Origin of the sequence: Pseudomonas sp. ADPe (assembly GCF_014843515.1) — a bacterium.
Lineage (GTDB): Bacteria > Pseudomonadota > Gammaproteobacteria > Pseudomonadales > Pseudomonadaceae > Pseudomonas > Pseudomonas citronellolis.
In genome coordinates, this window is sequence record NZ_CP062122.1 from 2154173 (window position 1) to 2606234 (window position 452062).

409 protein-coding genes, 4 tRNA genes, 3 rRNA genes, 1 other RNA gene and 4 pseudogenes (2 of these 421 cut by a window edge) are annotated in these 452062 nt (G+C 67.4%); 190 read left to right on the forward strand and 231 right to left on the reverse strand.

Annotation, left to right across the window (positions count from 1 at the left end):
* The 3 genes in view from IG194_RS09830 to IG194_RS09840 are tightly spaced (each overlapping or abutting the next) and all read right to left on the reverse strand, a layout consistent with a single transcriptional unit that may run on beyond the window.
* Window positions 1-155, reverse strand: partial view of an HAD family hydrolase gene (locus IG194_RS09830; RefSeq protein WP_043273354.1) — the start only. It extends 445 nt beyond the left edge of the window; the window shows 155 of its 600 coding nt (coding positions 1-155); the start codon lies at window positions 153-155; its stop codon lies beyond the left edge, outside the window.
* Window positions 152-1021 (reverse strand): acyl-CoA thioesterase II, encoded by an 870-nt coding sequence (tesB, locus tag IG194_RS09835; RefSeq protein ID WP_009615691.1) that lies wholly within the window; start codon window positions 1019-1021, stop codon window positions 152-154. The genes IG194_RS09830 and tesB overlap by 4 nt, the downstream gene beginning before the upstream one ends.
* Window positions 1018-2634, reverse strand: coding sequence for a nitroreductase family protein (locus IG194_RS09840; protein WP_058487582.1), 1617 nt, complete (start codon window positions 2632-2634; stop codon window positions 1018-1020). The genes tesB and IG194_RS09840 overlap by 4 nt, the downstream gene beginning before the upstream one ends.
* Before the next feature lie 214 nt (window positions 2635-2848).
* Between IG194_RS09840 and IG194_RS09850 the strand changes: the two genes are divergently transcribed.
* The 4 genes from IG194_RS09850 to IG194_RS09865 all read left to right on the forward strand — a co-directional run bounded on the left by IG194_RS09850 (window position 2849) and on the right by IG194_RS09865 (window position 6566).
* The gene (locus IG194_RS09850) at window positions 2849-3769 is read left to right on the forward strand and encodes a histone deacetylase (RefSeq protein WP_058487583.1); all 921 of its coding nucleotides are present in this window, start codon (window positions 2849-2851) and stop codon (window positions 3767-3769) included.
* A gap of 479 nt (window positions 3770-4248) precedes the next feature.
* Window positions 4249-5490: a TIGR03862 family flavoprotein gene (locus IG194_RS09855; protein ID WP_082996254.1), complete on the forward strand. Its 1242-nt coding sequence runs from the start codon at window positions 4249-4251 to the stop codon at window positions 5488-5490.
* 37 nt (window positions 5491-5527) lie between these two features.
* Window positions 5528-6133 carry a GNAT family N-acetyltransferase gene (locus IG194_RS09860; RefSeq protein WP_058487584.1) on the forward strand — a complete coding sequence of 202 codons (606 nt, stop codon included), beginning with the start codon at window positions 5528-5530 and terminating at the stop codon, window positions 6131-6133.
* Between the two features lie 61 nt (window positions 6134-6194).
* The gene (locus IG194_RS09865; RefSeq protein ID WP_058487585.1) at window positions 6195-6566 is read left to right on the forward strand and encodes a VOC family protein; all 372 of its coding nucleotides are present in this window, start codon (window positions 6195-6197) and stop codon (window positions 6564-6566) included.
* A gap of 34 nt (window positions 6567-6600) precedes the next feature.
* Here the strand turns inward: IG194_RS09865 and IG194_RS09870 are convergent, their stop codons facing one another.
* The 3 genes from IG194_RS09870 to IG194_RS09880 all read right to left on the reverse strand — a co-directional run bounded on the left by IG194_RS09870 (window position 6601) and on the right by IG194_RS09880 (window position 9282).
* The gene (locus IG194_RS09870; protein ID WP_058487586.1) at window positions 6601-7935 is read right to left on the reverse strand and encodes a DEAD/DEAH box helicase; all 1335 of its coding nucleotides are present in this window, start codon (window positions 7933-7935) and stop codon (window positions 6601-6603) included.
* A gap of 45 nt (window positions 7936-7980) precedes the next feature.
* Window positions 7981-8457 (reverse strand): NYN domain-containing protein, encoded by a 477-nt coding sequence (locus tag IG194_RS09875; protein ID WP_009615683.1) that lies wholly within the window; start codon window positions 8455-8457, stop codon window positions 7981-7983.
* 87 nt (window positions 8458-8544) lie between these two features.
* Window positions 8545-9282, reverse strand: coding sequence for a DUF2076 domain-containing protein (locus tag IG194_RS09880; RefSeq protein ID WP_058487587.1), 738 nt, complete (start codon window positions 9280-9282; stop codon window positions 8545-8547).
* A gap of 172 nt (window positions 9283-9454) precedes the next feature.
* Here IG194_RS09880 and IG194_RS09885 point away from each other — a divergent pair, with 172 nt between their 5' ends.
* Window positions 9455-10108 carry a YciC family protein gene (locus IG194_RS09885; RefSeq protein ID WP_058487588.1) on the forward strand — a complete coding sequence of 218 codons (654 nt, stop codon included), beginning with the start codon at window positions 9455-9457 and terminating at the stop codon, window positions 10106-10108.
* A gap of 27 nt (window positions 10109-10135) precedes the next feature.
* Here IG194_RS09885 and IG194_RS09890 read toward each other — a convergent pair whose 3' ends face one another.
* Entirely contained in the window at window positions 10136-10975 is an 840-nt protein-coding gene (locus tag IG194_RS09890) for an SDR family oxidoreductase (protein WP_058487589.1), read from the reverse strand.
* A 208-nt stretch (window positions 10976-11183) separates the two neighbouring features.
* Between IG194_RS09890 and IG194_RS09895 the strand changes: the two genes are divergently transcribed.
* On the forward strand, window positions 11184-11933 hold the full coding sequence (locus IG194_RS09895) for a substrate-binding periplasmic protein (RefSeq protein WP_009615677.1): 750 nt from the start codon (window positions 11184-11186) through the stop codon (window positions 11931-11933).
* 455 nt (window positions 11934-12388) lie between these two features.
* Here IG194_RS09895 and rrf read toward each other — a convergent pair.
* From rrf to IG194_RS09920, 5 genes are all read right to left on the reverse strand, one after another.
* Window positions 12389-12504 (reverse strand): 5S ribosomal RNA (gene rrf, locus IG194_RS09900).
* Between the two features lie 134 nt (window positions 12505-12638).
* Window positions 12639-15525, reverse strand: a 23S ribosomal RNA gene (locus IG194_RS09905).
* A 234-nt stretch (window positions 15526-15759) separates the two neighbouring features.
* Window positions 15760-15835 (reverse strand) — tRNA-Ala (locus tag IG194_RS09910).
* Window positions 15836-15850: 15 nt separating this feature from the next.
* Window positions 15851-15927 (reverse strand) — tRNA-Ile (locus IG194_RS09915).
* Between the two features lie 80 nt (window positions 15928-16007).
* Window positions 16008-17542 (reverse strand): 16S ribosomal RNA (locus tag IG194_RS09920).
* Together the 16S, 23S and 5S rRNA genes with 2 tRNA genes alongside form the textbook arrangement of a ribosomal RNA operon.
* A 136-nt stretch (window positions 17543-17678) precedes the next feature.
* On the opposite strand from IG194_RS09920, the gene IG194_RS09925 reads away from it, so the two are divergent.
* Window positions 17679-17951, forward strand: coding sequence for a hypothetical protein (locus IG194_RS09925; protein WP_192353647.1), 273 nt, complete (start codon window positions 17679-17681; stop codon window positions 17949-17951).
* 124 nt (window positions 17952-18075) lie between these two features.
* On the opposite strand, the gene tyrS is transcribed toward IG194_RS09925, so the two are convergent.
* Window positions 18076-19275 (reverse strand): tyrosine--tRNA ligase, encoded by a 1200-nt coding sequence (gene tyrS, locus IG194_RS09930; RefSeq protein WP_058487590.1) that lies wholly within the window; start codon window positions 19273-19275, stop codon window positions 18076-18078.
* A 185-nt stretch (window positions 19276-19460) separates the two neighbouring features.
* Between tyrS and IG194_RS09935 the strand changes: the two genes are divergently transcribed.
* Both IG194_RS09935 and IG194_RS09940 read left to right on the forward strand, forming a co-directional pair.
* Complete coding sequence (locus IG194_RS09935) at window positions 19461-20915, forward strand: peptidoglycan DD-metalloendopeptidase family protein (RefSeq protein ID WP_009615675.1); 1455 nt, start codon at window positions 19461-19463, stop codon at window positions 20913-20915.
* A gap of 3 nt (window positions 20916-20918) precedes the next feature.
* Window positions 20919-22010, forward strand: coding sequence for an anhydro-N-acetylmuramic acid kinase (locus tag IG194_RS09940; RefSeq protein WP_058487591.1), 1092 nt, complete (start codon window positions 20919-20921; stop codon window positions 22008-22010).
* Window positions 22011-22061: 51 nt separating this feature from the next.
* Here the strand turns inward: IG194_RS09940 and erpA are convergent, their stop codons facing one another.
* Both erpA and argC read right to left on the reverse strand, forming a co-directional pair.
* On the reverse strand, window positions 22062-22412 hold the full coding sequence (erpA, locus tag IG194_RS09945) for an iron-sulfur cluster insertion protein ErpA (protein WP_009615673.1): 351 nt from the start codon (window positions 22410-22412) through the stop codon (window positions 22062-22064).
* Window positions 22413-22558: 146 nt separating this feature from the next.
* Window positions 22559-23593: an N-acetyl-gamma-glutamyl-phosphate reductase gene (gene argC / locus IG194_RS09950; protein ID WP_058487592.1), complete on the reverse strand. Its 1035-nt coding sequence runs from the start codon at window positions 23591-23593 to the stop codon at window positions 22559-22561.
* A 188-nt stretch (window positions 23594-23781) separates the two neighbouring features.
* On the opposite strand from argC, the gene hemJ reads away from it, so the two are divergent.
* From hemJ to coq7, 6 genes are all read left to right on the forward strand, one after another.
* Window positions 23782-24204: a protoporphyrinogen oxidase HemJ gene (gene hemJ, locus IG194_RS09955; RefSeq protein ID WP_176707136.1), complete on the forward strand. Its 423-nt coding sequence runs from the start codon at window positions 23782-23784 to the stop codon at window positions 24202-24204.
* Between the two features lie 19 nt (window positions 24205-24223).
* Window positions 24224-25192 carry an NAD(P)H-dependent flavin oxidoreductase gene (locus IG194_RS09960; protein ID WP_043269222.1) on the forward strand — a complete coding sequence of 323 codons (969 nt, stop codon included), beginning with the start codon at window positions 24224-24226 and terminating at the stop codon, window positions 25190-25192.
* 103 nt (window positions 25193-25295) lie between these two features.
* Window positions 25296-26396 (forward strand): DUF805 domain-containing protein, encoded by a 1101-nt coding sequence (locus tag IG194_RS09965; RefSeq protein ID WP_058487594.1) that lies wholly within the window; start codon window positions 25296-25298, stop codon window positions 26394-26396.
* 52 nt (window positions 26397-26448) lie between these two features.
* The gene (locus tag IG194_RS09970; protein WP_009615668.1) at window positions 26449-27240 is read left to right on the forward strand and encodes an SDR family NAD(P)-dependent oxidoreductase; all 792 of its coding nucleotides are present in this window, start codon (window positions 26449-26451) and stop codon (window positions 27238-27240) included.
* Between the two features lie 77 nt (window positions 27241-27317).
* Window positions 27318-27656: a histidine triad nucleotide-binding protein gene (locus IG194_RS09975; protein ID WP_009615667.1), complete on the forward strand. Its 339-nt coding sequence runs from the start codon at window positions 27318-27320 to the stop codon at window positions 27654-27656.
* Between the two features lie 98 nt (window positions 27657-27754).
* The gene (coq7, locus tag IG194_RS09980; protein ID WP_043269228.1) at window positions 27755-28402 is read left to right on the forward strand and encodes a 2-polyprenyl-3-methyl-6-methoxy-1,4-benzoquinone monooxygenase; all 648 of its coding nucleotides are present in this window, start codon (window positions 27755-27757) and stop codon (window positions 28400-28402) included.
* 98 nt (window positions 28403-28500) lie between these two features.
* Here coq7 and speD read toward each other — a convergent pair whose 3' ends face one another.
* The 3 genes from speD to IG194_RS09995 all read right to left on the reverse strand — a co-directional run bounded on the left by speD (window position 28501) and on the right by IG194_RS09995 (window position 31464).
* Complete coding sequence (gene speD, locus IG194_RS09985; protein ID WP_009615665.1) at window positions 28501-29295, reverse strand: adenosylmethionine decarboxylase; 795 nt, start codon at window positions 29293-29295, stop codon at window positions 28501-28503.
* Between the two features lie 222 nt (window positions 29296-29517).
* Window positions 29518-29940, reverse strand: a complete 423-nt coding sequence (locus tag IG194_RS09990) for an OsmC family protein (RefSeq protein ID WP_009615662.1) — start codon at window positions 29938-29940, stop codon at window positions 29518-29520.
* 543 nt (window positions 29941-30483) lie between these two features.
* Window positions 30484-31464, reverse strand: coding sequence for an IS5-like element ISPst5 family transposase (locus IG194_RS09995; RefSeq protein ID WP_058487595.1), 981 nt, complete (start codon window positions 31462-31464; stop codon window positions 30484-30486).
* Between the two features lie 38 nt (window positions 31465-31502).
* Between IG194_RS09995 and crp the strand changes: the two genes are divergently transcribed.
* Entirely contained in the window at window positions 31503-32141 is a 639-nt protein-coding gene (gene crp / locus IG194_RS10000; RefSeq protein WP_058489665.1) for a cAMP-activated global transcriptional regulator CRP, read from the forward strand.
* 391 nt (window positions 32142-32532) lie between these two features.
* On the opposite strand, the gene trpC is transcribed toward crp, so the two are convergent.
* The 3 genes from trpC to IG194_RS10015 are packed head-to-tail and all read right to left on the reverse strand — an operon-like array spanning window position 32533 to window position 35008.
* Complete coding sequence (gene trpC, locus IG194_RS10005; protein ID WP_058487596.1) at window positions 32533-33369, reverse strand: indole-3-glycerol phosphate synthase TrpC; 837 nt, start codon at window positions 33367-33369, stop codon at window positions 32533-32535.
* Window positions 33366-34415, reverse strand: coding sequence for an anthranilate phosphoribosyltransferase (gene trpD / locus IG194_RS10010; RefSeq protein WP_009615656.1), 1050 nt, complete (start codon window positions 34413-34415; stop codon window positions 33366-33368). Before trpD ends, trpC begins: the two co-directional genes overlap by 4 nt.
* Window positions 34412-35008: an aminodeoxychorismate/anthranilate synthase component II gene (locus IG194_RS10015; protein WP_058487597.1), complete on the reverse strand. Its 597-nt coding sequence runs from the start codon at window positions 35006-35008 to the stop codon at window positions 34412-34414. The genes trpD and IG194_RS10015 overlap by 4 nt, the downstream gene beginning before the upstream one ends.
* A 228-nt stretch (window positions 35009-35236) precedes the next feature.
* On the opposite strand from IG194_RS10015, the gene IG194_RS10020 reads away from it, so the two are divergent.
* Window positions 35237-35671 carry a hypothetical protein gene (locus IG194_RS10020; RefSeq protein ID WP_058487598.1) on the forward strand — a complete coding sequence of 145 codons (435 nt, stop codon included), beginning with the start codon at window positions 35237-35239 and terminating at the stop codon, window positions 35669-35671.
* A 54-nt stretch (window positions 35672-35725) separates the two neighbouring features.
* Here IG194_RS10020 and IG194_RS10025 read toward each other — a convergent pair whose 3' ends face one another.
* The 30 genes from IG194_RS10025 to IG194_RS10170 all read right to left on the reverse strand — a co-directional run bounded on the left by IG194_RS10025 (window position 35726) and on the right by IG194_RS10170 (window position 56022).
* Complete coding sequence (locus IG194_RS10025) at window positions 35726-36445, reverse strand: hypothetical protein (RefSeq protein WP_058487599.1); 720 nt, start codon at window positions 36443-36445, stop codon at window positions 35726-35728.
* Between the two features lie 69 nt (window positions 36446-36514).
* Entirely contained in the window at window positions 36515-36961 is a 447-nt protein-coding gene (locus IG194_RS10030; RefSeq protein WP_141679870.1) for a hypothetical protein, read from the reverse strand.
* Entirely contained in the window at window positions 36961-37248 is a 288-nt protein-coding gene (locus IG194_RS10035) for a hypothetical protein (RefSeq protein ID WP_197674183.1), read from the reverse strand. The genes IG194_RS10030 and IG194_RS10035 overlap by 1 nt, the downstream gene beginning before the upstream one ends.
* A complete protein-coding gene (locus IG194_RS10040) occupies window positions 37238-37699 on the reverse strand; it encodes a hypothetical protein (protein ID WP_058487602.1) in 462 nt (153 codons plus the stop codon). Before IG194_RS10040 ends, IG194_RS10035 begins: the two co-directional genes overlap by 11 nt.
* Before the next feature lie 64 nt (window positions 37700-37763).
* A complete protein-coding gene (locus IG194_RS10045) occupies window positions 37764-39185 on the reverse strand; it encodes an AAA family ATPase (protein ID WP_141679869.1) in 1422 nt (473 codons plus the stop codon).
* Window positions 39186-39198: 13 nt separating this feature from the next.
* Window positions 39199-39405: a helix-turn-helix transcriptional regulator gene (locus tag IG194_RS10050; protein WP_058487603.1), complete on the reverse strand. Its 207-nt coding sequence runs from the start codon at window positions 39403-39405 to the stop codon at window positions 39199-39201.
* Between the two features lie 80 nt (window positions 39406-39485).
* Window positions 39486-39758 carry a hypothetical protein gene (locus tag IG194_RS10055; RefSeq protein ID WP_058487604.1) on the reverse strand — a complete coding sequence of 91 codons (273 nt, stop codon included), beginning with the start codon at window positions 39756-39758 and terminating at the stop codon, window positions 39486-39488.
* Window positions 39755-40954, reverse strand: a complete 1200-nt coding sequence (locus IG194_RS10060) for a tyrosine-type recombinase/integrase (RefSeq protein ID WP_064987675.1) — start codon at window positions 40952-40954, stop codon at window positions 39755-39757. The genes IG194_RS10055 and IG194_RS10060 overlap by 4 nt, the downstream gene beginning before the upstream one ends.
* 491 nt (window positions 40955-41445) lie before the next feature.
* A complete protein-coding gene (locus IG194_RS10065; protein ID WP_009615653.1) occupies window positions 41446-41706 on the reverse strand; it encodes a hypothetical protein in 261 nt (86 codons plus the stop codon).
* On the reverse strand, window positions 41703-42062 hold the full coding sequence (locus IG194_RS10070) for a hypothetical protein (RefSeq protein ID WP_043319277.1): 360 nt from the start codon (window positions 42060-42062) through the stop codon (window positions 41703-41705). Before IG194_RS10070 ends, IG194_RS10065 begins: the two co-directional genes overlap by 4 nt.
* Window positions 42059-42676, reverse strand: a complete 618-nt coding sequence (locus IG194_RS10075; RefSeq protein WP_043319275.1) for a glycoside hydrolase family 19 protein — start codon at window positions 42674-42676, stop codon at window positions 42059-42061. Before IG194_RS10075 ends, IG194_RS10070 begins: the two co-directional genes overlap by 4 nt.
* 11 nt (window positions 42677-42687) lie before the next feature.
* Window positions 42688-43704: a phage late control D family protein gene (locus IG194_RS10080; RefSeq protein ID WP_058487605.1), complete on the reverse strand. Its 1017-nt coding sequence runs from the start codon at window positions 43702-43704 to the stop codon at window positions 42688-42690.
* A 46-nt stretch (window positions 43705-43750) separates the two neighbouring features.
* Window positions 43751-43957, reverse strand: a complete 207-nt coding sequence (locus IG194_RS10085) for a tail protein X (RefSeq protein ID WP_058487606.1) — start codon at window positions 43955-43957, stop codon at window positions 43751-43753.
* Window positions 43941-44777, reverse strand: a complete 837-nt coding sequence (locus tag IG194_RS10090) for a phage tail protein (protein ID WP_058487607.1) — start codon at window positions 44775-44777, stop codon at window positions 43941-43943. Before IG194_RS10090 ends, IG194_RS10085 begins: the two co-directional genes overlap by 17 nt.
* Window positions 44778-44805: 28 nt before the next feature.
* Window positions 44806-46728, reverse strand: coding sequence for a phage tail tape measure protein (locus IG194_RS10095; protein WP_058487608.1), 1923 nt, complete (start codon window positions 46726-46728; stop codon window positions 44806-44808).
* A 158-nt stretch (window positions 46729-46886) separates the two neighbouring features.
* Window positions 46887-47198, reverse strand: a complete 312-nt coding sequence (locus tag IG194_RS10100) for a phage tail assembly protein (protein ID WP_043269246.1) — start codon at window positions 47196-47198, stop codon at window positions 46887-46889.
* 10 nt (window positions 47199-47208) lie between these two features.
* Entirely contained in the window at window positions 47209-47712 is a 504-nt protein-coding gene (locus tag IG194_RS10105; protein ID WP_043269248.1) for a phage major tail tube protein, read from the reverse strand.
* 12 nt (window positions 47713-47724) lie between these two features.
* The gene (locus IG194_RS10110; protein ID WP_058487609.1) at window positions 47725-48882 is read right to left on the reverse strand and encodes a phage tail sheath family protein; all 1158 of its coding nucleotides are present in this window, start codon (window positions 48880-48882) and stop codon (window positions 47725-47727) included.
* 96 nt (window positions 48883-48978) lie between these two features.
* Window positions 48979-49251: a hypothetical protein gene (locus tag IG194_RS10115; protein ID WP_058487610.1), complete on the reverse strand. Its 273-nt coding sequence runs from the start codon at window positions 49249-49251 to the stop codon at window positions 48979-48981.
* Window positions 49252-49259: 8 nt separating this feature from the next.
* Window positions 49260-50870 carry a phage tail protein gene (locus IG194_RS10120; protein ID WP_058487611.1) on the reverse strand — a complete coding sequence of 537 codons (1611 nt, stop codon included), beginning with the start codon at window positions 50868-50870 and terminating at the stop codon, window positions 49260-49262.
* 78 nt (window positions 50871-50948) lie between these two features.
* Window positions 50949-51260 carry a hypothetical protein gene (locus IG194_RS10125; RefSeq protein WP_058487612.1) on the reverse strand — a complete coding sequence of 104 codons (312 nt, stop codon included), beginning with the start codon at window positions 51258-51260 and terminating at the stop codon, window positions 50949-50951.
* Between the two features lie 8 nt (window positions 51261-51268).
* On the reverse strand, window positions 51269-51859 hold the full coding sequence (locus IG194_RS10130; RefSeq protein WP_058487613.1) for a phage tail protein I: 591 nt from the start codon (window positions 51857-51859) through the stop codon (window positions 51269-51271).
* Window positions 51852-52745: a baseplate J/gp47 family protein gene (locus IG194_RS10135; RefSeq protein WP_082996402.1), complete on the reverse strand. Its 894-nt coding sequence runs from the start codon at window positions 52743-52745 to the stop codon at window positions 51852-51854. Before IG194_RS10135 ends, IG194_RS10130 begins: the two co-directional genes overlap by 8 nt.
* The gene (locus IG194_RS10140) at window positions 52742-53068 is read right to left on the reverse strand and encodes a GPW/gp25 family protein (RefSeq protein ID WP_058487614.1); all 327 of its coding nucleotides are present in this window, start codon (window positions 53066-53068) and stop codon (window positions 52742-52744) included. Before IG194_RS10140 ends, IG194_RS10135 begins: the two co-directional genes overlap by 4 nt.
* Before the next feature lie 100 nt (window positions 53069-53168).
* Window positions 53169-53732 (reverse strand): phage baseplate assembly protein V, encoded by a 564-nt coding sequence (locus IG194_RS10145; protein WP_058487615.1) that lies wholly within the window; start codon window positions 53730-53732, stop codon window positions 53169-53171.
* Entirely contained in the window at window positions 53729-54247 is a 519-nt protein-coding gene (locus IG194_RS10150) for a hypothetical protein (RefSeq protein ID WP_058487616.1), read from the reverse strand. The genes IG194_RS10145 and IG194_RS10150 overlap by 4 nt, the downstream gene beginning before the upstream one ends.
* A 28-nt stretch (window positions 54248-54275) precedes the next feature.
* Window positions 54276-54608 (reverse strand): phage holin family protein, encoded by a 333-nt coding sequence (locus tag IG194_RS10155; protein WP_009615613.1) that lies wholly within the window; start codon window positions 54606-54608, stop codon window positions 54276-54278.
* Window positions 54609-54888: 280 nt separating this feature from the next.
* On the reverse strand, window positions 54889-55395 hold the full coding sequence (locus IG194_RS10160; RefSeq protein WP_225617193.1) for a GNAT family N-acetyltransferase: 507 nt from the start codon (window positions 55393-55395) through the stop codon (window positions 54889-54891).
* 40 nt (window positions 55396-55435) lie between these two features.
* On the reverse strand, window positions 55436-55795 hold the full coding sequence (locus tag IG194_RS10165; RefSeq protein WP_009615611.1) for a hypothetical protein: 360 nt from the start codon (window positions 55793-55795) through the stop codon (window positions 55436-55438).
* Window positions 55796-55812: 17 nt separating this feature from the next.
* On the reverse strand, window positions 55813-56022 hold the full coding sequence (locus IG194_RS10170; RefSeq protein ID WP_058487617.1) for a TraR/DksA C4-type zinc finger protein: 210 nt from the start codon (window positions 56020-56022) through the stop codon (window positions 55813-55815).
* Between the two features lie 395 nt (window positions 56023-56417).
* Here IG194_RS10170 and IG194_RS10175 point away from each other — a divergent pair, with 395 nt between their 5' ends.
* The gene (locus tag IG194_RS10175; protein ID WP_043269263.1) at window positions 56418-57176 is read left to right on the forward strand and encodes an XRE family transcriptional regulator; all 759 of its coding nucleotides are present in this window, start codon (window positions 56418-56420) and stop codon (window positions 57174-57176) included.
* 129 nt (window positions 57177-57305) lie between these two features.
* On the forward strand, window positions 57306-57614 hold the full coding sequence (locus tag IG194_RS10180; RefSeq protein WP_043319249.1) for a pyocin activator PrtN family protein: 309 nt from the start codon (window positions 57306-57308) through the stop codon (window positions 57612-57614).
* Between the two features lie 292 nt (window positions 57615-57906).
* On the opposite strand, the gene trpE is transcribed toward IG194_RS10180, so the two are convergent.
* The 10 genes from trpE to IG194_RS10230 all read right to left on the reverse strand — a co-directional run bounded on the left by trpE (window position 57907) and on the right by IG194_RS10230 (window position 70284).
* On the reverse strand, window positions 57907-59394 hold the full coding sequence (trpE, locus tag IG194_RS10185) for an anthranilate synthase component I (protein ID WP_009615607.1): 1488 nt from the start codon (window positions 59392-59394) through the stop codon (window positions 57907-57909).
* 70 nt (window positions 59395-59464) lie between these two features.
* On the reverse strand, window positions 59465-60289 hold the full coding sequence (locus IG194_RS10190; RefSeq protein ID WP_058487618.1) for a phosphoglycolate phosphatase: 825 nt from the start codon (window positions 60287-60289) through the stop codon (window positions 59465-59467).
* Window positions 60289-60963 (reverse strand): ribulose-phosphate 3-epimerase, encoded by a 675-nt coding sequence (rpe, locus tag IG194_RS10195; RefSeq protein WP_058487619.1) that lies wholly within the window; start codon window positions 60961-60963, stop codon window positions 60289-60291. Before rpe ends, IG194_RS10190 begins: the two co-directional genes overlap by 1 nt.
* 230 nt (window positions 60964-61193) lie before the next feature.
* A complete protein-coding gene (locus IG194_RS10200; RefSeq protein WP_058487620.1) occupies window positions 61194-62021 on the reverse strand; it encodes an ABC transporter permease in 828 nt (275 codons plus the stop codon).
* A 13-nt stretch (window positions 62022-62034) separates the two neighbouring features.
* Window positions 62035-63282 carry an ABC transporter permease gene (locus tag IG194_RS10205; RefSeq protein WP_009615600.1) on the reverse strand — a complete coding sequence of 416 codons (1248 nt, stop codon included), beginning with the start codon at window positions 63280-63282 and terminating at the stop codon, window positions 62035-62037.
* A gap of 174 nt (window positions 63283-63456) precedes the next feature.
* Window positions 63457-64515 (reverse strand): ABC transporter substrate-binding protein, encoded by a 1059-nt coding sequence (locus IG194_RS10210; RefSeq protein ID WP_043269275.1) that lies wholly within the window; start codon window positions 64513-64515, stop codon window positions 63457-63459.
* 41 nt (window positions 64516-64556) lie between these two features.
* Window positions 64557-65666: an ABC transporter ATP-binding protein gene (locus IG194_RS10215; protein ID WP_009615598.1), complete on the reverse strand. Its 1110-nt coding sequence runs from the start codon at window positions 65664-65666 to the stop codon at window positions 64557-64559.
* 345 nt (window positions 65667-66011) lie between these two features.
* The gene (locus tag IG194_RS10220) at window positions 66012-67049 is read right to left on the reverse strand and encodes an ABC transporter substrate-binding protein (protein WP_141679871.1); all 1038 of its coding nucleotides are present in this window, start codon (window positions 67047-67049) and stop codon (window positions 66012-66014) included.
* Between the two features lie 142 nt (window positions 67050-67191).
* Complete coding sequence (locus IG194_RS10225) at window positions 67192-67821, reverse strand: response regulator transcription factor (protein ID WP_043269277.1); 630 nt, start codon at window positions 67819-67821, stop codon at window positions 67192-67194.
* A 39-nt stretch (window positions 67822-67860) separates the two neighbouring features.
* A complete protein-coding gene (locus tag IG194_RS10230; RefSeq protein ID WP_134163332.1) occupies window positions 67861-70284 on the reverse strand; it encodes a PAS domain S-box protein in 2424 nt (807 codons plus the stop codon).
* Window positions 70285-70426: 142 nt separating this feature from the next.
* Here IG194_RS10230 and IG194_RS10235 point away from each other — a divergent pair, with 142 nt between their 5' ends.
* The gene (locus IG194_RS10235; RefSeq protein ID WP_058487622.1) at window positions 70427-71467 is read left to right on the forward strand and encodes an alpha/beta hydrolase family protein; all 1041 of its coding nucleotides are present in this window, start codon (window positions 70427-70429) and stop codon (window positions 71465-71467) included.
* Between the two features lie 14 nt (window positions 71468-71481).
* Here IG194_RS10235 and IG194_RS10240 read toward each other — a convergent pair whose 3' ends face one another.
* From IG194_RS10240 to IG194_RS10250, 3 genes are read right to left on the reverse strand one after another with little or no spacing between them, the layout of a single operon-like run.
* Window positions 71482-72240 (reverse strand): DnaJ domain-containing protein, encoded by a 759-nt coding sequence (locus tag IG194_RS10240; protein ID WP_058487623.1) that lies wholly within the window; start codon window positions 72238-72240, stop codon window positions 71482-71484.
* A complete protein-coding gene (murU, locus tag IG194_RS10245; protein WP_043319237.1) occupies window positions 72241-72915 on the reverse strand; it encodes an N-acetylmuramate alpha-1-phosphate uridylyltransferase MurU in 675 nt (224 codons plus the stop codon). It abuts the gene before it with no gap.
* A complete protein-coding gene (locus tag IG194_RS10250; RefSeq protein WP_058487624.1) occupies window positions 72912-73928 on the reverse strand; it encodes an aminoglycoside phosphotransferase family protein in 1017 nt (338 codons plus the stop codon). The genes murU and IG194_RS10250 overlap by 4 nt, the downstream gene beginning before the upstream one ends.
* Window positions 73929-74055: 127 nt before the next feature.
* Here IG194_RS10250 and IG194_RS10255 point away from each other — a divergent pair, with 127 nt between their 5' ends.
* The 12 genes from IG194_RS10255 (at window position 74056) to IG194_RS10310 (ending at window position 89084) form a co-directional block, all read left to right on the forward strand.
* Window positions 74056-76857 (forward strand): LPS-assembly protein LptD, encoded by a 2802-nt coding sequence (locus IG194_RS10255; RefSeq protein ID WP_058487625.1) that lies wholly within the window; start codon window positions 74056-74058, stop codon window positions 76855-76857.
* Window positions 76838-78130 carry a peptidylprolyl isomerase SurA gene (gene surA / locus IG194_RS10260; RefSeq protein WP_009615587.1) on the forward strand — a complete coding sequence of 431 codons (1293 nt, stop codon included), beginning with the start codon at window positions 76838-76840 and terminating at the stop codon, window positions 78128-78130. Before IG194_RS10255 ends, surA begins: the two co-directional genes overlap by 20 nt.
* Before the next feature lie 132 nt (window positions 78131-78262).
* Window positions 78263-79261 carry a 4-hydroxythreonine-4-phosphate dehydrogenase PdxA gene (gene pdxA, locus IG194_RS10265; RefSeq protein ID WP_058487626.1) on the forward strand — a complete coding sequence of 333 codons (999 nt, stop codon included), beginning with the start codon at window positions 78263-78265 and terminating at the stop codon, window positions 79259-79261.
* Window positions 79262-79410: 149 nt separating this feature from the next.
* A complete protein-coding gene (rsmA, locus tag IG194_RS10270; RefSeq protein ID WP_058073272.1) occupies window positions 79411-80220 on the forward strand; it encodes a 16S rRNA (adenine(1518)-N(6)/adenine(1519)-N(6))-dimethyltransferase RsmA in 810 nt (269 codons plus the stop codon).
* Window positions 80221-80248: 28 nt separating this feature from the next.
* A complete protein-coding gene (apaG, locus tag IG194_RS10275; RefSeq protein WP_009615581.1) occupies window positions 80249-80629 on the forward strand; it encodes a Co2+/Mg2+ efflux protein ApaG in 381 nt (126 codons plus the stop codon).
* Complete coding sequence (locus IG194_RS10280) at window positions 80629-81453, forward strand: symmetrical bis(5'-nucleosyl)-tetraphosphatase (RefSeq protein WP_058487627.1); 825 nt, start codon at window positions 80629-80631, stop codon at window positions 81451-81453. Before apaG ends, IG194_RS10280 begins: the two co-directional genes overlap by 1 nt.
* A 22-nt stretch (window positions 81454-81475) precedes the next feature.
* The gene (gene glpE, locus IG194_RS10285; protein ID WP_043269294.1) at window positions 81476-81805 is read left to right on the forward strand and encodes a thiosulfate sulfurtransferase GlpE; all 330 of its coding nucleotides are present in this window, start codon (window positions 81476-81478) and stop codon (window positions 81803-81805) included.
* Window positions 81806-82080: 275 nt separating this feature from the next.
* Window positions 82081-84003, forward strand: a complete 1923-nt coding sequence (locus tag IG194_RS10290; RefSeq protein WP_009615576.1) for a PrkA family serine protein kinase — start codon at window positions 82081-82083, stop codon at window positions 84001-84003.
* Window positions 84004-84119: 116 nt separating this feature from the next.
* Window positions 84120-85391 carry a YeaH/YhbH family protein gene (locus IG194_RS10295; protein ID WP_058487628.1) on the forward strand — a complete coding sequence of 424 codons (1272 nt, stop codon included), beginning with the start codon at window positions 84120-84122 and terminating at the stop codon, window positions 85389-85391.
* A complete protein-coding gene (locus IG194_RS10300; RefSeq protein WP_043269299.1) occupies window positions 85388-86941 on the forward strand; it encodes a SpoVR family protein in 1554 nt (517 codons plus the stop codon). The genes IG194_RS10295 and IG194_RS10300 overlap by 4 nt, the downstream gene beginning before the upstream one ends.
* A 58-nt stretch (window positions 86942-86999) precedes the next feature.
* Window positions 87000-87509 carry a DUF4136 domain-containing protein gene (locus tag IG194_RS10305; RefSeq protein WP_058487629.1) on the forward strand — a complete coding sequence of 170 codons (510 nt, stop codon included), beginning with the start codon at window positions 87000-87002 and terminating at the stop codon, window positions 87507-87509.
* A 348-nt stretch (window positions 87510-87857) separates the two neighbouring features.
* Complete coding sequence (locus IG194_RS10310; protein ID WP_058487630.1) at window positions 87858-89084, forward strand: multifunctional CCA addition/repair protein; 1227 nt, start codon at window positions 87858-87860, stop codon at window positions 89082-89084.
* Between the two features lie 225 nt (window positions 89085-89309).
* Here the strand turns inward: IG194_RS10310 and folK are convergent, their stop codons facing one another.
* Together folK and folB are read right to left on the reverse strand one after the other, a co-directional pair.
* Window positions 89310-89846 (reverse strand): 2-amino-4-hydroxy-6-hydroxymethyldihydropteridine diphosphokinase, encoded by a 537-nt coding sequence (gene folK, locus IG194_RS10315; protein ID WP_043269305.1) that lies wholly within the window; start codon window positions 89844-89846, stop codon window positions 89310-89312.
* On the reverse strand, window positions 89837-90190 hold the full coding sequence (gene folB / locus IG194_RS10320) for a dihydroneopterin aldolase (RefSeq protein WP_009615564.1): 354 nt from the start codon (window positions 90188-90190) through the stop codon (window positions 89837-89839). Before folB ends, folK begins: the two co-directional genes overlap by 10 nt.
* Before the next feature lie 82 nt (window positions 90191-90272).
* Between folB and plsY the strand changes: the two genes are divergently transcribed.
* Window positions 90273-90842: a glycerol-3-phosphate 1-O-acyltransferase PlsY gene (gene plsY, locus IG194_RS10325; protein WP_058487631.1), complete on the forward strand. Its 570-nt coding sequence runs from the start codon at window positions 90273-90275 to the stop codon at window positions 90840-90842.
* 93 nt (window positions 90843-90935) lie between these two features.
* On the opposite strand, the gene tsaD is transcribed toward plsY, so the two are convergent.
* A complete protein-coding gene (gene tsaD / locus IG194_RS10330) occupies window positions 90936-91961 on the reverse strand; it encodes a tRNA (adenosine(37)-N6)-threonylcarbamoyltransferase complex transferase subunit TsaD (protein WP_043269309.1) in 1026 nt (341 codons plus the stop codon).
* A gap of 203 nt (window positions 91962-92164) precedes the next feature.
* Between tsaD and rpsU the strand changes: the two genes are divergently transcribed.
* The 9 genes from rpsU (at window position 92165) to IG194_RS10375 (ending at window position 108625) form a co-directional block, all read left to right on the forward strand.
* A complete protein-coding gene (rpsU, locus tag IG194_RS10335) occupies window positions 92165-92380 on the forward strand; it encodes a 30S ribosomal protein S21 (RefSeq protein ID WP_003085057.1) in 216 nt (71 codons plus the stop codon).
* A gap of 189 nt (window positions 92381-92569) precedes the next feature.
* Window positions 92570-94588: a DNA primase gene (dnaG, locus tag IG194_RS10340; protein WP_043269310.1), complete on the forward strand. Its 2019-nt coding sequence runs from the start codon at window positions 92570-92572 to the stop codon at window positions 94586-94588.
* A 78-nt stretch (window positions 94589-94666) separates the two neighbouring features.
* Window positions 94667-96517 (forward strand): RNA polymerase sigma factor RpoD, encoded by a 1851-nt coding sequence (rpoD, locus tag IG194_RS10345; protein ID WP_009615539.1) that lies wholly within the window; start codon window positions 94667-94669, stop codon window positions 96515-96517.
* 119 nt (window positions 96518-96636) lie between these two features.
* The gene (locus tag IG194_RS10350; RefSeq protein WP_058487632.1) at window positions 96637-100371 is read left to right on the forward strand and encodes a bifunctional diguanylate cyclase/phosphodiesterase; all 3735 of its coding nucleotides are present in this window, start codon (window positions 96637-96639) and stop codon (window positions 100369-100371) included.
* A 17-nt stretch (window positions 100372-100388) separates the two neighbouring features.
* A tRNA-Ile gene (locus tag IG194_RS10355) sits at window positions 100389-100465 on the forward strand.
* A 177-nt stretch (window positions 100466-100642) separates the two neighbouring features.
* The gene (locus tag IG194_RS10360; protein WP_058487633.1) at window positions 100643-101413 is read left to right on the forward strand and encodes a nuclease-related domain-containing protein; all 771 of its coding nucleotides are present in this window, start codon (window positions 100643-100645) and stop codon (window positions 101411-101413) included.
* A 176-nt stretch (window positions 101414-101589) separates the two neighbouring features.
* Window positions 101590-104202 (forward strand): antiviral RADAR system adenosine triphosphatase RdrA, encoded by a 2613-nt coding sequence (gene rdrA, locus IG194_RS10365; protein ID WP_058487634.1) that lies wholly within the window; start codon window positions 101590-101592, stop codon window positions 104200-104202.
* A gap of 1 nt (window position 104203) precedes the next feature.
* Window positions 104204-106894: an antiviral RADAR system adenosine deaminase RdrB gene (rdrB, locus tag IG194_RS10370; RefSeq protein WP_058487635.1), complete on the forward strand. Its 2691-nt coding sequence runs from the start codon at window positions 104204-104206 to the stop codon at window positions 106892-106894.
* A 546-nt stretch (window positions 106895-107440) separates the two neighbouring features.
* Window positions 107441-108625: a Fic family protein gene (locus tag IG194_RS10375; protein ID WP_058487636.1), complete on the forward strand. Its 1185-nt coding sequence runs from the start codon at window positions 107441-107443 to the stop codon at window positions 108623-108625.
* Window positions 108626-108647: 22 nt separating this feature from the next.
* Here IG194_RS10375 and IG194_RS10380 read toward each other — a convergent pair whose 3' ends face one another.
* The 4 genes from IG194_RS10380 to IG194_RS10395 form a co-directional block, all read right to left on the reverse strand.
* Window positions 108648-109070, reverse strand: coding sequence for a type II toxin-antitoxin system VapC family toxin (locus tag IG194_RS10380; RefSeq protein WP_058489669.1), 423 nt, complete (start codon window positions 109068-109070; stop codon window positions 108648-108650).
* Window positions 109070-109324: a type II toxin-antitoxin system prevent-host-death family antitoxin gene (locus IG194_RS10385; protein ID WP_058487637.1), complete on the reverse strand. Its 255-nt coding sequence runs from the start codon at window positions 109322-109324 to the stop codon at window positions 109070-109072. Before IG194_RS10385 ends, IG194_RS10380 begins: the two co-directional genes overlap by 1 nt.
* A 149-nt stretch (window positions 109325-109473) precedes the next feature.
* Entirely contained in the window at window positions 109474-109878 is a 405-nt protein-coding gene (locus tag IG194_RS10390; RefSeq protein ID WP_009615524.1) for a type II toxin-antitoxin system HicB family antitoxin, read from the reverse strand.
* Between the two features lie 32 nt (window positions 109879-109910).
* Window positions 109911-110093 carry a type II toxin-antitoxin system HicA family toxin gene (locus IG194_RS10395; protein WP_058487638.1) on the reverse strand — a complete coding sequence of 61 codons (183 nt, stop codon included), beginning with the start codon at window positions 110091-110093 and terminating at the stop codon, window positions 109911-109913.
* 458 nt (window positions 110094-110551) lie between these two features.
* Here IG194_RS10395 and IG194_RS10400 point away from each other — a divergent pair, with 458 nt between their 5' ends.
* Window positions 110552-111040, forward strand: a complete 489-nt coding sequence (locus IG194_RS10400; protein ID WP_009615520.1) for a Bro-N domain-containing protein — start codon at window positions 110552-110554, stop codon at window positions 111038-111040.
* 299 nt (window positions 111041-111339) lie between these two features.
* Here the strand turns inward: IG194_RS10400 and IG194_RS10405 are convergent, their stop codons facing one another.
* Window positions 111340-111498, reverse strand: coding sequence for a YqaE/Pmp3 family membrane protein (locus IG194_RS10405; RefSeq protein ID WP_009615518.1), 159 nt, complete (start codon window positions 111496-111498; stop codon window positions 111340-111342).
* Window positions 111499-111853: 355 nt separating this feature from the next.
* Between IG194_RS10405 and putA the strand changes: the two genes are divergently transcribed.
* The gene (gene putA / locus IG194_RS10410; protein WP_058487639.1) at window positions 111854-115789 is read left to right on the forward strand and encodes a trifunctional transcriptional regulator/proline dehydrogenase/L-glutamate gamma-semialdehyde dehydrogenase; all 3936 of its coding nucleotides are present in this window, start codon (window positions 111854-111856) and stop codon (window positions 115787-115789) included.
* Window positions 115790-115988: 199 nt separating this feature from the next.
* Here the strand turns inward: putA and IG194_RS10415 are convergent, their stop codons facing one another.
* The 3 genes from IG194_RS10415 to IG194_RS10425 are packed head-to-tail and all read right to left on the reverse strand — an operon-like array spanning window position 115989 to window position 119232.
* Window positions 115989-117338 (reverse strand): glutamine synthetase family protein, encoded by a 1350-nt coding sequence (locus tag IG194_RS10415; RefSeq protein WP_058487640.1) that lies wholly within the window; start codon window positions 117336-117338, stop codon window positions 115989-115991.
* A gap of 36 nt (window positions 117339-117374) precedes the next feature.
* Window positions 117375-117923 (reverse strand): helix-turn-helix domain-containing protein, encoded by a 549-nt coding sequence (locus IG194_RS10420; protein WP_043319201.1) that lies wholly within the window; start codon window positions 117921-117923, stop codon window positions 117375-117377.
* Window positions 117924-117942: 19 nt separating this feature from the next.
* Window positions 117943-119232: an NAD(P)/FAD-dependent oxidoreductase gene (locus IG194_RS10425; RefSeq protein WP_058487641.1), complete on the reverse strand. Its 1290-nt coding sequence runs from the start codon at window positions 119230-119232 to the stop codon at window positions 117943-117945.
* A gap of 226 nt (window positions 119233-119458) precedes the next feature.
* Between IG194_RS10425 and IG194_RS10430 the strand changes: the two genes are divergently transcribed.
* Window positions 119459-120160 carry a transcriptional regulator FNR gene (locus IG194_RS10430; protein ID WP_009615508.1) on the forward strand — a complete coding sequence of 234 codons (702 nt, stop codon included), beginning with the start codon at window positions 119459-119461 and terminating at the stop codon, window positions 120158-120160.
* Between the two features lie 327 nt (window positions 120161-120487).
* Here IG194_RS10430 and IG194_RS10435 read toward each other — a convergent pair whose 3' ends face one another.
* Entirely contained in the window at window positions 120488-121189 is a 702-nt protein-coding gene (locus IG194_RS10435) for an MOSC domain-containing protein (protein ID WP_009615506.1), read from the reverse strand.
* A gap of 100 nt (window positions 121190-121289) precedes the next feature.
* On the opposite strand from IG194_RS10435, the gene IG194_RS10440 reads away from it, so the two are divergent.
* Entirely contained in the window at window positions 121290-122180 is an 891-nt protein-coding gene (locus IG194_RS10440; RefSeq protein WP_043319194.1) for a LysR family transcriptional regulator, read from the forward strand.
* Between the two features lie 737 nt (window positions 122181-122917).
* Here IG194_RS10440 and IG194_RS10445 read toward each other — a convergent pair.
* From IG194_RS10445 to bioB, 11 genes are all read right to left on the reverse strand, one after another.
* Complete coding sequence (locus IG194_RS10445) at window positions 122918-124696, reverse strand: acyl-CoA dehydrogenase C-terminal domain-containing protein (protein ID WP_058487642.1); 1779 nt, start codon at window positions 124694-124696, stop codon at window positions 122918-122920.
* 218 nt (window positions 124697-124914) lie between these two features.
* Window positions 124915-126711 carry an acyl-CoA dehydrogenase C-terminal domain-containing protein gene (locus IG194_RS10450; protein ID WP_043319190.1) on the reverse strand — a complete coding sequence of 599 codons (1797 nt, stop codon included), beginning with the start codon at window positions 126709-126711 and terminating at the stop codon, window positions 124915-124917.
* A gap of 169 nt (window positions 126712-126880) precedes the next feature.
* Complete coding sequence (locus tag IG194_RS10455) at window positions 126881-127201, reverse strand: helix-turn-helix domain-containing protein (RefSeq protein WP_043269347.1); 321 nt, start codon at window positions 127199-127201, stop codon at window positions 126881-126883.
* Window positions 127194-127499 carry a type II toxin-antitoxin system RelE/ParE family toxin gene (locus IG194_RS10460; protein ID WP_197674184.1) on the reverse strand — a complete coding sequence of 102 codons (306 nt, stop codon included), beginning with the start codon at window positions 127497-127499 and terminating at the stop codon, window positions 127194-127196. The genes IG194_RS10455 and IG194_RS10460 overlap by 8 nt, the downstream gene beginning before the upstream one ends.
* 222 nt (window positions 127500-127721) lie before the next feature.
* Window positions 127722-129527, reverse strand: coding sequence for a phenylacyl-CoA dehydrogenase (locus IG194_RS10465; protein ID WP_058487643.1), 1806 nt, complete (start codon window positions 129525-129527; stop codon window positions 127722-127724).
* A gap of 304 nt (window positions 129528-129831) precedes the next feature.
* Window positions 129832-130059, reverse strand: a complete 228-nt coding sequence (locus tag IG194_RS10470) for a hypothetical protein (protein WP_009615495.1) — start codon at window positions 130057-130059, stop codon at window positions 129832-129834.
* Window positions 130060-130125: 66 nt separating this feature from the next.
* The gene (gene bioD / locus IG194_RS10475) at window positions 130126-130815 is read right to left on the reverse strand and encodes a dethiobiotin synthase (RefSeq protein WP_009615494.1); all 690 of its coding nucleotides are present in this window, start codon (window positions 130813-130815) and stop codon (window positions 130126-130128) included.
* A 150-nt stretch (window positions 130816-130965) separates the two neighbouring features.
* Window positions 130966-131772 (reverse strand): malonyl-ACP O-methyltransferase BioC, encoded by an 807-nt coding sequence (gene bioC, locus IG194_RS10480; RefSeq protein ID WP_058487644.1) that lies wholly within the window; start codon window positions 131770-131772, stop codon window positions 130966-130968.
* The gene (locus tag IG194_RS10485) at window positions 131765-132490 is read right to left on the reverse strand and encodes an alpha/beta fold hydrolase (protein WP_058487645.1); all 726 of its coding nucleotides are present in this window, start codon (window positions 132488-132490) and stop codon (window positions 131765-131767) included. The genes bioC and IG194_RS10485 overlap by 8 nt, the downstream gene beginning before the upstream one ends.
* A complete protein-coding gene (gene bioF / locus IG194_RS10490; RefSeq protein WP_058487646.1) occupies window positions 132483-133688 on the reverse strand; it encodes an 8-amino-7-oxononanoate synthase in 1206 nt (401 codons plus the stop codon). Before bioF ends, IG194_RS10485 begins: the two co-directional genes overlap by 8 nt.
* Window positions 133689-133776: 88 nt before the next feature.
* The gene (gene bioB, locus IG194_RS10495; RefSeq protein ID WP_043319184.1) at window positions 133777-134829 is read right to left on the reverse strand and encodes a biotin synthase BioB; all 1053 of its coding nucleotides are present in this window, start codon (window positions 134827-134829) and stop codon (window positions 133777-133779) included.
* Between the two features lie 228 nt (window positions 134830-135057).
* On the opposite strand from bioB, the gene IG194_RS10500 reads away from it, so the two are divergent.
* The 6 genes from IG194_RS10500 to rarD all read left to right on the forward strand — a co-directional run bounded on the left by IG194_RS10500 (window position 135058) and on the right by rarD (window position 140458).
* A complete protein-coding gene (locus IG194_RS10500) occupies window positions 135058-135351 on the forward strand; it encodes a hypothetical protein (RefSeq protein ID WP_009615487.1) in 294 nt (97 codons plus the stop codon).
* 52 nt (window positions 135352-135403) lie between these two features.
* Window positions 135404-136102 (forward strand): ComF family protein, encoded by a 699-nt coding sequence (locus IG194_RS10505; protein ID WP_082996400.1) that lies wholly within the window; start codon window positions 135404-135406, stop codon window positions 136100-136102.
* 88 nt (window positions 136103-136190) lie between these two features.
* Window positions 136191-136958 (forward strand): TOBE domain-containing protein, encoded by a 768-nt coding sequence (locus IG194_RS10510; RefSeq protein ID WP_058487648.1) that lies wholly within the window; start codon window positions 136191-136193, stop codon window positions 136956-136958.
* A 79-nt stretch (window positions 136959-137037) separates the two neighbouring features.
* Window positions 137038-137484, forward strand: coding sequence for a substrate-binding domain-containing protein (locus IG194_RS10515; protein WP_058487649.1), 447 nt, complete (start codon window positions 137038-137040; stop codon window positions 137482-137484).
* A gap of 171 nt (window positions 137485-137655) precedes the next feature.
* Window positions 137656-138630 carry a serine/threonine protein kinase gene (locus IG194_RS10520; protein WP_058487650.1) on the forward strand — a complete coding sequence of 325 codons (975 nt, stop codon included), beginning with the start codon at window positions 137656-137658 and terminating at the stop codon, window positions 138628-138630.
* Window positions 138631-139573: 943 nt separating this feature from the next.
* Complete coding sequence (gene rarD / locus IG194_RS10525; RefSeq protein WP_009615478.1) at window positions 139574-140458, forward strand: EamA family transporter RarD; 885 nt, start codon at window positions 139574-139576, stop codon at window positions 140456-140458.
* 628 nt (window positions 140459-141086) lie between these two features.
* On the opposite strand, the gene IG194_RS10530 is transcribed toward rarD, so the two are convergent.
* Both IG194_RS10530 and IG194_RS10535 read right to left on the reverse strand, forming a co-directional pair.
* Complete coding sequence (locus tag IG194_RS10530) at window positions 141087-141605, reverse strand: glycine cleavage system protein R (RefSeq protein WP_009615475.1); 519 nt, start codon at window positions 141603-141605, stop codon at window positions 141087-141089.
* A gap of 22 nt (window positions 141606-141627) precedes the next feature.
* Window positions 141628-142086, reverse strand: coding sequence for a GNAT family N-acetyltransferase (locus tag IG194_RS10535; protein ID WP_009615473.1), 459 nt, complete (start codon window positions 142084-142086; stop codon window positions 141628-141630).
* Window positions 142087-142378: 292 nt separating this feature from the next.
* On the opposite strand from IG194_RS10535, the gene IG194_RS10540 reads away from it, so the two are divergent.
* The 6 genes from IG194_RS10540 (at window position 142379) to IG194_RS10565 (ending at window position 150625) form a co-directional block, all read left to right on the forward strand.
* Window positions 142379-144556 carry a malate synthase G gene (locus tag IG194_RS10540; protein WP_058487651.1) on the forward strand — a complete coding sequence of 726 codons (2178 nt, stop codon included), beginning with the start codon at window positions 142379-142381 and terminating at the stop codon, window positions 144554-144556.
* A 173-nt stretch (window positions 144557-144729) separates the two neighbouring features.
* Window positions 144730-145248 carry an RNA polymerase sigma factor gene (locus IG194_RS10545; protein ID WP_058487652.1) on the forward strand — a complete coding sequence of 173 codons (519 nt, stop codon included), beginning with the start codon at window positions 144730-144732 and terminating at the stop codon, window positions 145246-145248.
* Window positions 145245-146204 carry a FecR family protein gene (locus IG194_RS10550; protein ID WP_058487653.1) on the forward strand — a complete coding sequence of 320 codons (960 nt, stop codon included), beginning with the start codon at window positions 145245-145247 and terminating at the stop codon, window positions 146202-146204. The genes IG194_RS10545 and IG194_RS10550 overlap by 4 nt, the downstream gene beginning before the upstream one ends.
* Window positions 146205-146508: 304 nt before the next feature.
* Window positions 146509-148917 carry a TonB-dependent siderophore receptor gene (locus tag IG194_RS10555; RefSeq protein ID WP_058487654.1) on the forward strand — a complete coding sequence of 803 codons (2409 nt, stop codon included), beginning with the start codon at window positions 146509-146511 and terminating at the stop codon, window positions 148915-148917.
* Window positions 148918-149032: 115 nt separating this feature from the next.
* Window positions 149033-149989, forward strand: a complete 957-nt coding sequence (locus IG194_RS10560; protein WP_058487655.1) for a hypothetical protein — start codon at window positions 149033-149035, stop codon at window positions 149987-149989.
* 12 nt (window positions 149990-150001) lie between these two features.
* A complete protein-coding gene (locus IG194_RS10565) occupies window positions 150002-150625 on the forward strand; it encodes a glutathione S-transferase (protein WP_058487656.1) in 624 nt (207 codons plus the stop codon).
* 265 nt (window positions 150626-150890) lie between these two features.
* Here the strand turns inward: IG194_RS10565 and IG194_RS10570 are convergent, their stop codons facing one another.
* The 6 genes from IG194_RS10570 to IG194_RS10595 all read right to left on the reverse strand — a co-directional run bounded on the left by IG194_RS10570 (window position 150891) and on the right by IG194_RS10595 (window position 157019).
* The gene (locus IG194_RS10570; protein ID WP_058487657.1) at window positions 150891-151193 is read right to left on the reverse strand and encodes a hypothetical protein; all 303 of its coding nucleotides are present in this window, start codon (window positions 151191-151193) and stop codon (window positions 150891-150893) included.
* An 11-nt stretch (window positions 151194-151204) separates the two neighbouring features.
* Window positions 151205-152581 carry a cell envelope integrity protein CreD gene (gene creD, locus IG194_RS10575; RefSeq protein WP_058487658.1) on the reverse strand — a complete coding sequence of 459 codons (1377 nt, stop codon included), beginning with the start codon at window positions 152579-152581 and terminating at the stop codon, window positions 151205-151207.
* 405 nt (window positions 152582-152986) lie between these two features.
* A complete protein-coding gene (creC, locus tag IG194_RS10580) occupies window positions 152987-154420 on the reverse strand; it encodes a two-component system sensor histidine kinase CreC (protein WP_058487659.1) in 1434 nt (477 codons plus the stop codon).
* A complete protein-coding gene (gene creB / locus IG194_RS10585; protein ID WP_058487660.1) occupies window positions 154420-155103 on the reverse strand; it encodes a two-component system response regulator CreB in 684 nt (227 codons plus the stop codon). The genes creC and creB overlap by 1 nt, the downstream gene beginning before the upstream one ends.
* 55 nt (window positions 155104-155158) lie before the next feature.
* Complete coding sequence (locus tag IG194_RS10590) at window positions 155159-155698, reverse strand: ATP-dependent zinc protease (RefSeq protein WP_043319159.1); 540 nt, start codon at window positions 155696-155698, stop codon at window positions 155159-155161.
* A gap of 76 nt (window positions 155699-155774) precedes the next feature.
* Complete coding sequence (locus tag IG194_RS10595) at window positions 155775-157019, reverse strand: HD-GYP domain-containing protein (RefSeq protein ID WP_058487661.1); 1245 nt, start codon at window positions 157017-157019, stop codon at window positions 155775-155777.
* A gap of 130 nt (window positions 157020-157149) precedes the next feature.
* Between IG194_RS10595 and IG194_RS10600 the strand changes: the two genes are divergently transcribed.
* Window positions 157150-158037 carry an acyltransferase gene (locus IG194_RS10600; protein ID WP_009615456.1) on the forward strand — a complete coding sequence of 296 codons (888 nt, stop codon included), beginning with the start codon at window positions 157150-157152 and terminating at the stop codon, window positions 158035-158037.
* A 1-nt stretch (window position 158038) separates the two neighbouring features.
* On the opposite strand, the gene IG194_RS10605 is transcribed toward IG194_RS10600, so the two are convergent.
* Both IG194_RS10605 and IG194_RS10610 read right to left on the reverse strand, forming a co-directional pair.
* Window positions 158039-158581: a DUF2780 domain-containing protein gene (locus IG194_RS10605; protein ID WP_058487662.1), complete on the reverse strand. Its 543-nt coding sequence runs from the start codon at window positions 158579-158581 to the stop codon at window positions 158039-158041.
* Window positions 158582-159050: 469 nt separating this feature from the next.
* Window positions 159051-159596 (reverse strand): DUF2780 domain-containing protein, encoded by a 546-nt coding sequence (locus IG194_RS10610; protein ID WP_082996252.1) that lies wholly within the window; start codon window positions 159594-159596, stop codon window positions 159051-159053.
* 263 nt (window positions 159597-159859) lie between these two features.
* Between IG194_RS10610 and mdtD the strand changes: the two genes are divergently transcribed.
* Window positions 159860-161293: a multidrug transporter subunit MdtD gene (mdtD, locus tag IG194_RS10615; protein WP_058487664.1), complete on the forward strand. Its 1434-nt coding sequence runs from the start codon at window positions 159860-159862 to the stop codon at window positions 161291-161293.
* Window position 161294: 1 nt separating this feature from the next.
* On the opposite strand, the gene IG194_RS10620 is transcribed toward mdtD, so the two are convergent.
* The gene (locus IG194_RS10620) at window positions 161295-161789 is read right to left on the reverse strand and encodes an ATP-dependent zinc protease (protein ID WP_009615452.1); all 495 of its coding nucleotides are present in this window, start codon (window positions 161787-161789) and stop codon (window positions 161295-161297) included.
* A gap of 110 nt (window positions 161790-161899) precedes the next feature.
* Window positions 161900-162112 carry a cold-shock protein gene (locus tag IG194_RS10625; protein ID WP_009615451.1) on the reverse strand — a complete coding sequence of 71 codons (213 nt, stop codon included), beginning with the start codon at window positions 162110-162112 and terminating at the stop codon, window positions 161900-161902.
* Window positions 162113-162447: 335 nt separating this feature from the next.
* Between IG194_RS10625 and dbpA the strand changes: the two genes are divergently transcribed.
* Together dbpA and yccS are read left to right on the forward strand one after the other, a co-directional pair.
* The gene (gene dbpA, locus IG194_RS10630) at window positions 162448-163824 is read left to right on the forward strand and encodes an ATP-dependent RNA helicase DbpA (protein ID WP_043269405.1); all 1377 of its coding nucleotides are present in this window, start codon (window positions 162448-162450) and stop codon (window positions 163822-163824) included.
* Window positions 163825-164205: 381 nt separating this feature from the next.
* Window positions 164206-166401: a YccS family putative transporter gene (gene yccS, locus IG194_RS10635; RefSeq protein ID WP_043319151.1), complete on the forward strand. Its 2196-nt coding sequence runs from the start codon at window positions 164206-164208 to the stop codon at window positions 166399-166401.
* A 7-nt stretch (window positions 166402-166408) separates the two neighbouring features.
* On the opposite strand, the gene IG194_RS10640 is transcribed toward yccS, so the two are convergent.
* From IG194_RS10640 to rpmE, 8 genes are all read right to left on the reverse strand, one after another.
* Window positions 166409-167137: a substrate-binding periplasmic protein gene (locus IG194_RS10640; protein WP_058487665.1), complete on the reverse strand. Its 729-nt coding sequence runs from the start codon at window positions 167135-167137 to the stop codon at window positions 166409-166411.
* Between the two features lie 49 nt (window positions 167138-167186).
* On the reverse strand, window positions 167187-167960 hold the full coding sequence (locus IG194_RS10645; RefSeq protein ID WP_058487666.1) for a phosphatase PAP2 family protein: 774 nt from the start codon (window positions 167958-167960) through the stop codon (window positions 167187-167189).
* A gap of 93 nt (window positions 167961-168053) precedes the next feature.
* On the reverse strand, window positions 168054-168821 hold the full coding sequence (locus tag IG194_RS10650; protein WP_141679749.1) for a slipin family protein: 768 nt from the start codon (window positions 168819-168821) through the stop codon (window positions 168054-168056).
* Complete coding sequence (locus tag IG194_RS10655; protein ID WP_058487668.1) at window positions 168818-170164, reverse strand: NfeD family protein; 1347 nt, start codon at window positions 170162-170164, stop codon at window positions 168818-168820. The genes IG194_RS10650 and IG194_RS10655 overlap by 4 nt, the downstream gene beginning before the upstream one ends.
* Window positions 170165-170705: 541 nt before the next feature.
* Entirely contained in the window at window positions 170706-171974 is a 1269-nt protein-coding gene (locus tag IG194_RS10660; protein WP_009615444.1) for a malic enzyme-like NAD(P)-binding protein, read from the reverse strand.
* A 104-nt stretch (window positions 171975-172078) separates the two neighbouring features.
* A complete protein-coding gene (locus IG194_RS10665) occupies window positions 172079-173530 on the reverse strand; it encodes a M48 family metalloprotease (RefSeq protein ID WP_058487669.1) in 1452 nt (483 codons plus the stop codon).
* Window positions 173527-174333, reverse strand: a complete 807-nt coding sequence (locus IG194_RS10670) for a thermonuclease family protein (protein WP_058487670.1) — start codon at window positions 174331-174333, stop codon at window positions 173527-173529. Before IG194_RS10670 ends, IG194_RS10665 begins: the two co-directional genes overlap by 4 nt.
* Window positions 174334-174356: 23 nt before the next feature.
* Entirely contained in the window at window positions 174357-174572 is a 216-nt protein-coding gene (gene rpmE / locus IG194_RS10675; RefSeq protein ID WP_009615432.1) for a 50S ribosomal protein L31, read from the reverse strand.
* A 220-nt stretch (window positions 174573-174792) separates the two neighbouring features.
* Between rpmE and IG194_RS10680 the strand changes: the two genes are divergently transcribed.
* The 5 genes from IG194_RS10680 to IG194_RS10700 all read left to right on the forward strand — a co-directional run bounded on the left by IG194_RS10680 (window position 174793) and on the right by IG194_RS10700 (window position 183946).
* Entirely contained in the window at window positions 174793-177012 is a 2220-nt protein-coding gene (locus IG194_RS10680; RefSeq protein ID WP_058487671.1) for a primosomal protein N', read from the forward strand.
* A 329-nt stretch (window positions 177013-177341) separates the two neighbouring features.
* Entirely contained in the window at window positions 177342-177860 is a 519-nt protein-coding gene (locus tag IG194_RS10685; protein WP_043269424.1) for an Hcp family type VI secretion system effector, read from the forward strand.
* Window positions 177861-177975: 115 nt separating this feature from the next.
* On the forward strand, window positions 177976-180060 hold the full coding sequence (gene tssI, locus IG194_RS10690) for a type VI secretion system tip protein TssI/VgrG (protein ID WP_192353648.1): 2085 nt from the start codon (window positions 177976-177978) through the stop codon (window positions 180058-180060).
* Entirely contained in the window at window positions 180057-180842 is a 786-nt protein-coding gene (locus IG194_RS10695) for a DUF4123 domain-containing protein (protein ID WP_058487672.1), read from the forward strand. The genes tssI and IG194_RS10695 overlap by 4 nt, the downstream gene beginning before the upstream one ends.
* A complete protein-coding gene (locus IG194_RS10700) occupies window positions 180839-183946 on the forward strand; it encodes a hypothetical protein (protein ID WP_058487673.1) in 3108 nt (1035 codons plus the stop codon). The genes IG194_RS10695 and IG194_RS10700 overlap by 4 nt, the downstream gene beginning before the upstream one ends.
* 134 nt (window positions 183947-184080) lie before the next feature.
* Here the strand turns inward: IG194_RS10700 and IG194_RS10705 are convergent, their stop codons facing one another.
* On the reverse strand, window positions 184081-185061 hold the full coding sequence (locus IG194_RS10705) for an IS5-like element ISPst5 family transposase (RefSeq protein WP_058487595.1): 981 nt from the start codon (window positions 185059-185061) through the stop codon (window positions 184081-184083).
* 215 nt (window positions 185062-185276) lie between these two features.
* Between IG194_RS10705 and IG194_RS10710 the strand changes: the two genes are divergently transcribed.
* From IG194_RS10710 to IG194_RS10760, 11 genes are all read left to right on the forward strand, one after another.
* Window positions 185277-185855 carry a hypothetical protein gene (locus IG194_RS10710; protein ID WP_153010614.1) on the forward strand — a complete coding sequence of 193 codons (579 nt, stop codon included), beginning with the start codon at window positions 185277-185279 and terminating at the stop codon, window positions 185853-185855.
* 179 nt (window positions 185856-186034) lie between these two features.
* Entirely contained in the window at window positions 186035-186907 is an 873-nt protein-coding gene (locus IG194_RS10715; RefSeq protein ID WP_225617195.1) for a hypothetical protein, read from the forward strand.
* A gap of 350 nt (window positions 186908-187257) precedes the next feature.
* Entirely contained in the window at window positions 187258-188997 is a 1740-nt protein-coding gene (gene argS, locus IG194_RS10720) for an arginine--tRNA ligase (RefSeq protein WP_058487675.1), read from the forward strand.
* 6 nt (window positions 188998-189003) lie between these two features.
* Window positions 189004-189795, forward strand: a complete 792-nt coding sequence (locus tag IG194_RS10725) for an SPOR domain-containing protein (RefSeq protein WP_064987661.1) — start codon at window positions 189004-189006, stop codon at window positions 189793-189795.
* Window positions 189796-189950: 155 nt separating this feature from the next.
* A complete protein-coding gene (hslV, locus tag IG194_RS10730; protein ID WP_024128800.1) occupies window positions 189951-190487 on the forward strand; it encodes an ATP-dependent protease subunit HslV in 537 nt (178 codons plus the stop codon).
* 29 nt (window positions 190488-190516) lie between these two features.
* Window positions 190517-191857, forward strand: coding sequence for an ATP-dependent protease ATPase subunit HslU (gene hslU, locus IG194_RS10735; protein ID WP_043269440.1), 1341 nt, complete (start codon window positions 190517-190519; stop codon window positions 191855-191857).
* Between the two features lie 165 nt (window positions 191858-192022).
* Window positions 192023-192394 carry a gamma-butyrobetaine hydroxylase-like domain-containing protein gene (locus tag IG194_RS10740; protein WP_009615423.1) on the forward strand — a complete coding sequence of 124 codons (372 nt, stop codon included), beginning with the start codon at window positions 192023-192025 and terminating at the stop codon, window positions 192392-192394.
* A 396-nt stretch (window positions 192395-192790) separates the two neighbouring features.
* On the forward strand, window positions 192791-194470 hold the full coding sequence (gene phaC, locus IG194_RS10745; protein WP_043319133.1) for a class II poly(R)-hydroxyalkanoic acid synthase: 1680 nt from the start codon (window positions 192791-192793) through the stop codon (window positions 194468-194470).
* The gene (gene phaZ, locus IG194_RS10750) at window positions 194467-195477 is read left to right on the forward strand and encodes a poly(3-hydroxyalkanoate) depolymerase (RefSeq protein ID WP_225617196.1); all 1011 of its coding nucleotides are present in this window, start codon (window positions 194467-194469) and stop codon (window positions 195475-195477) included. The genes phaC (IG194_RS10745) and phaZ overlap by 4 nt, the downstream gene beginning before the upstream one ends.
* A gap of 178 nt (window positions 195478-195655) precedes the next feature.
* On the forward strand, window positions 195656-197338 hold the full coding sequence (gene phaC / locus IG194_RS10755) for a class II poly(R)-hydroxyalkanoic acid synthase (RefSeq protein ID WP_058487678.1): 1683 nt from the start codon (window positions 195656-195658) through the stop codon (window positions 197336-197338).
* Window positions 197339-197613: 275 nt separating this feature from the next.
* A complete protein-coding gene (locus IG194_RS10760; RefSeq protein ID WP_043269446.1) occupies window positions 197614-198228 on the forward strand; it encodes a TetR/AcrR family transcriptional regulator in 615 nt (204 codons plus the stop codon).
* A 50-nt stretch (window positions 198229-198278) separates the two neighbouring features.
* Here the strand turns inward: IG194_RS10760 and IG194_RS10765 are convergent, their stop codons facing one another.
* From IG194_RS10765 to IG194_RS10775, 3 genes are all read right to left on the reverse strand, one after another.
* Window positions 198279-199166 carry a phasin family protein gene (locus IG194_RS10765; RefSeq protein WP_058487679.1) on the reverse strand — a complete coding sequence of 296 codons (888 nt, stop codon included), beginning with the start codon at window positions 199164-199166 and terminating at the stop codon, window positions 198279-198281.
* A gap of 10 nt (window positions 199167-199176) precedes the next feature.
* Window positions 199177-199599, reverse strand: coding sequence for a phasin family protein (locus IG194_RS10770; RefSeq protein ID WP_009615411.1), 423 nt, complete (start codon window positions 199597-199599; stop codon window positions 199177-199179).
* A gap of 129 nt (window positions 199600-199728) precedes the next feature.
* Window positions 199729-200004, reverse strand: a complete 276-nt coding sequence (locus tag IG194_RS10775; RefSeq protein ID WP_009615409.1) for a polyhydroxyalkanoic acid system family protein — start codon at window positions 200002-200004, stop codon at window positions 199729-199731.
* Window positions 200005-200134: 130 nt separating this feature from the next.
* Here IG194_RS10775 and ubiE point away from each other — a divergent pair, with 130 nt between their 5' ends.
* From ubiE to IG194_RS10835, 13 genes and pseudogenes are all read left to right on the forward strand, one after another.
* Entirely contained in the window at window positions 200135-200917 is a 783-nt protein-coding gene (gene ubiE, locus IG194_RS10780) for a bifunctional demethylmenaquinone methyltransferase/2-methoxy-6-polyprenyl-1,4-benzoquinol methylase UbiE (RefSeq protein WP_058487680.1), read from the forward strand.
* Between the two features lies 1 nt (window position 200918).
* The gene (locus tag IG194_RS10785) at window positions 200919-201542 is read left to right on the forward strand and encodes an SCP2 domain-containing protein (RefSeq protein WP_058487681.1); all 624 of its coding nucleotides are present in this window, start codon (window positions 200919-200921) and stop codon (window positions 201540-201542) included.
* Window positions 201539-203137 carry a ubiquinone biosynthesis regulatory protein kinase UbiB gene (gene ubiB / locus IG194_RS10790; RefSeq protein ID WP_058487682.1) on the forward strand — a complete coding sequence of 533 codons (1599 nt, stop codon included), beginning with the start codon at window positions 201539-201541 and terminating at the stop codon, window positions 203135-203137. The genes IG194_RS10785 and ubiB overlap by 4 nt, the downstream gene beginning before the upstream one ends.
* An 82-nt stretch (window positions 203138-203219) precedes the next feature.
* Window positions 203220-203624, forward strand: coding sequence for a phosphoribosyl-AMP cyclohydrolase (gene hisI / locus IG194_RS10795; RefSeq protein WP_058487683.1), 405 nt, complete (start codon window positions 203220-203222; stop codon window positions 203622-203624).
* Window positions 203617-203955, forward strand: coding sequence for a phosphoribosyl-ATP diphosphatase (locus IG194_RS10800; protein WP_009615404.1), 339 nt, complete (start codon window positions 203617-203619; stop codon window positions 203953-203955). Before hisI ends, IG194_RS10800 begins: the two co-directional genes overlap by 8 nt.
* A gap of 25 nt (window positions 203956-203980) precedes the next feature.
* Complete coding sequence (locus IG194_RS10805; protein WP_009615402.1) at window positions 203981-204226, forward strand: twin-arginine translocase TatA/TatE family subunit; 246 nt, start codon at window positions 203981-203983, stop codon at window positions 204224-204226.
* A 13-nt stretch (window positions 204227-204239) separates the two neighbouring features.
* Complete coding sequence (tatB, locus tag IG194_RS10810) at window positions 204240-204686, forward strand: Sec-independent protein translocase protein TatB (protein WP_058487684.1); 447 nt, start codon at window positions 204240-204242, stop codon at window positions 204684-204686.
* Window positions 204683-205483 (forward strand): twin-arginine translocase subunit TatC, encoded by an 801-nt coding sequence (gene tatC / locus IG194_RS10815; RefSeq protein WP_009615398.1) that lies wholly within the window; start codon window positions 204683-204685, stop codon window positions 205481-205483. Before tatB ends, tatC begins: the two co-directional genes overlap by 4 nt.
* Window positions 205480-206187: a 16S rRNA (uracil(1498)-N(3))-methyltransferase gene (locus IG194_RS10820; protein ID WP_058487685.1), complete on the forward strand. Its 708-nt coding sequence runs from the start codon at window positions 205480-205482 to the stop codon at window positions 206185-206187. Before tatC ends, IG194_RS10820 begins: the two co-directional genes overlap by 4 nt.
* Before the next feature lie 320 nt (window positions 206188-206507).
* Window positions 206508-207353, forward strand: a pseudogene (locus tag IG194_RS33290) (methyl-accepting chemotaxis protein); the annotation flags it as partial.
* Window positions 207354-207554: 201 nt separating this feature from the next.
* Window positions 207555-208259, forward strand: coding sequence for a methyl-accepting chemotaxis protein (locus IG194_RS33295; RefSeq protein ID WP_412536070.1), 705 nt, complete (start codon window positions 207555-207557; stop codon window positions 208257-208259).
* A gap of 219 nt (window positions 208260-208478) precedes the next feature.
* Window positions 208479-210053 carry a methyl-accepting chemotaxis protein gene (locus tag IG194_RS10830; RefSeq protein ID WP_058487687.1) on the forward strand — a complete coding sequence of 525 codons (1575 nt, stop codon included), beginning with the start codon at window positions 208479-208481 and terminating at the stop codon, window positions 210051-210053.
* Between the two features lie 68 nt (window positions 210054-210121).
* Window positions 210122-210550 (forward strand): UPF0158 family protein, encoded by a 429-nt coding sequence (locus IG194_RS10835; protein WP_009615389.1) that lies wholly within the window; start codon window positions 210122-210124, stop codon window positions 210548-210550.
* A 265-nt stretch (window positions 210551-210815) separates the two neighbouring features.
* Here the strand turns inward: IG194_RS10835 and IG194_RS10840 are convergent, their stop codons facing one another.
* From IG194_RS10840 to mexA, 3 genes are read right to left on the reverse strand one after another with little or no spacing between them, the layout of a single operon-like run.
* Window positions 210816-212264, reverse strand: a complete 1449-nt coding sequence (locus tag IG194_RS10840; protein WP_043315850.1) for an AdeC/AdeK/OprM family multidrug efflux complex outer membrane factor — start codon at window positions 212262-212264, stop codon at window positions 210816-210818.
* A 1-nt stretch (window position 212265) separates the two neighbouring features.
* Window positions 212266-215409: an efflux RND transporter permease subunit gene (locus IG194_RS10845; RefSeq protein WP_043315852.1), complete on the reverse strand. Its 3144-nt coding sequence runs from the start codon at window positions 215407-215409 to the stop codon at window positions 212266-212268.
* Window positions 215410-215424: 15 nt separating this feature from the next.
* Window positions 215425-216573, reverse strand: coding sequence for a multidrug efflux RND transporter periplasmic adaptor subunit MexA (mexA, locus tag IG194_RS10850; protein WP_009615280.1), 1149 nt, complete (start codon window positions 216571-216573; stop codon window positions 215425-215427).
* Window positions 216574-216838: 265 nt separating this feature from the next.
* On the opposite strand from mexA, the gene IG194_RS10855 reads away from it, so the two are divergent.
* A complete protein-coding gene (locus tag IG194_RS10855) occupies window positions 216839-217285 on the forward strand; it encodes a MarR family transcriptional regulator (protein WP_009615279.1) in 447 nt (148 codons plus the stop codon).
* Between the two features lie 42 nt (window positions 217286-217327).
* On the opposite strand, the gene IG194_RS10860 is transcribed toward IG194_RS10855, so the two are convergent.
* The 3 genes from IG194_RS10860 to IG194_RS10870 all read right to left on the reverse strand — a co-directional run bounded on the left by IG194_RS10860 (window position 217328) and on the right by IG194_RS10870 (window position 220208).
* Window positions 217328-217903: a YceI family protein gene (locus IG194_RS10860; protein ID WP_009615277.1), complete on the reverse strand. Its 576-nt coding sequence runs from the start codon at window positions 217901-217903 to the stop codon at window positions 217328-217330.
* Between the two features lie 28 nt (window positions 217904-217931).
* On the reverse strand, window positions 217932-218486 hold the full coding sequence (locus tag IG194_RS10865) for a cytochrome b (RefSeq protein ID WP_058487688.1): 555 nt from the start codon (window positions 218484-218486) through the stop codon (window positions 217932-217934).
* 237 nt (window positions 218487-218723) lie between these two features.
* A complete protein-coding gene (locus IG194_RS10870) occupies window positions 218724-220208 on the reverse strand; it encodes a flavin monoamine oxidase family protein (protein WP_058487689.1) in 1485 nt (494 codons plus the stop codon).
* Between the two features lie 154 nt (window positions 220209-220362).
* Here IG194_RS10870 and IG194_RS10875 point away from each other — a divergent pair, with 154 nt between their 5' ends.
* A complete protein-coding gene (locus tag IG194_RS10875; protein ID WP_058487690.1) occupies window positions 220363-221766 on the forward strand; it encodes an adenosylmethionine--8-amino-7-oxononanoate transaminase in 1404 nt (467 codons plus the stop codon).
* A 110-nt stretch (window positions 221767-221876) separates the two neighbouring features.
* Window positions 221877-222596, forward strand: a complete 720-nt coding sequence (locus IG194_RS10880; RefSeq protein ID WP_009615268.1) for a 16S rRNA (uracil(1498)-N(3))-methyltransferase — start codon at window positions 221877-221879, stop codon at window positions 222594-222596.
* Window positions 222597-222883: 287 nt separating this feature from the next.
* On the opposite strand, the gene IG194_RS10885 is transcribed toward IG194_RS10880, so the two are convergent.
* The 10 genes from IG194_RS10885 to pilG form a co-directional block, all read right to left on the reverse strand.
* The gene (locus tag IG194_RS10885) at window positions 222884-223495 is read right to left on the reverse strand and encodes a LysE family translocator (RefSeq protein ID WP_043269477.1); all 612 of its coding nucleotides are present in this window, start codon (window positions 223493-223495) and stop codon (window positions 222884-222886) included.
* A gap of 79 nt (window positions 223496-223574) precedes the next feature.
* A complete protein-coding gene (locus tag IG194_RS10890) occupies window positions 223575-224366 on the reverse strand; it encodes an AraC family transcriptional regulator (protein WP_058072685.1) in 792 nt (263 codons plus the stop codon).
* Between the two features lie 10 nt (window positions 224367-224376).
* The gene (locus IG194_RS10895) at window positions 224377-224889 is read right to left on the reverse strand and encodes a chemotaxis protein CheW (protein WP_058072684.1); all 513 of its coding nucleotides are present in this window, start codon (window positions 224887-224889) and stop codon (window positions 224377-224379) included.
* Complete coding sequence (locus tag IG194_RS10900) at window positions 224886-225923, reverse strand: chemotaxis protein CheB (RefSeq protein ID WP_009615262.1); 1038 nt, start codon at window positions 225921-225923, stop codon at window positions 224886-224888. Before IG194_RS10900 ends, IG194_RS10895 begins: the two co-directional genes overlap by 4 nt.
* Window positions 225916-233721, reverse strand: a complete 7806-nt coding sequence (locus tag IG194_RS10905) for an Hpt domain-containing protein (RefSeq protein WP_058487691.1) — start codon at window positions 233719-233721, stop codon at window positions 225916-225918. The genes IG194_RS10900 and IG194_RS10905 overlap by 8 nt, the downstream gene beginning before the upstream one ends.
* Before the next feature lie 24 nt (window positions 233722-233745).
* Window positions 233746-234603, reverse strand: coding sequence for a protein-glutamate O-methyltransferase (locus IG194_RS10910; RefSeq protein ID WP_009615260.1), 858 nt, complete (start codon window positions 234601-234603; stop codon window positions 233746-233748).
* A gap of 59 nt (window positions 234604-234662) precedes the next feature.
* On the reverse strand, window positions 234663-236711 hold the full coding sequence (locus IG194_RS10915) for a methyl-accepting chemotaxis protein (RefSeq protein WP_043269485.1): 2049 nt from the start codon (window positions 236709-236711) through the stop codon (window positions 234663-234665).
* An 83-nt stretch (window positions 236712-236794) separates the two neighbouring features.
* Window positions 236795-237331 carry a chemotaxis protein CheW gene (locus tag IG194_RS10920; RefSeq protein ID WP_009615258.1) on the reverse strand — a complete coding sequence of 179 codons (537 nt, stop codon included), beginning with the start codon at window positions 237329-237331 and terminating at the stop codon, window positions 236795-236797.
* 45 nt (window positions 237332-237376) lie between these two features.
* A complete protein-coding gene (gene pilH, locus IG194_RS10925) occupies window positions 237377-237742 on the reverse strand; it encodes a twitching motility response regulator PilH (protein ID WP_009615257.1) in 366 nt (121 codons plus the stop codon).
* 44 nt (window positions 237743-237786) lie between these two features.
* Window positions 237787-238194: a twitching motility response regulator PilG gene (gene pilG, locus IG194_RS10930; protein ID WP_009615249.1), complete on the reverse strand. Its 408-nt coding sequence runs from the start codon at window positions 238192-238194 to the stop codon at window positions 237787-237789.
* A 247-nt stretch (window positions 238195-238441) separates the two neighbouring features.
* Between pilG and gshB the strand changes: the two genes are divergently transcribed.
* The 7 genes from gshB to IG194_RS10965 all read left to right on the forward strand — a co-directional run bounded on the left by gshB (window position 238442) and on the right by IG194_RS10965 (window position 244377).
* Window positions 238442-239413, forward strand: a complete 972-nt coding sequence (gshB, locus tag IG194_RS10935) for a glutathione synthase (protein ID WP_043317848.1) — start codon at window positions 238442-238444, stop codon at window positions 239411-239413.
* 84 nt (window positions 239414-239497) lie between these two features.
* Window positions 239498-240391, forward strand: coding sequence for an energy transducer TonB (locus tag IG194_RS10940; RefSeq protein WP_009615247.1), 894 nt, complete (start codon window positions 239498-239500; stop codon window positions 240389-240391).
* 49 nt (window positions 240392-240440) lie between these two features.
* Window positions 240441-241007: a YqgE/AlgH family protein gene (locus IG194_RS10945; RefSeq protein WP_009615246.1), complete on the forward strand. Its 567-nt coding sequence runs from the start codon at window positions 240441-240443 to the stop codon at window positions 241005-241007.
* Complete coding sequence (gene ruvX / locus IG194_RS10950) at window positions 241007-241435, forward strand: Holliday junction resolvase RuvX (protein WP_009615245.1); 429 nt, start codon at window positions 241007-241009, stop codon at window positions 241433-241435. The genes IG194_RS10945 and ruvX overlap by 1 nt, the downstream gene beginning before the upstream one ends.
* 120 nt (window positions 241436-241555) lie before the next feature.
* Window positions 241556-242065 carry a bifunctional pyr operon transcriptional regulator/uracil phosphoribosyltransferase PyrR gene (gene pyrR / locus IG194_RS10955; protein ID WP_009615244.1) on the forward strand — a complete coding sequence of 170 codons (510 nt, stop codon included), beginning with the start codon at window positions 241556-241558 and terminating at the stop codon, window positions 242063-242065.
* Between the two features lie 39 nt (window positions 242066-242104).
* Complete coding sequence (locus IG194_RS10960; protein WP_043269491.1) at window positions 242105-243109, forward strand: aspartate carbamoyltransferase catalytic subunit; 1005 nt, start codon at window positions 242105-242107, stop codon at window positions 243107-243109.
* Window positions 243106-244377 carry a dihydroorotase gene (locus tag IG194_RS10965; RefSeq protein ID WP_058487692.1) on the forward strand — a complete coding sequence of 424 codons (1272 nt, stop codon included), beginning with the start codon at window positions 243106-243108 and terminating at the stop codon, window positions 244375-244377. Before IG194_RS10960 ends, IG194_RS10965 begins: the two co-directional genes overlap by 4 nt.
* 368 nt (window positions 244378-244745) lie before the next feature.
* Here the strand turns inward: IG194_RS10965 and IG194_RS10970 are convergent, their stop codons facing one another.
* From IG194_RS10970 to pilT, 5 genes are all read right to left on the reverse strand, one after another.
* The gene (locus IG194_RS10970) at window positions 244746-245918 is read right to left on the reverse strand and encodes a cystathionine gamma-synthase (RefSeq protein WP_058487693.1); all 1173 of its coding nucleotides are present in this window, start codon (window positions 245916-245918) and stop codon (window positions 244746-244748) included.
* Window positions 245915-247288: a pyridoxal-phosphate dependent enzyme gene (locus IG194_RS10975; protein ID WP_058072678.1), complete on the reverse strand. Its 1374-nt coding sequence runs from the start codon at window positions 247286-247288 to the stop codon at window positions 245915-245917. Before IG194_RS10975 ends, IG194_RS10970 begins: the two co-directional genes overlap by 4 nt.
* Before the next feature lie 143 nt (window positions 247289-247431).
* The gene (locus IG194_RS10980) at window positions 247432-247836 is read right to left on the reverse strand and encodes an NINE protein (protein WP_043269499.1); all 405 of its coding nucleotides are present in this window, start codon (window positions 247834-247836) and stop codon (window positions 247432-247434) included.
* 293 nt (window positions 247837-248129) lie between these two features.
* Window positions 248130-249275 (reverse strand): PilT/PilU family type 4a pilus ATPase, encoded by a 1146-nt coding sequence (locus IG194_RS10985; protein WP_009615238.1) that lies wholly within the window; start codon window positions 249273-249275, stop codon window positions 248130-248132.
* Between the two features lie 104 nt (window positions 249276-249379).
* Window positions 249380-250414 (reverse strand): type IV pilus twitching motility protein PilT, encoded by a 1035-nt coding sequence (gene pilT, locus IG194_RS10990; protein WP_009615237.1) that lies wholly within the window; start codon window positions 250412-250414, stop codon window positions 249380-249382.
* Between the two features lie 73 nt (window positions 250415-250487).
* On the opposite strand from pilT, the gene IG194_RS10995 reads away from it, so the two are divergent.
* The 12 genes from IG194_RS10995 (at window position 250488) to IG194_RS11050 (ending at window position 259912) form a co-directional block, all read left to right on the forward strand.
* Window positions 250488-251177 (forward strand): YggS family pyridoxal phosphate-dependent enzyme, encoded by a 690-nt coding sequence (locus IG194_RS10995; protein WP_058489671.1) that lies wholly within the window; start codon window positions 250488-250490, stop codon window positions 251175-251177.
* 16 nt (window positions 251178-251193) lie between these two features.
* Entirely contained in the window at window positions 251194-252012 is an 819-nt protein-coding gene (proC, locus tag IG194_RS11000) for a pyrroline-5-carboxylate reductase (protein ID WP_058487694.1), read from the forward strand.
* A gap of 10 nt (window positions 252013-252022) precedes the next feature.
* Window positions 252023-252616, forward strand: coding sequence for a YggT family protein (locus IG194_RS11005; protein WP_009615234.1), 594 nt, complete (start codon window positions 252023-252025; stop codon window positions 252614-252616).
* A gap of 139 nt (window positions 252617-252755) precedes the next feature.
* Window positions 252756-253052 (forward strand): DUF167 domain-containing protein, encoded by a 297-nt coding sequence (locus IG194_RS11010; protein WP_058487695.1) that lies wholly within the window; start codon window positions 252756-252758, stop codon window positions 253050-253052.
* A gap of 111 nt (window positions 253053-253163) precedes the next feature.
* Complete coding sequence (locus tag IG194_RS11015; protein WP_058487696.1) at window positions 253164-255131, forward strand: dynamin-like GTPase family protein; 1968 nt, start codon at window positions 253164-253166, stop codon at window positions 255129-255131.
* Between the two features lie 81 nt (window positions 255132-255212).
* Window positions 255213-256352, forward strand: a complete 1140-nt coding sequence (gene metX / locus IG194_RS11020) for a homoserine O-succinyltransferase MetX (protein ID WP_043269509.1) — start codon at window positions 255213-255215, stop codon at window positions 256350-256352.
* 9 nt (window positions 256353-256361) lie between these two features.
* The gene (metW, locus tag IG194_RS11025) at window positions 256362-256982 is read left to right on the forward strand and encodes a methionine biosynthesis protein MetW (protein ID WP_009615228.1); all 621 of its coding nucleotides are present in this window, start codon (window positions 256362-256364) and stop codon (window positions 256980-256982) included.
* A gap of 35 nt (window positions 256983-257017) precedes the next feature.
* Complete coding sequence (locus IG194_RS11030) at window positions 257018-257440, forward strand: DUF4426 domain-containing protein (protein WP_009615227.1); 423 nt, start codon at window positions 257018-257020, stop codon at window positions 257438-257440.
* Window positions 257437-258030: an RdgB/HAM1 family non-canonical purine NTP pyrophosphatase gene (rdgB, locus tag IG194_RS11035; protein WP_058487697.1), complete on the forward strand. Its 594-nt coding sequence runs from the start codon at window positions 257437-257439 to the stop codon at window positions 258028-258030. Before IG194_RS11030 ends, rdgB begins: the two co-directional genes overlap by 4 nt.
* Window positions 258027-259223: a radical SAM family heme chaperone HemW gene (gene hemW, locus IG194_RS11040; protein WP_058487698.1), complete on the forward strand. Its 1197-nt coding sequence runs from the start codon at window positions 258027-258029 to the stop codon at window positions 259221-259223. Before rdgB ends, hemW begins: the two co-directional genes overlap by 4 nt.
* Before the next feature lie 60 nt (window positions 259224-259283).
* Window positions 259284-259607: a DUF3392 domain-containing protein gene (locus tag IG194_RS11045; protein ID WP_009615221.1), complete on the forward strand. Its 324-nt coding sequence runs from the start codon at window positions 259284-259286 to the stop codon at window positions 259605-259607.
* A gap of 50 nt (window positions 259608-259657) precedes the next feature.
* A complete protein-coding gene (locus IG194_RS11050) occupies window positions 259658-259912 on the forward strand; it encodes a hypothetical protein (RefSeq protein WP_009615219.1) in 255 nt (84 codons plus the stop codon).
* Window positions 259913-260211: 299 nt separating this feature from the next.
* Here the strand turns inward: IG194_RS11050 and trmB are convergent, their stop codons facing one another.
* From trmB to IG194_RS11070, 4 genes are all read right to left on the reverse strand, one after another.
* Window positions 260212-260883, reverse strand: a complete 672-nt coding sequence (gene trmB, locus IG194_RS11055; RefSeq protein ID WP_225617218.1) for a tRNA (guanosine(46)-N7)-methyltransferase TrmB — start codon at window positions 260881-260883, stop codon at window positions 260212-260214.
* Between the two features lie 139 nt (window positions 260884-261022).
* A complete protein-coding gene (locus tag IG194_RS11060; protein WP_009615215.1) occupies window positions 261023-261829 on the reverse strand; it encodes a thiazole synthase in 807 nt (268 codons plus the stop codon).
* Between the two features lie 57 nt (window positions 261830-261886).
* Window positions 261887-262087, reverse strand: a complete 201-nt coding sequence (gene thiS / locus IG194_RS11065; protein ID WP_009615213.1) for a sulfur carrier protein ThiS — start codon at window positions 262085-262087, stop codon at window positions 261887-261889.
* Between the two features lie 101 nt (window positions 262088-262188).
* A complete protein-coding gene (locus IG194_RS11070; RefSeq protein WP_009615211.1) occupies window positions 262189-262563 on the reverse strand; it encodes a DUF423 domain-containing protein in 375 nt (124 codons plus the stop codon).
* A 33-nt stretch (window positions 262564-262596) separates the two neighbouring features.
* Between IG194_RS11070 and mtgA the strand changes: the two genes are divergently transcribed.
* Complete coding sequence (mtgA, locus tag IG194_RS11075; RefSeq protein ID WP_043300404.1) at window positions 262597-263322, forward strand: monofunctional biosynthetic peptidoglycan transglycosylase; 726 nt, start codon at window positions 262597-262599, stop codon at window positions 263320-263322.
* Between the two features lie 7 nt (window positions 263323-263329).
* Here the strand turns inward: mtgA and IG194_RS11080 are convergent, their stop codons facing one another.
* From IG194_RS11080 to ftsY, 5 genes are all read right to left on the reverse strand, one after another.
* A complete protein-coding gene (locus IG194_RS11080) occupies window positions 263330-263932 on the reverse strand; it encodes a hypothetical protein (RefSeq protein ID WP_043269524.1) in 603 nt (200 codons plus the stop codon).
* 79 nt (window positions 263933-264011) lie between these two features.
* Window positions 264012-264866, reverse strand: a complete 855-nt coding sequence (gene rpoH / locus IG194_RS11085) for an RNA polymerase sigma factor RpoH (protein ID WP_009615206.1) — start codon at window positions 264864-264866, stop codon at window positions 264012-264014.
* A 113-nt stretch (window positions 264867-264979) separates the two neighbouring features.
* Complete coding sequence (gene ftsX / locus IG194_RS11090; protein ID WP_058487700.1) at window positions 264980-265987, reverse strand: permease-like cell division protein FtsX; 1008 nt, start codon at window positions 265985-265987, stop codon at window positions 264980-264982.
* Window positions 265987-266658, reverse strand: coding sequence for a cell division ATP-binding protein FtsE (gene ftsE, locus IG194_RS11095; protein WP_009615202.1), 672 nt, complete (start codon window positions 266656-266658; stop codon window positions 265987-265989). The genes ftsX and ftsE overlap by 1 nt, the downstream gene beginning before the upstream one ends.
* Window positions 266655-268091, reverse strand: coding sequence for a signal recognition particle-docking protein FtsY (gene ftsY / locus IG194_RS11100; protein WP_058487701.1), 1437 nt, complete (start codon window positions 268089-268091; stop codon window positions 266655-266657). The genes ftsE and ftsY overlap by 4 nt, the downstream gene beginning before the upstream one ends.
* A gap of 107 nt (window positions 268092-268198) precedes the next feature.
* Between ftsY and IG194_RS11105 the strand changes: the two genes are divergently transcribed.
* From IG194_RS11105 to IG194_RS11130, 6 genes are all read left to right on the forward strand, one after another.
* Window positions 268199-269608 (forward strand): M16 family metallopeptidase, encoded by a 1410-nt coding sequence (locus tag IG194_RS11105; protein WP_176707170.1) that lies wholly within the window; start codon window positions 268199-268201, stop codon window positions 269606-269608.
* The gene (locus IG194_RS11110) at window positions 269605-271098 is read left to right on the forward strand and encodes a M16 family metallopeptidase (protein WP_043269530.1); all 1494 of its coding nucleotides are present in this window, start codon (window positions 269605-269607) and stop codon (window positions 271096-271098) included. Before IG194_RS11105 ends, IG194_RS11110 begins: the two co-directional genes overlap by 4 nt.
* Window positions 271098-271709 carry a 16S rRNA (guanine(966)-N(2))-methyltransferase RsmD gene (gene rsmD / locus IG194_RS11115; RefSeq protein WP_058072670.1) on the forward strand — a complete coding sequence of 204 codons (612 nt, stop codon included), beginning with the start codon at window positions 271098-271100 and terminating at the stop codon, window positions 271707-271709. The genes IG194_RS11110 and rsmD overlap by 1 nt, the downstream gene beginning before the upstream one ends.
* A gap of 29 nt (window positions 271710-271738) precedes the next feature.
* Complete coding sequence (gene rhuM, locus IG194_RS11120; protein ID WP_058487704.1) at window positions 271739-272743, forward strand: virulence protein RhuM/Fic/DOC family protein; 1005 nt, start codon at window positions 271739-271741, stop codon at window positions 272741-272743.
* 11 nt (window positions 272744-272754) lie between these two features.
* Window positions 272755-273750, forward strand: a complete 996-nt coding sequence (locus IG194_RS11125; protein WP_058487705.1) for a hydrolase — start codon at window positions 272755-272757, stop codon at window positions 273748-273750.
* Window positions 273751-273829: 79 nt separating this feature from the next.
* On the forward strand, window positions 273830-274240 hold the full coding sequence (locus IG194_RS11130; RefSeq protein ID WP_058072667.1) for a GNAT family N-acetyltransferase: 411 nt from the start codon (window positions 273830-273832) through the stop codon (window positions 274238-274240).
* Window positions 274241-274607: 367 nt separating this feature from the next.
* Here IG194_RS11130 and IG194_RS11135 read toward each other — a convergent pair whose 3' ends face one another.
* Window positions 274608-275279 (reverse strand): TetR/AcrR family transcriptional regulator, encoded by a 672-nt coding sequence (locus tag IG194_RS11135; protein ID WP_058487706.1) that lies wholly within the window; start codon window positions 275277-275279, stop codon window positions 274608-274610.
* A gap of 244 nt (window positions 275280-275523) precedes the next feature.
* Between IG194_RS11135 and IG194_RS11140 the strand changes: the two genes are divergently transcribed.
* The 6 genes from IG194_RS11140 to ggt all read left to right on the forward strand — a co-directional run bounded on the left by IG194_RS11140 (window position 275524) and on the right by ggt (window position 282059).
* Window positions 275524-276954, forward strand: coding sequence for a coniferyl aldehyde dehydrogenase (locus tag IG194_RS11140; RefSeq protein ID WP_058487707.1), 1431 nt, complete (start codon window positions 275524-275526; stop codon window positions 276952-276954).
* Window positions 276955-276987: 33 nt separating this feature from the next.
* Window positions 276988-277533 carry a hypothetical protein gene (locus tag IG194_RS11145; RefSeq protein WP_058072664.1) on the forward strand — a complete coding sequence of 182 codons (546 nt, stop codon included), beginning with the start codon at window positions 276988-276990 and terminating at the stop codon, window positions 277531-277533.
* A gap of 42 nt (window positions 277534-277575) precedes the next feature.
* The gene (locus IG194_RS11150; RefSeq protein ID WP_058487708.1) at window positions 277576-279171 is read left to right on the forward strand and encodes a GMC family oxidoreductase; all 1596 of its coding nucleotides are present in this window, start codon (window positions 277576-277578) and stop codon (window positions 279169-279171) included.
* Between the two features lie 185 nt (window positions 279172-279356).
* Window positions 279357-279836: a pantetheine-phosphate adenylyltransferase gene (gene coaD / locus IG194_RS11155; RefSeq protein WP_009615178.1), complete on the forward strand. Its 480-nt coding sequence runs from the start codon at window positions 279357-279359 to the stop codon at window positions 279834-279836.
* Window positions 279837-279959: 123 nt separating this feature from the next.
* A complete protein-coding gene (locus tag IG194_RS11160; protein WP_043269546.1) occupies window positions 279960-280211 on the forward strand; it encodes a YfhL family 4Fe-4S dicluster ferredoxin in 252 nt (83 codons plus the stop codon).
* Window positions 280212-280355: 144 nt separating this feature from the next.
* Window positions 280356-282059, forward strand: coding sequence for a gamma-glutamyltransferase (gene ggt, locus IG194_RS11165; RefSeq protein WP_058487709.1), 1704 nt, complete (start codon window positions 280356-280358; stop codon window positions 282057-282059).
* A 1-nt stretch (window position 282060) separates the two neighbouring features.
* Here the strand turns inward: ggt and IG194_RS11170 are convergent, their stop codons facing one another.
* The 6 genes from IG194_RS11170 to nudE form a co-directional block, all read right to left on the reverse strand.
* Window positions 282061-283926 (reverse strand): Na/Pi cotransporter family protein, encoded by a 1866-nt coding sequence (locus IG194_RS11170; RefSeq protein WP_058487710.1) that lies wholly within the window; start codon window positions 283924-283926, stop codon window positions 282061-282063.
* A 45-nt stretch (window positions 283927-283971) separates the two neighbouring features.
* The gene (locus IG194_RS11175; RefSeq protein ID WP_043269552.1) at window positions 283972-284313 is read right to left on the reverse strand and encodes a hypothetical protein; all 342 of its coding nucleotides are present in this window, start codon (window positions 284311-284313) and stop codon (window positions 283972-283974) included.
* An 85-nt stretch (window positions 284314-284398) separates the two neighbouring features.
* Window positions 284399-284977 (reverse strand): lysophospholipid acyltransferase family protein, encoded by a 579-nt coding sequence (locus IG194_RS11180; protein ID WP_058487711.1) that lies wholly within the window; start codon window positions 284975-284977, stop codon window positions 284399-284401.
* Between the two features lie 144 nt (window positions 284978-285121).
* Window positions 285122-285934, reverse strand: coding sequence for a bifunctional DNA-formamidopyrimidine glycosylase/DNA-(apurinic or apyrimidinic site) lyase (gene mutM, locus IG194_RS11185; protein ID WP_058487712.1), 813 nt, complete (start codon window positions 285932-285934; stop codon window positions 285122-285124).
* Between the two features lie 787 nt (window positions 285935-286721).
* Complete coding sequence (cysQ, locus tag IG194_RS11190) at window positions 286722-287540, reverse strand: 3'(2'),5'-bisphosphate nucleotidase CysQ (RefSeq protein WP_058487713.1); 819 nt, start codon at window positions 287538-287540, stop codon at window positions 286722-286724.
* Window positions 287540-288106 carry an ADP compounds hydrolase NudE gene (gene nudE / locus IG194_RS11195; protein ID WP_009615159.1) on the reverse strand — a complete coding sequence of 189 codons (567 nt, stop codon included), beginning with the start codon at window positions 288104-288106 and terminating at the stop codon, window positions 287540-287542. Before nudE ends, cysQ begins: the two co-directional genes overlap by 1 nt.
* Before the next feature lie 114 nt (window positions 288107-288220).
* Between nudE and yrfG the strand changes: the two genes are divergently transcribed.
* Complete coding sequence (yrfG, locus tag IG194_RS11200; protein ID WP_058487714.1) at window positions 288221-288883, forward strand: GMP/IMP nucleotidase; 663 nt, start codon at window positions 288221-288223, stop codon at window positions 288881-288883.
* 128 nt (window positions 288884-289011) lie between these two features.
* On the opposite strand, the gene lysM is transcribed toward yrfG, so the two are convergent.
* Window positions 289012-289449, reverse strand: coding sequence for a peptidoglycan-binding protein LysM (gene lysM, locus IG194_RS11205; RefSeq protein ID WP_043269560.1), 438 nt, complete (start codon window positions 289447-289449; stop codon window positions 289012-289014).
* A gap of 241 nt (window positions 289450-289690) precedes the next feature.
* Between lysM and fdhD the strand changes: the two genes are divergently transcribed.
* The 4 genes and pseudogenes from fdhD to IG194_RS11225 all read left to right on the forward strand — a co-directional run bounded on the left by fdhD (window position 289691) and on the right by IG194_RS11225 (window position 294203).
* Complete coding sequence (fdhD, locus tag IG194_RS11210) at window positions 289691-290533, forward strand: formate dehydrogenase accessory sulfurtransferase FdhD (protein WP_058487715.1); 843 nt, start codon at window positions 289691-289693, stop codon at window positions 290531-290533.
* Window positions 290530-292851: an FdhF/YdeP family oxidoreductase gene (locus tag IG194_RS11215; RefSeq protein ID WP_058487716.1), complete on the forward strand. Its 2322-nt coding sequence runs from the start codon at window positions 290530-290532 to the stop codon at window positions 292849-292851. Before fdhD ends, IG194_RS11215 begins: the two co-directional genes overlap by 4 nt.
* Before the next feature lie 333 nt (window positions 292852-293184).
* Window positions 293185-293673, forward strand: a complete 489-nt coding sequence (locus IG194_RS11220) for a surface antigen (protein ID WP_043269566.1) — start codon at window positions 293185-293187, stop codon at window positions 293671-293673.
* A gap of 111 nt (window positions 293674-293784) precedes the next feature.
* Window positions 293785-294203 (forward strand): annotated as a pseudogene (locus tag IG194_RS11225) (glycine zipper domain-containing protein).
* A 135-nt stretch (window positions 294204-294338) separates the two neighbouring features.
* On the opposite strand, the gene IG194_RS11230 reads toward IG194_RS11225, so the two are convergent.
* The 3 genes from IG194_RS11230 to IG194_RS11240 all read right to left on the reverse strand — a co-directional run bounded on the left by IG194_RS11230 (window position 294339) and on the right by IG194_RS11240 (window position 297285).
* A complete protein-coding gene (locus IG194_RS11230; protein WP_058487717.1) occupies window positions 294339-294770 on the reverse strand; it encodes an acyl-CoA thioesterase in 432 nt (143 codons plus the stop codon).
* Window positions 294771-294777: 7 nt separating this feature from the next.
* Window positions 294778-295941 (reverse strand): iron-containing alcohol dehydrogenase, encoded by a 1164-nt coding sequence (locus tag IG194_RS11235; protein WP_043314003.1) that lies wholly within the window; start codon window positions 295939-295941, stop codon window positions 294778-294780.
* A gap of 549 nt (window positions 295942-296490) precedes the next feature.
* Window positions 296491-297285, reverse strand: coding sequence for a thymidylate synthase (locus tag IG194_RS11240; RefSeq protein ID WP_058487718.1), 795 nt, complete (start codon window positions 297283-297285; stop codon window positions 296491-296493).
* 230 nt (window positions 297286-297515) lie between these two features.
* Between IG194_RS11240 and IG194_RS11245 the strand changes: the two genes are divergently transcribed.
* The 5 genes from IG194_RS11245 to IG194_RS11265 all read left to right on the forward strand — a co-directional run bounded on the left by IG194_RS11245 (window position 297516) and on the right by IG194_RS11265 (window position 303793).
* Window positions 297516-298016 carry a sugar dehydrogenase complex small subunit gene (locus IG194_RS11245; protein WP_058487719.1) on the forward strand — a complete coding sequence of 167 codons (501 nt, stop codon included), beginning with the start codon at window positions 297516-297518 and terminating at the stop codon, window positions 298014-298016.
* A gap of 2 nt (window positions 298017-298018) precedes the next feature.
* On the forward strand, window positions 298019-299602 hold the full coding sequence (locus tag IG194_RS11250; RefSeq protein ID WP_058487720.1) for a GMC family oxidoreductase: 1584 nt from the start codon (window positions 298019-298021) through the stop codon (window positions 299600-299602).
* A 2-nt stretch (window positions 299603-299604) separates the two neighbouring features.
* The gene (locus IG194_RS11255) at window positions 299605-300885 is read left to right on the forward strand and encodes a cytochrome c (RefSeq protein WP_058487721.1); all 1281 of its coding nucleotides are present in this window, start codon (window positions 299605-299607) and stop codon (window positions 300883-300885) included.
* 120 nt (window positions 300886-301005) lie between these two features.
* Entirely contained in the window at window positions 301006-303375 is a 2370-nt protein-coding gene (locus IG194_RS11260; protein ID WP_058487722.1) for a tetratricopeptide repeat protein, read from the forward strand.
* Window positions 303376-303475: 100 nt separating this feature from the next.
* Complete coding sequence (locus IG194_RS11265) at window positions 303476-303793, forward strand: DUF2388 domain-containing protein (protein ID WP_043314009.1); 318 nt, start codon at window positions 303476-303478, stop codon at window positions 303791-303793.
* Between the two features lie 69 nt (window positions 303794-303862).
* Here the strand turns inward: IG194_RS11265 and IG194_RS11270 are convergent, their stop codons facing one another.
* Window positions 303863-304228: a helix-turn-helix domain-containing protein gene (locus IG194_RS11270; protein ID WP_009615128.1), complete on the reverse strand. Its 366-nt coding sequence runs from the start codon at window positions 304226-304228 to the stop codon at window positions 303863-303865.
* 6 nt (window positions 304229-304234) lie between these two features.
* Window positions 304235-304537 carry a type II toxin-antitoxin system HigB family toxin gene (locus IG194_RS11275; protein WP_058487723.1) on the reverse strand — a complete coding sequence of 101 codons (303 nt, stop codon included), beginning with the start codon at window positions 304535-304537 and terminating at the stop codon, window positions 304235-304237.
* 121 nt (window positions 304538-304658) lie between these two features.
* On the opposite strand from IG194_RS11275, the gene IG194_RS11280 reads away from it, so the two are divergent.
* A complete protein-coding gene (locus IG194_RS11280) occupies window positions 304659-304985 on the forward strand; it encodes a DUF2388 domain-containing protein (protein WP_009615124.1) in 327 nt (108 codons plus the stop codon).
* 360 nt (window positions 304986-305345) lie between these two features.
* On the opposite strand, the gene gcvP is transcribed toward IG194_RS11280, so the two are convergent.
* The 10 genes from gcvP to IG194_RS11330 form a co-directional block, all read right to left on the reverse strand.
* The gene (gene gcvP / locus IG194_RS11285) at window positions 305346-308222 is read right to left on the reverse strand and encodes an aminomethyl-transferring glycine dehydrogenase (RefSeq protein ID WP_058487724.1); all 2877 of its coding nucleotides are present in this window, start codon (window positions 308220-308222) and stop codon (window positions 305346-305348) included.
* Between the two features lie 100 nt (window positions 308223-308322).
* Window positions 308323-308712 (reverse strand): glycine cleavage system protein GcvH, encoded by a 390-nt coding sequence (gcvH, locus tag IG194_RS11290; protein ID WP_009615120.1) that lies wholly within the window; start codon window positions 308710-308712, stop codon window positions 308323-308325.
* 51 nt (window positions 308713-308763) lie between these two features.
* Window positions 308764-309846: a glycine cleavage system aminomethyltransferase GcvT gene (gcvT, locus tag IG194_RS11295; protein WP_043269594.1), complete on the reverse strand. Its 1083-nt coding sequence runs from the start codon at window positions 309844-309846 to the stop codon at window positions 308764-308766.
* 73 nt (window positions 309847-309919) lie between these two features.
* A complete protein-coding gene (locus tag IG194_RS11300; RefSeq protein ID WP_058487725.1) occupies window positions 309920-311560 on the reverse strand; it encodes an ABC transporter permease in 1641 nt (546 codons plus the stop codon).
* Window positions 311561-311648: 88 nt separating this feature from the next.
* A complete protein-coding gene (locus IG194_RS11305) occupies window positions 311649-312650 on the reverse strand; it encodes an extracellular solute-binding protein (protein ID WP_058487726.1) in 1002 nt (333 codons plus the stop codon).
* Window positions 312651-312767: 117 nt separating this feature from the next.
* Window positions 312768-313985, reverse strand: coding sequence for a 2-octaprenyl-3-methyl-6-methoxy-1,4-benzoquinol hydroxylase (locus IG194_RS11310; RefSeq protein ID WP_082996313.1), 1218 nt, complete (start codon window positions 313983-313985; stop codon window positions 312768-312770).
* A 22-nt stretch (window positions 313986-314007) separates the two neighbouring features.
* Entirely contained in the window at window positions 314008-314490 is a 483-nt protein-coding gene (locus tag IG194_RS11315) for a DUF4442 domain-containing protein (RefSeq protein ID WP_009615108.1), read from the reverse strand.
* A 9-nt stretch (window positions 314491-314499) separates the two neighbouring features.
* Window positions 314500-315684 carry a 2-octaprenyl-6-methoxyphenyl hydroxylase gene (gene ubiH, locus IG194_RS11320; protein WP_009615106.1) on the reverse strand — a complete coding sequence of 395 codons (1185 nt, stop codon included), beginning with the start codon at window positions 315682-315684 and terminating at the stop codon, window positions 314500-314502.
* Window position 315685: 1 nt separating this feature from the next.
* Window positions 315686-317020: a Xaa-Pro aminopeptidase gene (pepP, locus tag IG194_RS11325; protein ID WP_043316423.1), complete on the reverse strand. Its 1335-nt coding sequence runs from the start codon at window positions 317018-317020 to the stop codon at window positions 315686-315688.
* A 9-nt stretch (window positions 317021-317029) separates the two neighbouring features.
* A complete protein-coding gene (locus tag IG194_RS11330) occupies window positions 317030-317584 on the reverse strand; it encodes a UPF0149 family protein (protein WP_058487728.1) in 555 nt (184 codons plus the stop codon).
* Between the two features lie 172 nt (window positions 317585-317756).
* Here IG194_RS11330 and IG194_RS11335 point away from each other — a divergent pair, with 172 nt between their 5' ends.
* The 4 genes from IG194_RS11335 to IG194_RS11350 all read left to right on the forward strand — a co-directional run bounded on the left by IG194_RS11335 (window position 317757) and on the right by IG194_RS11350 (window position 319106).
* Window positions 317757-317966: a TIGR02449 family protein gene (locus IG194_RS11335; protein WP_009615100.1), complete on the forward strand. Its 210-nt coding sequence runs from the start codon at window positions 317757-317759 to the stop codon at window positions 317964-317966.
* Complete coding sequence (locus IG194_RS11340) at window positions 317963-318277, forward strand: cell division protein ZapA (protein WP_009615099.1); 315 nt, start codon at window positions 317963-317965, stop codon at window positions 318275-318277. The genes IG194_RS11335 and IG194_RS11340 overlap by 4 nt, the downstream gene beginning before the upstream one ends.
* A gap of 31 nt (window positions 318278-318308) precedes the next feature.
* Window positions 318309-318487: non-coding RNA, 6S RNA (gene ssrS / locus IG194_RS11345), on the forward strand.
* A 10-nt stretch (window positions 318488-318497) separates the two neighbouring features.
* A complete protein-coding gene (locus IG194_RS11350) occupies window positions 318498-319106 on the forward strand; it encodes a 5-formyltetrahydrofolate cyclo-ligase (protein ID WP_043316421.1) in 609 nt (202 codons plus the stop codon).
* A gap of 34 nt (window positions 319107-319140) precedes the next feature.
* On the opposite strand, the gene IG194_RS33035 is transcribed toward IG194_RS11350, so the two are convergent.
* Window positions 319141-319272 (reverse strand): hypothetical protein, encoded by a 132-nt coding sequence (locus IG194_RS33035; protein WP_009615095.1) that lies wholly within the window; start codon window positions 319270-319272, stop codon window positions 319141-319143.
* A gap of 186 nt (window positions 319273-319458) precedes the next feature.
* On the opposite strand from IG194_RS33035, the gene IG194_RS11355 reads away from it, so the two are divergent.
* Window positions 319459-319914 (forward strand): EVE domain-containing protein, encoded by a 456-nt coding sequence (locus tag IG194_RS11355; RefSeq protein ID WP_058487729.1) that lies wholly within the window; start codon window positions 319459-319461, stop codon window positions 319912-319914.
* A 344-nt stretch (window positions 319915-320258) separates the two neighbouring features.
* Here IG194_RS11355 and IG194_RS11360 read toward each other — a convergent pair whose 3' ends face one another.
* From IG194_RS11360 to IG194_RS11375, 4 genes are all read right to left on the reverse strand, one after another.
* On the reverse strand, window positions 320259-321383 hold the full coding sequence (locus tag IG194_RS11360; RefSeq protein WP_058487730.1) for an ABC transporter permease: 1125 nt from the start codon (window positions 321381-321383) through the stop codon (window positions 320259-320261).
* A 3-nt stretch (window positions 321384-321386) separates the two neighbouring features.
* Window positions 321387-324128: a ribosome-associated ATPase/putative transporter RbbA gene (gene rbbA / locus IG194_RS11365; RefSeq protein WP_058487731.1), complete on the reverse strand. Its 2742-nt coding sequence runs from the start codon at window positions 324126-324128 to the stop codon at window positions 321387-321389.
* A complete protein-coding gene (locus IG194_RS11370) occupies window positions 324125-325198 on the reverse strand; it encodes an HlyD family secretion protein (RefSeq protein WP_058487732.1) in 1074 nt (357 codons plus the stop codon). Before IG194_RS11370 ends, rbbA begins: the two co-directional genes overlap by 4 nt.
* A 137-nt stretch (window positions 325199-325335) precedes the next feature.
* Window positions 325336-325740: a flagellar basal body-associated protein FliL gene (locus IG194_RS11375; protein WP_058072639.1), complete on the reverse strand. Its 405-nt coding sequence runs from the start codon at window positions 325738-325740 to the stop codon at window positions 325336-325338.
* A 157-nt stretch (window positions 325741-325897) separates the two neighbouring features.
* On the opposite strand from IG194_RS11375, the gene IG194_RS11380 reads away from it, so the two are divergent.
* The gene (locus IG194_RS11380; RefSeq protein ID WP_058487733.1) at window positions 325898-326875 is read left to right on the forward strand and encodes an NADPH:quinone oxidoreductase family protein; all 978 of its coding nucleotides are present in this window, start codon (window positions 325898-325900) and stop codon (window positions 326873-326875) included.
* A gap of 454 nt (window positions 326876-327329) precedes the next feature.
* On the opposite strand, the gene IG194_RS11385 is transcribed toward IG194_RS11380, so the two are convergent.
* The 7 genes from IG194_RS11385 to IG194_RS11415 all read right to left on the reverse strand — a co-directional run bounded on the left by IG194_RS11385 (window position 327330) and on the right by IG194_RS11415 (window position 335728).
* Complete coding sequence (locus tag IG194_RS11385; protein ID WP_058487734.1) at window positions 327330-328853, reverse strand: malonate--CoA ligase; 1524 nt, start codon at window positions 328851-328853, stop codon at window positions 327330-327332.
* An 8-nt stretch (window positions 328854-328861) separates the two neighbouring features.
* Window positions 328862-330163, reverse strand: coding sequence for a malonyl-CoA decarboxylase (locus IG194_RS11390; protein ID WP_058487735.1), 1302 nt, complete (start codon window positions 330161-330163; stop codon window positions 328862-328864).
* 23 nt (window positions 330164-330186) lie between these two features.
* Window positions 330187-331644, reverse strand: coding sequence for an amidase (locus IG194_RS11395; protein ID WP_058487736.1), 1458 nt, complete (start codon window positions 331642-331644; stop codon window positions 330187-330189).
* 156 nt (window positions 331645-331800) lie between these two features.
* On the reverse strand, window positions 331801-332835 hold the full coding sequence (locus IG194_RS11400) for an extracellular solute-binding protein (protein ID WP_058487737.1): 1035 nt from the start codon (window positions 332833-332835) through the stop codon (window positions 331801-331803).
* A 26-nt stretch (window positions 332836-332861) separates the two neighbouring features.
* Entirely contained in the window at window positions 332862-333668 is an 807-nt protein-coding gene (locus IG194_RS11405) for an ABC transporter permease (protein WP_058487738.1), read from the reverse strand.
* On the reverse strand, window positions 333668-334594 hold the full coding sequence (locus tag IG194_RS11410) for an ABC transporter permease (protein WP_058487739.1): 927 nt from the start codon (window positions 334592-334594) through the stop codon (window positions 333668-333670). Before IG194_RS11410 ends, IG194_RS11405 begins: the two co-directional genes overlap by 1 nt.
* Before the next feature lie 15 nt (window positions 334595-334609).
* On the reverse strand, window positions 334610-335728 hold the full coding sequence (locus IG194_RS11415; protein ID WP_058487740.1) for an ABC transporter ATP-binding protein: 1119 nt from the start codon (window positions 335726-335728) through the stop codon (window positions 334610-334612).
* Between the two features lie 219 nt (window positions 335729-335947).
* On the opposite strand from IG194_RS11415, the gene IG194_RS11420 reads away from it, so the two are divergent.
* Window positions 335948-336847 (forward strand): LysR substrate-binding domain-containing protein, encoded by a 900-nt coding sequence (locus tag IG194_RS11420; RefSeq protein ID WP_058487741.1) that lies wholly within the window; start codon window positions 335948-335950, stop codon window positions 336845-336847.
* A gap of 306 nt (window positions 336848-337153) precedes the next feature.
* On the opposite strand, the gene IG194_RS11425 is transcribed toward IG194_RS11420, so the two are convergent.
* From IG194_RS11425 to trxA, 4 genes are all read right to left on the reverse strand, one after another.
* Window positions 337154-338122 (reverse strand): CDP-6-deoxy-delta-3,4-glucoseen reductase, encoded by a 969-nt coding sequence (locus IG194_RS11425; protein ID WP_058487742.1) that lies wholly within the window; start codon window positions 338120-338122, stop codon window positions 337154-337156.
* 120 nt (window positions 338123-338242) lie between these two features.
* Window positions 338243-339709: a 4-hydroxy-3-polyprenylbenzoate decarboxylase gene (gene ubiD, locus IG194_RS11430; RefSeq protein WP_009615071.1), complete on the reverse strand. Its 1467-nt coding sequence runs from the start codon at window positions 339707-339709 to the stop codon at window positions 338243-338245.
* 116 nt (window positions 339710-339825) lie between these two features.
* Complete coding sequence (gene rho / locus IG194_RS11435; RefSeq protein WP_009615070.1) at window positions 339826-341088, reverse strand: transcription termination factor Rho; 1263 nt, start codon at window positions 341086-341088, stop codon at window positions 339826-339828.
* Between the two features lie 246 nt (window positions 341089-341334).
* Window positions 341335-341661, reverse strand: a complete 327-nt coding sequence (trxA, locus tag IG194_RS11440; protein WP_009615069.1) for a thioredoxin TrxA — start codon at window positions 341659-341661, stop codon at window positions 341335-341337.
* Window positions 341662-341855: 194 nt separating this feature from the next.
* Between trxA and ppx the strand changes: the two genes are divergently transcribed.
* Window positions 341856-343358, forward strand: coding sequence for an exopolyphosphatase (gene ppx / locus IG194_RS11445; RefSeq protein WP_058487743.1), 1503 nt, complete (start codon window positions 341856-341858; stop codon window positions 343356-343358).
* 365 nt (window positions 343359-343723) lie between these two features.
* Here the strand turns inward: ppx and IG194_RS11450 are convergent, their stop codons facing one another.
* The 3 genes from IG194_RS11450 to hemB form a co-directional block, all read right to left on the reverse strand.
* Window positions 343724-344659 carry an IS110 family transposase gene (locus tag IG194_RS11450; protein ID WP_009615021.1) on the reverse strand — a complete coding sequence of 312 codons (936 nt, stop codon included), beginning with the start codon at window positions 344657-344659 and terminating at the stop codon, window positions 343724-343726.
* A gap of 676 nt (window positions 344660-345335) precedes the next feature.
* Complete coding sequence (gene ppk1, locus IG194_RS11455; protein WP_009615067.1) at window positions 345336-347546, reverse strand: polyphosphate kinase 1; 2211 nt, start codon at window positions 347544-347546, stop codon at window positions 345336-345338.
* A gap of 22 nt (window positions 347547-347568) precedes the next feature.
* Window positions 347569-348582, reverse strand: a complete 1014-nt coding sequence (gene hemB, locus IG194_RS11460) for a porphobilinogen synthase (RefSeq protein ID WP_043269641.1) — start codon at window positions 348580-348582, stop codon at window positions 347569-347571.
* A 244-nt stretch (window positions 348583-348826) separates the two neighbouring features.
* On the opposite strand from hemB, the gene IG194_RS11465 reads away from it, so the two are divergent.
* Window positions 348827-349390, forward strand: a complete 564-nt coding sequence (locus IG194_RS11465; protein WP_099049022.1) for a DedA family protein — start codon at window positions 348827-348829, stop codon at window positions 349388-349390.
* Here IG194_RS11465 and IG194_RS11470 read toward each other — a convergent pair whose 3' ends face one another.
* On the reverse strand, window positions 349391-350629 hold the full coding sequence (locus tag IG194_RS11470; protein ID WP_058487744.1) for a sterol desaturase family protein: 1239 nt from the start codon (window positions 350627-350629) through the stop codon (window positions 349391-349393).
* A 142-nt stretch (window positions 350630-350771) separates the two neighbouring features.
* Here IG194_RS11470 and elbB point away from each other — a divergent pair, with 142 nt between their 5' ends.
* Window positions 350772-351425 carry an isoprenoid biosynthesis glyoxalase ElbB gene (gene elbB, locus IG194_RS11475; RefSeq protein ID WP_058487745.1) on the forward strand — a complete coding sequence of 218 codons (654 nt, stop codon included), beginning with the start codon at window positions 350772-350774 and terminating at the stop codon, window positions 351423-351425.
* Window positions 351426-351678: 253 nt separating this feature from the next.
* Here elbB and IG194_RS11480 read toward each other — a convergent pair whose 3' ends face one another.
* From IG194_RS11480 to IG194_RS11505, 6 genes are all read right to left on the reverse strand, one after another.
* The gene (locus IG194_RS11480; RefSeq protein ID WP_058487746.1) at window positions 351679-352131 is read right to left on the reverse strand and encodes a YaiI/YqxD family protein; all 453 of its coding nucleotides are present in this window, start codon (window positions 352129-352131) and stop codon (window positions 351679-351681) included.
* A gap of 68 nt (window positions 352132-352199) precedes the next feature.
* Complete coding sequence (locus IG194_RS11485; RefSeq protein ID WP_058487747.1) at window positions 352200-354095, reverse strand: cytochrome c/FTR1 family iron permease; 1896 nt, start codon at window positions 354093-354095, stop codon at window positions 352200-352202.
* Window positions 354096-354172: 77 nt separating this feature from the next.
* The gene (locus tag IG194_RS11490; protein WP_009615056.1) at window positions 354173-354802 is read right to left on the reverse strand and encodes a LysE family transporter; all 630 of its coding nucleotides are present in this window, start codon (window positions 354800-354802) and stop codon (window positions 354173-354175) included.
* A gap of 299 nt (window positions 354803-355101) precedes the next feature.
* Window positions 355102-355860 carry a TerC family protein gene (locus tag IG194_RS11495; protein WP_058487748.1) on the reverse strand — a complete coding sequence of 253 codons (759 nt, stop codon included), beginning with the start codon at window positions 355858-355860 and terminating at the stop codon, window positions 355102-355104.
* Window positions 355861-355899: 39 nt separating this feature from the next.
* Window positions 355900-356460, reverse strand: a complete 561-nt coding sequence (locus IG194_RS11500; protein ID WP_043269653.1) for a mechanosensitive ion channel family protein — start codon at window positions 356458-356460, stop codon at window positions 355900-355902.
* Window positions 356460-358373, reverse strand: coding sequence for an ATP-binding cassette domain-containing protein (locus tag IG194_RS11505; RefSeq protein WP_058487749.1), 1914 nt, complete (start codon window positions 358371-358373; stop codon window positions 356460-356462). The genes IG194_RS11500 and IG194_RS11505 overlap by 1 nt, the downstream gene beginning before the upstream one ends.
* 47 nt (window positions 358374-358420) lie before the next feature.
* Between IG194_RS11505 and IG194_RS11510 the strand changes: the two genes are divergently transcribed.
* Window positions 358421-358894, forward strand: coding sequence for a TIGR02444 family protein (locus IG194_RS11510; RefSeq protein WP_058487750.1), 474 nt, complete (start codon window positions 358421-358423; stop codon window positions 358892-358894).
* Here IG194_RS11510 and IG194_RS11515 read toward each other — a convergent pair.
* From IG194_RS11515 to IG194_RS11525, 3 genes are all read right to left on the reverse strand, one after another.
* Window positions 358891-360123 (reverse strand): AlgP family protein, encoded by a 1233-nt coding sequence (locus IG194_RS11515; protein ID WP_058487751.1) that lies wholly within the window; start codon window positions 360121-360123, stop codon window positions 358891-358893. The genes IG194_RS11510 and IG194_RS11515 overlap by 4 nt on opposite strands.
* A gap of 324 nt (window positions 360124-360447) precedes the next feature.
* Window positions 360448-360915: an Rsd/AlgQ family anti-sigma factor gene (locus IG194_RS11520; RefSeq protein WP_009615050.1), complete on the reverse strand. Its 468-nt coding sequence runs from the start codon at window positions 360913-360915 to the stop codon at window positions 360448-360450.
* A 246-nt stretch (window positions 360916-361161) separates the two neighbouring features.
* The gene (locus tag IG194_RS11525; RefSeq protein ID WP_009615049.1) at window positions 361162-361644 is read right to left on the reverse strand and encodes a disulfide bond formation protein B; all 483 of its coding nucleotides are present in this window, start codon (window positions 361642-361644) and stop codon (window positions 361162-361164) included.
* Between the two features lie 114 nt (window positions 361645-361758).
* On the opposite strand from IG194_RS11525, the gene IG194_RS11530 reads away from it, so the two are divergent.
* Window positions 361759-362859, forward strand: coding sequence for a PQQ-dependent sugar dehydrogenase (locus IG194_RS11530; protein WP_058487752.1), 1101 nt, complete (start codon window positions 361759-361761; stop codon window positions 362857-362859).
* A 62-nt stretch (window positions 362860-362921) separates the two neighbouring features.
* Here the strand turns inward: IG194_RS11530 and IG194_RS11535 are convergent, their stop codons facing one another.
* The 6 genes from IG194_RS11535 to IG194_RS11560 all read right to left on the reverse strand — a co-directional run bounded on the left by IG194_RS11535 (window position 362922) and on the right by IG194_RS11560 (window position 369047).
* Window positions 362922-364160: a heme biosynthesis HemY N-terminal domain-containing protein gene (locus IG194_RS11535; protein ID WP_043316367.1), complete on the reverse strand. Its 1239-nt coding sequence runs from the start codon at window positions 364158-364160 to the stop codon at window positions 362922-362924.
* Window positions 364157-365272, reverse strand: coding sequence for a uroporphyrinogen-III C-methyltransferase (locus IG194_RS11540; RefSeq protein WP_043269667.1), 1116 nt, complete (start codon window positions 365270-365272; stop codon window positions 364157-364159). The genes IG194_RS11535 and IG194_RS11540 overlap by 4 nt, the downstream gene beginning before the upstream one ends.
* A 22-nt stretch (window positions 365273-365294) precedes the next feature.
* Window positions 365295-366059, reverse strand: a complete 765-nt coding sequence (locus IG194_RS11545; protein ID WP_058487753.1) for a uroporphyrinogen-III synthase — start codon at window positions 366057-366059, stop codon at window positions 365295-365297.
* A complete protein-coding gene (gene hemC / locus IG194_RS11550; RefSeq protein WP_058487754.1) occupies window positions 366056-366997 on the reverse strand; it encodes a hydroxymethylbilane synthase in 942 nt (313 codons plus the stop codon). The genes IG194_RS11545 and hemC overlap by 4 nt, the downstream gene beginning before the upstream one ends.
* Before the next feature lie 228 nt (window positions 366998-367225).
* Complete coding sequence (algR, locus tag IG194_RS11555) at window positions 367226-367972, reverse strand: alginate biosynthesis regulator AlgR (RefSeq protein ID WP_009615042.1); 747 nt, start codon at window positions 367970-367972, stop codon at window positions 367226-367228.
* Between the two features lie 4 nt (window positions 367973-367976).
* On the reverse strand, window positions 367977-369047 hold the full coding sequence (locus IG194_RS11560; protein WP_009615041.1) for a sensor histidine kinase: 1071 nt from the start codon (window positions 369045-369047) through the stop codon (window positions 367977-367979).
* Between the two features lie 231 nt (window positions 369048-369278).
* Here IG194_RS11560 and argH point away from each other — a divergent pair, with 231 nt between their 5' ends.
* Entirely contained in the window at window positions 369279-370673 is a 1395-nt protein-coding gene (gene argH / locus IG194_RS11565; protein ID WP_058487755.1) for an argininosuccinate lyase, read from the forward strand.
* A 420-nt stretch (window positions 370674-371093) separates the two neighbouring features.
* Here argH and IG194_RS11570 read toward each other — a convergent pair whose 3' ends face one another.
* From IG194_RS11570 to gabD, 3 genes are all read right to left on the reverse strand, one after another.
* The gene (locus tag IG194_RS11570; RefSeq protein WP_058487756.1) at window positions 371094-372323 is read right to left on the reverse strand and encodes an HDOD domain-containing protein; all 1230 of its coding nucleotides are present in this window, start codon (window positions 372321-372323) and stop codon (window positions 371094-371096) included.
* A 223-nt stretch (window positions 372324-372546) separates the two neighbouring features.
* On the reverse strand, window positions 372547-373827 hold the full coding sequence (gene gabT, locus IG194_RS11575; RefSeq protein ID WP_009615038.1) for a 4-aminobutyrate--2-oxoglutarate transaminase: 1281 nt from the start codon (window positions 373825-373827) through the stop codon (window positions 372547-372549).
* Window positions 373828-374023: 196 nt separating this feature from the next.
* Complete coding sequence (gabD, locus tag IG194_RS11580; RefSeq protein WP_009615037.1) at window positions 374024-375475, reverse strand: NADP-dependent succinate-semialdehyde dehydrogenase; 1452 nt, start codon at window positions 375473-375475, stop codon at window positions 374024-374026.
* Window positions 375476-376083: 608 nt separating this feature from the next.
* Between gabD and IG194_RS11585 the strand changes: the two genes are divergently transcribed.
* Window positions 376084-376160 (forward strand) — tRNA-Arg (locus IG194_RS11585).
* 288 nt (window positions 376161-376448) lie between these two features.
* Entirely contained in the window at window positions 376449-376571 is a 123-nt protein-coding gene (locus IG194_RS33040) for a hypothetical protein (protein ID WP_263866493.1), read from the forward strand.
* A 16-nt stretch (window positions 376572-376587) separates the two neighbouring features.
* On the opposite strand, the gene IG194_RS11590 is transcribed toward IG194_RS33040, so the two are convergent.
* The 3 genes from IG194_RS11590 to IG194_RS11600 all read right to left on the reverse strand — a co-directional run bounded on the left by IG194_RS11590 (window position 376588) and on the right by IG194_RS11600 (window position 378288).
* Window positions 376588-377232: a BRCT domain-containing protein gene (locus IG194_RS11590; protein WP_058487757.1), complete on the reverse strand. Its 645-nt coding sequence runs from the start codon at window positions 377230-377232 to the stop codon at window positions 376588-376590.
* On the reverse strand, window positions 377225-377626 hold the full coding sequence (locus IG194_RS11595; RefSeq protein WP_058487758.1) for a hypothetical protein: 402 nt from the start codon (window positions 377624-377626) through the stop codon (window positions 377225-377227). Before IG194_RS11595 ends, IG194_RS11590 begins: the two co-directional genes overlap by 8 nt.
* A gap of 98 nt (window positions 377627-377724) precedes the next feature.
* A complete protein-coding gene (locus tag IG194_RS11600) occupies window positions 377725-378288 on the reverse strand; it encodes a hypothetical protein (protein WP_058487759.1) in 564 nt (187 codons plus the stop codon).
* 300 nt (window positions 378289-378588) lie between these two features.
* On the opposite strand from IG194_RS11600, the gene IG194_RS11605 reads away from it, so the two are divergent.
* The 7 genes from IG194_RS11605 (at window position 378589) to IG194_RS11635 (ending at window position 383962) form a co-directional block, all read left to right on the forward strand.
* The gene (locus tag IG194_RS11605) at window positions 378589-379179 is read left to right on the forward strand and encodes an amino acid synthesis family protein (RefSeq protein WP_058487760.1); all 591 of its coding nucleotides are present in this window, start codon (window positions 378589-378591) and stop codon (window positions 379177-379179) included.
* A 26-nt stretch (window positions 379180-379205) separates the two neighbouring features.
* On the forward strand, window positions 379206-380039 hold the full coding sequence (locus tag IG194_RS11610) for an alpha/beta fold hydrolase (protein WP_009615033.1): 834 nt from the start codon (window positions 379206-379208) through the stop codon (window positions 380037-380039).
* On the forward strand, window positions 380036-381517 hold the full coding sequence (locus tag IG194_RS11615; RefSeq protein ID WP_058487761.1) for an aldehyde dehydrogenase: 1482 nt from the start codon (window positions 380036-380038) through the stop codon (window positions 381515-381517). Before IG194_RS11610 ends, IG194_RS11615 begins: the two co-directional genes overlap by 4 nt.
* A gap of 10 nt (window positions 381518-381527) precedes the next feature.
* Window positions 381528-382013 (forward strand): flavin reductase family protein, encoded by a 486-nt coding sequence (locus IG194_RS11620; protein WP_043316331.1) that lies wholly within the window; start codon window positions 381528-381530, stop codon window positions 382011-382013.
* A 191-nt stretch (window positions 382014-382204) separates the two neighbouring features.
* On the forward strand, window positions 382205-382600 hold the full coding sequence (locus IG194_RS11625) for a carboxymuconolactone decarboxylase family protein (protein WP_058487762.1): 396 nt from the start codon (window positions 382205-382207) through the stop codon (window positions 382598-382600).
* A 41-nt stretch (window positions 382601-382641) separates the two neighbouring features.
* A complete protein-coding gene (locus IG194_RS11630; protein WP_043316329.1) occupies window positions 382642-383394 on the forward strand; it encodes a GntR family transcriptional regulator in 753 nt (250 codons plus the stop codon).
* Between the two features lie 4 nt (window positions 383395-383398).
* Window positions 383399-383962, forward strand: coding sequence for an NUDIX hydrolase (locus tag IG194_RS11635; protein WP_043316327.1), 564 nt, complete (start codon window positions 383399-383401; stop codon window positions 383960-383962).
* 337 nt (window positions 383963-384299) lie between these two features.
* Here the strand turns inward: IG194_RS11635 and IG194_RS11640 are convergent, their stop codons facing one another.
* Window positions 384300-384593, reverse strand: coding sequence for a DUF1330 domain-containing protein (locus IG194_RS11640; protein ID WP_058487763.1), 294 nt, complete (start codon window positions 384591-384593; stop codon window positions 384300-384302).
* A gap of 77 nt (window positions 384594-384670) precedes the next feature.
* Here IG194_RS11640 and ribBA point away from each other — a divergent pair, with 77 nt between their 5' ends.
* The 5 genes from ribBA to IG194_RS11665 all read left to right on the forward strand — a co-directional run bounded on the left by ribBA (window position 384671) and on the right by IG194_RS11665 (window position 390081).
* Entirely contained in the window at window positions 384671-385801 is a 1131-nt protein-coding gene (ribBA, locus tag IG194_RS11645; protein ID WP_058487764.1) for a bifunctional 3,4-dihydroxy-2-butanone-4-phosphate synthase/GTP cyclohydrolase II, read from the forward strand.
* Window positions 385802-386150: 349 nt separating this feature from the next.
* Window positions 386151-387176: an ABC transporter substrate-binding protein gene (locus IG194_RS11650; protein ID WP_043316436.1), complete on the forward strand. Its 1026-nt coding sequence runs from the start codon at window positions 386151-386153 to the stop codon at window positions 387174-387176.
* Window positions 387161-388108, forward strand: a complete 948-nt coding sequence (locus IG194_RS11655) for an ABC transporter permease (RefSeq protein ID WP_024128816.1) — start codon at window positions 387161-387163, stop codon at window positions 388106-388108. Before IG194_RS11650 ends, IG194_RS11655 begins: the two co-directional genes overlap by 16 nt.
* Window positions 388109-388114: 6 nt before the next feature.
* Window positions 388115-388924 (forward strand): ABC transporter permease, encoded by an 810-nt coding sequence (locus IG194_RS11660; RefSeq protein ID WP_043316323.1) that lies wholly within the window; start codon window positions 388115-388117, stop codon window positions 388922-388924.
* Between the two features lie 17 nt (window positions 388925-388941).
* A complete protein-coding gene (locus IG194_RS11665) occupies window positions 388942-390081 on the forward strand; it encodes an ABC transporter ATP-binding protein (RefSeq protein ID WP_058487765.1) in 1140 nt (379 codons plus the stop codon).
* 785 nt (window positions 390082-390866) lie between these two features.
* Here IG194_RS11665 and IG194_RS11670 read toward each other — a convergent pair.
* On the reverse strand, window positions 390867-392273 hold the full coding sequence (locus IG194_RS11670; protein ID WP_058487766.1) for a purine-cytosine permease family protein: 1407 nt from the start codon (window positions 392271-392273) through the stop codon (window positions 390867-390869).
* A 563-nt stretch (window positions 392274-392836) separates the two neighbouring features.
* On the opposite strand from IG194_RS11670, the gene IG194_RS11675 reads away from it, so the two are divergent.
* Complete coding sequence (locus IG194_RS11675; protein ID WP_058487767.1) at window positions 392837-393322, forward strand: flavin reductase family protein; 486 nt, start codon at window positions 392837-392839, stop codon at window positions 393320-393322.
* Between the two features lie 433 nt (window positions 393323-393755).
* Here the strand turns inward: IG194_RS11675 and IG194_RS33300 are convergent, their stop codons facing one another.
* Both IG194_RS33300 and IG194_RS33305 read right to left on the reverse strand, forming a co-directional pair.
* Window positions 393756-394484, reverse strand: a complete 729-nt coding sequence (locus tag IG194_RS33300) for a methyl-accepting chemotaxis protein (RefSeq protein ID WP_370686638.1) — start codon at window positions 394482-394484, stop codon at window positions 393756-393758.
* A 129-nt stretch (window positions 394485-394613) separates the two neighbouring features.
* Window positions 394614-395930, reverse strand: a pseudogene (locus IG194_RS33305) (cache domain-containing protein); the annotation flags it as partial.
* Here IG194_RS33305 and IG194_RS11685 point away from each other — a divergent pair.
* The 5 genes and pseudogenes from IG194_RS11685 to IG194_RS11705 all read left to right on the forward strand — a co-directional run bounded on the left by IG194_RS11685 (window position 395905) and on the right by IG194_RS11705 (window position 400439).
* Window positions 395905-396948: an LLM class flavin-dependent oxidoreductase gene (locus IG194_RS11685; protein WP_043314501.1), complete on the forward strand. Its 1044-nt coding sequence runs from the start codon at window positions 395905-395907 to the stop codon at window positions 396946-396948. The pseudogene IG194_RS33305 and the gene IG194_RS11685 sit on opposite strands and share 26 nt — an antisense overlap.
* A gap of 89 nt (window positions 396949-397037) precedes the next feature.
* A pseudogene (locus tag IG194_RS11690) lies at window positions 397038-397262 on the forward strand (helix-turn-helix domain-containing protein); the annotation flags it as partial.
* A gap of 280 nt (window positions 397263-397542) precedes the next feature.
* Window positions 397543-398103 (forward strand): FMN reductase, encoded by a 561-nt coding sequence (gene msuE, locus IG194_RS11695; RefSeq protein WP_043269707.1) that lies wholly within the window; start codon window positions 397543-397545, stop codon window positions 398101-398103.
* An 11-nt stretch (window positions 398104-398114) separates the two neighbouring features.
* Window positions 398115-399302, forward strand: coding sequence for an acyl-CoA dehydrogenase family protein (locus IG194_RS11700; RefSeq protein WP_058487769.1), 1188 nt, complete (start codon window positions 398115-398117; stop codon window positions 399300-399302).
* 9 nt (window positions 399303-399311) lie between these two features.
* Window positions 399312-400439 carry a sigma-54 interaction domain-containing protein gene (locus IG194_RS11705; RefSeq protein ID WP_058487770.1) on the forward strand — a complete coding sequence of 376 codons (1128 nt, stop codon included), beginning with the start codon at window positions 399312-399314 and terminating at the stop codon, window positions 400437-400439.
* Between the two features lie 6 nt (window positions 400440-400445).
* Here the strand turns inward: IG194_RS11705 and IG194_RS11710 are convergent, their stop codons facing one another.
* The 6 genes from IG194_RS11710 to sfnG form a co-directional block, all read right to left on the reverse strand.
* A complete protein-coding gene (locus IG194_RS11710) occupies window positions 400446-401489 on the reverse strand; it encodes a methionine ABC transporter ATP-binding protein (protein WP_043314494.1) in 1044 nt (347 codons plus the stop codon).
* A 53-nt stretch (window positions 401490-401542) separates the two neighbouring features.
* A complete protein-coding gene (locus IG194_RS11715) occupies window positions 401543-402313 on the reverse strand; it encodes a MetQ/NlpA family ABC transporter substrate-binding protein (protein ID WP_058487771.1) in 771 nt (256 codons plus the stop codon).
* A 100-nt stretch (window positions 402314-402413) separates the two neighbouring features.
* Window positions 402414-403079 carry a methionine ABC transporter permease gene (locus IG194_RS11720; protein ID WP_043269715.1) on the reverse strand — a complete coding sequence of 222 codons (666 nt, stop codon included), beginning with the start codon at window positions 403077-403079 and terminating at the stop codon, window positions 402414-402416.
* Window positions 403076-404449, reverse strand: a complete 1374-nt coding sequence (locus tag IG194_RS11725) for an LLM class flavin-dependent oxidoreductase (RefSeq protein ID WP_058072599.1) — start codon at window positions 404447-404449, stop codon at window positions 403076-403078. The genes IG194_RS11720 and IG194_RS11725 overlap by 4 nt, the downstream gene beginning before the upstream one ends.
* A gap of 9 nt (window positions 404450-404458) precedes the next feature.
* Window positions 404459-405673 carry an SfnB family sulfur acquisition oxidoreductase gene (locus tag IG194_RS11730; RefSeq protein ID WP_058487772.1) on the reverse strand — a complete coding sequence of 405 codons (1215 nt, stop codon included), beginning with the start codon at window positions 405671-405673 and terminating at the stop codon, window positions 404459-404461.
* A 192-nt stretch (window positions 405674-405865) separates the two neighbouring features.
* Window positions 405866-406957, reverse strand: coding sequence for a dimethylsulfone monooxygenase SfnG (sfnG, locus tag IG194_RS11735; RefSeq protein ID WP_058487773.1), 1092 nt, complete (start codon window positions 406955-406957; stop codon window positions 405866-405868).
* 283 nt (window positions 406958-407240) lie between these two features.
* Between sfnG and IG194_RS11740 the strand changes: the two genes are divergently transcribed.
* Window positions 407241-407969 (forward strand): hypothetical protein, encoded by a 729-nt coding sequence (locus tag IG194_RS11740; RefSeq protein WP_058487774.1) that lies wholly within the window; start codon window positions 407241-407243, stop codon window positions 407967-407969.
* A gap of 13 nt (window positions 407970-407982) precedes the next feature.
* Here IG194_RS11740 and IG194_RS11745 read toward each other — a convergent pair whose 3' ends face one another.
* The gene (locus IG194_RS11745; RefSeq protein ID WP_058072595.1) at window positions 407983-408162 is read right to left on the reverse strand and encodes a hypothetical protein; all 180 of its coding nucleotides are present in this window, start codon (window positions 408160-408162) and stop codon (window positions 407983-407985) included.
* A 236-nt stretch (window positions 408163-408398) separates the two neighbouring features.
* Between IG194_RS11745 and IG194_RS11750 the strand changes: the two genes are divergently transcribed.
* Together IG194_RS11750 and IG194_RS11755 are read left to right on the forward strand one after the other, a co-directional pair.
* On the forward strand, window positions 408399-408836 hold the full coding sequence (locus IG194_RS11750; RefSeq protein ID WP_043269727.1) for a CBS domain-containing protein: 438 nt from the start codon (window positions 408399-408401) through the stop codon (window positions 408834-408836).
* Window positions 408837-408929: 93 nt separating this feature from the next.
* Window positions 408930-409112: a ribbon-helix-helix domain-containing protein gene (locus IG194_RS11755; RefSeq protein ID WP_009615001.1), complete on the forward strand. Its 183-nt coding sequence runs from the start codon at window positions 408930-408932 to the stop codon at window positions 409110-409112.
* A 244-nt stretch (window positions 409113-409356) separates the two neighbouring features.
* On the opposite strand, the gene IG194_RS11760 is transcribed toward IG194_RS11755, so the two are convergent.
* Window positions 409357-411006, reverse strand: a complete 1650-nt coding sequence (locus IG194_RS11760) for a SulP family inorganic anion transporter (protein WP_058487775.1) — start codon at window positions 411004-411006, stop codon at window positions 409357-409359.
* A 282-nt stretch (window positions 411007-411288) separates the two neighbouring features.
* On the opposite strand from IG194_RS11760, the gene IG194_RS11765 reads away from it, so the two are divergent.
* The 6 genes from IG194_RS11765 to IG194_RS11790 all read left to right on the forward strand — a co-directional run bounded on the left by IG194_RS11765 (window position 411289) and on the right by IG194_RS11790 (window position 418677).
* On the forward strand, window positions 411289-412419 hold the full coding sequence (locus IG194_RS11765) for a PAS domain-containing protein (RefSeq protein ID WP_043269731.1): 1131 nt from the start codon (window positions 411289-411291) through the stop codon (window positions 412417-412419).
* Window positions 412416-413840 (forward strand): sigma-54 interaction domain-containing protein, encoded by a 1425-nt coding sequence (locus IG194_RS11770; protein WP_058487776.1) that lies wholly within the window; start codon window positions 412416-412418, stop codon window positions 413838-413840. The genes IG194_RS11765 and IG194_RS11770 overlap by 4 nt, the downstream gene beginning before the upstream one ends.
* Window positions 413841-414442: 602 nt before the next feature.
* On the forward strand, window positions 414443-415039 hold the full coding sequence (locus IG194_RS11775) for a dimethylamine monooxygenase subunit DmmA family protein (RefSeq protein ID WP_058487777.1): 597 nt from the start codon (window positions 414443-414445) through the stop codon (window positions 415037-415039).
* Window positions 415036-416004 carry a PDR/VanB family oxidoreductase gene (locus tag IG194_RS11780; protein ID WP_058487778.1) on the forward strand — a complete coding sequence of 323 codons (969 nt, stop codon included), beginning with the start codon at window positions 415036-415038 and terminating at the stop codon, window positions 416002-416004. Before IG194_RS11775 ends, IG194_RS11780 begins: the two co-directional genes overlap by 4 nt.
* A gap of 14 nt (window positions 416005-416018) precedes the next feature.
* Complete coding sequence (locus IG194_RS11785; protein WP_009614988.1) at window positions 416019-417035, forward strand: heme-dependent oxidative N-demethylase family protein; 1017 nt, start codon at window positions 416019-416021, stop codon at window positions 417033-417035.
* Between the two features lie 109 nt (window positions 417036-417144).
* The gene (locus IG194_RS11790; protein WP_058487779.1) at window positions 417145-418677 is read left to right on the forward strand and encodes an APC family permease; all 1533 of its coding nucleotides are present in this window, start codon (window positions 417145-417147) and stop codon (window positions 418675-418677) included.
* Between the two features lie 178 nt (window positions 418678-418855).
* Here the strand turns inward: IG194_RS11790 and IG194_RS11795 are convergent, their stop codons facing one another.
* Window positions 418856-419785: an AEC family transporter gene (locus IG194_RS11795; protein WP_058487780.1), complete on the reverse strand. Its 930-nt coding sequence runs from the start codon at window positions 419783-419785 to the stop codon at window positions 418856-418858.
* Window positions 419786-419892: 107 nt separating this feature from the next.
* On the opposite strand from IG194_RS11795, the gene IG194_RS11800 reads away from it, so the two are divergent.
* Window positions 419893-420786, forward strand: coding sequence for a LysR substrate-binding domain-containing protein (locus tag IG194_RS11800; protein ID WP_058487781.1), 894 nt, complete (start codon window positions 419893-419895; stop codon window positions 420784-420786).
* A gap of 290 nt (window positions 420787-421076) precedes the next feature.
* Here IG194_RS11800 and IG194_RS11805 read toward each other — a convergent pair whose 3' ends face one another.
* From IG194_RS11805 to IG194_RS11815, 3 genes are all read right to left on the reverse strand, one after another.
* Window positions 421077-422024, reverse strand: a complete 948-nt coding sequence (locus tag IG194_RS11805; RefSeq protein WP_058487782.1) for an adenosine deaminase — start codon at window positions 422022-422024, stop codon at window positions 421077-421079.
* A gap of 93 nt (window positions 422025-422117) precedes the next feature.
* Complete coding sequence (locus IG194_RS11810; RefSeq protein ID WP_058487783.1) at window positions 422118-423908, reverse strand: acyl-CoA dehydrogenase C-terminal domain-containing protein; 1791 nt, start codon at window positions 423906-423908, stop codon at window positions 422118-422120.
* On the reverse strand, window positions 423905-425146 hold the full coding sequence (locus IG194_RS11815; protein ID WP_058487784.1) for a 3-hydroxyacyl-CoA dehydrogenase: 1242 nt from the start codon (window positions 425144-425146) through the stop codon (window positions 423905-423907). Before IG194_RS11815 ends, IG194_RS11810 begins: the two co-directional genes overlap by 4 nt.
* Window positions 425147-425255: 109 nt before the next feature.
* Between IG194_RS11815 and IG194_RS11820 the strand changes: the two genes are divergently transcribed.
* Window positions 425256-426158, forward strand: coding sequence for a LysR family transcriptional regulator (locus tag IG194_RS11820; RefSeq protein WP_058487785.1), 903 nt, complete (start codon window positions 425256-425258; stop codon window positions 426156-426158).
* A 191-nt stretch (window positions 426159-426349) separates the two neighbouring features.
* On the opposite strand, the gene IG194_RS11825 is transcribed toward IG194_RS11820, so the two are convergent.
* The 5 genes from IG194_RS11825 to hslO form a co-directional block, all read right to left on the reverse strand.
* Window positions 426350-426952 carry a nitroreductase family protein gene (locus IG194_RS11825; protein ID WP_058487786.1) on the reverse strand — a complete coding sequence of 201 codons (603 nt, stop codon included), beginning with the start codon at window positions 426950-426952 and terminating at the stop codon, window positions 426350-426352.
* Between the two features lie 95 nt (window positions 426953-427047).
* Window positions 427048-428541 carry a flavin-containing monooxygenase gene (locus tag IG194_RS11830; protein ID WP_058487787.1) on the reverse strand — a complete coding sequence of 498 codons (1494 nt, stop codon included), beginning with the start codon at window positions 428539-428541 and terminating at the stop codon, window positions 427048-427050.
* Between the two features lie 124 nt (window positions 428542-428665).
* Window positions 428666-430600, reverse strand: coding sequence for an ATP-dependent DNA helicase RecQ (locus IG194_RS11835; RefSeq protein ID WP_058487788.1), 1935 nt, complete (start codon window positions 430598-430600; stop codon window positions 428666-428668).
* Between the two features lie 393 nt (window positions 430601-430993).
* Window positions 430994-432535 carry a phosphoenolpyruvate carboxykinase gene (locus IG194_RS11840; RefSeq protein WP_009614971.1) on the reverse strand — a complete coding sequence of 514 codons (1542 nt, stop codon included), beginning with the start codon at window positions 432533-432535 and terminating at the stop codon, window positions 430994-430996.
* A gap of 168 nt (window positions 432536-432703) precedes the next feature.
* On the reverse strand, window positions 432704-433597 hold the full coding sequence (gene hslO / locus IG194_RS11845) for an Hsp33 family molecular chaperone HslO (RefSeq protein WP_009614970.1): 894 nt from the start codon (window positions 433595-433597) through the stop codon (window positions 432704-432706).
* A gap of 108 nt (window positions 433598-433705) precedes the next feature.
* Here hslO and IG194_RS11850 point away from each other — a divergent pair, with 108 nt between their 5' ends.
* Complete coding sequence (locus IG194_RS11850; protein WP_058487789.1) at window positions 433706-434506, forward strand: phosphatase PAP2 family protein; 801 nt, start codon at window positions 433706-433708, stop codon at window positions 434504-434506.
* 754 nt (window positions 434507-435260) lie between these two features.
* Here IG194_RS11850 and hslR read toward each other — a convergent pair.
* Window positions 435261-435656: a ribosome-associated heat shock protein Hsp15 gene (hslR, locus tag IG194_RS11855; protein ID WP_009614968.1), complete on the reverse strand. Its 396-nt coding sequence runs from the start codon at window positions 435654-435656 to the stop codon at window positions 435261-435263.
* A 118-nt stretch (window positions 435657-435774) separates the two neighbouring features.
* On the opposite strand from hslR, the gene IG194_RS11860 reads away from it, so the two are divergent.
* From IG194_RS11860 to IG194_RS11870, 3 genes are all read left to right on the forward strand, one after another.
* A complete protein-coding gene (locus IG194_RS11860) occupies window positions 435775-436251 on the forward strand; it encodes an ATP-dependent zinc protease (protein ID WP_024128818.1) in 477 nt (158 codons plus the stop codon).
* Entirely contained in the window at window positions 436248-437153 is a 906-nt protein-coding gene (rimK, locus tag IG194_RS11865) for a 30S ribosomal protein S6--L-glutamate ligase (RefSeq protein ID WP_009614960.1), read from the forward strand. Before IG194_RS11860 ends, rimK begins: the two co-directional genes overlap by 4 nt.
* Before the next feature lie 153 nt (window positions 437154-437306).
* On the forward strand, window positions 437307-438233 hold the full coding sequence (locus IG194_RS11870) for a S66 peptidase family protein (RefSeq protein ID WP_058487791.1): 927 nt from the start codon (window positions 437307-437309) through the stop codon (window positions 438231-438233).
* Window positions 438234-438641: 408 nt separating this feature from the next.
* On the opposite strand, the gene IG194_RS11875 is transcribed toward IG194_RS11870, so the two are convergent.
* Both IG194_RS11875 and ompR read right to left on the reverse strand, forming a co-directional pair.
* A complete protein-coding gene (locus IG194_RS11875) occupies window positions 438642-439961 on the reverse strand; it encodes an ATP-binding protein (RefSeq protein WP_009614958.1) in 1320 nt (439 codons plus the stop codon).
* Between the two features lie 99 nt (window positions 439962-440060).
* Window positions 440061-440804, reverse strand: a complete 744-nt coding sequence (ompR, locus tag IG194_RS11880) for a two-component system response regulator OmpR (RefSeq protein WP_009614957.1) — start codon at window positions 440802-440804, stop codon at window positions 440061-440063.
* A 234-nt stretch (window positions 440805-441038) separates the two neighbouring features.
* On the opposite strand from ompR, the gene IG194_RS11885 reads away from it, so the two are divergent.
* The 3 genes from IG194_RS11885 to gshA all read left to right on the forward strand — a co-directional run bounded on the left by IG194_RS11885 (window position 441039) and on the right by gshA (window position 445521).
* Entirely contained in the window at window positions 441039-443375 is a 2337-nt protein-coding gene (locus IG194_RS11885) for a Tex family protein (protein WP_043314703.1), read from the forward strand.
* 9 nt (window positions 443376-443384) lie between these two features.
* On the forward strand, window positions 443385-443774 hold the full coding sequence (locus tag IG194_RS11890) for a PaaI family thioesterase (protein ID WP_009614954.1): 390 nt from the start codon (window positions 443385-443387) through the stop codon (window positions 443772-443774).
* A gap of 163 nt (window positions 443775-443937) precedes the next feature.
* The gene (gshA, locus tag IG194_RS11895; protein WP_058487792.1) at window positions 443938-445521 is read left to right on the forward strand and encodes a glutamate--cysteine ligase; all 1584 of its coding nucleotides are present in this window, start codon (window positions 443938-443940) and stop codon (window positions 445519-445521) included.
* A gap of 648 nt (window positions 445522-446169) precedes the next feature.
* On the opposite strand, the gene argA is transcribed toward gshA, so the two are convergent.
* Both argA and argE read right to left on the reverse strand, forming a co-directional pair.
* Entirely contained in the window at window positions 446170-447468 is a 1299-nt protein-coding gene (gene argA, locus IG194_RS11900; RefSeq protein ID WP_009614950.1) for an amino-acid N-acetyltransferase, read from the reverse strand.
* Between the two features lie 122 nt (window positions 447469-447590).
* The gene (gene argE, locus IG194_RS11905) at window positions 447591-448730 is read right to left on the reverse strand and encodes an acetylornithine deacetylase (protein WP_058487793.1); all 1140 of its coding nucleotides are present in this window, start codon (window positions 448728-448730) and stop codon (window positions 447591-447593) included.
* Window positions 448731-448905: 175 nt separating this feature from the next.
* On the opposite strand from argE, the gene IG194_RS11910 reads away from it, so the two are divergent.
* Both IG194_RS11910 and IG194_RS11915 read left to right on the forward strand, forming a co-directional pair.
* Window positions 448906-450267: an inorganic triphosphatase gene (locus IG194_RS11910; RefSeq protein WP_058487794.1), complete on the forward strand. Its 1362-nt coding sequence runs from the start codon at window positions 448906-448908 to the stop codon at window positions 450265-450267.
* An 84-nt stretch (window positions 450268-450351) separates the two neighbouring features.
* Window positions 450352-452062 carry the 5' portion of a GspE/PulE family protein gene (locus tag IG194_RS11915; RefSeq protein ID WP_058487795.1) on the forward strand. It continues 74 nt past the right edge of the window, so only the first 1711 of its 1785 coding nucleotides appear in the window; its start codon is at window positions 450352-450354; its stop codon lies off the right edge, out of view.

Consider the following 452062-nt stretch of genomic DNA (forward strand, 5'->3'; position numbering starts at 1 on the left):
GCCGCCTCGGCCGCGGGCAGCGCCGCCAGGTGGGTGAGGATGTCGTCTTCCTGGGGAATGCCCAGGGCCCGCTTGATCGCCGGGAAGTCGTGCACCGCCAGGGTCAGGGTGCCGTCCATGTCGAACACCCAGTGGCGGATCAGGCCCGGTTTCATGCCCAGTCCTCGCGGCGGCGGATCAGGCCTTCCTGGGTCGACGAGGCCACCAGCTGGCCGTCGCGGTTGAAGATGCTGCCGCGCACGAAGCCGCGGCCGTTGCCGGCCCAGGGGCTGTCGATGGCGTACAGCAGCCACTCGTCCGCGCGCAGGTCGCGGTGGAACCACACGGAGTGGTCGATGGTGGCCACCTGCATGTCCTTCTGCCACACCGAGCGGCCGTGGGGCAGCAGCGAAGTGGTGAGGAAACCGAAGTCCGAGGCGTAGGCGAGGATGTACTTGTGCAGCGCCGGCACGTCCGGCAGCTTGCCGTCGGCGCGCAGCCAGAGGTACTTGATCGGCTCGCCGACCTGCGGGTCGTAGGGGTCATTCTGGGTGACCGGGCGGATCTCGATGGGCTTGGGGTACAGCAGCTTGTCGCGGATACGCTCGGGGAACTGGGCGATGCTGCGCTGCTTTAGCTCCAGGTCCGTCGGCAGGTTCTCCGGGCCGACCACGTCGGGCATCGGGATCTGGTGCTGGAAGCCCTCCTCGTCGTACTGGAAGGAGGTGCTCAGGGCGAAGATCGGCTGACCCTTCTGGATCGCCGTGACGCGGCGGGTGCTGAAGGTGCCGCCGTCGCGCACGCGGTCGACCTGGTAGACCACCGGCATGCTGGCGTCGCCCGGGCGCAGGAAGTAGCCGTGCATGGAGTGCACGTGGCGCGCCGGCTCCACCGTCTGGCTGGCCGCCGACAGCGCCTGGCCGAGCACCTGGCCGCCGTACAACTGGCGGAAGCCGAGGTCCTGGCTGATGCCCCGGAACAGGTTCTCCTCGATGGGTTCCAGGCTCAGCAAAGCCACCAGGTTGTCCAGGATCTGGGTCATGACGTTTCCTCGGAATCGGTACTGCGAATGGGATGCGGGCGGCGCGGCTGGGGGTACGCGGGCGAACTGCTCAGGCGAGTGTCCCATACCGCGCGGCCGATGGTGAAATGATAGAGGCTGACCGGGCGGTCCGGTCCTTCGCCGAGCAATTCCCGCAGCGCCTCGTCGAAGTAGCAGCCGATGCCGGTGCCCGAGAGCCCGGCGGCCTCGGCCTCCAGGTAGAGCAGTTGGCCGATCTGCCCGGCCTCCCAGTACAGCCGCGGGTAGGTCCAGGGGCCTTCGGCCAGGGCGGCGTCCAGGTCGGCGAGCATGGCGAAGGCCACGCAGCCGTCGCTGGCGATGTCCTGGCCGCAGGAGAGGAAGGCCGAGAGCTGGCGGGCGTCGCCTTCCAGCAGGCGGTACAGAGGCAGGTCGTCGGCGGCGCGTTGCCACTGGAAGTCCCCGCGCAACCCGCCCGGCGCGCGGCCGCTGCGGCCCAGCCAGTAGAGCCCCGGCGCCAGGCCCTGGACGCGGTGGACGAACAGCAGCAGGTCGATGCGCGGCGGCTCGCCCGAGCAGGCGAAGGGCACCGGCGAGTTTTCCGGCAGCAGGCGGCGCAGCCAGGCCAGCAGCAGCTCGGCGTGGATGCCGCTGCGGCCGTCCAGGCTCTGCGCGCTGCGCCGGCGGTGCAGGATCGGGCGCAATGGCAAGCCGGGGTTGTCCGTGGTCGCCTCGGCACGCGGCAGGCACCAATCGGCGGGAGCCAGCGCCGGCGCGCGGCACAGCGCGTGGACGCGCTCCAGCTCCGGCCAGTGCCGGTAGCTGCGCGAGAGGCGATTCGGAGCGCCTTGCAACTCCAGCGCCGCCAGCCCTCGCAGCAGCGCCTCGGGCACGCGGGGCTCGCCGTCCCGGGGCGGACCTATCCACAGCAACGCATCCACCGCTTCGCGCTCGTGGAAACCTTCGCGGTCGAGGCCGAACGCGGCATCCAGACTGCGCTCGTCCAGCGCGCGCAGCAGCCGCACTTCCCAGCCCTGGATGGCCGCGGCGATGGCCAGGGCCGCCAGCGCGTGGCCGAAGTCGTGCTGGCAGTAGCGGTAGGCGCGCTCGCCGTACTTCCAGGCCTCGCGCCAGGGAATGCTGGCCAGCGCCAGCAGCAGGCCGGCGCCTGGCAGTTGCTGCGCCACGGCGGGCGGCAGCTCGGCGCGCACTTCCAGCAGGTGTTCGTCGGCAGTGTAGTGGGCCAGCACGGCGGACTTGTCCACAGCCCCGGCCGGCAGCAGCAGGTAGGCCTCGGTGGGGTGCAGGTTGCCGCTGGAGGGGTTGACGCGCAGCGCCCAGCGGCTGCCGCCGGCTTGCTTCCAGGCGGAGATCGCCAGGCTGTCGTAGAGCAGTTGCGAGACGCTTTCCAGGCCCAGCGGCGCGGGCTCGCCAAGGGGGCCGGCGAACACGCCGTCGTAGCCCGGCGATTCCTCCTGCGGGCGGTGCAGCAATTCGATCGGCCGCGCCCCGGCGTAGCGGCGGAAGGGCGCCGGCTGGGTCGCCCAGTCCAGTTGGCCGGGCCCAGGGGCGAAGCGCTCCGGGGCGTGGCAGCTCAGCGCGTGGTAGGCGCGCACATCGTCGGCGGCGCTCATGTCTGCGCCTCCAGCCATTGCTCGCGGCTGATGCGGAACAGCACGTGCGGGCGCAGCGCGTGGCCCTGGGGCAGGCGCGGAGTGCTCAGGCTGGGCAGGTGCATGGTTCGCCTCGGCAAGATTCGTCAGCTGCCTATTGTGCCCCATGCACGGCCCTGGCGCCCGGCCGCGGGGCCGGCTTACCCTTGCCGCTGAACAGCCCGAGCCCCGCCCCATGCCGTTGCCCCTGGTCTACCACGACGACTACAGCCCGCCCTTCCCCGCCGGCCACCGCTTCCCCATGGAGAAGTTCCGCCTGCTCAAGGAGCACCTGGTGGACAGCGGCCTGACCAGCGACGCGGCGCTGCTGCGCCCCGAGCCCTGCCCGGCGGACATCCTCGCCCTGGCCCACGACCGCGGCTACATCGAGCGCTATTGCAGCGGCGACATGAGCCGCGAGGAACTGCGCCGCCTCGGCCTGCCCTGGAGCGAGGCCCTGGCCCGGCGCACGGTGCGGGCGGTGGGCGGCTCGCTGCTGGGCGCGGACCTGGCGCTCAAGCACGGCCTGGCCTGCCACCTGGCCGGCGGCACCCACCATGCGCACCACGACCACGCCTCGGGCTTCTGCATCTTCAACGACCTGGCGGTGATCGCCCTGCACCTGCTGGCAAGCGGCCGCGCCGGGCGCGTGCTGATCTTCGACTGCGACGTGCACCAGGGCGACGGCACCGCGCGCATCCTGGAGCAGGTGGCGGACGCCATCACCGTCTCGCTGCACTGCGAGAAGAACTTCCCCGCGCGCAAGGCGCACAGCGACTGGGACATCCCCCTGCCGCTGCACATGGGCGACGCCGACTACCTGCGGGTGGTGGACGAGGCGCTGGACTACCTGCTGCCGCTGTACCAGCCGGACCTGGTGCTCTACGACGCCGGGGTGGATGTGCACAAGGACGACACCCTGGGCTACCTGAACCTCACCGACGCCGGCCTGGCCGCCCGCGACGAGCGCGTGATCGAACGCTGCCTGGCCCGCGACATCCCGGTGCTGGGGGTGATCGGCGGCGGCTACGACAAGGACCGCACGGCCCTGGCCCGGCGCCACGGCATTCTCCACCACAGCGCGCAGCGCGTCTGGCAGCGCCTGGGCCTGGGCTGAGTTGTCCACGGCAACTGTGGAGCAACCTGTGGAAAAGCTGCGGGGAGTCTGCCCTGGCCCACGCCGGGCCTGGGCCGCAGCCGGATGTACGAAAGATGACCAGACAGCGTTCGGAGGAAAAGGTGCGACTTTTCCACGGATGCTGTGGAACCTCCTGTGGAAAAACTGCGGGGCATTCGCTACAGCCCCGCATCCATGGGCCCTCCAGCCCAACGAACAAAATATGACCAGCACACCCGTAGGATGGGTTGAGCTTGCGAAACCCATGCTGCATTCGATGGGTATCGCTACGCTCCACCCATCCTACGTGGGGCAACGTTGTCCCCGAAAGCTGTGGAGCCGCCTGTGGATATCCTGGGTACAAACCTGTGACTTGCCCACGCGCCGGGGCCCCCGCATGGCCGCTGGCGAATTGATCAGCCCCGGCCGCCAGCGGCTAGGCTAGAATGCGCGCCCTTTCCACCGACCATGCCCAGCCCATGACCGAGCACAGCTCCCTGCCCTCCCCCAGCGCCATCGTCATCGGCGGCGGCCCCGCCGGCCTGATGGCCGCCGAAGTGCTGGCCGGCGCCGGCGTGCGCGTGGCGCTGTACGACGCCATGCCCTCGGTGGGGCGCAAGTTCCTGCTGGCCGGCGTGGGTGGCATGAACATCACCCACTCCGAAGATCAGGCAGCCTTCGTCGGCCGCTACGGCGAACGCCGCGCGGAAATCGGCGCGCTGCTCGCGGATTTCGACAGCCAGGCCCTGCGCGAGTGGATCCATGGTCTGGGGATAAATACTTTCGTCGGCACGTCCGGCCGCGTCTTCCCCACCGACATGAAGGCCGCGCCCCTGTTGCGCGCCTGGCTCAAGCGCCTGCGCGACAGCGGCGTGGTTATCCACACCCGCAGCCGCTGGCAGGGCTGGGACGAACAGGGCCGCCTGCTGATCGACGGCCCCGAAGGGCGCCAGGCCCTGCAGGCCGACGTGACCGTGCTGGCCCTGGGCGGCGGCAGCTGGCAACGCCTGGGCTCCGACGGCGCCTGGGTGCCGATGCTGCAAGCGCGCGGCGTAGCAGTCGCGCCCCTGCGGCCGTCGAACTGCGGCTTCGAAGTCGCAGGTTGGAGCGAGTTCTTCCGCGACAAGTTCGCCGGCGCGCCGGTCAAGCCGGTGGCCATGGGCCTGGAGGGCGAGGCGCCGCGCCAGGGCGAATTCGTGGTCACCGCCGGCGGCATCGAGGGCAGCCTTGTCTATGCGCTGTCCGCCGGCATCCGCGAGCGCATCGCCCGCGACGGCTCGGCCAGCGTATTGCTCGACCTGCTGCCCAACCGCAGCATCGAGCAGGTGGCGAAAGCCCTGGCCCAGCCGCGCGGCTCCAAGTCCATGGCCAACCACCTGCGCGGCCGCCTGGGCCTGGACGGCGTGCGCGCCGGCCTGCTGCGCGAGTTGTCCACAGCCGCCGACTACGCCGAGCCGCAGCGCCTGGCCGCGCTGATCAAGGCCCTGCCGCTGACGGTGGTGCGCCCGCGCCCGCTGGACGAAGCCATCAGCAGCGCCGGCGGCGTCACCTTCGAGGCTGTGGATAAGCAGCTGATGCTCAACGCCCTGCCCGGCGTGTTCTGCGCCGGCGAGATGCTCGACTGGGAGGCGCCCACCGGCGGCTACCTGCTCACCGCCTGCTTCGCCAGCGGCCGCGCCGCCGGCCTGGGCGCCTTGCGCTGGCTGAAGCTGGAACCATAGTGCTAGATTGCGGATTCTCCCCAGCAGAGTCCGCGCCATGCCCCTGAGCTTCCGCCCGGCCCGCCCCGAGGACGTCGACGCCGCCGTCCCGCTGATCTACAGCTCCGGCCCCGATGCCTTCGACTATGCCTTCGCCCGCCCGGGGCGCAACAGCGCCCAGGACTTCCTGCGCCACGCCTTCGTCCAGGGCGGCGGCCAGTTCGGCTGGCGCCAGCACACGGTAGGCGAACTGAACGGACGGGTGGTGGCGGTGGGCACTGTGTTCGGCGGCGAGGCCAACCTCGGCTACCTGCTCGCCGCCAGCCGGCAGATATTCGGCTTCTTCGGCCTGGGCGCGGCGGCGGTGATCCGCCGTGGCCTGCAACTGGAGCGGATCATCTGCCCGCCACCGAAGCGGACGCTGTACCTCGCCCACCTCGGCGTGGCGCCGGAGTTGCGCGGCGAAGGCCTGGGCAGCCAGTTGATCGACCACTTCCTCGAACGCGGCCGCCGCGCCGGCCTGCCCATGGCCGCCCTCGACGTGTCGGTGGCCAACCCGCGGGCCCAGGCGCTGTACGAGCGCCTGGGCTTCACGGTGCAGGCCGAGCGCCACTCCAACCTGCCGGGCGTGGCCAGCCACCGCTACATGCAGCGCGCCCTCTGAGCCTGCGCTAGACTGCGCGCCAGCCGCCCGGCAGAGGCCAGTGCCACGACAAGGAAGCGCCATGAGCAAGCTGAACAGCGTCGAACTGAAAGTCTTCGTCCCGGCCCGCGACTACGCCCAGTCCCAGGTCTTCTACCGCGACCTGGGCTTCGCCAATCCGTGGAGCTCGGAAGAGTTGAGCTACTTCCACCACGGCGACCACTGCGCCTTCCTGCTGCAGAACTACTACGTGAAGGAATTCGCCGAGAACCTGATGCTGCACCTTCTGGTGGAAGACGCCGACGCCTGGTGGCAGCGCCTGCGCGAGATCGATATCGCCGGGCGCCATGGGGTGCAGTTGGGGGAGCCGGAGGATCGGGCTTGGCGGATGCGGGACTTCACGCTGCATGATCCGAGCGGGGTGTTGTGGCGTATCGGCCACAACCTCGATTGAGCGGGGGCACGGCTTTTCGTACCCCCCCGCGCCCTCAGCGGCCCTTCGGCTTGCCCTTGCCGGCCGGCGCCTTGGCGAAGCCCGGCGCCTTGCGCACCGCCTTCACCTGGGGCTTGTCGGCCAGCAGGTCGCCCAGGTGGATATTGCCCGGCTTGGCCGCAGGCACCTTGGGCTGCTTGGGTTTCTTCGGCTTCTTCAGCACCTGGCCGCCCAGGGTCGTCTGCGGCACCCTGTGCTCGACCTCGAAGCCGTCTTCTTCGGATCGCGGCAGCAGTTGCCCGATCAGCGTCTCGATGGCCGCCAGCTGCTGCACCTCGTCGGCGCACACCAGCGACAGGGCCTGACCGCTGGCGCCGGCGCGGCCGGTGCGGCCGATGCGGTGCACGTAGTCCTCGGCGACGATGGGCAGGTCGAAGTTGACCACCAGCGGCATCTGCTCGATGTCCAGGCCACGGGCGGCGACGTCGGTGGCCACCAGGAAGTCCACCTCGCCGTCCTTGAACCGCTGCAGTGCGCGCAGGCGCGCCGGCTGCGGCTTGTCGCCGTGGATGGAGTCGGCGGCGATGCCTTCGGCCTGGAGCACGCCGACCAGCTCGTCGACGCCCTTGCGCGTCTTGGCGAACACCAGGGCCTGGCGCCAACGGCGGGCCTGCAGCAGGTGCAGGAACAGCTCGGCCTTGCGCTTCTTGTCCACGGTGATCAGTTGCTGCTTCACCGTCTTCGCCGCGGTGTTGCGCGGCGCCACCTCGATGGACAGCGGGTCGCGCAGCAGGCCGCCGGCCATCTGGCGGATCGCCTCGGAGAAGGTGGCGGAGAACAGCAACGTCTGGCGCCGCTTCGGCAGCGCGGCGAACACTTCTTCCAGCTCGCGGGCGAAGCCCAGGTCGAGCATGCGGTCGGCCTCGTCCAGCACCAGCACCTGCAACTGGGTGAATTTCAGGGCGTTCTGCCGGTACAGGTCGAGCAGCCGCCCGGGGGTGGCCACCAGCACGTCGACGCCCTTGCGCAGCTTCATCATCTGCGGGTTGATGCTCACCCCGCCGTAGGCCACCGCCGTGCGCAGCGGCACGTGCTGGCCATAGGCGCGGAAGCTGTCGTGCACCTGCTCGGCCAGCTCGCGAGTGGGCACCAGCACCAGGGCGCGCACCGCGTTGGCGGCTACCTGCGGGCCTTCCTGCAGCAGCTTCTGCAGCAGCGGCAGGGCGAAGCCGGCGGTCTTGCCGGTGCCGGTCTGCGCCGCGGCCAGCAGGTCGCGGCCCTTGAGCACGGCGGGGATGGCCTGGGCCTGCACCGGGGTCGGGTTCTGGTAGCCGAGGCCGTCGAGGGCGCGCAGCAGGGGTTCGATCAGGCCGAGGGCGGCGAAGGTCATGGAGCACTCACGCAACGGAAGGTGGAATGGGCGGCATTGTAGCCGCTAGTGGCGCAGCAGCAGCTCGCCCTCGATGGGCACGTAGCGCGTCGCCGAGCGGATCAGCGCCTGCGCGGTCAGGCCCGGTACGCCATAGGCGGCGGCCGTCTTGCCCTGGGAGCGGACGCGTTGCAGCAGCAGGTCGAAGTCGCCGTCGCCGGAACACAGCACTATCTCGTCCACCCGCGCCACGGCGTCGAGCACGTCGATGGTGATGCCCACGTCCCAGTCGCCCTTGGCCGAGCCGTCGCTGCGCTGGATGTAGGGTTTGAGCTTCACCTCGAAGCCGAGGTTGCGGAGGATCTGCTGGAACTGCTGCTGGCGCGGGTCGCCACGGTCGATGGCGTAGGCATAGGCTTCGACTATGCGGCCTTCGCGGCTCAACTCGCTCCACAGGGCAGCGTAGTTGAAATGGCAGCCGTAGGCCTGGCGAACCGTGTAGTAGAGGTTCTGCACATCGGCGAACAGGGCGAGGGTTTTCAACGGCGGCTCCGGATCAGGCGGTGGACGCGCATTATCGCAGCCCACCGCCGCGCCGCCAGCCCCGCGTCGTCGGCGCGGGGCTATCGATCAGCTGAACATGTCGCCGTCGTCGTCGAAAAAGCTGGAGTCGTCGGCGAATCCGCCATCGTCGTAGCCGGCGTCGGTGAAGCCGTTGTCGGCGTAGCGATCACCGTCGAGGAAGGTCTGGCTGGAATCGTCCAGCCCGGAGGATTGCGGGTCGAAATGCTCGGCCGGCACCTCTTCCTGGATCACCTCGACGATTTCCTGCGGCTGCGAGTGGTGGAACATGTTGGTCAGCAGGTCCGCCACCATCATGCCGCCGGCCACGCCCGCGGCGGTCTGCAAGGCGCCACGCAGGAAGCCGCCGCCCTGGGCCGGCGCGGCCTGGGGTGCCGCGGCGGGGCGGAAGTCGTTGGGGTTGCTGGCGTAGCTGGCATTGGCGCCGGGCTGGGAGAAGCGCGTCTGGCCCCAGCCGTCCGGGCGCTGTTGCGCTTGCTGGGGTTGCGCCGCTGCTTCGCGCTGGCCGCCGCCGAACAAGCCGGCGAGGAAGCCGCCGCTGCTGGGGCGGTTCTGCTGCAGGCTGGCGACCTGGGCTTCGAGTTCCTTGACGCGCTGGTCCAGGCGCTTGATCGCCGCCTCCTGGATCAGCATCGCCTGCGCCATGTAGTAGGGCGCGGCCGGCTGGCGCACGAGGTGCTGGTTGATCTGCGCCTCGGCCTGGGCGTCGCGCGGCGCGGTTTGCCGCTCGGCTTCCTGCAGGCGAGTGAACAGGCCATCGATCAGGGTTTGCTCTTCGGAATTCATCTGAGGCCTCGAGTGAGCACCGGGGGAGGGAACGCATCACTAGATTGGATCGGCCGGCGAAAAAACAAGTTCCGGTCGATGAAAACTTCTTCATCCACGCTGGCGGGGACTCTGGTCTGCGCCGCCGGGCATGGGTTAGAGTCGATTGCCAACTGGTCCCCTAGACGAGCCGATGAATCCCATCTCCATCCTGCGCGATACCTGGTACTTCTTCAGCCGCCACATCGGCACGCTGCTGCCGCTCTGCCTGCCCTGGATCGTCCTGGAGACGCTCACCCAGCAACAGCTGAGCATGGCCGCCAATTCCCAGCAGTTCGCGCCCTGGGGCATGGCCGCCGGGTTGATCTTCTACCCCATCTACACCGCCAGCCTGCTGCTGTACCTGGTCGACTTCGGCGAGGGCCGCCAGCGCAGCGTCGGCGAGCTGTGGCGCGCGGCGCTGCGCCTGTGGCCGGCCTTCGCGCTGCTCTCGGCGCTGAGTTCGCTGCTGATCGTCATTGGCCTGTCGCTGATGGTGCTGCCGGGTATCTACGTGATGATCAAGCTGGCCTTCGCCGAGGTGCTGCTGGTCAAGCGCGGCCTGCGCCCGATCGATGCCATGCGCGAGAGCTTCCGCCTCACCGGCGGGCACTTCTTCCTGCTGCTCAGCACCGTGCTGGTGATCCTCGCCCCCACCTGGGCCCTGCAGGGCTGGATCGAGCAGCTGAGCGAGAACGCCCTCGGCTACAGCCTGGCGCTCAGCGCACTCAGCGGCTTTTTCCAGCTGCTGCTGACCGTCGCCGCCTACCGCATCTACATCCTCGGCCCGGAGCGCGAGGAAGCCTGAGGTCTGCTCCGCGCAGCGCAGGAGCGCTCAGCGCCGGCTCGGCTTCAGCCCGGACATGCGCGGCACCAGCAGGCGCTCGAACAGCCAGGGGCAGTAACGGGCCAGGATGCGCGCGCGCCAGTTGACGTTGGACAGCACCAGCAGGCGCTTGCGCTGCAGGGCGCCCTGGTAGATCGCCTCGGCCACGTCGCGCGGGGAAGCCACTTCGCTGCCCAGCACCACGGCCGGCTGGCGGATAACCGAGCCGTCGCCGACCAGGGCGTTCTTGCGCAGATCGGTGGCGGTGAAGCCGGGGCAGGCGAGGGTCACCGAGACGCCGGTGCCGTCCAGTTCCATGCGCAGGGTGTCGAACAGGCCATGCAGGGCATGCTTGCTGGCGTTGTAGGCGCTGCGATAGAGCAAGGGGGCGAAGCCGGTCAGCGAACTGAGCACGACTATCTGCCCCTGGCGGGCGATCAGGCTGGGCAAGGCCGCCCGGGTGCAATGCAGGGCGCCGTAGAAGTTCACCGCCATCACCCGCTGGAACACCTTCAGGTCGGTCTCGGCGAACAGGCTGCGGTGGGTGATGCCGGCGTTGTTGATCAGCACGTCGATGCCGCCGAAGCGTTCGATGGCGATGGCCACGGCCTGCTCCACCGCGGCGGGTTCGGTGATGTCGCAGCGCAGCCCCAGGGCCTCGACGTTGAGGTGCTGCTGCAGGTGCTGCACCAGGCTGTCGAGCGCGGCCTGGTCCAGGTCGAGGATCACCGGCCTGGCGCCCGCCTGGGCGAAGCGCAAGACCAGCGCACGGCCGATGCCCGAGCAGCCGCCGGTCACCAGGACCGTCTTGTGCAGGTAGACCTTGCTGGAGAAGACCTTGCGTGGCATGTGCGGAGCCCTCGGCCAGGTGCGAGTGGGGCCGGCTGCCCCTCAAGCATAGCCCCGCGGCGGTCACGCTCCGGCAGCCTCATGTGCCGCCGGTCGCAGCCCTTGAATGTCGCCGCCGCTTTGCCGGCCGCGGACTGGACAAGCCCCGGTTGGCGACTCATGCTCAATGCAGACACCAACACAAGAACGATAAAGGTGCGGCGCAGCAATGCTCAAGAAACTCCTGTTCCCATTGGCCTCGTCGCTGCTTCCGGCGTCGCTGGCCCACGCCCTGCCAGGCCCGGCCGGTGGCCCCCAGTCGCTGGCGGTCGGCTATTACGAGTTCCCGCCGTACATCTATACCGACGATGACGGCAGTACCCAGGGCGAAGGTGCCGAGCTGATCCGCAAGCTGCTGCGCCAGGCCGGCTACCGCGCCGAACTCCGCGCCTTGCCCAGCGCCCGCCTCTACCAGGGCCTGCGCGATGGCAGCGTGCAGCTGTGGGCCGGGGCGCCCGGCAAGCCCGAGCTGGCCGAAAGCACCCTGGAGTGCGAGCACGTGCTCGGCCAGGTCACCCTCAACCTCTATCGCCTGGCGTCCCATCCCGCCCCGCGCCTGCCCCAGGGCCTGGCCGGCAGCCGGGTGATCCTGATCAGCGGCTACAGCTACTGGCGGCCCGCCACGCAGTTGCTGGACGACCCGCGGCTCAACCTGGAAGTCCACCGCACCAGCACCCACAGCGCGGCGCTGCAGATGCTTCTGCGCGAACGAGGCGACTACCTGCTGGACTACCAGGCCCCGGTGGAAGAAGCCCGCAACGCCGCCGGCCTGCCGCCGCTGGCCTACGACACCCTCTACCGCCTGCCGTTGAAACTCATCGTCTCCCGTCGCACGCCCGATGCCGAACAACTCCGCCAGCGCCTGGACCAGGCGTTCGAGCAGTTGAGTGCGAAGGGGGAAAAGGTCGAGCTGAATTGAGGCCACCGGCCTGCCGGCCGGATCGCGGATGAATCCGCTCCTACGGGATGCAGCCCCGTAGGATGGCGTTGAGCGAAGCGATACCCATCAGCGCCATGGCTTTCACGGGCCCTGCCCGCGATTCGCGCGCAGGGCGCGCTCCTACAGGGGAATGGCGCAGGTGGGGCGGCGTAGGAGCGGATCTTATCCGCGAACCGCGCCGGGACCGCCGGCTATCGCGGACAAGGTCCGCTCCTACGAGTGCAGGACATACCCTCGTAGGATGGCGTTGAGCGAAGCGATACCCATCGCCATGGCCATGCTTCACGTGTAGGAGCGGGCCCTGCCCGCGATTCGCGCGCAGGGCGCGCTCCTACAAGGGGAATGCAATGGCGTGGATGGGATCACCCCGGCTTTCCGCGCCCCAAAAGCAAAACCCCCGACCAGCCAGGCTGATCAGGGGTTTTGGGATAGGTGCTTGACGATGACCTACTCTCACATGGGGAAACCCCACACTACCATCGGCGATGCGTCGTTTCACTGCTGAGTTCGGGATGGGATCAGGTGGTTCCAACGCTCTATGGTCGTCAAGCAATTCTTTCGGATGCTCGTGGCTTGCGCACACGCTCACCCTGATTCGGGTATGTGACAGGTCTTCTTTGCGGTTCACACGAACTTTCGGTTCGTCGACTTCACCGTCTAACACACAAATTGTTTGGGTGTTATATGGTCAAGCCTCACGGGCAATTAGTATCGGTTAGCTCAACGCCTCACAGCGCTTACACACCCGACCTATCAACGTCGTAGTCTTCGACGGCCCTTCAGGGGAATCAAGTTCCCAGTGAGATCTCATCTTGAGGCTAGTTTCCCGCTTAGATGCTTTCAGCGGTTATCTATTCCGAACATAGCTACCCGGCAGTGCCACTGGCGTGACAACCGGAACACCAGAGGTTCGTCCACTCCGGTCCTCTCGTACTAGGAGCAGCCCCTCTCAAATCTCAAACGTCCACGGCAGATAGGGACCGAACTGTCTCACGACGTTCTAAACCCAGCTCGCGTACCACTTTAAATGGCGAACAGCCATACCCTTGGGACCGGCTTCAGCCCCAGGATGTGATGAGCCGACATCGAGGTGCCAAACACCGCCGTCGATATGAACTCTTGGGCGGTATCAGCCTGTTATCCCCGGGTACCTTTTATCCGTTGAGCGATGGCCCTTCCATACAGAACCACCGGATCACTAAGACCTACTTTCGTACCTGCTCGACGTGTCTGTCTCGCAGTCAAGCGCGCTTTGCCTTTATACTCTGCGACCGATTTCCGACCGGTCTGAGCGCACCTTCGTACTCCTCCGTTACTCTTTAGGAGGAGACCGCCCCAGTCAAACTGCCCACCATACACTGTCCTCGATCCGGATAACGGATCAGAGTTAGAACCTCAAGCATGCCAGGGTGGTATTTCAAGGTTGGCTCCACGCGAACTGGCGTCCACGCTTCAAAGCCTCCCACCTATCCTACACAAGCAGGCTCAAAGTCCAGTGCAAAGCTACAGTAAAGGTTCACGGGGTCTTTCCGTCTAGCCGCGGATACACTGCATCTTCACAGCGATTTCAATTTCACTGAGTCTCGGGTGGAGACAGCGCCGCCATCGTTACGCCATTCGTGCAGGTCGGAACTTACCCGACAAGGAATTTCGCTACCTTAGGACCGTTATAGTTACGGCCGCCGTTTACCGGGGCTTCGATCAAGAGCTTCGCTTTCGCTAACCCCATCAATTAACCTTCCGGCACCGGGCAGGCGTCACACCCTATACGTCCACTTTCGTGTTTGCAGAGTGCTGTGTTTTTAATAAACAGTCGCAGCGGCCTGGTATCTTCGACCGGCGTGGGCTTACGCAGTAAATACTTCACCCTCACCGGCGCACCTTCTCCCGAAGTTACGGTGCCATTTTGCCTAGTTCCTTCACCCGAGTTCTCTCAAGCGCCTTGGTATTCTCTACCCGACCACCTGTGTCGGTTTCGGGTACGGTTCCTAGTTACCTGAAGCTTAGAAGCTTTTCCTGGAAGCATGGCATCAACCACTTCGCTCTCTAAAGAAAGCTCGTCATCAGCTCTCGGCCTTGAACACCCGGATTTGCCTAAGTGCCCAGCCTACAACCTTAAACTTGGACAACCAACGCCAAGCTGGCCTAGCCTTCTCCGTCCCTCCATCGCAGTAACTAGAAGTACAGGAATATTAACCTGTTTCCCATCGACTACGCATTTCTGCCTCGCCTTAGGGGCCGACTAACCCTGCGTCGATTAACGTTGCGCAGGAACCCTTGGTCTTTCGGCGTGGGAGTTTTTCACTCCCATTGTCGTTACTCATGTCAGCATTCGCACTTCTGATACCTCCAGCAAGCTTCTCAACTCACCTTCACAGGCTTACAGAACGCTCCTCTACCGCGCATCTTACGATGCACCCGTAGCTTCGGTGTGTGGTTTGAGCCCCGTTACATCTTCCGCGCAGGCCGACTCGACTAGTGAGCTATTACGCTTTCTTTAAAGGGTGGCTGCTTCTAAGCCAACCTCCTAGCTGTCTAAGCCTTCCCACATCGTTTACCACTTAACCACAACTTTGGGACCTTAGCTGACGGTCTGGGTTGTTTCCCTTTTCACGACGGACGTTAGCACCCGCCGTGTGTCTCCCACGCTGACACTTCCAGGTATTCGGAGTTTGCATCGGTTTGGTAAGTCGGGATGACCCCCTAGCCGAAACAGTGCTCTACCCCCTGGAGTGATACGTGAGGCGCTACCTAAATAGCTTTCGAGGAGAACCAGCTATCTCCGAGCTTGATTAGCCTTTCACTCCGATCCACAAGTCATCCCCTACCTTTTCAACGGGAGTGGGTTCGGTCCTCCAGTCAGTGTTACCTAACCTTCAACCTGCTCATGGATAGATCGCCCGGTTTCGGGTCTATACCCAGCGACTAAACGCCCTATTAAGACTCGCTTTCGCTACGCCTCCCCTATTCGGTTAAGCTCGCCACTGAATATAAGTCGCTGACCCATTATACAAAAGGTACGCAGTCACCCAACAAGTGGGCTCCCACTGCTTGTACGCATACGGTTTCAGGTTCTATTTCACTCCCCTCTCCGGGGTTCTTTTCGCCTTTCCCTCACGGTACTGGTTCACTATCGGTCAGTCAGTAGTATTTAGCCTTGGAGGATGGTCCCCCCATGTTCAGACAACGTTTCACGTGCGCCGTCCTACTCGATTTCACTTCCTAGAACCTTTCACATACGGGGCTATCACCCACTATGGCCGCACTTTCCAGAGCGTTCTGTTAGATTCTAAGAAGCTTAAGGGCTAGTCCCCGTTCGCTCGCCACTACTAAGGGAATCTCGGTTGATTTCTGTTCCTCAGGGTACTTAGATGTTTCAGTTCCCCTGGTTCGCCTCACACACCTATGGATTCAGTGTGTGATAACCAGCTTGTGCTGGCTGGGTTCCCCCATTCAGAGATCTCCGGATCAAAGTCTGTTTGCCGACTCCCCGAAGCTTATCGCAGGCTACCACGTCTTTCATCGCCTCTGACTGCCAAGGCATCCACCGTATGCGCTTCTTCACTTGACCATATAACCCCAAGCAATCTGGTCATACGTCTCGAACGTGAAGACGACATTCGCCGAAAATTCGCGCTTGAACTCGCAAATTTTACCTTGACTTGAACAATCCCCAGTGAAAGAGATCATTCAGTCTACTTCTATCACATACCCAAATTTTTAAAGAACGGTTCCGGTACAAAGACCAGACAGCAAGGTTCGATCTATCGAACATTCCTGTCTGAGCTTTACGACGATTCGGAGATGGTGGAGCCAAGGAGGATCGAACTCCTGACCTCCTGCGTGCAAAGCAGGCGCTCTCCCAGCTGAGCTATGGCCCCCTAATTTCCAACGATTGGTGGGTCTGGGCAGATTCGAACTGCCGACCTCACCCTTATCAGGGGTGCGCTCTAACCGACTGAGCTACAGACCCATATAGGGTTGCCTAACCGTCGCTTACCAGTGAATCAAGCAATTCGTGTGGGAGCTTATGAGAAAGCCGGGATCTTCGATTAAGGAGGTGATCCAGCCGCAGGTTCCCCTACGGCTACCTTGTTACGACTTCACCCCAGTCATGAATCACTCCGTGGTAACCGTCCCCCTTGCGGTTAGACTAGCTACTTCTGGAGCAACCCACTCCCATGGTGTGACGGGCGGTGTGTACAAGGCCCGGGAACGTATTCACCGTGACATTCTGATTCACGATTACTAGCGATTCCGACTTCACGCAGTCGAGTTGCAGACTGCGATCCGGACTACGATCGGTTTTCTGGGATTAGCTCCACCTCGCGGCAGCAACCCTCTGTACCGACCATTGTAGCACGTGTGTAGCCCTGGCCGTAAGGGCCATGATGACTTGACGTCATCCCCACCTTCCTCCGGTTTGTCACCGGCAGTCTCCTTAGAGTGCCCACCTTAACGTGCTGGTAACTAAGGACAAGGGTTGCGCTCGTTACGGGACTTAACCCAACATCTCACGACACGAGCTGACGACAGCCATGCAGCACCTGTGTTCCGATTCCCGAAGGCACTCCCGCATCTCTGCAGGATTCCGGACATGTCAAGGCCAGGTAAGGTTCTTCGCGTTGCTTCGAATTAAACCACATGCTCCACCGCTTGTGCGGGCCCCCGTCAATTCATTTGAGTTTTAACCTTGCGGCCGTACTCCCCAGGCGGTCGACTTATCGCGTTAGCTGCGCCACTAAGATCTCAAGGATCCCAACGGCTAGTCGACATCGTTTACGGCGTGGACTACCAGGGTATCTAATCCTGTTTGCTCCCCACGCTTTCGCACCTCAGTGTCAGTATCAGTCCAGGTGGTCGCCTTCGCCACTGGTGTTCCTTCCTATATCTACGCATTTCACCGCTACACAGGAAATTCCACCACCCTCTACCGTACTCTAGTCAGGCAGTTATGGATGCAGTTCCCAGGTTGAGCCCGGGGATTTCACATCCATCTTACCAAACCACCTACGCGCGCTTTACGCCCAGTAATTCCGATTAACGCTTGCACCCTTCGTATTACCGCGGCTGCTGGCACGAAGTTAGCCGGTGCTTATTCTGTTGGTAACGTCAAAACAGCAAGGTATTAACTTACTGCCCTTCCTCCCAACTTAAAGTGCTTTACAATCCGAAGACCTTCTTCACACACGCGGCATGGCTGGATCAGGCTTTCGCCCATTGTCCAATATTCCCCACTGCTGCCTCCCGTAGGAGTCTGGACCGTGTCTCAGTTCCAGTGTGACTGATCATCCTCTCAGACCAGTTACGGATCGTCGCCTAGGTGAGCCATTACCCCACCTACTAGCTAATCCGACCTAGGCTCATCTGATAGCGTGAGGTCCGAAGATCCCCCACTTTCTCCCGTAGGACGTATGCGGTATTAGCGCTCCTTTCGGAACGTTGTCCCCCACTACCAGGCAGATTCCTAGGCATTACTCACCCGTCCGCCGCTGAATCCGGGAGCAAGCTCCCTTCATCCGCTCGACTTGCATGTGTTAGGCCTGCCGCCAGCGTTCAATCTGAGCCATGATCAAACTCTTCAGTTCAATACTGATCGGGTTTTGAGAAAACCCTAAACTTGGCTCAGCAATCGCAAAAAACTCTCGAATTCACGAGTGTTACTTGTGATGCTGATAATCTTGCGATCACCAGTCTTAACTCACAAGCACCCACACGAATTGCTTGATTCAACTTGTTAAAGAGCAGTTGGTTAAGGCTTTCGTCTCAACCGAGGCCGCGCATTCTACGCCAACCTCTTATTTCGTCAAGCGTTATTTTCAGAATTTTTCGTTCCTACTCAACCGCTTGCGCTGTCGATCGGCCGGAGCTTCTCGTCAGCGGGAGGCGCATTCTACAGCGATCAGAATCACTGTCAAGCACCTCGGCGATCTTCCTTTTGGCTCGCTGCCGGAGCAGCTGTCGAACCCAAAGGCGGCGAGTGAACCGCCCACCTGATCACCACTCTCAACTTCAAACCTGCTTAAGTGCTTGATTTTCAAACTCTTTCAGCGCTTCGTCGCTGGGAGTGGTGCGCATTATAGGGACTTCAGAATGCCCGTCAACACTTTTCTGAAAGTTTTCACTCGGCCAGCAAAGTGACCTTCGCGAACGCCTTCTTGCCGGCCTGCACTACATGAGTAGCACCGACCTTGAAGACGAAGCTGCGATCCACGGCATGACCGTCGACGCGCACGCCACCAGCGCCCAGCAGGTCGCGAGCCACGGCGGAGTTCTTCACCAGGCCGGCGCGGTTCAGCACGGCGCCGATGGGCAGGTCCTCGGTGGCGGCCACTTCCACTTCCGGGATGTCTTCCGGCAGTTCGCCTTCCTTCAGGCGATTGCCTGCGGACTTGTGGGCATTGGCAGCGACTTCTTCGCCATGGAAGCGGGCGACGATCTCTTCCGCCAGCTTGATCTTGACGTCGCGCGGGTTGGCACCGGCCTCGACATCCTTGCGCAGGGCATCGATCTCGTCCATCGAGCGGAAGCTGAGCAACTCGAAGTAACGCCACATCAAAGTGTCCGGAATGGAAACGAGCTTGCTGTACATGACGCCCGGCGCTTCCTGGATACCGATGTAGTTGCCCAGGGACTTGGACATCTTCTTCACGCCGTCCAGACCTTCCAGCAGCGGCATGGTCAGGATGCACTGCGGCTCCTGGTCGTAGGCGCGCTGCAGCTCGCGCCCCATGAGCAGGTTGAACTTCTGGTCGGTGCCGCCCAGCTCCACGTCGGCGCGCAGCGCCACCGAGTCGTAGCCCTGCACCAGCGGATAGAGGAACTCGTGGATGGCGATGGACTGGTTGCTGGCATAGCGTTTGCTGAAGTCATCGCGCTCGAGCATGCGAGCGACGGTGTACTGGGAGGCGAGACGAATGAAATCGGCCGGAGTCAGCTTGTCCATCCAGGTGGAGTTGAATGCCACCTCGGTCTTGGCCGGGTCGAGGATCTTGAAGACCTGGGACTTGTACGTCTCGGCGTTCTCCAGCACCTGCTCGCGGGTCAGCGGCGGACGGGTGGCGCTCTTGCCGCTGGGGTCGCCGATCATCCCGGTGAAGTCTCCGATGAGGAAGATCACCTGATGGCCGAGGTCCTGGAACTGGCGCAGCTTATTAATGAGGACGGTATGCCCGAGGTGCAGGTCCGGCGCGGTCGGGTCGAAGCCCGCCTTGATCCGCAGTGGCTGGCCACGCTTGAGCTTTTCGACCAGCTCGGCTTCCACCAGGAGTTCATCCGCACCACGCTTGATCAGCGCCAGCTGCTCTTCGACCGACTTCATCACAGTTCCTGTTCCGTTTTTCCGGCAATCAAAAGGGAACCAACCATACAAGATCGGACACTAAAAACAAGTTTTGCCCGGCGTACGGGGAAATGGCGTCAAACCCTGGGCGATAGACTTGCTTCGAGGGGAATTTGGTTATATTTTAGGCAGTTATTTCACATTCCAAAAACACCACTCATGCCATGACGCAATCGAATCAGAAAGCGCCCTACTATCCGAAGAGCCATCTGCTGGCCGCAAGCGGTGTAGCAGCGCTCCTCAGCCTGGCTCTGCTGGTGTTCCCCTCGAGTGAAGTCGAGGCGAAGAAGACCACGCTCAATCTGGAGCTGGACGGCGGTTCCGACCGCATCATTCAGGAAAAGGACGACCTGCGAAGCCCGCAGGTCACCGAGAACAGCGATTCTCCCTTCGCACGGATCGAAGGGCAGAACGACGACAACCGCGCCGGAAAAGACGCGGAAGAAGAAAAGAAAGCACTCAAGGCCTCCAACGATACCCAGCCCGCCACTCCCGCCGAACCGGCCTGGAAGCGCGTGACCGTGGGCAAGGGCGACACCCTTTCCACCGTCTTCGCCAAGGCTGGCCTGCCGGCCGGCCTGGTGCACGACGTGCTGGCCAGCAGCAAGGACGCCAAGCAGTTCACCCGCCTGGACGTCGGCCACGAAGTCGAGTTCCTGATCAGCCCGCAAGGCGAGCTGCAGAGCCTGCGCATCAAGCAGAGCGACCTGGAGACCATCAGCCTGAACAAGTCCGCCAAGGGCTATGCGTTCAAGCGCGACCTGGTCAAGCCGGACGTGCACACCGCCTACGCCCATGGCCGCATCGACAGCTCGCTGTTCACCGCGGGCAAGGAAGCCGGCCTGTCCCATGACCTGATCATGGCCCTGGCGAACATCTTCGGCTACGACATCGACTTCGCCCTCGACCTGCGCGAAGGCGACCAGTTCGACGTGATCTACGAGAAGAAGGTGGTCAACGGCCGCCAGGTGGACACCGGCAACATCCTCGCCGCGCGCTTCATCAACCGCGGCAAGGAATACACCGCGGTGCGCTTCACCAACAAGGCCGGCAACACCAGCTACTACCGCGCCGACGGCACCAGCATGCGCAAGGCGTTCATCCGCACCCCGGTGGACTTCGCCCGCATCAGCTCGCGCTTCTCCATGGGCCGCCTGCACCCGATCCTGAACAAGATCCGCGCGCACAAGGGCGTCGACTACGCCGCGCCCATCGGCACGCCGATCAAGGCCACCGGCGACGGCAAGGTGATCGAGGCCGGGCGCAAGGGCGGCTACGGCAACGCGGTGGTCATCCAGCACGGCTCGACCTACCAGACCGTCTACGGCCACATGAGCCGCTTCGCCAAGGGCATCCGCAGCGGCGTCGCGGTCAAGCAGGGGCAGATCATCGGCTACGTCGGCATGACCGGCCTGGCCACCGGCCCGCACCTGCACTACGAGTTCCATATCAACGGCAAGTACGTCGACCCGCTGAGCGCCAAGCTGCCGATGGCCGACCCGCTGGCCGGCCCGGACCGCAAGCGCTTCCTGGCCCAGACCCAGCCGCTGATGGCGCGAATGGACCAGGAGAAGCCCACCTCCCTGGCCATGAACAAGCAGCAAGAGCAGCAGCGCTGAACCATGGCGCTCTACCTGGGGGTGATGTCCGGCACCAGCCTCGATGGCCTGGACATCGCCCTGGTCGAGCAGGGTGAAGACTCCACCACCCTGCTCGCCTCCCACTACCTGCCCATGCCCGCGGACCTGCGCGCCGAACTCCTGGCCCTGTGCGCCAGCGGCCCCGACGAGATCGCCCGCGGCGCCTGCGCCGAGAATGCCTGGGTGCGGCTCGCCGCCCAAGGCATCCTGGAACTGCTGCAGCGCCAGCAACTGCCGCCGCAAGCCATCCGTGCCATCGGCAGCCACGGCCAGACCGTGCGCCACGAGCCGCAGCGCGGCTTCACCGTGCAGATCGACAATCCCGCCCTGCTCGCCGAGCTGACCGGCATCGACGTGGTGGCCGACTTCCGCCGCCGCGACCTGGCCGCAGGTGGCCAGGGCGCGCCGCTGGTCCCGGCCTTCCACCAGGCGCTGTTCGGCAACGAAAAGCTGCGAGCCGTATTGAACGTCGGCGGCTTCAGCAACGTCTCGCTGCTCGCCCCGGGCGAGCCGGTACGCGGCTTTGACTGCGGACCGGGCAACGTGCTGCTGGACAGTTGGATCCACGACCAGCGCGGCGAATCCTATGACCGCGACGGCGCCTGGGCGGCCAGCGGCCGGGTGAATGACGAACTGCTGCAGCGCTTCCTCGCCGATGACTTCTTCGCCACCCGCGGACCGAAGAGCACCGGGCGCGAACGTTTCAACCTGCCCTGGCTGAAGGCGAAGCTGGCCGAAGGCCCCGCCCTTCCCGCCGAGGACGTGCAAGCCACCCTGCTGGAGCTCAGCGCCCGCAGCATCGCCGAATCCCTGCTGCATGCGCAGCCGGGTTGCGAAGAGGTGTTGGTATGTGGCGGCGGAGCCTTCAACGGCGCATTCATGGCGCGCCTGGCGGCGCACCTGCCCAAGGCAAAGGTGGCCAGTACCGCGGAATACGGCGTGGCGCCGGAATGGATGGAGGCCATGGCCTTCGCCTGGCTGGCGCACCGCTTCCTCCAGCGCCTGCCCGGCAACCGCCCGGAAGTCACAGGCGCGGCCGGGCCGCGGATACTCGGCGCCCTCTACCCCGCCTGATACAAACGAAAACGCCGCGCAGATGCGCGGCGCTTCGTCATTGCGGCCGACTCAGATCGAGAACGACTGGCCGCACCCGCAGGTGGTGGCGGCATTCGGGTTCTTGATCACGAAGCGCGAACCTTCCAGGCCTTCCTGGTAGTCCACCTCGGCGCCGGCGAGGTACTGGAAGCTCATCGGGTCGACCACCAGGCTGACGCCATCGCGCTCCACCACGGTGTCGTCGTCCGCGGTGTCCTCGTCGAAGGTGAAGCCGTACTGGAAGCCCGAGCAGCCGCCGCCGGTGACGAAGACGCGCAGTTTCAGACGCGGATTGCCTTCTTCGTCGATCAGCGTCTTCACCTTGTGCGCGGCCCCGTTGGAGAAGATCAGCGGGGTGGGGGTGAAGGTCTCGATGGTCATGTCAGATGTCTCCCGGCCGAAGCCGTACGTTACAACATTGCGGGCTATTATCCGCTTACCCGAGAAAAATGGTCAACTAAGCCAGGTCAATCCTTCGTCGAACATCCTTCGGAACGGGCTCCCGCAACGGGAGCCCGGGGCCCGCCTCAGGGCAACAGGGCCACGTTGGACAGGCCCAGGCGCTCGTCCAGGCCAAAGAGGATGTTCATGTTCTGGATCGCCTGGCCGGACGCGCCCTTGACCAGGTTGTCGATCACCGACAGCACCACCACCAGGTCGCCGCCCTGCGGACGGTGCACGGCGATGCGGCAGACGTTGGCGCCGCGCACGCTGCGGGTCTCCGGATGGCTGCCGGCGGGCATCACGTCGACGAAGGGCTCGTTGGCGTAGCGCTCCTCGAACAGCTTCTGCAGGTCCACGCCGCGATCGGCCACCTGGGCGTAGAGGGTGGCGTGGATGCCGCGGATCATCGGCGTCAGGTGCGGGACGAAGGTCAGGCCGACATCGCCCTTGGCGGCGCGGCGCAGGCCCTGGCTGATTTCCGGCAGGTGGCGGTGGCCCTTGACCGAGTAGGCCATCATGCTCTCGCCGGCCTCGCAGAACAGCGAACCGACCTTGGCGCCGCGGCCGGCGCCGCTGACGCCGGACTTGCAGTCGGCGATCAGCCGCGAGGTGTCGGCCAGGCCGGCTTCCAGCAGCGGGATGAAGCCCAGCTGGGTGGCGGTCGGGTAGCAGCCGGGCACGGCGATCAGGCGCGCCGACTTGATGGCCTCACGGTTCACTTCCGGCAGGCCGTAGACGGCCTCAGGCAGCAGCTGCGGCGCGCCGTGGGGCTGGCCGTACCACTTGGCCCACTCATCGGCATCCTGCAGGCGGAAGTCGGCGGACAGGTCGATGACGCGGGTGCCGGTGGCCAGCAGCTCGCCGGCCAGGGCATGGGCCACGCCGTGCGGGGTGGCGAAGAACACCACGTCGCAGGCGCCCAGGTTCTGCACGTCCGGCACGCTGAAGGACAGGTAGTCGTAGTGGCCTCGCAGGTTCGGGTACATGTCGGCGACCTTCACACCCTCCTCGGAGCGCGAGGTAATCACCTCGACGCGCGCCTCCGGATGCTGGGCCAGCAGGCGCAGCAGCTCCACACCCGTGTAACCCGTACCACCTACGATACCGACCTTGATCATCTGTCCGTCACTCCGCCAATAAGGGGCTCACTCAGAACCGCCAATGATAAGAGCGCGGGCCCCGCATGAACAGGCCGAAGCGCCGCGGGCGACGAGTCGCCGGCAGGGGCGTGCGGCTTCGCGGGGATGACGCTGGCACGGGGCTGCCACTACTATCAGCGCAACCGTGACCCGAGGAGCTATCGATGCTGTATCTGTGGATAAAGGCCCTGCACATAGTCGCAGTGGTCTGCTGGTTCGCCGGCCTGTTCTACCTGCCGCGCCTGTTCGTCTACCACGCCATGAGCGAGGACGCCGCCAGCTGCGAGCGCTTCCAGGTAATGGAGCGCAAGCTCTACCGCGGCATCATGGGCCCGTCGATGATCCTCACCATCCTGCTCGGCGCCTGGATGCTCTACCTGACCCCGGGCTGGCTGAGCCAGGGCTGGCTGCACGCCAAGCTGACCCTGGTGGTCCTGCTGATCGGCTACCACCACGCCTGCGGCGCCATGCTCAAGCGCTTCGCCCGTGGCGAGAACCGCCGCAGCCACGTGTTCTTCCGCTGGTTCAACGAAGTCCCTGTGCTTTTCCTGCTGGCCATCGTCATTCTGGTCGTGGTCAAACCTTTCTGAATCCTGCCCGGAGCCTCCCATGTCCCTGCCCGCCCTGCTCGACCGCCGTCTGCGCCTGCCCCTGGTGGCGGCGCCCATGTTCCTGGTGTCCAACCCGCAACTGGTGCTGGCCTGCTGCCACAGCGGCATCGTCGGCAGCTTCCCGGCGCTGAACCAGCGCGAGAGCAGCGGCTTCAAGGCCTGGCTGGAAGAGATCGAGGCCGGCCTGGCCAACGCCCCGCAAGCGGCGCCCTATGCGGTGAACCTCATCGTCCACCACAGCAACCCACGCCTGCAGGCGGACCTTGCGCTGTGCGTGGAGCACCGCGTGCCCATCGTCATCACCAGCCTGGGGGCGGTGCGCGAAGTGGTCGATGCGGTGCACAGCTATGGCGGCCTGGTGTTCCATGATGTGACCACCCGCCGCCATGCGGAGAAGGCCGCCGAAGCCGGGGTCGACGGGCTCATCGCGGTGGCCGCAGGCGCCGGCGGCCATGCCGGCACCTGGAGCCCCTTCGCGCTGGTCGCGGAGATCCGCCAGTTCTTCGACAAGACGCTGCTGCTGGCGGGCTGCATCAACCGCGGGCACGAGATCCTGGCGGCGCAGATCCTCGGCGCCGACCTCGCCTACCTCGGCACGCGCTTCATCGCCACCCGCGAGAGCAACGCCTCCACCGCCTACAAGAAGATGCTGCTGGAAGCCCGCGCCGCCGACATCATCCACACCCCCGCGGTCTCCGGCGTGCCGGCCAGCTTCATGCGCCAGAGCCTGGAGGCCGCCGGCTTCGACATGGCGCGCCTGAACGAGAAGGGCGAGCTGAACTACGGCGAGAAACTCAAGCCGGTCAACGACGAGGCCAAGGCCTGGAAGACCGTCTGGTCCGCAGGCCAGGGCGTGGGCAACATCAGCGACCTGCCGTCGGTGGACGAGCTGGTGGCGCGCCTGGACCAGGAGTACCGCGACGCCCTCCAGCGCGGCGGCGCCCTGCCCGGCCTGCTGCGTCCCTGAACGGGGCTCGCAAATCCGCGCATGCTGGCTTGTTGCCCTCTGGGCCTGCGATTAGGCTGTAGCCAGAAGCTGCAGCCCAATCAACCGACAAGGATGCCCCTCGATGGATGAACCACGCTACAAGATCGTGTTCGACGGCACGCTGATGCCGCAGACGCCGCTGGAAACCGCCAAGGAGAACCTCGCCCGCCTGTTCAAGAGCGACCTGGCGCGCATCGAGGCACTGTTCAGCGGGCAACTGGTCGTGCTCAAGCGCGACCTTTCCGAGGGCGAGGCCGACAAGTACCTGCAGGCCCTGCACAACGCCGGCGCCCAGGCGCGCAAGGAATCCGACCTGGTATCCAGCCTGTCGCTGGTGGAGACCGAGGATCACCCCGGCGCCGAGACCCAAGCCGCGGAACAGGCGGCCAGCGCCGAGCGGATGACCTGCCCGAAGTGCGGGCACGAGCAGGCCAAGGCCAGCGAGTGCAGCGCCTGCGGCATCATCATCGACAAGTACCTGGCGCGCCAGGCCGAGCTGTCCGCGAGCCAGCCCATCGCCGCGGCGCCGGCCGCCACTGCCGGTTCCAGTTCCGGCAACGCTGCCCAATCGCCCTACGCCACCCCGCAGGCACCGGTCGGCGAGGCGCTGCCGGAATACGGCGAGCTGCAGTACTTCACCGTCCAGGGGCGCATCGGCCGCGTCCGCTACCTGGGCTGGAGCATGGGCATGATCCTCGCCATGATCCCGCTGTTCATCCTCTTCGCTGCCCTCACTGCGGCCTCCCAGACGCTGGGCGCCCTGGTGCTGATCGCCGCCTGCGTCGGCATGGCCGTGGTCAGCATCTTCTTCGGCGTCCAGCGCCTGCACGACATCGGCTGGTCCGGCTGGCTGTGGCTGCTCAACTTCGTGCCCGTGGTGGGCAGCGTCATGGCCCTGCTGATGCTGCTGGTGCCGGGCAGCGTCGGCGCCAACCGCTACGGCCCGCCGCCGCCGCCGAACAGCCGCGGCGTGACAGGCCTGGCCTGGGCGTCGATCCTGGTGCCCGTCGTCGGCATCCTCGCCGCCATCGCCATCCCGGCCTACCAGGGTTACCTCACCCGCGCCCAGGAGGCGGCCTACAGCCAGGACCAGAGCTACGACCCGGCCGCGACCGCCGAGCCCCAGGCCTACGACGACGAGGACGCGGCCGCCGTCGAAACCGACGAGCCCTCGGAGCAATAGCCCACGGCAATGGGGCGCGCTAGAATCCGCGCCCCATTCCGGAGACCCATCGATGCCACGCTATGCCCTGATCACCGGCGCCTCCAGCGGTATCGGCCTCGCCCTGGCCGAGGCCCTGGCGCGCCGCGGCCAGGCCCTGATCCTGGTGGCGCGCCAGCGCGATGCCCTGGAGAGCATCGCCTATGAGCTGGCCCAGCGTTTCGGCGTGGATGTGCTGTTCCGTATCTGCGACCTGTCCGAGCCGCTGCAGCTCTCCGGACTACTGCATGAGCTGGAGCAGTCCGGCCGGCAGATCGAGCTGCTGGTGAACAATGCCGGCTTCGGCAGCGGCGGCGCCTTCGTCGAGCAGGACTGGTCCCGCGAGCAGGAGATGATCGAGCTCAACGTCCTCGCCCTGGCGCGCCTGTGCCACGCCATCGGCGGGCAGATGGCGCGCAGCGGCGGCGGGCAGATTCTCAACGTGGCGTCGGTGGTCGGCTTCATGCCCGGCCCCTGGATGAGCAACTACTACGCCAGCAAGGCCTACGTCCTGCACCTGTCCGAGGCCCTGCGCAGCGAACTCAAGCGCCATGGCGTGAAGGTCTCGGTGCTGTGCCCGGGGCCGACGCGCACGGCCTTCTTCCGCAATGCCAGCGTGGAGGCCGCCCGCCTGGACGGCAGCAAGCTGATGATGAGCCCCGAGGAAGTGGCGCTGATCACGGTGAAGGCTCTGCGGCGCAACAAGGCCATCATCATCCCCGGCTGGCGCAACCGCCTGATGGCCTGGAGCCCGCGTCTGGCGCCGCGCTGGCTGGTGCGCTGGATCGCCGGGCGGGCCAACCGTTCGGTGCTGCCCAACCCGTAGCTCCAGCGCGCCAGGCTGGGTTCCCCGGCCGCGGCCGGCTAAACTGCGGACCATCGCCCCCTATCGGAGGACATCCCATGGACTGCCTGTTCTGCAAGATCGCCGCGGGGGAAATCCCGGCGCGCAAGCTCTACGAAGACGACCAGGTCATCGCCTTCCACGATATCGGCCCGCAGGCGCCGGTGCATTTCCTGGTGGTGCCGAAGCGCCACATCGCCACCCTCAACGACCTGGAGGAGGCCGACAAGCCGCTGGCCGGGCACATCCTCCTCACCGCTCAACGCCTGGCCGCCGAGCAGGGCTGCGCGGAAGGCTTCCGCGTGGTGATGAACTGCAACGACCTGGGCGGCCAGACCGTGCACCACATCCACATGCACGTCCTCGGCCAGCGCCAGATGCACTGGCCGCCGGGCTGAGCCGCCAGGCGCGGGGCGGCCACGCAGGCGCCCCGCCGCAAGACCTGTCATCGGCAATCCGTTAAACTGGCCGCTGTTTTCCCTTTCGGAGGTGCGCCATGTCCGCCGACCGTCACTATTCCCCCGCCGACCGTTTCCTGCTGCAGGCCGATGCCGCGCTGCGCACCCTGCTGCCCTTCAGCGGTCACCCGGCACGCCCGTCGCCGGCCATCGTGCAACCCGACGCCGAGCTCGACGAGGCCGACAGCCGCCACATCGCCGGACTGATGCGCATCAACCACACCGGCGAGGTCTGCGCCCAGGCGCTGTACCAGGGCCAGGCGCTGACGGCCAAGCTGCCGCAGGTGCGCAAGGCCATGGAAGAAGCCGCTGACGAGGAGGTCGACCACCTGGCCTGGTGCGAACAGCGCATCCGCGAACTGGGCAGCCGCCCGAGCCTGCTCAACCCGCTGTTCTATGGCCTGTCCTTCGGCGTCGGCGCGGCGGCGGGGCTGATCAGCGACCGCATGAGCCTGGGCTTCGTCGCCGCCACCGAGGACCAGGTGTGCAAGCACCTCGACGAACACCTGGAACAACTGCCGGCCGAAGACCAGAAGAGCCGCGCCATCCTCGAACAGATGCGCATCGACGAGGAACAGCACGCCAGCAACGCCATCGAGGCCGGCGGCCTGCGCTTCCCGGCGCCGGTCAAGTTCGGAATGACGCTGCTGTCCAGGGTGATGACCAAGACCACCTACCGCATCTAGGCTTCAGGCTTCAGGCTTCAGGCTTCAGGCTTCAGGCGAACAGCATGACGCGCTCTTCGCTCTTGCCTACAGCCTACCGCCTAAAACCTGCAGCCATCTCAGTGCGGCATGTTGCGACCGTAGAAGATCTCCAGCATCTCGTGGCGGACGCGTTCTTCCACCTGCTTGCGCTGCTCCGGCGAGAGGTTGCTCGTGGCGTCGCCGAACAGGTAGTTGTCCAGGTCGAACTGCTTGAGCAGCATCTTGGTGTGGAACAGGTTCTCCTGGTACACGTTCACGTCGGTCATCTGGTAGGCCTCGTACGTGTCGTCGGAGAGGTAGTTCTGGATCGAGTTGATCTCGTGGTCGATGAAGTGCTTCTTGCCCTCCACGTCGCGGGTGAAGCCGCGCACGCGGTAGTCCACGGTGACGATGTCCGAATCGAACTGGTGGATCAGGTAGTTGAGCGCCTTCAGCGGCGAGATCACCCCGCAGGTGGAAACGTCGATGTCCACCCGGAAGGTCGCGATGCCTTCCACCGGATGGATCTCCGGGTAGGTGTGCACGGTGATATGGCTCTTGTCCAGGTGCGCCAGGATGGTTTCCGGTAGCGGCCCGGGGGATTCCTCGATCTGGCTGTCGGTCGGGGTGACCGGCTGCTCGGAGATCAGGATGGTAACGCTGGCGCCTTGGGGGTCGTAGTCCTGACGGGCGATGTTCAGGATATTGGCGCCAATGATGTCGACAACATCGGTGAGTATCTGCGTCAGGCGCTCGGCATCGTACTCTTCGTCGATGTACTGCACGTACGCCTGCTGGTCTTCCGGCGTCTCGGCGTAGCAGATGTCATAGATGTTGAAGCTCAAGGTCTTCGTCAGGTTGTTGAACCCGTGGAGCTTGAGTTTGCTTTTCACCGTGGGGGAACTCTCTTCAATGCGGCTCTGCCGCGTGGTTGAGCATGCCCGTCAGATGCTTACGGCGCACCTGCGTAGGACGGTTTACACCTCTTCGCGTTGGCGATTGTGGTTGCTTGGTTTGGGGCCTGGCCCCGAAAAAAGGTGGCGCATTATGCAGAGGTCGGGCGACCTCTGCCAGCCTTTACGCCACCGCCATGACGATCCCGTGACGAGAGGATGTCAGCCGAGCTCGACGATCTCGTAGTCGTGGGTGATCTCCACGCCTGCGCGGCCGAGCATGATCGAGGCCGAGCAGTACTTCTCCGCCGACAGCTCGACGGCGCGCTTGACCTGGGCTTCCTTCAGGCCGCGGCCCTTGACCACGAAGTGCACGTGGATCCTGGTGAACACCTTCGGGTCCTCGCCGGCGCGATCGGCCTCGAGGAAGGCCTCGCAGCTCTCCACCGGCTGGCGGCCCTTCTTCAGGATGCTGACCACGTCGAAGTTGGTGCAGCCGCCCAGGCCGAGCAGCAGCATCTCCATCGGGCGCACGCCCAGGTTGCGGCCACCGGCATCGGGCGGGCCGTCCATCACCACCACATGACCGCTGCCGGATTCACCGAGGAACATGGCCTCGCCGGCCCACTGGATTCTCGCTTTCATGCACAGGCTTCCGCCGGAAAAAAGGGGGCGACAGCTTATCACAAGGCCTGGAATGCCCGGCGATGTTGACCAGGTCTCAATTCGAGCCCTGACACCTTAACGTTCTATTATGCTGGCGTCATTTTACTGGCACACTCACGAGGTTAAATTGACAGCCCGACCAGCTTTTGATTGTCGGCGCCAGAACGTCTGTTTAAGCTCTTGCCATCAAAAAAGACCGCCAGCCATCGAGCTGCGGCACCGATGCTCGGGGGAGAGCGTCGTAACGTCACGGTAAGCCAGCCAGGGACGACACATAACAACTCGACAAAAGCGCCTGTCGTGCACAGGGCCATTCTTATAATTTCGGGACTCGGGCATGGTAGCTATTACCCTTACACCCAAACACAAAAACCTCGGGATGGTCTGAAGTAGTCAGGTATTTCTGGCTGACTCCAGCCCTTGCCGATTTCAAAACGGTGATTCGGCTAAAAAACGATCAAATCATCCCCTATTTCCGGATTTATAGCCGGCGCGAGCACCTCGCGCCGGCCATTTCCCGCATTACAGACGCACCTCTCCTGCATTCGTCAGCAAATGTCGGCGCGCCATCCACAGGTTCGACAGCGCGAACAGTGTCACCAACTGCGCGGTGTTCTTCGCCAGGCCACGGAAGCGTGTCTTCACGTAGCCGAATTGGCGCTTGATCACCCGGAACGGGTGCTCGACTTTGGCGCGCACCTGGGCCTTGGATTTCTCGATCTTGCGCTTGGCTTTGTACAGCGCACTGCGCTTACTCAGCTTCTTGTACGTACTGCGGCGGGCCGCAATCTGCCAGATCACCTCCCGGCCTTCATGTTCCGGGCGTTTCTCTACGCCAGTGTAACCCGCGTCGGCGCCGACCATGTTTTCCTTTCCATGCAGCAGTTTGTCGACCTGGGTAACGTCAGCAACGTTGGCTGCCGTCCCCACCACGCTGTGCACCAGGCCAGACTCGGCATCCGCGCCGATGTGGGCCTTCATGCCGAAGTAATACTGATTGCCCTTCTTGGTCTGGTGCATTTCCGGGTCACGCTTACCGTCCTTGTTCTTGGTCGAACTCGGCGCATGGATCAGCGTGGCATCGACGATGGTGCCCTGGCGCAGCGACAGGCCCCGATTGCCCAGGTAACCATTGATCACCGCCAGAATCCCGGCCGCCAACTCGTGCTTCTCCAGCAGGCGACGGAAATTGAGGATGGTGGTTTCGTCGGGAATACGCTCTAGGTTCAGCCCGGCAAACTGGCGCAAGATTGTGGTCTCGTACAGCGCCTCCTCCATCGCTGGATCGCTGTAGCCGAACCAGTTCTGCATCAAATGTACGCGCAGCATCGCCATCAGCTGATACGCCGGACGACCACCTTCACCCTTGGGGTAGTGCGGCTCGATCAGGGCAATCAAACCCTTCCACGGCACCACCTGATCCATCTCGATCAGGAACAACTCTTTGCGGGTCTGCTTGCGCTTGCCGGCGTACTCGGCGTCGGCGAAGGTCATTTGCTTCATCGGGAAACTCGGGCAACGGGATCGGCGTATTTCACCAGATTCGGGAAGTCTTTTTCAGACCATCCCTCGACAAGTTGCTCGCACACTGTCACCGCCGCCGCTACACCCCAAAGAGCACCATCATCTACGCCGGGGATCGTTGCGAAAGCCTGTTCTTCATCATCAAGGGCTCGGTCACCGTCCTGATCGAGGACGACGATGGCCGGGAAATGATCATCGGCTACCTCAACAGCGGTGATTTCTTCGGCGAGATGGGGCTGTTCGAGAAGGACGGCAGCGCCGCCCAGGAACGCAGCGCCTGGGTTCGCGCCAAGGGTGAATGCGAGGTCGCCGAGATCAGCTACACCAAGTTCCGCGAACTCTGCCTGCAGGATCCGGAGATCCTCCTCACCCTCGGCAGCCAGATGGCCGAGCGCCTGCGCAAGACCACGCGCAAGGTCGGCGACCTGGCCTTCCTCGACGTCACCGGACGCGTCGCCCGCACCCTGCTGGACCTGTGCCAGCAGCCGGACGCCATGACCCACCCCGACGGCATGCAGATCAAGATCACCCGCCAGGAGATCGGCCGTATCGTCGGCTGCTCCCGGGAAATGGTCGGCCGCGTGCTGAAGAGCCTGGAGGAGCAGGGTCTGGTGCACGTGAAGGGCAAGACCATGGTGGTGTTCGGCACCCGCTGAACTCCGGCAGCAAGAGCGCCGCTTGCCTCCATGGGGGAACGGCGTTCTTCCAGCTGTTTCCGTGGTGCGGGCGCAGAACGTAGGGAGACTCGGGCGTAGGAGCAACTGTCTGCGCCGAGGCGTTTTTCGTAGGATGGGTTGAGCTTGCGAAACCCATGCGGTTGCGCTGATGGGTATCGCTTCGCTCAACGCCATCCTACGAAAAGCCATGCGCGCTCATGCGGTAGGAGCGGACTTTGTCCGCGATTGGACTCCTCGGCCACGCCGGACGGAACGCCCCATCTCCCGTCAGGACGGGGCGCACATGGAGAGGGATCGGAGGCAAAGGCGAACACCTTTGCTGCCCCCTCTACAACAATGCCAGCCTTCCTGATTGCGCGTCCCTACAAACTCAATCCGGATCGGCGCCCAGCACAGCACTACGGCGCTCGGGGAAGAACAGCCGCTTGAGCTCGACACCCGGATCATCGGCACGCATGAACGCCTCGCCGACCAGGAACGCATACACCTCATTGACCTCCATCAGCTCGATGTCGGCGCGGTTGAGGATGCCGCTCTCGGTCACCACCAGGCGATCGCGCGGAATCTCCGGCAGCAGGTCGAGGGTGGTGTCCAGGCTCACCTCGAAGGTGTGCAGGTTGCGGTTGTTGATGCCGATCAGCGGGGTGTCCAGGGTCTTCAGCGCACGCTCCAGCTCATCGCCGTCGTGCACCTCGACCAGTACATCGAGCCTCTGTTCCTTGGCCACCGCAGCCAGTTCGACCATGCGCGCGTCGTCCAGGGCGGAGACGATCAGCAGGATGCAGTCGGCGCCGATGGCGCGGGCCTCGACCACCTGGTAGGGGTCGATCATGAAATCCTTGCGGATCACCGGCAGCGCGCAGGCGGCGCGGGCTTCCTGCAGGTAGGCGTCGCTGCCCATGAAGTAGTCGATGTCGGTCAGCACCGACAGGCAGGTAGCCCCGCCTTCCTGGTAGCTGCGGGCGATGTCCGCGGGCGAGAAGTTCTCGCGCAGGATGCCCTTGCTCGGCGAGGCCTTCTTCACCTCGGCGATCACCGCCGGCTGCTTGCGCTGGGCCTGCGCCAGCAGCGCCGCGGCGAAGCCGCGCGGCGCGTCGGCGGCGCGGGCGCGCTGCTCCAGCTCGGCGAAGGAGACGTGCGCGCGGCGCTCGGCGACTTCCTCGGCCTTGCGGGCCAGAATCTTCTGCAGAACCGTGGGCACAGTCACTGTGCATTCTCCTCTCGGTAAACGGCGGTAAAGGCGGCCAATTCGTCCATTTTTTCCCGGGCCAGGCCGGTGTGCAGGGCATCGTGGGCCAGGTGCATGCCCTCGTGCAGCGTGCTGGCGAGGTCGGCAGCGTAGAGCGCGGCGCCGGCGTTGAGCACGATCAGCTCGGCGGCCTTCTGCCCGGCCTCGGTCCTGCGCCGGCCGAGGGCGTCGCGGATCAGCTCCAGGGACTGCTGCGGGCTGTCCACGGTGAGGCCGATCAGCGTCTGGCTGCGGATGCCGAAGTCTTCCGGCTTCACCTCGTACTCGCGCACCTCGCCATCCTTGAGTTCGGCGACGTGGGTGGCGGCGGCCAGGCTGAACTCGTCCAGGCCATCGCGCGAATGCACCACCAGCACGTGCTCGCTGCCCAGGCGCTTGAGCACCTCGGCCAGCGGCCGGCACAGGGCCTGGTTGAACACGCCGACCACCTGGTGGCGCACGCCCGCCGGGTTGGTCAGCGGGCCGAGCATGTTGAACAGGGTGCGCAGGCCCAGCTCACGCCGCGGGCCCGCGGCGTAGCGCATGGCCTTGTGGTGGACCTGGGCGAACATGAAACCCACGCCGACGCTCTCGATGCAGCGGGCCACCTGCTCGGACTTCAGGTCCAGGTAGATGCCGGCGGCTTCCAGCAGGTCGGCGCTGCCGCTCTTGCCGGACACGGCGCGGTTGCCGTGCTTGGCCACCTTGCCCCCGGCGGCGGCGACCACGAAGGCCGAGGCCGAGGACACGTTGAAGATGTTGGCGCCGTCGCCGCCGGTGCCGACCACGTCGACCACGCGATCCAGGCTCTGCAGATTCACGCCGTCGGCCAGCTCGCGCATCACCGAGACCGCGCCGACGATCTCGTCGATGGTCTCGCTCTTCATGCGCATGCCCATGAGGAAGGCGCCGATCTGCGCGTCGGTGCACTGGCCGGTCATGATCTCGCGCATGACCGCCTGCATTTCCTCGGTGGAAAGGTCGAGCTGGTTGACCACGCGGTCGAGGGCTTCCCTGATGTTCATGCGCGCACCCCGCCCTGCTGCTTGAGGAAGTTGGCCAGCATTTCGTGGCCCTGCTCGGAAAGTATGGACTCGGGGTGGAACTGCACGCCCTCGACGTTCAGCGTCTTGTGGCGCAGGCCCATGATCTCGTCCACGGAGCCGTCGTCATGGGCGGTCCAGGCGGTGATCTCCAGGCACTCGGGCAGGGTTTCGCGCTTGACCACCAGGGAGTGGTAACGCGTCTGCGTCAGCGGGTTGTTCAGGCCGGCGAACACGCCCTGGTCGGTGTGGAACACCGGGCTGGTCTTGCCGTGCATGACCTGGCGCGCGCGCACTACGTCGCCGCCGAAGGCCTGGCCGATGGACTGGTGCCCCAGGCAAACGCCCAGCAGCGGCAGCTTGCCGGAGAAGCGCTGGATCACCTCCAGCGACACACCCGCCTCGTTGGGGGTGCAGGGCCCGGGGGAAAGCACGATGCGCTCGGGGTTCAGCGCGGCGATCTCGTCGACGCTCAGCTCGTCGTTGCGAATGACGTGGATGTCGGCCTTCAACTCGGCAAAGTACTGCACCAGGTTGTAGGTGAAGGAGTCGTAGTTATCGATCATCAGCAGCATAAAGAAGGTATCCTATTGATTTGCAGGGCTTTAGTTCCAGCTTTCCGGGCTTGATACCCGCTTGGATACCCGCAATTTCGTTCGATACCCTGTGCGATGGTCTGGAACTGCCGACACCAAACGCGGCATTTTCGCACGTATCGGCTTTCGCATAAACTGTCAATGAGGGGCGAAGCTGGCACCGCTGGCATGAAGCCGCATCGGACGCACAACAAGAAAGGGGAAACCATGAAAGGAATTGCAGTTCTAGCGGTCGCAACGGCGCTTCTTGCCGGTTGCGCCACCCAAGCGCAGAAAGCCGACGAAGCCTTTGACGTATACAAGGCAACGCTACCCGAACCAAACGCCGACTATGGTACCTATCCCGACAACTACCAAGAGCTAATCAAGGCGTACATGGCGAAGACGCTGAAAGACCCCGAATCGGCGAGGTACGCCGAATTCAGCACGCCGCGCAAAGAACACGCCATAGCGAACAAGCGCGCAATCTACGGCTATTCGTCGTGCGTTCTGGTGAACGCCAAGAACTCTTACGGCGGATACACCGGCAACCAACAATTTTGGTTCTTCTACCAAAACGGGCAGATTGTCAGAACGCAGAACGTAACGACCGGAATGAACATCATCTATCGCGGTCGCCCGATCAACTGCCAGAACGGCTAACGAAAAAAACCCGGCACGAAGGCCGGGCAAAAGTCCCATGGCACTGGGGTTCGGTTAGAACTGAACGCGCGTCGAAGCCTTCGCGGCAAGTGTGGGGTTGTAGAAGCTGTTTCGAACGCTGTTCGCAGCCTTGGCGAACTTCGGCGCAAGTTCAGAAAGCGCAATGCTGCCGGTCATGCGCTTGTAAGCGTCGGGAACCCAACGTTCGGTCGCTTCAAAACGAAGCTTCGAATGCGTTTCGGGGTTGATGCCCACAAGGAAGCCGGGCGAATGGTAGATAACGGCGGCAACGTCCTTGCTTTCGAGCATGGCCGCACGAATCTTCGAAGGGCCGTCGGCCTTGTTCGCAAGCTCCCGAATGTACGTGCGAATTTCGCTTTCAAGCGCGGCATGGCTGGCACGGGGCGAAAACTCCCGTTCGGCCTGCGCTACGCCGTCGCTGTACAGCAGTTCGGCCCGGCGTTCGATGGCCGCTTTCGACTTTTCCAAGGCTTCCACGGTGCGCGCGGCAACAACGCCCGCGACTTCGTGCCGCTGAACTTCGTTGCGGGTTTCGTCCTTCAACAGTCGGGCGATGGTTTCGACGCCATCCCGCAGCGCGATTTGCGCGTTCAGAATGTCCGGCCCTACGTCACTGTCGAACTTTTCGGGGTCGCCAAGGAAGGCTCTTCGGCCCGTTTCGGTTGCAGCCAGTTCAAGAAAGCCGCTTGCTTGCGGCGTCTGTACAAGGCTGTTCGTAAATGCCGGGGCTACGGCGTTGGTCGTTTGGTTCATGGTGAAATTCCTTCGAAGGTTGCGACGCGGAATGCGCCGACGCCTGAACGGTTCGCGTCATCAGCCCCCTTATTCGACGAATTCGCCGGTTGTGCGGTCGAAGGTGCGACCGTCTGCCAGTTCAACGAAACGCGCGCCCTTTTCGCCTTTGCGCATGGGTGCAGGCACGTCTTCGGCGATGGTGCCCACAATATCGGGCGCTTCGGTCGCCGGTTCGTTGGTGCGGCTGCGGGCCGTTGCCAACAGTTCCTTTTGCTGCCGTTCCGCCGCCGCTTCCCATTCCGCAGCCGAACCGAAGTCGGGCATAAGGGCGAACCGGCCCGCGAAGGCACCTAGCGGCCCGCTGGCGGGGTTTTCACCCTTCCGCCAGTACCCGACAACACGAACGGGCAAGTCGGCGCTTACGGGGCCGCCTGCAAGGTCGGCGGGGTTGTAGTGAAGAACCCGGTTCGGCGACGCCTTGCGACGTTGCTTTTCCAGTTTCGACAGCCGGGCTTTAAGTCCGATGCGTGCCATCAGTGCAAGCCCCCGCGCTGTTCCAAGGCTTCGATGCGCGCTTCTAGTTCGCTGTCCGACAGGATGCGCGACAGAATCGAAAGCATGTTGGCAAGGCGCGAAGCGTCGGCAACGTCGATTCGACCGCTACGGGCTTCGCGGTACAGCTTGGCAAGCTCCCGGCTTACGTCGGTCGAAGTCGCCAGCTTGGCGCGGGCGTATTGCTTGGGCATGGGGGGTTCCACGTCATCTTCAACAGTGACGCGGCCTTGCCAGCCGGCGGCGTGCAAATCGGTACTATTTTTCATGGGTCTGTTCCTCAAATTTCCAGCCTTGAACTTGGCAAAGAAGCGTCGCCAGTTCGACGATGGTTTGCCGTCTTTCTTTCGCCATGCGGCCTTTGCTTATGTCTTCGATGCAGCGGCAAACGAAGTCGAAAAACTGCGACTTGGTAACGATGGTGTCGCCGCTTGCGTACCCTTCATCAAGGGCGATAATTTCAGCCGCTACGATTGGGTCGTTCGGCCACTTAACCGCAATGAACGTCGCAACCTTCGTCGTTACGTCATACGGGTAAATCTTCCGCGCCGCGTTGTACGCCGCTATCTGCGGGTCAAATACGCTCTTGCGTTCGAAGTACAGGTTCGCCGCAAATTGCTTTTTCAGCGTCACAATGTCGCCGCGTTCGCGCGCTACTGCGGCCAAAGCCTTTTCGACTTCGCTAACAAATTCTGCGCTTGGTTCAAATTCGAAGTTCATACAATCACCTTTAACTGTTTGCCCACATTCCAAGCCGGACACTGCAACCGGACATAGGACAGCCCTAAAGGGCTGCTGTCCTGTCTGTCCGGGTAGTTGCAGCCCCGGACGTGTCGCGTTGTGTCCGCTGTCCGTCCGGTTGTCCGGCCTGCTGAATCACCTTTGCTATGCAGGCTTCGGCCAACTTTCCGGCCAGACCACCAAGGCGATACACGTTGTTTTCTTCGACAAGTTCGCCGCGTTCGACCAACTCTTTCCGCACGCGCTCGAATGCTTTACGGCGGGCTTCGTCGCTTGGCGCTTCGACGTGCAAGCGGTAGAACACGGGCCGCCATGCTTCGCGGTTGATACCAAGGAAGTTCCCGCCAGCATCGACGCTTCCGTTACTTCGGCAGGCTTCGCGGAACGATTCCATCGCAAGTTTCTGAATGGCGTTCAACGGCTTGGCCCACGGACTTGTGGGCGCTTCTTCCGGCACAACGACGCAAGACGTAATCGCGTCGCCGTCTTCGTCTATTCCGATTTCAACGACGTTAAGGCGGAAGTAATGCGTTTCGCCGTCGCGTCCGTCCTTCGCCTTATCGACTTTCCAGCTTCGGGCGCTGTCGTCACGATTCACCAGAACGGCGGCATCTAGCGCGGCAAACAGGCTTGAATGCCCGCGAAGCCCCTTCGCCGAATCCTTACCCGTGTGGGCAACAAGAACGACAAGCCCGCCGATCAAACGTTGAAGCGTCTTCGCGCCTTCGATCACTGCGCCCATATCGCGGCTACTGTTTTCGTCCATTCCGGGCGCGGCCCTGTTCAGCGTGTCGATAAACACGACGCAGCCGGGCGGACAGACGGCGGCAAGGTCTGCCACGTCCTGCGGGTCGGTAAGGCGGAACGGTTGCAGCAGGAACCGCACGCTATCGGGTATGGCGCGCCCGTGGTGGCGTTGCCACGCGACAACCCGGCCCCGGTATCCGCCTTCACCTTCAAGACCGACATACAGCACGGCAGCGGGCTTTGTGGCGTGTTCGAAGAACGGCAACCCGTCGCCGATGGAAGCTGCCATTTCGAGCGACAGAAACGACTTGCCAGCGGTCGAAGCGCCATAAACAACGGCCAGCCCTTCGATTGGAAAAACGCCCTTGATTCGCCATTGCTGCGGCGGCATTGCTTCCAAGGCTTCGACGGGTAGCGGGCTGAAACGCTGTTTCTTGCTAAGGGCTGTAACCTGCCGTTCGATAACTTCCGTCATCGCGTCGGGGTCGGCCTTCACCTTTGCCCACAAGCCTTTTGCTTTGTAGCGCCCGAACGGCGTAGCCCATTCAAAAAAGAGTTCTTCGAACTTCGGGCCGTGCGTCTTCAACGCGGCGGCAACCATCCGCACGTCGTCTTCTTTCTTCGGTGCAAGGTGCGAAAGAATCCCGCGCATCGCTGCCAGTTCTTCGGCAGGCGACGACGTAAAGCCGAAGTCTGGTGCGGAATTGTGGGCAGACACTAGCGAACCCCCTTCAAGCCGATGCAATCAGGGCGCGTATGTCTTCGACACGCCACGCGGTAACGCGGGGGCCAAGCTTGACCGGCTGCGGGAAGCGCCCGGTTTTGACGCCCTGCCACCAAGTCGATTTCTTGACCGGGATAAGGGGCGGCAAACCCTTGGCGGGGTCGCCGATGATCTGCGGCAGGCGCAGAAAGCCAGTTTCAGGAAGTTGGTTCATTGTGGATTGCTCCCGTCCGTTGCGGTATGGGGCAATCCTATGGCGGCCAAGCTAGGCCATTAAGGGGAAAAACCTGTTCGTTATTTCTGCTGCAATTCTTCGCGGAACTTGCGAATACGCTTCACCAAATCTTTTTTCTTGTGCGAATAAACTTCGCCGTCGTCTTTCGTGATTTTGTACCCGGCGTACTCGCAAATATAGGCTTCGGCGGCTTCGCAGTCGTTCGCAAACTTGCCGCTTATTACGTCGTTCGCGGCCTGTTCGTCGATTTCGGCAAGTCGCTGGCTTGTTGGCCTGCCGCCCTTGTTGGCTTCGGGTATCGGCAAGCCGTCTTCGATGCTGTAGTTCGTCATTGCGCGGCCCCTGCGGTCATTTCGCCGACCATATCCGCCCATTCCTGCATCATGTTTCGGCGGTCTTCCATGTACTGCGCTTGGTTGTAGCTGGCGCGAACCTTGTTGCGTTCGGCGTGCGCCAACTGGCGTTCGATCACGTCAGGCCGGTAGCCCATTTCGTTAAGGATGGTCGAAGCGGTAGCGCGGAAGCCGTGCGCGGAAAACCCGATGCTGTCTTTGCCGTTGAAGCCCATGCGTTCAAGCGCCCGGTTCAACGTGGTAGCGGTCATGCACTCTTTCGGGTTGCGGTAGTTCGGAAACAACATCCCGCGCCCGCCCGTGTGGGTATGCAGTTCGCGCAGCAGTTCGACGGCCTGTTTCGACAGCGGGACTACGTGCGGTTCGCGCATCTTCATTCGTTCGGCGGGTATCCGCCATTCGGCCCGGTCTAGGTCGAATTCCGACCATTCGGCTTTACGAAGTTCGACGGTGCGAACGAAGGTAAGCAACATCAGCCGCAGCGCGATAACGGTTGTTCGATACCCGCCGTATTCGTCTAGCGCCTTCGCAAAGTCGCCGATTTGTTCGCGCGAAAGCGGCTTGCGGTGTTCGACCTTCGGGCGATGAATCGCGCCCTTCAACGCTGCGGCGGGGTCGCTGTCGGCGCGAAGCGTTGCGACGGCATAGCGGAAGATGGCCGAAGACCATTGCCGCACCAGCAAGGCGACGGTTTCAGCGCCCCGGCCTTCAATGCGACGGATGATTTCGAGCAAGTGCGCCGCCGTGACGCTGCGAATCGGTAGCTTGCCCACATAGGGGAACACGTCGGCGGCCAAGAAGCGTTCAACCTGCCGCAGATAGTACGGCGTCCATCCTGCCGACTTCTTCGCTATCCACTCCCGCGCGACGGCTTCGAAGGTGTTTGCGTTGGCCGTGACGTTCGCCAGCCGTTCGGCCTGTCGATTGTGGGAAGGGTGAATGCCTTGTTCGACCAATGCCCGCGCCTTGCGGTGTTCGTCGCGTGCGTCCGATAGGCCGATGGTTGGATAGTCGCCGATGGCAAAGACGTTTTCTTTGCCCGCGATGCGGTAGCGGTAGCGCCACAACTTCGCGCCGGTCGGGCGAACTTCAAGGTACAGCCCGCCGCCGTCCGCCAGCTTCTGCGGCTTGTCTGCGGGCTTCGCGTTGCGAATCTTGGCGTCGGTTAGGGGCATGGCTGCGGGTATCAGGCTTTCGATACCCGCAACGATACCCGCAATTTAACCGGATGACAATGGACAATGATGGTTGCTGTTGACCTTCAAACCCGCGCCGCTACTGGCTTTTAGCTTGGGTATCGGACAACCCTGGACTTCACTGGATGCCGATGATAGTTATCGATCATCAGCAGCATGTCTGCTCGGACCTCAATGATTGCACTGCTTTCGGTTCGCGTCGCCGGCGCACCCGGGGCGGCCTGGGCAGGACCTGGCCATTATGCCAGCGGATGGGGGGACGAACGCGGGGAAGGGACCGGCGCGAGGGCCGGGAAAGAAGGAATCAGGCGCGCCAGCGCCAGCGGGCGAATGCCTTGAGGAGGGAGATGAGGATGCTGTTGCGGTGAATCACGGTAGCGATCTCGCCAGATGATTGCCGAACAGTAGCCGATGGCCGCCCGGCAACGCAAGCCGCACGGGCCCGCGCGGCGCCGGGAGCCGGCGGGCGGCTAGCGGCAGGCGTCCAGCGCGGCGCGCAGGCGGGCCTCGTAGCCCAGGTGCTGCTGGCGCTCGGCGAGCAGTGCGCGGACCTTGGTCTGCAGCGAGTCGGAAGGATGCAGGAGGGAAGTGGCGAACACCGGCATGGGGACGGCCGGCGCCCGGCAGGGAATGGCGACCGGCACCCGCACTTCAAGCGCGGCCGGTTGGGTTGGCGCCGCGGCGGTGCAGGCCGCCAGCAGCGGCAGGCCCACGAGGAGAAGAACTTTCATGGCGCCAGCTCCTGGTCGATGAGCTGGCGCGCAGCGGCGCAGTCCTCGCCGTCGCTGTGCCCCGCCAGCAGGCGCTGGGCGGCCGCCTCGTGGACATCCGCCTGCACCTGGGCCGCCCGCAGCGCCTGGGCGGCGTCGATCTCGCGCTTCCGCGCGGCGAGCGCCAGTTCATCCAGGCGGCGGTTCTGCTCGGTCAATTGGGCCTGCAACGTGCTGCGGCCCTGGGCACAGAGCACACCCTCGACGCGGGCGGCATCCAGTTGCGGACGCAGGTGCCGGGCCGCGAGCCAGGCGCCCACGGCAACGCCGAGGCCGATCAGGAGCAGGACGACGGCGAGCTTCCGGTACAGGCTCATCCCAGCACCTCCTGCGCCCGTCGCCACAGTTTCCGGCGCTCGGCCAGGCCATTGAGGCCGCCGTTGATGCGCCGGGTGATGTCCTCGAAGCGCCCGGCGTCGGCCAGTTCGTTCAGGCCCGCGTCCGCCCACCACCAGGCCGCCGACTCGCAGGCCCAGCGCGGTTCGGCGAGCGACTCCGGGTGGGCCTCGAAGGCCTGGCCGAGCGCCATGCCGACGCGCCGATAGTTGGCCCGGCCGGTGATCTGCAGCAAGCCACGGCCGCGGTAGCGCCAGCCATCGCCGGAAGCCTCGTCGCCATTGCCGTTGCGCCCGGCGTAGGCACAGTTGGCGATGGCCTGGGGCTGGTAGGCCAGTCGGCAAGCCAGCGCGGTGGGCTTGCCGGCGGCGTTGCGGAAGCGCCGCGGCCAGGTGTCCGCCAGGCCCTGGGCGCTGTAGGCGAGGTTTTCCACCAGGCGCGTCAGCCCGGCGCTCTCGTGGCCGACCTGGGCGAGGAAAGCGGCGGCGCGCGGCGCTCGGTCAACCCCGTGGGCACGCATCGCCGGCGCCAGCCAGGGCAGGACCTGGCCGGCCCGGGGAAACAGCTGCAGCAGTTGTTGGTCGGTGATCTCCATGCTGCCCTCCTTCAGCTGCGCCCCTTGCCACCCGCGGCATCGGCCTTGCCCTGGGCGCCACCGTTGCAGGTGATGGTGGTGCTCCAGCCGCTGGCATCCAGACGCTGTTCCACCGAGTCGGTGAGGAACTCGCCGTCCAGGCCGTCCTTGAAGCCGCTCAGCCGCACGCTGCGCTCGGCGAACAGGTCGCTGCGCCCGGGCATCTGCAGGCGCACGAAGGCGCTGCCGCGGTTGAAGTCGGCCAGCCGCGCCCTGGCCGCCTGCTCGGCGGCGCCGCGGTCCGGATAGGGATGACGGTCGACGAACTCGGCGCCGACGTCCTCCGGCGCCTTCGGGTTTTCCAGCGCCACCTGGCGCATGGCGCCGCTGGCCGGGTCCTGGTAGCAGGTCTTCACCCGGCGGTAGACGGTGCGGTCGTCGAGGCGCAGGTCGAAGGAACCGATATCGCCTGGCATCAGCTCCAGCGGCGCGATGGTGCGCCCGGAAGCGCTCTCCCCGGCCTGGCGCGGCAGCACCAGCAACAGGCCGTCGGCCAGCTTGGCGGTGCAGTCGTGCTGGCGGGCCAGGCGGGTGATGAAATTGAAGTCCGATTCGTTCAACTGCTCCGCGCGGGCGACATTCACTTGCAGCGGGCAGCGCGCGCTCCAGTGGTTGCGCGCGGCCAGGTCGAAGACGATCCGCGCCAGGCTGGCGTTCTCCCAGGCGGCGCAGCGGGTGCTCTTGCCCTCGCCGTGCATGTCGCCGGCGCGGCCGCTCAGGGTCAGCCGGCGGGGCGGCCCGTCGAAGCGGAGCGCATCCACCCGGTAGCGGCCCATGGGCGCCAGTTCCTCCCCGGCGTAGCCGAGGAACAGGTCCAGCCAGGCGCCGCGCGCGGGTAGCGCAATGGCGCCGTCGCGGTCGTCGAGGACCAGCTCGAAGGTGTCGGACTCCAGGCCCGGCTTGTCGGTCAGGACCAGGCTGAGCAGACGGTCGCTGAGCAGGTGGGTGATGTCGCTGCCATTGGCGAGCAGACGGAAGGTCGGGCGCACTTCGGGCCTCCGGAAATGAAAGACCCCGCCGGAGCGGGGTCGGGGGTCAGTCCCACAGGCGTACCCGGGGATCGCTGGGGGGCGGCAGCTCGGGCAGGAGGATCAGCAGCCCGGCGCGCAGCGGCTGGGGCTCGTCGGCCAGGCCGGGGTTGGCTTCGAGGACGGCTTCCACGCTGCCCAGCAGGTGCCCGTAGTGGTACTGGCAGAGGCTGTCCAGGCAGTCGCCGTCCGCGGTTCTACAGATCGTCGCCATAGCGGGTGAACTCCAGGGTGAAGGCCTGGCTGCGCGGCACGCCGTCGCTCAGCAGGCTGGATTGGTTCTCGCCGATGCGGGTGATGCACCAGTTGCCCAGCAGTTGGCCGGACCAGCTGCTCAGGCTCAGCGGCTCGCGGCGCGCGGCGATGTCGCGCAGCTTCTGCAACTGGCCGACGCCGGCGCCCAGCAGGGTGGCGATGGTGCCGCTGAGGCTCAGCGTCTCCGCGCCCTGCCCCGGCGACTGCAGGGCCGGGCGCCGGTCCAGGCGCGCCTGGGGCACCCAGCTGTACTGGGTGTCGCGCACCAGCTTGTCGAAGGCCGCGGTGGACAGGTTGAAGTAGAAGGGCGTGGCGTTCGGCGCCAGCGGCCGCATCACCAGCAGGTGGGGCTGCGGCTTGACCGCTTCCGCCGCCGGCGTGGTCAGCGGCGCCAGCAGCTCGCTGGGGATGATGTTGGCCAGCTTCGGGCTGATCGCCCCGGCGATGCGGTTGATCGCCTGCCCGGCCCGCGCCGCCTGCCGGCCCAGCGCGTCCAGGCGCTCGTCCACCCGCTGCACGGCGCGCTCGGCCTTCGAATAGACGGCCACCACCTTGTCCAGCCGCGCATTGGCCTGGTCGATGCCGCGCATCACGCGCTGCAGTTGCGCCGACACGCCGGGCGGCAGGCCCAGCAGTTTCTCCAGTTGGCCGCTGGCGTCCTGCAGCTCGCCGATGGCCTGGTCCAGTGGATCGACCGTGCCCTTCAGCTCGCGGCGGCCGGCCTCTATGGCCTGGCCGATGGACCGCAGGCCGGCCTGTAGTTGCTCCATGTAAGCCATGCTGGCTCCTCATTCGTCAGGTCGCCGTTCAGAGCCTCGGCAGGTCGAACAGGCTGTCGTTGCGCTGGCGGCTGTTGAATTCGTCGAGCAGCCGGCGCAGTTGCGGCAGCAGCTGTTCGGCCAGCAGGCGCGGCTCGAACAGACCGCCGCCGACGTTCAGGGTGATCTGCGGGGAGAAGTGCCAGTTCTGCACCGGCGGTATCGCTGGCGCGGCGGGAGGCAGCTTCGCTTCGGGCGCACTGGCGGCCTCGGCCTTCGCCGCTGCACTCTCCTTGCCCAGCCAGGCGCCGAGCTTGCCGCCGCCCCAGCCGCCAAGTTTCTCGCCCAGCAGGCCGCCGAGCGCACCACCGATGGCCGTGCCCACCACCGGGACTATCGAGCCCACGGCAGCGCCCAGCGCGGTTCCCACCAGGGCGCCGGCGGCACCGCCATAGCCTTCGCCCTTCTGCTGGGCAGAGCCGTCGCTGGCGTAGGTATCCACTGCACCCAGCACGGCCAGCCCGGCACTCAGCGGTACGGCACCGCGTAGCAGCAGGCGACCGCCGCGGGCCAGTTGCGCGCCGCCCTTGCCGGCCGCGTCGAGCACGGCGGGCACTCCACTCACCGTGTTGCCTGTGCGCAACGCAATCTCCGGCAGCTTCCCGGCTCTTGCGCCGAGCAGGCCGCCCCGCGCCAGGTTCACGGCGCCGCGCCCCGCATCGAACAGCGCCCGGCCCCCCTTGTAGGCACCGAACAGCCCCACCGCCGAAGCCACCACGCCGGGGTTCTCGTTGACCAGTTGCGTCGCGCGGCGGAAACCCTCGGAGCCCACCTCCAGCGCGGGGTCCACATAGGGCACGAGCGCATCGCCGACGGCTCCCAGCAGCGTCTCGCTGGATGCCCGCGCCGCACCGATGCGGGCCGAGGTCGTGTCATTGCGCTGGAGGAGAAGGCTGTCGACCACTCCACTGGCTTTCAGGGCCTGCGCTTGCAGGTGCTGCAACTCCTTCCCGCCACCCGAGGCCGGCAGCAGGCCCTTGAGCCCTTTGCCCACCCTTTCGGCTGCCTCTTCGGGCGAGCCGCTCTTGCGCATCTGCAGTTCCAGCATGGCCCCCAGGCGGACGACGGCCTCGCTGCCCCGTCCCTTTCGCGGGCGCGCCCTGGACAACAGTTCCGGCAGGTGGCGCGCCAGGTCCGCCGTCTCGAACTCGCCCTGCTGGCCGAGGAAGGCCAGGGAGTCCAGCGTCTTCGCCAGCTCGGCGGGAGTATCGAGCCCTGCCTTCACCTGCAGGCTGCGCAGCAGCGCCGCGGTGTCGGCGAGCCCGGCGCCCTGGCTGCGGGCGAATTTCGCCGCCAGCGGCAAGAGCGCCTGGGCATCCTGCTGCCGCATGCCACTGTCCATCAGCGCAGCAAGCAGGCTTGCGCTGTCGTCCCGGCTCATCCCGCTGCCTTGCGCGCTTTCCTGCACCCGTTGCGACAGTTGCCGTTCCTGCGCGGTGCCGGCGATACCGCCACGGATCGCCAGGGCACGGATGCGTTCCTGGTAATCCGCGGCGATACCGATGGGCACGCCCATGGCGCTGCCGAACCTGCCCAGCTCGCCGAAGCGGCGGCCGGCGCTCTCCAGCTGCTGCCAGCCCCGGGCCCTGAGTTCGCTGCCACGCACGCTGCGGCCCAGGCGCTCATACAGCTTCGACAGGTTGCCCACCTCCAGGCCGTGCCGCTTGAGCAGCGCCAGGTTGCCTTCCAGTGCCCGCAGGGTCGTGTCCGCCTGGGCGTCGCCGATGCGCTGCAGGCGCAGGTATTCCGTCTGCAGGAGGCGGGTTTCACCCACCAGGCCCTGGAGGTCGAAGGCACGCTCGCTGCCGCGCCGGAGCGCTTCCACACGCGCCTTGGCGTCCGCCACGACCGCCCCGAAACTGGCGTCGAGCACCCCGCCGAGCACGATGCTGATCTTCTGTTTTTCGCTCATCGCTCATTCCATCCATCAAAGGCGGGAGCGGCGCACGCACGCCGCTCCCGCGCCCTCAGGCAGCGTCCTCGCCCAGCCACCAGAGCAGTTCGCCCTGGCTCATACCGTCGAGGTCGGCGGCGCCGAAGCCCAGTTCGCGGGCCAGGCGCCGCGCCAGCTCACGCATCCGCGCCGGACTCGTCGCCGTCTTCGCGCACCAGGCGAAAGTAGGCGTTCTGCAGCCGCTGGTAGTCGCTGAGCTTGAGCCCCTCCAGGTCCTGGGCGCTGACCTGGGCGAGGGAGGCGAACAGTTGCAGCTCGCGCTCCTCCGCATCGCCGCCGACGCGGGTGGCCAGGCGGATGTCGCGCACCGTGGGGGCGCGCAGGGTCAGGCTGTCGACGCTGACGCCGTTGCATTGCGCCGGGCGCGACAGGCGCACGGTGGCGGCGTCGGCGCCCAGGCTGAGCCAGGCCGGTTGTGCTTGGGTCATGGCGCGCACCTCACAGGCCGAGGTGGCCGCGCAGCGCGGCCAGCTGGTCGACGCCGTTGACGCGGCGCACCGAGTTCAGCGGGTCGATCTCGAAGACCTCGCGGCCGTCGACCTCCAGCTTGTAGTAGCTGACCACCACGTTGAACTTGAACTCGGCCAGCTCGCCGACCTTCCAGTCGCCCGGGTCGACTTCCTGGAGCATGCCGCGCAGGGTCGCGATCACCGGCACGGCGTCGCCCTTCTGGCCCTTGAAGGAGCCGCGGAACACGCCGTTGAAGCCGCTCTGGTCGGCCAGGCCGAAGAAGTTCAGCGCCTCGCGCCGCGCGCCGTTGGTGGAGAACTTCGCCTCCATCTTCTCCAGGCCCATGTCCAGGGCGATGGGCGCGTCCATGCCGCCGGCCTGGTAGTCCTGGGTCTTGATGCTCAGCTTGGGCAGGGTCAGCGACGGCACGTCACCGGCGAAGCTGACGCCGTCGACGAACAGGTTGGTGTTGCTCAGGGTTTGCGGAATCATGGGTGTTGCTCCTTAGGCGTCGAGGACTTCGGTGAGCCACTGGTCGGTGACTTCCACGCGGAAGTTGGGGTTTTCGGCGGGCGGCACGTCGGTGAAGCGGATGTTCCAGTACACCTTGCCCTGGGCCAGCTGGCTGGCGGTGTTGAGCTCCGCGTCGGCGTAGACCTCGAAGTCGATCACCGCGCCCTGGTTCTTCAGGTCGCGCATGAAGGCGCGCAGGCCCTCGGTGACGTCCTTGACGTAGGTCTTGGTGATGCCGCGGTCGACCGCCCACTTGTGCCCGGCGAGGATGGCGTCCATCACCATGTCGAGGGTGCGCACGCGGGTCACGAAGGCCCACTTCGGGTCGCTGGACAGGGTGCGGTTGCCCCACAGGCGGTAGCCGTCGTCGCGGATGATGGTGGTGACGTTGGCGTTGTTCAGCAGGTTGGCGCGGCAGGTCGCGTCGCCGTCGAGGAACTCCACCGGGCGGGTGGTGCCGGTGATGCCGGTGAACACCTTGTTCGACGGCGAGGACCAGAAGCCGTACTCGGCGTCGGTCCAGGCGAACAGCCCGGCGGCGTATGCCGAGGCCGGGGCGTCGGCGCTGGCGCTGGCCTCGGTGTCCCAGTACTGCACGCCGGGGTCGACCAGGTACACGCGCTTGCTGCCGAACTCGCCGGCATAGGCGATGGCCGCCTCGTCGGTGCTGTTCGGCCCGTCGACGATGGCGATGGCGCGCAGCTTGCCGGCCAGGGCGTCCATGGCGGTGGCCACGGCCTCGGTGGCGGAATGCTTCGGCGCCACCAGCAGGCGCGGCTGGGCGTTGAAGCGCGACTTGCCGTCGAGCAGCGCTTGCAGGCCGGTGCGCTGGCCGGACTCGGTGACGCTGCCGATGATCGCCGAGGTCTGCTGCGCCGGGTCCTCGACCTCGGCCACACCGACCGCGACGACCACGGCGGAGGCCTGGGTGAAGATGGCGGTGCAGGCCTTGTAGATCGCCGAGCCCGCGCCGAAGGCGGCGGCCGCCTCGCGCAGGCTGGTCAGCAGCACCGGCACGTCGGGCTCGGCGCTGGCCGGAGCGCCCGGGGTGAAGGTATCCACCAGGCCGATGATCGAGGACGACGGCAGCGCGATGGTGCGCGCGCCGACGTCGACGTTGGTCACGGTAACGCCGTGAAAGAAGCTCATAGGGTTTTCTCCAGACATAAAAAAACCGCCGGTAGGCGGTTGTGGGTTGGGGTTGGGGTTGGGGTTCAGACTTAGAATCTAGCTTTCCTGAATCGATTACTTAGCCAGCAGCTCCTCTACATCGGGGTTCTGTGCAAGAAAGTCGGCAAGACGGGTAAGGGCGTCTTGCGTTGGTGCTGGCGAAGGCCGATTGACCAGCTCCCATTCCAGACCATTGAAACGTGGCCATTGACCGTCAGGAAACGACTCCTGCGGTGCGATCAGAGTGCTGCGCGCCGGTAGGAGGAAAATACCCGGCTCCAGTGGCGACTCGTCCGCTTCGGTGACGCCGATGAACAGACCGGCGGTGTCGAACAGATAGGCAAGCATGGAGCCTCCTAGTATTTGATGCAGACCAGCAATGCAACGTTGCGTGGCCGAGTTTCTAAGCCACCGGCACTACTGATGGTGATGCTGTGGCTGTGGGTACCAGCAGAGGCAATAGATAGGTTGTGGCTATGCTCTCCGCCACTACCTACGGAAACGCCATGGGTATGATCCCCCGCGGACGCTACGCCAACATTGTGCGAATGCAGACCTGCCGCAGAAGTCGTGTTTGTGCTTCCCAAGGCCTGCATGACAGAGTTGGGCCCCGCTGCTCCTTGGCCAACCCCCGGAGAGCCCAACGCAGCATGAGTATGCTGTCCCTGGGCATCAGTCCAAGCGCCGTGGGCGTGATTGCCCGCGGTAGCGGTGCTTGCGGCGTGATTGTGGGCGCCGGCGGAATTGGTCGTCCCCGTGTGAACATGGCCGCCAGCATCGGCAGTCGTCGCGCTGTGGATGTGGCTTTCCATGGCGCCGCTCTGCCAACTGCCCAGTACCCTATCACCATCGACACCACGACTATCGTCCCAGCCACGAATAAACTCGCCGCGTAGATCCGGCAGGTTGAAGGTGTTGAAACCATCGCCAGCGCCATGGGTCGTACCGATGGCGGCAAACAGGTCTGCATACGCCGTGCGACTGACGGCGGCGCCGTTGGCCTTGAGCCAACCCGTCGGTGCCGTGCTGCGCGCAAAAGTCGCCACCAAGCCTGCGGGAGCCATGGTCCGCGTCTCCGACTTGCTGAAGACGTCGAGGTTTGTCCGACCGGCAGCTTTGTCGATCACATCCGCCAGGTTGTTCCCGCGCTCCAGCGGTGCTGGCGCGCTGCCGGCCGGCTCGTTGTTCACCAAGGTGATGCGGGTGTTCGCAGCGTAGCTCTTGCCCAGCTTGAGTCGGGTGGGGATGTTCGCGTCGGGCTGCCACTCGTCGGCGCCGGTCCCCTTGTCCAGGCGCAGGCCGGCCACGTAGACCGCCAGGCCGTAGGTGGTAGTGACGGTCAGGTCGACGGTGGTCTGGTTGGCCGCCAGAAGCTGCTTCTCGGCCACCGTATCGACGGTGACGTTGATAGCATCCATCTCCTTCCACTGATAGTCACCGTCGGCGTTGCTCGCCTTGCCCAAGAACTGGGTAACGGTGCCGCCCGGAATGATCTGGGCGGCCTTCACGTTGCTTAGAACCCACTGCTGGGAGGCCACGGCGATGGCCGGGTCGACCTGCAGAGTGATGATCTGGGCATTGCTGACCAAGAAGTCGACGCGCACCACTACATCGGAGAAAGCACCCTCGTCGACGGTGGGCTTGTAGGTGTCCGGCAAGGTGCCGACCACGAACATGGAGCCATGACTGTCAAAAACTGCGACTTCGCGCATAGTGAAGCCGCCGATGTCCGCCGGCACTACCAGTTCAGCGGTGAAGCGCTTCGGATCGGTGGGCGATTGGTAGACGCGGTTGACCGCCGCGCGGTAGCGCTCGCGCACCAGTTGGGTGTCGGTCTCTTGCGGATCGGTCGGGTTACCGTTGCCATCACCGACGGCCATGGTCGGTAGGTTGATTGGCACTCCGGCGGATTCCGCCTCGGCCATGGCCGTCAGGCCGTAGAAAGTGTGAATCGTCTTAAATAGCATGGGGAGTCCCTCATTGATCTTCGGTCAGGCCCAAACGCACCGAGGCGCATGGGGCTCGGCCTTGATGACTTCGGCGGGCTACTCGATGGGGGCCTCGGATCGTGCGTTGGCGTAGTAACCAGAACGCGGTCGCAGTGCCCCATCGTTGCACTGGATGCGCACGGTGTAGCTGCGTCCGAGCGTGCTGACGGTGAGGTCATAGGTCCCATTCGGTGCAGCGAACTGCAGCAGGCCATCGGCTGTGGCAGCAAAGGGATTCGCAAGCGCAGCGCCATCGGAGTCCTTGAGGTCGCTGACCAGAGAGGTAGTTCCAGGCAGGTACAGCGCCGCAGTGGCCCCAGGCAGGATGTCGCCATTGGCGTTCTGGACGAAGTAGTTTTTGAGTTCCATAGCAGCCCTCAGACCGTGGCAGTGCCGTAGACCGGCAAGGCGGATTCGTTGATGACCAAACGCGGCGGCTGATAGTTGCTGACGCTCAGATCACTGCCGAGAGTGGTCACCACGGCGACCGATAGCTCGGCTTGGCTCGTGACGGTGAGCAGCACTGTCTCGAGTTGCGAGCGCAGGTTCTTCGTGTTGGCTACCACCTCGAGCACTTTGGCTAGATCGACCTTGGTCAGAGCCCCCTGGTCAACGTCCAGCAGCAAGCGGAAAGTGTAAGGCTGGCCGGTCGGAGTCTGGTTGAACCACTCCTGCACGCGCACCGGCAGACCTAGGGCACCCAGCGCCCGACGTACAGCGCCAACGGTGCCCTTGATGCGTTGCACAGCTAATGCCTGCTTCACGGTGTCACGCTTCTGGCTCTCCGACCAATCGTCGGACCAGCTATCAACTGACCAAGCCCAGGCCAACCAGGGCAATAGGTTCAGAGGGCAGGTTTCCGGATTCCAAAGCGCTCGAACGAGTACCGGGATATCGGTTGCTCGAACACCGAACGCCTCAGCTGCTCGCTCAAGGGCTGTAGCGTTTATAGGCAAGAGACTAGTCATCGCTCTGCTCCGCTACGGTCAGTTGAATCGACTCGCAAAAGCTTGCCTCACCAATCGCCACGGCAAGGTTGCTCGATGGCGAGCTCAGATCCACCCGCTGTACTCCCGGCTGGTGCAAGGCCGCGTAAATCCCGGACAGCGTCACTCCCTGTCCAAGTACATGCTGCGCCTTCGCATAGGACTCGGCAGCCGCCTGGGCAGCATCGCGTACGACGGAAGCATCCGGTCCAGGTAACACGGTTAGTGTCGCAACGATGCTGTAACGAACGATGCTGGCAGACTGCACCGTCAATCGATCAGTCATCGGCCGAACCTCATCCGCATTCAGCACTTTAGCTACATTGGCCAACAAGACTTCGGATGCCATACCGTCACCAATCCTGGATAGGACATACACGGTGACGGCGCCTGGCCCTGGACTGATAGCACTCACGTCAAGAACCTCCGGATCCGCACTGAGCCCATGAAAGATGTACGACTGCTCGCTACCGGCAGTCGTATAGCCCTCGAAGGACAGTTGGATACGTCGCCGATAATCCTCGTCGGCCTCATAGGCAGGCTGACGTGGAGGGATTGCCTTTACATCGCCGGGATCGATCAGGAGGCGTTCGACCTGATAGTTGGCTCCGATCTGGTCAAGATCAGAACCAGTGGCATAAGCCAGCATCACAGCTCTGGCGGCGTCATTGACCCGGCCCCTGAGCATGACCTCACGATAGGCAGCGAGCTCAATCAGCTTGACGACGGGGTCCGACTCCAAAACAGCCGTCCAGCCGTCACCCATGCTTGATTGGAAGTAAGCCAATTGCTCTTGGTAGATGCTCTCGAAATCCAGGGGCTCTACCACGGCAGGCATCGGTAGTTGGGAGAGATCGATGATGTTCAAATACTCACCTCCATGCTCAAGTTGTCACCCTGGTAGAGCCCGCTCAACAGCAGGCTGACGCGGCCATCGAGCACCGCGCTGACCTTCACCGATTGCAGGCGGATGCGCGGCTCCCAGCGCCCGAGGGAACGGGCGACCTCGGCCTGCACCGCGCTTTTCCAGCCTTCGCTGAGCGGCAGGTCGACCATGCGCCGCAGCTGGCTGCCGTATTCCGGGCGCATGCGCCGGCTGCCCAGGGGCGTGCCGAGGATGTCCTCGATGGATTGTTTCAGGTGCGCCAGGCCGCCCAGGGGCTGGCCGTTGCGCCTGTCCATGCCGATCATGGCCGCGCCCTCCCCTGTGGCGGGCGGTTGTGCTTGCCCATGCTGTTCTCCAGAAACGAAGAGGCCCGCACGTGGCGGGCCTGTGGATGAAAGTGACGGTTCAGTGGGTGTGGTGGTTGCTGTTGCCGGTGGTGTCCATGATCGAGCCGCTGCTGGTGACGTTGCCCTGCACTGCCAGGTTGCCCTGGATGGCCACCTCGCCCTGCAGGCTGATCTGCCCGGCCTTGACCGTCACGCTGGAATCGCTGACCAGTACCTGCGCCCCACCCACCTTCACCGTGACGCTGCCGCTGGGCAGTTCGATGCTGTAGCTGTGCGCCGCCCAGTCGTAGCTCAGGCTGCCGCCGTCGGCGAAGCGCCAGGTCTCGACGTGGTCGCGGCTGTCCGCCGGGGCGCCGGCATCGCCGTACAGGCCGGGCACGAAGGTGCCCATGGCCAGCACCCCGGACGGGCTGAGCAATACGCCCTGCTCGCCGATGCCCGGCGCCCGCCAGTGCCGCGCCGGGCCTGCGCCCTGGGCGTGCCAGCGCACCCAGGCGCTGGTCCAGTCGCCATTGCGCACCCGCACCCGGGCGGCGGCCAGGTCCACGGCGACCACCACGCAGGGCACGATCAGCGAGGCGAGCATGCGGTCGTGCTCGGCGCTCACGTAGGTCGGATTCATGCCAGGTCCTCCGGGGCGAAGTAGTCGGCCTCGTGGCCGGGGCCGGTCTGCGGCTCGATGCCCAGCAGCAGCGAGCCCGGCGGCTGGTCCTCCCAGGGCCATTCCGGCGTGCCCAGCAGCAGTGGCTGGTCCCACTCCAGCAGCCAGACGCGGTAGGCCTCGCTGGTTTCGGGCCGGGCCTGGACGAAGCCGGCCGGCTCCAGCGGCAGGTCCCAGGTCTGCGCGCGCAGCAGGACGGCGATCAGCGAAGCCAGTTGCAGCGCCAGCACTTCCGCCTCGGCGTCGTCGCGCTGCAGCAGCAGGCGCGCCTGCAGGCGGCACAGCAGCGCCGTCTCGCCGGTGCCGGGGTCGCGGCCCGGCGCCAACGCGGCGTATTCCAGCAGCAGCGCGGGCGGCTGCGGGGTGGCCGTGCCCAGTGGGCCGCGCAGTATCTGCACGGCCTCCGGCAGTACCGCGCGCAGCCGCTGTTCGACGGCGGCCAGCAGGCTTTCGAGGGTCAACTCCTGGTCAGGCATGGCGCCTCCCTGTTTCCGATGGATTCGTTCAGCGACGCTCGTGGTCGCTGTCGCTCAATTGGCAGACACCCAGGCGGCGGGCCGCCCAGCGTTCGTAGAGGCCGACGGCGATCTCGGCGCCGGCCGCCGCGGTCAGGCTGCCGACGGCGGCGCTGAGCAGCAGCGAGGCGCCGCAGGCCAGGGCCAGGAACATCACCGCCACACCGCAGACGATCGAGGCGCCGGAGCGCAACGCCAGGCGCCGCAGCAGCCCCCAGCCGCCCAGGCCGGCCTTGTCGGCCCGCCACATCTCGCCGCTGACGCCGCCCACGGCGGCCAGCAGGATCGATACCCACAGCGGCATCTCGGGTTCATTGCCCATGGGTTCACCTTGAAGACAAACGCCCGCGCCGGCGGGCGGAACCGGCGGCTATCAGCCAGCCGGGGATTACGGCCGCAGGCCGCGGAAGCGGGCAGCGGAAACGAAAAAGCCCGGCGTTGGGGCCGGGCTCGACGAGGTTTTCAGCGGTGCTCCCTGGGGACGCACCTTTGCAAGATTGATGACTTTGTACCCCCCGATTCCCGGCCGGACAAGGCATTTCCGCCCTGGCACCGCAATAGGTGGGCAATGCACCGGCAACGCACCGGCGATGCACGGCGATTCAGCCCAGGGGCTTGCTCAGCAGCACCGTGGTGAAGCCGCTGTGCCATTCCTCGTCGGGGTAGAAGTCGATTTCGGCGTAGCCGTGCCTGGCGTAGAAGGCGCGGCTCTGGCTGTTGAAGGTGTCGGTCTCCAGGCGCGCCTGCGCGTGGCCGGCCGCGGCCATCCGCCGTTCGGCGAAGCGCAGCAGGGCGCTGCCGGCGCCGGCGCGCTGGGCCCGGGGCGAGACGTGCAGGGCATCGATGAAGTCGTCGCGCCAGTCGACCAGGCCGATGACCTCGCCGCCCAGGCAGGCCAGGTGGAAATGCCCGAGGCGCGCCTGGACGTAGGCACGGGTGCGCCCTGCCGCTTCGAAGCGCGCCCGCGCCTCGGCGGTCAGTTGGGGTTTCCAGGTGGTTTCGTAGGTTTCGCCGAGTATCCGCAGGATCGCCTCGGCATCGGCCGGGCTCGCGGGGCGCAGGGTGAGGGAGGTGCTGTCCATGGCCGCGAGCATAGCGCAGCGGCGCATGGGTGGAGCAAGCCCGGCGCGGGGGCCGGGCTTGGCGGGGTCAGGCCACGCGGCGCAGCAGGCGGGCCTGGATGCTCTGATGCGCCACGTGCAGGCGCAGGTAGAAGGTGTTGCGGCTGCAGCGGCAGTGGCGGTACTTCTGCTCGGGTTCGCTGTCGCGGTTCAGGTAGTGTTCGCTGACCACCTGCTTCTGCTGCTCGGGCAGGCCGTTGACGATCAGGTCCAGCTCGGCGACGCGGTCGAGCAGTACCCGGCTGCCGCGGGTGCCGCGGATCATCTCGCCCTTGTTGGCGATCATCAGCGCCAGCAGGTTGCCGCCGGCATAGCCGCCACCGGCCACGCCCGGGCTGTGCATTTCCTCGGCCCAGAGCCTGAGCATTTCATCGATCGGCTTGATCACGTTTGCCTCCCGCGCCTTCAGCGGCGTCGTTCCAGTTCGTCCAGGGCCTGGCAGTCCAGGCAGCGGTTGCAGCCGGGCACCGCCAGGCGGCGGGCCTCGGGGATGGGCTCGCCGCAGAGCTGGCAGTCGGCGGCGGCGGGCTCCGGCTCGTTGCCGCTCCGTGCCGCCAGCAGGGCGTCGAGGCGTTCCAGGACCAGGTCGTTGGCGTAATCGGCGAGATCAGCCATGGGCGACCTCCCCGTGGTGTTGCGCTGGTGCGTTCATGCTTTTCTCCGGGCGACGACCCGCCCTGCGCGTGCCATCCCGCGGCCGCGCTGCCAGATCATTCGCGTGCTGTTTGTCGATGCGTGGCGCTCAGGTGGACGCCACTCGCCGCGCGGAAGCGCTGCGCTCCTCGCCCGCTTCCGCCGTCAGCCTGCCCCGTGACGCACGGGCCGCAGGCAACCCACGGCTTCCCTGCCGCGGAAGACGGAGGCGCCGGCACCCTCGTGTCGGATCGCGTCCGCCGCCGGCTCGGAAACAACCTTCAGAAGGCCGGCGAAGGAAAAGTTACAACTAAAGCTATTTATCGTCAACACCAAAGCTATTTACACTTCCCCGGGACGGGCGGTAGAGTGCCGCCATGAACAGCACAGCCCGCCCCTCCACGCTCGCCGAGCGCCTCAAGCAGGCCATGGCCGCGCGCAACCTCAAGCAGGAGAGCCTCGCCGAAGCGGCCGGGGTCTCGCAGAACACCATCCACAAGCTGACCGCCGGCAAGGCCCAGAGCACCCGCAAGCTGATCGAGATCGCCGCGGCCCTGGGCGTCTCGCCGGTCTGGCTGGGCACCGGCGAAGGCTCGCCGCAGGCCGCCACGCCACCGGCCGACGGCAGCCCGCTGCGCCTGGAGCCGCTGCACCCCTGGGACAGCAGCACGCCGCTGGACGAAGACGAGGTGGAACTGCCCTTGTACAAGGAAGTGGAAATGTCCGCCGGCGCCGGGCGCACCGCGGTGCGCCAGATCGAGGGGCGCAAGCTGCGCTTCTCCTACGCCACCCTGCGCGCCGCCGGGGTCGACCCGGACGCGGCCATCTGCGCCCAGCTCACCGGCAACAGCATGGAGCCGCTGATCATGGATGGCTCCACCATCGGCATCGATACGGCGACGACGCACATCACCGACGGCGAGATCTACGCCCTGGAGCACGAGGGCATGCTGCGGGTGAAGTTCCTCTACCGCCTGCCGGGCGGCGGCATCCGCCTGCGCAGCTTCAACCGCGACGAGTACGGCGACGAGGAATACGACGCCCAGGCCATCCAGGCCAGCCAGCTGAGCATCATCGGCTGGGTGTTCTGGTGGTCGACGGTGCGCCATCGCCGCGCGCCCACGCTGGTTCGCTGAGCCCTCCCCAACCCCGCCACGGCGGGGTTTCTTCTGCGCGATGGAAAGCCGGGCGAACGGCGATTGCCAGGAAAAACAACAAAAGCTATATTTCCCCCATCGAACGACAACCGCAAGCAGGAGGAAGCCATGCTGCCGTCGAACTCCGACACCCAACCGGCGCCACGCCAGGAAACCGTGGCGCTGGTCTACCAGATATTCGGCGACGTGCTGGTGCCCCTGGAGCAGGTGCGCGAGCGCTGGTTCCGCAACCTCAACCGGGAGAACTTCGGCAAGGCCCTGGCCTGCGGACGCATCGCCCTGCCGGTGACCACCCTGGACGACAGCCACAAGGCCATGCAGTACGTGGCGGTGGATCACCTGGCGGCCTACGTCGAGCAGCGCGCCAGCCTGGCGGATGCCGCCCTGGCCCGGCGCCGGGCGGGGCAGCAGGCGTGATGGGGTGAGCGAGCATGCCGCGCTCGCATCGTAGGAGCAACAGTCTTGCGCCGAGGTGCCCTCCGTAGGATGGGTTGAGCTTGCGATACCCATGCTGTCGTGGTGATGGGTATCGCTTCGCTCAACGCCATCCTACGAAAAGCCGTGCTTCCTGAGCGGATTTATCCGCGATTGCCCGGCACGGGCTCAACCATCGCGGACAAGGTCCGCTCCTACGGGAAAACTGCGGGCACCAACGAAAACGCCGTTTCCCCTCCCAGGGAAACGGCGTTCTGCGTTACGGCAGCAGCGCTCAGTCTTCGAGGCGCGCGGTGTGTTCGGCCAGGGCCACCGCGCGGAACATCGCGCGGCGCTTGTTGATGGTTTCTTCCCACTCCAGCGCCGGCACCGAGTCGGCGACGATGCCGCCGCCGGCCTGCACGTGCAGTTCGCCGTTCTTGATCACCGCGGTGCGGATGGCGATGGCGGTGTCCATGTTGCCGTTCCACGCCAGGTAGCCCACGGCGCCGCCGTAGACGCCGCGCTTGACCGGCTCCAGCTCGTCGATGATTTCCATGGCGCGGATCTTCGGCGCGCCGGACAGGGTGCCGGCTGGCAGGATCGCGCGCAGGGCGTCCATGGCGCTGAGCTCGGGCTTGAGCTGGCCGTTGACGTTGGAAACGATGTGCATGACGTTGGAGTAGCGCTCGATGACCATCTGCTCGGTGACCTTCACCGAGCCGGTCTGCGACACGCGGCCGACGTCGTTGCGGCCCAGGTCGATGAGCATCAGGTGCTCGGCGATTTCCTTGGCGTCGGACAGCAGGTCCTGCTCCAGGGCGCGGTCGGCTTCCTCGGTGGCGCCGCGCGGGCGGGTGCCGGCGATCGGGCGCACCGTGACCTCGCCGTCCTCCACCCGCACCAGCACTTCCGGCGAGCTGCCCACCACGTGGAAGTCGCCGAAGTTGAAGAAGTACATGTAGGGCGTCGGGTTGAAGCAGCGCAGCGCTCGGTACAGGTCGATGGGCGCGGCCTTGAAGTCGATGGACATGCGCTGCGAGGGCACCACCTGCATGCAGTCGCCGGCCAGGATGTATTCCTTGACGGTGTCCACCGCGCGCTCGTAGTCCTCGCGGGTGAAGCTGGCGCGGAACTGCGGCTCGGGCGCGTTGACCGCGGCGAAATCCAGGCCCCGGCGCGGGGTGATCGGCTGGCGCAGGCGCTGCAGCAGTTCCTCCAGGCGCGCCTGGCCCTTGTCGTAGGCATCCGCCTCGGCCGGGTCGGCGAGGACGATGGCGTGCAGCTTGCCAGCCAGGTTGTCGAAGACGACCACGGCGTCGGAGACCATCAGCAGGATGTCCGGGTTGCCCAGCGGGTCCGGGTTCGGGCACTGCGCCAGGCGCGGCTCGACGTAGCGCACGCAGTCGTAGCCGAAGTAGCCGACCAGGCCGCCGTTGAAGCGCGGCAGGCCCGGCAGGGTCGGCACGCGGTAGCGCTCCTTGAACTGCTCGACGAAGGCCAGCGGGTCCTCGCAGTCGAAGCGCTCGCTTTCCACGCCGTCGACGCTGACGCTCACGCTGTGGCCGTACACCCGCAGCACGGTGCGGCACGGCAGGCCGATGATGGAGTAGCGGCCCCACTTCTCGCCGCCCTGCACCGATTCCAGCAGGTAGCTGTTGGCGCCGTCGGCGAGCTTCAGGTAGATCGACAGCGGGGTGTCGAAGTCGGCGAGGGTTTCGCAGGTCAGGGGGATGCGGTTGTAGCCTTCGGCGGCCAGCCGCTGGAATGCGTCGCGGTTCATGAGCGGTCTCGTGCGAGGAGGTGGAACGGGCAGTGGCAAACGGGCGCCGGGAGGTCCGGCCGGAGGAATGTCAGGCGCGCCAGCGCCAGCGGGCCAGGGCCTTGATGACTTTCATCCAGAGTTTGCGGGGAGCCGTGTCCAGCACGTTGGAGTCTCGATGGGCGGGGTTGGAACCGTCGTCCGGCAACACTATCGCTTTGCCCGGGTCGAAGCAAGGCAGCAGTTGGCGCAGGTCGTCCAGCACCAGGCTCGGCTGCTCCTCGGCGATCGGCCGGCCGTGGTTGTAGCCGTAGGTCAGGCCGACGCTGCGCACCCCGGCGGCCTTGGCGGCCAGCACGTCGTTGCGCGAGTCGCCGACGAACAGCGCCTCGCCGGGCGCAACGCCGGCAGCCTTCATCACGAACAGCAGCGCGGCCGGGTCGGGCTTCTGCTGCGGCAGGGTGTCGCCGCCGACGATCCAGCGGAAGAACTTGCCCAGGCCCATCTCGTCCAGCAGCGGGGCGACGAAGCGCTCGGGCTTGTTGGTGATCAGCGCCAGCTCCACGCCCTGTTTCTTCAGCCATTTCAGGGTGTCCACCACGCCGGGGTAGACCTCGGTGAGCGCGTGGCTGTCGGCGTAGGCGTCCATGAACAGCGCCAGGGCGCGCTCGGTGTCCTCCTCGCTGACGCCTTCATGCTCGATGCCGCCGGCCAGGGCGCGGCGCACCAGCACCCGGGCGCCGTTGCCGACCCAGTGGCGCACCTGGTCCAGCCCGGCGGGCGCGCGGCCCATGCCAATCAGGGCCTTGTCCACCGCGGCGGCCAGGTCCGGCACCGAGTCCACCAGGGTGCCGTCCAGGTCGAACATCACCAGGCGCGGCAGGCGCCCGGCGAACAGCGCTTGTGCAGCGCTCATCACTTGCCGACCTGCGCCAACTCGGCATGCATGGCGCGGATGACCTCGGCGTAGTCGGGGGCGTTGAAGATGGCCGAGCCGGCGACGAAGGTGTCGGCGCCCGACGCGGCGATCTCGCGGATGTTCTTCACGTTCACCCCGCCGTCGATCTCCAGGCGGATGTCGCGGCCGGAAGCGTCGATCAGCGCGCGCGCCTCGCGCAGCTTGTCGAGGGTGCCGGGGATGAACTTCTGCCCGCCGAAGCCGGGGTTCACGCTCATCAGGAGGACCATGTCGATCTTGTCCATCACGTACTTGAGCGCGTCCAGCGAGGTGGCCGGGTTGAACACCAGGCCGGCCTTGCAGCCGCCATCCTTGATCAGTTGCAGGGAGCGGTCGATGTGCTGGCTGGCTTCGGGGTGGAAGGTGATGTAGGTGGCGCCGGCCTCGATGAAGTCGCCGATGATGCGGTCCACCGGGGAGACCATCAGGTGCACGTCGATGGGCGCGGTGACACCGTACTTGCGCAGCGCCGAGCAGACCATCGGGCCGATGGTCAGGTTCGGCACGTAGTGGTTGTCCATCACGTCGAAGTGGACGATGTCGGCGCCGGCGGCGAGCACCTTGTCCACGTCCTCGCCCAGGCGGGCGAAGTCGGCGGAGAGAATCGACGGGGCGATGGCGTAGGGTTGCATGGCGCACCTCTGTGGGCGGAATCACGGATGGCGCGCATTGTAGCCGCTCGGAGCGAGCGAGGGGGATCGAGGCGATGGTTGTAGGAGCAACTGTCTTGCAGGCCGCGCCGAGGCGCTTTTCGTAGGATGGGTTGAGCTTGCGAAACCCATGCGGTTGCAGTGATGGGTATCGCTTCGCTCAACGCCATCCTACGAAAAGCCGTCCCCGCCTGCGGCGTAGGAGCGGCGGATCAGGTGGAGGGGGCGGTACGCAGTTTCTCGCTGCGGCCGCGCAGCCATTCCAGGGTCAGCAGCAGCAGGACCGAGAAGCCGATCAGCAGGGTCGCCGCGGCGGCGATGGTCGGGCTGAGGTTCTCGCGGATGCCGCTGAACATCTGCCGTGGCAGGGTGGCCTGCTCGGGGCCGGCGAGGAACAGCGTCACCACCACTTCGTCGAACGAGGTGGCGAAGGCGAACAGCGCGCCGGAGATCACCCCGGGGGCGATCAGCGGCAGGGTCACCTTGAAGAACGTCAGCAGCGGCGGCGCGCCCAGGCTGGCGGCAGCGCGCACCAGGTTCTGGTTGAAGCCCTGCAGGGTCGCCGACACCGTGATGATGACGAAGGGCACGCCCAGCACCGCGTGCACGATGATCAGCGAGATGTAGCTGTTGCCCAGGCCCAGCGGGGCGAAGAACAGGTAGGCGGCCACACCGATGATCACCACCGGGACCACCATCGGCGAGATCACCAGGCTCATCACCAGGGCCTTGCCGCGGAACTCGCCGCGGGTCAGGCCGATCGACGCCAGGGTGCCGAAGACCATCGCCAGGAAGGTGGCCGCCGGGGCCACGATCATGCTGTTGGTCAGCGAGCGCATCCATTCGGCGCTGTGGAAGAAGTCGGCGTACCAGCGCAGCGAGAAGCCCTGCAGCGGGTAGACCAGGAAGGTGCCGGAGTTGAACGACAGCGGCACTATCACCAGCACCGGCAGCACCAGGAACAGCAGCACCAGGCCGCAGAGGATGCGCAGGGTGTAGAACCACAGGCGCTCGACCGGGGACATGTAGGGACTCAGCATCGTCTTTCTCTCCTCAGCTCAGGCGCAGGCGGCTCGCGCCCACCAGCCAGCCGTAGATCACGTACAGCACCAGGGTGGCGAACAGCAGCAGGCCGCCCAGGGCCGTGGCCATGCCCCAGTTGATGGTGGTGTTGGTGTAGAAGGCGACGAAGTAGCTGACCATCTGGTCGTTCGGGCTGCCCAGCAGGGCCGGGGTGATGTAGTAGCCGATCGACAGGATGAACACCAGCAGGCAACCGGCCCCGACGCCGGCCACGGTCTGCGGGAAGTAGACCTTCCAGAAGGCGCCGAACGGGTGGCTGCCCAGGGAGATGGCCGCGCGCATGTAGCTGGGCGAGATGCTCTTCATCACGCTGAAGATCGGCAGGATCATGAACGGCAGCATGATGTGCACCATGGCGATGTACACGCCGGTGCGGTTGAACACCAGTTGCAGCGGCTGGTCGATCAGGCCCAGCTTGAGCAGCGCGCCGTTGATCAGCCCGCCGGACTGCAGCAGCACGATCCAGGCCGCGACGCGCACCAGGATGGAAGTCCAGAACGGCAGCAGCACCAGGATCATCAGCAGGTTGCTCTTGCGCGTCGGCAGGTTGGCCAGCAGGTAGGCCAGCGGGTAGGCCAGCAGCAGGCAGATGACGGTGATCACCGCGCCCATCCAGAAGGTGCGGGCGAAGATGTCCAGGTAGATGGACTGGTCCGGGGTGGCCGGGGCCAGCTCGCCGAGGTCGTCGATGCGGTGGTCGAGGGCCGCGAGCAGGTAATAGGGGGTGATGCTGCTGGCGTTGCGGCGGATCACCTGCCAGTAGGCCGGGTCGCCCCAGCGCTCGTCGATGGTCTCCATGGCGTCCTTGTAGGAAGCCGGTTGCTCCTTGAACGGCAGGGCGCGGGCGGTCTTGGCCATCAGGCTGCGGTAGCCGGCCAGTTCCATGTTCAGGCGCTTGGAGAGGTCACCGATGGTCTGGTTCTTGCGCGCGGCGTAGAGGTCTTCGCTCAGGGCCTGGTAGACCGCGTCCGGCGGCAGCGACTTGCCGTCCCAGGTGGTGATGGCGTTGACCGTCTTGGGCAGCGAGCCGACCACTTCGGGGTTGTACACGCTCTTGTAGAGCAGCGCGGCGATCGGCACCAGGAAGGTCAGCAGAAGGAACAGCAGCAGCGGCAGGACCAGCGCCTGGGATTTCAGGCGGTTCATCCGCTCCGCACGCGCCAGGCGCTGCTTCAGGGTGGGGCCGGCGACCTCGTTCAAGGACACAGCGGTGGCCATAGCGAACTCCGGTAAAACGGGCCGCCCGCGAGGGCGGCCAAGGTGTGGTGTATCGGGTGTGTCACGGCGAGCGCCGCCGCGCCGGGAACTTTTCCCGGCGGGAACGGCCCGCAGGGCCTGCGGGCCGTGGCATCGCTGCCGCGGTTGCCGCCCGGGCGGGCGGCGGGGCCTGCCTTACTTGGCGGCCCAGGCGTTGAAGCGCTGTTCCAGCTGCTCGCCGTAGTCGGCCCAGAAGGTCACGTCCATGCCCACCTGGTTGGCGATGTTTTCCGGGGTGGTCGGCATGTTGGCCTGCACGCCCTTGTCCAGCAGGCTCACGGTGTTCTTGTTCACCGGGCCGTAGGCGATGTTCTCGGCGTAGATCTTCTGCTGCTCGGGCTTGACCGAGAAGGCGATGAACTTCAGGGCTTCTTCTTTCTTCTTGTCGCCTTTCGGGATGGCCCAGGCGTCGAAGTCGTAGATGCCGCCGTTCCACACGACCTTCAGGTTGCTTTCCTTCTGCACCGAGGCGATGCGGCCGTTGTAGGCCGAGCTCATCACCACGTCACCGGAAGCGAGGTACTGCGGCGGCTGGGCGCCGGCTTCCCACCACTGGATGCTCGGCTTGATCTCGTCGAGCTTCTTGAAGGCGCGGTCCTGGCCTTCCTTGGTGGCCAGCACCTTGTACACGTCCTTGGGCGCGACGCCGTCGGCCATCAGGGCGAATTCCAGGGTGTACTTGGCGCCCTTGCGCAGGCCGCGCTTGCCCGGATACTTCTTCAGGTCCCAGAAGTCGGCCCAGCCGGTGGGGGCGGTCTTGAGCTTGTCGGCGTTGTAGGCCAGCACGGTGGACCACACGAAGAAGCCGACGCCGCAGTTGCTCACGGCGCCCGGGACGTAGTCCTCGGCCTTGCCGAGGATGGCCGGGTCGATTTCCTCGAACATGCCTTCGTCACAGCCGCGGGCCAGTTCCGGCGACTCCACCTCGACCAGGTCCCAGGTCACGCTGTTGGTGTCGACCATGGCCTTCACCTTGGCCATCTCGCCGTTGTACTCGCCGGCGACGATCTTGTTGCCGGTGGCCTTCTCGAAGGGCTGGTAGAAGGCCTTGGTCTGGGCGTCCTTGTTGGCGCCGCCGAAGGAGATCACGGTCAGATCGGTGGCCGCCATGGACTGCGCGGCGCAAGCCAGGCCGAGGGTCAGCGCGGCGAGCTTGAGGCCGGCCTTCGACGGGTGGAACGGGGACTTCGACATTATTCTTCTCTCCACAGTGTGCTGGTTTGTTTTTCTTCGAATCAGGCCGCCGACAGCGGGTCGAGGGCACGCACGTGCTCCACGGCCCAGCCCAGCGGTACCACATCACCCACGCTCAGCGCAGGGTCGAGCTCGGCGATCGGCTGCTTGACGAAGAAATCGGTGCGGCCGCAAACCTCCAGGCGGATGCGCACGTGGTCGCCAAGATAGATGAACTCGGCCACACGGCCGGAGAAGCGGTTCACGCAGCTTTCGCTGTGCCCGTTCAGGCGCACCCGCTCGGGACGGATCGACAGGCTGACGGGGTCGCCGGGCTGGCCGACGTTGACCGCCAGCGCCTCGACCTTCTCGCCCCGCGCCAGGGTCACCACGCAGCGCTCGCCCTCGTGGCTCGCCAGTTGCCCGGCGATGCGGTTGTTCTCGCCGATGAAGTTGGCCACGAAGGAGTTGCGCGGGTGTTCGTAGAGTTCGTGGGGCGGGGCGATCTGCTGGATCTCGCCCTGGTGGAACACCGCCACGCGGTCGGACATGGTCAGCGCCTCGCCCTGGTCGTGGGTCACGTAGACCACGGTCACGCCCAGGCGCTGGTGGATGTGCTTGATCTCCATCTGCATGTGCTCGCGCAGCTGCTTGTCGAGCGCACCCAGGGGTTCGTCCATCAGCACCAGCTGCGGCTCGAAGACCAGCGCCCGGGCCAGGGCCACGCGCTGCTGCTGGCCGCCGGAGAGCTGCGCCGGGTAGCGCCCGCCGAAGGCGTCGAGCTGGACCATGGACAGCGCGCGCTTGACGCGCTCGGCCACGTCGGTCTTGCTCATGCCGCGCACGGAAAGCGGGAAGGCCAGGTTCTCCGCCACGGTCATGTGCGGGAACAGGGCATAGTTCTGGAACACCATGCCGATGTCGCGCTTGTGCGGGGGGACGTTGTTGATGGAGCGGCCGGCCAGCTGGATCTCGCCGGAGGTGGGGGTTTCGAAACCGGCCAGCATCATCAGGCTGGTGGTCTTGCCGGAACCGGACGGCCCCAGCAGGGTGAGGAATTCGCCTTTGCGAATATCCAGGTTGAGGTCTTTGACGATGAGCGTCTCGCCGTCGTAGCTCTTCTGGACGCCACGGAAGCTCACCAGCACATCGTTCGCCTGAGTCTCGGCCATAACCGCACCTTTTGTATTTGTAAGAAGTTGCCGTGAAGCAAGACTAGAGAAGCCTGCAGCGCGCGCAAATCGGGCGGGAAGAGAACTTGCTATAAGGGTAGAAGAGGATCGTCTGTAGGGCGATCCCTACACGAAAAGTGTGGCTATCAGTCGCAGAAAGCCGGCGTCGCATTGACTGCGACACCGGCATATCCGAAAGCGACCTGGAGCCTGTCTACGATCTCGCGAGCTAGAGCAGGACAAGGCGGGAACAGGCGAGTGAGCGGTGTTCAGGCCGCTAAATGAGCATCGCTCGCCTGTTCTCAACGCAGTCATGCCGACGCGTAGCAGATCGTAGGCAGGTTCTCAGCGTTTGGCCCAGTCCTGGAAGCGCTTCTCCAGAGCATCGCCATGCTCGGCCCAGAAGGCCACGTTCATGCCCAGCGCGTCGGCCATGTTGCGCGGCGCGGTGGGCAGGTTGGCGGCCACCTGCGGGTCGAGCTGCTCCACCGCCTTGCGGTTGGTCGGGCCGTAGGCGATGTTCTGCGCATAGACCTTCTGCTGCTCGGGCTGGCTGGCGAAGGCGATGAATTTCTCCGCCAGCTCCTTCTTCCACGCCCCGGACGGCAACGCCCAGAAGTCGAAGTCGTAGATGCCGCCGGCCCAGGCCATGCGCAGGCCCTTCTGCTCGGGCTGGGCCGCGGCGATGCGGCCGTTGTAGGCCGAGCTCATGACCACGGTGCCGTCGGACAGGTCGCGCACCGGGTCCTGGCCGGACTTCCACCAGTGGATGCTCGGCTTGATCTCGTCGAGCTTGCGGAAGGCGCGGTCGACGCCGCCCGGGGTGCCCAGCACCTGGTAGACGTCCTTGGGCGCCACGCCGTCGGCCATCAGGGCGAACTCCAGGCTGTACTTGGCGCCCCAGCGCAGGCCGCGCTTGCCGGGGAATTTCTTCAGGTCCCAGAAATCGGCCCAGCCCTGGGGCTTGCCCTGCAGCTTGTCCTGGTTGTAGGCCAGCAGGGTGGTCCAGACGAAGATGCCGACGCCGCAGGGCTGCACCGCGCCGGGCACGAAGTCGGCGGGGTCGCCGATCAGGCGCTGGTCGAGCTTCTGGAACAGGCCCTCCTGGCAGCCGCGCGCCAGCTCCGGCGCCTCCACCTCGACCACGTCCCAGGACACATGGCTGATCTCCACCATCTGCCTGAGCTTGTCCAGGTCGCCATTGTAGGAACCATGCACCACCGCCGTGCCGGTGGCCGCCTTGAAGGGTTCGTAGAAGGCCTTCTCCTGGGCCGCCTTGTTGGCCCCACCGAAGGAAATCACTGTCACGTAGTCCGCCAGCGCCGGCGTGGCGACAGTCCCCAGCAGGCCGGCCAGCAGCCCGCCCCGTACCGCTCGCAACAACATCCTTCTTCTCCTTGTTCTGATGAAGTACCCCACTGAGCGGGCAATGATTCCCTTTCGCCAGCCGGCGAGGTAGCCGGGCGTTGCAAAAACCGGAAGGGACTCACATAAGCATCGGCGAATCGCCCCGCCGCGCGCCGTTTCAGACCAGCTTGTGCTCCACGGCATACTTGACCAGGTCGGCCACCGAATGCGCGCCGAGCTTCTGCATTAGCCGCGCCTTGTGGGTGCTGATGGTCTTGCTGCTGACCGCCAGGTGCTGGGCGATCTCGTTGACGCCCTCGCCCTTGACCAGGCGTTCGAATACCGAGAACTCGCGCTCGGAGAGCAGCGCGTGGGGCGGCCGCGAGTCGGTCAGGCCGACCTCGAAGACCATGCGGTCGGCCAGTTCCGGGTCGATGTAGCGGCCGCCGCTGGCGACCTTGCGGATGGCGGTGAGCAGCAGCGCCGGGTCGCTGTCCTTGGTGGCATAGCCGGCGGCGCCGATCTTCAGCGCGCGGGCGGCCATCTGCACCTCGTCGTGCATGGACAGCATGAGGATCGCCGGCGGATCGTTCAGCGCGCGGATCCGCGGGATGGCCTCCAGGCCGTTGACGCCGGGCATGGAGATGTCCAGCAGGACCACCTCGCAGGGCACCTGGCGCAGGGTTTCGAGCAACTGCTCGCCGTTGGTGGCCTCGCCCACCACCTGCAGGTCCTTGGCCATGCCGATCAGTTGCTTGATGCCCTCGCGGACGATGGTGTGGTCTTCGGCCACCAGTACTCGAATCACGCTGCCCTCCCCCGAACAGACAAAACCGCGCCGGCCCCGTTACGGCCCCGGCTCCGGCAATTCCCCCGCATCCAGCGGCACGCGCACCCGCAGGCTGCTGCCCTCCCCCGGCTGGCTGTCGATCTCCAACTCGCCGCCGAGCATCAGCACGCGCTCGCGCATGCCGACCAGGCCGAAGGAGCTGCCGCCCCAGGCCGCCGCGGTGTCGAAGCCTCGGCCATCGTCGCTGATGCTCAGGCAGAGTTCGTCGCCCTCCACCCGCAGGGCCAGTTCCACAGTATGCGCCTGCGCGTGGCGCATGACATTGGTCAACGCCTCCTGGAGGATGCGGAACAGCCCGATGGCCTTGGCGTCGCCCAGGCGCGGCGGGTTCTCCGGCACCTCCACCAGGCAGGGGATGCCGGTGCGCGTCTCGAAGCGCCGCGCCTGCCACTCCAGCGCCGAGCCGATACCGGCGTCGAGGATCGGCGGGCGCAGGGCCGAGGCCACGTCGCGCACCAGCTGGAACAGCTGGGCGATGAGCTTCTTCATGTTGCCCAGGCGCTCGCTCAGGCCGGGGTCCAGCTCGCCGTAGCCCAGCTCGCACATGGAGGTTTCCAGCTTGAGCACGGTCAGCACCTGGCCCAGCTCGTCGTGCACTTCCCGGGCGATGCGCGCCTTCTCTTCCTCGCGCACGCTTTCCAGGTGCGCCGACAGCTCGCGCAGCTGCGCCCGCGACTGCGCCAGCTCCAGCTCGATCTGCTTGTTCTCGCTGATGTCCCAGACCACGCCGTCCCAGGCCAGGCGGCCATCGTCCAGGCGCCGCGCGGTGGCCTTGATGTCCACCCAGCGCGGCTCGCCGGAACGGGTCAGGATGCGCCCCTGCCAGTGCCAGTTCTTGCCGCCGGCCACCGCTTCCAGTTGTCTCGCGAGGTAGCCGTCGCGGTCGCCCGGGTGCACCAGGCCGAGGATGCCCAGGCCGCTTTCGCGCAGGTAGCCGGGAGAATAGCCCAGCGAGGCCTCGCTGCCGCCGCTGATGAAGCTGAGGTGGGCGAAGTCGGAGCCGCCCGGGGCGCTGGGCTCCAGGCGGAACACCAGGCCGGGGACGTTGGCGGCGATACCCTGCAGGCGCGCCTCGCTCTCTTCCAGGGCGGCGCGGGCGCGGCGCCGCTCGGTGGCGTCGTTGAGGAACACCAGCAGGTATTCCGAGCCGCCGAAGCGCAGGAAGCTCAGCGACACTTCCGCCGGCAGCCATTGGCCGTCGGCGCGGCGCAGGTGGCTTTCGAAGCTCAGCGGGCCCTCTTCGCTGTTGCGCGCGCGGCGCCAGAGGTCGAGCCAGGCGTCCATGTCCAGGCCGGGCTCGAAGTCCGCCAGGGGCCGCTCGATCACCTCGCCGGGGGCGTAGCCGAGCATGTCCTCGGCGGCGCGGTTGGCGTAGCGCACGTGGCTGTCCCAGTTGACCCAGAGGATGCCCACGGTGCTGCTGTCGATGGCGAACTGGGTCAGGCGCAGGGCTTCCTCGGCCGCCTGGCGCAGCTCCATGTCGCGGCGCGCGGCGAGCAGGCGCTGCTCCAGCACGTTGCGCTGGTGGCGCAGCCACAGCGCGGTGGCCAGGGCCATGAGCAGCAACAGGCCGAGGAGGATGCAGAGGTTCTGCCAGAAACCGGGGGACTGCCCCAGGCGCGGGTACTGCGGCTGCAGCCAGCGCTCGTGCAACTGGTCCAGCTGCTTGGCCGGCAAGGCGCGCAGGCTGGCGTCGAGGATGCCGGCCAGCTCGGGCAGGTCGCGGCGGGTAGCCAGGCGCAGCAGTTGTGGATAACCGATGTCGGCCAGCACGCGGAAGCCGGAAAACTCGACCTCGCGGCTGAGGCGGGCCAGGTGCGCCTCGTCGACCACCGCGTAGCTGGCCTCCTGGCCGAGCACCCGGCGCAGGGCTTCGCGGTCGCTGTCGGTGAGCTGCAGCTCCAGGCCCGGGTAGGTGCCGCGCAGGTAGTCGGATACCGCGCCCGGGCCGCGCAGCGCCACGGGTTCAAGCACGCCCAGGCGCTCCAGCTCCACGGAGCCGGGGCCGTCGCGGAAGCCGATGAGCAGCCGCGGCACCCGCAGGTAGGGGTCGGAGAACAGCCAGTCGCGCAGGCTGGAAGGGGTCTGGCCGAGCCCCGGGGCCAGGTCGATTTCGCCGGCGCGGGCGGCACGCTCCAGTTCGTCCTGGTCGGCATAGACGCGCCACTGCAGGCTCACCTGCAACGCGCCGGCGATCCAGTCGAGCAGCTCGACATGGGCGCCGGAGAGCTGCTGCAGGCGCCGGTCCTGCTGGGCGTAGGGCGCATCCAGGACCACCCCGACGCGCAGCTGCGGGTGCGCCTGCAGCCAGGCGCGCTGGGCGGCGTCCAGGGGCACGCCGGGCGGCGCGTCCTGCGCCGCGCCCCACAATGGAATGCACAACAGGAACGCCGCCACGGCGTTCCAGCACAGTCGTCCCATGCCCGCTCCCCGAGAAAAAAGCGCGCCTACATTACCCCATGGCGGGGGGAACCCGGAAAGGCCGGCGCCTGACAAAGCAGAAACAAGGGATTAGTCTGGCCGTTTTGCCAGGCCAGCCCGAGCCACGCAAGGAACCCGCCCCATGTCCCGTCCCGCACAGCCTACCCGCCTCGCCCTCTGCCTGGCCCTGAGCCTGGCGCCCCTGGTGCCGGGCTGGGCCGAAGACACACCGGCCAGCCCGCCCGGCCCGGCGGTGGCGCCGGCAGTGCCCGCGCGCCCGGCCCTGGAGGAGCGCAGCCAGGACGAAGCCAGCGCCCTGCAGCAGCGCCTGCCGCAGAAGCAGCAACAGACGCTGCAGGCCGGCGAGGAAAGCTTCCTCGCCCTGTGGCTGCCGGCCAACGCGCCGCAGGCAGAGGGCGTGGTGATCATCGTCCCCGGCGACGGCGAGAACCCCGACTGGCCGGTGGCGGTGGGCCCGCTGCGGCGCAAGCTGCCCGACGCCGGCTGGCAGACCCTCGCCCTCGGCCTGCCCGACCCGCAGGACAGCCAGCCGGTGCCGCGCAAGGAAAGCGCGGACAAGGCCGCCGCCGACAGCGACGCCGGCGCCAGCAGCAAGGACGTCCAGGGCGAATCCGGCGCCGCCACGCCCACGCCGGAAAGCACCGCCGAGGCCGGCAGCGGCGAACCGGCCCAGGCCAGCAGCGAGGCGCCGCCGGCGCCGGATGCGGCCATCGAGCGGCGCAAGGCCTATGCCGAGCGGGTCATGGCGCGCATCCAGGCCGGCCTCGACTTCGCCCTGCAAGGCAAGCCCAGGAGCATCGTCCTCCTCGGCCACGGCACCGGCGCCTACTGGGCGGCACGCTACCTGGCCGAGCGCGAACCCGGCGAAATCCACAACCTGCTGATCGTCGACGCCGAAGTGCCGCGGGACTTCCGCCCGGCGCTGGAAGACATGGTGCCGCGCCTGCAGTTGGCCACCGGCGACTTCTATTACAAGGACAGGCGCGTGGACCGCGAAGCCGCCAAGGCCCGCTTGCAGGCAAGCCGGCGCGAGACCGGCAAGACCTACGTGCAGATCGGCATGAACGCCCTGCCGGCCGACCGCGCCACCGAGCAGGACCAGCTCTACCGGCGCATCCGCGGCTGGCTGTCGCTGCACATCAAGCAGGCGCCCGCCGAGTAAACCGGCCCCGAGCCCTAGCGGAAGCCGCGGCGCTCACGCACCAGGGCATAGGCCTGCTGGATCTCGCGGGTCTTCTCGGTGGCGGCGGCGATGCGCGCCTCGCCGGCGCCGGCCAGCTTGTCCGGGTGGTGCTGGCTGATCAGCCGGCGGTAGGCGCGCTTGATCTCCTCCACCGGGCTGTCGTCCTCCACGCCCAATAAACGCAGCGCCTGGCGATAGCTTTCCGCCCGGCTCGGCGGCGCGCGCAGGGCTTCGGCGCCAGCGGCCAGGGACAGCACGGTGGCGCGCGGCAGGCCGAAGCTCTCGCCCCAGCGCAGGATCAGCACCTTCTCCGCCGCGCTCGGCGCGCCGGCCGCCCAGGCCATGCGCCAGCAAGCCTGCAGCAGGCCGTCGACGCTGGGCCGCAGGCCTCGGCACTGCTGCACGCCCTCCTCCAGGCGCGGCCCGCCGTGCTTGCCGCGGTTGAAGGCATCGATGGCGCGCAGACGGCCGGCTTCGTCCAGGCCCAGGCGCAACATTTCCGCCCGAGCCTGCTGGATGTGCGCGTCCTGCACGCGGCCGCGGCTCTTGGCCACGCGGCCGAGCAGGAGGAACAGCAGCTCCTCCTCCGGCACCCGCGCGCCGCCGCGCAGCTCATCGAGGAGTTCGCGCCAGCTGCGCCGGCGCAGGCGACGGTCCAGCACCTGGCCGAGCAGGCCGCCAAGCATGGCCCCGGGGATGCTCGCCAGCGCCCAGCCGGCGACTATGCCTATCAGGGTGCCCGGCCAGAACATTCAGCCGGCCGCCAGCAGACGTTCGACTTCGGCCAGGCGCTCGTGGGTGCCGACGTCCACCCAGCGCCCGCGGTGCAGCTCGCCGCTGACACGGCCGGCGGCCATGGCCTCGCGCAGCAGTGGCGCCAGCCTGAAGGCGCCGCCCGTGCAGGCGGCGAACAGCGCCGGGTGCAGTACGGCGATGCCGCTGTAGGTGTAGCTGGGCTCGCCTTCGCGATAGTCGCCGACGCGTTCACCCTCCAGGCGGAAGTCGCCGCGGGTGTTGTGCCCGGGGTTGTCCACCAGCACCAGGTGCGCCAGGTCGCCCTCGGCCAGCGCGCCCGGCAGGCGCGCGTAGTCGAAGTCGGTCCAGATGTCGCCGTTGACCAGGGCGAAGGGCGCTTCGCCGAGCAGCGGCAGGGCGCGGAAGATGCCGCCGCCGGTCTCCAGCGGCTCGCCTTCGGCGGAGTAGCGGATGGCGACGCCGAAGCGCGAGCCATCGCCGAGGTAGTCCTCGATCTGCTGGCCCAACCAGGCGTGGTTGATCACCAGGTCGTGGAAGCCGGCGCGGCGCAGGGCCAGCAGCTGGTGCTCGATCAGCGGCCGGCCGCCGGCCGGCACCAGCGGCTTGGGCGTGTGCAGGGTCAGCGGGCGCATGCGCTCGCCCTTGCCGGCGGCGAGGAGCATCGCCTTCATGGCGCCACCGGTTGCGGCAGCTCGGCGAGCAGCGCGCCCAGGTCGGCCAGCTCGGGTCGGCGGGCGACGACGCTGTCGAGGTAGCGGAAGAAGCGCGGCACGTCGCCCAGGTAGCGCGGCTTGCCGTCGCGGTGGCAGATGCGCGCGAAGATGCCGATCACCTTCAGGTGGCGCTGCACGCCCATCAGGTCGCTGGCGCGGAAGAACTCCTCGAAGGTAGGCGGCAACGGAATGCCGGCGGCCTGGGCCTTGCGCCAGTAGCGGCTGAGGCCGTCGTGCACGCGCGGCTCGGGCCAGCTGAGGAAGGCGTCCTTATAAAGGCAGGTGACGTCGTAGGTCACCGGGCCGTACACCGCATCCTGAAAATCGAGGATGCCGGGGTTCGGCTCGCTGAGCATCAGGTTGCGCGGCATGTAGTCACGGTGCACCAGCACCCGCGGCTGCTCCAGCGCGCTGCTCACCAGGCGGTCGCAGGTGCGCTGCCAGCGCGCCAGTTGCTCGCCTTGCAGCTCGATGTTCAGGTGACGGCCCAGGTACCACTCGGGGAACAGGCCCAGCTCGCGGCGCAGCAGCGCCTCGTCGTAGGCCGGCAGGCGGCCTTCGGCCGGCACCTGCTGGAAGGCCACCAGGGCATCCAGGGCATCCTCGAAGAGTTCCTCGGCGTTCTGCGGGTTGAGCACGTCCAGGTAGGTCTGGCGGCCCAGGTCGTCGAGCAGCAGCAGGCCCTGCTCCAGGTCCTGGGCAAGAATCCGCGGCACGTGCACGCCGGCCTCGGCGAGCATGCCGGCCACCTTGACGAAGGGGCGGCAGTCCTCCTGGGGCGGCGGCGCATCCATGACGATCAGCGTGCGGCCCTCGCCCTGCCAGCGGAAATAGCGGCGGAAGCTGGCGTCGCTGCTGGCCGGGGTGAGCTCGGCGGGCGGCACCGGCCCCCATCCCTCGGCACTGAACACTACGGGTAAACAAGAGTCCAACCAGCGATTCAGGAGCTGGTAACGGGCATCCTCAGACATCTTTGGGGGTTCTCCACGGCCCTAGCCGTTGCGCGGGTCATGCTTTATTATCCAGCATCTTTTTGAGCCCATCGAGTGGCTATGGCCGAATCTGGCCGATGGCTCGCAGGAAGCCCGGATTAACAAGATGGCAGTGATTCTCCCCGTGTTCCGTAGAAAGTTCCCCTTACTGGTGACCGGTGGCCTGCTGGCTATGCAGCCGCTCGCTTCCTCGACCGCCACGGCGGCCGAACAGTTCAACTGCACCCCCTCCGGCGGCAGCTGGGACTGCTCCTCGCAGCAGCCGGCCAGCGCCCTGCCGCCGCGTCCGGAGCATACCGAAAGCTCGGTCAGCACCCCCGCCAGCGGCGGCGCTGAAGGCGCAGCCGTCGCAGGTGCGGCTGCCGGCGCCGAAGAGCCCAGGCAGAAGCTGGTCACCGAGAGCGGCGGCAAGGGCCTCAAGTCGCGCAGCGCCGACTACAGCCACCTCGACTGGGTCCCGCGGGAGAAACTCACCGCCGCCCAGCTGGCGGAAGTCGGCCCGTACTGCAGCGGCGCCTACATCGAACCGACCCGTCCGGGCATGAACGACAAGACCCCGCGCGACGAGGCCCCGACCTACGTCTCGGCGAAGGTCTCGCGCTACGAGCAGGAGTCGCAGGTCGCGACCCTGGCCGGCAACGTGGTCCTGCGCCAGGGCAGCATGCAGGTGGAGGCCGACGAGGCCAACCTGCACCAGGCCGAGAACCGCGGCGAGCTGGCCGGCAACGTGCGCCTGCGCGACAACGGCGCGCTGATCGTCGGCGACCACGCCGACCTGCAACTGGACAACGGCGAGGCGAAGATCGACAACGCCGAGTACGTCATGCACCAGGCCCAGGTCCGCGGCAGCGCGCTCTACGCCAAGCGCCAGGAAGACGCGATCATCCAGCTCAAGGACGGCACCTATACCCGTTGCGAGCCGGGCAGCAACTCCTGGTACGTCAAGGGCAACAACATCAAGCTGAACCCGGCCACCGGCTTCGGCACCGCGACCAACGCGACCCTGCGGGTGAAGGACATTCCGGTGTTCTACACCCCCTACATCTATTTCCCGATCGACGATCGCCGCCAGTCCGGCTTCCTGCCGCCCACCCTGGGCAGCACCAGCGACACCGGCATGTTCGTGGTCACCCCGTACTACTTCAACCTGGCGCCGAACTACGACGCCACGCTGTTCCCGCGCTACATGGCCAAGCGCGGCCTGATGATGGAAGGCGAGTTCCGCTACCTGACCCACAGCAGCGAGGGGCAGGTCACCGCCGCCTACCTGAACGACAAGGACGACGACCGCGAAGGCCAGCCGCACTTCACCGACCAGCGCTGGATGTACGGCTGGAAGAACACCAGCGGCCTGGATTCGCGCTGGCTGGCGCAGGTGGACTACACCAAGATCAGCGACCCGTACTACTTCCAGGACCTGGACACCTCCCTGGGCCTGGGCTCGCCGACCTACGTGAACCAGCAGGGCGCCCTGACCTACCGCGGCGACGACTTCACTGCGCGCCTCAACGCCCAGGCCTACCAGTTGGCCACCGTGACCGACGTGACGCCCTACGACCGCCTGCCGCAGCTGACCCTCGACGGTCGTCTGCCCTACCACCCGGGCGGCCTGGAGTTCACCTACGGCAGCGAACTGGTGCGCTTCGACCGCGACCTGGACGAGGACGTCTACTTCGATACCGACGGCAACGTGCTCGGTCAGCGCCCGGACGTGAACATCTCCGGCCTGGCCCGCGCCACCGGCGACCGTGCGCACTTCGAGCCGGGCGTCAGCCTGCCGCTGGCCAGCAGCTGGGGCTTCCTGACGCCGACGCTGAAGGCGATGTACACCAAGTACGACCTGGACCTGGACGGCACCGGCAAGGCCCAGCTGAACAGCGCCACCAACTACGGCGAAGTCAGCTACGACAGCAGCCCCGACCGCTCGCTGCCGCTGGCCAAGCTCGACGGCGGCCTGTATTTCGACCGCGACACCACGTTCGGCGGCACCAAGTTCCGCCAGACCCTGGAGCCGCGCGCCATGTACCTGTACGTGCCGTACCGCAACCAGGACAACCTGCCGAGCTTCGACACCGGCGAGTTCAACTTCAGCTACGACTCGCTGTGGCGCGAGAACCGCTTCACCGGCAAGGACCGCATCGGCGACGCCAACCAGCTGTCCCTGGGCGCCACCTCGCGCTTCATCGAGGACAACGGCTTCGAGCGCGCCTCGGTCAGCGCCGGCCAGATCTACTACTTCTCCGACCGCCGCGTGCAGCTGCCGGGCCTGACCGAGAAGTACATCCGCAACTACAACCTGGCGAACCCGAACAACCCGATCGACAACCCCGACGCGGACACCTGGCGCTCGCCCTACGCCCTGCAGGGCGTCTATCGCTTCAACCACGACTGGCGCCTCAGCTCGGACTACAACTGGAACCCCAACACGCACCACACCGACAGCGGCAGCGTGATGTTCCACTACCAGCCCGAAGCCGAGCCGCAGAAGGTGTTCAACGCCGGCTACCGCTACCGCGCGGACAGCAAGTCGTTCGACCCGAACCTCGGCCGCTTCAGCTACAACAGCGACGAGTACAAGATCGAGCAGCACGACTTCTCGGTCATCTGGCCGATCGTCCCGCAGTGGAGCGCGATCGCCCGCTGGCAGTACGACTACAACCAGAACCGCACCCTCGAGGCCCTCGGCGGCTTCGAATACGACAGCTGCTGCTGGAAACTGCGACTGGTCAACCGCTACTGGCTGAAGTACGACGACGACAACTTCTACACGTCCGACTCCAAGGCCGACCGCGGCATCTTCCTGCAAATCATCCTCAAGGGCCTTGGCGGCGTTGTAGGCAACCAAGTCGAAGGCTTCCTCGACCAAGGCATCCAAGGTTATCGTCAACGTGAAGACAGCTCTATGTAATGCCCTGCGCCCGCTGATGCTGGGCGCCCTGCTGGTCTGTTCCGCAGCCCACGCCGAAGTCACCCCGCTGGACCGTGTCGTGGCCATCGTCGACAACGACGTGGTCATGCAGAGCCAGCTCGACCAACGCCTGCGCGAAGTCCGCCAGACCATCGAGAAGCGCGGCGCGCCGCTGCCCCCCGAGCACGTGCTGACGCAGCAGGTGCTTGAGCGCCTGATCATCGAGGACATCCAGCTGCAGATCGGCGAGCGCTCCGGCATCCGCATCACCGACGAGGAGCTGAACCAGGCCATGGGCACCATCGCCCAGCGCAACAACCTGAGCCTGGACCAGTTCCGCGCCGCCCTCGCCCGCGACGGCCTGTCCTACGACGACGCCCGCGAGCAGGTGCGCCGCGAGATGATCATCAGCCGCGTGCGCCAGCGCCGCGTGGCCGAGCGCATCCAGGTCAGCGACCAGGAAGTGCAGAACTTCCTGGCCTCCGACCTGGGCAAGATCCAGCTCTCCGAAGAGTACCGCCTGGCCAACATCCTCATCCCGGTGCCGGACGGCGCTTCGCCGGAAACCCTCCAGGCCGCCGGCAGGCAGGCCCAGGAGGTCTACCAGCAGCTCAAGCAGGGCGCCGATTTCAACCAGCTGGCGATTTCCCGCTCGGCCGGCGACAACGCCCTGGAAGGCGGCGAGATCGGCTGGCGCAAGGCCGCCCAGCTGCCCTCGCCGTTCGACGGCATGATCGGCAGCCTGGCCGTGGGCGACGTCACCGAGCCGGTGCGCACCCCCGGCGGCTTCATCATCCTCAAGCTGGAAGAGAAGCGCGGCGGCAGCAAGATGGTGCGTGACGAGGTGCATGTCCGCCACATCCTGCTCAAGCCCAGCGAAATCCGCAGCGACGAGGAAACCCAGAAGCTGGCGCAGAAGCTCTACGAGCGCATCCAGAGCGGCGAAGACTTCGGCAAGCTGGCCAAGCAGTTCTCCGAAGATCCGGGCTCGGCGCTGCACGGCGGCGACCTCAACTGGGTCGATCCGGAATCCCTGGTGCCGGAATTCCGCGACGTGATGAACAGCATCCCGCAGAACCAGCTGTCCAAGCCGTTCCGCTCGCCGTTCGGCTGGCACATCCTGGAAGTCCTCGGTCGCCGCGCCACCGACAGCAGCGACAAGTTCCGCGAGCAGCAGGCCGCCCAGGTCCTGCGCAACCGCAAGTACGACGAGGAACTGCAGGCCTGGCTGCGGCAGATCCGCGACGAAGCCTACGTCGAGATCAAGCTGTAAGCGCCCCGCGCGACACAGGAACCCGGCCCCGCGGCCGGGTTTCTTTTTATCCGCGCCCCACTTGGGCGTAGAGTGGGCCCATCCCGAACAACCCCGGCCGCCGGCGCGGCCGATGCCTTAGAGACACCCGCCATGCAAGCCTCCAAGCCATTCGCCCTCACCCCCGGAGAGCCGGCCGGCATCGGCCCGGACCTGTGCCTGCTGCTGTCCCGCCAGGCCCAGCCCCAGCCGCTGGTGGCCATCGCCAGCCGGCAGATGCTGGCCGAGCGCGCCGCCCTGCTGGGCCTGGACATCCAGTTGCTGGAAACCGGCCCAGGCCAGTGGCCGCAGGCGCCCGCCCCGGCAGGCTCGCTCTACGTCTGGGACACCCCGCTGGGCGCGCCGGTAAAAGCCGGCCAGCTCGACCCGGCCAATGCCGGCTACGTGCTGCAGACACTGACCCGCGCCGGCCAGGGCTGCCTGGACGGCAGCTTCGCCGGGATGATCACCGCGCCGGTGCACAAGGGCGTGATCAACGAAGGCGGCGTGGCCTTCTCCGGGCACACCGAGTTCCTCGCCGAGCTGACCCACACCCCGCAGGTGGTGATGATGCTCGCCACCCGCGGCCTGCGCGTGGCGCTGGTGACCACCCACCTGCCGCTGCGCGAGGTGGCCGACGCCATCACGCCCGAGCGCCTGGCGCGCGTCACCCGCATCCTGCATGCCGACCTGCGCGACAAGTTCGGCCTGGCCGAGCCGCGCATCCTGGTCTGCGGCCTCAACCCCCACGCCGGCGAAGGCGGCCACCTGGGCCACGAGGAAATCGACGTCATCGAGCCCACCCTGGAGCGCCTGCGCGGCGAAGGCATGCAACTGATCGGCCCGCTGCCGGCCGACACCCTGTTCACCCCCAAGCACCTGGAGCACTGCGACGCGGTGCTGGCCATGTACCACGACCAGGGCCTGCCGGTGCTCAAGTACAAGGGCTTCGGCGCGGCGGTGAACGTCACCCTGGGCCTGCCGATCATCCGCACCTCGGTGGACCACGGCACCGCCCTGGACCTGGCCGGCACCGGCCGCATCGACGGCGGCAGCCTACAGGTGGCGCTGGAGACGGCTTACCAGATGGCGGCTAGTCGGATTGATAGTTGAAAGCTGGAAGCTGGAAGCTGGAAGCTGGAAGCTGGAGGCCAGGACGAAAGCGCATTTTTCGTACCAGCGCCAGGCTGGTAACATCGGCGTACGCGTCTTTCTCTTCCAGCTTCTAGCTTCAGGCTTCTAGCTGCTCCCTGGAATTCCCTATGTCTTCCGAGCTTTTCCAACATCGCGCGCGCAAGCGCTTCGGCCAGAACTTCCTGCACGACGCCGGGGTGATCCACCGCATCCTGCGCGCCATCGCGCCCAAGGAAGGCCAGCACCTGCTGGAGATCGGCCCGGGCCAGGGCGCCCTCACCGAAGGCCTGGTGGACAGCGGCGCGCAGCTGGACGTGATCGAGCTCGACCTCGACCTGATCCCGCAACTGAAGTGGCGCTTCGGCCTCAAGCCGAACTTCCGCCTGCACCAGGGCGACGCCCTGAAGTTCGACTTCGCCACCCTGCCCCAGGCCGGCGAGAAGCTGCGGGTGGTCGGCAACCTGCCCTACAACATCTCCACGCCGCTGATCTTCCACCTGCTGGAGCACGCCGGGATCATCCAGGACATGCACTTCATGCTGCAGAAGGAAGTGGTCGAGCGCCTGGCCGCCGAGCCCGGCGGCGGCGACTGGGGCCGGCTGTCGATCATGGTCCAGTACTTCTGCAAGGTGGACTACCTGTTCACTGTCGGCCCGGGCGCCTTCAACCCGCCGCCCAAGGTGGAGTCGGCCATCGTCCGCCTGGCGCCCTACGCCGAGCCGCCGCACCCGGCCAAGGACCACCGCCTGCTCGAACGCATCGTCCGCGAAGCCTTCAACCAGCGCCGCAAGACCCTGCGCAACACCCTGCGCAGCCTGATGTCCATCGAGGACATCGAGGCCGCCGGCGTCGACCCCAGCCTGCGCCCGGAGCAACTGGACGTGGCCGACTTCGTGCGCCTGGCCAACCGCCTGGCGGAACTGGCCCCCGAGCAGTGAAACCCTCGACGAGACGCCCGAGCCGAGCATGAGCGATCCCCGATACCAGATTTCCGTCAGCGTCACCACCCGCCACCTGCCCGAGCAATCGCAGCCGGAGCAGCAGCGCTACGTCTTCGCCTACACGGTGACCATCCACAACCAGGGCGAACAGGCGGCCAAGCTGCTGAGCCGCCACTGGATCATCACCGACGGCGACGGCCACGTGCAGGAAGTGCGCGGCGCCGGCGTGGTGGGCGAGAAGCCGCTGATCGAGCCGGGCACCAGCCATACCTACACCAGCGGCACCGTGCTGGCTACCAAGGTCGGCAGCATGTCCGGCAGTTACCAGATGGTCGCCGCCGATGGCCACCATTTCGACGCCGAAATCCCGGTATTCCGCCTCGCGGTCCCCGGAGCGCTGCACTGATGGCCACCTACGCCGTAGGCGACCTGCAGGGTTGCCTGGAGCCACTGAAACAACTGCTGCAGCGGGTTGCCTTCGACCCCGCCCGCGACAAGCTGTGGCTGGTGGGCGACCTGGTCAACCGCGGCCCGCAGTCGCTGGAAACCCTGCGCTTCCTCTACGCCATGCGCGATTCGGTGGTCTGCGTGCTGGGCAACCACGACCTGCACCTGCTGGCCGTGGCCTACAACGCCGAACGCCTGAAGAAGGCCGACACCCTGCGCGAAATCCTCGAGGCGCCGGAGCGCGACGACCTGCTCGACTGGCTGCGCAACATGCCCCTGGTGCACCACGACGCCCAGCGCGACGTCACCCTGGTGCACGCTGGCATCCCGCCGCAGTGGAGCATCGAGAAATCCCTGCAGCGCGCCGCCGAAGTGGAGGAAGCCCTGCGCGACGACCAGCGCCTGCCGCTGTTCCTCGAAGGCATGTACGGCAACGAGCCGGCCAAGTGGGACAAGAAGCTGCACGGCATCGACCGCCTGCGGGTGATCACCAACTACTTCACCCGCATGCGCTTCTGCACCCCCGACGGCAAGCTCGACCTCAAGAGCAAGGAAGGCCTGGATACCGCGCCGGCCGGCTACGCCCCCTGGTTCAGCTACCCCGAGCGCAAGGCCGCCGGGCGCAAGATCATCTTCGGCCACTGGGCGGCGCTGGAAGGCCAGTGCGACGTACCCGGCCTCTACGCACTGGACACCGGCTGCGTGTGGGGCGGTAGCATGACCCTGCTGAACGTCGACAACGGCGAACGCATCGCCTGCAGCTGCGCCGGCAACGCCGGCTGAGCCCACCCACAGAGCAGAGAACATGAGCGAATTCAAGCGCATCGCCCCCGAACAGGCCCACCAGCTGCGCCAGGCCGGCGCCCAGGTGGTGGACATCCGCGACCCGCAGAGCTACGCGATGGGCCACGTCACCGGTTCCCGCCACATCGACAACTACTCGGTGGCCGACTTCATCCGCCAGGCCGACCTCGACGCCCCGCTGCTGGTGTTCTGCTACCACGGCAACTCCAGCCAGAGCGCGGCCGCCTACTTCGTCCAGCAGGGCTTCACCGACGTGTACAGCGTCGACGGCGGCTTCGAACTGTGGCGCAGCGTCTATCCCGCGGATACCAGCAGCGGCCAGGCGGACTGAGGGGCCCGGCCGAGGTTCCACAAATAAATCTGTAACTTCTCACCCGATTCCCCTTTACAGGCCGGATAACGAACTATCCTTTTCCTCAGGCCATCCAAAAGGGGAGAGCCGGCCCACCGGCTTCCGGGAATCGGCAGTGACCATTTGGGGCGGTTCAGGGCGCAAGCCAGGTACCGTTGGAGTTCTGGGGGAAATTCGCCGGCCACGCTGGCAGCCCGCCCGCACCCACTCACACCGATCCCGTGCCGGCTCCATGCATCGAGCGAGGAGACGTCATGAGTATTTTCAGTCACTTCCAGGAACGCTTCGAAGCGACCCGCCAGGAGGAATACTCCCTGCAGGAGTACCTGGATATCTGCAAGCAGGACAAGACCGCCTATGCCACCGCGGCCGAGCGCATGCTGATGGCCATCGGCGAGCCGGAACTGCTGGATACCTCCACCGACCCACGGCTGTCGCGAATCTTTTCCAACAAGGTGATCCGCCGCTACCCGGCGTTCGCCGACTTCCACGGCATGGAAGAATGCATCGACCAGATCGTCGCCTTCTTCCGCCACGCGGCCCAGGGCCTGGAAGAAAAGAAACAGATCATCTACCTGCTCGGCCCGGTGGGCGGCGGTAAGTCGTCCCTGGCGGAAAAGCTCAAGCAACTGATGGAGAAGGTGCCCTTCTACGCCATCAAGGGCTCGCCGGTGTTCGAATCGCCCCTGGGGCTGTTCAACCCGGATGAGGACGGCGCCATCCTCGAGGAAGACTACGGTATCCCGCGGCGCTACCTGCGCTCGATCATGTCGCCGTGGGCGACCAAGCGGCTCAACGAGTTCGGCGGCGACATCAGCCAGTTCCGCGTGGTCAAGCTGCACCCCTCGATCCTCAACCAGATCGCCATCGCCAAGACCGAACCGGGGGACGAGAACAACCAGGACATCTCCGCCCTGGTGGGCAAGGTGGACATCCGCAAGCTCGAGGAGTACCCGCAGAACGACGCCGACGCCTACAGCTACTCGGGCGCGCTGTGCCGGGCCAACCAGGGCCTGATGGAATTCGTCGAGATGTTCAAGGCGCCGATCAAGGTCCTGCACCCGCTGCTGACCGCCACCCAGGAGGGCAACTACAACAGCACCGAGGGCCTGGGCGGGCTGCCCTACAGCGGCATCATCCTCGCCCACTCCAACGAATCGGAGTGGCACAGCTTCCGCAACAACAAGAACAACGAGGCCTTCATCGACCGTATCTACATCGTCAAGGTCCCGTACTGCCTGCGCGTCACCGACGAGATCAAGATCTACGACAAGCTTTTGATCAACAGCTCGCTGGCCCACGCGCACTGCGCCCCGGACACCCTGAAGATGCTCTCGCAGTTCTCCGTGCTGTCGCGCCTGAAAGAGCCGGACAACTCCAACATCTACTCGAAGATGCGCGTCTACGACGGCGAGAACCTCAAGGACACCGATCCCAAGGCCAAGTCGATCCAGGAATACCGCGATGCCGCCGGGGTCGACGAGGGTATGGCCGGGCTTTCCACCCGCTTCGCCTTCAAGATCCTCTCCAAGGTGTTCAACTTCGACCCGCACGAAGTGGCGGCCAACCCGGTGCACCTGCTCTACGTGCTGGAGCAGCAGATCGAGCAGGAACAGTTCCCGCCGGAAACCCGCGAGCGCTACCTGCGCTTCATCAAGGAATACCTGGCGCCGCGCTACGTGGAATTCATCGGCAAGGAAATCCAGACCGCGTACCTTGAGTCCTACAGCGAATACGGCCAGAACATCTTCGACCGCTACGTGCTCTACGCCGACTTCTGGATCCAGGACCAGGAATACCGCGACCCGGAAACCGGCGAAATCCTCAACCGCGCCGCCCTCAACGAGGAGCTGGAGAAGATCGAGAAACCGGCCGGCATCAGCAACCCGAAGGATTTCCGCAACGAAATCGTCAACTTTGTGCTGCGCGCCCGCGCCGGCAACAACGGCAAGAACCCCAGCTGGCTGTCCTACGAGAAGCTGCGCGTGGTGATCGAGAAGAAAATGTTCTCCAACACCGAGGACCTGCTGCCGGTCATCAGCTTCAACGCCAAGGCCAGCAAGGAGGACCAGCAGAAACACAACGACTTCGTCCGGCGTATGGTCGAGCGCGGCTACACCGAGAAGCAGGTGCGCCTGCTGTCGGAATGGTATCTGCGCGTACGTAAGTCGCAGTAAAAAGCAGTTGAAAGCCGGATGCTGGAAGCCGGAAGCCAGAGGCATACCGTAACCCCCGGTTGCGGCCTGCTTCCAGCTTACCGCTTCCAGCTTCCAGCTCAGCCCGGAGGGCCTGTATGAGCTACGTCATCGACCGGCGTCTGAACGGCAAGAACAAGAGCACGGTGAACCGTCAGCGCTTCCTGCGGCGTTACCGTGAGCACATCAAGAAGGCGGTCGAGGAGGCCGTCAGCCGGCGCTCGATCACCGACATGGAGCACGGCGAGCAGATCAGCATCCCCGGCCGCGACATCGACGAACCCATCCTTCACCACGGCCGCGGCGGGCGGCAGACCATCGTCCACCCGGGCAACAAGGAATTCACCACCGGCGAGCACATCGCCCGGCCCCAGGGCGGCGGCGGTGGCCGCGGCGGCGGCAAGGCCAGCAACCAGGGCGAGGGGATGGACGACTTCGTCTTCCAGATCACCCAGGAGGAATTCCTCGACTTCATGTTCGAGGACCTGGAACTGCCCAACCTGGTCAAGCGCCACATCACCGGCAGCGACACCTTCAAGACCGTGCGCGCCGGCATCAGCAACGACGGCAACCCCTCGCGCATCAACATCGTCCGCACCCTGCGCTCGGCCCACGCCCGGCGCATCGCCCTGACCGGCTCCACCCGCGGCAAGCTGCGCGCCGCCGTGGCCGAACTGGAACGGCTCAAGCGCGAGGAGCCGGACAACCTCGGCGACATCCAGGCGCTGGAGCAGGAAATCACCCGGATGCGCGCGCGTATCGACCGCGTGCCCTTCCTGGACACCTTCGACCTCAAGTACAACCTGCTGATCAAGCAGCCCAACCCCACTTCCCAGGCGGTGATGTTCTGCCTGATGGACGTCTCCGGCTCCATGACCCAGGCGACCAAGGACATCGCCAAGCGCTTCTTCATCCTCCTGTACCTGTTCCTCAAGCGGAACTACGAGAAGATCGAAGTGGTGTTCATCCGCCACCACACCAGCGCCCGCGAGGTGGACGAGGAAGAATTCTTCTATTCCCGGGAGACCGGCGGCACCATCGTCTCCAGCGCGCTGAAGATGATGCAGGAGATCATGGCCGAGCGTTATCCCACCCACGAGTGGAACATCTACGCGGCCCAGGCCTCCGACGGCGACAACTGGAATGACGATTCGCCCGTCTGCCGCGATATCCTGATGAAACAGATCATGCCGTTCGTGCAGTACTACACCTACGTCGAGATCACCCCGCGCGAGCACCAGGCGCTGTGGTTCGAGTACGAACGGGTGCGCGAAGCCTTCGAAGACAGCTTCGCCCAGCAGCAGATCGTCTCCGCCGCGGACATCTACCCGGTGTTCCGCGAACTGTTCCAGAGGAGGCTAGTCGCATGAGCAAGCGCCAGCCCATCGCCACCGGGTCGGAATGGACCTTCGAGCTGATCCGCCAGTACGACCGGGAGATCAGCCGTATCGCCGAGCGCTACGCGCTGGACACCTACCCGAACCAGATCGAGGTCATCACCGCCGAGCAGATGATGGACGCCTACGCCTCGGTCGGCATGCCCATCGGTTATAACCACTGGTCCTACGGCAAGCATTTCCTCAGCACGGAAAAGAACTACAAGCGCGGGCAGATGGGCCTGGCCTACGAGATCGTCATCAACTCCGACCCCTGCATCGCCTACCTGATGGAGGAGAACACCCAGTGCATGCAGGCGCTGGTGATCGCCCACGCCTGCTACGGGCACAACAGCTTCTTCAAGGGCAACTACCTGTTCCGCACCTGGACCGACGCCAGCTCGATCATCGATTACCTGGTGTTCGCCAAGCAGTACATCATGCAGTGCGAGGAGCGCTACGGCATCGACGCGGTGGAAGACCTGCTGGACTCCTGCCACGCCCTGATGAACTACGGCGTCGACCGCTACAAGCGGCCCTACCCCATCTCCGCCGAGGAAGAGCGGCAGCGCCAGAAGGAACGCGAGGAACTCATCCAGCGCCAGGTCAACGACCTGTGGCGGACCATCCCGCGCGCCGCCGGCAAGGACAAGGAACAGGAACTGGCGCGCTACCCCAGCGAGCCGCAGGAGAACATCCTCTACTTCATCGAGAAGAACGCCCCGCTGCTGGAACCCTGGCAGCGCGAGGTGGTGCGCATCGTGCGCAAGGTGGCGCAGTACTTCTACCCGCAGCGCCAGACCCAGGTGATGAACGAAGGCTGGGCAACCTTCTGGCACTACACCCTGATCAACGACCTCTACGACGAGGGCCTGGTCACCGACGGCTTCATGATGGAGTTCCTCCAGTACCACACCAGCGTGGTCTACCAGCCCGGCTTCGACAGCCCCTACTACAGCGGCATCAACCCCTACGCCCTGGGCTTCGCCATGTACCGCGACATCCGTCGCATCTGCGAGGAGCCCACCGAGGAAGACCGCCGCTGGTTCCCGGACATCGCAGGCAGCGACTGGCTGGCCACCCTCAAGTTCGCCATGAAGAGCTTCAAGGACGAGAGCTTCGTGCTGCAGTTCCTCTCGCCCAAGGTGATCCGCGAGTTCAAGCTGTTCAGCATCCTCGACGACGACCAGAAGGACGACCTGCTGGTCGACGCCATCCACGACGACGACGGCTACCGCAAGATCCGCGAGACCCTCGCCGCGCAGTACAACCTGGGCAACCGCGAGCCCAACGTGCAGATCTGGAACGTCGACCGCCGCGGCGACCGCTCCCTGACCCTGCGCCACCAGCAGCACGACCGCCAGCCGCTGGGCGAATCCACCGAGGACGTGATGAAGCACCTGCACCGCCTGTGGGGCTTCGACATCCACCTGGAAACCCTCAACGGCGAGCAGGTCGTGCAGACCCACCACATGCCCCCAAAGGGTGAACGCGAGAACGAGGACGGCTATCCGCGGCTGGACCTGATCATCCCGCCCATTTGATCGGTTGACCCTACCCGGGGCAGGATCGAGCATGACGCCAAGCCCAGCCGAGGTCGCCATGCGTCTTTTCGCCATCCTCCTGTTCTGCCTCGCTCTCGCGACCTGCACCACGCAGATACCCCAGGCCCGCGTGACCCAGGCGGCGGACAGCCGCCTGGCCGGGCTGCAAGCCTTCCAGCTGATGCCCCCGGAAAACGCCGTCGACGCCCTGCCCTACGCCAGCCGCTACCCGCTGATCAACGCCTGGCTGCGCCAGGGCCTGGAAAGGCGCGGCTACCGCGAAGCCGGCGCCGCGCAACTGCGCGTCTACTACTGGCTGGCCCTGCGCGACGCGCCGCTGGAATTCAAGGTCGACGTGCCGCCGCCGCAATCCCTCGGCCCCTACCTGGCCATCCACCGCCTGCGCGACGAAACCGGCACCCTGCGCGTGCGCCTGACCGACCAGCAGGACCAGGTGCTCTGGGAGGGCACCGTCAGCACCGGCTTGAGCCCGGCCCACGCCAGCAGCGAGCTGCTGCAGCACGCGGTCGAAGCACTGGTAAGCCAGATTCCCCAGGCCACCCCGTAGGAGCGGACCTTGTCCGCGATGGCCGGAGGTTCCGGCGTGATTCGCGGATGAGATCCGCTCCTACGCCGCCCCACCCGTACCATTCCCCTGTAGGAGCGCGCCCTGCGCGCGATTTCGCGGGCAGGGCCCGCTCCTACAATTTGCTGTGAGGTATGGAGTTTCCTCGTAGGAGCGGACCTTGTCCGCGATAGCCGGAGGTTCCGGCGCGATTCGCGGATGAGATCCGCTCCACGCCATTCCCCTGTAGGAGCGGGCCCTGCCCGCGAAATCGCGCGCAGGGCGCGCGCCTACAGGCTTGCCCCCCGCTCTCCGAAGCCCGAAGCTATCCCCCTGACAGGAGAAAGCTTCATGCAGATCTACAAGGTAGGCGGCGCCGTTCGCGACCGTCTGCTCGGCCAGCCGGTCAGCGACACCGACTGGGTAGTGGTCGGCGCCAGCGCCGAAGACATGCTCGAGAAGGGCTACCGCCCGGTGGGCGCGGACTTTCCGGTATTCCTCCATCCCAGGACTGGCGAGGAATACGCCCTGGCCCGCACCGAACGCAAGAGCGGCCGCGGCTACGGCGGCTTCACCTTCTATGCCAGCCCCGACGTGAGCCTGGAAGAAGACCTAGTGCGCCGCGACCTCACCATCAACGCCATGGCCGAGGACAATAACGGCCGGCTGATCGACCCCTACGGCGGCCAGCGCGACCTCGAAGCCCGCCTGCTGCGCCACGTCTCCCCGGCCTTCGTCGAAGACCCGCTGCGCGTGCTGCGCGTGGCCCGCTTCGCCGCGCGCTTCGCGCCGCTGGGCTTCAAGGTCGCCGACGAAACCCTGGCGCTGATGCGCAAGTTGTCCGAATCCGGCGAGCTGGAAGCCCTGACGCCCGAGCGCAGCTGGAAGGAAATCGCCCGCGCCCTGATGGAAGCCCGCCCCGACGTGTTCGTCCAGGTGCTGCGCGACTGCGGCGCCCTGGCCGTACTGATGCCCGAGGTCGACGCCCTGTTCGGCGTGCCGCAACCGGCGCAGCACCACCCGGAAATCGACACCGGCGAACACCTGCTGGCCGTGCTGCGCCAGTGCGCCGAGCACCGCCAGCCGCTGACCGTGCGCTGGGCCTGCCTGCTCCATGACCTGGGCAAGGCGCGCACCCGCCGCGAGGACTGGCCCCGGCACATCGCCCACGAACACCTGGGCCTGCCGTTGATCGATGCGGTCAACGCCCGCTTCAAGGCGCCGCGCGACTGCCAGGAACTGGCGCGCCTGGTCGGCGAATACCACACCCACGCCCATCGCGCCCTGGAACTGCGGCCCAGCACCCTGCTGGAGCTGTTGCAGGCCTTCGACGTCTACCGCCGGCCGCAGCGCTTCGAGGAATTCATCGCCGCCAGCGAAATGGACGCCCGCGGCCGCCACGGCCTGGAAAACCGCGTTTATCCACAAGCCGACTACCTGCGCGGCGCCGCCAAGGCGGCCCGCGAAGTGGCGGTACAGCCATTGCTGGAAAAGGGCTTCAAGGGCGCGGAACTGGGCGAAGCCCTCAAGCGCGAACGCCTGAAGGCACTCAAGGCCTACAAGGAAGCCCAGACGTAGGGCGTATAACCGTTCGCGGTCATACGCCGCCACACCCCAGACCACCGCCAACTCCAAAGCCAAACCCGGAGTGGCCTGGAGCCCAAGTCAAACGGCGGATAACGTCGAACGTTATCCGCCCTACGCCCCGCCCTCTTGTAGGAGCGAGCTTGCTCGCGAACAGCCCCGGCACCGAGCAAGGCCAGGGTTCGCGAGCAAGCTCGCTCCTACGAAAGGCAGACGGAATCAGGCCGCCGGATGCGCCTCGATCAGCGCGGCCGGCGTCAGCTCGGCGCCGCGCCACTGGAAGGGCACCGGCCACAGGCGCTGGTCGATGTCCGCCTCGGCCCATAGGCTGGCGAAATCACGCCCGGCGCCCGGATGACGCACATCGGGCGCCAGCAGCGCCAGGGGCCAGAGCACGAAGGCGTTCTTCAGCACCTCGGCACGCGGCAGCACCAGGCCGTCGAACTCGCCGTGCAGGTCGCCATAGAGCAGCACGTCGATATCCAGCGGCAGGCCCTTGCGTTCCGGCGCGTAGCGGCCGTTGTCGGCCTCGATGTGCTTGAGGCGCAGGCTCAGCTCGGCCAATGGCAGCTCGGTCTCGCCGGTCACCACCAGGTTGATGAAGGGGCCGCTGCGGATGCCCACCGGTTCGCTTTCGAACACCGGCGAGCAGCGCAGGTTGCGGACGAAGCCGGTGAGCGCCTCGAGCCCGGCGTGCAGATGACGCTCGCGCTCGATGTTGCTCCCCAGGCCGAGGAAAACGGTGGTCAGCGGCATCCGCGTTCGATCTCCACGCCAACGCCGGCGGCAGCGGCGACCGCCCCCGGCTTGGTCACCCGCAGGCGCAGCCAGCGGATGCCGAATTCGCCCATCAGCAGCGCGGCCAGGCGCTCGGCGAAGGTTTCCACCAGCTGGAAATGCGCGTCACGGGCGAACTCGCCGATGCGCTCGGAGAGCACCGCGTAGTCCAGCGCCTTGGCGATGTCGTCGTCGGCCGCTGCCGGGCGGATGTCCCAACCCAGGTCCAGGTCCAGACGCAGGCACTGGCGTATCCCCCGCTCCCAGTCGTAGACGCCGATCACGGTGTCCACTTCCAGGCCCTCGATAAAAACTCTGTCCACTTACTGCTGCTCCAAGGCCAGTGCACGACAAGCGTACGCCACCCCGCTAGAATCGGGGACAGTCTCGTCCCCGGTGGAAACCATGGTCTGGCTCTTGGCGATCCTCGCCTACCTGCTCGGCTCGCTGTCCTTCGCGGTACTCCTCAGTCGCCTCTTCGGCACCGCCGATCCGCGCGCCGGCGGCTCCGGCAACCCTGGCGCCACCAACATGCTGCGCCTGGCCGGGAAGAAGGCCGCCATCCTCACCCTCGTCGGCGACCTGGCCAAGGGCCTGGTGCCGGTGCTCGTCGCCCGCCTGTTCGGCCTGGGCGCGATGCAGGAGGCCTGGGTCGGCGTGGCGGCGGTGATCGGCCACCTCTACCCGTTGTACTTCAACTTCCGCGGCGGCAAGGGCGTGGCCACCGCCGCCGGCATGCTCCTGGCGCTCTACCCGCCGGCCGCGCTGCTCGCCGCGGTGGCCTGGCTGCTCACCTTCAGGCTCTCGCGCACCAGCTCGCTCGCCTCGCTGGTCGCCACTCCGCTCACCCTGCCGCTGCTGGCCTGGCAACTGCCGGCGGCGCTGCTGCCGATGACGGTGCTGACCGGGCTCATCGTCTGGCGCCACCGCGGCAACCTGCGCGACCTCGTGGCCGGGCGCGAGCGACATTTCTAGGACAGGGAGCTTCAAGCCACCAGCGACAAGCTGCAAGCGAAAAGTGGCGGCACGCCGCTGGCAGCTTGCCGCCTGTCGCTTGCAGCCATCTTTTTATACCGCCGGCAGCGACTCCATCGGCCAGCGCGCGCGCACGTCGATCGCCGGGCCGTCGTGCTGGCCGGCCAGCAGGCGCTGGCAGCCGGCGTAGGCGATCATCGCGCCGTTGTCGGTGCAGAACCGCGGGCGGGCATAGAACACCTGGCCGCGGAGTTCGCCGAGCATCTTCTGCAGGTGCTCGCGCAGGGCGCGGTTGGCGCTCACCCCGCCGGCGATCACCAGGTTCTTCAGGCCGGTCTGCTTGAGGGCGCGGCGGCACTTGATGGTCAGCGTCTCGACCACCGCCTGTTGGAACGCCAGGGCGATGTCGCAGCGCGTCTGCTCGCCGTCGTCGCCCGCCTCCCGGCAACGCTGCCAGGTGTTCAGGGCGAAGGTCTTCAGGCCGCTGAAGCTGAAGTCCAGGCCCGGACGGTCGGTCATCGGCCGCGGGAAGACGAAGCGCCCCGGCGTGCCTTGTTCCGCCAGGCGGGCGATCTCCGGGCCACCGGGGTAGCCCAGGCCGAGCAGCTTGGCGGTCTTGTCGAAGGCCTCGCCGGCGGCGTCGTCCAGGGACTCGCCGAGCAGTTGGTAGCGGCCGATGCCGTCTACCCGCACCAGTTGGGTGTGGCCGCCGGAGACCAGCAGGGCGACGAACGGGAACTGCGGCGGCTGCTCTTCCAGCATGGGCGCCAGCAGGTGGCCTTCCATGTGGTGCACGCCGACCGCCGGTATGCCCCAGGCGAACGCCAGGGCCTGGGCGCAGGAGGCGCCGACCAGCAGCGCGCCCACCAGGCCGGGGCCGGCGGTGTAGGCGATGGCGTCGATGTCGCCGCTCTGGCAGCCGGCCTCGTCGAGCACCTGGCGGATCAGCGGCAGCATGCGCTTGACGTGGTCGCGCGAGGCCAGCTCGGGCACGACCCCGCCGTAGACGCGATGCAGATCTATCTGACTGAACAGCGCATCGGCCAGCAGGCCGCGCTCGCTGTCGTAGAGGGCGACGCCGGTTTCGTCGCAGGAGGTTTCCAACCCCAGCACACGCATGGGTTCGAGCCTTCAACTCTGGGCAAATGGGAAGCGGCGCATGATAATCGCCCGCTGCGGGTACCGACCAGCGTTTTTCGATCGGAGGCTTTGCATTCCTGAGCCCGAACCGTTAATATCCGCAACCCTTGAAAACCGCCGTCTCCAGTGCCTACTGCCAGGAGCGCGATAAATCCCCGGTAATCATTGAAGGTACGACCTGGATGCCCGCCGTCAAAGTTAAAGAGAACGAACCCTTCGACGTAGCCCTGCGTCGTTTCAAGCGCTCCTGCGAAAAAGCCGGTGTACTGGCTGAAGTCCGTAGCCGCGAGTTCTACGAGAAGCCCACCGCCGAGCGCAAGCGCAAGGCCGCTGCCGCCGTCAAGCGTCACGCCAAGAAAGTGCAGCGCGAACAGCGCCGCCGCGAGCGTCTGTACTGAGTTCGACTCAGCCGCACGCTCTGCACATCGCCCGGCCCACTCGCCGGGCGAGTGCCTGAAAAGCTACACCGCACTCCGATTCGCACCTGGCGAAGCTCGGAGTTTTTTGCTTTTCACGCCCCATGAAATGCCATACTCCAAGCCAGCCTTGGGTGTATGCCTGGGTCCATCCTGCGTCCCGACGAGTCTATGGCCGGCCTGATTCCGCAATCCTTCATCGATGACCTGCTCAACCGCACCGACATCCTCGATGTGGTGAGTTCGCGCATCCAGCTGAAGAAGACCGGCAAGAACTACAGCGCCTGCTGCCCCTTCCACAAGGAGAAGACACCCTCCTTCACCGTCAGCCCCGACAAGCAGTTCTACTACTGCTTCGGCTGCGGCGCCGGCGGCAACGCGCTGGGCTTCATCATGGACCACGACAACCTGGACTTCGTCCAGGCCGTCGAGGACCTGGCCAAGCGCGCCGGCATGGACATCCCCCGCGAGGAAGGCCGGCGCGGCAAGCCGCGGCAGCCGACCGACTCGCCGCTGTACCCGCTGCTGAGCGCCGCCGCCGACTACTACCGCCAGGCGCTGAAGAGCCACCCGGCGCGCAAGGCCGCGGTGGAATACCTCAAGGGCCGCGGCCTGACCGGCGAGATCGCCCGCGACTTCGGCCTCGGCTTCGCCCCGCCGGGCTGGGACAACCTGCTCAAGCACCTGGGCGGCGACAACCTGCAACTCAAGGCCATGCTCGACGCCGGCCTGCTGGTGGAGAACCCCGACAGCGGCAAGCGCTACGACCGCTTCCGCGACCGGGTGATCTTCCCCATCCGCGACAGCCGCGGGCGAGTGATCGCCTTCGGCGGCCGGGTGCTGGGCGACGACAAGCCCAAGTACCTGAACTCCCCGGAAACCCCGGTGTTCCACAAGGGCCAGGAACTCTACGGGCTGTTCGAGGCGCGCAAGAACAACCGCGACCTCGACGAAATCATGGTGGTGGAAGGCTACATGGACGTGATCGCCCTGGCACAACAGGGCATCCGCAACGCCGTGGCCACCCTCGGCACCGCCACCAGCGAGGAACACATCAAGCGCCTGTTCCGCCTGGTGCCGAACATCCTGTTCTGCTTCGACGGCGACCAGGCCGGACGCAAGGCCGCCTGGCGCGCCCTGGAATCGGCCCTGCCGAACCTGCAGGACGGCCGCAAGATCCGCTTCCTGTTCCTCCCCGAGGGCGAGGACCCGGACAGCCTGGTCCGCGCCGAAGGCCCCGACGCCTTCCGTGCGCGCCTGGTGCAGCAGGCCCAGCCGCTGGCCGACTACTTCTTCCAGCAACTGATGCAGGAAGCCGACCCCAGCACCCTGGAAGGCAAGGCGCACCTGGCGACCCTGGCCGGCCCGCTGCTGGAGAAGATCCCCGGCAACACCCTGCGCCTGCTGATGCGCCAGCGCCTGGGCCAGCTCACCGGCCTGAGCGGCGAGGCGCTCAACCACCTGAACGCGCCACGCTCAAGCGGCGGCCAAAGCCATGCCCAAGGGCACGGCCAGGCCACGCCAAGCGTCGCCCCGGACAGCCACGCGCATGAATACAGCGACTACGATGTAGGCCACTTCGCCGATCACGGCGAGCCCAGCTACCAGGACAGCGCCAGCTATTTCGAGGCGCCGTCGGATTTCGCTGGCGGCAAAGCGGGCAAGAAACCCTGGAAGGGCGAGCGCAAATGGGACGGCAAAGGTGGCAAGGGCGGCAAGCGCGGCGACTTCGCCCCGCGCCAGCCGCGCACCGAGATCAGCGTCGAATCGCCCACTCTGACCGCGCTGCGCACCCTGCTGCACCACCCGCAGCTGGCGCAGAAGGTCGAGGACGCCAGCCATTTCGCCAACGAAGGGCAGACCTACTCGCAGTTGCTGGCGGCGCTCGTCGAAGCGCTGCAGAAGAACCCGAAGCAGCGCTCGATGCAACTGATCGCGCGCTGGCACGGCACCCCGCAAGGACGCCTGCTGCAGGCCCTGGCGGAAAAGGAATGGCTGATCGACCAGGGCAATCTTGAAAAGCAGTTCTGCGACACCATTACTACACTTGCACACAGTCAACTGCACAACAGCCGCGAGGCGCGGCTGCGCAGCGTGATGCAGAAGAGCCCCAGTGAACTGACTGACGAAGAGAAAGCTCTATTGAGGGAACACTTCAGCAATGCCTCTTCACCAGGCCCCCAGAGCTGAACTGGCGCCTGAAGCCTCGAAGCTGGTATAATCCTCGGCTTATTTCAGCCCGCCAAGACCTTCAGTGGATAGGGTGTTATGTCCGGAAAAGCGCAACAGCAATCTCGTCTCAAAGAGTTGATCAGCCGTGGTCGTGAGCAGGGCTACCTGACTTACGCGGAGGTCAACGACCACCTGCCGGAGGATATTTCCGATCCGGAACAGGTGGAAGACATCATCCGCATGATCAACGACATGGGGATCAACGTATTCGAGACAGCCCCGGATGCGGATGCCCTGTTGCTGGCCGAAACCGATACCGACGAAGCCGCAGCCGAAGAGGCCGCCGCCGCCCTGGCCGCGGTGGAGAGCGACGTCGGCCGCACCACTGACCCGGTGCGCATGTACATGCGCGAAATGGGCACCGTGGAACTGCTGACCCGCGAAGGCGAGATCGAAATCGCCAAACGCATCGAGGAAGGCATCCGCGAAGTCATGAGCGCCATCGCCCAGTTCCCTGGCGCGGTGGACGGCATCCTCGACGAATACCAGCGGGTGGTCAGCGAAGGCGGCCGCCTGTCCGACATCCTCAGCGGCTACATCGACCCGGACGACGGCTCGGTTCCCGCCGAGGAAGTCGAACTCGACCTCAAGGACAAGGGCGGCGACGCCAAGGCCAAGGATGACGAGGAAGAGGACGAGGAGTCCGACGACGACAGCGAAGACGAAGGCGACGGCGGTCCGGACCCGGAAGAGGCCGCGCGCCGCTTCGGCCTGGTCGCCGATCAGCTGGACAAGACCAAGAAGGCGCTGAAGAAGCACGGCCGCGGCAGCAAGCAGGCCGATGCGGAAATGCTCGCCCTGGCCGAACTGTTCATGCCGATCAAGCTGGTGCCCAAGCAGTTCGACGCCCTGGTCACCCGCGTGCGCGACGCCCTGGACCAGGTGCGCCGCCAGGAACGCGCCATCATGCAACTGTGCGTGCGTGACGCCCGCATGCCGCGCGCCGATTTCCTGCGCCTGTTCCCCGGCCGGGAAACCGACGAAGCCTGGGTCGACAGCGTGCTCAAGGCCAAGCCGAAGTACGCCGAAGCCCTGGAGCGCGTGAAGGACGACGTCATCCGCAACCAGCAGAAGCTGTCCGCGCTGGAAAGCAACGTCGACCTCAAGGTCTCCGAGATCAAGGACGTCAACCGCGCCATGTCCATCGGCGAGGCCAAGGCCCGCCGCGCCAAGAAGGAAATGGTCGAGGCGAACCTGCGTCTGGTGATCTCCATCGCCAAGAAGTACACCAACCGCGGCCTGCAGTTCCTCGACCTGATCCAGGAAGGCAACATCGGCCTGATGAAGGCGGTGGACAAGTTCGAATACCGCCGCGGCTACAAGTTCTCGACCTACGCCACCTGGTGGATCCGCCAGGCGATCACCCGCTCGATCGCCGACCAGGCGCGCACCATCCGTATCCCGGTGCACATGATCGAGACCATCAACAAGCTCAACCGCATTTCCCGCCAGATGCTTCAGGAAATGGGCCGCGAACCGACCCCGGAAGAGCTGGGCGAACGCATGGACATGCCGGAAGACAAGATCCGCAAGGTCCTGAAGATCGCCAAGGAACCGATCTCCATGGAAACCCCGATCGGTGACGACGAAGACTCGCACCTGGGCGACTTCATCGAGGACTCCACCATGCAGTCGCCCATCGAAGTGGCGACCAGCGAGAGCCTCAAGGAAGCCACCCGCGAAGTCCTCGCCGGCCTCACCGCCCGGGAAGCCAAGGTGCTGCGCATGCGCTTCGGCATCGACATGAACACCGACCACACCCTCGAGGAAGTCGGCAAGCAGTTCGATGTGACCCGCGAGCGTATCCGCCAGATCGAAGCCAAGGCGCTGCGCAAGCTGCGCCACCCGTCGCGAAGCGAGCACCTGCGATCCTTCCTCGACGAGTGATCGAAGAACCCCCGGCACAGCCCGGGGGTTTTTCTTTCAGGGATACTGGCAGGGGGCTACTGGAGCGGCCGGGGCCCGACTACACTTCGGCATATCCACTCCCCGGGTCCGAGGCTCCCATGCCGCGTCTGCAGGCTCTTCTGTTGTGCTTGGCATGCTGGGTCCTCCAGGCGCAGGCGCTCACCCTCACGCCGGAAGAACAGGCCTGGCTTCGCCAGCACCCGCAGCTGCGCCTGGGCGTGGACGCCTCCTGGCCGCCCTTCGAGTTCCGCGACGACCAGGGCCGCTACCAGGGGCTCGCCGCCAGCTACGTGCAACTGATCAGCGACCGCCTGCAGGTCGGCATGCAGCCCAGCGAACCGAGCAGTTGGAACGAAGTCCTGCAGCAGGCGCGCAACGGCCAGGTCGACCTGCTGCCAGGCATCATGGCCACGCCCGAACGCAGCGAATACCTGACCTTCACCCGCCCCTACCTGGACTTCCCCATCGTCATCCTCGCCCGCAAGGATGGCCCCAACCCGGAAAACCTGCGAGCGCTGTACGGCCTGAAGGTCGGCGTGGTCGACCACTACGCGCCCCATGAACTGCTGATCGCCAAGCACCCGGACCTCAACCTGCTGCCCCTGCCCAGCGTCGCGGCGGCCCTGCAGGCCCTGGCCACCGGGCAGATCGACGCCTTCGTCGGCGACTTCGCCTCCAGCGTCTGGAGCCTGCGCCAGCTCAAGCTCGAAGGCATCCAGATCAGCGGCGAAACGCCCTATCGCTACCAACTGGCCATGGCGGTGCCGCGCAGCGACGCGATGCTCGCCGGCATCCTCGACAAGCTCTTCGCCGAGCTCAGCAGCGACGAGGTCGAAGCCCTGCAGACACCCTGGGTCGGCGGCCTGCTGGACAACCGCCCAGCCTGGTCGCACCACCTGCTGAGCATCGGCCTGCCGGCCCTGCTGGTGAGCCTGGCGATCGTCGCCACCCTGGTGGCGATGAACCGCCGCCTGCGCGGCGAAGTGGCGCGACGGGTGAGGCTCGAACAGGCCCTGCGCGACAGCGAGCAGCACTTCCGCGGCCTGGTCGAGAGCATGGCCGCCATCGCCTGGGAAATGCGCCTGTCGGAAAACCGCTTCACCTACGTCTCGCCCCACGCCCAGGAACTGCTGGGCTACCCGCAGCACGAATGGCTGCAACCGGGCTTCTGGCAGCGCACCCTGCACCCGGCCGATGCCGAACAGGCCATGAGCTTCTGCTTCTCGGAAAGCCGCGCCGGGCGCAACCACAGCCTGGACTACCGGATGCTCGCCGCCGACGGCCGCGTGGTGTGGATCCGCGACATCGTCACCCTCATCCGCCACGGCGACGAACTCATCCTGCGCGGCCTGATGATCGACATCACCGAGGCCAAGCGCACCGAGCAGGCCCTACGCCTGTCCGAGCAGAAATTCGCCTCGGTGTTCCACCACTGCCCGGACATCATCGTCCTCGCCCGGCGCATCGACGGGCGCCTGCTGGCGGTGAACAGCACCTTCGAACAGCAGGTCGGCATCCCCGCCAGCGAAGCCCTGGGCAAGACCGCCACCGAGCTGAACATCTGGAGCGAACCGGGCATGGGCCCGCGCATGCTCGAACGCCTGCAGGGCGAGAACCTCAACAACATCGAGATCAGCCTGCACCGCCGCGACGGCACCCGCTTCACCGCCCTGCTCTCGGCCCAGCGCGTGGCGCTGGACGACACGCCCGCCCTGGTGGTGGTGGCGCGCAACATCTCCCAGCTCAAGCAGACCCAGGAGCAACTGCGCGCCTCCGAGGAAAAATTCGCCAAGGCCTTCCACGCCTCCCCCGACGGCATGCTCATCACCCGCATCCGCGACGGCCTGCTGCTGGAGGCCAACGAAGGCTTCACCCGCATCACCGGCTACGGCCGCGAGAGCGCCAGCGAGCGCTCGACCCTGGAACTGGGCCTGTGGGCCGACCCGCAGGACCGCGAGCGCCTGCTGCAGATGATCCGCGAACGCTCGACGGTGCAGGACTTCACCGCCTTCATCCGCACCCGCGAAGGCGCCGCCCGGCTCTGCGAACTCTCGGCGCACCACATCGTCATCAGCGGCGAAGACTGCCTGCTGACCATCGCCCGCGACATCACCGAACGCCAGCAGATGCAGGAAAAGCTCACCCTGGCCGCCACCGTGTTCGAAAGCACCGCCGAAGGCGTGATGATCACCGACGCCAGCCAGCGCATGATCGCGGTCAACCGCGCCTTCAGCGAAATCACCGGCTACGGCGAGGACGAAGTGCTCGGCCAGTCGCCGCGCCTGCTGGCCTCGGGGCAGCACGACAGCAGCTTCTACGTCGCCATGTGGCACCACCTCAACGCCGAAGGCCACTGGCAGGGCGAGATCTGGAACCGGCGCAAGAGCGGCGAACTCTACCCGGAATGGCTGACCATCAGCGCCGTGCGGGGCAACAACGGCGAAACCAGCCACTTCGTCGGCGTCTTCGCCGACATCTCCACGCTCAAGTACGCCCAGGCCCGCCTCGACTACCAGGCCCACCACGACCCGCTCACCGGCCTGCCCAACCGCCTGCTGTTCGAATCGCGCCTGACCTCCGCCCTGAAGGAAAGCCAGGAAGAACAGCAGCTGGGCGCCGTGCTGTTCCTCGACCTGGACCGCTTCAAGCACATCAACGACAGCCTCGGCCACCCGGTCGGCGACCAGTTGCTGAAATCCATCGCCCGGCGCCTGCGCGAACAGTTGCGCGACATCGACACCGTAGCCCGCCAGGGCGGCGACGAATTCATCATCCTGCTGCCCGGCCTGCACCAGAGCGCCGACGCCGAACACGTGGCGAAAAAACTGCTGAACTGCTTCAGCCACGCCTTCGTCGCCGACGACAAGGAATTCTTCGTCAGCGCCAGCATCGGCATCAGCCTGTTCCCGGTGGACGGCAAGGACGTCGCCACCCTGGTGAAGAACGCCGACGCGGCCATGTACCGGGCCAAGGCCCAAGGCCGCAACCGCGTCGAGTTCTACACCCGCGAGCTGACCTTCCAGGCCAACGAACGCGTGGCCCTGGAACACGAACTGCGCCGCGCCCTGGAAACCCACCAGCTGCAGCTGTACTACCAGCCCAAGCAGGCCCTGGATACCGGCGCGCTGGTCGGCGCCGAAGCGCTGATCCGCTGGAGCCACCCCAAGTACGGCGCCATCCCGCCGGACCGCTTCATCCCCCTGGCCGAGGAAACCGGGCTGATCCTGCCCCTGGGCACCTGGGTACTGGAAGAAGCCTGCCGGCAGATGAGCCGCTGGCAACAGAGCCACGCCGCCTTCGGCCCGCTGTCGGTGAACCTCGCCGGCGCCCAGCTGTACCAGCACGACGTGGTCGACCAGGTGCGCGAACTGCTACAACGCTACAACCTGCACGCCCCCAGGCTGCAACTGGAGATCACCGAGAACTTCCTGATGCACCAGACCGACGAAGCCCTGACCACCCTGCACGCCCTGAAGCGCCTGGGTGTGCAACTGGCCATCGACGACTTCGGCACCGGCTACTCCTCGCTCAGCTACCTCAAGCAACTGCCGCTGGACATCCTCAAGATCGACCAATCCTTCGTCCACGGCCTGCCGGACGACCCGCACGACGCCGCCATCGCCCGCGCCATCATCGCCCTGGGCCGCAGCATGAACCTGACCATCATCGCCGAAGGCGTGGAGCGCGAAGAACAGGAACGCTTCCTCGCCGAAGAAGGCTGCGACCAGGTCCAGGGCTACGCCCTCAGCCCGCCCCTGCCTGCCGAACAGTTCGCAGCCCGCTTCCTAACCCCGCTGCATCCGATTGGCACCGCGCAAGGGACGCCGGTATAATCCCGCCGGCCTTCTGGGGGCCTATAGCTCAGTCGGTTAGAGCAGAGGACTCATAATCCTTTGGTCCACGGTTCGAGTCCGTGTGGGCCCACCACCTTCAAAGCCGCGCATTGCGCGGCTTTGTGCTTTCTACAGCCGTGGTATCTGGATCATCGCTTTGGTCCCAAGGTACGAAAACGGTACAGCACCGTTACGCCAGCGTGCCCTTGAAGTCCTTCGTGCTTACTTTCGGTAATATCCGCACAATCAAAGGATCGCCGAAGGTCAAGAAATGGACTTCACCCCCATCATCGCTCAGGTCTGGGGCACTGCCGCCTGGTTCATCCCGCTGATACTGCTGATCGGCCTGCTCAAGTCGCCGTGGGCCAAGGGCCACATCGGCGAGCTTCTGGTGCGGCTGTTTGCCCACTGGCAGTTGGACAAGCAGACCTACCGCCGCCTGCACAATGTCACCCTGAGCACGCCAGACGGCACCACCCAGATCGACCACGTGTTCCTCTCGCCCTACGGCATCTTCGTGCTGGAAACGAAGAACATGAGCGGATGGATCTTCGGCAACGAGAAGCAGGCGCAGTGGACGCAGAAGATCTACAAACGCACCTTCAAATTCCAGAACCCGCTGCGGCAGAACTACAAACACCTCAAGGCCCTGGAAGCCACCCTTGGCGTCAACCCCGAGCACCTGCACTCGGTCATCACCTTCGTCGGCGGCAGTACCTTCAAAACCGAAGTGCCGGCCAACGTCACCCAGGGCATCGGCTTTATCCGCTACATCCGGTCATTCCAGCAGCCGGTATTCAGCGAAGCTGAAGTCGACGCCATGCTGCAAGCTCTGCAAACCGGCCGCCGTGCTCCCACCCTCGCCACCCACCGCGAGCATGTGCAAAACCTCAAGCGCCGTAGCGATCCAACTGCCGAGCGGCAATGCCCGAAATACGGCAGCGCTCTGCTGATGCGCACAGTAAAATCAGGGCCAAAAGCAGGGCATCAGTTTTGGGGATGTCCGGGGTCTTCAAAATGCCGAACCATGCAGAATATTTAAAATGCAGAGCGTCCTGGAAATCAGGATCTGCCACCTATTGTCGGCCCCTATCGACCTGTTGCAGGGAGCTTAGGCCACCAGCAGCATGACTAAATCCATCCGCCGCTCGTTCCCTGCGAACGACACGTGCCTGATCACCTGATCGAGGCATTCGGCACCTTACTAGGAATGTACCTGTGTTCAACACACGAAGCGCAGCTGGATCAATCATACGTCTCCCCATCGAACAGAAAGAACAGGCCGCTCAAAAGGATGCGAGCACGCTGCTGGCGCGCGAGATATATCAGGATCTAGCCACTCTGCTGGCCGACAGTCTGAACAACCAACCGGACAGCGATGACGATGTCGACCTGTATCGTTCTCACAGTGCAATCCTGATTGATGGCAAGCGCGGCGCTGGCAAGAGCTCAGTACTGGTCAATCTGAAGTTATATCTCGAGCGTGAGCACCCGGAACTGGAAAATCAAGTCCACATCCTAAAACCGGTCGACCCAACCCTACTCGAAGATACTGATCTGTTCTTGAACGTTATTGTCGCGGCCGTAATTCGCGACAAAGCCATTGCTCGCGCGCTCAGTTGTGCTGACCACAAAGCAGAAGCGTTCCATCATCAGCTCCAGGTATTGGGCAACACACTGGAAAACCTGCAGTCACAGCGGGATAAGTACGGACTAGATAAACTGCGGGCGTTCATGGGCAGCCATGACCTGATGCAGCAGGTTCATATCCTATTCAAGAAAGCGTTGGATCTGGTCGGTAAAAAACTGCTGGTATTGCCAATTGATGATGTCGACACCTCAATGAACCGCGCTTTCGAAAATTTGGAAGTAGTTAGGCGCTACCTTACCTCTCCCTTTGCACAACCTATTATCAGTGGCGACCTGTCGCTTTACCACGAAGTCACTTGGCGGGATTTTCACTCGAAGATCACTAAAGATAGTAGCGCCAACTCCGAAAGTGCGGTTAGCAAGGCCAAGGAATTGGCAACAGAGTACCAACGCAAGGTAATGCCGCTACAACTACGCCGAAAAATGCCATCTACCAGCAGCTACCTCAAACGCAACGACATCGTGCTGTGCAGCGGCAGTACAGATTACTTTTCACTGCATACATTCTGGCGTTGGATTGACGCACTGCTGAATGATCGAACTAATTGTGCCGAGAAGCATAGGCTTTGGGTTTCAGTCGACACTGTTCGCGAGCTGGCCCAACTCATATTTTCTTTCAAGAACGAGATTCCCAAGCTGCACGAGTTTCTCGTCAGCCTCAAGGCCAGCGCATGGAGTGAACATATCCTACAGCGTCTGATATTTATGCCCGTCGGCGCCGCCTTACGCATCGAGCAATTTTCCGATGACTACCAGAGGGCACAGAACCTCTCTGGAAAAAGTCAACGAGAGACCGCACGCAATCGAGCCTATGCTGATTTCCTGAGCCTACGACAAGACGTAGAGGCACCGGACCTGGCCTATTGGCATGCAATGATTCTTGACTGCAAGCGAGTTTTATTCCGTCATCTACGCCATGAGTACAGCAGAACGGCTGAGTACTTGGTCTTGGATGCCGACCTGCACTTTGCGCGACTGATGAAAAACCCCAGCTTGAAACTGGCCGACTTGTTCGACATCATGTTGTTCAAGCCCCAGCTTCTGTCCAAACAAACTGCTGAGTCCTTCCCTGCGAGCAAACAACAGTTTGATGGCACCGAGCTAATTGAACGGACACCCTACAATTGGGTGAAGGAGCTACCGTTTAATGAGGATTTTCCTTATACATTGCCAGAAGTTGGCTTCGCTACCAAGACCAGAAACTCACTCACCTTCACTGAAGAGACTCAACTGCTCATTGATCTCATGCTTCATCGAAGCTTCTACAGCGAGAATAAGAAAGCCAGTCTGATTTATTGCGGCAGATTGTTTGAGATAGTCATCGCTAGTCTGGTCAGGGATCTGGACCCGCGAGACATCACCCATATCGTGGCTCGACCTCCGTTCTATTCCCTGCCAGCTATCGCTGGAACGGGGACTAGTGAACTAGAAACAGCACCCACGGAAACAGATATTGAAACATATTATGATTCTGCCATTGCCGACCTGACTCGACGAATCAATGAATGGCGGCGCAGCGAGCAGATTGACCAGCAGTTGCTGTCTGGTTGGCTAGTATTCAACGTGATGAATCGCTATTTCAGTCAAGCTTGGCACTTCAATCAGCCGTTGAAAGTCAACCAAAACCCGGCCAAGGAAGATCACTCGTACCTTACCGATGTTTCCAGGCGCGCCTATCGCAGCCTCTGGAATGCGTTCGCAATGCTAGAAAAAGGCGAAATTTTTGGTATGCCCTACATTATCGCTAACGTAAACGTCGGCGAAGGTGAAAGCTTCGAGAACAGCGACCTCTACCGGCAAAATATTTCTCCATTCATGCATCGTTCTGGCAATCGCTCCTTCGGACGAGAAACCCATTCCTACACTCACGCCCTGGCATCGCACCCGCTGAAAGACATTATTGAAAGAGCCCACCAACACGTCAGTGAGATGCCCAGCAACAAGCTGGACACTTCCAAGACGCCTTTCTACGCCAGTCAAGGACGCCAAGTGACCGCAATAATCAAGAGGCACTTCAATATCAAAGGGCGAATTGATGATGAAATCGAAAACCTAGTCGTCACTAAAAAAGATCTATCTGAAATATTAGAGGAAGGGCTGAAAAACAACCTCAAGAATGAGACATTCCTCAAGAGCAAACACTTTTCCTACCTAGTAGAACATGTGACTGAGGATAATTGATATGCTCGAGCAATCTCTGCTTGAGCTGACTATTGCGAGCCTGCTGTCAAGCCAGAGTCTGGTCGACCAGCTGCGTGCAGACTTGCTGTCGCCGCAAGCCGCCGAGCGGCTCGGTGAATTCGACAAGCGCCACAAGGATTACCTGCAACGCCTGGCGCACGAAATCGACCAGCGCCACCATGGCCGCTTTCGCCTGAACGACCTCACCAGCGCGGCGGCGCATGCATGGCCAGCAACGCTGTTGCGAACACCTGACATCAAGCCGCTGGATGCCCTGTTCGACGAACTGTTCCTGTGCAATGGCGACTACATCCACTATCGTCCGGAGCGGCTGCGGGACTACGCCAGTCTGTGCTCGAAACTGGACCCCAGTGTGGTAGTAGCCTGGCACTTAGCAAAGCAGTTCAAAAAATCTGCCGGGCTTCACGCGGTCGATATCTACCGTATTGTGCAGGCCCAGCAACCGTTGTTCAGCCCCCCTCCGATCAGCAATAAGCCATTTGCCGAAGGTCATGTCCACCTGGGTGGCATTCATTTCGACGGCATCATCCTGATGAACCAGCTAGCCGGCGAACCAGGTATGGAGGACTTTGCCCCGCTGCATCGGCTGACGCACGCCTTACTGAGTGAATGGCCGTCCCGCGAAGCCGTCGGCAAACCCCAGCAGGTACACATCCTGAACCTCTGCCGTCGAGCCCTGGGCGACCAGCATATGACGAATCCAGTGACAATCCTCGACTGGTCCAGTCTGGCCCATCTACAGGCTTCCGAAGACGATATCCGCAAGCCGAGCTGGCTCAAGCGCCAGATTGCCCTGGCGGTCACCCTCGGTGACCTAGACAAGGCATGGCTCTGGCTGCTGGTATGGTTCTGGACTCAGTACCAGTCTGACACCGCACCCGCCATGCTGCGGATGAGCATCTTCTTTCTAATATCTGCATTGATGAGTAAGCGGCGCCAACTGATCATGGACGGCCAGGGCCTGTCGCGGTTCTCCGGCATATACGGGAAGTTTGCCTCGGCGTCGGGCTCGAAATCACACACCCCGAAACAACGAAGTGTGTTTGTACAAGGCAGCGTGCGAAAACTGTTTCAAGGTGCCGCCGACGTCGCCGAAATCAAGATCAGCGAGCAGGTATTCAACCCCGACAGCGTTCGTGGCTGGGCCCTGGCGATCAATCGCCATCACGGCCAGGACAGTGTGCCGTTTCTGAAGCAGGTCAATGCGAACGAAGCCGCTCGCTTCAAGGTACAGATGGAGCGCTGGCATTTCTGCGTGCATTTCCTGCGCCGCACCGAACACCTGAAAAATCGCAGTCAACTCTGGCTCGAGGGTGAAAATCTTTTTCAGAAACTCACCCAACAGACCGGCTGGTCTGATCCCACGTTTCTGGATGGGTATCTAAGCGCGCATTTTCACTTCGAACCGGACGCCTGGGTTCGTGGCCTCGATGTCGCCGGTGACGAAAACAAGACCCGCAATGAGATCTACGCCCCCATGCTACGTTGGCTTCGTTCAGGCTTGCAGCCCAACGTGCGCAAAGTTGGCGCACACAATGGCTTTCATTTGAGCATCCATACCGGTGAAGACTATGCCCACCCGCTGTCGGGCATGCGCCATATCGATGAAACCGTTCGATTCTGCGAAATGCGCCAAGGTGATCGGATCGGTCACGCCTTGGCACTGGGTGTATCCCCGCGGATCTGGTGCGAGAACCAGGGCGACATGTTGTTGCCGGTCGATGAGCACCTGGACAACCTGGTATGGCTCTGGCACAACGCGACATTACTGGCGCCGCGCCTGCCACTGGCCAACAAGGTCTTGCCACGCCTAGAGCGTCGCATTACACAGTTCGCAGCTCAGGTTCCGTGGGTTGGCACAAGCTACCTAAATGCGTTCTATCCCGATCTGCACAAGAAAACTCCTGCCACCACCCCAACGGCCCGCTTTATCAGCCCGCAAACCTTGCACGATGCCTGGCGCCTAAGGCGCAACTGCTTCCACATGCTGGAAGGCTACCGCAGCAACCGCATGAAGGACGCCAAAGTGCTTTCTGCAGTTCCAGACCTGACGCTGCTGTCGACCATTGATTTCGACAAACTCAATGGTAGCCATGCCGACCCCACCCCCGAGCTTCTCTACTGGCGCCGCTCGACACACATCAAGCATGGCAGCGGCAAGCCACTGACCGTGCGGGTCAGTGTGCGCCTCCATGCGACGACTGATTACCTGCTACCCCGCCATGACGCCCATCTGCAACTGCTGCAGGACTACGAAACCGAAGACGACCTAGAACTGATGGAGGCCCTTCAGGATTGGTTGATCGACGAGTACGACCAGCTCGGTGTGATATTCGAGACCAACCCCAGCTCCAACGTATACATCGCGCGGATACGCCGCTACGAGGACCACCCGATTTTCCGCTGGAACCCGCCCGATGAAAGCGTGCTGGAGCAAGGCGCACGACACAATCGGTTCGGGCTGCGTCGAGGACCGATACGGGTAACTGTGAACACCGACGATCCTGGCGTGATTCCGACCACCTTGCGCACTGAGTACGCCCTGTTGCTAGAGGCCACCCGTGCGTTGGGCATTTCGCGCACGTGTGCCGAGGAGTGGCTGGAGCGGCTACGGGTGTATGCCAACGATCAGTTCCACCGCACGCACCAGCAGGTATTCAGGGACCGCTAGCCAGGCCGGTACGAGCACGTTTAGCGCTATATCTTACCCGCATGGGTCTTATTGAGGCAGTCTCGCATCGGATCATAAAGCGCCTAGTGAGCGAAGTCTGCGGATCATCACACGACGTTAAAGCCAAAAACTGACCGTTTCGCGGTACAAAAAAGTACGCTAGCGGTACAGTGCCCAGCTTTTACAGATTTCGCTCAATTACGCTTAATCCGCTCTACGGCGCTACTTTCAGCTAACTGTACCTACGTTAGGCTACACCCGATTTTACTGGGCTTGCAGCGTTTCCAGGCAACTCATAATCCTTTGGTCCACGGTTCGAGTCCGTGTGGGCCGACCACCTTCAAAGCCGCGCATTGCGCGGCTTTGGCATTTCTAGGAGAGGCTTTCAGGCCCTTCCGTTCCCTTCAGAACCCGCCAAAGTGTCCACAAGGCGTCCACATCCACTCCACGGGTAGCTGGACGCTGAGCCGAATAGCTCGCACAATCGGCTCACTCAATGAGCCGAATAATCTGTTTATTCGGCTCACCTCCCTTGGAAAACATGCCATGAACGAGCCCCTCTGGATCTGGCAGCAGCCTGACTGGCCGGATTTCCGCTGGCAGGCCGAGCGTCTTGCCCCGCTGCTGCGCAGTTGTGCCCAGGCCCAGGGGCGCCTGCTGGGCATGGCCGGGACGATCGATGCCGGCAGTGATGCGGAAAATGCGCTGGATGCCTTGTTGCAGAACATCGTCACCAGTTCCGCCATCGAGGGCGAGCAGTTGAATGTCGAGTCGGTGCGCTCCTCCCTGGCGCGGCGGCTGGGCCTGGAGAGTGGCGGGCGCAGTACGCCGCGCTCCGAGGGCTTGGCCGAGCTGATGCTGGATGCCACGCGCGGCCATGCTCAGCCACTGACGCTGGAGCGCCTGCTGCATTGGCACCGCCTACTTTTTCCACTGAGCGACACCTCTCCACATGCTCGAATCCACGTCGGCGATCTGCGGGGGAATGAGCCAATACAGGTGGTCTCTGGCCGGCTCGACCGGCCCACGGTGCATTTCGAGGCACCGCCGCGTGCGGGACTGGAAGTGCAGCTTCTGGCCTTTCTCGACTGGTTCGCCAGCAGCCGTGCCGATGTTGCTTTGGACCCACTGCTGCGAGCCGGCATCGCGCACTTCTGGTTCGTGACCCTACATCCCTTCGATGATGGTAATGGGCGGCTGACTCGCGCCATCACCGACCTGGCCCTGGCTCAGGGCGAGCAGCAGGCCATCCGCTTCTATGCCATGTCCTCCAGCATTCTCGAGGATCGGCGCGGCTACTACCGGATACTGGAAAGCAGCCAGAAGGCTTCGCTCGATATTACCGCCTGGCTGGAGTGGTTCCTGGCCACCCTGCTGAAAAGCCTGGAGCAGGCGCTGGCACGTATCGACCGGGTTCTGGGCAAGGCGCGTTTCTGGCAGGCGCACCGCGAGCAGGTGCTTTCAGCCGAACAGCTGAAGGTGCTCAACCGCCTGCTCGATGGCGACCTGCTGGGCGAACGCGGCGGGTTCGAGCAAGGCATCAACGCCGCCCAGTACCAGGCTGTAGCGAAGGTTTCCAAGGCAACCGCAACCCGCCATCTGGGCGACCTGCTCGACAAGGGTTGCCTGGTCCGCCTGCCAGGCGGCGGGCGCAGCACTCGCTACCAGATCAATTGGCCTGCCTCGTCCTTGCCAGCAGCCAAGCGACAGGACGACCGCGAAGAGCGCTGAATCGTGCAGAAAATAAGCCTTATTACATCGCTTCCCACGGATTGAGGATGAACACTCCTGTAGCTTCGAAATCAGCCACATTGCGAGTGACTACCGTCATGCCATGGACAAGGGCCGTCGCGGCAATGAGCGCGTCACGCTCGCCCCGCTTGTCGGGTACGTGCAACCGGGCGCAGCGTTGCGCGACCGCTGTATCGATTGGCAATGTTCGTCCAGAGAACTCCGGCAACACATGTTGCTCCAGCCACGAGCGCAGCAAGGCCCCTTGGGTGGCGTCTTTTCGCTCAATCGACAGAACACCGAGCTCCAGCTCCATGATGGTTATGGCAGACACGAGCAGCTCGGCGGCATCGACGCTTTCACTCCATGCCGCAACGTTCGGGTCAGCTTTTCCGGCCCGAACCTTTCGCAGTTCGGACACCACGTCGGTGTCGAGAACGAACATCATGAGAAGTCAGCCGGCTGGGCGCCGATGGTCACACGTGGTGCTTCAAACTCGATGTCCGCAACGTCCGGCATAGCCAGAGAGTCGGCGATGTTGCGACGCTGCTTCGTAAGGCGCTGGTATTCCTCGATGCTCAACAACACATGAGTGGGCTTGCCACAATCCGTGATGAACACCGGACCCTGCTTGGCCGCCTTCTTTGCGCGGGTAACATCCTGGTCAAGCTCTCGACTGGATAGGGTCGTGATGGTCATGGCGGCACCTCCCGCATCTCTGGATAGCTCGCACAATCGATTCATGAAATGAGCCGAATAATCTGCTTATTCGGCTCACCCTCCCAGAAGGGCTTGCCATGCACTCTTCGCGCCCCCGCGAAAAGCCGCCTGATCGCGCAGCGTCTGGTTCAGTTCGAAGACAACTCACGCAGCGCGGCGGTAGCCAGGAAGCCGGAGCGAGAGGCGTAGCGATGGTCGCGCTTCACGCGTTCGTCGATGCGTTGCAGGAGGTTTTCCGGGAGGCTGGCGTTGAAGCGCACGGCCTTGCCCAGGTAGGGGGTGACGTCGAAGTCGACCACCGCCCAGACGCCGCCGGCGTAGTCGGGGTTGCCCATGTGGGTGTCCACTTCCTGGGCTTGCGGGAGCGTCTCGCCGTCGGCCACCAGGCCTTCGAAGTGTAGGGCCAGGGCTTCCTGGACGTTTTCCAGCGCCTGGCTGACGGTGCCGCCGGCGGAGAAGCAGCCAGGCACGTCAGGGATGGTCACGCCGTAATCCGAGTCGGCGTCCTTGTGCAGAACCACGGGGAATTTCATGTTGATGCCCTCCTCCTGGGCTGACGGCCGACTCATCGCAGGCCGGCCTGGCGCAGAATACTGTTCACGGTCCCGATCGGCAGGTTGCTCCTGGGGTGGGGAACCGTCACCCGCCCCTGCTTGGTGAAATGCCGGAACTGGTGATGACTGCCTTTCACCTCCACCAGGAACCAGCCATCCGCCCGGATCAACTCCATGATTTCTCGACTGCGCATCGTCCCTCCGCCCAGCCTTGGTGTGTATGCTACACACCAAGACCGTGATTATCTACACACACTACACACCCAACTTTCGACCTTGCCGTCAGGCGCTCCGCCGCAATTGAAGAGCGCCGAGGCTTTGGACGGTGCGAGGGGGTTGGCGGGAGCTGAAAACAGGGAAGTTTCCTGCGAGGCATTGGCGTTGCCGTCTTACAAGACGGCTGCGTAGCGTTCCACCTGCCACGGATCAGACGTGGCCAAGTGTGGAAACCTGATTAACGAGCGGTCCACTCTTTCAGGGCGAAGTAGGCACGACGTGCCGGTAGTGCCCTGTACGCTTTTGGCGGACCGTGCGAGGCGGGCGTTTGCCCGGCCGGCTTACTCGTTATCCGGTTTTCCACCCTTGCACGGTCCGCCTCCCTTCTCCGGATTGCCTGGGTGGCGGCTTCTTCGATGCAGCAAGGAGCGACAGCATGAGCCTTTCTTCTACTTCCGATTCCGTTCTCGTCCCTTCGGTTTTCCTGCGCCATCGCCGGCCCCTGCGGGCGGTGCTGATCGAGAACCAGGCGTGGTTCGTCGGGCGCGACCTGGCGCGGCTGACCAACAGCCATGTGTCCACGCGGGTTATCCACAAACTGGATGCCGACCAGCAGCGGTTCGAGTGTCTGCAGGTGGCTGGCGGCGAGGTGACGCGTGAGTGGCTGGTCAGCGAGAGCGGCGTGTATGCGTTGCTGATGGTGCATTTCTATCACCCGGAGAACCGGGGCTTGCGGCAGTGGTTGAGCAATGAGGTGGTGCCGGCGTTGCGGGATGCGCGGCAGAGTGATCCGGATTTGCCGCGGCGAAGGGTGAAGCGGGTGCAGGGGCAGCAGTTGAGCGTGCTGGATTGGCAGGGGAAGTTGTGGGTGCGGTTTGGGGATGCGGTGGGGTTGATGGAGCGGGAGGTTCGGCGGGAGTCGTAGGGTTGGGCGGTATGCATGGTGATGGGTATCGCTGCGCTCAACGCCATCCTACGGGGCGCCAGGGTTGGCTCTGGTGTGGTCTTTGACTTGGGCTCCCTCTCCCCAGCCCTCTCCCTGAAGGGAGAGGGGGCTTGTTCGTGCCGAGAGGGGGACCGGCTTCAGTCGGTAACTTTCGGTGTTGCCGGCTGGCTCCAGAGCACCAGCGCCTGCCCAACGGTCCCCTCTCCCTTCAGGGAGAGGGTTAGGGAGAGGGCTGCCGGGCCTCGCTCTAGCGCCGACAGACTTGACCGGACCCCGCCTCACCGCTTCGCAATGATGTAAACCGCATGCACGATGCCCGGGATGTACCCCAGCAACGTCAGCAGGATGTTCAGCCAGAACGCCCCGCCGAAGCCGACCTGGAGGAACACACCCAGGGGCGGGAGGATGATGGCGATGAGGATGCGGATCAGGTCCATGGCGGGTGCTCCTTGTAACTATGGCTACTGACACCAGCATCGACCACGGCCGCTTCGCTGGCGTTCAATCCTTTTGCGGGCCATGGTTGCGGGCAGAGTCAGGCCTCTGCGTACCGAAAAGGTGCAACCCCGCTCCCGCCCCAGCGCGCAGATGCCCGCTCTCCTAAAATGCCAGGCAAGGTCCGCTTCTTGCAGCGATCGCCGGGCATCCGCTGCATCCGCCAGCATGGTCACCTTTCTACACAGTCCGTCGGCTTCGACCAATGGCTGGTTGCACCTGGTTGCACCTTTGTCGTCCGGCGTTTAAATTCTCGCCACATTTCCGCCGTGCCCACTTTCAATAACAGGTACAACCATGGCCACCACCACCCTTGGCGTGAAGCTGGACGACGCCACCCGTGAACGTCTGAAGCAAGCCGCCCAAGCCATCGAGCGCACGCCGCACTGGATCATCAAGCAGGCGATCTTCAACTATCTGGAGCAGATCGAGGGTGGTCTCTCCCCCGCCGCGCAGTCCGGCCTGGCCGCCGCGGCCGGCGAGGAGTCGCTGGAGGCGCTGAACGAGCAGGGCCTGCAGGTGTTCCTGGACTTCGCCGAGAGCATCCTGCCGCAGTCGGTGCTGCGCGCCGCCATCACTTCCGCCTACCGCCGCCCGGAAACCGAGGCCCTGCCGATGCTGCTGGAGCAGGCCCGCCTGCCGCAGGACAAAGCCGAGGCCGCCAACAAGATGGCCCTGGGCATCGCCGAGAAGCTGCGCAACCAGAAGAGCGCCGGCGGCCGCCAGGGCCTGGTGCAGGGCCTGCTGCAGGAGTTCTCGCTGTCGTCCCAGGAGGGCGTGGCGCTGATGTGCCTGGCCGAGGCGCTGCTGCGCATTCCGGACAAGGCCACCCGCGACGCGCTGATCCGCGACAAGATCAGCAACGGCAACTGGAGCCAGCACCTGGGCCAGAGCCCGTCGATGTTCGTCAACGCCGCGTCCTGGGGCCTGCTGATCACCGGCAAGCTGGTGTCCACCCACACCGAGGCGGGCATGACCTCCTCGCTCAACCGCATCATCGGCAAGAGCGGCGAGCCGCTGATCCGCAAGGGCGTGGACATGGCCATGCGCCTGATGGGCGAGCAGTTCGTCACCGGCGAGACCATCGGCGAGGCCCTGGCCAACGCCGCGAACATGGAAAGCCGCGGCTTCCGCTATTCCTACGACATGCTCGGCGAAGCCGCACTCACCGACGAGGACGCCAAGCGCTACCTGGCCTCCTACGAGCAGGCCATCCACGCCATCGGCAAGGCCTCCCACGGCCGCGGCATCTACGAAGGCCCGGGCATCTCCATCAAGCTCTCGGCGCTGCACCCGCGCTACAGCCGCGCGCAGTACGACCGGGTGATGGACGAGCTGTACCCGACCCTGCTGGGCCTGACGCAGATGGCCAAGCAGTACGACATCGGCATCAACATCGACGCCGAGGAAGCCGACCGCCTGGAAATCTCCCTCGACCTGCTGGAGCGCCTGTGCTTCGAGCCGTCGCTGAGCGGCTGGAACGGCATCGGCTTCGTCATCCAGGCCTACCAGAAGCGCTGCCCGTACGTGATCGACTACGTGATCGACCTGGCCAAGCGCAGCCGTCACCGCCTGATGATCCGCCTGGTGAAGGGCGCCTACTGGGACAGCGAGATCAAGCTGGCCCAGGTCAACGGCCTGGAGGGCTACCCGGTCTACACCCGCAAGCCCTACACCGACGTTTCCTACATCGCCTGCGCGCGTAAGCTGCTGGCGGTGCCGGAGGCCATCTACCCGCAGTTCGCCACCCACAACGCCCATTCGCTGTCGGCCATCTACCAGATCGCCGGGCAGAACTACTACCCGGGCCAGTACGAGTTCCAGTGCCTGCACGGCATGGGCGAGCCGCTGTACGAGCAGGTGGTGGGCAAGGTCGCCGACGGCAAGTTCAACCGCCCGTGCCGCATCTACGCCCCGGTGGGCAGCCACGAGACGCTGCTGGCCTACCTGGTGCGCCGCCTGCTGGAAAACGGCGCCAACACCAGCTTCGTCAACCGCATCGCCGACCACAGCATCTCGCTGCAGGACCTGGTGACCGACCCGGTGCAGCAGGTCGAGCAGATGGCCGCCCAGGAAGGCACCCTCGGCCTGCCGCACCCGCGCATCCCGCTGCCGCGTGACCTCTACGGCGAAGGCCGGGCCAACTCCGCCGGCCTGGACCTGGCCAACGAACACCGCCTGGGCTCGCTCTCCTCGGCGCTGCTGACCAGCACCAACCAGGCCTACGTCGCCCAGCCGGTGCTCGGCGGCGAAGCCCCGGCGCCCGCCGCGGCCGAGCCGGTGAAGAACCCGGCCGACCACCGCGACATCGTCGGCCAGGTACACGAGGCCAGCGAGGCGGACGTGAACAACGCCCTGCTCAGCGCCCAGGCCAGCGGGCCGATCTGGCAGTCCACCCTGCCGGAAGAGCGCGCCGCCGTGCTGGAGCGCGCCGCCGACCAGATGGAAAGCGAGATGCAGCAGCTGATGGGCCTGCTGGTGCGCGAATCCGGCAAGACCTTCGCCAACGCCATCGCCGAGGTGCGCGAGGCGGTGGACTTCCTGCGCTACTACGCGGCCCAGGCCCGCAGCTTCTCCAACGACAGCCACCGCCCGCTGGGCCCGGTGGTGTGCATCAGCCCGTGGAACTTCCCGCTGGCGATCTTCAGCGGCCAGGTGGCCGCCGCACTGGCCGCCGGCAACACCGTGCTGGCCAAGCCGGCCGAGCAGACCCCGCTGATCGCCGCCCAGGCCGTGCGCATCTTGCTGGAAGCCGGCGTGCCGGCCGGCGTGCTGCAGCTGCTGCCGGGCCGCGGCGAAACCGTTGGCGCCCGCCTGGTCGGCGACGAGCGCGTGCGCGGCGTGATGTTCACCGGCTCCACCGAGGTCGCCGGCATCCTCCAGCGCAACATCGCCGGCCGCCTGGACGCCCAGGGCCGCGCCATTCCGCTGATCGCCGAGACCGGCGGGATGAACGCGATGATCGTCGACTCCTCGGCGCTGGCCGAGCAGGTGGTGGTGGACGTGATCAACTCCGCCTTCGACAGCGCCGGCCAGCGCTGCTCGGCCCTGCGCGTACTGTGCGTGCAGGCCGACGTGGCCGACCGCGTGGTGCAGATGCTCAAGGGCGCCATGGCCGAATACACAATCGGCTCGCCGGAGCACCTGAACGTGGACATCGGCCCGGTGATCGACGCCGAGGCCAAGGGCAACATCGACCGCCACATCCAGGCCATGCGCGACAAGGGCCGCAAGGTCTTCCAGGCCGCGCGGGTCAACGGCGACGCGCTCAAGCGCGGCACCTTCGTGGTGCCGACGCTGATCGAGCTGGACAGCTTCGACGAGCTCAAGCGCGAAATCTTCGGCCCGGTGCTGCACCTGGTGCGCTACGAGCGTTCCGACCTGGACCAGTTGCTGGCGCAGATCAACGCCTCCGGCTACGGCCTGACCCTCGGCGTGCACACCCGCATCGACGAGACCATCAGCCAGGTGGTGGGCAACGCCCACGTCGGCAACCTGTACGTGAACCGCAACATCGTCGGCGCCGTGGTCGGCGTGCAGCCCTTCGGCGGCGAAGGTCTGTCCGGCACCGGCCCGAAGGCCGGCGGCCCGCTGTACCTGTTCCGCCTGCTGTCGACCCGCCCGCGCGATGCGGTGGCCAGGCAGTTGGCCGGCGACAACGTGCAGGCCCTACCGCGCCCGGCCGAGCGCGAGAAGTCCCTGCAAGCCCTGCGCGACTGGGCAGCCAAGCAGGAGCCGGAACTGGCGAAGGTGGCGGACGAGTTCGCCAGCCTGGCGCAGAGCTACGCCTGCCACGTGCTGACCGGCCCGACCGGCGAGCGCAACACCTACACCCTGCTGCCGCGCGAGCGCGTGCTGAACATTGCCGAGGAGCGTGCCGACCTGCTGGTGCAACTGGCCGCCACCCTGGCGGTGGGCAGCCTGGCGGTATGGCCGGCAAGCCAGCGCGAGCTGCGCGACAGCCTGCCGAAGGAAGTGCAGAAGCGTATCGAGCTGGTCAACGACTGGACCGCCGCCGAAGCCGCCTTCGACGCCATCCTGCACCACGGCGATTCCGACCAGCTGCGCGAGGTGTGCGAACAGGCTGCCAAGCGCAAGGGCGCCATCGTTGGCGTGCACGGCCTGGGCAAGGGTGAAACCGACGTACCGCTGGAACGCCTGCTGGTGGAGCACGCCCTGAGCGTGAACACCGCGGCCGCCGGCGGCAACGCCAGCCTGATGACCATCGGCTGATGCGACGGCGGCGGCCCTACCCGGCCGCCGCCAGCGACACCCGCGCCCTTGCGGCGCGAACCGCGCTACCGCCCTCGTCGAGGGGGCTACCCGCCCGGCAGCGCGGCTTTCCCTCCAGGCATTCCATGCCTTGCGTCCGCCCAAACGGCGGACGCCGCGGCGGGGCTACCCTCCCCGCCGCTTCCTTGAATACCGGTTCCTACAGGAACCAGCGGTATTCCCGCGCACTGACCTCGTCCATGAATTCCAGATGGTCGTGGCGCTTGTTCTCGCAGTAGACGAAGACGAACTCGCTGCCGAGGCCTTCCTTGACCACCGGGTGGTTCTCCATGGCCGCCACCGCGCCGAGCATGTCGCGGGGGAAGTCGATGCCGCTGTCGCGGTCTTCGTTCAGCGGGGCGATGGGCTCCTTGCCCGCTTCCAGGCCGTATTCCATGCCGGTGAGGATGGCCGCCAGGACCAGATACGGGTTGGCGTCGGCGCCGGCCAGGCGGTGCTCGATGCGCAGGTTCCGGCCGTCGGACTCGGGGATGCGGATGCACGCGTCGCGGTCTTCGAAGCCCCAGCTGGCCTTGCTCGCCGCGTTCACCCGGGAGCCGTAGCGGCGGTAGGCGTTGTGGTTGGCGGCGAAGATCGGCATGCAGTGCGGCAGCAGTTCCAGGCAGCCGGCCACGGCGTGGCGCAGCGGGCGCTGGCCCTCGCCGTCGAGCAGGTTGCGGCCGTCGCGGTCGTACAGGCTGACGTGGACGTGCATGCCGCTGCCCGGCGCGTGCAGGTAGGGCTTGCTCATGAAGCTGGCGCGGTGCCCGTGCTTGAGCGCCACGCCACGGGTGGCGCGGGTGAACAGCGCGGCCTGGTCGGCGGCGTGCAGGCCGTCCTCGCAGTGGGCGAAGTTGATCTCGAACTGGCCCGGGCCGATCTCGGCGGTGATGACGTTGGCGTCCACGCCCTGCTCGCGCGAGGCTTCGACGATTTCATGCAGCACGTCGGAGAAGCGCGACAGGCGCTCGATGTGCATGTTCGGCTGGTCGTCCTCGTCGTCGCACAGCGGGTCGCGCGGGTACTGCGGCAGGCCGTCCTTGAGCTTCCTGTCGAACAGGTAGAACTCCAGTTCGAAGGCCACCACCGGGCGGATGCCCTTGCCTTCCAGGCGCTTGAGCACGCGCGCCAGCACTTCCCGCGGTTCGAACTCGATGGGCGCCTCAGTGCCGTCGGAGCTGATGATCATCTGCCCCAGCGGCTGGCTCTCCCAGCGCACCGGCTTGAGCGTGCCGGGGATCAGCCGGCGCGGCGCGTCCGGGTCGCCGTCGTTGAAGCAGTAGTCGCCGATCGGGTGCAGGCCACCCTGCACGCCCAGCAGCACGCAGTTCTGCGGCAGTTTCAGGGGCGAGCCGGCGGCGACTTTCTCCAGCATGTCCACCGGGTAGCGCTTGCCGTAGAAGTGCCCGGGGATGTCCAGGCAGATCAGGTCGACGTAGCGCACGTCCGGGTTCTGGGCGCGGAAGGCGCGTACTTCGCTGAGCAGGTCGGGGAAGGTTTGGCGGTTCATCTTCTTGGTGCCTGTGTCGGGCGCAGCCGGATGCCTTCAGGTGAAGATCCAGAGCACCCTCGTTGGTTTGTCTGTCAGGTTGCCGTAGCGGAATTTCGCGTGCGGCGGCAGCTGGAAGCTGTCGTTGGGGTAAAGGGTGACGGTCTCGTCCTGGTACCAGAGGGTCAGTTCGCCCTCCAGCACGAAGCCGCCCTGTTCGGAGCTGTCGTTGAGGTGGTCCTCGCCGCTGGTGGCGCCGGGGGCGAGGATGCTGTCGAGCATCGAGAAGCCGCCGGACATGTTCGGCGAGGCGAGGATGTCGGTGATGCCGCCGGCGTAGTACAGCGTGCGGCGGTCGGCTGGGCGCGTCACCCAGGCCAGCTCGCGCGCCGGCCCCTCGGCGTAGAAGTAGGTGGTCGGCACGCCGAGGGCTTCGCTGATGGCGGTGAGGTCCGCCACGGTGGGGCGCGACAGGCCGCGCTCGACCTGGGAGAGGAAGCCCACCGAGCGGCCGATGCGCTCGGCCAGGGCGCCGAGGGTCAGGTTCTTGTGCTTGCGCAGGTCGCGGATGAGGGTCGCGAGGTGTTCGTTCTGGTGTTCTTGCATAGGCGCTGTCCGGCTCGGTTCAGAAGAAGTCCCGCAAGCGATACCAGGCTTTGCCGACGGCTTCCAGTGGCGCGGCGAAGCGCTGGCCGCCGGGGAAGCCGGGATTGCTCAGGCGCTGGTACAGGTCGAGCTCCTCGCTGCGCCCCAGCATCGCCTGGCTGACCGCGTGGGCAGCGGCCAGGCTGGGCAGCACGCCATGCCCGGAATAGCCCTGGAGCCAGTAGAGGTCGCCGCGGCGGCCGATGTCCGGGGTACGCCGCATGCTGCAGTCGATGTGCCCGCCCCAGGCGTACTCCAGCTCCACCCCGCGCAGTTGCGGGAACACCCGTTCGACGTAGGGCCGGGTGGCGGCGCGGATGTCCGAGGGCATGCCGCCCAGGTAGGTGCAGCCGCCGCCGAACAGCAGGCGGTGGTCGGGGGTGAGGCGGAAGTAGTCGAGGACGAACTGGTTGTCGGTCACGCAGCAGTTCTTCGGCAGCAGCGAGTGCGCAAGCTCGGCGCCCAGCGGCGCGGTGGCGACCTGGTAGGTGCCCACCGGCAGGATGCGCGCGGAGACTTCCTTGTCCAGGCCGTCGATGTAGGCGTTGCAGGCCAGCACCAGGGCGGCGCAGCGGATGCTGGCATGCTCGGTCTCGACCAGGTAGCCGTTGCCCTGCTCGCTGTAGCGCAGCGCGCGGGTCTGCTCGAAGATGCGCCCGCCGGCCTTCTCCAGCGCGCCGGCGAGGCCGTAGGCCAGTTTCAGCGGGTTGAGGTGCGCGGAATTCGGGTCGTACAGGCCGGCCAGGTAGCGTTCGCTGGCGATCCACTGCGGCAGCTCGGCGCGGGAAACCATCTGCAGGCCTTCGTAGCCCCAGCGGCGCGCAGCCTCGCCCTGCCACTCTTCGAGCATGCCGACGCGGCGCGGCAGTACGGCGGTCCACAGGTGGCCGACGCGGTAGTCGCAGTCGAAGCCGTGGCGCTGCGGCAGGTCGCGCATTTCCCGCGCGGCCCAGAGCATGCCCTGCCACAGGCGCAGGGCGCCTTCATGGCCGAGGTCGGCCTCGATCGGCCCGAGGTCGCTGGACCAGCCCGGCAGCGCCTGGCCGCCGTTGCGCCCGGAGGCCGCCCAGGCGATGCGGCTGGCCTCGATGACGCAGACCTGGCGGCCACCTTCGGCCAGTTGCAACGCGGTGTGCAGGCCGCTGAAGCCGGCGCCGATCACCAGTACCTCGACCTCCAGCGCATCCGTCAGCTGCGCGCGGGGCTGCAGCAATTCCGGGTTGGCGGCGGCGTAGTAGGTGCCGACGGGCTGGCTGGATTGCAGGAACATGGCGACCTCGTGAAATTGTCATGCTTGTTTTTCATGAAAACTAGCACAACTAATTTCATGAAGCCAGCCCGGCACAAATCCACAGCGACCCGCGGCAGCCCAGCCGGGGGAAGCCGGACCGTGCGCGCGGGATGACAGACGCCCATCTATTGCTATGTTCTTAGGAGATAAAAAGGCCGCCGGACGCGGTTCGGTCGGGCGTACAGGGGATAACCGGATGAATCGGATGCTGAAGCCGCAGCCTTATTGCAAGAATTGCCGACTGGCACCGCCCACCCTCAGCGACGACAAGCTCCAGGAGCTGGAAGCCCTCATCAAGCCCGGCCACCTGCTGCACAAGGGCGACCACCTGTTCCGCCAGGGCGACGCCTTCCACAACGTCTACCTGGTGCGGTCCGGCTCGCTGAAGACGGTGACCACCAACGAGCAGGGCCTGGAGAAGATCACCGGCTTCTATTACGCCAACGAGATCTTCGGCTTCTCCGGCATGGACGAGGGCCGCTATCCGGTGTCGGCCATCGCCCTGGAAAGCACCCTGTGCAGCGAGATTCCCTTCGACCAGTTGGAGCTGCTGTCACAGCAGATTCCCGGGCTGTCGCACCAGCTGCTGCTGATGATGAGCCGCAAGATCCGCGAGGACCAGCAGATGAAGCTGCTGCTCTCGCGGCTCAACGCCGACTCGCGGATCGCCGCCTTCCTGCTGAACATCTCCGCGCACTTCCGCGAGCGCGGCTTCTCCGCCCTGCGCTTTCGCCTGAGCATGTCGCGCCACGAGATCGGCGACTACCTGGGGCTGGCGGTGGAGACCGTGTCGCGCAGCTTCACCCGCCTGCAGAAGAACGGCCTGTTGCGGGTCAACGGGCGGGAGACGGAGATCGTCGACTTCACCGAGCTGTGCGCGCTGGCGGGCGGCGAGATCGAACTCTGAAGCCCTGTCTTTCCCTCGTAGGATGGGTTGAGCCTGCGAAACCCATGCGGTCATTGGCGATGGGTATCGCTCCGCTCAACCCATCCTACGGTGCGTGTTCGCCTGAGGGTGTAGGAGCGGGCCCTGCCCGCGATTCGCGCGCAGGGCGCGCTCCTACATGGGCTACGCCATGGCTGGTGCAGCGTAGGAGCGGATTCATCCGCGATGCGGCCGGCAGGCCGCCGCCGGTCCCGGGGCAGAACGCCCCGGCCGGGAATAAAAGCCGCCCCGATGGACCAAAACGACGTCCGGGGGCGGGCGCGAGGCAGGTTGTGGGCAGCCGCCGCGTCAGGCGGGGCCGCTGCCCAGGCATTCAGGGCCCTGCAGGCGGGCCGTCCAGTCTTCCACCACGCCACTGGCCAGGCGTTGCGCGGCGGTCTTGCGCCAGCGCAGCGAGAGCGCGTCGCACGCCATCATCTGGCGCAGGCCGCAACGCTCCAGCGGTTCGCCGAAGTACCAGCGCAGCAGGCTGGCGACGCTCAGCTGCGGGTAGTGCCGCTGCACCAGCTCCAGCGGCGCGGCGGCGCTGACCATGCCGGCGCGGCGCACCCGGTAGAACCAGCCGCAGCGCCCCTGCTGCTGCAACTCCAGCGGCAGTTCCGGAAGGTTCCAGCGGCGCCCCAGGCGGTAGCACGGCGAACGCGGCTGGCTGACCTCGATCAGCGCATCGCCCCAGCGGAACAGGTCGCCGATGCACACATCCGCCTCGCTGACGCCGAAGGTCGAGAGGTTCTCGCCGAAGGCCGGTTGCTGCCAGCGCTGTTGCGGGTGCTGCTTGCGCCAGTGGCGGTAGTGCTCGGCCGGGTAGTGGTGCAGCGCGCGGTCGAGGCCGCCGTGGTGGCGCAGGTCGGCCTGTTCGTCGCCGGGCAGGCCTTCGCTGCCCAGCCAGACTTCTTCGCGGGTTTCCAGCTTGTCGATGGCGCTGACCAGGCCGCCCCAGCACTCTTCGACTTTGCCTATGAAAACACCCTGGATGACGATGCCTTCCACCTTTGTCTACCCGTCTGCAGCAGCGGACAGGCACTAGACTAGAGCCTCGGATAGGCTCCTATCCATTTCGATTTTCCAGTTTCGTTGATAAGCCAAGCTTATGGATTTCCGCCAGCTCCGCTATTTCGTCGCGCTCTACGAGGAAGGCCACGTCGGCCGCGCCGCCGAGCGCCTGGCCCTGTCGCAGCCGGCGCTGTCGCAGCAGATCCGCCAACTGGAGCGGAGCCTGGACGTGGCCCTGTTCCAGCGCGTCGGCAAGCGCCTGGTGCCGACAGTGGCGGCACACACGCTGTACAACCATGCCGTGCCCCTGCTCGAAGGCCTGGAGCGCGCCCACGAGGCCCTGCGCGGCTTCCGCGGCCAGGCCGCGCGCAGCCTGGCCATCGGCGTGCTGCAGACGGTCAACGCCAGCCTGGTGCCCTATCTGGTGGAGCGCCTGCACGCCGCGCAGCCGCATTTGCAGGTGCGCATCTACGAGCTGTCCGGGGTGGAGATCGAACGCCGGCTGCTGGCCGGGCAGTTGGACATCGGCATCGGCTTCCTGCCGCCGCGCCAGCCGGCGCTGCACGGTGTGGAGCTGTACCCGGACGAGTTGCAACTGGTGATCCCCGCCGACCACCCGCTGCGCGAGTTCAAGAAGGTGTCCCTGGCCCAGGCCGCGGAGCTGCCGATGCTGCTGCTCGGCGAGGAATTCCGCGCCCGGCAGATCTGGCAGGAACAACTGGCCGCCATCGGCCGCCGGCCGCGGGTGCAGGCCGAGCTGAACCACATGAGCGGCATCCTCGACAGCCTGCCCCACAGCCGCTTCGCCACGGTGCTGCCGGGCCGTGCGCGGCAACTGCACAGCAACCGCGACCTGCTGTGGAAGCCGTTGAGCGAGCCGCGCATTCCGCTGAGCGTGGGGCTGGTGTACCGCGATGCGCAGCGCCAGCACAGCACCGTGGAGTTGCTGCGCTCCCTGCTGGAAGGCGTGGTGCAGAGTTTTTCGTAGGCGCGACTGTCTTGCAGGCCGCGCCAGAGTGCTCTTCGTAGGATGGGTTGAGCCTTGGCGAAACCCATGCGGTCGTGGCGATGGGTATCGCTTCGCTCAACACCATCCTACGGGGCGTTGTGTTTGCCGGAGAGCGTAGGAGCGGACCTTGTCCGCGATAGCCGGGCGTCCCGGCGCGGATCGCGGATGAGATCCGCTCCTACGCCGCCCCACCCGCGCCATTCCCCTTGTAGGAGCACGCCCTGCGCGCGAATCGCGGGCAGGGCCCGCTCCTACAGGTTGCCGGGAGGCACGGTATTCCTCCCCCGTAGGAGCGGACCTTGTCCGCGATAGCCGGGCGTCCCGGCGCGGATCGCGGATGAGATCTCCTACGCCGCCCCACCCGCACCGTCCCCCTGTAGGAGCGCGCCCTGCGTGCGAATCGCGGGCAGGGCCCGCTACAGTTGGCCGGGCAGGAAAAATCGCAGGCAAAAGAAAACCCCGCCTTGCGAGCGGGGTTTTGCAGACCGATATCCTGACGTCCGTGCTGGCCACCGTCCGTGGTGGAATCCCTTTCTTTCCGTTTTGTCGTCGGCGCTTCCTGCGCAATGTCCTGACTGAGAAGAAGATTACCCCTCGCGCCGACGAGCCGATAGACGCCAAATGACACCACGACGTGTAAGCCTAGGCTTACAAAACCGTTGCACCCCTGAAACGACAAGGCCCCGCCGAAGCGGGGCCCTGTCAGGTTGCGCCGATCAGAACTGCGCAGCGTCGAGCAGGTACAGCGACTCGCTGCCGGCTTTCACCGAGGCGGTCAAGGAGTGGATGCGCGGCAGCAGGCGGGCGAAATAGAAGCGCGCGGTGCCCAGCTTGCTGGCGTAGAAGTCGTCCTGACCTTCCTTGCCCAGCGCCGCGCGGGCCATCAGCGCCCACATGTAGGCGTAGGCGGTGTAGCCGAACACGTGCAGGTATTCGACCGAGGCCGCGCCGATCTCGTTGGGGTTGGCCTTGGCGCGGTCCAGCAGCCAGGTGGTCAGTTCTTCCAGGTTCTGCACGGCGGCGTTCAGCGGGCCGGTGAACTCGGCCAGCTCGGCGCCGGCCGAGGCGGTGAAGGCGCGGATTTCGTCGCTGAACAGCTTGGCGAAGGCGCCACCGCTGCCGACGATCTTGCGGCCCACCAGGTCCAGCGCCTGGATGCCGTTGGTGCCTTCGTAGATCTGGGTGATGTGGCAGTCGCGCACCAGTTGCTCCTGGCCCCACTCGCGGATGAAGCCGTGGCCGCCGAAGATCTGCTGGCCGTGCACGGTGGTTTCCAGGCCCATGTCGGTGAGGAAGGCCTTGGCCACCGGGGTCAGCAGCGCCACCAGGCTCTCGGCGCGCTGGCGCACGGCGGTGTCTTCGCTGTACTTGGCGGTGTCCAGCTGCATGGCGACGTAGCTGGAGAAGGCGCGGCCGCCCTCGTTCAGCGCTTTCATGGTCAGCAGCATGCGGCGCACGTCCGGGTGCACGATGATCGGGTCGGCGGCCTTGTCCTTGGCTACCGGGCCGGTCGGCGCGCGGCTCTGGATGCGCTCGCGGGCATATTCCACGGCGCTCTGGTAGGAACGCTCGCCGGTGGCCAGGCCCTGGATGCCAACGCCCAGGCGCTCGTAGTTCATCATGGTGAACATGGCCGCCAGGCCTTTGTTCGGCGCGTCGACGATCCAGCCGGTGGCGCCGTCGAAGTTCATCACGCAGGTGGCCGAGGCCTTGATGCCCATCTTGTGCTCGATGGAGCCGCAGGACACGGCGTTGCGCTCGCCCAGGGAACCGTCCTCGTTGACCAGCACCTTGGGCACCAGGAACAGCGAGATGCCCTTGGAGCCGGCCGGCGCGTCGGGCAGCTTGGCCAGCACCAGGTGGACGATGTTCTCGGTCAGGTCGTGCTCGCCGCCGGTGATGAAGATCTTGGTGCCGCTGACCTTGTAGCTGCCGTCGGCCTGGGGCTCGGCCTTGGTTCGGATGATGCCCAGGTCGGTGCCGGCGTGGGGCTCGGTCAGGCACATGGAACCGGCCCAGGTGCCGGCGTACATGTTCGGCAGGTACTTGGCCTTGAGCTCTTCGCTGGCGTGGTTGAGCAGCGACAGGCAGGCGCCGGCGGTAAGCATCGGGTACAGGCCGAAGGACAGGTTGGCCGAGTTGACCATTTCCTCGACCTGCGCGCCTATCACCTTGGGCATGCCCATGCCGCCGAACTCCGGCGAACCGCCCACGCCCACCCAGCCGCCTTCGGCGTAGGTGCGGTAGGCCTCGGGGAAGCCGGCCGGGGTCTTCACACCCTCGGCGCTCCAGCTGCAGCCTTCCTCGTCGCCGCTGCGGTTGAGCGGGGCGATCACGCCCGCGGTGACCTTGCCGGCTTCCTCGAGAATGGCGCCGGCGGTATCGACGTCGACGATCTCGGCCAGGCCGGGCAGTTCGGCCCAGAGCTTACTGACCTCGAAGACTTCGTTGAGGACGAATTGCATGTCGCGCAGGGGTGCTTTGTAGTCAGCCATGTTGGGAATCCTCGAGCGAAACAACGGCTGAACAAGCAGCCAGCGGTATTCAGGATAGAAGGTACGCAAGGGTACGCCGGCGGAGCTTACTCCGCAAACACTTCAGAGACATAGCGTCATGTTGTGACCGAATAATTAATTATTGGTCACAATATTTATCCACCGGACAGCCAGCGGCCCCGGCCGCCCTGGGGCAACCGGGGCCGCTGGCAGCGCGATCAGAGCGCGAACTGCTCGGCGGACAGGCGCATCAACGTCTCGCCGCCGGCTTCCACCGCCGCCAGGTGCGCCGCGGCGCGCGGCAGCAGGCGGGCGAAGTAGAAGTCCGCGGTGGCCAGCTTGGCCTGGTAGAAGTCCGCCTCGGCGGCGCCCTCCTCCAGTTTCTGCCGGGCCACCAGGGCCATGCGCAGCCAGAAGTAGCCGAGGGTGACGTAGCCGGAGAACATCAGGTAGTCCACCGCCGCCGCGCCCACTTCGTCGGGGTTCTTCATGGCCGCCATGCCGACCTTCTGGGTCAACTCGCCCCACTGCTTGTTCAGCGCCGCCAGCTGCGCCACCTGGGCCTTGAGCTGCGGGTGCTCGGCGTTGGCCTGGCACAGCTGGTGGACCAGCTTGGTGAAGCCCAGCAGCAGCTTGCCCTGGCTGCCCAGCACCTTGCGGCCCAGCAGGTCCAGGGCCTGGATGCCGTTGGTGCCTTCGTAGATCGGGGCGATGCGGCAGTCGCGCACCAACTGCTCCATGCCCCACTCGCGGATGAAGCCGTGGCCGCCGAACACCTGCATGCCGTGGTTGGTCACCTCCAGCCCGGTGTCGGTCATGAAGGCCTTGCAGATCGGGGTGACGAAGGCCAGCAGGTTGGCCGCCTGCTCGCGTTCCTCAGCGTTGTCGGACAGGTGCTCGATGTCCAGCAACTGCGCGGTGAAGTAGGCCAGGGCACGGTTGCCCTCGTTGAAGGCCTTCATGGTCAGCAACATGCGCCGCACGTCGGGGTGGACGATGATCGGGTCGGCCGGCTTGTCCGGCGCCTTGGGCCCGGTCAGGGCGCGCATCTGCAGGCGCTCCTGGGCGTACTTCACGGCGCCCTGGTAGCTCACTTCGCCGAGACACAGGCCCTGCATGCCGGTGCCCAGGCGCGCGTGGTTCATCATGGTGAACATGCAGGCCAGGCCCTTGTTGGCCTCGCCGATCAGGTAGCCGGTGGCGCCGTCGAAGTTCATCACGCAGGTGGCCGAGGCCTTGATGCCCATCTTGTGCTCGATGGAGCCGCAGGCCACGGCGTTGCGCGCGCCGGCCTCGCCGCTGGCGTCGAGCAGGAACTTGGGCACGATGAACAGCGAGATGCCCTTGGTGCCGGCCGGCGCGTCGGGCAGCTTGGCCAGCACCAGGTGGATGATGTTCTCGCTCAGGTCGTGCTCGCCGGCGGAGATGAAGATTTTGGTGCCGCTGATGGCGTAGCTGCCGTCGGCGTTGGGCACGGCGCGGGTCTTGATGATGCCCAGGTCGGTGCCGCAGTGCGGTTCGGTCAGGCACATGGTGCCGGTCCAGGTGCCGGCGGTCATGCGCGGCAGGTAGGCCTGCTTCTGCTCGGCGCTGCCGTGGGCGTGGATGGCGGCCATGGCGCCCTTGGTCAGGCCGGGGTACATGGCCCAGGAGCAGTTGGCCGCGCCGATCATCTCGCTGACCAGCAGGCCGAGGGAATGCGGCAGGCCCTGGCCGCCGTAGGCCGGGTCGGAGGACACACCGTTCCAGCCGCCCTCGACGTACTGCGCGAAGGCCTCCTTGAAGCCCTTGGGCGTGGTCACCACGCCGTTGTCGAAGTGGCAGCCTTCCTCGTCGCCGGAGCGGTTCAGCGGGGCCAGCACCTGCTCGCAGAACTTGGCGCCCTCCTCGAGGATGGCGGAAACCATGTCCGGGCTGGCATCGGTCGCCCCCAGGGCCTGGTAGCGGCCGGCAAAGTCGAAGACTTCGTCGATCAGGAAGCGCATGTCGCGCAGGGGTGCCTTGTACTCGGGCATGGCGGTTCTCCAGTCGGTTCGGCGCCAAAGCGGCGCGGATCAACCCCGAACCTACTGTGCGCCGGAAAGCCCCGGCAATCACTCTGCGCGCGATGAATGCGCGGCCATAACCGGCGCCTGGCCGACACTGCGGCCACACACGAAAAAGCCCGCCGGAGGGCGGGCTCGATCAGGCGAAGACTACTTCCACCCGGCCCTCACGGCGTGAGCGGGGTGCGGCCTTGACCACGATCTGCACGTCACGTCCGAGCCGGGCCAGGCAGTCGATCATCTTGGCCTCGCTGATGCCTCTGAATTTCCCACGCAACATGTCGGAAACCTTGGGTTGAGGGAGCCCGAGGATTTCCGCCGCCTGGGTCTGGGTCAAGTGGCGGGCCTTGATGATGCTGCCGATCTTGGATGCCAGCCTGGCCTTGACCTGCATCTCGCCTGCATCGGCCCTGCCGAGGTCGGCATAGACGTTGCCGCTGCCTTCTTCGAACTCAATCATTCTCTACGCTCTTCGCATGGGCTTGCGCATCCTTCAGCCTTTTCCTGATCAGCTCCAGGTCGTGCTGCGGAGTCTCTATGCCCTTGGTCGATTTCTTCTGGAAGCAGTGCAGAGCATAGACCGCCCTTGCAAATTTCACTGTGTAGACCGCTCGATAGGTGTCGCCATCATGGTCTTCGACAACCTCCAGCACGCCGGCCCCCGAGAAGCCTTTCATCGGCTTGGTCTGGGGATGCTTGCCACCTTCCTGCGCCTGGTGCAGGGCAAAGCCGAACACATCTTGGACATCGTCAGGCATATCCAGAAGATCCCTCTTGCTGCTGCCCATCCAGATCAACGACTTCACTGATGGCTCGGCTTCCTTGTGAATGGCCGGACGACTCTATACCTATATTGGTATAGCGATCAAGCCATGCGCCAAGAAGTGCAGGCGTGGAAACGAAAACACCCTGCGAGCACTGGGCTCGCAGGGTGCTTTCTGAGCAACCCGCCATGCAGCGGGCTGACGGCAGCGGCAGGATCAGTAACCGAGGGAGAAATCTTCCTCGGCCATGTCCATCAGGTTGCTGGCGCCGGACAGCATGGCGGCGACGTGAGCGCGGGTACGCGGCAGGATGCGCTGGAAGTAGAAGCGCGCAGTCTGCAGCTTGGCCTTGTAGAAGCCCTCCTCGCTGGTGCCGGCCGCCAGTTTCTCGGCAGCCAGGCGCGCCATGTCGGCCCAGAAGTAGGCCAGGCAGGCGTAGCCGGAGAACATCAGGTAGTCCACCGAAGCGGCACCGACTTCCTCGCGGTCCTTCATGGCGGCCATGCCGACCTTCATGGTCAGCTCGCCCCACTCCTTGTTCAGCGCGGCCAGCGGGGCGACGAATTCCTTGACGGCTTCGTTGCCTTCGTTGGCCTGGCAGAACTTGTGCACGATCCTGGTGAAGCCCTTGAGCGCCTCGCCCTGGGTCATCAGCACCTTGCGGCCCAGCAGGTCCAGCGCCTGAACGCCGGTGGTGCCTTCGTACAGCATGGAGATGCGGCTGTCGCGGACGTTCTGCTCCATGCCGTGCTCGGCGATGAAGCCGTGGCCGCCGTAGATCTGCACACCGTGGTTGGCCGCTTCGAAGCCGACTTCGGTCATGAACGCCTTGGCGATCGGGGTGAGGAAGGCCAGCATCGCGTCAGCGGCTTTCTTCTGCTCTTCGTCCTGGCTGCGCTGGACGATGTCGACCTGCTTGGCGGCGAAGTACAGCATGGCGCGGTTGCCTTCGGCGAACGCCTTGGCGGTCAGCAGCATGCGGCGCACGTCCGGGTGCACGATGATCGGGTCGGCGGCCTTTTCCGGGGCTTTCGGGCCGGTCAGCGAACGCATCTGCAGACGCTCGCGGGCGTAGGCGATGCCCCCCTGGAAACCGATCTCGGCGTGGGCCAGGCCTTGCAGCGCGGTGCCCAGGCGAGCGGTGTTCATGAAGGTGAACATGCAGTTCAGGCCCTTGTTCGGCGGGCCGATCAGGAAGCCGGTGGCGGCGTCGAAGTTCATCACGCAGGTGGCGTTGCCGTGGATGCCCATCTTGTGCTCGATGGAGCCGCAGGAAACGGCGTTGCGCTCGCCTACGCCGCCTTCTGCGTTGGGCAGGAACTTCGGCACGATGAACAGCGAGATGCCCTTGGTGCCCTGCGGGGCGTCGGGCAGGCGGGCCAGCACGATGTGGACGATGTTGTCGGCCATGTCGTGTTCGCCGGCGGAAATGAAGATCTTGGTGCCGGTGACCTTGTAGGTGCCGTCGGCCTGGGGCTCGGCCTTGGTGCGCAGCATGCCCAGGTCGGTGCCGCAGTGCGGCTCGGTCAGGCACATGGTGCCGGTCCACTCGCCGGACACCAGCTTGGTCAGGTAGGTGGCCTGCTGCTCCGGGGTGCCGTGGGCGTGCAGGGTGTTCATGGCGCCGTGGGACAGGCCCGGGTACATGCCCCAGGACCAGTTGGCCTGGCCGATCATTTCGCTGATGGCCATGCCCAGGGATTCCGGCAGGCCCTGGCCGCCGTGCTCGACGTCATGGGCCAGGCTCGGCCAGCCGCCTTCGACGAATTGCTGGTAGGCCTCTTTGAAGCCGCTGGGGGTCTTCACGCCCTCGGGGCTCCAAGTGCAACCTTCCTGGTCGCCGACGCGGTTCAGCGGGGCGATCACCTGTTCGCAGAACTTGGCACCCTCTTCGAGGATGGCATTGACCATGTCCGGCGTGGCGTCCTGGGCGCCCGGCAGGTTCTGGTAGTGCGCTTCGTAGCCCAGCAGCTCGTCGCGAACGAAACGGATATCACGCAAGGGGGCCTTGTAATCAGGCATAGCGGTAAACCTCTACGAAGGGTTCTGGTTAATGGGCGACCGGTGCTTGCGGTCGCTGTACGGGAGCGTTCCCGGCCGCCCAGCCGATGCGCCGCGCGCCTCGACTCTCAAACAGGCGTTTGAAACATACGTTTACGCCCTACCCTTGTCAAGCGCGCAAACCGACCGCCCGGTCACGCGCAAGGGCACGGGCCAGAGCGCTGCATTCGCGGGTATCGATAGGGATAAGTAAAGCCCAGCCGCAGGCCGTCGACAGACGACTATCCGAAGCTGCTGAGAGGAAATTCTGAAGGGAGGAAAAGCGTCAGACGCTGATGTCGATCAGCGTCCCGAGGGTTTCGTCGGCGGTCTGCAGGACGCGGCTGGACGCCAGGGCGGCGTACTTGCTCATTTCCATGTCCACCACGGGCCGGGCGATGTCGTCCTTGGCCACGGGCTGCGCGGCCACCTGGGCGGCGGCACGGTCGACCTGCTGCAGGCCGCGCTGCAGCCCCTGCAGACCGGTACTGAATGCGTTACCGGAGATTTCCATGGTCGATCTTCCTCGCTGGAACCTGCCGCCTATTCAAACAGGATCGCCGATGATATTCAAAGGCCATCAGTCCGGAAGATCGAGAATGCCCAGGTCCAGGTGCGCGGCCACTGCCATGGGCGTCGGCGCGGCCAGGTGCGGCACGCGGCCGATGCAGGGCGCCGGCAGACGTTCGGCGAGGGTCGCCAGGTTCTCTTCCAGGCGCGAGGTCCTGGGGTCGACGATGTTCGCCACCCAGCCGGCCAGCGGCAGGCCGTCGCGCAGGATGGCCTCGGCGCTGAGCACCGCATGGTTGATGCAGCCCAGGCGCACGCCCACCACCAGGATCACCGGCAGGTCGAGGCGGATGGCCAGGTCCGACAGGCTCTCTTCGCCGGCCAGGGGCACGCGCCAGCCGCCGGCGCCTTCCACCAGGGTGAAGTCGGCGCCACGCGCCAGCACGTGGCGCACCGGCCCGGCCAGGGTGTCCACGTTCAGCGCCACGCCGACTTCGCGGGCCGCCAGGTGCGGGGCGATGGCCGGTTCGAAGGCGAAGGGGTTCACCTCCTCGTAGGCCAGCGGCAGGCTGCACTCGCCCAGCAGGGCCAGGGCGTCGCCGTTGCGCAGGCCCTCGGGACGGCGCTCACAGCCGGAGGCCACCGGCTTGGCGGCGGCGGTGGACATCCCGGCCATGCGCGCGGCGTGCAGCAGGCCGGCGGCGATGGTGGTCTTGCCGATTTCGGTGTCGGTGCCGGTGATGAAAAACGCGTGTGGCATGGGGTTCCTCAAGGGCTATACGTGTAGGTGCCGGCTGCGCCGAGGGGCTTTCGTAGGATGGGTTGAGCTTGCGAAACCCATGCGGTGGCGGTGATGGGTATCGCTTCGCTCAACCCATCCTACGGGCGTCGTGTTTGCCGGAGTCCCCTCCTACGAAGAGATGGGTTTGCGCAGGATGGCGTGGACCACCCTATAAGTCGCCGGCAGCCCCTCGGGCTGGCGGAAGCGTTCGTAGGCCTCGATCAGCGCCCGCACCCTCGCCCGCCCGGTGAGCCCGCCGGGGCGGCCGGGGTTGAGGTTGTGGGCGCCCAGGGCCTTGAGTTCGTGGGTCAGGCTGCGCAGATCGGGGAAGTGCAGCACGCGGTCTTCGGTGGACAGCTGCAGCACTTCCAGCCCGCTGGCCGCGCATTGCGCCTGGTAGTCGGCGAAGGCGCGGAAGCGGTTGACGTGGACGAAGCCGTCCACCGCCTGCCAGCTGGCGCGCAGCTCGCCGAGGGTGCCGATGCACAGGCTGCTGAAGGCGAACACGCCGCCCTCGCGCAGCACCCGGCGCGCCTCGCCGAGCACCGCCGGCAGGTCGGCGCACCACTGGATGACCAGGCTGGAGAACAGCAGGTCGCAGCATTCGCCGCGCAGCGGCAGGCGCTCGGCGTCGCCACCGATGAAATGCTGCGCGCCGCCGTGCTCGCGGGCATGGCGCAGCATGCCTTCGGCGATGTCCACCGCCAGGCCTTCGGCTTCGGCAAAGCGCTGGGCCAAGGCACGGCTGAAGTGCCCGGTGCCGCAACCCAGGTCGAGCCAGCGACGCACCGCCAGCTCGGCCGGCAGGCGCGCCAGCAGGCTGTCGCCGACGCCGCGCTGCAGTTCGGCCACCGCATCGTAGGTGGCGGCCGCACGGGAGAAGGAAGCGGCGACCTGGCGCTTGTCCGGCAGCGCGCCGCCCAGGGGATCAGACATCGTCGCCCTCGTGGATGAAAGCCAGGATGGCCGCGGCCACCTCGTCCGGGCGCTCCAGCGGCAGGCCGTGGCTGGCGCCGGCGATGGTGTTCACTTCCACGTCCGGCAACCAGCCCAGCAGCGCATCGGCGGCGCCGGCCGGGACCAGCGCGTCGTTGCCGGCGAACAGGTGCAGCTGCGGGCCGTCGTAGCGCTCCAGCGCCGCGCGGGTGTCCAGGCGCCCCAGGAGTTGCAGGCCGGCGCTCAGCGCCCCGGTCTCCAGCGCCGGCAGCGCCACCTGCAGCTGCCGCGCCAGGGTGCGGGCGTCGCGGGCGCCCTGGCTGACCAGCAGGGTGAAGCGCTTGCGCGTCAGTTCCGGCTCCAGCAGGAAGGCTTCGAAGAAGTCCTCGAAGACGCTGTTGGGCATGGCCTGCGGCCAGTCGTCGAGCTGGCGGAAGCTGGCATTGGCGGCCAGGGTGATCAGCCCGCGGCAGGCCTCGCCGCGGCGCGCGACCAGCTCGGCGGCGAGCATGCCGCCCAGGGACCAGCCGGCCAGCCAGCTGCCCTCGGGCAGCTCGTCGTCCAGTTCGTCCAGCCATAGCGCCGGGTCGGCCTCGCGCGGCAACGGCTCGATGTGCACGTGCAGGTGCGGCGCCTGCTCCAGCAGCGCGTCGCGCAGCGGCTCCAGGGGCGCGCTGCCCAGGCCCCAGCCGGGCAGCAGTATCAGTTGGTCACGCATCCTCGCCCTCCTCGGCATCGAGTTCCGCCAGCAGGCTGGTGGAGACCTGGCGCCAGCTCTGCTCCAGGGCTTCGAGCAGGCGGTCGACCTGCTCCTCGCTGTGGCTGGCGCTGAAGGTCACGCGCAGGCGCGCGCTGCCGGCCGGCACGGTGGGCGGGCGGATGGCGCCGACCAGGATGCCGTGGTCGCGCAGCGCGGCCGACAGCGCCATGGCCTGGCGGCTGCCGCCGATGAGGATCGGCTGGATCGGCGTGAAGCTGTCCATCAGCGTCAGGCCGATGGCCTCGGCGCCACGGCGGAAGCGCGCGATCAGCCTGCCCAGGTGCTCGCGGCGCCAGCTCTCGGCGCGCAGCAGTTCCAGGCTCTTCAGCGTGGCGCAGGCCAGCGCCGGCGGCTGGCTGGTGGTGTAGATGTACGGGCGGGCGAACTGGATCAGCGTCTCCACCAGTTCCTCGCTGCCGGCGACGAAAGCGCCGGCGGTGCCGAAGGCCTTGCCCAACGTCCCGACCAGCACCGGCACGTCGTCCAGGCCCAGGCCGAAGTGTTCGACAATGCCGCCGCCATTGGCGCCCAGCGGGCCGAAGCCGTGGGCGTCGTCGACCATCACCCAGGCGCCGTGGCGCTTGGCTTCGGCGCACAGCGCAGGCAGCTCGGCGAGGTCGCCGTCCATGCTGAACACGCCGTCGGTGACCACCAGGGTGTTGCCCTCGGCCTTGCCCATGCGCTGCGCCAGGCTGGCCGCGTCATTGTGCAGGTAGCGCGAGAAGCGCGCGCCGCTGAGCAGCCCGGCGTCCAGCAGCGAAGCATGGTTGAGGCGGTCTTCCAGCACGGTATCGCCCTTGCCCAGCAGCGCGGTCACCGCGCCCAGGTTGGCCATGTAGCCGGTGGAAAACAGCAGCGCGCGCGGCCGCCCGGTAAATTCGGCCAGAGCCAGTTCCAGCTCGTGGTGCGGGCCGCAATGGCCATTGACCAGGTGCGAGGCGCCACCGCCCACGCCCCAGCGCTCGGCGCCGGTGCGCAGCGCGGCTATCACCTCGGGATGGTTGGCCAGGCCCAGGTAGTCGTTGGAACAGAAGGCCAGCATCGGCCGGCCGTCGACCCGCACCAGCGGGCCCTGCGGCGACTCCAGCAACGGCCGCTGGCGGTAGAGATCGTCCGCCTGGCGCTGGGCGAGGCGGGGGGAGAGATCGAAGGACATGGCAGGAAGCTCGAAGCGAGAAGCTGAAAGCTAGAAGCCCGGACCGGCTACTTCAAGCTTCCGGCTTCAAGCTTCCAGCTTGCCGTCGTCAGACGGCCGAATAGAACAACTGCGAATCGCGCTGCTCGACCAGGGCCTGCTCGATGGCGGCCTGGTGCACTTCGTCGGCGTGCTCCTCGCGCTCCTCGGGCTTGATGCCCAGGCGGGCGAACAGTTGCATGTCCTTGTCGGCCTGCGGGTTGCGGGTGGTCAGCAGCTTCTCGCCGTAGAAGATCGAGTTGGCGCCGGCCATGAAGGCCAGGGCCTGCATCTGCTCGTTCATCTGCTCGCGGCCGGCGGACAGGCGCACGTGGGACTTCGGCATCATGATCCGGGCCACGGCCAGGGTGCGGATGAAGTCGAAGGGATCGACGTCCTTCTCCTCGGCCAGCGGGGTGCCCTTGACCTTGACCAGCATGTTGATCGGCACCGACTCCGGGTGCTCCGGCAGGTTGGCCAGCTGGATCAGCAGGCCGGCGCGGTCGGCCACCGACTCGCCCATGCCGAGGATGCCGCCGGAGCAGATCTTCATCCCCGCCTCGCGCACGTAGGCCAGGGTCTGCAGGCGCTCGCCGTAGGTGCGGGTGGTGATGATGTTGCCGTAGAACTCCGGCGAGGTGTCGAGGTTGTGGTTGTAGTAGTCCAGCCCGGCCTCGGCCAGGGCCTGGGTCTGCTCCTGGGTCAGCTTGCCGAGAGTCATGCAGGTTTCCAGGCCGAGCTTCTTCACGCCCTTCACCATTTCCAGCACGTAGGGCATGTCCTTGGCCGAGGGGTGCTTCCAGGCGGCGCCCATGCAGAAGCGGGTGGAGCCGATGGCCTTGGCCTCGGCGGCCGCTTCCAGCACCTTCTGCACTTCCATCAGCTTCTGCTTGTCCAGGCCGGTGTTGTAGTGGCCGGACTGCGGGCAGTACTTGCAGTCTTCCGGGCAGGCGCCGGTCTTGATCGACAGCAGGGTCGAGACCTGCACGCGGTTCGGGTCGAAGTGCGCGCGGTGCACCGTCTGCGCCTGGAACAGGAGGTCGTTGAAGGGCTGCTCGAAGAGCGCCGTCACTTCGGCGAGGGTCCAGTCGTGGCGGGTGGCGATGGAGGCGGTTGCACTCATGGGGAATTCCTTCGGACGCGGGCTGACGCCTCGTTGTTCTCGGCCGCCACGGCAGGGCGCGACGGTTCAGGCTTTGGAGGCATGATATGTAAGCCTTGGTCGCTGTCAACCAAGTTGAAGTCACAAGTCGACAAGTGACTATTATTTGAACAATCATTCATGCGCCGTGAACCTGGGGGCAGAACGCCACTCCAACAGCACAGGCACTCGAAGGAATCCCGCGAGCTCATGGAAACAGAAGGCACTTTCGACTGGCTCGGCCAGACCCTCGGCAAGGCGATCCGCTTCGTCGTCGACCTCCTTTCCGGCCTGCTGGGCGCCATCTGGGCGGCCATGGACCAGTTCCTCCACGGCCTGGCCCGGGCCATCGGAATGGACGTGTCGATCTTCAGCTTCGTCCTACTCTTCCTCGGCCTGTTGCTGCTCTACAGTGGCATCCGCGCCTTCGTCCGGCGCTCCTTCTTCGGCGGCATCCTGCTCACCGTGCTCGGCCTGATCGTGATGAGCTGGCTGATCCACTGAGCGTCCGCCGGGGCCTCACCCGGAGGACGCCACCCTGCTCACCTTCGCCCGCCTGCGCGAGCTTTTCGTTCTGCGGCCGGACTGCCTGTTCTGCGGCGGCCCGGCCGATACCGGCCTGGCGCTGTGCGCCGGCTGCGACGCCGACCTGCCCTGGCTGGGCGGCCACTGCAACACCTGCGCCCTGCCGCTGCCGGAGCACGGCCTGACCTGCGGCGAATGCCTGCGCCGGCCGCCGCCCTTCGAGCAGGTGCTGGCGCCCTGGCGCTACGCCTTCCCGCTGGACGGCGCCATCACCCGCTTCAAGCACCAGGCCGACCGGCCCCTGGGCCGGCTGCTCGGCCAGTTGCTGGGGCGCCACCTGCGCCACGCCTTCGCCGAGGGGTTGCCGCTGCCCGACCTGCTCCTGCCGGTGCCCCTGGCCCCGCGCCGGCAGCGCCAGCGCGGCTTCAACCAGGCCGAGCTGCTGGCCCGGCGCCTGGCCGCGGACCTCGGCCTGCCCTGGCGCCAGCCGCTGCGCCGGGTGCGCGACACCCCGGCGCAACAGGGCCTGGACAAGGCCGAGCGAAAGCGCAACCTGCGCCAGGCCTTCGCCCTGGACGACGGCGCGGCCCTGCGCGGCCTGCACCTGGCGCTGGTGGACGACGTGCTGACCACTGGCGCCACCGCCACGGCCCTGGCGCAACTGCTGCGACGTGCCGGCGCCGCGCGGGTGGACGTCTATTGCCTGGCCCGCACGCCGAAGCCGGGCTGAGCCCGGCGCCGGCAGCCGACGGATTCCACTTGCCTTTTGCCGGCGCAGCTACCAGCCTCGCCCTATCGCGAACACAACAACGAAAACGATGACCAGCCTCAGCCTTCTCACCCAGCACGTCACCCGCCGCCCGCAACGCATCGCCCTGCTCGCGCAGATCGCCGCGCAGGGCTCCATCACCCAGGCCGCCAAGGCCGCCGGCATGAGCTACAAGACCGCCTGGGATGCGGTGGACGAGCTGAACAACCTCGCCGAGCGCCCGCTGGTGGAACGCAGCGTCGGCGGCAAGGGCGGCGGCGGCGCGCGCCTGACGCCGGCCGGCGAACGCCTGCTGGCGCTGTACCAGCGCCTGGAGGAACTGCGCGAGCGCATGCTCGAAAGCATCGAGGAAGACGGCGAGGACCTGGAGCTGATCGGCCGTCTGATGCTGCGCACCAGCGCGCGCAACCAGTTGCACGGGCGCGTCTGCAGCATCGAGCCGGCGGGCCTGAACGACCTGATCGGCGTCGACCTGCCCGGCGGCGCGCGCATCCACGCACGCATTACCCGCGAAAGCACCGAGAAACTGGAGCTGCGCGAAGGCCTGCCGGTGATCGCGCTGATGAAGGCCGGCTGGCTCTACGTCGACCTGCCGCAGATCGAATGCCCGGCCGGGCTCAATGCCCTGGAGGGGCGCATCGAGGACATCCGCGAGGCCGGCGACGGCCCCAGCGAAGTGCGCATCCAGTTGCCCGGCGGGCAGATGCTCTGCGCCCTGGTGGATCAGGAACGCATCGACATCCTGCGCCTGGCCGCCGGCAGCCGGGTGCGCACGCAATTCTCCCCGGCCCAGGTGATCCTCGGCACGCCGGTCTGAGCGAAGCCTGCCTTGAATCAAGGGCCGGCGCCGGCCGTGGGGTTCCAATAGGCCATTCCACTGCCGGAGCCCCCCGCCCATGCGCCGCTTCCTGATCTCCCTGCTGCTGGCGTGCAGCGCCCTGCTGCCGTCGCTCGGCCAGGCCACTCCCGACGTGCTGCGCGTGGCCAGCGGCCATCAGCCGATGGCGGCCCTGGAGGCGCTGGCCGACCAGTACCAGTTGCAGACCGGCAACAAGGTCCTGCTGATCGAGGGCGACAGCGCCGAGCTGGCCCGCGACATCGGCCAGGGCATGGCCTTCGACCTGTTCTTCGCCGACGACGGCGCGCACAGCGTGCAGGCGCTGCACACCCGGGGCCGCGGCGAAGCGCCGCTGCCCTATGCCTGCGCCCCGCAACCGCAGTACTACCAGGTGCTGGTGGAAGGCCCGCGGCGCGAGCTGGCGGAGCGTTTCTTCAGCTACCTGAAGGCACATCCCGAGGCGCTGGCAAAGGCCGGCTTCCAGTTCAGCGCCTGCGGCAACTAACGCCGGCCCCGCAGGAGAACCCCACGTAGGATGGCGTTGAGCGAAGCGATACCCATCACCATGACCCCATGGGTTTCGCCAGAGCCTCCCCAGGCGTAATGGCGCAGGGGCCAGCAATCCCGTGGCGGTGTGCGTAGACTAGGGGCCTGTTCACTGCCCTGGATCGCAGCCATGTCCCATCCCTTCTCCGCCCTTACGCCCGACCTGGTCCTCGACGCGGTGGAAAGCCTGGGCTACCTCAGCGACGCCCGGGTGCTGGCGCTCAACAGCTACGAGAACCGCGTCTACCAGGTGGGCATCGAGGACAGCGAGCCGCTGGTGGCCAAGTTCTACCGCCCCGGACGCTGGAGCGACGCGGCCATCCGCGAGGAACATGCCTTCTCCGCCGAGCTGGCCGAATGCGAGGTGCCGGTGGTGGCGCCGCTGGTACGCGACGGCGAAAGCCTGTTCGAGTTCGCCGGCTTCCGCTTCGCCCTGTTCCCGCGCCGCGGCGGCCGCGCGCCGGAACCGGGCAACCTGGATCAGCTTTACCGACTCGGCCAGTTGCTCGGCCGCCTGCACGCGGTGGGCGCCGTCCGCCCCTTCCAGCACCGCGAGCAACTGACTGTGGATAACTTCGGCCATGAATCCCTGGCCACCCTGCTGGAAGGCAACTTCGTGCCCAAGAGCCTGCTGCCGGCGTACGAATCGGTGGCCCGCGACCTGCTCAAGCGCCTGGACGCCCTGTTCGCCGACAACCGCTACACCTCCATCCGCCTGCACGGCGACCTGCACCCGGGCAACCTGCTGTGCCGCGACGAGGTCTACCACATGGTCGACCTCGACGACTGCCGCATGGGCCCGGCGGTGCAGGACCTGTGGATGATGCTGGCCGGCGAGCGCCAGGAGCGCCTGCTGCAGCTCTCCGAGCTTATCGACGGCTACCAGGAGTTCCACGACTTCGACCCGCGCGAACTGCCGCTGATCGAGGGCCTGCGCACCCTGCGCCTGATGCACTACAGCGCCTGGCTGGCGCGGCGTTGGGACGACCCGGCGTTCCCGCCGAGCTTCCCCTGGTTCGGCAGCGAGCGCTACTGGGGCGAGCAGGTGCTGGTGCTGCGCGAGCAGCTGGCGGCGCTGGACGAGGAGCCGCTGCGGTTGTTCTGAGCCATCCAATCGTGCCCATGCAGGAGCGCGCCCTGCGCGCGATTCGCGGGCCCGTTTGTGCGGGGGAAACGCCGTGCCTCACGGAACGCATAGGGGCACGGAATCGAGCGAGCAGGCCTGCGGCCCCCTCACCCTAACCCTCTCCCGGAGGGAGAGGGGACCGTTCGGAGTACACGGGTATTTCGGCGTTAGCCGGCTAGCACAGGGATCGCCGGCTGAAACCAGGCCTCCTCCCGGCACGGACTGGCTCCCTCTCCCTCCGGGAGAGGGGTCCGTTCGGAGTACATGGGTGTTTCGGCGTCGGCCGGCTGGCACAGGGATCGCCGGCTGAAACCAGGCCTCCTACCGGCACGGACTGGCTCCCTCTCCCTCCGGGAGAGGGACCGTTCGGAATACATGGGTGTTTCGGCGTTAGCCGGCTGGCACAGGGATCGCCGGCTGAAACCAGGCCTCCTCCCGGCACGGACTGGCTCCCTCTCCCTCCGGGAGAGGGGACTGTTCGGAGTACATGGGTGTTTCGGCGTTAGCCGGCTAGCACAGGGCTCACCGGCTGAAACCAGGCCTCCTCCCGGCACGGACTGGCTCCCTCTCCCTCCGGGAGAGGGGACCGTTCGGAGTACACGGGTGTTTCGGCGTTAGCCGGCTGGCACAGGGATCGCCGGCTGAAACCAGGCCTCCTCCCGGCACGGACTGGCTCCCTCTCCCTCCGGGAGAGGGCTGGGGTGAGGGGAAAGCCCGAGCGCCGATGCCATTCCCCTGTAGGAGCGCGCCCTGCGCGCGAAACCGCGGGCAGGGCCCGCTTACGTTGTTTTCTAGGTTCCCGCGGTTTGGCCGCGGCGTAACGTCCGCCGTTACGCCCGGCAGAAACTGAACGCACAGACAACATCGGCCGCGCCCCCTAGAATGGCGCGGCCACTCTTTTCTTCTGCCGCAAGGACGTCCGATGGCCACCGCCAATCCCCGCCGGGGCTATGCCCTGGGCCTGACCGCCTATGTCATCTGGGGACTCTTCCCGGTCTACTTCAAACTGCTGGAAAGCATTCCCGCCCTGGAAATCATCACCCACCGGGCCATCTGGTCGGCGCTGTTCGGCGCCGCCCTGCTGCTGGTGTGGAAGCACCCCGGCTGGTGGCGCGAGCTGCTGGACAACCCGCGGCGCCTGGCCGTGCTCGGCGCCAGCGGGGTGCTGATCGCCAGCAACTGGCTGGTCTACGTCTGGGCGGTGAACAACGGGCACATGCTCGAAGCCAGCCTGGGCTACTACATCAACCCGCTGATCAACGTGCTGCTCGGCCTAGTGGTGCTGCGCGAGCGCCTGCGCCCGCTGCAATGGGTGGCCGTGGGCCTGGCGGCCCTGGGCGTGGCCCAGCAGGTCTGGCAGCTGGGCAGCCTGCCCTGGGTGTCGCTGGTGCTGGCGCTGACCTTCGGCTTCTACGGGCTGATCCGCAAGCAGGCGCCGGTGGACGCCCTGCCCGGCCTGGTGGTGGAAACCTGGATGCTGCTGCCGCTGGCCCTGGGCTGGCTGCTGCTGTTCGCCGACGGCCCCAGCGCCCACCTGGCCTTCTGGACCACCCCGCAGGCGCTCTGGCTGGCCGCCGCCGGCCCCATCACCCTGGTGCCGCTGGTGTGCTTCAACGCCGCGGCGCGCCACCTGCCCTACGCGACCCTGGGCTTCCTGCAGTACATCGCGCCGACCCTGGTGCTGCTGCAGGCCGTCCTGCTGTTCGGCGAACACCTGGACTCCACCCGCCTGGTGGCCTTCGGCTGCATCTGGCTGGCGCTGGTGGTGTACAGCGTGGACATCTGGTACCGCCTGCGGCGCGCCTGATCACTTCCTGAGCGACCAGCTGCAGGCCCCCGACGGGCAGGGCCTGCAGCCAGGTATCCGAAACTTTTCCACAGCTTCATCCAGCGCTGCCGGGGATAACCCCACAGCGCCGCCGCACGACCGGAGCACCGTAACGGCGGCGAGAATGGCTGCTCAGAACTCGTACAAACGCCTGTAAGGCTCGCTGATAAAGGCCCCTGGCAATCTACCCAGGGGTTTTCCACAGGGCTTTCCCGGGTTTCTGTGCAGGGCTGCGACGGCCCTGGCGCATTTTTGATCACTTCCCGCAAACCCAGCATCCACGCCACCTGTAGCCAGGCATACAGCAGTTGCCCACAGCGCGACCCACGGTTTTTGTGCAAAGACGTGGATAAACCGCCGCCCATGCAACCCGTCCCATGCGCGGATCATTTTCTGATCGGTCCGCCGAAGGCCACGTATGACACAGCCTGTAGCCATCCATCCACAGCCCGCCAACAGGACAACCCACGGCAACTGTGGGCAACGCCGGGCAGGCTGTTCACAGCCGAGCGTTGCGCTACAAAGCACTGCCTGGCGGGCCTCGCAGCGCTTCACGCACATTTCCTCAACAGACTTATGCACAGGCCGGAGGCCTTTTACCTGTGCATCAGTCCTCCTTGTGGAAATTCAGATCCACCATGAGATCGTCGGCCAGAGCCTCCAGGTGCTGCTGCAACTGCTCCAGCGGCAACGTCAGCGGCACCGCCAGCACCGCGTCGGCGTGGAACAGCGGCTCACCGCTCATGGGCGCCGGCAGCACCTCGGTGGTCAGCCGCTCCAGGTTGACGCCGTGTTCGGCCAGCAGGCGAGTGATGTCGCGGACGATGCCCGGGCGGTCGTTGCCCACCAGGTCGAGGTGGATCGGCTTCCAGTTGCAGGAGGGCTCGATGCCGCTGTCGGCCAGCAGCACACGGATGCCGTGCTCGCCCAGCTCCTGCAGGCCTTCCACCAGTTCGTCGTAGCCTTCGGCCGGCACCGCCACCCGCAGGATCCCGGCGAACTGCCCGGCCATGCGCGACATGCGGCTCTCCAGCCAGTTGCCGCCGTGGCCGGCGATGCATTGGGCGATGCGTTCCACCAGCCCCGGCTGGTCCTGGGCGATGATGGTGAGCACGAGATGATTCATGGCAGCCTCCTGCGTCGATGCGTCAGCCCCGGGCCTGGCCCAGGTCCAGCCAGTAGGTGTAGAAACGTTCGTCACGCTGGTAGCCCAGGCGCTCGTAGAGGCCCTGGGCGTTGCGGTTGTCCTTCGCCGTTTCCAGCTGCAGGCCGCAGGCGCCGCTGGCCTCGGCGTGGGCGCGGGCGGCGTTCATCAGCGCCTCGCCATAGCCGTCGCGGCGCGCCGCGGGGATCACGTAGAGGTCGCTGAGCAGCCATGCCGGGCGTAGTGCCAGGGAGGCGAAGAAGGGGTACAACTGGACGAAGCCCAGGCCCACGCCGTCGATGCTGCGCGCCAGGTAGACCACCGACTCGTGGCGCTCCAGGCGCTGGCCGAGAAAGTCGCGGATGTCCGCCGGGGGCGCCGGCACTTCGTAGAAGTCCAGGTAGCCGGCGAACAGCGGTACCAGGTCGTCAAGGTCGGCAAGGGTGGCGCGGGCGATGGGCATGGTGATCCTCCGAGGGTGAAGCCTGAGTATAGGCCGCGGCGCGGAGCCAGCTGCGACGGGGCGTCGCAGGTTCCTCGCCGAATAAATCGTGTACTGTTTTCAGATTTATCTGGAACAATCCACCAGTTTTTTGCGAACATTATTGCTGCTACGTGACTGAGATGCGTTCTTTGGTCTAACCGCGACGCAAGCCCACTGATTTTTCCCACGGCATCATGTAGTATTCCGCGGCTCGGACTACAAGGCGTCTTGCCTGGGTTCCGAGCTGGTCCTGAGCAGAGTGAGGCAAGCAATGACTGAACGCGTTCAAGTCGGTGGCCTGCAGGTCGCCAAAGTCCTGTTCGACTTCGTCAACGACGAAGCCATCCCCGGTACCGGCGTAGACGCCGGCAAGTTCTGGGCAGGCGTGGAGGCCGTGGTCAACGACCTGGCCCCGAAGAACAAGGCCCTGCTCGCCAAGCGCGACGAGCTGCAGGCCAAGATCGATGGCTGGCACCAGGCCCGCGCCGGCCAGGCTCATGACGCCGCGGCCTACAAGGCCTTCCTGCAGGAGATCGGCTACCTGCTGCCCGAAGCCGAAGACTTCCAGGCCAGCACCCAGAACGTCGACGAAGAAATCGCCCACATGGCCGGCCCGCAGCTGGTGGTGCCGGTGATGAACGCGCGCTTCGCCCTGAACGCCTCCAACGCCCGCTGGGGCTCGCTGTACGACGCGCTGTACGGCACCGACGCCATCAGCGAAGAGAACGGCGCCGAGAAGGGCAAGGGCTACAACAAGGTCCGCGGCGACAAGGTCATCGCCTTCGCCCGCGCCTTCCTCGACGAAGCCGCGCCGCTGGAATCCGGCAGCCACGTGGACGCCACCGCCTACAGCGTGAACAACGGCGCGCTGGTCGTCGCCCTGAAGAACGGCAGCCGGAGCGGCCTGAAGAACGCCGCCCAGTTCATCGCCTTCCAGGGCGAGGCGGCCAAGCCGCAAGCCGTGCTGCTCAAGCACAACGGCCTGCACTTCGAGATCCAGATCGACCCCGCCAGCCCCATCGGCCAGACCGACGCCGCCGGCGTGAAGGACGTGCTGATGGAGGCCGCGCTGACCACCATCATGGACTGCGAGGACTCGGTCGCCGCGGTCGACGCCGACGACAAGGTGGTCATCTACCGCAACTGGCTGGGCCTGATGAAGGGCGACCTCGCCGAAGAAGTCAGCAAGGGCGGCACCACCTTCACCCGCACCATGAACCCGGACCGCGTCTACACCAAGGCCGACGGCTCCGAGCTGACCCTGCACGGCCGCTCCCTGCTGTTCGTGCGCAACGTCGGTCACCTGATGACCAACGACGCCATTCTCGACAAGAACGGCAACGAGGTGCCCGAGGGCATCCAGGACGGCCTGTTCACCAGCCTGATCGCGGTGCACAACCTCAACGGCAACACCACCCGCAAGAACACCCGCACCGGCAGCGTGTACATCGTCAAGCCGAAGATGCACGGTCCGGAAGAAGTCGCCTTCACCAACGAGCTGTTCGGCCGGGTCGAAGACGTGCTGGGCCTGCCGCGCAACACCCTGAAGGTCGGCATCATGGACGAGGAACGCCGCACCACCATCAACCTCAAGGCCTGCATCAAGGAAGCCCGCGAGCGCGTGGTGTTCATCAACACCGGCTTCCTCGACCGCACCGGCGACGAAATCCACACCTCCATGGAAGCCGGCGCCGTGGTGCGCAAGGGAGCCATGAAGACCGAGAAGTGGATCGGCGCCTACGAGAACAACAACGTCGACGTCGGCCTGGCCACCGGCCTGCAGGGCAAGGCGCAGATCGGCAAGGGCATGTGGGCCATGCCTGACCTGATGGCCGCCATGCTCGAGCAGAAGATCGCCCACCCGCTGGCCGGCGCCAACACCGCCTGGGTGCCCTCGCCCACCGCGGCCACCCTGCACGCCCTGCACTACCACAAGGTCGACGTGTTCGCCCGCCAGGCCGAACTGGCCAAGCGCGCGCCGGCCTCGGTCGACGACATCCTGAGCATTCCGCTGGCGCCCAACACCAACTGGAGCGCGGAAGAGATCAAGAACGAGATCGACAACAACGCCCAGGGCATCCTCGGCTACGTGGTGCGCTGGATCGACCAGGGCGTCGGCTGCTCCAAGGTGCCGGACATCAACGACGTCGGCCTGATGGAAGACCGCGCCACCCTGCGCATCTCCAGCCAGCTGCTGGCCAACTGGCTGCGCCACGGCGTGATCACCGAGGAGCAGGTGGTCGAGAGCCTCAAGCGCATGGCCGCGGTGGTCGACCGGCAAAACGCCAACGACCCGCTGTACCGCCCGATGGCGCCGAACTTCGACGACAACGTGGCCTTCCAGGCTGCGCTGGAACTGGTGGTCGAAGGCACCAAACAGCCCAACGGCTACACCGAGCCGGTGCTGCACCGCCGTCGTCGCGAATTCAAGGCGAAAAACGGCCTCTGATTCGCGCCTGCGTAAGCTGAAAAACCGCCCTTCGGGGCGGTTTTTTCATTTCCGGCCCGCCTTTTTCCCGAAAACCGACAGGCGCCGATTGCGCAGGCTGCTTGCACTTTGCGATCATTTGCGAATAGTTATCGTTTTGTCGTTCATTCCGAATCGGGGGTGGGGGAGCAAAGGTGTCGGCAGTCCAGACTGGCAATGGTGAATTCGTAGGCGCGCTCTACCGCGACCACCGCGACTGGCTGCTCGCCTGGCTCAATCGCAGCGTCGGCTGCCCGCAGCGCGCCGAGGACCTCGGCCAGGACACCTTCGTGCGCATCCTCGGCCGCCGCGAGCTGCCCAGCCTGCGCGAGCCGCGGGCCTTCCTGGTGACCGTGGCCAAGGGCCTGCTGGTCGACCATTGGCGCCGCCAGGCGCTGGAGCAGGCCTACCTCGACGAGCTGCTGCAGTTGCCCGAGGCCGAACAGCCCTCGGTGGAGCAGCAGTTCCTCATCCTCGCCGACCTGCGCGAGATCGACCGCCTGCTGGGCAAGCTGTCCAGCCGCGCGCGCAGCGCCTTCCTGCTCAACCGCCTGGATGGCCTGGGCCACGCCGAGATCGCCGAGCGCCTGGGCGTGTCGGTGCCGCGGGTGCGCCAGTACATCGCCCAGGGCCTGCGCCAGTGCTACATCGCCCTGTACGGCGAGCCGACATGAAGGGCCCGGTCTCGGTCCGCATCCTCGACGAGGCCATCGCCTGGCAGTTGCGCCTGGGTTCGGGCGAGGCCCATGCCGAGGACGAAGCCGCCTTCGCCCACTGGCACGCCGCCCACAGTGAACACGCCCGCGCCTGGCGCCAGCTGGGCATGCTCGACCGCAACCTGAGCGCGGCCGCCGGCCCCGCGGCGCGCAGCGCCTTGTTGCGCGCGCCGGGCGAATCGCGGCGCAAGCTGCGCCGGCTGGCCGGCACCGGCCTGTCGCTGCTGCTGGCCGGGGTGCTGGCGCTGGGCGTGGGCAACCGCTACCTGCCGCTGCGCTACGCCCTGGCCGACGTGGTCACCGGCACCGGCGAGCTGCGCGAACTGCGCCTGCCCGACGACACCCTGGTGCAACTGGACAGCCGCACCGCCCTGGACATCCGTTTCGACGCCAGCGAGCGGCGCATCGTCCTGCTCAGCGGCGAAATCATGGTGCAGACCGCCCACGGCGACAGCCGCCCATTCATCGTCGAAACCCGCGACGGCCGCCTGCGCGCCCTGGGCACCCGCTTCCTGGTGGAACGCCAGGCCGACGGCACCCTGCTCAGCGTGTTGCAGTCGGCGGTGGCGGCCAAGCCCGAGCGGGGCCGCGACGAAACCGTCGTCCCCCAGGGCCGCCACGTGCTGCTGCGCGCCGACGGCCTGGGCCCGCTGGAGGCCAACAGCGCCACCGCCGACGCCTGGACCCACGGCATGCTGGTGGCCGACAACATGCGGCTGGCCGACCTGCTGGAGAAACTCGGCCAGTACCGCAGCGGCTACCTGGGCCTGGACCCGGCGCTGGCCGACCTGCGCATCAGCGGCAGCTTCTCCCTGCGCGACACCGACCTGGCCCTGGATTCGCTGCCGCCGAGCCTGCCAGTGCGCATCGAGCGGCACGGCGGTTGGTGGGCGAAGGTGGTGCCGCGCGGCTGAGCCCCTGCCAGCCGCGCGAAACGCTCTTCGTAGGATGGGTTGAGCCTTGGCGAAACCCATGCGGCCATGGCGATGGGTATCGCTTCGCTCCACCCATCCTACGTTCGTGTTTCTCCTGCCATGCCGCTACAAGGCATGGCGCCGACCTGGTAGCCGGATCGCGGATGGAATCCGCCCCTACGCGCGGCCGGGCGGTCCGGAAACAGGCCCCGCGAAATTTTTTTCCGCACAGCCCTATCACTTTCCGATTGTCGTCCGGCAATGAGGCGAACGAGACATATTCACATCCAGGAGTGAATCCCCGATGCCGTCCCCCACCATGGCCTTCCGCCCGCACCTGCTGGCCGCCGCCATCCTTCTCGCCAGCCCGCTGGCTTGCGTCGCAGCCGATGCCATGCGCGACTACCAGTTGCCCGCCGCCCCGCTGGCCAGCACCCTCAACCGCATCGCCGCGCAAGCCGGCATCAGCCTGAGCATCGACCCGGCCCTGGCCAACGGCCGCAGCGCCCATGCCGTGCAGGGCCGCTTCGACGGCCTCGGCGCGCTGCGCCAGGCGCTGGAAGGCACCGGCCTGGAGCTGGTGGAGAACGCATCCGGCAGCTACAGCGTGCGCCCGCTGCCCAAGGACACCCTGGCCATGGGCGCCACCACCGTGAGCGCCGTGCAGGAAGACCCGGACGGCCCGGCCGTGGGCTACCTCGCCACCCGCACCCGCGCCGGCACCAAGACCGACAGTTCGATCCTCGAGACGCCCAAGTCGATTTCCGTGGCCACCCGCGAGCAGATGCAGGACCGCAACGTGCAGAACCTCGACGACGCGGTGCGCTACATGCCCGGCGTGATCGCCAGCAGCTACGGCAGCGACACCCGCGCCGAATGGCTGAAGGTGCGCGGCTTCGAGCCCACCCAGTTCCTCGACGGCCTGCCGCTGCCCAAGGGTTCCTACACCATGCCCAAGCTGGAAACCTGGGACCTGGAGCGCGTCGCCCTGCTGCGCGGCCCGGCCTCCTCGCTGTACGGCCAGACCCCGCCCGGTGGCCTGCTGGACATGGTCAGCCGCCGCCCGCAGGAAGAAAGCAGCCATGAAGTGCAGCTGCAGGTCGGCAGCTACGAGCACAAGCAGATTTCCTTCGACAGCACCGGCAAGATCGACGACCAGGGCAAGATGCTCTACCGCGTCAGCGGCGTGGTGCGCGACAGCAACACCCAGGTCGAGCACGTCGACAGCAAGCGCTACAACATCGCGCCCAGCGTGACCTGGAACTTCGACGAAGACACCCGCCTGACCTTCCTCTCGCAGTTCAACCGCGACGATACCGGCATCACCAGCCAGTTCCTGCCGCTGCAGGGCACAAAGCTGTCGACCCCGGCCGGCAAGGTGAAGTACCACGAGAACCTGGGCGACCCGGACTGGGAGTTCTACGACAAAACGTACTACGCCCTGGGTTACGCCTTCGAGCACCGCTTCAACGACGTCTGGCAATTCCGCCAGAACCTGCGCTACACCAAGAGCGACCTGTCGTTCCAGGGCATCACCGCCGGCGGCTGGGCCACCGCGGTGAGCGACGACGGCACCGTGGCGCGCGGTGCCAACGTGGTCAACGAAGACATCAGCCAGTTCGCCATCGACAACAACTTCCAGGCCGACTTCGCCACCGGCCCGGTCAAGCACACCCTGCTGCTGGGTCTCGACCACCAGCGCGCCAACACCAACTACCAGTGGCTGTACGGCAGCGCGCCGAGCAGCAACATCAAGCAGCCGATCTACGGCCAGGATTTCAGCAACGTCAGCTACACCGCGTACAACGACTACAACCAGAAGATGCGCGACACCGGCCTCTACGCCCAGGACCAGATGTCCCTGGACAACTGGCGCCTGACCCTCGGCGGCCGCCATGACTGGGCCCACACCGGCTCGAAGTTCTACAACGCCGGCGGCGCCACCGACACCCGCCGCGACAGCCAGTTCAGCGGCAACGCGGCGCTCAGCTACGTGTTCGACAACGGCCTGGCGCCCTACATCTCCTACGCCGAGTCGTTCCAGACCGAGGCCGGCGGCAACAACGGCATGGCCTTCGAACCGAGCACCGGCAAGCAGTACGAACTGGGCATCAAGTACCAGCCGCCCGGCCGCGACCTGCTGCTCAGCGCCGCCGTCTACGACCTGAAGCGGCAGAACATCGTGCTCTCCGACTCCCTGGGCCGCAGCAACCCGGTGGGCGAGGCGCAGGTGCGCGGCCTCGAACTGGAAGCCGTCGGCAACGTCACCGACAACCTCAAGGTGACCGCCGCCTACACCTACTCCAACAGCAAGATGACCAAGGTCGCCGACCCGCTGGACAAGAACCGTCCGCTGCCGCTGACGCCGGAGAACCAGGCCTCGCTGTGGGCCGACTACACCTGGCACGAAGGCCTGCTCGACGGCTTCGGCATCAGCTTCGGCACCCGCTACGTGGGCGAGACCGACAACATCGCCATCGGCAGCATGGCCTACGTGCGCGACAAGTCGGACGGCCACACCGGCTCCTACACCCTGTACGACGCCGCGGTGCACTATGACCTCGGACGCGTGGACAACAGCCTGAAAGGGCTGAGCGTGGCGGTGAACGCGAACAACGTCTTCGACAAGGAATACATCTCCACCTGCGACGGCTTCTACTGCTACTACGGCGACCGCCGCAACGTGGTCGCCAGCCTCGACTACAAGTTCTGACCTCCGGCCGCCACGGCGGCCACCCCACACGGCGCGTTCCCCGCGCGCCGTTCGCCTCCCGGCGCGTGGCGCGCTACAGTGCGCCTTCCAACGGCCACGCCCGGGAGCCTCCCCAATGCCGCAAAGCCCGCGATTCCTGCCCGCCCTGCTCGGCCTTCTGCTGAGCTGCGTCGCCCACGCCGCCGACCCGCAGTACTACCCCCTGACCAAGGGCGCCGCGCCCCAGGCCGTGGCCATGCTCGACGATGGCCGGCTGTGGTACGTCGCCGAGGGCAACGGCTCGCTGGGCCGCTTCGACCCGCAAAGCGGGCAGGACGAGCAGGTCAGCCTGGGCAAGGGCTCGGTGCCGCGCGCCGTGCTGGCTGGCCCGGACGGCGAGGCCTGGATCGCCGACAGCGGCCTCAACGCCCTGGTCCGCGTCGACCCGGACCGCCTCGGCAGCGAGGTGGTGCCGCTGCCCAAGGAAGCCGCCGACGCCGGCCTGGACAGCCTGGTGTTCGATGACGACCACGACATCTGGTTCACCGGCGCGAAGGGCTTCTACGGCCGCATCGACCCCGCCACGCGCAAGCTCGAAGTCTGGGCCACGCCCGGCGGCAAGGGCGCCCAGGGCCTGGCGGTAACGCCCGACGGCCAGGTCTGGTACGCCTCCGCCGACGACGACAGCATCAACCGCATCGACCCCCTCGGCCAGGCCGTCACCCGCTTCCCGCTGCCCGAACAGGGCGGCCGGCCGCAGCAACTGGGCGCCGACTCCATCGGCCGGCTGTGGGTGAGCGAGGCCGGCAGCGGCCGGCTCGGCCGCTTCGACCCCAGCGACGGCAAGTGGAAGAGCTGGCGCCTGCCGGGCGACCATCCGCAGCCCGGCGCGCTCTACGTCGATGCCATGGACCGCGTGTGGCTCAGCGACCTGGGCGGCGACGCCGTGCTGCGCTTCGACCCGCAGAGCGAGAAATTCACCGCCTACCCCAGCGACCAGGCCGAGGCCCGCGTCAGCCAGCTCAGCGGCCGCCCCGGCGAGGTCTGGGGCGCCGACGCCGGCAGCGACCGCCTGCTGGTCATCCGCGAGTAACCAGGAGATTCCATGAGCCTCACACTCACCCTGTTCCACGCCCCCGCCTCGCCCTTCGTGCGCAAGGTCATGGTGCTGCTGCACGAGACCGGCCAGCTCGACAAGGTGCGCCTGCAAGCCGCCAACCTCAGCCCGGTGAGTCCGGACAACGGCGTCAACGCCTGCAACCCGGCGGGAAAGATCCCCTGCCTGCGCCTGGCCGACGGCCAGGCCCTGTACGACAGCCGGGTGATAGTCGAATACCTCGACCAGCAGCACGCCGGCGCACCGCTGATCCCCCGCGAAGGCCCGCAGCGCTGGCGGCGCCTGACCCTCGCCGCGCTGGCCGACGCAATCATGGACGCCGCCGTGATCAGCCGCTACGAAACCTTCGTGCGCCCCGAGGAGAAGCGCTGGGATGGCTGGCTGCAAGGCCAGCAGCAGAAGATCGAACGCGCCCTGGCGCACTTCGAGGGCGAGGCCTTCGCGGCGCTGAACGAGCGCTTCGACATAGTCGCCATCGGCCTGGCCTGCGCCCTGGGCTACCTCGACTTCCGCCGCCCCGACTGGGCCTGGCGCGAGCAGTACCCGAAGCTCGCGGCCTGGTACGCCGAGGCCGCCCAGCGCCCGTCCCTGCAGGCCACGCAGCCGGTCTGACGGAGCGGCGCGGCGTCGACGGCGGATAACGCTGGCGCGTTATTCGCCCTACGAAAAGCCTACGGCAGCCCCTCGTAGGATGGCGTTGAGCGAAGCGATACCCATCACCAGACCGCATGGGTTTCGCAAGCTCAACCCATCCTACGAAGAGCGGGTCCAGCCTTGCTCGCGAACCCTTCCCCGCGCACCCGCAGCACCAGCACCGCGATCTGCCGCGCCAAGCGCCGGCCGGCCTGGCGCTCCTCGCGCAACCCGCGCCAGGCGCTCATCGCCGCGCGCCCCAGTAGTACAGCGGCAGCGCCAGCAGCAGGCCGAGCTGGGCGAAGCCCGCGCACAGTTCCAGGAAGGAACGCACATGGGGATTGTTCGCCGCGTCCCGGGCGCCGGTGAGGCCGTCCCAGAAATCCGCCGGCGGCAGGTGCAGCGCCAGCCAGGCCAGCGGCTTGCCGCTGGCGGCGAGCCAGGCGATCAGCTCGAAGTGGCCGACGAACATCAGCAGCGGCAGGGCCATCACGCTCAGCAGCAGGCCGCTGGCCAGGCACAGGGTGAAACGTGTCAGCAGGTGCATGGTGGCCTCCTTCAGCCTTCGTGGCTCACTTCGTCCAGGGAGAAGCTCGGCTCGTCCGCGCGTCGGCCGACGCCGTACCAGTCCAGCCGGCGGGTCAGCGCCATCACCCCGGCGAGCAGCGCGAACAGCAGCAGCGAGCCCATCAGCAGCGCATAGTCCTCGGCCCGCAACAGGCCGTAGAGCATGGCGTAGAGCAGCGCCAGGCCGGCGCCGAAGGCACAGCCGCGCACCACGCTGCGCAGCACCGTGCACAGGTAGAAGCCGATCAGCGCCACGCAGGCGCCGGCGGAGGCCAGGTAGGCGCGCTCGAAGCCGATGTGCTCGGCCAGCGACAGCAGCAACAGGTAGAACAGTGCCAGGGCCAGGCCGACCAGCGCGTACTGCACCGGGTGCAGGGCCAGGCCCTTGAGCACCTCGAAGAGGAAGAAGCCGGCGAAGGTCAGGCCGATGAACAGCAGCGCGTACTTCAGCGCGCGGTCGGCCTTGAGGTACTGGTCCACCGGGTCCACCAGGCTGACGCCGAAACCGCGCGAGTCGAAGGTGTCGCAGCCCTTGCCGGCGAAGCAGTTCTGCAGCGCCTCTTCCATGCTGCTGGCGAAGAAGCTGGTGCGCCAGCGCGCGCTGAAGCCGTCGGCGCCGATGCTGCGCTCCACCGGCAGGAACTCGCCGCCGAAGCTGGGGTGCGGCCAGTCGGCCTTGAGGTTGACCTGGCTGTCGCGGCCCACCGGGGTGATGTCCAGCCGCGAGCTGCCCAGCAGGGCCAGTTCGAAGGCGTAGTCGAAGCGCTGCTCGGCGGCGCTGGCCTCCAGCGGCAGCGCCGCGTGCACGCCCTCGCCCAGGCGCTGCGAGCGGCTGCCGGGGGCGAAGTCCAGGGTGCGGCCGTCGAGGCTCAGCTTGAGGGCGTTCTGGATGCCGCGCACGTCGCTGATGCCCACCGCCAGGAACGGCTGCTCGAAGCGGTAGCTGGCCAGGTCGTCGCCCACGCCATAGTGCGCCGGCACCACGAAGCTGCCGCTGACGCGGCTTTCCAGGTGGAACAGGCGCGCCTCGTAGATGCCGCGGTGGCGCAGCTCGGTGGTCATCTGGCCATCGACCAGGAAGGTCTCCGGCAGGAAGTACAGGCGCCCGCGCTTCTCCCGCTGCACCTGCACGCGGGTGCCGCTGCGTTCGTCGCGCTCCCACTCCAGCACCTGGCGCACGTAGGGCACCACCAGCAGCGGCCCTCGCAGGCGCTGGGCGTAGGCGGAGCTGCGGGCGATGTCCTGCAGCACGCCGTCGCGGTAGGCCTGCCGCTCGCCGACCAGGCCGTCGATCATCAGCAGGGGGACCAGTAGCAGGAGCATGAGCACGGCGATGGCGCCGAGCTTGAGGAGCAGGGGGCGGTTCATGGGGGACTCTCCGGGGGTTGGGGTGGTGGAGAGTCTGGGTCGGTACTGTGGGGGCTTCGTGGTGGGGGGATGGGGAGATTGTGGGGATTGTGTGGAGGCTTGGCTTTGGTGTGGTGGGTGGGCGCCTTTCCCTCTCCCTAACCCTCTCCCTGAAGGGAGAGGGGACCGTTCGGAGTGCTTGGGTATTTTGGAGTTAGTCGGCAACACCGAAGGTCTCCGACTGAAACCATTCCTCCTCTCGGCACGGACAAGCCCCCTCGTCCTTCAGGGAGAGGGGGCCGTTCGGAGTGCTTGGGTATTTTGGAGTTAGCCGGCAACACCGAAGGTCCCCGGCTGAAACCATTTCTGCTCTCGGCACGGACAAGCCCCCTCTCCCTTCAGGGAGAGGGCTGGGGAGAGGGGCTCTCAGGCTCTTCCCTTGTCAGCCCCCGGCAACTCCAACCAAGCCTCCACCCCACCCTCGACATTCCCCACGCCCAACCTTCCACCATGCAACCCCGCCACCTCGGCAACGAAGTTCAACCCCAACCCCGTGCTCTTGCGCCCCGTCCCCGGCCGCGGCAAGGAGTAGAACCGCTCCGTCAGCCGCTCCAGCGCATAGCCCGGAATCACCGGCCCCTCGTTGAACACCCCCAGCCGCCAGTGCCCATCCTCGCGCAGCGCACCGAAGCGAATCACCCCACCAGCCGGCGTGAAATCCAGCGCATTGTCCAACAGGTTGCCCAACGCCTGGCGCAGCAGGAAACGCTCCCCCGTCACCACCGCCTCCGCCGGCACAGCATTCTCCACCCGCAAGCCCTCCAGCCGCGCCAGGTTGGCCTGCAACAGCTCCGCCACCAGCTCACGCAGCGACACCGGTTCGCTGTCCTCCAGCCCCTGCCGCTGCTCCACCTGGGCCAGGTTCAGCAGGCGCTCCACCAGTTGCTGCAAACGCTGGCTCTCGCCGGCGATGTTGTCGACGAAGCGCCTGCGCTGCTCCGCCGGCATCTCGCCTTCCAACAGTTCGGCGGCGCCACGAATGGCCGCCAGCGGGCTTTTCAGCTCGTGGGTCAGGGTATGCACGTAGCGCTCGACGTAGGCCTTACCCTCCAACTGCACGCGCATGCGCTCCACTGCCTCGGCCAGTTGCGCCATCTCGCCGCCGCGGTAGCGCGGCAGTTCGGCGCGGCGGCCCTCGCTGACCGCCTGGGCGTAGCGGGTAAGCTTGCGCAGGGCGCCGCTCAGCCACCAGGAGAGCAGCCCGCCAACCAGCAGGCCGAGCACGATCAGGCCGCCGCCGAGCCAGGCCAGGCGCCGTTGCGAACGCTCGATGTAGGGTTGCAGGGTGCGGTTGGGCTTGGAGACGGAGACCACGCCGATGATCTTCTCGCCATCCTTGATCGGCGCCGCCACGTACATCACCGAGGAGTCCGGGTCGTCCGCCGATTCGCGGCTGGAGCGCGCGCCGTACTTGCCCTGCAAGGTCAGGTAGACGTCGTTCCAGCGCGAGTAGTCCTGGCCCACCGCCTCGCCCGCCGAGTCCAGCAGGACGATGCCGCGGGCGTCGGTGACGTAGATGCGGTGGTTCACCGCGTTCTTGCGCACGCCCCAGATGTCCGCCTGGGGGCTGCGCGCGCCGTAGGCCTGGAGCAGCTCGGGCAACTGGCTGTGGACCAGGGTGCCGTGCTTCAGGTCCTCGCGCAGGATCTCGGCCAGCAGGTTGGCGGTGTCCACCAGGGTTTCCTCGGTGGACTGGCGCACCCCGGGGCGGATCTCCTCCATCACCGTGCTCAGCACGAAGTAGCCGGTCAGCCCGACGAACAGGAAGTACGCCAGGAAGATCCGCACGCCCAGCGGCATCAGGCCTTCTCCGCCGCGTAGCTGTAGCCCAGGCCGCGGTGCGTCTGGATCGGCTCGGCGTCCGCGGCCACCTGGCGCAGCTTGGCGCGCAGGCTCTTGATGTGGCTGTCGATGTTGCGCTCGTAGCCGGCCTGGGCCGCCACGCCCAGGGCCTGTAGCAGCAGCTCGCGGCTGAACACCCGGCCCGGGCGCGCCAGCAGCGCCTGGAGCAGGCGGAATTCGTGGAGGGTGAGGTTCAGCGCCTGACCGCGGTAGTGGATCAGGCAGCGCTCCTCGTCCACCCGGAAGGGCCCGGTCGGGGCCGCCTCGGTGCTGACGCGGGGCGGCCCGCGACGCAGGATGGCCTTGACCCGCGCAGCCAGCTCGCGCGGGCTGAAGGGCTTGACCACGTAGTCGTCGGCGCCGATCTCCAGGCCCACCACGCGGTCGATCTCGGCGTCGCGGGCGGTGAGGAAGATCACCGGCACCTCGGAGAAGCGGCGCAGCTGGCGGCAGGCCTCGAAGCCGCTGATGTCGGGCAGGCCGACGTCGAGGACGACCAGGTCGAAGGCCTCCTCGCGCAGGCGCTGCAGGGCCTCGCCGGCCAGGCTCAGCCAGGTGGTGGCGAAGCCTTCGGCCTGCAGGGCATAGAGCAGGGTGTCGGCGATGGCGGCTTCGTCTTCGACGATGAGGATGTGCGGCATGGCTTCCGTGCGCGGGGTGGCGGGCCTTCCATCAAGCCGCAAGGCCCGCGCCCCGTCAATCGGCTTCGCGGCTGCCCGAGCAGTTGGGCTTGCCGGCGGCGAAGCGCTCGCTGGCGTCAATTGCCACGTGGAACTTGCGCAGGCCCTTGGCGCCCATCAGGAAGGGGTAGTTGAAGTGGCTGCGGTCGACCAGGTTGACCTCGATCACCTGCTGGTCGCCGCCCAGGCACACCGGCAGCAGGATCACCGGGCGCTCGCTGAGGGCCACCGGGTTCTCCTCCTCGTCGTCTTCCTCGCGGCCGTCGGCGCGGTTCTTGATCTTGGAGATGCGCGCCAGCTTGTGCTCGTACTGCGAGTCGCCGCCGTCCTTGGTGGCCAGGCGGAAGCGCACCCACTGGTCGCCGTCGCGCTGGAACAGCTGGATGTCCTTGGCCGACAGCGACGAGGTGTAGGCGCCGGTGTCCATCTTGGCCTGCAGCGTCTGATCCAGCTCGGGCAGGCCGACCCATTCGTAGCGCCCGTAAAGCTTGGGCTCGGCGGCGAGTGCCAGGCCGGGCAGGACGAGCAGCGAAAGCAGGGCGAGAACGGGTTTCACGGGAATCTCCAGGGCAGTTCGGGATGCTTGGCGCATAGGACTACCATGCCGGCCCGGGGTTCGCCAGCGGCCGCTGTCAGGCGTCGAACAGCGAGCCGCGGCGGCGGTCCAGGCCGCTCCACAGCGTCTCCAGGTTGCGGAAGCCCCACTGCGCCGGCGACTCGCGGCCGACGATGCGCTCGCGGCCCTTGAGCCTGGCCAGGTCGAGCACCTGCTGGGGAATCGCCGCGCGCGTGCGGATCGAATAGAACACCTTGAGCACCGGGGTGAGCAGCGCCTCGGGATGCTGTTCCAGCACCACCGCCAGGCGCTCGCTCTCCAGGCGCACCAGCGAGCCCACCGGGTAGATGCCCAGGCATTTGACGAAGGCGCGGAACACCTGCTCGTCCAGGTGCGTGCCGCACCACTGGCCCATGCGCCGGATCGACTCGGCGGGGTCCCAGCCGGCCTTGTAGGGGCGGTCGGAGGTGATGGCGTCGTAGATGTCGCAGACCGCGCCCATGCGCGCGAACAGACTGATCTGCTCGCCGGCCAGGCGGTGCGGGTAGCCGCTGCCGTCGAGCTTCTCGTGGTGGTGCAGGCACACATCCAGCACCAGGGCGCCGACCTGGCGGCCCTGGAGGAGGATGTCCAGGCCGCGCTGCGGGTGCTCGCGGACCCGGGCGAACTCCTGTTCGTCCAGGCGCCCCGGCTTGTTCAGCAGCTCCATGGGCACGTGCATCTTGCCGATGTCGTGCAGCAGCCCGGCCGCGCCCGCCTCGCGCACCAGCGCCTCGTCCAGGCCGAGCTGGCGCGCCAGGGCGATCATCAGCGCGCACACCGCCACCGAGTGCAGGTAGGTGTATTCGTCGGCGTTCTTCAGCCGCACCAGGCTGATCAGCGCATTGGGATGGCGCTGCACCGAGGCGGCGATTTCCTCCACCAGTTCCTGGGCGTGCTCGCCGTTCACCGCCTTGCCCATGCGCGCGTCCTGGAACATCGCCATGACCGCGCGCTTGGACTGCACGCACAGTCGGTGCGCCGCGCGCAGCTCGTCTTCCATGGCGCGCCAGGGCTTCTCCGGCGCCTCCTCGGGCGAGGCCGGCGGCGTTGCGGCGGGCTCCGCGGGGGCCAGTGCGGGACGGGGCGCGAGGCCCTTGGCCGGGTCGATCAGCACTTCGTGCACACCGCTCTCGCGCAGGCGCTTGAGGTCCTCGGGGTCTTCCAGCAAAAAGCGCCGGCGCCAGAACGGGTGCTCCATCCAGGAGCCGCACAGCTCGTGGACGTACATACCGAGGGTCACGTCCTTGACCGGCAGGCGCACATAGAAGGAGTCAGGCATGGCAGGCAATCATCGGAACAGGTTCCCAGAGCATAGTGCGCCGGCGCACGTCGCGGGAGGGGGTGGCTTGGGCTGGCCGCGCCGCCTGCGTATCATGGCCGCGCCAACCGGAACAAGGAATCGCACCGCCATGTGGGCCACGCTGACCGGAATCCTCACCAGCCTCCTGTTGCTGCTCAACACCCTGATCCTGATCGGCCCGATGCTGCTGATCGCCCTGCTCAAGCTGGTGCTGCCGGGCAAGGCGCTGAAGGACGCCTGCTCCAACGGGGTGATGTGGATCGCCGAGACCTGGGCGGAGATCGACAAGGCCATCTTCGCCCTGATGACGCCCACCGTCTGGGACATCCGCGGCGGCGACCAGCTGCGCCGCGACACTTCCTACCTGGTGGTGAGCAACCACCAGTCCTGGGTCGACATCCCGGCCCTGGTCCAGGCCTTCAACCGCAAGACGCCCTACTTCAAGTTCTTCCTGAAGAAGGAGCTGATCTGGGTGCCCTTCCTCGGCCTGGCCTTCTGGGCCCTGGACTACCCCTTCATGAAGCGCTACTCCAAGGCCTTCCTGGAGAAGAACCCGCAGCTCAAGGGCAAGGACCTGGAGATCACCCGGGCCGCCTGCGAGAAGTTCAAGGGCATGCCGGTGACGGTGGTGAACTACCTGGAAGGCACCCGCTTCACCCCGGCCAAGCAGGCCCAGCAGCAGTCGCCCTACCAGAACCTGCTCAAGCCCAAGGCCGGCGGCGTGGCCTTCGTGCTGGCCGCCCTGGGCGAGCAGCTGGACGCCATGCTCGACGTCACCGTGGTCTACCCCAAGGGCCCCAAGCCGGGCTTCTGGGACCTGCTCAGCGGCAGGGTGCCGCGGGTGATCGTCGACATCCGCACCCACGGCATCGACCCCGCGCTATGGCAGGGCGACTACGAGAACGACGCGGAATTCCGCCAGTACGTGCAGGCCTGGGTGTCGCGCCTGTGGGAAGAGAAGGACGCGCGCATCGACGCGCTGCGCGCCGAGTTCTGAGCTAGATCGCCTTGCCGGCCACCGTGGTGGCTGGCGTGGAAGGTAGCGGGGCGCTTTCCCAGAGCTTGCCTAGGGTGCCCAGCAACTGGCTGTTCAGGCCCTGCTTGACCAGGTAGTCGAGCATCACGCCGGCGAACCGGTCGACCATGCCTTCGCTCATGCCCAGCACGTTGAACACCTGGTCGACGTCCTGCAGGTTCTGGATGCCGCCGAGCAACTGCCCGGCGCCGCCCAGCAGAGCGCCGATGCCGCCGCCGAGGTTGCCCGAGGACAGCTGGTCCAGCCCCGGCAGGCTCTTCTGCAACTGCGTGCCCTGGCTGTCGTCCAGGCGGTTCATGGCCAGGCCGATCAAGGCGCCGGCGCCACCGATGGCCTGTTCGTCGCTGATGTTCAGGCGCTGGCCGAGGGTTTCCACCAGGCCGTTGGCGGCCGTCGCCGTGGCACCGGACTCGGCGCTGGGGATTTCCTCGAAGGTCTCGGCGGCGGCCGGGAAGGCCACCAGCCAGGCGCAGGCGGCGAGGATGGGAAGGGCTCGGGCGATCATCGGAGGCTCCGCGGCAGGCAGGTCCCGCCTCGGCATGGGCGGTCACTGGCTTCGACTGATGGCCATGCCCTTCGTTCCGAACGCTCCGTCAGGTTTAACCGTAGGATGGCGTTGAGCGAAGCGATACCCAGCAGGCGCCGGCCTCGCCGTCGGAATCGTGGATAAGATCCGCTCCTACAGTTCCAGGAAAGCCCCGTAGGATGGGTTGAGCGAAGCGATACCCATCACCATGGCCCGATGGGTTTCGCAAGCTCAACCCATCCTACGAAAAGCACCTCGACGCAGGCAGTTGCTCCTACGCCGTGCCCCTGTAGGAGCGGATCTTATCCGCGAATCGCGCCGGGATGTCCGGCTATCGCGGACAAGGTCCGCTCCTACAATGGAACGCCATGCCTCTCGGTGGGCTGTAGGAGCGGGCCCTGCCCGCGATTCGCGCGCAGGGCGCGCTCCTACAGGGATATACCCAGCGTCAGCCGCCCACGCCCCACAGGCTACCCAGGCTGCCCAGCAGGTTGCTGCTCACGCCCTGCTTGCCGAAGTAATCCAGCAGCACGCTGGCGAACTTGCCGGTCATGCCCTGGTCCATGCCCAGGGTGCTGAAGGCGCTGTTCACGTCGCCCATGCTGTCTACGTTGCCCAGCAGGCCCTTGGCGCCGGCGCCGCCGAGGTTGCCCAGGCTGCCGCCGAGGCCGCCCAGGGCGTTGGCGCCGCTGAGCTTGTCCAGGCCCGGCACGGCCTTCACCAACTGGGTGTAGTCGGTGCCGCTGAGTTTGTTCTTGGCCAGGCCGAGCAGCGCGCCGGTGCCGCCGATGGCTTGCTCGTCGCTGACGCCCAGTTGCCCGGTGAGGGCGCCGAGCAGGCCGCTGGTCTGCGGGGTGGAAGCCACCTGGCCCGGGTTGCCGCCCTCGGCCACGCCGGACACCGCCTTGGCGGCGTCACCCAGGTTGAAGGCGAAGGCGGAACTGGCGGCGAGCAGCGCCGCGGCGGCGCAGGTGACACGGAATCTGACGGTCATCGACATCTCCTGATGCAGTGGCGTCCCGCGCCGAAGGTGTGCGGGACGCAGATTGGACTGGCGGCGGGTGCCATTGTTCCGCCACCTCGGCGCGAACTTGCAGCGCCTGCGCCCGGGCCGTGGCGAATGCCTGCCGATCCCCTCGAAAGCCCCTTCAGGTCCAGCACAGGCGCACCGCCGCGCCAGCGCAACGGCTCTGGCGCGCCCCTCGCGCAGCACCGCCCTCCCCGCCTATGCTTGCGGGAGCCGAACAAGGACCCATCATGAGCGAGCCCTTCATCCTCACCCCGCGCATCGCCCGCATCCTTCCCTGGCTGGTGGCCGTCGCCTTCTTCATGCAGGCGCTGGACGGCACCATCCTCAACACCGCGCTGCCGAGCATGGCCCGTTCGCTGAACGAAGACCCGCTGCGCATGCAGGCGGTGGTCATCTCGTACCTGCTCACGGTGGCGCTGCTGATCCCCGCCTCCGGCTGGATCGCCGACCGCTTCGGCACGCGCCGAGTGTTCATCTTCGCGATCTTCCTGTTCAGCCTCGGCTCGCTGTTCTGCGCGCTCTCGCCGAGCCTCGGGGTGCTGGTCGTCGCCCGCGTGGTGCAGGGCCTGGGCGGCGCGCTGATGATGCCGGTGGGGCGCCTGGTGATCCTGCGCGTGTACCCGCGCAGCGACCTGGTGCGGGTGCTCAGCTTCGTCACCATCCCCGGACTGCTCGGCCCGCTGACCGGCCCGACCCTCGGCGGCTGGCTGGTGGAATACGCCAGCTGGCACTGGATCTTCCTCATCAACATCCCGGTGGGCCTGCTCGGCATCGTCTTCGCCATCCGTCTCATGCCCGACCTGCGCGGCGCCGCGCGCAGCCGCTTCGACAGCCCCGGCTTCCTGCTCTTCGGCGGCGCCATGGTGTTGATCACCATCGCCCTGGAGGGCCTGGGCGAGCTGCACATGCCCCACGTGCGGGTGGTGATGCTGCTGATCGGCGGCCTGGTGCTGCTGGCCGCCTACTGGCTGCGCGCGCTCAACGTCGAGGCGCCGCTGTTCCCGCCCAGCCTGTTCAAGACGCGCACCTTCGCCGTCGGCGTGCTCGGCAACCTGTTCGCCCGCCTGGGCAGCGGCGCCCTGCCCTTCCTCACGCCGCTGCTGTTGCAGGTCGGCCTGGGCTTCGCGCCGGCCAAGGCGGGCATGACCATGATCCCGCTGGCGGCCATGGCCATGGTGGTCAAGCCGCTGGCCAAGGGCATCCTCGACCTGTTCGGCTACCGCCGCCTGCTGGTGGGCAACACCCTGCTGCTGGGCTCGCTGATCGCCGGCCTGGGGCTGATCGACCAGGACACGCCCTACCTCTGGCTGCTGATCCACCTGGGCCTGCTGGGCGGGGTCAACTCGCTGCAGTTCACGGCGATGAATACCCTGACGCTGATCGACCTGCGCGACGACAACGCCAGCGCCGGCAACAGCCTGCTGTCGGTGGTGATGCAGCTGTCCATCGGCCTCGGCGTGGCCTGCGCGGCGGCGCTGCTGGGCGGCTTCAAGAGCGACGTGGAGGTCAACGCCGGCGACGTGCTGGGCGCCTTCCACGCCACCTACCTGAGCGTCGGGCTGATGTCGATGGCGGCGGCGGCGATCTTCTTCCAGCTGGCCCGCGACGACGGCCGCTCGGCCCAGGCGCCGCGGCGCCTGGAGCCCGACGACGGGCACTGAATCAGGGCTTGCAGGTGGGCGGCGTGGTCAGCGTCTTCGACACGTCCACGGCGCCCAGGTGCTCCAGGCTGCGGCGGCCCAGCAGCACCGGGTAGTCGCTGCCCTCGCGGTCGGCCAGGGCGAACTGCTCGCGGTAGACCTTGTCGCCCAGGCACAGGTCCATGCTCACCACCGGGCGATGCTCGATGCCGTTGGCGCCGCGAACCTTGAGGGTGCGCTCGACGGGCCGCTCGAAGGGCAGGCGCTGCACCTGGCCGGTCGCCGCGTCCTTGACCAGGATGTCGTACTGCACCCAGCGCTGCTCGTTCTTGCGGATCTTCACCAGGTTGCGCGCGTCCATCACCGAGGTCTGCAGGCCGGTGTCCAGGCGCACCTTGAGCAGGGCGTTCTCCGGCATCAGCCTGGCCTGCTCGACCCAACCCCAGGTGGCCGGCTGCGCGGCGAACAGCGTGGGGCAGATGAAGGCCAGCAACAGGCCGGCGAGGCGCGGTTTCATGGATCGGGCTCCGGAGTCGGGGGCAATGGCAGTACAGATGGCCTACGCCAATCAGGCAACAAAAAACCCCGGATGTTTCCATCCGGGGTTTTCGGCGACGCCAGGGAATCTTAGTTGATTACCTGAACGCGCTCGGCTTGCATGCCTTTCTGGCCTTGCACGACTTCGAAGCTGACCTTCTGGCCTTCGGCCAGGGTCTTGAAGCCGTGGCCTTCGATGGCGCGGAAGTGAACGAAGACGTCCGGGCCGCTCTCAGGGGTGATGAAGCCGTAGCCTTTGGTCTCGTTGAACCATTTGACGGTGCCGTTCTGACGATTCGACATGGTGTTCTCCTTGGAACGTAGATGTAGAAATAGCCACAAAAGAGTGGCAGGAACTGAGTTGCAAGGAGTTACAAGGAGTCGAGCAGGACGGGGTGGAATAACCGACCGCATCAGGTCACGATCGACGGCGACCCATGCAAACACAGTGGAGGCACTCTACGACAAAAACCTGCGGAAAGCGAATCTGTATAAACATACACTATACGACCGTCCGTCCGTTTCGGACGGGTGTTGACCAACGCCAGTGGATTCGCGGGTTTTACCCGTTTCTCCAGGGCCCTGCGGCGCCCCTCCTGCTACACTGCGCGCCCACACGCCTGTCGGGTTTTTTCTTCGTGACCTCCACCGCCTTCTCCAGCCTGCCCCTCTCCGCCGACCTGCTCGCCAACCTCGAAGCCCTCGGTTACAAAGAGATGACGCCGATCCAGGCCGCCAGCCTGCCGGTCATCCTCAAGGGCCGCGACCTGATCGCCCAGGCCAAGACCGGCAGCGGCAAGACCGCGGCCTTCGGCATCGGCCTGCTCAGCCCGCTGAACCCGCGCTACTTCGGCTGCCAGGCGCTGGTGCTGTGCCCGACCCGCGAGCTGGCCGACCAGGTGGCCAAGGAGATCCGCCGCCTGGCCCGCGCCGCCGACAACATCAAGGTGCTGACCCTCTGCGGCGGCGTGCCCTTCGGCCCGCAGATCGGCTCGCTGGAGCACGGCGCCCACGTGGTGGTCGGCACCCCGGGGCGGGTGCAGGAGCACCTGCGCCGCGGCTCCCTGGTGCTCGACGGGCTGAACACCCTGGTGCTGGACGAGGCCGACCGCATGCTCGACATGGGCTTCTACGACAGCATCGCCGACATCATCGGCCAGCTCCCGGCGCGCCGGCAGAGCCTGCTGTTCTCGGCCACCTACCCGGCCGGCATCGAGCAACTGGCGGCGAAGTTCCTGCGCCAGCCCGAGCGTGTGGAAGTGGAGGCGCTGCACGACGACAGCCAGATCGAACAGCACTTCTACGAAATCGAGCCGCGCCAGCGCATGGATGCGGTGGTGCGCCTGCTGCAGCACTTCCGCCCGCAGTCCGCCGTAGCCTTCTGCCACACCCGCCAGCAGTGCGTGGAGCTGGCCCAGGCGCTGGACGCGCAGAAGATTTCCGCCCTGGCCCTGCACGGCGACCTGGAGCAGCGCGAGCGCGACCAGGTGCTGGCGATGTTCGCCAACCGCAGCTGCAGCGTGCTGGTGGCCACCGACGTGGCCGCCCGCGGCCTGGACATCGAGGGCCTGGAGGCGGTGATCAACGTCGAGCTGAGCCGCGACGCCCAGGTCCACGTGCACCGCATCGGCCGCAGCGGCCGCGCCGGCGAGAAGGGCCTGGCGCTGTCCCTGGTGGCCCCGGCCGAAGCCTCCCGCGCCCAGGCCATCGAGGACCTGCAGGGCAAGCCGCTGAACTGGGAGCGCATCGACTTCCTGCGCGCCAACCCGGCGCCGCTGCTGCCGCCGATGACCACCCTGAACATCGCCGGCGGGCGCAAGGACAAGCTGCGCCCCGGCGACATCCTCGGCGCCCTCACCGGCGACGCCGGCCTGCCCGGCAGCGCGGTGGGCAAGATCGCCATCTTCGACTTCCAGGCCTACGTGGCGGTGCAGCGCGACCAGGCCAAGGCGGCGCTCAAGCGCCTGCAGGAAGGCAGGATCAAGGGGCGTTCGTTCAAGGTGCGCATCCTCTGACGCGCGGGGCTCTTCGTAGGAGCGAGCTTGCTCGCGAACGGAGTTTCCTGGTCATAACGGTGCATGAGGTCACCGCCGTCCCCTCTCCCCAGCCCTCTCCCTGAAGGGAGAGGGGGCTTGTCCGTGCCGAGAGGAGGAATGGTTTCAGCCGAAAACCGACGGAGCTGCCGGCTGACTGCGGGATACTCATCCACTCCGAACGGTCCCCTCTCCCTTCAGGGCGGGGCGCGCAGCCGAGGGTTAGGGAGAGGGCGCTCTTCAGGGCAAGCACCTTTCGCAAGCAAGCTCGCTCCCACGAAAAGCATCCCCCGCAACCAATAGCCGCGCGCCAGGCGATCCGCTAGTCTCAGCGCAGAGACACCTCGGAAGTCCCCGACGCGCATGCTTTCCTCCCCCTTGTTCGAGACCCTGCGGCGCCTGTGGGCGCTGGACAAGTTCGCCTACAGCCTGCGGGTGTTCATCGCCCTGGCCGGGGCCATGGCCGCCTGCCTGCTGCTGGGCCGCACCGAGCTGGTGATCCCGCTGTTCCTGGGCATCATCGCCAGCGCCCTGGCCGAGACCGACGACCACTGGCTGGGCCGCCTGAAGGCGTTGCTGGTGACCCTGGTGTGCTTCCTCATCGCCGCGCTGGCGGTGGAGCTGCTGTTCCCCTACCCCTGGCTGTTCGTCGCCGGCCTGGCCCTGTCGGCGTTCGGCATGACGCTGCTGGGCGCGCTGGGCGAGCGCTATGCGGCCATCGCCTCGGCCACGCTGATCCTGTCCATCTACACCATGATCGGCGTCGACCAGCGCGGCGGCGCCCCCGGCGACCTGTGGCAGGAGCCGCTGCTGCTGGTGGCCGGCGCGGCCTGGTACGGCGCGCTCTCGGTGCTGTGGAACGCGCTCTTCGCCAACCAGCCGGTGCAGCAGGTGCTGGCCCGCGCCTACTTCGAGCTGGGCGAGTACCTGAAGATCAAATCGACGCTGTTCGAACCGCTGCGCCAGCTCAACGTCGAGGACCGGCGCCTGGCCCTGGCGCGGCAGAACGGCAGGCTGGTGGTGACGCTCAACCAGGCCAAGGAAACCATCCTCAGCCGCCTCAGCCATGGCCGCCCGGGGCCCAAGCTGAGCCGCTACCTGAAGCTGTACTTCATCGCCCAGGACGTCCACGAGCGCGCCAGCTCCTCGCACTACCCCTACAACCGCCTGGCCGAGGCCTTCTTCCACAGCGACGTGCTGTTCCGCTGCCAGCGCCTGCTCAACCAGCAGGGCAAGGCCTGCCAGGCGCTGTCGCGAGCCATCCGCCTGCGCCAGCGCTTCGACTACAACGACAGCGAGCAGGCCCTGGCCGACCTGCAGGCCTCGCTGGAATACCTGCGCCAGCAGGGCAACCCGGCCTGGCGCTCGCTGCTGCGCTCCCTCGGCGCCCTGGCCGGCAACCTCGCCACCCTCGACCAGAAGCTCAGCGGCGCGAGCAACCCCGACGCCCTCGCCGAGGAACAGGACAGCGCCCTGCTGGACCGCTCGCCGCGCTCGCTGCGCGATGCCTTCGAGCGCATCCGCCAGCAGCTCACGCCCACCTCGCTGCTGTTCCGCCACGCCCTGCGCCTGGGCCTGACGCTGACCGCCGGCTACGGCGTGCTGCACCTGATCCACCCGACCCAGGGCTACTGGATCCTGCTGACCACGGTGTTCGTCTGCCAGCCCAACTACGGCGCCACGCGCATCCGCCTGGTGCAGCGCATCCTCGGCACCCTCGTCGGCCTGGTGGCCGGCTGGGCGCTGATCGACCTGTTCCCCAACCCGCTGGTGCAATCGCTGCTGGCGGTGGTCGCCGGGGTGGCCTTCTTCGCCACCCGCAGCACCCGCTACACCCTGGCCACCGCGGCCATCACCCTGCTGGTGCTGCTGTGCTTCAACCAGGTGGGCAACGGCTACGGGCTGATCCTGCCGCGCCTGTTCGACACCCTGCTCGGTGCCTTCATCGCCGGCCTGGCGGTGTTCCTCATCCTCCCCGACTGGCAGGGCCGGCGCCTGCACAGCCTGGTCGGCGGCACCCTGGCCTGCAACGCCCGCTACCTGCGCGAGATCATGCAGCAGTACGCCAGCGGCAAGCGCGACGACCTCATCTACCGCACCGCCCGGCGCAACGCCCACAACGCCGACGCGACGCTCTCCACCACGCTGTCGAACATGCTTCTGGAGCCCGGCCACTTCCGCAAGGACGCCGAGCTGGGCTTCCGCTTCCTGGTGCTTTCGCACACCCTGCTCAGCTACCTCTCGGCCCTGGGCGCGCACCGCGACCGCCTGCCGGAGTCGCCGGCCAACGCGCTGATCGGCGAAGCCGCCGAGCAGCTCACCGCCAGCCTCGACGACATCGCCGCCAGCCTCGCCCAGCGCAAGCCGGTGGCCATCCACAGCGATACCGAGGAAGACCTGGCCAAGCGCCTGGAACAGGTGCCGGAGGAGCTTGAGGACCCGCAGCGCCTGGTGCAGACGCAGCTGGCGCTGATCTGCCGCGAGCTGGCGCCGCTGCGCAGCCTGGCCGCGCACCTGCTGAAGAAGGAGATCGGCGCCGAGCAGGAAGCCGCCGCCTGAGCCCGGCTCAGGGCCCGCGCAGGTCCATGAAGGCGTCGTAGCTGCCGTCCTCGCGCATCAGCCGCAGCTCGCGGTTGAAATCTTCGATTATCTGCGCATGGCGCGGGTTGGCGCGGCTGACCAGGATGTACAGCGGGTTCTCCGACAGCGGCTGGGGCAGGAACTCCAGCTTGTGGCGCTCGTCCTTCAGGTCGTGTTCGAGGATGTAGCGGGCGGTCCACTCGTCCTCCAGAGTCAGCTCGACGCGGCCGGCGACCACCATCATCGCGGCGTTGGGGAAGGACAGCACCGGCACCTTGTGCAGCCGGCGGTCCTCATTGAACTCGGGGGTGTAGCTGTAGCCGCGGACCACCGCGATGCGGAACGGGTAGAGGTCGGCCAGGCGCTCGAAGACGATGGGCGAGCCCTTGCGCTTGAGGAAGCGCAGGCGGTTCACCAGGTAGGGCTCGGAATACTGCCCGAAGGTCTCGCGCTCGGCGCTGTACCAGGAATCCACCAGCACGTCGTACTCGCCGTTGCGCACCCCGTGCAGGGCCCGCGGCCAGGGCACCTCGGCGTAGTGGATGGCGTAGCCGGCGCGGGTCAGCGCGGTGCTGACGAAATGCACCGCCAGGCCGCGGCCGGGCATCTGCGCGTCGGCATAGGGCGGCCAGCGGTCGGCGACCAGGTTCAGCGGCTCTTCGGCCTGGACGCAGAACGGCAGGGCCAGGGCGATCAGCAGGGCACGCAGCAGCATGGCTCTCCTTGCTCGAGGCCCGCGCCCCGCTACCGGCAAGCGGGCGGACTCAGAAAAGCATCGCCGCGCGCAGGCTCATTCCCCCACCGGCTTCGGGCAGAACACCGAAGGAATAGGCGCTGTCTGGCGATCCCTCAAGGAACAGATTGTAGGTGAAGTTGGCGGCGAGGTTGCCCACCGCCATGCCCACCAAAGTATCGGTGGGGTAGTGCTTGGAGCCTTCCACCCGCGCCAGCGCGGTCAGCCCGTCCACCGTGTAGAGCCCGGCCTTGGCGGTGAAGCGCAGGGTCGGGTCCATGTCGATGTAGTCCAGGTTGCGCCGGGTGAAGCTGTTGTGCACGGCGGTCACCGCCGTGTGCTTGGAGGGGAAGGAGTCGTCGGGGATGCCGTCGGGGCGGTCGCGCCCGGACACCTCCTTCCACTCCTCCACCAGGCCGGTCACCGCGTAGCGGTCGGTGGCCAGCAGCGCCAGGTTGCGCCCGCGCCAGGCCCACTTCTCCTCGCCCTCGCTGCCCCTGGGCGCAGCCACCAGGCCGGTGACCACGCTCAGCGCGGTGCTGGCGTTGAGCATGTGGTCGGCGGCGGAGTTGGCGTCGCCGCCGAACAGCCACTCGTGGTTGGCCGCGGACTTCTGCCACTTGTGGTCCCAGTTGCCGGCGGCTATCACCGCGGCGCCGGCCACCGGCACCCAGGTGCCGGGGTCGAGCACGGCGCGCTGGGCGGAGTCGCCGACGCGCGACCAGCTCATCTGCGGGGAGCCGGCGCAGCCGGCGAAAAGGGCGGATGACACTAGGGTCAGGGCCGCCAGGTTGCGGTAGCTCATGGTTTCCCCCGTAGTCCGTCCGCAAGGGGACGGCAAGGAATTTTCAGAAAACCTACAGGGTAGACGCCACAGCCCCATCCGACCTGCCGTCAGTCACTTCTTAGTCTGTCCTTTTGTTTCGAGCAGCCCCTTGAGCAGGTCGATGGGCATGGGGAAGACGATGGTGGAGTTCTTGTCGCCGGCGATGCTGCCCAGCGTCTGCATGTAGCGCAGCTGCATGGCGCCGGGCTCGCGGGAGAGCATCTGCGCGGCCTGCATCAGCTTCTCCGAGGCCTGCAGCTCGCCCTCGGCGTGGATCACCTTGGCCCGTCGCTCGCGCTCGGCCTCGGCCTGGCGGGCGATGGCGCGGACCATGGACTCGTTGAGGTCGACGTGCTTGATCTCGACGTTGGCCACCTTGATGCCCCAGGCGTCGGTCTGCGCGTCCAGCACCTTCTGGATGTCCAGGTTCAGGCGCTCGCGCTCGGCCAGCATCTCGTCCAGCTCGTGCTTGCCGAGCACCGCGCGCAGCGTGGTCTGGGCCAACTGGCTGGTGGCGGCGAGGAAGTTCTCCACCTGGATGATGGCCTTCTGCGGGTCGAGCACGCGGAAGTACACCACCGCGTTGACCTTCACCGAGACGTTGTCGCGGGAGATCACGTCCTGCGGCGGCACGTCGAGCACCACGGTACGCAGGTCGACGCGGACCATCTGCTGCACCACCGGGATCACCAGCACGAGGCCTGGGCCCTTGACCTTCCAGAAGCGGCCGAGCTGGAACACCACCCCGCGTTCGTATTCACGCAGGATGCGCAGGGCGCTGGCCACCAGCATCAGCAGCAGGACCAGCGCCACCAGCAGTCCGAAGGGAATACCCATCAGTCACCTCCCGATTCGTCGTCGGCCGCCACCTCCAGGCGCAGGCCGTCGCGCGCCAGCACCTTGACCCGCTGGCCGGCGCGCAGGGTCCGGGCGCAGCGGACCTGCCACTGTTCGCCCTGCAGTTGTACCCAGCCGGCGTGGGCATCCCCGTCGGCCACCGCGTCCACGGTCGCCAGGCTGCCCACCAGGCCGGCCGCGCCGCTGACCACCTGGCGCTGCCGGCTCTTCATGGCCACGCCCAGCACCCCGGCGATGAACAGCGCGCTGACCGTGGCCACGCCGACGATCAGCCCCAGGGGAATGCCGAAGCCCGGCGCGTCGGTGTCCAGCAGGATCAGTCCGCCGATCACGAAGGCGGCGATGCCGCCGATGCCCAGGCTGCCGTAGCTGGGCACGAAGGCCTCGGCGGCCATGAAGGCCAGGCCGAGGACGATCAGCGCCACCCCCGCGTAGTTCACCGGCAGCAGTTGCATGGCGTAGAGCCCGAGCAGCAGGCAGATGCCGCCGAGCACGCCGGGCAGCGCCAGGCCGGGGTTGGCGAATTCGAAGATCAGCCCGTACACGCCGATCATCAGCAACAGCAGCGCTACGCTGGGGTCGGTGATCACCGCCAGCAGGCGGGTGCGCCAGTCGGGCTGGTGCTCGACCCAGGCGAGGCCGGCGCTGTGGATGCTCAGCGCCTGTCCCGCCACCTGCACCTTGCGCCCGTCGATGGCGCGCAGCAACTGGTCGAGGTCGCCGGCCTGCAGGTCGACGACCTTCTGCTTCACGGCTTCCTCGGCGGACAGGCTGACCGCCTCGCGCACCGCGCGCTCGGCCCACTCGGCATTGCGCCCGCGCAGTTGCGCCAGGCCACGGATGTAGGCCGCCGCGTCGTTGACCTGCTTGCGCTTGAGGGTGTCTTCCTCGCTGACGGCTGGCTTGCCGTCCTTGCCCTGGGGCTTTTCCGGGGCGCCGGGCGCGCCGATCTGCACCGGGGTGGCGGCGCCAAGGTTGGTCCCCGGGGCCATGGCGGCAAGGTGGCAGGCATAGAGGATGTAGGTGCCGGCGCTGGCCGCCCGCGCGCCGCCGGGGGCGACATAGCCGACCACGGGGATGGGGCTGGTGAGGATCGCCTTGACGATGTCGCGCATGGCGCTGTCCAGCCCGCCGGGGGTGTCCATGCGCAGCACCACCAGAGGCGCGCCCTCGTCCACGGCACGCTGCAGGCCGCGCACCAGGTAGTCGGAAGTCGCCGGGCCGATGGCCCCGTCCACCGTCAGCACCACCGCCGGCGGGGCCGCCAGCGCCCCGGCCGCGAACAGCAGCAGGAGCAAAGCGCAGCGGCGAAACAGCGTGAGCATGGCACGCCTCCCCGGCCAGGACCGAAGCGGCGCCGCGGGCGAATGAAGGGGCGGCGCCTTCCTACAGCATAGTCCCCTGCCCCGGGATGCCTGCGGCAGGCTGTTGCAGGGTGTTTAGAGGCCGCGCCCAGCGTCCGGGTGGGCACGGCTTTTCGTAGGAGCGAGCTTGCTCGCGAATGGAGCTCCCGGTGGCGGTGGTGTTTCGGGTTGGCTCCGCATCCCTCACCCCAGCCCTCTCCCAGAGGGAGAGGGGGCTAGTCCGTGCCGAGAGAAGGCTTGGTTTCAGCCGGTAGTCCCTGTGCTCGCCGGCCAACGCCGAAGCATCAGCGCACTCCGAACGGTCCCCTCTCCCTTCAGGGCGGGGCGCGCAGCCGAGGGTTAGGGAGAGGGAGCGGAGCCAAGCCAAGGCAGCGGAATCACCGGGGGCCCCCTTCGCGAGCAAGCTCGCTCCTACAAAGCCCCAGAAACGAAAACGCCGTTCCCCCCTCATGGAAGAAACGGCGCTTTCACCTTCGGCCTCAGGCCGAAGAGAGCGGCCCGGTCAGCCCTTGAACACGTCTTCCACCGACTGCAGCGGATAGTGCTTCGGATACGGCAGGGTAGCCACGCCGCTCTCGATGGCGGCCTTGGCCACGGCATCGGAGACCACGGTGATCAGGCGCTTGTCCATGGGTTTCGGGATGATGTACTCGCGGCCGAACTCCAGGGACGACACGCCGTAGGCCTCGCACACGTCCTTGGGCACCGGCTCCTTGGCCAGGTCGCGCAAGGCCAGGGCGGCGGCGATCTTCATCTCTTCGTTGATGCGGGTGGCGCGCACGTCCAGGGCACCGCGGAAGATGAAGGGGAAGCCCAGCACGTTGTTCACCTGGTTCGGGTAGTCCGAACGGCCGGTGGCCATGATCACGTCGTTGCGGGTGGCGTGGGCCAGTTCCGGCTTGATCTCCGGGTCCGGGTTGGAGCAGGCGAAGACGATCGGGTTCGGCGCCATGCGCTTGAGGCCTTCGGCGCTGAGCAGGTTGGCGCCGGACAGGCCGACGAACACGTCGGCGCCGTCGAGGGCATCGTCCAGGGTGCGCTTGTCGGTCTCGGTGGCGAACACCGCCTTGTACTGGTTCAGGTCGGTGCGGCCGGCGTGGATCACGCCCTGACGGTCGATCATGTAGATGTTCTCGACCTTGGCGCCCATGCTCACCAGCAGCTTCATGCAGGAGATGGCGGCGGCGCCGGCGCCCAGGCAGACGATCTTCGCGCTTTCCAGGTTCTTGCCGGCGATTTCCAGGGCGTTGAGCATGCCGGCGGCGGTGACGATGGCGGTGCCATGCTGGTCATCGTGGAACACCGGGATGTCGCACTGCTCGATCAGCGCGCGCTCGATCTCGAAGCACTCCGGCGCCTTGATGTCCTCCAGGTTGATGCCGCCGAAGGTGATGGAGATGCGCTTGACGGTGTCGATGAAGGCCTGCGGGCTCTCGGCGTCGACCTCGATGTCGAACACGTCGATGCCGGCGAAACGCTTGAACAGCACGCCCTTGCCTTCCATGACCGGCTTGGAGGCCAGCGGGCCGAGGTTGCCCAGGCCGAGAATGGCGGTGCCGTCGGAGATCACCGCGACCAGGTTGCCCTTGCCGGTGTACTTGTAGGCCAGTTCGGCGTCACGGGCGATCTCGCGGACCGGCTCGGCCACGCCCGGGCTGTAGGCCAGCGACAGGTCGCGGGCGGTGACGGTCGGCTTGGTCAGCTCGACGCTGAGTTTCCCGGGGCGGGGTTGCGCGTGATATTCGAGGGCAGCGGTCTTGAGATCAGACATTTTTGGCACTTCCGCTTTATTGCTTGTTGGACAGACGGGCGACCGAGCATACGCGGGAAGAAAGCGCCTGCCAAGATAGCTTCAGGGGCGCGGTGTCAATGCTGCTAACGCACGATTTTCAACCATTCCCCGGGTTTTGGCTGACCAGTTGGATACAAATCGTTGAGTAATCGTATACGAGAAATCGCGTCAGATTCCGGCTCGTTTCCGCCCTTTGCCAGCTGTTCCAGGCTTTGCCCGGCCTTCGCCTGGACCAGTTGCAGGCGCCGCGGCTCGGCCAGCTTCCGTTCGTCGGCGCGCAGCGGGCGGAAACTGCGGATCACCGAGAGGAACTCGGCGTCGCGGCTTTCCAGCGAGGCGCGGCCTTTGACCACACCCACGAACAGGTAGGCACCCTGGTCCTTGTAGACCACCGCCACGCGCCGCGCGGGCGAACCGGGGATCACCGCGGCGGCGCCCTTCAGGCCGGCCTGGTTCAGCTCCTGCTCGTCGGCCAGGCGGCCGCCGGCGCCCTTGCGCAGGTATTCCAGCGGGCTCAGCTGGCCGTCGCGCGGCACCAGCTTCATGCCGATGTAGGCCTGCTGGTCCTCGGGGTAGCCGATCAGCGCGGTGGGCTGGTTGAGCATGCCCCAGCCCCTGGGATAGCTGAGGGTGAAGCCCAGCTCGCCGTGGTAGAAGCTTTGCCCGCGGCGGATGCCGGACTCGGCGGAATCGCCGAAGGGCATGCCGTCGATGGCCTTCAGGTAGCGGTCGCGGCCGACCTCCTGCTGGCCGCCGGCCAGGGCCTGGGCCGGGCCCAGCACCTCCTGCAGGCGCCGGTCGTTGTCCGGATGGGTGTCGAACAGCCCGTGGTAGCCCACCGGCTGCACCGCCTCGCCCTTGGCCTGGGCGACCTGGCGGGCGTAGTCCTCCTGGTTCTTCAGCACCCGCACCACCTGGATCATCGCCTTGGGGTCGTAGCCGGCGCGGGCCAGGTACTTGGCGCCCAGGCCGTCTGCCTGCAGCTCCATGTCGCGGCCATAGCCGCGCACCACGGCGGTGCCGAGGACGTTGGTGAGGTCGCCGGCGGCGCTGACGCCGGTGCCGATGGCCACGGCCGCGCCGAGCACGTTCCAGGCGCTGGCCTGGCTCTGCTGGCGCACGCTGTGGCGGGCGGTGACGTGGCCGATCTCGTGGCCCAGCACCGCGGCCAGCTCGGCTTCGGAATTGAGGTAGGCCATCAGCCCGCGGTGGATATAGATGTAGCCGCCGGGCAGGGCGAAGGCGTTGATGTCGGGGCTGTCGACCACGGTGAAGCGGTACTGCAGGGTGGGCCGGTCGCCGACCCGGGCGACGCGCTCGCCCACCTGCTGCACGTAGGCCTGGAGCTTCTCGTCGGCGTAGCGCGGGTACTGCTTGGCCACCTCCTGGCTGGCCTGGCGGCCGAGGGCCAGCTCGTCCTGCTCGCTCATGGTGACGAAGTCGGTCTCGCCGGTGGCGGGGTTGACCGCGCAGCCGCCCAGCACGCTGCTCAGCGTGAACAGGCAGGTGAGCAACAGCATCCTTGTCTTGGTCATGGCAGCAGCTCCAGCATGGCCGGGTCGGTGATGGGCAGCATCCAGCGTGCCTGCCCCGGTTTCACGGCGCCGCGCGCGGCGCGGTCGATCACCCAGCCGCGCGCTTCCAGGGTGCGCCCGGGCAACGCCTCCAGCGTGCGCTTATCGAACGCTTTCAACAGCTTAGGCTCGATCCGCAGGACCAGCGAACCGTCCATCTCCAGCCACAGGCCACCGCGGTTGCGCTGCACCTGGGCGACGCGCCCGCGGACGATGACGAAGCCGCTCTGGCGCAGGCTTTGCGCGTCCTGCACCGGCGGGCGTTTCCACAGGCCGCGACCGGCCTTGCGCGCCTCACGCTCGGCGGCCTGCTGGCAGGCGGTCAGCTCGGTGTTGGGCGCCACCGCCACCAGGTAGCCCAGGCCCTCGGCCAGCAGTTGCGCCTCGATGTTGCGCCCCTGGCGGTCGTACAGGTGCGCCAGGGTGCGGCCGTAATGGTCCTTGCCCTGGCGTCCGAGCTGCAACCCTAATTCGCCGTCGTTGGCCGCCACCAGCGCCTGCAGGCGTTGCCGCGCGGCCTCGGCGAAGGGCTCGGTGCTGCGCCCGCCGTGGGCCAGTTCCGGGGCGTTGACGCCGATCAGGCGCACGTTGCGGCCATCGGCCAGCTTCAGGGTGTCGCCATCCACCACCCGCGCCACGCGCACCGTGCCGGCGCCGCTGGGCGCCGGGCAGGACGCCGCCAGGGCCGGTGCGCCCAGGCAAATCGCGAGCACAAAAAAGGCGCCCCGCAGGGGCGCCTTTTTCAGCAGATCGGGAAAGGCCATCGGGGCTTTTCCGGAAATCGCTCTTACTTCTTGCCGCCGAACATGGCGAAGCGCTGGTTGAAGCGATCGATACGGCCGCCGGTGTCCACGACTTTCTGCTTGCCGGTGTAGAACGGGTGGCACTCGGAGCAGACGTCCAGGTGGATGCCTTTGCACAGGGTCGAACGGGTCTTGATCACGTTGCCGCAGCTGCAGGTGGCTTCGATTTCTTCGTACGCGGGATGGATTTCCGGTTTCATGATGTCTTCCTCTGGTTGGTGTGCCGCCACCCAGTCTCTGGCAGAAGCCGAGCCACGGCCTTCGAGGACCGCGGGCGGGATCTTTTACCGGGCACCGCACGCAAATTAAGGGCGTGGATCATACCAGAGACTTTGTCCAGCGCAAGTCGGGGTGCCGACCGACCGTCGCCGCGGCCCGTGCTAAGATCGCCGCCTCACCACGCCCCGGAAAGCCCACAGCGTGCCCCGACCCAGCATCCTGCGCCTCGCCCTGCCCTCGCCGCTGCGCCGCCTGTTCGACTACCTGCCGCCGCGCGGGCTCGACCCCAGCCGCCTGCAGCCCGGCGTGCGCCTGCGCGTGCCCTTCGGCCGCCGCGAGATCGTCGGCGTGCTGGTGGAGCTGGCGGACAGCTCGCAAGTGCCCGAGGACAAGCTGCGCCCGGCGCTGGCCGTGCTCGACCGCGAGCCGCCGATGCCGGCGCACCTGCTGGAGCTGTGCCGCTGGACCGCGCAGTACTACCAGCACAGCCTCGGCGACACCCTGTCCTGGGCGCTGCCCAACCTGCTGCGCCAGGGCGAGCCAGCCGAGGCGCGGGTGCAGCGCTTCTGGCTCGCCGTCCCCGGCGCGCGCCTGGACGACCCGCGCCTGGCCCGCGCGCCGCGCCAGCGCCAGGCCCTGCAGACGCTGCAGCAGCACCCCCACGGCGTGCTCCATGAACTGCTGAGCCAGTTGGGCATCAACAAGGACAGCCTCGACCTGCTGGTGGAAAAGGGCCTGGCCACGCTGGAGAGCCGCCGCCACGTGCCGGCGGAACACCACGGCGGCTGGCTGGCCCAGGCCGAGCTGCCGCTCAACGCCGAGCAGCGCGCCGCCTGCGAAGCGGTGCGCGCCGGCTTCGGCGCCTTCCACAGCTACCTGCTGGCCGGCGTCACCGGCAGCGGCAAGACCGAGGTCTACCTGCAACTGATCCACCAGGTGCTGGAGGCCGGCAAGCAGGCGCTGGTGCTGATTCCGGAGATCAACCTAGGCCCGCAGACGCTGAGCCGCTTCGAGCGCCGCTTCAACGCGCGCATCGCCCTGCTGCACTCGGCGCTGACCGACCGCGAGCGCCTGGACGCCTGGCTGGCCGCCCGCGACGGCGAGGCGGACATCGTCATCGGCACCCGCTCGGCGCTGTTCACCCCGCTGAAGAACCCCGGGCTGATCATCATCGACGAGGAGCACGACGCCTCCTATAAACAGCAGGAAGGCCTGCGCTACCACGCCCGCGACCTGGCCCTGGTGCGCGCGCGCCTGGAGAAGGTGCCGATCCTGCTCGGCTCGGCCACGCCCTCGCTGGAAAGCCTGCACAACGCCGCCAGCGGCCGCTACGGCCTGCTGCGCCTGACGCAGCGCGCCGGCGGCGCCCAGGCGCCGAAGTTCCAGCGCCTGGACGTGAAGAGCCTGCCACTGGACGCCGGCCTGTCGATGCCGCTGCAACGGGCCATCGGCGAAACCCTCGGCGCCGGCCAGCAAGTGCTGGTGTACCTGAACCGCCGCGGCTTCGCCCCGACTCTGCTGTGCCACGACTGCGGCTGGATCAGCCAGTGCCCGCGCTGCGACGCGCGCATGACGCTGCACCAGGGCTCCGGCGAGCTGCGCTGCCACCACTGCGACCACCGCGAGCGCCCACCGCGCCAGTGCCCCAAGTGCGGCCAACTGGACCTGCGCCCGGTCGGCGCCGGCACCGAGCGCGCCGAGGAGCGCCTGCGCATCCTCTTCCCCGACTACCCGGTGCTGCGCATCGACCGCGACAGCACCTCGCGCAAGCACGCCATGCGCGACCTGTTCGCCACCATCAACAAGGGCGAGCCGTGCATCCTGGTGGGCACCCAGATGCTCGCCAAGGGCCACCACTTCCCGCGCGTCACCCTGGTGGCCATCCTCGACGCCGACGGCGGGCTGTTCTCCGCCGACTTCCGCGCCAGCGAGCGCATGGCCCAGCAGATCGTCCAGGTCGCCGGCCGCGCCGGGCGCGCCGAGGAGCCCGGCCGGGTGCTGATCCAGACGCACCTGGCCGACCACCCGCTGCTGGTGCAACTCACCGAGCAGGGCTACTTCGCCTTCGCCGACCAGGCCCTGGCCGAGCGCCGCGCCGCCGGCCTGCCGCCTTTCTGCCACCTGGCCCTGCTGCGCGCCGAGGCGCACAAGCCGGGCCAGGCCGAAGGCTTCCTCGAAGAAGCCTGCGCCGAGGCCGAGCGCCTGCAGGCGCAACTGGGCAGCGACGTCGAGCTGCTCGGCCCGGTGCCGGCGCCCATGGAACGCCGCGCCGGCCGCTTCCGCGCCCAGCTGCTGCTGATGAGCAGCGCCCGCGTGCCGCTGCACCGCCTGCTGTCCTGCTGGCTGCCGATCCTCGAAAGCATGCCCGGCGGGCGCCAGGTGCGCTGGTCGCTGGACGTCGATCCGATCGATTTGTTCTAGAAAGGCGGCTACAAGCTGAAAAGCTCCATGGACGCGAGGGGCTTGCGGGGTGCGCAACTTCTTGCACGGCCTATCTTGCGCAGGGTTGTGGATAGATCGCTGGAAGCCTTTGTTCACGATGCCTGCAAGGGAATGGCAAGTTCTTGCACAGCAGCGCGCAAGAAGTTGCGCAGAAAGTCCCTGTAGCGCCTTCGGACAACAGCTGCAGGTTTGCTGCAGCCCCCACAAGGCGGGCGCTGCAGGGTTGCTGGCACGCAAATTGTGTTGCCAGGGCTCCCACAGGGTCGTGAACCCCGGGGCCATCAACTCACACGGCAAGGAGAGCTTTCATGCCAACACCCGCATACCTGTCCCTCGAAGGCACCAAACAGGGCCTGATCACCGCCGGCACCTTCACCGAGGACTCGGTCGGCAACATCTTCCAGGAAGGCCACGAAGACCAGGTCCTGGTCCAGGCGTTCAACCACCAGGTCATCATCCCGCGCGACCCGCAGTCCGGCCAGCCGACCGGCCAGCGCGTGCACAAGCCGCTGATGATCACCAAGGTCTTCGACAAGTCCTCGCCGCTGATCTTCAACGCCCTGACCTCCGGCGAGCGCCTGAACAAGTGCCGCCTGGAGTGGTACCGCACCTCCTCCACCGGCACCCAGGAGCACTACTTCACCATCGAACTGGAAGACGCGGTGATCGTCGACGTGCAGTCGCGCATGCCGAACTGCCAGGACCCGAACATGGCGCATTTCACCCACCTGGAAGACGTCTACTTCACCTACCGCAAGATCGTCTGGACCCATGAGGTTTCCGGTACCTCCGGCTCCGACGACTGGCGCACCCCGATCGCTTCCTGATCGGTCGCGACACGTGCTGTTCACATCGGCCGGGTTTCCGGCCGATGTGTCTTTCCAGGCCTGAGCCGGCGCTGCGGCAACTGCCGGGCAGGCCCTCCGCGCAGAGGAACATAGGATGTTCGCCCCGGCCAACCAGCCCCATTTCAGCCTGAATATCGACGGCCTCGACAGCGACCTGCAGGTGCTCGAATTCCATGGCCGCGAAGCCCTGAACCAGCCCTACCGCTTCGACATCGAACTGGTCAGCGAACGTCCCGACCTGGACCTGGAAAGCCTGCTGCACAAGGGCGCCTACCTGGACCTGGGGCAGGGCCACGGCATCCATGGCCAGTTGCACCGGGTGGCCCAGGGCGAATCCGGCAAGCGCCTGACCCGCTACCAGGTGAGCCTGGTGCCGCGCCTGGCCTACCTCGCGCATCGGCATAACCAGCGCATTTTCCAGCAGCTGACGGTGCCGCAGATCATCACCCGGGTACTGGAGGAGCACGGCATCCTCGCCGACGCCCAGCGCTTCCAGCTCGGCCCCACCGTCTACCCGCCGCGCGACTACTGTACCCAGTACGACGAGAGCGACCTGCACTTCGTCCAGCGCCTGTGCGAAGAGGAAGGCCTCCACTACCACTTCGAGCACAGCCCCGACGGGCACCTGCTGGTGTTCGGCGACGACCAGACGGCCTTCCCCAAGCTGGCGCCGGTGGCCTACCAGCAGGACTCCGGCCTGGTCGCCGACCTGTCGGTGATCAAGCGCTTCGGCCAGCGTCTGGATACCCGTACCGCCCGCGTCAGCCGCCGCGACTACGACTTCGAGAAGCCCAGGCTGCAACTGGAAAGCACGGCGCGCAGCGACAGTCGCCCGGACCTCGAGGACTACGATTACCCCGGTCGCTTCACCGACCGCGAGCGCGGCAAGCTGCTGAGCCAGCGCAGCCTGGAAAGGCACCGCGCCGACTACCGCCAGGCCGAGGGCCGCAGCGACCAGCCGAGCCTGCGCAGCGGCCATTTCCTGCCCCTGCGCGAGCACCCGCGCGGCGAGTGGAACGACCTCTGGCTGCTCACCGAAGTGCGGCACGAAGGCAAGCAGCCGCAGGTGCTGGAAGAGTCGGTCACCAGCGACGCCCGCGACGGCAAGGACGACTTCCAGCAGGGCTACCGCAACCGCTTCCTCGCCACGCCCTGGGACGTGCCCTACCGCCCGCCGCTGGCGCATCCCAAGCCGCGCGTGCTAGGCAGCCAGACCGCCGTGGTGACGGGGCCAAAGGGCGAGGAAATCCACTGCGACCGCTACGGCAGGGTCAAGGTGCAGTTCCACTGGGACCGCGAGGGCCAGGCTGACGACAAGACCAGCTGCTGGCTGCGCGTGGCCTCCAGTTGGGCTGGCAAGCAGTACGGCGCCATCGCCATCCCGCGCATCGGCATGGAAGTGCTGGTGACCTTCCTCGAGGGCGACCCGGACCAGCCGCTGGTCAGCGGCTGCCTGTACCACGCCGAGCACCTGCCGGCCTACGAGCTGCCGGCGAACAAGACCCGCAGCCTGTTCAAGACACTCTCCAGCCCCGGCGGCGGTGGCTACAACGAACTGCGCATCGAGGACCGCAAGGGCCAGGAACAGATCTACCTGCATGCCCAGCGCGACTGGGACGAGAACATCGAGCACGACCAGAAGATCCGCGTCGGCCACGAACGCCACGACACGGTGGAGGCCAACGCCTACAGCGAGTTCAAAGCCGAGGAACACCGCACCACCCATGGCGACCGCAAGGTCGAGGTGCGCGCCGACGACCACCTGACGGTGGGCAACGACCAGCACCTGAAGCTCGGCAGTGGCCAGTTCATCGAGGCCGGCAACGAGATCCACTACTACGCCGGCGAGAAGGTGACGATCGACGCGGGCCAGGAACTGACGCTCAAGGCCGGCGGCAGCTTCGTCAAGCTCGACCCCAGCGGCGTCACCCTCAGCGGTGCCGACGTCAAGCTCAACAGTGGCGGCAGCCCGGGCACGGGAACGCCTGCGGCGCCGTTACTGCCAGGCGAGCTCCAGGCGCCAGACCAGAGCGTTCCCGGTGCGGTGCTGCTGCATCGCCTCAAGTCGGAAATGCCTCTTGTGGAACTGTGCCAGAAGCCCAAGGGCGGCACTCCACTGCAATGTCCACTCAGCGATTGCCCATGCCGCAAGGCCATGAAGGAGACGAACCGACTATGACGACCTCCGTTCTATTGGAGCGCTCCGATGACTTGCTACAGCGCCTGGCGGCACTCGGAGAAACTGGTACCCCATGTTTGCTATTCCTTCGGACCGAACTATCGCCCTACGTCGAGCAAAGCCCGCTGTGGATGCCCGCCGGGCAGGCATTGCTGGCGGCGATGGAGGAAGCGCCCGAACACTGGCCGGGCTTGTTGATCCACAGTCCGGCCGATGAACGCGCCCTTCTCGAACACCTCCGGTGGCTCCTCGTCGTGCATTTCGACGGCGGCCTGCGCAAAGGCGTGCTGCGCTATTGGAACCCACGCACCGCAAGCTACTTCTTTTCCGACGACCTCGACGAGCGACCCCGCTGGATGGGGCCGATAGCAAAGCTCCGCTGGCATGGCGGGACCTGGCGCGAAAAATACGCCGGGCAGGAAGGCTGGAAGAGCCTGGACAACCCGCGCTTCGAGCAATGGGCAGCGCCTCGCGAGCCGCTGCCAGCGAGCCTGGGCACCGAGCAGGAGAGCGCCTTGCTGCACCAGCAGCAAGAGCACTTCGTCTTCCAGTGGCTGGGCTCAGCCGCAATCTCCTTCGCCGAGGCCTGGCAATACTTCGGCGAGGGGCTGCTCTCCGGTTTCGATGAAGCCGAGCCCTTGTTGCGCTACCTCGATCTTCGTGTCGCCTATTACGGCCAGAAGGCGCCCGCGGAACTCTCCGGAAATACCGCAGACGAGCGCCTGGCCTACCTGGAAGAGCACCTACGGCAAGGCAGCATGAACAAGGAAGAGCATATATGACCGCATCGATCGGCAAACTGGGCGCAGGCCCGGCGTGCGAGACCGGCAAACTCATCGTTCAGGTTATCGGCAAGGAACATCCGGCCAGCCAGAAACTGGTGATTTACGATGACAAGGATAGCCAGCAGCAGGAGTGGCTCACCAAGCAGGACAAGCCGGAGAACCTCGCCGACGAACTGTGCAGCAGCGTTCTGCACGTGTGGGACTGGAGCGGGCAACCCAAGCGCCATCTCTGGCTGGAAATCGCCTCGCAGAAAGGGAACCCCATCCGGGTGCCGCTATGCGACGACCTGCGGGTGACCCCCAGGCAAGCTGACGCGCAGTGGAACCAGGTCGTCCCCGTGCTACCCCTCACCGCCCTGAGGGGCGCCAAGAGCCCTTACGACCTCGGTGCGCCCGTGCTGTGCCGCCCCGGTTACCTCTATGTCTTCTATCGAGACAAGTTGTGGCGCGAGCTGGAGATTCGCACCGATAGCGACAAGACGCTCTTCCATGACATCGATGTCGCGCGCTACCGCACCGGCCAGGGCTTCAAACCCGAGGTACGCCAGGCCACGGGGCAGGGGCTGGAAGATATCTGGCTACCGGCCCGATGGAACGACCGGGACGTCTCGGACCTGCGCCTCTGCTACTCGGAGATACAGCTGGGAGCCGCGCGCCTGAACTTCCTCGAACGCCATCCCGACGAACTGGCCCGACGCTGCCAGTCGTTCCGGCTGCAGGCAAGCTCGCGCGTCTTCAAGGACCTCTATCGGGGCAAGCCGGATGGCGCCGCCATGCTCGAGCATTTCTCGCAGTTCGACGCCCGCGACAGTGTTTCCGTATCCACCAGCGTGCCGGCGCAGGTCGCGCGCTTGAACCTGGACCACCGCGCCTTCCCGCTTTCGCTGGTCGCCCCCCAGCGCGCCCGCGCACAGATCTTCGAATATCTGCTGGAGCACCCCGCCCGCTACCTCTGCGACCTCAGCGGCCAGTTTCCCGATCAGGAATACCGACGGGCGATGGCCTTCCTCAACCAGGGCATGCTGGGAGAAAAGACCAGCCCGACTCACCTGCTGGAACTGAGCGCCGTCGCCGATGCCCTGTCGAGAAGCCTGAAAACGGCGCAACCGCCGGCGGGGGAAGCGGCGCCGCCGGAGGAAGATGTCTGGCAAGCGCAGCCGGGAGCGACGGACGTATTGGCGCAGGTACGCCCACGGCAGCTCTGCGGCGTGCTTCTGGACGATGCGCGGTATCGCATGCGCCACCTGGAAAGCCGCATAGACAATCATCGTCAGCTGCTGCAGGTCTGTGCCCGCCACGCCGCCACGCAGCCCAACCATGGCAGCGCATTGCTGGTGCAACAGCTGGTTGTCGCCCGCACCCTGCAAGGCAAGCCCAATCCACTGCACAAGGAGATCGACAAGCTCAGCCGCCAGGGGTTGTACGACATCAATCGCAATACCGCGGTACTCGAGCGCATCGAGGCGTGGCAAGGCTTCATGTCCGCGCAGAACCTGCTGCGTAAAGCGCTGGAACAGACGCGTAGCGTCGCCACGCTGGCCGATCACCTGAGCCTGGAGGGATTCCAGTACCTGGGCGCGCTGCATGCCACGGCGCGCACCCTGGCCTGTCTGGCGCTGAATCCTGCACAGGTCGACCCCCTCGCGCCGACTGGCGATCTCAACGACGCCACGGGTAACGGCAGCCCCACCAGCCCGCGCGTCAGCGAGGGGCAGGAATTCCTCGCAAAGCTCCAGCAAGACACCCGGTCCCCCCTGCATCGCCTGCTCTGGCCCGACGTGGACGAGCCCCGGCTCTGCAAGGCGCACGACCCCAAGCCCGTCGCGCCCAATCCGGGAACCGGGCAATTCCGTGGAGAAGAACTGGCGAAGCTGGAAAACGCCGTGGTCCCGCCCGCCGACAACTGGCTCACCCTCGATGAAACACTGCTCGGCGCCTTGCTCGCCGGCGCCAGCCTGGACAGCTTCCTGACGCTCAGCGGCAAAAACCTCAACGGCGCGCTGATGAGCGTTTTCGACACCTTGCAAGGGGCGGTGGAAGTCGCCCAGGACGCGCTGGACAACGCGCGCCAGCTGTCCAGCCAGGCCAGCGTCAACGCCAATGCCACCCAGCAGGCCGCCAAGAGCGCCGACGCCCGCCTCGCCCAGACGCGGCGGCAGCTTGGCCGGCAAGGCCGGCCGATCACCCTTGGCCTGCATGGCCCCGGGCTGCAGCAACTGCGCAGCATGCTGCCGGGCACTTTCGGCTACGCCGTGTTCGTGCGACGCAACCAATTCGACAGGACCACTCATTACCTGTTCGGCATGGAAGACCTGCCGACCCGGCCGCGCACGGCCACCCGCTACTATGGCGAATACCTCAGCCCGCAAGGCAAGGTGCTGGGCAGCACCGACCGCCAGCGCATCCGGGGCGACGACATCGTGAAAGGCGATCATTGGGTCATCGCCATCCCCCGCAACCACTCGACCGCGCGCCTGGTCGGCGAGATGAACAAGCGCCTCACCGCGGCCCAGGCCGCCGACGCCGCCGCCGAGGTTGCTGCCCGGGAGGCACAGGTACGCGGCGCCGCGCTGAGCGAGGTGGTGGGGGCATTGCAAGAGCAGAAGAATGCGCGGGCCTATCGCATACTCAACTCCACACCGTTTTCGGTAGCGGTGTTGATGCTGGAGATGTGGAATGTGAGGGCGGAGTGGAACGCGTGGGATCAGAACGATCGAGAGAAAGGTGCAGCTCGGGCTCGTTCGGGGATCGTAAGCGCAGGACTGGATTTACTGGTTGCGCTGGAGGCACTGACGATCAAGTTAGTTGGCAACCAGTCTTCTTTGGCTATAACACGCAAGACTTTGTTCCGGGTTCCACTGGTAATCGCAAAAGCCATGGGGAAATTAGGTATCTCGATAGTAGAGAGCATCGCAGGACGGCTGGTTCTGCAATCCCTTGCAGGGATGGTGTTCTGCGGAGTAAGCCTTTACGACGCTTGGTACGCTTGGCAATGGCACGATCAGGCCATGTATGGCTACCTACTGATCGCGAGTGGTGCGTTGATCGGTACGGCAGCAGGCTGGCTAGCCGGCAGTGCCACATTCTTAAGGATGGTCTGAAGTAGTCAGGTATTTCTGGCTGACTCCAGCCCTTGCCGATTTCAAAACGGTGATTCGGCTAAAAAACGATCAAATCATCCCCTATTTCCGGATTTATAGCCGGCGCGAGCACCTCGCGCCGGCCATTTCCCGCATTACAGACGCACCTCTCCTGCATTCGTCAGCAAATGTCGGCGCGCCATCCACAGGTTCGACAGCGCGAACAGTGTCACCAACTGCGCGGTGTTCTTCGCCAGGCCACGGAAGCGTGTCTTCACGTAGCCGAATTGGCGCTTGATCACCCGGAACGGGTGCTCGACTTTGGCGCGCACCTGGGCCTTGGATTTCTCGATCTTGCGCTTGGCTTTGTACAGCGCACTGCGCTTACTCAGCTTCTTGTACGTACTGCGGCGGGCCGCAATCTGCCAGATCACCTCCCGGCCTTCATGTTCCGGGCGTTTCTCTACGCCAGTGTAACCCGCGTCGGCGCCGACCATGTTTTCCTTTCCATGCAGCAGTTTGTCGACCTGGGTAACGTCAGCAACGTTGGCTGCCGTCCCCACCACGCTGTGCACCAGGCCAGACTCGGCATCCGCGCCGATGTGGGCCTTCATGCCGAAGTAATACTGATTGCCCTTCTTGGTCTGGTGCATTTCCGGGTCACGCTTACCGTCCTTGTTCTTGGTCGAACTCGGCGCATGGATCAGCGTGGCATCGACGATGGTGCCCTGGCGCAGCGACAGGCCCCGATTGCCCAGGTAACCATTGATCACCGCCAGAATCCCGGCCGCCAACTCGTGCTTCTCCAGCAGGCGACGGAAATTGAGGATGGTGGTTTCGTCGGGAATACGCTCTAGGTTCAGCCCGGCAAACTGGCGCAAGATTGTGGTCTCGTACAGCGCCTCCTCCATCGCTGGATCGCTGTAGCCGAACCAGTTCTGCATCAAATGTACGCGCAGCATCGCCATCAGCTGATACGCCGGACGACCACCTTCACCCTTGGGGTAGTGCGGCTCGATCAGGGCAATCAAACCCTTCCACGGCACCACCTGATCCATCTCGATCAGGAACAACTCTTTGCGGGTCTGCTTGCGCTTGCCGGCGTACTCGGCGTCGGCGAAGGTCATTTGCTTCATCGGGAAACTCGGGCAACGGGATCGGCGTATTTCACCAGATTCGGGAAGTCTTTTTCAGACCATCCTTAAGTCTTACTCCGGCAGGGTGGCTCTGCCTGCTGCTGGTCGGGATTGGAGCAGGGCTGGTTTATATACTGTCCTCCTCCCCCTTGCAGGACTGGCTAAGTAACGGGCCCTTTGGTGAAGGGCGTGGCTCGACAAGTGCCCATCTGCTTATGCCTGACGAAGCGTTCTACCGTCTGGTGGGCGTACTCGCCAATATTCGCATTACCATCCAACCCAATCCCGGCTTCGAAGCCGCAGCCAAACTGGACATGAATGAGCCGATTCCCTTCAACGTTCGCCAGGCCAATACGTTGATCCGCCTGGAAAGTGCCCTGCCCGGTTTACTGGCGAACCTGGGCAACGTCGCCATTCGGACAGAATGTCGATTACGCCCAGTGCACACTGTCAACGTAAAAGGTGAACCAGCCTATACACAGACCTTACCGGCGACTCGCGAGCCAGCCCAAGCACCACTGGCCCAGCGGCTTTTTCCCGACGCGTTGGAACTATATTTCCAGACACCAGCTACCCATGTAGTGCAACCGCTAGCCAAGCCTGAACAGTTTTTAAATCAGCGCTGGGCAGTGCGGGCACAGTTCATTCTCCAAGGCGGTGGGCAAACCCGGATATTCCCCACACCAGGTATCAAAGCGGCAACGAATTATGGTCCGGAATATGCCAAGGCGGACTTCGGAACTACAGGCCGTCCATTCTGGGCGGATGAGCAAACCAATCAGGCAAGCAATTAATGATAAGCCAGGAATACTACTCACCCACCAGCTATCGTCAGGACCGGATTCCAGACCAGCCGGCCTCACAGGCGAGAGGTTTGTACCAGAGATTTTCATGCACACGCCTGCCTTGGGGAAGTACGCAGGACGTCATCCCTTCCAACCTTCTGGGATTTTTATCGCCCAGCACTATGCGCATGCATGAACAGAATGCTCAGGAAAAGTCTGAGCAACTGGCCAACGGTACCTACCAAGCAACATCCTTTGACGGAATGGAATTACATCAACGGTATGACCATGAAAACCTCAGAATGTCCAGACTTCCATTTAACTCTCAATTTTGGCTTTTTATTGGCCCCATAGGCAGATTTAGCTTCTTCATATTACTTCCCTTAATTGCATTAATTTATTTCATTGAATTAATTTCAGGAAAACAGAACTGGGTTGACCTGCTACTATCATACCAAAATATCATCTTGATATTTGTCGCCCCACCCGCTCTATTCTGGATAATTGGCAATATAGTTTCTAATTTCTTCCCTAGACTTTGGTTCCGCCCTCCCAAAGGCCCATACTGGGATTTGAACCGACGTACAGGCTTCGTCACGCTGTATGACTATACGTCCTTCAAAAAGACCGGCGTGATTGGCGAAATCAGCGCTCCCTTCTATGAATTCGACGCCTATATTCACACCAGTCCAGACCGCCAGGGCGCACCGCTCAATGTGCTATTCCTGATGCATCGCTATCGCGACATTCGCGTAAAGGTCGGTGCGCTACTCGGCGCGGATCAGCCCCCCCAAGAGGTTTGCGCACTCTGGGATCTGCTTCAGAACTACATGGATACCAGCCGTCCTCTGCCCGACACACCAGCGCTGGAAGAGTACCGCGCCAACGATCCGGTCACTGCCGAGCATGACCGCAAAACCGGCCGTAACCCTCGCTATTGGATCGACATGGACGATGAGACCTTCAAAGCCCGTTGCCGTGAGATGGCAGTAAAAATAGAAGCCATCGACACCTTCTCGCGTCCCAACCTGATGGCTCGGCATGTCGAATATCTGGATTAGGAAATAGTGGTTTACGGTGCCATCAATATAAGAAAGAGGCCGTTATATTCAGAGCCTCAATGAAAGCCCGCTCATACCAGGAAGCACCGGCGCTCCTGACAAGACAGCTCGCCAAGGCACTACAGCGCGCTCTTTAAGTGGTAATCACGACCCGATACGCCATAGCCGCAGTAGGGTATACGCCCCACCGCCCTCTCCCACCCTGGCAGAAATCAAGGTACGGAAGTGTTTTTGCTTGTAGCTTTAAGCTTACGGCTTGCTGCTGCGCCCTTCAGGCACCGATAATGCGCGGTTCTGAGCCAGATATGCGGTCGAGCGCCCCGAGTCGCGCGCGCGCACGGAGAAACGCCATGAAAGACACCATCCGCCAGCTGATCCAGCACGCCCTCGCCAGCCTCGTCGAGGACGGCACCCTGCCGGCCGGGCTGAGCCCGGACATCCAGGTCGAGACCACCAAGGACCGCAGCCACGGCGACTACGCCAGCAACATCGCCATGATGCTGGCCAAGCCCGCCGGCCTGAAGCCGCGTGACCTGGCCACCAAGCTGGTCGCCGCGCTGCCGGCCAACCCGCAGGTGGCCAAGGTGGAGATCGCCGGCCCCGGCTTCCTCAACTTCTTCCAGGACCAGGCCTGGCTGGCCGCGAGCCTCGACGCCGCCCTGGGCGACGACCGCCTGGGCGTGCGCAAGGCCGGCCCGGCGCAGCGCGTGGCCATCGACATGTCCTCGCCGAACCTGGCCAAGGAGATGCACGTCGGCCACCTGCGCTCGACCATCATCGGCGACGCCGTGGCCCGGGTGCTGGAGTTCCTCGGCGACACCGTGATCCGCCAGAACCACGTGGGCGACTGGGGCACCCAGTTCGGCATGCTGCTGGCCTACCTGGAAGAACAGCCGGTGGACGCCCAGGCCGAGCTGCACGACCTGGAAGTCTTCTACCGCGCCGCCAAGAAGCGTTTCGACGAGTCCCCCGAGTTCGCCGACCGCGCCCGCGAACTGGTGGTCAAGCTGCAGGCCGGCGACGCCGAGTGCCTGCGCCTGTGGACGCGCTTCAACGAAATCTCCCTGTCGCACTGCCAGAAGGTCTACGACCAGCTCGGCGTGAAGCTGACCATGGCCGACGTCAAGGGCGAGAGCGCCTACAACGACGACCTCGCCAACGTGGTCGACGAACTCAAGGCCAAGGGCCTGCTGACCGAGGACGACGGCGCCCTGTGCGTGTTCCTCGACGAGTTCAAGAACGCCGAAGGCAACCCGCTGCCGGTGATCGTGCAGAAGGCCGGCGGCGGCTACCTGTACGCCACCACCGACCTGGCGGCGATGCGCTACCGCAACAAGGTGCTGCACTGCGACCGCGTGCTGTACTTCGTCGACCAGCGCCAGGCCCTGCACTTCCAGCAGGTGTTCGAGGTGGCGCGCCGCGCCGGCTTCGTCCCGGCCGGCATGGACCTGGAGCACATGGGCTTCGGCACCATGAACGGCGCCGACGGCAAGCCGTTCAAGACCCGCGACGGCGGCACCGTGAAGCTGATCGACCTGCTCGACGAGGCCGAGGAACGCGCCTACACCCTGGTCAAGGCCAAGAACCCCGAGCTGGGCGAGGACGAACTGCGCCACATCGCCCATGCCGTGGGCATCGGCGCGGTGAAGTACGCCGACCTGTCGAAGCACCGCACCAGCGACTACAGCTTCAACTTCGAGCAGATGCTCAGCTTCGAGGGCAACACCGCGCCCTACCTGCTCTACGCCTACACCCGCGTGGCCAGCATCTTCCGCAAGCTGGGCAAGGGCTATGACGAAGTCGGCGGCAAGATCGTCCTGGAAGCCCCGCAGGAGCAGGCCCTGGCCGCCCAGCTGGCGCAGTTCGGCGACCTGCTCAACAATGTCGCGCTCAAGGGCGTGCCGCACATCCTCTGCGCCTACCTGTACGAACTGGCCGGGCTGTTCTCCAGCTTCTACGAGCACTGCCCGATCCTCGCCGCGCAGACCCCGGAGCAGCAGGAAAGCCGCCTGAAACTGGCCGCACTGACGGGCCGCACCCTCAAGCAGGGCCTGGAACTGCTGGGCCTGGAAACCCTGGAACGCATGTAACCCTCCATGGCCAAGAAGAAACCCGCTCCCAAGCGCGGCGCCAGCCGCTACCAGGCCCCGGCCAAGAAGACCTCGGTCCCCGGCTGGGTGTGGCTGGTCGCAGGCCTTGCCATCGGCGGCTTCATCATGTTCCTGACGAAGCTGGAACCGGGCCGCAACGACGTGCGCCGGGAGAAGCCCGAGCAGCAGAAGCCGGGCATCGCCCAGGGCGCCAAGCCGGCCACGCCGGCGCAGCCGCCGGCGGCCATCGCGGTGAAGCCCAAGTACGACTTCTACACCCTGCTGCCGGGCTCGGAAGTGGTGGTGCCGCCGGAAGCCGTGCCGGAGAAGCCGCAGACGCCGACGGTGGTCAGCACCCCGGAGGAAGCGGCGAAGATCGACGCCGCCCGCGCCCAGGCCGCGCTCAACGGCCAGGTTCCGCCGCCGCCGGCGGTGGTCAAGCCGGCCACGCCGCCGCAGCAACCGGCGACGGCGCAGCAGCCGGCCGTCCAGGCCAAGGCCACGCCGCCGGCCACGGCCCCGGCGAGCAAGCCGATCGCCCCGCCGGCGGTCGCCGCCACCCAGTTCTTCCTGCAGGCCGGTTCGTTCCGCAAGCAGGCCGACGCCGACCGCGTGCGCGCCCAGGTGATTCTCCTCGGCCAGAGCGCGCGGGTGGAATCCGGCGCGGTGCGCGACGAGACCTGGTACCGGGTGATGGTCGGCCCGTTCAGCGACCGCTCGCAGGTTTCCGCGGCGCAGAAACAACTGTCGGCCAACGGCTTCAGCAACCTGCTGTTACAGCAGCGCCAGACCCGCTGAAGCCCCGCGCGGGCCCGCCTTGGGCGGGCTCGCGCGGCGCCCGCAGAACGCAGCCTTCAAGGCACGTCCGTCGCCCTGCCTTGAAGGCCGCGTCCTTCATCCCCATATGACTCCGCATTCGGGCACCAATGCCCCGCTGTGTGGAGAACTCCCCCTTGACCACTATCGTTTCTGTCCGCCGCAACGGCAAAGTCGTCATGGGCGGCGACGGCCAGGTTTCCCTTGGCAACACCGTCATGAAAGGCAACGCGAAGAAGGTCCGCCGCCTCTACCACGGCCAGGTGCTGGCCGGTTTCGCCGGCGCCACCGCCGACGCCTTCACCCTCTTCGAACGCTTCGAGCAGCAGCTTGAAAAGCACCAGGGGCACCTGGTCCGCGCCGCCGTCGAGCTGGCCAAGGACTGGCGCACCGACCGCTCCCTGAGCCGCCTGGAAGCCATGCTGGCGGTGGCCAACAAGGACGCCTCGCTGATCATCACCGGCAACGGCGACGTGGTCGAACCCGAGCACGGCCTGATCGCCATGGGCTCCGGCGGCGGCTTCGCCCAGGCCGCGGCCATGGCCCTGCTGCAGAAGGCCGATGACGCCATGTCCGCCCGCGAGATCGCCGAAACGGCGCTGAACATCGCCGGCTCCATTTGCGTGTTCACCAACCAGAACCTCACCATCGAGGAGCTCGACAGCGCCGTCTGAGGCCCTGTCGCTCCGGAGTAGCCGAACAAATGTCCATGACTCCCCGCGAGATCGTCCACGAACTCAACCGCCACATCATCGGCCAGGACGACGCCAAGCGCGCCGTGGCCATCGCCCTGCGCAACCGCTGGCGGCGCATGCAGCTGCCGGCCGAGCTGCGCGCCGAGGTGACGCCGAAGAACATCCTGATGATCGGCCCCACCGGCGTCGGCAAGACCGAGATCGCCCGGCGCCTGGCCAAGCTGGCCAACGCCCCGTTCATCAAGGTGGAAGCGACCAAGTTCACCGAGGTCGGCTACGTTGGCCGCGACGTCGAGTCGATCATCCGCGACCTGGCCGACGCCGCCATCAAGATGCTCCGCGAGCAGGAAGTGCAGAAGGTCAAGTACCGCGCCGAGGACGCCGCCGAGGAACGCATCCTCGACGCCCTGCTGCCGCCGGCGCGCACCGGCGGCTTCGGCGACGAGCCGGCCCGCGAGGACTCCAACACCCGCCAGCTGTTCCGCAAGCGCCTGCGCGAAGGCCAGCTGGACGACAAGGAGATCGACATCGAAGTGGCCGACGTCCCGGCCGGCGTGGAAATCATGGCGCCGCCCGGCATGGAGGAGATGACCAACCAGTTGCAGAACCTGTTCTCCAACATGGGCAAGGGCAAGCGCAAGACGCGCAAGCTGAAGGTCGCCGAGGCCATGAAGCTGATCCGCGACGAGGAGGCCCAGCGCCTGGTCAACGAGGAAGACCTCAAGGCCCGCGCCCTGGAAGCCGTGGAACAGAACGGCATCGTCTTCATCGACGAGATCGACAAGATCGCCAAGCGCGGCAACGTAGGTGGCGCCGACGTCTCCCGCGAGGGCGTGCAGCGCGACCTGCTGCCGCTGATTGAGGGCTGCACCGTCAACACCAAGCTGGGCATGGTCAAGACCGACCACATCCTGTTCATCGCCTCGGGCGCCTTCCACCTGTCCAAGCCCAGCGACCTGGTGCCGGAGCTGCAGGGCCGCCTGCCGATCCGCGTCGAGCTCAAGGCCCTGAGCCCGGACGACTTCAAGCGCATCCTGCGCGAGCCGCACGCCTCGCTCACCGAGCAGTACACCGCGTTGCTCAAGACCGAGGGCCTAGACATCGCCTTCGCCGACGACGGCATCCAGCGCCTGGCGGAGATCGCCTGGCAGGTCAACGAGAAGACCGAGAACATCGGCGCCCGCCGCCTGCACACGCTGCTGGAACGCCTGCTGGAGGAAGTCTCCTTCGACGCCGCGGACCTGGCCAGCGAGCACAGCGACAAGCCGATCGTGATCGACGCCGCCTACGTCAACGGCCACCTGGGCGAGCTGGCGCAGGACGAGGATCTGTCGCGGTATATTCTTTAACAGCCGCTGGAGGCTATAGGCTGGAAGCTATAGGCAAGAGCGAAAAGCCGATGCCCCTCACCGTCGTAGGATGGCGTTGAGCGCAGCGATACCCATCACCGCAACCGCATGGGTTTCGCAAGCTCAACCCATCCTACGAAGAGCAGCCTTTAGTCGGAGTTTCCCATGCACATCCCCACCGCCATCCAGCTGCACAAGGCCTCGCGCACCCTCACGCTGAAGTACGGCGAGCAGTCCTATGACCTCTCCGCCGAGTTCCTGCGCGTGCACTCGCCCTCGGCCGAGGTGCAGGGCCATGGCAACCCGGTGCTGCAGGTCGGCAAGCTGAACGTCGCCCTCATCGGCCTGGAGCCGGCCGGGCAGTACGCGCTCAAGCTGACCTTCGACGACGGCCACGACAGCGGCCTGTACAGCTGGGACTACCTCTACCAGCTGTGCACCCGCAAGGACCAGCTGTGGGCCGAATACCTCGCCGAGCTGGCCGCCGCCGGCAAGTCCCGCGACCCCGACGAGTCGGTGGTCCGGCTGATGCTCTGAACCCACCTTTGCGCCGGTTTACCCGGCGCCGGCGCCTCGCCATCCTCCTGCCCCCGATCAGGGCACGTCATTTGCAACATTCGCCCTGCACACTGGAAACCGCGTGTTCCCCGTGTTCGAGCCGCGGACGAGCGAGCGCTCTAGGGCGCGTTTTCTAATCTTTCGCGACATACTCGAGCGCAGGGAACCACGCTGCACCAGCTTGCGCGGCGGGGGAATCTCGGGTAACCAAGTCAGTGCAACGCCGTTGCAGACGCGGGCCCAGGACCCCAGCGATGCCGCCAAGTGTTGACCTGCGTGGAGCCTGCTCCACGTTCCGCTAACCCGAGCAGTACTTGGCCCGTCACCTAGGTGCAGCCCCGCCAGTATTCGTCTCAGGACAATGGAGCGTCGCCGATGACCGAAAAGAAGAACAACGATCTGCCCCAGCAAGCCGCGGAAAACACCCTGAACCTCAACCCGGTGATAGGCATTCGCGGCAAGGATTTGTTGTCCACTGCCCGCATGGTGCTGCTGCAGGCCCTCCGGCAGCCTTTCCACAGCGTCAAGCACGTCGGCCATTTCGGCCTGGAGCTGAAGAATGTCCTGCTCGGTACCTCGCAGCTGCGCCCGGCCGACGACGACCGCCGCTTCAACGACCCGGCCTGGAGCCAGAACCCGCTGTACCGCCGCTACCTGCAGACCTACCTGGCCTGGCGCAAGGAGCTGCAGCAGTGGATCGGCAACAGCGACCTGTCGCCCCAGGACATCAACCGCGGCCAGTTCGTCATCAACCTCATGACCGAAGCCATGGCGCCGACCAACACCCTGAGCAACCCGGCCGCGGTCAAGCGCTTCTTCGAGACCGGCGGCAAGAGCCTGCTCGACGGCCTCAGCCACCTGGCCAAGGACCTGGTGAACAACGGCGGCATGCCCAGCCAGGTCAACATGGACGCCTTCGAGGTGGGCAAGAACCTGGCCCTGACCGAAGGCGCGGTGGTGTTCCGCAACGACGTGCTGGAGCTGATCCAGTACCGGCCGATCACCGAGAGCGTGCACGAGCGCCCGCTGCTGGTGGTGCCGCCGCAGATCAACAAGTTCTACGTCTTCGACCTTTCGCCGGAGAAGAGCCTGGCGCGCTTCTGCCTGCGCAACCAGGTGCAGACCTTCATCGTCAGCTGGCGCAACCCGACCAAGGCCCAGCGCGAATGGGGCCTGACCACCTACATCGAGGCGCTCAAGGAAGCCATCGACGTGGTCCTGGCCATCACCGGCAGCAAGGACCTGAACATGCTCGGCGCCTGCTCCGGCGGCATCACCACCGTCACCCTGCTCGGCCACTACGCGGCCCTGGGCGAGGAGAAGGTGCACGCCTTCACCCAGATGGTCAGCGTGCTGGACTTCGAGCTGGACACCACCGTCGCCCTGTTCGCCGACGAGAAGACCCTGGAAGCCGCCAAGCGCCGCTCCTACCAGTCCGGCGTGCTGGAGGGCAAGGACATGGCCAAGGTGTTCGCCTGGATGCGCCCCAACGACCTGATCTGGAACTACTGGGTCAACAACTACCTGCTGGGCAACGAGCCGCCGGCCTTCGACATCCTGTTCTGGAACAACGACACCACGCGCCTGCCGGCCGCGCTGCACGGCGAGCTGGTGGAGATGTTCAAGAGCAACCCGCTGACACGCCCCGGCGCCCTGGAAGTGGGCGGCACGCCCATCGACCTCAGGCAGGTCACCTGCGACTTCTACTGCGTGGCCGGCCTCAGCGACCACATCACCCCCTGGGAAGCCTGCTACCGCTCGGCGCGCCTGCTCGGCGGCAAGTGCGAGTTCATCCTTTCCAACAGCGGGCACATCCAGAGCATCCTCAACCCGCCGGGCAACCCCAAGGCCCGCTTCATGACCGGCCCGGACCTGTCCGTCGATCCGAAGACCTGGCAGGAAAACTCGAGCAAGCACGCCGACTCCTGGTGGCTGCACTGGCAACAGTGGCTGGCCGAGCGCGCGGGCAAGCTGAAAAAGGCGCCGACCGCCCTGGGCAACAAGGCCCACCCGGCTGGCGAAGCATCCCCCGGCACCTACGTACACGAACGATGAAGACAGAAAACCTACCCGACGCCACCGCGCAGCAGGACGCGCCGGCCCAGCCCGAGCCGGCGCCGCAGGCCGCGCGCCAGCGCAAGGCGCGCCCCGCCGCCAAGGCGGCCGAGCCACAGCAGCCGGCCGAGACGCGGGCGCGCGTGCTCGCCCCGCAGCCCTTCGTGTTCCGCACCATCGACCTCGACGGGCAGACCATCCGCACCGCCGTGCGCCCGGGCAAGGGGCACATGACGCCGCTGCTGATCTTCAACGGCATCGGCGCCAACCTGGAGCTGGTGTTCCCCTTCGTCGCCGCGCTGGACCCGGACCTGGAGGTGATCGCCTTCGACGTGCCCGGCGTCGGCGGCTCGTCCACGCCGAGCACGCCCTACCGCTTCCCCGGCCTGGCCAAGCTGGCCGCGCGCATGCTCGACTACCTGGACTACGGGCAGGTCACCGCCATCGGCGTGTCCTGGGGCGGCGCCCTGGCCCAGCAGTTCGCCCATGACTACCCCGAGCGCTGCAAGAAGCTGATCCTGGCGGCCACCGCCGCCGGGGCGGTGATGGTCCCGGGCAAGCCCAAGGTGCTCTGGCGCATGGCCAGCCCGCGGCGCTACATCCAGCCGTCCTATGGCGCGCACATCGCCCCGGACATCTACGGCGGGGCCTTCCGCCGCGATCCCCGGCTGGCCATGGCCTTCGCCGCCAAGGTGCGCTCCTCGGGCAAGCTGGGCTACTACTGGCAGCTGTTCGCCGGGCTGGGCTGGACCAGCATCCACTGGCTGCACCGCATCCAGCAGCCGACCCTGGTGCTGGCCGGCGACGACGACCCGATCATCCCGCTGGTGAACATGCGCCTGCTGGCCTGGCGTATCCCCAACGCGGAGCTGCACGTGATCGACGACGGCCACCTGTTCCTGGTGACCCGCGCCGAGACGGTGGCGCCGATCATCATGAAGTTCCTCGCCGAGGAACGGCAGCGCGCGGTCATGCACCCGCGCCCGTTCGCCCCCAAGGCCGGCTGACCCCCGGCCTCGATCATCGCCTCGTAACAGTGCACGTTCATCGTCGGTGACCGGCAGGCGCGCCGATTCGTGCCTATGCTTCAGCCCTTGCGTGCGTCAGGAATGCACCTGCGCCGATTCTGGTACGGGCCTTGCTGCGCCCGACTGACGACGGTTCTTTTCCCAGGGAGAGCTGCACATGCGAGAGAACTCCAGCACCGGCAGGCTGCCGGCCCCCGCCGACTTCATGAACGCCCAGAGCGCCATGGTCGGCCTGCGCGGCAAGGACATGCTGTCCACCCTGCGCCAGCTCGCCGTCCAGGGCGTGCGCCGGCCGCTGCACAGCGCCCGCCACCTGGCGGCCTTCGGCAAGCAGATGGGCCACGTGCTGCTGGGTGACTCGCCGTTGCAGCCCAACCCCCAGGACAGCCGCTTCCAGGACCCGTCCTGGCGCCTCAACCCCTTCTACCGGCGCACCCTGCAGGCCTACCTGGCCTGGCAGCAGCAACTGCTGGCGTGGATCGACGAGAGCGACCTGGACGGCGACGACCGCGCCCGCGCGCGCTTCCTGCTGTCGCTGTTCGCCGACGCCATGGCGCCGACCAACAGCCTGATCAACCCGCTGGCGGTGAAAGAACTGTTCAACACCGGCGGCCAGAGCCTGCTCAAGGGCGGCCGCCAGATGCTCGACGACCTGCTGCACAACGGCGGCATGCCCAGCCAGGTCAACAAGCACGCCTTCGAGGTCGGCCGCAACCTGGCCACCACCCCGGGCGCCGTGGTGTTCCGCAGCGAGATGCTCGAACTCATCCAGTACAAGCCCCTGGGCGAGCACCTGCACGCCAAGCCGCTGCTGATCGTCCCGCCGCAGATCAACAAGTACTACATCTTCGACCTGAGCCCGGAAAAGAGCTTCGTCCAGTACGCCCTGAAGAACAACCTGCAGCTGTTCATGGTCAGTTGGCGCAACCCCGATGCGCGCCACCGCGAGTGGGGCCTGTCGACCTACGTGAAGGCCCTGGACGAGGCCATCGAGGTGGTCCGCTCGATCAGCGGCAGCCGCAGCGTCAACCTGATGGGCGCCTGCTCCGGCGGCCTGACCATCGCCGCGCTGCAGGGCCACCTGCAGGCGCGCCGGCAGTTGCGCAAGATCGCCAGCGCCACCTATCTGGTGAGCCTGCTGGACAGCCAGGTGGAAACCCCGGCGGCGCTGTTCGCCGACGAGCAGACGCTGGAAAGCACCAAGCGCCGCTCCTACCAGCACGGCGTGCTGGAGGGCAAGGACATGGCCAAGGTGTTCGCCTGGATGCGCCCCAACGACCTGGTGTGGAACTACTGGGTCAACAACTACCTGCTGGGCAAGCTGCCGCCGGCCTTCGACATCCTCTACTGGAACAACGACAACACCCGCCTGCCGGCGGCGCTGCACGGCGATTTCCTCGACTTCTTCAAGCACAACCCGCTGGCCCGCCCCGGCGCCATGGAAATCTGCGGCACGCCCATCGACCTGAAGAAGGTGGCGGTGGACAACTTCCACGTCGCCGGCATCACCGACCACATCACCCCCTGGGACGCGGTCTACCGCTCGGCCCTGCTGCTGGGCGGCGACAGCCGCTTCGTGCTGTCCAACAGCGGGCACATCCAGAGCATCCTCAACCCGCCGGGCAACCCCAAGGCCTGCTACTTCGAGAACGGCAAGCTCGCCTCCGACCCGCGCGCCTGGTACTACGACACCCAGCGCCAGGAAGGCAGCTGGTGGCCGGTGTGGCTGGCGTGGATCCAGGAGCGCTCGGGCGAACGCCGGCCGGTGAGCTTCGAACTGGGCAACGCCGAGCACCCGCCGATGGAAGCGGCGCCGGGGACTTACGTGCACGAGCGGTGAGTCTCGATGGAGCTGTACCGGACAGGTCTGACGTAGGGCGCATAACGCCTACGGCGTTATCCGCCGTTTGGCCTTGGTTTCCGGCGGCTCCGGGGTTGACCTGGGCGTTGGCTGTGGCCCCGGCGCATCGGCGGATAACCGCGAACGGTTATGCGCCCTACGACTTCAGGGCAGCACGGTCGCAGAAAACCCATCCCCTCACGCTTTCGAGGGACTGGCCGGCGCGCCCCGCCCCGGCTATCGTCGAGCCTCCCGAAGCCGGAACCAGCACACGGATGAAAACCCGCGACCGCATCCTCGAATGCGCCCTGCTGTTGTTCAACGAGCAGGGCGAACCCAACGTCTCCACCCTGGAGATCGCCACCGAGCTGGGTATCAGCCCCGGCAACCTGTACTACCACTTCCACGGCAAGGAACCGCTGGTGCTGGGCCTGTTCGCCCGTTTCGAGGAGGAGTTGCAGCCGCTGCTCGACCCGCCCGCCGATGCGCGCCTGGGCGCCGAGGACTACTGGCTGTTCCTGCACCTGATCGTCGAGCGCCTGGCGCACTACCGCTTCCTCTTCCAGGACCTCTCCAACCTGGCCGGGCGCCTGCCCAAGCTGGCCCGCGGCATGCGCAGCTGGCTCAATGCGCTCAAGCGCACCCTGGCCGCCCTGCTCGCCCGGCTCAAGGCCGACGGCGAGCTGACCAGCGACACCGACGCCCTCGGCCAACTGGTGGAGCAGATCACCCTGACCCTGCTGTTCTCCCTGGATTACCAACGCATCCTCGGCCGCGAAGGCGAGATACGCCTGGTGGTCTACCAGGTGATGATGCTGGTGGCGCCGCACCTGCGCGGCGACTCGCGGCTCGCCGCCGAGCGCCTGGCGCAGCGCTACCTGAACGCCTGAAATGAAGACGCCCGGCACGAGGCCGGGCGTCGGGTACCACAGGTAACGCGTCAGGCCTGGGTCGGCGGCGTGGCCGGAGCCGCTACCGGAGCGACCGGAGCTGCCGCAGCCGGCGCCGGGGTGGCCGCCGGAGCCGGAGCCACGGCCGGCGTGGCCGCTGCAGCAGGCTTGGCCGCCTTGGGCGCCGCAGGCTTCTTCACCGCCGGCTTCTTCGCTGCGGCAGGCTTGGCAGCGGCAGGCTTGGCTGCCGGTTTCGCAGCAGCCGGTTTCGCCGCAGACTTGGCGGCAGCCGGTTTGGCGGCCGGTTTCACCGCGGCCTTCGCAGCAGCAGGCTTGGCGGCCGGCTTGGCTGCAGGCTTCACCGCGGCCTTGGCCGCAGCCGGTTTCGCAGCAGCCTTGGCAGCAGGCTTGGCAGCAGGCTTGGCCGCCGCGGTCTTGGCGGCCGGCTTGGCCGCGGGCTTCGCTGCAGCCTTGGCCGCAGGTTTCGCAGCGGCCTTGGCGGCGGGCTTGGCCACCGACTTGACGCTGACGCCGGTGAGTTTCTCGATCTGCCTGGTCAGGGTCTCGACCTTCGCATGCAGGTCCTTCACCTCGTTGCGGCTCGGCACGCCCAGGCGCGAGATGGCGCTGTTCAGGCGCTTGTCGAACGCCTCTTCCAGCTCACCCCACTTGCCTAGGGCGCGGTCCTTCACTTCGTCGACCTTGGAACGCGCCGAACGGGCGGTGGACTTCACCGCGCCGACGGATTTATCGACTTCGGTCCGGGCCTGCTTCTCGGCCTTCTCGCCATCCTTGACCAGGGTCTCGAACAGCTTGCTGCCGTCCTTGCTGACCTTCGAGTAGGCCCCCAGACCAGCCAACCAGATTTGCCGCGAGTATTTCTCGATCTCGCCGACCCAACTGGACTCTTTTTTATCGGTAGTTTTCTTGCCAGCCATCCCGCTCTCCTCAATGAGTTTTCGCGACACGCTCGAGCACCGCGCTCAGCTCGTCAAGCTTAGCAGAGAGCGCCTCGACATCCTGCCGCGACGGAATGCCCATGCGGTTCAGCGCGGAGGCCACGCGGCTGTCGAAAGCCTTCTCGACCTTGTCCAGCTGCACCTCGAACTTGTCCTTCACCAGCCAGACGCTGCTCTTGACGCTGTCGTTGGCCGATTCGACCTGCTCGGTCACCAGCTGGCGGCCCTTGGTTTCCAGGCCTTCGCCTTCCTTCACCAGCGACTTGAAGTACTCGGTGCCTTCGGCGCCGACGCGCGCATAGGCGCCCAGGCCGGCCAGCCAGATCTGGCGGGCGTAGTGCTTGACGTCGGTGATCAGGGACGATTCGCTGACGGCTTTCTCGACTTTCTTCTTGCTGGCGACCTTGGCCATGGTGGTTTCCTCACACTGTTCTCGGGGGTCCGTAGAGGCCCGCAGCGTTGCGAGCTTGAGTGCAAGGTATCGGGGAAAATTAGAAAACACATACCAGCCGGCGCGGAGCGCCGGACAAGGTGCTCGGCCTCAGGCCAGCGCCTTGTCCAGCGCGCGCTCGATCTCGCCCTTGAGCATCCCGCCCATGGCCGACAGCAGCAGGCCCAGCTTGACCTCCACCGCCACGCGGTCCTCGCCCACCTCGATGCGCCCGTCCACGCCACTGCGCTTGAAGGTCAGCACGTCGCCCTGCCACTCGTAGCTCACGCCGTGCTCGCGGGCGAGCTTCTCGGCCAGCTTCTGGGCCTTCTCGCGGGCGGCTTCGCGGCCGAGGCAATGGGGACGTTCGACATGGATGCGGGACATGGGCGACTCCGGAATGACAGACCGGTGGATGATACGCCGCACGACGTTTCGCCGCACCCCGCGCCACGGGGCGGCGTTTTTCCCACATCCTGTTAGAATGCCCGCCACTGACTTCCAGGGTAGAAACGCCATGAGCGAGCCGCGCAAACCCGCCGGGGACCAGGGCCCCGCCGACCCCACCACGCACTTCGGCTACAAGACCGTGCGCGAGAGCGAGAAGGCCGAGAAGGTCGCCGAGGTGTTCCACTCGGTCGCCGCCAAGTACGACCTGATGAACGACCTGATGTCCGGTGGCATCCACCGCCTGTGGAAGCGCTTCACCATCGAGCTGTCCGGCGTGCGCGCCGGCAACCGCGTGCTCGACATCGCCGGCGGCACGGGCGATCTGACCCGCCAGTTCTCGCGCCTGGTCGGCCCCACCGGCGAGGTGGTGCTGGCGGACATCAACGCCTCCATGCTCAAGGTCGGCCGCGACAAGCTGCTGGACAGCGGCGTGGCCGGCAACGTCAGCTTCGTCCAGGCCGACGCCGAGAAGCTGCCCTTCCCGGACAACCACTTCGACTGCGTGAGCATCGCCTTCGGCCTGCGCAACGTCACCCACAAGGACGCCGCCATCCGCTCCATGCTGCGGGTGCTCAAGCCGGGCGGGCGCCTGCTGGTGCTGGAATTCTCCAAGCCCACCAGCAGCCTACTGTCCAAGGCCTACGACGCCTATTCCTTCACCCTGCTGCCGCTGATGGGCAAGCTGGTCACCAACGACGCCGACAGCTACCGCTACCTGGCCGAGTCGATCCGCATGCACCCGGACCAGGAAACCCTGAAGTCGATGATGGTCGAGGCCGGTTTCGACCGCGTCACCTACCACAACATGACCGGCGGCGTGGTCGCCCTGCACCGCGGCATCAAGCCCTGAGATGGCGCTCCTGACCCAGGCGCTGCTGGCCAGCGCCGAAGCCGGCGTGAACCGCGTGCTGCGCCTGGACGGCGTGGCCCTGCAGCGTCTCGCCCGGCTCGCCGGGCGGGTCCTGGAGGTGGATTGCCAGGCGCCGCCGCTGCGCCTGTTCATCCTCCCCGACGCCGACGGCCTGCACCTGGCCGCGCATCACGAGGCCGCGGTCGACTGCACCCTGCGCGCCCCGGCCGGGCGCCTGCTGCAGCTGGCCCTGGCGGCCGACAAGACCAGCGTGCTGCACAGCCCGGAAGTGGAGATGGGCGGCGATAGCGCCCTGCTCCTGGAGCTGGCCGACATCCTCCAGAGCCTGGAGCTGGACTGGGAATACGAAGTGCAGCGCTGGCTCGGCCCGTTGCCCGCGCAACTGCTCGGCAGCCGCCTGCGCGGCGGCGCGCGCTGGGCCGGCGACAGCCTGGAAAGCCTGCGCCTGAGCCTGGCCGACTACCTCGCCGAGGAAAGCCGCACCCTGGTCGGGCGCAACGAGGCCGAAGCGCGCTTCGCCGAACTCGACCAGTTGAAGATCGCCCTCGATCGCCTCGACGCGCGCCTGGCGCGCCTGTCCAAGAAGCTGAAACCCGACGCATGAAGCTGCTCGCCTTCCGCCGCCTGCTGCGCATCCAGAGCGTGGTGATCCGCTACCGCCTCGACGACCTCATCCTCGAACTGCCGATGCTGCCCTGGTACCTGCGCCTGCTCGGCGGCCTGCTGCCCTGGCGCTGGCTGCCGCGGCGCAAGCTGGAACTGAGCCGCGGCGAGCGCATCCGCCTGGCCCTGGAAGGCCTGGGGCCGATCTTCATCAAGTTCGGGCAGATCCTCTCCACCCGCCGCGACCTCTTGCCCGACGACATCGCCAACGAGCTGGCGCGCCTGCAGGACAAGGTCCCGCCGTTCCCGCCGGAAGCCTCGGTGGCGCTGATCGAGGAACAGCTGGGGGCGAAGGTCGAGCAGGTCTTTGCCCGCTTCGAGCGCGAGCCGCTGGCCTCGGCCTCGGTGGCTCAGGTCCACGCTGCGCAGCTGAAAAGCGGCGAGGAAGTGGTGGTCAAGGTGATCCGCCCGGGCCTCAAGCCCGTGATCCGCGCCGACATGTCCTGGCTGTTCATCCTCGCCCGCCTGGCCGAGCGCGTCTCCGCCGACGCCCGCCGCCTGCACCCGGTGGAGGTGGTCAGCGACTACGAGAAGACCATCTACGACGAACTCGACCTGCTGCGCGAGGCGGCCAACTCCAGCCAGCTGCGGCGCAACTTCGACGGCTCGCCGCTGCTCTACGTGCCCCAGGTGTACTGGGACTGGTGCCGGCCCAAGGTGCTGGTGATGGAGCGCATCTACGGCATCCCGGTCACCGACCTGGACACCCTGCGCGACCAGCGCACCGACTTCAAGGCCCTGGCCGAGCGCGGCGTGGAGATCTTCTTCACCCAGGTGTTCCGCGACAGCTTCTTCCACGCCGACATGCACCCGGGCAACATCTTCGTCAGCACCCGCACGCCCTGGAGCCCGCAGTACATCGCGGTGGACTGCGGCATCGTCGGCAGCCTCACCGACGAGGACCAGGACTACCTGGCGCGCAACCTGATCGCCTTCTTCAAGCGCGACTACCGCAAGGTCGCCCAGTTGCACATCGACTCCGGCTGGGTGCCGGCGGAAACCCGCGTCAACGACTTCGAGGCGGCGATCCGCACGGTGTGCGAGCCGATCTTCGAGAAGCCGCTCAAGGACATTTCCTTCGGCCAGGTGCTGCTGCGCCTGTTCCAGACCGCGCGGCGCTTCAACATGGAAGTGCAGCCGCAGCTGGTGCTGCTGCAGAAGACTCTGCTGAACATCGAGGGCCTGGGCCGCCAGCTCTACCCCGAGCTGGACCTGTGGAGCACCGCCCAGCCCTACCTGGAACGCTGGATGCGCGAGCGCATGAGCCCCGCCCAGCTGCTGCGCAACGCCCAGCAGCACGTCGAGCAGCTGCCGCACCTGGCGCAGATGACCCGCGACACCCTGGAGCGCCTGGCGCAGCCCCAGGCGCCGCAAGCGACCGGCGCCCAGCCCCTGGCCGGGGCCTGGGTGCCGCGACTGATCGGCGCAGTGCTGGTGGCCGGCGCCACCCAGATCGGCCTGGCCACCCACAGTATCGAGGCCTGGCCGGCCTGGGCCATGCTGGCCGGCGGTCTGTATCTGATTCTGCGCCGATAGCCAGTCGTCGCCACTGCTGGCACACTTGGTCGTTGATGAAACTGCCGCGGGGCGTGAGAACGCCCGCTGTACGGAAGCGAAGATGAAAGACTGGCTGGACGAAATTCACTGGAACGCCGACGGCCTGGTGCCGGCGATCGCCCAGGACCACAAAACGGGCCGCGTGCTGATGATGGCCTGGATGAACCGCGAGTCCCTGGCCCTGACCGCCGCCGAGGGCCGCGCCATCTACTGGTCGCGCTCGCGCGGCAAGCTCTGGCGCAAGGGCGAGGAATCCGGCCACGTGCAGAAGCTGCACGAACTGCGCCTGGACTGCGACGCCGACGTCGTCATCCTGATGGTCGAGCAGGTCGGCGGCATCGCCTGCCACACCGGCCGCGAAAGCTGCTTCTACCGGGTCTACCAGGACGGCGGCTGGAAGGTCGTCGATCCGGTGCTCAAGGACCCGCACGCCATCTACGACAAGCCGGGGCACAGCCATGAGTGACAACACCCTCGCGCGCCTGGCCGAGGTGCTGGAGGGGCGCAAGAACGCCGCCCCCGAAAGCTCCTACGTGGCCAGCCTGTACCACAAGGGACTGAACAAGATCCTGGAAAAGGTCGGAGAGGAATCGGTGGAAACCATCCTCGCCGCCAAGGACGCCGCGCAGAGCGGCGACTGCACGGACCTGATCTACGAAACCGCCGACCTCTGGTTCCATTCCCTGGTCATGCTCGCCGCCCTCGGCCAGCATCCCCAGGCGGTACTGGACGAGCTGGAACGCCGTTTCGGCCTCTCCGGCCACGACGAGAAAGCTGCGCGCCAGCCGTCGGCCTGAACCCGATTACTTCGAGGAGAACAAGATGGGCATCTTTGACTGGAAACACTGGGTCGTCATCCTGATCGTGGTGGTGCTGGTGTTCGGCACCAAGCGCCTGAAGACCCTGGGCTCGGACGTCGGCGAAGCGGTCAAGGGCTTCCGCAAGGCGATGAACACCGAAGAGGACGAGAAGCCCCAGCAGCAGCCGCCGGCCAACCCGCCGCTGAACCAGCCACACACCATCGACGCCCAGGCACAGAAGGTCGAAGAGCCGCAGCGCAAGGACTGATGGGAAGAACGCCATGTTCGGAATCAGCTTCAGCGAACTGCTGCTGGTGGGCCTGGTCGCCCTGCTGGTGCTCGGCCCCGAGCGCCTGCCCGGCGCCGCGCGCACCGCGGGCCTGTGGATCGGCCGACTGAAACGCAGCTTCAACGCCATCAAGCAGGAAGTGGAGCGCGAGCTGGGCGCCGACGAGATCCGCCGGCAACTGCATAACGAGCACATCCTGCAGATGGAGCGTGAAGCGCAGAAGCTGATGGCGCCGCTCACCGGCCAGCAGCCGCCGGCCGATAGCGCCGCGCAGGCCGAGCCCACGGCGCCGCCGACCATCGCCCCGAACAGCCGCCTGGCCAACATGCCCGGCGTCGGTATCCCGGCCGCCCCCGAGGCACCCGCCGCGCCAGCAGCGCCCGAGGCCCCGGCCGCGCCGGCCGCCGCCCCTCCGTCCGAGACGCCGCGTACCCCATGAGCGACGAAAAACCCGAACAGCCCGAAAACGACCAGGAAATGCCCCTGGTCTCGCACCTGACCGAGCTGCGCACGCGCCTGCTGCGCTGCGTGGTGGCGATCTTCGTGATCTTCATCGGCCTGCTGTACTTCTCGCAGAAGATCTACGCCCTGGCCTCCGCGCCGCTGCGCCGCTTCCTCCCGGAAGGCGCGACCATGATCGCCATCGACCCGGCCTCGGCCTTCCTCGCGCCGCTGAAGCTGACCATGATCGTCGCCGTGCTGCTGGCCATGCCGGTGATCCTGGCGCAGATCTGGGGCTTCATCGCCCCCGGCCTGTACAAGCACGAGAAGCGCGTGGCCCTGCCGCTGCTGGCCTCCAGCGTGGTGCTGTTCTACACCGGCATGGCCTTCGCCTACTTCCTGGTGTTCCCGTTGATGTTCCACTTCTTCCTCGGCCAGGCCCCGGAAGGGGTGACGCCGATGACCGACATCAACAGCTACCTGGACTTCCTCACCCTGCTGTTCGCCTTCGGCGTGGCCTTCGAAATCCCCGTGGCCACGGTGCTGCTGGTGTGGATCGGGGTGGTCGACGTGGCCTACCTGAAGAAGATCCGCCCCTACGTCATCATCGGCTGCTTCGTGGTCGGCATGGTCCTCACCCCGCCGGACCCGATGTCGCAGACGCTGCTGGCGGTGCCCATGTGGATGCTGTTCGAGGCCGGCGTGCTGTTCAGCCGGCTGATCCGCAAGCGCAACCGCGACGAGGATGAGCAGCCCGAAGAGAAAGGCGACCAGCCGCCAGCGACGCGCCCGTGAACCTGCTGCTGCTCGACGACGCCGACTTCGTCGCGGCGGACCGCGTATTGCTGCGCGACCGCCGCCTCACCCACCTGCACGAAGTGCACCGCGCCGAAAGCGGCGACAGCCTGCGCGTCGGCCGCCTGGGCGGGCTGATGGGCGAAGGCCGCCTGCTGAGCCTTTCCCGCGACGAGGCGCAGCTGCAGGTGAGCTTCACCCAGGCGCCGCCGGCCAAGCTGCCGCTGACCCTGCTGCTGGCCCTGCCGCGGCCGAAGATGCTCCGCCGCGTGCTGCAGACCGTGGCCGCCATGGGCGTACCGCGCCTGGTGCTGCTGAACAGCTACCGGGTGGAGAAGAGCTTCTGGCAGACGCCCTTCCTGGAACCCGCGGCCATCCGCGAACAGCTGGTCCTGGGCCTGGAGCAGGCCCGCGACACCGTGCTGCCGGAAGTGACCATCGAAAAGCGCTTCAAGCCCTTCGTCGAAGACCGCCTGCCGGCCCTGGCCGCCGGCAGCCTGGGGCTGATCGGCCACCCCGGGCCCTGGCCGGAGTGCCCGCGCGCGGTCGAGCAGGCCGTGACCCTGGCCATCGGCCCCGAGGGCGGCTGGATTCCCTACGAAGTCGAGAAGCTGCGCGAAGCCGGGCTGGCCCCGGTGCAACTCGGCGAGCGCATCCTGCGCGTGGAAACCGCGGTCACCGCCCTGCTGGCCCGGCTGTTCTGACCCGAACCCTCCCGGCAGCCTCCACCGGGAATCGTCAGTCAGAAATTTACTAAAGAAATTTCAGATTCGTGTCGCCTCGCCGATATGACAGGCATTGGTCAATCGGCGGCCGCCCCCGTGGCAGCCGCAGCCCCATCGTCCCCTGGAGCGCCGCGTTCATGTCCCGCTGGTTCAGCAATCTCACGGTCAACTGGAAACTCGCCATCGGCTTCGGCCTGGTGCTGCTGCTCACCCTGCTCATCGCGCTGACCGGCGCGCTCAACCTGAACAGCCTGATATCCCGGGGCGACAAGATCGGCGAAATCTCCAAGCTGCTCGCCATGACCAAGGACCTGCGCACCACCCGCCTGAAATACCAGTCCAGCCGCACCGCGGAAGACGCCAAGCTGGTGGAACAGAGCATCAACGAGCTGGACCGGCAGCAACAGCGCGTCGGCCAGTTGCTCGTCGTGCCCTCGGACCTGGAGAAGGTCGAGCGGCAACGCCAGCTCACCAGCCAGTACCGCACCCTGTTCAAGGGCCTGCGGAAGTCCTTCGACAGCCGCGACAGCGCGCGCAAGACGCTGATCCGCAAGGCCTCGGTGGTCACGCAGGGGCTGGAGCTGGTGGAGCAGCACCTGGTGGAGAGCGGCAGCGTCGACTCCCTCAAGGCCATCGCCGACGTCTCCGAGCTGGGCCGCCAGCTGATGGACGCCCGCTTCCAGGTGCTCAGCTACACCGCCAACGAAGACCCCAGCCTCGAACAGGGCGCGATCAGCGCCCTGGAGCAGGTCACCGCCACCGTGGAACAACGCGCCCAGGCCGCCGTGCCGGAGCAGCAGGCCAACTACCAGGCCGTGGTGAACGCCCTGCGCGACTACCGCAAGGCGCTGGACCGCTACCGCAACGAAGTCAACAACAGCCAGCAGGCGCGCGACCAGATGCGCGACAGCGGCCTGCTGATCGAAAAACTCAGCGTTGAACTGAGCGACGGCCAGACCGCCAAGCGCAATGAAGACGCCAGCCACGCCAAGCAGTTGCTGGCCCTGGCCTCGCTGCTGGTCCTGGTGCTGGGCGTACTGGCGGCCTGGCTGATCACCCGGCAGATCGTCCTGCCGCTGCGCCAGTCGCTGGCCGCCGCTGCGCGCATCGCCGACGGCGACCTCAGCCAGGAACTGCGCGTCGAACGCCGCGACGAACTGGGCCAGCTGCAGGCCAGCATGCAGCGCATGAACCAGTCGCTGCGCGAGCTGATCGGCCGCATCCACGACGGCGTCACCCAGATCGCCAGCGCCGCCGAGGAACTCTCGGCGGTCACCGAGCAGACCAGCGCCGGGGTGAACAACCAGAAGAGCGAGACCGATCAGGTGGCCACGGCCATGACCGAGATGGCCACTACCGTGCTGGAAGTGGCGCGCAACGCCGAGGAAGCCTCGGAAGCCGCCAGCGCTGCGGACCGCGAGGCCGGCGCCGGCGCCCAGGCGGTCAGCGAGGCGGTCGGGCAGATGGACCGCCTGGCCGGCGAGGTGGGCCGCTCCAACGAGGCGGTGCAGCAGCTCAAGCGCGAGAGCGAGAAGATCGGCAGCGTGCTCGACGTGATCAAGGCGGTGGCCGAGCAGACCAACCTGCTGGCCCTCAACGCCGCCATCGAGGCGGCCCGCGCCGGCGACGCCGGGCGCGGCTTCGCCGTGGTCGCCGACGAAGTGCGCGCCCTGGCCCGGCGCACCCAGCAGTCCACCGAAGAGATCGAGGAACTGATCGCCGGCCTGCACAGCGGCACCCAGCAGGCCGTGCAGCGCATGGAGAGCAGCCGCGCGCTCACCGACAACACCCTGGAACTGGCGCGCCGCGCCGGCGAGCGGCTGGAGGCCATCACCCGCACCGTCTCCGGCATCCAGTCGATGAACCAGCAGATCGCCGCCGCCGCCGAACAGCAGAGCGCGGTGGCCGAGGAGATCAACCGCAGCGTGCTCAGCGTGCGCGACATCTCCGAGCAGACCGCCGCCGCCAGCGAGGAGACCGCCGCCTCCAGCGTCGAGCTGGCGCGCCTGGGCACCGAGCTGCAGGGCCTGGTCGGCCGCTTCCGCCTCTGAGCCCTCCCCCTCCGGCCCGCCGTCCTGGCGGGCCTTTGCCGACGTAAGAAAAATTACCAATCTGGCACTGAAGTTTCAGACAGCATCGCCGATAAGCTGTGACGCACACAGATGCGTCCCGAAAAAGTCCCTCGCCTGCACGACAAGAAGAACGACAAAACAGCCTGCATTTCCGGCTTCGGGCCCGTCCCGCGGCCTCGTCTGCCTGGAGTATTCGACATGTACGATTGGCTGGTCCTTCAGCTCGGCCGCATGAACGTCAGCCTCAAGCTCACCGTGGGCTTCGGCATCTGCCTGCTGCTGACCCTGCTGGTGCTGCTCGGCGGCATCCAGGGCCTGAACGAACAGGGCGCCTACAGCGAACGCCTGACGCACATCGGCCAGCTCGACGGCGGCGCCCGCCAGGCGGAACTGGCGCGCCTGCGCTACCAGCTCGAAGGCAGCGCGGAACAGGCCCAGCGCCTGCGCTCGGAACTGGGCGAACTGCAGGCCGGCAGTGAGCGCCTGGCCCGCGACGGCCTCGCCGGGCCCCGCCTCGACGCCCTGCGCCAGGCCCTTGCCGACTACGCCCAGGCCGCCGACGACCTGCTGCGCGCCGACGCACAACAGCGCAGCCAGGCCAACCCCGGCCTCGACAGCCGTGCCGAAGCCCTGTTCCGTGCCAGCGGCGCCCTGTTCGAAGAAGGGCTGCAGCAGCGCGACGCGGCGGCCAGCCAAGCGCAATGGCACCAGGCGCTGACTGCCCTGTTCGCGCTGCTCTTCGGCGCCCTCTCGGTGTGGGCGATCAACCGCCAGATCGTCCGCCCGCTGCACGAATCCCTCGAACTGGCCGAACACATCGCCCAGGGCGATCTGTCCCGCGACCTGGGCGGCGACCTGCACCTGCAGCGCCGCGACGAGTTGGGCCAGTTGCAGCGCACCATGCTGCGCATGCGCGACAGCCTGGGCGAGCTGATCGGCCACATCGGCGGCAGCGTCGGCCAGTTGGCCACCGCCGCCGACGAGCTGTCGGCGGTCACCGAGCAGACCCGCGCCGGCGTCGACAGCCAGCGCCTGGAAACCGAGCAGGTGGCCAGCGCCATCGAGGAAATGGCCGCCACCGTGCAGGAAGTGGCGCGCAACGCCGAGCAGGCTTCCGGCGCCGCCCGCCAGGCCGACGCCCAGGCCCGCGACGGCGAGCAGGTGGTCGGCCAGGCCATCGCCCGCATCGACCAGTTGGCCGCCGAGGTGGAACGCTCCACCCAGGCCATGGCGCGCCTGCGCGGCGACAGCGGGAAGATCGGCAGCGTGCTCGACGTGATCAAGTCGGTGGCCGAGCAGACCAACCTGCTGGCCCTCAACGCCGCCATCGAAGCCGCCCGCGCTGGCGAGGCCGGGCGCGGCTTCGCGGTGGTCGCCGACGAAGTGCGCGCGCTGGCTCAGCGCACCCAGCAGTCCACCGCCGAGATCGAGGCGCTGATCGCCGCCCTGCAGCGCGGCGCCGAGGACGCCGCGCAGTGCATGGACGACAGCCGCGAGCTGACCGGCGACTCGGTCGAGCTGACGCGCCGCGCCGGCGACGCGCTGGCCGCCATCGCCCACAGCGTGGCGCAGATCCAGGACATGAACCTGCAGATCGCCTCCGCCGCCGAACAGCAGAGCAGCGTCGCCGCCGAGATCAGCCGCAGCGTCGGCCAGGTCCGCGACATCGCCGAGCAATCGGCCGCCGCCAGCCAGCAGACCGCCGCCTCGAGCAACGAACTGGCGCGCCTGGGCAGCGACCTGCAGGGCCAGGTCGGGCGCTTCCGCCTGTAACAGGATTGCAGCGGACAGGAAGGCCGCGCATGGGATAGGCTGGGCTCTCGCCCAACCGGAGAGTGACCATGCGCCCGCTGACCATCGACCTCGACGAACTCGCCGTCGCCCTCGACACCAGCGACATAGAGCACTACCTGGACCTGGGCAGCGGCCAGGTGGTGCCGCTGCTGAGCGACTCCCCCGACCCGGACCTGCTGCTCCTGCTGGAGCAGGACCCGGAGCGCCTGCTGCCGATCGAGCCGCTGAGCAGCCGCGAATCCCTGGAACTGATGCGCGACTTCCTCCGCGAAGTCGGCGAACCCCACGCCTACGCCGCCATGGCCTCGGCCCTGGAAGGCCGCAAGCCGTTCAAGGCCTTCCGCCATGTGCTCATGGGCTACCCGGACCTGCTCCAGGCCTGGTACGACTACCAGGCCGAACGCCTACGCGAATGCGCCCTGGACTGGCTGGCCGACCACGACATCCGCCCGGCGGGGCAAGGCGCCGCGTTGTAGGGCGTACAACCGTTCGCGGTTGTACGCCAACCGTGCAGGGACGCTCTTCGTAGGAGCGGACCTTGTCCGCGATAGCCAGAACTATCGGCGCGATTCGCGGATGAGCTCTCCCGCGCCATTCCCCTGTAGGAGCGCGCCCTGCGCGCGAATCGCGGGTAGGGCCCGCTCCTACGAAGAGCACCTCGGCACGACCTGCGAGACAGTTCGCTGGGCTCCACAAACGAAAACGCCGCCCCGAGGGGCGGCGTTTTCGTGGGCCATGGCCTCAACCCTTGGGCTGCGCCTTGGACTGCTTCTGCGCGGTGCTTTCCTGCCAGCCGCCGCCGAGCGCCTTGTACAGGTTCACCTCGCTGGTGAGCTGGTTCAGGCGGTCGGTGATCAGCTGCTGCTGGGCGCTGAACAGCGAGCGCTGGGCGTCGAGCAGGGTCAGGTAGTTGTCCACGCCGGTGCGGTAGCGCTTCTCGGCCAGGCGGTAGTAGTCCTCGCTGGCCTTGACCAGGGCGCGCTGGGCGGTCAGCTGCTCGCCGTAGGTGCCCCGTGCGGCCAGGCCGTCGGCGACTTCCGAGAAGGCGGTCTGGATGGCCTTCTCGTACTGCGCGACGTAGATGTTCTTCTGCACCTTGGCCAGGTCCAGGCTGGCCTTCAGGCTGCCGGCGTTGAAGATCGGCAGGCTGATGGACGGCTTGAACAGCCAGGTGCCGGAACCCGCGTCGAACAGGCCGGACAGGTCCGGGCTCAGGCTGCCGGCGTTGGCGGTCAGGCTGATGCTCGGGAAGAAGGCCGCGCGCGCCGCGCCTATGTTGGCGTTGGCCGCCTTGAGCTGGTGCTCGGCTTCCAGCACGTCCGGGCGCCGCTGCAGCAGGTCCGAGGGCAGGCCCGCCGGCACCTGGGCCAGCACCTGCTGCTCCAGGTCCATGCCTTGCGGCAGGTCGGCCGGCACGCCGGAACCCAGCAGCAGGGTCAGGGCGTTCTGGTCCTGGGCCACCAGGCGGGTGTACTGCGCCAGGGTCGCCCGCGCGCTCTCCACCGAGGTCTGCGCCTGGCGCAGGTCCAGGGCCGAGGCGACGCCGACCTCGTTGCTGCGCTTGGTCAGGTCGTAGGTCTTCTGGTAGGTGGCCAGGGTGTCGCGGGTCAGCTGCAGCTGGGCCTGGTCGGCGCGCAGCGTCAGGTAGGCGTTGGCGACGTTGGCCACCAGCGCGGTCTGGGTGCTGCGGCGCGCCTCTTCGGTCGCCAGGTACTGCTCGAGGGCCTCATCGCGCAGGCTGCGCAGGCGGCCGAACAGGTCCACTTCCCAGGCGGTGACGCCCAGGGTGGCGCCGTACTGGCTGCTGATCATGTCGTTGCCGGTGGTCGACACCCGCTCCGGCAGGCGCTGGCGCGAACCGCTCACGTCGGCGCTCACCGCCGGGAACAGCTCGGCGCGCTGGATGCGGTACTGCGCCTGGTAGGCCTCGACGTTCAGCGCGGCGACGCGCAGGTCGCGGTTGTTGTCCAGGGCCACTTCGACCAGGCGGCGCAGCTGCGGGTCACTGAAGAAGCTCTGCCAGTCGAGGTCGGCGGCGGCGGTCGCGCCGCCGCCCTGGGCGCCGGCATAGGCCGGGCCCTGGGGGTAGGCCTGGGCTACCGGCGCCTCGGGGCGCTGGTAGTCCGGGATCAGCGAACAGCCGGACAGCGCGGCGGTCGCCAGGGCCAGGCTGAGTAAGGACTTTCTCATATCAATGCCCCTTCTCGGTGGTCGCCTGTTCCTTGGACGCCTTGTCCTTGAACAGGGTGCTGACCACCACGTAGAACAACGGCACCCAGAAGATCGCCAGCACGGTCGCGGTGACCATGCCGCCGATCACGCCGGTACCGATGGCGTGCTGGCTGCCGGAGCCGGCGCCGCTGGAAATCGCCAGCGGCACCACGCCGAGGATGAACGCCAGCGAGGTCATGACGATCGGGCGCAGACGCATGCGGCAGGCCTCGATGGCCGCGTCGACGATGTGCTTGCCCTCGCGCTCGTGCAGTTCCTTGGCGAACTCCACGATGAGGATGGCGTTCTTCGCCGACAGGCCGATGGTGGTGAGCAGGCCGACCTTGAAGAACACGTCGTTGGACAGCCCGCGCATCGAGGTGGCCAGCAGCGCACCGATGATCCCCAGGGGCACCACCAGCATCACCGAGAACGGGATCGACCAGCTCTCGTACAGCGCCGCCAGGCAGAGGAACACCACGATGGCCGAGAGCACGAACAGCGAGGTGGTCTGCGAGCCGGCCAGGCGTTCCTCGTAGGACAGGCCGGTCCAGGAGTAGCCGATGCCCTTGGGCAGTTGCTGGACGATCTCTTCCACCGCCGCCATGGCCTCGCCGGTACTGCGGCCCGGGGCCGGCTCACCGAGGATTTCCATGGCCGGCACGCCGTTGTAGCGCGCCAGCTTCGGCGAGCCGTAGGCCCACTTGCCGGTGGCGAAGGCGGTGAAGGGCACCATCTCGCCGCTGCTATTGCGCACGTACCACTTGGCCAGGTCTTCCGGGCTCATGCGCGCACCGGGTTCGCCCTGGGCGTACACCTTCTTCACCCGGCCGCGGTCGATGAAGTCGTTGATGTACTTCGAACCCCAGGCGATGGAGATGGTGCTGTTGATGTCCGCCAGCGAAATGCCCAGCGCACTGGCCTTCTCGTCGTCGATCAGCAGCTGGTACTGCGGCTCGTCGTTCAAGCCGTTGGGGCGCACGCGCTGCAGCACGGGGTTCTGCGCGGCGAGCTGGAGGAACTGGTTGCGCGCCTGCATCAGCGCGTCGTGGCCGACTCCCGCCTGGTCCTGCAGGTAGATGTCGAAGCCGGTGGCGTTGCCCAGCTCCAGCACCGCCGGCGGGGCGAAGGCGAAGACCATCGCGTCCTTGATGCTGAAGAAGTACTGCTGGGCGCGCTGGGCCACGGCGAACACGCTGTTCTCCGAGCCGGGGCGCTCTTCCCAGGGCTTCATCATGATGAAGGCCATGCCCGAGCTCTGGCCGCGGCCGGCGAAGTTGAAGCCGGTCACGGTGAACACCGAGCTGACCGCCTGGCCTTCCTTGTCCAGCAGGTACTCGCGCATGTGGTCGACCACCTTCTGCGTGCGCTCGGCGGTGGAGCCCGGCGGCGTCTGCACCTGGGCGAAGAGCACGCCCTGGTCCTCGTCGGGGAGGAAGGAGGTGGGGATGCGGGTGAACAGCCAGGCCATGCCGATGACGATGACCACGTACAGCAGCAGGTACGGCGAGCGGTGCTTGAGGATCGAGGTCACGCCACGCTCGTAGCCGTGGGTGGTGTCGATGAACTTGCGGTTGAACCAGCCGAAGAAGCCGCGCTTGTGTTCGCCGTGGTCGCCCTTCTCGATGGGCTTGAGCATGGTGGCGCACAGCGCCGGGGTGAGGATCAGCGCCACCAGCACCGACAGGGCCATGGCCGAGACGATGGTGATGGAGAACTGCCGGTAGATCACCCCGGTGGAACCGCCGAAGAAGGCCATCGGCAGGAACACCGCCGAGAGCACCATGGCGATGCCCACCAGCGCGCCCTGGATCTGGCCCATGGACTTGCGCGCCGCTTCCTTGGGCGGCAGGCCTTCCTCGGCCATCACCCGCTCGACGTTCTCCACCACCACGATGGCGTCGTCCACCAACAGGCCGATGGCCAGCACCATGCCGAACATGGTCAGGGTGTTGATCGAGAAGCCGAACGCCGCCAGCACGCCGAAGGTGCCCAGCAGCACCACCGGCACGGCGATGGTCGGGATCAGGGTGGCGCGGAAGTTCTGCAGGAACAGGTACATCACCAGGAACACGAGGAGGATCGCCTCGCCGAGGGTCTTGACCACTTCATGGATGGAAGCGGAGACCACCGGGGTGGTGTCGTACGGGTAGACCACCTTCATGCCCTCGGGCATGAACTCCTGCAGGCGGCCGATGGTGGCGCGGATCGCCTTGGCGGTGTCCAGCGCGTTGGCGCCGGTGGCCAGCTTGATGGCGATACCCGAGGCCGGCTTGCCGTTGAACTGCGCGTTGATGCTGTAGTCCTGGCCGCCGAGGCCCACCTGGGCGACGTCCTTCAGGCGCACCTGGGAGCCGTCGGTGTTGACCTTGAGCAGGATGTCGCCGAACTGCTCGGCAGTCTGCAGGCGGGTCTTGCCGATGATGGTCGCGTTGAGCTGCTGCCCCGGCAAGGCGGGCAGGCCGCCCAGTTGGCCGGAGGAGATCTGCACGTTCTGCGCCTGCACCGCGGTGACGATGTCGTTGGGCGTCAGCTGGTAGCTGTTGAGCTTGGCCGGGTCCAGCCAGATGCGCATGGCGTACTGCGAACCGAACACCTGGAAGTCGCCCACGCCAGCGGTACGCGACAGCGGGTCCTGGATGTTGGAGACGATGTAGTTCGACAGGTCTTCCTTGGTCAGGCTGCCGTCTTCGGAGACGATGCCGACGACCATCAGGAAGTTCTTCACCGCCTTGGTCACGCGGATGCCCTGCTGCTGCACTTCCTGCGGCAGCAGCGGCGTGGCCAGCTGCAGCTTGTTCTGCACCTGGACCTGGGCGATGTCCGGGCTGGTGCCCTGGTCGAAGGTCACGGTGATGGTCATGCTGCCGTCGGCGTTGCTCTCCGAGGAGATGTAGCGCAGATGGTCGAGACCGTTCATCTGCTGCTCGATCACCTGGACCACCGTGTCCTGCACGGTTTCCGCGGAGGCACCCGGGTAGCTGACCTGGATGGCGATCGCCGGCGGGGCGATGGCCGGGTACTGGTTCACCGGCAGCGAGAGGATCGACAACCCGCCCGCCAGCATGATCACCAGGGCTATAACCCAGGCGAAGATAGGCCGGTCAATGAAAAACTTCGACATTGCGAAACCCCTTGGTTAACCCTGGCTGTCCGAGGCGGCGGGCTTGCCGGCCTCAGGCGCGGGGGCGACGTTCTTCGCCGGCACGGCCTTGGCCTTGGCGCCGGGCTGGACGTACTGCAGGCCTTCGGTGATCAGGCGGTCGCCGGGCTTCAGGCCCTCGGTGACCAGCCAGTAGGCGCCGACGGTGCGGTCGGTCTTGATGTTGCGCAGTTCGACCTTGTCGTCGGCGCCCAGCACCAGGGCGGTGGGCTGGCCGCGCAGGTCGCGGGTGACGCCCTGCTGGGGCGCAAGGATGGCCTTGTCCTTCACCCCTTCCTGCAGCACGGCATGCACGAACATGCCCGGCAGCAGCTCATGCCTGGGGTTGGGGAACACCGCGCGGATGGTCACCGAGCCGGTGCCCTGGTCCACCGAGACCTCGGAGAACTCCAGCCTGCCTTCCAGCGGGTAGGCCGAACCGTCCTCGAGGAACAGCTTGACCTTGGCCGCGTTGTCGCCGGCCTTCTGCAGGTTGCCGGCGGCCAGCTCGCGGCGCATGCGCAGCAGCGAAGTGGAGGGCTGGGTGACGTCGACGTAGATGGGGTCCAGTTGCTGCACCGTGGCCATGGCGGTGGCCTGGCCGTTGGTCACCAGCGCGCCCTCGGTCACCGCCGAGCGGCCGATGCGCCCGGAGATGGGCGACAGCACCTTGGTGTAGCGCAGGTTGATCTGCGCCTGGTCGACGGCGGCCTTGGCCTGCAGCGCGGCGGCCTGGGCATCGGCGTACTGCTGCTTGCTCACCGCCTCGTCGGCCACCAGCAGCTTGTAGCGCTCGGCCTGCTGCTGGGTGGACATCAGGTTGGCCTTGGCGCTCTGGTAGGTGGCTTCGTAGGTGGCCGGGTCGATCTGGTACAGCTGCTGGCCTTCCTTGACGTCGCTGCCTTCCTTGAACAGGCGCTTGAGAATGATGCCGTTGACCTGCGGCCGGACTTCGGCCACCCGGAACGCCGTGGTGCGGCCGGGCAGCTCGGTGCTCAGCGGCACCGTCTGGGCCTGCAGGGTCACCACGCCGACCTCGGGGGTCTGCGCCTGCTGCGGGGCCTCGTTCTTGCCGCAACCGGCAAGGGTAGCCATGGCGACGAGCAGGGCCGGAACCAGGGCGCGCTTGGCTGGCGTTCGTTGCATATCGTTGTCCTCGTAAGCGAAAGCATCCGGCACCACGGCGGCAGCCGGGCCGGAAAGGCTGGCAAAATACTTACATTCAGGTTTGTTTGTAAACGACCGAAAGCCTTGTCGGTAACCACCTGAAACGTTTTAGCCCATGGCGGGCGCTTCAGACGATTCCCATTCGGCGTGAGCGGCTTGTCATAAAGTTGATAGCGTCAACTAAAATAAGGAAAATGAATCGGCCGATCAATCGGCTTTACATTCCGTTTACCCCGTCCAGGCCATGACCCGTCCCGTGAATCCCGACCTGCCAGAGAACCTGATGGCGCTCTTCGAGCATCTGCGCAACCAGCTGCAGATGGGCCTGCTCGCCCAGGGCATCGACCTGGCGCCGCCGGACATCCGCCTGCTGGAGCTGATCGCCGAGGCCGAGGGCCTCATCAACCTGCAGGACGTCGGCCGGCAGATGTGCCGCGACAAGGCGCTGATCACCCGCAAGGTCCGCGAGATGGAGAGCCGCGGCCTGGTCCGCCGCGAGCGCAACCCGGGGGACCAGCGCAGCTTCCAGCTGTTCCTCACCGAGGCCGGCAAGGTCGTCCATGCCCAGGCCCAGGCGATTCTCGCATGCACCCATGACAGGCTCTTTGCACCGCTGGATGCCGAGGAGCAGCGCTGCATGGCGCACCTGCTGCAACGCTGCCTGGACGCCCAGGAAGAGCTGCCGCAGTAACGAAAACGCCGGCTTGCGCCGGCGTTTCGCTGCAACCGCGTCTTATTGACGCACACCCTCTACCGACAGCGTCAGCTCGACTTCCTGGGAAGCCGGGCCGAGGTCGCGCTGGATGTTGAAGTCCTTCAGCTTCAGGGTGGTGGTGCCGAGGAAGCCGGCGCGGTAGCCGCCCCACGGATCGTCGCCCTGGCCGACCAGCTCGGCCTTGATGGTGACCGGCTTGGTCACGCCGTTGAGGGTCAGGTTGCCGGTGATCTCGGCGTTCTTGCCGTCGGCCTTGACGCCGGTGGACTCGAAGGTCGCGGTGGGGTTCTTCGAGACGTTGAGGAAGTCGCCGCTGCGCAGGTGCTTGTCACGTTCGGCGTGGTTGGTGTTCACGCTGTTGGTGTTGATGGTCACCTTGACCTTGTCGGCGGCCGGGTTCTTCTCGTCGAAGGTGAAGGCGCCGTCGAAGTCGTCGAAGCGGCCGTACAGCCAGCTGTAGCCCAGGTGCTTGATGCGGAACTCGATGAAGGCGTGCTGGCCTTCCTTGTCGATCTTGTAGTCGGCGGCCATGGCCTGGCCGGCGCTGAACAGGGCGGTACCCAGGGCCAGGGCGGCGAAGGTCTTCTTCAGCATGGTGATCTCCATATGGTGCTAGGTGGGGTCAATCCGTGGAACGGCCGAGCATGCGCGTGAGGGTCGCATCGCGGTCGAGGAAATGGTGTTTGAGCGCCGCCAGGGCGTGCAGTACGGCGAAGACCACCAGGGCCCAGGCCAGGTACAGGTGGATGGCGCCGGCGGTGTCGGCCTGCTCGGGCAGCCCGCTCAGGGTCGCCGGCACGTCGAACCAGCCGAACACGCTGATGGGTTTGCCCTCGGCGGTGGAAATCAGGTAACCGGCGACGATCACCGCGATCAGCAGCCCGTACAGCGCCAGATGGCCGAGCTTGCTGGCCTTGCGCGTCAGCACGCCATGGTTGGCCGGGGCCGGCGGCGGCGGGCTGAGGAAGCGCCAGGCGATGCGCACGATCAGGGCGATGGCCAGCAGGATGCCGATGCTCTTGTGGATTTCCGGGGCGCGGTGATACCAGGTGTCGTAGTAGTCCAGCTCGCGCATCCACAGGCCCAGGCCGAACAGGCCGAAGACCACCAGGGCGCTACCCCAGTGCAGGAAGAGACTGACCAGACCGTAACGGGAGGGCGAATTACGCCATTGCATCGAAAGGTTTCCTGATAAAGCCGGAGCATCAAGACTAGCGGCAAAACGATCGGATAAAAGTGGAAATTACTGCTTTGAAACATCGATTCACAAGATAGCTTCGCTGGCTAACGAGCATTCCAGAGCCTTCTGTGCCTCGTTCGAGATAACACCCCGGGCGCGGGAATTATTCGCCGCCAAAGAAAAAGGGGCGCTGGAAGGCGCCCCTTTTTCACAGGCAGTGGCGGGAACCGCGGCTCAGAACATGTCGGTGAACCAGGAGAACGCGCCCTTCTTCTTGCCCTCGCCCGCGGCCGGCGCCGCCGGCGCTTCGCTGGCCTTGGCCGGCGCGGGGATGCTGACGTTCTTGCCGTCGGCCAGGTCGCGCAGTTGCGCGGCGGCGCGCTTGCCGCTGCGCAGGGCGCCCTCGATGGTGCCCGGGTAGAGCGCGTCGGTGTGCTCGCCGGCGAAGGCGACGCGCGGCAGCGGCTGTTCCCAGGCGCGCCAGAAGCGGCTGATCTGCCCCGGGCCGTAGGCCAGGTAGGAGCCGCCGGTGCTGACATCGGTGCTGTAGCGGCGCATTTCGTAGCCGGAATAGGCGCCGCGCATCTTCGGGTAGTACTTGTTCATGCGGATCAGCACCTGGTCGACCATCTGCCGGTCGCCGAAGGCCTGCAGCACCCGGGCGTTGTCGCCGGAGAGGTTGATCAGCACGTTGGCGCCGCCCTTGAGCGCGGGCTCGACCCAGATCATGCCCAGGCCCTGGTCGCTGTAGATCTCGCCGGACAGGCGCGACTTGTCGTCCCACACCGGGCGCTTGAACTTCAGCAGGATCTGGTCGCGCCAGCCGTAGTTGGTGTTCTTCAGCGCTTCCTGCTGCCTGGTGTTGAGCCCCGGGGTCAGCTGGATCTGGGCCAGGGCGCGCAGCGGCACGGCGAGCACCACGTAGTCGGCGCTGTAGCCGGTGCTGCCGGCCTTGACGGTGACGCCGTCCTTGTCCTGCACGATGGCGCTGACGCGGGCGTTGGTCTTGATGGTCTTCAACTGCTTGACGAAGGCCTGGGCCAGCACCTGGCTGCCGCCCGGCAGGCGCGCGGCGCGCAGGTCGCGGTCATCGACGTTGCGGTACACCCGGCCCTGCTGGGCGAGGTACAGCAGCGACAGGCGCGAGGGCTCGTCATAGTGCGAGCGGATGCGCTGGTTGACCAGCAGGCGCGCGGTCGGCGACAGGTTCAGCTTGTCCAGCCAGCGGGCGACGTTGAGCTGGTCGAGGGCGAACAGAGTCTTGTTGGCCAGCGGGTCGAGCGGGTCGTCGATGGACGCCGAGAGATCGTTCAGCGACTTCTCGAAGCGCTCCAGGTCGGCGGCCACGGCGGGCATCTTCTGCTTCAGGTCGGCGGAGCTGTAGTAGACGCCGTCGATCAGGTAGCTGGGGGTACGCACGAATTCCGGCGCCGGCACCGCTTTCAGCTTGAGGGTGTCCAGGTAGCCGTTGAGGGTCGGCTGGGCCTTGGCGTTGCCCAGCCATTCGCTGGTGGCCAGGCCCGAGCGCCCGCCGATCTGCGGCTTGGCCTCCAGCAGGGTGACCTGCCAGCCCGACTGCTGCAGTTCATAGGCGGCGCTGAGGCCGGCCAGCCCGCCGCCGACCACGATCGCGGTCGGCTGTTTGTCCTTGCCCAGCGCGAACGCGCTGAACGCCGCCAGCGCCAGCAGCGAGGCCGCGCGCAGCCATCGAATCTTCATCGTGCATCCCCCAACATGGTGCGAAGGCGCGCAGCATACGCCAGCGCCCAGTGGCCGGCCAGATGCCACCCTCTGCCGTGTGTCGCGGCGCGCGCCTTGTCCGTCCATGTCCCATTGCATAGGCTTGCCCGACGACTTCAAGAGGAGACCTTCCATGGGCCTGAACGCCGAGTGGATGCAGCGCGACCTGGAGGTGCTCTGGCACCCCTGCACCCAGATGAAAGACCACGAGCGCCTGCCGGTCATCCCCATCCGCCGCGGCAAGGGCGTGTGGCTGGAAGACTTCGAGGGCAAGCGCTACCTGGACGCGGTCAGCTCCTGGTGGGTGAACGTCTTCGGCCACGCCAACCCGCGCATCAACCAGCGCATCAAGGACCAGGTCGACCAGTTGGAGCACGTGATCCTCGCCGGCTTCACCCATGCGCCTGTGGTCGAGCTGTCCGAGCGCCTGGTGCGCCTCACGCCCGAGGGCCTGTCGCGGGTGTTCTACGCCGACAACGGCTCCTCGGGCATCGAGGTGGCGCTGAAGATGAGCTACCACTACTGGCAGAACTGCGGCCAGCCGGCGAAGAAGCGCTTCGTCACCCTGACCAACAGCTACCACGGCGAAACCGTGGCGGCGATGTCGGTGGGCGACGTGGCGCTGTTCACCGAGACCTACAAGTCGCTGCTGCTGGACACCCTCAAGGTGCCCAGCCCGGACTGCTACCTGCGCGCCGAGGGCGAGACCTGGGAGGCCCATTCGCGGGCCATGTTCGAGCATATGGAGCGCACCCTGGAGCAGCACCATCGGGAAGTCGCCGCGGTCATCGTCGAACCGCTGATCCAGGGCGCCGGCGGCATGCGCATGTACCACCCGGTGTACCTCGAGCTGCTGCGCGAGGCCTGCGACCGCTACGGCGTGCACCTGATCCATGACGAGATCGCCGTCGGCTTCGGCCGCACCGGCAGCATGTTCGCCTGCGAGCAGGCCGGCATCACCCCGGACTTCCTGGTGCTGTCCAAGGCGTTGACCGGCGGCTATCTGCCGATGGCCGCGGTGCTGACCACCGACAAGGTCTACCAGGCCTTCTACGACGACTACGCCACCCTGCGCGCCTTCCTGCATTCGCACACCTACACCGGCAACCCGCTGGCCTGCACCGCGGCCCTGGCGACCCTCGACATCTTCGAGCAGGACAACGTGATCGAGGCCAACAAGGCCCTGGCCGCGCGCATGGCCTCGGCTACCGCGCACCTGGCCGACCATCCTCACGTAGCCGAGGTCCGCCAGACCGGCATGGCCCTGGCCATCGAGATGGTCCAGGACAAGACCAGCCGCGCAGCCTACCCCTGGCAGGAGCGCCGCGGCCTGAAGGTCTACCAGCACGCCCTGGAACGCGGCGCCATGCTGCGCCCGCTGGGCAACGTGGTGTACTTCCTGCCGCCCTACGTGATCACCCCGGAGGAAATCGACTTCCTCGCCGAAGTGGCCAGCGAAGGCATCGACATCGCCTGCCGGGACTCGGTGAGCGTGGCGGTCAGCGGGCTGTATCCGGATCATCGGGATCCGGGCTAGCGGCTGAGAGCCGAGAAGAGCGCTGGAGGCCGAAGGCTGGACGAAATGCAAAGCGGGCTGCACCATGCCGCTCTTCGTTCAGCCTCCAGCCTTCAGCGGCTTTGTTTCCTATGCGCCTTTCCCGCTTCTTCATCGACGCCCCCCTCTCCCTCGGCCAGCACGAGCTGCCCGAGGCCCAGGCCCATTACATCGGCCGCGTGCTGCGGCATGCCGCCGGCGATGCCGTGCAGTTGTTCGACGGTTCCGGCCAGGAATTCCTCGGCGAACTGGTGGAGGTGGGCAAAAAGAACGTGCGCGTGGAGCTGCGCGAAAGCTTCGCCGGCCTGGCCGAGTCGCCGCTGCGCCTGCACCTGGGCCAGGGCCTGTCGCGCGGCGAGCGCATGGACTGGGCGATCCAGAAGGCCACCGAACTGGGCGCCGCGCGGATCACCCCGATCGTCAGCGAACGCTGCGAAGTGCGCCTGAAGGACGAACGCGCCGACAAGCGCACCGCCCACTGGCGCCAGATCGCCATCAGCGCCTGTGAGCAATGCGGCCGCTCGGTGCTGCCGCAGATAGACGCGCCCATCAGCCTCGCCGAATGGCTGCAGGCCACCGAAGCGGACCTCAAGCTGGTCCTGCACCCGGTGGCCGAGCCCCTGGCCAGCCACGCCCGCCCGGGCAGCCTGGCCTTCCTCATCGGCCCGGAAGGCGGCCTGAGCGACGCCGAGGTGGAACAGGCCAGGGCCGCCGGCTTCCACGCCGCCCGCCTGGGCCCGCGGGTGCTGCGCACCGAGACCGCGCCGGTGGTGGCACTGAGCGTGGCGCAGCAGCTGTGGGGCGATTTCTGAGGTAACCGCCGGAACCTTCGGCTATCACGGCCAAGGTCCTGCGACCGTGCCTCCCCGGCCCCATCGTGGCGGGCCATGCCCGCGGTTCGCGCGCAGGGCGCGCTCCTACAGGGGAACGCCGCGGTTGGCGCAGCGTAGGAGCGGACTCCGTCCGCGATATCCCGGAACCGGCCCGTCGGCCGGATCGCGGATGGATCCGCTCCTACAGGTGGGTTCGAAGCCCCGTAGGATGGGTTGAGCGAAGCGATACCCATCGCCGTAGCGATTGGCGCGCCAGACGCGCGCCCTCAAAGCCCGCGTAGCGCCAGGCCGGCCAGGCCGAGCAGCAGCAGGCCGCAGCCGGCGTAGCTGACGCGGTGCCAGAACAGCGAGGTGTTGCGCCGCAGCCAGTCCACCAGGCCGGCGCAGAGGAAGCACCAGATCAGCGACGAGAGCATGAAACCGGCGAAGAACACCAGCGACTGCGCCTGGCTCGGGGCGCCTTCGACGATGCCGGCCAGGGCGCTGCCCAGCGCGCCCCAGTAGACCACGTTCTTCGGGTTGGACAGCGAGATGGCCGCCCCGGAGGCGAAGGCGTTGCCGGCGCTGGTGGCCGCCTCCAGGTCGTCCAGCGGCGGGCGCCAGGCGTCGCGCAGGCCCTGGATGCCGAGCCAGGCCAGGTAGCCGGCGCAGGCCAGGGTCAGCGGCACGCGCACCTGCTCGTGGGCCAGCAGCAGGGCCAGGCCGGTCAGCCCCAGCAGCGCCCAGACCGCATCGCCTATCAACGAACCCAACTGCACCAGCAACGCCGGGCGGAAGCCGCCGGTCAGGCCACGGCGCAGGGTTTCGCTGAACACCGCCCCCGGCGAGATGTTGAAGGCGAAGCCGAACAGCAGGGCGGCAAGGAAGATGGCGAGCATGGGGCGGAACTCCGGAAAGCGGGAATGCGCCTATTCTCCCCAGGCGATGGCGGAAAAACTTGAACCGGATTGCGCCGCTTCAGCCGCGCAGCGTGCGCTGGTAGCGGCCGGGGCTGATGCCGTAGGCGCTGCGGAAGTGGCGGGTCAGGTGGCTCTGGTCGGCGAAGCCCAGGGCATGGGCGGCATCGCCCACGGCGACGCCTGCCCGCAGCAGCGCCAGTGCGCGCCGGGTGCGCAGTTGCATGGCCCACTGCCGCGGGCTCATCCCGGTGTGCTGCTTGAAGGCCCGCAGCAGGTGGAACCTGGAGACCTGCACCTGCTGCGCCATGGCCTCCAGGCTCAGCGGTTCGGCGAGGTTGGCGGCGAGCAGTTCCTGCAGGCGCTCCACCGGACGCCGGCCCAAGGCCGCCGTCTGCGGCGGCCGGGTGCCCGCGTGCCGCGCCAGCTCGGCCAGCACCAGGGTCAGGCGCTCCTCGCCGCGCTCGCGCAGGAAGGTATCGCCGGAAAGGGCCAGCTCCACCGCCCGGGCCAGTTCCCCAGCCAGTTGTGGATGCGTCAGCAGCGGCCGTTCGAAGGCCAGGCGCCGCAGGCCCAGGCTCTCGGCCAGCACGGCTTCCGGCAGGTAGAGGCTGACGAAGCGCCAGGGCTGGCCGTCGGCGGCGCCGCCACCCTGGATCTGCCCCGGGTTGTAGAGAGTGATGTCGCCGGCGCCGGCCTGGAAGCTGCGGCCGTCCAGCCAGATGTCCTCGCTGCCGCAGAGGTTGGCGCTGATGACGAATTCGTCGTGGCTGTGCTTGTCGAAGCGGTGCCCGCTCAGCGCCGCGCTGGCCACTTCGCAGCCATCGCCCAGCCAAGCGTGACGCAGCGCCATGGCCGGGGACTCAGATCAGCCCGGCGTCGGCGAGCTTCTGCTCCAGCGCCACCAGGTCGGGGATGCGCACCAGGTCGTCGCCGACGCTCACCGCCGCCAGTTCCAGCGGCGCCAGCTCGGCCTCGGCGCGAGGCAGCTCGGGACCGACCTTGAGCGAACGCGGGATGCCCTGGGCCAGCAGCGCCAGGAACTTCACGTGGGGCCGCCCGCCCAGGGCGTTGAGGACGATGACCCGCGCCCCCGGGCCGACCTGGGCCGCGCCGCCGGAAGCCGCCTCGAAGGACAGCAGCGGCAGGCGCAGGTCGCGCCAGGCCACCTGGCCCAGGTACCAGGCCGGCAGGCCCGGTTGCGCCTGGGGCGCGCGGTAGGCGATCAGTTCGGCCACGGCCACGTTGGGCAGCAGCAGGGTGCGGTCGGCCAGGGGCACCAGCAGCCCGGTCAGGCTGGCGGGCGCCTCGTCGGCGCCGAGGTTGGCAGGGGTGCCGTTCACAGGGGCTTCCTGCGGCAGGGAAAGATCACTCATGACTCCACTCCAGTGGCCGCACACTGCGCGGCCAGGTGTTCGACCAGCGCCGCGGCGAGCTCGCGCGGATCGGCCGAGAAGGTACTGTAGCCGCCCTCGCGCAGGCTGTCGGGCATGCTCGAGCAGGCGCAGCCGTCCGCGCGCTGCGTCCAGATCTCGGCGCCCTGGCGGCGCACGTAGGCGGCCGCGGCGCTGCCGTCGCTGCACATGCCGCTGAAGACTATCACCCCGCAGCGGCTGCCGAACTGCTGGGCGAGGTTGAGCATCATCTGATCGATGGACGGGCTGTAGGGCTCCGGCCAGGCCCGCTGGCCCAGGCGCATGCGGCCATCCTCGGCGAAGCCCAGCTCGTGCTGCACCGGCACCACCACCACTTCGCCGCAGCGCAGCCAGTCGGCGTCGCGGGCGAGGTTGACGCGCCACTGGCTATGCCGCCCCACCGCCTGCGGCAGGCTCTGCTCGAACGACGGGGCGATGTGCTGGGCATAGAGGAAGGCCAGCGGCAGGCCGCCCGGCAGCGCATCGAGGAACGCCTTGACCGCCGCCGGGCCGCCCAGGGATGCGGCCAGCAGCCAGACCTGGCGCGCCGGCTCGCCCACCTGCAGCGGCGAGGCCGCCAGGTCGTCGGGCAAGGCGATGCGGTTGGGCCGCTGGGCCTCACTCAGCAGCGCCTCCAGGCTCTGGCCGACATTGGCGCTGGGGTCGCCCACCAGGCGCCGCAGCTTGCCCACCAGGCGCCGTTCCCAGCGCGGGTAATGCTCGGAAAGCCGCTCGGGGGCATGGCCCTCGCCGAACAGCACCGGCACCTGGGCCTGCTCCAGCAGGTTGTCGAGCAGCGGCGTGTCCTCCTGCTGGGCCAGGTCGACCAGCCACAGGTCGGTCTCGCAGGCGGCCAGCTGAGCCTCGTCCAGGCGCCCGGGGTCGGCGTTGAGCACCACCTGGTAGCCATGCCCGGCCAGCGCCTGCTGCAGCACGTGGCGCTGCAGCGAGGTGTCGGCGATGATCGCGATCCTTGCGCCGCTCTGCTCAGGCATGGGCGGTCACCAGCGCCTGGATGCTGTCGAGCAGCTCGGACTCCTGGTAGGGCTTGCCCAGGTAGCGGTTGACGCCGATGGCCAGGGCCCGCTCGCGGTGCTTCTCGCCGGTGCGCGAGGTGATCATGATGATCGGCAGGTCCTTCAGGCGCTCGTCGTGGCGCACCAGGGTGGCCACCTCGAAGCCGTCCATGCGCGGCATCTCGATGTCCAGCAGCATGATGTCGGGTTTGTGTTCCTGCAGCTGGGCAATGGCGTCCACCCCGTCCTTGGCGGTCAGCACGTTCATGCCGTTGCGTTCCAGCAGGCGGCTGGTGACCTTGCGCACGGTGACCGAGTCGTCCACCACCATGACCAGGGTCGGGCGCTGCTGCTCGCTGTCCGCCTGCGGCGCATTGGGCAGCGCGCGGCGCGGCTGGGCATGCAGGGCGAGGCTGGCCAGGCGGGCGCGGATGGTCGCCAGCAGGTCGAGGATCACCACCACTCGGCCGTCGCCGAGGATGGTCGCCCCGGAGATGCCGCTGACCCCGGCGAACTGCGCGCCCAGGCTCTTCACCACGATCTCGCGGGAGCCGGCCAGGGCGTCCACCTGCACCGCCACCGCGTGTTCCGCGGAGCGCACCAGGATCACCGGCAACGGCAACGACTGGCCCACCAGCTTGGGCTGCTGGCCGTTATTCAGCAGATCGCCCAGGTATTTCAGCTCGTAGTCCTGCCCGGCATATTCGAAGTGCGGCGCATGGCCCTGCCTGCCGCCCTCCTCGTAGAGGGCCTCCAGCTCGTAGGGCGAGACGCGCACGATGCCCTCGATGGTGTTCAACGGCACGGCGTACAGGTCCTCGCCGGAAAGCACCATGAGCGCGCGGTTCACCGATACGGTGAAGGGCAGGCGGATGGCGAAGCGGGTGCCCTGCCCCGTCTCCGAGTGGATGCTCATGGAACCGCCGAGCTGCTTGACCTCGGCGTTGACCACGTCCAGGCCGACGCCGCGCCCGGAAATCTGCGTGAGCTTCTCGGCGGTGCTGAAGCCGGCTTCGAGGATGAACTGCAGCACCTCGTGGTCGGAAAGCTCGGCATCGGCCGCCATCAGGCCGCGTTCGACGGCCTTGCGGCGCACCGCGTCGAGACGGATGCCGCCGCCGTCGTCGGCCAGGCTGAGGAGGATGTCGCCCCCCTCGCGGCCCAGCTCCAGGCGGATGCTGCCGGCCTCCGGCTTGCCGGCGGCGCGGCGCGCGTCGGCGGATTCGATGCCGTGGTCGACGGCGTTGCGCAGCATGTGCTCCAGGGGCGCGACTATGCGCTCCAGCACGGTGCGGTCCATTTCCCCTTCGGCGTTGCCGACGATGAATTCCACCTGCTTGCCCAGTTCGCCGGCGACCTGCCGGACGATACGCCGCAGGCGCGGCACCAGGCGGTCGAAGGGCACCATGCGGGTGCGCATCAGGCCTTCCTGCAGCTCGGTGTTGACCCGCGCCTGCTGCAGCAGCAGGGTCTCGGCGTCGCGGTTCTTCGCGGCCAGGGTTTCCTTGAGGTCGAACAGGTCGGAGGCGGACTCGAACAGCGCGCGGGACAGCTGCTGCAGCTGCGAGTAGCGGTCCATCTCCAGCGGGTCGAAGTCCTCGTAGCCGGCGCGCTCGGCGTCGGCCTGGTGGCGCGAGAGGATCTGCGCCTGGGTCTCGGTGTCGAGGCGGCGCAACTGGTCGCGCACCCGCTCGATGGTGGCGTCCATCTCCGTGAGGGTGGAGCCGACGTCGCTCACCTGTTGCTCGACGCGGCCCCGGAAGATGGAGGTTTCGCCGGCCAGGTTGACCAGGTTCTCCAGCAGCGGCGCCGGGACCTTCACCAGCTCCTGCGGGGCGCGCCGCGCGGCGGCCTGCTGCGCGGCCTCCTGGGCGCGCTGGACGAAGGGCAGCACCTTGGGCGCCTCGCTGCGCGGCGGCTCGGCGACGGCCATGATGGCGCCGGCGGCCAGGACCGGCAGCGGCGGCTCGACCGGCTCCGGCTCGCTGGCGGGCGGCGGCGTGACGGCCGCGGCGCTTTCCGCGGCGGCATCGGCCTCGCCGACCTGCTGGCGCAGGTGGTCCACTTCGTTCTGCAGGCCGTCGAAGCCGGACTGCACGTCGAGCAGCAGGCTGTCCGGCCAGGGCGCGCCCTGACGCTGGGCTTCGGTGAGGTGCTCCTCGAGGTCGTGGGCGAGGTCGCCGAGGGCGTTCTGCCCGGCCAGCCGCGCACCGCCCTTGAGGGTGTGGAGGATGCGCAGCAGCTCGTCGAGGGCGCCGTGGTCGCCATCGGCGTCCCAGCGGCCCAGGGCGTGCTCCATGCCTTCGAGCAGGTCGTCGGCCTCTTCCAGGAAGATGTCGATGATGTCCGCCGCCGGCTCGTCGCCGGCCAGCAGCGACGGCACCAGCGGCTGCAGGCTGACGCTGCTGGGCATGCTCAGCTGTTCGTCGGGGTTGGCGCGGAAGTCGCGGATCGCCGCGATCAGCGACTCGCCCTCGGGAACCGGCCGCCGGCCCTGCACCGCCTCGAGCATTTCCGCCAGGCGGTCGTGGCAGCGCTGGAGCAGGGCGAAGAGCCCGTCGCTGGCGCGCAGGCGCCCGCCGCAGAGGCCTTCGTAGAGGTATTCCAGTTCGTGGGCGAGGTCGCCGATGGGGCGGATCTCGGCCATGCGCGCGCCGCCCTTGAGGGTATGCAGGTCACGCTGCAGGGCTTCGAGCTCGACGCCGTTGTCGACGTTGCCCATCCAGCGTTGCAGCGCACCAGCTGCGCTTTCCAGGATGTCGAAGCCTTCTTCGAGGAAGATGTCCACCAGTTCCTGGTCGTGCACTTCCAGCGGTTCGAACGCCGGTTCCGCCGCGGGCTCGACGTCGTCGGACTGCTCCAGGGCCTGGGCGCTGGGATCGCTTTCCGCCTCATGGAGGAAGGTGGCGAGGTCGATTTCCTCCAGCACCGGGTCGATCGCCTCGGGCGCCGTGCCTTCGGGCTCGGGCTCGGATTCGCTCTCGTCGACGATCGGCAGCGGCGGCTCGTCCGCCAGCGGCTCGGCTTCGGCTTCGGCTTCGGCTTCGGCTTCGGCTTCGGCTTCGGCTTCGGCTTCGGCTTCGGCTTCGGCTTCGGCTTCGGCTTCGGCTTCGGCTTCGGCTTCGGCTTCAGGCTGCGGCTCGGCCGGCGCGGCGGTCAAGGCCGACTCGGGGTTCTGGCGGAAGGCGCGGATGCGCTGGATCAGGGCGTCCGGGTCGGTCAGCGGCTGCCCGGCCTGCAACTGGTCGAGCTGCTGCGCCAGGCAGTCGTGGCAGGCCTGGAGCAGCCCGGCCAGGCCGGGGCCGGCCTGGAAGCGCTGGTCGAGCAGGCCTTCGTAGAGCGACTCCAGCTCATGGGACAGGTCGCCGATCTCGCGAATCTCGGCCATGCGCGCGCCACCCTTGAGGGTGTGCAGGTCGCGCTGCAGGGTGGACAGCGGCGCCGGCGTCTCCGGGGCCTGGCTCCACTGCGCCAGGGCCTGGCCGGCGCTGTCGAGGATGTCCACGGCCTCTTCGAGGAAGATCGCCACCATTTCCTCGTCCAGCGTCTGCACGGGGTTGGCCGCGCGAACGTCTTCCGGCTCGACCGGCGTGGGCTCCTGCGCCTCTGCGGGCGAAGGCGCCTGCCACTGCAGACCTTCGGGCAGGTCTTCCGGCGCGGTGGGGCGGTCAAGCAGCAGCTCTTCGTCCTCCAGCGGGAAATCGTCGGCGGTGAGCTGGTCGAGGTCGATGAGATCGCTCTCGCCGCCGGCCTCCGCCTGCACCGGCTCGGGTGCCTCATCGGCCTCCACGGCGGGCGCCTGGAGCAGGCGCTGCAGGGCCTCGACCTGTTGCGGGCAGGCGCTGACCTGCAACGCCGCGGCCACCTGGTCCATCATGCCGATCAGCGCCTCGTGGGCGTCTTCGGCGGCGCCGAAGAAGTCGTCGCTCACCGCCAGCCGGCCCTGTTGCACCGCGCCGTAGACGGCCAGCAGCGCCTCGCAGAGTTCGGCCATCTGCGGCAGCTCGGCCTGCTGCGCGCCCTTGGCCAGTGTCGCCAGCTCCTCGTGCAGGGCGCCCAGCTCCTGGCCTTCGTGGGGGTGTTCGCGCCAGCGGCCGAGCAGGTCCTCGGCGTCCAGCAGGATGTTCATGCCCTCGGCGAGGAACAGGCTGAGCATCTGCGGATCGCCGCCACTCTCGCCGCTTTCGCCGCGGCGCTTGGCCTCCGCGGCCTCCAGGCGCTCCTGCTGGACCTGGGCGATGCGCTGCAGCAACTCGTCGCCGCCGTCGATGTGCGCCAGCGGACGGCCGGCGTCCAGTTGTTGCAGACCCACCCTGAGCAGGCGCTCGGCCTCGCGCAGCAGCTCGGCCTCGCGCAGGTCGACCTGCAGCAGGTTGGTCTTGAACTCCTTCACCAGCCGCTCCAGCGGCGTGGCGATTTCCGCGATCGGCAGGATGCCGGCCATGTGCGCGCTGCCCTTGAGGGTATGCAGGGCGCGTTGCAGGTCGTCGGTGACCGGCTGGGGCAGCTCGCGGTCGCAGTCGGCGAGGAAGCCGCCGAGGGTTTCCAGATGGGCTTCGGCCTCGTTGCGGAAGATTTCCAGCAATTGCGGGTCGAGACCTTCGTCCAGGGCCGCGGCTTCGACCGCCGGCTCCAGCGCCACTTCTTCGACCTCCGGTGTTTCCCCGCCTTCCGGCGGCGGCACCGGTTCGCCCTTGGCCAGGGCGTGGGCGGTGGCGGCGAGCTGGTCGACGTCGTCGCGCTGGCGCTGCGCGCTGGCGGCGAACTCGTCCACCAGCGCCGGCATCAGCGCCACCACGTCGCCGACTACATGCTGCACCGGCGCGCTGGCCGCGATGCTGCGGTCGAGCACGCGGTTGAGCAGGTTCTCGATGGACCAGGCCAGTTCGCCGACCACCAGCGCCCGGACCATGCGCCCGCTGCCCTTGAGGGTGTGGAAGGCGCGACGGATCTCGGTCAGCGCTTCGCGATCGTCGACGTCGGCCTGCCAGCGCGGCAGGTATTCGTTGATGGTTTCCAGGACCTCGCCGGCCTCTTCGATGAAGACCTCGCGCAGCTCCTCGTCCACCGGTTCCTCGTCGGCCGGCGGCGGCAGCAGGCTGGGCGGCACCTCGCGGGCCGGCGGGTTGATCGCCTGGGCCGGGGTGGCCATCACCTCGGCCAGGGACAGCGGCTTCGCCTCCTCCGGCTCGGCCTCGGGCTCGATCGGCGGTGATGGCAGCTCGACCTCGGGCAGGTCCAGCGCGGCCATGTCCAGGTCTTCCCAGGCTTGGTCCGCGGCGCTGGGCTGCTCGCTGGCCGGAGCCTCGTCGAGGTCCGGGGCCGGTAGCTCGGGCAGTTCTTCCAGAGATGACCCAGGCGCATCGAGCGGGGCATCCAGCTCCAGCGCGGGCAGTTCGTCGCTCGCCGGCGGCTCGTCGGCGAGGGGTTCCAGGCTCCATTCGCCCAGGGCCGATGCGCTATCGCCAGGTTGCGGCGCGTCGAACGCCAGGTCCCATTCGAGTTCGCTGGCCGGCGCCGGCGGGGTGGTTTGCGGCTCGGCCCCGGCATCCAGGGCCGGCAGGTCGTCGAGGGTCCAGGAATCGCCTGCGGCCGCCAGGCCCGGGGCTGCGGGCGCCACTTCGGAGCCGGGCAGCGGCTCCAGGCCGTCCAGGGACAGGCTCTCGTCCAGCGACCAGCTCGGCTCCACCGGCTCGGCGGGCGATTCCAGCGGCGCGTCCAGGCTGAAGTCGACGCCGGCATCGTCGAGCGCCGGCGTCTCGGGCTCGGCCAGGGTCCAGTTGTCGTCGGAGACCAGCAACGGCGCCTCGACGTCCTCGCGGATCGGCGCCGCTTCCTCGGTGGCCGGCAGGTCCCAGGCCAGCTCGTCGCCGGGCTGGGCGAGATCGCCGGCATTGGCCGGTTCCCAGCCGGGCTCGGCGGCGAAGGCCTGGGCGGCCTCGAGCACTATGTCGTCCGGCGCCTGCAGCTCGTCGACGACGCCCTGTTCCGCCAGCACGTCGGCGGCGGCGCTGGTCGCCAGCAGGTCGATTTCCGCCAGCGCCTCGTCCGCCGGGGCGTCGGGCGTCGGCATGTCGAGGATGGAAGGCCGCGGCTTGAGCGGATAGCCCAGCTGTTCCAGGCTCTCCTCGGCGACGTCGAGGATCAGCTCGCCGGAGCTGCCCTGGTCCTCGGAGAGGCGTTCGAGGTAGTACTCGACGCCGGTGATGGCGTCGGCCAGGGTGTCCAGGCTGTGCCAGTCCGGCACCGCCTGGCGCGCCAGCAGCTGTTCCTGGATGTAGCGGTTGCAGGCCTCCAGCAGCCGGGCCGCGCGCCCCTGGTCGATCATTTCCAGGCCGCCGCGGACCTGGGTCAGCAGTTCCGGCACCCGCGCCAGGTGCTCGTGGTTCCACTGCGAGGCGATGAACTCGATGATGGCGTCCTTGGCCAGCTCCAGGCCGTTGCGCGCCTCCTTGATCACCACCTGGTGGATCTGCGCCACGTCGGTGGTCGGCAGGCGGCTCTCCTCGTCGCCGTGTTCCTCGCTGGGCCCGGCCATGCCGGCCAGGGTGGCCTCGACGTAGAGCAGCGCGCCGGCGACGTCCATCAGGGTGGCGTCGCTGGGCTCGCGGCGCCGGTCGGCCAGGGCGCCGACCACTTCGAGCTGGTCGAGGATCACCCGGCGCGGCTGGCCGAAGCCGAGCACCGCCAGGGTGTCGGCGATCTGCTTGAGCGGCGTCACCAGGGCCTGGAGGTCCGCCACCGCGGAGCGGTCGCTGCGCACGAAGAGGTCGAGGCTGTCCTTGACCCGCACCAGTTCCTCGCACAGGGCGCCGACCACCGAGCGCATGGCGTCGCGGTCCGGGCCGGCCAGGCGGGCGCGTTCCTCGTCCACCACGGCGGCGCCGGGCAGCGCCTCGTCGAGGCGGTACTCGTCCTTGACCTCGCGCACCTTGGGCGACTGGTCGGACGCCTTGGCCACATAGAACAGCAGGTTCTTCACCAGTTCGTCGGGCGCCGCCTGGTTCATCCCGTCTGCGCCCTCCTCGACCAGGCGCTTGAACTCGCGGTCGACCTGGCGCAGCAGGTTGCGCACCGTGGTGCCGTTGGCGATGCTGCCGTTGGCCAGGCCCTCGACCATGGCCGAGGCGATGGTCCACAGGCGGCCCAGCGGGGCCTCCCGGCACAGCGACTCGAGGCGGGCGAAGACCCGCGCCATGTAGCCCAGGTTGGTCGGCAGGTCCTGGTTGCGGATCACCCCGACCAGCGCCACCTGCAGCATCTGCCGCAGCTTGCGCAGCAGCGTCGGCAGCTCGGAGGTGCGCAGGCGCGCCAGGGCGTCGTGGGGCAGCAGCGGCTTGCCGCCGGACAGGTCGGGGGCGAACAGGCTGGTTTCCGAGAGCAGCTTCTCGCCGCGGGCGGCGCGCAGGTCGTTGAGCAGCGGCAGCACCACCATCGGCAGGTCGCGGCGCGCGCTCTGGATGCGGTCCAGGTACACCGGCAACTGCAGGATGGCCTGCATCAGCACTTCCAGGGCCTCGCCCTGGCTGGGCACGCGCTGGTCGATCAGCGCCTGGGTGAGCTGCTCCATTTCCTCGGCGAGCAGGGCGGCGCCATAGAACTCCACCATCTGCAGGGTGCCCCGCACCTGGTGGACGTGGGCCAGGCAGAAACCCATGCGCGTGGGGTCCTGCGGGTTCTCGACGAACGCCTCCAGGGCCTGCCGCGCCTGCTTGAGGGTCTCGGCGATCTCGCCTTTCACCCATTCCAGGGCGACATAATCGTGCCGATCACCCATAGCCACTCCACTCATGTGTCTGTGTCATCCCTTCCGGGTAAAGGCCAGAACCCGCTCGTCGGCCACCGGCACCAGGTCCGGGTGCTGCCATTCGGCAACCTCGCCAACGCCTATCACCAGCAGCCCACCCGGCGCCAGGCGCTCGGCCAGGCGGTTGAGGATGTCCCGGCGCCGCCAGCGGCGGAAGTAGATCAACAGGTTCTGACAGAAGATCACGTCCAGGCCGGACATGGGCGCCTGCCCCAGGTCCAGCACGTTCAATCGCGTACAGCACACCCGCTCGGCCAGCTCGGGTCGAACCCGGTAACGGCCGTCGGCCTCTTCCCGGAAATAGCGTTGCCGCAGTTCGTCCTCGACATCCGCCAGCTTGCGCGCCGGGTACAGCGCCTCGCGGGCCTTGCCCAGGGCGCTGAGGCTGATGTCGGTGCCGCTCACCCCATACAGCGACGGCAGTTCCAGCTCGCGCAGCGCCTCGGCGACCACCATGGCCAGCGAGTACGGCTCCTCGCCGCTGGAACAGCCCACGCTCCACAACGCCAGCGGCCGCCCCAGCGCCGGCAGGCGCTCGCGGACGTAGCCGGCGAGCAGCTCGAAGGACGCAAGGTGGCGGAAGAAGCGGGTTTCCTGGACGGTCAGGCGGTCCAGCAGGTTCGACCACTCCACCGCGCCCCGCGGGCCGTCGGTGACCTGGCGGTAGTAGCTGGCGTAGTCGCCGATGCCCAGCTCGCGCATGCGCGCGCCCAGGCTGGTCTGCAGGAAGGTCCGGCGTTGTTCGTTGACTACAACGCCGGTGCGTTCTTCCAGCAGAGCCTGCCAGTCGCGGAACTCCGCCGCCGACATGTCGGCCAACGGCTGCAACGACCAGACGCCAGTTGCCTGCATGTCGCGCCTCTCGCTCAAGACTGTCGTGCGCGGCGCCCTTCAGCCCCGCGCACCTCCGCTCAGGCCCGTTCTGCCAGGTCCGGCAGTTTGAAGCCGGATACCGAGTTGCGCATCTCGCTCGCCATCTTCGCCAGGTTGCCGATGCTGCGCGCAGTGGCGGTGGTACCGGCGGAGGTCTGCGAGGTGATCTCCTGGATCACGTTCATGGTGTTGGAAATGTGGCCGGCGGACGACGCCTGCTGACGGGCGGCATTGGAGATGTTCTGGATCAGCGCCGCCAGGGTCTTGGATACCTTCTCGATCTCTTCCAGGGCCACACCGGCGTCCTGCGCCAGGCGGGCGCCGCGCACCACTTCGGAGGTGGTCTGCTCCATGGAGATCACCGCTTCGTTGGTGTCGGTCTGAATGGTCTTCACCAGCGCCTCGATCTGCTTGGTCGCGGCGGAGGAACGTTCCGCCAGGCGCTGTACCTCGTCCGCCACCACGGCGAAGCCGCGGCCCGCGTCACCGGCCATGGACGCCTGGATCGCGGCGTTCAGGGCGAGGATGTTGGTCTGGTCGGCGATGTCGTTGATCAGGCTGACGATGTCGCCGATCTCCTGGGACGATTCGCCCAGGCGCTTGATCCGCTTGGAGGTGTCCTGGATCTGTTCGCGGATGTTGTCCATGCCGGTGATGGTGTTGTGCACCACCTCGTTGCCCTTGTTGGCGATGGCTACCGAACGTTCCGCCACCGCGGAGGATTCGCTGGCGTTCGCCGATACCTGGTCGATGGACACGGCCATTTCGTTGATCGCCGCGGAGGCGCCGGCGATTTCCTGGGCCTGGTGCTCGGAAGCCTCGGCCAGGTGCATCGCCGTGGCCTGGGTTTCCTGGGCGGCGGCGGCCACCTGCACGGCGGTGAGGTTGATGGTTTCCACCAGCTCGCGGAGCTGGTCGATGGAGTAGTTGATGGAGTCCGCGATGGCGCCGGTGAAGTCCTCGGTCACGGTCGCGGCCACGGTCAGGTCACCGTCGGCGAGGTCGGCGATCTCGTCGAGCAGCCGCAGGATCGCCGCCTGGTTGCGTTCGTTCTTCTCGGCGGTCTCGGCGAGGCGGCGGTTGGTCTCGCGCACCATCACCAGGCCGATGAGGATGATCGAGCCGAGGGCGAGGATGCCCAGGGCGACGCTCGCCACCTGGTTCAGGTGCCGGCCGCCGGCCAGGTTCTCGAAGCCGTCGGCCAGCTTGGAGGCCTTGTCCAGCAGGGTCTGCGAGCTGCTGAAGATGGTGTTGGCGGATTCGCGGACCTGGAACAGTTCCGGCGAGGTCTCGAGGATCTCGTCCACCGAGCCGGAAACGAACTCGAACAGCTCGGAAACCTCGTTGAGGCGGTCCACCGCCTCGGCGTTGGTCACCTTGGAGATGCTCATCGCCGCGTTGCCTTCCTTCATGCCCTTGAGCACCCGGCCGAACAGGCTGGCGTCGCGGCCGAAGCTGTCGGCGGCCTGTACCGAGTTCTCGTCGCCGGCGAGCACCTTGTTCACCGAGCCGAGGATACGTTCGGCGAGCAGCGACTGGCGCTGGGCCACGGCGACCTGGTCGGCCGGCGCGCCGCTTTCCAGGAGGATGTCCACCACTTCCTCGTAGGTCACCTGCAGCTGCGGGATGGTCTCGGCGAGGGTCGCGGCCACCTGGTGCAGCGAGAGCACGGTCTGTTCGCTGGCGAGGATGGAGTCGGTGTTCTTGCGCAGCAGGTCCCAGTCCTTCTGCACGTCGGCCATCTGCGTCTGCACGGCGGCCGGGCTCGGCGGCAGGCCGGTGCTCTCGTCACCCTTGAGCAGCACGTTCCAGCGCTTCTCGAAGTCGTTGCGGGCGTCCTTCAGCGACTTGAACGCCTCGCTCTTGCCCGCCGCGGCTTCCGTGGCGTTCTTGGCGATCCGCTGCGACAGCACGCGCAGTTCGCCGGCATGGCCGATGTACTGCTTGTCGTGGTTCGACTGGGTGTTGAGGTAGGCGAAGTTGGCGAACAGCAGCACGATCGAGACGATCAGGACGATGAACAGCCCCGCGATCAGTGAACTGCTGCGCGCTCCCGCAAAGAGATTGCCTGTCTTGATTTTCTTCATATACGGCCCCCGCCTGGACCCACCACGATTTCGGTTTCCATGTCACGACACGGGCCGGAGGTTCCCGACCCAACCGTTTTCAACTAGCTGGCGACGTCGAGGAAGCCCGGGTGCTGCGCCAGGGCATGCGGGCTGAATACCAGCCAGGGCTGCTCTCGATGGAATACGCCATGAACAAAGGGTTGCAGCGCCGCCTCAAGGGGTGGCAACTGCTCGCTGAAGGCATCCACCGGGAAGTGCTGCATGCCCAGGACCTCATCGACGATGAGCCCGGCGAACACCTCCCCGTGTTCTACCACCAGCACGCGGCGCTGCTTGCGCAACGGCGACAGCTCCGCGCCGAGAAATCCGCACAGGTCCATGATCGGCAGCAGCCGACCGCGGACGTTGGCCACGCCCCGGACCCACTCGCGCACGCCGGGCAACAGGGTGTAGCGCGGCTCGTGGAGCACTTCGCCGACCTCCCCCATGGGCGCCACGAACAGGCGGCCGGCCATGCGGAAGCCGATGCCGTTCCAGCTCTGCACGACCTCGCGCTGCGCCGGCAGGCCGGCAGCCAGGCGACGGCAGCGCTGGTCGATCTCGACGAGAAGCTGGAAGGGACTCTGGACTTCAGACATGCCGGCCCTGGCCTTTTCTAATAGTTATTCGGGCCCCGCCCGGCGTCAGCCGGCGAGTACCGCATTGATGGTCTTGAGCAGCGTTTCTTCGTCGACCGGCTTGGTCAGGTAGTCGCGAGCGCCCTGGCGCTTGCCCCAGACCTTGTCGGTCTCCTGGTCCTTGGTGGTGACGATGATGACCGGGATGGCGCTGGTCTCCGGGTCCTTGGACAGCTGCCGGGTGGCCTGGAAGCCGTTCAGCCCGGGCATGACGATGTCCATCAGGACCACGTCCGGCTTCTCCTGCCGGGCCAGGGCGACGCCGTCGGCGCCGTTCTCCGCCTTGAGCACCTGGTGCGAATGCTTCTCCAGCATCGCGGTCAGCTTGTACATCTCGGTCGGAGAGTCATCAACAATGAGGATTCGAGCCATGGGGTCCCCCAGGAAAAGGCATCACCGGCACGCAGGGCCGGACATCAGGAAGCTTGCTCCACCGGGGTGAAGTCGGGCACGTGGGTCTTGATGGCGCCGAGCAGCTCTTCCTTGCTGAAGGGCTTGGTGAGGTACTGGTCGGAGCCGACGATACGACCCTTGGCCTTGTCGAACAGGCCGTCCTTGGAGGACAGCATGATCACCGGGGTGGATTTGAAGGCGCTGTTGTTCTTGATCAGGGCGCAGGTCTGATAGCCGTCGAGCCGAGGCATCATGATGTCGACGAAGATGATGTTCGGATGGGTGTCGGCGATCTTCGCCAGCGCGTCGAAGCCATCGATGGCCGTGATGACATCGCAGCCGACTTTCTTGAGCAGGGTTTCGGCGGTACGACGGATCGTCTTGGAATCGTCGATGACCATCACCTTCAAACCATCGGAATGCTGTTCCATGTTCGCCCTTTTACCATCTCGGTGAATCGTTACTGTCTTATATTCAGTGCGCTGACGCCCTGCCACCGTTCGGGCTGCGACCCAATCGTCGGAGTCTTTTAGCACACTCTCCCGCATCCATCCATAACACCCCGGATGCGCTGGCTTTTTCCTTGACCGGGCACATATCCGGCGCCACCCTGAGCATCCTTTTCCGCCCTTTTCGGCGCGGTTCGTCGCCGCACCACCCCCTTTCGGAGGACTCCCCATGAGCGTACGCCTGGGCATCGTGATGGACCCCATCGCGAGCATCAACTTCAAGAAGGACAGCTCCCTGGCGATGCTGCTGGCGGCCCAGGCCCGTGGCTGGACGCTGTTCTACATGGAACAACAGGATCTTTACCAGAAAGCGAACGCCGCACGGGCCAAGATCCGCCCCCTGAAGGTCTTCGACGACGCCGAGCGCTGGTACGAGCTGGACCAGGAGATCGACCTGCCGCTCGCCGAGCTGGACGTGATCCTGATGCGCAAGGACCCGCCCTTCAACAACGAGTACATCTATTCCACCTACCTGCTGGAACAGGCCGAACGCGCCGGCACCCTGGTGGTGAACCGCCCGCAGAGCCTGCGCGACTGCAACGAGAAGTTCTTCGCCACGCTGTTCCCGCAGTGCACGCCGCCGACCCTGGTCACACGGCGCGCCGACATTCTGCGCGAGTTCGCCGCCGAACATCGTGACATCATTCTCAAACCCCTCGAAGGCATGGGCGGCACCATGATCTTCCGCCACCGCGAGGGCGACCCGAACCTCTCGGTGATCCTCGAGACCCTGACCCTGCACGGCCACCAGCAGATCATGGCACAACGCTACATCCCGGAGATCAAGGATGGCGACAAGCGTATCCTGATGATCGACGGCGAACCGGTGGAGTACTGCCTGGCGCGCATCCCGGCCCAGGGCGAGACACGCGGCAACCTCGCCGCCGGCGGCCGCGGCGTGGCCCAGCCGCTGACCGAGCGCGACCGCTGGATCGCCCAGCAGGTCGGCCCGCAACTGCGCGAGCGCGGCCTGCTGTTCGTCGGCCTGGACGTGATCGGCGACTACCTCACCGAGATCAACGTCACCAGCCCGACCTGCATCCGCGAGATCGACAAGGCCTACGACACCCGCATCGGCGAGCGCCTGATGGACGCCATCGAGGGCAAGCTCAAGGCCCGTGCGGCGGCGGCGCAAGTTTGACGCAGCCGACAACTTGACGCTTGCCGCTTGCAGGCGGCGGCCGGGGAAAGCAGACTTCGCCCACCCCGGCCAACCCTATATGCAATGAACGCTGCAACCTCCCCCCAAGCCTTCCCGTCCTCCGGCGTCCGCCCGGCGGACCGCCTGGGCTTCACCCTGTTCGTGGCGGCGGTGCTGCATGTGGCGCTGATCCTCGGCGTGGGCTTCTCCATGCCCCACCCGAGCCAGCTGAGCAAGACGCTGGAAATCACCCTGGCCACCTTCAAGAGCGAGAAGAAGCCGGAGAAGGCCGACTACCTGGCGCAGATGAACCAGGAAGGCAGCGGCACCCTCGAGCATAAGGCCATCCCCAAGACCACCGAGCAGGCGCCGTTCCAGGACAGCGAGGCGAAGAAGGTCGCCCCGCCGCCGACGCCGAAGCAGGCCAAGGAGGCGGAATCGCCGAAGACCGCCGTGGCCACCAAGGCGCCGAAGCCGCAGAAGGTCCAGGCCAAGCCGCAGAAGCCCAAGGCCGAGCAGGTCGCCCAGCCGGCGCCGCAGTTCGACTCCAGCCAGCTGTCGGCGGAAATCTCCAGCCTTGAGGCGGACCTTGCCAAGGAGCGCCAGGCCTACGCCAAGCGCCCGCGCATCCACCGCCTGACCGCCGCCTCGACCATGCGCGACAAGGGCGCCTGGTACAAGGAGGAGTGGCGCAAGAAGATCGAGCGCATCGGCAACCTCAACTACCCCGACGAGGCCCGCCGTCAGCGCATCTACGGCAGCCTGCGGCTGCTGGTGTCGATCAACCGCGACGGCTCACTGTACGAGGTGCAGGTGCTGGAATCTTCCGGGCAGCCTCTGCTCGACCAGGCCGCCCAGCGCATCGTCCGCCTGGCCGCGCCCTTCGCCCCGTTCAGCGGCGACCTGGCGGACATCGACCGCCTGGAAATCATCCGCACCTGGCGCTTCGAGCGCGGCGACCGCCTGTCGAGTCGATAGCCCCTCCGGGCGGCTTGCAGGCCGCGCGCCCAAGCCTGAAACTAGCGCCATGAATACAGCGCCCACCTACCTCAAGCACCATTTCCTGATCGCCATGCCGCACATGGCCGATCCCAATTTCGCCCAGACCCTGACCTACCTGGTCGAGCACAACGAGCAGGGCGCCATGGGCCTGGTGATCAACCGCCCCAGCGGCCTGAACCTCAGCGACGTGCTCGAGCAACTGCGCCCCGAGCCCCTGCCGCCGGCGCGTTGCCAGGGCATCACCGTCTACAGCGGCGGCCCGGTGCAGACCGACCGCGGCTTCGTCCTGCACCCGGCCGGGCAGCTGTTCCAGGCCACCCTGGAGCTGGGCGAGCTGAACCTTTCCACTTCCCAGGACGTGCTCTTCTCCATCGCCGACGGCAGCGGCCCCGCGCAGAGCGTCATCGCCCTCGGCTACGCCGGCTGGGAAGCCGGCCAGCTGGAGGCCGAGCTGGCCGACAACGCCTGGCTGACCTGCCCGGCGGACCTGGAAGTGCTCTTCGACGTGCCCGCCGAGCAGCGCCTGGCCGCCGCCGCGCAGCGCCTGGGGATCAACCTCAGCCTGCTCACCGCCCAGGCCGGGCACGCCTGATGGGCGCGCCGCGCCTGCTGCTGGGCTTCGACTACGGCACCAAGCAGATCGGCGTCGCCGTCGGCCAGGCGGTCACCGGCCAGGCCCGCGAACTCTGCGTGCTCAAGGCGCAGAACGGCGTGCCGGACTGGAACCGCGTCGAGGCGCTGATCAAGGAATGGCAGCCGGACGCCATCGTCGTCGGCCTGCCGCTGAACATGGACGGCACGCCCAGCGAGATGAGCGAGCGCGCCGAGAAGTTCGCCCGCCGCCTGCACGGCCGCTACAACCTGCCGGTGCACACCCACGACGAGCGCCTGACCACCTACGCCGCCAAGGGCGAGCGCCTGGCCCAGGGCCAGCGCGACGGCTACCGCGAACGCCCGGTGGATGCCCTGGCCGCGGCCCTGCTGCTCGAGGGCTGGCTGGAGGCCCACGGCGGCGCTTGACCTGCGGCAGTGCCGGCCGCGGCACACGCGCTAATCTTGAGCGGGTACCCGCCGCACACGGGCGCCCGAGGAATCCACGGCGGCCCAGCCTGGACCGCCACGAGTCATCCAGGAGATGTCATGAACCTGCCCAGTCCCGCCGAACTCCTGCCGCGCATGGCCACCGACCTGCGCAACCACCTCGCCGAGCGCGGCATAGACACGCCGCGCTTCGTCGGCATCCACACCGGCGGCATCTGGGTCGCCCAGGCCCTGCTCAAGGAACTGCACAGCGAGGAAATCCTCGGCATCCTCGACGTCTCCTTCTACCGCGACGACTTCACCCGCAGCGGCCTGCACCCGCAGGTCCGTCCGTCGGAACTGCCGTTCGAGATCGACGGCCAGCACCTGGTCCTGGTCGACGACGTGCTGATGAGCGGCCGCACCATCCGCGCCGCGCTCAACGAGCTGTTCGACTACGGCCGCCCGGCCAGCGTGACCCTGGTCTGCCTGCTGGACCTGAACGCCCGCGAGCTGCCGATCCGCCCCGACGTGGTCGGCCAGACCCTGTCGCTGGCCCCCAATGAAAGGGTAAAATTGCGCGGTCCCGCACCACTCGTCCTCGAGCGCACTCTCATCAGCGCGCTCTGAACGCGCGCGCCACCCTTTCCACCATTCAGGGCCTGCCCCATGCCGACAGACGCCAAGCGCCCGCTGCAGCTCAACGACCAGGGCCAGCTGCGCCACTTCCTCTCGCTCGACGGATTGCCCCGCGAGCTGCTGACCGAAATCCTCGACACCGCCGACTCCTTCCTCGAAGTCGGCGCGCGCGCGGTGAAGAAGGTCCCGCTGCTGCGCGGCAAGACCGTGTGCAACGTGTTCTTCGAGAACTCCACGCGCACCCGCACCACCTTCGAACTGGCCGCCCAGCGCCTGTCCGCCGACGTCATCACGCTGAACGTGTCGACCTCTTCGACCAGCAAGGGCGAGACCCTCACCGACACCCTGCGCAACCTCGAGGCCATGGCCGCCGACATGTTCGTCGTGCGCCACAGCGACTCGGGCGCGGCGCACTTCATCGCCGAACACGTCAGCCCCAGGGTGGCGGTGATCAACGGCGGCGACGGCCGCCACGGCCACCCGACCCAGGGCATGCTCGACATGCTCACCATCCGCCGCCACAAGGGCAGCTTCGAGAACCTCTCGGTGGCCATCGTCGGCGACGTCCTGCACTCGCGGGTGGCGCGCTCGAACATGCTGGCGCTGAAGACCCTCGGCTGCCCGGACATCCGCGTCATCGCCCCGCGCACCCTGCTGCCGATCGGCCTGGAGGAGGTCTACGGGGTGAAGGTGTTCACCGATGCCAACGAAGGCCTCAAGGACGTCGACGTGGTCATCATGCTGCGCCTGCAGCGCGAGCGCATGCAGGGCGGCCTGCTGCCCAGCGAAGGCGAGTTCTTCAAGCTCTACGGCCTGACCCAGAAGCGCCTGAAGCTGGCCAAGCCCGATGCCATCGTCATGCACCCGGGGCCGATCAACCGCGGCGTGGAGATCGAATCCGCGGTGGCCGACGGCGAGCAGTCGGTGATCCTCAACCAGGTGACCTACGGGATCGCCATCCGCATGGCCGTGCTGTCCATGGCCATGAGCGGGCAGAACGCCCAACGCCAGCTGGAACAGGAGGACGCGCAATGACCGTCAGCATTCACGGCGCCCGCGTCATCGACCCGGCCAGCGGCCTGGACCAGGTCTGCGACGTCCATATAGAAGCCGGCAGGATCATCGCCCTGGGCCAGGCCCCGGCCGATTTCCACGCCGCCCAGGAGCTGGACGCCGCCGGCCTGATCGCCGCGCCCGGCCTGGTGGACCTGAACGTGGCCCTACGCGAGCCGGGCTACAGCCGCAAGGGCAACATCGAGAGCGAAACCCGCGCCGCCAGCGCCGGCGGCGTCACCAGCCTGTGCTGCCCGCCGCAGACCAGGCCGGTGCTGGATACCCCGGCGGTGGCCGAGCTGATCCTCGACCGCGCCCGCGAGGCCGGCAATGCCAAGGTCTTCCCCATAGGCGCGCTGACCCGCGGCCTGGCCGGCGAGCAGCTGTCCGAGCTGGCCGCCCTGCGCGACGCCGGCTGCGTGGCCTTCAGCAACGGCCTGGCGCCGCTGGCCAGCAACCGCGTGCTGCTGCGCTCGCTGGAGTACGCAGCGACCTTTGACCTGACGGTGATCTTCACCTCCCAGGATGCCGAACTGGCCCAGGGCGGCCTGGCCCACGACGGCCCCACCGCCAGCTTCCGCGGCCTGGCCGGCATCCCCGAGAGCGCCGAGACCGTGGCCCTGGCCCGCAACCTGCTGCTGGTGGAGCAGAGCGGCGTGCGCGCGCACTTCAGCCAGCTGACCAGCGCCCGCGGCGTGGAGATGATCGCCCAGGCCCAGGCCCGCGGCCTGCCGGTGACCGCCGACGTGGCGCTGTACCAGTTGATCCTCACCGACGAGGCCCTGGCCGACTTCTCCAGCCTCTACCACGTGCAGCCGCCACTGCGCTCGCGCAAGGACCGCGACGCCCTGCGCGAAGCGGTGAAGAGCGGCGTGATACAAGCCATCGCCAGCCACCACCAGCCCCACGAGGCGGACGCCAAGAACGCCCCCTTCGCCGACACCGAGCCGGGCATCAGCAGCGTCGAACTACTGCTGCCGCTGGCCATGACCCTGGTGCAGGACGGCCTGCTCGACCTGCCGACCCTGCTGGCGCGCCTGACCACCGGCCCGGCCGCCGCGCTGCGCCTGCCGGCCGGCCGCATAGCGGTGGGCGAGGCGGCAGACCTGGTGCTGTTCGAGGCCGAGGGCCAGACCCTGGCCGGCGAGACCTGGTACTCCCGCGGACAGAACAGCCCGTTCATCGGCCACTGCCTGCCGGGCGCGGTGCGTTGCACGCTGGTGGATGGGCATATCGTGCATGCCATCTGAGCCTGCCCAGGCATGAAGAAGAAGCCCGCCATCCGGCGGGCTTTTTCTTTTCCTGTAGGAGCGAGCTTGCTCGCGAACGGGGCTTGCCGGGAGCTTTCGGGGCTGGGCTTTAGAGCGCCCTCTCCCTAACCCTCTCCCTGAAGGGAGAGGGGATCGTTGGGCAGAGTTGGATGTGCTGGCGTCAGCCGGCTAGCACAGAGACTGCCGGCTGAAACCAGGCCTTCTCTCGGCACGAACAAGCCCCCTCTCCCTTCAGGGCGGGGCGCGCAGCCGAGGGCTGGGGAGAGGGAACGGAGGTGACCTCATGCACAGCATCGCCGAGAGGCACCGTTCGCGAGCAAGCTCGCTCCTACGAAAAGCGTCGGCCTCTAGATCCTCGCCAACGCCTGCGCCAAATCCGCACGCAGATCCTCGACATCCTCCACCCCCACCGACAACCGCACCAGCGCATCGCCTATCCCCAGTTCAGCCCGGGTAGCCGGCGGAATGGTGGCGTGGGTCATGATCGCCGGGTGCTCGATCAGGCTCTCCACCCCGCCCAGGCTCTCGGCCAGGGCGAAGATGCGCACGTTCTCCAGGAAGCGTTTCGAGCCGGCCAGGTCAGTGGCCAGGTCCATCGAGATCATCCCGCCGAAGCCGTTCATCTGCCGCTTGGCCAGTTCGTGCTGCGGGTGCGAGGCCAGGCCCGGGTAGTGCACCCGCGCCACCTGCGGCTGGCGCTCCAGCCACTGGGCCAGTTCCAGGGCGTTGGCGCAGTGCCGTTCCATGCGCAGGGCCAGGGTCTTCACCCCGCGCAGGGTGAGGAAGGCGTCGAAGGGGCCGGCGATGGCGCCCACGGCGTTCTGCAGGAAGCCCAGGCGCTCGGCCAGTTCCGGGTTGTCGCCGACCACGGCGATGCCGCCGATGACGTCGGAATGGCCGTTCAGGTATTTGGTGGTCGAGTGCACCACCACGTCGAAGCCCAGCTCCAGCGGACGCTGGATGCGCGGGCTGGCGAAGGTGTTGTCGGCCACGCAGAGGATGCCGCGGCTGCGGCACAGGCGGGCGATGGCCTCCAGGTCGGCCAGGCGCAGCAGCGGGTTGCTCGGCGTCTCGATCCACACCATGCGTGTTTCGGGGCGCAGCGCGGCTTCGATGGCGCCCATGTCGGTAAGGTCGACGAAGCTGAATTCGTGCCCGGCGCTGCGCCGGCGCACGCGCTCGAACAGGCGGAAGGTGCCGCCGTAGATGTCGTTGCCGGACACGATGTGCGAGCCGGCATCGAGCAATTCCAGGGTCGCCGAGATGGCCGCCAGCCCGGAGGCGAAGGCGAACGCCTTGCTGCCGCCCTCCAGGTCCGCCACGCAGCGCTCCAGGGCCCAGCGCGTGGGGTTGTGCGAGCGCCCGTAGTCCAGGCCCTTGTGCACCCCGGGGCTGTCCTGCAGGTAGGTGGAGTTGGCGTAGATCGGCGGCATCAGCGCGCCGGTGGAAGGGTCGGGCGCCTGGCCGGCGTGGATGACCCGCGTGGCGAAACCGCGGGGGGCTTGGGAATCCTGGCTCATGGGAGCGTTCTCCGGAGGTGGTTGAGCAAATCGAAACGGGTGATCAGGCCATGGAAGCCCGAGGCGTCGGCGATGATGGCGACCAGGCCGCGGTCCAGCTCGGCCTGCAGTTCGGCCAGGCTGGCGTCCGGGGCCAGGGTTTCCAGGCGGGTGGTCATGGCGCTGGCCACCGGCTGGCGGAAGTGGCTGGCGTCGGCGTGCACGCCCAGCAGGATGTCGGATTCATCGATGACCCCGACCAGCTTGCCGTTGGCCAGCACCGGCAGCTGCGAGACGTCGGCCAGGCGCATGCGCTGGAAGGCGGTGAGCAGGGTGTCGTCCGGCCCCACGCTGATTACCCGGCCCTCCTCGAAGCGCCGCGCGATGATGTCGCGCAGGTCGCCGTAGCGCTTGCGCTGCAGCAGGCCCTGGTCGGTCATCCACTGGTCGTTGTAGACCTTGGACAGGTAGCGCGTGCCGGTGTCGCAGACGAAGCTGAGCACGCGCTTGGGCTGCGTCTGCTCGCGGCAGTAGCGCAAGGCGGCGGCCAGCAGGGTGCCGGTGGAGGAACCGCCGGGAATGCCCTCGGCGCGCAGCAGTTCGCGGGCGTGGGCAAAGCTTTCCTCGTCGCTGATGGAATAGGCGTGGCGCACGCTGGAAAGGTCGGCGATGGAGGGAATGAAGTCCTCGCCTATGCCTTCCACCGCCCAGGAACCGACCTCGCCGAGGGTGCCGTCGCGCACGTAGCCGGCCATCACCGAGCCCACCGGGTCGGCCAGGACCATTTCCAGGTTCGGCTGCACCTGGCGGAAGAAGCGCGTCAGCCCGGTGAGGGTGCCGGCGGAGCCGACGCCGACGACGATGGCGTCCAGGTCGTGGCCGGTCTGCTGCCAGATTTCCGGGGCGGTGCTGGTCTCGTGGGCCAGGGGGTTGGCCGGATTGTTGAACTGGTCGGCGAAGAAGGCCCCGGGGATTTCCGCGGCCAGGCGCGCGGCCACGTCCTGGTAGTACTCCGGGTGGCCCTTGCCGACGTCGGAGCGGGTGATGTGCACCTCGGCGCCCATGGCCTTGAGGTGCAGGACCTTCTCGCTGGACATCTTGTCCGGCACCACCAGCACCACCCGGTAGCCCTTGGCGCGACCCACCAGGGCCAGGCCCAGGCCGGTGTTGCCGGCGGTGGCCTCGACTATGGTCCCGCCGGGCTGCAGGCGGCCGTCGCGCTCGGCGGTCTCGATCATGGCCACGCCGATGCGGTCCTTGATCGAGCCGCCGGGGTTCTGCGATTCCAGCTTGAGGAACAGCGTGCAGGGGCCGGTATCGAAGCGGCTGACCTGCACCAGCGGCGTGTTGCCGATCAGGTCGAGTACGGCAGGACGAAGTTCGTTGCTCATGGCATCCACTCCTTGTCGGCGCCGCGGGGATCGCCCGGCAGCGCGCCTTTATGGTCTTCCTGACCATAGGCCGGCGGCGCGCCCATCGCCATGCCGGCTGACGAAAAAGCCCGCCGGTGGGCGGGCTTTCTGGCAAGGAACGCTTACAGCCGCTGCGGGCCGTTGCGCTCGGAGACCTGGGCGTTGAGCGTCCAGAAGTCGTAGAGCACGCCGAGGAAGAACAGGCCGCCGGTGCACAGGTAGAGGATGCCGGTCAGCCACTTGCCCATGTACATGCGGTGCACGCCGAACACACCGAGGAAGGTCAGCAGTATCCAGGCCACGTTGTAGTCCAGGGCGCCGCTGCGGTAGCGCAGGTCGGCCTCGTCGTCCATCGAGGGGATCAGGAACAGGTCGATGATCCAGCCGATGAAGAACAGCCCGAGGGTGAAGAACCAGATGGTCCCGCTGACCGGCTTGCCATAGTAGAAGCGGTGCGAACCGGTGAAGCCGAAGATCCACAGCAGGTAGCCGATGACCTTGCTGTGGGTGTCGGGGGTATTGGGCATGGAGCGCTCCTTGGCGGGGATTCCTGGATTCGACCGACGCGATCGCGGCGGGTTTGCCGCCACTGTAAGAAAAGTCTCGGGGAATACAAAGCCGCTGACAGGCTTTTCGGGCAAAGGACCGTAGGGCGCATAACGCCTATGGCGTTATCCGCCGTTTGGCCTTGGCCCCCGGCGACTCCAGGGTTGACCTGGGCGCGGGCCGAGGCCTCCGTGTATCGGCGGATAACCGCGAACGGTTATTCGCCCTACGCTCCGGCGTTCACGATAATTGCGGGTTGCGGCGAGGGAGCTGCTCAGCGGAAGCGGCGATTCGGATCGTCTTCGCTCAGCTCCAGGGTCAACCCCTGAGTCATGCTCGACAGATGATCCGCATCGGTCTCCGACCCAAGCTTGATCATCAACCGCAGATCGTTGGCCGAGTCGGCATAGGCCAGCGCATCCTCATAGGTGATCTCACCCTGGGAATAGAGCTGGTACAGCGCCTGATCGAAGGTCTGCATGCCCTGCTCGGTGGAGCGCTTCATCAACGGCTTCAGCTCATGCACCTCACCCTTGCGGATCAGGTCAGCGGCCAGCGGAGTATTCAGCAGCACCTCGATCACCGCGCGGCGGCCCTTGCCGTCCGGGGTCGGCACCAGTTGCTGGGCGACGATGGCCTTGAGGTTCAGCGACAGGTCCATCCAGATCTGCTGGTGCCGGTCGGCCGGGAAGAAGTGGATGATCCGCTCCAGCGCCTGGTTGGCGTTGTTGGCGTGCAGGGTGGCCAGGCACAGGTGACCGGTCTCGGCAAAGGCCACGGCATGCTCCATGGTCTCGCGCGAGCGCACCTCGCCGATCATGATCACGTCCGGCGCCTGGCGCAGGGTGTTCTTCAGCGCCACCTCGAAGGTGTCGGTGTCCAGCCCCACCTCGCGCTGGGTGACGATGCAGCCCTGGTGCTGGTGGATGTACTCGATCGGGTCCTCGATGGAGATGATGTGCCCGGTGGAGTTCTTGTTGCGGTAGCCGATCATCGCCGCCAGCGAGGTGGACTTGCCGGTACCGGTGGCGCCGACGAAGATCACCAGCCCGCGCTTGGTCATGGCCAGTTTCTTGAGGATCTCCGGCAGCTTGAGGTCCTCGATGGTCGGGATGTTGGTCTCGATGCGGCGCAACACCATGCCCACCAGGTTGCGCTGGTAGAAGGCGCTGACGCGGAAGCGCCCGATGCCGCGGGCGCTGATGGCGAAGTTGCACTCGTGGTGCTCGGCGAAGTCACGGCGCTGCTGCTCGTTCATCACCGCCAGCACCGTCTCGCGGGTCTGCTCGGGCGACAGCGGGGTCTTGGTCACCGGCAGCACCTTGCCGTTGACCTTCATCGACGGGGGCACGCCGGCGGTGACGAAGAGGTCCGAGGCGCCCTTCTCCACCATCAGCCGCAGAAGCTTCTCGAATTCCATGATCGATCCAACCTGATTCGTTCACGCACTGTGCGATTCGACTGTCATCCAGGCCGCCCGTGCGTGTGCCGCGCCGCCTGGCCGGGCACCGGGCCCGGGGAGAATCAGAAGTTTTCCGGGATCTTCGCCTTTTCCTTCGCCGCGTCGCGGGTCACCAGGCCCTTGGCGACCAGGCCCTTGAGGCACATGTCGAGGGTCTGCATGCCCAGCGCGCCGCCGGTCTGGATGGCCGAGTACATCTGCGCCACCTTGTCCTCGCGGATCAGGTTGCGGATCGCCGGGGTGCCGATCATGATCTCGTGGGCCGCCACCCGGCCGCCGCCGATCTTCTTCAGCAGCGTCTGGGAGATCACCGCCTGCAGCGATTCGGAGAGCATGGAACGGACCATGGCCTTTTCCTCGGCGGGGAACACGTCGACGATACGGTCGATGGTCTTGGCCGCGGAGGTGGTGTGCAGGGTGCCGAACACCAGGTGGCCGGTTTCCGCGGCGGTCAGCGCCAGGCGGATGGTTTCCAGGTCGCGCATCTCGCCGACCAGGATGATGTCCGGGTCCTCACGCAGGGCCGAGCGCAGCGCCTCGTTGAAGCCGAGGGTGTCGCGGTGCACCTCGCGCTGGTTGACTAGGCACTTCTTCGATTCGTGGACGAATTCGATCGGGTCCTCGACGGTGAGGATGTGGCTGTACTTGGTGTTGTTCAGGTAGTCGAGCATCGCCGCGAGCGAGGTGGACTTGCCCGAGCCGGTCGGCCCGGTCACCAGCACCAGCCCGCGCGGCACGTCGGAAACCCGCTTGAACACTTCGCCCATGCCCAGGTCCTCCATGGTCAGCACCTTGGAGGGAATGGTCCGGAACACGGCGCCGGCGCCGCGGTTCTGGTTGAAGGCGTTGACGCGGAAACGCGCCACGCCCGGCACTTCGAAGGAGAAGTCGGTTTCCAGGAATTCCTCGAAATCCTTGCGCTGCTTGTCGTTCATGATGTCGTAGATCAGCGCGTGCACCTGCTTGTGCTCCAGCGGCGGCAGGTTGATGCGGCGCACGTCGCCGTCGACGCGGATCATCGGCGGCAGGCCGGCCGAGAGGTGCAGGTCCGAAGCGCCTTGCTTGGCGCTGAAGGCGAGCAACTCGGTAATATCCATGGGACTCCCCAATCCAATGCAAGCAGGTAGAATGCCGCTGAACTTGCAGCAGCCGGGCCTCAGAGCGCAGGTAATGTCCACGATAGCAGAGAATATTGCAAAGGTTCGCGAGCGTATCCGTGAGGCGGAGCAAGCTTGCGGGCGGGCTTCGGGCAGCGTTGCGCTGCTGGCGGTGAGCAAGACCAAGCCCGCCGCCGACATCCGCGAAGCCCATGCCGCCGGCCTCGACGATTTCGGCGAGAACTACCTGCAGGAAGCCCTCGGCAAGCAGGTGGAACTGGCCGACCTGGCGCTCACCTGGCACTTCATCGGCCCCATCCAGTCGAACAAGACGCGGCCCATCGCCGAGCACTTCCACTGGGTGCACTCGGTGGACCGCCTGAAGGTCGCCGAGCGCCTTTCCGCGCAGCGCCCGGCGCACCTGCCGCCGCTCAACGTCTGCCTGCAGGTGAACGTCAGCGGCGAGGCCAGCAAGTCCGGCTGCGCCCCCGAGGAACTGCCGGCCCTGGCCCGCGCCGTAGCCGCCCTGCCCAACCTGAAGCTGCGCGGGCTGATGGCCATCCCCGAACCCACCGAGGACATCGCCGCCCAGCGCGCCGCCTTCGCCCGCCTGCGCGAACTCCTGACTGCCCTGAACCTCGGCCTGGACACCCTGTCCATGGGCATGAGCCACGACCTCGAAGCCGCCGTCGCCGAAGGCGCCACCTGGGTGCGCATCGGCACCGCGCTGTTCGGCGCGCGCGACTACGGTCCCCATTCTTGATCAAGGAACACAACCCATGAGCAGCACCCGCATCGCTTTCATCGGCGCCGGCAACATGGCCGCCAGCCTGATCGGTGGCCTGCGCGCCCAGGGCGTGCCCGCCAGCCACATCCGCGCCAGCGACCCGGGCGTCGAACAGCGCGCGAAGATCGCCGCCGAGCACGGCATCGAGGTGTTCGAGGACAACGCCAGCGCCATCGCCGGCGCCGACGTGGTGGTCCTGGCGGTCAAGCCGCAGGTCATGAAGCAGGTCTGCGAGCCCCTGGCCGCGCTGCTCGAACCGGGCCAGCTGATCGTCTCCATCGCCGCCGGCATTCCCTGCGCCAGCCTGTCGCGCTGGCTGGGCACCGAGCTGCTGGTACGCTGCATGCCCAACACCCCGGCGCTGCTGGGCGAAGGCGCCAGCGGCCTGTACGCCACCGCCCAGGTCAGCCCGGCCCAGCGCCAGCAGGCCGAACAGCTGCTGGGCGCCGTGGGCATCGCCCTGTGGCTGAACGAAGAGAAGCAGATCGACGCCGTCACCGCCGTCTCCGGCAGCGGCCCGGCCTACTTCTTCCTGCTGATGGAAGCCATGACCGCCGCCGGCGAGAAGCTCGGCCTGAGCCCCGAGGTCGCCGCCCGCCTGACCCTGCAGACCGCCCTGGGCGCCGCGCGCATGGCGCTGGCCAGCGACGTCGGCCCGGCCGAACTGCGCCGCCGCGTGACTTCGCCCAAGGGCACCACCGAAGCCGCCATCACTTCCTTCCAGGCGAATGGATTCGAAGCACTGGTCGAGCGCGCCCTGGCCGCCGCCGACCACCGTTCCGCCGAACTGGCCGAACAACTGGGGCAATGAGGAGCCTTACATGACCGGACTTTCCACCGCTGCCATCTATGTCATCCAGACCCTCGGCAGCCTCTACCTGCTGATCGTCCTGCTGCGCTTCATCCTGCAGCTGGTGCGCGCCGACTTCTACAACCCGCTGAGCCAGTTCATCGTGCGCGCCACCAAGCCGCTGCTGAACCCGCTGCGCCGGGTGATCCCCGGCTTCGGCGGCATCGACCTGGCGTCCCTGGTGCTGGCCATCCTGGTCCAGCTGGTGCTGATGATCGTCACCCTGACGCTGATGGGCTACGGCGTCGGCGGTTACGTCCTGCAGCTGCTGGTGTGGTCGGTGATCGCCGTGACCTCGCTGTTCCTCAAGGTGTTCTTCTTCGCCCTGATCATCAGCGTGATCCTCTCCTGGGTCGCCCCGGGCAGCTACAACCCCGGCGCGCAGCTGGTGAACCAGATCTGCGAGCCGCTGCTGGCGCCCTTCCGCAAGCTGCTGCCGAACCTCGGCGGGCTGGATATCTCGCCGATCTTCGCCTTCATCGCGCTGAAGCTGCTCGACATGCTGGTGATCGGCAACCTGGCGGCCATGACCGGGATGCCGCAGATCCTCAGCCCGTTCATGTAAACAGGGAGCGGCTGCGCGTCGGCGATACAGCGTTGGAAACAGCCGGTGATTGCTCATTTACAGAACGTAAACTGCGCATCCCCGGCTGTTTCCGCCTCGTCTCGCTCTAGCTCGCGCGCTCCGGGAGTTCGACACGCCAATGAGCTTCTACCGCTGGGACGGCGAGGACCTGATCCTCGATTGCCACCTGCAGCCCAAGGCGAGCCGCGACGAGTTCGCCGGGCTGCACGGCGAGCGCCTGAAGATCCGCCTCACCGCCCCGCCGGTGGAGGGCAAGGCCAACGCCCACCTGCTGGCGTTCCTCGGCAAGGCCTTCGGCGTGCCGAAAAGCGCGGTAATACTCGAGAGCGGCGAGCTGAACCGCCAGAAGCGCGTGCGCATTCCCCGGCCGGCACGGCTGCCGGCCGAGCTGGGGATAACCGCTCGGTCGCCTTGACCGACCTTACGGATAGGAATGTGATACAGGCCAATTGACGCCACCTCGCCGCGCTTCATAATCCAGGCATTCTTCTCCCGCGCAGGACGCGCAAGCCACAGGACCGCCTGGATGAGCATGGAGCGACTCAGTCAGCAGATCGACGCCTACGTCACCTGGAAGCGGGAACTGGTCCGGGACATCATCCGCTATCGCAGCTGGCTGGAGCAGAGCCGGCTGAACAGCGCCGACATAGACGCGCGCCTGGAGCGCGCCCTGCGCCTGCTGCGCCTGGACCACATCACCCTGGCCTTCGTCGGCGAGTTCTCCCGCGGCAAGACCGAGCTGATCAACAGCCTGTTCTTCTCCGAGTACGGCCAGCGCATGCTGCCCTCCCAGGCCGGGCGCACCACCATGTGCCCCACCGAGATCTTCTTCGACCCGCGCTCCGAACGCCCCTACATCCGCCTGCTGCCCATCGAGACGCGGGTGGCCGACGCCAGCATCGCCCGCTTCAAGCAGGTGCCGCGGCACTGGGTGAACATCCCCCTGGACACCTCCGACCCGGCCAACATGGCCCAGGCCTTCGCGCAGACCGCCCGGACCAAGAGCCTGCCGGTGGAGCAGGCGATCCAGCTGGGCTTCCTCCCGGACATGCTGGAAGCCGCCGAACGCCCCGGCCACGTGCGCGTTCCGGCCTGGCGCCACGCCCTGGTCAACTTCGACCACCCGCTGCTGCGCCAGGGCCTGCGCATCCTCGACACCCCCGGGCTGAACGCCCTGGGCAGCGAGCCGGAACTGACCCTGTCGATGCTGCCCAGCGCCCAGGCGGTGGTCTTCCTGCTGGCCGCCGACACCGGCGTCACCGCCTCGGACCTGGCGGTCTGGCAGGACCACGTGCGGCACCTGGTGGAAGATGGCCAGTGCACGCTGTACGCGGTACTGAACAAGGTCGACGTGCTCTGGGACGACCTGGCCGGCGATACCTTCGTGCACAACGCCATCCAGCGCATCCGCGACGCCACCGCGCGGCAGCTGGGCATCCCCCGCGACAGCGTGCTGCCGCTGTCGGCCAAGCAGGCGCTACTGGCCAAGGTGCGCAAGGACGCCGAACTGCTCGCCCGCAGCCAGCTGGAAAACCTGGAGCACCTGCTCTGCGAGCGCATAGTGGCGGACAAGGAGCGCCTGCTGGAGGGCGCGGTGCTCGGCCAGGTGCTGGCCCTGCTGAACAACAGCCAGCACAGCCTGCGCGCCCGCCTGGAGCGCCTGCGCGAACAGCAGGCGCAGCTCGAAGGCCAGCAGCAGGACAGCGGCCAGCTGCTGTTCGAGCTGACCGCGCGGACCAAGGAAGACCACGGCCTGCACCACCGCCGCCTGCTCAACCTGAAGACCAACCAGCGCCTGTTGCGCCGCCAGGGCGAGCTGCTCGGCCAGACCGTGCGCGCCGAGCGCCTGGAACGGCACCTGGCCAAGGTCCACGAGAAACTGCGCGGCAGCTGGACCACCCTGGGCATCAACCAGGCCATCCTGAACTTCTTCCAGGCCGTGGAGGGCGACCTGCACAGCCTGCAGCACGAGGCCGAGCTGGGTAACCGCATGGTCGAGGCCATCTACCAGCGGCACAACCAGGAAAACCCGCTGAACGCCCTGGACGCCCCGCGCTTCGACGTCGCCGCCTACCAGCGCGAACTGGCCCGGCTGCGCGAGCAGGCCGACCGCTTCCGCCTGCAGCTCAAGACCCTGCTCACCGAGCAGCGCCTGCTGACGCGGCGCTTCATCGCCACCCTGGCCCAGGAAGTCATCCTCCTGCACCAGCGCGTGCGCGAGGAAGTCGAGCGCTGGGCCAGCGACGCCCTGATGCCGCTGATGCAGTACACCCTGGAGAACAAGCAGCTGCTGGAAACCCACATGCTGCGCCTGAAGGCCCTGGCCCAGGAAACCCAGCAGGTGCGCCAGCGCGCCCTGCTCATGGCGCGCTACCAAGAAGAGCTGGAAAAACAACTGGCCGAAGCCTCGGAAATCCTCCGCCTGCTGCGCCGCCCCTCGCCGCTGCAGCGCCAGGCCCGCGTGGTCGCCCTGCCCGGCTCGCAGCGCGCCTGAACGCCCGCGGCAGGCCCGGCCTTGCCGCAGGGGGCGGTGCTCTTTAGACTGGCGCCCTCCTTTTATTCATGAGCTGGGTCGATGCCAACAGTCTTCCCCGAAGATTCCGTCGGTCTGGTCTCTCCCCAGACGCTGCACTTCAGCGAACCCCTGGCCCTGGCCAGCGGCAGGACGCTGCCCGAATACCAGCTGGTGATCGAGACCTACGGCGAGCTGAACGCCACGGCTAGCAACGCCGTGCTGATCTGCCATGCGCTTTCCGGCCACCACCACGCCGCCGGCTACAACAGCCCCGACGAGCGCAAGCCGGGCTGGTGGGACAGCTGCATCGGCCCGGGCAAGGCCATCGACACCCGCAAGTTCTTCGTGGTCGCGCTGAACAACCTCGGCGGCTGCAACGGCTCCACCGGCCCCACCAGCCTCGACCCGGAGACCGGGCGCATCTACGGCTCCGATTTTCCGGTGGTCACCGTGGAAGACTGGGTCAACAGCCAGGCTCGCCTGGCTGATCGCCTGGGCATCAATCAGTGGGCCGCTGTGGTCGGCGGCAGCCTGGGCGGCATGCAGGCGCTGCAGTGGACCATCAGCTACCCCGAGCGCGTGCGCCACTGCCTGTGCATCGCCAGCGCGCCCAAGCTCTCTGCGCAGAACATCGCCTTCAACGAAGTGGCGCGCCAGGCCATCCTCTCGGACCCGGAGTTCCTCGGCGGCCACTTCCAGGAACAGGGCGTGATCCCGCGCCACGGCCTGCGCCTGGCGCGCATGGTCGGGCACATCACCTACCTGTCCGATGACGCCATGGGCGAGAAATTCGGCCGCGACCGCAAGGCCGAGAAGCTCAACTACGACCTCTACAACGTCGAATTCCAGGTCGAGAGCTACCTGCGCTACCAGGGCGAGGAATTCTCCACCCGCTTCGACGCCAACACCTACCTGCTGATGACCAAGGCGCTGGACTATTTCGACCCGGCCTCCGCCCACGACGGCGACCTGGTGCGCACCCTGGCCGGGGTGAAGGCGGACTTCTGCCTGATGTCCTTCACCACCGACTGGCGCTTCTCCCCGGCGCGCTCGCGGGAGATCGTCGACGCCCTGATCGCGGCGAAGAAGAACGTCTGCTACCTGGAGATCGACGCACCCCAGGGCCACGACGCCTTCCTCATGCCGATCCCCCGCTACCTGCAGGCCTTCAGCGCCTACATGAACCGCATCAGCGTATAAGGAAGCCCCATGCGCGCCGACCTGGACATCATCCAAGACTGGATCCCCGCCGGCAGCCGGGTGCTCGACCTGGGCTGCGGCGACGGCGAACTGCTCGCCTGGCTGGCCGAACACAAGCAGGTCACCGGCTACGGCCTGGAAATCGACAGCGAAAACATCGCCAAGTGCGTCGAACGTGGCGTTAACGTCATCGAGCAGGACCTGGACAAGGGCCTCGGCAGCTTCGCCAGCAACAGCTTCGACGTGGTGGTCATGACCCAGGCCCTGCAGGCCGTGCACTACCCGGACAGGATCCTCGAGGAGATGCTCCGCGTCGGCCGCACCTGCATCATCACCTTCCCCAACTTCGGCCACTGGCGCTGCCGCTGGTACCTGGCGCGCAACGGCCGCATGCCGGTGTCGGAATTCCTCCCCTACACCTGGTACAACACGCCGAACATCCACTTCTGCACCTTCAAGGACTTCGAGGCGCTGTGCCGCGAGAAGCGCCTGCGGGTGCTCGACCGCCTGGCGGTGGATCGTGACCACCGTCATCGCTGGTCGTGCCGAGTTTGGCCTAATCTGTTGGGTGAAATCGGCATCTACCGGGTCAGCGGTCCAAGCCTGCCGGACCACCGCATCGCCGTCTGAACCGCCCGGGGCCCCGAACCCAGGAGAAGAAAACCATGCGCCGCCTAGCCTCCCTGCTGTTCTGCCTGTTCCTGGCACTGCCGGCCTTCGCCGAGCAGGCCACCACGCTGGGGGACCTCAAGGTCCACTACAGCGTCTACAACTCCAGCTTCCTCCAGCCCAAGGTCGCCGCGGCCGTCGGCGTGGTGCGCAGCAAGGCCCAGGGCGTGGTCAACATCGTGCCGCTGGACGCCAGCGGCAAGCCGGCCCAGGTCACCGTCTCCGGCACCGCCAAGAACCTCATGGGCCAGCCGATCCCGCTGACTTTCAAGCGCGTGGTGGAAGAAGGCGCGGTCTACCACATCGCCCAGTTCCCCATCGAAGGCCGTGACACCCTGACCTTCGACATCCAGGTACAGAAAGGCTCCGAAGCCCCGCAAAGCTTCGAGTTCCTCCAGGAAATCTACCCAGACGAATGATCAAGCTCGACCAACTGGTGCTGGCCAGTCACAACGCCGGCAAACTCAAGGAACTCCAGGCCATGCTGGGCGCCCACGTGAAGGTGCGCTCCATCGGCGAGTTCAGCGACGTGGAGCCGGAGGAAACCGGCCTGTCCTTCGTCGAGAACGCCATCCTCAAGGCGCGCAACGCCGCGCGCATCTCCGGGCTGCCGGCGCTGGCCGACGACTCGGGCCTGGCGGTGGACTACCTCGGCGGCGCGCCGGGCATCTACTCCGCGCGCTACGCCGACGGCAAGGGTGATGCGGCGAACAACGCCAAGCTGCTGGACGCCCTGCGCGAAGTGCCGGACGAGCAGCGTGGCGCGCAGTTCGTCAGCGTCCTGGCCCTGGTGCGGCATGCCGACGACCCGCTGCCGATCCTCTGCGAAGGCATCTGGGAAGGCAGCATCCTCCACGAGGCCCGCGGCGAGCACGGCTTCGGCTACGACCCGCTGTTCTGGGTGCCGGAAAGCGGCTGCTCCAGCGCCGAACTGCCCCCCGAGCAGAAGAACCGCCTGAGCCACCGCGCCCGCGCCATGGCCCTGCTGAAACAGCGGTTGGGGTTATGAAAGCAGCTGAAAGCTCGAAGCTCGAAGCTGAAAGCCACCAGCTTCCAGCTTCCGGCTTTCAGCTCCCGCCCCTGTCGGCCTACATTCATATCCCCTGGTGCGTGCGCAAATGCCCGTACTGCGACTTCAACTCCCACGCCGCCGGCCCGGAGCTGCCCGAGGACGCCTACGTCCAGGCGCTGCTGGCCGACCTGGCGGCTGACCGGCAGCACGTCCACGGCCGCAGGCTGACCTCGATCTTCTTCGGCGGCGGCACGCCCAGCCTGTTCTCCGCCAGTGCCCTGGGGCGCATCCTCGAAGGCCTGGAGCGCGAAGTCGGTTTCGAAAACGACATCGAAATCACCCTTGAGGCCAACCCCGGCACCTTCGAACAGGCCAAGTTCGCCGACTACCGGGCCCTGGGCATCAACCGCCTGTCCATCGGCGTGCAGAGCTTCCAGGCCGACAAGCTCAAGGCCCTGGGGCGTATCCACGATGGCGACGAGGCGGTGCGCGCGGCGGACATGGCGCGCCGCGCCGGCTTCGACAACTTCAACCTCGACCTGATGCACGGCCTGCCCGACCAGAGCGTGGCCGACGCCCTGGCCGACCTGGAGCAGGCCATCGCCCTGGCCCCGACGCACCTGTCCTGGTACCAGCTGACCATGGAGCCGAACACGGTGTTCTGGAGCCAGCCGCCGGAACTGCCGGAAGACGACGCCCTCTGGGAAATCCAGGAAGCCGGCCAGGCCCGCCTGGCGCAAGCCGGCTACCTCCAGTACGAGACCTCGGCCTACGCCCGCGACGGCCTGCGCGCCCGGCACAACCTCAACTACTGGACCTTCGGCGACTTCCTCGGCATCGGCGCCGGCGCCCACGCCAAGCTCAGCAGCCCCGAGGGCCGCATCCTACGCACCTGGAAGACGCGCCTGCCGAAGGACTACCTGAACCCGGCCAAGGCCTTCCAGGCCGGCGAACGGCTGCTGGAAGCGGCCGACCTGCCCTTCGAGTTCATGATGAACGCCCTGCGCCTGGTGGACGGCGTCCCGGCAGAGCTGTTCGAGCAGCGCACCGGCCTGCCGCTGCAAGCCATCGCCGAAGCCTGCCGCGAAGCCCGCGCCCAGGGCCTGCTGGCCGAGGACGACGAGCGCCTGCGACCGTCCGAGCGCGGCCAGCTGTTCCTCAACGACCTGCTGCAGCAGTTCCTGCCTTAACCAAGCCCGCCGGGGGACGTGTAAACTCCCCCGTCGACCGCCCCCGACCAAGGAGCCTGCATGGACTTCGCCCTCGACCTGATCGCCAGCGCCTCCCGCTGGAGCCGCAGCCATCTGTCCGATATCGCCCTGGCGATCATGGCCACCCTGCTGGTGCTGTTCGGCCCGGCGATCAACGCCTGGGTGCAGCAGCGCATCGGCAGCCTCAACTTCGTCTTCCGCACCCTGCTGTTCGTGCTCATCTGCGCCGTGGGCTACGGCCTGGCCATGGTCTTCGTCACCCCCTGGGTGGCCCACGGCCTGAACTACTTCAACAACTACACCCTGGCGCCGGTGCTGCTGTTGCTGTTCTTCATCATCGGCATGATCGCCGACCGCAGCTGACAGGCCTGCTAGTGTTTCCCCAGTAGCCAACGCGCAGCTGGGGAAACGCCATGAAACCGATCAAGCACCTGTACCTGCACTTCGTCGACGGCCAGCGCCTGGCGCTGCGCTTCCCGCAACAGAGCGAGGACCCGGTGGAGGTGGCGCAGGGCATCCGCAAGCAGCTCGAATCGCCCTGCCTGAGCATCGAGGTGGACGGCGATCTGCTGCTGATCCCGCGCAGCAGCATCAAGTACCTGCAGATCACCCCGGCGCCGCTGAGCCTGCCGGACATCACCGTGGTCGGCGCCGAGCTGATCGACTGATTCCGGGGTAGGAGCGCGCCCTGCGCGCGATTCGCGGGCAGGGCCCGCTTACATGGAATGGCCTAGGTGGCGCGGCGTAGGAGCGGATCTCATCCGCGAATCGCGCCGGAGCCTCCGGCATCGCGGACAAGGTCCGCTCCTACGGGGGGCGGCGGCGTGTCGACTGCGCCGAGGTGCTCTTCGTAGGATGGGTTGAGCCTGCGAAACCCATGCTGCCGCGGTGATGGGTATCGCTTCGCTCAACCCATCCTACGTCAGTGTCTCCCCCGCTCCTACAGCGTAAAGGACGTTTCGATGGCTCAGTCGACGCGCTGGAACTTCAGATCCCAGACGCCATGGCCCAGGCGCTCGCCGCGGCGTTCGAACTTGGTCACCGGGCGCTCTTCCGGGCGCGGTACGCAGGTGTTGTCCGGGGACAGGTTGCGGTAGCCGGGCGCGGCGTTCATCACTTCCAGCATGTGCTCGGCGTACTGTTCCCAGTCGGTGGCCATGTGCAGGACGCCGCCGACCTTCAGCTTGCTGCGCACCAGCTCCGCCCAGGCCGGCTGGACGATGCGGCGCTTGTGGTGGCGCGCCTTGTGCCAGGGGTCGGGGAAGAACAGCAGCACGCGGTCCAGGCTGGCGTCGGCCACGCAGTCGCGCAGCACTTCCAGGGCATCGCAGCTGTAGACGCGGATGTTGGTGAGGTTCTGCGTCAGCATGCCGTTGAGCAGCGCGCCCACGCCCGGGCGATGCACTTCGACGCCGATGAAGTCCTGGTCCGGCGCCGCGGCGGCCATTTCCAGGGTGGCGTGGCCCATGCCGAAGCCGATCTCGAAGGTGCGCGGGGCCTTGCGCCCGAACACCTGGTCGAAGTCGCGCAGGCCGTCGGCCAGTTCCAGGCCGAAGCGCGGCCAGCCCTGGTCGAGGCCGCGCTGCTGGCCGAGGGTGGTGCGCCCGGCGCGCATCACGAAGCTCTTGATGGTGCGCATCGGCCGGTCGGTGGCCTGCTCGGCCTGGGGCTGCTGGGTATCGCTCATGTTCGGACCTTGGAAAAAAACGGGGCAGTGAAAGTGACGACGGGCCGGCCCGCGCTTGGCGAACCGGCCCGCTCGGGGCGCCGCGCCGGGATCAGCCGATCAGGCCGCTCATCGGCGAGGAGGCGCTGGCGTACAGTTTGCGCGGCATGCGCCCGGCCAGGTAGGCCAGGCGACCGGCGACGATGGCGTGCTTCATGGCCTCGGCCATCATCACCGGATTCTGCGCGTGGGCGATGGCGGTGTTCATCAGCACCGCCTCGCAGCCCAGTTCCATGGCGATGGTGGCGTCGGAAGCGGTGCCTACGCCGGCGTCGACCAGCACCGGCACCGTGGCCTCTTCGAGGATGATACGCAGGTTGTAGGGGTTGCAGATGCCCAGGCCGGAGCCAATCAGGCCGGCCAGCGGCATCACCGCGATGCAGCCCATCTCGGCCAGTTGGCGGGCGATGATCGGATCGTCGCTGGTGTACACCATCACGTCGAAGCCGTCCTTGACCAGCACTTCGGCGGCCTTGAGGGTTTCCACGACGTTGGGGAACAGCGTCTTCTGGTCCGCCAGCACTTCCAGCTTGACCAGGTTGTGGCCGTCCAGCAGTTCGCGGGCCAGGCGGCAGGTGCGCACGGCTTCCACGGCGTCGTAGCAGCCGGCGGTGTTCGGCAGGATGGTGTAGCGGTCCGGCGGGATCACGTCGAGCAGGTTGGGCTCGTCGGGGTTCTGGCCGATGTTGGTGCGGCGCACCGCCACCGTGACGATCTGCGCACCGGAGGCCTCGATGGCGCGGCGCGTCTCGTCGAGATCCTGGTACTTGCCGGTGCCGACCAGCAGGCGCGATTCATAGGTGCGCCCGGCGAGGGTGAAAGGCTTGTCGACCGGCAGGGTGGAAGAGGCTTGGCTCATCGGATCTTTCCTCAGCAAAAGCGGGTGGGGCGGGGCCTGAATCGGGGAAGCGACGGCCTAGCCGCCGCCGATGGCGTGCACCACCTCCACCTGGTCGCCCTCCTTGAGGGCGGTAGCGGCGTGCTGGCTGCGCGGCACTATGTCCAGGTTCAGTTCGACCGCGACGCGGCGCCCGCCCAGTTCCAGGCGTTCGAGCAGGTGGGCCACGCTCTGGCCGTCGGGCAGCTCGTAGGGTTCGCCGTTCAACTGGATACGCATGGGCAGCACCGTCGCGATTGGAGGGGGTGGGCATTCTAGCCCGAGAGCCGGCGATGACCAAGGCGCAAGCGGGGCATCGGCCGGCGATTCTGACGTCCGGGTCAGCCCGCCAGCCTCCAGGCCGCCAGGCCCAGGCACAGCCAGCCGGCGAGGAAGCAGACGCCGCCGATGGGCGTGATGGCGCCGAGCACCGGGGTGGAAGTCAACGTCAGCAGGTAGAGGCTGCCGGAGAAGATCAGGATGCCGGCGACGAAGAACCCGCCGGCGATGCCCACCAGGCGGCCGCCCAGGTGCGCCGAGAGCAGCGCCACGCCGAACAGGGCCAGGGCATGGAGCATCTGGTAGTGCACGCCGGTCTGGAAGATCGCCAGGTAATCGGCGCTCAGGCGGCTCTTCAGGCCGTGGGCGGCGAAGGCGCCGAGGGCTACGCCGGTGAAGCCGAAGAAAGCAGCGAACAGCAGGAAGGTACGCAACATGGGAAAACTCCCTGGAGGGTCAAGCCCGTTATAATGACGCGCACTATCGCCCGGGCAAACCCCAGCATGCGCAACCTACTCCGCCGCCTGTTCAAGTTCCTCGTCTATTTCGCCCTGGGCAGCGTGGCCGTGGTCGTCGTCCTGCGCTGGGTGCCGCCGCCGGGCAGCATGCTGATGGTCGAGCGCAAAGTGCAGTCCTGGTTCAACGGCCAGCCCATCGACCTGCAGCGCGACTGGCGCAGCTGGGACGCGATTTCCGACAACCTCAAGGTGGCGGTCATCGCCGGCGAGGACCAGAAGTTCGCCGAGCACCACGGCTTCGACCTGCCGGCCATCGAGCAGGCCCTGGCCCACAACGGCCGTGGCAAGAGCCTCCGCGGCGCCAGCACCATCAGCCAGCAGACCGCCAAGAACCTGTTCCTCTGGTCCGGCCGCAGTTGGCTGCGCAAGGGCCTGGAAGCCTGGTTCACGGTGCTGCTGGAGACCTTGTGGCCGAAGCAGCGCATCCTCGAGGTCTACCTGAACAGCGCCGAGTGGGACGACGGCGTGTTCGGCGCCCAGGCCGCCGCGCGCCACCACTTCGGCGTCGACGCCAGCCGCCTGTCGGCGCAGCAGGCCGCGCAGCTCGCCGCGGTGCTGCCCAACCCGCGCCAGTGGAGCGCCGCGCGCCCCAGCGGCTACGTGCGCCAGCGCGCCGCCTGGATTCGCCAGCAGATGTGGCAACTCGGCGGCCCCGATTACTTGGAGCGCCTGCGCTGAGCCACGCTCAGTGCGCCAGGCTCTCCCGCGGCACCACCTGCAGCCAGACCAGCTCGCCATTGCGGTGCAGCAGCGTCAGACCGCGCTCGGGGTAGATCCACGCCTCGCCGCCGTCGGTCTGCAAACGCAGGCGCGGCGGGCCGAAGCTGGCCACCAGGCGGCCGACGCTCAGCGTCTGGCTGGGCGCCAGCAGCACCGAGGCTACCACCTGCCGGCGCAGTTGTTCCAGCATGGCGTCGCTGAGCGGCTGGTCGGGCGCCCCCGGCGCTATGCCCGTGGCCTTCTGCAGGCTGCTGCGTTCTTCATCGCTCAGCACCAGCTCGGCCTCCATGCGCCAGGGCCCGTCGGGCGTGCCCAGGGTGCCGCGGTAGCTCAGCTGGGCGCCCTGCTGGTCGCGGGTCAGCCACAGTGCACCTTCCTGCCAGCTGTGCAACTGGCCGAGGTCCAGGGTGCCGTCGGCCAAGGGGCCGAACACCTCGCGCTGCCAGTCCTCCAGCCAGGCCGGGGGCGGCAGCGGCGCCGTGGAGCGCGCCACCCACAGGCCGGCGGCGAAGGCCAGCAGGGCGAAGGCGAGAATCAGCAGGCCATGGGCCGGGCGTAGTCGGGGCATCGGGTCTCCGGGCATTCGCGGGCAGAAAAAAACCGCACCCCGAGGGGTGCGGTCTTCAGTCTAGCGGTGCAGCGGGCGCTTATGCCTCGATGCGCCCCTTGAGCTTGTTCATCGCGTTCTTTTCCAGCTGACGGATGCGCTCGGCGGACACGTTGTACTTGGCCGCCAGGTCGTGCAGCGTCGCCTTCTCCTCGGCCAGCCAGCGCTGGTGGAGGATGTCGCGGCTGCGCTCGTCCAGGCCTTCCAGCGCCTCGTGCAGGCTGGCGGTGGAGCTGTCGCTCCAGTCCGCTTCCTCCAACTGGCGCGCCGGGTCGTAGCGATGGTCTTCCAGGTAGTGCGCCGGCGACTGGTAGGCGCTATCGTCGTCGGCGTCGGCCGCCGGGTCGAAAGCCATGTCCTGGCCGCTCAGGCGGCTTTCCATCTCGCGCACTTCCCGGGCTTCCACGCCCAGGCTCTCGGCGACGCGTTCGACTTCGTCGTTGCTCAGCCAGGCCAGACGCTTCTTCTGGCTGCGCAGGTTGAAGAACAGCTTGCGCTGCGCCTTGGTGGTGGCGACCTTGACGATCCGCCAGTTGCGCAGGATGAACTCGTGGATTTCCGCCTTGATCCAATGCACGGCGAAGGACACCAGACGCACACCCATTTCCGGGTTGAAGCGTTTCACGGCCTTCATCAGGCCGACGTTGCCCTCCTGGATCAGATCGGCCTGGGCCAGGCCGTACCCGGAATAACTCCGGGCGATGTGCACGACGAAGCGCAGGTGCGCCAGCACCATTTGCCGTGCCGCTTCCAGATCTTGCTGATAGAAGAGGCGTTCGGCCAGTTCGCGCTCCTGCTCCGGCGTCAACAGCGGGATGCTGTTCACCGAGTGCACGTAGGCTTCCAGGTTCGCGCCGGGAGCCAGGGCATAGACAGGTTGCAAAGAAGTGGTCATGCGAATCCTCCGATTCACGAAACTCGCGCAGTGTAGCACTGAGCGATCTGACTGCAAGCGGGTGTAAAAGTTCCTTTACAGCCTTGAAGAAAACCGGGCAAATCAGTCGTTTGTCAGCGCGGCGCCAGCTCCCGCAGGTGCCGCGCCACGGCCAGCCAGGCGCCGATCCAGCCCAGCAGCACCGCGCCTATGGTCAGCGACAGGCCGTCGTTCAAGGGCACGCCGGCCAGGGTAAAATCGCTGCCGTAGAGGCCGGCCAGGTTGACCACCGAGGCGTTCAGCCAGTTCAGCCCGAACTCCAGCAGGGCCCAGGACAGGATGCCGGCGCCCAGGCCGTAGAGCGCGCCCATATAAAGGAAGGGCCGACGCACGTAGCCGTCGGTCCCGCCGACCAGCTTGATCACTTCGATTTCGTTACGGCGGTTTTCGATGTGCAGACGAATGGTATTGCCGATCACCAGCAGCAGGGTCAGCACCAGCACCACGGTCAGGCCGAAGACGAAGCGGTCGCCCAGCTTGAGGATGGCCGACAGCCGCTCGACCCACACCAGGTCCAGTTGCGCCTGTTGTACACCCGGCAGCTCGGCCAGGCGTTGACGCAGGGCATCGAGCTGGTTGCGGTCGACCTGCTTGGGCGTCACCGAGATCACCGCCGGCAGCGGGTTCTCCGGCAGCTCCTTGAGCGCCTCGCCCAGGCCGGACTGTTCCTGCAGCTCTTTCAGCGCGTCCTCGCGGCTGATCAGCTGCGCCTCGATCACGTCGGGCATGCGCTCGATCTGTTCGCGCAGGTCCTGGCCCTGGCTCTCGCTGGTCTTCAGGTCCAGGTACAGGGAAATCTGCGCCGCGCGCTGCCAGGAGCCGCCCAGGCGCTCGACGTTGCCCAGCAGCAGCGACAGGCCCATGGGCAGGCTCAGGGTGATGCCCATCACCAGGCAGGTGAAGAAGCTGCCGAAGGGGTGGCCGAACATCCGCTTGAGGCTGTCCACCAGGCTGGCGCGATGGCTTTCGCCGTAGGCGCTGAACAGCTGGCCCCAGTCGGTGGATTCCTTCTCCACGCGCTCGCGGCTCTTCTTCGGCTGCGTGCCCTCTTCCGGGGCGTGCGGCAGTTGCTGATCGCTCATCAGGCCTCCTCCTCGCGGTCCGCGATGATCCGCCCGCGCTGCAGGGTGATCATCCGATGGCGCATGCGCGCGATCAGCGCCAGGTCGTGGCTGGCGATCAGCACGGTGGTACCGAGGCGGTTGATGTCCTCGAACACGCCCATGATCTCCGAGGCCAGGCGCGGGTCGAGGTTGCCGGTGGGTTCGTCGGCGAGCAGCAGGGCCGGGCGGTGCACCACCGCGCGGGCGATGCCGACGCGCTGCTGCTGGCCGGTGGAGAGGTCCGACGGCAGGTCCTCGGCCTTTTCCTTGAGGCTCACGCGGTCGAGCGCCGCTTCCACCCGCTGGGCGATCTCCGCCTTGGGCAGGCCGAGAATCTGCAGCGGCAGGGCGACGTTGTCGAACACCGTGCGGTCGTTGAGCAGTTGGTGGTTCTGGAACACCACGCCGATCTGCCGGCGCAGGAAGGGAATCTGCGCGGTGGTGATGCGCGCCAGGTCCTGGCCGCCGAGCAGCAGCTTGCCGGAGGTCGGCCGCTCCATCGCCAGGATCAGCCGCAGCAGGGTGCTCTTGCCGGCGCCGGAATGGCCGGTGACGAAGAGGATCTCGCCGCGATGGATGCGGAACGAAGCGTCATGCAGGCCGACGTGGCCGTTGGGATAGCGTTTGCCGACCTGCTCGAAGCGGATCATGCGGTCTCCCGGGTCTCGAACAATGCACGGACGAAAGCGTCGGCCTCGAAGGTGCGCAGATCGTCGATCCCTTCGCCGACGCCGATGTAGCGGATCGGCAGGCCGAACTGCTTGGCCAGGGCGAAGATCACCCCGCCCTTGGCGGTGCCGTCCAGTTTGGTCAGGGCCAGGCCGGTGAGTTCCACGGCGTTGTTGAACTGCTTGGCCTGGTTGATGGCGTTCTGCCCGGTGCCGGCATCCAGCACCAGCAGGACTTCGTGGGGAGCCGTGTCGTCCAGCTTGCCGATGACCCGGCGCACCTTCTTCAGCTCTTCCATCAGGTTGTCCTTGGTGTGCAGGCGCCCGGCGGTGTCGGCGATCAGCACGTCGACGCCACGGGCCTTGGCGGCCTGCACGGCGTCGAAGATCACCGAGGCCGAGTCGGCGCCGGTGTGCTGGGCGATCACCGCGATGTTGTTGCGCTCGCCCCACACCTGCAGCTGTTCAACGGCAGCGGCGCGGAAGGTGTCGCCGGCGGCCAGCATGACCTTCTTGCCGTCCATCTGCAGCTTCTTCGCCAGCTTGCCGATGGTGGTGGTCTTGCCCACGCCGTTCACCCCGACCACGAGGATCACATAGGGCTGCTTGCCGGCCGCGATGGCCAGCGGTTGTTCCACCGGGCGCAGCAGGCCGGCCAGTTCTTCCTGCAGGGCCTTGTACAGCGCTTCGCTGTCGGCCAGTTCCTTGCGCGCCACGCGCCTGGTCAGGTTCTGCACGATGGCGGTGGTGGCCTCGACGCCGACGTCGGCGGTCAGCAGGCGCGTCTCGATCTCGTCGAGCAGGTCGTCGTCGATGGCCTTCTTGCCCAGGAACAGGCTGGCCATGCCCTCGCCGAGGCTGGCGCTGGTCTTCGACAGGCCCTGCTTGAGACGGGCGAAGAAACCGAGCTTGGCCGCTTCGGATGGAACGGCGGGCTTCTCGATGGCGGCGGGCGCCGGCTCGGCGACCAGCGGCTGCTCAGCGACCGGAGCCGGAGCCGGAGCCGGAGCCGGAGCCGGAGCCGGGACAGACTCGACCACGGGCGCGGCGGGGGCAACGGGCGCGGCGGCCTCGACAGGGGGCTGCGGCTCGACGGGCGCTTGCGGTTCGACCGGGCGGACCGGCTCCAGCGGCTCGGCCGGCACGCTTTCAGCCTGCGGCGCCGGCGCCAACGGCTCGGCGGGCGCCACGGGCAGCGGCGTGCGCAGCTCGTCGACGGGCGCCGGACGGGGCGCTTCGGCCGCCGGGGGTTGCTCAGGCTGCGCCGGGCTTTCCGTCGGCTGCGCGGCAGCCGCCTCGGCTTCTGAGGCTGGCGCTACGGTTTCTTCGGCCTGGGGTTTCTTGCGGAACCAGCTGAACAGGCCTTTCTTCTCCCCGCCCTGCGGGGCCTTCTTGTCGTCGTTGGAACCAAACATGAATGGCTTGCATCTCAAGGGAGCGGCACGGGACGTGGCCGCCCGGAAAACGGATGGGTATCCTAGCATCTCCTCGCCTGCCGGGGTTAGGCGGCTGCCCGACAGCCATGCCACCGCCCTTCGGGCCACCAGCAAGGACCTGTTCGACCATGAAGAAACCTCCCCGCCGCGCGCTCGGCCTGCTCTGCGGCGTACTCTGCCTGCCGCTGTTCGCCCTCGCCGCCGAACCCCAGCCGACCCACGAATACGTACTGGACAACGGGCTCAAGCTGGTAGTTCGCGAAGACCACCGCGCCCCCGTGGTGGTCTCCCAGCTCTGGTACAGGATCGGCTCCAGCTACGAGACGCCCGGCCTCACCGGCCTGTCCCACGCCCTGGAGCACATGATGTTCAAGGGCAGCAGCAAGATGGGCCCGGGCGAGGCCTCGCGCGTGCTGCGCGACCTCGGCGCCGAGGAGAACGCCTTCACCACCGACGACTACACCGCCTACTACCAGGTGCTGGCCAAGGACCGCCTGCCGGTGGCCTTCGAACTGGAAGCCGACCGCATGGCGCACCTGACGCTGCCGGCCGACCAGTTCAAGAGCGAGATCGAGGTGATCAAGGAAGAACGCCGCCTGCGCACCGAGGACAAGCCCTACGCCCTCGCCTACGAGCGCTTCAAGGCCGCGGCCTACCTGTCCAGCGGCTACCACTCGCCGACCATCGGCTGGATGGCCGACCTGCAGCGCATGACCATCGACGACCTGCGCGCCTGGTACAAGGCCTGGTACGCGCCGAACAACGCCACCCTGGTGGTGGTCGGCGACGTCCAGCCCGAGGAGGTCAAGGCCCTGGCCCAGCGCTGGTTCGGCGACATCCCGCGGCGCGAACTGCCGCCGGCGCGCAAGCCGCTGGAAGTGCCCGACCCGGGCGAACGCCGCCTCACCCTCGAAGTGCGCACCCAACTGCCCAGCCTGATCATGGGCTTCAACGTGCCCAGCCTGGGCAGCAGCGAGAACCCCCGCGAGGTGCATGCCCTGCGGCTGATCTCCGCGCTGCTCGACGGCGGCTACAGCGCCCGCCTGTCCTCGCGCCTGGAGCGCGGCCAGGAACTGGTGGCCGGCGCCTCCGCCTCCTACGACGCCTTCGCCCGCGGCGACACCCTGTTCACCCTGAGCGCCACCCCCAACGTGCAAAAGGGCAAGACCCTGGAGCAGGTGGAGAAGGCCCTCTGGCAGCAGCTCGACGAACTCAAGAGCACCCCGCCCAGCCAGGAAGAACTGGAGCGCGTGCGCGCCCAGCTGATCGCCGGGCTGGTCTTCGAGCGCGACTCCATCGCCGCCCAGGCCAGCAGCATCGGCCAGTTGGAGAGCGTCGGCCTGTCCTGGCGCCTCGCCGACCAGGACCTGGAAGCCATCCGCCAGGTCACGGCCGAAGATATCCAGAAAGCCGCCCGCACTTATTTCGTCCGTTCGCGCCTGACCCTCGCCCAGGTGCTGCCGCAAGCCGATACCGACAAGGAGCCGAGCAAATGAGTGAACGAAATGGCCTGCGCTACGGCCTGCTCGGCCTGGTCGTCCTCCTGCTGATCGCCGGCCTGGCGTTCTGCGTCAGCCGCCCCGCCGGCGGCAGCAACCCCGCCCCGCAAACGCCGGCCGCCGCGGCACCCAGCGGCCTGCAGTCGCTGGCCGAGGCCGCCGGCAAGAAGCCCGGCCACCGCCAGCTGGACATCCAGCGCTGGACCACCGCCGAAGGCGCCCGCGTGCTCTTCGTCGAGGCCCACGAGCTGCCGATGTTCGACCTGCGCCTGACCTTCGCCGCCGGCAGCAGCCAGGATGGCGATGCCCCGGGCCTGGCCATGCTGACCAACGCCATGCTCAACGAAGGCGTGCCGGGCAAGGACACCAGCGCCATCGCCGCCGGCTTCGAGGACCTGGGCGCCGACTTCATGAACGGCTCCTACCGCGACATGGCGGTAGCCGGCCTGCGCAGCCTGAGCGAGAAGGACAAGCGCGAGGCCGCCGTCGCCCTATTCGACCAGGTAGTGGGCCAGCCGACCTTCCCCGAGGAAGCCCTGGCACGCATCAAGAACCAGGTGCTGGCCGGCTTCGAATACCAGAAGCAGAACCCCGGCAAGCTGGCCGGCCTGGAACTGTTCAAGCGCCTCTACGGCGACCACCCCTACGCCCATTCCAGCGACGGCAACGAGCAGTCGGTGCCGAAGATCGGCGTCGCCCAGCTGCGCGCCTTCCACCAGAAGGGCTACGCCGCCGGCAACACGGTGATCGCGCTGGTCGGCGACCTCAGCCGCGCCGAGGCCGAGGCCATCGCCGCCAAGGTCTCCGCCGCGCTGCCCAAGGGCCCGGCGCTGCCGCCGGTGGCCCAGCCGGCCGTGCCCAAGCCGGGCCCCAGCCACATCGAGTTCCCCTCCAAGCAGACCCACCTGCTGCTGGCCCAGTTGGGCATCACCCGCAACGACCCGGACTACCCGGCGCTGTACCTGGGCAACCAGATCCTCGGCGGCGGCGGCTTCGGCACCCGGCTGATGGACCAGGTGCGCGAGAAGCGCGGGCTGACCTACGGCGTGTCCTCCGGCTTCACCGGCATGCAGGCGCGCGGGCCCTTCACCATCGGCCTGCAGACCCGCGCCGAACTCAGCGAGGGCACCCTCAAGCTGGTCCAGGACATCGTCCGCGACTACGTGAAGAACGGTCCGACGCAGAAGGAACTGGACGACGCCAAGCGCGAACTGGCCGGCAGTTTCCCGCTGTCCACCGCGAGCAACGCCGACATCGTCGGCCAGCTCGGCGCCATCGGCTTCTACGGCCTGCCCTCGGACTACCTGGAGACCTTCCTGGCCCAGGTCCAGGCGCTGGACGTGGACAAGGTCAAGGCGGCCATGCAGCGCCACATCGACCCGGACGCCTTCGTCATCGTCACCGCCGGCCCCACGGTGCCGCAGAAACCGCTGCCGCCGCCCACCGACAAACCGGCCGAACAGCCCCTCGGCGTTCCGGAGCACTGATGAACAGAAGACCCAAGGCGCCCGCCCCCGCCAACGCCCGCCAGCACGGCGGCCAGGGCCAGCTGCGCATCATCGGCGGGGAGTGGCGCAGCCGCCGCTTCGCCTTCCCCGACGGCCCGGGCCTGCGCCCGACCCCCGACCGGGTGCGCGAGACGCTGTTCAACTGGCTGGCCGCCTACGTCCCCGGCGCCCGCGTGCTCGACCCCTTCGCCGGCAGCGGCGCGCTGTTTCTCGAAGCCCTGTCCCGCGGCGCCAGCAGCGGCCTGGCCCTGGACCTGAACCGCGAAGCCGTGGCCGCCCTGCGCGGCCATCTGGCCACCCTCAAGTGCGAGAATGGCGAAGTGCAGTTGCAGGACGCCCTCGCCTACCTGGCCAAGCCGGCCCCGGCGCCGGTGGACCTGGTATTCCTCGACCCGCCCTTCCACCAGGACCTGCTGCAGAACAGCTGCCGCCTGCTGGAGGAAAACGGCTGGCTGGCGGCCGACGCCTGGATCTACACCGAGAGCGAAAGCGCCCCTTCCAGCCTCGGCCTGCCGGCCAACTGGCGGCTGCACCGGGAGAAGCAGGCGGGGAATGTGCATTACGCGCTGTGGCGGCGCAGCAGCCGATAAGCCAAACCACCAGGCGCAAGGAGCAGCCAATGGACGAACCGACGCAGAGCCCCATCGCCATTTACCAGGCGGATGACGGCGGCCAGACCACCGAAGTTCGTCTGGAAGGCGAAAGCGCCTGGCTGACTCAGAGGCAGATGGCAGAGCTGTTCGCCACGACGCCGGAAAACGTGCTGATGCACCTGAGGAACATCTACCGGGAAGGCGAGTTGCAGGAAGAGGCAACTACTAAGGATTTCTTAGTAGTTCGCGAGGAAGGCCGGCGAAAGGTGCAGCGCCGGCTCAAGCATTATCACCTCGACGCCATCATCTCCGTCGGCTACCGCGTCAACTCACGGCAGGGCACGCGCTTCCGCATCTGGGCGAACCAGGTACTCAAGGACTACCTGGTCCAGGGTTACGCACTCAACGAACAACGCCTGAAAGCCCAGCAGGCACGGGTTCGCGAACTGGAACGAACGCTGACGCTGTTCCAGCAGAACCTCATCGACCAGGCCAGCCTGCCCGAGGCTCGGGGCCTGGTGAGTGTCATCGCCGGCTATGCGCGCACCTTCGTGCTGCTCAACCAGTTCGACAGCGAGCGCCTGCCCGCGGAAGGTTTCGATGAAAGCATCCGCTATGCCATCGAACCCGCCGATGCCCAAGCTGCGATCACGGCCCTGAAGACCGACCTACTGGCCAGGGGCGAGGCAAGCGAGTTGTTCGGCCGCCCCAAGGACGACAGCTTCCTCGGCATTCTCGGCAACGTCACGCAGTCCTTCGCCGGCCAGTTCCTCTACCCCAGCATCGAGGAGCAGGCTGCGCACCTGCTTTACTTCATCATCAAGAACCATCCGTTCACCGACGGCAACAAGCGTATCGGCGCCTTCCTGTTCATCTGGTTCCTGCAGCGCAACCAGCATCACCTCAAGCACGACGGCGAACTGAAGATCAACGACAACGCCCTGGCCGCCATCGCCCTGCTGGTGGCGCAAAGCGATCCACGACAGAAAGAACTGATGATCCACCTGATCATGAACCTCATCCGCAACTGAGCCGTGCCCGCATGACACCGCCCTTCCAGCCCGCCTGGTGGCTCCCCGGCCCGCATCTGCAGACGCTCTACGGCTCGCTGCTGCGCAAGGCGCCGGTGCTGCGCCGCGAGCGCGAGCGGCTGTGGCTGGAGGACGGCGACTTCCTCGACCTCGACTGGCACGGCCCGCACAGTGCGCGCACGCCGCTGGTGCTGGCCGTCCATGGGCTGACCGGCTCTTCCGACTCGCACTACATCCGCGGCCTGCAGTTCGCCGTGCAGGCCCGCGGCTGGGCCAGCGTGGCGCTGAACTGGCGCGGCTGCTCGGGCGAACCCAACCTGCTGCCGCGCGGCTACCACTCGGGCATCAGCGAGGACCTGGCGGCGGTCATCGAACACCTGCGGCGCATGCGCCCGCTGGCGCCGCTGTATGCGGTGGGTTATTCGCTGGGCGGCAACGTGCTGCTCAAGTACCTCGGCGAGCAGGGCCAGGACTGCCCCCTGCGCGGCGCCGCGGCGGTGTCGGTGCCGTTCCGCCTGGACCGCTGCGCCGACCGCATCGGCATCGGCTTCTCGCGCATCTACCAGGCGCACTTCATGCGCGAACTGGTGGCCTACGTGCGCAACAAGCAGCAGAGCTTCGCCCAGCGCGGCGCCCAGGAGCACCTGGCGGCGCTGGAGCGCCTGGGGCCGCTGGACGGCATGCGCACCTTCTGGGACTTCGACGGCCGCGTCACTGCGCCGCTGCACGGCTTCGCCGACGCCCACGACTACTACAAGCGCGCCTCCAGCCGCTTCTACCTGGGCGGCATCCGCACCCCGACGCTGATCATCCATTCCAGCGACGATCCCTTCATCGACGCCGGCAGCATCCCGCCGGCGGACGAGCTCTCCGCCAGCACCGAGCTGGAGCTGCACGAGCACGGCGGCCACGTGGGCTTCATCGGCGGCACGCCAGGGCGGCCGGACTACTATCTGGAAAGGCGCATCCCCGACTGGCTGCTGGCCCTGCATGGCAGCGCCGGCTGACGCGAGCTTGACCGGGATCAGCATCTGCCGGCCAGCGATGGTCCAGGCTGGAAGCGCCAAAAGGCAAGGAGGGGAAGCCATGAGCGAAGCGACCATCCGCATCCACCGCGCCACGTCGCTGGACGATACCCAGTGCGCCGGCATAGCCACGCTCTACCGCGCCGTCGGCTGGGGCCACCCGAACGACGCGGACGAATTGCGCGATCTCTGCGAATCTTCCGGCTACGTGCTGCTGGCCAGCGAGGCTGGGCAGGTGGTCGGCCTGCTCCGCGCCGAGCCGGAGAACGCCCAGACCACCTGGCTGGCGGAGCTGGCGGTGCTGCCTGGCCACCAAGGGCGAGGTATAGGCACTTCGCTGATGCAGCGCTTCATCGCCGACCATCCCGGCGCGCGCCTGTACACCGATGCCACCGATGGGGTGGAGGGGTTCTTCCTCCGGCATGGCCTGGAACTGCGCCAGCCGCTGGTGCCGGGGCCGCGCAAGGGGTGATATCGGCGGGGGGCGATACGGCTTTTCGTAGGAGCGAGCTTGCTCGCGAACGGTGTTTGCCGGTGAGTGCTTGGTGTTCGCCCAAGAGCACCCTCTCCCTAACCCTCTCCCTGAAGGGAGAGGGGACCGTTGGGCAGGGTCGGACATTCTAGTGTCAGCCGGCTAGCACAGAGATTGCTGGCTGAAACCTTCCTCCTCTCGGCACGGACAAGCCCCCTCTCCCTTCAGGGAGAGGGCTGGGGAGAGGGAAAGGAATTCAACTTCGCACCGAAGCAACCGGCAGACGCCCGTTCGCGAGCAAGCTCGCTCCTACGAAAAGCCAAACGTAGGACGCCATCCATGTGTGGTGATCACCCCTGTGGATAACTCACACGCCCTGCGAAGGACTTTCCGTCAACGGCACGTACAGCCTTTCGGCGATCCGCTCCACCGCCGCCTGCGAATCCTCGGCGATGTGCCCGCTCTCCAGCGCCAGCACCTGGTAGATGCCGCGCCGCAGCAGTTCCTCGCTGAGGTCGCCGGTGACTTCCTGGGTGGTGCAGAGGAAGCGCACCCAGGAGGTGAGGATGATCCAGGCGTTGAGGGTCAGGGCCTCCAGTTGGATTTCGTCCATCCGCAATATCCCTGCCTCGACGAAGCCGCGGTAGATGGCCTTGGCGTTCACCAGCGCGCGGCGGGCGAAGGCGCGGTAGGCCGCGGCCAGCTCCGCGTCGCTTTCCAGCAGGTGCTCCAGGTCGCGGTGCAGGAAGCGGTAGCGCCACATGGCCGCCAGCAGCGCCTCCAGGTAGAAGGTCTTGTCCTCGATGGTCAGCCCGCGGCCTTCGGGCAGGCGCAGGAAGTCGTCGACACGCGCCTCGTACTCGGCGAACAGCTCGGCGATGATCGCCTGCTTGTTGCGGAAGTGGTAGTACAGGTTGCCCGGGGACATGCCCAGGTGCGCGGCGATGTGGTTGGTGGTGACGCTGCGCTCGCCCTGGGCGTTGAACAGCGCCAGGCTCTCCTGGACGATGCGGTCGCGGGTCTTGATGCGTGGGGCCATGCGCGGACTCGGAATCACTCTTCTACGGCAAGGGGCAAAGGTACACGGATTGCTACGTGCGATGCAGCCGGCGTAACACTCCGGGCGGCCGCCCAGCTTTTCGTTGGGTGGGCCGCGCAGCGCTGACGCGGCATGCTATTTGACACTTTAGAGTAATTGCTCTAAAAATCCAGCGACAAGCACAACGCGAAGCGTCCCACCCACTCGGAGCGCTTCCCCCAGCCGGTCCGCCGAGGAGCCCGCCATGGTCGCCGACATCGCCTACCTGCAGCAGACGCAGCAGGACATCAACCAGCTTCAGAGCCTGTTCGAGCGCCAGCGCCAGGCCTACCGCGCCAACCCGCAGCCCAGCGCCGGCCAGCGCCAGCAATGGCTCAAGAGCCTGGCCGACCTGCTGGTGCGCGAGCAGCAGCCGATCATCGAGGCCATTTCCCGCGACTTCAGCCACCGCTCCGCCGACGAGACCCTGCTCGCCGAGATCATGCCCAGCCTGCACGGCGTGCACTACGCGCGCAAACGCGTGGCGCGCTGGATGAAGCCCTCGCGGCGCAGCGTCGGCATCCAGTTCATGCCGGCCTCGGCGAAGGTGGTGTACCAGCCGCTGGGCGTGGCCGGGGTGATAGTGCCGTGGAACTACCCGCTGTTCCTTGCCATCGGCCCGCTGACCGCCGCGCTGGCCGCCGGCAACCGGGTGATGATCAAGATGAGCGAATCCACCCCGGCCACCGCCCAGGTGCTCAAGGAACTGCTGGCCAAGGTCTTCCCCGAGGACCTGGTGGCCGTGGTCCAGGGCGAGGTGGACGTCGGCGTGGCCTTCTCCAAGCTGCCCTTCGACCACCTGCTGTTCACCGGCGCCACCAGCGTCGGCAAGCACGTGATGCGCGCCGCGGCGGAGAACCTCACCCCGGTCACCCTGGAACTGGGCGGCAAGTCGCCGGCGCTGATCTCCGAGAACGTGCCGATGAAGGACGCCGCCGAGCGCATCGCCTTCGGCAAGTCGCTCAACGCCGGGCAGACCTGCGTGGCACCGGACTACGTGCTGGTGCCGCAGCAGCGCGTCGAGGAGTTCGTCAGCGCCTACCGCGACGTGGTGCAGGGCTTCTTCCCGACGGTGGAGAACAACCCCGACTACACCGCCATCGTCAACGAACGCCAGCTGGCCCGCCTCAACGGCTACCTGAGCGATGCCCAGGCCAAGGGCGCGCAGGTCATCCGCCTGCTGCCGGAAGCCAGCGGGCGGCGCCTGCCCCAGGCGCTGCTGCTGAACGTCGACGACGACATGAAGGTGATGCAGGACGAGATCTTCGGCCCGCTGCTGCCGGTCGTCCCCTACCAGCGCCTGGACGAGGCCCTGGCCTACATCAACGACCGGCCGCGGCCGCTGGCCCTGTACTACTTCGGCTACGACAAGCGCGAGCAGGAGCAGGTGCTGGCGCAGACCCACTCCGGCGGCGTGTGCCTGAACGACACCCTGCTGCACGTCGCCCAGGACGACATGCCCTTCGGCGGCGTCGGCCCCTCCGGCATGGGCCACTACCACGGCCACGAAGGCTTCCTCACCTTCAGCAAGGCCAAGGCGGTGTTCAGCAAGCCGCGCTTCAACGCCGCCCGGGTGATCTACCCGCCCTACGGCAAGGCGCTGCAGAAACTGGTCTACAAGCTGTTCGTCCGCTGAAACCGCGTATTCCACCCAGGTGAAACAACAACAATGACAGACACCTCCCTGAGCGCGCCGGGACTCTCCCGGCGCGGCGTGCTCAAGATCGGCCTGCTCGGCGGGGCCTTCCTGGCCACCGCCGGCGTCACCGCCACCCTCAGCGGCTGCTCGGCCAGCACCCCGGCCAGCGGCATGAAGGTCATCCGCGAGTCCGACCTGCCCTTCCTGCGCGCCCTGATCCCGGTGATGCTGGCCGGCGCCGTGCCGGCCGAGCGCATGGCCGAGGCGGTGCAGGCCAGCCTCGCCGGCCTCGACCACACCCTCGACCACCTCTCGCCGGAAATGCTCAAGCTCACCGTGCAGTTGTTCGACGTGCTGGCCCTGCCGGTCACCCGCGGCCCGCTCACCGGCATCTGGGGCAGCTGGGAGAAGGCCGGCGCGGACGACGTGAAGCACTTCCTGGAACGCTGGCAGAACAGCTCCATCGGCCTGCTGAAGATGGGCCACAGCTCGCTGCTGCAACTGGTGATGATGGCCTGGTACGGGCGCCCGGAATCCTGGGCGCACTGCGGCTACCCCGGGCCGCCGAAGGTCTGAGCCCCGCCACTCCCATAACAAGAATTCCCGAGAGTACCCCTGATGCCCGTACCCGATCTGTTCGCCGAGGGCCTGGCCCGCGGCTGGAAAGTCCACGACGGCTCGCGCCTGGACAACGACCTGACCCTGGAAGCCGACGTGGTCGTCATCGGCTCCGGCGCCGGCGGCGGCACCACCGCGGAAATCCTCAGCGGCGCCGGCTACAAGGTGCTGCTGGTGGAGGAAGGCCCGCTCAAGACCAGCTCCGACTTCAAGATGCAGGAGCCGGAGGCCTACTCCAGCCTGTACCAGGAAGGCATCGGGCGGATGAGCAAGGATGGCGCCATCACCATCCTCCAGGGCCGCGCCGTGGGCGGCACCACCCTGGTCAACTGGACCTCCAGCTTCCGCACCCCCGACGCCACCCTGGAGCACTGGGCCAGGGAACACGGGGTGAAGGGCCACAGCCCGGCGGAAATGGCCCCCTGGTTCGCGAAGATGGAAGAACGCCTGGGCGTGGCGCCCTGGATCATGCCGCCGAACTTCAACAACGACGTGATCCGCCGCGGCTGCGAGAAGCTCGGCTACCACTGGAAGGTCATCCCGCGCAACGTGCGCGGCTGCTGGAACCTCGGCTACTGCGGCATGGGCTGCCCGACCAACGCCAAGCAGTCGATGCTGGTCACCACCATCCCGGCCAGCCTGGACAAGGGCGGCGAACTGCTGTTCCTGGCCCGCGCCAATCGCCTGCTGCACGACGGCGGCAAGGTCAGCGGCCTGGAATGCCTGGCCATGGACGCGCGCTGCGTGGCGCCCAGCGGCCGCAAGATCACCGTCAAGGCGCGCCACTACGTGCTCGCCGGCGGCGGCATCAACAGCCCGGCGGTGCTGCTGCGCTCCAAGGCGCCGGACCCCAACGGCCGCGTAGGCCAGCGCACCTTCCTGCACGTGGTGAACTTCAGCGCCGCGCAGTTCGACGAGGTGGTCAACCCCTTCTACGGCGCGCCGCAGTCGATCTACTCCGACCACTTCCAGTGGGACGACGGCACCGCCGGGCACATGTCCTACAAGCTGGAAGTGCCGCCGCTGCAGCCGGCCCTGGCGGCCACCCTGCTCGGCCGCTTCGGCGTCGACAACGCCCTGCGCATGGAACAACTGCCGCACACCAACATGATCCTCGCCCTGATGCGCGACGGCTTCCACCCGGATAGCGCAGTGGGCACGGTGAGCCTGCGCGGCGACGACACCCCGGTGCTCGACTACCGCATGACCGACTACACCTGGGACGGCATCCGCCGCGCCTTCCACACCATGGCCGAGGTGCAGTTCGCCGCCGGCGCCAAGACAGTGCTGCCGCTGCATGCCGACGCCGGCTACGTGAAGACGCTCGCCGAAGCCCGCGCGCTGATCGACGGCCTGAGCCTTGAGCTGTACCGCACCCGCCTGGGCAGCGCCCACGTGATGGGCGGCTGCGCCATGGGCGAGGACCCGCGGCAGTCGGTGTGCGACAGCCTCGGCCGCCACCACCAGCTGGAGAACCTGTCGATCCACGACGGCTCGCTGTTCCCCACCAGCATCGGCGCCAACCCGCAGCTGTCGGTCTACGGCCTGACCGCGCAGCTGGCCAGCGGCCTCGCCGAGCGCCTGGGCAAGGCCTGAGCCCCGATCCCGGCGCGAAGGCTCTGCCACGGGCCTTGCGCGCCGGCCGGCGATTTGCGCCGGGGAAAATCCGGTAGTCCGCGCCGGCGGGCACTACCAAGGTCGCTTGGCCCATCCGGGCTGCTGCGTTACCATCCAGCCCCGCCAATGCCCACGCCTGCCCCTTGAACCACCAGGACGCTGCGATGAACCGAGTGCTGTACCCGGGTACCTTCGACCCCATCACCAAAGGCCATGCCGATCTGGTCGAGCGGGCCTCGCGGCTGTTCGACCAGGTGATCATCGCCGTCGCCGCCAGCCCCAAGAAGAACCCCCTGTTCCCCCTGGAGCAACGGGTCGAACTGGCGCGCCAGGTCACCTCGCACCTGCCCAACGTCGAAGTCGTCGGCTTCTCCACCCTGCTCGCGCACTTCGTCAAGGAACAGAACGCCAATATCCTGCTGCGCGGCCTGCGCGCGGTGTCGGACTTCGAGTACGAGTTCCAGCTGGCCAACATGAACCGCCAGCTCGCCCCGGACGTGGAGAGCATGTTCCTCACCCCGTCGGAGAAGTACTCGTACATCTCCTCGACCCTGGTGCGCGAGATCGCCGCCCTGGGTGGCGACATCACCAAGTTCGTCCATCCCGCGGTGTCCAGCGCCCTGGCCGAGCGCTTCAAGCGCTGACCGGGTGCCGCCAGGGAAGGCGGCAATTGATCCGGCCGGCGTGCAACGCGCACGCCAATGCGGCAAAATTGCAGCATTCCTGTTGCTGACAGCCTGGCCATGGGCCAAGGCCGGAGTTTTTCGATGTCCCTGAAAATCACCGACGATTGCATCAACTGCGACGTCTGCGAACCCGAGTGCCCGAACGGCGCCATCTCCCAGGGCGAGGAGATCTACGTGATCGACCCCAACCTGTGCACCGAGTGCGTCGGCCACTACGACGAACCGCAGTGCCAGCAGGTCTGCCCGGTGGACTGCATCCCCCTCGACGACGCCCATGTCGAGAGCAAGGACGAGCTGATGCACAAGTACCTCAAGATCACCGGCAAGGCCTGACCGCGCGGGCTTGACAGGCGGATCGCCGAAATCCCACAGGGCATTCGGCAACCGCGACGCGGCGGGATTGTCTATCCTCCCAATTCGCTCCCGTGGTTTTTCCCGGATGCCAGTCCGGGGCCACCCGACGATTCGTGAGATGCCATGTCCCTGCTGAACCACAGTTTCCGTTCCCTCGCCCTCGCCTGCGGCCTGCTGTTGCTCGGCGCCGCCAGCGTCCATGCCGCCAGCCAGCCGGTCGCCCAGGCCACCGTGGCCAGCGCCCACCCGGCGGCCACCGTGGCCGGCCTGGAAACCCTCGCCGGCGGCGGCAACGCCTTCGACGCCGCGGTGGCCATCGCCGCCGCCCTGGCAGTGGCCGAACCCTACAGCTCGGGCCTGGGCGGTGGCGGCTTCTTCCTGCTGCGCCAGGCCGGGCCGACGCCCAGCTACCGCTTCATCGACGCCCGCGAGCGCGCGCCGCTGGCCGCCAGCGCGCAGATGTACGTGCGCAACGGCAAGGTGCAGCCGGAACTGTCGCTGAACGGCCCGCTGGCCGCCGCCATCCCCGGCCTGCCCGCGGCCCTGGTGGAGCTCACCAGCCGCTTCGGCCGCAAGCCGCTGGCCGACAACCTGGTGCCGGCGATCCGCCTGGCCACCGACGGCGTCTCCGTCGACCGCATCTACATCACCCGCGCCGCCGGCCGCCTGGAAGCCATGCGCAAGGACCGCGAGACCTCGCGCATCTTCCTGCAGCAGGGCAACCTGCCCGAGGAATGGGACCTGCTGCGCCAGCCGGAGCTGGCCAACACCCTGTCGCGCCTGGCGCGCTACGGCCGCAGCGGCTTCTACGAAGGCGAGACGGCGGAGAAACTGGTGCAGGGCGTGCGCGCCGCCGGCGGCGTCTGGAGCCTGGAAGACCTGCGCAGCTACCAGGTGGTGGAGCGCCAGCCGCTGCGCTACCCGCTGGGCGACGGCCGCGAGCTGGTCAGCGCGCCGCCGCCCTCGGCCGGCGGCGTGGCCATCGCCCAGAGCCTGGGTATGCTCGCCCAGCTGCCCTGGCAGAAGGCCGAGCCCATCCAGCGCGTGCACTACGTGGCCGAGGTCCTGCGCCGCGCCTACCACGACCGCAGCATGCTTGGCGACCCGGACCGCATCGCCAACCCGGCGCAGCAACTGCTCGCCCCCGACTACCTCAAGCGCCTGGCCGCCGGCATCGACCCGCGCCGCGCCACGCCCAGCGCGTCCCTGCCGCCGGCGCCGAGCTGGCGCGAGGGCGACCACACCACGCACTTCGTGGTGATCGACGAACAGGGCAACGCGGTGGCCGCCACCCTCTCGGTGAACCTGCCGTTCGGCGCCACCTTCACCCCGCCCGGCACCGGCGTGCTGCTCAACGACGAAATGGACGACTTCGCCGCCGACATCCAGGGCAGCAACGCCTACGGCCTGGCCGGCAGCGCGGCCAACGCCATCGCCCCCGGCAAGCGCCCGCTGTCGAGCATGAGCCCGAGCTTCATCGAAAGCCCCGACGAGCTGGCGGCCTTCGGCACCCCGGGCGGCAGCCGCATCCCCAGCATGGTGCTGCTGGCCATGCTGCAGTACCTGGACGGCCGCTCGGTGCAGAGCTGGGTGGGCGCGCCGCGCTACCACAACCAGTACCTGCCCGACGTGCTGGAGCACGAGCCGCGCACCTTCACCGAGGCGCAGAAAGCCGAGCTGAATGGCCGTGGCTACAGTCTCAAGGAAGTCGCCCCGTCCTACGGCAACCAGCAGGTGCTGCTGTGGCGCAAGAAGACCGGGAACGTGGATGCCGCCAGCGACCCGCGCGGCATCGGCCTGGCCGCCGGGACCACGGTGCACTACTGAGTCAGGGCACCAGCAGCGAGGGCGCCCCGTCGGCATCGCGCTCGGGCAGGGCGCCGTCCAGGCCCTGCTCGGCGCGCAGCTGCAGCACGTTGCGCAGGCTCTGCACGATGCGGCTGGCGTAGCCCAGGTCGTTCATCAGCGAGCTGGTCTGGGCGCCGTCCAGCTCGTGGCGGCGCACCGCGGCGAACAGGCGGTTGCGGAAGGCGCCGTCGAATTCCGCGGCCTGTTCGTCGAACAGCGCCAGGCGCGCGGCCCAGGCGCCTTCCGGCAGCTGGCGGGGGTCGAGGGCGCCGATGGCGCGCACCTCGCGCAACGCGCCCAGCAGGTGGCGACGCAGCTCCAGATAGCATTCCCGCGCAACCGAAGGCTCGCCCTGCAGCGCCCTCCCCAGGTTCTTCTGCAGGTGCTTGGCGTCCTTAACCGCGTCCACCAGTTGCAGCGCCGCCACCTGGCAGGCCATCCAGAAATGCTGGTGCGCCTCGTCCAGCGGCGTCTCCAGGCGCCCCATGAAGCTCAACAGGTCACCGTACACGCCCTTGATGTGCTGCTGGTAGAGCGCCTGGGCGTCCATGGCGAAGCGCTCCGGCCCGGCGTGCAGGGCGGCCTCGTCCACCTTCGGCTGGTTGAGCAGGTCCACCGGCAGGTAGAGCGCGTGGCAGATCACCTCGATGCTCAGGCGCCCGAGGTGCTGCAGCTCCTGGGTCACCGCGCTGGCGGCGGCGTCCGCCGAGTCCAGGGCGCGCTCGCTGAGGTAGCGCGCATGAGTGCGCTCCGGCAGTTGCACCGCGGTCGCCGGGGCCAGGTCGGTGATCAGCACCGAAGGCTCCTCGACGTCCGGCAGCCAGCGGATCAGCCACTGCGCCAGGCGCGTCTGCAACGGCCAGAACAGCAGCACGCCCATGCCGTTGAACAGGGTGTGGAAGGCCGCCAGCTGGATCAGCAGGTTGTCGCCCAGGCCGACCTGGGCGGTCAGCCAGCGCACCAGCCAGGTCAGCGGCGCCAGTAGGATGAAGGCGATCACTCCGCTGACTACGTTGAACAGCACGTGGGCCAGGGCCAGGCGCTGGCCGTTGCGGTTGCCGCCCAGGGAGCCGACGAAAGCGGTGGTCACGCTGCTGCCGACGTTGGAACCGATGGCGATGGCCAGGCTCTGGCCCAGCTCCAGCTGGCCGCCGGCCAGCGCGGCGAGGGTCAGCATCAGGGTGGCGTGGCTGGACTGCAGCACCACGGTGACCAGGGTGCCGATGCCGACGAACAGCAGGGCCCCCAGCACGCCTTCGGCCTGCAGGCCGGTCATGTCCATGGCGTCGCCGAAGCTGGAGAAGCCTTCCTTGATCTGGTCGATGCCCAGGAAGATGAAGGCGATGCCCATGAGGATGCGCCCGGCGGCCTTGCTCTTGGGCCCGTTGAAGCTGGCCAGCACGCCGAACACCAGCAGCGGCAGGGCCAGCGGGCTCAGGCTGAGGTTCTGCCCGGCCAGGGCCAGCAGCCAGATGCCGCTGGTGGCGCCGAGGTTGGCGCCGAAGAGGATGGCGATGCCGCTGGCCAGCTGGATCAGCCCGGTGCTGATGAAGGCGATGGTGAGCAGCGAGACCAGGGTGCTGGACTGCAGCACGAAGGTGCCGCACAGGCCGAACAGCAGGCTCTTGGACGGCGTCGAGGTGCTGCGTTCGAGCCACAGCTCCAGCTGGCTGCCGGCCAGGTCGCGCAGGCCCTCCTCCAGGCACTGCATGCCGAACAGGAACAGCGCCAGGCCCGCGCCCAGCTGTAGCAGCCCGGCGCTGGACCAGAAGGCGTAGCCGAGCCCGCCCCCCGCCAGCAGCAGGAGCAGCGGGCGCAGGTGCTTCTTCAGTTCGCTACGGGCCATGGCCCCCTCGGCAAGGGCGCGCCGGCGTACCGGCGCGACAGAGGATCAGTCCTGCTTGTAGCCGCTTTCGGTGCAGCCCAGGCAGCGTACGAAGGTGGCCTTGCCCGGGTCCACCACCAGCGCCTGGCCGGCTTCCTTGACGTTGCCGCCCAGGGCGGTGAACGGCAGGCTGACGATGAAGGCCGCGGTGCCGATCACGGTGGCGCCCAGCAGCAGCGGGCGGGCGATGATCAGGTCGCCGAGCATCTTGTAGAACGGCGGCGAATCGGTGCTGTAGATCGGGTCCCCGCTGGAGGTGTTGCTGATCGCGTCGGAGGCCTGGGCGGTAACGGCCGACAGACCGAAGGTCAGGGCCAGAACGACGGCCAGGGCGCGGAACAGGTTCATGGCGTAAATCCTTTTTTATGCTGGGTTGGCAGGCAGACTGCCATTAACTATATCAGCGCGACAGGGCTTGTCAGCGTGATGGCCATCAACCGCCGAGGAAGGCGTGCTCCGGCTTCCTCGGCACGAAGGGGCGGTAGAAGGCCAGCATCCGCTGCAGGTCGGCCGCCTCGTCGCCGCTCGGCCAAAACGGCTCGCCGATGACGATGCGGCGGTTGCCGTAGTCCAGCGCCGCCAGCACCACCGGCACGCTGGCGCCGCGGGCGATGTGGTAGAAGCCCATCTTCCAGCGCTCGACCTTCTTGCGCGTGCCCTCGGGGGAGATGATCAGGATCATCTCGCGGCTGTCGCGGAAGGCCTGCACCGCCTGCTCCACGGTGTTCAGCTTGAGGTGGCGCTGGATCGGGATGCCGCCCCAGCGCCGCAGCAGGCCGCCAAACGGCCGGCGGAACAGGGTGTGCTTGGCGAACCAGCGGGCGTTCAGGCGCAGCACGAACTTGGCCGCCAGGAACAGCATGAAATCCCAGTTGGAAGTGTGGTGCGCGCCTATCACCACGAACTTTTCGAGGGGCGGCAGCGCGCCTTCGATGCGCCAGCCGGCGGCCTTGAGCATGCCGTGGCCGAGCCATTCGGCGAAAGGGTTGCGGGGCAGGTAGTTGCCGGACATCGATGGACCTTCTTGTTGTTATGGGTGCAGGGCAGGGTTCGCGAGCAAGCTCGCTCCTACAGGCGGCCGCTCTTCGTAGGAGCGAGGAGGACGCCTAGTTCTTGCTCGCGAACCACCCGATAGCAATAGCGGAAAAGCGCCCGCTCAGCGTTGGCAGCGCGGACAGTAGACGCTGGCGCGCTGGCCCAGGCGCACCTCGCGCAGGGTACTGCCGCAAACCTTGCAGAACTCCCCGCCGCGGCCGTAGACGAACAGCTCCTGCTGGAAGTAGCCGGGCTGGCCATCGCCGCCGACGAAGTCGCGCAGGGTGGTGCCGCCGCGCTCGATGGCGATGGCCAGGATGCGCTTGATCTCCTCGGCGAGCTTCAGGTAGCGCGCCCGCGAAATGCTCCCGGCCTCGCGGCGCGGGTCGATGCCGGCGGCGAACAGCGCCTCGGTGGCGTAGATGTTGCCCACCCCGACCACCACGGCGTTGTCCATGATGAACGGCTTGACCGCCATGCTGCGCCCGCGGGACAGCTGGTACAGGCGCTCGCCCTCGAAGGCGTCGGTGAGCGGTTCCGGGCCCAGGTGGCGCAGCAGCTCGTGCTCCAGCGGCGCCTGGCTCCAGAGCAACGCGCCGAAGCGCCGCGGGTCGGTGTAGCGCAGCGCCAGGCCCGACTCCAGCTCGATGTCCACGTGCTCGTGCTTGGCCGCCGCCAGGCCGCATTCCACCAGGCGCAGGCTGCCGGACATGCCCAGGTGGCTGATCAGCGTGCCCGCCTCGGCCTCCAGCAACAGGTACTTGGCCCGCCGCGTGACCTGCAGGATGCGTTGCCCGGACAGGCGCACGTCCAGGTCCTCGGGCACCGGCCAGCGCAGGCGCCGGTCGCGGACCACCACGCGGCTGACGCGCTGGCCTTCGAGATAGGGCGCGATGCCCCGGCGGGTGGTTTCGACTTCGGGTAATTCAGGCATGGAAAGTCACGGCGATGATGATCTGTCTGTAGGCGCAAGCTTGCTCGCGAACCGCTTCGCTTGCCAGGGGCAGCTGTCTTGCCGGCTGCGCCGAGATGCTCTTCGTAGGATGGGTTGAGCCTGCGAAACCCATGCGGTTGCGCTGATGGGTATCGCTTCGCTCAACACCATCCTACGGGTGTTTCCCTTGCAGCCCCGTAGGAGCGGATCTTATCCGCGAATCGCGCCGGTGTGTCCGGCTATCGCGGACAAGGTCCGCTCCTACGGGAAGCACCATGCCTCATGTTGAACTGTAGGAGCGGGCCCTGCCCGCGAAATCGCGCGCAGGGCGCGCTCCTACATGGGAATGGCGCGGAGGCGTGGCGTAGGAGCGGATCTTATCCGCGAATCGCGCCGGTGTGTCCGGCTATCGCGGACAAGGTCCGCTCCTACGGGAAGCACCATGCCTCAGTTGAACTGTAGGAGCGGGCCCTGCCCGCGATTTCGCGCGCAGGGCGCGCTCCTACATGGGAATGGCGCGGAGGCGTGGCGTAGGAGGATCTTATCCGCGAATCGCGCCGGTGTGTCCGGCTATCGCGGACAAGGTCCGCCTACGGGAAGCACCATGCCTCAGTTGAACTGTAGGAGCGGGCCCTGCCCGCGATTTCGCGCGCAGGGCGCGCTCCTACATGGGAATGGCGCGGAGGCGTGGCGTAGGAGCGGATCTTATCCGCGAACCACGCCGGTGTGTCCGGCTATCGCGGACAAGGTCCTACGGGAAGCGATTCCGTGCGCAGGGCGCGGGAAATCAATCCAGCGCGCGGGCCAGCTGGATCAGCTCGTCGCGCCAGGCCGCCGCCTTCGGCAGGGCCAGGAAGGAGCCGTTCAGGTAATCCTCGCGGGCCTCGTAGGTGAAGGCTTCGCCGCGCAGGTCCAGCACTTCGCCGCCGGCGCCTTCCAGCACGCCCTGGGCCGCCGCGGTGTCCCACTGCGAGGTGGGCGCCAGGCGCGGGTAGCAGTCGGCCGAGCCTTCGGCCAGCAGGCAGAATTTCAGCGAGCTGCCGATATTGGCCAGCTCCAGGTCGCCGAAGCGCTCGCCCAGGCCGGCCAGCAGGCGCTCCTGGGCCGGGCTGGAGTGGCGCTTGCTGGCCACCACGGTGAAGGCTTCGGCAGGCGCGGTGCGCACGCTGATCGGTTCGACCGCGCCGCTCGCATCCCGGCGCCAGGCGCCCAGACCGGCGCCGCCGTAGTAGCAGCGGCCGGTGGCCGGAATGCCGACCACGCCGAACAGCACCTTGCCGTGCTCGATGAGGGCGACGTTGACGGTGAATTCCTCGCTGCCGGCGATGAACTCCTTGGTGCCGTCCAGCGGGTCGACCAGCCACCAGCGCGACCACTGGCTGCGCTCGGCCAGGGCGATGGCGCAATCCTCCTCGGACAGCACCGGCACCTCCGGCGCCAGCGCGCGCAGGCCTGCTTCCAGCACGCGGTGCGCGGCCAGGTCGGCGGCGGTCACCGGCGAGGCGTCGGCCTTCTCGTCCACTTTCAGTTCGCTGCGCCAGAACGGCAGTATGACTTCGCCGGCGCGCTGCGCCAGCGCCACGACGGATGGAATCAGGTCTTGCATCAGAGCTGCAGCTCCCCACGCTGGATCAGGATGTCGCGCACCAGGTAGAGCGCGGCCAGGGCGCGGCCTTCGCTGAAGGCGGCGTTCTGCGCCAGGCTGGACAGCTCGCGCAGGTTGATGCGGTCCACCCGCAGCGGCTCGGGTTCGTCGCCCGGCAGGCTTTCGGCGTAGAGGTCGCGGGCCAGCACCACCTGGATGCGCTGGCTCATGTAGCCCGGCGACAGCGACAGCTCGGTGATGTACTCCAACTGCCCGGCGCCATAGCCGGCCTCTTCCTTCAGCTCGCGGTTGGCCGCGGCCAGCACGTCCTCGCCCGGCTCCACCAGGCCCTTGGGCAGCGACAGTTGGTATTCGTCGACGCCGGCGCAGTACTCCTCAACCAGCACGGCGTGCTCGGCGTCCAGCAGCGCCACCACCATCACCGCGCCATAACCCTGGCCTTTGCCCACCAGGCGCTCGTAGGTCCGCTCGACGCCGTTGGCGAAGCGCAACTGCAGCTCTTCGACTGCGAACAGGCGGCTCTTGGCGACGATCTCGCGGGCGAGCACCTCGGGTTTCTGACGCATGGGACGACTCCTGGGGCGGGTCCGGGTGGGCTATGATACCCGCCTTTTCCGATAATCCGTGCCGATCCTTGCGCCTCGATGGCGACAGGACGGCACTTCGCGACAGGGCAGAACATGCCACGCCTGGACTGGGCCGGGATCGACAGCGTCTTGCTGGACATGGACGGCACCCTTCTCGACCTGCACTTCGACAACCATTTCTGGCTCGAGCACCTGCCGCAGCGCTACGCCGAGCACCACGGCATCAGCCGCGAGCAGGCCGACGCCGAGCTGCTGCCGCTGTTCCGCGACAACGCCGGGCAGCTCAACTGGTATTGCCTGGACTTCTGGAGCCGCGAACTGAAGCTGCCGGTCCGCGACCTCAAGCGCGAGGTGGCGCACCTGATCGCCCTGCGCCCGGACGCCGACACCTTCCTCGCCGCCCTGCGCGGCGCCGGCAAGCGCGTGGCGCTGATCACCAACGCGCACCGCGATTCGCTGTCGCTGAAGCTGGAGCGGGTGGAGCTGGCGCCCTGGTTCGACCGCCTGATCAGCTCCCACGACTACGGCTTCCCCAAGGAAGACCAGCAGTTCTGGCAGGCCCTGCACGCCGACTTCGGCTTCGAGCCGGCGCGCAGCCTGTTCATCGACGACAGCCTGCCGATCCTGCGCAGCGCCCGCGCCTTCGGTGTCGGCCACCTGCTGGCGGTACGCCAGCCGGACAGCCGCCAGGGGGCGAAGGACACGGCGGAGTTCGCGGCGGTGGAGGATTACCGCGCATTGATCGAGGGCCTGTAGGAAGAACACCGTCGTAGGATGGTGTTGAGCGAAGCGATACCCATCACCACCGCTGCATGGGTTTCGCTTCGCTCAACCCATCCTACAAAGAGCGCCGTTACAGGGTATCGATCCCCCGCCTGCCCGCCTTATTCCGGAATCCGCAGCACCTGCCCCGGGTAGATCTTGTCCGGGTGGCTGAGCATCGGCTTGTTGGCCTCGAAAATCTTCATGTAGGCGTTGGCGTTGCCGTACTCGGCCTTGGCGATGGCGCTCAGAGTGTCGCCCTTCTTCACCGTCACGAAGCGCGCCGCCGGCGCCGCCTGGGGCACGCTGATGCTGTCCTCGACGCCGGCCACGCCTTCGACGTTGCCCAGGGCCAGGAGAATCTTCTCCTTCTCTTCCTGGCTGGCCGCCTCGCCGCTGACGATCACCTTGTCGCCCTCGACGCTGACCTGGATGTTCGGGTTGCCCAGGCCGACCTTGGCCACGTGCTCCTTCAGCGAATCGGCGGCCTGCGCCTTGTCGCCCAGCAGGCCGCCCAGCAGTTTCTCGCCGGCTTCCTTAACGAATGACAGAATGCCCATGTCCTTTCTCCTTGCGGTTACGGTTCCAGCGGCCGGCTCCAGGCCGCCCGCGCCGCCAGGAAGTCTAGACGCCACCCGGGGAGACAACGATAGGAGTCGTCCGAAAGCCGGCGGCACCCGACGGAACGCCCCGCCCAGCTTGGTGATAGATGCCATCGATCACGGCATAGGCGCTGCCGATTAGACACCCTCGGCCCCCAGGCTTAGGCTGGGGCCATTATTCGAATACAGTGCCCACCCCATGCCTTGCCAGCCAGATCGCCCGGTGCCCGCGGATGCCGCAGCCGAGGGCGCCTACGCCTATGCCGAACTGGGCAGCGGGCCCGCTTCCGGCAGCGCCGTGCTGGCCGAGGAAGTGGCCCTGGCCATCGCCTACAACGGCCTGAGCCAGGCCGTGATGATGGCCTCGCCCGGCGACCTCGAGGATTTCGTCCGCGGCTTCAGCCTGAGCGCCGGCCTGGTCGAGTCCATCGACGACATCTATGACATCCGCCTGAAGCGCCTCGCCGACGCCGTCAGCGTCGACGTGCAGATCACCAACCGCGCCTTCTGGGCGCTCAAGCGCCTGCGCCGGCGCCTGGCCGGTACCAGCGGCTGCGGCCTGTGCGGCATGGAAGCGCTGGAACAGGCGCTGCCCGAACTGCGCCCGCTGGAACCGGCGCCGCTGCCGCCTGCGGCCCATCTGCAGGGCCTGCGCCAGCGCATCGAGCAGGCGCAGAGCCTGGCGCAGCGCAGCGGCGCGCTGCACGCGGCGCTGTATGTCGACGGCAGCGGCAGCATCGTCCTGTGCCGCGAGGACATCGGCCGGCACAACGCCCTGGACAAACTGATAGGCGCGCTCAAGCAGCAACGCCTGGACTGCCGCGAGGGCTTCGCGGTGGTCACCAGCCGCTGCAGCCTGGAGCTGATCCAAAAGGCCGTGCGCGCCGGCATCGCCACCCTGGTCAGCCTGTCCGCGCCCAGCGCGCTCACCGTCGAGTGGGCGCGCGGGCACCGGCTGAACCTGGTCCACCTCCCCCACCACAACGCGCCGCGGGTCTACAGCCCGGCGCCGGCCTCCCACCGACACCCGACATCCCGATGAGCCTGCAACCGATCAACCCCCGTTACCAACCCTACAAGGGCCCGGCAGCCGGCTGGGGCGCGCTGATCAGCGTCACGCGCTTCTGGCTGGATAGCAAGCAGCCGCTGAAGAACCTGCGCGCGCTGCTCAAGACCAACCAGAACGGCGGCTTCGACTGCCCCGGCTGCGCCTGGGGCGACTCCCCCGAGGACGGCCGGGTGAAGTTCTGCGAGAACGGCGCCAAGGCGGTGAACTGGGAAGCCACCAAGCGCCGCGTGGACGCCGCCTTCTTCGCCCGCCACAGCGTCAGCGCGCTGCGCGAGCAGAGCGACTACTGGCTGGAGTACCAGGGCCGGCTGACCGAGCCGATGCGCTACGACCGCGCCAGCGACCGCTACGTGCCGGTGAGCTGGGACGAGGCCTTCGCCCTGGTGGCCAAGCACCTGAACAGCCTGGAAAGCCCCGACCAGGCCGAGTTCTACACCTCCGGCCGGGCCAGCAACGAGGCGGCCTTCCTCTACCAGCTGTTCGTCCGCGCCTTCGGCACCAACAACTTCCCGGACTGCTCGAACATGTGCCACGAGGCCAGCGGCGTGGCCCTGGGGCAAAGCGTCGGGGTCGGCAAGGGCACCGTCACCTTCGACGACTTCGAGCACGCCGACGCCATCTTCGTGTTCGGCCAGAACCCCGGCACCAACCACCCGCGCATGCTCGAACCGCTGCGCGAGGCGGTGAAGCGCGGCGCCCAGGTGGTGGCCTTCAACCCGCTCAAGGAGCGCGGCCTGGAACGCTTCCAGCACCCGCAGCACGCCCTGGAGATGCTGACCAACGGCTCCGAGCCGCTGAACACCGCGTTCTTCCGCCCCGCCCTGGGCGGCGACATGGCCGCCGTGCGCGGCATGGCCAAGTTCCTCCTGCAGTGGGAGCGCGAGGCCCAGGCCAAGGGCGAGCCGGCGGTGTTCGACCACGCCTTCATCGCCGAACACACCCATGGCGTCGAGGCCTACCTGGCCGAGCTGGACGCCACCGCCTGGGACGCCATCGAGCGCCAGTCGGGCCTGAGCCTGACCGAGATCGAGACGGCGGCGACCATGTACCGCCGCGCCGAGCGCGTGATCATGTGCTGGGCCATGGGCCTGACGCAGCACCGCCATTCGGTGCCGACCCTCCAGGAAGTGGTCAACCTGCAGCTGCTGCGCGGCAACATCGGCCGGCCCGGCGCCGGCCTGTGCCCGGTGCGTGGCCACAGCAACGTGCAGGGCGACCGCACCATGGGCATCAACGACCGGCCGCCAGCGGCGCTGCTCGATGCCCTGGAGAAACGCTTCGCCTTCCAGGTGCCGCGGCACAACGGCCACAACACCGTGGAAGCCATCAACGCCATGCTCGAAGGCAAGGCGCGGGTGTTCATCGGCCTGGGCGGCAACTTCGCCCAGGCCACGCCGGACAGCCCGCGCACCCACCGCGCCCTGGCAAGCTGCGCGCTGACCGTGCACATCAGCACCAAGCTCAACCGCAGCCACCTGACCTGCGGCGAAGACGCGCTGATCCTGCCCTGCCTCGGCCGCACCGACGTCGACCGCCAGGCCGGCGGCCCGCAGGCGGTGACCGTGGAAGACTCCTTCAGCATGCTCCACGCCTCCTACGGCCAGCTGGAGCCGCTGTCGACGCAGATGCGCTCGGAACCGGCGATCATCGCCGGCATGGCCAAGGCCACCCTGGGCAACCGCCCGGTGGACTGGGACGCGCTGATCGCCGACTACGACCGCATCCGCGAGCTGATCGCCGACACCATCTCCGGCTTCGCCGGCTTCAACCAGCGGGTCAAGCACCCGGGCGGCTTCTACCTGGGCAACGCGGCCCGGGAACGGCGCTGGAACACCGCCAGCGGCCTGGCCAACTTCAGCGCCGCGCCCCTGCCCGAGGACCTGCTGCCGGAGCAGGTGCGGCGCACCGGCCAGCGCCCCGACCTGATCCTCCAGACGCTGCGCTCCCACGACCAGTACAACACCACCATCTACGGCCTGGACGACCGCTACCGCGGCGTGCGCGGCCAGCGCGAGGTGGTCTTCGCCAACGAGGCGGACATCCGCCGGCTGGGCTTCGAACCCGGGCAGAAGGTGGACATGGTTTCCCTGTGGGACGACGGCGTGGAACGGCGGGTCAGCGGCTTCACCCTGCTGGCGTTCGACGTACCGGAAGGCCAGGCGGCCGCCTACTATCCGGAGACCAACCCGCTGGTGCCGCTGGAAAGCCACGGCGAAGGCAGCTTCACCCCCACCTCGAAGTTCGTCGCGGTGCGCCTGGAAAACGCCCGGGACGACGGCCGCATCTTCTGAGGCTGCTCGGGCGTACGACCTCGAATGGTTGTACGCCCGGGTCATTCATCCGGAAAATTCAACGGGAAAGGGCCGAGGCTGGTCTACGGAATCGGCTTTCGCCTTTTTCCCAATCGCGTGAAATGCCATCATTGCAACAGCATTTTGTGAGAAAAACACGCGAATTCCGTACCCTCGGAATGTCATTCTGACAGCCCGAAATAGAAAAAGTTCTGTTCTTAAATCATATACTTGCGTTTTTTGATGAAAGTCGCGTCACTCGTCGGCAGAGGCTTGTAAGCGCCTTCGTACAACAGCAGCATCGGCGCCAACATCCACACAGAGAACCTCTCTATGAAGTACTCCTCGATGCTCCTGTTGTCTCTTGCGCTGGTCGGTGGTTCCGCCTTCGCGGACGGCGACACCCGTGCCGGCGTCGGTGGCGCCCTGGGCGGGGTATTGGGTACCGTCGTCGGCCAGGCGGTCGGCGGCAGCACCGGCGCAGCCATTGGCGCCGGTGTCGGTGGCGCGGCCGGCGGCGCGGTCGGCGCCCGCCGCGGCAACAAGACCGAAGCGGCCATCGGCGGCGGCCTCGGCGCAGCCGGCGGCCAGGTCATCGGCAACAAGATCGGCGGCAGCACCGGCGGCCTGATCGGCGCGGCCCTGGGCGGCGGCGGCGGTGGCGCCCTGGGCAACCACTATGCCGACAGCAACCGCCACGACGATGACGACGACTACCGCGGCTACCGCCGCGCCCGCTACGACGACCGCCACCACTGGCACGACCGTGGCCGTCATCGCGGCTGGTACAAGCACCATCGCCACCACAAGCACTGGGATTGACCCAGGGCAGGCGCCCCGCGATAAACCCCGCAGCTCAGCCGGACACCCTTGTCCGGCTGTTTTGCGTTCGGAACAATGCTTCCACCCCCTTCCCTCCTGAAAGGTTCGAACATGCGCAAGACTCTCTCGGCCCTGGCCCTCGGCCTGGTCGCCAGCCAGTACGCCCTGGCCGGCGACAACACCAACGCGGCGGTCGGTAGCGGCCTGGGCGGCGCCCTGGGCAACGTCGTCGGCGGCGCCCTGGGTGGCAGCACCGGCGCGGCCATCGGCGCCGGCGTCGGCGGTGCGGCCGGCGGCGCCATGAGCGCCAAGGACGGCAAGAAGACCGAGGCCGCCATCGGCGGCGGCCTGGCGCGGCCGGCGGCTCGGTGCTGGGCAACAAGGTCGGCGGCTCCACCGGCGCAGCCATCGGCGCCGGCCTGGGCGGCGCGGCCGGCGGCGCGGTGGGCAGCTCGCTGGCCGATGACAAGGATCATCACGACAGCGGCCACAAGCATAAGCACAAGCGCCGGCACAAACACCGCGACTGAGCCTTCAGTCGCACAGGCCACGCAAAACGCCGTTTCCTCCCTGAGAGGAAACGGCGTTTTTCATGGTGGCTGGAGCCCCTGGCCGTAGGTGAAACGGCGGATTGGAGGTTGGGTGCAGGGCGCGCTCAACCGGGCTCAGCCTGCCAGCAACGCCTGCATCGCCTCGCGCAGGCCGGCGGGAATCGGCACCGGCCGGTTGCCCGCGCGTTCGACGAAGACGTGCACGAAGCGCCCGGCGGCGCAGGCCAGGTCCTCGCCCTGACGGAACACCGCCAGCTCGTACTGCACCGAGCTGTTGCCCAGCTTGCCGACGCGCAGGCCGACCTCGATGCGCTCGGGGAAGGCCACGGGGGCGAAGTAGTCGCAGCTGGAGCTGACCACGAAGCCGACCACCTCGCCGTCGTGGATGTCCAGCCCGCCCTGCTCGATCAGGTAGGTGTTCACCGCGGTGTCGAAGAAGCCGTAGTAGGTCACGTTGTTCACGTGGCCGTAGATGTCGTTGTCGTGCCAGCGCGTGGTGATCGGCTGGAAGTGCCGGTAGTCGGCGCGGCTGGGGTGTTCGCTCATGTCGTCCTCAGTAGGCGGCGCGGTAGATCGCCAGGGCATCGGCCTCGTCGACCTCGCGCGGGTTGTTGACCAGCAGGCGCTGCTGCTGCATGGCGTCGCTGGCCAACAGCCGCAGCATGTGCTCCGGCACCCCGGCGTCGCGCAGGCGCGAAGGCAGGCCGCAGCGTGGGCTGAGGTCCGCCAGCTCGTCGATGAACTGCCCGACCAGGCCGTCGCGGTCGCCGGGGCGCAGGCGCTCGCCGAGCAACAGCGGCGCCAGTTCCGCGTACAGCGCAGCGGCGGCCGGCGCATTGAAGCGCATCACCTCCGGCAGCACCAGCGCGTTGGACAGGCCGTGGGGAATGTGGAAATGCCCGCCCAGCGGGTAGGCCAGGGCGTGCACCGCCGCCACCGGTGCGTTGGCGAAGGCCTGGCCGGCCAGGCAGGCGCCCAGCAGCATGGCCTGGCGCGCCTCGCGGTTGGCGCCGTCGTGCACCACCGCATCGAGGTTCCGCGCCAGCAGGCGCAGGGCCTCGCGGGCCAGCAGGTCGGACAGCGGGTTCTTCTTCAGCTTGCTGGTGTAGGCCTCGATGGCATGGACCATGGCGTCGATGCCGGTGGCCGCGGTCACCGCCGGCGGCAGGCCGAGGGTCAGGTCCGCATCGAGCAGGGCCAGGTCCGGCAGCAGGTGCGGGCTGACCACGCCGCTCTTGGTGGTGGCGCCGGTGGTGACGATGGCGATGGGGGTGACTTCCGAGCCGGTGCCGGCGGTGGTCGGCACCTGGATCAGCGGCAGCCGCGGGCCGCGGGCATTGCCCACGCCGAACAGCTCCGGCAGGGCCTGGCTGGCCTGCGGGTGGGCCAGCAGGGCGACCAGCTTGGCCACGTCCATGGAACTGCCGCCGCCGAAGCCGACCACCAGTTGCGCGCCCATCTCCAGCGCCTGCATGGCGGCCTGCAGGACCACCGCCTCCGGCGGGTCGGCCAGCACCTGGTCGAACACCTGCACCGCCACCCCGGCGGCGGCGAAGCCCGGCAGCACCCCGTCGAGCAGGCCCAGGCGGGTGATGCCGGGGTCGCTGACGATGAGCACGCGGTCGGCGCCGCGCTCCCGGCAAAGCGCGCCGAGGCGGACGGCGGAACCGCTCTCGCAAAGGATCTGCGCGGTGGTGGCGAAGCTGAAAGGCTGCATGACATTTCCCCGTCGTTATCGTTGTTCGGCGCAAGGGCATGGCGCGGCGCAAGCGCAGTGGGGCCGTCCGGACAGCGACGGGCGATCGGGGCAGCATAGCAAGCCGCCACGATCAGGCGGAACCTTGTATCGCTATGCGAAATGAAGCACTACCAATCGAATGGATAGCGCAGCGGCGGGCAGTATTTACGAAGAGCCCAGCACCTTGGCGCGATTGAAAACAACGTAGGGGCAACTGTCTGCGTCGAGGTGCTTTTCGTAGGATGGGTTGAGCTTGCGAAACCCATGCAGTTGCGCTGATGGGTATCGCTTCGCTCAACGCCATCCTACGAAAAGCCGTGCTTCCTGGAACCGTAGGAGCAGACCTTGTCCGCGATAGCCGGACGTCCCGGCGCGGTTTGCGGATAAGATCCGCTTACGCTACGCCCCCACGCCATTCCCATGTAGGAGCGCGCCCTGCGCGCGAATCGCGGACGGAGTCCGCTCTTGGGCAAGGGCAGAACGGGAGGAAGGCCCCCACCACATGGGCGGGGGCGAAGAGGCGGGCGGTCAGACGGCGACAGGCGCCTTGATGTGCGGATGGGACTCGTAGCCGACCAGCTCGAAGTCCTCGAAGCGGAAGTCGAACAGGTCCTTCACCTCGGGGTTGAGCTTCATGGTCGGCAGCGGCAGCGGCTCGCGGCTCAGCTGCAGGTCGGCCTGTTCCAGGTGGTTGGCGTACAGGTGGCAGTCGCCGCCGGTCCAGATGAAGTCGCCCGGCTGCAGGCCGGCGACCTGGGCCACCATCAGCGTCAGCAGGGCGTAGCTGGCGATGTTGAAGGGCACGCCGAGGAAGATGTCCGCCGAGCGCTGGTACAGCTGGCAGCTGAGCTTGCCGTCGGCGACGTAGAACTGGAACAGCGCGTGGCACGGCGGCAGGGCCATCTCGTCGATCAGCGCGGGGTTCCAGGCCGAGACGATCAGGCGGCGCGAGTCCGGGTTGTTCTTCAGCATCGTCATCAGGTTGGCGATCTGGTCGATGTGGCGGCCGTCCGGCGCCGGCCAGGAGCGCCACTGGTAGCCGTAGACCGGGCCCAGGTCGCCGTTCTCGTCGGCCCATTCGTCCCAGATGGAGACGCCGTTTTCCTTCAGGTAGGCGATGTTGGTGGAACCTTTGAGGAACCACAGCAGCTCGTGGACGATCGATTTCAGGTGGCACTTCTTGGTGGTCACCAGGGGGAAGCCTTCGCCCAGGTCGAAGCGCATCTGATAGCCGAATACGCTGTAGGTGCCGGTGCCGGTACGGTCGCTCTTGAAGGTGCCGTGCTCGCGCACGTGGCGCATCAGGTCGAGGTACTGTTTCATGGAAAACCCGTGTCGTAGAGAGGTCCGCGAGGCACGCCGAAGGTTCGGCGCGGGCGCATTCGCCCTGCAGAATCGCGAGATGCCGCAATACTAAGGGGCAGGCCCGCGTATCGCCACCCTTGGTTGGAGCGCGCCGACGATAAGCCAGAAGGCCGGGCGCGACCCGGCCCATAACCCCGTGATCCCGCCGCGGCCCCGGGCCGCCGCTGCCTGCTGAACGAGAGGTCCGCATGCCAGACCAGCCACGCTTTTCCCCATCCCGCCGGCGCCTGCTGGCCATGGCCTGCGGCGGCGCCGTGGCCGGCGGACTGCTGCTGGGCCCGGCAGCCATGGCCTGGGCCGCGCTGACGCCCCAGGCCGAGGCAGAACTGGCGATCTTCATGACGCTGTCGCAGCGCCTGACCGGGCGCAGCAACCTCGACCCACGCATCGGCCAGCGCCTGTACCTGGCCCTGGCGCAGCGCGACACCGCCCTCGCCCAGAGCCTGGGCGAGCTGCAGGCGCGCCTGGGCGACGGCCCGCGGCGCTGGAGCGAGCGCCAGCAGTGGCTGGCGCGGCAGATGCTCGCCGCCTGGTACCTGGGCTACGTGGGCGAGGACGACCACCCCAGCGTGGTCGCCTATGAAAGCGCGCTGATGTTCCGCGCGGTGGACGACGTGCTGCTGCCGCGCAGCTACTGCAGCAACCAGCCGGGCTTCTGGGCCGCGCAACCGGTCGAGCGGGGGGCCTGAGCATGGCCGACACGCAAAGCGCCGACTACGTGGTGGTCGGCTCCGGCGTCGCCGGCGCCCTGGTCGCCCACCAGTTGGCCCTGGCCGGCAAGGACGTGCTGATCCTCGAGGCCGGCCCGCGGCTGTCGCGCTGGGAGATCGTCGAGCGCTTCCGCAACCAGGCCGACAAGTCCGACAACCAGGCCCCCTACCCGTCCATGGCCCACGCGCCGCACCCGCAGTACCACCCGGACAACCACTACCTGGTGCAGAAGGGCGAACATCCCTACGACGTGCAGTACCTGCGGGTGGTCGGCGGCACCACCTGGCACTGGGCGGCCTCGGCCTGGCGCTTCCTGCCCAGCGACTTCAAGCTCCAGAGCCTGTACGGCGTCGGCCGCGACTGGCCGTTCGAGTACGCGGAGCTGGAGCCCTGGTACCAGCGCGCCGAAGAGGCCCTAGGCGTCTGGGGCCCAGCCGACGAGGAGCTGGGCTCGCCGCGCAGCCAGGCTTACCCCATGGCGCCGCTGCCGCTGTCGTGGAACGAGCAGCGGGTGAAGGACGTGCTCAACGCCAACGGCTACCGCGTGGTCACCGAGCCGGTGGCGCGCAACAGCCGCCCCTTCGACGGCCGGCCGACCTGCTGCGGCAACAACAACTGCATGCCGATCTGCCCGGTCGGCGCCATGTACAACGGCATCGTCCACGTCGAGAAGGCCGAGGCCGCCGGCGCCCGGCTGCTGGACAACAGCGTGGTGTTCAAGCTGGAGAAGGGCGATGGCGGACGCATAGTCGCCGCCCTCTGCAAGGACCCGCAGGGCGAGGAGACGCGGGTGGAAGGCAAGGTCTTCGTGCTCGCCGCCAATGGCGTGGAAACCCCCAAGCTGATGCTGATGTCCGAGGTCGGCAACGCCTCCGGCATGGTCGGCCGCAACCTCATGGACCACCCCGGCACCGCGGTGCGCTTCTACGCCAGCGAGAAGCTCTGGCCCGGGCGCGGGCCGCAGGAAATGACCTCGATGGTCAACTTCCGCGACGGCGCCTTCCGCAGCCAGTACGCGGCGAAGAAAATCCACCTGTCCAACCTCTCGCGGGTCGACCAGGTGGCCGCCGAGCTGATCCGCCAGGGCCCGCTGCTGCTCGGCCGCGAGCTGGAAGCACAGATCCGCGACCGCGCCGCGCGCTTCGTGCGTTTCGACAGCTTCCACGAAATCCTCCCGCGCCCTGAGAACCGCATCGTGCCCAGCGCCAGCGAGCGCGACGCCCTGGGCATCCCCAAGCCGGAATTCACCTACGCCATGGACGACTACGTGCGCCGCAGCGCGACGCACACCCGCGAGGTCTACGCCCATGCCGCCAGGCTGCTCGGCGGCAGCGAGGTGCAGTTCGAGGACAGCTTCGCCAACAACAACCACATCGCCGGCACCACGCTGATGGGCGACGACCCCGGCGACTCGGTGGTGGACCGCGACTGCCGCAGCCACGACCATCCCAACCTGTTCATCGCCGGCAGCGCGGTGATGCCCACGGTGGGCTCGGTGAACTGCACCCTGAGCCTCGCCGCCCTCGCCCTGCGCCTGGCCGAGCGCCTGAAAGGGGAGGCCTGAGCATGTCCACCCGCCTGCTGGCCGCCCTCCTGCTGCTGCCCTGCCTGGCCCAGGCCGCCCCGGCCCTGGACCCGGCGCCGGCCGAACTGCTGCAGCGCGGCGAATACCTGGCCCGCGCCGGCGACTGCGCCGCCTGCCACACCGCGCCCGGCGGCCAGCCCTTCGCCGGCGGCCTGGCGCTGACCACCCCGCTGGGCGCGGTCTACTCCACCAATATCACTCCCGATCCGCGCACCGGCATCGGCAGCTACAGCTACGAAGACTTCGCCCGCGCCCTGCGCGAAGGCGTGGCCAGGGGCGGCCTGCACCTCTACCCGGCGATGCCCTACACCGCCTACGCCAAGATCGGCGACGCGGACATGCAGGCCCTCTACGCCTATTTCCTGCGCGGCGGCGTCGAGGCCGTGGCCCAGGCCAACCGCGACAGCGACATCCCCTGGCCGCTGAACATGCGCTGGCCGCTGGCTATCTGGAACGCGCTGTTCCACGACGACCGGCCCTTCCAGCCCAACCCGAAACAGAGCGCGGCCTGGAACCGCGGCGCCTACCTGGTGCAGGGCCTGGCCCACTGCGGCACCTGCCATACCCCGCGCGGCCTGGCCTTCCAGGAGAAGGCCCTGGACGAGAAGGGCAGCGGCTACCTGGCCGGCGCCGCCCTGGGCGGCTGGTACGCCTACAACATCACCAGCGACACCCACGCCGGCATCGGCGGCTGGAGCGACGCCGAACTGGTGCAGTACCTGCGCAGCGGCCGCCTGCCCGGCAAGGCCCAGGCCGCCGGGCCCATGGCCGAGGCCGTGGAGCACAGCTTCCAGTACCTGCGGCCCGACGACCTGCAGGCCATCGCCAACTACCTGCGCAGCGTCAGGGCGGTCGGCGACGGCGAGCGCAAGCCGCGCTTCGCCTGGGGCGGCCCCGCCGACGACGTGGTGACGCTGCGCGGCGAGGACTTCGATGCCCAGACCCGCGACGACGGCGCCCGGCTGTTCCTCGGAAACTGCGCCAGTTGCCACGGCTGGAACGGCCAGGGCACGCAGGACGCCTACTACCCCATGCTCAGCCGCAACACCACGGTGGGCGCGCAGCAGCCGGACAACCTGGTGCAGGTCGTGCTCACCGGCGTGCACCGTGAAAGCACCGGGCAGAAAGTGTTCATGCCAGGCTTCGCCGGCGCGCTCGACGACCAGCAAATCGCCACCCTGGTCAACTACCTCACGGCGCAGTTCGGCAACCCGGCGGTGAAGGTGGACAGCGCCCGGGTCGCCGCCATCCGCCAGCCCTGAACGCGCCTCATCCTTTCGAGGGGCCGCCGCCACTGCGGCGGAACCGGGTTTGACATACCCCCGGCAGTCACTGAAGCTGCTGCCACCGTGATACATGGCTGCCCGAACAACGGACGTCGCATGCAGAAGCCTGCCCATAAGAAAGACCGCAAAGGGGCCGCACCGGCCCGCCCCACCTCCTCCCCCCGCCTGGCGCGGCGCCTGGCTGCCGCGCTGGTGGCCGTGCTGTTGCTGGCCAGCGCGGGCGCCTGGTGGTACGTCGAGCACAGCGCCCCGTCGCTGCCGGTCGCGAGCCCGCCCGCGCCCCCGGCGAAACCCGTGGTGGCCGAGGCGCCGAAGGCCGGCTTCGTCGACGAGCAGCAATGCCAGGGATGCCACCAGGGCCAGTTCCAGGACTGGCAGGGCTCGCATCACCACAAGGCGATGCAGGTGGCCAACGAAGCCAACGTGCTGGGCGACTTCGCCGACGCCAGGTTCAAGGGCGAGGCAGAAAGCACCCGCTTCTTCCGCAAGGGCGAGGAATTCTGGGTGAACACCCCGGGCGCCGACGGCAAGCCGGCGGACTTCAAGGTGGCCTACACCTTCGGCGTGGCGCCGCTGCAGCAGTACCTGCTGGAATACCCCGGCGGCCGCCTGCAGGCCCTCGGCGTCGCCTGGGATACCCAGAAGCAGCGCTGGTTCGAACTCAACCCCGGGCAGCGCATCGACTTCAAGGACGAGCTGCACTGGACGCGCCCGACGCAGAACGCCAACTTCATGTGCATCGAGTGCCACACCACCGAGTTCAAGCGCAACTTCGACGCCGACAAGAACGCCTTCGCCAGCCACTGGCAGAGCCTGGGCGTCGGCTGCCAGGCCTGCCACGGCCCGGCCTCGCGCCACCTGGAATGGGCGCAGAAACCCGACGGCGACGCCAGCCGCGGGTTCGACAAGCCGCTGGGCGCCAGCACCGCCGCCAGCGAGCTGGTGGAGAACTGCGCGCGCTGCCATTCCCGCCGCGCGCCGCTGGGCGACGGCTTCCAGCACCGCCACCGGTTCATGGACGACTACCTGCCGAGCCTGCTGACCCGCGAGCTGTACCAGATCGACGGCAAGATCAAGGACGAGGTCTTCGAGTGGGGCTCCTTCACCCAGAGCAAGATGTTCGAGAAGGGCGTGAAGTGCACCGACTGCCACAACCCCCACAGCGGCCAGGTGAAGATCGCCGGCAACGGCCTCTGCCTGCAGTGCCACAACCCGGCCGGCAAGCCGGTGCGCCCGGGCATCGACGGCAAGGGCCTGCTGGCGAAGAACTACGACTCGCCCGAACATCACCACCACCAGAGCGGCACGCCTGGCGCGCAGTGCACGTCCTGCCACATGCCGGGCAAGTACTACATGGTCAACCACTACCGGCATGACCACAGCTTCAGCATCCCCGACCCGCAGCACGCGCAGAAGATAGGCGCGCCGGACGCCTGCATGGGCTGCCACCGCGACAGCGCCTCCAAGGTCAGCGAGCAGTTCCGCCTGTGGTACGCCAGCGACGCCAAGCCGGCCGGCGCCGTGCCGCGCTACGACGACACCCTGTGGAAGGCCCGCAACGGCCAGCCCGGCGCCTCGCGGGCGCTGCACCTGCTGCTGGCCAGCAGCGACCTGCCGGCGATCCGCCGCGCCACCCTGCTCGCCGAACTGCCCGCCTATCCCAGCCCGCGCTCCCTGGAACTGGCCGCCCAGGGCCTGAAGGACAACGACCCGCTGGTGCGCAACGCCGCCATAGGCGCGGCCGCCGCCCTGGCCAGCCCGCCGCGCCAGGCACTGCTGCTGGCCCCGCTGCTGGACGACCCGCTGCGCGCCGTGCGCCTCTCCGCCACCTGGCAACTGGCGCAACTGCCGCCGGAGGTGCGCGCCGGGTTGCAGGCGCCGCTGGCCAAGGGCCTGAAGGAATACGAGGAGGTCCAGCTGAGCCTGGCCGAGCGCGCCGAGTCCAACCTCAACCGCGCCATGCTCTACCAGGTCACCGGCCGCGACGCCGAAGTGGAACCGGCGCTGCGCGCGGCCCTGGTGCGCGACCCCGACTTCCTGCCGGCGCTGGTCAGCCTCTACCAGTGGCTGGAAGCCCGCCAGCGCCCCGACGAAGCCCGCCAGCTGCTGGACGGCGCGCTCAAGCGCCACCCGCAGTCCGGCCTGCTGCACCACGCCCAGGGCCTGGCGCTGATCCGCCAGGGTCAGCGCGACGCGGCGCTCAAGGAGCTGCAGGAAGCGGTGCGCCTGGCCCCGGACAGCGCCCAGTTCCGCTACATCCTGGCCATCGGCCTGCACGACAGCGGCCAGGCCGACGCCGCCTGCCGCCAGCTGGAGCAACTGCTGCAACGCCACCCGGCCAACCGCGACGCGCGCCTGGCGCTGATCGCCTACCTGCGCGAGATCGGCCAGTTGGAGAAGGTGCAGATGCAACTGGCCGAGCTGGAACAGCAGAACCCCGACGACCCGGCGCTGAAGGGAGAATGACGGCGCCGCCCGGAAGCGCCTGATTCCACCAGGCGCTCCGGAACTCGCCGGCGGGCACGCACTCTGAGGGGACGCGAACGCAGTCACCCAAGGAGCACCCATGCGTATCCCCGGAGCGGCCCTGGCCGTCGCCCTGTCCACCCTCCCCTTCGCCGCCGCCCAGGCCGAAGACGCCGGCTTCTGGCGCGGCGTGCTGTCCACCGGCGCCACCACCGCCTCCAGCTACCTCACCAGCCGCGACGACCACAAACTGGTCGGCCCGCTGGCCGAGGACGCCGGCAGCTTCGTCGCCAGCGCCGGCGCCATCCGCGGCCCCTGGCTGGAAGCCGAGCTGCAGCGGCTGCGCAGCGACTATCCGCAGTTGCAGCAGCGCAGCGATATGGAGTTGGCCAGTGCATTGCTGGCCGGCGAACGCTGAACGGCACTCCCCGGACACGCAAAAGCCCGCAGCTCCTCACGGGGCAGCGGGCTTTTCGATGCGCTCGTCTCAGGCGTACTCGGCGATCAGACTCTCGGCGGGAATCCCCAGGTTGCGGTGCAGCTTGCGGATCATCGGCAGCGTCAGGCTGCGCTTGCCGGACAGCACCTCATAGACGCGGTTGGGCTGGCCAATCGAGGGCACCAGGTCCTTGACGGTCAGGCCGCCCTGCTCCATGCGGAACTTGATGGCCTCGATGGGGTGCGGCGCCTCGACCGGGTAGTGCTTGGCCTCATAGGCCTCGACCAGCGTCAACAGCACTTCGAAACGATCCCCCTCGGGGGTGCCGGGCTCCGGCTCGTCGTCGAAGTAGGCGGACAGTTCCTTGAGGCTGGCCTTGTAGTCCTCGTGCGTATGGATAGGTCGGATGTGCATGCTCTCTCACTCCATCTCGACGATATTCGCGTCGACGGCATCGTACTGCGCGTGCGTGCCGATGAACTTGATGTAGACCGCGCCGAACCGGTAGGCAACCGCGACGATCAGTCGATAGTCGTTGCCCTTGATGTTGAACATCACCCGGCGGCTCTTGAGGATGCTCGCGCTGGCATACCTGGCCTTGATGTCGCCCGGCTGGCTCCAGGTCGCGGCCTTGGCTTCATCGATCCAGGCCTTGAGTGGTTGCTCCGCGTCCGGATGGGCCAGCCAGAAATCGCGCAGGTTGCCGATGGCGATGATTTTCATCGGCACATGCTAGTCCCAAGATGGGACCAACGCAACCGCGAACCGGTCATCCAGATAACCGGAACCCCTGGCAGCGCCGAGCGCTCAGAAAGGTATGCGGACCTACGGAGGAGAAACTCCCATGCGCATGTTCAAACTGACCGGCATCCTCGCTGTCTTCACCCTGCTGCCCCTGGCCCCGGCCATGGCCGACGGCTTCTGGCGCGACATCATCTCCTCCGGGGCCACCACCGCCTCGACCTACCTGACCTTCAAGCACGACCACAAGCTGATCCTCGCCGCCCGCGACGACGCCGGCAGCTACGTGGCCAGCGATGGCGCCATCCGCGGCCCGTACCTGGAAGCCGCATTGCAGCGCCTGCGCAGCGATCATCCGGAGCTGCAGCAGCGCAGCGACATGGAGCTGGCCAATGCCATCCTGATGAGCCAGGACGGCGTGGCGCAGTGACGGCGCGTCGTAGGATGGGTTGAGCCTGCGAAACCCATGCTGCCGTGGCGATGGGTGTCGCTGCGCTCAACGCCATCCTACGGTTTGCCTCCACACCGTGCCTTTGTAGGAGCGCGCCCTGCGCGCGAATCGCGGGCAAGGCCCGCTACAGGGGGCTCGGGATTTCGTAGCGGATCTCATCCAGACCGTAGGATGGATCGAGCCTGCGAAACCCATGCGGCCGTGGCGATGGGTATCGCTGCGCTCAACGCCATCCTACGATTTGCCTCCACACCGTGCCCTTGTAGGAGCGCGCCCTGCGCGCGAATCGCGGGCAGGGCCCGCTTACAGGGGCCCGGTATTTCGTAGGCGCGGATTTTCTCACTCCCGGTACTCGTCCACCGGCACGCAGGCGCAGAACAGGTTGCGGTCGCCGAACACGTTGTCCACCCGGTTCACCGCCGGCCAGTACTTGAAGGCGCGGGTGTGTTCGCTGGGGGTCACCGCTTCGGCTATGCCGTAGGGCCGCTCCCAGGGGCCGGTGACGTCGGCCAGGGTGTGCGGGGCGCGCTTGAGCGGGTTGTCCTCGGCCGGCCATTCGCCGGTTTCCACCTTGGCGATTTCCGCGCGGATGCTCAGCATCGCCTCGACGAAGCGGTCCAGCTCGTGCAGCGATTCGCTCTCGGTGGGCTCCACCATCAGCGTGCCGGGCACCGGGAAGGACATGGTCGGGGCGTGAAAGCCGTAGTCCATCAGGCGCTTGGCCACGTCCTCCTCGCTGATCCCGGTCTGCGCCTTGAGCGGCCGCAGGTCGAGGATGCATTCGTGGGCCACGCGCTCGTTGCGCCCGCGGTAGAGCACCGGGAAGGCGCCGTCCAGGCGCTGGGCCAGGTAGTTGGCGCTGAGGATGGCCACCTCGGTGGCGTCGGCCAGCTGCGGGCCCATCATGGCGATGTACATCCAGCTGATCGGCAGGATGCTGGCGCTGCCCCAGGGCGCAGCGCTGACCGCGTCGTTCAGCGGGTTGGGGCCTTCGATGCGGATCACCGGGTGGTTGGCGACGAACGGCGCCAGGTGCTTCTTCACGCCGATCGGGCCCATGCCCGGGCCGCCACCGCCGTGGGGGATGCAGAAGGTCTTGTGCAGGTTCATGTGCGACACGTCGGCGCCGATGTCCGCCGGCCGCGCCAGGCCGACCTGGGCGTTGAGGTTGGCGCCGTCCATGTAGACCTGGCCGCCGTGGCTGTGGATAACCTCGCAGATCTCGCGTATGCCCTCCTCGTACACGCCGTGGGTCGAGGGGTAGGTGATCATCAGGCAGGCCAGTTGGGCGCCGGCCTCGGCGGCCTTGAGCTTGAGGTCTTCCAGGTCGACATTGCCGCCCTTGTCGCACTCGACTATCACCACGCGCATGCTCGCCATGATCGCCGAGGCCGGGTTGGTGCCGTGGGCCGAGGACGGGATCAGGCAGACGTTGCGGTGCCCCTCGCCGCGGCTCTCGTGGTACTTGCGGATGGCCAGCAGCCCGGCGTACTCGCCCTGGGCCCCGGAGTTGGGCTGCATGCAGATGGCGTCGAAGCCGGTGATGGCGCGCAGCCAGCTCTCCAGCTCGTCGATCATCAGCCGGTAGCCCTCGGCCTGCTCGCGCGGCACGAAGGGGTGCAGGTTGGCGAACTCCGGCCAGGTGATGGGGATCATCTCGCTGGTGGCGTTGAGCTTCATGGTGCAGGAGCCCAGCGGGATCATCGCCTGGTTCAGCGCCAGGTCCTTGCCTTCGAGCTGGCGCAGGTAGCGCAGCATCTCGGTTTCGCTGTGGTGGCGGTTGAACACCGGGTGGCCCAGGTAGCCGGAGCGGCGCTGCAGGGTGCCGGGGACGCCGTCGGAGAGGTCGCCGGCATCCAGCACGGCGATACTCAGGCCGTGACCGGCGCCGAGGAAGATGTCGAACAGCGTGGCGACGGTCTCGGCGCTGCAGGTTTCGTCCAGGCTGACGCCCAGGCGGTCCTCGCCGACGATGCGCAGGTTGTAGCGCGCCGCGCGGGCGCGTTCGAGGATGGCCGCCTGCTGCGCGCCCACCTCCAGGGTCAGGGTGTCGAAGAAGTGCGCGTTGACGCGCTTGAGGCCCTTGGCGAACAGCCCGGCGGCGAGGATGGCGGTGAGCCGGTGCACGCGCTGGGCGATACGCTTGAGGCCCTCGGGGCCGTGGTAGACGGCGTAGAGGCTGGCGATGTTGGCCAGCAGCACCTGCGAGGTGCAGACGTTGGAGTTGGCCTTCTCGCGGCGGATGTGCTGCTCGCGGGTCTGCAGCGCCATGCGCAGCGCGGTGTTGCCACGGGCATCGCGGGACACGCCGATGATCCGCCCCGGCATGGCCCGCTTGAATTCGTCGCGGGTGGCGAAGAAGGCCGCGTGGGGCCCGCCGTAGCCCATGGGCACGCCGAAGCGCTGGGCGCTGCCGAGCACCACGTCGGCGCCCAGCTCGCCCGGCGGCGTCAGCAGCAGCAGGCTGAGCAGGTCGGCGGCGACGCAGGCGATGGCCTGCCGGGCGTGCAGGGCATCGATCAGCGGGCGCAGGTCGCGGACCTCGCCGCGGCTGTCCGGGTACTGCAGCAGCGCGCCGAACACGGCGTGCTGGCCCAGGTTGTCCAGTTCGTCCAGCACCAGGTCGAAACCGAAGGCCTCGGCGCGGGTGCGCACCACGGAAATGGTCTGCGGGTGGCAGTTCACGTCGACGAAGAACAGGTTGCTCTTGGCCTTGGCCACGCGCTTGGCCAGGGCCATGGCCTCGGCGGCGGCGGTGGCCTCGTCGAGCAGCGAGGCGCTGGCCAGGTCCAGGCCGGTGAGGTCGATGGTCAGTTGCTGGAAGTTCAGCAGCGCCTCCAGGCGGCCCTGGGCGATCTCTGGCTGGTAGGGGGTGTAGGCGGTGTACCAGCCGGGGTTCTCCAGCACGTTGCGGAGGATCACCGTGGGCGTGACGGTGCCGTAGTAGCCGGTGCCGATCAGGCTGGTCCACAGCTGGTTCTGCTGCGCATAGCCCCTGAGCTTCTCCAGGGCGCCCTGCTCGTCCAGCGCCGGCGGCAGCTCCAGCGGGCGGTTCAGGCGGATGGCCGGCGGCACCGTCTGCACGATCAGGTCGTCGAGGCTGGCGACGCCCAGGGCCTCGAGCATCGTCCGTCGCTCCGCCTCGTCGGGGCCGAGATGGCGGCGCAGGAAGGCATCGGGCTGGTTCAGCTGGGACAGCGAAGGGCTTTTCGACATGGCCTGGACCTCGATCGGGAATGCACGATCCACACAGGATAGGCCAGGCGGGAAGAACAAGGCCCCGACTGAGCGGGGCCTTGGGGGTTCGGCGCGGCGATCAGGCGTCCGCGTCGCAGGCGGCCTGGTAGCCGGCGGCGTCGAGCAGCTTGTCCAGCTCGGCCGGGTTGCTCGGCTTGAGCTTGAAGAACCAGGAGCCGTAGGGGTCGTTGTTGACTTCCTCGGGGGTGTCGGCCAGGACCTCGTTGATGGCGATCACCTCGCCACCGACCGGGGCGTAGATGTCGGAGGCGGCCTTGACCGACTCCACCACGCCGGCTTCCTGGCCAGCATTGAGTTGCTTGCCGAGTTCCGGCAGCTCGACGAAGACCACGTCGCCCAGGGCTTCCTGGGCATGGTCGGAGATGCCCACGGTGACGGTACCGTCGGCTTCCAGGCGCGCCCACTCGTGGCTGGCGGCGTAACGCAGGTCGGCGGGAATGTTGCTCATCTTGTTTTCCTCGGGGACGGGGCAGCGGCGACGACGGGTCGCCTATGCAATTTAGATCAGGGCCTTGCCATGACGCACGAAATTCGGCTGAACGACGCGCACCGGGTACCACTTGCCACGGATTTCCACCTCGGCGCGGTCGCCGGTGGCCGCCGGCAGGCGGGCCAGGGCGATGGACTTGCCGAGGGTCGGGGAGAAGCTGCCGCTGGTGATCTCGCCCTCGCCGATGCCGGCCACCCGCACCACCTGATGGGCGCGCAGCACGCCGCGCTCCTCCAGCACCAGGCCGACCAGCTTCGGCTGGTCGCCGGCGGCGCGCTGGGCTTCCAGGGCCTGGCGGCCGATGAAGTCGCGCCCGGCCGGTTCCCAGGCGATGGTCCAGCCCATGTTGGCGGCCAGGGGCGAAATCTCTTCGTCCATGTCCTGGCCGTAGAGGTTCATCCCGGCTTCCAGGCGCAGGGTATCGCGCGCGCCCAGGCCGGCGGGGGAAATGCCGGCGCCGACCAGTTCGTTGAGGAAGCCCGGCGCCTCGGCGGCGGGCAGCATGATCTCCAGGCCGTCCTCGCCGGTATAGCCGGTGCGGGCGATGAACCAGTCGCCGTCGGCCTTGCCCTGGAACGGCTTGAGTTCGCGGATCAGGGTGGCGCGGGAGGGGCTCACCAACTCGGCGGTCTTGTCCCGCGCGTTGGGGCCCTGGACGGCCAGCATGGCCAGGTCCGGGCGCGCCTGCAGCTGGACCTCGAAGCCCTCGGTGTGGGCCTGCATCCAGGCCAGGTCCTTCTCGCGGGTGGCGGCGTTGACCACCACGCGGTAGCCGTACACGCCCAGGTAGACGATGAGGTCGTCGACCACCCCGCCGCGCTCGTTGAGCATGGCGCTGTACAGCGCCTTGCCGGGCACCTGCAGGCGCTCGACGTCGTTGGCGAGCAGGCGTTGCAGGTATTCCCTGGACTGCGGGCCGGTGACGTCGACCACGGTCATGTGGGAGACGTCGAACACGCCGCAGTCACGGCGGACCTGGTGGTGCTCTTCGACCTGCGAACCATAGTGCAGGGGCATGTCCCAACCGCCGAAATCGACGATTTTCGCGCCGAGGGCGACATGCAGGTCGTAGAGCGGGGTGCGCTGTCCCATGGGTGTTCTCCTTCCGGGAATGGCAGATGCGGAGCGCGAGGGCGGCCCGCACGAAACCGGCGCATTGTAGCCGCTAGGCCGGTGCCTGGACACCTCGGCCGACGGTCGAGTCGCGCCCCGCCGCGCTGGCCGCGGAACGGCGGATCAGCAGCACCACCGGCAGCAGCCCGGCCAGCACCAGGCTCAGCGCCGGCAGCGCGGCGCGGGCCCATTCGCCCTCGCTGGTCATCTCGAAGATGCGCACCGCCAGGGTGTCCCAGCCGAAGGGACGCATCAGCAGGGTAGCCGGCATTTCCTTCAATACGTCGACGAACACCAGCAGCGCGGCGCTCATCAGCCCCGGCGCCAGCAGCGGCAGGTAGACGCGGGCGAACAGCGCCGGCCCGGCCACGCCGAGGCTGCGCGAAGCCTCGGCGAAGGACGGGCGGATGCGCATCAGGGTGCTTTCCAGCGGGCCTTCGGCCACCGCCAGGAAGCGGATCAGGTAGGCCAGCAACAGCGCCCCCAGGCTGCCCAGCAGCAGCGGCTTGCCGGCGCCGCCCAGGGCGCTGGAGAGCGGGATCACCCAGTGGTTGTCGAGCCAGCTGAAGGCCAGCATGATCGCCACCGCCAGCACCGAGCCGGGCACCGCGTAGCCGAGGTTGGCCAGGCCCACCGCGGCGCGCACCGGCCTCGCCGGCGTCTGCCGGCGGGCGAAGGCCAGCAGCAGGCCGACCGCCACGCACAGCGCCGCCGCCGTGGCGCCCAGACCGAGGCTGTGCCAGAGCAGGCCCCAGTAGCGCTCGTCGAGGTCGAAGCGGCCGCGCTGCCAGCACCAGGCCAGCAGCTGCGCCAGGGGAATGGCGAAGGCACAGGCGAACACCAGGCCGCACCAGGCGCTGGCGGCGAAGGCCTTGAACCCGCGCAGGCGGTACAGCGGCGCGGTGCGCGGCTTCTCGCTGCTGGCCACGACGCGGCCGCGGCTATGGCGCTCGCCGAGCACCACCAGGAACACCCCGAGCAGCAGCAGGCTGGCCAGCTGGGTGGCGCTGGACAGGCTGTAGAAGCCGTACCAGGTCTTGTAGATGGCGGTGGTGAAGGTGTCGAAGTTGAACACCGAGACGGCGCCGAAGTCGGCCAGTGTCTCCATGATCGCCAGCGCCAGCCCGGCGCCGATGGCCGGCCGCGCCATGGGCAGCGCCACGCGCCAGAAGGCCTGCCAGGGCGACAGCCCGAGCACCCGCGCCGCCTCGGTGAGGCCGCGGCCCTGGGCCAGGAAGGCGCCGCGCGCCAGCAGGTAGACGTAGGGGTAGAAGACCAGCACCAGGACCAGGATCACCCCGCCGGTGGAACGCACCCGGGGCAGCCGCAGGCCGCTGCCGAACCATTCGCGCAGCAGCGTCTGCAAGGGCCCGGCGAAGTCCAGCAGGCCGACGAAGACGAACGCCAGCACGTAGGCAGGGATGGCGAAGGGCAGCATCAGCGCCCAGTCCAGCCAGCGCCGCCCGGGGAACTCGCAGAGCGCGGTGAGCCAGGCCAGGCTGGTGCCCAGCAGGGTCACGCCGATGCCGACGCCGAGCACCAGCACCAGGCTGTTGCCCAGCAGGCGCGGCAGCTGGGTGTCCCACAGGTGCGCCCAGATTTCCGCGTCGATCTCGCCCCAGCTCAGCGCCAGCACGATGAGCGGCAACGCCACCAGGGCGGCGATGGAGAAGCTGATGGGGTACCAGCGCATAAGTGATTAGCTGGAAGCTAGAAGCCGGAAGCTGGAGGCCAGGTCCACGCCGACCTCCAGCCTCCAGCTTCCGGCTTCCGGCTCCTGGTCAATTCCAACCGGCCCGGTCCATCAGCTTGATGGCTTCGGCCTGGCGCTTGCCGGCGACTTCCACCGGGATGCTGTCGGCCTTGAAGCTGCCCCAGGCCGCCACTTCCTCCGAGGGCGCGACCTTAGGGTTGGCCGGGAACTCCTGGTTCAGCGAGGCGAACAGCGCCTGGGCGTCGGGGCCGGTCATCCACTCCACCAAGGCCTTGGCCTGCGCCGGGTGCGGCGCGTGCCTGGTCAGGCCGATGCCCGAGAGGTTGACGTGCACGCCGCGGTCGCCCTGGTTCGGCCAGAACAGCTTCACCGGCAGGTCCGGCTTCTGCTTGTGCAGGCGCCCGTAGTAGTAGGTGTTGACGATACCGACGTCGCACTGGCCGGCGGCGATGGCCTGGAGCAGCGCGGTGTCGTCGGAGAACACGTCGGTGGCCAGGTTGCCCACCCAGCCCTTGAGGATCTGCTCGGTCTTCTGCTCGCCGTGGGTCTCGATCAGGGTGGCGGTCAGCGACTGGTTGTAGACCTTCTTCGCCGTGCGCAGGCACAGGCGGCCTTCCCACTGCTTGTCGGCCAGGGCCTCGTAGGTGCTCAGCTCCTCCGGCTTCACCCGCTGGGTGGAGTAGGCGATGGTCCGCGCGCGCAGCGACAGGCCGGTCCAGCTGTCGGTGCCGGAGCGGTACTGCGGGGGAATGTTGGCGTCGAGGGTCGGCGAATCGAACGGCTGCAGGATGCCCATCTTCTCGGCCTGCCAGAGGTTGCCGGCGTCCACGGTGAGCAGCAGGTCGGCCGGGGTGTTGGCGCCCTCGGCCTTGATCCGCGCCATCAGCGGCGCTTCCTTGTCGGTGATGAACTTGACCTGCACGCCGGTCTTCTTCGTGTAGGCATCGAACACCGGCTTGATCAGCTCGTCGATGCGCGAGGAGTAGACCACCACCTCGTCGGCGGCCTGGGCGGTGCCCGCCAGTGCGGCGAGGGCGAGGGAAGCGAGAAGGCCTTTGCGTACCGACATGCTGGCGGCTCCTGGGCAGCGGAATGAGGTTCCAGATGATAAGGAACCTCATTTAGCCCCGGAGCCGACCTTTGTGACCGGGTGTTTCACCACGCCGCGACACGGGGTCGCGGCGCCTCAGACCCGCGCCAGCGTCGGCAGGTCGCCGGACAGGCCCAGGGCCTGGCGGACGAACAGGCCCTTGGCCTCGTGGTGGCGGTCGACCAGGCGCAGGCCGGCGTTGCGCAGCCAGCGCACCGGCAGCGGGTCGGCCTGGAACAGGCGCTGGAAGCCTTCCATCGCCGCCATCATCGCCAGGTTGTGCGGCATCCGCCGGCGCTCGAAGCGGCTCAGCACGCGCTCGTCGGCGATGCGCTCGCCACGGGCGTGGGCGTGCATCAGCACCTCGGCCAGCACCGCGGCGTCGAGAAAGCCCAGGTTGACGCCCTGCCCGGCCAGCGGGTGGATGGTGTGCGCGGCATCGCCGATCAGCGCCAGGCCCGGTTCCACGTAGCGCTTGGCGTGGCGCTGGCGCAGCGGGATGCACAGGCGCGGGTCGACCTGCTCGATGCCGCCCAGGCAATGCTCGAAGGCCCGGCCGAGGGCTTCGCGGAAGCCGTCGTCGTCCAGCGCCATCAGGCGTTCGGCCTGTTCCGGGGTGGTCGACCAGACGATCGAGCACCAGTGCCTGTCGCCCTCGCGGGACAGCGGCAGGAAGGCCAGCGGGCCGTCGTCGGTGAAGCGCTGCCAGGCGGTGGCCTGGTGCGGTTTCTCGCAGCGCACGCTGGTGACGATGGCGTGGTGCAGGTAGTCCCACTCGCGGGTGGCGCAGCCGGCCAGGCGGCGCACGGCGGAGTTGGCGCCGTCGGCGGCGACCACCAGCGGCGTGCGGATCTGCCGGCCGTCGGCCAGGGTCAGCAACCAGTCGTCGCCGGAGTGGCGAAGCTGCTCCAGGCGCGCGCCGGGCAGCAGGCCGAGGGTGGTGTCGTGCAGGCGCTCCAGCAGGGCGTCCTGCACCACGCGGTTCTCGACGATGTGGCCGAGCACCTCGGCGTGCACGCTGGCCGCGCTGAAGTGCACCTGCCCGGTGCCGGAGCCGTCCCATACGTGCATCTCGCGATAGGGCTCGGCGCGCCGCGCGAGGATGCCGTCCCAGGCGTGCAGGCGCTGGAGGATGCGCCGGCTGGCCTCGGACAGGGCGCTGACCCGCGGCTCGAAGCGCGCCGCGCGGTCGAAGGGCTTCACGCTCAGCGGCGAGCCGTCGAGCAGGAGGATTTCCAGGCCACTGCCCTGCAACGCCAGGGCCAGCGCGCTGCCGACCATCCCCGCCCCGACAATCACCAGATCCGCGTGCATCTGCATTCCTTTTTCCATGTCGTCAGCCGGCCTTGCGCAAGCGCGGCTTGAGCCTGATGTAGAGGGTCTTCTGCACCCGCGCGACCAGCGTGCCCTCGCCGTCGCGCACCTCGGCGTGCAGCTTGGGCAGGTACTTGCCGCCGTCGGCGGTCTGCGCCCGGACTTCGTCCAGCAGCTGCTGGTCGATGCGGAACTCGGCGTACACCGGCCCCTTGCCCGGGGTGATGAATTCGATGTTGGCGGCCTTGTCCCAGACGATGTAGTCGCGCCCCAGGTTCTCCATCAGCATGAGCATGAAGAAGGGGTCGGTCATGCTGTACAGGCTGCCGCCGAACTGGGTGCCGACGTAGTTGCGGTTGAACCACGACAGCACCATCTTCACCCGCACCTCGCGAAAATCCGGAGCGATGTGGCGCACCCGCACGCCGGCGCCGAGGTAGGGCGGGTAGAGGTTGAGGCCGAAGCGCAGCAGGCGGGCGCGGCGGGCCATCTTGCCTGAGGACATCGCCGCTCCCTAGACCGGCCGCGCGCCCAGGCCCATGGCCTGGCGGGCGAACCAGCGCTTGGCCGGCGGCAGCAGGTCGAGGCCGAGCAGGCCCAGGTTGCGCCCGGTGGCCAGCACCGGCTGGGCGTTGGAGAACAGGCGGGTGACGCGGTCGGAGAAGCCGACGGTCATCTGCTGGTCCAGGCGCTGGCCTTCCAGGTAGCGCTGCAGCACGGCGAAGTCGCCGGGCGCGGCGTCGGCGCCGAGCAACTGGTCGGCCAGGGCCTGGGCATCGCGCAGCGATAGGTTGAAGCCCTGCCCGGCGATGGGGTGCAGGCTGTGGGCGGCGTTGCCCAGCACCACCAGATGCGGGCGCACCTGCTCCTCGGCCTCGCTGAGGGTCAGCGGGTAGCAGTAGCGCGCGCCAACCTGGCGGAAGCCGCCCAGGCGGTAGCCGAAGGCTGCCTGCAACTCGTCGAGGAACTGCCGCTCGGGCAGCTCGCGCAGGCGCTCGGCGTCGCGCGGCGGGCGCGTCCAGACCAGCGCGCAGCGGTTGTCCGGCAGCGGCAGCAGGGCCATGGGCCCCTGTTCGGTGAAGCGTTCGAAGGCCTGGCCGCGGTGTTCCTCGCTGGGGCTGACGTTGGCGATCAGCGCGGTCTGCCCGTAGGGCGCCTCGCGCACGCCGATGCCCAGCTGCTCACGCAGGCCGGAGCGGCCGCCGTCGGCGAGCACGGCGAGGTCGCAATCCAGGATAGAGTCGTCGTCCAGGGTCAGCCGGTAGCCGTCGTCCAGCGCCTGCATGCGGCGCACTTCGGCCGGGCAGCGCCAGCTCACCACCTCGTGGTCCAGGGCCTGCCACAGGCACTGGCCGAGCCAGGCGTTCTCCACCACGTAGCCCAGCGCCGGCACACCCTCCTCCATTGCGGTCAGGCGCGCGGAGCCGAAGCGCCCGCGGTCGGACACGTGGATCTGGCTGATCGGCTCGCCGCGCTGGGCGATGCGCTGCCACAGGCCGAGGCGTTCGTAGATCTGCCGGCTGCCGAAGGACAGCGCCGAGGAACGGGCGTCATAGCTGGGCTGGTAGGCGTCGCCGGGGGCGAACGGCTCGATGAGCACGATGCGCCAGCCGCGCTCGCGGGCGCCGGCCTGCAGGATCAGCGCCAGGCTGGCGCCGACCAGGCCGCCGCCGATGATCGCCAGGTTCGCGCGCTGCATCTCAGGCCGCCTGGGCCTTGGCTTCGGCCATCAGCGCCTCGATGGCGGCGACGGTCTTGGGCACGCCGTTGGTCAGCACTTCGCAGCCGCTCCTGGTCACCACCACGTCGTCCTCGATGCGCACGCCGATGCCGCGCCACTTCTTCGGCACATCGGTGTTGTCCGGCGCGATGTAGATGCCCGGCTCGACGGTCATCGACATGCCCGGCTCGAGCACGCGCCATTCGCCGCCGACGCGGTATTCGCCGACGTCGTGCACGTCCATGCCCAGCCAGTGGCCGGCGCGGTGCATGTAGAAGGCCTTGTAGGCTTCGCTGGCGATCAGTTCGTCGACGTCGCCCTTGAGCAGGCCGAGCTTCACCAGGCCGGCGGTGATGACGCGCACGGTAGCCTCGTGGGCCTCGTTCCAGTGGCGGCCGGGGGCGATGTAGTCGAAGGCGGCCATGTTGGCCTCCAGCACCAGCTCGTAGATGGCCTTCTGCTCGGGGCTGAACACGCCGTTGGCCGGGAAGGTGCGGGTGATGTCGCTGGCGTAGCAGTCGATCTCGCAGCCGGCGTCGATCAGGATCAGGTCGCCGTCCTTGATCTGCGCGTCGTTCTCCCGGTAGTGCAGGATGCAGGCGTTGCGCCCGGCGGCGACGATCGAGCCGTAGGCCGGCATCTTCGCCCCGCCCAGGCGGAAGGCGTATTCCAGCTCCGCCTCCAGGTGGTATTCGTAGAGCCCCGGCCGGCAGGCCTGCATGGCGCGGATGTGGGCGCCGCAGGAGACCTCGGCGGCGTAGCGCATCACCTTCACTTCGCCGGCGCTCTTGTACAGGCGCAGGTCGTGCAGCAGGTGGTCGAGGGCGACGAACTCGTTCGGCGGCTGCGCGCCCTGGCGGGCCTTGGAGCGGATCACGTTGATCCAGTCCATCAGCCGGCGGTCGAACTCGGGGTTGGCGCCCAGCGCGTAGTAGACGCGGTCGCGGCCCTCGATCAGGCCGGGGAGGATGTCGTCGATGTCGCCGATGGGGAAGGCGTCGTCGGCGCCGAAGTCCCTGATCGCGCCGTCCTGGCCGGCGCGCAGGCCGTCCCACAGCTCGCGCTCGGGGTCGCGCTCGCGGCAGAACAGTACGTATTCGCCGTGCTCGCGGCCGGGGATCAGCGCCATCACCGCTTCCGGCTCGGGGAAGCCGGTGAGGTACTGGAAGTCGCTGTCCTGGCGGTAGACGTGCTCGACGTCGCGGTTGCGGATGTACATCGGCGCCGCGGGCAGGATGGCGATGCTGTTGGGCTCCATCTGCGCCATCAGCGCCTTGCGCCGACGGGCGTATTCCGGTTTGGCGATACGGATCATGCAGCTACCTCAGTGCAGGGAGGGTTTGTCGGCCGGCGCCGGCACCTTGCCGAATTCGGAGAACAGCAGCAGCGGGGCGACCCGCAGGTATTCCTGGACTTCCATGTAGTCCGTCTCGCCGTCCTCGGACTCTTCCAGCTGGCCCTGGACCTGGGCGATGGCGGCGATGTCCTGGAGCACTTCGTCGGCCTCGTCGGACAGGCTGGCCTGGCGCAGCGCCAGGCCAAAGCCGGCGAGGAAGCCCTGGCACCACTGGCCCAGGGCCTGGGCGCGCTCGGCCAAGGGGGCGTCGTCGTTGGGCAGCATCAGCACCACGGCCATCTCGCCGGCGCTCAGGTCCTGCTGGACCATGCCCAGCAGGCCGCCCAGGGCCGCCTGCAGGCGTTCGCCGAGTTCGCCGCCGAGCAGTTCGGAAGCGGCCTGCAGCCACTCGCCCTGGTCGAAGCCGGCGCCGGCGCAGACGCGCCCGAGCAGGTGGCCGTGCAATTCCGCCGGGGAGATCGGCAGGGCCGCCTCGGCGAGCAGGTTGGCGAAAGCGGTGTAGGCGGAATTTACTGTGGACATGCGCGGGACCTGAATATCGACGCTAGGCGCCACCAGGCGCTATGCATAGAATGAGAGTGGCTATCCTAGCACCGCCGGGCGCGCTCAGACCATGCGACGGCATGTCGGGCAGCCCCGTGCGGTGCCGTACCTTGTATAGTTTCCGGTCATCCCCTTGCCCAAGCGAGAGCCCATGGAAGACGCCGACCTGCAAACGCTGATCGCCAAATTCGACCTCCTGCTCCAGCGCCTGGAACAGCTCAAGGCGGAGAACCGGCTGCTGCGGGCCAACGAGAAGAGCTGGCGCGAAGAGCGCGCTCATCTGATCGAGAAGAACGAATTGGCGCGCCACAAGGTCGAAGCGATGATTTTGCGCCTGAAAGCCCTGGAGCAGGACTCATGAGCCAGACGAACACCCTGAACGTGCAGATTCTCGACAAGGAATACTGCATCACCTGCCCCGCCGAGGAGCGCGTCAACCTGGAAAGCGCCGCGCGCTACCTGGACAGCAAGATGCGCGAGATCCGCTCGAGCGGGAAGGTCATCGGCGCCGACCGCGTCGCCGTGATGGCCGCGCTGAACATCACCCACGACCTGCTGCACAAGCAGGAGCGCATGGACAACGAGCACAGCAGCACCCGCGAGCGCGTGCGCGAACTGCTCGAGCGCGTGGACCGCGCCCTTACCACCGATCAGCCCGGGCGGGAAGACTGACCCCGGAGAAAACCCTGGGGTATACTGGCCACGCTCCCTGGTGTGTTGGCCAGTCGGTGATGTCCCTGAGCCGATAATCGCAACAACGGAGGTTGCCAGTTGGGCTGGTGTGCATGTCCGCACGACGGAAAGCCTTAAAGCCTACTGCAACCGCCACCTTGAACTTTCGGGTTCAAGGGCTAACCCGACAGCGGCATGTCCGGGGAGCTTTCCTCCTACCATGATCCACGCCCAAGACCTTTCCCGCGCCGCCCTGCGCCGTCTGCTGCGCCAGGCCCGCCGCAAGCTCAGCGCGCAACAGCAACGCCAGGCCGCCCGCGACCTGCAGCGCCGCATGGCGCAACACCCGCTGTTCCGCCGCGCCCGCCACATCGCCCTGTACCTGCCCGCCGACGGCGAGATCGACCCGCGCCCGCTGCTCGAGGCCGCGCAGAAACGCGGCAAGGCCACCTACCTGCCGGTGCTCAGCCGCTGGCCGCACACCCACATGACCTTCCAGCGCGTCGGCAACGGCGAGCGCTGGCGGAAAAACCGCTACGGCATCGCCGAGCCGTTGCCGGACCGTGGCCGCCAACGCGAGCCCTGGGCGCTGGACCTGGTGCTGCTGCCGCTGGTGGGTTTCGACGAACGGGGTGGGCGCTTGGGCATGGGCAAGGGTTTCTACGACCGAACCCTGGCGTACCTGGGCAGGCGCAAAATCTGGCGCAAACCGACACTTTTGGGCCTGGCGCACGAGTGCCAGAAGGTGGACAGGCTGGACCTGGCCAGCTGGGATGTGCCGCTGCAGGGCATCGTCAGCGACGCCGGCTGGTACGGCGCGCTCGCCTAGGCGCCGCGTTCCCTGCGGCGCCCGGCGGGGTGGATCAGGGCTGTTTGGTCACCTGGACCGGGACCTCGCCCTGGCGATCCCACAGGCTCTGGGTGTAACCGGTGGTGACAACACCCAGGCCGAAAAGAATCACCAGCACCCACAACAGATCGGGCTTACGCTTCATCGATTGCCTCCCCCTTCCAGGCAAACTGTCAACGATGGCCGGCGGTGGTTTTTGGTCCGTCCGGCGCGTGCCAAGCTGAAAACGGCGGCATTCTCCGACAATGGAAAGCGTCTCGCAATTCCATGCCTGGTCCAGTCGTCGGAGTCAGTCGCTTCCCACAAAAACGGCGAAACTGGAGCAAGGATCATGCCGCACTGGCTGATGAAATCCGAACCCGACGAACTGTCGATCCATGACCTGCAGCGCCTGGGCAAGGCGCGCTGGGACGGCGTGCGCAACTACCAGGCGCGCAACTTCGTGCGCAGCATGCAGTCCGGCGACCTGTTCTTCTTCTACCACTCCAGCTGCCCGCAGCCGGGCGTGGCCGGCATCGCCCGCATCGAGGGCGAGGCCTACCCCGATCCCACGGCGCTGGACCCGCAGAGCCCCTACCACGACGCCAAGGCCAGCGCCGAGAAGAACCCCTGGAGCGCGCGGGACGTGAGCTTCGTGGAGGCGTTCAGGGAAGTGCTGCCGCTGGCCACCATCCGCGCCGCCGCCGGGCTGGAGGAGCTGGCCCTGGTGCAGCGCGGCAGCCGTTTGTCGGTGATGCCGGTGAGCGAGGAGCAGTGGAAGATCATTCTTGGGTTGGCGCGACGCTAGGACGCAGGCCGGTCGTCGGGTGGATTGGGGATGATGGCTCGGTGGGGATGCTCTTCGTAGGAGCGAGGGGAACGCCTAGTTCTTGCTCGCGAACGGGGGTCTGTCGGGGGTGCTTGGTGTTCATCCCCAAGAGCGCCCTCTCCCCAGCCCTCTCCCTGAAGGGAGAGGGGGCTTGTCCGTGCCAAGAGAAGTAATGGTTTCTGCCGGAAACACCATGGCTGCCGGCTAACTCCAAAACACCCGCCTCTGCCCAACGGTCCCCTCTCCCTTCAGGGAGAGGGTTAGGGAGAGGGAACGGAGCTCAACCTCGCACCGAAGCAACCGGCAGCCCCCCGTCACGAGCATCAAGCCATCTGCGAAATAGTCCTGCGGAACCGCCACAACGCCCCGCAGAAGAACGCCGCGCCAATGCCAATGATCGCCAGCAGTTGCGGCCAAACGATGGCCAGCCCGGCGCCGCGGAACAGGATGGCCTGGGCCAGGCTGACGAAGTGGGTGGTCGGGGCGAACAGCATGATGTTCTGTACCAGCTCCGGCATGCTCTCGCGCGGCGTGGTGCCGCCGGAGAGGATCTGCAGCGGCATCAGGGTGAGGATCACCAGCAGCCCCAGCTGCGGCATCGAGCGCGCCACGGTGCCGAGGAAGATGCCCATCGAGGTGGTGGCGAACAGGTGCAGCGCCGCGCCAAGCAGGAACAGCGCCAGCGAACCGCTGATCGGCACGTCCAGCCAGCCGCGCACCACCAGCTGCAGCGACAGCGCGGCCGCCGCCAGCACCACCACGCCCATGGACCAGACCTTGGCCAGCATGATCTCGAAGGCGGTCAGCGGCATCACCAGCAGGTGCTCGACGGTGCCGTGCTCGCGCTCGCGGATCAGCGCCGCGCCGGTGAGGATGATCGACAGCATGGTGATCTGGTTGATCACCTCCATCACCGCGCCGAACCAGGCCTGGGTCAGGTTGGGGTTGAACTCCATGCGCACCGCCAGCTCCGCCGGCATGCCCGGCTCGCTGCGGTAGCGGCTGACGAACTCGCGCACCTCGGTGGCGATGATGTTCTGGATGTAGCCGGCGCCGGAGAAGGCCTGGGCGGTCTGGGTGGCGTCGACGTTGACCTGCACCGCCGGCTGGCGGCCGGCCAGCACGTCGCGCTGGAAGTCCGGCGGGATGTCCAGGGTGAAGGTGTACAGGCCGGTGTCCATGCCGCGGTCCATCTGCGCGTGGCCGATCATTTCCGGCGTGCGGAAGTACGGTGCCTGGAAGGCGTTGACGATGCGCGAGGAGAGCTGCGACTGGTCCTCGTCGACCACCGCGATGGGCGCGTGGTGCAGCGTCTCCGGCACGCCGGTGGCGGAGCTGTAGACGCCCAGGGTGAAGGCCCAGGCGATCAGGATCAGCATCGCGTAGTCGCGGCCGAGGCTGCGGAACTCCTTGATGCCCAGGTTGAAGATGTTCGCCAGTTTCTTCATCGCTCAGTCCTCCTGCTTCTTCAACAGGAGCACGCTGAGCAGCGTCAGCACGCCGATGGCCGCCAGCAGCGGCAGGTAGTAGAGCCACAGGTCGCTCAGGCCCAGGGCCTTGGAGAAGGTGCCGCGGCTGATGATCAGGAAGTGCGAGGTCGGGTAGAGCTTGCCGATCAGCGCCGCCGCGCCCTCAAGCGAGGACACCGGGTGGATCAGCCCGGCGAACTGGATGGCCGGGATCATGGTGGCGATGGCGGTGCCGAACACCGCGGCGATCTGGCTCTTCATGAAGGTCGACAGCAGCAGGCCGAGGCCGGTGCTGGTGATCACGTACAGCAGCGCGCCGAGGCTCAGGGCCAGCAGGCTGCCCTTGAGCGGCACACGGAACAGCAGCACCGCCATGGCCAGCATCAGCACGAAGTTGACCATGCCCATGCCGATGTAGGGCAGCTGCTTGCCGAGCAGGAACTCCAGGCGCGTCACCGGCGTGACGTAGAGGTTGGTGATCGAACCCAGTTCCTTCTCGCGCACCACGCCCAGGGCGGTGAGCATCGCCGGGATCATGATCAGCAGCAGCGGGATCACCGCCGGGACCATGGCCTTGAGGCTCTCCACGTCGGGGTTGTAGCGGTAGCGCACCTCGGTGCTGGCCGCCGCGCTGGCCTCGGCGTTGCCGCTCTGCCGGGCCAGCTCGGCCAGGTAGCTGCCGTGCAGGCCCTGCACGTAGCCCTGCACGGTGTTGGCGCGGGTGGGCATGGCGCCGTCGATCCACACGCCGATGGCCGGGTCGTCGCCGCGCTTGAGGTCGCGGCCGAAGTGCGGCGGGATCTCCAGCGCCAGGCTCAGCTCGCCGCTGCGCAGGCGCCGGTCGAGGTCGTCGGGGTCGCGGATCGCCGGGTGCTCGACGAAGTAGCGCGAGCCGGCGATGTTCAGCGCGTAGGCCTGGCTGGTGGTGGTCTGGTCGCGGTCGAGCACGGCGTAGGACAGGTCCTCGACGTCCATGTTGATGCCGTAGCCGATGATGAACATCAGCAGCGCCGTGCCCAACAGCGCCAGGGTCAGGCGGATGGGGTCGCGGCGCAGTTCCATGGATTCGCGCCGCGCATAGCTGAACAGGCGCAGCGGGCTGAAGCGCTGGCGCTGCGGCTTGTGCGGCGCCTGCTCGACGCTGCTGGCCGGCGCCTGCGGCTCGGGCGGCGGCGCGGCGCTGCCGGCGGCCTCTTCCAGGTAGGCGATGAAGGTCGCCTCCAGGGTCGGCAGACCGCGCTTGTCGATCAGGCCCTGCGGGGTGTCGCTGTCGAGCACCTTGCCGGCGTGCATCAGCGAGATGCGGTCGCAGCGCTGGGCCTCGTTCATGAAGTGGGTGGAGATGAAGATGGTCACCCCGTCGCGCCGCGACAGCTCGACCATCAGCTGCCAGAAGCCGTCGCGGGCCACCGGGTCGACGCCCGAGGTGGGCTCGTCGAGGATGAGGATTTCCGGCTTGTGGATCACCGCCACGGCCAGCGACAGGCGCTGGCGGATGCCCAGCGGCAGGCTGTCGGGCAGCTCGTCGCGGACCTTGCCGAGGTCGAAGCGGGCGAGCATTTCCTCCACCCGCGGGCCTATCTGCTCGCTCGGCAGGTGGAACAGCTTGGCGTGCAGTTCCAGGTTCTGCAGCACCGTCAGCTCGGCGTACAGCGAGAAGGCCTGGGACATGTAGCCCACGCGGCGGCGGGTGGCCATGTCCTTGGCGTTCACCGGCTGGCCGAACAGCGCGCAGCTGCCCTCGCTGGCCGGCAGCAGGCCGGTGAGCATCTTCATGGTGGTGGACTTGCCGCAGCCGTTGGAGCCGAGGAAGCCGAAGATTTCCCCGCGCTCGATGCGGAAGCTGACGTGGTCCACCGCGACGAAGTCGCCGAAGCGGCAAGTCAGCCCCTCGGCCTCGATGGCGATCTGCGGCGCACCCTCGCTGTGCTGGCGCGGCGGAATCACCAGCGCGTGGTGGCCGGCGCGTTTGCGCTCGGGCAACAGCGCGACGAAGGCCGCCTCCAGGCTTTGCGTACCGGTGTGCTCGCGCAGCTCGGCCGGGGTGCCGGTGGCCAGCACCTTGCCCTCGTCCATCGCCACCAGGGTGTCGAAGCGCTCGGCCTCCTCCATGTAGGCGGTGGCCACCAGCACGCTCATGCCCTGGCGGCCGGCGCGGATGCGCCCGATCAGCTCCCAGAACTGATTGCGCGACAGCGGGTCGACGCCGGTGGTGGGCTCGTCGAGGATCAGCAGGTCGGGGTCGTGGATCAGCGCGCAGCACAGCCCGAGCTTCTGCTTCATGCCGCCGGAGAGCTTGCCCGCCGGGCGTTCGGCGAAGGGCGCAAGGCCGGTGCTGTGCAGCAGGTCGGCGATGCGCCGCTCGCGCTCGGCCTTGTCGTGGCCGAACAGGCGGCCGAAGAAGTCGACGTTCTCGAACACCGAGAGCGTCGGGTAGAGGTTCTTGCCCAGGCCCTGGGGCATGTAGGCGATGCGCGGGCACACCGCGCGGCGGTGGCGGGCGTCGCGCATGTCGCCGCCGAGCACGTGCACCTGGCCGTCCTGCAGCTTGCGCGCGCCGGCGATCAGCGCCAGCAGGCTGGACTTGCCGACGCCGTCCGGGCCGATCAGGCCGACCATGCGGTTGGCCGGGATGTCCAGGCTCACGTCGTCCACCGCACGGGTCTGCCCGTAGCGCAGCGACACGCCGGCCAGGCTGGCCACCGCGGCGTGCGGGGCGCTCATTGCGGAACCTTGATCTGCAGGTTGTCCGGCCATTGCGCTTCAGGGTCCAGGCGCAGGTAGGCCATGCCGGGCACGCCGGTCTTCACGTAGGTGATGTACTTCTCCAGCAGCGCCGGGTCCAGGCGCGCCTTGACGCGGAACATCAGCTTCTCGCGCTCGTTGGCGGTTTCCACGGTCTTGGGCGTGAACTGGGCGACGCTGGCGACGTAGGAGACCTTGGCCGGGATCACGTACTGCGGCACCGCGTCTATCACCAGGTGCACTTCCTGGCCAAGCTCCACGCGGCCGGCCTGGGCCGAGGGCAGGAAGAAGGTCATGTAGACGTCGGTCAGATCGACCATGTTGAGCAGCTTGCCGCCGGCGGCCAGCACCTCGCCGGGCTGCGCCACGCGGTACTGCACGCGGCCGTCGCGGGGGGCGCGCAGCAGGCTGTCGTCGATGTCGGCCTGCAGCCGGGCGACGCTGGCGGTGGCCGCCTCGATGGCCGATTGCGCCTCGATCACCTGGGAACGCCCGGCCTCGATGGCGGCCTGGGCCGAGACCACCTGGGAGCGCGCGGCGGACAGCGCGGCCTGGGCGCTCTGCAGCACGGCGCGGTCGTCGTCCAATTGCTGTTGCGGCAGGGCGTTGCGCCTGACCAGTTGTTCGGTGCGGGTGAAACGCTTCTGCGCGGCGGTGAGTTCGGCCTGGCGCTGAGCCACCACCGCCTCGGCGGTGCTCTTCTCGCTGTTGCGCTGGGTCACCACGGATTCGGCGGTGAGCTTGGCGTTCTGCGCCCGGCGCACCTCGGCCTGGGCCTGGGCCAGCTGCGCTTCCAGCACCTGGGTGTCCATGCGCGCGACCACTTCGCCGGTCTTGACGAAGTCGCCCTCGTCCACCTTGATCTCGGCCACGCGGCCGGGCAGCTTGGTGGCCACGTCCACCTCGGTGGCCTCGATGCGCCCGTTGCCGCTGGCGAAGCCTTCGCCCAGGCCGTTGGGCTTGAGCGTCTGCCAGGCCAGCGCGGCGACCACGGCACAGGCCGCGAGCACGCCGCCGCGGAACAGCCAGCGTTTCGAATTTCCCTTCATCGTACCCCCTGGTCAACGCTCATCAGAGCGATCTTGTAGGGATCTTCAGCGAAGGGAGGGGAAAAGGCCTTGATACAGGTCAGAGCCGCCCGAAAAGACCTGGATAGCGGGCGAAAACACGCGAAACCTGTGCCTTGTCAGGGCTGCACGATCAGGTTGTTGAACAGCAGATCGTCCACCAGCGGCTTCCCTTCCTCTTCTTTGAGGACCGTCTGTACCTGCTTGAGCGCCTCCTGGCGCAGTTTCTCCTTGGCCTCGACGCTGCCGAGGGTCTCGTCGGTCTGCTGGGCGAACAGCATGATCAGCTGGTTGCGGATCAGCGGCTCGTGGTGCTCGACCTTCTCCTCGGCCTCCTTGCCGGTGACCTTTAGGGCGATGTCGGCCTTGTAGTACTTCAGTTTCGGGCCGCTGCCGTAGTTGCCCACCAGGGCCGGGGTGAGGTCGACGAACAGCGGTTTGTTGGCGTCTTCCGGCTTGGCCTCCTCGGAAGCCATCAGGGGGCTGAGGAACAGGGCCAGCGACAGGGCGATCAGGGCTTTCAAGGCGACTTCTCCATGCACGATGCCGGCAAGCATAGCCATACCGGGCGCGCGGCCCAAGCCCGGCGGTTATGCACGGGCATAAGCCGGGACCATACTGATTTGCCCCCCGCCCCGTCACTCCTACACTGCCGGGCATTACACGAAAGGAGTACCTCCGATGAAAGCCTTGCTGTGCAAAGCCTTCGGCCCCGCCGAAACCCTGGTGCTGGAAGAAGTCGCCAGCCCCGAGCCGAAGAAGAACGAAGTGCTGCTGGACGTCCACGCCGCCGGAGTGAACTTCCCGGATACCCTGATCATCGAGGGCAAGTACCAGTTCAAGCCGCCCTTCCCCTTCGCCCCGGGCGGCGAGGCCGCCGGCGTGGTCGCGGCGGTGGGCGAGAAGGTTTCCCACGTGAAGCCCGGCGACCGCGTCATCGCCCTGACCGGCTGGGGCAGCTTCGCCGAACAGGTGGCGGTGGGCGCCTACAACGTGCTGCCGATCCCGGCGGGCATGGACTTCACCACCGCGGCCGCCTTCGGCATGACCTACGGCACCTCGATGCACGCGCTCAAGCAGCGCGGCAACCTGCAGCCGGGCGAGACCCTGCTGGTGCTCGGCGCCTCCGGCGGCGTGGGCCTGGCGGCAGTGGAAATCGGCAAGGCCATGGGCGCGAAAGTGATAGCCGCGGCCAGCAGCGACGCCAAGCTGGAAGTGGCCAAGGCCGCCGGCGCGGATGTGCTGGTCAATTACAGCGAAGGCAGCCTGAAGGACAAGCTCAAGGAAATCACCGGCGGCCAGGGCGTGGACGTGATCTACGACCCGGTGGGCGGCGAGCTGTTCGAGGAAGCCTTCCGCAGCATCGCCTGGAACGGCCGCCTGCTGGTGGTGGGCTTCGCCAGCGGCACCATCCCGTCGCTGCCGGCCAACCTGCCGCTGCTCAAGGGCGCCTCGCTGGTGGGCGTGTTCTGGGGCGCCTTCGCCCAGCGCCAGCCGCAGGACAATGCGGCGAACTTCCAGCAGTTGTTCCAGTGGTTCGCGGAGGGCAAGTTGAAGCCGCTGGTTTCGCAGACTTATCCGTTGGAGAAGGCTGGGGATGCCATCAACCATCTCGGGCAGCGGCGGGCTGTTGGGAAGGTGGTGGTGCAGGTGCGTTGAGGGTGTTCGGCTTGATGTGATGGTGCTTGGGGTGGGTCCTTTCCCTCTCCCTAACCCTCTCCCTGAAGGGAGAGGGGACCGTTCGGTGTGAAGTGTGATATCGGCGCTCGCCGGCCACGCCGGTGTTGCCGGATAGCACGAAAACCACCGACGGCACGGATAGCTCCCTCTCCCTGAAGGGAGAGGGGGCCGTTGGGCAGAGGCGGGTGTTTTGGAGTTAGCCGGTTAGCCCGGTAGGTTCCGGCTGAAACCATTACTTCTCTCGGCACGGACTAGCCCCCTCTCCCTTCAGGGAGAGGGCTGGGGAGAGGGTTGCGGAGTCCATCCAATACACCGAGCTCACCGGCGAGCACTGTTCGCGAGCAAGAACTAGGCGTCCCCCTCGCTCCTACGAAAAGCCGTTATCGCGCCGGGACCAACGGCGGATAACCGCGAACGGTTATCCGCCCTACGTTCAGGCGTACAACTGCTTGAAGCGCTCGCGCAGCTGGTTCTTCTGCACCTTCCCCATCACATTGCGTGGCAGCGCGTCCACGAACACCACCCGCTTGGGCTGCTTGTAGCGCGCCAGGTGACCGTCCAGGCCGGCCAGGATGTCCGCTTCGCTCGGCGCCTCGCCGGGCTTGGCCACCACCACCGCCGTCACGCCTTCGCCGAAGTCGCGGTGCGACACGCCTATCACCGCCGACTCGGCCACGCCCGGCAGGGTGTCGATGAGTTGTTCCAGCTCCTTCGGGTACACGTTGTAGCCGCCGCTGATGATCATGTCCTTGCTGCGCCCGACGATCTGCACGTAGCCCTTGTCGTCGATGAAGCCGATGTCGCCGGTCATGAAGAAGCCGTCCGCGCGCAGTTCCTCGGCAGTCTTCTCGGGCATGCGCCAGTAGCCGCGGAACACGTTGGCGCCGCGCACTTCGATCATCCCCGGCTCGCCTTGCGGCAGCAGCTTGGCTTCCTTCTCGCCCGGATCGGTGATGCGCAGTTCCACGCCCGGCAGCGGGAAGCCGACGGTGCCGGCGATGCGTTCGCCATGCAGCGGGTTGGAGGTGTTCATGCCGGTCTCGGTCATGCCGTAGCGTTCCAGGATCGCCACCCCGGTGCGTTCGCGGAAGGCCTTGTGCGTCTCGGCGGTGAGCGGTGCGGAGCCGGAGACGAACAGGCGCATATGCGCCACCGCCTCGCGGGTCAGGCCGGCCTGGTCGAGCAGACGGGTGTAGAAGGTCGGTACGCCCATCAGCAGATTCACCTGCGGCAGCAGACGCAACACCTGCGCGGCGTCGAACTTGTCCACGTACAGCAGCGAGCCGCCGGCCATCAGCAGGCTGTTGATGGCTACGAACAGGCCGTGGATGTGGAAGATCGGCAGCGCGTGCAGCAGCCAGTCGTCCGCCGTGATGGCCCACGCCTGGACCAGTGCGCGGGCGTTGGAGACCAGGTTGCCGTGGCTGATCATGGCGCCCTTGGAACGCCCGGTGGTGCCGGAGGTGTAGAGGATGGCGGCGAGGTCGTCGGCGCTGCGCTCGATGTCCAGGAAGCGCCCCGGCTTGCCTTCCACATGGGGCATCAGGCTGCCTTCGCAGCGCTGGCCCAGGCTCGCCACGCGGGCCACGCCGCATTGCTGCGCCAGTGCCCTGGCCTGTTCCTCGAAGGCCGGGGTGCAGACGAACAGCGAGGGTTCGGCGTCGCCGAGGAAGTAGCTCAGCTCGTCGCTGGTGTAGCCGCTGTTCAGCGGCAGGTAGACCGCGCCGGCGCGCAGGGTGCCGAGGTAGAGCATGACCGCCTCGGGGCTCTTGTCCACCTGCACGGCGACGCGGTCGCCCGGCTGCACGCCGAGCTCCACCAGGGCGTGGGCGAACTGCGCGCTGCTGCGCAGCATCTCGGCGTAGCTGTAGCCGCCGCCGTCCGGGGTGCGGAGGAAGGGTTTGTTCAGGTCTTCGGGCAAGTGCTCGCCGACGGCGGCGAAAAGGCTCTGGTTCATGGCGGTTCCTAGCGGCGTGGCTTGGCCGGTGGGGCGAGATGTCGCTTGACCTCGTTGGCGGCGATCACCGTGCCCTGGTTGGCGTAGGCTTCGTGGTTTTTCTCGATCTGACGCAATTCGTAGCGGTAGTTGACCATCAGCCCGGCGGCCTGGCGCAGGCCGCCGGCGGAGAGGTCGCCGCGCCAGTTCAGGCGTTCCAGGCGGGCGCCGTTGCCCAGGTGGAAGCGCGCCACCGGGTCCAGCGGCTGGCCCTGGGCGTTCTTCGCTTGCAGGAAGTACTCGGCGGCCAGCGCCAGCAACGGCTGTTCCAGGCGCGGCGGTGGCGGCGCGTCGGGCTTGAGCGCCTTCAGGCATTCGGCGACCTCGGGGCGCTCGGCCTGGCTGTCGAGCCAGCGGCGCAAGCCGGGCACCGGCGAGAGGGTGACGTACTGCTTGAGCCTCGGCACTTCGCGGGCCAGCTCCTCCACCACCTGCTTGATCAGGAAGTTGCCGAAGGAGATGCCGCGCAGGCCCTCCTGGCAGTTGCTGATGGAGTAGAACACCGCGGTGTCCGGCGCCTCGGCGGCCTCGCCGGGTTGTTCGAGGATTTCCGCGATGGCGGCGGGCATCTGGCGGGTCAGCGCCACCTCGACGAAGATCAGCGGCTCCTCCGGCAAGGCCGGGTGGAAGAACGCGAAGCAGCGGCGGTCGGCCGGTTGCAGGCGGCTGCGCAGGTCGTCCCAGTCCTTGATGGCGTGCACCGCCTCGTAGCGGATGATCTTTTCCAGGATCGCCGCCGGCGTCGACCAGTCGATGCGCCGCAGCACCAGGAAGCCGCGGTTGAACCAGGAGGCCAGCAGGTGCTGCAGGTCATGGTCCACCGCGGCCAGTTGCGGCCGCTCCTTGAGCTCCTGCAGCAGCCGGCGGCGCATGGCGATCAGCTCGGCGGTGCCGCCGGGGGCCTGGTTGAGGCGGCGGAACAGCTCCTGGCGCGGCGGCTCGCAGGCCTCGAACAGCGCGGTGACCTGCTCGGCGCCGGGGTTCTCCAGGTAACGCCGGCAGGCTTCGGCCAGGGCTTCGCGGGGCGGCGCGAAGTCGTTCAGCAGGTTGTCGAAGAAGGCTTTCTGCTGCTCCGCCGGGCAGTCGCGGTAGGCGCACAGCACCTGGCGCGCCAGGGCCACGCCGGAAGCCTCGCCGTGGCCGGAGAGCAGCCGGCGGCTGGCCTCCACCAGCGAGGCGGCGCTGATCGGCGCCGGCTCGCGGGATTCCAGCAGCTGGCGGCCACGTTCGCTGATGCTCTGCAGCAGTTCCTGGAAGAAGCTGACGTTCATCGAACCTCCTTCTGCGGCGCGCCTCACTGCGCCAGCAGCGGCGGCGGGCAGCGCCGGTACCATTGGGTGGCCTGCTCGTAGGCATGGGCCAGTTGCAGCACGGCCAGGTCGGCCTGGTGCCGGCCGATGATCTGCAGGCCCATGGGCAGGCCCTGTTCATTGAAGCCTACCGGCACGTTGGCGACAGGGCAGCCGGACAGGGTGGCGGGGATCACCACTTCCATCCAGCGGTGGTAGGTGTCCATGGCGCGGCCGGCGACTTCCTTCGGCCAGTGCAGGTTCTTGTCGAAGGGGAACACCTGGGCGCTGGGCAGCAGCAGGTAGTCGTAGCGCTCGAACAGGCGCTGGATGGCGCGGTACCAGTCGCTGCGCGCCACCGTGGCCCGGTACACGTCCATGGCCGACAGGCGCAGGCCGTTCTCCACTTCCCAGTGTGCCTCCGGCTTGAGCAGTTCGCGCTTGGCCGGGTCGGCATAGGCCGCGCCCAGGGAACCGGCGACGAACCAGTGGCGCAGGGTGCGCCAGCAGTCCCACAGGCGTTCGGCGGAGAAGCCCAGCTCGCAGGATTCGACCGCGCAGCCGATGGCCTGGAAGTCGGCGAACGAGCGCTGGCACAGTTCCAGCACGCCGCGCTCCATGGCCAGGTGGCCGCCGAGGTCGCCCAGCCAGCCCAGGCGCGCGCCCTTGAAGTCGCGCTCCAGCGGGCCGGCGAAGGCCTTGCCGGATTCGGCGATGGACAGCGGCGCGCGGGCGTCGCTGCCGGCCTGCACCGACAGCAGCAGGGCCACGTCGCGCACGCTGCGGCCCATGGGGCCTTCGTAGCCGAGCTGGTCGAAGAACAGGTCGGCGGCGTCGTCGAAGGGCACTCGGCCCTGGGACGGGCGGAAGCCGACGATGTTGTTGAACGCCGCCGGGTTGCGCAGCGAGCCCATCATGTCGCTGCCGTCGGCCACCGGCACCAGTTGCATGGCCAGGGCCGCCGCCGCGCCGCCGCTGCTGCCGCCGGCGGTGCGGCTGGGGTCGTAGGCGCAGCCGGTGGCGCCGAACAGCGGGTTGTAGCTCTGCGAGCCGAGGCCGAATTCCGGGGTGTTGCTCTTGCCGATGAGGATGGCGCCAGCGGCGCGGATGCGCTCGACCATGATGCCGTCGCGCTCGGGCAGGTAGTCGCGGTACAGCGGCGAACCCAGGGTGGTGCGGATGCCCTTGGTCAGCGACAGGTCCTTGATGGCGTGGGGCAGGCCGTGCATCCAGCCGCGGTATTCGCCACGGGCCAGCTCTGCGTCGCGCGCGTCGGCCTGGGCCAGCAGCGCCTCGGCCGGTTGCAGGCTGACCAGGGCGTTGACCGCCGGGTTGAAGCGCTCGATGTGCGCCAGGTAGTCGCCCATCACCTCGCGGCAGGAGACCTGGCGCAGGCGGATGAGCTGCGCCAGCTCATGGGCCTGAAGCTGGACGAGGGGGCTGATATTCGGGTTCTGGCTCATGTGACGCGGCCTTTCTCTGGGTTCCCGCGTTCGCGGGAATGACGGAACGATGTTTGTGCAGATGCGACTTTTGGCGGGGTGAGCGAAGCCACGGCGCCTCGCGGCGCCCTGCCCCACCCCGTCACCCCCGCGAACGCGGGGGCCCAGCGCCTTCGGTCAGCGCATCAGGTTGGTCCACAGGCGGTCGGCCAGGCGGATGGCGCCTTCACCGCAGGTCTTGCTGAAGACCACCTTGGTGCCCTCGGGGATGTGCAGCTCCGGCGCATCCTTCAGGCTCGGGTCGAGGAAGGCGTCGGAGCCCTTGATCGGGCTCTGGTGCTTGAGGAAGTTCTGGGTGATCGCCGAGTTCTCCGGCTGGCTCATGAAGGCGATGAACTGGCGGGCGGCGTCAGGATTCCTGCTGCCCTTGGGGATCACCAGGTTGTCCACCCAGGCCATCACGCCTTCCTTGGGGTAGAGGTACTTCAGGCTCGGCTTCATCTCCCGCGCGCGCAGCGACGAACCGCCCCAGAACAGCGACATGGAGGTCTCGCCGGAAGCGAGGTTCTCGCGCACCGAACCGGCCTTGGAGCTGTACGTCTTGACGAAGGGCTTCTGCGCCTTGAGCAGGTTCAGCACCTGCTGCACCTGTTTCGGGTCCTCGCTGCACAGCGGCACGCCCAGGTACAGGCTGGCGGTGTCCATCACCTCGTTGACCGAGTCGAGCATGTTGATCTTGCCCTGCAGCTCCTGCGGCGGCTGGAACAGCAGCGAGTAGCTGTCGGCCGGGCCCTTGTAGGTGGCGGTGTCGTAGACCACGCTGGTGGTGCCCCAGATGAAGGGTACCGAGTAGCCGCCTTCCGGGTCCCAGGTGGGCTTCTGCAGGTTGTCCTCGATATTCGCGTAGTACGGCTGCTTGATCGGATCGAAGCGCTCCAGCAGGTTCTCGTGGACCAGGATCGGCACGAACTGGTGCGAGGGGATGGCCACGTCGTAGCCGCTGCCGCCCTGCTTGAGCTTGGCCAGCAGGGTCTCGTTGGAATCGTAGGAATCCACCGTGACCTTGATGCCGGTCTGCTTCTCGAACTTCTCCAGGATCTGCGGCGAGAAGTAGCCGCTCCAGCTGATGACGTTGACCTGTCCGGCGGCGTGGGCCGCGCCGGCCAGGCTCAGCGACAGGGTGGCGGCGATGACTGCGATCGACTTGCTCATGTTGACTCCCGGTTGTGGCGTGGCGCTCAGGCTTTGGCTTTGCCGAGCAGGAAGGAAAGACTGACGAAGAACACGGAAACCCCGAGGATCAGCGTCGACACCGCATTGACGTCGGGCGTGACGCCCATCCGCAGCAGGCCGAAGATGAAGATCGGCAAGGTGGTGGTGCCGGCCTGGGAGACCATCATCGAGATCACGAAGTTATCCAGCGAGACGATGAAGGCCAGCATCAGCCCGGAGAAGATCCCCGGCATCAGCAGCGGCAGGGTGACCTTGCGGAAGGTCCTCCAGGGCCCGGCGTAGAGGTCGGCGGCGGCCTGCTCCAGGGACAGGTCCATGTCCTCCAGGCGGGCGCGGATCGGCAGGTAGGCGAAGGGGATGCAGAACACCGTGTGGGCGATGATCAGGTTGCCGTAGCCCAACGACACGCCGAGGCTGGAGAACAGCGCCAGGGTGGCCACGCCGACGACGATCTCCGGCAGCACCAGCGGCAGCATGATGGCGCCCATGGACAGGCGCATACCCTTGAACTTCGCCCCGCGCGAGGTGCCCAGCGCGGCCAGGGTGGCGATGGCGGTGGCGATCATGCTGGCGCACACGGCGATCAGCAGGCTGTTGCCGGCCGCGCTGCGCAGCGCCTGGTTGGCGAAGGCGGCGCGGTACCAGTCGAGGCTGAAGCCGGTCCACACGGTGGCGGACTGGTTGGCGTTGAACGAGTAGACCACCAGCACCACGATGGGCGCGTACAGGTAGAGGTAGAACAGCAGGCTGAAGCCGCCGAAGCCGGGGAAGTCCTGCACGCCGAGACGGCGCTTGCGCAACAGACTCGGCATCACACACCTCCCCGGGCCACGCGCAGGCGCTCGGCGCGCATCGCGTAGAAGGTCAGGGCGAGCATCACCGCCGCCATCAGCACCAGCGACAGGGCGGCGCCGAAGGGCCAGTTACGCGAGTCGGCGAACTGCCGGAAGATCAGGTTGCCGAGCATCATCTTGGTGCCGCCGCCGAGCAGTTCCGGGGCGATCATCGCGCCCAGGCAGGGCACGAAGGTGAGGATGGCGCCGGCCAGGATGCCCGGCCGGGCGATCGGCAGCACCACCTTGCGCAGGGTGCGCAGGCGCCCGGCGTAGAGGTCCTGGGCGGCTTCCAGCAGACGCATGTCCATCTTCTCCAGGGTCGAGTAGATCGGCAGCACCACGAAGGGCGCGTAGGTGTAGACCAGGCCCAGCAGCACCGCGCCGTCGTTGTAGAGCAGCGGCAGCGGCTGGTGGATCAGGCCCAGGCCCATGAGGCCGTTGTTGATCGCCCCGGTGCCGCGCAGCAGCAGTATCCAGGCATAGGTGCGGATCAGCAGGTTGGCCCAGAACGGCACGGTGATCAGGAAAATCAGCAGGCCGCGGCGCCGCGCCGGCTGCATGGCCAGCCAGACCGCCACCGGGAAGCCCACCAGCAGGGTGATGACGGTGGTGGCCGTGGCGATGCCCAGCGAGCGCAGGGCGATGACCAGGTAGGAGTCGGCGAAGGCCAGGCTGTCGTCCAGCTGGCGCTCGAACAGCAGCGAGACGTAGGCGTCGCTGCTGAACACGTGGTTGACGCCGCCATAGGGGTTGGCCTGCATCAGCGAGTAGGCGGCGACGATGAGGATCGGCACCACCAGGAACAGGCCGATCGCCAGCAGCGCCGGCGACACGCCGAGCAGGCCGGCCAGGGCCCGGCGCCGCTCCAGGGCGTTGCCGGGGCGTACGGTGAGAGTGGTCATGGCGAGTTCCTCGGCTCAGTCCAGCAGCACGCTGGCGCTGTCGCGGTCGAACTGCAGGCCCAGGCGCTCGCCGGCGGCGAAGCGCTGGCTCTGCCCGGCGCTGTTGGGCGTGCGCACGCGCAGGCGGGTGCCGTCGGCGAGTTGCACCTGGTACTGCAGGTCGGTGCCCAGGTAGACCTGTTCGGCCAGGGTGCAGGGCGTGGCATCCGGGGTGTCGGCGCCGACCAGGCGCAGGCGCTCGGGGCGGATCGACAGGGTCACCTCGGCGCCTTCGCGCAGGCCCTCGCGGCCCGCCGCGCGCAGCGTCTGGCCGCCGGGGATGCGGAACAGCGCCTGCTCGCCGGCCAGCTCGGCGACCTGCGCCGGGAGGAAGTTGGTCTCGCCGATGAAGTCGGCGACGAAGCGGTTGCGCGGCTGCTCGTAGATGTCCGTCGGCCGGCCGACCTGCTGCACCTCGCCATTGGCCAGCACGGCGATGCGGTCGGACATGGTCAGGGCTTCTTCCTGATCGTGGGTGACGAAGATGAAGGTGATCCCGGTCTTGGCCTGGATCGTCTTGAGTTCTTCGCGCATGGCCTGGCGCAGCTTCAGGTCCAGCGCCGAGAGCGGCTCGTCGAGCAGCAGCACCTTGGGGTGCGGGGCCAACGCGCGGGCCAGGGCCACGCGCTGCTGCTGGCCGCCGGAAAGCTGCGTCGGGCGGCGCTCGGCGAAGCGTTCCATCTGCACCAGGGCAAGCATCTCGCGCACCCGCTCGGCGACGGCCGCCTTGCCCAGGCGCTGGCCCATGGGGTGCGACTCCAGGCCGAAGGCCAGGTTCTGCGCGATGGTCATGTGCGGGAACAGCGCGTAATGCTGGAACACGGTGTTGACCGGGCGATCGTAGGGCGCGCGGTCGGCGATGTTCTCGCCATAGAGGAGGATTTCCCCGGCGGTGGGGAACTCGAAGCCGGCGATCATCCGCAGCAGGGTGGTCTTGCCGCAGCCGGAGGGCCCGAGCAGGGTGAAGAATTCGTTGTCGCGGATGTCCAGGTCGACGCTCTTCAGCGCCACCGGGCCGCTGTCGGGGTCGCCGTAGACCTTGCGCACCGAACGGATGGAGACGGCGGCCGTCTGCAGGCTGTGCAGGGCACTCATGGATGTACCTCCGGTTCCCTCCCCCGCTGGCGCTGGCGCGTGCGGGAGCTTGTATTTGTTGTGGCAGGAATGGGGAAAGCGCTGCAGCGTGTGCCGGTGACCGGCTGGTTTTGTGGTGAGGCTGCTGGGGCCGAGTGTGGCCAGATTGCGGTTGAGCAAAAAGCTCAATTTTCTTACATTCGATATTAAATAATTTAACAACGCACAAGGCCCACCCTCATGTCACTCCCCCGCTTGCCGCCGCTCAACGCCGTGCGCGCCTTCGAAGCGGCCGCGCGCCTGGGCAGCTACGTCGCCGCCTCCAGGGCGCTGCACGTCACCCAGCCGGCCATCGGCCGCCACGTGCGCCTGCTGGAGGACTGGCTGGGCGTGCAGCTGCTGGAACGCACGCCGCGCGGCGTCAGCCTGACGCCGGCCGGGCAGCGCTACTACGCGAAGATATCCACGGCCCTGCAGCAGATCGCCGAGGCCAGCCTCGAACTGGTGCCCGGCGGCTCGGCGCGCTGGCTGAAGATCCTGGTGGTGCCGGCCTTCGCCAAGCGCTGGTTGATGCCGCATCTGGAAACCCTGCGCCAGCAGCGCCCGGGGCTGAAGGTGGCGATCGAACCGAACCCGACCTTCACCGAGGTGGACGGCAACAGCGCCGACCTGGGCATCGCCTACGGCATGCCCGGGCAGTATCCGCAGAGCCAGGCCACGCTGCTGCACCCGCAGGTGTTCCCGGTGTGCTCGCCGGCCTACCTCGCCGCCCATGGCCCGCTGGGCAGCGCCGAGGAGCTGGTGCGCCACGATCTGATCCACGTCCACGACGGCGAATGGTGGAACGCCTGGTTCGCCGCCAACCAACTGGACATCCGCGTCAGCCCCGATGTGCTCTACGTCAGCAACGACCACGCGCTGTCCATGGCCGAGGCCGGCGCCGGCATCGCCCTGGCCAACGACGTGCTGGTGCGCAAGGAGCTGGAATCCGGCGCGCTGGTGCGGCCGCTTCCCAATCAGGTGCGCCTGGAAAGCTACCAGCTGCTGATCCCGCCGGGGCCGAGCAGCGCCGATATCGAGTGGTTCGGCGATTGGCTGGCGCAAACCCTTGCCGCGGAGTTTCCGTCGGCGTTGCCGTAGGTTGGATTAAGCGAAACGATACCGGAGCAACCGTCTTGCCGACTGCGCCGGGGCGCTCTTCGTAGGATGGGTTGAGCCTGCGAAACCCATGCTGCCGTGGCGATGGGTATCGCTTCGCTCAACGCCATCCTACGACGGTATTTCCCTGAGGACCGCGCCGAGGTGTTTTTGTAGGAGCGGAGCTTCTCCGCGATAGCCATAACCACCGGCGCGATTCGCGGATGAGATCCGCTACGGGTTGCCCCAGCACCGTGCCCCCTGTAGGAGCGCGCCCTGCGCGCGAATCGCGGGCAGGGCCCGCTTGCCTTAATCCCGCGGCGCGTAGGCGAAGACGTCGGCGCGCATCTGGTGGGCGTCCATGCCGGCGGCCACCAGGGCGTCGAGGGTGGCGTAGACCATCGCCGGCGAGCCGCTGGCGTAGACGGTCAGGCTGCCCAGCTCGGGGAAGTCCTCGCACACCGCCTCGTGCAGCAGGCCGCAGCGACCCTGCCAGCCGCACAGGTCGCAGACCACCTTGTGCAGGTGCAGGTTGGCCAGGCCCTTCCATTCGTCCCAGTGCGGCAGCGCGTAGAAGTCCTCGGGCCGGCGCACGCCCCAGTACAGGTGCACCGGGTGGGCGAAGCCCTGGGCGCGGCAGTGCTCGATCAGGCTGTGCATCTGCGCCATGCCGGTGCCGGCGGCGATCAGCACCAGCGGGCCTTCGGGCAGTTCGGCCAGGTGGGCGTCGCCGAAGGGCAGCTGCACGCGGGCGATGCGCTCGCGCTGCAGTTGCCCGAGCAGTTCGATGGCGCTGTTCTCCCGCGCCAGGATGTGCAGCTCCAGGTCGCGGCCTTCGTGGGGCGCCGAGGCCAGGGAGAAGGCCGAGTGGTTGCCGTCCTCGCGTTCGATCAGCAGGTATTGCCCGGCGTGGTAGCGCGGCGGCTTGCCGGCCGGGGCGCGCAGGCGCACGCGCCAGACGTCGCCGCCCACCGCTTCGCACAGCGTCAATTGGCAGGCCAGCTTGCGCAGCGGCAGTTCGCCCGGGGCGAGCACGCCGTCCCAGTGCAGCACGCAGTCTTCCAGGGGCTCGGCCAGGCAGGTGAAGAGTTCGCCATGGTCGCGCACCTCGCCGTCCTGGCGCACGCTGCCTTCCACCAGCAGCGCAGCGCAGACGTGGCAGTTGCCGTTGCGGCAGCTCTGCGGGCAGTCGTAGCCCAGGCGCCGCGCGCCGTCGAGAATGCGTTCGCCGGGGCGCAGTTCGAGCTGGGCGCCGGAGGGTTGCAAGGTCACTCTCAAATGATCGATCTCTTTTTTCTATAGCTTGGAGAGCTTGAAGCTGGAAGCCAGAAGCTGGAAGTAAAAACCGCGTCTAGCTTCTAGCTTCTAGCTTCTAGCTTCTAGCTTCCAGCTTCCAGCTCAATCTATCCCCAGACTGGCCCACAGCTCATCGACGCGACGGCTCACCGCCTCGTCCTTGACGATGGCGCGGCCCCATTCGCGGCTGGTCTCGCCGGGCCACTTGTGGGTGGCGTCCAGGCCCATCTTCGAGCCCAGGCCGGAGATCGGCGAGGCGAAGTCGAGGTAGTCGATCGGCGTGTTGTCGATCATCACCGTGTCGCGCTTGGGGTCCATGCGCGTGGTTATCGCCCAGATCACGTCGTTCCAGTCCCGCGCGTTGATGTCATCGTCCGTGACTATGACGAACTTGGTGTACATGAACTGTCGCAGGAACGACCACACACCCAGCATGACGCGCTTGGCGTGGCCGGGGTACTGCTTCTTCATGGTCACCACCGCCATGCGGTACGAGCAGCCTTCGGGCGGCAGGTAGAAGTCGGTGATCTCCGGGAACTGCTTCTGCAGGATCGGCACGAAGACTTCGTTCAGCGCCACCCCGAGGATCGCCGGCTCGTCCGGCGGGCGGCCGGTGTAGGTGCTGTGGTAGATCGGCTTCTGGCGGCGGGTGATGCGCTCGACGGTGAACACCGGGAAGCGGTCCACCTCGTTGTAGTAGCCGGTGTGGTCGCCGTAGGGGCCTTCGTCGGCCATCTCGCCGGGGTGGATCACCCCTTCCAGGACGATCTCGGCGCTGGCCGGCACCTGCAGGTCGCTGCCGATGCACTTCACCAGTTCGGTGCGGTGGCCGCGCAGCAGGCCGGCGAAGGCGTATTCGGAGAGGGTATCGGGCACCGGCGTCACGGCGCCAAGGATGGTCGCCGGGTCCGCGCCCAGGGCCACGGCCACCGGGTAGGGCTGGTCCGGGTGTTTCTGGCACCACTCGCGGTAGTCCAGGGCGCCGCCGCGGTGGCTGAGCCAGCGCATGATGACCTTGTTGCGGCCGATCACCTGCTGGCGGTAGATGCCGAGGTTCTGCCGTTCCTTGTTCGGCCCGCGGGTGACGGTCAGGCCCCAGGTGATCAGCGGCGCAACGTCGCCGGGCCAGCAGGTCTGCACCGGCAGCCTGCCCAGGTCGACCGCCTCGCCCTCTTCGATGACTTCCTGACAGGGCGCGTCCTTGAGCACCTTCGGCGCCATGCTGATGACCTTCCTGAAGATCGGCAGCTTGCTCCAGGCGTCCTTCAGGCCCTTGGGCGGCTCCGGCTCCTTGAGGAAGGCCAGCAGCTTGCCGATCTCGCGCAGTTCGGAGACGTCCTCGGCGCCCATGCCCAGGGCCACGCGCTCGGGGGTGCCGAACAGGTTGCCGAGCACGGGCACGTCGAAGCCGGTGGGTTTCTCGAACAGCAGGGCCGGGCCCTTGGCCCGCAGGGTGCGGTCGCACACCTCGGTCATTTCCAACACCGGGGACACCGGCACCTGGATGCGCTTGAGCTGGCCGCGCTGCTCCAGGGCGGCGATGAACTCGCGCAGGTCGCGATACTGCATGGAAGTCTCGATGGCGTAGGCGAAGATGCGACAGTTTAGCCTTTAACACCACTTCGCAGAAACACGAAGGCCGGGTTTCCCCGGCCTCGTGGCTTGCAGCGATCAACCAGCGGCGCTTACTTGCTGCGCTTCATCGAGTCGAAGAACTCGTCGTTGGTCTTGGTCTGCTTGAGCTTGTCCAGCAGGAACTCGACGGCGGCGATCTCGTCCATCGGGTGCAGGATCTTGCGCAGGATCCACATGCGCTGCAGCTCTTCCTCGCCGGTCAGCAACTCTTCGCGGCGGGTGCCCGAGCGGTTGATGTTGATCGCCGGGAACACGCGCTTCTCGGAGATGCGACGGTCGAGGATGAGTTCCGAGTTGCCGGTACCCTTGAATTCCTCGTAGATCACCTCGTCCATCTTCGAGCCGGTCTCGATCAGCGCGGTGGCGAGGATGGTCAGCGAACCGCCTTCCTCGATGTTGCGCGCGGCGCCGAAGAAGCGCTTGGGCTTCTCCAGGGCGTGGGCGTCGACACCACCGGTGAGCACCTTGCCGGAGCTGGGGATCACGGTGTTGTAGGCACGCGCCAGGCGGGTGATGGAGTCGAGCAGGATGATCACGTCCTTCTTGTGCTCGACCAGGCGCTTGGCCTTCTCGATCACCATCTCGGCGACCTGCACGTGGCGGGTCGGCGGTTCGTCGAAGGTGGAGGCGACCACTTCGCCGCGCACGGTGCGCTGCATCTCGGTCACTTCTTCCGGGCGCTCGTCGATCAGCAGGACGATCAGGTGGCACTCGGGATTGTTGCGGGCAATGTTCGCCGCGATGTTCTGCAGCATGATGGTCTTGCCCGCTTTCGGCGGTGCGACGATCAGGCCGCGCTGGCCCTTGCCGATCGGCGAGCAGAGGTCGATCACCCGGCCGGTGAGGTCCTCGGTGGAGCCGTTGCCGGCTTCCATGGTCAGGCGCTTGGTCGGGAACAGCGGGGTCAGGTTCTCGAACAGGATCTTGTTCTTCGCGTTCTCCGGACGATCGAAGTTGATCGAGTCGACCTTGAGCAGGGCGAAGTAGCGCTCACCTTCCTTCGGCGGGCGAATCTTGCCGACGATGGTGTCCCCGGTGCGCAGGTTGAAGCGGCGGATCTGGCTGGGCGAGACGTAGATGTCGTCCGGGCCGGCCAGATACGAGGAGTCGGCGGAGCGCAGGAAGCCGAAGCCGTCCTGGAGAATCTCCAGCACGCCGTCACCGGAGATTTCCTCGCCGCTCTTCGCGTGCTTCTTCAGCAGCGCGAAGATGATGTCCTGCTTGCGCGAACGGGCCATGTTTTCCAGGCCCATGGCATCGGACATTTCCAGCAATTCGGTAATCGGCTTTTGCTTGAGTTCGGTCAGATTCATAAGAAGGAGGTGTTAGATAGATATGAGGAAAGGGGAAACAAGCATGTGAGCTCGTTAATGCCGTGCCGCAGAGTGACGACAGGATCGCTTGGAAATTCGAATAGGAAGTGCGTCGGCGACGGCTTGCAGGGGACAACGTAAAACAACGTTGCAGGCCCGAATGTAACACCCGCGCCAAGGGGCGTCTAGGGGACGGAATGAAAAAAGCCCCGCGTCGTGCGGGGCTTTTCCGGGGGCTGCCGCGATTCAGATGTTGCTGTCGAGGAAGGCCGCCAGTTGCGACTTGGACAGGGCGCCGACCTTGGTGGCCTCGACGTTGCCGCCCTTGAACAGCATCAGCGTCGGGATACCGCGCACGCCGTACTTCGGCGGGGTTTCCTGGTTCTCGTCGATGTTCAGCTTGCAGACTTTCAGCTTGCCCTGATAGTCCTTGGCGATCTCGTCCAGTACCGGCGCGATCATCTTGCACGGACCGCACCACTCGGCCCAGTAGTCCACCAGCACAGGACCATCGGCCTTCAGCACGTCCTGCTCGAAGCTGGCATCGGTAACGCTGACGATATGTTCGCTCATGAAATCTCTCCGTGGGAATCGGATGCGAAAAAAAGTGGGCCCATCATAGCCCGCCTTGGCCGCCTTCCGAAAGGCGCAGGCGATTGAGTGTCGCTATCGCCGGCCCCGGCGAAACCGATCGACGGCCCGGCGTTCGTTGGCACCGGAGGGCTATCGTGGCAGGATGGCGGGGTTAACAAACGGACCTTCGCACCATGCCCCATACCCCCGCCAAGACCTTCCCGCTGATCGCCGCCCTGGACCTGGGTTCCAACAGCTTCCACATGGTCTTGGCCAAGGCCGATCATGGCGAGATCCGCATCCTCGAGCGGCTCGGCGAGAAGGTCCAGCTGGCCGCCGGCATCGGCGAGGACCGCCTGCTCAACGAAGAAGCCATGCAGCGCGGCCTGGACTGCCTGCGGCGCTTCGCCCAGCTGATCAACGGCATGCCGCCGGGCTCGGTGCGGGTGGTCGGCACCAACGCCCTGCGCGAGGCGCGCAACCGCAACGAATTCACCCGCCGCGCCGAGGAAATCCTCGGTCACCCGGTGGAAGTCATCTCCGGCCGCGAGGAAGCGCGCCTGATCTACCTGGGCGTCTCGCACACCCTGCCGGACACCACCGGGCGCCGCCTGGTGGCCGACATCGGCGGCGGCAGCACCGAGTTCATCATCGGCCAGCGCTTCGAGTCGCAGCTGCGCGAGAGCCTGCAGATGGGCTGCGTCAGCTACACCCAGCGCTACTTCAAGGACGGCAAGATCACCCCGGCCCGCTACGCCCAGGCCTACACCTCGGCGCGCCTGGAGCTGATGGGCATCGAGAACAGCCTGCGCCGCCTGGGCTGGGACGAGGCCCTGGGCGCCTCCGGCACCATCCGCGCGGTGGGCCTGGCGATCCAGGCCGGCGGCCACGGCAACGGCGAGATCAACCCCGACGGCCTGGCCTGGCTCAAGCGCAAGGTGCTGAAGCTGGGCGACGTGGACAAGCTCGACCTGGACGGCATCAAGCCGGACCGCCGGCCGATCTTCCCGGCCGGCCTGGCCATCGTCGAAGCGCTGTTCGACGCGCTGGAACTCAAGCAGATGCAGCACTCCGAAGGCGCCCTGCGCGAAGGCGTGCTCTACGACCTGCTCGGCCGCCATCACCATGAAGACGTGCGCGAGCGCACCATCAGCGCGCTGATCGAGCGCTACCACGTCGACCTCGACCAGGCCGCCCGCGTCGAGGCCAAGGCCCTCCAGGCGCTGGAGCAGGTGGCCGAGCCCTGGAGCCTGCAGGACGACTGGCACCGCGAGCTGCTCGGCTGGGCCGCGCGCACCCACGAGCTGGGCCTGGACATCGCTCACTACCACTACCACAAGCACGGCGCCTACCTGATCGAGCACTCGGACCTGGCCGGCTTCTCCCGCGAGGACCAGCAGGTGCTGGCGCTGCTGGTGCGCGGCCATCGCCGCAACATCCCGGCGGACCGCTTCGCCGAGCTGGGCCCTGAGGGCGACAAGCTGATCCGCCTGTGCATCGTGCTGCGCTTCGCCATCCTCTTCCATCACATCCGCGGCACCCAGGAAATGCCGGACGTCACCCTCAAGGTGGGTTCGAAGAGCCTGGAAGTGCGCTTCCCCAAGGGCTGGCTGGAAGCCAACCCGCTGACCCAGGCCGACTTCGAACAGGAAGCCGGCTGGCTGCAGCGCGTGGGGTACCAGCTGAGCGTGAGCTGAGGGAGCCGACTGCGCGAGGCGCTCTTCGTAGGATGGGTTGAGCCTGCGAAACCCATGCGGTGCTGGTGATGGGTATCGCTTCGCTCAACCCATCCTACGACGGCCACGGCCCCACCCCCGCCATTCCCCTGCGCGCGAATCGCGGGCAGGGCCCGCTCCTACAAGAAGCCGCACCAACCTCGACCGTAGGAGCGGAGCTTCTCCGCGATAGCCGCAACCTCCGGCGCGATTCGCGGATGAGATCCGCTCCTACGCTGCCCCACCCAAGCCATTCCCCTGTAGGAGCGCGCCCTGCGCGCGAATCGCGGGCAGGGCCCGCTCCTACAAAAAGCCGCACCAACCTCGACCGTAGGAGCAACTGTCTTTCACTGCTGCACGGTACCTGTTCTCCAGCAGGTACCGTCCCTGACCATGGCGTTCAACCGCACGATGAGCACACGCATGCAGGCCACCAGGGCAACCTTGGCGCATCGACCGTTCTCGCGCAGGCCTTGGTAGCGGCGGGCGAAGTCTTCCTGATAGCGAATAATCGACAAGGTCGTCATGTACAGGATGCGCCGGATCATTCCTCGTCCTCCCCGGATTCGGCGCTGTCCCGACTTCTGCCCGCTGTCGCTGTTGTACGGGGCCAGGCCCACCAGGGCGGCGATCTGGCGGCGGTTCAGTTGTCCCAGCTCCGGCAGATAGGCCAGCAGCCCAGCCGCGGTGACCGGCCCCACGCCTTTGACTTGGCATAATTGCTGGGCCTGTTCTGCGTCCACGACGTTCATCGCTTTGGCAATTTCCTTGTCATAGCCGCGGATCGTTTCTTTAAGCGCCTTGATGGCGCCTTCCAGGCATTGGCGGACGAAGGAATCCCGGGCTTGATGCAAACGACGACGTTCATCATCGCGCTGGCTGACCAGTTGCTCTCGGCGTTGCACCAATTCCCGTAGCCGCTCGCGCTCTGGCGAAGGCACCGTGCTGGGCGCTTCCTCCAGCGTCTGCGCCAGATGCGCCAGGACGGCTGCATCGATGGGATCGGTCTTGGCCAGCTTGCCCATGGCCGTGGCAAAGGCTCGCACCCGTGTGGGGTTAAGCCGTGAAACCCTATGACCGGCACGAGACAGGCTGAACATCACTCCGCACTCATAACCGCCGGTCGCCTCCAGCACGATACGTTCGGGCTTTTCCTCGGCGAACAGCGCCAGCAACTGCTGGTGGCCCTGCTCGTCATTGGAAACGCTGAAGCTCTTGCCTTGTGGACGCAGCCATACGGCCAGCGAATCCTTGGCGACATCGATACCGACCCAACACGTCATGACCAAACCCTCGTAAACTGCACGGCGAGAGCACTCTGACTGCCCACGCTTGTGGTTCGAGGTTTAGCTCGTTCAACTGTTCGGGCTTGAGTCAGAGGACGGCGGGAGGCAGCTTGGGCTCCTACTCGTGCTCGCAACACCGCGGACCTGCAGCTTGCCTCCCGTCGCTCTCATCTTCGATCCTATCGAAAGTCGCTGACACAAGCGGACCTTGTCCGCGATAGCCGGACATATCGGCGCGATTCGCGGATGAGATCCTACGCTGCCCCACCCACGCCATTCCCCTGTAGGAGCGCGCCCTGCGCGCGAATCGCGGGCAGGGCCCGCTCCTACAAGAAGCCGCACCAACCTCGACCGTAGGAGCGGAGCCTCTCCGCGATAGCCGCAACCCCCGGCGCGGTTCGCGGATGAGATCCGCTCCTACGCTGCCCCACCCACGCCATTCCCCTGTAGGAGCGGGCCCTGCGCGCGAATCGCGGGCAGGGCCCGCTCCTACAAGAAGCCGTGCCAACCTGGACCGTAGCGGAGCTTCTCCGCGATAGCCGCAACCCCCGGCGCGATTCGCGGATGAGATCCGCTCCTACGCTGCCCCACCCACGCCATTCCCCTGTAGGGGCGATGAGCCCATGAAAAAGCCCCGGCGCTTGCGCGGCGGGGCTTTCGGGACCAGGGCGGCTCAGCGTCCGTTGATCACCGGCGTGCACAGGCGCTCCAGCAACATGGCCTGGGCGTTGCGCGGGTTCTGGTTGCCGGTGGGGTTCAGGCGCTGGTAGCTGCCGTCGGCCTGCAGCACCCAGGCCTGGGTGTTGTCGGCCAGGTACAGCTCCAGCTCCTTCTTCACCCGCTGCACCAGCTTCTTGCCTTCCACCGGGAAGCAGGTCTCCACGCGCATGTCGAGGTTGCGCTCCATCCAGTCGGCGCTGGAGAGGTAGAGCTTCTCGTCGCCGCCGTTGAGGAAGTAGTAGATGCGGCTGTGCTCGAGGAAGCGGCCGATGATCGAGCGCACCTGGATATTGTGCGACACCCCCGGCACGCCTGGGCGCAGGCAGCACATGCCGCGCACCACCAGGTCGATCTTCACCCCCGCCTGGCTGGCCTTGTACAGCGCGCGGATGACCTTCGGGTCGGTCAGCGAGTTGACCTTGGCCATGATGTGCGCCGGCTTGCCTTCGGCGGCCTGGGCCGCCTCGCGGTTGATCATCTCCAGCAGGTTCTTCTTCAGCGTGAAGGGCGCGTGCAGCAGCTTCTTCATGCGCAGCGTCTTGCCCATGCCGATCAGCTGGTTGAACAGCTTGTGCAGGTCCTCGCACAGCGCCACGTCGGCGGTGAGCAGGCTGTAGTCGGTGTACAGGCGGGCGTTGCCGGCGTGGTAGTTGCCGGTGCCCAGGTGCGCGTAGCGGCGCAGCTCGCCGTCCTCGCGGCGGAGGATGAGCATCATCTTGGCGTGGGTCTTGAAGCCGACCACGCCGTAGATCACCACCGCGCCGGCCTGCTGCAGGCGGCTGGCCAGCTGCAGGTTGGACTCCTCGTCGAAGCGCGCGCGCAGCTCGATCACCGCGGTGACCTCCTTGCCGTTGCGCGCCGCTTCCACCAGGGCGTCGACGATTTCCGAGTTGGCCCCGGAGCGGTATAGGGTCTGCTTGATGGCCAGAACGTTCGGGTCCTTGGCCGCCTGGCGCAGCAGGTCCACCACCGGGGTGAAGGACTCGAAGGGGTGCATCAGCAGCACGTCCAGCTTGGCCAGCACGCCGAACATGTTCTCCTTCTTCTGCAGCAGCTTCGGAATGGTCGGGGTGAACGGCGGGTACTGCAGCTCCGGATGGCTGGCCAGCCCGGTGACGCTGAACAGGCGGGTCAGGTTGACCGGGCCGCTGACCTTGTACAGCTCGCTCTCGGCCAGGCCGAACTGCTTGAGCAGGTAGTTGGACAGGTGCGCCGGGCAGGTGTCCACCACCTCCAGGCGCACGGCGTCGCCGTAGCGCCGCGAGAACAGCTCGCCGCGCAGCGCGCGGGCCAGGTCCTCGACGTCTTCGGCGTCCACCGAGAGGTCGGCGTTACGCGTCAGGCGGAACTGGTAGCAGCCCTTGACCTTCATGCCGGAGAACAGGTCGTCGGCGTGGGCGTGGATCATCGAGGAGAGGAACACGTAGTTGTCGCCCTCCCCGGCCACGTCCTCGGGCAGGCGGATGATCCGCGGCAGCGAGCGCGGCGCCGGGATGATCGCAAGGCCGGAGTCGCGGCCGAAGGCGTCCATCCCCTCCAGCTCGACCACGAAGTTCAGGCTCTTGTTCACCAGCAGCGGGAACGGGTGGGTCGGGTCGAGGCCGATGGGGGTGATGATCGGGGCGATCTCGTCGCGGAAGAAGCGCCGTACCCAGGCCTTGATCTTCGGCGTCCAGTAGCGCCGGCGGATGAAGCGCACGCCGTGCTTGGCCAGCTCCGGCAGCAGGATGTCGTTGAGGATGGCGTACTGGCGGCCGACCTGCTCGTGCACCTGCTCGCTGATCCGCGCCAGGGCCTGGTGCGGCAGCAGGCCGTCGGCGCCGGCCTGCTCGCGGGCGAAGGTGATCTGCTTCTTCAGGCCGGCGACGCGGATCTCGAAGAACTCGTCGAGGTTGCTGGAGAAGATCAGCAGGAACTTCAGGCGCTCGAGCAGCGGGTAGGACTCGTCCAGCGCCTGCTCCAGCACGCGGATGTTGAACTGCAGCTGCGACAGCTCGCGATGAATGTAGAGGGCGCTGTCGTCGACGTTCACCGCCACCGCCGGGGCGGCGGGCGCCTCCACGGGGGGTTCGGCGACCACGGGGACCTCGACGGTCTCCAGGGTCTCGCTGACAGTCACTTCGGTTTCGATCAGGTCGGTAGCGTTCTGGCCTTCGGTATTCATCGCAAGTCTCGTCGCGGGGGCGTCAGCGCCCCCTTTTCAGTTGTTCTGCCGCACGTTTGGCGAAGTAGGTCAGGATGCCATCGGCGCCGGCGCGCTTGAAGGCCAGCAGCGATTCGAGAATCACCGCCTCGCTGAGCCAGCCATTCTCGATGGCCGCCATGTGCATCGCGTATTCGCCGCTGACCTGGTAGACGAAGGTCGGCGCGCGGAATTCGTCCTTGGCCCGGCGGACGATGTCCAGGTAGGGCATGCCCGGCTTGACCATGATCATGTCGGCGCCTTCGGCGAGGTCGGCGGCGATCTCGTGCAGCGCCTCGTCGCTGTTGCCCGGGTCCATCTGGTAGGTGGCCTTGCTGCCCTTGCCGAGGTTGGCGGCGGAGCCGACCGCGTCGCGGAACGGGCCGTAGTAGGCGCTGGCGTACTTGGCCGAGTAGGCCATGATCCGGGTGTTGATGTGCCCGGTGGATTCCAGCGCCTCGCGGATGGCGCCGATGCGGCCGTCCATCATGTCCGAGGGAGCCACCACCTGGGCGCCGGCCTCGGCGTGGGACAGCGCCTGCTTGACCAGTACGTCCACCGACTCGTCGTTCATCACGTAGCCGTTCTCGTCGAGGATGCCGTCCTGGCCGTGGATGGTGAACGGGTCCAGGGCCACGTCGGTGATGATACCCAGCTCCGGGAAGCGCTCGCGCAGGGCGCGGGTGGCGCGCTGGGCGATGCCCTCGGGGTTGTAGGCCTCGGCGCCGTCGAGGGACTTCTTCTCCAGCGGCGTGACCGGGAACAGCGCCAGCGCCGGGATGCCCAGTTCCACCAGTTGCTCGGCTTCCTCCAGCAGCAGGTCGATGGACAGGCGCTCGACGCCCGGCATCGAGGCGATGGCCTCGCGCTGGTTCTTGCCGTCGAGGACGAACACCGGAAGGATGAGGTCGTCGACGCTCAGCACGTTCTCGCGCACCAGGCGACGGGAGAACTCGTCGCGGCGGTTGCGGCGCAGGCGGGTGAAGGGGAAGGCGCGTTCGGCGGAAATGAAGCTCACGGCGTACTCCAAGGCCCTGACGACAGGCACAGTGTGACAGTTATAGTCGGGGATTATGACCGATTGGTAACAAGGGGTAACAGTGACCCGGGGTCGCGGCAACCGGTCGCAGGGACCCGAAACCGCAACATACGACCAAAGTAGGCGGCCCGGGCCATGCAAAGGCCAGCAAGCCGCCAGCAGGTGCCTTCCCCCCGGACGACAACCGCGTTAGGCTGCGCGTTCATTTTGCTGCGTTGCCTCGATAATGCTCCAACAATTCCTGCAGGATTTCGGCTATGTGGCCCTGTTCCTCGGCACCTTCTTCGAGGGCGAGACCATTCTGGTGCTGGCCGGCTTCCTTGCCTTCCGCGGCTACATGCAGCTCGAATACGTGATCGCCGTGGCCTTCCTCGGCAGCTACGCGGGCGACCAGCTCTGGTACTTCCTCGGCCGCCGCCACGGGCGCAAGCTGCTGGCGCGCAAGCCGCGCTGGCAGAAGCTCGGCGACCGCGCCCTGGAGCACGTGCGGCGGCGCCCGGACCTGTGGGTGCTGAGCTTCCGCTTCGTCTACGGCCTGCGCACCGTGATGCCGGTGGCCATCGGCCTGTCCGGCTACCCGCCGGGCCGCTACCTGCTGCTCAACGGCCTGGGCGCCATCGTCTGGGCCAGCGCGCTCGGCTCGGCGGCGTACTACTTCGGCAGCGTGCTCGAAGGCGTGCTGGGCAACATCAAGAAGTACGAACTCATGGTCCTCGGCGGCCTGCTCGCCATCGGCCTGCTGCTGTGGCTGCACCGGCGCATCAAGAACAGCCGCAACGGCAACTGATCAGGCCGGCTGCGCCTGCCGCCCCTCGTGGCGCAGGCCCCACAGCGCCAGCAGGCTGAGGGCGGCATGGGCGCCCAGCAGCGCCAGCGCCCACCCCGGCAACGCCAGGCCGGCCGCTGCGGCGGTGATTGCCACCCAGGGTAGGTTCAGCAATAGGCGCAGCCCTTCCAGCCGCGGCGCCCAGGCGCGGTTCTCCAGCCAGGCGCCGATGACGAACAGGCCGCAGGCCATCCACGCCCAGCCCAGCAGCAGCGCCGGCAGCGGCCAGCCCTCCCCCAGCCCCAGCAGCAAAGTGCCGCCGACCACATAGCCGGCGAACTGCACGGTCGCGTACCACTGCCGGCCGCGGGACAGCGGCACCTCGAACTTGCGGAAGGTGGCCAGGTCGGGCTTCTGCAGCGGATAGCGCGCCGCCACGTCGGCCGGACGCCAGCCGGTGCGCATGAACCAGATGCGCAGCTTGTCCCACCTGTTGCCCGCCCGCCGCGCATCGTTCCACAGCGCGGCATAGACCTGCAGGTTGGCCCACAGCGGGTTCCAGCTGGCCAGCGGCACGGTCACGCCGAACACCACCGGTTCCTCGTCCAGCTCCTCCTGGAAGGTGCCGAACAGGCGGTCCCAGAGAATGAACACGCCGCCGTAGTTGCGATCCATATAGACATGGTTCTGCGCATGGTGCACCCGGTGGTTCGACGGGCTGACGAAGAACCATTCGAACCAGCCGAGCTTGGGAATGTGCCGGGTGTGCACCCAGAACTGGTAGAGCAGGTTAAGCGCCGCCACGCTGACGAACACCAGCGGCGGCACGCCGGCCACGGCCATCGGCAGGTAGAAGATCCAGCCGAACAGGAAGCCCGTGCTGGTCTGCCGCAGCGCCGTGCTGAGGTTGTACTCCTCGCTCTGGTGGTGCACCGCGTGGGCCGCCCAGAGGATGCTGCGCTCGTGGCCCAGGCGGTGGTTCCAGTAGTAGCAGAAGTCGTAGAAGACGAAGGCGAACACCCAGACCCAGGCGCTTTGCGCGGACAGCTCGAAGAGCGCCAGGTGCTGCCAGGCGAACACGTAGGTGACCAGGCCGACGCCCTTGGTCAGCAGGCCGCTGGTGGTGGACAGCACCCCGGCGCTGAGGCTGTTCAGGGCGTCGCTCAGGCGATAGGTGGAGATGCCGCGCCAGCGGTCGGCCAACAGCTCCAGCGCGATCAGCAGGAAGAAGAACGGCACCGCGAAGAGGATGTAGTTCATGGCTCGACCGAATCGTTATGCTTATGGATACCGATCCTAGTCCTCTGGCGCCCGGCTACAACGGCCGCCGGTGACAACCCGGCCGGCATATGGCGACAGCCACGTCGCCGCCACCGGCCAACCCCGAACCAGGAGTACCTGCATGCACAAGAAAGTTGCCGTCATCCTCTCCGGCTGCGGCGTCTACGACGGCGCCGAGATCCACGAAAGCGTGATCACCCTGCTGCGCCTGTCCCAGCGCGGCGCGCAGGTGCAGTGCTTCGCCCCGGACATCGCCCAGCACCACGTGGTCAACCACCTCACCGGCGAGGAAATGCCGGAAAGCCGCAACGTGCTGGTGGAATCCGCGCGCATCGCCCGCGGCCAGATCAAGGACGTGCGCGAGGCGAAGGTCGAGGACTTCGACGCGCTCATCGTCCCCGGCGGCTTCGGCGCAGCGAAGAACCTGTGCAACTTCGCCTTCGAGGGCGACCGGTGCGAGGTCGAGTCGGACGTGCTGGCCCTGGCCAAGGCCTTCGCCGCCGCGCACAAGCCGGTGGGCCTGATCTGCATCGCCCCGGCCATGGCCGAGCGCATCTACGGCCCGGGCATCGAATGCACCATCGGCTGCGACGCCGACACCGCCGCCGCGCTGACCCGCATGGGCGCCAAGCACGTCGACTGCCCGGTGGACGAGATAGTCGAGGACAGCCGCCACAAGCTGGTGACCACCCCGGCCTACATGCTGGCGCAGAACATCGCCGAGGCGGCCAGCGGGATCAACAAGCTGGTGGATCGGGTGTTGGAGTTGGCGTAAGGCAGGGCTGGAGCTGAAAGCTGAAAGCTGAAAGCTGAAAGCTGAAAGCTGAAAGCTGAAAGCTGAAAGCTGAAAGCTGAAAGCTGAAAGCTGAAAGCTGAAAGCTGAAAGCTGAAAGCTGAAAGCTGAAAGCTGAAAGCTGAAAGCTGAAAGCTGAAAGCTGAAAGCTGAAAGCTGAAAGCTGAAAGCTGAAAGCTGAAAGCTGGAGATCGTGCGGCTTCTAGCTTTCAGCTTCAAGCTTCCAGCGTCTCTTTTAGCTTCTGCTCAACCGCGTCAACAACCGATCCAGCGCATTGGCGAAAGCCTGCCGATCCTTGTCGCCATAAGGCGCCTGGCCGCCGCCCATCTGCCCCTGGTCGCGCAGGTCGGTCATCAGGTTGCGCAGCGCCAGGCGCTCGCCCATGTTCTTCGCGTCGAACTCGCGGCCGCGCGGGTCCAGGGCGTCCACGCCCTTCTTCACCAGGCGGTCGGCCAGCGGCACGTCGCTGCAGATCACCAGGTCGCCCGGCTCGGCCTGCTCCACCAGGTAGTCGTCGGCGGCGTCCATGCCGCTGGGCACCACCACCAGGCTGACGCAGGCGAACGGCGGCTTGGCCACCGGCTGGCCGGCGACCATCACCACTTCCAGCTTGCGCTTCAGGGCGAACTTCGCCACCAGTTCCTTCGCCGCGCGCGGGCAGGCGTCGGCATCGATCCAGATACGCATCGGACTCGTTCCCCGAAAATGACGACGGCCAGTATCGCACTGGCCGTCGGGGTTTGCCGCGTGCCGCCTCAGGGCAGCGCCGCGGCCTTGCGTTTCTCCGCCAGCAGGCTGCGCCCGTAGAGCACGGCCACCGCCAGCAGCGCCAGGGCCTGGGCCGATAGCGAGTAGGCGTCGGCCTTGATGCCCAGCCAGTCGAAGTCGAAGAAGGGCACCGGGCGGGTGCCGATCACCCCGGCTTCCTGCAGGGCCACCACGCCGTGCCCGGCGAACACCACCGAGAGCGCGCAGAGCAGCGCGGCGTTGACGGTGAAGAACAGCTTCAGCGGCAGTTTCGCCGAGCCGCGCAGGATCACCCAGGCCAGGCCGATCAGCAGCACCACCGCGCAACCGGCGCCGGCGATGACCGCGCTGTGCCCGGCCGGGCCGGCCTGCAGCCAGAGGGTTTCGTAGAACAGGATGACCTCGAACAGCTCGCGGTACACCGAGAAGAACGCCAGCACGGCGAAGCCGAAGCGCCCGCCGCCGCCCACCAGGCTGCTGCGGATGTAGTCCTGCCAGGCTGCCGCGTGGCGGCGGTCGTGCATCCACACGCCGAGCCAGAGCACCATCACGCAGGCGAACAGCGAGGTGAAGCCCTCCATCAGCTCGCGCTGGGCGCCGCCGATGTCGATCACGTAGGCCGCCAGCGCCCAGGTGGCGAAGCCGGCGACGAAGGCCAGGCCCCAGCCGACGTGCACGCCGCGGGTGGCGGCTTCCTGCCCGGTGTTGCGCAGGAAGGCGAGGATGGCGGCGAGCACCAGGATGGCTTCCACGCCCTCGCGCAGCAGGATCAGCAGGGCCGAGACGAAGCTGATGGTGCTGCTCAGGGAGTCGCCGCTGAGCGCCTTGGCGGCTTCGCCAAGCTTGCCCTTGGCGCGCTCCAGCTGCTGCGCCACCTGGGCTTCGGGCAGGCCGTCGCGCAGCGTCTGGCGGTAGGCCATGAGTTCTTTCTCGGTGGCCTTGCGCAGGGTGGCGTCGACGTTGTCCAGCGAGCTTTCCACCAGTTCGAAACCTTCCAGATAGGCGGCGACCGAGAGGTCGTAGGCCTGGTCGTGGTCGCCCTGGCGGTAGATGGCGAAGCTCTTGTCGAGGGTCGCGGCGGTGTAGTCGATCAGCTGCGCCGGGCCGCGGTGCTCCAGCGGCGGATGGGCGCGCAGGGCGCGGAAGCTCTGCGCGGCGGCGTCGCCGTCGCGGGCGGCCACTTCGGCCGGGGTCTGGGTGGCCAGGCTCGCCAGCGGGTAGGCGTGGGCGCCGTCGGGCTGGGCCTCGGCGGCGCTCAGGCCGGCCACGTAGGCGGCCAGGTCCCAGCGCTGGCGCTCGTCCAACTGGTCGGCGAAGGCCGGCATGTCGGTGCCGGCGACGCCCAGGCCGATCACCGTGCGCAGGTCGTAGAGGCTCAGTTGGTCCAGGCGCGCGCGGGCCGTGAGGTCGGCCGGCGGCGGCTGCAGGCCGATGCCCGCCGGGCCGTCGCCCTTGCCGGCGTCGCCGTGGCAGATCGAGCACTGCTGGGCGTAGAGCGGTGCGCCGCGGGCCGGGTCGGGGGTGATGGCGGGGGTCTGCACCACCTGGTAGACGTCCGCCAGGCGCGCTTCCAGGTGCCGCGCCTGCTGCGCCACCAGGGCGCCGGGCTGGCGCTGCTCGATGGCGCGGCGCAGGCCGGCCACCTCGCGCTCCAGGTCGGCCCGCTCGGGGCGCGCCGGCAGGGCCAGCAGCAGCGCCTGCAGCTGGCCGGCGAACTCCAGTTGCTCCTTGTATTCGGTGGCGTCGACCACCTGCCCGGCGCTCACCGTCGGCGGGTAGTCCGCGGCCAGGTAGCTCAGCAGGTGCAGGGCCTGGGAGGGGTCGACCGGAACGTCGGCCAGGGCCGTGAGGCTGGCGCCGCAAAGCAGCGGCAGCAGCCAGATGAGAAGCTTTGGAAGGCGCATGGCGGAAGGCGAATGAGAATGGAGGGCGCCAATACTACTCCGCCACCATTCGGGCGCCTAGGCGGCGCCCGTCGGCTTCACACCGGGGCGCGGCGAACGGTGGCCAGCAGCGCGGCGGCGCCGAGGAACAGGCTGGCGAAGGTGCGGTTCATCAGCCGTTGCTGGCGCGGCGAGCGCAGCGCGCGCAGCACCCGCGCGGCCAGCCCGGTGTAGCCGGCCATGACGATCAGGTCGACGCAGATCATGGTGGCGCCCATGATCACGTACTGCATCGCCATCGGCCGGTGCGGGTCGACGAACTGCGGCAGCACGGCGAGCATGAAGATCACCGCCTTGGGGTTGCTGGCGTTGACCAGGAAGCCGCGCAGCACCAGGCTCAGCGGGCGGCCGATGGGGCGCTCGGCGTCGGCCTGCATCACCTGCGGGGCGGCGCTCCACTGGCGCCAGGCGAGGTAGGCCAGGTAGACCACGCCGAACCACTTGATCACGCTGAAGGCCAGCGCCGAGGTGGCCAGCAGCGCGCCGACGCCCGCGGCGACCACGGCGATCTGCAGAGCCAGACCGATCTGCAGGCCCAGGGCGTTCCAGTAGCCGCGCCAGAAGCCGTATTGCAGGCCGCAGGACATCGAGGCGATGGCCCCGGCGCCGGGCGACAGGCTGATCACCCAGCAGGCGATGAGGAAGGCGAACCAGGTACTGGCGAGCATGGTGGACCTCGTGGCGAAAAATCTTGTTACGGGTAGCCAGTGTGCCCGAGTCGCGCGTTGCCGTGTAGGGCGGATAACCGTTCGCGGTTACCCGCCGTTTGACCTTGATCCCAGGCGCGCTTCGGGCTTGGTCACGGAGAGCCTCTTTCCGGGCGCGTCGAACCGTAGGATGGGTCGAGCGAAGCGATACCCATCAGCACAACTCCGGCATTCCCCTTGTAGGAGCGCGCCCTGCGCGCGAATCGCGGGCAGGGCCCGCTCCTACAGGTGTGGAGGAAGCCCGGCGCGGGGAATGCCAATCAGCTCGGCAGGTCCTTGCGCAGCTTCACCGGCTCTTCGCCGCGCTTGCGCGCCAGGGCGCCGCGCAGGCGGATGTTGAGGGCTTCCACCGCCAGCGAGAAGGCCATGGCGAAGTAGACGTAGCCCTTGGGCACGTGGACCTCGAAGGCCTCGGCCACCAGCACGGTGCCGACCACGATGAGGAACGACAGCGCCAGCATCTTCAGCGACGGGTGCTTGTCAATGAAGTCGCTGATGGTGCCGGCGGCGAGCATCATCACGCCGACCGAGATGACGATGGCGGCGATCATCACCGGCACGTTCTGCACCAGGCCCACGGCAGTGATCACCGAGTCCAGGGAGAAGATGATGTCGATGATCGCGATCTGGATGATCACCGCCATGAAGCCGCGGCTCCTGGCGCTGCCCTGCCCGCCTTCCTCGGCGCCTTCCAGGCTGTGGTAGATCTCCATGGTGCTCTTGAACAGCAGGAACAGGCCGCCGAAGAACAGGATCAGGTCGCGCCCGGAAACGCCCTGGCCGAACACCTCGAAGAGGTCGGCGGTCAGGCGCATCACCCAGGTGATCGACAGCAGCAGGAGGATCCGCGTGCCCATCGCCAGCGCCAGGCCGAAGAACCGCGCCTTGGGCTGCTGCGCCGCCGGCAGGCGGCTGACCAGGATGGAGATGAAGATGATGTTGTCGATGCCCAGGACGATCTCCAGGGCGGTCAGGGTCAGAAAGGCGACCCAGATTTCAGGGCTAGCGAGCCATTCCATAGTGCGTGGGTATCCGTGTGGGAACAGGGGTTGTGGTTGTTATCTTCCGCTGCTCAGCCCGGGCCCTTTCCAGCGCCGGATGGCCTTCTGGAAGAACAGGCTGTTGGGCACCTGCAGCAGGGCGCTGGTGCCGTCCTCGAAGGTTTCCTCGAGGGTGGTGTAGAGCAGGTTGATGGCGCTGACGCGGCCCTTCACGCCGGGCTTGTCGGCCGACTCGATGACCTCCACCAGGTCGCCCAGGCGGAACGGCCCGACGGTGAAGATCAGCAACGCGCAGAACAGGTTGGAAAGCACGCTCCAGATGGCGAAGAAGGCCACCGCGGCGACCGCGACGAAGCCGGTCAGCGCGGTCCACAGCACCTGGGCGGAAACCCCCAGGCGCTCCAGCACCATCATCAGCGCCGAGCCCATGATCAGCCAGCGCAGGCCGCCGCGCAGCGGCAGCAGCAGTTCGTGGGGGATCGGGTAGCGCTGCGCCAGGCGGTTCAGCCCGCGCGCCACCATGCGCTGCAGCACCCAGGCCAGCAGCAGGATGAGGACGATCTGCAGGCCGCGCAGCAATGGATCGCTCCAGGCGACGAGCAGCGGCAGGTCTTCCATCACTCGGCTCCTTCGAGCTGGGCCTGGAGGTTCTCCAGGGTTTCCAGGGCCACCAGCCAGGCTTCCTCGACCTCGGCCTCGCGGGCTTTCAGGCTCGCCTGCCGGGCCAGCAGGTCACGCAGTTCGTCCTTGCGCGCGCTCTCGTAGAGGGCGCTGTCGCCGAGCTTTTCCTCCAGCGCGGCGAGCTTGTCGTGGATGCCGCCCAGCTCCTTCTCCAGCTTGTCCGCCTCGCGCTTGTGCGGCGCCAGCTGCTGGCGCAACGCGGCGGCGGCCTGGCGCTGGGCGCGCTTGTCGGTCTTCTCGACAGACGCTGCGCCGGCATTGGCGACCGGCGCCTGGCGCGCGCGGAAGTCCACCAGCCAGCGGGCATAGTCGTCGAGGTCACCGTCGAAGTCTTGCACGCGGCCGTCGGCCACCAGCAGGAACTGGTCGGTGGTGCTCTTGAGCAGGTGACGGTCGTGGGACACCACCACCACCGCCCCGGAGAATTCCTGCAGGGCCATGGTCAGGGCCAGGCGCATCTCCAGGTCGAGGTGGTTGGTCGGCTCGTCCAGCAGCAGCAGGTTGGGCTTCTGCCAGGCGATCAGGGCCAGCGCCAGGCGCGCTTTCTCGCCGCCGGAGAAGTTCAGCACCGGCTCGTCGCAGCGCGCGCCGCGGAAATCGAAGCCGCCGAGGAAGTCGCGCAGGGTCTGCTCGCGCTCGCCCGGGGCGATGCGCTGCAGGTGCAGCAGCGGGCTGGCCTTGGCGTCCAGCGAGTCGAGCTGGTGCTGGGCGAAGTAGCCGATGGCGAGGTTCTCGCCGCGCGCCAGGTGCCCGGCCAGCAACGGCAGGTCGCCGGAAAGGGTCTTGATCAGGGTCGACTTGCCGGCGCCGTTGGGGCCCAGCAGGCCGATGCGCGCGCCGGGTACCAGTTGCAGCTTGACCTTCTCCAGCACCGTCTTCTCGCCATAGCCCAGGCGCGCCTCGGACAGGTCCAGCAGCGGGCTGGAAATCTTGTCCGACTCGCGGAAGACGAAGTCGAAGGGCGAATCGACGTGGGCCGGGGCCAGCTCCTCCAGACGTTCCAGGGCCTTGATGCGGCTCTGCGCCTGGCGCGCCTTGGTAGCCTGGGCGCGGAAGCGGGCGATGTACTTTTCCATGTGGGCGCGCTGCGCCTGCTGCTTCTCGTAGGCCTGCTGCTGTTGCGCCAGGCGCTCGGCGCGGGTGCGCTCGAAGGCCGAGTAGCCGCCGCGATAGAGCGTCAGCTTGCGCTGTTCGAGGTGCGCCACGTGGTCGACCACGGCGTCGAGGAAGTCGCGGTCGTGGGAGATCAGGATGAGCGTGCCCGGGTAGCCCTTGAGCCACTCTTCCAGCCAGAGGATGGCGTCGAGGTCGAGGTGGTTGGTGGGTTCGTCGAGCAGCAGCAGTTCGGACGGGCACATCAGTGCCTGGGCCAGGTTCAGGCGCATCCGCCAGCCGCCGGAGAAGTCGCCGACGCGGCGCTCCATCTGCTCGGCGCTGAAGCCCAGGCCGGCCAGCAGCTTGCGAGCCCGCGCGTCGGCGGTGTAGCCGTCGGCGTTGTCCAGCTCGGTGTGCAGGCGCGCCACGGCGGCGCCGTCATGGGCGTTCTCGGCGACGGCCAGTTGCGCCTGAATCTCGCGCAGGCGCACATCGCCGTCGAGGACGTAGTCCACGGCCTGACGCTCGAGGGTGTCCACCTCCTGGCGCATGTGCGCGATGCGCCAGTCGGCGGGGATCCGGCAGTCGCCGGCGTCCTGGCCGAGCTGGCCGCGCAGCAGGGCGAACAGGCTCGATTTGCCGGCGCCGTTGGCGCCGATCAGGCCGACTTTCTGGCCGGCATGCAAGGTCAGTTCGGCACCTTCCAGCAAGCGCTGGGGGCCACGCTGTAGCGTAAGATTTTGGAGTCGAATCATGGCGGCGGAGTTTATCAGCTTCGCCGCGCAACCGCTGTGGGAGCCCTATGACAGAAGATATCTGGTCGTTCGCCCTCGACCTCTACGCGCAGCCAGGCGTCGAGGCGGCCTGCCTGGAGCTGCAGGAAGCCGGCGCCGACGTCTGCCTGCTGCTGGCCGGGACCTGGTTCGCAGCCCGTGGCCGGGCCTGCTCCGGACAACGCCTGGATACCCTGGCGAAGGCCTCCGCCAACTGGCAACGCGAGGTGGTGAAGCCGCTGCGGACGCTGCGCCAACAGTGGAAGGCGGGGGCGCAGGACGACGCCCATCTGGAAGAACTACGGGAAACCCTGAAAACGCTGGAGCTGCGCGCCGAACGCCTGCAACTGGAGCGGCTGGCGGAAGCGGGACGGGACTGGACGGAAGAGGCCGGAAGCGAACTGGACGCCTGGCTGCAGGGCTGCGCCGGCGAAGCGGGGAAGGCACGCCGCGGTGCGCTGCAACAGCTGCGCACCGCGGCGGCTTCGCGAACGGCGTCTTAGGAAGCGCTGCTCGGAGTGGCGGCCGGAGCGCTCGGCGCTACCGGAGCCGGTGCGGCGCTGGCGACCGGAGCAGTCGACGCGGCCGGGGCAGCGGGAGCAGCCGGGGTAGCGGCCGGAGCTGCAGGCTTGGCGGCGACGGCGGGCTTGGCCGCGGGCTTCGCAGCGGCGGGCTTGGCGGCCGGTTTGGCAGCAGGCTTCGCAGCGGTGGGCTTGGCAGCCGGTTTGGCGGCAGGCTTCGCAGCAGCAGGCTTGGCAGCCGGTTTGGCGGCAGGCTTCGCAGCAGCGGACTTGGCAGCCGGTTTGGCGGCGGGCTTCGCGGCAGCGGGCTTGGCGGCCGGTTTGGCAGCAGGCTTCGCAGCAGCGGACTTGGCAGCCGGTTTGGCGGCGGGCTTCGCGGCAGCAGCTTTGGCAGCCGGCTTGGCGGCAGGCTTCGCAGCAGCAGCCTTGGCAGCCGGCTTGGCGGCGGGCTTCGCGGCAGCAGCTTTGGCAGCCGGTTTGGCGGCAGGCTTCGCAGCAGCAGCTTTGGCAGCCGGCTTGGCGGCGGGCTTCGCAGCAGCAGCTTTGGCAGCCGGTTTAGCGGCGGGCTTCGCAGCAGCAGTTTTAGCAGCCGGTTTAGCGGCGGGCTTCGCAGCGGCAGCTTTGGCAGCCGGTTTAGCGGCTGGCTTCGCAGCAGCAGCCTTGGCAGCCGGTTTGGCGGCGGGCTTCGCGGCAGCAGCCTTGGCAGCCGGCTTGGCGGCAACGGCCTTGGCGGCCGGTTTGGCGGCAGGCTTGGCAGCGGCAGCCTTGACCACCGGCTTGGCGGCGACAGGCTTGGCGGCGGCAACCGGCTTGCGGGTGGCCAGCGACTTGCCGACCGCTTCCTTCACCTTGCTCACGCCCTGGGCCAGCTTCAGGCTTTCCTGGACGTCACGCTTGAGGTTGGCGATGTAGGCGCGGGTTTCCGCCTGACGGCCCTTCAGTGTTTCCAGCACCTCTTCCAGCTCTGCGATGCCGGCCTTGGCCTTGGCTTGTGCCTTGGCCTTCCCGGACTTGCCTGCTTCCTGCAGTTTGGTGCGTGCCTTGTGCAGTTTGTCCTGCGCTTTGGCACGTTGCTTTTCCAGCTTGGCGTGCAGTTTCTCGGAGTCCACCAGGGCCTGCTTGCAAGCGGTCTCCAGGTGCTCGATCAGACTGTGGGAAAGTTGCTGCAGCAGATGCAAAGGGGTGGTGACAGGTTTCTTGTTGGCCGACATGACGTGCCTCCTGGCGTACGTGGTTGCGCCCATACTAGACCCGCGCAGGCCCTCTCGCCAACGCCCCCATAAAGCTGAAACCCGCGCCAGGCACAATCTGCAGCCGTTTTTCCACAGGCCGGACAGCAGCCCGCGGGCACGCCATCTCCAGCGACACCCTCGCCAACGACGCCACAGACTGCCGCCACGAGGCCGTCAGGCGGAACTTTCCGAATGGCTGTAAGCCTCGTAGTACGAGGCTTTCAGCCACCTCGACGAGGTTTTCGCGGGCATGAAAAAAGGGCGCGTCCGCAAGGACCGCGCCCCTTTTCCCGCCCGCCAGAATCAGGCGGTGACCGTGCGCTGTTCGTGGGCGTTGTGCAGCACCTCGATCAGGCAATCTTCCAGTTCGAAACGCTCGTGAAGCTGTTGGCACAGCAGCTTCAACTCGTTGGTGAGGCAGGTGCCTTCGCGGCAATCGCCGTTGTCGCAGCGGTCGGTGAAGTTCAATGCGGACGCGGTGATGGCTTCCAGGCGCGGGTAGATCTGCTTGGCCAGTTCCAGGCCGCGCGCATCGCCGAAGGCCTTGGCCTCGTCCATCAGCTGTTCGTAGACCTCGAAGTGGCCGGCGGAGACGTAGTCGACCAGGCGCTGGCAGAAGTTCTCCAGCCCCTCGCCATTGACGGCGGGCGCCTGGGGTCCGGATAGCGAATCGAAGGCCTGGATGAGTTCCTGGCGGTCACGCAACCAGCGGTCGATCAGTTGGTGGACGCCTCCCCAACGTTCCTGGGCATTGCGGCAGCTCTCGAGCATCTTGTCCTCGCTTCCCTCGGCCTGTCCCGGCGGTTCCGCGGCGGGACAGTTCTCTGTCGAATGCGGGCACTCGCCGGCGTTCTACCGCTCTGATGGCGGAATCCCGGCGGTGCGGAAGACCAGAGTATGCCCGCGGGATGTCCGCTTCAAGACACCTTTCGTGGGAAAATTCATACGAGCGTTTAATCGGCAGCCCGCGACGGCGCTGGCTTCGCGCCGTAGGACAGTTCTACCGCCGCGCGGCGATCAGCCGCGGCGCAGAAACTGGAAGACGGCGAACAGGGCGAAGCCGACGAAGGCCAGCAGGCTCCACTCCGGGATGCTCAGGCTGAGCAGCGTCCAGGTCACCTCGGCGCAGTCGGCCGAGCCGTGGAACATGGTCCAGAGGATGTCCGCGTAGGGCATGGTCTGCATCATGTAGTCCAGCGGCGGCAGGCAGGACGGCAGTTGGTCCGGCGGCAGGGTCTGCAGCCAGATCTGCCGGCCGGCGGTGCCGGCCCCGCCCAGCGAGCAGAGCAGCACCAGCACCGAGTAGACGCGCCGGCCGCGGCCATGCAGCGCGGCGATCAGCGAGAACAGCCCGGCGCCGGCGAAGAAGATGCGCTGCACGATGCACAGCGGGCAGGGTTCCAGGCCGACGACGTACTGCAGGTAGAAACCGGCGCCGAGCATGGCGGCGCAGGCGAGGAAGGCGAGGAAGAACAGGGAACGCGGGCTGGCCAGGTTCATGGCGGCTCCAGTGGCACGGCATTTTCGGAAAGGCCGCTACGGTAGAGGAAATTCCGCGGGCCTTTCAAGGCGGCGGGCTAGACTGGGCCGGACAGCCATCAGGGAATTCCTACCATGCGTCGACAGCTGATCCTACTCGCCGCGCTGCTGTTCGTCCCCCTCCCCGGTGCATTCGCCGCCTCGGTCGTGGAGCGGCTCAAGGTGCCCGAAGGGTTCCGCATCGAGGTGCTCAGCGACCAGCTGCCCAACGCCCGCGCCATGGCCCTGGGCAGCGAGGGCACGCTCTTCGTCGGCAGCCGCGAGGCCGGCAAGGTGTACGCCCTGCGCCCCGGCGAACAGCGCCCGCGGGTGATCGCCAGCGGCCTGAAGATGCCCAGCGGCGTGGCCTTCCACCAGGGAGATCTGTACGTCTCGGCTGTCAGCCGCCTCTACGTGCTGCGCGACATCGAGACGCACCTGGATGCGCCGCCAAAACCCGAGGAACTGCCGCCGCAGTTCCCCGGCGAGACGCACCACGGCTGGAAGTTCATCGCCTTCGGCCCCGACGGCAAGCTCTACGTGCCGGTGGGCGCGCCCTGCAACATCTGCCGCCCGGACCGCGAGCGCTACGCCAACCTGCAGCGCATGCAGCCGGACGGCAGCCAGCGCGAAGTGGTGGCCTATGGCGTGCGCAACACCGTGGGCTTCGACTGGGACGCCCAGGGCCGGCTGTGGTTCACCGACAACGGCCGCGACCTGCTCGGCGACGACCAGCCCGACGACGAGCTGAACCGCGTGGGCAAGGCCGGCGACGACTTCGGCTACCCGGACTGCCATGCCGGGCGCATCGCCGACCCGGAGTTCGCCCAGCGTCCCTGCTCGGCCTTCGTCGCGCCGGTGGCCGGCCTCGGCGCCCACGTGGCGGCGCTGGGCATGCGTTTCTACAGCGGCGGGCAGTTCCCCGCCGAGTACCGCGGCAACGTCTTCATCGCCGAGCACGGCTCGTGGAACCGCAGCCGCAAGGTGGGCTACCGGGTGGTGCGCGTCGAGCTGAACGCGGACGGCTCGCTGAAACGCCAGAGCCTGTTCGCCGAGGGCTGGCTGCAACCCGGCGAGGAAGTGCTGGGGCGCCCCGCCGACGTGCTGGTGGCCGCGGACGGGTCGCTGCTGGTGAGCGACGACATGGCCGGGGCGATCTACCGCATCCGCTACGTCGGCAAGCAGGCCGGCAAGTAGGCGGCAGCTGTCAGCCCAAACGAAAGCGGCGCCCGAGGGCGCCGCGTTTCATCCGAACCGTCTTACGCTTTCGCAGGCAACTGGACTGCACTGCCTACGGGCGCGCCGAACAGACCGAGGCCTTCCTGGAACAGCCTGTTGCTGCGCTCGGTTTCCCCCAAGTGCGCCAGCAGGCGCGCAAGCTCGGCACAGGTCTCGGCGCTGTGCTGGCGGGCCAGGCTGGCCTCCAGGTAGTCGCGGGCCTTGCCCCAGAGCTTGTCGGCCAGGCACAGGCGGCCCAGGGACAGCAACAGGACGGGGTCGTCGGGGTACTTCTTCAGCCAGGCCTCGGCGTTCTGCAGCTGGCGCGCCGGGTCGCTGCCGCGGGCCTTGCCGTAGAGCAGCATCAGGCGTTCGTCGTAGCCTTCCTTGAGGGCCTGACGCAGGACCTTCTCCGCCTCCTCGGGCGCGCCCAGGCGCAGCAGCTGCTGGGCATAGGCGGCGACCAGCAGCGGCTGGGCGCGCAGGTTGGCGGGCAGGTTCTGCCAGGTCTGGGTGAGCGGCTGCAGGGCCGTCTCGCCCTGCCCCACGCCCTGCTCGCCGGCGGCTTCCAGGGCGGCGATCCAGGCGCGGCGCTCCAGGTCGCTGAGCTGGGCGTTCTCCAGCACGCGCTCCTTGCGCAGTTCCGGCAGCAGGGCCAGCAACGGGCGCCAGTCCTGCAGGCTGACGTAGAGCTGCTGGAGCAGGCGCAGCACCGTGGGGTGGCGCGGGTGTTCCTCGTGCAGCTTCACCAGCACCGCGCGGGCCGGTTCGAAGGCGCCACGGTTGATCAGCAGTTGCGCGCGCGTCAGGCCCACGGCCAGCTCCGTGCCGGGCTGGCGTTCCAGGGCGCGGTCGAGCAACTGGTCGCACTCGTCGAAGCGCCCCAGCTCGTTGGCCGCGCGGGCCGCGCCCAGGTAGCTGGACAGGCTGTGCTGGTTCAGTTCGGCGGCGCGCCGCAGGTGGCGCAGGGCCGGGGCCCAGTGGCCTTCGGCGAGGTCGCGCTGGCCGTGTTCCTCGGCCATTTCGGCGCGGCGGCGGCGGTTGAAGCGCGACCAGGGGTTGACCACCCGCCCGGACACGCCGACCAGGCGCAATACCAGGCGCACCGCCAGGTACAGCAGCCAGACCAGCGCCAGCAGGGCGAGGAAGGTCCACAGGCTGGATTCGTAGCGGAAGCTCTTGTAGGCGATCAGCACGTAGCCCGACTGCTCGGCGATGGCCAGGCCGACCAGGGTGGCGGCGACCACCAGGGCCAGGACCAGCAGGTAGACGCGGCTCATTGGCTACCCTCCGCCTGGGGCGCGGCGGGCGCCTGCTGCTGATCGAGGGCGGCCTGGTCGCGGCGCACCACGTAGGCCTGCAGGGCGCCCAGCGCCGGGGTCAGGTCGGGCACCTGCACGGCCACCGGCTGCTGCGCCAGCTCGTCGATGCGCAGGCCCAGGGCGCGGCTGTCGGCGAGGTCGGCATTGAAGAAGTCGCCGAGGATCTGCCGGGCCTGCTTCAGGGCCTGTTGGTAGACTTCCTGGCGCCCGTTGAGCGCGGCCCACTGCGCCTGCTCCAGGGCCAGGCTCAGGGCCAGGCGCACGCGCGTCAGCTGTTGCCCGGAGAGCAGCGGGCGCACGTCCTGGCCGGCGTTGAAGTCGATGCGCACGTAGCGCGAGATGCGTTCCCACCACTGGTCCAGGGTGCTGCTGCCGTCGCCCCAGGCGGTGGTCGAGGCCTTGCCCGGGCCTTCCTTGAAGCTCGGCTCCAGCGGTTGCAGCTGGGCGGCCTGTTCACGCAGCGCGCCGAGCTGCAGGAACAGCCCGGTGCGATCCGGCTGCGGCAGGCTGCGCAGGGCTTCGAGGCTCTTGGCCAGTTGCGCGCGGGCGGCGAAGGCGCCGGGGTCGTTCTGCGCGCGGAGGATGTCGTCGGCGCCCTGCACCAGTTGGGTGGCGCTGTCGATGTCCTGCAGCGCGGAAAGGCGCAGCGAGGCGAGGCGCATCAGGTGCTCGGCCTCGGCCAGGCGCCACTGCTGGCGGCTCTGCCCGAGAACCTGCTTGAACTGCTGGGCCAGGTGCTGCTGGTCGCCCTGCAGCTCGACCACCAGGCGCCGGCGGGCCTCCAGCTCGTCGGCACTGGGCAGCGCATCCAGGCGCTTGTCCAGCGCGCTGTTGTGGTTCAGCAAGCTCTGCGCCTCGCCGCGGGTTTCTTCCAGCTGTTGCGCGCGGGCCTGGTCGCGGGCCTGCAGCTGCTGCGTCTGCCACAGCCCCCAGCCACCGACGCCGAGGCCGGCGACGCCGACCAGCAGGGCGAGCAGGGCCAGGCCGTTGCCGGACCGGGCCGGAGCGGGCGGGGTCGGCTCGACGGGGGTATCTTGCGGGGTGTCTTGGGGAGTGACGGCTTCGCTCACAGGTCCATCCTTCGCTCGGAAATTATTCTTCGTCGGCGCCCCTGAGCGCCTCCAGCAGGGCCGCGGCATTCGCCCCGCGGCAATCGATCACGTGTCGCGCACCGGCTTCCCGGGCCAGTTCGGCGACCCGCGGGCTGGGCACGAACAAGGGTAGCCCGGCCAGCCGCGGCCAGTCCTCCCTGGCCACGCGCAGCAGGTGCTCCAGGCCCTGGCCGCTGCTCACCACCAGGCCGTTCAGTGCTTCATCGCGCACCCGCCGCGCCAGCTCGCCCGCCGGGTAGTCCGGCAGCACGCGACGGTAGAGTTCCAGATAATCCACCGCCACGCCTTGGCCGCGCAGGCGCTCGGCGAGGAATTCCCGGCCACCTTCGCCACGCAGGATCAGCGCCCGCGGCCCGGGCACCTGCAGGGCGCGGGCCAGTGCCGGCAGGGCCAGCAGCGCTTCGCTGTCGTCGCCGTTCTCCGGGTGGTGCACGCGCAGGCCGTAGTCATCGAGGATAGCCGCGGTGGCCGCGCCGACCGCGAACCAGTCCTGGCGCGCCGGCGGCTGCGGCCAGTAGCGGTCGATGCGCTCCAGGCCCAGGCGCGCGGCAGGCTTGCTGACCACCACCACGGCACAGTAGCGGTCCAGGTCGAGCAGCAGGCTGCGCTGCTCGGGGGTTTCTTCCAGCGGCTCGATGGCCAGCAGCGGCAGGCTGGCGCTGGCCACGCCGTGCTCGGCGAGGCTGGCGGCCAGGGCCGCGCACTCGTCCTGCGGCCGCGTCAGCAGCAGGCGCCAGTGGCTCACTGCGGGCCGGCCTCGCCATAGACGGCGGCGAGGATGTCGGCCGCGCCCTGTTCCAGCAGTTCTTCGGCGACCTTCACGCCCAGCGCCTCGGCCTCGGCCAGGGGCGCGCGGGCTTCGGCGCGCAGCAGTTGCGTGCCGTCGGGCTGGCCGACCAGGCCGCGCAGCCACAGCTGCTCGCCCTCGCGCACGGCGTAGCAGGCGATGGGCACCTGGCAGCCGCCGTTGAGGCGCTTGTTCAGCGCACGCTCGGCGGTCACCCGCAGCGCGGTGTCGGCGTGGTGCAGCGGCGCCAGCAGCGCGTGGATCTCGCTATCGGCGCTGCGGCATTCGATGCCCACGGCGCCCTGGCCGCCGGCCGGCAGGCTGTCCTCGACGCCGATGCTGGAGCGGATGCGCGCCTCGAAACCGAGGCGGATCAGGCCGGCGGCGGCGAGGATGATGGCGTCGTATTCGCCGGCATCGAGCTTGGCCAGGCGGGTGTTGACGTTGCCGCGCAGGAAGCGGATCTGCAGGTCCGGGCGGCAGGCCAGCAGCTGTGCCTGGCGGCGCAGGCTGGAGGTGCCGACCACGCTGCCGGCGGGCAGCTCGGCGAGGCTCGCGTAGGTGTTGGAGACGAAGGCGTCGCGCGGGTCCTCGCGTTCGCAGATGCAGTACAGGCCCAGGCCCTCGGGGAAGTCCATGGGCACGTCCTTCATGGAGTGCACGGCGATGTCGGCCGCGCCTTCCAGCAATGCGGTCTCCAGTTCCTTGACGAACAGGCCCTTGCCGCCGATCTTCGCCAGCGGCGCATCGAGCAGCTTGTCGCCGCGGCTGGTCATCGGCAGCAGGCTCACGCGCAGGCCGGGATGGGCCTGCTCCAGGCGGGTCTTGACGTACTCGGCCTGCCACAGGGCCAAAGCGCTCTGACGGGTGGCGATTCGGATTTCGCGGGACGACATGGGCAATTCCGGACAAAGGACTGCCGGGGATGATAACAGGCTTCGGCGCCCAGGCTTTCCCCCCTGCGACGCCAAAGCAGGCTTTCGGACCATCCCTGGGATTGCGCTTCGCCAGCGAACCCTATCCGGCCTCTCGCAGGAGCGAGCTTGCTCGCGAACAAACGCGGTGCCATGCGGTTCGCGAGCAAGCTCGCTCCTACGAAAAGCGCCTCGGCGCGCCTGCCGCCCTCAAAGGTTGTGCATCAAGCGGCGCACGCCGGCGACGTGGCGCCGGCTCACGGTCAGGGCGTCGCCGTCCAGGCCCTTGAGGTAAAGCTGAAAATGCCCCAGCGGGGTGCGCTGCAGGCGCTCGATGCGCTCGCGCGAAACCAGGGCGTTGCGGTGGATGCGCACGAAGCGCTCGCCGAACTCGTCCTCCAGCGCCTTCAGCGGCTCGTCCAGCAGCACCTCGCCGCCGTCGTGGCGCAGGGTCACGTACTTGTGGTCGGCGATGAAGAAGATCACGTCCTCCAGGGGGATCAGCTCGATGCCCTTGCGCGTCCGCGCGCTGATGTGGCTGCGCGGACCGGGGCCGCCGGCGGCCGGCGGCCTGGTCAGCGCCGCCAGCTGGATGCGGTTGGGCCTGGAGGCTTTCTTCAGGGCCTCGGCCAGGTCCTCGGCGCGCACCGGCTTGACCAGGTAGCCGACCGCGCTGACCTGGAAGGCCTCCAGGGCGAATTCATCGTGGGCGGTGCAGAAGATCACCGCCGGGGGGGCTTCGCGCTCGCACAGCTTGGCGGCGACCTGGAGCCCGTCCAGGCCGGGCATGCGGATATCCAGCAGGACGATATCCGGCTTCAGGCTGTCGATCAGCGCCAGCGCTTCTTCGCCGTTGCTGGCGGAGGGTTCGAGGACGCGGTAGCCGTCCAGTTGCCCCACCAGTCGGGCCAGGCGCTCGCGCGCCAGGGGTTCGTCATCGACGATCAGGACATTCATAAGCTCAGGCTTCCTGCATGAGACGCGCACATGGATAGCGTAGACAGGTGTAGTGCCGTCCGTCACGGCGTTCGACGCTGAGACTCGCTTTTGGCCCGAAAAGTGCCGCAATTCGCGCTGCGATATTCTGCAGCGCCTGCTTGGTCCCCTTCGTGGGCAGCGTCTGCGTCGACTCGTCGTAAGGGTTGCTCACGCACAGCTGGAACACACCGTCACGATAGTCCGCCTCAACCTTCACCAGGCCGCCTTCGATGCGCGGCTGGATACCGTAGATCAATGAATTCTCCAACAGTGGCTGCAGGGTCAGCTGCGGGATGGGCACGCCGTCGGGCACGCCGCTCACCTGCCAATCCAGTTGCAGCCGGTCGCCCAGGCGATACTGCTCTATGGAAAGATAGCGCCTGGCCAACTCCAGTTCCTCCCCCCAGGAAATTAAAGTCCCCGGCTTGGCCAGGCTGGCGCGGAACAGGTCCGACAGGTTCAGCACCGCCTGCTCGGCCTTGCCCGGGTCCAGCTCGATCAGGCTGGCGATGCTGTTCAGGCTGTTGAACAGGAAGTGCGGACGGATGCGCGCCTGCAACGACTCGATGCGCGCGCGCAGCTCGGCCTGTTCCTGCCTGCGCCATTGGCTCTGCAGATAAAAGTAGCGTAGCAATAAGGCCGACATGATGAGGGCGATCAACGCATGGCGCAGGTACAGGTTGACCTCGCCCTTGATCGACAGCGGCCCGCCCAGGGCGTAGTAGTCGGCCACCGCGGTGCAGCCGAGGGTCAGCAGCACCACCAGCAGGCAGCTGGCCAGCCCCGCGCCCCACGCCGGCCAGCGCGCCAGCAGCGGCCGCAGGCGGCACAGCAGGCCGGCCGAGAGCAGCACTATCCACTGCACGAACAGCGAGGCCAGGGCCAGGCGCACCCAGTTGAAGCTGGGCGTCATCGGCTCGGCCAGCACCAGTACCAGCACCAGCAGCTCGGCCAGCAGGACCAGGCTGAACAGCGCTTCGCTCTGGCACAGTTCGGGAATGAAGAAATCGTCTTGGGTTGCCGGCTGGTCGCCGGTCTTGGCTTGGTTTGGCATCGACGAAGTTTCCGCAAGCCTCCACGCCTCGGCAAGCGGATCGCAGCCCGCCGGGCGAATTCGAGCACCGAAATGTCGACTGCGCCGCGCCCGGGCGGGGCGCCCTTGTCCTTCCCCCCGCCACACCCGTCGCGGCGCACGCCGTTTTTGACCTTCAGCCTGCTATTATCGTCGGACTTTGCCCTTCCTGCAGGCAGCGAACGCGCCTGCCCGTTTCCGCGAGAGAGATCCATGAGCGTAGAGAAGACCAACCAGTCCTGGGGCGGCCGCTTCAGCGAGCCCGTCGACGCCTTCGTCGCCCGCTTCACCGCCTCCGTCGACTTCGACAAGCGCCTCTACCGCCACGACATCATGGGTTCCATCGCCCACGCCACCATGCTGGCCAAGGCCGGCGTGCTGACCGACGCCGAGCGCGACGCCATCATCGACGGCCTGAAGCAGATCCAGGCCGAGATCGAGGCCGGCAGCTTCGACTGGCGCGTCGACCTGGAAGACGTGCACATGAACATCGAGGCGCGCCTGACCGACCGCATCGGCGTCACCGGCAAGAAGTTGCACACCGGCCGTTCGCGCAACGACCAGGTGGCCACCGACATCCGCCTGTGGCTGCGCGACGAGATCGACCTGATCCTGGCCGAGATCACCCGCCTGCAGCAGGGCCTGCTGGGCCTGGCCGAGGCGGAAGCCGACACCATCATGCCCGGCTTCACCCACCTGCAGACCGCCCAGCCGGTGACCTTCGGCCACCACCTGCTGGCCTGGTTCGAGATGCTCAGCCGCGACTACGAGCGCCTGGTGGACTGCCGCAAGCGCGTCAACCGCATGCCCCTGGGCAGCGCCGCGCTGGCCGGCACCACCTACCCGATCCAGCGGGAAATCACCTGCGAACTGCTGGGATTCGAAGCGATCTCCGGCAACTCGCTGGACGGCGTGTCCGACCGTGACTTCGCCATCGAATTCTGCGCCGCCGCCTCCCTGGCGATGATGCACCTGTCGCGCTTCTCCGAGGAGCTGGTGCTGTGGACCAGCGCGCAGTTCCAGTTCATCGACCTGCCCGACCGCTTCTGCACCGGCTCCTCGATCATGCCGCAGAAGAAGAACCCCGATGTGCCGGAACTGGTGCGCGGCAAGTCCGGCCGCGTGTTCGGCCACCTCACCGGCCTGCTGACGCTGATGAAGGGCCAGCCGCTGGCGTACAACAAGGACAACCAGGAAGACAAGGAACCGCTGTTCGACGCCGCCGACACCCTGCGCGACAGCCTGCGCGCCTTCGCCGACATGGTCCCGGCGATCAAGCCCAAGCGCGAGACCATGCGCGAGGCGGCCCGCCGCGGCTTCTCCACCGCCACGGACCTGGCCGACTACCTGGTGCGCAAGGGCCTGCCCTTCCGCGACTGCCACGAGATCGTCGGCCACGCAGTGAAATACGGCGTGGACAGCGGCAAGGACCTGGCCGAGATGAGCCTGGAAGAGCTGCGCAAGTTCAGCGACCAGATCGACGACGACGTCTTCGCCGTGCTGACACTGGAAGGCTCGGTGAACGCCCGCGACCACATCGGCGGCACCGCCCCCGCCCAGGTCCGCGCCGCCGTGGCGCGCGGCCGGGAGCTGCTGGCCAAGCGTTGAGGCGTTAGCGCGTCAGCCATACGTTAGCGCGTCAGCCATAAAGGAACGCCGCTTCCCTTCACGGGAAGCGGCGTTTTTTATTGTCTGCGTGCGGTCCATGCCCTGCTGTGAACGGTAGGAGCGGGCCCTGCCCGCGATTTCGCGCGCAGGGCGCGCTCCTACAGGGGAATGGCGCAGGTGGAGCGGCGTAGGACCGCGAAACGCGCCGGAACGTCCGGCTATCGCGGAAAAGTTCCTACGCTCCAGGAAGCACGGCTTTTCGTAGGATGGTGTTGAGCGAAGCGATACCCATCACCACGGCAGCATGGGTTTCGCAAGCTCAACCCATCCTACGAAAAGCGCTTCGGCGCAGCCGGCAAGACAGCCGCTCCCACCACAACCGGCGGGCACGGCTTCTCGTGCAGCCGGAAACGGCTGATCCTACGACGCGCTTGGCTCCTCGGCGTCACAGAACTTCTGCAGCAACTGCAACTCCACCGGCCCCAGCCCAAGCATCCGCAGCGCCTTCTCTTCCTTCAACTGCCCAGCCTGGGACGCCGGCAAACGCGCCGCCCTGGCCGCCAGGTTGAGGATCAGCGCCTTGCGCGAGAACACCCCGCTGCCCATGCCGTAGCACGCGGCGACCAGCCCGCGCAGCTCCAACGGCAGGCGCCAGCGCGCGCGCAGCGTGGAGCCGAAACTGGCGCCGAAGGCCTTGAGGCTGTCGTCGATCTCCTGGTCTTCCAGCGCTCCGCCGCGCCGGCACCACTCCTCCAGGGTACGCAGCACCGCGAGGTCGCCCAGGCAATGCAGCAGGCCCGCGGTGTAGCAGCGTGGCGCGTCGACGTCGAGGCTCTCGGCCAGGGCCTCGGCGGCATCCGCGGTGCGCTGGGAAAGCGCCCAGAACGCCGCGGCGCGCTCCTTCAGGCGCGGCTCCACAAGCTGTGCGGCGCGCTCCAGGCTGAGCCCCAGGACCAGGTTGCAGGCCTGGGCCAGGCCGAGGCGGGCCAGAGCCTGGGCGAGTGTCAGGCAGGGCATGCCGACATGCCGCGCGGCGCTGTTGGCCGCGGCGATCAGGCAGGCGGTGATCTGCGGGTCGCGACCGAATTCTTCCTCCAGCTGCTCCAGGCTGACGCCCTCGGTGTTCAGGCAACGGCTCGCCGACTCGCCGACCTCCGCCAGCAGGGGCGCGCCCTCGGCGGCATCGCGGGCCTCGGCGAGAAAGTCGGCCAGGCTGCCGGTGGGCTCCCGGGGCACGGCGCAGCTGACTTCCTGCCCCGGCTCCAGCAGCAGGCTGCGCAGGCGCTGGCGCAGGTCCTCGGCATTGAACGGCTTGACCAGGTAGGCGCTGGGCGCCAGCGGCAGCACCGCGCGCACGCTGGCCCCATCGGCCTTGGCGCTGATCAGGATGAAGTCCGGCGCGCTCGCCCCGCGGCGGCTGCGGCGCAGGTGGCGGAGCAGGTCGATGCCGTCGGTGCCGGCCAGTTCCTGCTCGGCCAGCACCAGGGCGAAGGCGCGCAAGCGGCAGGCATCGATGGCCTGGTCGCCGTCCTCGCAGTATTCGATGACCGCGTCGCAACGCACGCTCAGCACCAGTTGGCCAAGCAGTTCGCGGTTCCAGGGGTCGGCGGCGGCGACCAGAACGGTCGGCGCGGCGCTGAGTGCTGTCATGGAGATCCTCTCGCAGATGCGCGCGCACCTTAACCGAGTCGCAAGGTGCCTGCCAGAGGGCGGCCCGGACGACATCGCGCGCAGGACAGGATAGCTGATGCGGCGCCGCTCTCCGATACGACCAAGGGGGTAGATGCGTCACGGCGCCGCAGCCGGAGCGGAACCCCGGAAAAAGAAAAGGCCCGCTTGCGCGGGCCTCTTCCGGTACTGCCGAACGAGCCGATCAGGCCAGTTCGTCGAAGCACTCGGCCAGGATGGCCAGGCCTTGCTTCAGCTGGGCGTCCGGGATGGTCACCGGCATCAGGAAGCGGATCACGTTGTAGTAGGTGCCGCAGGAGAGCAGGATCAGGCCCTTCTCGCGAGCACGCACGACGATCTTGCTGACCAGCTCGGCCGCCGGCTTGTTCACGTCGCCGCCTTCGAACAGCTCGATGGCGACCATCGAACCCAGGCCACGGACGTCGCCGATCACCTTGTGCTTGGCCTGGATCTCGCGCAGGCCGGCCTTCAGGGTTTCGCCAACGGCTTGCGAACGCTCCAGCAGTTTCTCTTCGTCGAACACCTTCAGCACGGCCAGGGCCGCGGCGCAGGCGATCGGGCTGCCGGCATAGGTGCCGCCCAGGCCACCGGGGGCGATGGCGTCCATGATCTCGGCCTTGCCGACGACGCCGGAGATCGGGAAGCCGCCGCCGACGGACTTGGCGAAGGTGGTCAGGTCCGGGACGATGCCCAGTTGCTCGGTGGCGAAGAAGGTGCCGGTACGGCCAGCGCCGGTCTGCACTTCGTCGGCGATCAGCAGGATGCCGTGCTCGTCGCACAGGGCGCGCAGGCGCTGCATGAACGGCTTGGAGTTGACGTAGAAGCCACCCTCGCCCTGTACCGGCTCGATGATGATGGCGGCGATGTCACGCGGCTGGGCGTCGTTCTTGAAGATGCGCTCGATGCTGGCGATCGACTCGTCTTCGCTGATGCCGTGCAGTTCGCACGGAGCCAGGGCGCGGAAGATGCCGCCCGGCATCAGGCCCATGCCGGCGGAGTACGGAACCACCTTGCCGGTCAGGCCCAGGGTCATCATGGTGCGGCCGTGGTAGGCGCCGGTGAAGGCGATCACGCCGGCGCGGCCGGTGGCGGCACGGGCGATCTTCACGGCGTTCTCGACCGCTTCGGAGCCGGAGGTGACCAGCAGGGTCTTCTTCGGGAAGTTGCCCGGCACGCGCTTGGCGATCTCTTCGGCCAGCTCGATGTAGGGCTCGTAGGCCAGCACCTGGAAGCAGGTGTGGGACAGCTTGGTCAGTTGCTCCTGAACGGCGGCGACCACTTTCGGGTGCAGGTGGCCGGTGTTCAGAACGGCAATGCCGCCGGCGAAGTCGATGTACTCACGGCCTTCGACGTCCCACACGGTGGCGTTCTCGGCGCGCTCGGCGACGACCGGGTGGATCTGGCCCACGCCGCGCGGAACGGCGGCCTGGCGGCGTTGCAGCAGGGATTCGTTGGTTTTGCTCATAGCTTCCTCAGTGGCCGCTCATCGGTCGGCCGGGTCAAAGGATGAAGACGGGGAGAAGCCACTCGCGACAGCATACGATGATCGACTGTCGCGGCACTTGCGGCCCGCCGGGTGGGTTGTCCGGTGCCACCACCGGAAAACGCCGGCGCGGGGGTGGCTGCCGGCTCTTGCCTGCCACCCCCGCGCCCACGGGAAATCAGATGCCGCCCAGGCAGAGGTACTTGACCTCGAGGTAGTCCTCGATGCCGTACTTCGAACCTTCGCGGCCCAGGCCCGAGGCCTTGATGCCGCCGAACGGCGCGACCTCGTTGGAGATCAGGCCGGTGTTGATGCCCACCATACCGTACTCCAGGGCCTCGGCCACGCGGAACACGCGGCCCAGGTCGCGGGCGTAGAAGTAGGAGGCCAGGCCGAACTCGGTGTCGTTGGACATGGCGATCACGTCGGCCTCGTCCTTGAAGCGGAACACCGGGGCCAGCGGGCCGAAGGTCTCGTCCTTGGAAACGAGCGCGTTCTTCGGCACGTCGACCAGGATGGTCGGCTCGAAGAAGGTGCCGCCCAGGGCGTGCGGCTTGCCGCCGGCGACGACCTTGGCGCCCTTGCCCACGGCGTCGGCGATGTGCTCTTCGACCTTGGCCACGGCCTTGGAATCGATCAGCGGGCCGGTGGTCACGCCGCTCTCCAGGCCGTTGCCGATGTTCAGCTTGGCCACGGCGGCCTTGAGCTTCTCGACGAAGGCGTCGTACACGCCGTCCTGCACGTACAGGCGGTTGGCGCAGACGCAGGTCTGGCCGTTGTTGCGGTACTTGGAGATCAGCGCGCCTTCGACGGCGGCATCCAGGTCGGCGTCATCGAAGACGATGAAGGGCGCGTTGCCGCCCAGTTCCAGGGACACCTTCTTGATGTCCTTGGCGCATTCGGCCATCAGCTGGCGACCGATCTCGGTCGAACCGGTGAAGGTCAGCTTGCGCACGATCGGGTTGCTGGTCAGCTCGCCGCCGACCTCGCCGGCGCTGCCGGTGACCACGCTGAACACGCCTTTCGGAATGCCGGCACGCTCGGCCAGCTCGGCCAGGGCCAGGGCGGAATACGGCGTCTGCGAAGCGGGCTTGAGCACCATGGTGCAGCCGGCGGCCAGGGCCGGGCCGGCTTTACGGGTGATCATCGCCGAGGGGAAGTTCCACGGGGTGATGGCCGCGGTGACGCCGATCGGCTGCTTGATGACGATGATGCGCTTGTCCGGCTGGTGGCCGGGGATGGTGTCGCCATAGATGCGCTTGGCTTCTTCGCCGAACCACTCGAGGAAGGAGGCGGCATAGGCGATCTCGCCCTTGGCTTCGGCCAGCGGCTTGCCCTGCTCGATGGTCATCAGGCGGGCCAGGTCGTCCTGGTTCTCGATCATCAGCTCGAACCAGCGGCGCAGCTTGTTGGCGCGCTCCTTGGCGGTCAGCGCACGCCAGGCCGGCAGGGCCTTGTCGGCAGCCTCGATGGCGCGGCGGGTCTCGGCGGCGCCCATCTTCGGCACGCTGCCGATGATCTCGTTGGTGGCCGGGTTGTTGACCTTGATGGTCTGACCGCTGTCGGCGTCCACCCAGGAACCGTCGATGTAGGCCTGTTGGCGGAACAGCTTGGCATCATTGAGTTGCATGACCAGTCTCCTTCGAGGAAAGCCATAAGCAGCGGGTCTACCTCGACTACCCCGCCTGCTCTTGTTGTCCGGGAAGCATTGGAGGGGCGCTCGCCCCACCCGTTCCATCGTCCCGCCGCGCCGCCCGCCAGGGGACGGCACCGGCGCTAGCGCAGGGTCGCCGATCGTCGCGCACGGGCGCGCAAAAACGGACCACGGCGGTAGCCGTAGCCGGTCGGATCAACCGGGAGGTCCATGGACGGGATACGCTGCGGAAACGCCACCACTGCAGGAATCGGCTGCTGCACGGCATCGCGCGCATTCGCCAGGCAGTACGGAAGTCGGTCATCCCACTGGCACGAGGCCGGGTACTGTGACGCCAATTCCCCTGTCTCCTGTTGTTGTGGTGGGCGTTTGAAATGTCAAACGCATCCTAGGGCCCCATCCCCCAAAGGGCAAGGGGTCGTTCGAAAAAACCAACGAAAGTACATGCCACCCGGCGCCTCCAGGCCAGCCCCGGCCGACGGGCGGCAGACCGATTTCGAATTAACCGGGGCCACGCCCGAACGATGGACGCAAGCCGATCAGATGCGTATGATTGCCGCCTGCCGCGCCAGCCGCGGCCATGCGCATCCGTAGCTCAGCTGGATAGAGTACTGCCCTCCGAAGGCAGGGGTCGTGGGTTCGAATCCCGCCGGATGCGCCATCCATATAAAAGGCCCAGGTGAAAACCTGGGCCTTTTTCGTTTCCCGCCGCCTCCCATGCGATCAGAACGGCCCCGAGTCCAATGGGGTTCAGTGCTATGCGGGCTTCATGCCATCGCGGGTACCGGAACCGACATTGGCAAGGCTACCCTCTGCCTTCCTGCCGCATGCAGATAGCCAAACCCGCCTGAAACCACTCTTCCCAGCGCCTGTAAAATTTTGTCTATTCAGACGCCGCTATTTCAAATAATGTTGGTCCAATTCAAAAATCTCTAGCCAGGAGCACCGAATGGAAAGCCAATTCATCGGCTATGCCTTTCTGGTCGAGGCCCTGAAGCTGAAGGTCTTCCCGATCCAGCGTCCCGCGGTGATCAGGCCTGTCACCCGACAGATCGAGCAACGAAAGGACTAAACCAGTCCTAACCGACTTAACCGAACAGCGCCGCCTGCCAGTGCTTCTCACTGACGATGGCCAATGAACAGCCATTCTCCCGCAGCTCCACCGCCTTCTTGATCTTGGTGCCATAGGTACTGTGGAGCCATTGCTCGTTCCCTATTTCGCCAACGACCAGGTAGTGGATCTTCTTGCTCACGCTGGGTGCGATCTGGCCTCCGCGCTCGATAACCAATGCCTCGCAGTCCTTGCGCGGGCCGTAGGCCATGACGCCCGTGAACAGAAACAACCGCCCATTCCATACGAGCTCAGGGACGGGGCGATCGAGAGGCAGCGCATTCGAAGGAGCGAAAGCGTTGTCGCTCGCCCTGGGTTTGGCTGCGCTCAAACCTGCGAAGCTACGGAGGATTTCCAGCAGCTCCGCGGACTCGTCTGCATCCAGCACGCCATCGGAGAGCATGTCCGATAGCCGGCGATACAACAGGTTGATCACCGGATCCTCGAGGTGCACGAGGTTGGCCGAGATCCAATTCTCCAGAAACTCGGCCTCCTGCTGGTTGATATGCCCGTCTGCAGTAATACCGGCGGCCAGGCCCACCAGAGCGTCCGCAGAGCGCCGATCGATACGCGCCTCATGGAAAAAGCGGCTGTCTTCGAATTCCCGATGCAGATCAACCATTGGCATCCTCTACTTCATCGCTGCCTCCAGGGCCGGCCAGCTTCGCCAGGTCGGAGGTGAACACCACCGTCATGCCCGTTGCCGAGCAAACCAGGGAGAGCTCCTTGGCGAGGTCGATGTGCAGATCCTCACCACGCAGGCCCTGCCATTCGGCCAGGTATCGAAAGGATCCGAACTTCTCAGGTTTCTTGAGGCGTTTCACGACGCCGCCTTTCCACCCCAAGGGCGGCAACTGCCCTGCCAGGCAGGCCTCGGCCAACTGCGGCTCGGCCGCAGCACGTCTCCGGCCAACCTCCCAGCATTGGATAAACCCCCGGTCGGCTCCCTTCCAGGTCTCGTACCAATCCAGGCCTGAACGTAGAGGTTCGCTGATTGCACGATGGATGGTATTCACTTTGTAAATCTCCCCGTCCGTTACCCTCGCCAGGCAACACTGAATTCGAGAAGCAGAAAACCTGAGCACACGCCTGACGGCTCTAGGTAGATAAAAGGCTACCGCGCCATGATCTGCTGATAGCGGCGTTGGTATTCCTCGTATGACATCGGTTGAGCCTGGAGCTGCTGCAGTTGTTGCTGCTGCCACTGGTCCCTGGAGAGACCAGGCGCCGAAGTCGAATAGGTGGCAGCCGAGGCGACGGCTTCTTGCGGAGCCGCGGCTTCCTTCATGGTGGTGGATGCCTTGCTCGGCAAGTCGAACATCGCCCCGGTTGAGGGGTCGATGATCAGCATCCCCAGCACACCACCGAGAAGCAGGTTGCCCCAGTACCAACCCTCCACGCCGGAGTCGATTACGGTTGTCTCGTCGGCATAGCCATCTTTGCGGAACCTGACCGTGTAGGTCTGGCCATCGAAGTAACCGGCGCTTGCCTCGAGCTTCACCGTAGCAGGAGTGATGCCGTTGTAGACGATGTTTCCGTCTTCGTCCTTGATCTCCACATTGGCGCCGTTTGGCGAGCTGGTTACCTGGACCGGGTAGACCTGCTCGGTGAATATGCTGGCGCAGCCGGAGAGCAGCAGAGGGGCGGATAGGATTGCAGCGAGTAGCTTGATGCGCATGGCGACCTCCTTGTCAGTTTGGAGGCATTTTGCCACCAAAGAAGAAGCCACGTCATCCGCCGGCGGTATGCCCCAACCTCCCAATTGATCGAGCCAGCCAACTTTCAAAGCTGGCGACAGGCTCCCCCTTCCTCACCAACCAGCCAAAGCCCATTGCCGCTGAGTCCCCGAGCCTTCCGGCAAGCCCCTCCTCAACCATCCGTCGCCAGACCCCACCGCCTTTGCCACCCTGCCTCTTGCACTTCCAATATTATGGTATACCATCAGACCAAATCGCACAGAGACACCCAAGGAGTGCCCATGAGCTTCGAAATCCGCAAGATCGTCAGCTACGTCGAGGAAACCTTCATCGAGGGCGGCAAGGCTGCCGAGAAACCGGTGTCCATGGCCGGGCTGGCCGTGGTGATCAAGAACCCCTGGGCGGGCCGCGGCTTCGTCGAGGACCTCAAGCCGGAGATCAGGGCCAACTGTTCCGAGCTGGGCGCGCTGATGGTCGAGCGGCTGACCGCGCTGATCGGCGGCGCCGACAGGATCGAGGCCTATGGCAAGGCCGCCGTGGTCGGCGCCGATGGCGAGATCGAGCACGCCTCGGCGGTGATCCACACCCTGCGCTTCGGCAACCACTACCGCAAGGCGGTGGACGCCAAGAGCTACCTGAGCTTCACCAACAAGCGCGGCGGCCCGGGCACCTCGATCCAGGTCCCGATGATGCACAAGGACGACGAGGGCCTGCGTTCGCACTACATCACCCTGGAGATGCAGATCGAGGACGCGCCGCGCGCCGACGAGATCATCGTGGTCCTGGGCGCCGCCGACGGCGGCCGCCTGCACCCGCGCATCGGCAACCGCTACATCGACCTGGAAGAGCTGGCCGCCGAGCAGGCCCAGTGATCCCGCGGCCAGTGCAGGAGCGTTCCATGATTCGGCTCACCGCTGAACACACACCGGCCGGCACCAGTTACCTGGCGACCGGCCAGGGCCAGCCCGTGGTACTGATCCACGGCGTGGGCCTGAACAAGGAAATGTGGGGCGGGCAGATCGTCGGCCTGGCCCCGCACTACCGGGTCATCGCCTACGACATGCTCGGCCACGGCGCCAGCCCGCGCCCCGAAGCGGGCACCGGGCTGGTCGGCTACGCCGCGCAGCTGCGCGAGTTGCTCGACCACCTGCAGATCCCGCAGGCCACGGTCATCGGCTTCTCCATGGGCGGCCTGGTGGCGCGCGCCTTCGCCCTGCACCATCCGCAGCGGCTGCAGGGGCTGGTGATCCTCAACAGTGTGTTCAACCGCAGCGCCGAACAACGCGCCGGCGTCATCGAGCGCACCCGCCAGGCCGCCGAACACGGTCCCGACGCCAACGCCGAGGCAGCCCTGTCGCGCTGGTTCAGCCGCGAGTACCAGGCCGCCAACCCGGCGCAGATCGCGGCCATCCGCCAGACCCTGGCGAGCAACGACCCGCAGGGCTACCTGACCACCTACGAGCTGTTCGCCACCCAGGACATGTACCGCGCCGACGACCTGGGCAGCATCCAGGCGCCGACCCTGGTCGCCACCGGCGAGCTGGACCCCGGCTCGACCCCGGAGATGGCCCGGCAGCTGGCCGCGCGCATTCCCGGCGCGCAGGTGGCCATACTCGATGAACAGCGCCACATGATGCCGGTGGAGTCGCCGCGCCTGGTCAACCAGGTGCTGCTGGACTTCCTGCACCAGGCCCTGAGCCTGCCGAACCAGACCAAGGGGATAGTCGCATGACACTCGCCCGCTTCCAGATGTGCATCGACGGCCAATGGCTCGATGCGCTTTCCGGCAAGACCTTCGAAAGCCTCGACCCGTCCAGCGCGCAGCCCTGGGCGCTGCTGCCCGACGCCGCCGAGGAAGACGTCGAGCGCGCCGTGCAGGCCGCGCAGAAGGCCTTCGACGACCCGGCCTGGCGCAAGCTCAGCGCCACCGCCCGCGGCAAGCTGCTGCGCCGCCTGGGCGACCTGATCGCCGAGAACAGGGAGCACCTGGCCCAGCTGGAGAGCCGCGACAACGGCAAGCTGATCCGCGAGACCCGCGGCCAGGTCGGCTACCTGCCGGAGTTCTTCCACTACACCGCGGGCCTGGCCGACAAGCTCGAAGGCGGCACCCTGCCGATCGACAAGCCGGACATGTTCGCCTACACCGTGCACGAGCCGCTGGGCGTGGTGGCCGGGATCATCCCCTGGAACAGCCCGCTGTACCTCACCGCGATCAAGCTGGCCCCGGCCCTGGCCGCCGGCAACACCATCGTGCTCAAGCCCTCGGAACACGCCTCGGCGACCATTCTCGAACTGGCCCGCCTGGCCCTGGAGGCCGGCTTCCCGGCCGGCGTGGTCAACGTGGTCACCGGCTTCGGCCCGAGCACCGGCGCGGCCCTGACGCGCCACCCGCTGGTGCGCAAGATCGCCTTCACCGGCGGCGCCGCCACCGCCCGCCACGTGGTGCGCAGCAGCGCGGAGAACTTCGCCAAGCTGTCCCTGGAGCTGGGCGGCAAGTCGCCGAACATCATCTTCGCCGACGCCGACCTGGAGAGCGCCATCAACGGCGTGGTGGCCGGTATCTACGCCGCCACCGGGCAGAGCTGCGTGGCCGGCTCGCGCCTGCTGGTGCAGCGCGAAATCTACGACGAATTCGTCGCCCGCCTGATCGAACGCGCCCAGCGCATCCGCATCGGCAACCCGCAGGAAGACGCCAGCGAGATGGGCCCCATGGCCACCGCGCAGCAACTGGCGGTGGTCGAAGGCCTGGTGGCCGCGGCCCAGGCCGAGGGCGCGCGCCTGCTGATGGGCGGCAAGCGCCCCGAGGGCCAGGGCGAAGGCTGGTACTACGAGCCGACGCTGTTCGCCTGCGACAGCCACTCCATGCGCATCATGCAGGAGGAAGTGTTCGGCCCGGTGGCCTCGGTCATCCCCTTCGACGACGAGGCCGAGGCGCTGGCCCTGGCCAACGACTCGCAGTACGGCCTGGCCGCCGGCATCTGGACCCGCGACCTGGGCCGCGCCCACCGCCTGGCGCGCGACGTGCGCTCGGGGATCATCTGGGTCAACACCTACCGCGCGGTCTCGGCCATGGCGCCGATCGGCGGCTTCCACCAGAGCGGCTACGGCCGCGAGAGCGGCATCGACTCGGTGCTGGCCTACACCGAACTGAAGACGGTGTGGATCAACCTCTCGCAGGCGCCCATGCCCGACCCCTTCGTGATGCGTTGAGGAACAGACCATGATCGAACCCGGAATCTACAAGGAAGTCATGGGCTCCTTCCCCTCGGGGGTGACCGTGGTCACCACCCTGGACGCCGAGGGCGGCATCGTCGGCATCACCGCCAGCGCCTTCAGCGCGCTGTCCATCGAACCGGCGCTGGTGCTGTTCTGCCCCAACTACGCCTCGGACACCTACCCGATCCTGCGCGACAGCAAGCAGTTCGCCATCCACCTGCTGTGCGCCGACCAGCAGGCCGAGGCCTACGCCTTCGCCGGTAAGGGCAAGGACAAGGCCAAGGGCATCGACTGGCACCTGAGCGAGCTGGGCAACCCGCTGCTGGCCAAGGCCACGGCGATCATCGAGTGCGAGCTGTGGCGCGAGTACGACGGCGGCGACCACGCCATCATCGTCGGCGCGGTGAAGAACCTGATCCTGCCTGAAAAGGAGGTGACGCCCATGGTCTACCACCGCGGCAAGCTCGGCGCCCTGCCGCAGTTGGCCTGATCGTCCCGTCCTCGTGGGAGCGAGCAAGCTCGCTCCCACAGGTACAGGAGAAACACTGACGCAGGATGGCGTTGAGCGAAGCGATACCCATCACCACGGCCGCATGGGTTTCGCAAGCTCGCCCTATCCTGCGAGAAGCATCTCGGAGCAGCCGGCAGACAGTTGCTCCTATATGAAAGAAGGAGCATGCGATGAGCAACGAGAAGTACGACAAGGGCCTGGCGATCCGCACCCAAGTGCTGGGTGAGGCCTACGTGAACAAGTCGCTGGCCGCGGCCGACGACTTCGGCAAGCCGCTGCAGGAGCTGGTCACCGAGTACTGCTGGGGCCACGTCTGGGGCCGCGAGGGTTTGTCGCTGAAAGAACGCAGCATGATAAACTTGGCGATGATTTCGGCCCTCAACCGGCCGCACGAACTGAAGCTGCACATCCGCGGCGCCCTGCGCAACGGGCTCAGCCGCGAGCAGATCCGCGAAATCCTGCTCCAGGTCGGCATCTATTGCGGCATCCCGGCGGCGGTCGACAGCTTCCGCCTGGCCCGCGAGGCCTTCGCCGAGGCCGATGCCGATGCCGAGACCCAGGGCTAGGCCGCTTCACCCTACGGACAGCCATTACCAGAGCGGACCACATGAAACGCTTGCCCCTCGACGATAGCTTCAAGGTCAACCGCAACCCCGTGACCCTGCGCGAGATTGTGCTGGACAAGCTGCGCGGCGCCATCCTCAACTTCCAGCTGCTGCCCGGCGACCGCCTGGTCGAGCGCGACCTCTGCGACCGCCTGGGCGTCAGCCGCACCTCGGTGCGCGAGGCCCTGCGCCACCTGGAGTCCGAGGGGCTGGTGGAGTTCGCCGACGCCAAGGGCCCGCGGGTGGCCATCATCACCCTGGCAGACGCCTGCGACATCTACGAGCTGCGCTGCGTGCTCGAAGGGATGATCGTCCAGCTGTTCACCCTCAACGCCAAGGCCAAGGACATCCGCGCCCTGGAGCGCGCCCTCGAGGAGAACCGCAAGGCCCTGGAGGAAGGCGACCTGCAGCAGGTGCTGGATTCGGTGCAGGGCTTCTACGACGTGCTGCTGGAAGGCTCGGGCAACCGCATCGCCGCCACCCAGCTGCGCCAGCTGCAGGCGCGCATCAGCTACCTGCGCGCTACCTCGGTGTCCCAGGCCAACCGCCGCGGGGCGAGCAACCAGGAGATGGAGAAGATGGTCGCGGCGATCAAGAGCGGCGACCCGGCGGCCGCGCACCAGGCCTCGGTGGACCACGTGCGCGCAGCGGCCAAGGTGGCGCTGGACTACCTGAAGTCCAAGCAGGAAGAGGGTGGCAAGGTCCGCGAGATCGCCACCCCCATCGTCCTCAAAGAGCCGCGCATAGGTCGCTGACGCCATGCCCGCCCCGCGCTTCTGCCCGCAGTGCGGCGGCGACCGGATGGAGCGCCGCCAGCCGCCGGGGGACACCCACGACCGGCTGCTGTGCGGCGCCTGCGGCTACATCCACTACGAGAACCCCAAGGTCATCGCCGGCTGCATCATCGAGCGCGACGGCTGCTACCTGCTGTGCCAACGCGCCATCCCGCCGCGCCCCGGCACCTGGACGCTGCCGGCCGGTTTCATGGAAAGCGGCGAGACCACCGAGCAGGCAGCCCTGCGCGAGGTCTGGGAAGAAAGCGGCGTGCGCGCCGAAATCCTCTCGCCCTACTCCATCTTCAGCGTGCCGAAGATCAGCGAGGTCTACATCATCTTCCGCGCCCAGGCCCTGGAGATCGCCGACGCCTACGGGCCGGAGACGCTGGACCGGCGCTTCTTCGCGCCCGAGGACATTCCCTGGGAGCAGATCTACTACCCGGCGATCCGGCAGATTCTCGAGCGCTACATCGAAGAGCGGCAGGCGGGGGTGTATGGGATCTATATGGGGAATGACGATAGCGGGAAGATTCATTTCATTCGCTGAGCTTCCTGCGCCGCTTCCTCTTTTGTAGGAGCGAGCTTGCTTGCGAATGGCATTTCCCGGCAGCACTGGTGTTTGAGGGGGATCTCGTCCCCTCTCCCCAGCCTTCTCCCTGAAGGGAGAGGGGGCAGTATGTGCCCGCTGGAAGTGAAGTTTCAGTCGGCAAGCAAGGTGTCTGGCTGACGCCGGATTTTCCGTTTCTGCCCAACGGTCCCCTCTCCCTTCAGGGAGAGGGTTAGGGAGAGGGAGCGGAGCCAACCACAAACACCATAGTCACCGGCTGGCACCGTTCGCGAGCAAGAACTAGACGTCCCCCTCGCTCCTACGAAAACCCCCACCCTCAGGGCTCGACGCCCTCGACAATGATCACCTCCGCCCTCGCCGCCCCCTGCCGCTGCGCCCAGGCCTCCTGGTACTCCTTCGACCGATAGCACGCCACCGCCTGCTCATAGGAATCGAACTCGATCACCACGCTGCGCTGCGGCGTCGGGCGGCCTTCGAGGGCTTCGGCGCGGCCGCCGCGGGCGAGGATGCGGCCGCCGTACAGGGCGAAGGCCGCTGGCGCGCGGCGGGTGTATTGGCTGTACTGCTCGGGGTCTGTGACGTCCACGTGGGCGATCCAGTAGGCCTTCATGGCAACCTCTTGGCGATGGATATTTTGTGTATGATGGTATACCAGAATTTTCTGACTGCCACACCCCGGAGCCGGTCATGCCGTTCAATACCACCGAAGAAATCATCGAGGACTTCCGCCAGGGCCGCATGGTGCTGCTGGTGGACGACGAGGACCGCGAGAACGAGGGCGACCTGCTGCTGGCCGCCGAGTTCTGCACGCCCGAGGCCATCAACTTCATGGCCCGCGAGGCGCGCGGGCTGATCTGCCTGACCCTCACCGAGGAACACTGCCAGCGCCTGGGCCTCGAACAGATGGTGCCGAACAACGGCAGCCCCTACTCCACCGCCTTCACCGTCTCCATCGAGGCGGCCACCGGCGTCACCACCGGCATCTCCGCCGCCGACCGCGCGCGCACCGTGCAGGCCGCCGTGGCGCCGGGCGCCAGCGCCGAGGACATCGTCCAGCCCGGGCACATCTTCCCGCTGCGCGCCCGCGAGGGCGGCGTGCTCACCCGCGCCGGGCATACCGAGGCCGGCTGCGACCTGGCGCGCCTGGCCGGGCTGACGCCGGCGGCGGTGATAGTCGAGGTGATGAACGACGACGGCAGCATGGCCCGCCGCCCCGAGCTGGAAGCCTTCGCCGCGCAGCACGGGATCAAGATCGGCACCATCGCCGACCTCATCCACTACCGCCTGAGCACCGAGCACACCGTGCGGCGCATCGGCGAGCGCGAGCTGCCGACGGTGCACGGCAGCTTCCGCCTGGTGACCTTCGAGGACCGCATCGAGGGCGGCGTGCACATGGCCATGGTGATGGGCGAGATAGACCCCGCCGAACCGACCCTGGTGCGCGTGCACGTGATCGACCCGCTGCGCGACCTGGTCGGCGCCGAGTACGCCGGGCCGCCCAACTGGACGCTGTGGGCGGCGCTGCAACGGGTGGCCGAGGAAGGCCGCGGCGTGGTGGTGGTGCTGGCCAACCACGAGTCGTCCCAGGCGCTGCTGGAGCGCGTGCCGCAGCTCACCCAGCCGAGCCGGCCGTTCACCCGCTCGCAGTCGCGCATCTATTCGGAGATCGGCACCGGCGCGCAGATCCTCCAGGACCTGGGCGTGGGCAAGCTGCGCCACCTCGGCCCGCCGCTGAAATACGCCGGCCTCACCGGCTATGGCCTGGAAGTGGTGGAAAGCCTGCCCTTCGACGACTGGAAGCCGGCGACCGAGGCCTGACCACCGGTCGGCCGATACTGGCCGCCGGCCAGCTCGCCGGCGCCCGGACATGTGGATAAAGGCTAGAAAAATCAGTCGATTGCCGCCACCGGGCGGCAGCCGAAAAGCCGCCAGGGACGGCGCCAAGCGGCAATCCACGGGGCCTGGAACGGGGAGGAGACTTGCAGAAAGTTTGGAATACCATAATATGACATTCCGTAGGCCGACGATTGTTCCGCCGCCCCGAACACGGGCAGCCTGAACAACGCTCCGGACAAGGCCGACCCTGACAGGCCCAGATGGCCACTGCTCCTGATGGGCAGGCACAGACCGCCTGCCCGCGCACAAACACAACAACGAGGGCATGTACATGGTGTTCAAGAAACGTGCAGTCGCGGCGACTCTCGCCGCCATCCTGGGCCTGGCCGGCACCGCCGCCAGCGCCGCCGACGCGATCAGCTTCGTCAGCTGGGGCGGCACCACCCAGGACGCCCAGAAGCAGGCCTGGGCCGAGCCCTTCAGCCAGGCCAGCGGCATCCGCGTGGTGCAGGACGGCCCCACCGACTACGGCAAGCTCAAGGCCATGGTCGAAAGCGGCAACGTGCAGTGGGACGTGGTGGACGTGGAGGCGGACTTCGCCCTGCGCGCCGCCGCCGAAGGCCTGCTGGAGCCGCTGGACTTCAACGTGGTCAAGCGCGAGCGCATCGACCCGCGCTTCGTCTCCGACCACGGCGTCGGCTCCTTCTACTTCTCCTTCGTGCTCGGCTACAACCAGGGCAAGGTCGGCGGCAACGCCCCGCAGGACTGGAGCGCGCTGTTCGACACCAAGACCTACCCGGGCAAGCGCGCCCTGTACAAGTGGCCGAGCCCCGGCGTGCTGGAACTGGCCCTGCTGGCCGACGGCGTGCCCGCCGACAAGCTCTACCCGCTGGACCTGGACCGCGCCTTCAAGAAGCTCGACAGCATCAAGAAGGACATCGTCTGGTGGGGCGGCGGCGCCCAGTCCCAGCAACTGCTGGCCTCCGGCGAGGCGACCATGGGGCAGTTCTGGAACGGCCGCATCTACGCCCTGCAACAGGACGGCGCGCCGGTGGGCGTGAGCTGGAAGCAGAACCTGGTCATGGCCGACTTCCTCGTGGTGCCCAAGGGCTCGAAGAACAAGGACGCGGCCATGAAGTTCCTCGCCGAGGCCTCCAGCGCCAAGGGCCAGGCCGACTTCGCCAACCTCACCGCCTACGCCCCGGTGAACCTCGACAGCGTCGGCCAGCTCAAGGGCGACCTCGCCCCCAACCTGCCGACCGCCTACGCTAAGGATCAGATCACCCTCGACTACGCGTACTGGGCCAAGAACGGCCCGGCCATCGCGGCACGGTGGAACGAATGGCTGGTCAAGTGAAAATGACGGCCGTTCCCCACGGCCGCTCCACTCCCGTCGACGGCGCCGCGCGCGCCGCCGACGCGGTGCAAACGAGGTCGCCGATGAAGCCGCAAGGCGTGTCGCCCTGGCGCGGTTCGGCCAAGCTGCTGCCGGCCCTGCTGTTCCTCGGCCTGTTCTTCCTCGCCCCGCTGGTGGGGCTGCTGCTGCGCGGCGTGCTCGAACCCACCCCAGGCCTGGACAACTACGCCCAGCTGTTCGCCAACTCGGCCTACACCCGGGTGCTGTTCAACACCTTCGCGGTCGGCGCGCTGGTCACCCTGATCAGCCTGCTGCTGGGCTTCCCCCTGGCCTGGGCGATCACCCTGGTGCCGCGCGGCTGGGGCCGCTGGCTGCTGAACATCGTGCTGCTGTCGATGTGGACCAGCCTGCTCGCCCGCACCTACTCCTGGCTGGTGCTGCTGCAGGCCTCGGGGGTGATCAACAAGGCGCTGATGGCCCTGGGCATCATCGACCAGCCGCTGGAACTGGTGCACAACCTCACCGGCGTGGTGATCGGCATGAGCTACATCATGATCCCGTTCATCGTCCTGCCGCTGCAGGCGACCATGGCGGCCATCGACCCCATGGTGCTGCAGGCCGGCTCGATCTGCGGCGCCAGCCCCTGGAGCAACTTCTTCAAGGTGTTCCTGCCGCTGTGCCGGCCGGGGCTGTTCTCCGGCGGGCTGATGGTGTTCGTCATGTCCCTGGGCTACTACGTCACCCCGGCGCTGCTGGGCGGCGCGCAGAACATGATGCTGCCGGAATTCATCGTCCAGCAGGTGCAATCCTTCCTCAACTGGGGCCTGGCCAGCGCCGCCGCGGCGTTGCTGATCCTGATCACCCTGGTGCTGTTCTACGTCTACCTGAAAGTGCAGCCGGAATCCCCGGTCGGCGCCAGTAACGCGAGGTAAGCCGCCATGCTGCTCTCCCCCAACGCCATGGGCCCGCGCCTGCGCGGCGGGCTGTACCTCACCACCGGCCTGATCGCCGCCTTCCTGCTGCTGCCGATCGTGTTCATCGTGCTGCTGTCGTTCGGCTCCTCGCAGTGGCTGGTGTTCCCGCCGCCGGGCTGGACGCTGAAGTGGTACGTCCAGTTCTTCGCCAACCCCGAGTGGATGGACGCGGCCCTGGCCAGCCTCAAGGTCGCGGTGCTGACCACCATCTGCGCGGTGGCCCTGGGCCTGCCCACCGCCTTCGCCCTGGTGCGCGGCAAATTCCCCGGCCGCGAGCTGCTCTACGGCCTGTTCACCCTGCCGATGATAGTGCCGCTGGTGATCATCGCCGTGGCGGTGTACGCGCTGTTCCTCAAGCTGGGCTACACCGGCACGCTGTTCGCCTTCGTGGTCAGCCACGTGATAGTCGCCCTGCCCTTCACCATCATCTCGATCATCAACTCGCTGAAGCTGTTCGACCAGTCCACCGAGGACGCCGCGGTGATCTGCGGCGCCTCGCGCCTGCAGGCGGTGTTCAAGGTGACCTTCCCGGCCATCCGCCCGGGCATGGTCGCCGGCGGCCTGTTCGCCTTCCTGGTGTCCTGGGACGAGGTGGTGCTCAGCGTGATGATGGCCAGCCCGACCCTGCAGACCCTGCCGGTGAAGATGTGGACCACCCTGCGCCAGGACCTGACCCCGGTGATCGCCGTCGCCTCGACGCTGCTGATCGGCCTGTCGGTCCTGGTGATGCTCGCCGCCGCGCTGCTGCGCCGGCGCAATGAAGTCAGCGCCTGAGCGCGAGGAGTCAGACAATGAGTGCCGTCATCCAAGAAACCGCGCAGGGCGGAACCCTGGTCAGCCTGCGCAACCTGAACAAGCACTACGGCGACTTCACCGCCGTGGACGACATCAACCTCGACATCCGCGACGGGGAATTCCTCACCTTCCTCGGCTCCAGCGGCTCGGGCAAGAGCACCACGCTGTCGATGCTGGCCGGCTTCGAGACGCCCAGCAGCGGCGAGATCCTGGTGGAAGGCAAGTCGCTGGTGAACGTGCCGCCGCACAAGCGCGACATCGGCATGGTGTTCCAGCGCTATTCGCTGTTCCCGCACCTGTCGGTGCGCGACAACATCGGCTTCCCGCTGGACATCCGCAAGCAGAAGGGCGACGCCCGCGAGCGCCGCGTCGACGCCATGCTCAAGCTGGTGCAGCTGGAGAAATTCGCCCAGCGCCGCCCGGCGCAGCTCTCCGGCGGCCAGCAGCAGCGCGTGGCCATCGCCCGCGCGCTGGTCTACGAGCCGCGCATCCTGCTGATGGACGAACCCCTGGGCGCGCTGGACAAGAAGCTGCGCGAAGACCTGCAGGACGAACTGCGCCACCTGCACCGCCGCCTCGGCATCACCATCGTCTACGTCACCCACGACCAGGAAGAGGCCATGCGCCTGTCCCAGCGCATCGCCATCTTCAGCCACGGCAAGATCGTCGGCCTGGGCAGCGGCTACGACCTCTACCAGAACCCGCCGAACACCTTCGTCGCCTCCTTCCTCGGCAACTCCAACTTCCTCCGCGTGCAGGCCCAGGGCAACGCCGCGACGCGCTTCGAGAGCGCCAGCCTGGCCATCCGCCCCACCGGCGGCCTGCGCGAAGGCCAGGACCTGGTGTTGATGATCCGCCCGGAAAAGGCCCTGGCCCTGAGCGCCGAACAGGCCGCCGCGCAGCCCCTGCAAGCCGGCTGGAACGAAGTGGGCGCCACCGTGCAGGAAGTGGTGTTCCTCGGCGAGAGCCAGACCTGCAGCGTGACCACCGTGGGCGGCACCGCGCTGACCCTCAAGGCCCTCTCCGGCGGCCAGCCGCTGCACCCGGGCAGCCCGGTGCGCGTGCGCTGGGCCGCGGCCGACGCCTGCGTCTACAGCCAGTGGAACGAAAGCGACCTGGTGAAGGGCGCGCACTGACCCTTTGAAGTCCCTTGCGCCTCCGGCCGTTGTGGCGGCCGGGGGCTTTTTTTTGCCTGCTCCATTCCCCTGTAGGAGCGCGCCTTGCGCGCGAAATCGCGGGCAGGGCCCGCTTACCTACCTCCCAGCAAATATGACCCCCGTAGGATGGGTTGAGCGAAGCGATACCCATCGCCGTGGCAGCATGGGTTTCGCCAAGGCTCAACCCATCCTACGAAAAGCGCCTCGGTGCAGTCGGCAAGACAGTTGCTCCTACAGATTGCCGGGAGGCACGGCATTCCTCCCTCGTAGGAGCGGACCTTGTCCGCGATAGCCGGAACCACCGGCGCGCCTCGCGGATAAGATCCGCTCCTACGCCACCCCACCCACACCATTCCCCTGTAGGAGCGCGCCCTGCGCGCGAATCGCGGGCAGGGCCCGCTCCTACAGATTGCCGGGAGGCACGGCATTCCTCCCCCGTAGGAGCGGACCTTGTCCGCGATAGCCGGAACCACCGGCGCGTTTCGCGGATAAGATCCGCTCCTACGCCACCCCACCCCCGCCATTCCCATGTAGGAGCGCGCCCTGCGCGCGAATCGCGGGCAGGGCCCGCTTACAGGCGAACCGCATGGCACGGCGTTTGTTCGCGAGCAAGCTCGCTCCTACGAAGGGCACCTCGGCGCAGTTACAGGTTGACGCCAAGTCTCCCGTCCATGCCTGCCCGCCAATCCCGCGCCCTTTCCCGCAGGCAAAAAAAAGCCCCGCCAGAGCTGCTCTCGGGGCGGGGCGGAGAGTGGGACGAGAAATCAGTCGGCCAGGCCCAGGCGGCCCTGCTGCAGGCTTTCACGTGCCTGGCCGCGGGTGGCCAGGCAGTAGTACAGCGGGCAGGTCACCAGCAGGCCGGCCAGCCAGGACAGGTCGGCGCCTTCCAGGTAGTTGGCGTAGGGCCCGACGTAGAGCGCGGTGTTGGCGACCGGCAGTTGCACCAGGATGCCGATGGCGTAGGCGATGATCGCGTGCGGGTTGAAGCGCCCGTAGATGCCGCCGTCGGCGCGGAAGATCGAGGCGATGTCGTAGCGCCCGCGCTTGACCAGGTAGAAGTCGATCAGGTTGATGCAGGCCCAGGGCACCAGGACCAGCAGCAGGGTGAGGATCAGCCCGATGAACTGCGAGATGAAGTTCGCCGAGGCGCTCAGCGCCACCAGGCAGCTGCCGGCCAGCACCACCGAGGACAGCGCCACGCGCAGGCGCACGCTGGGCGTCCAGGCTGCGGCGAAGGTCTGGATCGAGGTGACGATGGAAAGCACCGCGCCGTACAGGTTCAGCGCGTTGTGGCTGATGATGTTGAGCAGGAACAGCACCATCAGCGCCGGGCCGAACACGCCGGTGGCCTGCTTCACCGCGGCCATGGCCTCGGTGCCTTCGGGCGTGGCCAGCACCGCCACCGCGCCGAAGCTGAACGACAGGCTGGTGCCCAGCACCGCGCCGAAGAAGGTGGCGAAGAACGGCCTGGCGATGCCGACGCTGGCCGGCAGGTAGCGCGAGTAGTCCGAGGTGTAGGGCGAGAAGCTGACCTGCCAGATGATCCCCAGGCACAGGGTGGCGACGAAGCCGGAGAGGTTGAAGCCGCCACGGCTGAAGAAGTCCGCCGGCAGCTGCTGGCAGAAGATCCACGCGAAGCCCACCAGCAGCGCGCCGCCCATCACCCAGGTGCCGATGCGGTTGAGGGTGTGGATGAAGCGGTAGCCGATCACGCCGATGGCGGTGGCGCCCAGGGCGCCGAGCAGGATGCCCGCCGGCAGCGGCACGGCCGGGGCGATGCTGTGGATGGATTCGCCGGCCAGGACGATGTTGGAGATGAAGAAGCCCAGGTAGATCAGCGCGGTGAAGAACACGATCAGCAGCGCGCCGTAGCGGCCGAACTGGCCACGGCTCTGCACCATCTGCGGGATGCCCAGCTGCGGCCCCTGGGCCGAGGCCAGGGCGATGCCGACGCCGCCGAGCATGTGCCCGAGGAAGATCGCCAGCAGGCCCCAGAGCAGGTCCAGGTGGTAGACCTGGACCACCATGGCGCCGGTCACCACCGGCAGCGGCGCGATATTGGTGCTGAACCACAGGGTGAACAGGTCGCGCGCACGGCCATGGCGCTCGGCCGGGGGCACGTAGTCGACGGTGTGGTTCTCGATGAGCGGGGTGGACTCGGTATGGGACATCTTCTGGCTCGCTGCGGATGGCCGGGCGCGGGCGCGGAGCGGCCGGCCACGAGGCCGACGGCGTTCCACTGCGGGCGCGGACAGTCGGGAATCGGGGTTGCGGGATCAGGCCGCGGGCGGCCTGGCGCCGGACCGGCGGTCCAGGGGCGGGTGCAACCTCGGGGAATCATCGAGCCAGGCCCGGTCGGGGGCGCGGCGGGGGAACATCATGCACAGCATCTTCTTGTCTTCTTTGTACGAAAGCTACGTATGTATTTGCCTTGGGCAGCAAGCCCCGGAAAGGGCCGGCAGGCATGCCAAGGCGAAGACCATATTATGGTATTCCAATATTCCGGCAAGCCTTTTCCTCGCCAACGGCTCCGACCATGGTCTACCCGGACGCCCTTCCCGGCACCCCGCCGAAGCCTTGGAGCCCAGTCCACATGCGGATTCCAGCCGCCTGCACGACGTTCGTCGGCAACCGACTGGCGGTCATCCAGGGGCTTGAACTTTCAATAATACGGTATACCATCAGACGAAAATAATTCCTCCAACGCCCGCCCCCGTGGCAGCAGGTACCCGCAATGATCGACGCCAACATCTACAAGCAAGTCATGGGCTCCTTCCCCTCCGGCGTGACCGTGATCACCACGCTGGACGAGGACGGCCAACTGGTGGGCCTGACCGCCAGCGCGTTCAGCTCGCTGTCGATGGACCCGGCGCTGGTGCTGTTCTGCCCCAACTACACCTCCGACTCCTACCCGGTGCTGATCCGCCGCAAGCAGTTCGCCATCCACCTGCTCTCCGCCGAGCAGCAGCGCGAGGCCTACAGCTTCGCCAAGAAGGGCAAGGACAAGGCCCTGGGCATCGACTGGCAACTGAGCGAGCTGGGCAACCCGTTGCTGGAAGGCGCGACTGCGGTGATCGAGTGCGAGTTGTGGCGTGAGTACGAGGGTGGGGATCACGCGATCATGGTCGGCGCGGTGAAGAACCTGGTGGTGCCGGAACAGCGGGTGCAGCCGATGGTTTATTGCCGTGGGAAGATGGGGGCGTTGCCGGCTTTGGCGTGACGCCGATTGCCAGCGAGCTTGCTCGCGAACGGTGTTTCCCGGGGCGTAGGTGCTGGGTTCAAGAGCGCCCTCTCCCCAACCCTCTCCCGCAAGCGGGAGAGGGGGCTGTCCTGAGCGGCGGTTTCGCTCGGCCTTCTGAAGGGGCGTTCCGGTGCGCTTGGATGTTTCTCTGGAAATCCGTACGGCGTTATCCGCCGAATCGCGGACAGAGTCCGCTCCTACGCCCATGCGAGCAACTGTCTTGCCGGCTGCGCCGAGGTGCTCTTCGTAGGATGGGTTGAGCTTGCGAAACCCATGCGGCCACGGTGATGGGTATCGCTTCGCTCAACCCATCCTACGGGGGTGTTGCCGGAGGGCGAGCGGACTTTGTCCGCGATTGGACTCACCGGCCACACCGGACACCCCGGTGGCACGAACAGCCCCACCACCTCGATCAGGTCCTGAACCGCGACACCAGCCGATTCAACTCCTCCGACAGCCCATTCAACGTCTGCGCATCCCCCCGCGTGGCCTCCGCCAGCCCCGCCACTTCCTGGGCGTCGCGGTGGATCTGGGCGATGTGCCGGTTGATCTCCTCCGCCACCTGGTGCTGTTCTTCCGCCGCCGTGGCGATCTGCGCGTTCATGTCGCGGATCACGTCCACCGACTCGCGGATGGCGCCGAAGCAGGCGCGGGCCTCGCGGATGGAGCCGACGGTGCGCTGCGAGGCTTCCAGGCTGGATTGCATCTGCCGGCCGGTGTCGTGGGTGCGGCGGGCCAGGTTGCCCAGCAGCGCGTCGATCTCGCCGGTGGATTCGGCGGTGCGCCGCGCCAGCGCGCGGACCTCGTCGGCCACCACGGCGAAGCCGCGGCCCTGGTCGCCGGCGCGGGCCGCCTCGATGGCCGCGTTGAGCGCCAGCAGGTTGGTCTGCTCGGCGATGGAGCGGATGGTGCCGAGGATCGACTGGATGTCGTTGCTGTCCTGCTCCAACTGGCGCATGGCGCTGGCCGAGCCGGCGATTTCCTCGCTCAGGCGGCCGACGCTGTCCACCGCCTCGTCGATCTGCTGCTGGCCGTCGTGGGCCTGGCGCTGGCCGCTGTCGGCGGAAGTCGCCGCCTGGCTGCAGGAGCGCGCCACCTCGTTGGCGGTCATGACCATCTCGTTGAACGCCGTGGACACCATGTCCACCGCCTCGCGCTGGCGCGCCGCGGCCTCGGCCAGGGCCTGGGAGGTGCCGCTGGCGCTGCCGGCGCTCTGGTGGATGCCGGAGGCGGCCTGGCCGATGTGCTGCACCAGGCGGCGGATGGCCTCGAGGAACTGGTTGAACCAGCCGGCCAGCTGCGCCGTCTCGTCGCGGCCGCGCACCGCCAGGCGTCCGGTCAGGTCGCCGTCGCCCTGGGCGATGCCTTCCAGGCCATCGGCCACCGCGCGCACCGGGCGCACCACCAGGCCGGCGAACACGGCGCCCACGCCGGCGAAGCCCAGCGCTATCACCGCGGCGATCAGGCCGACCAGCCAGGTCAGGTGCGTCGCCCCGGCCATCACCTCGCTTTCCTTGATCAGGCCGACGAAGCGCCAGCCCAGGCCCTCCGACGGCCAGACGTTGGCCAGGTAGCGCTCGCCGTCGATCTCCACCTCCACCAGGCCCTTGTCGGCGCTGGCCAGGCTGGCATAGCCGGCGCCCAGCTCGCCGAGCTTCTTGAAGTTGTGCTCCGGCTGGTGCGGGTCGACCAGCACGGTGCCGTCGCCTTCCATCAGCATCAGGTAGCCGCTGTCGCCCAGGCGGATGCCCTTGACGATGTCGGTCAGGCGCTTGAGCGAGACGTCGATGTTGACCACCCCGCCCTGCTCGCCGAGGCGGTTGGCGAAGGTGCGCACGCTGCTGACCAGCACCACCTTGTCCGCCGCCCAGTAGTAGGCATGGGTACGCAGGGTGCGGCCCGGCTGGGCCATGGCCGCCTGGTACCAGGGGCGGTTGCGCGGGTCGTAGCTGGCCAGCTTGTCGTCGCCCGGCCAGAAGGCGTAGCCGCCGTCGCGGGTGCCCAGGGATACGTAGGCGTAGTCCGGGTGGCTATGGGCCAGGCCGGCGAACAGGTCGAACACCTGGCGGTCCTGCTCGCCGGCCGGGTGCTGCGCGGCGTCGGCGCCGATGTACTGCTTGAGGCTGCCGTCGATGGCCTGCAGCTGCGGGTGGGCGGCCAGGTACTCGACGTTCTGGGCGATGCCGTCGAAGAACAGCTGCATGGCGTTCTCCACCTGGCGGATTTCCCGGCTGCTGCTGTCGATGAAGCCTTCCCGCGCCTCGCCGCGCAAGTTGAAGATCACCAGCACGGCGACCAGCAGCACCGGCAGGCTGGCGATGGCGGCGAAGGCCAGGATCAGTTTCTGTTTGAGGTTCATCCTTAACTCCTTGGGGTGGCGCCGGGCAGAAACGCCTTGCAGATATTCCGTATTATGGTATACCAATAAACCACGGACACCCAGCACGCTTGTGGCCAATCGCCATGACCGCGCCCATTCCCCGAAGCAGCGCTGCGCGCAGGCGCATCCCATCCGCCGGCCCGCCCAGCGCCGGATACAAAAAAGGTTCGAGGTAAGCGATATGAAATTTTCCCTGTTCGTGCACATGGAGCGCTACGACGAGCAAACCAGCCACCGCCAACTGTTCGAGGAACTCACCGAACTGACGCTGATGGCCGAGGCCGGCGGCTTCAGCACCGTGTGGATCGGCGAGCACCACGCCATGGAATACACCATCTCGCCCAGCCCCATGCCGCTGCTGGCCTACCTGGCCGCCCGCACCGAAACCATCCGCCTGGGCGCCGGCACCATCATCGCGCCCTTCTGGCATCCCATCCGCGTGGCCGGCGAATGCGCCCTGCTCGACGTGATCAGCAACGGCCGCATGGAAGTGGGCCTGGCCCGCGGCGCCTACCAGTACGAGTTCGACCGCATGGCCAACGGCATGCCGGCCACCGAGGGCGGCAAGTACCTGCGCGAGATGGTCCCGGTGGTGCGCGCGCTGTGGCAGGGCGACGTGGCCCACGACGGCGAGATCTGGAAGTTCCCCACCGCCACCTCCTCGCCGCGGCCGATCCAGAAGCCCACCCCGCCGATGTGGATCGCCGCGCGCGACCCGGACTCGCACAACTTCGCCGTGGCCAACGGCTGCAACGTGATGGTCACCCCGCTGATGAAGGGCGACGAGGAAGTGGTCGACCTGAAGAACAAGTTCGAGGCGGCCCTGGCCAACAACCCCGGCGTGCCGCGCCCGCAACTGATGGTGCTGCGCCACACCCACGTGCACAGCGCCGACGACCCGGAAGGCTGGAAGGTTGGCGCGCAGGCCATCTCGCGCTTCTACCGCACCTTCGACGCCTGGTTCGGCAACAAGCAGACCCCGGTCAACGGCCTGCTGCCGCCCAGCCCCGAGGAAAAGTTCAAGGAGCGCCCGGAGTTCGAGCTGGAGAACATCCGCAAGAACACCATGATCGGCACCCCCGAGGAAATCATCGCGCGCATCCGCCACTACCAGGAGCTGGGCGTCGACGAGTTCAGCTTCTGGGCCGACAACAGCCTGCCCTACGAGCAGAAGAAGAAGTCCCTGGAACTGTTCATCAAGCACGTGGTGCCGGCGTTCCGCTGAGTGCCCACCCAGGCTTCGCAACGACAACGCCGGTCAGCAAACTGACCGGCGTTGCGCATTCAGGCCCAGCTCACCAGGAACCGGCGCCCGCCACCCTCGGCCGCCTGTGCCAGGAACAGCTGGGCATGACGCCCATGGCGGCGATCAACGCGCGCCTGGTGCTGGAAGCCAAGCGCGAGCTGGCCCACTCGCGCCAGAGCATCAAGGCCATCGCCCACGACCTGGGCTTCTCCGACGTCGGCTACTTCAGCCGCTTCTTCCGCAAGCACACGCAGTTGTCGCCCAGCGAGTTCCGCGGCCAGGGCGCCGCCTGACGCGGCTTGCGGCCCTTATATTCAATTAAAGAATAATAAAATCTGAATTTATTCTTTTTTACCTCAACCTCGATTCCTCTATAACTGCGCAGGAATCGACGGCCGCTCCACTGTTGTGCTGCCAACAGTTGCCCAGCAGCAACTAGCCGCCAGCCAACAGTTCGCCCAGCAACACTTGATGAATACCCATACCAATCAATGACTTGAGTCCTGGCACAGGTCTTGCGAAACCCGACCTGAACCCGCCCTGCCGGCAGGGCAACAGCACAGGAAACCGAACATGACTGCCCCCTTGAAAGTGGTCGCCGTATCCGGCGGCGCCTATCGCCCCTCGCGCACCCTGGCCCTGACCGAGGCCATCCTCGCCGAGATCGGCCGCCACCTGGACGCCGAGGTCCAGCTCATCGAGCTGGCCGACATCGCCCGCCCGGTGGGCGGCGCCCTGAGCCGCGCCGAGCTGCCGGAGGCCGTGGAGGCGCAGCTGCGCGCCATCGAGGGCGCCGACCTGCTGCTGGTGGCCTCGCCGGTGTACCGCGGCTCCTACCCCGGGCAGCTCAAGCACCTGTTCGACCTGATCGGCCAGGACGCGCTGATCGGCACCCCGGTGCTGCTCGCCGCCACCGGTGGCAGCCAGCGCCACGCGCTGGTCATCGACCACCAGCTGCGCCCGCTGTTCAGCTTCTTCCAGTCGCTGACCCTGCCGCTGGGCGTGTACGCCAGCGAGGCCGACTTCAAGGACTACCGCATCAGCTGCGAACTGCTCCAGGCGCGCATCCGCCTGGCCGTGGAGCGCGCCCTGCCGCTGTTCGGCGACCACCGCGCGCTGCGCCGCATCGCCTGAGGAGCCGCCCGATGAATTCGCCGGCACAAGCCTCCATCCTCAGCCCGCTGCAACTGGCCCGCCAGCTGGCGGCGGAATTCGCCGAAAGCGCCGTCGAGCGCGACCGGCTCGGCGGCACGCCCAAGGCCGAGCGCGACGCCCTGCGCCGCAGCGGCCTGCTCGGCCTGGTCATCCCCAAACAGTACGGCGGCCTGGGCGCCAGTTGGAGCGAGGCCCTGGAAGTGACCCGCGAGTTCGCCCGCGTCGACAGTTCCATCGCCCACGTGTTCGGCTTCCAGCACCTGATGCTGGCCACCGTGCGCCTGTTCGCCCGCCCCGAGCAGTGGCAGCCGTGGTTCGAGCAGACCGCGCGCAAGCACTGGTTCTGGGGCAACGCCCTGAACCCGCTGGACACCCGCACCGTGGTGAAGAAGTTCGACGGCTGGCGCGAGTTCTCCGGCAAGAAGAGCTTCTGCTCCGGCGCCAGCGACTCGGAAATGCTCATCGCCTCGGCGGTGGACGAAGGCAACGGCGGCAAGCTGCTGATCGCCGCCATCCCCAGCGGCCGCACCGGCATCACCCTGCACAGCGACTGGGACAACATGGGCCAGCGGCAGACCGACAGCGGCAGCGCCACCTTCGAACGGGTGCGCGTGGAGGAATCCGAGCTGCTGCTCGACCCGGGCCCGCTGAGCACGCCCTTCGCCTGCCTGCGCCCGCTGATCGCCCAGCTGCTGTTCGCCAACCTGTTCCTCGGCGTGGCCGAGGGCGCCTTCGAGGAGGCGCGGCAGTACAGCCTCAAGGAAAGCCGCCCGTGGTTCCGCTCCAGCGCCCGCAGCGTCGGCGAGGACCCGTACGTGCTGCGCCACTACGGCGAGTTCTGGGTCGGCCTGGAGAGCGTGCGCCTGCTGGTCCAGCGCGCCGCCGCGCTGCTGGACGAAGCCTGGCGCAAGGAACACGCCCTGGGCACCGAGGAGCGCGCGCAGCTGGCGGTGGCCATCGCCACCGCCAAGGTCGCCGCCAGCCGCAGCGGCCTGGACATCTGCAACCGCCTGTTCGAGGTCACCGGCGCCCGCGCCACCCACGCCTCGCTGCGCCTGGACCGCTTCTGGCGCAACCTGCGCACCCAGACCCTGCACGACCCGCTGGACTACAAGCTCCACGAGCTGGGGGACTGGGCGCTCAACGGCGCGCGGCCGACACCCACCTTCTATTCCTGAGGCAGAGACATGCAACTGCTGACGCTACCCCCCTCCCCCGCACTGGCCACCTCGATCCGGGCGACCGCACAGGTCTTCGAAGACCCGAAATCGCAGGCGCTGCTCGCCCATCTGCAACAGGTCGCCCCCAGCGAGGCCAGCGTCCTGATCATCGGCGAAACCGGCACGGGCAAGGAGCTGGTGGCGCGGCACATCCACAACCTCAGTGGGCGGCGCAACGGGCCCTTCGTCGCGGTGAACTGCGGGGCCTTCTCCGAATCGCTGGTGGAGGCCGAACTGTTCGGCCACGAGAAGGGCGCCTTCACCGGCGCCCTGAGCGCCAAGGCCGGCTGGTTCGAAGAGGCCAACGGCGGCACCCTGTTCCTCGACGAGATCGGCGACCTGCCGATGGCCATCCAGGTCAAGCTGCTGCGCGTGCTGCAGGAGCGCGAGGTGGTGCGCCTGGGCTCGCGCAAGAGCATCCCGATCAACGTGCGGGTGCTGGCGGCCACCAACGTGCAGCTGGAACGGGCGATCAACGCCGGGCACTTCCGCGAGGACCTGTACTACCGCCTCAACGTCGTCACCCTGCAACTGCACCCGCTGCGCGAGCGCCCCGGCGACATCCTGCCGCTGACCCGCCACTTCATCCGCAGCTACAGCGAGCGCCTGGGCTACGGCCAGGTGCAGCTCAGCGCCGAGGCCGAGCGCAAGCTGGTGGGCTACGGCTGGCCGGGCAACATCCGCGAGCTGGAGAACGTCATCCACCACAGCCTGCTGACCTGCCGCGACGGCCTGGTACGCGAGGACGACCTGCGCCTGTCCAACCTGCGCCTGGAGCGCCAGGAGGAAGCCCCCGCCGGCCATGCCGGCAGCCCCGCGGCCAATGGCGGCGAGTCCGCCGAGGAACAGCTGCAGCGCGCCTTCCGCCGCTTGTTCGAGGAATCCGCCGGGGCGCTCTACGAACGCGTCGAGGAAAGCCTGCTGCGCGCCGCCTACCGCTTCTGCCACCACAACCAGGTGCACACCGCCAACCTGCTGGGCCTGTCGCGCAACGTCACCCGCACGCGGCTGATCGCCATCGGCGAGCTGGTGGTGAACAAGCGCCGCGGCCCGGAACAGGCGCTGGACAACCGCGTGGTGCGGCTGTCCATCTGAGCCCCGTCAGGCACTGCCCACCAGGCTGACCCGGTCGGCCAGCGCCTGCGCGCGCGCCACCACCGCCTCGCGCTCCGCCGCCGGCGCCGCCACGCGCAGCCGCAGGCTGCCCAGGGAGCGGCCCTGGATGCGCTCCAGGCTGGCCTGCACCAGGCGCACCTCGTAGCCCAGTTCGCGGCCGATGGCGGCCGGCTCCGGTTCGCGGGCGCTGGCGCCGCTGTAGTGCAGGTCCAGCAGCAGGCCCTCGCCCGCCGCTTCGCCGTCGGCATCATGGTGCAGCGTGCCGAGCAGGCTGCGCGTCACTTCGTGGCGCGGGTCGCCGAACACTTCCCAGACCTCGCCCTGCTCCACCACCCGGCCGCGCTCCAGCACCACCACGCGGTCGCAGAGGTCGCGGATGACTTCCATCTCGTGGGTGATGAGGACGATGGTCAGGCCCAGGCGGCGGTTGATGTCGCGCAGCAGCGCGAGGATCGACTGGGTGCTTTCCGGGTCCAGCGCCGAGGTGGCTTCGTCGCACAGCAGCAGGTCCGGTTGCAGCACCAGCGCGCGGGCGATGCCGACGCGCTGCTTCTGCCCGCCGGAAAGCTGCGCCGGGTAGGCCTCGCGCTTGTCCGCCAGGCCCACCAACTGCAGCAGTTCGGCCACCCGCCGCTCGCGCTCGGCGCGCGGCACGCCGGCCAGCACCAGGGGCAGCGCGACGTTGTCGCCGACGCTGCGCGAGGCCATCAGGTTGAAGTGCTGGAAGATCATCCCGGTGCGCCGGCGCAGCTGCGCCAGGCGCGCGTCGTCGAAGGCGCCGATGTCCTCGCCGTCGACCAGCACCTGGCCGGCGCTGGGCCGCTCCAGGCGGTTGAGCGAGCGCAGCAGCGAGGACTTGCCGGCGCCGCTGCGGCCGATGATGCCGAACACCTCGCCGCGGCGGATCTCCAGGTCGATGCCGTGCAGCGCCTGCACTTCCCGGCCGCCGGCCAGGTAGTGCTTGGCCAGGCCGCGCAGGCGGATGTGGGTGGCAGCCGCCAGGGGCTGCGAATGATTGAAGCTGACCATGGGTGCGTTCCTGCCGGGCGCGGCGCCCGTCCTGGGCGCCGCGCCGGGTCACGTCAGAAGCCGGGGGCGATCTCGCCCTTGTAGCGGGTCAGGATGAAGTTGCGCACTTCCGGCGAGTTGAGCGCCTTGGCCAGCTTCTGGATGCCCGGGTCCTGGATGTTGTCCGGACGCGCCACCAGGAACTCGACGTAGAGGTCCTTGCCCTTCTCGACGATCAGCGCGCTCTTGATGTCGATGCCGGCTTCCAGCGCGTAGTTGGCGAAGACGAAGGCCAGGTCCACCTGCTTCACCGAGCGCGCCAGCATGGCGCCTTCCAGCTCGCGGATCTTCAGGTGCCTGGGGTTGTCGACGATGTCGCGCTCGGTGGACTGCGGATTGCTCGGGTCCTTGAGCTTGATCAGCCCGGCCTCGGCCAGCAGCACCAGGGCGCGGCCGGTGTTCACCGGGTCGTTGGGGATGGCCACGCTGGCGCCATCGGGCAGCTCGGCCAGGCTCTTGTACTTGGCCGAGTAGGCGCCGAAGGGCTCGATGTGCACGCCCACCACCGGCACCAGGTTGGTGTGGCGGGTCTTGTTGAAGTCGTCGAGGAACGGGCGGTACTGGTAGTAGTTGGCGTCGAGGTTCTTCTTCGCCAGCTGCAGGTTGGGCTGGATGAAGTCGTTGAAGACCTTCACTTCCAGGTCCACGCCTTGCTTGGCCAGGGCCGGTTTGACGAATTCGAGGATTTCCGCGTGGGGCACCGGGGTGGCGCCGACGACGAGGTGCTCGTTGGCGTGGGCGTTGATGGCTATTACGGCAGCCAGGGCGGCCAGGACTTTCTTCATGCTGTTTGCTCCGATCAGTGGTTTCTTGGAATGGCCGTCGTGGGTTGGACGTGGGGCCAGCGGCGGCGTTTTCCCGGCCGCCGCGAGCGGGTGTTTGGATTCAGCGCCGGGTGTAGTGGCGCACCAGGCGGTCGCCGCTCATCTGCAGGGCCTGCACCAGCAGGATCAGCAGCAGCACGGTGACCACCATGACGTCGGTCTGGAAACGCTGGTAGCCGAAGCGGATGGCCAGGTCGCCCAGGCCGCCGCCGCCGACCACGCCGGCCATGGCCGTGTAGTCGACCAGCACGATGGCGGTCACGGTGATGGCGGCGATCAGCCCGGTGCGCGCTTCCGGCAGCAGGGTGTGGAAAACGATCTGCCGGGTGCTCGCGCCCATCGCCTGTACCGCTTCCACCAGCCCGCGGTCGACCTCGCGCAGCGAGCTTTCCACCAGCCGCGCGAAGAACGGCGTGCAGCCCACCACCAGCGGCGGAATGGCGCCGCGCACGCCCAGCGAGGTGCCGGTGAGCAGCTCGGTGGCGGGGATCAGCACGATCAGCAGGATGATGAAGGGCATCGAGCGCAGCACGTTGGCCAGCACCGAGAGCACCCGGTACAGGCGCGGCGAGTCGAGCAGCTGGCGCTGGCCGGTGAGGTACAGCAGCACGCCCAGCGGCAGCCCCAGCAGCACGGTGCAGCCCAGGGCCGCGCCGAGCATGCTCAGGGTGTCCAGGCAGGCCTGGGCGATCTCGCTCCAGTCGACGTTGGCCAGCCAGTCGTTCATCGCCGGGCCTCCTCGCGCAGGGCCGCGACCGGGTGCGGCGCGGCCAGGCGGTCGCCGGCGCCGAACAGCTTGTGGCGCAGGGTGCCCTCGGCGTAGTCGCGCTTGAACAGGCCGCGGGCCTGCAGCTCCGGCACCAGCAGGTCAACCACCGCCTCGAAGGTCTCCGGCATGACCACGCCGGCCAGGTTGAAGCCGTCGACGTCGGTTTCCGCCACCCACTCCTGCAGCTGGTCGGCCACGGTCCGCGGCGAGCCCACCAGCACCGGGCCGTCGCCGCCGATGGCGCAGTAGTCGGCGATCTCGGCGGTGGTCCAGGTGCGCGTCGGGTCGGCGCGGGTAAAGGCTTCCACCGCCGACTGGATGGCGTCGCTGGGCACCTCGCGCAGCACCTGGCCGGGGGCGTATTCGGCGAAGTCGATGCCGGTCCAGCCGGACATCAGCGTCAGGGCGCCGGTGGCGCTGGCGTACTCGCGGTACTCGGCCAGGCGCGCCAGGGCCTCGGCGTCGGTCGGCGCGACTATCACCGTGAGCTGCTCCAGCACCAGCACGTCGCCCGGCTCGCGCCCGGCGGCGCGCACCGCTTCGCGCAGGTCGGCCACCTGCTTCTTCAGCACCGCCTTGCTCGGCGCGGCGACGAACACGCACTCGGCGTTGGCCGCGGCGAAGGCCCGGCCACGGCTGGAGGCGCCGGCCTGGTAGAGCACCGGGGTGCGCTGCGGCGAGGGTTCGCAGAGGTGGAAGCCGGGCACCTGGAAGTATTCGCCTTCGTGGCGGATGCCATGGACCTTGGATGGTTCGGCGTAGACGCCGCTGTCGCGGTCGGCGACCACGGCGTCGTCTTCCCAGCTGGTTTCCCACAGCTTGTAGCAGACCTGCAGGTACTCGTCGGCCAGGGCGTAGCGCTGGTCGTGGGACAGCTGGCGCTGCTGGCCGAGGTTGCGCGCGCCGCTGGCCAGGTACGAGGTGACGATGTTCCAGCCGGCGCGGCCGCCGGTCAGGTGGTCGAGGGTGGACATGCGCCGGGCGAAGGGGAACGGGTGCTCGAAGGACACCGAGGCGGTCACGCCGAAGCCCAGGTGGCGGGTGGCCGCGGCCATCGCCGGGACCAGTTGCAGCGGGTCGTTCACCGGCACCTGCGCGCCGCTGCGCAGCGCGGCGTCGGCATTGCCGCCGTAGACGTCATAGACGCCCAGCACGTCGGCGATGAACAGGCCGTCGAGCTTGCCGCGTTCCAGGGTCTTGGCCAGCTCGACCCAGTAGTGGATGTCGGTGTAGCGCCGCGCCTGGTCGCGCGGGTGGCGCCAGAGGCCGGGCGAGAGGTGGCCGACGGTGTTCATGGCGAAGGCGTTGAGGCGTATCTGCTTGCTCATGGCGCCCCCTCAGTTCCAGTCGTGGCGCGGCGGGCGCTTGCCGTTGAGCAGCCAGTTGCCGACCAGGTGGTACTTCCAGCGCACCGGGTCGTGCAGGGTGTGCACGCGGGCGTTGCGCCAGTGGCGGTCGAGGTTGTGCTTGCGCAGGGTGGAGCGGGTGCCGCCGAGCTCGAACAGCTTGTTGCTCGCCTCGATGGCGATCTCGGTGGTCAGCACCTTGGCCCGGGCCACGGCCAGGGAGGCGGCGGCCACCTTGTCCTCGTCGGGCGCCGCCTTGCCGGCGTCGAGCACGTAACCGGCGCGTTCCAGCAGGGCTTCGGCGGCTTCCAGGCGGATGTCCAGGCCGCCGACCTGGATGATGGTCAGCGGGTCCTCGCTGGCCTTCTCCACCCCCGCGTCGATCCACGGGCGCGCCTGCTCGCGGACGAAGGCGATGGTGTCGCGCAGCGCGGCGCGGGCGATGCCGGCGTCGATGGCGGCGGTGGTGATCTGGGCGAAGGGCCCGGCCAGGGTCGGGCTCTCGTAGGAGCGGTAGCTGGGGAACAGGTGGAAGGCCGGCACGCGCAGGCCGTCCAGCAGCACGGTGCCGCTGGAGGTGGTGCGCTGGCCGATGCTGTCCCAGTCGTCCACCACCGTCAGCCCGGCGCTTTCCCGCGGGACGAAGGCCAGCTGCGCGCGGTCCTGCTCGTCCAGCGCCAGCACGCCCAGCCAGTGCGCGTAGAGCGAGCCGGTGCAGTAGCCCTTGCGGCCGTCGACGCGGTAGCCGTCGCCCTCGGCGACCAGGCGGGTGCGGATGTCCTGCACGTTCTTGCCGCCGGTTTCCGACAGCGCGTTGGCGAAGCGGTGGCCTTCCAGCACCAGGGCGAAGAAGTGCCGCTTCTGCTCCTCGCTGCCCTGCAGGCGGATGTCTTCCAGCAGGCAGTAGTGGTTCTGCGGAATCTGCCCCAGGGACGGGTCGGCCGCCGAGACGATGGCGATGACCTGGGCCAGGGTGGCGTGGGACACCTCGGCGCCGCCGTATTCGCGCGGCACCGTGATGCCCCACAGGCCGCTGTTGGAGAAGGCGTCGACGATCTCCACCGGCACCAAGCGGTTGAGGTCGCGCTCGGAAGCGCCGGCCAGCAGCAGCTCGGCGACCTCGTGGGCGACGCGGATGGCCTCGGCGTCGTCGCGGATGATCCGCGCGGCGGGGCGGTTGATCGGATAGGCAGCAGAAACGGACATGGTCTTCCTCGTGGCGAACAGTGGCCCGTGTGGGGCCGGGACCTCCCGGCAGCGGGCCCTGTCCTGGCTGAGCACGATCCATGCCCGAAATTTTCTCCCTATAAATCAGCCACTTACTGGTTATAAAAGGCAGCCGAGTCGCTGGCCGGACACTGTTTGTTGAAGCACTGTCCGGCAGCCAACAGTTGCCCGTCAGGCAACAGCCTTGCGCTGCGCCTCGGCCTCCAGCTCGCGCACCAGCGGCAGGACCTTCTCGCCGAAGTACTCCACCTCTTCCTGGAAGTGCAGGAAGCCGGAGAGCACCAGGTCCACGCCCACCGCCTTGAGCGCGAGGATGCGTTCGGCGATCTGCCGCGGGGTGCCGATCAGGTTGGTCTTGAAGCCGTCGTTGTACTGCACCAGGTCTTCGAAGCTGGACTTCGCCCAGTTGCCCTCGCCCTCGGGGCTGGCGGCGCCGGCGTTCTTCACCTCGTGGCCGAAGGCGTTGACCGCCTCGGGGTTGGCCTTGTCGATGATTTCCTGCAGCACCGCGCGGGCCTCGGCCTCGCTGTCGCGGGCGATGATGAAGGCGTTCACCCCGATCTTCACCGCGTGGCCGTTGGCCGCGGCCTTGGCGCGGATGTCGTCGACCTGGGCCTTGATGCCTTCCACCGTGTTGCCATTGGTGAAGTACCAGTCCGACACCCGCGCGGCCATGTCGCGCGCGGCCCGCGAGCTGCCGCCCTGGAAGATTTCCGGGTGCGGGCGCTGCAGCGGCTTGGGCTTGAGGCTGTAGTCGCGGAAGCGGTAGAAGTCGCCGTTGAAGGTGAAGTTGTCCTGGGTCCAGATGCCCTTGAGCGCGCGGATGAACTCCTCGGAGCGGCGGTAGCGCTCGTCGTGCTCCAGCCAGGGCTCGCCGATGGCGTGGAACTCGCCCTTGAACCAGCCGGAGACGATGTTCACCGCGATGCGCCCGCCGGTCAGCTGGTCGATGGTCGCCAGTTGCTTGGCCGCCAGCGCCGGGTTCCACGGGCCGGGGAGGATGGCGGCGATGACCTTGAGCTTCTCGGTCGCCGCCAGCAGCGCATGGCTGATGGCCACCGACTCGTGCTGGTACTCGGCGCCGTAGCCGGCGGTGAAGCGGATCTGCGACAGGGCGTAGTCGAAGCCGGCCTTCTCGGCGCTCTGTGCCAGCCGGCGGTTGTAGTCGAAGTCCCAGCTGGTGCGCTGTTCGATGTTGCTGACGACGAGGCCGCCGCTGACGTTGGGCACCCAGTAGGCGAAGCGGATGGGTTGCTGGCTCATGGTTCTGCTCTCCGGGAGTTGCGCGATTGCATGCCGCGCGGCCAGGCGCCATGCGGCTTCCACCAGGGCCGGAGCAGCAACCGTGCCAGTGCCGGAAAGCCTTGCGGATCATGAACTTGCAACAGGCGCCGGGTTATCGTCCTGTCCGAGGCCGGGCAAGCTGCTGATGCGCTGTTGCCAGGCCAACAGCCGGGCGACGGAAATGTGCCGCCGCGCCCTGCAAGCGCCAAAGCACCGACTAGACTTGCACCTCCCGGCCCGCGCATTTTCCAAGGAGGCCATCGTGCGTACCTGTTTCGTACTGCTCCTCGTGGCCGGCCTGGCCGGCTGCGCGGCGGATGTGAAGCGCGCCGACGCGCTCTCCCCCATCAGCACCTATGCCGACACCCGCAACCGCCTGCTGGTGAACTTCCAGGGCGACCCCAGCGTGACCGCGACGCCGGGCTGGACGCGGCTGACCAGCACCTGGCGGCGCATCCTGACCGACCGCGCGGCCTCGTCCGACTACCAGCTGGGCGAGCAGGCCGGCGCGGTGAGCCCCACCGCGCAGCCGGCGACGCTGCTGGTGGTGGAAGTCGACCGCCTGCGCCAGCAGGCCGACGGCGACGGCCTGGGCAAGGGCAGCCTGCGCGTCAACGTGCGCTTCACCGACGGCCCCAGCGGCCGGCTGATGGGCTCGCGCCGCTACGAGACCGACTCCGCCGAGCCCGAGGCGCTGGAAGGCCAGCTCAAGGACATTTCCAAGGCGATCATCGAGGAAGTCGAAAGCGCCCAGCGCATCGCCAAGCGCGACCCGCTACCGGCAGCGCCGATGCCGGCCGGCACGCCGGCCGAGCAACCGGCCCGCCCCGCGCCGGCCCCGGCGCCCGGCCAGTCGGTGGCCAGCCGGGAGGCGGCGGCCAAGCCGGTGGTGGCGGTGGAGAACCAGGAGCGCCAGCTGCAGAAGCTGCAGCGCAGCAACCTGCCGTTCGACCAGTACCAGAACGAATACCGGCGCATCACCTCGCAGTGAGCGCCGGCGCGCCTCAGTCGTCGTGCCAGTGGGCGTCGCCGTCCTCGTCGTCCCAGTCGTCCTCAGCGTCCTCGGGCTCGTCGCGCAGGCCGGTGGCGTCGTGCTCGAAATCCTCCGGGGAATCCTCGTCCCACTCGTGGTCGAGCAGGTGCTCGTGCTCCGGCTCGGGGAGGTCGATGTCGTCGTCGTGCATGGTGCTATCTCGGCAGGCGGGGTGCGGCAGGCCTCAATGCTACGGCCTCGCCGGGCCCGCGCAAAGCCTCGACGGTCGCGCGGCGCGGCGCATTTGGCTATAAGTCAGAAGGAAGGTCATGACGTTTTCCTATGGGGGCGATGCCGTTTCCAGCATTGTGCGGGAAGCCTCGCTTGCCGATCCTGTCGCCACCCCGGGGTAATAGCCCTGCGCACAACAGCAGAAGGACATCCAGCATGAAGACCGTCGCACAGCTCCTCCACGCCAAGCAGAGCCAGCAGGTGCACACCATAGGCCCGCACGAGATGGTGCTCGACGCCCTGCGGGTGATGGCGGTGAAGAACGTCGGCGCCCTGCCGGTGGTGGACAACGGCCAGGTGGTGGGCGTGGTCAGCGAACGCGACTACGCGCGCAAGATGATCCTCCAGGGCCGCAGTTCGGTGGGCACCCCGGTCAGCGCCATCATGAGTTCGCCGGTGGTCACGGTGGATTCGCAGCAGAACATCGACACCTGCATGAGCATCATGACCGAGCGCCACCTGCGCCACCTGCCGGTGGTGGAGAACGGCCAGTTGGTGGGCCTGCTGTCCATCGGCGACCTGGTCAAGGAAGCCATCGCCGAGCAGGCCCAGCTGATCCAGCAGTTGGAGCAGTACATCCGCGGCGAACAGTGAGCCGGCGGCGGCTGCGGCGGACGGCGCCATGACAGGGGCGCGGATGGGGCATTAGAATTTGATTAACATCCGCGAACCGAACAAGTAGAACCCATGGAAAACCGCACCGCCCGCCTGACCGTCCTGATCGACCCGGTGAAGAAGAAGGCCTTCGAGGAACTCTGCGCCAGCCAGGACCTGACACCTTCCCAGGTGGTTCGCCAGTTGATCCGCGATTACCTGGAGAGCCACGGGGTGAGCTATGCCACGCAACCGAAGGTGGGCGGGCAGGATTGAGGGCCACCGGCCAGTCCGGAGCAGCCTGCCGGCTCGATCGCGGACGGAGTCCGCTCCTACGCCCGTGCCTCCCTGGGCCTGGTCTCGCCAGCGCTTTTCGTAGGATGGGTTGAGCCTGCGAAACCCATGCGGTTGCGCTGATGGGTATCGCTTCGCTCAACGCCATCCTACGAAAAGCCGTGCTTCCTGGAACCGTAGGGGCGGACTCCGTCCGCGATTGCTCCCAGGCGGCGCCGAACCCTCCCTACGAAGAAACCACCGCCTCCCCCCGCCCTTCGCAGGCCGCCAGCGCCATGGCAAAACTGGCATGGTAATTCCGCCTACCCACCGCCTCGATGATCCCCGCCCGCACCAGCTTGTGCCGCACCCGCGGGTTGGCCTCGCAGAGCTTCACCGTCACCCCGCGCTTGCGCAGTTGCTGGATCATCTCCTCCAGCGTCTGCATCCCGGTGATGTCCATGAACGGCACCCGCCTCAGGCGGATCACCAGCAACTGCGGATCGCTGCGAGTCTGCGCCAGGGCGCGTTCGAAGGTTTCCGCCGCGCCAAAGAACAACGGCCCCTCGATGGTATAGACGAGCACGCCCGGCGGCAGCGCGCCTTGCAGTTCGCCCCGCAGCTCGGCGCTGCCCTGCTGCAGCACCTCCACCGAGGAAGCCATGCGCCGCATGAACAGCAGCATGGCCAGGATCACCCCGATGTTCACCGCGATCACCAGGTCGCTGAACACCGTCAGGCCGAAGGTGATCAGCAGGATGGCCACGTCGGCCCTGGGCGCGCGGCGCAGCATGCGCACGAAGTGGCGGGCCTCGCTCATGTTCCAGGCCACCACGAAGAGGATCGCCGCCAGCGCGCACAGCGGGATGCTCGAGGCCAGCGGGGCGAGGAACAGGATGATCAGCACCAGGGTCGCCGCGTGGGCCACCCCGGCGATCGGGCTGTTGCCGCCGTTGCGGATGTTGGTGGCGGTGCGGGCGATGGCGCCGGTGGCGGCGAAGCCGCCGAACAGCGGCGCCAGCAGGTTGGCGATGCCCTGGCCGACCAGCTCCTGGTTGGAGTCGTGGCGGGTGCCGGCCATGCCGTCGGCGACCACCGCCGAGAGCAGCGACTCGATGGCGCCGAGCATGGCGATGGCGAAGGCCGGGCCGATCAGCTCCAGCATCCGCGGCAGGCTGATCTCCGGCAGGCTCGGCACCGGCAGGCCGCGGGGGATGCCGCCGAAGGCGCTGCCGATGGTGGCCACGCCGTCGAACTGGAACAGCGCCTGCAGCACGCTGACCAGCACCATCGCCAGCAACGGCCCCGGCACCCGCCCCAGGTACGGCAGGCGCGGGCCGTAGAGCACCGCGGCCAGGCCGAGGAGGGCCAGCAGGGTGGTCGCCGGGTGCAGCTGCGGCAACGCCTGCAGCAGGTGCCAGAGCTTCTGGTGGAAGTGCTCGCCGCCCACCGCCGGCAGGCCGAAGAAGTCCTTCCACTGGCCGACCCAGATGATCACCCCGATGCCGGCGGTGAAGCCGACGATGACCGGGTCGGGAATGTACTTGATGACGCTGCCCAGGCGGGTGATGCCCAGCAGCAGGAGGATCACCCCGGCCATCAGCGTGGCCAGCTGCAGGCCGTCGACGCCGTAGCGCGCGGTGATGCCGGCGAGGATGACGATGAAGGCGCCGGTGGGCCCGGCGATCTGCACCCGGCTGCCGCCGAACAGCGACACCGCGATGCCCGCCACTATGGCCGTGTACAGGCCCTGCTCGGGCTTGACCCCGGAGGCGATGGCGAAGGCCATGGCCAGGGGCAGCGCGACCACCCCGACGATGACCCCGGCCAGCAGGTTGCGTGGCCAGTTCTGCAACTTCAGAAGCCCGGCCGCCCAGGCGTCACGTACGGCGATCATCGTCCACTCCTCCGCGGAAGAATGCGCATCAGATTAACATGCTATGTTAATTGGCGTGTACTAGGCCAAAGTCCTGTCTTACGCCTTTCCCGGGGAGGCGCTACGCTTGCCCGAGGGCGCTGCGCAAACGCAAACGCTGCTGCATTTCTGCATACAGTCGCCACGGCGCCAGGCCGCGGGGCCCCATGCCGCGGGCTCCGCGTCCTGGCATGCAACCTGCCTGGGTAGACGACTGGCCCGCGCCACCGCGCCGGTCCCGTCATCCCCCATGGAGAATCCCAGATGGACCCGCTACGCCTGCTGCTCGACCGTGGCCTGCTGCTGGCCGACAGCATCGCCGCGGATGGCCGCTTCCTCGACGTCTCCGCCGAACAGAGCGACCAGCTCGGCTACCCGCCCGGCGCGCTGCACGGCCAGGGCATGGAACAGGTCTACACCGCCGATTCGGTGCGCGCCCTGCAGCAGCTCTTCGCCAACCCGCCGGCCGACGAACGGGTGCAGGACCTGGAGCTGACGCTGATCCGCCACAACGGCGGCCTGCTGCCGGTGCTGGCCAGCGGCGTGCTGCAGTGGCGCGACGGCGAGCCGGCGCGCCTGCACCTGGTGAAGATGCCCCTGGGCGGCATCAGCCGGCGCCTGGGCGAGCTGCAGAACGCCAACGAAGTCATGAGCCAGATGCTCTACAGCGCCAAGGTGGCCTACTGGTGCATCGAGTTCGCCGAGCCGGTGGACGTGCGCCAGACGCCGGACGAGATCGTCCGTCAGGTGTTCGAGAACCGCTCCTACTGGCGCATGTGCAACCGCGCCATGGCGGCGATCTACGAGATGCCCGCCGACGTCGACTTCGGCCAGCAGCCGGTGCGCCTGTACTGGCCGCGCAGCCCGGCCAACGAGGAATTCGTGCGGCGGCTGATCGAGGCCGACTTCCACGTCGACGGCGCGCTCTCGGTGGACCGCCGCCACGACGGCTCGCCGGCCTACGTGGAGAACGACGTGCGCGCCAGCATCCACAACGGCCGCCTGCTGCGCATGTGGGGCAGCCTGCGCGACGTCAGCCAGGAGCTGCGCATGCAGCATGACGCCGAGCAGCGCATCGAGGCCCTGCGCCGGGTGTTCGACGCGGTGCCCGACGCGGTGCTGGTGATCGACGAAGCCGCCCAGCCGCAATGGCGCAACGCCGCCTTCGAGCAGGTGTTCGGCATCACCCGCGCCGCCGGCGTGGCCGCCACCCTCGACCGCCTGCCGCTGCCCGAGCGCACCTGGCAGCGCCTGGAGCTGCCCGACCAGTACGGCCGCTACCGCGCCTTCGACAGCCACTGCTCGCGCATCCTGATCCGCGAGGACCAGGCCTGGCGCGTGGTGGTGCTGCGCCCGGACGGCGTCGAGCGCCGGCCGGCAGAGCTGCACCCATGAGCGGCGAGGGCTTCTTCGCGCCGATGCGCATGGGCATGCGCTCGTCGGTCAACGTCAGCGCCGAGATGCTCGCCGCGCTGCTGGAGGCGCCGGCGCTGCACGCCCTGCTCGACGGCTTCGGCGAGGCGCTGATCGTCTGCGACGGCGACTCCCGGGTGCGCTTCCTCAACCTGGCCGCCGAGCGCATCAACCGCGTGGCGCGCCAGGACGTGCTGGGCCTGAGCGACAGCGATTTCTACCAGCGCTCGGCGCTGCAGTTCGACGACTTCCTGCAGGCCGTGCGCCGCGGCGGCAAGAGCGCGCTGACGCGTTCGCGCGACGGCCGGCTGTTCCTCACCCGCCTGCAGAGCGTGCCCGCCGGCGCCTACGAGAAGCCCTACACGCTGCTGATCCAGCGCGAATACGAAGCGCGCGAAAGCGCCGGCCGCAGCGCTCCGGCGCCGTCGCTGGCGGACAGCCCGGCGAGCCTGGGCGACCCCCAGGACAACGCGCTGCACATGTCGCCGCTGCTCTCGGACATCGCCGACATGGGCGTGCGCGCCTTCCGCCGCCGCGCCCGCCTACTGCTGCTCGGCGAGCCGGGCGTGGGCAAGACCGCCATCGCCCGGCACATCCACCGCGCCGCCGGCTGGGGCGACCGGCCCTTCGTCGACGTGAACTGCGCGAGCATCCCCGAGACGCTGTTCGAGTCGGAGATGTTCGGCTACGAGCGCGGCGCCTTCACCGGCGCGCTGCAGCAGGGCAAGCGCGGCTACATCGAGAGCGCCGCCGGCGGCACGCTGTTCCTCGACGAGATCGGCGAGATCCCCCTGCAGGTGCAGGCCAAGCTGCTCAAGTTCCTCGACGACGGCACCATCCAGCCGGTGGGCTCGCCGCTGGCGAAGAAGGTCCAGGTGCAGGTGATCGCCGCCACCAACAAGGACCTCAAGGCGCAGGTGTCCGCCGGCCTGTTCCGCGCCGACCTCTACTACCGCCTGGCCGTGCTGCCGGTGGACATCCCGCCGCTGCGTGCCCACCGCGACGACCTGCCGGTGCTGATGGACATCCTCCTGGCGCGCATCAACCGCGACCGCCAGCCGCCCCTGCGGCTGTCCACGGCCTGCCGCCAGCGCCTGCTGAGCCATGACTTCCCGGGCAACATCCGCGAGCTGGTGAACATCTTCGAACGCCTGGCGGTGCTGGCCGACGACGTCGCCGAAGAGCAGCACCTGCCACCGGAGCTGCTGGGCCAGGTCGCACCCGCCGGAGAGGAAGAACCGCTGCCCTTCGCCAGCGCCGACGAACCGCTCAAGGCGCAGGTGCAACGCTTCGAGCGGCAAGTGATCCTCCAGGCCGTGCGCCTGTGCGGCAGCAAGCGCAAGGCGGCGCAGCACCTGGGGATCGATGTCGGGACCTTGATTCGGAAGTTGCAGAGGGATTGAGCGCCAGCCGGCCCCTTCTTTTGCAGGAGCCACTGCCTTGCAGGCTGCACCGAGATGCTTTTCGTAGGATGGGTTGAGCTTGCGAAACCCATGCGGTGGCGGTGATGGGTATCGCTTCGCTCAACCCATCCTACGGGGGTTGCGTTTGCCGGATGCATTGGCATTGTTCTGACCTCCCTTCCCTCTCCCTAACCCTCTCCCTGAAGGGAGAGGGGACCGTTGGGCAGAAACGGGTATTACGGAGTTAGCCGGCAGCTCTGATGGTTTCCGGCTAAAGCCATGCTCATCTCGGCACGGACTAGCCCCCTCTCCCTTCAGGGCGGGGCGCGCAGCCGAGGGCTGGGGAGAGGGGCGGCGCCCAACCAACACACCGCCGCCCCAGGATAACCACCCCCACCAACGCTGCATTTCTGCCTATCCCCCCTTGTCATTTCTGCTTACATTCCCTTCCCTCCAAAACAACAATCCCTTAATTTTCAACAACTTAATTTCTTGGCACACCCTGTGCTCCACCTCCATCGACCCGTGACCGTGCGCGGGTCCTCGAATCGCGCCAGGCATCCCCGACCGGGGTTGCCGGCAGTTCTGGAGGCACAACAACAATGCTCATCACAGGTATCAAGAGCAGGCCGGTCTACGACGACCTGCGCCCGCTCGCCGGCAGCAACCACATAGTCGCAGGCCAGGGCAGCGGCGGCAGCGCCATGCTCCGGCTGCTGGCCGAAATGCCGCGCACCGCGCCCATCCGCGTGCTCTATTCCACCGAATCCTTCTCCGGGCAGAACCACCTGACCGCGCTGCGCGACATCGCCGGCGTCGAGCTGAGCGTCTATCCGAGCAACCGCTCGCTGGTCGACGACCTGCACGCCCTGCTCGGCCAGTCGCGCATGGGCACCCGCCTGTACCTGGCCGGCTCGGAAAGCTTCATCGGCACCGCCATGCAGGCCGCCGATGCGATCAACCTGAACCGGGACGAGGTGCTGCGCGAGCACTGCGGCTCCTTCGTGCGCCGCGTCTGGTGCGTGCACTGCGACGGCTACACCGAGAACGTCACCCAGCGCGTGTTCATCTGCCCGCACTGCGCCCGCACCCTGGTGGTCCGCGACCACTACTCGCGCCGCCTCGCCGCCTTCCAGGCGGTCAAGGCCGACGCCGAAGTCCCCGGCGAGCTGCCGGCAGCCGAGGAACTCGACACATGAGCCAGTCCAGCGGAACCCTCAACGTCCGCGTCGCCCGCATCGAGCAGGTGACCCCGGAAATCAAGCGCTTCACCCTGGTGCCGCGCGACGGCGGCCAGCTCACGCCCTTCTCCGGCGGCAGCAACGTGGTGGTGCTGATCCCCCACGACGGCGGCACCTACCGCAACGCCTACTCGCTGATGAGCTCGCCCTACGACGCCAGCGCCTACCAGATCGCGGTGCGCCGCGTGGAAGACGGCCGTGGCGGCTCCAGGCGCATGCACGATGCGGTGAAGGAGGGCGACGAGCTGGAAATCCTCCGCCCGGTGAACCTGTTCCCGCTGAGCAAGCATGCGCGCCTGCACCTGTTCATCGCCGGCGGCGTGGGCATCACCCCGGTGTGCTCGCAGCTGGCCGAGCTGCGCCTGCGCGGCACCCCGTTCGAAGTGCACCTGGCGGTGCGCGGCGCGGAACATGCGCGCCTGGGCGAGGAACTGGCGCGCGAACACGGCGACGCCGTGCGCCTGTATCGCGACGACCGCGGCGAGCGCCTGAACATCAGCGCCGTGCTGGCCGACCGCCCGCTGGGCAGCGACGTATACGTCTGCGGCCCCGAGGGCATGATCCAGGACACCATAGACGCGGCCCACGCCCACGGCTGGACCGACAGCCACATCCACTACGAGCGCTTCCTCGAACAGGGCAGTTCCGGCGAACCGTTCAAGGTCACCCTGGCGCGCAGCGGCGCGACCATCGAGGTGTCGCCCGACCAGAGCCTGCTGGAAGCCGCCGAGGCCGCCGGCCACGAGATTCCCTACCTGTGCCGCGGCGGCGCCTGCGGCATGTGCGAGACCAACGTCCTGGAACTGGACGGCGAGATTCTCCACACCGACGACTGGCTGTCCGACGAGGACAAGGCCGCCAACAAGAAAATCATGCCCTGCGTGTCGCGCGCCAAGTGCTCGCGGCTGGTCATCGACTGCTGAGCCGGAGAACGACCATGACCATCCAATTCCGCCCCGACGAAACCTACCGCGACGACTACACCTACGCCAACAGCCCCGCGTGCATCGCCCGCGCGCCCTTCCCCTTCCCGGACGACGAGTACATGTACTCGATGAACCTGGAACCCCACGTCTCCGTCGGCGACGGCGCCTTCCGTGCGGTGTTCGACATCGACGAGCACTACATCAGCGAGTGCCGCGACCGCGCCATCACCCTGGAGAAGGACCCGGGCATGCACTACGTCTCGGCGCCGCACATGATGGAGGCGCAGTGGGACCTGCTGGAGCTGATCATGGAGTCCTACGCCAAGGATTACCCGGAGTACTTCGCCCTGGAGCGCGACGGCACCCGCTGGCACTGGACCAACAAGCTGCTGGGCATCGACGACACCTTCACCTTCGGCGACCCGGCCACCCTGCCCTACGAGCCGATGGAATACATCACCCGCCAGGCCCAGGGCGACTGGGTGCTGCAGGAGGAGCGCGACGGCACCCTGTACTGGGGCGCCGGCATCGCCACCCAGCGCGCCGACTACTCGCTGCGCTTCAACCTGGGCATGGCCTGGCACGAGTACCACGGCCCGGTGCCGCTGGTGAAGGAAACCGGCATGCTCGACCGCGCGCTGAAGTTCCTCCTGCGCCTGCGCAACGGCCACCCGGTGCGCCGCCTGAACTGGTCGCTGACGGTCAACCCGCGCCTGGACGTGTCCGCCGAGAGCCTGCCGGACTGGGCCCCGGACCGCACCACGGTGACCGCCGAGAACGCCGGCGAGAAGGTCTACCTGCGCATCGAGCTGCAGCCGCTGCACCGCCTGCCGCGCAGCAACGCCATCGTGTTCCCGATCCGCACCTACCTGCTGAGCCTGCAGGACATCGCCAGCAACCCCGCCTGGGCCAGGCGCATGCACCGCGTGCTCAAGTCCCTGAACCAGGAACTGGTGGACTACAAGGGCTTCACCCGCTACCGCGACGCGGCGGTGGAGTGGCTCTCGCAGTACGACGACGGCAAATAGGCGCCGCGCTTTCCATAACGACAATGAGCCCGTAGAGGGCAGCGGCGGATGCGCAAGCTCCGCCGCAGACAATCCGCCACTGCCCATTACCCCCTGAGAGGAAACAACGATGAGTGGGTCCCCTGCCAAGCGTGCCGCTGGCGTAACCGATTCCGATGCCGAGCAGCTCGCCGCCCTCGGCTACAGCTCGAACTTCGAGCGCAGCATGAGCCTGTGGGAGAACTTCTCCCTGGGCTTCACCTACCTGTCGCCGGTCGTCGGCGTCTACACCCTGTTCGGCCTGTGCCTGGCCGCCGGCGGCCCGCCGATGTTCTGGTCGTACCTGCTGATCGGCCTCGGCCAGCTGCTGGTGTGCCTGGTGTTCGGCGAGGTGGTCTCGCAGTTCCCGATCTCCGGCGGCGTCTACCCCTGGGCACGGCGCCTGGTGGGCAAGCGCTGGGCGTGGATGGTCGGCTGGGTGTACGCCTGGGCGCTGTGCGCCACCATCGCCGGCGTCTCGGTCGGGGCCGGGCCCTACCTGGCGGCGCTGCTGGGCTTCGCGCCGAGCGCGGACGTCAGCATCTACATCGCCCTGGTGCTGATCCTGGTCTCCACCGGCCTCAACCTGGTGGGCACCAAGCTGCTGGCGCGGGTGGCCATGTTCGGCTTCCTCTGCGAGCTGGTCGGCGCCATCCTGGTCGGCGGCTACCTGCTGATCTTCGAGCGCCACCAGCCGTTCAGCGTGCTCTTCGACACCTTCGGCCTCGGCGCGGCGCAAGGTTCCTACCTGCCGGCGTTCCTCGCCGCCTCCCTGGCCGGGCTGTTCCAGTACTACGGCTTCGAGGCCTGCGGCGACGTCGCTGAGGAAACCCCCAACCCCGGCAAGCGCATCCCCAAGGCCATGCGCATGACCATCTACATCGGCGGCGCCGCCGCGATGTTCGCTTGCCTGGCGCTGATCCTCTCGGTGCCGGACATGCACAAGGTGCTCGCCGGCGAAGACACCGACCCGGTCGCCACCATCCTGGCCAACGCCTTCGGCCCGGTGGGTTCGCGCCTGGTGATGGCGGTGGTGCTGGTGTCCTTCGTGTCCTGCGTGCTCAGCCTGCAGGCCGCCGCCAGCCGCCTGCTGTTCGCCTACGCCCGTGACGAGATGATCGTCGGCAGCCGCGTGCTGCAGCGCCTGTCGGCCAACCAGGTGCCGTCCGCCGCGTTGCTCGTCAGCGGCGTGGTGCCGGCGGCGATCGTCTGCCTGGGCCTGTTCATGGCCGACGCCACGGCCACCATCGTCGGTTTCGCCGCCATCGGCATCTACGTCGCCTTCCAGCTGATCGTGGTCGCCGCGCTGATCGCCCGCGCCAAGGGCTGGGTGCCCGGCGGGCAGTTCAGCCTGGGCCCCTGGGGCACGCTGGTGAACGTCGGCGCGCTGGTCTACGGCGCCGGCGCCATCGCCAACATGGTCTGGCCGCGCAGCCCCGACGCGCCCTGGTACATCAACTACTCGATGATCCTCACCACCGCCGTGGTGCTGGGCGCGGGCGTGCTCTACATGCTGCTGGCCAGGCCCTACGACAAGGGCACCGCGCCGGCCGGCGACGCCCACCGGATCTCCGGCCGCCAACGATCCGTGCGCGCTACGGGCGCGCTTGCCGAACCGGCTTGATCGCAACCCTGACGCAATTCGGGCCATACGCCTGAGGGGCGCGTCCGGCGCCGCGCGGGGTCCCCTCCCCGCGCCGGCGCCAAGCGGTTTGCGAACGGGCCTGCCAGCCCCGCGCTTGGCAGGCCCGGTTTTTTCCGCCCTACGCCAGGCTTGACCACGGCGTGGCCGCAACCATGGCTCAACGCGCAATCCACAACAGGCACAGCGACAAGGTCACCAACGACCCCAAGGTCGACAGCAAGATGCTGCGCGACACCATCGGCGCCTCGCGCTTGTAGTACTCCGCCAGCATGTACGGCCCGGTGCCGGTCGGCAGCGCGCTGAGCAGCAGCGCCGAATCCGCCCACAACGGTGGCAGGGCGAATACCTTGTAGGCCAGCACCCCGGTCAGCAGCGGCTGCCCCACCAGCTTGACCAGCACCAGCGGCCAGGCGCCGACCTGCGGGCCCTCCTGCTTCTGCGCCAGGAACAGGCCGAGGGAAATCAGCGCGCAGGGCGTGGTGGCCGCCGCCAGCAGGTCGAGGAAATGCACCACCGGCTCGGCCAGCCCCAGGCCGCTGGCGGCCCACAGGCCACCGATGATCGGCGAGACCACCAGCGGGTTCTTCAGCAGCGCGCGGCTCACCACCAGCACCGCGCGACCGACGTGCTTCTCGCTCTGCAGGCCGACCTCGATGCACACCACGGCGACGGCGAACAGCACGCATACCACCAGCAGCGAGGCGATCAGCGCCGGCTCCAGGCCGTCCTGGCCGAACACCAGCAGGCACAGCGGGATGCCCATGTAGCCGGTGTTGGCGTAGGAGGCGCTGAGCCCGTCGATGCTCGCCGCCGGCAGCTCGCGGCCCCGCCACAGGCGCCAGGCCAGGGTGGCGACGAACACCAGCAGGCAGCCGGCGGTGAAGGCAGCGAGGAAGCCCGGCTGCCAGATTTCCGCCCAGGTGGAAGTGGCGGTGACCTTGAACAACAGCGCCGGCAGGCACAGCCAGACCACCAGCTTGTTGATCTCCGACGCCGCGCCCTCGCCCAGGCGGTTGGTCCTGCGCGCCAGCCAGCCGGCCAGGATCAGCGCGAAGATGGGCAGGACGACGGCGATCACGGTGTGCATGGCGGGCTCGGCAAGGCGTTGTTATAGGAGGGCTGGCGAGCATAGGATTGCCGCATCGATACCGTCCAATGCTTGTTGATAGCCCAATCGATTCCGGAAACGCATCGATGATCGAATTGCGCCAGCTGCGCTACTTCCTCGCCCTCGCCGAACACCTGCACTTCGGCCGCGCCGCCGAGGCCCTGCACCTGACCCAGCCGCCGCTGAGCCGGCAGATAGCCGCGCTGGAGGCCGAGCTGGGCACCCCGCTGTTCGCCCGCCACTCGCGCTCGGTGGAGCTGACCGCCGCCGGCCGCGAGTTCCAGCAGCACTGCAAGAGCCTGCTCGCCGGCCTCGACCTGGCGGTGCGCTCGGCCCAGGCCAGCGCCCGCGGCGAGCGCGGCGAACTGCGCCTGAGCTTCACCATGGTCGCCGCCTGGACGCTGCTGCCGACCCTGCTCAAGCGCTACAGCGACGCTTATCCACAGGTGAAGGTGGTGCTCAACGAAGTACTGCCCCGCGACCTCGGCCCGGCGCTGGAAGCCGGCGAGGCCGACGTCGCCCTGACCTTCCCGGCCCACGGGAACGGCCAACTGCAATACCGCACGCTATTGCGCGAGCCGCTGTGCGCGGTGCTGCCCAGCGCGCACCCGCTAGCCGCGAGCGCCCAGGTGGCGGCGGGGGACCTGGCAGGGGAATCGTTCATCAGCTTCCCCCACGGCACCGCGCCGGCGCTACACGAGGCGGTGATGCAATGCTGCCGGGACAGCAGCTTCGAACCGCGCATCCAGCTGGAGCCGCACCTGCAGCAGACCATCGTCAACCTGGTGGCCGAGGGCCTGGGCGTGGCCCTGGTGCCGGACTCGATGCGCAAGATGCAGCTGCCTGGTGCTGCGTTCGTGGCGTTGGAGGCATCGCCACTGGTGGACTATGGGGTGGCGTGGAGTCCGCATAACGACAACCCGTGCCTGGGGGCTTTTCTGCGGTGTGCGGGGGTCAACGACGGCACAGGCTCTTCGTAGGAGCGAGCTTGCTCGCGAACGGTGCTTGCTCGGGACTTTGGGTGTTGGGGGGTAGAGCGCCCTCTCCCTAACCCTCTCCCTGAAGGGAGAGGGGACCGTTGGGCAGAAACGGGTATTACGGAGTTAGCCGGCAGCTCTGATGGTTTCCGGCTAAAGCCATGCTCATCTCGGCACGGACAAGCCCCCTCTCCCTTCAGGGAGAGGGCTGGGGAGAGGGGACGGAGGTGACCTCACGCACAGCGTGGCCGGGAGGCACCGTTCGCGAGCAAGAACTAGGCGCCCCCCCGCTCCTACACCAACCGCGCATCCAGGCTGTTCTGCGCCAACCGCTGCGCCTGCTCCTTCGTCATCCCCAGGTGCTCATACAGCGCCTGGAAGTTCTCGCTCACATACCCCCCGAAGTAAGCCGGATCATCCGAGTTCACCGTCACCTTCACCCCGCGCTCCAGCATCGCCAGGATGTTGTGCTCGCCCATGTGCTCGAACACGCACAGCTTGGTGTTGGACAGCGGGCAGACGGTCAGCGGAATCTGCTCGTCGATAATGCGCTGCATCAGCCGCTCGTCCTCGATGGCGCGCACGCCGTGGTCGATGCGTTCGACCTTGAGCAGGTCCAGGGCTTCCCAGATGTATTGCGGCGGGCCTTCCTCGCCGGCGTGGGCCACGGTCAGCAGGCCCTCGGCGCGGGCGCGGTCGAACACGCGCTGGAACTTGCTCGGCGGGTGGCCCACTTCGGAGCTGTCCAGGCCCACGGCGACGAAGGCGTCGCGGAAGGGCATGGCCTGCTCCAGGGTCTTGAAGGCTTCTTCCTCGGACAGGTGGCGCAGGAAGCTGAGGATCAGGCCGTGGCTGATGCCCAGCTGCTGCTCGCCGTCCTTGAGCGCGCCCTGGATGCCGCGCAACACCACCTCGAAGGGGATGCCGCGGTCGGTGTGGGTCTGCGGGTCGAAGAAGGGTTCGACGTGGATGACGTTCTGCGCCTTGCACTTGAGCAGGTAGGCCCAGGTGAGGTCGTAGAAGTCCTGCTCGCTGCGCAGCACGTCGGCGCCGGCGTAGTAGAGGTCGAGGAATTCCTGCAGGTTGTTGAAGGCGTAGGCCTTGCGCAGGGTCTCAACGTCGGCCCAGGGCAGCTTCACCCGGTTGCGTTCGGCCAGGGCGAACAGCAGTTCGGGCTCCAGGGTCCCTTCCAGGTGCAGGTGCAGTTCGGCCTTGGGCAGGGCGTTGAGCCATTCGTACATGGGTGGTTTCTCGTCATCGGGCTGAATCGATGCAAGTTTAACCCGGCCCGCCATGGCGGCCACCCCGGGCGAGCCGGGGCGGCCGCCCGGCCATCAGAAGGCGAAGTGCGCCTCGTCCAGCGCCATCAGGCAGCCGGCGCCGCCCAGCAGCGCCTCGCGGTGCATGCTGGCGCGCGGCAGGATGCGCCGCAGGTAGAAGTCGGCGCTGGCCAGCTTGGCGCGGTAGAAGTCGCCCTCGCCGCTGCCGGCGTCCAGCGCCGCCTGGGCGGTACCGGCAGCGCGCAGCCAGAGCCCGGCGAGTAGCACGTAGGCGCTGTACTGCAGGTAGTCCACCGACATGGCGCCGATCTCCTGCGCATCGCGGCGGGTGGCGGCCAGCACGTCGGCGGTCAGCCCACGCCATTCCTGGATGCGCTCGCGCACCACCGCGGCCATGGGTTCCAGCTCGGCGTGGGCGGCCAGCGCGGTGCAGGTTTCCGCCAGGTCGGCCTGCAGCGCGGCCATCTCGGCGCCGCCGTCGCCCAGCAGCTTGCGGCGGATCAGGTCCAGCGCCTGGATGCCGTTGGTGCCTTCGTAGATCTGCGTGATGCGGCTGTCGCGCATCAGCTGCTCCATGCCCCATTCGCGGATGTAGCCGTGGCCGCCGTAGACCTGCACGCCAAGGCTGGCCACTTCCTGGCCCATGTCGGTGAGGAAGGACTTCACCAGCGGGATCAGCAGCGCCGCGCGCTTCGCCGCAGCCTTGCGGCCCTCGGCCTCGGGGTGGCCGTGCTCCAGGTCCAGCTCGCGGGCGCAGAGCGCGGCGAGCATGCGGCTGCCCTCGGTGAGGGTCTTCTGCGTCAGCAGCATGCGCCGCACGTCGGGGTGATTGATGATCGGGTCGGCGGCCTTCTGCGGCTGCGCGGGACCGGTCAGGGCGCGCGATTGCAGGCGCTCGCGGGCATAGCTCAAGGCGCCCTGGAAGCTGCGCTCGGCGATGCCCAGGCCCTGCAGGCCGACCTGGAAGCGCGCGTCGTTCATCATGGTGAACATGCAGGCCAGGCCCTGGTTGGCCTCGCCCAGCAGCCAGCCGCTGGCGCCGTCGAAGTTCATCACGCAGGTGGAGGCGCCCTTGATGCCCATCTTGTGCTCGATGGCGCCGCAGCTCAGCGCGTTGCGCGCACCGGGCGTGCCGTCGGGGTTGGCGATGAACTTGGGCACCAGGAACAGGCTGATGCCCTTCACCCCGGCCGGGGCGTCCGGCAGGCGCGCCAGCACCAGGTGGACGATGTTCTCCGACAGGTCCTGCTCGCCGCCGCTGATGAAAATCTTGCTGCCGCTGACCGCGTAGCTGCCGTCGGCGCGCGGCTCGGCGCGGGTGCGCAGCAGCGCCAGGTCGGTGCCGGCCTGGGGCTCGGTGAGGCACATGGTGCCGGTCCACACGCCGCTGACCATTTTCGCCAGGTAGTCGCGCTGCAGCTCGGCGCTGCCGTGCTTGTACAGCGCCAGCACGGCGCCCTCGGTGAGCCCGGAATAGACGCGGAAGGACAGCGAGGCGGCCATCAGCATCTCGTGGAAGTTCGCCGCCACCAGCTGCGGGAAGCCCTGGCCGCCGAACTCGACCGGGCCGGTCATGCTCGCCCAGCCGTTGTCGCAGTACTGCTTGTAGGCCTCGCGGAAGCCGTCGGGGGTGGTCACCGCGCCGTCGTGGAGGGTCGCGCCCTGCTCGTCGCTGTTGCGGTTCAGCGGCGCCACCACCTCGCCGGTGTAGCGCGCGCCCTCTTCCAGCACGCCGTCGATCAGCTCGCGGTCCAGGCCGTTGCCCAGCAGCGCGCAGTGAGCGGTCGCGTCGAAGAGTTCGTGGAGGACGAAGCGCATGTCGCGCAGGGGCGCCTGGTAGCTCATGCGTGGTGCTCCTTGTGGACGTCGGCGAAGCGCCCACCGCTGGCGGCCAGGCGCTCGATCAGCGCGGCCGGCTGCCAGTGCGCGCCGTGCTGCCCGGCGAGGTCGCGCAGGCGCGCGAGGAGGGTCGGCAGGCCCTGGGCGTCGGCCCAGGCCATGGGCCCGCCCTTGTCGGCGGGGAAGCCGTAGCCGTTGAGGTAGACGGTGTCGATGTCGGCGCTGCGGCTGGCGATGCCTTCGTCGAGGATTTTCGCGCCTTCGTTGACCAGCGCCAGCAGGCAGCGCTCGAGGATTTCCTCCGGGCCGATGTCGCGGCGCGCGTAGCCCAGGCGCTCGGACTCGCGCAGCACCAGGGCGTCGACCTCGGGGTCGTGCTCGGCCTGGCGGCTGCCGGGTTCGTAGTGGTAGAAGCCGTTGCCGCTCTTCTGGCCGAAGCGGCCCATCTCGCACAGGCGGTTGTCCACCTGCACGGTGGGCGCGTCCTGGCCCTTGCCGGCCAGCTCGCGGGCGCGCCATTCGAGGTCGATGCCGACCACGTCGAACATGCGGAACGGGCCCATGGCGAAGCCGAAGCCCTGCAGCGCGGCGTCCACCTGGTAGGGCAGCGAGCCTTCGAGGATCAGCCGGCGCGACTCCTGCACGTACTTCTCCAGCATGCGGTTGCCGATGAAGCCGTGGCAGTTGCCGGCCACCACGCTGACCTTGCCCATGCGCCGGCCCAGCTCCAGGGCGGCTTCCAGCACGGCGGGCGCGGTTTTCGCGCCGCGCACGATCTCCAGCAGCTTCATGATGTGCGCCGGGCTGAAGAAGTGCAGGCCGAGCACCTGCGACGGGCGATTGGTCACGGCGGCGATGGCGTCGACGTCGAGGTAGGAGGTATTGCTGGCGAGGATGGCCGCGGGCTTCAGCGCCGCGTCCAGCTCGCGGAAGATCGCCTGTTTGAGTTCCAGGTTCTCGTAGACCGCCTCGATCACCAGGTCCGCTTCGCGGATCGCAGTGTAGTTGTCCGCCGGGGAAATCCGCGCGCGGCGCGCCGCCGCCTCGGCCTCGTCGATCCGCCCCTGGCGCACGTTGTGGGCGTAGGTGTCGGCCACCGCGCCCTGGGCCTGCAGCAGCATCTGCGGATTGTTGTCCAGCCACTGCACCTGCACGCCGGCGTTGGCCAGGCACATGACGATGCCGCGGCCCATGGTGCCGGCGCCTATCACCGCGGCGCTGCGAATCGGGGGGATCTGGCTCATGGTCTTCCTCTTGTTATCAAACGGGCGTTCGAGCAAAAAAGTGACAGTCACCTTAGGGAAGATCGGATTATTTTTGAAATTTAGTCTTGTGATGCGCAGTATTTAGCTAATGAATATAAATACCTTCGACCTGAACCTGCTGCGTGTCTTCGACGCCTTGTTGCGCGAGCGCAGCGTTTCCCGCGCCGCCGAGCGCCTGGCCCTGAGCCAGCCGGCGGTGAGCAACGCCCTGGGCCGCCTGCGCGAGTTGCTCGACGACCCCTTGCTGGTGCGCATCGGCCGCAGCATGCAGCCCACGCCGCGGGCCCTGGAGCTGGAGGCGCCGATCCGCGAGTCGCTGCAGCGCATCCTCCACAGCCTCAGCGGCACCGAGCGCTTCGACCCGGCGCGCAGCCGCCAGCGCTTCACCCTGACGCTGACCGACTACGCCGAGCTGCTGTGCATGCCGGCGCTGCTGCAGCGCCTGGGCACGGAGGCGCCGGGCGTGGCCCTGGACGTGCGCCACCTGGCCCCGAGCCTGCCGGTGGAGGCGCTGGACAAGGGCCACCTGGACCTGGTGCTGGGCCGCTTCGAGGACATCCCGGCGCGCTTCGCCCGCCGCCCCTGGGCCAGCGAGACGCTGCGCCTGCTGGCGCGCCGCGGGCATCCGCGGGTGAACGGCCCGCTGGACCTCGACGGCTTCCTGAACGAGCGCCACCTGTGGGTATCCGGCGGGCAGACCAAGGGCATGGTCGACCAGTGGCTGGCCAGCCAGGGCCTGAAGCGGCAGATCGCCTACGTCACCCCCAACTACCTGCAGGCCGCGCAACTGGTGGCCGGCACCGACCTGCTGACGGTGCTGCCGACGCGCCTGGCCGAATACTTCGCCAAACTGCTGCCGCTGCAGGTGCTGGAGCTGCCCTTCGACGTCGGCCAGTTCCACCTGGAGCTGGTGTACCTGGCCCAGCGCGAGCGCGACGTGGCGTTGCAGTGGCTGCTGGGGCGGATGCTGGAGGCGGCGCCGAGGCCGTAGGGCCTGCGCCGAGATGCTTTTCGTAGGATGGGTTGAGCTTGCGAAACCCATGCGGTCACGGTGATGGGTATCGCTTCGCTCAACCCATCCTACGGGTGCCTCCTGGAACCGTACCGTCCGCGAGGCGTCCCCCTCGCCCCCACGAAAAGCAGAACGCGCCCGAGGGCGCGTTCATTGGCCATCGGCAAACCTCAGAACCGATCGCGAATCACCACCTCGTCCAGCGCCAGCTTGCCCACCCGCGGCTTGGGCGCCACGGCCTGCTTGCCGACGGCGACCATCAGGCCGATCACGTGGTTCTCCGGCAGGTTGATCAGCTTGGCCACGGCGTCGAAATCGAAGCCGTCCATGGGGCAGGAATCCAGGCCCTTGCCGCGGGCGGCGAGCATCAGCGTCTGGGCCATCAGGCCGCAGCTGCGCATGGTCTCGTCGCGCTGCACCTGGGGCTTGCCGCGGTAGTAGGCGTCGATGGCGCCGGCCATGTACTCCTGCACCTCCTGGGGCGCGCCTTCCCAGACGCGGCGGGCGTTCTTTTCCCAGCTGTCGAGCTGGGCGCAGACCACCACCAGCATCGAGGCGTCGGTCACCTGCGGCTGGCCCCAGGCCACTTCGCGGATGTGCGCGCGCAGTTGCGCGTCGCTGACCTCGACCAGGCGCACGTGCTGCAGGTTGAAGGCCGAGGGCGCGAGCATGGCCAGCTGCAGCAGCTCGTCCTTCTCCTCGCGGCTGAGGCTGAAGGCCGGGTCGTAGCCCTTGACCGCGCGGCGGCTGCGGATGGCTTCGTCGATATGCATGGGGACTCCTTTCGTTGACGGCGAAAAATGCCCGCCATGGTAAACCGCCCGGGCGCAGGCTTGCCGCGGTTTTCCCGATAGGAATCATCGAATCGCTACACCGCCTGCAACGAGGCCTCGTCGCCCTGCCGGGCGCGCGGCGAGGTGAAGGTCAGGTAGCCGTCCTCCACCTTGCCGTGGCGCAGCAGCGCCAGGTCCAGGGCGTAGTTCTGGTAGAGCTTCCAGGGCGTGCGGTCGCCCTGCTTGGGCATCCTGTCGGCGGCGCGCTGGATGTAGCCGGAGTTGAGGTTGAGGAAGGGTTCCTCCTTCACCTGCCCGGCGCCGGCGCGCGGCGTGCACTGGCGCATGCCGATGGCGTCCATGTGGTTGATCAGGCGGCAGAAGTATTCGCTGGAGAGGTCCGCCTTGAGCGTCCAGCTGGCGTTGGTGTAGCCGACCACCGCGGCCAGGTTGGGCAAATCGCGCAGCATGATGCCGCGGTAGCCCATGCTCTGGTTGACCTGGAACGGCTTGCCGTCCACCGCCAGCTCCGCGCCGCCGAACATCACCAGGTCCAGGCCGGTGGCGGTGACGATGACGTCGGCCTCCAGCACCTGCCCGGACTTCAGGCGGATGCCCTTGTCGCAGAAGCCGTCGATGTGTTCGGTGACCACCGAGGCCTTGCCCTTGCGCAGCGCCTTGAACAGGTCGCCGTCGGGCACGCAGCACACGCGCTCGTCCCACGGCTTGTAGCGCGGGCTGAAGTGGCGCATGTCGAAGTCCTTGCCCAGTTGGTGCCTGGCCAGCCCCAGCAGGGCCTTGCGCGCCAGGCTGGGGAAGGTCTTGGCGAACAGGAAGAAGACCATCTGCATGGTCACGTTGCGCGCCCGCGCCTGGCGGTACACCCAGGTCTCGGGGAGGAAGCGGCGCAGGAAGTTGGAGATCGGGTCCTTCTGCGGCAGGCTGATCACGTAGGACGGCGAGCGCTGCAGCATGGTGACGTGGCGCGCCTTGTCGGTCAGCGAGGGCACCAGGGTCACGGCGGTGGCGCCGCTGCCGATGACCACCACGCGCTTGTCGGCGTAGTCGAAGCCTTCCGGCCACAGCTGCGGGTGGATGATCTGCCCGCGGAAACTGTCGCGGCCCTTGAATTCCGGGGTGTAGCCGGCCTCGTAGCGGTAGTAGCCGGTGCACATCAGCAGGAACTGCGCGCTCATGCGCACAGGTTCCGGCTCGTCGCCGCGCTGCACGGTCAGCAGCCAGCGCGCGCTGTCGCTGTTCCAGTCGGCCTTGAGCACGCGGTGGCGGTAGCGGATCTTGCGGTCGATGCCGTTTTCCTGCGCGGTCTCCTCGATGTAGTGGCGGATCGAGGGGCCGTCGGCGATGGCCTTGGCGTCGGTCCAGGGCTTGAAGTTGTAGCCCAGGGTGTACATGTCCGAGTCGGAACGGATGCCCGGGTAGCGGAACAGGTCCCAGGTGCCGCCCATGGCCTCGCGGCCCTCGAGCAGGGCGAAGGTCTTGCCCGGGCAGTGCTTCATCAGGTGGTAGGCGGCGCCGATACCGGACAGGCCGGCGCCGACGATCAGGACATCCAGGTGCTCGACAGACATGGGGGCTCCTCGGCCGGTGGCGGGCAACGCCTTGCTGAGTCTAGGAGGAATTTCCTCCCCCGTACCCTACAAGGGCCGCCGCCGGCCGGCGCCCCACCCTAGGATGGGTGGAGCCGCCGCGGCGTTACCCTTGCGCCAGCTGCGCCATCACCCAGGCGCGCACCTGGGCGTAGGGGTAGTCCTCCAGCGCCGCGTAGCCCGGCAGCGTGCGCGCCCGCAGGCGGGTGAAGGCCGGCACGCTGATGCCGCAGAGGAAGCGCGTCACGTAGTCGGCGCTGGGCGGCATGCCGCGGGCGCCCTGGTACTTGTCGAGGAAGGCGGCGCAGCGGCTCTGCAGCGTCTGCCCGTCCAGCGGCGGCAGGGCCGGCGGCTCCGGCAGGTGGGCGACGCGGCCGGCGCAGACCGAGCAGTGCCCGCAGTGCTCCGGCGCCCGCGCGTCGCCGAAGTAGCGGGCCAGGCGCCGGCTCAGGCACTGGTCGCTGGCGAACAGTTCCAGCATGGCGCCGATGCGCGCGATCTCGCTGGCCTCGTGGCGCTTGAAGTAGGCGTACAGCTCGTCGCTGAGCGCATCCATGTCGAACCCCGCCTCGCGCACCGCGTAGACCTCGGTCATCTGCTTGCTTTCCAGCTCGATCCAGCCGCGCTCCTGGAAGTAGTCCAGGGCCTTGACCACCCGCGCGCGCTCGGCGCCGTGGCGCTGGTAGAGGGTGTCGAAATCCAGCGTCGACCAGGTGCGCGCCCGCGCCGAGGTGTCGAGGATGGCCTCGACGAACTGCCGCCGCTCGCCCTCGAAGTGGCCCAGCAGCGCCGCGGGCTCGACGAGGTTCTTGAAGCGGTATTCGGCGAAGTAGGCGAAGCGCGGGGCGATGATGCCGCGCAGCTCCAGCTGCACCAGCAACGTCTTGAGCGGCAGTTGGCGGATGTTCGACTGGTCCGACAGCGCGGTCAGCATCAGCTCCCACTGGCCGTTGGGCGCCGCGGCGATTTCCGCCAGCACGCTGCGGATGCCCTCGCGCTCGGGGGTGTCGCCGTAGACGAAGTTCTCCAGCACGCTGAGGCTGTCGCGGTTGGCCAGCACCAGGCAGTCCGAGGGCTGGCCGTCGCGCCCGGCGCGGCCGATCTCCTGGCTGTAGTTCTCCACCGACTTGGGCAGGTCGAAGTGCACCACGTTGCGGATGTCGCTCTTGTCGATGCCCATGCCGAAGGCGATGGTCGCGACAATGCAGTTCAGCGCGCCGGCCATGAAGCGCTGCTGGATGGCCTCGCGCTCGGCGTGGTCCATGCCGGCGTGGTAGGCGCGGGCCGGGATGCCGCGCTCGGAAAGGTGCGCGGCGATGTCCTCGGCGGTCTTCTGCTGGGTCACGTAGACGATGCTCGGCTGCCCGGGCCGCGCGCCCAGCCACTCCACCAGGCGGGCGCGCTTGGCGGCGCTGGCCACCGGCTCCACCTGCAGGTTCAGGTTGGCGCGGTAGAAGCCGGTGGTGACCACGTCGGCCTCGGCGATGGCGAACTTGGCGCGCATGTCGGCGATCACCGCCGGCGTCGCGGTGGCGGTCAGCAGCAGCACCTGGGGGATGCGGAACTGTTTCTGGTAGGCCGGCAGCTTCAGGTAGTCGGGGCGGAAGTTGTGGCCCCACTCGGAGATGCAGTGGGCCTCGTCGACCACCAGCAGGGAGATCGGCACTTCGCCGATGAAGTTGCGGAAGCGTTCGTTCTTCAGGCGCTCCACGGAAATCATCAGCACCTTCAGCTCGCCGCTGCGGGCGCGGGCCATGGTCTGCGCCACCTGCTCGCGGCTCTGCGCCGAGTCGATGCTGGCGGCGGCGATGCCGTGGCGGGCGAGGAAGGCCAGCTGGTCCTGCATCAGCGCGATCAGCGGCGACACCACCAGGGTCAGGTGCGGCAGCAGCAGCGCCGGAAGCTGGTAGCACAGCGACTTGCCCGAGCCGGTGGGGAAGATCGCCGCCGCCGAGCGCCCGGCCAGCACGGCGCTGACCGCCGCCTCCTGGCCGGGGCGGAACTGGCGGAAGCCGAAGACGCGTTCGAGGGTGTCGTGCATGCGGGTATCTCCCTTACCGGTCATGGGTGGAAACGCCATGCTAGGGGCAGCCATTGTAGGAGCGGGCTTGCTCGCGAACGAGCCGATTCCGGTTCATCGGAAAGTACGCTCCTAAGGTAGCCCCGTAGGCGCGGACCTTGTCCGCGATCGCGGATAAGATCCGCTCCTACGCTGCCCCACCCACGCCATTCCCCTGTAGGAGCGCGCCCTGCGCGCGAATCGCGGGCAGGGCCCGCTCCTACAGGTTGCCGGGGAGCACGGCATTCCTCCCTCGTAGGAGCGGATCTTATCCGCGAAGCCCGCCAATACGCCCGGCTATCGCGGACAAGCTCCCACAGGGGTCGGCCAATGAAAAAGCCGCCCGGAGGCGGCTCTTTCGGCGAACGGGCGCGCTTACAGCTGCGGGCCGGCGTTCTTGATGGCTTCGCTCACTTCGAACTTCTTGAAGTTCTCGATGAACTTGCTGGCCAGGCCCTTGGCGGCTTCGTCGTAGGCGGCCTTGTCAGCCCAGGTGTTGCGCGGGTTGAGCAGGTTGGTCTCGACGCCCGGGACGGCCTTGGGCACGTCCAGGTTGATGATGTCCAGGTGCTCGGTCTCGGCGCCGACCAGCGCGCCGCTCTGGATGGCAGCGATCACGCCACGGGTGGTCGGGATGTTGAAGCGCTTGCCGACGCCGTAGCCACCGCCGGTCCAGCCGGTGTTGACCAGGTACACCTTGGAGCCGAAGGCCTTGATGCGCTTGATCAGCAGCTCGGCATAGACGCCGGCCGGGCGCGGGAAGAAGGGCGCGCCGAAGCAGGTGGAGAAGGTCGACTTGATGCCGCCGCCCGAACCCATTTCGGTGGAACCGACCAGCGCGGTGTAGCCGGAGAGGAAGTGGTAGGCCGCCTGCTCGTTGTTCAGAATCGACACCGGCGGCAGTACGCCGGTCAGGTCGCAGGTCAGGAAGATCACCGCGTTGGGCTCGCCGCCCAGGTTGGCTTCCGAACGCTTCTCGACGTGCTCCAGCGGGTAGGCCGCGCGGGAGTTCTGGGTCAGGCGGTCGTCGGCGTAGTCCGGGACGCGCGCGTCGTCGAGAACCACGTTCTCCAGCACGGCGCCGAACTTGATGGCCTTCCAGATGACCGGCTCGTTCTTCTCGGACAGGTCGATGCACTTGGCGTAGCAGCCGCCTTCGATGTTGAAGACGACGCCTTCGCCCCAGCCGTGCTCGTCGTCACCGATCAGGTAACGGCTTTCGTCGGCCGACAGGGTGGTCTTGCCAGTGCCGGACAGGCCGAAGAACAGGGTCACGTCGCCCGCTTCGCCGATGTTGGCGGCGCAGTGCATCGGCAGCACGTCCTTCTCCGGCAGCAGGTAGTTCTGCACCGAGAACATGGCCTTCTTCATTTCACCGGCGTAGCGCATGCCGGCGATCAGCACTTTCTTCTGGGCGAAGTTGAGGATGACGCAGCCGTCGGAATTGGTGCCGTCGCGCTCGGGCACGCACTCGAAGTTGGCCACGTTGAGCACCTGCCACTCGTCGCGGCCGGCCGGGTTGTAGGTTTCCGGGTTGATGAACAGCTGACGGCCGAACAGGTTCTGCCAGGCGGTGGCGGTGGTCATCTTGACCGGCAGGTAGTGATCGGCGGCCGAACCTACATGCACGTGGGAAACGAAGTGGTCCTGGGCGTCGTTGAAGGCCTGGACGCGCTCCCAGAGGGCGTCGAACTTGTCGGCCGGGAACGGGCGGTTGATCGCGCCCCAGGCGATGGAGTCCTTGCTGCCGGGCTCTTCGACGATGAAGCGGTCGGCAGGCGAGCGGCCGGTGCGGTGGCCGGTTTCCACCACCAGCGAGCCGTTGTCGGCCAGGCGACCTTCGCCGCGGCGAATGGCTTCCTCGACCAGTTGGGCAACGCTGATATCGGTGTACACGGCTTTGTTGGCTTGCGTCATGTGGGTCCCCATCGGCCGGAGCCGAGTCCTCCAAACATTGCGTAGTGACTTCTAATTCCCACTACAGCGGAAAAAAGTCGCGGGATTATGCCAGAAAAGAACGGTTCTCGTGCAGCCTCTGATCCGGCGAGGGCGTCAATGGTTCGGCTATCGCCCCGATAGCGCCGATCAATGGCGGGTTTGTGACGGCGCCGCGCTGCCGCCGCCGGCGAACAGTTGGGCGATGTCGCTGCCGTCGAAGGCGTAGCGCTGGTTGCAGAACTGGCAGTCGACGGTGATCTCGCCGCCCAGCTCGCCCAGCAGGCGCTCGGCGTCTTCCTTGCCGAGGCTGACCAGGGCGTTGGCCGAGCGCTCCCGCGAGCAGCTGCAGCGGAACACCAGCGGCTGCGGCTCGAACAGGCGCACCGCTTCCTCGTGGTACAGGCGGTGCAGCAGGGTCTCGTTGTCCAGGCCCAGCAATTCCTCGACGTTGAGGGTGTCGGCCAGGGTGGTCAGGTGCTGCCAGCTGGCCTCGCGGTCCTCGGCGTCCTTCAGGCGGTCGGCGGGCAGTTGCTGCAGCAGCAGGCCGCGGGCATGGCGGCCGTCGGCGCCCAGCCAGAAGCGGGTGGGCAACTGCTCGGAGGTGGCGAAGTAGGACGACAGGCAGTCCGCCAGGCAGGCGCCCTCCAGCGGCACTATGCCCTGGTAGCGCTGGCCGTTCTTCGGGTCCACGGTCATGGTCAGCACGCCGTCGGGCATCAGGTCGAGCAGGCCGGCGCTGTCGCGGATGGCCTCGGCGTCGTAGCGGGCCAAGCCGCGCACTTCGCGGTCGCTGGAGCATTCCACCATGAGCAGCGGCACGGCGCCGCTGGAGCGCGCCTGCAGCACCAGCAGGCCGTCGAACTTCAGGGTGCCGCACAGCAGCGCCGCGGCGGCGAGCATCTCGCCGAGCAACTGGGCCACCGGCTGCGGGTAGGGGTGCTTGGCCAGCACTTCGGCGAAACTGCGTTCGAGCGCCACCATTTCACCGCGAACGTCGGTGTTGTCGAAGAGGAAACGCTGACTTTGATCGATCTGGGACATGCTGGGCACAACGCTGGCTGAGGCACAAATACATGACAAGCTGATGGCAAAGGCCTATAAAGCGCGCTTTGCGACAGCCGCCCGGTTCAGTAAGGGGGAATCGATTCTATGGAGAAAGCTTCGCCGTTCCAAGCCACCTGGTCGTGGCGCCCGTTCATCGCCTGCCACCTGCTGGCCCTGGCCCTGCTGCTGCTCTGGCTGTGGACGCCGAGCCGCGCCGCCATCGACTTCTTCGACTTCAGCCTGTTCCACGCCCTTAACGCGCCGCTGGCGACCAACGAGGCCTGGCGCAACGTCTGGGCGGTGGCCAGCACCCGGCCGTTCGACATTCTGGTCGGGGTCATCCTGCTCCTGCTGCTGATCCGCGGCGACTGGATCTTCAAGGCCGGCCAGGTGCGCGCCGCGACCTTCGGCCTGGTGGTGACCATGGTGGTGCTGATGATCGTCCGCACCCTCTATGCCAAGATCGCCCACCACCTGGGCTGGCAGCACGCCAGCATCTCGGCCATCGCCCCGGACGCCGTGCGCCTGGAAGACTTCTTCCGCAGCTGGCAGGACACCCTCTTCGAAGTGAAGGACGAGTCGGCGCGCAGCTTCCCCGGCGACCACGCCTCGGTGCTGCTGGTGTGGGCGCTGTTCCTCAGCCTGTTCGCCCGCAATGCCGTGCAGTGGCTGGTGGTCTGGGCCCTGGCCCTGCTGTTCATGCTGCCGCGTCTGGTGGCCGGCGCCCACTGGGGCCAGGACGACTATATAGGCGGCGTGCAGATGGCCCTGCTGGCCCTGGCCTGGAGCTGCTTCACCCCGTTCGCCGCCTGGGCCAGCGCCGGCCTGGTGCGCCTGACCGAGCCGCTGTTCGCCCTGCTGGCGAAGGTGCCGCTGCTCAACCGCCTGAGCGTGATCGCCGCCTGAGGCGCATTCCGGAACCCCCGCCACGGCGGTAATGCTGTTCACTTAAGAAAGGATGCCGTTTCTCTGCCTGGGGGAAACGGTATTTTTCATTTTGGGGTTATGGCTTGGCTCGCGAAGCTTGCCCCACTCCGGCCTTAACCTCGTCATTGCCGCGAACAATACTTGTGCGGGGCCGAAGGGGAATAACCCAGTTGCCTTGGCTTGGGTGTTTCTGCGCCGCACCGAGTCTGCCCGACCGTCTTGTTTCGCCCCCTCGGGCGAGTCCCTTTTGTCAAACGCCACAAAAGGAACCAAAAAGGCTTGCCCCGACATACGGGCCCGATGGAGCCGGGCTACCCTCGCGAACTCCCCCGCCACGGAGGCCCGCCCCGAGGGTACGTCCCTGTAGCCCATCGGGGCTCTCGCGACATCCATGTCGCATGACCTCCTGAGCGCCGGTTTCGCTCGGCCTGCTGAAGGGGCGTTTCGGAGTGCGCGGATGTTTCTCTGGAAGTCTCAAGAGCAAAAGCCAGAGCGAATGCGCTTTGGCTTTTCGTAGGAGCGCGCTTGCTCGCGAACCCAGGGTTCGCGTTCTCGGGAATGACGAGAGGAGGCAGGCGTTCCGGGATGACTCCGAACTCCCCGCACGCTCCGAACAGCCCCCTCTCCCTTTGGGAGAGGGCTGGGGTGAGGGAGCGAAGCCAGGCTGGCGCACCTTCGCTGAACCACCACCTATCGCTTGAGTGAACAGCATTACGCCACGGCGGAGGTTTCGCTATTCCTGGTCGTCGAGGAAGTGCAGCAGTTGGCGGCGCTGCTTCTTGCTCGGCCGGCCGTCGGTCTGCACGCCCAGGGCGCCGGCCTTGCGCATGGCTGCCGCGTCCTCGCGGCGCTTCACGCTCTCGGCGGTTTCCTCGTAGAGCAGCTGCGCCTCCGGCGCGCCGCGGCGCACGCCCGACAGCGCCTTGACCACCACGGTGCGCTCGTCGAACCCGGTGCGCAGCACGTATTCCTCGCCGACCTTCGGCTCCTTGCTCGGCTTGCAGCGCTCGCCCCGGCAATGCACCTTGCCGCCCTCGATGGCCGCCTTGGCCAGGCCTCGGGTCTTGTAGAAACGCGCAGCCCACAGCCACTTGTCCAGGCGTACCCTGTCGTCGTCTTTCTCGCTCACGGCCTCATCCACACTTCTGCAACCTGGCCAGTCTACCCTCGGCCCGGCGTTCCCGGCAGGCCCCTGGCGGGCGCCGATGGCCCTGCTAGAATGCCGCAAAACCCTGGGATGGCTCCTTTTGAAGACATTCGACCACCTGTCAGTGATCGGCCTGCGCGAATGGATCGCCCTTCCCGACCTGGGCATCGTCGGCCTGCGCGCGAAGATCGACACCGGCGCCAGCACCTCCAGCCTGCACGCCAGCGACATCGCCACCTTCCAGCGTGACGGCCGCGACTGGGTGCGCTTCACCGCCCACCTGGGCACCCAGGTGCAGCGCCGCCACCGCTGCGAGGCGCCGCTGGTGACGATGAAGACCATCCGCAGTTCCAACGGCCAGGCCCAGACGCGCTACGTGATCCGCACCACCCTGGCCCTGGGCGACCGCGCCTGGGCGGTGGAATTCACCCTGGCCTGCCGCAAGACCATGCGCTACCGCGTGCTGCTCGGTTCCAAGGCCCTGGTCCAGGGCCAGTTGGTGGTCAACCCGGCGCTGACCTACGTCCAGGACAAACCCCTCATCATGGTTACCCCCGCCCTTTCAGGTGCCCAATGAAAATCGCCGTGCTGTCGCGCAACCCGCGCCTGTATTCCACCCGTCGGCTGGTGGAGGCCGGGCAACAACGCGGGCATGAAATGGTGGTGATAGACACCCTGCGTGCCTACATGAACATCGCCAGCCACAAGCCGCAGATCCACTATCGCGGCCAGCCGCTGGAAGGCTTCGACGCGGTGATCCCGCGCATCGGCGCCTCGGTCACCTTCTACGGCTGCGCGGTGCTGCGCCAGTTCGAGATGATGGGCGTGTTCCCGCTCAACGAGTCGGTGGCCATCGCCCGCTCCCGCGACAAGCTGCGCTCGCTGCAGCTGCTCTCGCGCAAGGGCATCGGCCTGCCGATCACCGGCTTCGCCCACTCCCCGGACGACGTGCCGGACCTGATCCAGATGGTCGGCGGCGCGCCCCTGGTGATCAAGCTGCTGGAAGGCACCCAGGGCGTCGGCGTGGTCCTGGCCGAGACGCAGAAGGCCGCCGAATCGGTGCTGGAGGCCTTCATGGGGCTGAAGCACAACATCATGGTGCAGGAGTACATAAAGGAAGCCGGCGGCGCCGACATCCGCTGCTTCGTGGTGGGCGACAAGGTGATCGCCTCGATGCGGCGCCAGGCCGCGCCCGGCGAGTTCCGCTCCAACCTGCACCGCGGCGGCAGCGCCAGCCTGATCAAGATCACCCCCGAGGAGCGCATGACGGCGATCCGCGCGGCGCGGATCATGGGCCTGAAGGTGGCCGGCGTGGACATCCTGCGCTCGCACCACGGCGCGCTGGTGATGGAGGTGAACTCCTCGCCAGGCCTGGAAGGCATCGAGACCACCACCAACAAGGACATCGCCGGGGTGATCATCGAGTACCTGGAGAAGAATGCCGGGCCGCATATGGTCAGGACTAAGGGCAAGGGGTGAGGAGGCACGTACGCGACGCATGCGTCGCGCCGACGAACGACCGGCCATGGATGGCCGGGCTGGGGGTGCCGACGGGCACGATGCCCCGACAGGGATGTCTACGCAGGATCACCATGAAGCACATCGAACTCCCGCCCGCTCACGAATAAGCCCATGCCCAGATCCCCCCGCCCCTCCGACCTGACCTGGTCGCCCTTCGAAGGCCGCATCGCCCTGGTCGCCCCGGCCTCCTCCATCGCCGAGGAGGTCTTCGAGGCCACCCTGCGCCAGCTGGAGGTGCTGGGCATCGACTACCACCTGGGCGAGCACGCCGAAGCCCGCTACCGCTACCTGGCCGGCAGCACCGAACAGCGCCTGGAGGACTTCCACCGCGCCTTCGAGCTGCCGGACGTGAGCGCCGTCTGGTGCCTGCGCGGCGGCTACGGCTGCGCCCAACTGGTGCCCGGGCTGGACTGGACGCGGCTGCGGGCGGCCTCGCCGCGGCCGCTGATCGGCTTCTCGGACATTTCCATCCTGCTCAGCGCCTTCCACCGCCACGGCCTGCCGGCGATCCACGGCCCGGTGGCCAGCGCCCTCGGCCTGCAGCCGCTGAGCGCGCCCAGCGAACAGCGCGAGCGGCTGGCCTCGCTGGCTTCGGTCAGCCGCTTGCTGGCTGGCGAGGACCGTCACCTGCCCTGTACTCACCTGAGCGGTCCGAAGAAGGTCGTGGAAGGCGAGTTGATCGGCGGCAACCTCACTGCCCTGGCCAGCACCGCCGGTACGGTAGCCGGGCTGCACGCCCCGGCTGGCGCCATTCTGGTGCTGGAGGATGTGGGCGAGCCTTACTACCGCCTGGAGCGCAGCCTTTGGCAGTTGCTCAACAGCATCGATGCGCAGAGCCTGGGCGCGGTGGTGCTGGGCACCTTCACCGATTGCCCGCGCAAGAACGTGGCGCATAGCCTGGAAGAGATTTTCGTGGAGTACCTGAAGCCGCTGGGGGTGCCGCTGTACCACGGGCTGCCGAGCGGGCATGGGGCGCAGAATAGGGCCTGGCCTTATGGGAAGGTGGGGCGGTTGGGGGTGAAGGGGTTGGAGTGGTAGAGCGGGAGTGTTCCTGGAAGATTCTCGCTGCTGGACAGCCCCACCCTCTCCCCAGCCCTCTCCCTGAAGGGAGAGGGGGCTTGTCCGTGCCGAGAAGAGGAATGGTTTCAACCGGAAATCTTCGGTGTTGCCGGCTAACTCAGGAATACCCACGCGCTCCGAACGGTCCCCTCTCCCTTCAGGGAGAGGGTTAGGGAGAGGGTGCGGAGCCCATCCAGTGCACCGCCGTCCCAGGCTAGCCCCAACGGCGGATAACGCTGATGCGTTATCCGCCCTACGTAGCGGCGTAGCGGCCGTCCCGTAGGATGGTGTTGAGCGAAGCGATACCCATCACCACGACCGCATGGGTTTCGCAGGCTCAACCCATCCTACGAAAAGCATCTCGGCGCAGTTGGCCAGTTGCGCCGCTCAGGAAGCCCCCCGCGGCAACATCAACCCCAGCGGCAGGCACACCCTGGCCTCCACCCCGCCGCCCTCGCGGTTGCGCAGTTCCACGCTGCCGCCGTGCTGCGCGGCGATGCGCTTGACGATGGCCAGGCCCAGGCCGGTGCCCTTGCCGCCGCGGGCCTTGTCGCCGCGGATGAAGGGGTTGAAGATGCTGTCCAGCTCCTGCGGGTCGATGCCGGCGCCGCGGTCCAGCACGCTCAGCACCACGTAGGGCGCGCCGTCGCCGCCGGCCAGGTGGCTGGCCACCTCGACGTTGCCGCCGCCGTGGTTGAGGGCGTTGCCGATCAGGTTGCCGAGCAGGCGCTTCATCGATACCCGGCGCAGCGGGAACGGCGGCAGCGGCTGCAAGCTCAGGCGCACGTGCTCCTCGCCCTGGTTGTAGGGCGCCACCACCTCGCGGGTCAGTTCGTTGAGGTCGCCCGCCTCCACCGGCTCATCGCGGCCGTCGCGGATGAAGGCGAGGAACTGGTCGAGGATCTGGTCCATGTCCTCGATGTCGCGGACCATGTCCTCGACCATTTCGCGCTCGGTTTCAGGCATCAGCTCCAGGGACAGGCGCAGGCGCGTCAGCGGCGTGCGCAGGTCGTGGGACACCCCGGCCAGCATCAGCTCGCGCTCGCGCGCGGCCTGTTCGACGTCGTCGGCCATCTGGTTGAAGGCGCGGTATACCTCGGCCATTTCGCTGGGGGTGTCCTGCCCCAGCGGCAGGCGCACGCTGCGGCCCTTGCCGAACTCCCGCGAGGCCACCACCAGGCGCTTGAGCGGCTGGCCGAGCAGACGCACGAAGATCCAGGCCGCGGCGGTGGACAGCAGGCCGATGCCGAGGAACCAGCCGAGCACGCTCCAGATCTGCTGGCCGCGCAGCGGGTGCGGGTAGAGCGGCACGCCCAGCCAGCCGTCGCCCAGGTTGGGCGCGTGGACCCAGAGCATGGACGGGTGGTGGATGCGCAGGCGCGTCTCGGTGTCCGGGCCCAGCTCGGTGCGCATCTGCCGCTGGAAGATGCCGCTGTAGGGCCAGTGCTGTTCTTCCGGCTGGCCGTTCTCGTGGGGCACCCAGGCCAGCCCGGCGGATTTGGCGATGGCCTCGCGCGAGCGCTCGTCGGCGGCCCAGTAGGCGCGCACGGTCAGTGCCGCACCGTGGCTGTACTGGCGGTCGACCAGCATGTCCTCGTTCATCAGCAGGTAGACCAGCGTCAGCGCCTTGGAGAAGAGCACGACGATGAGCACCAGCCAGAGGGTGCGGGCGAAGAAGCTTTGCGGGAACCAAGGCGGGGTTTTCAAGATGAACTACCACAGAGCACGGAGCGTAGGAGCGAGCTTGCTCGCGAACCAAATCCGCAGCGGGGCTGGTTCGCGAGCAAGCTCGCGCCTACAGGAGGATCATTTGCGGGCATTACCGTCCGGCACGAACACGTAGCCCACGCCCCACACCGTCTGGATGTAGCGCGGCTTGGACGGGTCGGGTTCGATCAGCCGGCGCAGGCGCGAGATCTGCACGTCGATGGAGCGCTCCAGGGCGTCCCACTCGCGGCCGCGGGCCAGGTTCATCAGCTTGTCGCGGGTCAGCGGCTCGCGGGCGTGCTGCACCAGCGCCTTGAGCACGGCGAACTCGCCGGTGGTGAGCATGTGCACCTCGCCGCCGCTCTTCTTCAGCTCGCGGGTGGCCAGGTACAGCTCGTAGTCGCCGAAGGTGACCACCTCGTCCTCGCCGGCCGGGGCGCCCGGCACCAGCGGCGCCTGGCGGCGCAGCACGGCCTTGATCCGCGCCAGCAGCTCGCGCGGGTTGAACGGCTTGGCCAGGTAGTCGTCGGCGCCCAGCTCCAGGCCCTGGATGCGGCTGGACTCGTCGCCCTTGGCGGTGAGCATGATGATCGGGATCTGGTTGTTCGCCTCGCGCAGGCGCTTGCACGCCGAGAGGCCGTCTTCGCCGGGCATCATCAGGTCGAGCACCACCAGCTGGAACAGCTCGCGGGCCAGCAGGCGGTCCATCTGCTCGGTGTTCTCCACGGCGCGCACGCGGTAGCCCTGCTCGTCGAGGAAGCGCTCCAGCAGGCGGCGCAGGCGGGCGTCGTCGTCGACGATGAGGATCTTTTCACCTTCGGGCAGGGTGGACGGGTTCGACATAGAAACTCCAGATTCGGGTCAGGCCGGCAATTATCGCCCAGCCTCGGTTGGCCACGGATTGTCCATTGTTAGCAGATTTTTCCCCGACCGACCGCCCTCTCGCGCGATTTTGCCTGGGTATAATGCGGCGCTTTTGCGGCGGGGCGTTGTCATAGACGCCTGCCGGACGCCCGAGCGAGCCGGCCGGCGCTAGCGCCACACCCCGTATTCTCGTTGGTTTCACCAGGTGGATTCATGGACAGCATCAACACCCGTATCGCCGAAGAGCTCTCCGCACTGCCCTCCGGCCGTGTTCAACCGCAGCAGGTGGCCGCCGCCGTGGCCCTGCTCGATGAAGGCAGCACTGTCCCCTTCATCGCCCGTTACCGCAAAGAAGTGACCGGCAGCCTCGACGACACCCAGCTGCGCCTGCTGGAAGAGCGCCTGCGCTACCTGCGCGAGCTGGACGAGCGCCGCGCCAGCATCCTCGCCAGCATCGAGGAGCAGGGCAAGCTGACCCCCGAGCTGGCCCGCGAGATCAAGCTGGCCGACACCAAGACGCGCCTGGAAGACCTCTACCTGCCGTACAAGCAGAAGCGCCGCACCAAGGGCCAGATCGCCCTGGAAGCCGGCCTGGGCGAGCTGGCCGATGCGCTGTTCGCCGACCCGAACCTGGCCCCGGAGACCGAAGCCGCGCGCTTCGTCGACGCCGAGAAGGGCTTCGCCGACATCAAGGCCGTGCTCGAAGGCGCCAAGTACATCCTCATGGAGCGCTTCGCCGAGGACGCCACCCTGCTCGACCGCCTGCGCGTGTTCCTCAAGGACAACGCCACCCTCACCGCCCGCCTGGTGCCGGGCAAGGAAACCGAAGGCGCCAAGTTCAGCGACTACTTCGAGCACGACGAGCCCTTCAAGGGCGCGCCCTCGCACCGCGCCCTGGCGATCTTCCGCGGGCGCAACGAAGGCGTGCTGAGCGTGGCGCTGAAGGTCGGCGAGGAGCTGCCGGGCACCAGCCACCCGTGCGAAGTGATGATCGCCGAGCGCTTCGGCATCTCCAACCAGGGCCGCGCCGCCGACAAGTGGCTGGGCGAAGTGGTGCGCTGGACCTGGAAGGTCAAGCTCTACACCCACCTGGAGACCGACCTGCTGGGCGAGCTGCGCGAAGGCGCCGACGCCGAGGCGATCAACGTCTTCGCCCGCAACCTGCACGACCTGCTGCTGGCCGCCCCGGCCGGCCCGCGCGCCACCCTGGGCCTGGACCCGGGCCTGCGCACCGGCGTGAAGGTCGCCGTGGTCGACGCCACCGGCAAGCTGCTGGACACCGCCACCGTCTACCCCCACGCGCCGAAGAACCAGTGGGACCAGACCATCGCCGTGCTCGCCGCGCTGTGCGCCAAGCACCAGGTCGAGCTGATCGCCATCGGCAACGGCACCGCCAGCCGCGAGACCGACAAGCTGGCCGCCGAGCTGATCAGGAAATACCCGGCGCTCAAGTGCACCAAGATCATGGTCAGCGAGGCCGGCGCCTCGGTGTACTCGGCCTCCGAACTGGCCGCCCGGGAATTCCCCGACCTCGACGTGTCGCTGCGCGGCGCCGTCTCCATCGCCCGCCGCCTGCAGGACCCGCTGGCCGAGCTGGTGAAGATCGAGCCCAAGTCCATCGGCGTCGGCCAGTACCAGCATGACGTGTCCCAGCTGCAACTGGCGCGCAGCCTGGACGCGGTGGTGGAAGACTGCGTGAACGCCGTGGGCGTGGACGTCAACACCGCCTCCGCCGCCCTGTTGGCGCGCATCTCCGGCCTCAACAGCACCCTGGCGCAGAACATCGTCGCGCACCGCGACGCCAACGGCGCGTTCAAGTCCCGCGACGACCTGAAGAAGGTCAGCCGCCTGGGCGAGAAGACCTTCGAGCAGGCCGCCGGCTTCCTCCGCGTGATGAACGGCGACAACCCGCTGGACGCCTCGGCTGTGCACCCGGAGACCTACCCGCTGGTGCAGCGCATCGCCGCCGACACCGGCCGCGACATCCGCTCGCTGATCGGCGACTCGGCCTTCCTCAAGCGCCTGGACCCGAAGAAGTTCACCGACGAGCAGTTCGGCCTGCCCACCGTCACCGACATCCTCAAGGAACTCGACAAGCCCGGCCGCGACCCGCGCCCGGAGTTCAAGACCGCCGAGTTCCAGGACGGCGTCGAGAGCCTCAAGGACCTCAAGCCGGGCATGGTGCTCGAAGGCGTGGTGACCAACGTCACCAACTTCGGCGCCTTCGTCGACATCGGCGTGCACCAGGACGGCCTGGTGCACATCTCGGCGCTGTCGGAGAAGTTCGTCAAGGACCCGTACGAAGTGGTCAAGGCCGGTGACATCGTCAAGGTCAAGGTCATGGAAGTGGACATCCCGCGCAACCGCGTCGGCCTGTCCATGCGCATGGGCGACACCCCCGGCGAGAAGGTCGAGGGCCCGCGCGGCGGCGGCCGCGGCAACGGTGGCCAGCGTGGCGAGCGCAGCGCCCCGCGGCAGCAGGAGAAGGCCCCGGCGAACAACGCCATGGCCGCGCTGTTCGCCAATGCCAAGCAACTGAAGAAGAAGTAGGGAAGCCCCATGAGCGAGATGCCCAGCCGCGACGTCATGATCAGCGCCTTCAGCGAGAACATCGGCCTTGAGCCGGTGCGCCTGGGCGATGGCGAGGCCGAAGTGAGCCTGAAGATGGCCGAGCACCTGCGCAACCGCGGCAACGTGATGCATGGCGGGGCGATCTTCTCGCTGATGGACGTGACCATGGGCCTGGCCTGCTCCAGCGCCCATGGCTTCGACCGCCAGAGCGTCACCCTGGAATGCAAGATCAACTACATACGCGCCGTCGCCGAAGGCGAGGTGCGCTGCGTGGCGAAGGTCCTGCACGCCGGGCGCCGCACGCTGGTGGTGGAGGCCGACGTGCTCCAGGGCGACAAGCTGGTCGCCAAGGGACAAGGCACCTTCGCCCAGCTGTAAGCCCGAGCCCCTTTCCTGCTCTATCCTGACCATCGGCAGCCCGCGCGCCACGCGGGCTCCGGTGAGTCGCAGCCCGCCAGGCGACAACGCCGGCCGCCCACCCCCTTGTAGACCGCCCGGTCCACCCCCATAGTGGGGCGACTGCCGCGTGAAGGACATCAAATTGAGCGACCTACTCTCCCGCCGCCTGGCGCTGCTCGGCGACGCTGCCAACCTGCCCCTGCTCAGCCAGTGTCTGCACGGCATCGAGCGCGAGTGCCTGCGCGTCGACGGCAATGGCCGCCTGGCCCTGAGCCCGCACCCCAAGGCCCTGGGCTCGGCCCTGACCAACCCGCAGATCACCACCGACTACTCCGAGGCGCTGCTGGAGTTCATCACCCCCACCAGCACCGGCGTCGAGCAGACCCTGGCGTCCCTGGAGAGCATCCACCGCTTCGCCAGCCAGCGCCTGGACGGCGAGCTGCTGTGGAGCCCGTCGATGCCCTGCGAGCTGCCCGACGAAGAGAGCATTCCGATCGCGCGCTACGGCAGCTCCAACATCGGCCGCCTCAAGTACGTCTACCGCAAGGGCCTGGCGCTGCGCTACGGCAAGACCATGCAGTGCATCGCCGGCATCCACTACAACTTCTCGCTGCCCGAGGGGCTGTGGCAGCTGCTACAGCGCCACGAGGACGGCGGCATGGCGCTGCGCGACTTCCAGTCGGCGCACTACATCGCCCTGATCCGCAACTTCCGCCGCTACAGCTGGCTGCTGATGTACCTGTTCGGCGCCTCGCCGGCGCTGGACGCCGGTTTCCTGCGCGGCCGCCCGCACCAGTTGCAGCAGTTCGACGAGCACACCCTGTACCTGCCCTGGGCCACCAGCCTGCGCATGAGCGACCTGGGCTACCAGAACAACGCCCAGGCCGGCCTGACGCCCTGCTACAACGACCTCGAAAGCTACGTCGAGAGCCTGCGCAGCGCGGTGGGCACGCCCTACCCGCCCTATCAGAAGATCGGCACCAAGCAGGACGGCGAGTGGGTGCAGCTGAACACCAACGTGCTGCAGATCGAGAACGAGTACTACTCCAGCATCCGCCCGAAACGCGTGACCTACTCAGGCGAGCGGCCGATCCAGGCCCTGGAGTCGCGCGGCGTGCAGTACGTCGAGGCGCGCTGCCTGGACATCAACCCCTTCCTGCCGCTGGGCATCGACGCCGCCGAGGGCCGCTTCCTCGACGCCTTCCTGCTCTACTGCGCGTTGCAGGACAGCCCGCTGCTGGCCGACGGCGAGTGCGGCGCGGCCACCAGCAACTTCCTCAAGGTGGTCAAGGAAGGCCGCCGCCCGGGGCTGCACCTGCAGCGTGGCGGGCAGACCGTGCCGTTGCAGGTCTGGGCCAGCGAACTGCTGGAACGCATCGCGCCCATCGCCGAACTGCTCGACCGCGCCACCGGCGGCGACGCCCATGCGCAGAGCCTGGCGCAGCAGCGCGAGAAGGTGGCCGATCCGGAGCGCACGCCGTCCGCGCAGGTCCTGGCGGAAATGCGCGAGCGCGGCGAAAGCTTCACCACCTTCGCCCTGCGCAAGAGCCGCGAACACGCGGAAACCCTCGCCCGACCGCTGCCGGCCATCGAGCAGGAAGCCTTCGAGGCCATGGCGAAGATCTCCCTGGCCGAACAAGAGGAACTGGAACGCCAGCCGGAAGGGGATTTCGACACCTTCGTGGCGGCCTACCAGGCGAGCATCCTCGGGGTGATCGGCGTTTAAGCCCCGCAGGAGCGGACCTTGCCCGCGATAGCCGGACGTCCCGGCGCGATTCGCGGATAAGATCCGCTCCTACGCCGCCCCACCCACACCATTCCCCTGTAGGAGCGCGCCCTGCGCGCGATTCGCGGGCAGGGCCCGCTCCTACAGGTTGCGATATTCCCCCCCGTAGGAGCGGACCTTGTCCGCGATAGCCGGACATCCCGGCGCGATTCGCGGATGAGATCCGCTACGCCGCCCCACCCGCACCATTCCCCTGTAGGAGCGCGCCCTGCGCGCGATTCGCGGGCAGGGCCCGCTACAGGTTGCGATATTCCTCCCCCGTAGGAGCGGACCTTGTCCGCGATAACCGGACATCCCGGCGCGATTCGCGGATAAGATCCGCTTACGCCGCCCCACCCGCACCATTCCCCTGTAGGAGCGCGCCCTGCGCGCGATTCGCGGATAAGATCCGCTACGCCGCCCCACCCGCACCATTCCCCTGTAGGAGCGCGCCCTGCGCGCGATTCGCGGGCAGGGCCCGCTCCTACAGGTTGTGCCGGGAAGCACGGTATTCCTCCCCCGTAGGAGCGGACCTTGTCCGCGATAGCCGGACATCCCGGCGCGATTCGCGGATAAGATCCGCTCCTACGAAAGGCAGAGGGCGTTGAACTACAGGCTCTTCTCGAACACCTGCGAATTGCGCTGGTAGTTGTACAGCGACGCCCGCGCCGCCGGCAGGCGTTCGACGCTGCTGGGCTGGAAGCCGCGCTCGCGGAACCAGTGGGCGGTGCGGGTGGTAAGCACGTAGAGGGTCTTCACGCCCAGCGCCCGGGCGCGCTTCTCGATGCGCTCCAGCAACTGGTCGCCGCGCCCGCCGTGGCGGTATTCCGGGTTGACCGCCAGGCACGCCAGCTCGGCGGCGTCGGAATCGGCGATGGGGTACAGCGCCGCGCAGGCGATGATCAGGCCCTCGCGCTCGACGATGCTGAACTGCTCGATCTCGCGCTCCAGCACCTCGCGCGAGCGGCGCACCAGGATGCCCTGCTCTTCCAGCGGGCGGATCAGCTCCAGCAGGCCGCCGACGTCCTCGATGCCCGCCTCGCGCAGTTGCTCGAACTGCTCCTGGGCCACCAGGGTGCCGTTGCCGGTGCGGGTGAACAGCTCGCTGAGCAGCGCGCCGTCCTCGGTGTAGCTGACGATGTGGCTGCGCCGCACCCCGGCGCGGCAGGCCTGGGCGGCGGCGTCGAGCAGCTCGGCCTGGTAGCTGTTGCCCAGGCGCTGCAGGTGCGCCGGCACCTGTTGCGGGCGCAGTTCGCGGACCAGCTTGCCGTCCTCGTCGAGCAGGCCGCGCTCGCCGCCGAACAGGATCAGCTTGTCGGCGTCCAGCTCGATGGCCGCGCGCATGGCCACGTCCTCGCAGGCGAGGTTGAAGATTTCCCCGGTGGGCGAGTAGCCCAGCGGCGAGAGCAGCACGATGGAGCGCTCGTCGAGCAGGCGGCCGATGCCCTTGCGGTCGATGCGCCGCACCTCGCCGGTGTGGTGGTAGTCGATGCCCTCGACCACGCCGATCGGCCGCGCCGTGACCAGGTTGCCCGCGGCCACGCGCAGGCGCGCGCCCTGCATGGGCGAGGCGGCCATGTCCATGGACAGCCGCGCCTCGATGGCGATGCGCAGACTGCCCACGGCGTCGATCACGCATTCCAGGGTGGGCGCATCGGTCACCCGCAGGTCGCGGTGGAAGCGCGGCGCCAGGCCGCGCTGGGCCAGGCGCGCCTCGATCTGCGGGCGCGAGCCGTGGACCAGCACCAGGCGCACGCCCAGGCTGTGCAGCAGCACCAGGTCGTGGACGATGTTGCCGAAGTTCGGGTCTTCCACGCCCTCGCCGGGCAGCATGACCACGAAGGTGCAGTCCCGGTGGGCGTTGATGTAGGGAGAAGCGTGACGTAACCAGGTGACGTAGTCTTGCATTGTCCAGGTGGCCTGTGAGCGGGCGATGAAGGGTTGTCGAGTGCGAATGGCCGGCAAGGGCGGCGGGAGCGGCGGTTATCGTCGTCGCATGCACATCGACGGGTTTCTCCTCTTCAGGGCGGTTACAGGCAGTAATGCTGGATCAAGCCGCGCAGCAGTTCCACGGTCGGCGGGATGCGAGCGAGTTCCAGATGTTCGTCCGGCTGGTGGGCGCAGGCGATGTCGCCGGGGCCCAGGACCAGGGTCTGGCAACCAAGCTGCTGAAGATACGGTGCTTCGGTGCCAAAGGCTACCGCTTCCGCCGAATGCCCGCTGAGGCGCTCGGCCAGGCGCACCAGCTCGCTGTCCGCGGCCTGCTCGAAGGGTGGCACGGCGGGGAACAGCGGCTGGTAGTCCAGACGCACCGCGAAGCGCTCGGCCAGGGGCGCCAGGCGCTCGTCGATGGCCCGGCGCAGGGCCTGCGGATCCATCCCCGGCAGCGGCCGCAGGTCGAACTCCAGGGCGCACTGGCCGCAGATGCGGTTGGGGTTGTCGCCGCCGTGGATGCAGCCCAGGTTCAACGTCGGCTGCGGCACGCCGAACTGCGGGTTGTTGAATTCCTTCTGCCACTGCGCGCGCAGCGCCAGCAGCTCGCCGATGGCCGCGTGCATGGCCTCCAGGGCGCTGTGGCCGAGGCTCGGGTCGGAGGAATGGCCGCTCTGCCCGAGGATGTCGATACGCTCCATCATCACCCCCTTGTGCAGGCGGATCGGCCGCAGCCCGGTGGGCTCGCCGATCACCGCGGCGCGCCCCAGCGGCCGGCCAGCCTCGGCCAGGGCGCGGGCGCCGGCCATGGAGCTTTCCTCGTCGCAGGTGGCGAGGATCAGCAATGGCTGGCGCAGGGGCTTGTCCAGCAGCGGCAGCAGCGCCTCGATGGCGATGGCGAAGAAGCCCTTCATGTCGCAGCTGCCCAGGCCGTACCAGCGCCCGTCGCGCTCGTCCAGGCGCAGCGGGTCGCTTTTCCACAACGACTCGTCGTAGGGCACGGTGTCGGTGTGCCCGGCCAGCACCAGGCCGCCGGGGCCGCTGCCCAGGCTCGCCAGCAGGTTGAACTTGCCCGGGGCGATCTCCTGCAATTCGCAGGCGAAGCCCAGGTCGCCCAGCCAGGTGGCCAGCAGCTCCACCACCGGGCGGTTGGACTGGTCCAGGGCGGGCTGGGTACAGCTCACCGACGGCAGGGCGAGCAACTGGGCGAAACGGTCTTTCAGGCTCGGCAGGGGCATGGGCGTCTCCGGAAGCGTTGTACCCATCATGGCCCAGGATGGCGTGCAATTGAACCGCCGCTGTCGCGTGGAACAGCGGCGCGGCGACGCGGTCCTGTACACTAGCGGGCTTCGACGAACGCTCCCGCGCCAAGCCCTGCGGGCCCGTCTACCCTTTTCCTTCCCGGACTCCGCCATGCAGAAAGAAACCGAAATCAAGCTGCGCGCCAGCCACCAGACCCTCGAGGCGCTGCGCGACCACCCGCTGCTGAAGAAGCGCAACAAGTCCGGCTGGCAGCAGAGCGAGCTGTACAACCAGTACTACGACACCCCCGGCCGCGACCTGGCCCGGGCCAAGGTGGCGCTGCGCCTGCGCCGCGACGGCGAGCAGTACATCCAGACGCTGAAGAGCCGCGGCCACAGCGTCGCCGGGCTGTCCGAGCGCAACGAGTGGGACTGGTACCTGGACAAGCCCGAGCTGGACCTGGGCAAGCTCGACGACTCCTGCTGGCCGGCGGCCCTGGCCGACCTCGACAAGCAGCAGCTGCAGCCGATCTTCAGCACCGACTTCACTCGCCAGCGCGCCGAGATCGCCTGGGGCCGCGGCAAGACCAAGGTGGCGATCGAAGCCGCCCTCGACCTGGGCAAGGTCGTCGCCGACCAGCAGGAAGAGGAAATCTGCGAGCTGGAGCTGGAACTGCGCCAGGGCGAACCCGCCGCGCTGCTGGAACTGGCCGCCGAGCTGGCCGCCGACCTGCCGCTGATGCCCTGCGACATCAGCAAGGCCGAGCGCGGCTACCGGCTGTTCGACCCGGCCAGCTACACGGTGCACCCGGACACCCAGAAGCTGCTGGCGGAAACCCCGCTGGACGGCGCCTTCGCCGCCATCGCCTGGTCGCTGCTGGGCAGCAGCCAGCGCCTGGCCGAGCAGTACCGCTTCAACGGCCACTGGCGCCTGCTGCAGGAGTGGCTGCAGCAGTTGGTGGACCTGCGCGCCCTGCTCGGCAGCCTCGGCCAGGCCGCGCCGCGCGCCAGCAGCCGCGAGTTGCGCACCGCGCTGGACGCGCTGATCGGCGATTGGCGCCCGCGCATCGAACAGGGCGAAGCCGACGAAGCCGCGCGCCAGCAGGCGCCGGAAGCCTTCCGCGCCGAACTCGGCCAGACGCGCTGGGGCCTGTTCTCCCTGCAAGCCTCGCGCTGGCTGCTGGCCCGCGCCTGGCAGGAAGGCCGCAACGAGCGCGGCAACCGCCAGGGCGCCGCGGCCCTGGGCAAGTGGCTGCCGCGCCTGCTCGCCGAGGAGGCCGAGGGCCTGCCCCTGGCCCACGCCCAGCAGCAGCCGGAACTGCTCGCCGAACAACTGCCGCGCCTGCAACGCCTGCTGGTGTGGCTGCGTCTGGCCCGCGGCGTGCTCGACCTGCCCGAGGCCGACCGCCTGTACGGCGAGCTGGCCAAGCTGGAACAGGCCCTGCACCGGCGCGACAGCGCGGACCTGGATGCCCTTGCCGCCCAGGCCCATACTGTGCTGACCCTCAAGCCTTGGAAGGCGCTTTTGAAATAAGCTGGGGAACCCGACGGCGCGGGCCGGACTCAGACCAGCTCCACCCGCAGCCGTCCGCGGCACACACGAACGCAGGGAGTCCGAATGTCCGTCTTCGCTTCGCCCGCCCAGGATCGCTGGCTTGACCTGGCCGATATCCTCCACGAGCTGGTCGCCCAGGGCCGCGTCGCGCAGAACGACGCCGAACAGTGCCTGGCGATCCGCCGCAGCGCGGTGAAGAACCAGCAGCATCCCCTGGAATTCCTCGCCGCCCAGCAGGTGCCGGACCAGCACCGCCCCGGCCGCCACCTGGACCTCGACGCCCTGGTGCACTGGCTGGCCGAGTATTCCGGCCAGCCCTACCTGCGCATCGACCCGCTGAAGATCGACGTCGCCGCGGTCACCCCGCTGATGTCCTACGCCTTCGCCCAGCGCCACAAGATCCTCGCCGTGGCCGTGGCGCCGGACAGCGTCACCATCGCCAGCGCCCAGCCCTTCGTGCACAGCTGGGAAGGCAACCTGACCCACGTGCTCAAGCGCCCGATCAAGCGCGTGGTGTGCAACCCGCTGGACATCCAGCGCTTCACCACCGAGTTCTACCGCCTGGCCAAGTCGGTCAGCGGCGCCTCCGCCCAGGACATGAAGACCAGCGGCGTGGGCAACTTCGAGCAGTTGCTCAACCTGGGCGCCAGCGACCAGGAGCCGGACGCCAACGACGCGCACATCGTCACCATCGTCGACTGGCTGTTCCAGTACGCCTTCCAGCAGCGCGCCAGCGACATCCACATCGAGCCGCGGCGCGAGCAGGGCACGGTGCGCTTCCGCATCGACGGCGTGCTGCACAACGTCTACCAGTTCCCGCCGCAGGTCACCATGGCGGTGGTCAGCCGCCTGAAGTCCCTCGGCCGCATGAACGTCGCCGAGAAGCGCAAGCCCCAGGACGGCCGGGTGAAGACCAAGACCCCGGACGGCGCCGAGGTGGAACTGCGCCTGTCGACCCTGCCCACCGCCTTCGGCGAGAAGATGGTGATGCGGATCTTCGACCCCGAGGTGCTGCTCAAGAGCTTCGACCAGTTGGGCTTCTCCCCCGAGGACCTGCGCCGCTGGCAGAGCATGACCAACCAGCCCAACGGCATCATCCTGGTCACCGGCCCCACCGGCTCGGGCAAGACCACCACCCTCTACACCACGCTCAAGCAGCTGGCCACGGACGAGGTGAACGTCTGCACCATCGAGGACCCGATCGAGATGATCGAGCCCTCGTTCAACCAGATGCAGGTGCAGCACAACATCGACCTGACCTTCGCCAGCGGCGTGCGCGCCCTGCTGCGGCAGGACCCGGACATCATCATGGTCGGCGAGATCCGCGACCTGGAGACCGCCGAGATGGCCATCCAGGCGGCGCTGACCGGGCACCTGGTGCTCTCCACCCTACACACCAACGACTCGCCCACGGCCATCACCCGCCTGCTCGAACTGGGCGTGCCCTACTACCTGATCCGCGCCACCGTGCTCGGCGTCATGGCCCAGCGCCTGGTGCGCACCCTGTGCCCGCACTGCAAGGCGCCGCTGGAGCTGGAGGAGAGCGACTGGCAGGAGCTGACGCGGCCCTGGAACGCCCCGCTGCCCACCGGCGCGCAGCAGGCGGTGGGCTGCCTGGAATGCCGCGACACCGGCTACCGCGGCCGCGCCGGGGTGTACGAGATCATGCTGCTGACCGACAGCCTGAAGGAACAGATCACCGCCGACACCGACCTCATCCCGCTGCGCCGCCAGGCCTTCAAGGAAGGCATGCGCAGCCTGCGCCTGTCCGGCG

Coding starts and splice junctions, on each gene's coding strand:
- tesB (WP_009615691.1), bottom strand. CDS start 1,021: ATGACCCAGATCCTGGACAACCTGGTGGCTTTGCTGAGCCTGGAACCC.
- IG194_RS09840 (WP_058487582.1), bottom strand. CDS start 2,634: ATGAGCGCCGCCGACGATGTGCGCGCCTACCACGCGCTGAGCTGCCAC.
- IG194_RS09850 (WP_058487583.1), top strand. CDS start 2,849: ATGCCGTTGCCCCTGGTCTACCACGACGACTACAGCCCGCCCTTCCCC.
- IG194_RS09855 (WP_082996254.1), top strand. CDS start 4,249: ATGACCGAGCACAGCTCCCTGCCCTCCCCCAGCGCCATCGTCATCGGC.
- IG194_RS09860 (WP_058487584.1), top strand. CDS start 5,528: ATGCCCCTGAGCTTCCGCCCGGCCCGCCCCGAGGACGTCGACGCCGCC.
- IG194_RS09865 (WP_058487585.1), top strand. CDS start 6,195: ATGAGCAAGCTGAACAGCGTCGAACTGAAAGTCTTCGTCCCGGCCCGC.
- IG194_RS09870 (WP_058487586.1), bottom strand. CDS start 7,935: ATGACCTTCGCCGCCCTCGGCCTGATCGAACCCCTGCTGCGCGCCCTC.
- IG194_RS09880 (WP_058487587.1), bottom strand. CDS start 9,282: ATGAATTCCGAAGAGCAAACCCTGATCGATGGCCTGTTCACTCGCCTG.
- IG194_RS09885 (WP_058487588.1), top strand. CDS start 9,455: ATGAATCCCATCTCCATCCTGCGCGATACCTGGTACTTCTTCAGCCGC.
- IG194_RS09890 (WP_058487589.1), bottom strand. CDS start 10,975: ATGCCACGCAAGGTCTTCTCCAGCAAGGTCTACCTGCACAAGACGGTC.
- IG194_RS09895 (WP_009615677.1), top strand. CDS start 11,184: ATGCTCAAGAAACTCCTGTTCCCATTGGCCTCGTCGCTGCTTCCGGCG.
- tyrS (WP_058487590.1), bottom strand. CDS start 19,275: ATGAAGTCGGTCGAAGAGCAGCTGGCGCTGATCAAGCGTGGTGCGGAT.
- IG194_RS09935 (WP_009615675.1), top strand. CDS start 19,461: ATGACGCAATCGAATCAGAAAGCGCCCTACTATCCGAAGAGCCATCTG.
- IG194_RS09940 (WP_058487591.1), top strand. CDS start 20,919: ATGGCGCTCTACCTGGGGGTGATGTCCGGCACCAGCCTCGATGGCCTG.
- erpA (WP_009615673.1), bottom strand. CDS start 22,412: ATGACCATCGAGACCTTCACCCCCACCCCGCTGATCTTCTCCAACGGG.
- argC (WP_058487592.1), bottom strand. CDS start 23,593: ATGATCAAGGTCGGTATCGTAGGTGGTACGGGTTACACGGGTGTGGAG.
- IG194_RS09960 (WP_043269222.1), top strand. CDS start 24,224: ATGTCCCTGCCCGCCCTGCTCGACCGCCGTCTGCGCCTGCCCCTGGTG.
- IG194_RS09965 (WP_058487594.1), top strand. CDS start 25,296: ATGGATGAACCACGCTACAAGATCGTGTTCGACGGCACGCTGATGCCG.
- IG194_RS09970 (WP_009615668.1), top strand. CDS start 26,449: ATGCCACGCTATGCCCTGATCACCGGCGCCTCCAGCGGTATCGGCCTC.
- IG194_RS09975 (WP_009615667.1), top strand. CDS start 27,318: ATGGACTGCCTGTTCTGCAAGATCGCCGCGGGGGAAATCCCGGCGCGC.
- coq7 (WP_043269228.1), top strand. CDS start 27,755: ATGTCCGCCGACCGTCACTATTCCCCCGCCGACCGTTTCCTGCTGCAG.
- IG194_RS09990 (WP_009615662.1), bottom strand. CDS start 29,940: ATGAAAGCGAGAATCCAGTGGGCCGGCGAGGCCATGTTCCTCGGTGAA.
- IG194_RS09995 (WP_058487595.1), bottom strand. CDS start 31,464: ATGAAGCAAATGACCTTCGCCGACGCCGAGTACGCCGGCAAGCGCAAG.
- trpD (WP_009615656.1), bottom strand. CDS start 34,415: ATGAACATCAGGGAAGCCCTCGACCGCGTGGTCAACCAGCTCGACCTT.
- IG194_RS10015 (WP_058487597.1), bottom strand. CDS start 35,008: ATGCTGCTGATGATCGATAACTACGACTCCTTCACCTACAACCTGGTG.
- IG194_RS10020 (WP_058487598.1), top strand. CDS start 35,237: ATGAAAGGAATTGCAGTTCTAGCGGTCGCAACGGCGCTTCTTGCCGGT.
- IG194_RS10025 (WP_058487599.1), bottom strand. CDS start 36,445: ATGAACCAAACGACCAACGCCGTAGCCCCGGCATTTACGAACAGCCTT.
- IG194_RS10030 (WP_141679870.1), bottom strand. CDS start 36,961: ATGGCACGCATCGGACTTAAAGCCCGGCTGTCGAAACTGGAAAAGCAA.
- IG194_RS10035 (WP_197674183.1), bottom strand. CDS start 37,248: ATGAAAAATAGTACCGATTTGCACGCCGCCGGCTGGCAAGGCCGCGTC.
- IG194_RS10040 (WP_058487602.1), bottom strand. CDS start 37,699: ATGAACTTCGAATTTGAACCAAGCGCAGAATTTGTTAGCGAAGTCGAA.
- IG194_RS10050 (WP_058487603.1), bottom strand. CDS start 39,405: ATGAACCAACTTCCTGAAACTGGCTTTCTGCGCCTGCCGCAGATCATC.
- IG194_RS10055 (WP_058487604.1), bottom strand. CDS start 39,758: ATGACGAACTACAGCATCGAAGACGGCTTGCCGATACCCGAAGCCAAC.
- IG194_RS10060 (WP_064987675.1), bottom strand. CDS start 40,954: ATGCCCCTAACCGACGCCAAGATTCGCAACGCGAAGCCCGCAGACAAG.
- IG194_RS10065 (WP_009615653.1), bottom strand. CDS start 41,706: ATGAAAGTTCTTCTCCTCGTGGGCCTGCCGCTGCTGGCGGCCTGCACC.
- IG194_RS10070 (WP_043319277.1), bottom strand. CDS start 42,062: ATGAGCCTGTACCGGAAGCTCGCCGTCGTCCTGCTCCTGATCGGCCTC.
- IG194_RS10075 (WP_043319275.1), bottom strand. CDS start 42,676: ATGGAGATCACCGACCAACAACTGCTGCAGCTGTTTCCCCGGGCCGGC.
- IG194_RS10085 (WP_058487606.1), bottom strand. CDS start 43,957: ATGGCGACGATCTGTAGAACCGCGGACGGCGACTGCCTGGACAGCCTC.
- IG194_RS10090 (WP_058487607.1), bottom strand. CDS start 44,777: ATGGCTTACATGGAGCAACTACAGGCCGGCCTGCGGTCCATCGGCCAG.
- IG194_RS10095 (WP_058487608.1), bottom strand. CDS start 46,728: ATGAGCGAAAAACAGAAGATCAGCATCGTGCTCGGCGGGGTGCTCGAC.
- IG194_RS10100 (WP_043269246.1), bottom strand. CDS start 47,198: ATGACCCAAGCACAACCGGCCTGGCTCAGCCTGGGCGCCGACGCCGCC.
- IG194_RS10105 (WP_043269248.1), bottom strand. CDS start 47,712: ATGATTCCGCAAACCCTGAGCAACACCAACCTGTTCGTCGACGGCGTC.
- IG194_RS10110 (WP_058487609.1), bottom strand. CDS start 48,882: ATGAGCTTCTTTCACGGCGTTACCGTGACCAACGTCGACGTCGGCGCG.
- IG194_RS10115 (WP_058487610.1), bottom strand. CDS start 49,251: ATGCTTGCCTATCTGTTCGACACCGCCGGTCTGTTCATCGGCGTCACC.
- IG194_RS10120 (WP_058487611.1), bottom strand. CDS start 50,870: ATGCTATTTAAGACGATTCACACTTTCTACGGCCTGACGGCCATGGCC.
- IG194_RS10125 (WP_058487612.1), bottom strand. CDS start 51,260: ATGGAACTCAAAAACTACTTCGTCCAGAACGCCAATGGCGACATCCTG.
- IG194_RS10130 (WP_058487613.1), bottom strand. CDS start 51,859: ATGACTAGTCTCTTGCCTATAAACGCTACAGCCCTTGAGCGAGCAGCT.
- IG194_RS10140 (WP_058487614.1), bottom strand. CDS start 53,068: ATGATCGGCATGGACAGGCGCAACGGCCAGCCCCTGGGCGGCCTGGCG.
- IG194_RS10145 (WP_058487615.1), bottom strand. CDS start 53,732: ATGAATCCGACCTACGTGAGCGCCGAGCACGACCGCATGCTCGCCTCG.
- IG194_RS10150 (WP_058487616.1), bottom strand. CDS start 54,247: ATGCCTGACCAGGAGTTGACCCTCGAAAGCCTGCTGGCCGCCGTCGAA.
- IG194_RS10155 (WP_009615613.1), bottom strand. CDS start 54,608: ATGGGCAATGAACCCGAGATGCCGCTGTGGGTATCGATCCTGCTGGCC.
- IG194_RS10160 (WP_225617193.1), bottom strand. CDS start 55,395: ATGCGCCGCTGCGCTATGCTCGCGGCCATGGACAGCACCTCCCTCACC.
- IG194_RS10170 (WP_058487617.1), bottom strand. CDS start 56,022: ATGGCTGATCTCGCCGATTACGCCAACGACCTGGTCCTGGAACGCCTC.
- IG194_RS10175 (WP_043269263.1), top strand. CDS start 56,418: ATGAACAGCACAGCCCGCCCCTCCACGCTCGCCGAGCGCCTCAAGCAG.
- IG194_RS10180 (WP_043319249.1), top strand. CDS start 57,306: ATGCTGCCGTCGAACTCCGACACCCAACCGGCGCCACGCCAGGAAACC.
- trpE (WP_009615607.1), bottom strand. CDS start 59,394: ATGAACCGCGACGCATTCCAGCGGCTGGCCGCCGAAGGCTACAACCGC.
- IG194_RS10190 (WP_058487618.1), bottom strand. CDS start 60,289: ATGAGCGCTGCACAAGCGCTGTTCGCCGGGCGCCTGCCGCGCCTGGTG.
- rpe (WP_058487619.1), bottom strand. CDS start 60,963: ATGCAACCCTACGCCATCGCCCCGTCGATTCTCTCCGCCGACTTCGCC.
- IG194_RS10200 (WP_058487620.1), bottom strand. CDS start 62,021: ATGCTGAGTCCCTACATGTCCCCGGTCGAGCGCCTGTGGTTCTACACC.
- IG194_RS10205 (WP_009615600.1), bottom strand. CDS start 63,282: ATGGCCACCGCTGTGTCCTTGAACGAGGTCGCCGGCCCCACCCTGAAG.
- IG194_RS10210 (WP_043269275.1), bottom strand. CDS start 64,515: ATGTCGAAGTCCCCGTTCCACCCGTCGAAGGCCGGCCTCAAGCTCGCC.
- IG194_RS10215 (WP_009615598.1), bottom strand. CDS start 65,666: ATGGCCGAGACTCAGGCGAACGATGTGCTGGTGAGCTTCCGTGGCGTC.
- IG194_RS10230 (WP_134163332.1), bottom strand. CDS start 70,284: ATGGGACGACTGTGCTGGAACGCCGTGGCGGCGTTCCTGTTGTGCATT.
- IG194_RS10235 (WP_058487622.1), top strand. CDS start 70,427: ATGTCCCGTCCCGCACAGCCTACCCGCCTCGCCCTCTGCCTGGCCCTG.
- IG194_RS10240 (WP_058487623.1), bottom strand. CDS start 72,240: ATGTTCTGGCCGGGCACCCTGATAGGCATAGTCGCCGGCTGGGCGCTG.
- murU (WP_043319237.1), bottom strand. CDS start 72,915: ATGAAGGCGATGCTCCTCGCCGCCGGCAAGGGCGAGCGCATGCGCCCG.
- IG194_RS10250 (WP_058487624.1), bottom strand. CDS start 73,928: ATGTCTGAGGATGCCCGTTACCAGCTCCTGAATCGCTGGTTGGACTCT.
- IG194_RS10255 (WP_058487625.1), top strand. CDS start 74,056: ATGGCAGTGATTCTCCCCGTGTTCCGTAGAAAGTTCCCCTTACTGGTG.
- pdxA (WP_058487626.1), top strand. CDS start 78,263: ATGCAAGCCTCCAAGCCATTCGCCCTCACCCCCGGAGAGCCGGCCGGC.
- rsmA (WP_058073272.1), top strand. CDS start 79,411: ATGTCTTCCGAGCTTTTCCAACATCGCGCGCGCAAGCGCTTCGGCCAG.
- apaG (WP_009615581.1), top strand. CDS start 80,249: ATGAGCGATCCCCGATACCAGATTTCCGTCAGCGTCACCACCCGCCAC.
- IG194_RS10280 (WP_058487627.1), top strand. CDS start 80,629: ATGGCCACCTACGCCGTAGGCGACCTGCAGGGTTGCCTGGAGCCACTG.
- glpE (WP_043269294.1), top strand. CDS start 81,476: ATGAGCGAATTCAAGCGCATCGCCCCCGAACAGGCCCACCAGCTGCGC.
- IG194_RS10290 (WP_009615576.1), top strand. CDS start 82,081: ATGAGTATTTTCAGTCACTTCCAGGAACGCTTCGAAGCGACCCGCCAG.
- IG194_RS10295 (WP_058487628.1), top strand. CDS start 84,120: ATGAGCTACGTCATCGACCGGCGTCTGAACGGCAAGAACAAGAGCACG.
- IG194_RS10300 (WP_043269299.1), top strand. CDS start 85,388: ATGAGCAAGCGCCAGCCCATCGCCACCGGGTCGGAATGGACCTTCGAG.
- IG194_RS10305 (WP_058487629.1), top strand. CDS start 87,000: ATGCGTCTTTTCGCCATCCTCCTGTTCTGCCTCGCTCTCGCGACCTGC.
- IG194_RS10310 (WP_058487630.1), top strand. CDS start 87,858: ATGCAGATCTACAAGGTAGGCGGCGCCGTTCGCGACCGTCTGCTCGGC.
- folK (WP_043269305.1), bottom strand. CDS start 89,846: ATGCCGCTGACCACCGTTTTCCTCGGCCTGGGGAGCAACATCGAGCGC.
- plsY (WP_058487631.1), top strand. CDS start 90,273: ATGGTCTGGCTCTTGGCGATCCTCGCCTACCTGCTCGGCTCGCTGTCC.
- tsaD (WP_043269309.1), bottom strand. CDS start 91,961: ATGCGTGTGCTGGGGTTGGAAACCTCCTGCGACGAAACCGGCGTCGCC.
- rpsU (WP_003085057.1), top strand. CDS start 92,165: ATGCCCGCCGTCAAAGTTAAAGAGAACGAACCCTTCGACGTAGCCCTG.
- dnaG (WP_043269310.1), top strand. CDS start 92,570: ATGGCCGGCCTGATTCCGCAATCCTTCATCGATGACCTGCTCAACCGC.
- rpoD (WP_009615539.1), top strand. CDS start 94,667: ATGTCCGGAAAAGCGCAACAGCAATCTCGTCTCAAAGAGTTGATCAGC.
- IG194_RS10350 (WP_058487632.1), top strand. CDS start 96,637: ATGCCGCGTCTGCAGGCTCTTCTGTTGTGCTTGGCATGCTGGGTCCTC.
- IG194_RS10360 (WP_058487633.1), top strand. CDS start 100,643: ATGGACTTCACCCCCATCATCGCTCAGGTCTGGGGCACTGCCGCCTGG.
- rdrB (WP_058487635.1), top strand. CDS start 104,204: ATGCTCGAGCAATCTCTGCTTGAGCTGACTATTGCGAGCCTGCTGTCA.
- IG194_RS10375 (WP_058487636.1), top strand. CDS start 107,441: ATGAACGAGCCCCTCTGGATCTGGCAGCAGCCTGACTGGCCGGATTTC.
- IG194_RS10380 (WP_058489669.1), bottom strand. CDS start 109,070: ATGTTCGTTCTCGACACCGACGTGGTGTCCGAACTGCGAAAGGTTCGG.
- IG194_RS10385 (WP_058487637.1), bottom strand. CDS start 109,324: ATGACCATCACGACCCTATCCAGTCGAGAGCTTGACCAGGATGTTACC.
- IG194_RS10390 (WP_009615524.1), bottom strand. CDS start 109,878: ATGAAATTCCCCGTGGTTCTGCACAAGGACGCCGACTCGGATTACGGC.
- IG194_RS10395 (WP_058487638.1), bottom strand. CDS start 110,093: ATGCGCAGTCGAGAAATCATGGAGTTGATCCGGGCGGATGGCTGGTTC.
- IG194_RS10400 (WP_009615520.1), top strand. CDS start 110,552: ATGAGCCTTTCTTCTACTTCCGATTCCGTTCTCGTCCCTTCGGTTTTC.
- IG194_RS10405 (WP_009615518.1), bottom strand. CDS start 111,498: ATGGACCTGATCCGCATCCTCATCGCCATCATCCTCCCGCCCCTGGGT.
- putA (WP_058487639.1), top strand. CDS start 111,854: ATGGCCACCACCACCCTTGGCGTGAAGCTGGACGACGCCACCCGTGAA.
- IG194_RS10415 (WP_058487640.1), bottom strand. CDS start 117,338: ATGAACCGCCAAACCTTCCCCGACCTGCTCAGCGAAGTACGCGCCTTC.
- IG194_RS10420 (WP_043319201.1), bottom strand. CDS start 117,923: ATGCAAGAACACCAGAACGAACACCTCGCGACCCTCATCCGCGACCTG.
- IG194_RS10425 (WP_058487641.1), bottom strand. CDS start 119,232: ATGTTCCTGCAATCCAGCCAGCCCGTCGGCACCTACTACGCCGCCGCC.
- IG194_RS10430 (WP_009615508.1), top strand. CDS start 119,459: ATGCTGAAGCCGCAGCCTTATTGCAAGAATTGCCGACTGGCACCGCCC.
- IG194_RS10440 (WP_043319194.1), top strand. CDS start 121,290: ATGGATTTCCGCCAGCTCCGCTATTTCGTCGCGCTCTACGAGGAAGGC.
- IG194_RS10445 (WP_058487642.1), bottom strand. CDS start 124,696: ATGGCTGACTACAAAGCACCCCTGCGCGACATGCAATTCGTCCTCAAC.
- IG194_RS10450 (WP_043319190.1), bottom strand. CDS start 126,711: ATGCCCGAGTACAAGGCACCCCTGCGCGACATGCGCTTCCTGATCGAC.
- IG194_RS10455 (WP_043269347.1), bottom strand. CDS start 127,201: ATGATTGAGTTCGAAGAAGGCAGCGGCAACGTCTATGCCGACCTCGGC.
- IG194_RS10460 (WP_197674184.1), bottom strand. CDS start 127,499: ATGCCTGACGATGTCCAAGATGTGTTCGGCTTTGCCCTGCACCAGGCG.
- IG194_RS10465 (WP_058487643.1), bottom strand. CDS start 129,527: ATGCCTGATTACAAGGCCCCCTTGCGTGATATCCGTTTCGTTCGCGAC.
- IG194_RS10470 (WP_009615495.1), bottom strand. CDS start 130,059: ATGGAAATCTCCGGTAACGCATTCAGTACCGGTCTGCAGGGGCTGCAG.
- bioD (WP_009615494.1), bottom strand. CDS start 130,815: ATGCCACACGCGTTTTTCATCACCGGCACCGACACCGAAATCGGCAAG.
- bioC (WP_058487644.1), bottom strand. CDS start 131,772: ATGTCTGATCCCCTGGGCGGCGCGCTGCCGGACAAGCGCCAGGTCGCC.
- IG194_RS10485 (WP_058487645.1), bottom strand. CDS start 132,490: ATGCGTGACCAACTGATACTGCTGCCCGGCTGGGGCCTGGGCAGCGCG.
- bioF (WP_058487646.1), bottom strand. CDS start 133,688: ATGTCCTTCGATCTCTCCCCCCGCCTCGCCCAGCGCCAGGCGGACGAT.
- bioB (WP_043319184.1), bottom strand. CDS start 134,829: ATGAGTGCAACCGCCTCCATCGCCACCCGCCACGACTGGACCCTCGCC.
- IG194_RS10500 (WP_009615487.1), top strand. CDS start 135,058: ATGGAAACAGAAGGCACTTTCGACTGGCTCGGCCAGACCCTCGGCAAG.
- IG194_RS10510 (WP_058487648.1), top strand. CDS start 136,191: ATGACCAGCCTCAGCCTTCTCACCCAGCACGTCACCCGCCGCCCGCAA.
- IG194_RS10515 (WP_058487649.1), top strand. CDS start 137,038: ATGCGCCGCTTCCTGATCTCCCTGCTGCTGGCGTGCAGCGCCCTGCTG.
- IG194_RS10520 (WP_058487650.1), top strand. CDS start 137,656: ATGTCCCATCCCTTCTCCGCCCTTACGCCCGACCTGGTCCTCGACGCG.
- rarD (WP_009615478.1), top strand. CDS start 139,574: ATGGCCACCGCCAATCCCCGCCGGGGCTATGCCCTGGGCCTGACCGCC.
- IG194_RS10530 (WP_009615475.1), bottom strand. CDS start 141,605: ATGAATCATCTCGTGCTCACCATCATCGCCCAGGACCAGCCGGGGCTG.
- IG194_RS10535 (WP_009615473.1), bottom strand. CDS start 142,086: ATGCCCATCGCCCGCGCCACCCTTGCCGACCTTGACGACCTGGTACCG.
- IG194_RS10540 (WP_058487651.1), top strand. CDS start 142,379: ATGACTGAACGCGTTCAAGTCGGTGGCCTGCAGGTCGCCAAAGTCCTG.
- IG194_RS10550 (WP_058487653.1), top strand. CDS start 145,245: ATGAAGGGCCCGGTCTCGGTCCGCATCCTCGACGAGGCCATCGCCTGG.
- IG194_RS10555 (WP_058487654.1), top strand. CDS start 146,509: ATGCCGTCCCCCACCATGGCCTTCCGCCCGCACCTGCTGGCCGCCGCC.
- IG194_RS10560 (WP_058487655.1), top strand. CDS start 149,033: ATGCCGCAAAGCCCGCGATTCCTGCCCGCCCTGCTCGGCCTTCTGCTG.
- IG194_RS10565 (WP_058487656.1), top strand. CDS start 150,002: ATGAGCCTCACACTCACCCTGTTCCACGCCCCCGCCTCGCCCTTCGTG.
- IG194_RS10570 (WP_058487657.1), bottom strand. CDS start 151,193: ATGCACCTGCTGACACGTTTCACCCTGTGCCTGGCCAGCGGCCTGCTG.
- creD (WP_058487658.1), bottom strand. CDS start 152,581: ATGAACCGCCCCCTGCTCCTCAAGCTCGGCGCCATCGCCGTGCTCATG.
- creC (WP_058487659.1), bottom strand. CDS start 154,420: ATGCCGCTGGGCGTGCGGATCTTCCTGGCGTACTTCCTGTTCGTCGGG.
- creB (WP_058487660.1), bottom strand. CDS start 155,103: ATGCCGCACATCCTCATCGTCGAAGACGAAGCCGCCATCGCCGACACC.
- IG194_RS10595 (WP_058487661.1), bottom strand. CDS start 157,019: ATGCCTGACTCCTTCTATGTGCGCCTGCCGGTCAAGGACGTGACCCTC.
- IG194_RS10600 (WP_009615456.1), top strand. CDS start 157,150: ATGTGGGCCACGCTGACCGGAATCCTCACCAGCCTCCTGTTGCTGCTC.
- IG194_RS10605 (WP_058487662.1), bottom strand. CDS start 158,581: ATGATCGCCCGAGCCCTTCCCATCCTCGCCGCCTGCGCCTGGCTGGTG.
- IG194_RS10610 (WP_082996252.1), bottom strand. CDS start 159,596: ATGACCGTCAGATTCCGTGTCACCTGCGCCGCCGCGGCGCTGCTCGCC.
- mdtD (WP_058487664.1), top strand. CDS start 159,860: ATGAGCGAGCCCTTCATCCTCACCCCGCGCATCGCCCGCATCCTTCCC.
- IG194_RS10620 (WP_009615452.1), bottom strand. CDS start 161,789: ATGAAACCGCGCCTCGCCGGCCTGTTGCTGGCCTTCATCTGCCCCACG.
- IG194_RS10625 (WP_009615451.1), bottom strand. CDS start 162,112: ATGTCGAATCGTCAGAACGGCACCGTCAAATGGTTCAACGAGACCAAA.
- yccS (WP_043319151.1), top strand. CDS start 164,206: ATGCTTTCCTCCCCCTTGTTCGAGACCCTGCGGCGCCTGTGGGCGCTG.
- IG194_RS10640 (WP_058487665.1), bottom strand. CDS start 167,137: ATGCTGCTGCGTGCCCTGCTGATCGCCCTGGCCCTGCCGTTCTGCGTC.
- IG194_RS10645 (WP_058487666.1), bottom strand. CDS start 167,960: ATGAGCTACCGCAACCTGGCGGCCCTGACCCTAGTGTCATCCGCCCTT.
- IG194_RS10655 (WP_058487668.1), bottom strand. CDS start 170,164: ATGCTCACGCTGTTTCGCCGCTGCGCTTTGCTCCTGCTGCTGTTCGCG.
- IG194_RS10660 (WP_009615444.1), bottom strand. CDS start 171,974: ATGTCTGATCTCAAGACCGCTGCCCTCGAATATCACGCGCAACCCCGC.
- IG194_RS10665 (WP_058487669.1), bottom strand. CDS start 173,530: ATGACCAAGACAAGGATGCTGTTGCTCACCTGCCTGTTCACGCTGAGC.
- IG194_RS10670 (WP_058487670.1), bottom strand. CDS start 174,333: ATGGCCTTTCCCGATCTGCTGAAAAAGGCGCCCCTGCGGGGCGCCTTT.
- rpmE (WP_009615432.1), bottom strand. CDS start 174,572: ATGAAACCGGAAATCCATCCCGCGTACGAAGAAATCGAAGCCACCTGC.
- IG194_RS10685 (WP_043269424.1), top strand. CDS start 177,342: ATGCCAACACCCGCATACCTGTCCCTCGAAGGCACCAAACAGGGCCTG.
- tssI (WP_192353648.1), top strand. CDS start 177,976: ATGTTCGCCCCGGCCAACCAGCCCCATTTCAGCCTGAATATCGACGGC.
- IG194_RS10695 (WP_058487672.1), top strand. CDS start 180,057: ATGACGACCTCCGTTCTATTGGAGCGCTCCGATGACTTGCTACAGCGC.
- IG194_RS10700 (WP_058487673.1), top strand. CDS start 180,839: ATGACCGCATCGATCGGCAAACTGGGCGCAGGCCCGGCGTGCGAGACC.
- IG194_RS10705 (WP_058487595.1), bottom strand. CDS start 185,061: ATGAAGCAAATGACCTTCGCCGACGCCGAGTACGCCGGCAAGCGCAAG.
- IG194_RS10710 (WP_153010614.1), top strand. CDS start 185,277: ATGCCTGACGAAGCGTTCTACCGTCTGGTGGGCGTACTCGCCAATATT.
- IG194_RS10715 (WP_225617195.1), top strand. CDS start 186,035: ATGCATGAACAGAATGCTCAGGAAAAGTCTGAGCAACTGGCCAACGGT.
- argS (WP_058487675.1), top strand. CDS start 187,258: ATGAAAGACACCATCCGCCAGCTGATCCAGCACGCCCTCGCCAGCCTC.
- IG194_RS10725 (WP_064987661.1), top strand. CDS start 189,004: ATGGCCAAGAAGAAACCCGCTCCCAAGCGCGGCGCCAGCCGCTACCAG.
- hslU (WP_043269440.1), top strand. CDS start 190,517: ATGTCCATGACTCCCCGCGAGATCGTCCACGAACTCAACCGCCACATC.
- IG194_RS10740 (WP_009615423.1), top strand. CDS start 192,023: ATGCACATCCCCACCGCCATCCAGCTGCACAAGGCCTCGCGCACCCTC.
- phaC (WP_043319133.1), top strand. CDS start 192,791: ATGACCGAAAAGAAGAACAACGATCTGCCCCAGCAAGCCGCGGAAAAC.
- phaZ (WP_225617196.1), top strand. CDS start 194,467: ATGAAGACAGAAAACCTACCCGACGCCACCGCGCAGCAGGACGCGCCG.
- phaC (WP_058487678.1), top strand. CDS start 195,656: ATGCGAGAGAACTCCAGCACCGGCAGGCTGCCGGCCCCCGCCGACTTC.
- IG194_RS10760 (WP_043269446.1), top strand. CDS start 197,614: ATGAAAACCCGCGACCGCATCCTCGAATGCGCCCTGCTGTTGTTCAAC.
- IG194_RS10765 (WP_058487679.1), bottom strand. CDS start 199,166: ATGGCTGGCAAGAAAACTACCGATAAAAAAGAGTCCAGTTGGGTCGGC.
- IG194_RS10770 (WP_009615411.1), bottom strand. CDS start 199,599: ATGGCCAAGGTCGCCAGCAAGAAGAAAGTCGAGAAAGCCGTCAGCGAA.
- IG194_RS10775 (WP_009615409.1), bottom strand. CDS start 200,004: ATGTCCCGCATCCATGTCGAACGTCCCCATTGCCTCGGCCGCGAAGCC.
- ubiE (WP_058487680.1), top strand. CDS start 200,135: ATGAGCGAGCCGCGCAAACCCGCCGGGGACCAGGGCCCCGCCGACCCC.
- IG194_RS10785 (WP_058487681.1), top strand. CDS start 200,919: ATGGCGCTCCTGACCCAGGCGCTGCTGGCCAGCGCCGAAGCCGGCGTG.
- ubiB (WP_058487682.1), top strand. CDS start 201,539: ATGAAGCTGCTCGCCTTCCGCCGCCTGCTGCGCATCCAGAGCGTGGTG.
- hisI (WP_058487683.1), top strand. CDS start 203,220: ATGAAAGACTGGCTGGACGAAATTCACTGGAACGCCGACGGCCTGGTG.
- IG194_RS10800 (WP_009615404.1), top strand. CDS start 203,617: ATGAGTGACAACACCCTCGCGCGCCTGGCCGAGGTGCTGGAGGGGCGC.
- IG194_RS10805 (WP_009615402.1), top strand. CDS start 203,981: ATGGGCATCTTTGACTGGAAACACTGGGTCGTCATCCTGATCGTGGTG.
- tatB (WP_058487684.1), top strand. CDS start 204,240: ATGTTCGGAATCAGCTTCAGCGAACTGCTGCTGGTGGGCCTGGTCGCC.
- tatC (WP_009615398.1), top strand. CDS start 204,683: ATGAGCGACGAAAAACCCGAACAGCCCGAAAACGACCAGGAAATGCCC.
- IG194_RS33295 (WP_412536070.1), top strand. CDS start 207,555: ATGGCCACTACCGTGCTGGAAGTGGCGCGCAACGCCGAGGAAGCCTCG.
- IG194_RS10830 (WP_058487687.1), top strand. CDS start 208,479: ATGTACGATTGGCTGGTCCTTCAGCTCGGCCGCATGAACGTCAGCCTC.
- IG194_RS10835 (WP_009615389.1), top strand. CDS start 210,122: ATGCGCCCGCTGACCATCGACCTCGACGAACTCGCCGTCGCCCTCGAC.
- IG194_RS10840 (WP_043315850.1), bottom strand. CDS start 212,264: ATGAGAAAGTCCTTACTCAGCCTGGCCCTGGCGACCGCCGCGCTGTCC.
- IG194_RS10845 (WP_043315852.1), bottom strand. CDS start 215,409: ATGTCGAAGTTTTTCATTGACCGGCCTATCTTCGCCTGGGTTATAGCC.
- mexA (WP_009615280.1), bottom strand. CDS start 216,573: ATGCAACGAACGCCAGCCAAGCGCGCCCTGGTTCCGGCCCTGCTCGTC.
- IG194_RS10855 (WP_009615279.1), top strand. CDS start 216,839: ATGACCCGTCCCGTGAATCCCGACCTGCCAGAGAACCTGATGGCGCTC.
- IG194_RS10860 (WP_009615277.1), bottom strand. CDS start 217,903: ATGCTGAAGAAGACCTTCGCCGCCCTGGCCCTGGGTACCGCCCTGTTC.
- IG194_RS10865 (WP_058487688.1), bottom strand. CDS start 218,486: ATGCAATGGCGTAATTCGCCCTCCCGTTACGGTCTGGTCAGTCTCTTC.
- IG194_RS10870 (WP_058487689.1), bottom strand. CDS start 220,208: ATGAAGATTCGATGGCTGCGCGCGGCCTCGCTGCTGGCGCTGGCGGCG.
- IG194_RS10875 (WP_058487690.1), top strand. CDS start 220,363: ATGGGCCTGAACGCCGAGTGGATGCAGCGCGACCTGGAGGTGCTCTGG.
- IG194_RS10880 (WP_009615268.1), top strand. CDS start 221,877: ATGCGCCTTTCCCGCTTCTTCATCGACGCCCCCCTCTCCCTCGGCCAG.
- IG194_RS10885 (WP_043269477.1), bottom strand. CDS start 223,495: ATGCTCGCCATCTTCCTTGCCGCCCTGCTGTTCGGCTTCGCCTTCAAC.
- IG194_RS10890 (WP_058072685.1), bottom strand. CDS start 224,366: ATGGCGCTGCGTCACGCTTGGCTGGGCGATGGCTGCGAAGTGGCCAGC.
- IG194_RS10895 (WP_058072684.1), bottom strand. CDS start 224,889: ATGAGTGATCTTTCCCTGCCGCAGGAAGCCCCTGTGAACGGCACCCCT.
- IG194_RS10900 (WP_009615262.1), bottom strand. CDS start 225,923: ATGCCTGAGCAGAGCGGCGCAAGGATCGCGATCATCGCCGACACCTCG.
- IG194_RS10905 (WP_058487691.1), bottom strand. CDS start 233,721: ATGGGTGATCGGCACGATTATGTCGCCCTGGAATGGGTGAAAGGCGAG.
- IG194_RS10910 (WP_009615260.1), bottom strand. CDS start 234,603: ATGCAGGCAACTGGCGTCTGGTCGTTGCAGCCGTTGGCCGACATGTCG.
- IG194_RS10915 (WP_043269485.1), bottom strand. CDS start 236,711: ATGAAGAAAATCAAGACAGGCAATCTCTTTGCGGGAGCGCGCAGCAGT.
- IG194_RS10920 (WP_009615258.1), bottom strand. CDS start 237,331: ATGTCTGAAGTCCAGAGTCCCTTCCAGCTTCTCGTCGAGATCGACCAG.
- pilH (WP_009615257.1), bottom strand. CDS start 237,742: ATGGCTCGAATCCTCATTGTTGATGACTCTCCGACCGAGATGTACAAG.
- pilG (WP_009615249.1), bottom strand. CDS start 238,194: ATGGAACAGCATTCCGATGGTTTGAAGGTGATGGTCATCGACGATTCC.
- gshB (WP_043317848.1), top strand. CDS start 238,442: ATGAGCGTACGCCTGGGCATCGTGATGGACCCCATCGCGAGCATCAAC.
- IG194_RS10940 (WP_009615247.1), top strand. CDS start 239,498: ATGAACGCTGCAACCTCCCCCCAAGCCTTCCCGTCCTCCGGCGTCCGC.
- IG194_RS10945 (WP_009615246.1), top strand. CDS start 240,441: ATGAATACAGCGCCCACCTACCTCAAGCACCATTTCCTGATCGCCATG.
- ruvX (WP_009615245.1), top strand. CDS start 241,007: ATGGGCGCGCCGCGCCTGCTGCTGGGCTTCGACTACGGCACCAAGCAG.
- pyrR (WP_009615244.1), top strand. CDS start 241,556: ATGAACCTGCCCAGTCCCGCCGAACTCCTGCCGCGCATGGCCACCGAC.
- IG194_RS10960 (WP_043269491.1), top strand. CDS start 242,105: ATGCCGACAGACGCCAAGCGCCCGCTGCAGCTCAACGACCAGGGCCAG.
- IG194_RS10965 (WP_058487692.1), top strand. CDS start 243,106: ATGACCGTCAGCATTCACGGCGCCCGCGTCATCGACCCGGCCAGCGGC.
- IG194_RS10970 (WP_058487693.1), bottom strand. CDS start 245,918: ATGAGCCAGGATTCCCAAGCCCCCCGCGGTTTCGCCACGCGGGTCATC.
- IG194_RS10975 (WP_058072678.1), bottom strand. CDS start 247,288: ATGAGCAACGAACTTCGTCCTGCCGTACTCGACCTGATCGGCAACACG.
- IG194_RS10980 (WP_043269499.1), bottom strand. CDS start 247,836: ATGCCCAATACCCCCGACACCCACAGCAAGGTCATCGGCTACCTGCTG.
- IG194_RS10985 (WP_009615238.1), bottom strand. CDS start 249,275: ATGGAATTCGAGAAGCTTCTGCGGCTGATGGTGGAGAAGGGCGCCTCG.
- pilT (WP_009615237.1), bottom strand. CDS start 250,414: ATGGATATTACCGAGTTGCTCGCCTTCAGCGCCAAGCAAGGCGCTTCG.
- IG194_RS10995 (WP_058489671.1), top strand. CDS start 250,488: ATGTCCACGATAGCAGAGAATATTGCAAAGGTTCGCGAGCGTATCCGT.
- proC (WP_058487694.1), top strand. CDS start 251,194: ATGAGCAGCACCCGCATCGCTTTCATCGGCGCCGGCAACATGGCCGCC.
- IG194_RS11005 (WP_009615234.1), top strand. CDS start 252,023: ATGACCGGACTTTCCACCGCTGCCATCTATGTCATCCAGACCCTCGGC.
- IG194_RS11010 (WP_058487695.1), top strand. CDS start 252,756: ATGAGCTTCTACCGCTGGGACGGCGAGGACCTGATCCTCGATTGCCAC.
- IG194_RS11015 (WP_058487696.1), top strand. CDS start 253,164: ATGAGCATGGAGCGACTCAGTCAGCAGATCGACGCCTACGTCACCTGG.
- metX (WP_043269509.1), top strand. CDS start 255,213: ATGCCAACAGTCTTCCCCGAAGATTCCGTCGGTCTGGTCTCTCCCCAG.
- metW (WP_009615228.1), top strand. CDS start 256,362: ATGCGCGCCGACCTGGACATCATCCAAGACTGGATCCCCGCCGGCAGC.
- IG194_RS11030 (WP_009615227.1), top strand. CDS start 257,018: ATGCGCCGCCTAGCCTCCCTGCTGTTCTGCCTGTTCCTGGCACTGCCG.
- rdgB (WP_058487697.1), top strand. CDS start 257,437: ATGATCAAGCTCGACCAACTGGTGCTGGCCAGTCACAACGCCGGCAAA.
- hemW (WP_058487698.1), top strand. CDS start 258,027: ATGAAAGCAGCTGAAAGCTCGAAGCTCGAAGCTGAAAGCCACCAGCTT.
- IG194_RS11045 (WP_009615221.1), top strand. CDS start 259,284: ATGGACTTCGCCCTCGACCTGATCGCCAGCGCCTCCCGCTGGAGCCGC.
- IG194_RS11050 (WP_009615219.1), top strand. CDS start 259,658: ATGAAACCGATCAAGCACCTGTACCTGCACTTCGTCGACGGCCAGCGC.
- trmB (WP_225617218.1), bottom strand. CDS start 260,883: ATGCGCACCATCAAGAGCTTCGTGATGCGCGCCGGGCGCACCACCCTC.
- IG194_RS11060 (WP_009615215.1), bottom strand. CDS start 261,829: ATGAGCCAAGCCTCTTCCACCCTGCCGGTCGACAAGCCTTTCACCCTC.
- thiS (WP_009615213.1), bottom strand. CDS start 262,087: ATGCGTATCCAGTTGAACGGCGAACCCTACGAGCTGCCCGACGGCCAG.
- IG194_RS11070 (WP_009615211.1), bottom strand. CDS start 262,563: ATGTTGCGTACCTTCCTGCTGTTCGCTGCTTTCTTCGGCTTCACCGGC.
- mtgA (WP_043300404.1), top strand. CDS start 262,597: ATGACGCGCACTATCGCCCGGGCAAACCCCAGCATGCGCAACCTACTC.
- IG194_RS11080 (WP_043269524.1), bottom strand. CDS start 263,932: ATGCCCCGACTACGCCCGGCCCATGGCCTGCTGATTCTCGCCTTCGCC.
- rpoH (WP_009615206.1), bottom strand. CDS start 264,866: ATGACCACTTCTTTGCAACCTGTCTATGCCCTGGCTCCCGGCGCGAAC.
- ftsX (WP_058487700.1), bottom strand. CDS start 265,987: ATGAGCGATCAGCAACTGCCGCACGCCCCGGAAGAGGGCACGCAGCCG.
- ftsE (WP_009615202.1), bottom strand. CDS start 266,658: ATGATCCGCTTCGAGCAGGTCGGCAAACGCTATCCCAACGGCCACGTC.
- ftsY (WP_058487701.1), bottom strand. CDS start 268,091: ATGTTTGGTTCCAACGACGACAAGAAGGCCCCGCAGGGCGGGGAGAAG.
- IG194_RS11105 (WP_176707170.1), top strand. CDS start 268,199: ATGCCACCGCCCTTCGGGCCACCAGCAAGGACCTGTTCGACCATGAAG.
- IG194_RS11110 (WP_043269530.1), top strand. CDS start 269,605: ATGAGTGAACGAAATGGCCTGCGCTACGGCCTGCTCGGCCTGGTCGTC.
- rsmD (WP_058072670.1), top strand. CDS start 271,098: ATGAACAGAAGACCCAAGGCGCCCGCCCCCGCCAACGCCCGCCAGCAC.
- rhuM (WP_058487704.1), top strand. CDS start 271,739: ATGGACGAACCGACGCAGAGCCCCATCGCCATTTACCAGGCGGATGAC.
- IG194_RS11125 (WP_058487705.1), top strand. CDS start 272,755: ATGACACCGCCCTTCCAGCCCGCCTGGTGGCTCCCCGGCCCGCATCTG.
- IG194_RS11130 (WP_058072667.1), top strand. CDS start 273,830: ATGAGCGAAGCGACCATCCGCATCCACCGCGCCACGTCGCTGGACGAT.
- IG194_RS11135 (WP_058487706.1), bottom strand. CDS start 275,279: ATGGCCCCACGCATCAAGACCCGCGACCGCATCGTCCAGGAGAGCCTG.
- IG194_RS11140 (WP_058487707.1), top strand. CDS start 275,524: ATGGTCGCCGACATCGCCTACCTGCAGCAGACGCAGCAGGACATCAAC.
- IG194_RS11145 (WP_058072664.1), top strand. CDS start 276,988: ATGACAGACACCTCCCTGAGCGCGCCGGGACTCTCCCGGCGCGGCGTG.
- IG194_RS11150 (WP_058487708.1), top strand. CDS start 277,576: ATGCCCGTACCCGATCTGTTCGCCGAGGGCCTGGCCCGCGGCTGGAAA.
- coaD (WP_009615178.1), top strand. CDS start 279,357: ATGAACCGAGTGCTGTACCCGGGTACCTTCGACCCCATCACCAAAGGC.
- IG194_RS11160 (WP_043269546.1), top strand. CDS start 279,960: ATGTCCCTGAAAATCACCGACGATTGCATCAACTGCGACGTCTGCGAA.
- ggt (WP_058487709.1), top strand. CDS start 280,356: ATGTCCCTGCTGAACCACAGTTTCCGTTCCCTCGCCCTCGCCTGCGGC.
- IG194_RS11170 (WP_058487710.1), bottom strand. CDS start 283,926: ATGGCCCGTAGCGAACTGAAGAAGCACCTGCGCCCGCTGCTCCTGCTG.
- IG194_RS11175 (WP_043269552.1), bottom strand. CDS start 284,313: ATGAACCTGTTCCGCGCCCTGGCCGTCGTTCTGGCCCTGACCTTCGGT.
- IG194_RS11180 (WP_058487711.1), bottom strand. CDS start 284,977: ATGTCCGGCAACTACCTGCCCCGCAACCCTTTCGCCGAATGGCTCGGC.
- mutM (WP_058487712.1), bottom strand. CDS start 285,934: ATGCCTGAATTACCCGAAGTCGAAACCACCCGCCGGGGCATCGCGCCC.
- cysQ (WP_058487713.1), bottom strand. CDS start 287,540: ATGCAAGACCTGATTCCATCCGTCGTGGCGCTGGCGCAGCGCGCCGGC.
- nudE (WP_009615159.1), bottom strand. CDS start 288,106: ATGCGTCAGAAACCCGAGGTGCTCGCCCGCGAGATCGTCGCCAAGAGC.
- yrfG (WP_058487714.1), top strand. CDS start 288,221: ATGCCACGCCTGGACTGGGCCGGGATCGACAGCGTCTTGCTGGACATG.
- lysM (WP_043269560.1), bottom strand. CDS start 289,449: ATGGGCATTCTGTCATTCGTTAAGGAAGCCGGCGAGAAACTGCTGGGC.
- fdhD (WP_058487715.1), top strand. CDS start 289,691: ATGCCTTGCCAGCCAGATCGCCCGGTGCCCGCGGATGCCGCAGCCGAG.
- IG194_RS11215 (WP_058487716.1), top strand. CDS start 290,530: ATGAGCCTGCAACCGATCAACCCCCGTTACCAACCCTACAAGGGCCCG.
- IG194_RS11220 (WP_043269566.1), top strand. CDS start 293,185: ATGAAGTACTCCTCGATGCTCCTGTTGTCTCTTGCGCTGGTCGGTGGT.
- IG194_RS11230 (WP_058487717.1), bottom strand. CDS start 294,770: ATGAGCGAACACCCCAGCCGCGCCGACTACCGGCACTTCCAGCCGATC.
- IG194_RS11235 (WP_043314003.1), bottom strand. CDS start 295,941: ATGCAGCCTTTCAGCTTCGCCACCACCGCGCAGATCCTTTGCGAGAGC.
- IG194_RS11240 (WP_058487718.1), bottom strand. CDS start 297,285: ATGAAACAGTACCTCGACCTGATGCGCCACGTGCGCGAGCACGGCACC.
- IG194_RS11245 (WP_058487719.1), top strand. CDS start 297,516: ATGCCAGACCAGCCACGCTTTTCCCCATCCCGCCGGCGCCTGCTGGCC.
- IG194_RS11250 (WP_058487720.1), top strand. CDS start 298,019: ATGGCCGACACGCAAAGCGCCGACTACGTGGTGGTCGGCTCCGGCGTC.
- IG194_RS11255 (WP_058487721.1), top strand. CDS start 299,605: ATGTCCACCCGCCTGCTGGCCGCCCTCCTGCTGCTGCCCTGCCTGGCC.
- IG194_RS11260 (WP_058487722.1), top strand. CDS start 301,006: ATGCAGAAGCCTGCCCATAAGAAAGACCGCAAAGGGGCCGCACCGGCC.
- IG194_RS11265 (WP_043314009.1), top strand. CDS start 303,476: ATGCGTATCCCCGGAGCGGCCCTGGCCGTCGCCCTGTCCACCCTCCCC.
- IG194_RS11270 (WP_009615128.1), bottom strand. CDS start 304,228: ATGCACATCCGACCTATCCATACGCACGAGGACTACAAGGCCAGCCTC.
- IG194_RS11275 (WP_058487723.1), bottom strand. CDS start 304,537: ATGAAAATCATCGCCATCGGCAACCTGCGCGATTTCTGGCTGGCCCAT.
- IG194_RS11280 (WP_009615124.1), top strand. CDS start 304,659: ATGCGCATGTTCAAACTGACCGGCATCCTCGCTGTCTTCACCCTGCTG.
- gcvP (WP_058487724.1), bottom strand. CDS start 308,222: ATGTCGAAAAGCCCTTCGCTGTCCCAGCTGAACCAGCCCGATGCCTTC.
- gcvH (WP_009615120.1), bottom strand. CDS start 308,712: ATGAGCAACATTCCCGCCGACCTGCGTTACGCCGCCAGCCACGAGTGG.
- gcvT (WP_043269594.1), bottom strand. CDS start 309,846: ATGGGACAGCGCACCCCGCTCTACGACCTGCATGTCGCCCTCGGCGCG.
- IG194_RS11300 (WP_058487725.1), bottom strand. CDS start 311,560: ATGCGCTGGTACCCCATCAGCTTCTCCATCGCCGCCCTGGTGGCGTTG.
- IG194_RS11305 (WP_058487726.1), bottom strand. CDS start 312,650: ATGTCGGTACGCAAAGGCCTTCTCGCTTCCCTCGCCCTCGCCGCACTG.
- IG194_RS11310 (WP_082996313.1), bottom strand. CDS start 313,985: ATGCACGCGGATCTGGTGATTGTCGGGGCGGGGATGGTCGGCAGCGCG.
- IG194_RS11315 (WP_009615108.1), bottom strand. CDS start 314,490: ATGTCCTCAGGCAAGATGGCCCGCCGCGCCCGCCTGCTGCGCTTCGGC.
- ubiH (WP_009615106.1), bottom strand. CDS start 315,684: ATGCAGCGCGCGAACCTGGCGATCATCGGCGGCGGCCTGGTCGGCGCC.
- pepP (WP_043316423.1), bottom strand. CDS start 317,020: ATGATCCGTATCGCCAAACCGGAATACGCCCGTCGGCGCAAGGCGCTG.
- IG194_RS11330 (WP_058487728.1), bottom strand. CDS start 317,584: ATGTCCACAGTAAATTCCGCCTACACCGCTTTCGCCAACCTGCTCGCC.
- IG194_RS11335 (WP_009615100.1), top strand. CDS start 317,757: ATGGAAGACGCCGACCTGCAAACGCTGATCGCCAAATTCGACCTCCTG.
- IG194_RS11340 (WP_009615099.1), top strand. CDS start 317,963: ATGAGCCAGACGAACACCCTGAACGTGCAGATTCTCGACAAGGAATAC.
- IG194_RS11350 (WP_043316421.1), top strand. CDS start 318,498: ATGATCCACGCCCAAGACCTTTCCCGCGCCGCCCTGCGCCGTCTGCTG.
- IG194_RS33035 (WP_009615095.1), bottom strand. CDS start 319,272: ATGAAGCGTAAGCCCGATCTGTTGTGGGTGCTGGTGATTCTTTTCGGC.
- IG194_RS11355 (WP_058487729.1), top strand. CDS start 319,459: ATGCCGCACTGGCTGATGAAATCCGAACCCGACGAACTGTCGATCCAT.
- IG194_RS11360 (WP_058487730.1), bottom strand. CDS start 321,383: ATGAAGAAACTGGCGAACATCTTCAACCTGGGCATCAAGGAGTTCCGC.
- rbbA (WP_058487731.1), bottom strand. CDS start 324,128: ATGAGCGCCCCGCACGCCGCGGTGGCCAGCCTGGCCGGCGTGTCGCTG.
- IG194_RS11370 (WP_058487732.1), bottom strand. CDS start 325,198: ATGAAGGGAAATTCGAAACGCTGGCTGTTCCGCGGCGGCGTGCTCGCG.
- IG194_RS11380 (WP_058487733.1), top strand. CDS start 325,898: ATGAAAGCCTTGCTGTGCAAAGCCTTCGGCCCCGCCGAAACCCTGGTG.
- IG194_RS11385 (WP_058487734.1), bottom strand. CDS start 328,853: ATGAACCAGAGCCTTTTCGCCGCCGTCGGCGAGCACTTGCCCGAAGAC.
- IG194_RS11390 (WP_058487735.1), bottom strand. CDS start 330,163: ATGAACGTCAGCTTCTTCCAGGAACTGCTGCAGAGCATCAGCGAACGT.
- IG194_RS11395 (WP_058487736.1), bottom strand. CDS start 331,644: ATGAGCCAGAACCCGAATATCAGCCCCCTCGTCCAGCTTCAGGCCCAT.
- IG194_RS11400 (WP_058487737.1), bottom strand. CDS start 332,835: ATGAGCAAGTCGATCGCAGTCATCGCCGCCACCCTGTCGCTGAGCCTG.
- IG194_RS11405 (WP_058487738.1), bottom strand. CDS start 333,668: ATGCCGAGTCTGTTGCGCAAGCGCCGTCTCGGCGTGCAGGACTTCCCC.
- IG194_RS11410 (WP_058487739.1), bottom strand. CDS start 334,594: ATGACCACTCTCACCGTACGCCCCGGCAACGCCCTGGAGCGGCGCCGG.
- IG194_RS11415 (WP_058487740.1), bottom strand. CDS start 335,728: ATGAGTGCCCTGCACAGCCTGCAGACGGCCGCCGTCTCCATCCGTTCG.
- IG194_RS11420 (WP_058487741.1), top strand. CDS start 335,948: ATGTCACTCCCCCGCTTGCCGCCGCTCAACGCCGTGCGCGCCTTCGAA.
- ubiD (WP_009615071.1), bottom strand. CDS start 339,709: ATGCAGTATCGCGACCTGCGCGAGTTCATCGCCGCCCTGGAGCAGCGC.
- rho (WP_009615070.1), bottom strand. CDS start 341,088: ATGAATCTGACCGAACTCAAGCAAAAGCCGATTACCGAATTGCTGGAA.
- trxA (WP_009615069.1), bottom strand. CDS start 341,661: ATGAGCGAACATATCGTCAGCGTTACCGATGCCAGCTTCGAGCAGGAC.
- ppx (WP_058487743.1), top strand. CDS start 341,856: ATGCCCCATACCCCCGCCAAGACCTTCCCGCTGATCGCCGCCCTGGAC.
- IG194_RS11450 (WP_009615021.1), bottom strand. CDS start 344,659: ATGACGTGTTGGGTCGGTATCGATGTCGCCAAGGATTCGCTGGCCGTA.
- ppk1 (WP_009615067.1), bottom strand. CDS start 347,546: ATGAATACCGAAGGCCAGAACGCTACCGACCTGATCGAAACCGAAGTG.
- IG194_RS11470 (WP_058487744.1), bottom strand. CDS start 350,629: ATGAACTACATCCTCTTCGCGGTGCCGTTCTTCTTCCTGCTGATCGCG.
- elbB (WP_058487745.1), top strand. CDS start 350,772: ATGCACAAGAAAGTTGCCGTCATCCTCTCCGGCTGCGGCGTCTACGAC.
- IG194_RS11480 (WP_058487746.1), bottom strand. CDS start 352,131: ATGCGTATCTGGATCGATGCCGACGCCTGCCCGCGCGCGGCGAAGGAA.
- IG194_RS11485 (WP_058487747.1), bottom strand. CDS start 354,095: ATGCGCCTTCCAAAGCTTCTCATCTGGCTGCTGCCGCTGCTTTGCGGC.
- IG194_RS11490 (WP_009615056.1), bottom strand. CDS start 354,802: ATGCTCGCCAGTACCTGGTTCGCCTTCCTCATCGCCTGCTGGGTGATC.
- IG194_RS11495 (WP_058487748.1), bottom strand. CDS start 355,860: ATGGAATGGCTCGCTAGCCCTGAAATCTGGGTCGCCTTTCTGACCCTG.
- IG194_RS11500 (WP_043269653.1), bottom strand. CDS start 356,460: ATGGAAGACCTGCCGCTGCTCGTCGCCTGGAGCGATCCATTGCTGCGC.
- IG194_RS11505 (WP_058487749.1), bottom strand. CDS start 358,373: ATGATTCGACTCCAAAATCTTACGCTACAGCGTGGCCCCCAGCGCTTG.
- IG194_RS11510 (WP_058487750.1), top strand. CDS start 358,421: ATGACAGAAGATATCTGGTCGTTCGCCCTCGACCTCTACGCGCAGCCA.
- IG194_RS11515 (WP_058487751.1), bottom strand. CDS start 360,123: ATGTCGGCCAACAAGAAACCTGTCACCACCCCTTTGCATCTGCTGCAG.
- IG194_RS11520 (WP_009615050.1), bottom strand. CDS start 360,915: ATGCTCGAGAGCTGCCGCAATGCCCAGGAACGTTGGGGAGGCGTCCAC.
- IG194_RS11525 (WP_009615049.1), bottom strand. CDS start 361,644: ATGAACCTGGCCAGCCCGCGTTCCCTGTTCTTCCTCGCCTTCCTCGCC.
- IG194_RS11530 (WP_058487752.1), top strand. CDS start 361,759: ATGCGTCGACAGCTGATCCTACTCGCCGCGCTGCTGTTCGTCCCCCTC.
- IG194_RS11535 (WP_043316367.1), bottom strand. CDS start 364,160: ATGAGCCGCGTCTACCTGCTGGTCCTGGCCCTGGTGGTCGCCGCCACC.
- hemC (WP_058487754.1), bottom strand. CDS start 366,997: ATGTCGTCCCGCGAAATCCGAATCGCCACCCGTCAGAGCGCTTTGGCC.
- algR (WP_009615042.1), bottom strand. CDS start 367,972: ATGAATGTCCTGATCGTCGATGACGAACCCCTGGCGCGCGAGCGCCTG.
- IG194_RS11560 (WP_009615041.1), bottom strand. CDS start 369,047: ATGCCAAACCAAGCCAAGACCGGCGACCAGCCGGCAACCCAAGACGAT.
- argH (WP_058487755.1), top strand. CDS start 369,279: ATGAGCGTAGAGAAGACCAACCAGTCCTGGGGCGGCCGCTTCAGCGAG.
- IG194_RS11570 (WP_058487756.1), bottom strand. CDS start 372,323: ATGACAGCACTCAGCGCCGCGCCGACCGTTCTGGTCGCCGCCGCCGAC.
- gabT (WP_009615038.1), bottom strand. CDS start 373,827: ATGAGCAAAACCAACGAATCCCTGCTGCAACGCCGCCAGGCCGCCGTT.
- gabD (WP_009615037.1), bottom strand. CDS start 375,475: ATGCAACTCAATGATGCCAAGCTGTTCCGCCAACAGGCCTACATCGAC.
- IG194_RS33040 (WP_263866493.1), top strand. CDS start 376,449: ATGGAAAGCCAATTCATCGGCTATGCCTTTCTGGTCGAGGCCCTGAAG.
- IG194_RS11590 (WP_058487757.1), bottom strand. CDS start 377,232: ATGGTTGATCTGCATCGGGAATTCGAAGACAGCCGCTTTTTCCATGAG.
- IG194_RS11600 (WP_058487759.1), bottom strand. CDS start 378,288: ATGCGCATCAAGCTACTCGCTGCAATCCTATCCGCCCCTCTGCTGCTC.
- IG194_RS11605 (WP_058487760.1), top strand. CDS start 378,589: ATGAGCTTCGAAATCCGCAAGATCGTCAGCTACGTCGAGGAAACCTTC.
- IG194_RS11610 (WP_009615033.1), top strand. CDS start 379,206: ATGATTCGGCTCACCGCTGAACACACACCGGCCGGCACCAGTTACCTG.
- IG194_RS11615 (WP_058487761.1), top strand. CDS start 380,036: ATGACACTCGCCCGCTTCCAGATGTGCATCGACGGCCAATGGCTCGAT.
- IG194_RS11620 (WP_043316331.1), top strand. CDS start 381,528: ATGATCGAACCCGGAATCTACAAGGAAGTCATGGGCTCCTTCCCCTCG.
- IG194_RS11625 (WP_058487762.1), top strand. CDS start 382,205: ATGAGCAACGAGAAGTACGACAAGGGCCTGGCGATCCGCACCCAAGTG.
- IG194_RS11630 (WP_043316329.1), top strand. CDS start 382,642: ATGAAACGCTTGCCCCTCGACGATAGCTTCAAGGTCAACCGCAACCCC.
- IG194_RS11635 (WP_043316327.1), top strand. CDS start 383,399: ATGCCCGCCCCGCGCTTCTGCCCGCAGTGCGGCGGCGACCGGATGGAG.
- IG194_RS11640 (WP_058487763.1), bottom strand. CDS start 384,593: ATGAAGGCCTACTGGATCGCCCACGTGGACGTCACAGACCCCGAGCAG.
- ribBA (WP_058487764.1), top strand. CDS start 384,671: ATGCCGTTCAATACCACCGAAGAAATCATCGAGGACTTCCGCCAGGGC.
- IG194_RS11650 (WP_043316436.1), top strand. CDS start 386,151: ATGGTGTTCAAGAAACGTGCAGTCGCGGCGACTCTCGCCGCCATCCTG.
- IG194_RS11655 (WP_024128816.1), top strand. CDS start 387,161: ATGGCTGGTCAAGTGAAAATGACGGCCGTTCCCCACGGCCGCTCCACT.
- IG194_RS11660 (WP_043316323.1), top strand. CDS start 388,115: ATGCTGCTCTCCCCCAACGCCATGGGCCCGCGCCTGCGCGGCGGGCTG.
- IG194_RS11665 (WP_058487765.1), top strand. CDS start 388,942: ATGAGTGCCGTCATCCAAGAAACCGCGCAGGGCGGAACCCTGGTCAGC.
- IG194_RS11670 (WP_058487766.1), bottom strand. CDS start 392,273: ATGTCCCATACCGAGTCCACCCCGCTCATCGAGAACCACACCGTCGAC.
- IG194_RS11675 (WP_058487767.1), top strand. CDS start 392,837: ATGATCGACGCCAACATCTACAAGCAAGTCATGGGCTCCTTCCCCTCC.
- IG194_RS33300 (WP_370686638.1), bottom strand. CDS start 394,484: ATGGTGTCCACGGCGTTCAACGAGATGGTCATGACCGCCAACGAGGTG.
- IG194_RS11685 (WP_043314501.1), top strand. CDS start 395,905: ATGAAATTTTCCCTGTTCGTGCACATGGAGCGCTACGACGAGCAAACC.
- msuE (WP_043269707.1), top strand. CDS start 397,543: ATGACTGCCCCCTTGAAAGTGGTCGCCGTATCCGGCGGCGCCTATCGC.
- IG194_RS11700 (WP_058487769.1), top strand. CDS start 398,115: ATGAATTCGCCGGCACAAGCCTCCATCCTCAGCCCGCTGCAACTGGCC.
- IG194_RS11705 (WP_058487770.1), top strand. CDS start 399,312: ATGCAACTGCTGACGCTACCCCCCTCCCCCGCACTGGCCACCTCGATC.
- IG194_RS11710 (WP_043314494.1), bottom strand. CDS start 401,489: ATGGTCAGCTTCAATCATTCGCAGCCCCTGGCGGCTGCCACCCACATC.
- IG194_RS11715 (WP_058487771.1), bottom strand. CDS start 402,313: ATGAAGAAAGTCCTGGCCGCCCTGGCTGCCGTAATAGCCATCAACGCC.
- IG194_RS11720 (WP_043269715.1), bottom strand. CDS start 403,079: ATGAACGACTGGCTGGCCAACGTCGACTGGAGCGAGATCGCCCAGGCC.
- IG194_RS11725 (WP_058072599.1), bottom strand. CDS start 404,449: ATGAGCAAGCAGATACGCCTCAACGCCTTCGCCATGAACACCGTCGGC.
- IG194_RS11730 (WP_058487772.1), bottom strand. CDS start 405,673: ATGTCCGTTTCTGCTGCCTATCCGATCAACCGCCCCGCCGCGCGGATC.
- sfnG (WP_058487773.1), bottom strand. CDS start 406,957: ATGAGCCAGCAACCCATCCGCTTCGCCTACTGGGTGCCCAACGTCAGC.
- IG194_RS11745 (WP_058072595.1), bottom strand. CDS start 408,162: ATGCACGACGACGACATCGACCTCCCCGAGCCGGAGCACGAGCACCTG.
- IG194_RS11750 (WP_043269727.1), top strand. CDS start 408,399: ATGAAGACCGTCGCACAGCTCCTCCACGCCAAGCAGAGCCAGCAGGTG.
- IG194_RS11755 (WP_009615001.1), top strand. CDS start 408,930: ATGGAAAACCGCACCGCCCGCCTGACCGTCCTGATCGACCCGGTGAAG.
- IG194_RS11760 (WP_058487775.1), bottom strand. CDS start 411,006: ATGATCGCCGTACGTGACGCCTGGGCGGCCGGGCTTCTGAAGTTGCAG.
- IG194_RS11765 (WP_043269731.1), top strand. CDS start 411,289: ATGGACCCGCTACGCCTGCTGCTCGACCGTGGCCTGCTGCTGGCCGAC.
- IG194_RS11770 (WP_058487776.1), top strand. CDS start 412,416: ATGAGCGGCGAGGGCTTCTTCGCGCCGATGCGCATGGGCATGCGCTCG.
- IG194_RS11775 (WP_058487777.1), top strand. CDS start 414,443: ATGCTCATCACAGGTATCAAGAGCAGGCCGGTCTACGACGACCTGCGC.
- IG194_RS11780 (WP_058487778.1), top strand. CDS start 415,036: ATGAGCCAGTCCAGCGGAACCCTCAACGTCCGCGTCGCCCGCATCGAG.
- IG194_RS11785 (WP_009614988.1), top strand. CDS start 416,019: ATGACCATCCAATTCCGCCCCGACGAAACCTACCGCGACGACTACACC.
- IG194_RS11790 (WP_058487779.1), top strand. CDS start 417,145: ATGAGTGGGTCCCCTGCCAAGCGTGCCGCTGGCGTAACCGATTCCGAT.
- IG194_RS11795 (WP_058487780.1), bottom strand. CDS start 419,785: ATGCACACCGTGATCGCCGTCGTCCTGCCCATCTTCGCGCTGATCCTG.
- IG194_RS11800 (WP_058487781.1), top strand. CDS start 419,893: ATGATCGAATTGCGCCAGCTGCGCTACTTCCTCGCCCTCGCCGAACAC.
- IG194_RS11805 (WP_058487782.1), bottom strand. CDS start 422,024: ATGTACGAATGGCTCAACGCCCTGCCCAAGGCCGAACTGCACCTGCAC.
- IG194_RS11810 (WP_058487783.1), bottom strand. CDS start 423,908: ATGAGCTACCAGGCGCCCCTGCGCGACATGCGCTTCGTCCTCCACGAA.
- IG194_RS11815 (WP_058487784.1), bottom strand. CDS start 425,146: ATGAGCCAGATCCCCCCGATTCGCAGCGCCGCGGTGATAGGCGCCGGC.
- IG194_RS11820 (WP_058487785.1), top strand. CDS start 425,256: ATGAATATAAATACCTTCGACCTGAACCTGCTGCGTGTCTTCGACGCC.
- IG194_RS11825 (WP_058487786.1), bottom strand. CDS start 426,952: ATGCATATCGACGAAGCCATCCGCAGCCGCCGCGCGGTCAAGGGCTAC.
- IG194_RS11830 (WP_058487787.1), bottom strand. CDS start 428,541: ATGTCTGTCGAGCACCTGGATGTCCTGATCGTCGGCGCCGGCCTGTCC.
- IG194_RS11835 (WP_058487788.1), bottom strand. CDS start 430,600: ATGCACGACACCCTCGAACGCGTCTTCGGCTTCCGCCAGTTCCGCCCC.
- IG194_RS11840 (WP_009614971.1), bottom strand. CDS start 432,535: ATGACGCAAGCCAACAAAGCCGTGTACACCGATATCAGCGTTGCCCAA.
- hslO (WP_009614970.1), bottom strand. CDS start 433,597: ATGTCCCAGATCGATCAAAGTCAGCGTTTCCTCTTCGACAACACCGAC.
- IG194_RS11850 (WP_058487789.1), top strand. CDS start 433,706: ATGGAGAAAGCTTCGCCGTTCCAAGCCACCTGGTCGTGGCGCCCGTTC.
- rimK (WP_009614960.1), top strand. CDS start 436,248: ATGAAAATCGCCGTGCTGTCGCGCAACCCGCGCCTGTATTCCACCCGT.
- IG194_RS11870 (WP_058487791.1), top strand. CDS start 437,307: ATGCCCAGATCCCCCCGCCCCTCCGACCTGACCTGGTCGCCCTTCGAA.
- ompR (WP_009614957.1), bottom strand. CDS start 440,804: ATGTCGAACCCGTCCACCCTGCCCGAAGGTGAAAAGATCCTCATCGTC.
- IG194_RS11885 (WP_043314703.1), top strand. CDS start 441,039: ATGGACAGCATCAACACCCGTATCGCCGAAGAGCTCTCCGCACTGCCC.
- IG194_RS11890 (WP_009614954.1), top strand. CDS start 443,385: ATGAGCGAGATGCCCAGCCGCGACGTCATGATCAGCGCCTTCAGCGAG.
- argA (WP_009614950.1), bottom strand. CDS start 447,468: ATGCAAGACTACGTCACCTGGTTACGTCACGCTTCTCCCTACATCAAC.
- argE (WP_058487793.1), bottom strand. CDS start 448,730: ATGCCCCTGCCGAGCCTGAAAGACCGTTTCGCCCAGTTGCTCGCCCTG.
- IG194_RS11910 (WP_058487794.1), top strand. CDS start 448,906: ATGCAGAAAGAAACCGAAATCAAGCTGCGCGCCAGCCACCAGACCCTC.